The 458,130-nt window shown below is 71.4% G+C and carries 411 protein-coding genes, 1 tRNA gene, 1 rRNA gene, 7 pseudogenes and 3 riboswitches (1 of these 423 running past the window's edge); of the genes and pseudogenes, 239 read left to right on the top strand and 181 right to left on the bottom strand.

Translation table 11 applies throughout. The features are described from left to right. Positions 1–2,141 carry the 3' portion of an efflux RND transporter permease subunit gene (locus RCO28_RS02825; RefSeq protein ID WP_308939285.1) on the top strand. The gene continues 1,039 nt to the left of window position 1, outside the view, so the window shows 2,141 of its 3,180 coding nt (coding positions 1,040–3,180); its start codon lies beyond the left edge, outside the window; the stop codon is at positions 2,139–2,141. A gap of 71 nt (positions 2,142–2,212) precedes the next feature. Here the strand turns inward: RCO28_RS02825 and RCO28_RS02830 are convergent, their stop codons facing one another. Both RCO28_RS02830 and nadA read right to left on the bottom strand, forming a co-directional pair. Then, positions 2,213–3,085: a GNAT family N-acetyltransferase gene (locus RCO28_RS02830; protein ID WP_308939286.1), complete on the bottom strand. Its 873-nt coding sequence runs from the start codon at positions 3,083–3,085 to the stop codon at positions 2,213–2,215. A gap of 104 nt (positions 3,086–3,189) precedes the next feature. After that, on the bottom strand, positions 3,190–4,386 hold the full coding sequence (gene nadA / locus RCO28_RS02835) for a quinolinate synthase NadA (protein WP_308939287.1): 1,197 nt from the start codon (positions 4,384–4,386) through the stop codon (positions 3,190–3,192). A gap of 275 nt (positions 4,387–4,661) precedes the next feature. Between nadA and RCO28_RS02840 the strand changes: the two genes are divergently transcribed. Then, positions 4,662–5,018 (top strand): iron-sulfur cluster assembly accessory protein, encoded by a 357-nt coding sequence (locus RCO28_RS02840; RefSeq protein ID WP_308939288.1) that lies wholly within the window; start codon positions 4,662–4,664, stop codon positions 5,016–5,018. A gap of 93 nt (positions 5,019–5,111) precedes the next feature. Here RCO28_RS02840 and RCO28_RS02845 read toward each other — a convergent pair whose 3' ends face one another. Together RCO28_RS02845 and RCO28_RS02850 are read right to left on the bottom strand one after the other, a co-directional pair. After that, positions 5,112–6,575 (bottom strand): hypothetical protein, encoded by a 1,464-nt coding sequence (locus RCO28_RS02845; protein WP_308939289.1) that lies wholly within the window; start codon positions 6,573–6,575, stop codon positions 5,112–5,114. A gap of 114 nt (positions 6,576–6,689) precedes the next feature. Then, positions 6,690–6,890, bottom strand: coding sequence for a hypothetical protein (locus RCO28_RS02850; protein WP_308939290.1), 201 nt, complete (start codon positions 6,888–6,890; stop codon positions 6,690–6,692). A gap of 137 nt (positions 6,891–7,027) precedes the next feature. Between RCO28_RS02850 and RCO28_RS02855 the strand changes: the two genes are divergently transcribed. After that, the gene (locus tag RCO28_RS02855; RefSeq protein WP_308939291.1) at positions 7,028–8,002 is read left to right on the top strand and encodes a carbohydrate kinase family protein; all 975 of its coding nucleotides are present in this window, start codon (positions 7,028–7,030) and stop codon (positions 8,000–8,002) included. Positions 8,003–8,034: 32 nt separating this feature from the next. Here RCO28_RS02855 and RCO28_RS02860 read toward each other — a convergent pair whose 3' ends face one another. Continuing rightward, on the bottom strand, positions 8,035–9,414 hold the full coding sequence (locus RCO28_RS02860; RefSeq protein ID WP_308939292.1) for an aminotransferase class V-fold PLP-dependent enzyme: 1,380 nt from the start codon (positions 9,412–9,414) through the stop codon (positions 8,035–8,037). A 352-nt stretch (positions 9,415–9,766) separates the two neighbouring features. On the opposite strand from RCO28_RS02860, the gene coxB reads away from it, so the two are divergent. From coxB to RCO28_RS02880, 4 genes are all read left to right on the top strand, one after another. Next, the gene (coxB, locus tag RCO28_RS02865; protein ID WP_308939293.1) at positions 9,767–10,726 is read left to right on the top strand and encodes a cytochrome c oxidase subunit II; all 960 of its coding nucleotides are present in this window, start codon (positions 9,767–9,769) and stop codon (positions 10,724–10,726) included. Continuing rightward, the gene (gene ctaD, locus RCO28_RS02870) at positions 10,723–12,459 is read left to right on the top strand and encodes a cytochrome c oxidase subunit I (protein ID WP_308939294.1); all 1,737 of its coding nucleotides are present in this window, start codon (positions 10,723–10,725) and stop codon (positions 12,457–12,459) included. The genes coxB and ctaD overlap by 4 nt, the downstream gene beginning before the upstream one ends. Further along, on the top strand, positions 12,456–12,854 hold the full coding sequence (locus RCO28_RS02875; RefSeq protein WP_308939295.1) for a cytochrome c oxidase subunit 4: 399 nt from the start codon (positions 12,456–12,458) through the stop codon (positions 12,852–12,854). The genes ctaD and RCO28_RS02875 overlap by 4 nt, the downstream gene beginning before the upstream one ends. A gap of 139 nt (positions 12,855–12,993) precedes the next feature. Then, on the top strand, positions 12,994–14,241 hold the full coding sequence (locus RCO28_RS02880) for an Ig-like domain-containing protein (protein ID WP_308939296.1): 1,248 nt from the start codon (positions 12,994–12,996) through the stop codon (positions 14,239–14,241). Positions 14,242–14,326: 85 nt separating this feature from the next. On the opposite strand, the gene RCO28_RS02885 is transcribed toward RCO28_RS02880, so the two are convergent. Further along, a complete protein-coding gene (locus tag RCO28_RS02885) occupies positions 14,327–14,728 on the bottom strand; it encodes a hypothetical protein (RefSeq protein WP_308939297.1) in 402 nt (133 codons plus the stop codon). A gap of 210 nt (positions 14,729–14,938) precedes the next feature. Between RCO28_RS02885 and RCO28_RS02890 the strand changes: the two genes are divergently transcribed. From RCO28_RS02890 to RCO28_RS02915, 6 genes are all read left to right on the top strand, one after another. Further along, positions 14,939–15,538: a heme-copper oxidase subunit III gene (locus RCO28_RS02890; protein ID WP_308939298.1), complete on the top strand. Its 600-nt coding sequence runs from the start codon at positions 14,939–14,941 to the stop codon at positions 15,536–15,538. Positions 15,539–15,627: 89 nt separating this feature from the next. Beyond that, on the top strand, positions 15,628–16,437 hold the full coding sequence (locus tag RCO28_RS02895) for a c-type cytochrome (protein ID WP_308939299.1): 810 nt from the start codon (positions 15,628–15,630) through the stop codon (positions 16,435–16,437). After that, on the top strand, positions 16,434–17,489 hold the full coding sequence (locus tag RCO28_RS02900; protein WP_308939300.1) for a Rieske 2Fe-2S domain-containing protein: 1,056 nt from the start codon (positions 16,434–16,436) through the stop codon (positions 17,487–17,489). The genes RCO28_RS02895 and RCO28_RS02900 overlap by 4 nt, the downstream gene beginning before the upstream one ends. Continuing rightward, positions 17,486–19,114 (top strand): cytochrome bc complex cytochrome b subunit, encoded by a 1,629-nt coding sequence (locus tag RCO28_RS02905; RefSeq protein WP_308939301.1) that lies wholly within the window; start codon positions 17,486–17,488, stop codon positions 19,112–19,114. The genes RCO28_RS02900 and RCO28_RS02905 overlap by 4 nt, the downstream gene beginning before the upstream one ends. Positions 19,115–19,243: 129 nt before the next feature. After that, a complete protein-coding gene (gene trpD, locus RCO28_RS02910) occupies positions 19,244–20,311 on the top strand; it encodes an anthranilate phosphoribosyltransferase (RefSeq protein ID WP_308939302.1) in 1,068 nt (355 codons plus the stop codon). A gap of 85 nt (positions 20,312–20,396) precedes the next feature. Next, positions 20,397–20,514, top strand: a riboswitch (SAM riboswitch). A gap of 194 nt (positions 20,515–20,708) precedes the next feature. Further along, positions 20,709–22,082 (top strand): aminotransferase class V-fold PLP-dependent enzyme, encoded by a 1,374-nt coding sequence (locus tag RCO28_RS02915; protein WP_308939303.1) that lies wholly within the window; start codon positions 20,709–20,711, stop codon positions 22,080–22,082. A gap of 156 nt (positions 22,083–22,238) precedes the next feature. Here the strand turns inward: RCO28_RS02915 and RCO28_RS02920 are convergent, their stop codons facing one another. From RCO28_RS02920 to RCO28_RS02950, 7 genes are all read right to left on the bottom strand, one after another. Further along, on the bottom strand, positions 22,239–23,387 hold the full coding sequence (locus RCO28_RS02920; RefSeq protein WP_308939680.1) for a glycerate kinase: 1,149 nt from the start codon (positions 23,385–23,387) through the stop codon (positions 22,239–22,241). Between the two features lie 32 nt (positions 23,388–23,419). Then, complete coding sequence (locus RCO28_RS02925; RefSeq protein ID WP_308939304.1) at positions 23,420–24,838, bottom strand: SLC13 family permease; 1,419 nt, start codon at positions 24,836–24,838, stop codon at positions 23,420–23,422. 89 nt (positions 24,839–24,927) lie between these two features. Next, positions 24,928–25,593 (bottom strand): response regulator transcription factor, encoded by a 666-nt coding sequence (locus RCO28_RS02930; protein WP_308939305.1) that lies wholly within the window; start codon positions 25,591–25,593, stop codon positions 24,928–24,930. Next, entirely contained in the window at positions 25,590–27,044 is a 1,455-nt protein-coding gene (locus RCO28_RS02935; RefSeq protein ID WP_308939306.1) for an ATP-binding protein, read from the bottom strand. Before RCO28_RS02935 ends, RCO28_RS02930 begins: the two co-directional genes overlap by 4 nt. Next, positions 27,031–27,357, bottom strand: a complete 327-nt coding sequence (locus RCO28_RS02940) for a small secreted hydrophilic protein (RefSeq protein ID WP_308939307.1) — start codon at positions 27,355–27,357, stop codon at positions 27,031–27,033. The genes RCO28_RS02935 and RCO28_RS02940 overlap by 14 nt, the downstream gene beginning before the upstream one ends. A gap of 110 nt (positions 27,358–27,467) precedes the next feature. Then, positions 27,468–27,749, bottom strand: a complete 282-nt coding sequence (locus RCO28_RS02945) for an Lrp/AsnC family transcriptional regulator (protein WP_161699606.1) — start codon at positions 27,747–27,749, stop codon at positions 27,468–27,470. Next, positions 27,746–28,543 (bottom strand): rhomboid family intramembrane serine protease, encoded by a 798-nt coding sequence (locus tag RCO28_RS02950; RefSeq protein ID WP_308939308.1) that lies wholly within the window; start codon positions 28,541–28,543, stop codon positions 27,746–27,748. The genes RCO28_RS02945 and RCO28_RS02950 overlap by 4 nt, the downstream gene beginning before the upstream one ends. 182 nt (positions 28,544–28,725) lie before the next feature. On the opposite strand from RCO28_RS02950, the gene RCO28_RS02955 reads away from it, so the two are divergent. The 5 genes from RCO28_RS02955 to RCO28_RS02975 all read left to right on the top strand — a co-directional run bounded on the left by RCO28_RS02955 (position 28,726) and on the right by RCO28_RS02975 (position 34,792). Then, a complete protein-coding gene (locus RCO28_RS02955) occupies positions 28,726–28,965 on the top strand; it encodes a hypothetical protein (protein WP_161699610.1) in 240 nt (79 codons plus the stop codon). Positions 28,966–28,996: 31 nt separating this feature from the next. Continuing rightward, positions 28,997–30,370, top strand: a complete 1,374-nt coding sequence (locus tag RCO28_RS02960; RefSeq protein WP_308939309.1) for an NYN domain-containing protein — start codon at positions 28,997–28,999, stop codon at positions 30,368–30,370. A 461-nt stretch (positions 30,371–30,831) separates the two neighbouring features. After that, a complete protein-coding gene (locus RCO28_RS02965; protein WP_308939310.1) occupies positions 30,832–31,860 on the top strand; it encodes an NlpC/P60 family protein in 1,029 nt (342 codons plus the stop codon). Positions 31,861–32,287: 427 nt separating this feature from the next. Continuing rightward, positions 32,288–33,313 carry an NlpC/P60 family protein gene (locus tag RCO28_RS02970; RefSeq protein ID WP_308939311.1) on the top strand — a complete coding sequence of 342 codons (1,026 nt, stop codon included), beginning with the start codon at positions 32,288–32,290 and terminating at the stop codon, positions 33,311–33,313. A gap of 291 nt (positions 33,314–33,604) precedes the next feature. Next, positions 33,605–34,792 carry a hypothetical protein gene (locus tag RCO28_RS02975; protein WP_308939312.1) on the top strand — a complete coding sequence of 396 codons (1,188 nt, stop codon included), beginning with the start codon at positions 33,605–33,607 and terminating at the stop codon, positions 34,790–34,792. Here RCO28_RS02975 and RCO28_RS02980 read toward each other — a convergent pair. Beyond that, positions 34,768–36,036: a glycosyltransferase family 87 protein gene (locus tag RCO28_RS02980; RefSeq protein WP_308939313.1), complete on the bottom strand. Its 1,269-nt coding sequence runs from the start codon at positions 36,034–36,036 to the stop codon at positions 34,768–34,770. The two genes, RCO28_RS02975 and RCO28_RS02980, sit on opposite strands and share 25 nt — an antisense overlap. 69 nt (positions 36,037–36,105) lie before the next feature. Between RCO28_RS02980 and RCO28_RS02985 the strand changes: the two genes are divergently transcribed. Further along, positions 36,106–37,248, top strand: a complete 1,143-nt coding sequence (locus tag RCO28_RS02985; protein WP_308939314.1) for a glycosyltransferase family 4 protein — start codon at positions 36,106–36,108, stop codon at positions 37,246–37,248. Positions 37,249–37,357: 109 nt separating this feature from the next. On the opposite strand, the gene RCO28_RS02990 is transcribed toward RCO28_RS02985, so the two are convergent. Then, positions 37,358–39,166 carry an AMP-dependent synthetase/ligase gene (locus RCO28_RS02990; RefSeq protein WP_308939315.1) on the bottom strand — a complete coding sequence of 603 codons (1,809 nt, stop codon included), beginning with the start codon at positions 39,164–39,166 and terminating at the stop codon, positions 37,358–37,360. Positions 39,167–39,485: 319 nt separating this feature from the next. Between RCO28_RS02990 and RCO28_RS02995 the strand changes: the two genes are divergently transcribed. From RCO28_RS02995 to RCO28_RS03020, 6 genes are all read left to right on the top strand, one after another. Further along, the gene (locus RCO28_RS02995) at positions 39,486–40,253 is read left to right on the top strand and encodes a metallophosphoesterase (RefSeq protein ID WP_308939681.1); all 768 of its coding nucleotides are present in this window, start codon (positions 39,486–39,488) and stop codon (positions 40,251–40,253) included. 94 nt (positions 40,254–40,347) lie between these two features. Beyond that, positions 40,348–40,785: an SRPBCC family protein gene (locus RCO28_RS03000; RefSeq protein ID WP_308939316.1), complete on the top strand. Its 438-nt coding sequence runs from the start codon at positions 40,348–40,350 to the stop codon at positions 40,783–40,785. A gap of 23 nt (positions 40,786–40,808) precedes the next feature. Next, positions 40,809–41,954 (top strand): ArsA-related P-loop ATPase, encoded by a 1,146-nt coding sequence (locus RCO28_RS03005; protein ID WP_308939317.1) that lies wholly within the window; start codon positions 40,809–40,811, stop codon positions 41,952–41,954. Positions 41,955–42,040: 86 nt separating this feature from the next. Next, positions 42,041–42,475, top strand: coding sequence for a DUF5304 domain-containing protein (locus RCO28_RS03010; RefSeq protein ID WP_308939318.1), 435 nt, complete (start codon positions 42,041–42,043; stop codon positions 42,473–42,475). A gap of 77 nt (positions 42,476–42,552) precedes the next feature. Further along, the gene (locus RCO28_RS03015; protein WP_308939319.1) at positions 42,553–43,506 is read left to right on the top strand and encodes an ROK family glucokinase; all 954 of its coding nucleotides are present in this window, start codon (positions 42,553–42,555) and stop codon (positions 43,504–43,506) included. Positions 43,507–43,596: 90 nt separating this feature from the next. Continuing rightward, a complete protein-coding gene (locus RCO28_RS03020; protein WP_308939320.1) occupies positions 43,597–44,346 on the top strand; it encodes an endonuclease/exonuclease/phosphatase family protein in 750 nt (249 codons plus the stop codon). Between the two features lie 54 nt (positions 44,347–44,400). On the opposite strand, the gene RCO28_RS03025 is transcribed toward RCO28_RS03020, so the two are convergent. From RCO28_RS03025 to RCO28_RS03040, 4 genes are all read right to left on the bottom strand, one after another. Next, positions 44,401–46,641: a germacradienol/geosmin synthase gene (locus tag RCO28_RS03025; protein ID WP_308939321.1), complete on the bottom strand. Its 2,241-nt coding sequence runs from the start codon at positions 46,639–46,641 to the stop codon at positions 44,401–44,403. Positions 46,642–46,777: 136 nt separating this feature from the next. Further along, on the bottom strand, positions 46,778–48,685 hold the full coding sequence (locus RCO28_RS03030; protein ID WP_308939322.1) for a serine/threonine-protein kinase: 1,908 nt from the start codon (positions 48,683–48,685) through the stop codon (positions 46,778–46,780). 203 nt (positions 48,686–48,888) lie between these two features. Continuing rightward, on the bottom strand, positions 48,889–49,578 hold the full coding sequence (locus tag RCO28_RS03035) for a hypothetical protein (RefSeq protein WP_374991080.1): 690 nt from the start codon (positions 49,576–49,578) through the stop codon (positions 48,889–48,891). Next, complete coding sequence (locus tag RCO28_RS03040) at positions 49,535–50,323, bottom strand: alpha/beta fold hydrolase (protein WP_308939324.1); 789 nt, start codon at positions 50,321–50,323, stop codon at positions 49,535–49,537. Before RCO28_RS03040 ends, RCO28_RS03035 begins: the two co-directional genes overlap by 44 nt. A gap of 194 nt (positions 50,324–50,517) precedes the next feature. Between RCO28_RS03040 and RCO28_RS03045 the strand changes: the two genes are divergently transcribed. The 5 genes from RCO28_RS03045 (at position 50,518) to RCO28_RS03065 (ending at position 55,571) form a co-directional block, all read left to right on the top strand. Beyond that, on the top strand, positions 50,518–51,243 hold the full coding sequence (locus RCO28_RS03045; protein WP_308939682.1) for a lysophospholipid acyltransferase family protein: 726 nt from the start codon (positions 50,518–50,520) through the stop codon (positions 51,241–51,243). A gap of 53 nt (positions 51,244–51,296) precedes the next feature. Continuing rightward, on the top strand, positions 51,297–52,496 hold the full coding sequence (gene macS / locus RCO28_RS03050) for a MacS family sensor histidine kinase (protein WP_308939325.1): 1,200 nt from the start codon (positions 51,297–51,299) through the stop codon (positions 52,494–52,496). A gap of 16 nt (positions 52,497–52,512) precedes the next feature. Next, positions 52,513–53,193 carry a response regulator transcription factor gene (locus tag RCO28_RS03055; RefSeq protein WP_308939683.1) on the top strand — a complete coding sequence of 227 codons (681 nt, stop codon included), beginning with the start codon at positions 52,513–52,515 and terminating at the stop codon, positions 53,191–53,193. 205 nt (positions 53,194–53,398) lie between these two features. Beyond that, complete coding sequence (locus RCO28_RS03060) at positions 53,399–54,436, top strand: 6-phosphofructokinase (protein ID WP_308939326.1); 1,038 nt, start codon at positions 53,399–53,401, stop codon at positions 54,434–54,436. A gap of 127 nt (positions 54,437–54,563) precedes the next feature. After that, positions 54,564–55,571 carry a 2-hydroxyacid dehydrogenase gene (locus RCO28_RS03065; protein ID WP_308939327.1) on the top strand — a complete coding sequence of 336 codons (1,008 nt, stop codon included), beginning with the start codon at positions 54,564–54,566 and terminating at the stop codon, positions 55,569–55,571. Here RCO28_RS03065 and RCO28_RS03070 read toward each other — a convergent pair. Together RCO28_RS03070 and RCO28_RS39295 are read right to left on the bottom strand one after the other, a co-directional pair. Next, positions 55,511–57,424 (bottom strand): anthranilate synthase family protein, encoded by a 1,914-nt coding sequence (locus RCO28_RS03070; RefSeq protein WP_308939328.1) that lies wholly within the window; start codon positions 57,422–57,424, stop codon positions 55,511–55,513. The two genes, RCO28_RS03065 and RCO28_RS03070, sit on opposite strands and share 61 nt — an antisense overlap. 93 nt (positions 57,425–57,517) lie before the next feature. After that, positions 57,518–57,574, bottom strand: coding sequence for a trp operon leader peptide (locus tag RCO28_RS39295; protein ID WP_161697035.1), 57 nt, complete (start codon positions 57,572–57,574; stop codon positions 57,518–57,520). Between the two features lie 109 nt (positions 57,575–57,683). On the opposite strand from RCO28_RS39295, the gene RCO28_RS03075 reads away from it, so the two are divergent. Further along, positions 57,684–59,036, top strand: coding sequence for a class II 3-deoxy-7-phosphoheptulonate synthase (locus RCO28_RS03075; protein ID WP_308939329.1), 1,353 nt, complete (start codon positions 57,684–57,686; stop codon positions 59,034–59,036). A 152-nt stretch (positions 59,037–59,188) separates the two neighbouring features. Then, positions 59,189–59,437 carry a (2Fe-2S)-binding protein gene (locus RCO28_RS03080; protein ID WP_308939330.1) on the top strand — a complete coding sequence of 83 codons (249 nt, stop codon included), beginning with the start codon at positions 59,189–59,191 and terminating at the stop codon, positions 59,435–59,437. A gap of 17 nt (positions 59,438–59,454) precedes the next feature. Here RCO28_RS03080 and bfr read toward each other — a convergent pair whose 3' ends face one another. Beyond that, positions 59,455–59,934 (bottom strand): bacterioferritin, encoded by a 480-nt coding sequence (gene bfr, locus RCO28_RS03085; RefSeq protein ID WP_308939331.1) that lies wholly within the window; start codon positions 59,932–59,934, stop codon positions 59,455–59,457. A gap of 155 nt (positions 59,935–60,089) precedes the next feature. Here bfr and RCO28_RS03090 point away from each other — a divergent pair, with 155 nt between their 5' ends. Beyond that, positions 60,090–60,713 (top strand): sulfite oxidase-like oxidoreductase, encoded by a 624-nt coding sequence (locus RCO28_RS03090; protein WP_308939332.1) that lies wholly within the window; start codon positions 60,090–60,092, stop codon positions 60,711–60,713. Between the two features lie 37 nt (positions 60,714–60,750). Here RCO28_RS03090 and RCO28_RS03095 read toward each other — a convergent pair whose 3' ends face one another. The 6 genes from RCO28_RS03095 to thiO all read right to left on the bottom strand — a co-directional run bounded on the left by RCO28_RS03095 (position 60,751) and on the right by thiO (position 66,815). Further along, positions 60,751–61,281, bottom strand: a complete 531-nt coding sequence (locus RCO28_RS03095; protein ID WP_308939333.1) for a DUF4396 domain-containing protein — start codon at positions 61,279–61,281, stop codon at positions 60,751–60,753. Positions 61,282–61,389: 108 nt separating this feature from the next. Continuing rightward, complete coding sequence (locus tag RCO28_RS03100; RefSeq protein ID WP_308939334.1) at positions 61,390–62,289, bottom strand: deoxyribonuclease IV; 900 nt, start codon at positions 62,287–62,289, stop codon at positions 61,390–61,392. 35 nt (positions 62,290–62,324) lie between these two features. Beyond that, positions 62,325–64,289 (bottom strand): Stk1 family PASTA domain-containing Ser/Thr kinase, encoded by a 1,965-nt coding sequence (pknB, locus tag RCO28_RS03105; protein WP_308939335.1) that lies wholly within the window; start codon positions 64,287–64,289, stop codon positions 62,325–62,327. Between the two features lie 286 nt (positions 64,290–64,575). After that, positions 64,576–65,370, bottom strand: coding sequence for a thiazole synthase (locus RCO28_RS03110; protein ID WP_308939336.1), 795 nt, complete (start codon positions 65,368–65,370; stop codon positions 64,576–64,578). A 3-nt stretch (positions 65,371–65,373) separates the two neighbouring features. After that, on the bottom strand, positions 65,374–65,616 hold the full coding sequence (thiS, locus tag RCO28_RS03115; RefSeq protein WP_308939684.1) for a sulfur carrier protein ThiS: 243 nt from the start codon (positions 65,614–65,616) through the stop codon (positions 65,374–65,376). Between the two features lie 26 nt (positions 65,617–65,642). Next, on the bottom strand, positions 65,643–66,815 hold the full coding sequence (gene thiO / locus RCO28_RS03120; RefSeq protein ID WP_308939337.1) for a glycine oxidase ThiO: 1,173 nt from the start codon (positions 66,813–66,815) through the stop codon (positions 65,643–65,645). 42 nt (positions 66,816–66,857) lie between these two features. After that, positions 66,858–66,969: riboswitch (TPP riboswitch) on the bottom strand. 140 nt (positions 66,970–67,109) lie between these two features. Between thiO and RCO28_RS03125 the strand changes: the two genes are divergently transcribed. From RCO28_RS03125 to RCO28_RS03145, 5 genes are all read left to right on the top strand, one after another. Next, positions 67,110–68,357 (top strand): NAD(P)/FAD-dependent oxidoreductase, encoded by a 1,248-nt coding sequence (locus RCO28_RS03125; protein WP_374991081.1) that lies wholly within the window; start codon positions 67,110–67,112, stop codon positions 68,355–68,357. A 136-nt stretch (positions 68,358–68,493) separates the two neighbouring features. Beyond that, on the top strand, positions 68,494–68,859 hold the full coding sequence (locus RCO28_RS03130; RefSeq protein WP_308939338.1) for an Rv2175c family DNA-binding protein: 366 nt from the start codon (positions 68,494–68,496) through the stop codon (positions 68,857–68,859). Between the two features lie 228 nt (positions 68,860–69,087). Continuing rightward, positions 69,088–69,741, top strand: coding sequence for a thiamine phosphate synthase (thiE, locus tag RCO28_RS03135; RefSeq protein WP_308939339.1), 654 nt, complete (start codon positions 69,088–69,090; stop codon positions 69,739–69,741). A gap of 252 nt (positions 69,742–69,993) precedes the next feature. Then, positions 69,994–70,917, top strand: coding sequence for a methylenetetrahydrofolate reductase [NAD(P)H] (gene metF, locus RCO28_RS03140; RefSeq protein ID WP_308939340.1), 924 nt, complete (start codon positions 69,994–69,996; stop codon positions 70,915–70,917). Positions 70,918–70,980: 63 nt separating this feature from the next. Then, entirely contained in the window at positions 70,981–71,901 is a 921-nt protein-coding gene (locus RCO28_RS03145) for a hypothetical protein (protein ID WP_308939341.1), read from the top strand. Positions 71,902–71,983: 82 nt separating this feature from the next. On the opposite strand, the gene RCO28_RS03150 is transcribed toward RCO28_RS03145, so the two are convergent. From RCO28_RS03150 to RCO28_RS03170, 5 genes are all read right to left on the bottom strand, one after another. Next, on the bottom strand, positions 71,984–73,465 hold the full coding sequence (locus tag RCO28_RS03150) for an NAD(P)/FAD-dependent oxidoreductase (protein ID WP_308939342.1): 1,482 nt from the start codon (positions 73,463–73,465) through the stop codon (positions 71,984–71,986). Positions 73,466–73,519: 54 nt separating this feature from the next. After that, entirely contained in the window at positions 73,520–74,134 is a 615-nt protein-coding gene (locus RCO28_RS03155) for a DUF4126 domain-containing protein (RefSeq protein ID WP_308939343.1), read from the bottom strand. Between the two features lie 451 nt (positions 74,135–74,585). Next, a complete protein-coding gene (locus tag RCO28_RS03160) occupies positions 74,586–75,200 on the bottom strand; it encodes a helix-turn-helix domain-containing protein (RefSeq protein ID WP_308939344.1) in 615 nt (204 codons plus the stop codon). Positions 75,201–75,238: 38 nt separating this feature from the next. After that, positions 75,239–77,323: a YhgE/Pip domain-containing protein gene (locus tag RCO28_RS03165; RefSeq protein ID WP_308939345.1), complete on the bottom strand. Its 2,085-nt coding sequence runs from the start codon at positions 77,321–77,323 to the stop codon at positions 75,239–75,241. Next, complete coding sequence (locus RCO28_RS03170; protein ID WP_308939346.1) at positions 77,295–78,167, bottom strand: ATP-binding cassette domain-containing protein; 873 nt, start codon at positions 78,165–78,167, stop codon at positions 77,295–77,297. Before RCO28_RS03170 ends, RCO28_RS03165 begins: the two co-directional genes overlap by 29 nt. Positions 78,168–78,428: 261 nt before the next feature. On the opposite strand from RCO28_RS03170, the gene RCO28_RS03175 reads away from it, so the two are divergent. The 4 genes from RCO28_RS03175 to RCO28_RS03190 all read left to right on the top strand — a co-directional run bounded on the left by RCO28_RS03175 (position 78,429) and on the right by RCO28_RS03190 (position 80,812). Next, on the top strand, positions 78,429–78,959 hold the full coding sequence (locus RCO28_RS03175) for an SAV_6107 family HEPN domain-containing protein (protein ID WP_308939347.1): 531 nt from the start codon (positions 78,429–78,431) through the stop codon (positions 78,957–78,959). Positions 78,960–78,977: 18 nt separating this feature from the next. Next, entirely contained in the window at positions 78,978–79,166 is a 189-nt protein-coding gene (locus RCO28_RS03180) for a hypothetical protein (RefSeq protein WP_308939348.1), read from the top strand. Positions 79,167–79,262: 96 nt separating this feature from the next. Beyond that, complete coding sequence (locus tag RCO28_RS03185; RefSeq protein WP_308939349.1) at positions 79,263–80,024, top strand: methyltransferase; 762 nt, start codon at positions 79,263–79,265, stop codon at positions 80,022–80,024. Positions 80,025–80,410: 386 nt separating this feature from the next. Continuing rightward, complete coding sequence (locus RCO28_RS03190) at positions 80,411–80,812, top strand: DUF3040 domain-containing protein (protein ID WP_282533464.1); 402 nt, start codon at positions 80,411–80,413, stop codon at positions 80,810–80,812. 292 nt (positions 80,813–81,104) lie between these two features. Here the strand turns inward: RCO28_RS03190 and RCO28_RS03195 are convergent, their stop codons facing one another. Genes RCO28_RS03195 through RCO28_RS03210 form a run of 4 tightly spaced genes read right to left on the bottom strand, consistent with a single transcriptional unit; the run spans position 81,105 to position 86,159 of the window. Further along, positions 81,105–83,558 (bottom strand): DUF3488 and transglutaminase-like domain-containing protein, encoded by a 2,454-nt coding sequence (locus RCO28_RS03195; protein WP_308939350.1) that lies wholly within the window; start codon positions 83,556–83,558, stop codon positions 81,105–81,107. Beyond that, on the bottom strand, positions 83,555–83,737 hold the full coding sequence (locus tag RCO28_RS03200) for a hypothetical protein (RefSeq protein WP_308939351.1): 183 nt from the start codon (positions 83,735–83,737) through the stop codon (positions 83,555–83,557). The genes RCO28_RS03195 and RCO28_RS03200 overlap by 4 nt, the downstream gene beginning before the upstream one ends. After that, the gene (locus tag RCO28_RS03205) at positions 83,734–85,113 is read right to left on the bottom strand and encodes a DUF58 domain-containing protein (RefSeq protein WP_308939352.1); all 1,380 of its coding nucleotides are present in this window, start codon (positions 85,111–85,113) and stop codon (positions 83,734–83,736) included. Before RCO28_RS03205 ends, RCO28_RS03200 begins: the two co-directional genes overlap by 4 nt. After that, a complete protein-coding gene (locus RCO28_RS03210; RefSeq protein WP_308939353.1) occupies positions 85,113–86,159 on the bottom strand; it encodes a MoxR family ATPase in 1,047 nt (348 codons plus the stop codon). Before RCO28_RS03210 ends, RCO28_RS03205 begins: the two co-directional genes overlap by 1 nt. Before the next feature lie 540 nt (positions 86,160–86,699). Here RCO28_RS03210 and rsmH point away from each other — a divergent pair. From rsmH to RCO28_RS03290, 16 genes and pseudogenes are all read left to right on the top strand, one after another. Then, positions 86,700–87,656 carry a 16S rRNA (cytosine(1402)-N(4))-methyltransferase RsmH gene (rsmH, locus tag RCO28_RS03215; RefSeq protein ID WP_308939354.1) on the top strand — a complete coding sequence of 319 codons (957 nt, stop codon included), beginning with the start codon at positions 86,700–86,702 and terminating at the stop codon, positions 87,654–87,656. A gap of 25 nt (positions 87,657–87,681) precedes the next feature. Further along, entirely contained in the window at positions 87,682–88,260 is a 579-nt protein-coding gene (locus tag RCO28_RS03220; protein WP_308939355.1) for a cell division protein FtsL, read from the top strand. A 4-nt stretch (positions 88,261–88,264) separates the two neighbouring features. Further along, positions 88,265–90,226 carry a penicillin-binding protein 2 gene (locus RCO28_RS03225; protein WP_308939356.1) on the top strand — a complete coding sequence of 654 codons (1,962 nt, stop codon included), beginning with the start codon at positions 88,265–88,267 and terminating at the stop codon, positions 90,224–90,226. A 25-nt stretch (positions 90,227–90,251) separates the two neighbouring features. After that, on the top strand, positions 90,252–91,943 hold the full coding sequence (locus tag RCO28_RS03230) for a UDP-N-acetylmuramoyl-L-alanyl-D-glutamate--2,6-diaminopimelate ligase (protein ID WP_374991082.1): 1,692 nt from the start codon (positions 90,252–90,254) through the stop codon (positions 91,941–91,943). Between the two features lie 4 nt (positions 91,944–91,947). Continuing rightward, positions 91,948–93,342 (top strand): UDP-N-acetylmuramoyl-tripeptide--D-alanyl-D-alanine ligase, encoded by a 1,395-nt coding sequence (gene murF / locus RCO28_RS03235; RefSeq protein WP_308939357.1) that lies wholly within the window; start codon positions 91,948–91,950, stop codon positions 93,340–93,342. After that, positions 93,339–94,409: a phospho-N-acetylmuramoyl-pentapeptide-transferase gene (gene mraY, locus RCO28_RS03240; RefSeq protein WP_308939358.1), complete on the top strand. Its 1,071-nt coding sequence runs from the start codon at positions 93,339–93,341 to the stop codon at positions 94,407–94,409. The genes murF and mraY overlap by 4 nt, the downstream gene beginning before the upstream one ends. After that, positions 94,391–95,806: pseudogene (gene murD, locus RCO28_RS03245) on the top strand (UDP-N-acetylmuramoyl-L-alanine--D-glutamate ligase); the annotation flags it as partial. The gene mraY and the pseudogene murD, both read left to right, overlap by 19 nt. 257 nt (positions 95,807–96,063) lie before the next feature. Continuing rightward, a complete protein-coding gene (gene ftsW, locus RCO28_RS03250) occupies positions 96,064–97,425 on the top strand; it encodes a putative lipid II flippase FtsW (protein ID WP_308939359.1) in 1,362 nt (453 codons plus the stop codon). A 6-nt stretch (positions 97,426–97,431) separates the two neighbouring features. Further along, positions 97,432–98,526, top strand: a complete 1,095-nt coding sequence (gene murG / locus RCO28_RS03255) for an undecaprenyldiphospho-muramoylpentapeptide beta-N-acetylglucosaminyltransferase (RefSeq protein WP_308939360.1) — start codon at positions 97,432–97,434, stop codon at positions 98,524–98,526. Positions 98,527–98,540: 14 nt separating this feature from the next. Beyond that, a complete protein-coding gene (locus RCO28_RS03260) occupies positions 98,541–99,341 on the top strand; it encodes an FtsQ-type POTRA domain-containing protein (RefSeq protein WP_308939361.1) in 801 nt (266 codons plus the stop codon). A gap of 277 nt (positions 99,342–99,618) precedes the next feature. Further along, positions 99,619–100,845 (top strand): cell division protein FtsZ, encoded by a 1,227-nt coding sequence (ftsZ, locus tag RCO28_RS03265; protein WP_308939362.1) that lies wholly within the window; start codon positions 99,619–99,621, stop codon positions 100,843–100,845. 31 nt (positions 100,846–100,876) lie between these two features. Then, complete coding sequence (pgeF, locus tag RCO28_RS03270) at positions 100,877–101,587, top strand: peptidoglycan editing factor PgeF (protein ID WP_374991093.1); 711 nt, start codon at positions 100,877–100,879, stop codon at positions 101,585–101,587. 6 nt (positions 101,588–101,593) lie between these two features. Beyond that, positions 101,594–102,313, top strand: coding sequence for a YggS family pyridoxal phosphate-dependent enzyme (locus tag RCO28_RS03275; RefSeq protein ID WP_308939364.1), 720 nt, complete (start codon positions 101,594–101,596; stop codon positions 102,311–102,313). A gap of 125 nt (positions 102,314–102,438) precedes the next feature. Beyond that, a complete protein-coding gene (locus RCO28_RS03280; protein WP_308939365.1) occupies positions 102,439–103,062 on the top strand; it encodes a cell division protein SepF in 624 nt (207 codons plus the stop codon). A gap of 52 nt (positions 103,063–103,114) precedes the next feature. After that, positions 103,115–103,399, top strand: coding sequence for a YggT family protein (locus tag RCO28_RS03285; RefSeq protein WP_282513401.1), 285 nt, complete (start codon positions 103,115–103,117; stop codon positions 103,397–103,399). 55 nt (positions 103,400–103,454) lie between these two features. Next, positions 103,455–104,585 (top strand): DivIVA domain-containing protein, encoded by a 1,131-nt coding sequence (locus RCO28_RS03290; protein WP_308939366.1) that lies wholly within the window; start codon positions 103,455–103,457, stop codon positions 104,583–104,585. Positions 104,586–104,825: 240 nt separating this feature from the next. On the opposite strand, the gene ileS is transcribed toward RCO28_RS03290, so the two are convergent. Then, complete coding sequence (gene ileS / locus RCO28_RS03295) at positions 104,826–108,011, bottom strand: isoleucine--tRNA ligase (protein WP_308939367.1); 3,186 nt, start codon at positions 108,009–108,011, stop codon at positions 104,826–104,828. Positions 108,012–108,396: 385 nt separating this feature from the next. Next, positions 108,397–108,588, bottom strand: coding sequence for a DUF1059 domain-containing protein (locus RCO28_RS03300; protein ID WP_308939368.1), 192 nt, complete (start codon positions 108,586–108,588; stop codon positions 108,397–108,399). 316 nt (positions 108,589–108,904) lie between these two features. Here RCO28_RS03300 and RCO28_RS03305 point away from each other — a divergent pair, with 316 nt between their 5' ends. The 5 genes from RCO28_RS03305 (at position 108,905) to RCO28_RS03325 (ending at position 113,921) form a co-directional block, all read left to right on the top strand. Continuing rightward, complete coding sequence (locus RCO28_RS03305) at positions 108,905–109,855, top strand: TraR/DksA C4-type zinc finger protein (RefSeq protein ID WP_308939369.1); 951 nt, start codon at positions 108,905–108,907, stop codon at positions 109,853–109,855. Between the two features lie 67 nt (positions 109,856–109,922). Next, on the top strand, positions 109,923–110,624 hold the full coding sequence (gene lspA, locus RCO28_RS03310; protein WP_308939370.1) for a signal peptidase II: 702 nt from the start codon (positions 109,923–109,925) through the stop codon (positions 110,622–110,624). A 59-nt stretch (positions 110,625–110,683) separates the two neighbouring features. Then, positions 110,684–111,625, top strand: coding sequence for an RluA family pseudouridine synthase (locus RCO28_RS03315; protein ID WP_282538281.1), 942 nt, complete (start codon positions 110,684–110,686; stop codon positions 111,623–111,625). After that, the gene (locus tag RCO28_RS03320; RefSeq protein WP_308939371.1) at positions 111,622–112,101 is read left to right on the top strand and encodes a GNAT family N-acetyltransferase; all 480 of its coding nucleotides are present in this window, start codon (positions 111,622–111,624) and stop codon (positions 112,099–112,101) included. The genes RCO28_RS03315 and RCO28_RS03320 overlap by 4 nt, the downstream gene beginning before the upstream one ends. Positions 112,102–112,334: 233 nt before the next feature. Beyond that, the gene (locus tag RCO28_RS03325; RefSeq protein WP_308939372.1) at positions 112,335–113,921 is read left to right on the top strand and encodes a Na+/H+ antiporter; all 1,587 of its coding nucleotides are present in this window, start codon (positions 112,335–112,337) and stop codon (positions 113,919–113,921) included. Positions 113,922–113,931: 10 nt separating this feature from the next. On the opposite strand, the gene RCO28_RS03330 is transcribed toward RCO28_RS03325, so the two are convergent. Continuing rightward, complete coding sequence (locus RCO28_RS03330) at positions 113,932–115,017, bottom strand: mechanosensitive ion channel domain-containing protein (RefSeq protein WP_308939373.1); 1,086 nt, start codon at positions 115,015–115,017, stop codon at positions 113,932–113,934. A 36-nt stretch (positions 115,018–115,053) separates the two neighbouring features. Between RCO28_RS03330 and RCO28_RS03335 the strand changes: the two genes are divergently transcribed. Further along, positions 115,054–115,623 carry a dienelactone hydrolase family protein gene (locus RCO28_RS03335; protein ID WP_308939374.1) on the top strand — a complete coding sequence of 190 codons (570 nt, stop codon included), beginning with the start codon at positions 115,054–115,056 and terminating at the stop codon, positions 115,621–115,623. A gap of 39 nt (positions 115,624–115,662) precedes the next feature. Here RCO28_RS03335 and RCO28_RS03340 read toward each other — a convergent pair whose 3' ends face one another. The 5 genes from RCO28_RS03340 to RCO28_RS03360 all read right to left on the bottom strand — a co-directional run bounded on the left by RCO28_RS03340 (position 115,663) and on the right by RCO28_RS03360 (position 122,133). Beyond that, a complete protein-coding gene (locus RCO28_RS03340) occupies positions 115,663–117,276 on the bottom strand; it encodes a serine/threonine-protein kinase (RefSeq protein ID WP_308939375.1) in 1,614 nt (537 codons plus the stop codon). Positions 117,277–117,281: 5 nt separating this feature from the next. Continuing rightward, positions 117,282–119,015, bottom strand: a complete 1,734-nt coding sequence (locus RCO28_RS03345; RefSeq protein ID WP_308939376.1) for an alkaline phosphatase D family protein — start codon at positions 119,013–119,015, stop codon at positions 117,282–117,284. A gap of 132 nt (positions 119,016–119,147) precedes the next feature. Next, complete coding sequence (locus RCO28_RS03350; RefSeq protein ID WP_308939377.1) at positions 119,148–119,969, bottom strand: DsbA family protein; 822 nt, start codon at positions 119,967–119,969, stop codon at positions 119,148–119,150. Between the two features lie 77 nt (positions 119,970–120,046). Beyond that, a complete protein-coding gene (locus RCO28_RS03355) occupies positions 120,047–120,736 on the bottom strand; it encodes a hypothetical protein (RefSeq protein WP_308939687.1) in 690 nt (229 codons plus the stop codon). A 68-nt stretch (positions 120,737–120,804) separates the two neighbouring features. Continuing rightward, positions 120,805–122,133 carry a DUF2252 domain-containing protein gene (locus tag RCO28_RS03360; RefSeq protein WP_308939378.1) on the bottom strand — a complete coding sequence of 443 codons (1,329 nt, stop codon included), beginning with the start codon at positions 122,131–122,133 and terminating at the stop codon, positions 120,805–120,807. A 160-nt stretch (positions 122,134–122,293) separates the two neighbouring features. Between RCO28_RS03360 and dnaE the strand changes: the two genes are divergently transcribed. Beyond that, positions 122,294–125,845: a DNA polymerase III subunit alpha gene (gene dnaE, locus RCO28_RS03365; protein WP_308939379.1), complete on the top strand. Its 3,552-nt coding sequence runs from the start codon at positions 122,294–122,296 to the stop codon at positions 125,843–125,845. 116 nt (positions 125,846–125,961) lie between these two features. On the opposite strand, the gene RCO28_RS03370 is transcribed toward dnaE, so the two are convergent. Continuing rightward, positions 125,962–126,141, bottom strand: a complete 180-nt coding sequence (locus RCO28_RS03370; RefSeq protein WP_308939380.1) for a hypothetical protein — start codon at positions 126,139–126,141, stop codon at positions 125,962–125,964. 273 nt (positions 126,142–126,414) lie between these two features. On the opposite strand from RCO28_RS03370, the gene RCO28_RS03375 reads away from it, so the two are divergent. From RCO28_RS03375 to RCO28_RS03390, 4 genes are all read left to right on the top strand, one after another. Next, positions 126,415–127,647, top strand: a complete 1,233-nt coding sequence (locus RCO28_RS03375) for an NYN domain-containing protein (protein ID WP_308939381.1) — start codon at positions 126,415–126,417, stop codon at positions 127,645–127,647. 162 nt (positions 127,648–127,809) lie between these two features. Further along, positions 127,810–128,781, top strand: coding sequence for an ABC transporter ATP-binding protein (locus tag RCO28_RS03380; RefSeq protein WP_308939688.1), 972 nt, complete (start codon positions 127,810–127,812; stop codon positions 128,779–128,781). Positions 128,782–128,831: 50 nt separating this feature from the next. Then, entirely contained in the window at positions 128,832–129,602 is a 771-nt protein-coding gene (locus RCO28_RS03385) for an ABC transporter permease (protein WP_308939689.1), read from the top strand. Positions 129,603–129,660: 58 nt separating this feature from the next. Then, a complete protein-coding gene (locus tag RCO28_RS03390; protein WP_308939382.1) occupies positions 129,661–130,350 on the top strand; it encodes a hypothetical protein in 690 nt (229 codons plus the stop codon). A 9-nt stretch (positions 130,351–130,359) separates the two neighbouring features. On the opposite strand, the gene ybaK is transcribed toward RCO28_RS03390, so the two are convergent. The 4 genes from ybaK to RCO28_RS03410 all read right to left on the bottom strand — a co-directional run bounded on the left by ybaK (position 130,360) and on the right by RCO28_RS03410 (position 134,401). Beyond that, on the bottom strand, positions 130,360–130,866 hold the full coding sequence (gene ybaK, locus RCO28_RS03395; RefSeq protein ID WP_308939383.1) for a Cys-tRNA(Pro) deacylase: 507 nt from the start codon (positions 130,864–130,866) through the stop codon (positions 130,360–130,362). Positions 130,867–130,891: 25 nt separating this feature from the next. Next, positions 130,892–131,641, bottom strand: coding sequence for an LON peptidase substrate-binding domain-containing protein (locus tag RCO28_RS03400; RefSeq protein ID WP_308939384.1), 750 nt, complete (start codon positions 131,639–131,641; stop codon positions 130,892–130,894). A 22-nt stretch (positions 131,642–131,663) separates the two neighbouring features. Beyond that, entirely contained in the window at positions 131,664–132,710 is a 1,047-nt protein-coding gene (locus RCO28_RS03405; protein ID WP_308939385.1) for a hypothetical protein, read from the bottom strand. 143 nt (positions 132,711–132,853) lie between these two features. Beyond that, the gene (locus RCO28_RS03410; protein WP_308939690.1) at positions 132,854–134,401 is read right to left on the bottom strand and encodes an oxidoreductase; all 1,548 of its coding nucleotides are present in this window, start codon (positions 134,399–134,401) and stop codon (positions 132,854–132,856) included. A 248-nt stretch (positions 134,402–134,649) separates the two neighbouring features. On the opposite strand from RCO28_RS03410, the gene hisD reads away from it, so the two are divergent. Genes hisD through hisF form a run of 8 tightly spaced genes read left to right on the top strand, consistent with a single transcriptional unit; the run spans position 134,650 to position 140,416 of the window. Further along, positions 134,650–135,999 carry a histidinol dehydrogenase gene (gene hisD, locus RCO28_RS03415; RefSeq protein WP_308939386.1) on the top strand — a complete coding sequence of 450 codons (1,350 nt, stop codon included), beginning with the start codon at positions 134,650–134,652 and terminating at the stop codon, positions 135,997–135,999. Continuing rightward, positions 135,996–137,117 carry a histidinol-phosphate transaminase gene (locus RCO28_RS03420; RefSeq protein WP_308939387.1) on the top strand — a complete coding sequence of 374 codons (1,122 nt, stop codon included), beginning with the start codon at positions 135,996–135,998 and terminating at the stop codon, positions 137,115–137,117. The genes hisD and RCO28_RS03420 overlap by 4 nt, the downstream gene beginning before the upstream one ends. Further along, positions 137,114–137,707 carry an imidazoleglycerol-phosphate dehydratase HisB gene (gene hisB / locus RCO28_RS03425; protein WP_282516216.1) on the top strand — a complete coding sequence of 198 codons (594 nt, stop codon included), beginning with the start codon at positions 137,114–137,116 and terminating at the stop codon, positions 137,705–137,707. The genes RCO28_RS03420 and hisB overlap by 4 nt, the downstream gene beginning before the upstream one ends. 2 nt (positions 137,708–137,709) lie before the next feature. After that, positions 137,710–137,874: a hypothetical protein gene (locus RCO28_RS03430; protein ID WP_308939388.1), complete on the top strand. Its 165-nt coding sequence runs from the start codon at positions 137,710–137,712 to the stop codon at positions 137,872–137,874. A 1-nt stretch (position 137,875) separates the two neighbouring features. After that, positions 137,876–138,514, top strand: a complete 639-nt coding sequence (gene hisH / locus RCO28_RS03435; RefSeq protein ID WP_308939389.1) for an imidazole glycerol phosphate synthase subunit HisH — start codon at positions 137,876–137,878, stop codon at positions 138,512–138,514. 5 nt (positions 138,515–138,519) lie between these two features. Then, positions 138,520–139,245, top strand: a complete 726-nt coding sequence (gene priA, locus RCO28_RS03440) for a bifunctional 1-(5-phosphoribosyl)-5-((5-phosphoribosylamino)methylideneamino)imidazole-4-carboxamide isomerase/phosphoribosylanthranilate isomerase PriA (protein WP_308939390.1) — start codon at positions 138,520–138,522, stop codon at positions 139,243–139,245. Continuing rightward, the gene (locus RCO28_RS03445; protein ID WP_308939391.1) at positions 139,242–139,664 is read left to right on the top strand and encodes a RidA family protein; all 423 of its coding nucleotides are present in this window, start codon (positions 139,242–139,244) and stop codon (positions 139,662–139,664) included. Before priA ends, RCO28_RS03445 begins: the two co-directional genes overlap by 4 nt. Beyond that, the gene (gene hisF, locus RCO28_RS03450; protein ID WP_308939392.1) at positions 139,661–140,416 is read left to right on the top strand and encodes an imidazole glycerol phosphate synthase subunit HisF; all 756 of its coding nucleotides are present in this window, start codon (positions 139,661–139,663) and stop codon (positions 140,414–140,416) included. Before RCO28_RS03445 ends, hisF begins: the two co-directional genes overlap by 4 nt. Here hisF and RCO28_RS03455 read toward each other — a convergent pair. Then, entirely contained in the window at positions 140,376–141,341 is a 966-nt protein-coding gene (locus tag RCO28_RS03455) for a 2-dehydropantoate 2-reductase N-terminal domain-containing protein (RefSeq protein WP_308939393.1), read from the bottom strand. The genes hisF and RCO28_RS03455 overlap by 41 nt on opposite strands. Before the next feature lie 152 nt (positions 141,342–141,493). Here RCO28_RS03455 and RCO28_RS03460 point away from each other — a divergent pair, with 152 nt between their 5' ends. Then, entirely contained in the window at positions 141,494–142,705 is a 1,212-nt protein-coding gene (locus tag RCO28_RS03460) for a cytochrome P450 (protein ID WP_308939394.1), read from the top strand. A gap of 19 nt (positions 142,706–142,724) precedes the next feature. Here RCO28_RS03460 and RCO28_RS03465 read toward each other — a convergent pair whose 3' ends face one another. Next, positions 142,725–143,360, bottom strand: coding sequence for a TIGR03085 family metal-binding protein (locus RCO28_RS03465; protein WP_308939395.1), 636 nt, complete (start codon positions 143,358–143,360; stop codon positions 142,725–142,727). A 131-nt stretch (positions 143,361–143,491) separates the two neighbouring features. Here RCO28_RS03465 and hisI point away from each other — a divergent pair, with 131 nt between their 5' ends. From hisI to lgt, 11 genes are all read left to right on the top strand, one after another. Further along, positions 143,492–143,872 (top strand): phosphoribosyl-AMP cyclohydrolase, encoded by a 381-nt coding sequence (gene hisI, locus RCO28_RS03470; protein ID WP_308939396.1) that lies wholly within the window; start codon positions 143,492–143,494, stop codon positions 143,870–143,872. Positions 143,873–143,892: 20 nt separating this feature from the next. Further along, positions 143,893–145,398, top strand: a complete 1,506-nt coding sequence (locus tag RCO28_RS03475; RefSeq protein ID WP_308939691.1) for an anthranilate synthase component I — start codon at positions 143,893–143,895, stop codon at positions 145,396–145,398. Further along, positions 145,398–146,036, top strand: a complete 639-nt coding sequence (locus tag RCO28_RS03480) for a TIGR02234 family membrane protein (protein ID WP_308939397.1) — start codon at positions 145,398–145,400, stop codon at positions 146,034–146,036. Before RCO28_RS03475 ends, RCO28_RS03480 begins: the two co-directional genes overlap by 1 nt. A gap of 142 nt (positions 146,037–146,178) precedes the next feature. Then, positions 146,179–146,406: an HGxxPAAW family protein gene (locus RCO28_RS03485; protein ID WP_308939398.1), complete on the top strand. Its 228-nt coding sequence runs from the start codon at positions 146,179–146,181 to the stop codon at positions 146,404–146,406. A gap of 307 nt (positions 146,407–146,713) precedes the next feature. Next, positions 146,714–147,262 (top strand): DUF2752 domain-containing protein, encoded by a 549-nt coding sequence (locus RCO28_RS03490; RefSeq protein WP_374991083.1) that lies wholly within the window; start codon positions 146,714–146,716, stop codon positions 147,260–147,262. Positions 147,263–147,476: 214 nt separating this feature from the next. Continuing rightward, positions 147,477–148,286 carry an indole-3-glycerol phosphate synthase TrpC gene (gene trpC / locus RCO28_RS03495; RefSeq protein ID WP_308939399.1) on the top strand — a complete coding sequence of 270 codons (810 nt, stop codon included), beginning with the start codon at positions 147,477–147,479 and terminating at the stop codon, positions 148,284–148,286. Positions 148,287–148,296: 10 nt separating this feature from the next. Next, positions 148,297–148,473, top strand: coding sequence for a tryptophan biosynthesis modulator TrpM (gene trpM / locus RCO28_RS39300; RefSeq protein WP_374991084.1), 177 nt, complete (start codon positions 148,297–148,299; stop codon positions 148,471–148,473). Between the two features lie 123 nt (positions 148,474–148,596). After that, positions 148,597–149,886, top strand: coding sequence for a tryptophan synthase subunit beta (gene trpB, locus RCO28_RS03500; RefSeq protein WP_308939400.1), 1,290 nt, complete (start codon positions 148,597–148,599; stop codon positions 149,884–149,886). Beyond that, the gene (trpA, locus tag RCO28_RS03505; protein ID WP_308939401.1) at positions 149,883–150,713 is read left to right on the top strand and encodes a tryptophan synthase subunit alpha; all 831 of its coding nucleotides are present in this window, start codon (positions 149,883–149,885) and stop codon (positions 150,711–150,713) included. The genes trpB and trpA overlap by 4 nt, the downstream gene beginning before the upstream one ends. 97 nt (positions 150,714–150,810) lie before the next feature. Beyond that, positions 150,811–151,587: a thioredoxin domain-containing protein gene (locus RCO28_RS03510; RefSeq protein WP_308939402.1), complete on the top strand. Its 777-nt coding sequence runs from the start codon at positions 150,811–150,813 to the stop codon at positions 151,585–151,587. An 89-nt stretch (positions 151,588–151,676) separates the two neighbouring features. After that, positions 151,677–152,630: a prolipoprotein diacylglyceryl transferase gene (gene lgt / locus RCO28_RS03515; RefSeq protein WP_308939403.1), complete on the top strand. Its 954-nt coding sequence runs from the start codon at positions 151,677–151,679 to the stop codon at positions 152,628–152,630. 152 nt (positions 152,631–152,782) lie between these two features. Here the strand turns inward: lgt and RCO28_RS03520 are convergent, their stop codons facing one another. From RCO28_RS03520 to RCO28_RS03545, 6 genes are read right to left on the bottom strand one after another with little or no spacing between them, the layout of a single operon-like run. Beyond that, positions 152,783–153,646, bottom strand: coding sequence for a CoA ester lyase (locus RCO28_RS03520; protein ID WP_308939404.1), 864 nt, complete (start codon positions 153,644–153,646; stop codon positions 152,783–152,785). Next, complete coding sequence (locus tag RCO28_RS03525; protein WP_308939405.1) at positions 153,643–154,839, bottom strand: CoA transferase; 1,197 nt, start codon at positions 154,837–154,839, stop codon at positions 153,643–153,645. Before RCO28_RS03525 ends, RCO28_RS03520 begins: the two co-directional genes overlap by 4 nt. 41 nt (positions 154,840–154,880) lie before the next feature. Beyond that, positions 154,881–156,368, bottom strand: coding sequence for an ADP-ribosylglycohydrolase family protein (locus RCO28_RS03530; RefSeq protein WP_308939406.1), 1,488 nt, complete (start codon positions 156,366–156,368; stop codon positions 154,881–154,883). Beyond that, complete coding sequence (locus tag RCO28_RS03535; RefSeq protein WP_308939407.1) at positions 156,365–157,543, bottom strand: ADP-ribosylglycohydrolase family protein; 1,179 nt, start codon at positions 157,541–157,543, stop codon at positions 156,365–156,367. The genes RCO28_RS03530 and RCO28_RS03535 overlap by 4 nt, the downstream gene beginning before the upstream one ends. A gap of 25 nt (positions 157,544–157,568) precedes the next feature. Next, a complete protein-coding gene (locus tag RCO28_RS03540; protein ID WP_308939408.1) occupies positions 157,569–158,819 on the bottom strand; it encodes an ADP-ribosylglycohydrolase family protein in 1,251 nt (416 codons plus the stop codon). Continuing rightward, positions 158,816–159,820 (bottom strand): ADP-ribosylglycohydrolase family protein, encoded by a 1,005-nt coding sequence (locus RCO28_RS03545; protein ID WP_308939409.1) that lies wholly within the window; start codon positions 159,818–159,820, stop codon positions 158,816–158,818. The genes RCO28_RS03540 and RCO28_RS03545 overlap by 4 nt, the downstream gene beginning before the upstream one ends. Before the next feature lie 271 nt (positions 159,821–160,091). Between RCO28_RS03545 and RCO28_RS03550 the strand changes: the two genes are divergently transcribed. From RCO28_RS03550 to RCO28_RS03575, 6 genes are all read left to right on the top strand, one after another. Then, positions 160,092–160,823: a VIT1/CCC1 transporter family protein gene (locus RCO28_RS03550; RefSeq protein WP_308939410.1), complete on the top strand. Its 732-nt coding sequence runs from the start codon at positions 160,092–160,094 to the stop codon at positions 160,821–160,823. Positions 160,824–161,196: 373 nt separating this feature from the next. Beyond that, entirely contained in the window at positions 161,197–165,705 is a 4,509-nt protein-coding gene (gltB, locus tag RCO28_RS03555) for a glutamate synthase large subunit (RefSeq protein ID WP_308939693.1), read from the top strand. After that, a complete protein-coding gene (locus tag RCO28_RS03560) occupies positions 165,698–167,158 on the top strand; it encodes a glutamate synthase subunit beta (protein WP_308939411.1) in 1,461 nt (486 codons plus the stop codon). Before gltB ends, RCO28_RS03560 begins: the two co-directional genes overlap by 8 nt. A 341-nt stretch (positions 167,159–167,499) precedes the next feature. Further along, positions 167,500–168,795, top strand: a complete 1,296-nt coding sequence (locus tag RCO28_RS03565; protein ID WP_308939412.1) for a sugar ABC transporter substrate-binding protein — start codon at positions 167,500–167,502, stop codon at positions 168,793–168,795. Positions 168,796–168,808: 13 nt separating this feature from the next. Further along, positions 168,809–169,822 carry a sugar ABC transporter permease gene (locus RCO28_RS03570; protein ID WP_308939413.1) on the top strand — a complete coding sequence of 338 codons (1,014 nt, stop codon included), beginning with the start codon at positions 168,809–168,811 and terminating at the stop codon, positions 169,820–169,822. Beyond that, positions 169,819–170,661, top strand: coding sequence for a carbohydrate ABC transporter permease (locus RCO28_RS03575; RefSeq protein ID WP_308939414.1), 843 nt, complete (start codon positions 169,819–169,821; stop codon positions 170,659–170,661). The genes RCO28_RS03570 and RCO28_RS03575 overlap by 4 nt, the downstream gene beginning before the upstream one ends. A gap of 60 nt (positions 170,662–170,721) precedes the next feature. Here RCO28_RS03575 and RCO28_RS03580 read toward each other — a convergent pair whose 3' ends face one another. Beyond that, positions 170,722–171,447: a glucose 1-dehydrogenase gene (locus RCO28_RS03580; protein WP_308939415.1), complete on the bottom strand. Its 726-nt coding sequence runs from the start codon at positions 171,445–171,447 to the stop codon at positions 170,722–170,724. 112 nt (positions 171,448–171,559) lie between these two features. On the opposite strand from RCO28_RS03580, the gene RCO28_RS03585 reads away from it, so the two are divergent. Then, the gene (locus RCO28_RS03585; RefSeq protein ID WP_308939416.1) at positions 171,560–172,294 is read left to right on the top strand and encodes a VWA domain-containing protein; all 735 of its coding nucleotides are present in this window, start codon (positions 171,560–171,562) and stop codon (positions 172,292–172,294) included. Between the two features lie 3 nt (positions 172,295–172,297). On the opposite strand, the gene RCO28_RS03590 is transcribed toward RCO28_RS03585, so the two are convergent. Beyond that, positions 172,298–173,263, bottom strand: coding sequence for an acyl-CoA dehydrogenase family protein (locus RCO28_RS03590; protein WP_308939417.1), 966 nt, complete (start codon positions 173,261–173,263; stop codon positions 172,298–172,300). Next, on the bottom strand, positions 173,260–174,408 hold the full coding sequence (locus RCO28_RS03595) for an acyl-CoA dehydrogenase family protein (protein WP_308939418.1): 1,149 nt from the start codon (positions 174,406–174,408) through the stop codon (positions 173,260–173,262). The genes RCO28_RS03590 and RCO28_RS03595 overlap by 4 nt, the downstream gene beginning before the upstream one ends. Before the next feature lie 53 nt (positions 174,409–174,461). Here RCO28_RS03595 and RCO28_RS03600 point away from each other — a divergent pair, with 53 nt between their 5' ends. From RCO28_RS03600 to RCO28_RS03620, 5 genes are all read left to right on the top strand, one after another. Continuing rightward, on the top strand, positions 174,462–175,250 hold the full coding sequence (locus RCO28_RS03600; protein WP_308939419.1) for an SDR family oxidoreductase: 789 nt from the start codon (positions 174,462–174,464) through the stop codon (positions 175,248–175,250). 54 nt (positions 175,251–175,304) lie between these two features. Beyond that, on the top strand, positions 175,305–175,892 hold the full coding sequence (locus RCO28_RS03605) for a TetR/AcrR family transcriptional regulator (RefSeq protein WP_308939694.1): 588 nt from the start codon (positions 175,305–175,307) through the stop codon (positions 175,890–175,892). Positions 175,893–175,926: 34 nt separating this feature from the next. Then, positions 175,927–177,084, top strand: a complete 1,158-nt coding sequence (locus RCO28_RS03610) for an acetyl-CoA C-acetyltransferase (protein WP_308939420.1) — start codon at positions 175,927–175,929, stop codon at positions 177,082–177,084. 287 nt (positions 177,085–177,371) lie between these two features. Beyond that, the gene (locus tag RCO28_RS03615) at positions 177,372–177,575 is read left to right on the top strand and encodes a cold-shock protein (RefSeq protein ID WP_042152846.1); all 204 of its coding nucleotides are present in this window, start codon (positions 177,372–177,374) and stop codon (positions 177,573–177,575) included. A gap of 105 nt (positions 177,576–177,680) precedes the next feature. Continuing rightward, a complete protein-coding gene (locus RCO28_RS03620) occupies positions 177,681–179,282 on the top strand; it encodes a DEAD/DEAH box helicase (protein ID WP_374991094.1) in 1,602 nt (533 codons plus the stop codon). A gap of 142 nt (positions 179,283–179,424) precedes the next feature. Here RCO28_RS03620 and RCO28_RS03625 read toward each other — a convergent pair whose 3' ends face one another. The 5 genes from RCO28_RS03625 to RCO28_RS03645 are packed head-to-tail and all read right to left on the bottom strand — an operon-like array spanning position 179,425 to position 183,790. Then, positions 179,425–180,318, bottom strand: a complete 894-nt coding sequence (locus tag RCO28_RS03625) for a tyrosine-protein phosphatase (protein WP_308939422.1) — start codon at positions 180,316–180,318, stop codon at positions 179,425–179,427. 37 nt (positions 180,319–180,355) lie between these two features. Continuing rightward, positions 180,356–181,432 (bottom strand): nitronate monooxygenase, encoded by a 1,077-nt coding sequence (locus RCO28_RS03630; protein ID WP_308939423.1) that lies wholly within the window; start codon positions 181,430–181,432, stop codon positions 180,356–180,358. Further along, positions 181,429–182,169 carry a CoA-transferase gene (locus RCO28_RS03635; protein WP_308939424.1) on the bottom strand — a complete coding sequence of 247 codons (741 nt, stop codon included), beginning with the start codon at positions 182,167–182,169 and terminating at the stop codon, positions 181,429–181,431. Before RCO28_RS03635 ends, RCO28_RS03630 begins: the two co-directional genes overlap by 4 nt. Further along, a complete protein-coding gene (locus RCO28_RS03640; RefSeq protein ID WP_308939425.1) occupies positions 182,166–183,026 on the bottom strand; it encodes a CoA-transferase in 861 nt (286 codons plus the stop codon). The genes RCO28_RS03635 and RCO28_RS03640 overlap by 4 nt, the downstream gene beginning before the upstream one ends. Beyond that, positions 183,023–183,790 carry an enoyl-CoA hydratase family protein gene (locus RCO28_RS03645; protein WP_308939426.1) on the bottom strand — a complete coding sequence of 256 codons (768 nt, stop codon included), beginning with the start codon at positions 183,788–183,790 and terminating at the stop codon, positions 183,023–183,025. Before RCO28_RS03645 ends, RCO28_RS03640 begins: the two co-directional genes overlap by 4 nt. Positions 183,791–183,867: 77 nt before the next feature. On the opposite strand from RCO28_RS03645, the pseudogene RCO28_RS03650 reads away from it, so the two are divergent. Beyond that, positions 183,868–184,182: pseudogene (locus RCO28_RS03650) on the top strand (SDR family NAD(P)-dependent oxidoreductase); the annotation flags it as partial. Positions 184,183–184,226: 44 nt separating this feature from the next. Beyond that, positions 184,227–185,108 carry an SDR family oxidoreductase gene (locus RCO28_RS03655; protein ID WP_308939427.1) on the top strand — a complete coding sequence of 294 codons (882 nt, stop codon included), beginning with the start codon at positions 184,227–184,229 and terminating at the stop codon, positions 185,106–185,108. 16 nt (positions 185,109–185,124) lie between these two features. On the opposite strand, the gene RCO28_RS03660 is transcribed toward RCO28_RS03655, so the two are convergent. Continuing rightward, the gene (locus RCO28_RS03660; RefSeq protein WP_308939428.1) at positions 185,125–186,009 is read right to left on the bottom strand and encodes a hypothetical protein; all 885 of its coding nucleotides are present in this window, start codon (positions 186,007–186,009) and stop codon (positions 185,125–185,127) included. A gap of 234 nt (positions 186,010–186,243) precedes the next feature. On the opposite strand from RCO28_RS03660, the gene RCO28_RS03665 reads away from it, so the two are divergent. After that, positions 186,244–187,041 (top strand): serine protease, encoded by a 798-nt coding sequence (locus tag RCO28_RS03665; protein WP_308939429.1) that lies wholly within the window; start codon positions 186,244–186,246, stop codon positions 187,039–187,041. Positions 187,042–187,301: 260 nt separating this feature from the next. Continuing rightward, a complete protein-coding gene (locus RCO28_RS03670; RefSeq protein WP_308939430.1) occupies positions 187,302–190,376 on the top strand; it encodes an endo-alpha-N-acetylgalactosaminidase family protein in 3,075 nt (1,024 codons plus the stop codon). Positions 190,377–190,611: 235 nt separating this feature from the next. Here the strand turns inward: RCO28_RS03670 and RCO28_RS03675 are convergent, their stop codons facing one another. Continuing rightward, positions 190,612–192,375 carry a beta-galactosidase gene (locus RCO28_RS03675; protein ID WP_308939695.1) on the bottom strand — a complete coding sequence of 588 codons (1,764 nt, stop codon included), beginning with the start codon at positions 192,373–192,375 and terminating at the stop codon, positions 190,612–190,614. 155 nt (positions 192,376–192,530) lie between these two features. Here RCO28_RS03675 and RCO28_RS03680 point away from each other — a divergent pair, with 155 nt between their 5' ends. From RCO28_RS03680 to pyk, 7 genes are all read left to right on the top strand, one after another. After that, positions 192,531–193,415 (top strand): AraC family transcriptional regulator, encoded by an 885-nt coding sequence (locus tag RCO28_RS03680; protein WP_308939431.1) that lies wholly within the window; start codon positions 192,531–192,533, stop codon positions 193,413–193,415. Between the two features lie 19 nt (positions 193,416–193,434). Beyond that, positions 193,435–193,761, top strand: a complete 327-nt coding sequence (locus RCO28_RS03685) for a chorismate mutase (RefSeq protein WP_308939696.1) — start codon at positions 193,435–193,437, stop codon at positions 193,759–193,761. Positions 193,762–193,947: 186 nt separating this feature from the next. After that, positions 193,948–196,464 carry an aminopeptidase N gene (gene pepN, locus RCO28_RS03690; protein ID WP_308939432.1) on the top strand — a complete coding sequence of 839 codons (2,517 nt, stop codon included), beginning with the start codon at positions 193,948–193,950 and terminating at the stop codon, positions 196,462–196,464. A 292-nt stretch (positions 196,465–196,756) separates the two neighbouring features. Next, positions 196,757–198,130 carry an aminotransferase class V-fold PLP-dependent enzyme gene (locus RCO28_RS03695; RefSeq protein ID WP_308939433.1) on the top strand — a complete coding sequence of 458 codons (1,374 nt, stop codon included), beginning with the start codon at positions 196,757–196,759 and terminating at the stop codon, positions 198,128–198,130. Continuing rightward, positions 198,127–199,674 (top strand): SidA/IucD/PvdA family monooxygenase, encoded by a 1,548-nt coding sequence (locus RCO28_RS03700; protein WP_308939434.1) that lies wholly within the window; start codon positions 198,127–198,129, stop codon positions 199,672–199,674. The genes RCO28_RS03695 and RCO28_RS03700 overlap by 4 nt, the downstream gene beginning before the upstream one ends. Positions 199,675–199,690: 16 nt before the next feature. Beyond that, complete coding sequence (locus RCO28_RS03705) at positions 199,691–200,410, top strand: SIMPL domain-containing protein (protein WP_308939435.1); 720 nt, start codon at positions 199,691–199,693, stop codon at positions 200,408–200,410. A 168-nt stretch (positions 200,411–200,578) separates the two neighbouring features. After that, a complete protein-coding gene (gene pyk / locus RCO28_RS03710; protein ID WP_308939436.1) occupies positions 200,579–202,015 on the top strand; it encodes a pyruvate kinase in 1,437 nt (478 codons plus the stop codon). A 10-nt stretch (positions 202,016–202,025) separates the two neighbouring features. On the opposite strand, the gene RCO28_RS03715 is transcribed toward pyk, so the two are convergent. Together RCO28_RS03715 and RCO28_RS03720 are read right to left on the bottom strand one after the other, a co-directional pair. After that, entirely contained in the window at positions 202,026–202,808 is a 783-nt protein-coding gene (locus RCO28_RS03715; protein WP_308939437.1) for a helix-turn-helix domain-containing protein, read from the bottom strand. Between the two features lie 110 nt (positions 202,809–202,918). After that, a tRNA-Leu gene (locus RCO28_RS03720) sits at positions 202,919–202,991 on the bottom strand. A gap of 105 nt (positions 202,992–203,096) precedes the next feature. Between RCO28_RS03720 and RCO28_RS03725 the strand changes: the two genes are divergently transcribed. Then, positions 203,097–203,738, top strand: a complete 642-nt coding sequence (locus RCO28_RS03725) for a response regulator (protein WP_308939438.1) — start codon at positions 203,097–203,099, stop codon at positions 203,736–203,738. Between the two features lie 101 nt (positions 203,739–203,839). Here the strand turns inward: RCO28_RS03725 and RCO28_RS03730 are convergent, their stop codons facing one another. The 7 genes from RCO28_RS03730 to RCO28_RS03760 all read right to left on the bottom strand — a co-directional run bounded on the left by RCO28_RS03730 (position 203,840) and on the right by RCO28_RS03760 (position 213,026). Further along, complete coding sequence (locus RCO28_RS03730; RefSeq protein ID WP_308939439.1) at positions 203,840–204,556, bottom strand: ABC transporter ATP-binding protein; 717 nt, start codon at positions 204,554–204,556, stop codon at positions 203,840–203,842. Beyond that, entirely contained in the window at positions 204,553–205,443 is an 891-nt protein-coding gene (locus RCO28_RS03735; RefSeq protein ID WP_308939440.1) for an ABC transporter ATP-binding protein, read from the bottom strand. The genes RCO28_RS03730 and RCO28_RS03735 overlap by 4 nt, the downstream gene beginning before the upstream one ends. Next, complete coding sequence (locus RCO28_RS03740; protein WP_308939441.1) at positions 205,440–207,233, bottom strand: branched-chain amino acid ABC transporter permease; 1,794 nt, start codon at positions 207,231–207,233, stop codon at positions 205,440–205,442. Before RCO28_RS03740 ends, RCO28_RS03735 begins: the two co-directional genes overlap by 4 nt. Before the next feature lie 5 nt (positions 207,234–207,238). Beyond that, positions 207,239–208,168 carry a branched-chain amino acid ABC transporter permease gene (locus RCO28_RS03745; protein ID WP_308939442.1) on the bottom strand — a complete coding sequence of 310 codons (930 nt, stop codon included), beginning with the start codon at positions 208,166–208,168 and terminating at the stop codon, positions 207,239–207,241. Between the two features lie 108 nt (positions 208,169–208,276). Continuing rightward, positions 208,277–209,491 (bottom strand): branched-chain amino acid ABC transporter substrate-binding protein, encoded by a 1,215-nt coding sequence (locus RCO28_RS03750; RefSeq protein WP_308939697.1) that lies wholly within the window; start codon positions 209,489–209,491, stop codon positions 208,277–208,279. Positions 209,492–210,079: 588 nt separating this feature from the next. Then, positions 210,080–210,565, bottom strand: a complete 486-nt coding sequence (locus tag RCO28_RS03755; RefSeq protein WP_308939443.1) for a hotdog fold thioesterase — start codon at positions 210,563–210,565, stop codon at positions 210,080–210,082. A 184-nt stretch (positions 210,566–210,749) separates the two neighbouring features. Further along, entirely contained in the window at positions 210,750–213,026 is a 2,277-nt protein-coding gene (locus RCO28_RS03760) for an FdhF/YdeP family oxidoreductase (protein WP_308939444.1), read from the bottom strand. Positions 213,027–213,303: 277 nt separating this feature from the next. Between RCO28_RS03760 and polA the strand changes: the two genes are divergently transcribed. The 5 genes from polA (at position 213,304) to RCO28_RS03785 (ending at position 220,036) form a co-directional block, all read left to right on the top strand. Beyond that, positions 213,304–216,057, top strand: a complete 2,754-nt coding sequence (gene polA / locus RCO28_RS03765) for a DNA polymerase I (protein WP_374991085.1) — start codon at positions 213,304–213,306, stop codon at positions 216,055–216,057. A 154-nt stretch (positions 216,058–216,211) separates the two neighbouring features. After that, entirely contained in the window at positions 216,212–216,685 is a 474-nt protein-coding gene (locus RCO28_RS03770; protein ID WP_308939445.1) for a hypothetical protein, read from the top strand. A 141-nt stretch (positions 216,686–216,826) separates the two neighbouring features. Beyond that, positions 216,827–218,635 (top strand): lytic murein transglycosylase, encoded by a 1,809-nt coding sequence (locus RCO28_RS03775; protein ID WP_308939446.1) that lies wholly within the window; start codon positions 216,827–216,829, stop codon positions 218,633–218,635. A 256-nt stretch (positions 218,636–218,891) separates the two neighbouring features. Beyond that, positions 218,892–219,026: an SPW_0924 family protein gene (locus RCO28_RS03780; protein ID WP_308939447.1), complete on the top strand. Its 135-nt coding sequence runs from the start codon at positions 218,892–218,894 to the stop codon at positions 219,024–219,026. Positions 219,027–219,037: 11 nt separating this feature from the next. Then, positions 219,038–220,036, top strand: a complete 999-nt coding sequence (locus tag RCO28_RS03785) for a DUF3068 domain-containing protein (protein WP_308939448.1) — start codon at positions 219,038–219,040, stop codon at positions 220,034–220,036. 19 nt (positions 220,037–220,055) lie between these two features. On the opposite strand, the gene hrpB is transcribed toward RCO28_RS03785, so the two are convergent. Beyond that, complete coding sequence (gene hrpB, locus RCO28_RS03790; RefSeq protein WP_308939449.1) at positions 220,056–222,563, bottom strand: ATP-dependent helicase HrpB; 2,508 nt, start codon at positions 222,561–222,563, stop codon at positions 220,056–220,058. Positions 222,564–222,612: 49 nt separating this feature from the next. Further along, positions 222,613–223,446, bottom strand: coding sequence for a class I SAM-dependent methyltransferase (locus RCO28_RS03795; RefSeq protein WP_308939699.1), 834 nt, complete (start codon positions 223,444–223,446; stop codon positions 222,613–222,615). 381 nt (positions 223,447–223,827) lie between these two features. Here RCO28_RS03795 and rpsA point away from each other — a divergent pair, with 381 nt between their 5' ends. Beyond that, entirely contained in the window at positions 223,828–225,342 is a 1,515-nt protein-coding gene (gene rpsA, locus RCO28_RS03800) for a 30S ribosomal protein S1 (RefSeq protein ID WP_308939450.1), read from the top strand. 171 nt (positions 225,343–225,513) lie between these two features. Here rpsA and RCO28_RS03805 read toward each other — a convergent pair whose 3' ends face one another. Next, positions 225,514–226,470 carry a right-handed parallel beta-helix repeat-containing protein gene (locus RCO28_RS03805; protein WP_308939451.1) on the bottom strand — a complete coding sequence of 319 codons (957 nt, stop codon included), beginning with the start codon at positions 226,468–226,470 and terminating at the stop codon, positions 225,514–225,516. A 207-nt stretch (positions 226,471–226,677) separates the two neighbouring features. Here RCO28_RS03805 and RCO28_RS03810 point away from each other — a divergent pair, with 207 nt between their 5' ends. From RCO28_RS03810 to RCO28_RS03825, 4 genes are all read left to right on the top strand, one after another. Beyond that, positions 226,678–227,616, top strand: coding sequence for a PAC2 family protein (locus tag RCO28_RS03810; protein WP_308939452.1), 939 nt, complete (start codon positions 226,678–226,680; stop codon positions 227,614–227,616). Positions 227,617–227,790: 174 nt separating this feature from the next. Beyond that, positions 227,791–228,399 (top strand): dephospho-CoA kinase, encoded by a 609-nt coding sequence (coaE, locus tag RCO28_RS03815; RefSeq protein WP_308939453.1) that lies wholly within the window; start codon positions 227,791–227,793, stop codon positions 228,397–228,399. A gap of 11 nt (positions 228,400–228,410) precedes the next feature. Next, positions 228,411–228,794 (top strand): DUF3592 domain-containing protein, encoded by a 384-nt coding sequence (locus tag RCO28_RS03820; protein WP_308939454.1) that lies wholly within the window; start codon positions 228,411–228,413, stop codon positions 228,792–228,794. A gap of 191 nt (positions 228,795–228,985) precedes the next feature. Beyond that, on the top strand, positions 228,986–229,318 hold the full coding sequence (locus RCO28_RS03825) for a tetratricopeptide repeat protein (RefSeq protein WP_282541095.1): 333 nt from the start codon (positions 228,986–228,988) through the stop codon (positions 229,316–229,318). A gap of 3 nt (positions 229,319–229,321) precedes the next feature. On the opposite strand, the gene RCO28_RS03830 is transcribed toward RCO28_RS03825, so the two are convergent. After that, a complete protein-coding gene (locus tag RCO28_RS03830) occupies positions 229,322–229,609 on the bottom strand; it encodes a DUF6343 family protein (protein ID WP_308939455.1) in 288 nt (95 codons plus the stop codon). Positions 229,610–229,875: 266 nt separating this feature from the next. Between RCO28_RS03830 and RCO28_RS03835 the strand changes: the two genes are divergently transcribed. From RCO28_RS03835 to RCO28_RS03850, 4 genes are all read left to right on the top strand, one after another. After that, entirely contained in the window at positions 229,876–230,811 is a 936-nt protein-coding gene (locus RCO28_RS03835) for a trypsin-like serine peptidase (protein ID WP_374991086.1), read from the top strand. Positions 230,812–230,929: 118 nt separating this feature from the next. Beyond that, positions 230,930–231,664 carry a methyltransferase domain-containing protein gene (locus RCO28_RS03840; RefSeq protein ID WP_308939456.1) on the top strand — a complete coding sequence of 245 codons (735 nt, stop codon included), beginning with the start codon at positions 230,930–230,932 and terminating at the stop codon, positions 231,662–231,664. Between the two features lie 245 nt (positions 231,665–231,909). Further along, complete coding sequence (locus RCO28_RS03845) at positions 231,910–234,282, top strand: molybdopterin cofactor-binding domain-containing protein (protein ID WP_308939457.1); 2,373 nt, start codon at positions 231,910–231,912, stop codon at positions 234,280–234,282. Between the two features lie 29 nt (positions 234,283–234,311). Continuing rightward, positions 234,312–234,770 carry a 2Fe-2S iron-sulfur cluster-binding protein gene (locus RCO28_RS03850; protein WP_308939458.1) on the top strand — a complete coding sequence of 153 codons (459 nt, stop codon included), beginning with the start codon at positions 234,312–234,314 and terminating at the stop codon, positions 234,768–234,770. A 43-nt stretch (positions 234,771–234,813) separates the two neighbouring features. Here RCO28_RS03850 and RCO28_RS03855 read toward each other — a convergent pair whose 3' ends face one another. Further along, positions 234,814–235,269 carry a S4 domain-containing protein gene (locus RCO28_RS03855; protein WP_308939459.1) on the bottom strand — a complete coding sequence of 152 codons (456 nt, stop codon included), beginning with the start codon at positions 235,267–235,269 and terminating at the stop codon, positions 234,814–234,816. Between the two features lie 73 nt (positions 235,270–235,342). Here RCO28_RS03855 and RCO28_RS03860 point away from each other — a divergent pair, with 73 nt between their 5' ends. The 3 genes from RCO28_RS03860 to RCO28_RS03870 all read left to right on the top strand — a co-directional run bounded on the left by RCO28_RS03860 (position 235,343) and on the right by RCO28_RS03870 (position 238,192). Continuing rightward, a complete protein-coding gene (locus RCO28_RS03860) occupies positions 235,343–236,098 on the top strand; it encodes an SDR family NAD(P)-dependent oxidoreductase (protein WP_308939460.1) in 756 nt (251 codons plus the stop codon). Between the two features lie 110 nt (positions 236,099–236,208). Continuing rightward, positions 236,209–236,889 carry a uracil-DNA glycosylase gene (locus RCO28_RS03865; RefSeq protein WP_308939701.1) on the top strand — a complete coding sequence of 227 codons (681 nt, stop codon included), beginning with the start codon at positions 236,209–236,211 and terminating at the stop codon, positions 236,887–236,889. An 85-nt stretch (positions 236,890–236,974) separates the two neighbouring features. Then, on the top strand, positions 236,975–238,192 hold the full coding sequence (locus RCO28_RS03870) for an MFS transporter (protein WP_308939461.1): 1,218 nt from the start codon (positions 236,975–236,977) through the stop codon (positions 238,190–238,192). A 54-nt stretch (positions 238,193–238,246) separates the two neighbouring features. Here RCO28_RS03870 and RCO28_RS03875 read toward each other — a convergent pair whose 3' ends face one another. Next, positions 238,247–238,582, bottom strand: a complete 336-nt coding sequence (locus tag RCO28_RS03875; RefSeq protein ID WP_308939462.1) for a RidA family protein — start codon at positions 238,580–238,582, stop codon at positions 238,247–238,249. Between the two features lie 73 nt (positions 238,583–238,655). Between RCO28_RS03875 and RCO28_RS03880 the strand changes: the two genes are divergently transcribed. Further along, positions 238,656–239,594 (top strand): NADP-dependent oxidoreductase, encoded by a 939-nt coding sequence (locus RCO28_RS03880; protein WP_308939463.1) that lies wholly within the window; start codon positions 238,656–238,658, stop codon positions 239,592–239,594. A 33-nt stretch (positions 239,595–239,627) separates the two neighbouring features. Here the strand turns inward: RCO28_RS03880 and RCO28_RS03885 are convergent, their stop codons facing one another. After that, on the bottom strand, positions 239,628–240,329 hold the full coding sequence (locus tag RCO28_RS03885) for a DUF4291 domain-containing protein (protein ID WP_308939464.1): 702 nt from the start codon (positions 240,327–240,329) through the stop codon (positions 239,628–239,630). A gap of 90 nt (positions 240,330–240,419) precedes the next feature. Between RCO28_RS03885 and RCO28_RS03890 the strand changes: the two genes are divergently transcribed. Further along, positions 240,420–241,226 (top strand): nucleotidyltransferase domain-containing protein, encoded by an 807-nt coding sequence (locus RCO28_RS03890; protein WP_308939465.1) that lies wholly within the window; start codon positions 240,420–240,422, stop codon positions 241,224–241,226. A gap of 79 nt (positions 241,227–241,305) precedes the next feature. On the opposite strand, the gene RCO28_RS03895 is transcribed toward RCO28_RS03890, so the two are convergent. Next, the gene (locus tag RCO28_RS03895) at positions 241,306–242,238 is read right to left on the bottom strand and encodes a serine protease (protein WP_308939466.1); all 933 of its coding nucleotides are present in this window, start codon (positions 242,236–242,238) and stop codon (positions 241,306–241,308) included. Positions 242,239–242,394: 156 nt separating this feature from the next. Between RCO28_RS03895 and RCO28_RS03900 the strand changes: the two genes are divergently transcribed. The 3 genes from RCO28_RS03900 (at position 242,395) to RCO28_RS03910 (ending at position 246,197) form a co-directional block, all read left to right on the top strand. Then, on the top strand, positions 242,395–243,834 hold the full coding sequence (locus RCO28_RS03900; RefSeq protein WP_308939467.1) for a membrane-associated oxidoreductase: 1,440 nt from the start codon (positions 242,395–242,397) through the stop codon (positions 243,832–243,834). Positions 243,835–243,870: 36 nt separating this feature from the next. Continuing rightward, on the top strand, positions 243,871–245,475 hold the full coding sequence (locus RCO28_RS03905; RefSeq protein WP_308939468.1) for an MFS transporter: 1,605 nt from the start codon (positions 243,871–243,873) through the stop codon (positions 245,473–245,475). A gap of 203 nt (positions 245,476–245,678) precedes the next feature. Next, entirely contained in the window at positions 245,679–246,197 is a 519-nt protein-coding gene (locus RCO28_RS03910) for a lytic polysaccharide monooxygenase (RefSeq protein WP_308939469.1), read from the top strand. 246 nt (positions 246,198–246,443) lie between these two features. On the opposite strand, the gene RCO28_RS03915 is transcribed toward RCO28_RS03910, so the two are convergent. Further along, positions 246,444–247,160, bottom strand: a complete 717-nt coding sequence (locus RCO28_RS03915; RefSeq protein WP_308939470.1) for a hypothetical protein — start codon at positions 247,158–247,160, stop codon at positions 246,444–246,446. A gap of 481 nt (positions 247,161–247,641) precedes the next feature. Between RCO28_RS03915 and RCO28_RS03920 the strand changes: the two genes are divergently transcribed. Together RCO28_RS03920 and RCO28_RS03925 are read left to right on the top strand one after the other, a co-directional pair. After that, complete coding sequence (locus tag RCO28_RS03920) at positions 247,642–248,388, top strand: helix-turn-helix transcriptional regulator (protein WP_308939471.1); 747 nt, start codon at positions 247,642–247,644, stop codon at positions 248,386–248,388. A gap of 70 nt (positions 248,389–248,458) precedes the next feature. Then, positions 248,459–248,992 carry a toxin-antitoxin system, toxin component gene (locus RCO28_RS03925; protein ID WP_308939702.1) on the top strand — a complete coding sequence of 178 codons (534 nt, stop codon included), beginning with the start codon at positions 248,459–248,461 and terminating at the stop codon, positions 248,990–248,992. A gap of 42 nt (positions 248,993–249,034) precedes the next feature. Here the strand turns inward: RCO28_RS03925 and RCO28_RS03930 are convergent, their stop codons facing one another. Continuing rightward, on the bottom strand, positions 249,035–249,586 hold the full coding sequence (locus tag RCO28_RS03930) for an HXXEE domain-containing protein (RefSeq protein WP_308939472.1): 552 nt from the start codon (positions 249,584–249,586) through the stop codon (positions 249,035–249,037). A gap of 84 nt (positions 249,587–249,670) precedes the next feature. Then, a complete protein-coding gene (locus RCO28_RS03935) occupies positions 249,671–250,132 on the bottom strand; it encodes a DUF3574 domain-containing protein (RefSeq protein ID WP_308939473.1) in 462 nt (153 codons plus the stop codon). Between the two features lie 137 nt (positions 250,133–250,269). On the opposite strand from RCO28_RS03935, the gene RCO28_RS03940 reads away from it, so the two are divergent. Next, positions 250,270–251,667: an amidohydrolase gene (locus RCO28_RS03940; protein ID WP_308939474.1), complete on the top strand. Its 1,398-nt coding sequence runs from the start codon at positions 250,270–250,272 to the stop codon at positions 251,665–251,667. 71 nt (positions 251,668–251,738) lie between these two features. Here the strand turns inward: RCO28_RS03940 and RCO28_RS03945 are convergent, their stop codons facing one another. After that, a complete protein-coding gene (locus RCO28_RS03945) occupies positions 251,739–252,170 on the bottom strand; it encodes a hypothetical protein (protein WP_308939475.1) in 432 nt (143 codons plus the stop codon). 52 nt (positions 252,171–252,222) lie between these two features. Further along, complete coding sequence (locus RCO28_RS03950) at positions 252,223–252,690, bottom strand: ATP-binding protein (protein WP_308939476.1); 468 nt, start codon at positions 252,688–252,690, stop codon at positions 252,223–252,225. 221 nt (positions 252,691–252,911) lie between these two features. Between RCO28_RS03950 and RCO28_RS03955 the strand changes: the two genes are divergently transcribed. From RCO28_RS03955 to RCO28_RS03965, 3 genes are all read left to right on the top strand, one after another. Then, positions 252,912–253,772 (top strand): helix-turn-helix transcriptional regulator, encoded by an 861-nt coding sequence (locus RCO28_RS03955; protein ID WP_308939477.1) that lies wholly within the window; start codon positions 252,912–252,914, stop codon positions 253,770–253,772. Then, positions 253,773–254,063, top strand: a complete 291-nt coding sequence (locus tag RCO28_RS03960; RefSeq protein WP_374991087.1) for a DUF397 domain-containing protein — start codon at positions 253,773–253,775, stop codon at positions 254,061–254,063. A gap of 63 nt (positions 254,064–254,126) precedes the next feature. Next, positions 254,127–254,930 carry an SAM-dependent methyltransferase gene (locus RCO28_RS03965; protein ID WP_308939478.1) on the top strand — a complete coding sequence of 268 codons (804 nt, stop codon included), beginning with the start codon at positions 254,127–254,129 and terminating at the stop codon, positions 254,928–254,930. A gap of 103 nt (positions 254,931–255,033) precedes the next feature. Here the strand turns inward: RCO28_RS03965 and RCO28_RS03970 are convergent, their stop codons facing one another. After that, a complete protein-coding gene (locus tag RCO28_RS03970; protein WP_308939479.1) occupies positions 255,034–256,494 on the bottom strand; it encodes a PLP-dependent aminotransferase family protein in 1,461 nt (486 codons plus the stop codon). A 182-nt stretch (positions 256,495–256,676) separates the two neighbouring features. Between RCO28_RS03970 and RCO28_RS03975 the strand changes: the two genes are divergently transcribed. Continuing rightward, positions 256,677–257,153, top strand: a complete 477-nt coding sequence (locus RCO28_RS03975) for a carboxymuconolactone decarboxylase family protein (RefSeq protein WP_308939703.1) — start codon at positions 256,677–256,679, stop codon at positions 257,151–257,153. Between the two features lie 35 nt (positions 257,154–257,188). On the opposite strand, the gene RCO28_RS03980 is transcribed toward RCO28_RS03975, so the two are convergent. Further along, complete coding sequence (locus tag RCO28_RS03980) at positions 257,189–258,685, bottom strand: glutamate synthase subunit beta (RefSeq protein WP_308939480.1); 1,497 nt, start codon at positions 258,683–258,685, stop codon at positions 257,189–257,191. A 277-nt stretch (positions 258,686–258,962) separates the two neighbouring features. Here RCO28_RS03980 and RCO28_RS03985 point away from each other — a divergent pair, with 277 nt between their 5' ends. Beyond that, positions 258,963–259,925: a D-2-hydroxyacid dehydrogenase family protein gene (locus RCO28_RS03985; protein WP_308939481.1), complete on the top strand. Its 963-nt coding sequence runs from the start codon at positions 258,963–258,965 to the stop codon at positions 259,923–259,925. A gap of 107 nt (positions 259,926–260,032) precedes the next feature. Here RCO28_RS03985 and RCO28_RS03990 read toward each other — a convergent pair. Both RCO28_RS03990 and RCO28_RS03995 read right to left on the bottom strand, forming a co-directional pair. After that, positions 260,033–260,776, bottom strand: a pseudogene (locus tag RCO28_RS03990) (DUF2293 domain-containing protein); the annotation flags it as partial. A 95-nt stretch (positions 260,777–260,871) separates the two neighbouring features. Beyond that, positions 260,872–261,354, bottom strand: coding sequence for an anthrone oxygenase family protein (locus tag RCO28_RS03995; protein WP_308939482.1), 483 nt, complete (start codon positions 261,352–261,354; stop codon positions 260,872–260,874). Positions 261,355–261,551: 197 nt separating this feature from the next. Here RCO28_RS03995 and RCO28_RS04000 point away from each other — a divergent pair, with 197 nt between their 5' ends. The 3 genes from RCO28_RS04000 to RCO28_RS04010 all read left to right on the top strand — a co-directional run bounded on the left by RCO28_RS04000 (position 261,552) and on the right by RCO28_RS04010 (position 263,750). Next, positions 261,552–262,202 carry a uridine kinase gene (locus tag RCO28_RS04000; protein WP_308939705.1) on the top strand — a complete coding sequence of 217 codons (651 nt, stop codon included), beginning with the start codon at positions 261,552–261,554 and terminating at the stop codon, positions 262,200–262,202. A gap of 165 nt (positions 262,203–262,367) precedes the next feature. Further along, positions 262,368–262,787: a CBS domain-containing protein gene (locus tag RCO28_RS04005; protein ID WP_308939483.1), complete on the top strand. Its 420-nt coding sequence runs from the start codon at positions 262,368–262,370 to the stop codon at positions 262,785–262,787. Between the two features lie 162 nt (positions 262,788–262,949). After that, positions 262,950–263,750 carry a methyltransferase domain-containing protein gene (locus RCO28_RS04010; RefSeq protein WP_308939484.1) on the top strand — a complete coding sequence of 267 codons (801 nt, stop codon included), beginning with the start codon at positions 262,950–262,952 and terminating at the stop codon, positions 263,748–263,750. Positions 263,751–264,287: 537 nt separating this feature from the next. Here the strand turns inward: RCO28_RS04010 and RCO28_RS04015 are convergent. From RCO28_RS04015 to RCO28_RS04030, 4 genes are all read right to left on the bottom strand, one after another. Beyond that, positions 264,288–265,271 carry a carbohydrate kinase family protein gene (locus RCO28_RS04015; protein WP_374991095.1) on the bottom strand — a complete coding sequence of 328 codons (984 nt, stop codon included), beginning with the start codon at positions 265,269–265,271 and terminating at the stop codon, positions 264,288–264,290. Beyond that, on the bottom strand, positions 265,268–266,170 hold the full coding sequence (locus RCO28_RS04020; RefSeq protein WP_308939485.1) for a pseudouridine-5'-phosphate glycosidase: 903 nt from the start codon (positions 266,168–266,170) through the stop codon (positions 265,268–265,270). The genes RCO28_RS04015 and RCO28_RS04020 overlap by 4 nt, the downstream gene beginning before the upstream one ends. 170 nt (positions 266,171–266,340) lie before the next feature. After that, complete coding sequence (locus RCO28_RS04025) at positions 266,341–267,135, bottom strand: ABC transporter permease subunit (protein ID WP_308939486.1); 795 nt, start codon at positions 267,133–267,135, stop codon at positions 266,341–266,343. After that, a complete protein-coding gene (locus RCO28_RS04030; protein ID WP_308939487.1) occupies positions 267,132–268,097 on the bottom strand; it encodes an ABC transporter substrate-binding protein in 966 nt (321 codons plus the stop codon). Before RCO28_RS04030 ends, RCO28_RS04025 begins: the two co-directional genes overlap by 4 nt. A gap of 291 nt (positions 268,098–268,388) precedes the next feature. Here RCO28_RS04030 and RCO28_RS04035 point away from each other — a divergent pair, with 291 nt between their 5' ends. Beyond that, a complete protein-coding gene (locus RCO28_RS04035; RefSeq protein ID WP_308939488.1) occupies positions 268,389–268,751 on the top strand; it encodes a cupin domain-containing protein in 363 nt (120 codons plus the stop codon). A 45-nt stretch (positions 268,752–268,796) separates the two neighbouring features. On the opposite strand, the gene RCO28_RS04040 is transcribed toward RCO28_RS04035, so the two are convergent. After that, the gene (locus tag RCO28_RS04040; RefSeq protein ID WP_374991096.1) at positions 268,797–269,384 is read right to left on the bottom strand and encodes a methylated-DNA--[protein]-cysteine S-methyltransferase; all 588 of its coding nucleotides are present in this window, start codon (positions 269,382–269,384) and stop codon (positions 268,797–268,799) included. A gap of 219 nt (positions 269,385–269,603) precedes the next feature. Further along, on the bottom strand, positions 269,604–270,515 hold the full coding sequence (locus tag RCO28_RS04045) for a glycerophosphodiester phosphodiesterase family protein (protein WP_308939490.1): 912 nt from the start codon (positions 270,513–270,515) through the stop codon (positions 269,604–269,606). A gap of 264 nt (positions 270,516–270,779) precedes the next feature. Here RCO28_RS04045 and RCO28_RS04050 point away from each other — a divergent pair, with 264 nt between their 5' ends. The 6 genes from RCO28_RS04050 to RCO28_RS04075 all read left to right on the top strand — a co-directional run bounded on the left by RCO28_RS04050 (position 270,780) and on the right by RCO28_RS04075 (position 279,502). Further along, a complete protein-coding gene (locus RCO28_RS04050; protein WP_308939491.1) occupies positions 270,780–271,679 on the top strand; it encodes an MHYT domain-containing protein in 900 nt (299 codons plus the stop codon). Positions 271,680–271,777: 98 nt separating this feature from the next. Then, a complete protein-coding gene (uvrB, locus tag RCO28_RS04055) occupies positions 271,778–273,940 on the top strand; it encodes an excinuclease ABC subunit UvrB (RefSeq protein ID WP_308939492.1) in 2,163 nt (720 codons plus the stop codon). 195 nt (positions 273,941–274,135) lie between these two features. Further along, positions 274,136–274,714: a TerD family protein gene (locus RCO28_RS04060; protein ID WP_308939493.1), complete on the top strand. Its 579-nt coding sequence runs from the start codon at positions 274,136–274,138 to the stop codon at positions 274,712–274,714. Between the two features lie 98 nt (positions 274,715–274,812). After that, on the top strand, positions 274,813–277,035 hold the full coding sequence (locus tag RCO28_RS04065; RefSeq protein ID WP_308939494.1) for a TerD family protein: 2,223 nt from the start codon (positions 274,813–274,815) through the stop codon (positions 277,033–277,035). Between the two features lie 319 nt (positions 277,036–277,354). After that, a complete protein-coding gene (locus RCO28_RS04070) occupies positions 277,355–278,416 on the top strand; it encodes a TerC family protein (protein ID WP_308939495.1) in 1,062 nt (353 codons plus the stop codon). A 129-nt stretch (positions 278,417–278,545) separates the two neighbouring features. Then, positions 278,546–279,502 (top strand): siderophore-interacting protein, encoded by a 957-nt coding sequence (locus RCO28_RS04075; RefSeq protein WP_308939496.1) that lies wholly within the window; start codon positions 278,546–278,548, stop codon positions 279,500–279,502. Between the two features lie 67 nt (positions 279,503–279,569). Here RCO28_RS04075 and RCO28_RS04080 read toward each other — a convergent pair whose 3' ends face one another. The 4 genes from RCO28_RS04080 to RCO28_RS04095 form a co-directional block, all read right to left on the bottom strand. Beyond that, positions 279,570–283,052: a BTAD domain-containing putative transcriptional regulator gene (locus RCO28_RS04080; RefSeq protein ID WP_308939497.1), complete on the bottom strand. Its 3,483-nt coding sequence runs from the start codon at positions 283,050–283,052 to the stop codon at positions 279,570–279,572. A 124-nt stretch (positions 283,053–283,176) separates the two neighbouring features. Continuing rightward, the gene (locus RCO28_RS04085; RefSeq protein WP_308939498.1) at positions 283,177–284,289 is read right to left on the bottom strand and encodes an aminoglycoside phosphotransferase family protein; all 1,113 of its coding nucleotides are present in this window, start codon (positions 284,287–284,289) and stop codon (positions 283,177–283,179) included. Then, complete coding sequence (locus RCO28_RS04090) at positions 284,268–284,924, bottom strand: MBL fold metallo-hydrolase (protein ID WP_308939499.1); 657 nt, start codon at positions 284,922–284,924, stop codon at positions 284,268–284,270. Before RCO28_RS04090 ends, RCO28_RS04085 begins: the two co-directional genes overlap by 22 nt. Before the next feature lie 66 nt (positions 284,925–284,990). Beyond that, on the bottom strand, positions 284,991–285,677 hold the full coding sequence (locus RCO28_RS04095; protein WP_308939500.1) for a maleylpyruvate isomerase family mycothiol-dependent enzyme: 687 nt from the start codon (positions 285,675–285,677) through the stop codon (positions 284,991–284,993). Between the two features lie 224 nt (positions 285,678–285,901). On the opposite strand from RCO28_RS04095, the gene uvrA reads away from it, so the two are divergent. From uvrA to RCO28_RS04110, 3 genes are all read left to right on the top strand, one after another. After that, the gene (gene uvrA, locus RCO28_RS04100) at positions 285,902–288,946 is read left to right on the top strand and encodes an excinuclease ABC subunit UvrA (RefSeq protein WP_308939501.1); all 3,045 of its coding nucleotides are present in this window, start codon (positions 285,902–285,904) and stop codon (positions 288,944–288,946) included. A 205-nt stretch (positions 288,947–289,151) separates the two neighbouring features. Then, the gene (locus RCO28_RS04105; RefSeq protein WP_308939502.1) at positions 289,152–290,909 is read left to right on the top strand and encodes an alpha/beta-hydrolase family protein; all 1,758 of its coding nucleotides are present in this window, start codon (positions 289,152–289,154) and stop codon (positions 290,907–290,909) included. Between the two features lie 152 nt (positions 290,910–291,061). Then, the gene (locus RCO28_RS04110) at positions 291,062–291,490 is read left to right on the top strand and encodes a Rieske (2Fe-2S) protein (protein WP_308939503.1); all 429 of its coding nucleotides are present in this window, start codon (positions 291,062–291,064) and stop codon (positions 291,488–291,490) included. Positions 291,491–291,506: 16 nt separating this feature from the next. Here the strand turns inward: RCO28_RS04110 and RCO28_RS04115 are convergent, their stop codons facing one another. Then, on the bottom strand, positions 291,507–292,442 hold the full coding sequence (locus RCO28_RS04115; RefSeq protein ID WP_308939504.1) for a hypothetical protein: 936 nt from the start codon (positions 292,440–292,442) through the stop codon (positions 291,507–291,509). 229 nt (positions 292,443–292,671) lie between these two features. On the opposite strand from RCO28_RS04115, the gene RCO28_RS04120 reads away from it, so the two are divergent. The 13 genes from RCO28_RS04120 (at position 292,672) to pgi (ending at position 307,056) form a co-directional block, all read left to right on the top strand. Further along, complete coding sequence (locus tag RCO28_RS04120; RefSeq protein ID WP_308939505.1) at positions 292,672–293,298, top strand: papain-like cysteine protease family protein; 627 nt, start codon at positions 292,672–292,674, stop codon at positions 293,296–293,298. A gap of 5 nt (positions 293,299–293,303) precedes the next feature. Further along, positions 293,304–294,134 (top strand): hypothetical protein, encoded by an 831-nt coding sequence (locus tag RCO28_RS04125; protein WP_308939506.1) that lies wholly within the window; start codon positions 293,304–293,306, stop codon positions 294,132–294,134. A 115-nt stretch (positions 294,135–294,249) separates the two neighbouring features. Beyond that, complete coding sequence (gene uvrC / locus RCO28_RS04130) at positions 294,250–296,313, top strand: excinuclease ABC subunit UvrC (RefSeq protein ID WP_308939507.1); 2,064 nt, start codon at positions 294,250–294,252, stop codon at positions 296,311–296,313. Continuing rightward, complete coding sequence (rapZ, locus tag RCO28_RS04135; protein ID WP_308939508.1) at positions 296,310–297,242, top strand: RNase adapter RapZ; 933 nt, start codon at positions 296,310–296,312, stop codon at positions 297,240–297,242. The genes uvrC and rapZ overlap by 4 nt, the downstream gene beginning before the upstream one ends. 17 nt (positions 297,243–297,259) lie before the next feature. Continuing rightward, positions 297,260–298,276 carry a uridine diphosphate-N-acetylglucosamine-binding protein YvcK gene (gene yvcK / locus RCO28_RS04140; RefSeq protein WP_308939707.1) on the top strand — a complete coding sequence of 339 codons (1,017 nt, stop codon included), beginning with the start codon at positions 297,260–297,262 and terminating at the stop codon, positions 298,274–298,276. After that, positions 298,267–299,256 (top strand): DNA-binding protein WhiA, encoded by a 990-nt coding sequence (whiA, locus tag RCO28_RS04145; protein ID WP_308939509.1) that lies wholly within the window; start codon positions 298,267–298,269, stop codon positions 299,254–299,256. The genes yvcK and whiA overlap by 10 nt, the downstream gene beginning before the upstream one ends. 609 nt (positions 299,257–299,865) lie before the next feature. Beyond that, entirely contained in the window at positions 299,866–300,873 is a 1,008-nt protein-coding gene (gap, locus tag RCO28_RS04150; RefSeq protein WP_282537252.1) for a type I glyceraldehyde-3-phosphate dehydrogenase, read from the top strand. 117 nt (positions 300,874–300,990) lie between these two features. Further along, entirely contained in the window at positions 300,991–302,202 is a 1,212-nt protein-coding gene (locus tag RCO28_RS04155) for a phosphoglycerate kinase (RefSeq protein ID WP_308939510.1), read from the top strand. A gap of 6 nt (positions 302,203–302,208) precedes the next feature. Further along, positions 302,209–302,985, top strand: a complete 777-nt coding sequence (gene tpiA / locus RCO28_RS04160; RefSeq protein WP_308939511.1) for a triose-phosphate isomerase — start codon at positions 302,209–302,211, stop codon at positions 302,983–302,985. Between the two features lie 154 nt (positions 302,986–303,139). Then, positions 303,140–303,370 carry a preprotein translocase subunit SecG gene (gene secG / locus RCO28_RS04165; protein ID WP_282513817.1) on the top strand — a complete coding sequence of 77 codons (231 nt, stop codon included), beginning with the start codon at positions 303,140–303,142 and terminating at the stop codon, positions 303,368–303,370. Between the two features lie 196 nt (positions 303,371–303,566). Further along, positions 303,567–303,902: an RNA polymerase-binding protein RbpA gene (locus RCO28_RS04170; protein WP_003957010.1), complete on the top strand. Its 336-nt coding sequence runs from the start codon at positions 303,567–303,569 to the stop codon at positions 303,900–303,902. Between the two features lie 145 nt (positions 303,903–304,047). After that, a complete protein-coding gene (locus tag RCO28_RS04175; RefSeq protein ID WP_308939512.1) occupies positions 304,048–305,298 on the top strand; it encodes an MFS transporter in 1,251 nt (416 codons plus the stop codon). Between the two features lie 105 nt (positions 305,299–305,403). Then, positions 305,404–307,056 (top strand): glucose-6-phosphate isomerase, encoded by a 1,653-nt coding sequence (gene pgi / locus RCO28_RS04180; protein ID WP_308939513.1) that lies wholly within the window; start codon positions 305,404–305,406, stop codon positions 307,054–307,056. A 145-nt stretch (positions 307,057–307,201) separates the two neighbouring features. On the opposite strand, the gene pgl is transcribed toward pgi, so the two are convergent. The 5 genes from pgl to tkt are packed head-to-tail and all read right to left on the bottom strand — an operon-like array spanning position 307,202 to position 313,921. Then, positions 307,202–307,987 carry a 6-phosphogluconolactonase gene (gene pgl, locus RCO28_RS04185; protein WP_308939514.1) on the bottom strand — a complete coding sequence of 262 codons (786 nt, stop codon included), beginning with the start codon at positions 307,985–307,987 and terminating at the stop codon, positions 307,202–307,204. Continuing rightward, positions 307,984–309,111, bottom strand: coding sequence for a glucose-6-phosphate dehydrogenase assembly protein OpcA (gene opcA, locus RCO28_RS04190; protein ID WP_308939515.1), 1,128 nt, complete (start codon positions 309,109–309,111; stop codon positions 307,984–307,986). Before opcA ends, pgl begins: the two co-directional genes overlap by 4 nt. Further along, the gene (gene zwf, locus RCO28_RS04195) at positions 309,108–310,643 is read right to left on the bottom strand and encodes a glucose-6-phosphate dehydrogenase (RefSeq protein WP_308939516.1); all 1,536 of its coding nucleotides are present in this window, start codon (positions 310,641–310,643) and stop codon (positions 309,108–309,110) included. The genes opcA and zwf overlap by 4 nt, the downstream gene beginning before the upstream one ends. A gap of 2 nt (positions 310,644–310,645) precedes the next feature. Beyond that, positions 310,646–311,764, bottom strand: a complete 1,119-nt coding sequence (gene tal, locus RCO28_RS04200) for a transaldolase (protein WP_308939517.1) — start codon at positions 311,762–311,764, stop codon at positions 310,646–310,648. 51 nt (positions 311,765–311,815) lie between these two features. Then, positions 311,816–313,921, bottom strand: coding sequence for a transketolase (tkt, locus tag RCO28_RS04205; RefSeq protein ID WP_308939518.1), 2,106 nt, complete (start codon positions 313,919–313,921; stop codon positions 311,816–311,818). Positions 313,922–314,312: 391 nt separating this feature from the next. On the opposite strand from tkt, the gene RCO28_RS04210 reads away from it, so the two are divergent. The 3 genes from RCO28_RS04210 to RCO28_RS04220 all read left to right on the top strand — a co-directional run bounded on the left by RCO28_RS04210 (position 314,313) and on the right by RCO28_RS04220 (position 316,882). Beyond that, positions 314,313–315,287, top strand: coding sequence for a heme o synthase (locus tag RCO28_RS04210; RefSeq protein ID WP_374991088.1), 975 nt, complete (start codon positions 314,313–314,315; stop codon positions 315,285–315,287). 101 nt (positions 315,288–315,388) lie between these two features. Continuing rightward, positions 315,389–315,733 carry a hypothetical protein gene (locus tag RCO28_RS04215; protein ID WP_308939519.1) on the top strand — a complete coding sequence of 115 codons (345 nt, stop codon included), beginning with the start codon at positions 315,389–315,391 and terminating at the stop codon, positions 315,731–315,733. 69 nt (positions 315,734–315,802) lie between these two features. Beyond that, a complete protein-coding gene (locus RCO28_RS04220) occupies positions 315,803–316,882 on the top strand; it encodes an amidohydrolase family protein (protein ID WP_308939520.1) in 1,080 nt (359 codons plus the stop codon). 75 nt (positions 316,883–316,957) lie between these two features. On the opposite strand, the gene RCO28_RS04225 is transcribed toward RCO28_RS04220, so the two are convergent. From RCO28_RS04225 to RCO28_RS04235, 3 genes are read right to left on the bottom strand one after another with little or no spacing between them, the layout of a single operon-like run. Further along, a complete protein-coding gene (locus RCO28_RS04225) occupies positions 316,958–318,004 on the bottom strand; it encodes a COX15/CtaA family protein (protein ID WP_308939521.1) in 1,047 nt (348 codons plus the stop codon). Between the two features lie 31 nt (positions 318,005–318,035). After that, on the bottom strand, positions 318,036–318,803 hold the full coding sequence (locus RCO28_RS04230; protein WP_308939522.1) for an ABC transporter permease: 768 nt from the start codon (positions 318,801–318,803) through the stop codon (positions 318,036–318,038). After that, positions 318,800–319,735: an ABC transporter ATP-binding protein gene (locus RCO28_RS04235; protein ID WP_308939523.1), complete on the bottom strand. Its 936-nt coding sequence runs from the start codon at positions 319,733–319,735 to the stop codon at positions 318,800–318,802. The genes RCO28_RS04230 and RCO28_RS04235 overlap by 4 nt, the downstream gene beginning before the upstream one ends. 192 nt (positions 319,736–319,927) lie before the next feature. On the opposite strand from RCO28_RS04235, the gene RCO28_RS04240 reads away from it, so the two are divergent. The 8 genes from RCO28_RS04240 (at position 319,928) to RCO28_RS04275 (ending at position 326,597) form a co-directional block, all read left to right on the top strand. Next, the gene (locus RCO28_RS04240) at positions 319,928–320,683 is read left to right on the top strand and encodes an ArsR family transcriptional regulator (protein WP_308939524.1); all 756 of its coding nucleotides are present in this window, start codon (positions 319,928–319,930) and stop codon (positions 320,681–320,683) included. Beyond that, the gene (gene sufB / locus RCO28_RS04245; protein WP_308939525.1) at positions 320,680–322,104 is read left to right on the top strand and encodes a Fe-S cluster assembly protein SufB; all 1,425 of its coding nucleotides are present in this window, start codon (positions 320,680–320,682) and stop codon (positions 322,102–322,104) included. The genes RCO28_RS04240 and sufB overlap by 4 nt, the downstream gene beginning before the upstream one ends. A gap of 126 nt (positions 322,105–322,230) precedes the next feature. Beyond that, positions 322,231–323,409 carry a Fe-S cluster assembly protein SufD gene (gene sufD, locus RCO28_RS04250; RefSeq protein ID WP_308939526.1) on the top strand — a complete coding sequence of 393 codons (1,179 nt, stop codon included), beginning with the start codon at positions 322,231–322,233 and terminating at the stop codon, positions 323,407–323,409. Then, a complete protein-coding gene (locus RCO28_RS04255; RefSeq protein WP_308939527.1) occupies positions 323,409–323,726 on the top strand; it encodes a bifunctional 3-phenylpropionate/cinnamic acid dioxygenase ferredoxin subunit in 318 nt (105 codons plus the stop codon). The genes sufD and RCO28_RS04255 overlap by 1 nt, the downstream gene beginning before the upstream one ends. Positions 323,727–323,731: 5 nt before the next feature. Further along, complete coding sequence (gene sufC / locus RCO28_RS04260) at positions 323,732–324,496, top strand: Fe-S cluster assembly ATPase SufC (RefSeq protein WP_308939528.1); 765 nt, start codon at positions 323,732–323,734, stop codon at positions 324,494–324,496. Further along, positions 324,493–325,749: a cysteine desulfurase gene (locus RCO28_RS04265; protein ID WP_308939529.1), complete on the top strand. Its 1,257-nt coding sequence runs from the start codon at positions 324,493–324,495 to the stop codon at positions 325,747–325,749. Before sufC ends, RCO28_RS04265 begins: the two co-directional genes overlap by 4 nt. 39 nt (positions 325,750–325,788) lie before the next feature. Continuing rightward, the gene (gene sufU, locus RCO28_RS04270) at positions 325,789–326,262 is read left to right on the top strand and encodes a Fe-S cluster assembly sulfur transfer protein SufU (protein WP_308939530.1); all 474 of its coding nucleotides are present in this window, start codon (positions 325,789–325,791) and stop codon (positions 326,260–326,262) included. Then, a complete protein-coding gene (locus RCO28_RS04275; RefSeq protein WP_308939531.1) occupies positions 326,259–326,597 on the top strand; it encodes a metal-sulfur cluster assembly factor in 339 nt (112 codons plus the stop codon). The genes sufU and RCO28_RS04275 overlap by 4 nt, the downstream gene beginning before the upstream one ends. Before the next feature lie 77 nt (positions 326,598–326,674). On the opposite strand, the gene RCO28_RS04280 is transcribed toward RCO28_RS04275, so the two are convergent. Next, positions 326,675–328,000, bottom strand: coding sequence for a hypothetical protein (locus tag RCO28_RS04280; protein WP_308939532.1), 1,326 nt, complete (start codon positions 327,998–328,000; stop codon positions 326,675–326,677). A 119-nt stretch (positions 328,001–328,119) separates the two neighbouring features. On the opposite strand from RCO28_RS04280, the gene RCO28_RS04285 reads away from it, so the two are divergent. The 3 genes from RCO28_RS04285 to dapD are packed head-to-tail and all read left to right on the top strand — an operon-like array spanning position 328,120 to position 330,045. After that, positions 328,120–328,440 (top strand): multidrug efflux SMR transporter, encoded by a 321-nt coding sequence (locus RCO28_RS04285; protein WP_308939533.1) that lies wholly within the window; start codon positions 328,120–328,122, stop codon positions 328,438–328,440. Beyond that, positions 328,440–329,048, top strand: a complete 609-nt coding sequence (locus tag RCO28_RS04290) for a TetR family transcriptional regulator (protein ID WP_308939534.1) — start codon at positions 328,440–328,442, stop codon at positions 329,046–329,048. Before RCO28_RS04285 ends, RCO28_RS04290 begins: the two co-directional genes overlap by 1 nt. Before the next feature lie 10 nt (positions 329,049–329,058). Then, a complete protein-coding gene (gene dapD / locus RCO28_RS04295) occupies positions 329,059–330,045 on the top strand; it encodes a 2,3,4,5-tetrahydropyridine-2,6-dicarboxylate N-succinyltransferase (RefSeq protein WP_308939535.1) in 987 nt (328 codons plus the stop codon). 64 nt (positions 330,046–330,109) lie between these two features. Here the strand turns inward: dapD and dapA are convergent, their stop codons facing one another. Continuing rightward, a complete protein-coding gene (gene dapA / locus RCO28_RS04300; protein ID WP_308939536.1) occupies positions 330,110–331,069 on the bottom strand; it encodes a 4-hydroxy-tetrahydrodipicolinate synthase in 960 nt (319 codons plus the stop codon). A 294-nt stretch (positions 331,070–331,363) separates the two neighbouring features. Between dapA and RCO28_RS04305 the strand changes: the two genes are divergently transcribed. Continuing rightward, positions 331,364–332,083 carry an antibiotic biosynthesis monooxygenase gene (locus RCO28_RS04305; protein WP_308939537.1) on the top strand — a complete coding sequence of 240 codons (720 nt, stop codon included), beginning with the start codon at positions 331,364–331,366 and terminating at the stop codon, positions 332,081–332,083. 103 nt (positions 332,084–332,186) lie between these two features. Here RCO28_RS04305 and RCO28_RS04310 read toward each other — a convergent pair whose 3' ends face one another. Next, positions 332,187–334,034: an endonuclease/exonuclease/phosphatase family protein gene (locus RCO28_RS04310; protein ID WP_308939538.1), complete on the bottom strand. Its 1,848-nt coding sequence runs from the start codon at positions 334,032–334,034 to the stop codon at positions 332,187–332,189. 202 nt (positions 334,035–334,236) lie between these two features. Between RCO28_RS04310 and RCO28_RS04315 the strand changes: the two genes are divergently transcribed. Next, positions 334,237–335,697, top strand: a complete 1,461-nt coding sequence (locus RCO28_RS04315) for a hypothetical protein (protein WP_308939539.1) — start codon at positions 334,237–334,239, stop codon at positions 335,695–335,697. A gap of 63 nt (positions 335,698–335,760) precedes the next feature. Here the strand turns inward: RCO28_RS04315 and RCO28_RS04320 are convergent, their stop codons facing one another. Further along, positions 335,761–336,528, bottom strand: a complete 768-nt coding sequence (locus RCO28_RS04320) for an SDR family oxidoreductase (protein ID WP_308939540.1) — start codon at positions 336,526–336,528, stop codon at positions 335,761–335,763. A gap of 116 nt (positions 336,529–336,644) precedes the next feature. Here RCO28_RS04320 and RCO28_RS04325 point away from each other — a divergent pair, with 116 nt between their 5' ends. Beyond that, positions 336,645–338,090, top strand: coding sequence for an alkaline phosphatase PhoX (locus RCO28_RS04325; protein WP_308939541.1), 1,446 nt, complete (start codon positions 336,645–336,647; stop codon positions 338,088–338,090). Positions 338,091–338,639: 549 nt separating this feature from the next. Then, the gene (locus tag RCO28_RS04330) at positions 338,640–340,220 is read left to right on the top strand and encodes a TROVE domain-containing protein (RefSeq protein WP_308939542.1); all 1,581 of its coding nucleotides are present in this window, start codon (positions 338,640–338,642) and stop codon (positions 340,218–340,220) included. Between the two features lie 108 nt (positions 340,221–340,328). Here RCO28_RS04330 and RCO28_RS04335 read toward each other — a convergent pair whose 3' ends face one another. Next, the gene (locus tag RCO28_RS04335; protein ID WP_308939543.1) at positions 340,329–341,285 is read right to left on the bottom strand and encodes a DUF4073 domain-containing protein; all 957 of its coding nucleotides are present in this window, start codon (positions 341,283–341,285) and stop codon (positions 340,329–340,331) included. Between the two features lie 204 nt (positions 341,286–341,489). Here RCO28_RS04335 and RCO28_RS04340 point away from each other — a divergent pair, with 204 nt between their 5' ends. Further along, a complete protein-coding gene (locus RCO28_RS04340) occupies positions 341,490–341,852 on the top strand; it encodes a cupin domain-containing protein (protein WP_308939709.1) in 363 nt (120 codons plus the stop codon). 123 nt (positions 341,853–341,975) lie between these two features. On the opposite strand, the gene RCO28_RS04345 is transcribed toward RCO28_RS04340, so the two are convergent. From RCO28_RS04345 to RCO28_RS04365, 5 genes and pseudogenes are all read right to left on the bottom strand, one after another. Continuing rightward, the gene (locus tag RCO28_RS04345; protein WP_308939710.1) at positions 341,976–343,187 is read right to left on the bottom strand and encodes a TerD family protein; all 1,212 of its coding nucleotides are present in this window, start codon (positions 343,185–343,187) and stop codon (positions 341,976–341,978) included. A 122-nt stretch (positions 343,188–343,309) separates the two neighbouring features. After that, positions 343,310–343,979, bottom strand: a pseudogene (locus RCO28_RS04350) (zinc-binding dehydrogenase); the annotation flags it as partial. Next, positions 343,975–344,416 (bottom strand): annotated as a pseudogene (locus tag RCO28_RS04355) (extracellular solute-binding protein); the annotation flags it as partial. The pseudogenes RCO28_RS04350 and RCO28_RS04355, both read right to left, overlap by 5 nt. Before the next feature lie 159 nt (positions 344,417–344,575). Beyond that, positions 344,576–345,340 (bottom strand): DeoR/GlpR family DNA-binding transcription regulator, encoded by a 765-nt coding sequence (locus RCO28_RS04360; RefSeq protein ID WP_308939544.1) that lies wholly within the window; start codon positions 345,338–345,340, stop codon positions 344,576–344,578. A 300-nt stretch (positions 345,341–345,640) separates the two neighbouring features. Next, positions 345,641–346,450 carry an NAD(P)-dependent oxidoreductase gene (locus RCO28_RS04365; protein ID WP_308939545.1) on the bottom strand — a complete coding sequence of 270 codons (810 nt, stop codon included), beginning with the start codon at positions 346,448–346,450 and terminating at the stop codon, positions 345,641–345,643. A 260-nt stretch (positions 346,451–346,710) separates the two neighbouring features. Between RCO28_RS04365 and RCO28_RS04370 the strand changes: the two genes are divergently transcribed. The 3 genes from RCO28_RS04370 (at position 346,711) to RCO28_RS04380 (ending at position 349,517) form a co-directional block, all read left to right on the top strand. Next, on the top strand, positions 346,711–347,664 hold the full coding sequence (locus tag RCO28_RS04370) for a 5-dehydro-4-deoxyglucarate dehydratase (protein WP_308939546.1): 954 nt from the start codon (positions 346,711–346,713) through the stop codon (positions 347,662–347,664). Then, complete coding sequence (locus RCO28_RS04375) at positions 347,661–348,815, top strand: hypothetical protein (protein WP_308939547.1); 1,155 nt, start codon at positions 347,661–347,663, stop codon at positions 348,813–348,815. The genes RCO28_RS04370 and RCO28_RS04375 overlap by 4 nt, the downstream gene beginning before the upstream one ends. A gap of 99 nt (positions 348,816–348,914) precedes the next feature. Further along, on the top strand, positions 348,915–349,517 hold the full coding sequence (locus RCO28_RS04380) for a TIGR03086 family metal-binding protein (protein ID WP_308939548.1): 603 nt from the start codon (positions 348,915–348,917) through the stop codon (positions 349,515–349,517). Positions 349,518–349,559: 42 nt separating this feature from the next. On the opposite strand, the gene RCO28_RS04385 is transcribed toward RCO28_RS04380, so the two are convergent. After that, entirely contained in the window at positions 349,560–350,645 is a 1,086-nt protein-coding gene (locus tag RCO28_RS04385; RefSeq protein ID WP_308939549.1) for a PLP-dependent transferase, read from the bottom strand. 64 nt (positions 350,646–350,709) lie between these two features. Between RCO28_RS04385 and RCO28_RS04390 the strand changes: the two genes are divergently transcribed. Beyond that, positions 350,710–352,179, top strand: a complete 1,470-nt coding sequence (locus RCO28_RS04390; RefSeq protein WP_308939550.1) for a PLP-dependent aminotransferase family protein — start codon at positions 350,710–350,712, stop codon at positions 352,177–352,179. Positions 352,180–352,251: 72 nt separating this feature from the next. Here RCO28_RS04390 and RCO28_RS04395 read toward each other — a convergent pair whose 3' ends face one another. From RCO28_RS04395 to RCO28_RS04465, 15 genes are all read right to left on the bottom strand, one after another. Further along, on the bottom strand, positions 352,252–353,586 hold the full coding sequence (locus RCO28_RS04395) for a glutamate-5-semialdehyde dehydrogenase (protein ID WP_308939551.1): 1,335 nt from the start codon (positions 353,584–353,586) through the stop codon (positions 352,252–352,254). After that, positions 353,583–354,887, bottom strand: a complete 1,305-nt coding sequence (locus RCO28_RS04400) for an aspartate kinase (protein WP_308939552.1) — start codon at positions 354,885–354,887, stop codon at positions 353,583–353,585. The genes RCO28_RS04395 and RCO28_RS04400 overlap by 4 nt, the downstream gene beginning before the upstream one ends. Further along, positions 354,887–356,569, bottom strand: coding sequence for an FAD-dependent oxidoreductase (locus tag RCO28_RS04405; protein WP_308939553.1), 1,683 nt, complete (start codon positions 356,567–356,569; stop codon positions 354,887–354,889). The genes RCO28_RS04400 and RCO28_RS04405 overlap by 1 nt, the downstream gene beginning before the upstream one ends. Further along, positions 356,569–358,857, bottom strand: coding sequence for a molybdopterin-dependent oxidoreductase (locus tag RCO28_RS04410; protein ID WP_308939554.1), 2,289 nt, complete (start codon positions 358,855–358,857; stop codon positions 356,569–356,571). Before RCO28_RS04410 ends, RCO28_RS04405 begins: the two co-directional genes overlap by 1 nt. Positions 358,858–358,870: 13 nt before the next feature. Continuing rightward, on the bottom strand, positions 358,871–359,176 hold the full coding sequence (locus tag RCO28_RS04415; protein WP_308939555.1) for a hypothetical protein: 306 nt from the start codon (positions 359,174–359,176) through the stop codon (positions 358,871–358,873). A 2-nt stretch (positions 359,177–359,178) separates the two neighbouring features. Beyond that, positions 359,179–360,474, bottom strand: a complete 1,296-nt coding sequence (locus RCO28_RS04420; protein WP_308939556.1) for a homoserine dehydrogenase — start codon at positions 360,472–360,474, stop codon at positions 359,179–359,181. A gap of 79 nt (positions 360,475–360,553) precedes the next feature. After that, positions 360,554–361,870, bottom strand: coding sequence for an amino acid permease (locus tag RCO28_RS04425; protein ID WP_308939557.1), 1,317 nt, complete (start codon positions 361,868–361,870; stop codon positions 360,554–360,556). A 31-nt stretch (positions 361,871–361,901) separates the two neighbouring features. Next, complete coding sequence (locus RCO28_RS04430) at positions 361,902–363,047, bottom strand: homoserine O-acetyltransferase (RefSeq protein ID WP_308939558.1); 1,146 nt, start codon at positions 363,045–363,047, stop codon at positions 361,902–361,904. A 26-nt stretch (positions 363,048–363,073) separates the two neighbouring features. After that, positions 363,074–364,408 (bottom strand): PLP-dependent transferase, encoded by a 1,335-nt coding sequence (locus RCO28_RS04435; RefSeq protein ID WP_308939559.1) that lies wholly within the window; start codon positions 364,406–364,408, stop codon positions 363,074–363,076. Between the two features lie 405 nt (positions 364,409–364,813). Continuing rightward, complete coding sequence (locus RCO28_RS04440; protein WP_308939560.1) at positions 364,814–366,259, bottom strand: penicillin-binding transpeptidase domain-containing protein; 1,446 nt, start codon at positions 366,257–366,259, stop codon at positions 364,814–364,816. A 64-nt stretch (positions 366,260–366,323) separates the two neighbouring features. Then, on the bottom strand, positions 366,324–367,025 hold the full coding sequence (locus RCO28_RS04445) for a response regulator transcription factor (RefSeq protein ID WP_308939561.1): 702 nt from the start codon (positions 367,023–367,025) through the stop codon (positions 366,324–366,326). After that, on the bottom strand, positions 367,022–368,296 hold the full coding sequence (locus RCO28_RS04450; RefSeq protein WP_308939562.1) for a histidine kinase: 1,275 nt from the start codon (positions 368,294–368,296) through the stop codon (positions 367,022–367,024). The genes RCO28_RS04445 and RCO28_RS04450 overlap by 4 nt, the downstream gene beginning before the upstream one ends. A gap of 44 nt (positions 368,297–368,340) precedes the next feature. Next, complete coding sequence (locus tag RCO28_RS04455) at positions 368,341–369,360, bottom strand: hypothetical protein (RefSeq protein WP_308939563.1); 1,020 nt, start codon at positions 369,358–369,360, stop codon at positions 368,341–368,343. A gap of 99 nt (positions 369,361–369,459) precedes the next feature. Continuing rightward, positions 369,460–369,957, bottom strand: a complete 498-nt coding sequence (locus tag RCO28_RS04460) for a GNAT family N-acetyltransferase (RefSeq protein WP_308939564.1) — start codon at positions 369,955–369,957, stop codon at positions 369,460–369,462. After that, positions 369,957–370,730, bottom strand: coding sequence for an IclR family transcriptional regulator (locus RCO28_RS04465; protein WP_308939565.1), 774 nt, complete (start codon positions 370,728–370,730; stop codon positions 369,957–369,959). The genes RCO28_RS04460 and RCO28_RS04465 overlap by 1 nt, the downstream gene beginning before the upstream one ends. Positions 370,731–370,905: 175 nt before the next feature. On the opposite strand from RCO28_RS04465, the gene RCO28_RS04470 reads away from it, so the two are divergent. Then, positions 370,906–372,435: an aldehyde dehydrogenase (NADP(+)) gene (locus RCO28_RS04470; protein WP_308939566.1), complete on the top strand. Its 1,530-nt coding sequence runs from the start codon at positions 370,906–370,908 to the stop codon at positions 372,433–372,435. 5 nt (positions 372,436–372,440) lie between these two features. Further along, positions 372,441–373,043 carry a DUF1349 domain-containing protein gene (locus tag RCO28_RS04475; protein WP_308939567.1) on the top strand — a complete coding sequence of 201 codons (603 nt, stop codon included), beginning with the start codon at positions 372,441–372,443 and terminating at the stop codon, positions 373,041–373,043. 117 nt (positions 373,044–373,160) lie between these two features. Here the strand turns inward: RCO28_RS04475 and RCO28_RS04480 are convergent, their stop codons facing one another. Further along, positions 373,161–374,120, bottom strand: a complete 960-nt coding sequence (locus RCO28_RS04480; protein ID WP_308939711.1) for a helix-turn-helix domain-containing protein — start codon at positions 374,118–374,120, stop codon at positions 373,161–373,163. A gap of 70 nt (positions 374,121–374,190) precedes the next feature. Here RCO28_RS04480 and RCO28_RS04485 point away from each other — a divergent pair, with 70 nt between their 5' ends. Continuing rightward, on the top strand, positions 374,191–375,612 hold the full coding sequence (locus tag RCO28_RS04485) for an MFS transporter (RefSeq protein WP_374991089.1): 1,422 nt from the start codon (positions 374,191–374,193) through the stop codon (positions 375,610–375,612). Here RCO28_RS04485 and RCO28_RS04490 read toward each other — a convergent pair. Next, on the bottom strand, positions 375,589–376,866 hold the full coding sequence (locus tag RCO28_RS04490; protein ID WP_308939568.1) for a cytochrome P450: 1,278 nt from the start codon (positions 376,864–376,866) through the stop codon (positions 375,589–375,591). The genes RCO28_RS04485 and RCO28_RS04490 overlap by 24 nt on opposite strands. An 82-nt stretch (positions 376,867–376,948) precedes the next feature. Between RCO28_RS04490 and RCO28_RS04495 the strand changes: the two genes are divergently transcribed. The 3 genes from RCO28_RS04495 to RCO28_RS04505 all read left to right on the top strand — a co-directional run bounded on the left by RCO28_RS04495 (position 376,949) and on the right by RCO28_RS04505 (position 379,440). Beyond that, positions 376,949–377,437: an N-acetyltransferase gene (locus tag RCO28_RS04495; RefSeq protein WP_308939713.1), complete on the top strand. Its 489-nt coding sequence runs from the start codon at positions 376,949–376,951 to the stop codon at positions 377,435–377,437. Positions 377,438–377,600: 163 nt separating this feature from the next. Then, positions 377,601–378,320, top strand: coding sequence for a DsbA family oxidoreductase (locus RCO28_RS04500; RefSeq protein ID WP_308939569.1), 720 nt, complete (start codon positions 377,601–377,603; stop codon positions 378,318–378,320). Between the two features lie 70 nt (positions 378,321–378,390). Then, complete coding sequence (locus tag RCO28_RS04505; RefSeq protein ID WP_308939570.1) at positions 378,391–379,440, top strand: aminotransferase class V-fold PLP-dependent enzyme; 1,050 nt, start codon at positions 378,391–378,393, stop codon at positions 379,438–379,440. Between the two features lie 117 nt (positions 379,441–379,557). Here RCO28_RS04505 and thpD read toward each other — a convergent pair whose 3' ends face one another. The 5 genes from thpD to RCO28_RS04530 all read right to left on the bottom strand — a co-directional run bounded on the left by thpD (position 379,558) and on the right by RCO28_RS04530 (position 384,449). Further along, complete coding sequence (gene thpD / locus RCO28_RS04510) at positions 379,558–380,457, bottom strand: ectoine hydroxylase (RefSeq protein WP_308939571.1); 900 nt, start codon at positions 380,455–380,457, stop codon at positions 379,558–379,560. Between the two features lie 118 nt (positions 380,458–380,575). Next, complete coding sequence (locus RCO28_RS04515) at positions 380,576–380,980, bottom strand: ectoine synthase (protein WP_308939572.1); 405 nt, start codon at positions 380,978–380,980, stop codon at positions 380,576–380,578. Between the two features lie 53 nt (positions 380,981–381,033). Continuing rightward, the gene (ectB, locus tag RCO28_RS04520; RefSeq protein ID WP_308939573.1) at positions 381,034–382,302 is read right to left on the bottom strand and encodes a diaminobutyrate--2-oxoglutarate transaminase; all 1,269 of its coding nucleotides are present in this window, start codon (positions 382,300–382,302) and stop codon (positions 381,034–381,036) included. Positions 382,303–382,401: 99 nt separating this feature from the next. Then, on the bottom strand, positions 382,402–382,899 hold the full coding sequence (gene ectA / locus RCO28_RS04525; RefSeq protein ID WP_308939574.1) for a diaminobutyrate acetyltransferase: 498 nt from the start codon (positions 382,897–382,899) through the stop codon (positions 382,402–382,404). 452 nt (positions 382,900–383,351) lie between these two features. Further along, a complete protein-coding gene (locus RCO28_RS04530) occupies positions 383,352–384,449 on the bottom strand; it encodes an aminotransferase class V-fold PLP-dependent enzyme (protein ID WP_308939575.1) in 1,098 nt (365 codons plus the stop codon). A 114-nt stretch (positions 384,450–384,563) separates the two neighbouring features. Between RCO28_RS04530 and RCO28_RS04535 the strand changes: the two genes are divergently transcribed. Further along, complete coding sequence (locus RCO28_RS04535; RefSeq protein ID WP_308939576.1) at positions 384,564–385,655, top strand: amidohydrolase family protein; 1,092 nt, start codon at positions 384,564–384,566, stop codon at positions 385,653–385,655. Positions 385,656–386,023: 368 nt separating this feature from the next. Then, positions 386,024–386,953: an SCO1860 family LAETG-anchored protein gene (locus RCO28_RS04540; protein WP_308939577.1), complete on the top strand. Its 930-nt coding sequence runs from the start codon at positions 386,024–386,026 to the stop codon at positions 386,951–386,953. A gap of 55 nt (positions 386,954–387,008) precedes the next feature. Here the strand turns inward: RCO28_RS04540 and cobC are convergent, their stop codons facing one another. The 3 genes and pseudogenes from cobC to RCO28_RS04555 form a co-directional block, all read right to left on the bottom strand. After that, complete coding sequence (cobC, locus tag RCO28_RS04545; RefSeq protein WP_308939578.1) at positions 387,009–388,100, bottom strand: Rv2231c family pyridoxal phosphate-dependent protein CobC; 1,092 nt, start codon at positions 388,098–388,100, stop codon at positions 387,009–387,011. A gap of 28 nt (positions 388,101–388,128) precedes the next feature. Beyond that, positions 388,129–388,854, bottom strand: a pseudogene (locus RCO28_RS04550) (sirohydrochlorin chelatase); the annotation flags it as partial. 57 nt (positions 388,855–388,911) lie between these two features. Then, a pseudogene (locus RCO28_RS04555) lies at positions 388,912–389,295 on the bottom strand (cobalamin biosynthesis protein); the annotation flags it as partial. Between the two features lie 116 nt (positions 389,296–389,411). Between RCO28_RS04555 and RCO28_RS04560 the strand changes: the two are divergent. Further along, the gene (locus RCO28_RS04560; RefSeq protein ID WP_308939579.1) at positions 389,412–390,131 is read left to right on the top strand and encodes a ZIP family metal transporter; all 720 of its coding nucleotides are present in this window, start codon (positions 389,412–389,414) and stop codon (positions 390,129–390,131) included. A gap of 14 nt (positions 390,132–390,145) precedes the next feature. Here the strand turns inward: RCO28_RS04560 and RCO28_RS04565 are convergent, their stop codons facing one another. From RCO28_RS04565 to RCO28_RS04600, 8 genes are all read right to left on the bottom strand, one after another. Continuing rightward, a complete protein-coding gene (locus tag RCO28_RS04565; RefSeq protein WP_308939580.1) occupies positions 390,146–390,460 on the bottom strand; it encodes a VOC family protein in 315 nt (104 codons plus the stop codon). Further along, a complete protein-coding gene (locus tag RCO28_RS04570; protein ID WP_308939714.1) occupies positions 390,457–391,809 on the bottom strand; it encodes a cobyrinate a,c-diamide synthase in 1,353 nt (450 codons plus the stop codon). Before RCO28_RS04570 ends, RCO28_RS04565 begins: the two co-directional genes overlap by 4 nt. 34 nt (positions 391,810–391,843) lie before the next feature. Next, positions 391,844–392,452: a cob(I)yrinic acid a,c-diamide adenosyltransferase gene (cobO, locus tag RCO28_RS04575; RefSeq protein ID WP_308939581.1), complete on the bottom strand. Its 609-nt coding sequence runs from the start codon at positions 392,450–392,452 to the stop codon at positions 391,844–391,846. Continuing rightward, complete coding sequence (locus RCO28_RS04580) at positions 392,452–394,521, bottom strand: putative cobaltochelatase (protein ID WP_308939582.1); 2,070 nt, start codon at positions 394,519–394,521, stop codon at positions 392,452–392,454. Before RCO28_RS04580 ends, cobO begins: the two co-directional genes overlap by 1 nt. Then, positions 394,518–396,065: a cobyric acid synthase gene (locus RCO28_RS04585; RefSeq protein ID WP_308939583.1), complete on the bottom strand. Its 1,548-nt coding sequence runs from the start codon at positions 396,063–396,065 to the stop codon at positions 394,518–394,520. The genes RCO28_RS04580 and RCO28_RS04585 overlap by 4 nt, the downstream gene beginning before the upstream one ends. After that, the gene (locus RCO28_RS04590; protein ID WP_308939584.1) at positions 396,062–397,081 is read right to left on the bottom strand and encodes a cobalamin biosynthesis protein; all 1,020 of its coding nucleotides are present in this window, start codon (positions 397,079–397,081) and stop codon (positions 396,062–396,064) included. The genes RCO28_RS04585 and RCO28_RS04590 overlap by 4 nt, the downstream gene beginning before the upstream one ends. Positions 397,082–397,215: 134 nt before the next feature. Beyond that, positions 397,216–397,348: riboswitch (cobalamin riboswitch) on the bottom strand. A 134-nt stretch (positions 397,349–397,482) separates the two neighbouring features. Further along, entirely contained in the window at positions 397,483–397,704 is a 222-nt protein-coding gene (locus RCO28_RS04595) for a hypothetical protein (RefSeq protein ID WP_308939715.1), read from the bottom strand. A gap of 37 nt (positions 397,705–397,741) precedes the next feature. Continuing rightward, entirely contained in the window at positions 397,742–398,989 is a 1,248-nt protein-coding gene (locus tag RCO28_RS04600) for an anion permease (protein ID WP_308939585.1), read from the bottom strand. A gap of 286 nt (positions 398,990–399,275) precedes the next feature. Here RCO28_RS04600 and RCO28_RS04605 point away from each other — a divergent pair, with 286 nt between their 5' ends. From RCO28_RS04605 to RCO28_RS04615, 3 genes are all read left to right on the top strand, one after another. Further along, positions 399,276–399,941: a class II aldolase/adducin family protein gene (locus RCO28_RS04605; protein ID WP_308939586.1), complete on the top strand. Its 666-nt coding sequence runs from the start codon at positions 399,276–399,278 to the stop codon at positions 399,939–399,941. A 64-nt stretch (positions 399,942–400,005) separates the two neighbouring features. Then, a complete protein-coding gene (locus RCO28_RS04610) occupies positions 400,006–401,133 on the top strand; it encodes a hypothetical protein (RefSeq protein ID WP_308939587.1) in 1,128 nt (375 codons plus the stop codon). A gap of 268 nt (positions 401,134–401,401) precedes the next feature. Beyond that, positions 401,402–402,793: a hypothetical protein gene (locus RCO28_RS04615; RefSeq protein WP_308939588.1), complete on the top strand. Its 1,392-nt coding sequence runs from the start codon at positions 401,402–401,404 to the stop codon at positions 402,791–402,793. A gap of 304 nt (positions 402,794–403,097) precedes the next feature. On the opposite strand, the gene RCO28_RS04620 is transcribed toward RCO28_RS04615, so the two are convergent. Then, positions 403,098–403,988 carry a neutral zinc metallopeptidase gene (locus tag RCO28_RS04620; RefSeq protein ID WP_308939589.1) on the bottom strand — a complete coding sequence of 297 codons (891 nt, stop codon included), beginning with the start codon at positions 403,986–403,988 and terminating at the stop codon, positions 403,098–403,100. 198 nt (positions 403,989–404,186) lie between these two features. Here RCO28_RS04620 and RCO28_RS04625 point away from each other — a divergent pair, with 198 nt between their 5' ends. From RCO28_RS04625 to RCO28_RS04640, 4 genes are all read left to right on the top strand, one after another. Beyond that, positions 404,187–405,068 (top strand): hypothetical protein, encoded by an 882-nt coding sequence (locus RCO28_RS04625; protein WP_308939590.1) that lies wholly within the window; start codon positions 404,187–404,189, stop codon positions 405,066–405,068. A 96-nt stretch (positions 405,069–405,164) separates the two neighbouring features. Next, positions 405,165–406,763, top strand: coding sequence for an ABC-F family ATP-binding cassette domain-containing protein (locus tag RCO28_RS04630; protein ID WP_308939591.1), 1,599 nt, complete (start codon positions 405,165–405,167; stop codon positions 406,761–406,763). A gap of 384 nt (positions 406,764–407,147) precedes the next feature. Next, positions 407,148–407,369, top strand: a complete 222-nt coding sequence (locus RCO28_RS04635) for a helix-turn-helix domain-containing protein (protein WP_282539242.1) — start codon at positions 407,148–407,150, stop codon at positions 407,367–407,369. Between the two features lie 163 nt (positions 407,370–407,532). Next, a complete protein-coding gene (locus tag RCO28_RS04640) occupies positions 407,533–408,354 on the top strand; it encodes an enoyl-CoA hydratase/isomerase family protein (RefSeq protein WP_308939592.1) in 822 nt (273 codons plus the stop codon). A gap of 79 nt (positions 408,355–408,433) precedes the next feature. On the opposite strand, the gene RCO28_RS04645 is transcribed toward RCO28_RS04640, so the two are convergent. After that, positions 408,434–409,096, bottom strand: a complete 663-nt coding sequence (locus RCO28_RS04645; RefSeq protein WP_308939593.1) for a hypothetical protein — start codon at positions 409,094–409,096, stop codon at positions 408,434–408,436. A gap of 98 nt (positions 409,097–409,194) precedes the next feature. Between RCO28_RS04645 and RCO28_RS04650 the strand changes: the two genes are divergently transcribed. From RCO28_RS04650 to amaP, 5 genes are read left to right on the top strand one after another with little or no spacing between them, the layout of a single operon-like run. Beyond that, the gene (locus tag RCO28_RS04650) at positions 409,195–409,665 is read left to right on the top strand and encodes an Asp23/Gls24 family envelope stress response protein (RefSeq protein ID WP_308939594.1); all 471 of its coding nucleotides are present in this window, start codon (positions 409,195–409,197) and stop codon (positions 409,663–409,665) included. Positions 409,666–409,723: 58 nt separating this feature from the next. Beyond that, positions 409,724–409,921 carry a hypothetical protein gene (locus RCO28_RS04655; protein ID WP_308939595.1) on the top strand — a complete coding sequence of 66 codons (198 nt, stop codon included), beginning with the start codon at positions 409,724–409,726 and terminating at the stop codon, positions 409,919–409,921. Next, a complete protein-coding gene (locus RCO28_RS04660) occupies positions 409,921–410,271 on the top strand; it encodes a DUF6286 domain-containing protein (RefSeq protein WP_308939596.1) in 351 nt (116 codons plus the stop codon). Before RCO28_RS04655 ends, RCO28_RS04660 begins: the two co-directional genes overlap by 1 nt. Then, positions 410,268–411,008 (top strand): DUF6286 domain-containing protein, encoded by a 741-nt coding sequence (locus RCO28_RS04665; RefSeq protein WP_308939597.1) that lies wholly within the window; start codon positions 410,268–410,270, stop codon positions 411,006–411,008. Before RCO28_RS04660 ends, RCO28_RS04665 begins: the two co-directional genes overlap by 4 nt. A 3-nt stretch (positions 411,009–411,011) precedes the next feature. After that, positions 411,012–411,590 carry an alkaline shock response membrane anchor protein AmaP gene (gene amaP / locus RCO28_RS04670; RefSeq protein ID WP_308939598.1) on the top strand — a complete coding sequence of 193 codons (579 nt, stop codon included), beginning with the start codon at positions 411,012–411,014 and terminating at the stop codon, positions 411,588–411,590. A 174-nt stretch (positions 411,591–411,764) separates the two neighbouring features. Here amaP and RCO28_RS04675 read toward each other — a convergent pair whose 3' ends face one another. From RCO28_RS04675 to RCO28_RS04695, 5 genes are all read right to left on the bottom strand, one after another. Beyond that, the gene (locus tag RCO28_RS04675; RefSeq protein WP_308939599.1) at positions 411,765–412,520 is read right to left on the bottom strand and encodes an SDR family oxidoreductase; all 756 of its coding nucleotides are present in this window, start codon (positions 412,518–412,520) and stop codon (positions 411,765–411,767) included. A gap of 54 nt (positions 412,521–412,574) precedes the next feature. After that, positions 412,575–413,363 (bottom strand): SURF1 family protein, encoded by a 789-nt coding sequence (locus RCO28_RS04680; RefSeq protein ID WP_308939600.1) that lies wholly within the window; start codon positions 413,361–413,363, stop codon positions 412,575–412,577. Between the two features lie 76 nt (positions 413,364–413,439). Further along, complete coding sequence (locus RCO28_RS04685) at positions 413,440–413,673, bottom strand: hypothetical protein (RefSeq protein WP_308939601.1); 234 nt, start codon at positions 413,671–413,673, stop codon at positions 413,440–413,442. A 110-nt stretch (positions 413,674–413,783) separates the two neighbouring features. Beyond that, positions 413,784–414,755, bottom strand: a complete 972-nt coding sequence (locus RCO28_RS04690; protein ID WP_308939602.1) for a DEDDh family exonuclease — start codon at positions 414,753–414,755, stop codon at positions 413,784–413,786. A 67-nt stretch (positions 414,756–414,822) separates the two neighbouring features. Then, positions 414,823–415,569 carry a TetR/AcrR family transcriptional regulator gene (locus RCO28_RS04695; protein WP_308939603.1) on the bottom strand — a complete coding sequence of 249 codons (747 nt, stop codon included), beginning with the start codon at positions 415,567–415,569 and terminating at the stop codon, positions 414,823–414,825. A 110-nt stretch (positions 415,570–415,679) separates the two neighbouring features. On the opposite strand from RCO28_RS04695, the gene RCO28_RS04700 reads away from it, so the two are divergent. From RCO28_RS04700 to RCO28_RS04725, 6 genes are all read left to right on the top strand, one after another. Next, entirely contained in the window at positions 415,680–416,504 is an 825-nt protein-coding gene (locus RCO28_RS04700) for an acetoacetate decarboxylase family protein (RefSeq protein ID WP_308939604.1), read from the top strand. Continuing rightward, a complete protein-coding gene (locus RCO28_RS04705) occupies positions 416,504–417,388 on the top strand; it encodes an SDR family NAD(P)-dependent oxidoreductase (RefSeq protein ID WP_308939605.1) in 885 nt (294 codons plus the stop codon). Before RCO28_RS04700 ends, RCO28_RS04705 begins: the two co-directional genes overlap by 1 nt. Positions 417,389–417,403: 15 nt before the next feature. Then, a complete protein-coding gene (locus RCO28_RS04710) occupies positions 417,404–418,684 on the top strand; it encodes an amidohydrolase family protein (RefSeq protein WP_308939716.1) in 1,281 nt (426 codons plus the stop codon). Beyond that, positions 418,684–419,916 carry an amidohydrolase family protein gene (locus tag RCO28_RS04715; RefSeq protein ID WP_308939606.1) on the top strand — a complete coding sequence of 411 codons (1,233 nt, stop codon included), beginning with the start codon at positions 418,684–418,686 and terminating at the stop codon, positions 419,914–419,916. The genes RCO28_RS04710 and RCO28_RS04715 overlap by 1 nt, the downstream gene beginning before the upstream one ends. Positions 419,917–420,080: 164 nt before the next feature. Beyond that, a complete protein-coding gene (locus tag RCO28_RS04720; RefSeq protein WP_308939607.1) occupies positions 420,081–420,962 on the top strand; it encodes a sterol desaturase family protein in 882 nt (293 codons plus the stop codon). Further along, positions 420,959–421,642: a lysoplasmalogenase gene (locus RCO28_RS04725; RefSeq protein WP_308939608.1), complete on the top strand. Its 684-nt coding sequence runs from the start codon at positions 420,959–420,961 to the stop codon at positions 421,640–421,642. The genes RCO28_RS04720 and RCO28_RS04725 overlap by 4 nt, the downstream gene beginning before the upstream one ends. Here the strand turns inward: RCO28_RS04725 and RCO28_RS04730 are convergent. From RCO28_RS04730 to RCO28_RS04740, 3 genes are all read right to left on the bottom strand, one after another. Further along, a complete protein-coding gene (locus tag RCO28_RS04730) occupies positions 421,593–422,621 on the bottom strand; it encodes a CopD family protein (protein ID WP_308939717.1) in 1,029 nt (342 codons plus the stop codon). The genes RCO28_RS04725 and RCO28_RS04730 overlap by 50 nt on opposite strands. Before the next feature lie 278 nt (positions 422,622–422,899). Continuing rightward, a complete protein-coding gene (locus RCO28_RS04735; RefSeq protein ID WP_308939609.1) occupies positions 422,900–424,324 on the bottom strand; it encodes a CoA transferase in 1,425 nt (474 codons plus the stop codon). Between the two features lie 88 nt (positions 424,325–424,412). Beyond that, positions 424,413–425,942 carry a S8 family serine peptidase gene (locus RCO28_RS04740; RefSeq protein ID WP_308939610.1) on the bottom strand — a complete coding sequence of 510 codons (1,530 nt, stop codon included), beginning with the start codon at positions 425,940–425,942 and terminating at the stop codon, positions 424,413–424,415. Between the two features lie 329 nt (positions 425,943–426,271). On the opposite strand from RCO28_RS04740, the gene RCO28_RS04745 reads away from it, so the two are divergent. The 3 genes from RCO28_RS04745 (at position 426,272) to moaA (ending at position 429,447) form a co-directional block, all read left to right on the top strand. Then, a complete protein-coding gene (locus RCO28_RS04745; protein WP_308939611.1) occupies positions 426,272–426,640 on the top strand; it encodes a DUF485 domain-containing protein in 369 nt (122 codons plus the stop codon). Further along, positions 426,637–428,292, top strand: a complete 1,656-nt coding sequence (locus tag RCO28_RS04750; protein ID WP_308939612.1) for a cation acetate symporter — start codon at positions 426,637–426,639, stop codon at positions 428,290–428,292. Before RCO28_RS04745 ends, RCO28_RS04750 begins: the two co-directional genes overlap by 4 nt. Before the next feature lie 156 nt (positions 428,293–428,448). Continuing rightward, on the top strand, positions 428,449–429,447 hold the full coding sequence (gene moaA, locus RCO28_RS04755; protein ID WP_308939613.1) for a GTP 3',8-cyclase MoaA: 999 nt from the start codon (positions 428,449–428,451) through the stop codon (positions 429,445–429,447). Positions 429,448–429,455: 8 nt separating this feature from the next. On the opposite strand, the gene RCO28_RS04760 is transcribed toward moaA, so the two are convergent. Both RCO28_RS04760 and RCO28_RS04765 read right to left on the bottom strand, forming a co-directional pair. Further along, positions 429,456–429,686, bottom strand: a complete 231-nt coding sequence (locus RCO28_RS04760) for a hypothetical protein (protein ID WP_308939718.1) — start codon at positions 429,684–429,686, stop codon at positions 429,456–429,458. 209 nt (positions 429,687–429,895) lie between these two features. Continuing rightward, the gene (locus RCO28_RS04765; protein ID WP_308939614.1) at positions 429,896–430,345 is read right to left on the bottom strand and encodes a DUF3099 domain-containing protein; all 450 of its coding nucleotides are present in this window, start codon (positions 430,343–430,345) and stop codon (positions 429,896–429,898) included. A gap of 191 nt (positions 430,346–430,536) precedes the next feature. Between RCO28_RS04765 and RCO28_RS04770 the strand changes: the two genes are divergently transcribed. Beyond that, positions 430,537–430,812 (top strand): GlsB/YeaQ/YmgE family stress response membrane protein, encoded by a 276-nt coding sequence (locus RCO28_RS04770; protein WP_308939615.1) that lies wholly within the window; start codon positions 430,537–430,539, stop codon positions 430,810–430,812. A gap of 93 nt (positions 430,813–430,905) precedes the next feature. Here RCO28_RS04770 and tyrS read toward each other — a convergent pair whose 3' ends face one another. The 3 genes from tyrS to RCO28_RS04785 all read right to left on the bottom strand — a co-directional run bounded on the left by tyrS (position 430,906) and on the right by RCO28_RS04785 (position 435,239). Then, positions 430,906–432,174: a tyrosine--tRNA ligase gene (gene tyrS, locus RCO28_RS04775; protein WP_308939616.1), complete on the bottom strand. Its 1,269-nt coding sequence runs from the start codon at positions 432,172–432,174 to the stop codon at positions 430,906–430,908. Between the two features lie 150 nt (positions 432,175–432,324). Next, positions 432,325–433,719 (bottom strand): metallopeptidase TldD-related protein, encoded by a 1,395-nt coding sequence (locus RCO28_RS04780; protein ID WP_308939617.1) that lies wholly within the window; start codon positions 433,717–433,719, stop codon positions 432,325–432,327. Further along, the gene (locus RCO28_RS04785) at positions 433,716–435,239 is read right to left on the bottom strand and encodes a TldD/PmbA family protein (protein WP_308939618.1); all 1,524 of its coding nucleotides are present in this window, start codon (positions 435,237–435,239) and stop codon (positions 433,716–433,718) included. The genes RCO28_RS04780 and RCO28_RS04785 overlap by 4 nt, the downstream gene beginning before the upstream one ends. A 204-nt stretch (positions 435,240–435,443) precedes the next feature. Between RCO28_RS04785 and fabG the strand changes: the two genes are divergently transcribed. The 3 genes from fabG (at position 435,444) to RCO28_RS04800 (ending at position 437,511) form a co-directional block, all read left to right on the top strand. Continuing rightward, positions 435,444–436,148, top strand: coding sequence for a 3-oxoacyl-[acyl-carrier-protein] reductase (fabG, locus tag RCO28_RS04790; protein WP_308939619.1), 705 nt, complete (start codon positions 435,444–435,446; stop codon positions 436,146–436,148). Positions 436,149–436,153: 5 nt separating this feature from the next. After that, entirely contained in the window at positions 436,154–436,933 is a 780-nt protein-coding gene (gene fabI / locus RCO28_RS04795) for an enoyl-ACP reductase FabI (protein ID WP_308939620.1), read from the top strand. 224 nt (positions 436,934–437,157) lie between these two features. Further along, complete coding sequence (locus RCO28_RS04800) at positions 437,158–437,511, top strand: hypothetical protein (RefSeq protein WP_308939621.1); 354 nt, start codon at positions 437,158–437,160, stop codon at positions 437,509–437,511. 68 nt (positions 437,512–437,579) lie between these two features. Here RCO28_RS04800 and RCO28_RS04805 read toward each other — a convergent pair whose 3' ends face one another. Next, positions 437,580–438,317, bottom strand: a complete 738-nt coding sequence (locus RCO28_RS04805) for a FadR/GntR family transcriptional regulator (protein WP_308939622.1) — start codon at positions 438,315–438,317, stop codon at positions 437,580–437,582. 124 nt (positions 438,318–438,441) lie between these two features. Here RCO28_RS04805 and RCO28_RS04810 point away from each other — a divergent pair, with 124 nt between their 5' ends. The 4 genes from RCO28_RS04810 to RCO28_RS04825 all read left to right on the top strand — a co-directional run bounded on the left by RCO28_RS04810 (position 438,442) and on the right by RCO28_RS04825 (position 441,038). Continuing rightward, complete coding sequence (locus RCO28_RS04810; RefSeq protein ID WP_308939623.1) at positions 438,442–439,767, top strand: MFS transporter; 1,326 nt, start codon at positions 438,442–438,444, stop codon at positions 439,765–439,767. A 155-nt stretch (positions 439,768–439,922) separates the two neighbouring features. Further along, the gene (locus RCO28_RS04815; protein WP_282539276.1) at positions 439,923–440,039 is read left to right on the top strand and encodes an SGM_5486 family transporter-associated protein; all 117 of its coding nucleotides are present in this window, start codon (positions 439,923–439,925) and stop codon (positions 440,037–440,039) included. A 160-nt stretch (positions 440,040–440,199) separates the two neighbouring features. Continuing rightward, positions 440,200–440,406 (top strand): hypothetical protein, encoded by a 207-nt coding sequence (locus RCO28_RS04820; protein WP_308939624.1) that lies wholly within the window; start codon positions 440,200–440,202, stop codon positions 440,404–440,406. 113 nt (positions 440,407–440,519) lie between these two features. Then, on the top strand, positions 440,520–441,038 hold the full coding sequence (locus RCO28_RS04825) for a histidine phosphatase family protein (RefSeq protein WP_308939625.1): 519 nt from the start codon (positions 440,520–440,522) through the stop codon (positions 441,036–441,038). Positions 441,039–441,225: 187 nt separating this feature from the next. Here the strand turns inward: RCO28_RS04825 and serB are convergent, their stop codons facing one another. After that, positions 441,226–442,440 (bottom strand): phosphoserine phosphatase SerB, encoded by a 1,215-nt coding sequence (gene serB / locus RCO28_RS04830; RefSeq protein ID WP_308939626.1) that lies wholly within the window; start codon positions 442,438–442,440, stop codon positions 441,226–441,228. 325 nt (positions 442,441–442,765) lie between these two features. On the opposite strand from serB, the gene RCO28_RS04835 reads away from it, so the two are divergent. After that, positions 442,766–445,429, top strand: coding sequence for an FHA domain-containing protein (locus RCO28_RS04835; protein ID WP_308939627.1), 2,664 nt, complete (start codon positions 442,766–442,768; stop codon positions 445,427–445,429). A gap of 85 nt (positions 445,430–445,514) precedes the next feature. Here RCO28_RS04835 and RCO28_RS04840 read toward each other — a convergent pair whose 3' ends face one another. The 3 genes from RCO28_RS04840 to RCO28_RS04850 form a co-directional block, all read right to left on the bottom strand. Beyond that, on the bottom strand, positions 445,515–446,192 hold the full coding sequence (locus RCO28_RS04840; RefSeq protein WP_308939628.1) for a transglycosylase SLT domain-containing protein: 678 nt from the start codon (positions 446,190–446,192) through the stop codon (positions 445,515–445,517). Between the two features lie 297 nt (positions 446,193–446,489). Then, the gene (locus RCO28_RS04845) at positions 446,490–447,575 is read right to left on the bottom strand and encodes an S-adenosylmethionine:tRNA ribosyltransferase-isomerase (RefSeq protein WP_374991097.1); all 1,086 of its coding nucleotides are present in this window, start codon (positions 447,573–447,575) and stop codon (positions 446,490–446,492) included. A 53-nt stretch (positions 447,576–447,628) separates the two neighbouring features. Then, positions 447,629–448,354 (bottom strand): SDR family NAD(P)-dependent oxidoreductase, encoded by a 726-nt coding sequence (locus RCO28_RS04850; RefSeq protein WP_308939630.1) that lies wholly within the window; start codon positions 448,352–448,354, stop codon positions 447,629–447,631. A gap of 209 nt (positions 448,355–448,563) precedes the next feature. Here RCO28_RS04850 and RCO28_RS04855 point away from each other — a divergent pair, with 209 nt between their 5' ends. The 3 genes from RCO28_RS04855 (at position 448,564) to RCO28_RS04865 (ending at position 450,836) form a co-directional block, all read left to right on the top strand. Further along, a complete protein-coding gene (locus RCO28_RS04855; protein WP_308939631.1) occupies positions 448,564–449,742 on the top strand; it encodes a GAF domain-containing sensor histidine kinase in 1,179 nt (392 codons plus the stop codon). Next, positions 449,735–450,415 (top strand): response regulator transcription factor, encoded by a 681-nt coding sequence (locus RCO28_RS04860; RefSeq protein WP_308939632.1) that lies wholly within the window; start codon positions 449,735–449,737, stop codon positions 450,413–450,415. The genes RCO28_RS04855 and RCO28_RS04860 overlap by 8 nt, the downstream gene beginning before the upstream one ends. A gap of 175 nt (positions 450,416–450,590) precedes the next feature. Beyond that, positions 450,591–450,836 carry a chaplin gene (locus RCO28_RS04865; RefSeq protein WP_308939633.1) on the top strand — a complete coding sequence of 82 codons (246 nt, stop codon included), beginning with the start codon at positions 450,591–450,593 and terminating at the stop codon, positions 450,834–450,836. Between the two features lie 218 nt (positions 450,837–451,054). Here the strand turns inward: RCO28_RS04865 and RCO28_RS04870 are convergent, their stop codons facing one another. Next, on the bottom strand, positions 451,055–451,852 hold the full coding sequence (locus tag RCO28_RS04870) for a hypothetical protein (protein ID WP_308939634.1): 798 nt from the start codon (positions 451,850–451,852) through the stop codon (positions 451,055–451,057). A gap of 119 nt (positions 451,853–451,971) precedes the next feature. Here RCO28_RS04870 and RCO28_RS04875 point away from each other — a divergent pair, with 119 nt between their 5' ends. The 3 genes from RCO28_RS04875 to RCO28_RS04885 all read left to right on the top strand — a co-directional run bounded on the left by RCO28_RS04875 (position 451,972) and on the right by RCO28_RS04885 (position 454,413). Further along, complete coding sequence (locus RCO28_RS04875) at positions 451,972–452,769, top strand: ABC transporter ATP-binding protein (protein WP_308939635.1); 798 nt, start codon at positions 451,972–451,974, stop codon at positions 452,767–452,769. A gap of 101 nt (positions 452,770–452,870) precedes the next feature. After that, on the top strand, positions 452,871–453,299 hold the full coding sequence (locus tag RCO28_RS04880; protein ID WP_308939636.1) for an NfeD family protein: 429 nt from the start codon (positions 452,871–452,873) through the stop codon (positions 453,297–453,299). Between the two features lie 154 nt (positions 453,300–453,453). Beyond that, complete coding sequence (locus tag RCO28_RS04885) at positions 453,454–454,413, top strand: SPFH domain-containing protein (RefSeq protein WP_308939637.1); 960 nt, start codon at positions 453,454–453,456, stop codon at positions 454,411–454,413. An 81-nt stretch (positions 454,414–454,494) separates the two neighbouring features. Here the strand turns inward: RCO28_RS04885 and RCO28_RS04890 are convergent, their stop codons facing one another. From RCO28_RS04890 to RCO28_RS04900, 3 genes are all read right to left on the bottom strand, one after another. Beyond that, positions 454,495–455,007: an HNH endonuclease gene (locus tag RCO28_RS04890; RefSeq protein WP_308939638.1), complete on the bottom strand. Its 513-nt coding sequence runs from the start codon at positions 455,005–455,007 to the stop codon at positions 454,495–454,497. Positions 455,008–455,207: 200 nt separating this feature from the next. Beyond that, entirely contained in the window at positions 455,208–455,744 is a 537-nt protein-coding gene (locus RCO28_RS04895; protein WP_282539292.1) for a YbhB/YbcL family Raf kinase inhibitor-like protein, read from the bottom strand. A gap of 49 nt (positions 455,745–455,793) precedes the next feature. Further along, complete coding sequence (locus RCO28_RS04900; protein WP_308939639.1) at positions 455,794–456,576, bottom strand: sporulation protein; 783 nt, start codon at positions 456,574–456,576, stop codon at positions 455,794–455,796. Positions 456,577–456,745: 169 nt separating this feature from the next. On the opposite strand from RCO28_RS04900, the gene RCO28_RS04905 reads away from it, so the two are divergent. Together RCO28_RS04905 and RCO28_RS04910 are read left to right on the top strand one after the other, a co-directional pair. Next, on the top strand, positions 456,746–457,387 hold the full coding sequence (locus RCO28_RS04905) for a DNA-3-methyladenine glycosylase (protein WP_308939640.1): 642 nt from the start codon (positions 456,746–456,748) through the stop codon (positions 457,385–457,387). Positions 457,388–458,051: 664 nt separating this feature from the next. Then, positions 458,052–458,130, top strand: a 16S ribosomal RNA gene (locus tag RCO28_RS04910); the annotation flags it as partial.

The following is a 458,130-nucleotide window of genomic DNA, read 5'->3' on the forward strand; positions in this document are numbered from 1 at the left end:
GTGCGCTCGGCCTGGCCTTCGCGGTCGTCATCATCCTGGTCTTCCTCACGTCGATCCGCTCGACGCTTGTCACCGCGGTCTCCATTCCGCTCTCGGTCGTCCTCGCGCTGATCGTCCTGTGGACGCGTGACCTGTCCCTGAACATGCTCACGCTCGGCGCCCTGACCATCGCGATCGGCCGGGTCGTGGACGACTCGATCGTGGTCCTGGAGAACATCAAGCGGCACCTCGGCTACGGCGAGGAGCGCAAGGAGGCGATCCTCACCGCGGTCAAGGAGGTCTCCGGCGCGGTCACCTCGTCGACGCTCACCACGGTCGCGGTGTTCCTGCCGATCGGCCTGGTCGGCGGCATGGTGGGCGAGCTGTTCGGCTCGTTCTCGCTGACCGTCACGGCCGCCCTCCTTGCCTCCCTGATCGTCTCCCTGACGGTCGTCCCGGTGCTCTCGTACTGGTTCCTGCGCGCCCCCAAGGGCACCGCGGAGCTCGACCCGGACGAGGCGCGCCGCAAGGCCGAGGAGAAGGAGGCCCGCAGCCGGCTGCAGCGGATGTACGTGCCCGTGCTCCGCTTCGCCACCCGGCGCCGCTTCACCAGCCTGCTGATCGCGGTCGTCGTCCTGGTCGGCACCTTCGGCATGGCGCCGATGCTGAAGACCAACTTCTTCGACCAGGGCGAGCAGGACGTCCTCTCCATCAAGCAGGAGTTGAAGCCCGGCACCAGCCTCGCCGCCACCGACGAGGCGGCCGAGAAGGTCGAGAAGGCGCTCGCCGGAGTCGACGGCGTCAAGGACTACCAGGTCACCATCGGCTCGTCCGGCTTCATGGCGGCCTTCGGCGGCGGCACCGACACCAACCAGGCCTCGTACCAGGTGACCCTCACCGAGGACGCCGACTTCGAGAAGACCGGCGACGCCATCGAGCGGGAGCTCGGCGCCCTCGACGGCATCGGCGAGACCCGTATCGCCGCCGGTGACCCCATGGCGGGGCAAGACCTCAGCGTGGTCGTCAAGGCCGCCGACGCCGACGTACTGCAGAAGGCGTCCGAGCAGGTCAGGGACGAGGTCGCGGAGCTCGACGACGTCACCGACGTGCAGAGCGACCTGTCGCAGTCCGTGCCGCGGATCTCGGTCAAGGCCAACGACAAGGCCGCCGCGGCCGGGTTCAACGACACCACGCTCGGCCAGGCCGTCGGCCAGGCGGTGCGCGGCACGCCCGGCGGCAAGGCAGTCCTGGACGACACCGAGCGGGACGTCGTCGTGAAGTCGGCGAAGCCCGCCGAGAGCCTCGACGAGCTGCGCGAGCTGCGGCTCGGCCGGGTTCAGCTCGGCGACATCGCCACGGTGAAGCTGGTCGACGGACCGGTCTCGATGACCCGGATCGACGGCGCCCGCGCCGCGACGATCACGGCGAAGCCGACCGGCGACAACACCGGCGCGGTCAGCACCCAGCTGCAGACCAAGCTGAACCAGCTGGAGAAGGAACTCCCCGACGGCGCCACGGTGTCCATCGGCGGCGTCTCCGAGGACCAGGACGAGGCCTTCGCCTCGCTCGGCCTGGCGATGCTCGCGGCCATCGCGATCGTCTTCATGCTGCTCGTGGCGACCTTCAAGTCCCTTGTGCAGCCGCTGATCCTGCTGGTCTCCATCCCGTTCGCGGCCACCGGCGCGATCGGCCTGCTGATCGCCACCGACACCCCGATGGGCGTCCCGGCGATGATCGGCATGCTGATGCTGATCGGCATCGTGGTCACCAACGCGATCGTGCTGATCGACCTGATCAACCAGTACCGCGAGAAGGGCTACGGCACCGTCGAAGCGGTCATCGAGGGCGGTCGCCACCGCCTCCGCCCGATCCTGATGACGGCCCTGGCGACGATCTGCGCCCTGGCCCCGATGGCGGCGGGCATCACCGGACACGGCGGCTTCATCGCCAAGCCGCTCGCGATCGTGGTGATCGGCGGCCTGGTCTCGTCGACCCTGCTCACGCTCCTCCTGGTGCCGACGCTCTACGCGATGATCGAACTCCGCAAGGAGCGCCGCGCGAAGAAGAAGGCGGCCAGGCGCGCCAAGAAGGCGGGCGTCCCGGAGCAGCCCGAGGCCCCGTCGGAGTCGCACACCGACGAGCCGGAGCCGGCGAAGGTCTGACGGACGGTCGTACGCACGAGGGGGCGCCCCTCTCCGGTCAACTGCCGGAGAGGGGCGCCCCTTTCGCGTACCTACAGGTACTTCCCCGTCGGCACGAACCCCACGGGCGGTCGCATACCGCGCAGGCACAGATAGCCGCCCGGCTCGGGCTGAAGCCGGGCGGTCAGGGCGATGTCGACGGCCCACCGCTGTTCCGCCGTGACGTTGGAGATCTTGACGGTCCGGCCGGCGGGCACGTCCCGCAGCGCCGCAGTGAGCAGCCGCGCGGCGACCGCCTCGGTGGTCGCGGAGAGCCCCATGAGCTCGACCTTGTCCGGAAGCGACATGTCGATGAAGCAGTACCCCCGGCCGTCCGCGGCGTCGACCGTCAACAGTCGGCAGTCCCGCAGGAGCTCGGCGTGGTCGGGCCCGTGCGCGCCCCCGCGCACCTGCCGGTCGACGGCGTCCAGGAAGTCCGGGTCACCGCCTTCGTACAGGGGCCCGCCCGCAACGGGCAGCCGTGCCGGATCGAGCGCACCCTCAAGCCGTACGGCCGGATACAGGGCGAAACCCGCCGCCCAGTAGGCACGCGCCGCCCTCGGGTCGAGGGAGCCGGAGATGATCCCTCGCGCACACCCCTCGCCGTACGCCAGCGCCCGGTCGAGGAGCGCCCGTCCGACACCCTTGCCCTGCGCCTCGGGCGCGACGACGAGCAGCGAGAGGCCCCACACGGACTCCCGCCGGGACGTGACGACGGCACCGAGCGCGCCCGATGCGTCGTACGCGATCAGGGACCCGTCCTGATCGTGGCGCAGAAAGTGCCGGTGGAGTGCGTCGAGCCGCGCCTGCCGGGCCGGTGCGGGCGGGGGTTCGGGCGGGGCGCCCGGGGCGGCGAAGGCGGCGGTGGTGATGCGTTGGACGTCGGCGAGGTCGTCGGCGGTGTCCCGTAGCGTGCGAAGGATCATCCTCCGCACGCTACGGACACCGCCGAGCCGTGGAAACGGGATTTACGGCAGCGCCGAGCCGTGGAAACGGGATTTACGGCAGCGCCGAGCCGTGGAAACGGGATTTACGGCAGCGCCAGCATCCGCTCGAGCGCCAGCTTCGCGAAGCTCTCCGTCTCCTTGTCGACCTCGATGCGGTTGACCAGGTTGCCCTCGGCGAGCGACTCAAGGGCCCAGACCAGGTGCGGCAGGTCGATCCGGTTCATGGTCGAGCAGAAGCAGACCGTCTTGTCGAGGAAGACGACCTCCTTGCCCTCGGGCGCGAAGCGGTTGGCGAGTCGGCGGACCAGGTTCAGCTCGGTGCCGATCGCCCACTTCGAACCGGCGGGCGCGGCCTCCAGGGCCTTGATGATGTACTCCGTCGACCCGACGTAGTCCGCCGCGGCCACGACCTCGTTCTTGCACTCGGGGTGCACCAGGACGTTCACCCCCGGGATGCGCTCGCGCACGTCGTTCACCGACTCCACGGAGAACCGGCCGTGCACCGAGCAGTGCCCGCGCCACAGGATCATCTTGGCGGCGCGCAGCTCCTCGGCGGTCAGGCCGCCGTTCGGCTTGTGCGGGTTGTAGAGCACGCAGTCGTCGAGAGACATGCCCATGTCGCGGACGGCGGTGTTCCGGCCCAGGTGCTGGTCGGGCAGGAACAGCACCTTGTCCCCCTGCTCGAACGCCCAGTCCAGGGCGCGCTTCGCGTTGGACGAGGTGCAGATCGTGCCGCCGTGCTTGCCGGTGAAGGCCTTGATGTCGGCGGAGGAGTTCATGTACGAGACGGGCACGACCTGCTCGGCTATGCCCGCCTCGGTCAGCACGTCCCAGCACTCGGCGACCTGCTCGGCGGTCGCCATGTCGGCCATCGAGCAGCCGGCGGCGAGGTCGGGCAGGACCACCTTCTGGTCGTCGGAGGTCAGGATGTCCGCCGACTCGGCCATGAAGTGCACACCGCAGAAGACGATGTACTCGGCCTCCGGCTTGGCGGCGGCGTCCTTGGCCAGTTTGAAGGAGTCACCGGTCACGTCGGCGAACTGGATGACCTCGTCCCGCTGGTAGTGGTGACCGAGCACGAAGACCTTGTCACCGAGCTTCTCCTTGGCGGCGCGGGCCCGCTCCACCAGGTCCGGGTCGGACGGCGAGGGCAGGTCGCCCGGGCACTCGACACCCCGCTCGCTCTTGGGGTCGGCCTCGCGGCCGAGCAGCAGCAGGGCGAGCGGCGTGGGCTCGACAGCCAGGTCTACGGGGGAGTGGGCGGTGGTCACGACACGCACCCTTTCTTCGTCCGGCGGGCAGAACCCGCTGTCCGGGCCTGCTTCTCGTCAAGATGACGCTATCTATCATAACCGCTTCACGTCAGTTTGACGATGGCCATCGTGTCGATGTGACGCATTCCCGGACCACGCACCGGCGCCTTGTCCCGCGAGGGTGTGCGAGCATGAGAAGACAGGCGGAAACGCAGAAACAGCGTGCCGGGCCCGGAATGAATCCGCGGCCCCGACGGTTGCACCCGTCGGCAAGCAGTCCGAACAACCCGGGAGAGATGTAGATGTCCGTATCGGACGAGACCACCACCGTCAGCGACGGCATCATCCTGTCCGACGCCGCCGCGGCCAAGGTCAAGGGCCTTCTTGAGCAGGAAGGCCGTGACGACCTGGCTCTGCGTGTCGCCGTTCAGCCCGGTGGCTGCTCGGGTCTGCGGTACCAGCTGTTCTTCGACGAGCGCTCGCTCGACGGCGACGTCGTGAAGGACTTCGACGGCGTCAAGGTCGTCACCGACCGCATGAGCGCCCCGTACCTCGGCGGCGCCTCCATCGACTTCGTCGACACCATCGAGAAGCAGGGCTTCACCATCGACAACCCCAACGCCACGGGCTCCTGCGCCTGCGGCGACTCCTTCAGCTGAGCCTGCCGGCTCCCCGGAGTCACTGACGTACGTACGACGAAGGCGGCGTTCCCCGCACAGGGGGCGCCGCCTTCGTCGTACTCATGCCCCGGCCTACTGCCGCTGCACCGCGACCCCGTTCGTGCCGACCACCGTCCGCTCGCCGAGCGGCTTCTCCAGCGTCACCTCGGCCGTCCGCTCCTCGGCGATCATCACGCAGACCTCGCCCTTCTTCTGCGGCTTCTCGACCACGGCGACGCGCACCTCGCTCCCGCTCTCGGTCGCCCGCGCCGTGTACTCACTGCACGCCCCGCCCCAGAACCGCAACGTCAGCTTCCGCCCGTCCACGCTGTACGAGGTCACCGGCACGTTCCTGGACTCCGGGCCGGCGTCCTCGGTCGGCTCGGGCTTCGGCGCGCCGGGCTTCGCCAGATACTCCGGGTCCACCGCGGGATGCGTCACCGTGAACGCCCGCTCGGCGCCCTCCGGCCGCACCTCGAACAGCCAGGACGGTACGAGCACCTGCCGCCCCCGCTCGAAGTGCAGCGCGAGCCCGAACGTCGCCTCCGCCACCTCGACCGGCTCGGGCCCGGCGCCCTTCGACGCCGGCAGGCAGGGCTGCTCGGGCCCGTCCGGCGCGGGCTCGCCCGGGGCGATACCGCCGGGGCCGGGCGCGCTCGACGCGGCCCCGCCCTCGGAGTGCGGCACGGGCCGAGCGCAGCCACCGCTCCCGCTCCCGCTTCCCGGCCCGGTCTCCGCGGCGGTCTCGTTCAGCTCCGCGATCGTCTTCTCGGCGCTCAGTACGGGATACGCGGCGCCCTTCACCGGCTTCGCCAACTGCCCGCTGCCGCCCACCACTTGACCTTCGGAGCCGATCTGCACGCCGGTCGACCAGCCGTACGTGGGCAGCCCGTCCACCTTCGGGTCGGCGTTGACGACCCGCACCGCGCCCATCGTCTGCGAGGCGTCGAGCGTGGCACTGCCCTGCCCGACCGCCTTCAGCACCGGAGTCGCGGCACTCTTGGCGGCCCCCTCGCTCACCGGCCCGGGATCTTTCTCCCCGGAGCCCGAACTGCCCTTCGGCGCACAGGACTTGCCCTTGACGCAGTTGTCCGTACCGCCCGCATGCGCCTGGAAGGTCCAGCTGCCCGGCGCTTCCTTGCCGACCGTCAGCATCGGCCCGTCCCCGGCCCGGCCCACCTTCCACGTGGTGCCCTCGGCGCGCGGGGTGCCGGACACGTCGAGCGCCTCGGCGAGCCTCGCCACCTGGTCCGCGCCCACCGTGCCGCGCGGCCGGTGCACGGACGCGGAACCCGGGCCCTTCGGCAGCTCACCGCCCGCCCGGTACGTCACCCCGCCCGGCGCGGGCTCCCCGGGCGCGACGCCCCGCGCCGCGTCGTCCAGGGTCAGCGGGGGAGGCGGAGTGTCATCGGCCGCGGGCGCGCCGGAACCACCCGAGGCGTTCGCCGCGACATACGCGCCGCCGCCACCGGCGAGCAGCACCGCCGCCGCCACCGAGGCGGCCACGATCCCGGGCCGCCGCCGACGGGTGCCCTCGTGCGTCTCCTCGCTGCCCACCGCATCGCTCCTTCGTCCACGCCGACTCCCCGAACGGGGGCGACTGTCGGTGGGACGGGCCTCGGGGGCGCGCGGTTCCCGCTCGCGACGGTCAGGTCGCGCCGGTCAGGCCGGTCAGTCGCCGTAGTCGGACATCGCGTCCAGGAGCCGGGCCGAAGTTCCCGGCACGACCACGCCGTGGATGCTGGCCGGGGAGACGGGCTGCGGCCTGGCCTCGTGCGCCGCCGTCCAGTGCGGAGCCATCCGGGCGCAGTCACCCTGCAGTTGCTTCAGCGTGAGCTCGGGCTGATCCGGCATGGCGGTGTGCTTCGACATATACGCACCGTACGCACGCGGAACCCGGCAGAAAAAGGTCTACTATCGGGTAGTTTTGGCGGTTCAGCGGAGGGGTGTCGACCCGATAGCGTGAACTGTCATCTCCACCGCAGCCTCTCCCGCAGGAGACATACGCCGTGCGTATCGCAGTCACCGGCTCCATCGCCACCGACCACCTCATGACCTTCCCCGGCCGATTCGCCGACCAACTGGTCGCGGATCAGCTGCACACGGTCTCCCTCTCCTTCCTGGTCGACAACCTCGACGTACGCAGGGGAGGCGTGGGCGCCAACATCTGCTTCGGCATGGGGCAGCTCGGCACCCGCCCGATCCTGGTCGGGGCCGCAGGGTCCGACTTCGACGAGTACCGCGCCTGGCTCGACCGGCACGGCGTCGACACCGACTCCGTACGCATCTCCGAAGTCCTGCACACCGCCCGCTTCGTGTGCACCACGGACGCCGACCACAACCAGATCGGCTCCTTCTACACCGGCGCCATGAGCGAGGCCCGCCTCATCGAGCTGCACTCCGTCGCCGAGCGCGTCGGCGACCTCGACCTCGTCCTGATCGGCGCCGACGACCCCGAGGCGATGCTCCGCCACACCGAGGAGTGCCGAACCCGCTCCATCCCGTTCGCCGCGGACTTCTCGCAGCAGATCGCCCGCATGGGCGGCGACGAGATCCGCAACCTCATGGACGGCGCGACGTACCTCTTCTCCAACGAGTACGAGAAGGGCCTCATCGAGTCCAAGACCGGCTGGACCGACGAGGAGATCCTCGCCCGCGTCGGCCACCGCGTCACCACCCTCGGCGCCCGCGGCGTCCGCATCGAGCGCGCCGGCGCGGACCCCGTCGAGGTCGGCGTCCCCGAGGAGGACTCGAAGGTCGACCCGACCGGCGTCGGCGACGCCTTCCGGGCCGGCTTCCTCTCCGGCCTGTCCTGGGGCGTCGGCCTGGAGCGCGCCGCCCAGGTCGGCTGCATGCTCGCCACCCTGGTCATCGAGACCCTCGGCACCCAGGAGTACACCCTGCGCCGCACCCACTTCATGGACCGCTTCACCAAGGCGTACGGCCACGAGGCCGCCGCCGAGGTCCAGGAGCACCTGGTCTGACCCGGACCCTGTGAGTCAGCCCCGGACGTGACTCAGGAGAGCCGGCGGACCGTATAAGCGGTGCCGCGGTCCGCAGGCTCCTCGCTCACGAACTCCTGCTCCCGCATATGGCACCAGGCCCGGATGTCGAGCCCGGCCGCGCCGTCGTCCGAGAGCACCGTGACCGTGCCGCCCACCGGCACGTCACCGATGACCTTGCCCAGCTCGATCACCGGGATCGGACACCGCTTCCCGAGCACATCGAGGACGAGCGACCCGCCCGGGACCACGGCCGGTCTCGCCCCGGGAGCCCCCAGTTTCTCCCGCACCGCCGCCACCGCCCCCGGCAGCACCGCCAGGAACCGCTCCACGTCCTCCGGCACCGTGCCGACCGGCAGCGACACCCGTACGTTGCCCTCGCTCAGCACTCCCATCGCCCGGAGCACATGGCTCGGCGTCAGCGTGGAGCTCGTGCACGAGGAGCCCGACGACACCGAGAAGCCCGCCAGATCCAGCTCGTGCAGAAGCGCCTCACCGTCGACATACAGACAAGAGAAGGTGACCAGATGCGGCAGCCGCCGCTCCGGATCGCCCACCACCTCCACATCCGGCACAAGCTCCGGCACCCGCGCCCTGATCCGCTCCGTCAACTCCCGCAGCCGCGCGGCCTCCTGAGCCGCCTCGGCGTGCACGGCCCGCAGCGAGGCCGCCGCCGCGACGATCCCCGGCAGATTCTCGAAGCCCGGCGCCCGCCCCGACTCCCGCTCGTCCGACGGCCCTTGAGCGGCGAACCGCACCCCCTTCCGTACGACAAGAAGCCCGACTCCGGACGGCCCACCCCATTTGTGCGCACTTGCCGCAAGGGCCGACCAGGCGCCCCCGACCGGCCCCCACGGCAACGACTGCGCGGCGTCCACCAGAAGCGGCACCCCGGCCGCCCGGCACGCCTCCGCCACCTCGTCCACCGGCTGCACGGTCCCCACCTCGTGGTTGGCGGACTGCAGACAGGCGAGCGCCGACTCCGCCCCGAGGGCCCCGGCGAACTCCTCCGCGCCGACCCGCCCGGCACGCCCCACCGGGACCCGCACCGTCGTACCGCCCTGCTCCTCGTGCGCCGTCGCCGCGTGCAGTACGGAGGAGTGCTCCACGGTCGAGACCACCAGTTGCCGGCCCACTCGGCGGCGGCCCGCCAGCGCACCCGCGACGCCCGAGTGCACCGCCCGCGTCCCCGAAGGGGTGAAGACCAGCTCGTCCGGCCGGCACCCGACGGCCTCGGCCGCGGCCTCGCGCGCGGCGTCGAGCAGCAGCCGGGCCCGCCGGCCCTCGCGGTAGAGCCGGGCCGGGTCGGCCCAGCCCTCGTCGAGAGCGGCGAGCAACGCCTGTCGGGCAACGGGGTGCAGGGGAGCGGACGATGCTGCGTCGAAGTAGGGCACGCCGTCACGCTACCCGGCGTACGACGGACTCCAGGAGGCCTGTGGATAACTCCCTCACGTACCGTCGGAAGGGCTCGTTCCGCCGCCGCCGCCGACTCCTTGTCGGTATCTCTGGAGGGGGCGTCAGTTGCCCTTTCACGTGCGGTGTTGGGCCTCGGCGCAGGGTTTCGGCCACCCCTTCGGGTCGTGCAGCGGCGCGTTGGGCACCCTCCCCGCGCGACCCCAAATGGCGTCCAGTAGGGTTTGGTCCGCATAAACATCCAAACCCCTGCCCGTACAGGGTCCGGAGCCCGACCGACAGCATCACCGGCCGAGCCCGGCCGAGCGGGCGAGACTCTCGGGAAGGCGCTACGTGAGTCCCAACGGCTCCGACCGCTCGTCGCGGCGCCCGATGCGGCGGAAGCTGCCGCAGGTGCTGACTGCGGGCCTGGTCCTGGCGACCGCGACCGGTTGCACATACAAGGACTTCCCTCGGCTTGGTATGCCCACCCCCGTCACGGAAGAGGCTCCTCGGATCCTCTCCCTGTGGCAGGGCTCGTGGGCCGCGGCGCTCGCCACCGGCGTGCTCGTGTGGGGCCTGATCCTGTGGAGCGTTGTCTTCCACCGGCGCAGCCGCACCAAGGTCGAGGTTCCTCCGCAGACCCGGTACAACATGCCCATCGAGGCGCTGTACACCGTGGTTCCGCTCATCATCGTTTCGGTGCTCTTCTACTTCACCGCACGCGATGAATCGAAGCTCCTCGCACTCTCCGACAAGCCGAAGCACACCGTGAACGTGGTGGGCTTCCAGTGGAGCTGGGGCTTCAACTACATCGAGAATGTCCCCGGTTCCGAAGGCGATGCCAAGGGCGACAAGGACCTCGCGGCGATTCCGGACAAGTTCCAGAAGGACTTCCCGGAGAACGCCGGCGGTGTCTACGACGTCGGTACGCCCGGCACCCGGAACCCGCAGAACGGCAACCCGGGCCCGACCCTGTGGCTGCCGAAGGGCGAGAAGGTCCGCTTCGTTCTGACTTCGCGTGACGTCATCCACTCCTTCTGGGTGGTGCCGTTCCTGATGAAGCAGGACGTCATTCCGGGCCACACCAACACCTTCGAGGTGACCCCCAACAAGGAGGGCACCTTCATGGGCAAGTGCGCCGAGCTCTGCGGCGTCGACCACTCCCGGATGCTGTTCAACGTCAAGGTCGTCTCCCCGGAGCGCTACCAGCAGCATCTGAAGGAGCTGGCCGAGAAGGGGCAGACCGGCTACATCCCGTCCGGCATCGAGCAGACGGACCCGGCCAGGAATGCGGAGAAGAACCAACTGTGAGCATCCTCAACGAACCTCAGGGTGCTGCCGCAGCTGACGACTCGTACGAAAACGAGCTCCCGGTTCGGCGCAGGCAGCCCGGCAACGTGGTCGTGAAGTGGCTGACCACCACCGACCACAAGACGATCGGCACGCTTTACCTGGTCACGTCGTTCGCGTTCTTCTGCATCGGCGGTCTGATGGCGCTCTTCATGCGCGCCGAACTGGCCCGTCCCGGCACGCAGATCATGTCGAACGAGCAGTTCAACCAGGCGTTCACGATGCACGGCACGATCATGCTGCTGATGTTCGCGACGCCGCTGTTCGCCGGATTCGCCAACTGGATCATGCCGCTGCAGATCGGCGCGCCCGACGTGGCGTTCCCGCGGCTGAACATGTTCGCGTACTGGCTGTACCTCTTCGGCTCGCTGATCGCGGTGGGCGGATTCCTCACCCCGCAGGGTGCGGCCGACTTCGGCTGGTTCGCCTACTCCCCGCTCTCGGACGCGGTCCGTTCGCCGGGCATCGGCGCCGACATGTGGATCATGGGTCTGGCCTTCTCCGGCTTCGGCACGATCCTCGGCTCGGTCAACTTCATCACCACGATCATCTGCATGCGTGCCCCCGGCATGACGATGTTCCGGATGCCGATCTTCACCTGGAACGTGCTGCTTACCGGTGTGCTGGTCCTGCTCGCCTTCCCGGTGCTCGCGGCCGCGCTGTTCGCCCTGGAGGCGGACCGTAAATTCGGTGCGCATATCTTCGACGCGGCCAATGGCGGCGCCTTGTTGTGGCAACACCTCTTCTGGTTCTTCGGACACCCAGAGGTGTACATCATCGCCCTGCCATTCTTCGGAATCATTTCCGAGGTCATCCCGGTCTTCTCGCGCAAGCCGATGTTCGGTTACATGGGCCTGGTCGGCGCGACCATCGCGATCGCCGGTCTTTCGGTGACGGTGTGGGCGCACCACATGTACGTCACCGGTGGAGTGCTACTACCGTTCTTCTCCTTCATGACGTTCCTGATCGCCGTGCCAACAGGCGTGAAGTTCTTCAACTGGATCGGAACGATGTGGAAGGGGTCCTTGAGTTTCGAGACCCCGATGCTCTGGGCCGTCGGCTTCCTGATCACCTTCACCTTCGGTGGTCTGACCGGCGTCATCCTGGCCTCGCCGCCGATGGACTTCCACGTCTCGGACTCGTACTTCGTCGTCGCGCACTTCCACTACGTGATCTTCGGAACCGTGGTCTTCGCGATGTTCTCCGGATTCCACTTCTGGTGGCCGAAGTTCACCGGCAAGATGCTCGACGAGCGGCTCGGCAAGATCACGTTCTGGACGCTGTTCGTGGGCTTCCACGGCACGTTCCTGGTGCAGCACTGGCTCGGTGCCGAGGGTATGCCGCGGCGTTACGCGGACTACCTCGCGGCCGACGGCTTCACCGCCCTGAACACGATCTCGACGATCGCTTCGTTCGTCCTCGGTCTGTCGATGCTGCCGTTCATGTACAACGTCTGGAAGACGGCCAAGTACGGCAAGAAGATCGAGGTCGACGACCCCTGGGGCTACGGCCGTTCGCTCGAGTGGGCCACGTCCTGCCCGCCGCCGCGGCACAACTTCCTCACCCTGCCGCGGATCCGTTCCGAATCCCCGGCGTTCGACCTGCACCACCCTGAGATCGCGGCGCTCGAGCAGCTCGGTCACGGCAGCGACGAGGACAAGGCGCTCGCGGGCAGCAAGGAGGCCGGCAAGTGAAGATCCAGGGCAAGATGTTCATCTGGCTGAGCGTCTTCGTCCTCGCCATGGCGATCGTCTATGGCGTGTGGTCGAAGGAGCCGGCCGGTACCACGGCGCTCTTCCTGGCCTTCGGGCTCTGCGTGATGATCGGCTACTACCTGGCCTTCACGGCCCGGCGGGTCGACGCCATGGCGCAGGACAACAAGGAGGCCGACGTCGCGGACGAGGCCGGCGAGGTGGGCTTCTTCAGCCCGCACAGCTGGCAGCCGCTCTCCCTGGCCGTCGGCGGCGCGCTCGCCTTCATGGGCGTCGTGTTCGGCTGGTGGCTGATGTACTTCTCCGCTCCGCTGCTCCTGGTCGGTCTGTGGGGCTGGGTGTACGAGTACTACCGCGGCGAGAACCAGAACCAGTGAGCCGCTAGCACGTAGCACCGCAAGAGGGGCCCGGACACTCCGTGAAGGAGCGTCCGGGCCCCTCTTGTGCAGTAACTCATGGCCCCTCGTATGGCCCACTCGGCGCGCCGCTGCCGACGAATCTCCATAGCGTGTGCTCATGAGCAACTCACCGCGCATCACCACGGTTATGAGCTGCACAGTGCTGGTCGTCGCGCTCGGCGCGGGAGCGACCGCGTGCGGCAGCTCCGACGGCCATCCGCTCTCGGCGAAGCCCTACGACGCGGCCGGCCAGATCGCCTTCAACGGGCCCGACGGCGGTACGAAGAAGGCGGATCCGGAGAAGCCCCTGGAGGTGACCGCCCAGGGCGAGGAGGGACGTATCACGGACGTCACGGCCACCGACTCGCTCGGCCGTTACGTCGCGGGCGAACTCTCCGCCGACGGCACCCGCTGGCACAGCACGAGCCCGCTCGCGGCCGGCGTGCACTACACGGTGAAGGTCAGCACCGAGGACGAGGACGGGGCGCCCGGAACCAAGCTCCTCAGCTTCGACACGGACACCCCCAAGAAGAAGCTCCTGAAGGTCGAGTTCGGCCCGGAGAAGGGCACGTACGGCGTCGGACAGCCCGTCACCGCGAAGCTCAGCAAGGCCGTCAAGGGCAAGGAGGCCAGGTCGATCGTCGAACGCGCCCTGACCGTCCGCTCCGTGCCCGCGGCCCAGGGCTCCTGGCACTGGGTCGACAGCAAGACGCTGCACTACCGCCCGAAGGACTACTGGCCCACCAAGGCCACCGTCGAGGTCCGCTCCAACCTCGAGGGCATCAAGGTCAGCGACAGCCTGTGGGGCACCGACACCAAGCCCGTGAAGTTCAAGACGGGCGACCGCGTCGAGGCCGTCGTGGACGCCGGCTCGCACACCATGACGGTCTACCGCAACGGCGAGGAGATCAACTCCGTGCCGGTCACCACCGGCAAGCCCGGCTACTCCACGCGCAACGGCGTCAAGGTCGTCCTCGGCCAGGAGTACGCGGTCCGCATGACCAGCGCCAGCATCGGCGCCTCGGACTTCTACGACAAGATGGTGTACTACGCGACCCGCGTCACCGACACCGGCGAGTATCTGCACGCCGCGCCCTGGTCCGCCGGCTCGCACGGCTTCGCCAACACCAGCCACGGCTGCGTGGGCATGAGCACCGGCAACGCCGCCTGGCTGTACGAGACCCTGCGCCAGGGCGACATCGTCAAGACGGTCAACAGCTACGGCGAGGACATGCCCACCTTCGGCAACGGCCTCGGCGACTGGAACATGGACTGGAAGGACTGGCGCAAGGGCAGCGTGCTCCTCGCCGACACCCGCGAGGGCCAGTCCCCGGTCGACTCGGCCCGCCTGCGCCCACAGGTCTGAACCGCCCGGAATGCCCGACACCCCTGCCCCGTACGGCGATCGGCGCGTACGAGGCAGGGGTGGCGGTCGGACCGGGGGAGCGGCCTCAGGTGGTCGTGGCCGGGCGGCGGCGCAGCAGGGCGGCCAGGGAGTCCGCGAACTCGACCGGGTCCACGGGCAGCGTCACCGCCGCCTCCGCACGGCTCCACGTGGCCAGCCAGGCGTCCTGAGGGCGGCCGATGAGCAGCAGCACCGGCGGGGCCTGGAAGACCTCGTCCTTGATCTGCCGGCACACGCCCATACCGCCCGCGGGCACCGCCTCGCCGTCCAGGACGCAGACGTCCACGCCGCCGCGCTGCAGTTCCTTGAGGACCGCGGCCTGGGTCGCGCACTCGATGAACTCGACCCGGGGAACGTCCGCGGCCGGCCTGCGTCCCGTCGCCAACCGCACTTGCTCGCGGGTGTTCGCGTTGTCGCTGTAGACCAGGACCGTGGCGGTCGACTTCATGGTTGCTCCGCTTCGTCGAGGTGCAAGGCCCGGCCGGTCGACTCGGGGCCGATGCGCGGATGCTACTCCGTCCGACACCCTGTCAACACCGGTACGAACAGGCCGCTGATGGGCCATCCGGGCTGGACATGGGCGGGGAACACTCCGAACGGCACCCCCCGGAGTGAGGGCTGGATAAGCGACCGACATAATGTCGGCGTGGCGACAGCAATGACAGTAGACAAGGGGCACGCGCACCCGTCGGTCAATCGACCGAACCTCACCAGCGTCGGAACCATCATCTGGTTGAGTTCCGAGCTGATGTTCTTCGCGGCCCTCTTCGCGATGTACTTCACCCTTCGTTCGGTCACGGGTGCCGAACACTGGAAGGAAATGGCCTCGGCCCTGAACTTCCCCTTCTCGGCGACGAACACCACGATCCTGGTGCTCTCCTCGCTCACCTGCCAGCTCGGCGTCTTCGCCGCCGAGCGCGGTGATGTGAAGAAGCTCCGGTCCTGGTTCATCGTGACCTTCATCATGGGCGCGATCTTCATCGGCGGTCAGGTCTTCGAGTACACCGAGCTGGTCAAGCACGAGGGCCTCTCGCTCTCGTCCGACCCGTACGGCTCGGTGTTCTACCTGACCACCGGCTTCCACGGCTTGCACGTGACAGGCGGTCTGATCGCCTTCCTGCTGGTTCTCGGCAGGACGTACGCGGCCAAGAGGTTCACTCACGAGCAGGCAACCTCCGCCATCGTCGTGTCCTACTACTGGCACTTCGTCGATGTCGTCTGGATCGGCCTCTTCGCCACGATCTACATGATCAAGTAACCGGGCCGGGGTTCTCACTACCGACGACCCCGCAGCCCGACCACATTCCAGAAGCATCGACGCAGAAGATCCTGACACCGGGGTAATCCGTGAAAAAGCTCTCCGCACGACGACGCCATCCGCTGGCGGCGGTCGTCGTCCTACTCCTCGCGCTGGCGGCCACCGGGGGGCTGTACGCCGCGTTCGCACCCGCGGACAAGGCGCAGGCCGATGAAACCGCCCAGTCCCTCGCCATCGACGAGGGCAAGAAGCTCTACGCCGTCGGCTGCGCCAGCTGCCACGGCACCGGCGGTCAGGGCACGTCCGACGGCCCGAGCCTCGTGGGCGTCGGCGCCGCAGCGGTGGACTTCCAGGTGGGCACCGGCCGTATGCCGGCCCAGCAGCCCGGCGCCCAGGTGCCGAAGAAGAAGAACATCTACACGCAGGCCGAGATCGACCAGCTCGCCGCGTACGTGGCTGCGCTCGGTGCCGGTCCCTCGGTGCCGACCGACAAGCAGTACAACCCCGAGGGCGCCGACATCGGCAAGGGTGGCGAACTGTTCCGCAGCAACTGCGCGCAGTGCCACAACTTCACCGGTGAGGGTGGCGCCCTGACGCACGGCAAGTTCGCGCCGACCCTCGAGGATGTGTCTCCGAAGCACATCTACGAGGCCATGCAGACCGGCCCGCAGAACATGCCGTCCTTCCCCGACACGACGATGCCGGAGAAGGAGAAGAAGGACATCATCGCGTACATCGACGCGGTCAACAGTGACAAGACCGCCAGCCCCGGCGGGCTCAAGCTGGGCGGCCTCGGCCCCGTCAGCGAGGGCCTGTTCGCCTGGATCTTCGGTCTCGGCACGCTGATCGCGGTCGCCGTCTGGGTAGCCGCTCGGACCGCAAAGGCCAAGAAGTCATGAGTAGCCAAGACATTCCAGAAGAGAACCTGCCGAGCGAGCAGGACGCTGCCGGGCACACCCTGCAGAAGACCGCGGACGACCCGTTCGCGGACCCGGGTCTGCCCCCGCACGAGCACCGGGTCCAGGACGTCGACGAGCGGGCCGCCAAGGGCTCCGAGCGTACGGTCGCCCTGCTGTTCACGATCTCGATGCTCGCCACCATCGGCTTCATCGCCTCGTACGTGGCCTTCCCGGTCGAGAAGATCGTCTACATCTGGCCGCTCGGGCACATCAGCGCGCTGAACTTCGCCCTGGGTATCACCCTGGGGATCGCGCTCTTCTGCATCGGCGCGGGCGCGGTCCACTGGGCCCGTACCCTGATGTCCGACGTGGAGATCGTCGACGAGCGGCACGCGATCGCGGCCGAGCCCGAGGTCCGCGCCAAGGTCATGTCCGACTTCGCGGCCGGTGCCGAGGAGTCCGGCTTCGGCCGGCGCAAGCTGATCCGCAACACGATGTTCGGCGCCATGGCCCTCGTGCCGCTCTCCGGCGTCGTACTCCTGCGTGACCTCGGTCCGCTGCCCGAGGACAAGCTGCGGCACACGCGCTGGGCCAAGGGCAAGATGCTCGTGAACATGAACACGCACGAGCCGCTGCGTCCGGCGGACGTCGCCGTGGGTTCGCTGACCTTCGCCATGCCCGAGGGCATGACGGAGCACGACCACGACTTCCAGACCGAGATCGCCAAGGCCGCCCTGATGATCGTCCGCATCCAGCCGGACGACATCAAGGACAAGCGCGAGCTCGAGTGGTCGCACGAGGGCATCGTGGCCTACTCGAAGATCTGCACCCACGTGGGCTGCCCGATCTCCCTGTACGAGCAGCAGACGCACCACGCCCTCTGCCCGTGCCACCAGTCCACCTTCGACCTCGCCGACGGTGCCCGAGTGATCTTCGGCCCGGCCGGTCACGCCCTGCCGCAGCTGCGCATCGGTGTGAACGAGGAGGGCTACCTCGAGGCGCTCGGCGACTTCGATGAGCCCGTCGGTCCTTCCTTCTGGGAGCGCGGATGAGCGACAACGCAAGCAACACGAGGAAGGCACCGGCCGGCGAGCGCGTAGCCGACTGGGCCGACGGCCGGCTGGGGATCTACTCCCTGGCCAAGGCCAACATGCGGAAGATCTTCCCGGACCACTGGTCCTTCATGCTGGGCGAGGTCTGCCTCTACAGCTTCATCATCATCATCCTCACGGGTGTGTACCTGACGCTGTTCTTCCACCCGTCGATGAACGAGGTGGAGTACGCGGGCAGTTACGTCCCGCTGCAGGGTCAGCTGATGTCCGAGGCCTTCAACTCGACGATGCACATCAGCTTCGAGGTCCGCGGTGGTCTGCTGATCCGGCAGATCCACCACTGGGCCGCGCTGATCTTCGTCGCGGCGATGCTCGTGCACATGATGCGCGTCTTCTTCACCGGCGCGTTCCGCAAGCCGCGCGAGGTCAACTGGCTGTTCGGCTTCCTGCTGCTCGTGCTCGGCATGTTCACCGGCTTCACCGGCTACTCGCTCCCGGACGACCTGCTGTCCGGTACGGGTGTCCGCTTCATGCAGGGCGCCGTGCTGTCCGTCCCGATCGTCGGCACGTACCTGTCGATGTTCCTGTTCGGCGGCGAGTTCCCCGGCGGCGACTTCGTGGCCCGGTTCTACTCGGTGCACATCCTGCTGCTGCCCGGCATCATGATGGGCCTGCTCGTGGCCCACCTGATCCTGGTCTTCTACCACAAGCACACCCAGTTCGCGGGTCCCGGCCGGACCAACAAGAACGTGGTCGGCATGCCGCTGCTCCCGGTCTACATGGCCAAGGCCGGTGGCTTCTTCTTCCTGGTCTTCGGAGTCATCGCCGTCGTCTCCGCGATCGCGACGATCAACCCGATCTGGGCGATCGGCCCGTACCGGCCGGACCAAGTGTCCACCGGTGCGCAGCCAGACTGGTACATGGGCTTCTCCGAAGGCCTGATCCGTGTCATGCCGGGCTGGGAGATCAACCTGTGGGGTCACACGCTCGCCCTGGGTGTGTTCATCCCGCTGATGATCATCTTCCCGCTGGTCCTCGTGTCGATCGCGGTCTACCCGTTCATCGAGTCCTGGGTCACCGGGGACAAGCGCGAGCACCACATCCTGGACCGCCCGCGCAACGCCCCCACCCGTACGGGCTTCGGTGTCGCGTGGCTGACCTGGTACTTCGTCATGCTCGTCGGTGGTGGAAACGACCTCTGGGCGACCCACTTCCACCTGTCGATCAACTCGATCACCTGGTTCGTCCGGATCGCGTTCTTCGTCGCTCCCGTCCTCGCGTTCATCATCACCAAGCGGATCTGCCTGGGTCTGCAGCGGCGCGACAAGGAGAAGGTGCTGCACGGGCGCGAGTCCGGCATCATCAAGCGCCTGCCGCACGGCGAGTTCATCGAGGTGCACGAGCCGCTCAACCAGGAGCAGCTGCACACCCTCACCGCGCACGACCAGTACAAGCCGGTCGAACTCGGCCCCGAGGTCGACGAGAACGGCGTCAAGCGCAAGGTGTCGCGCGGCGAGAAGCTCCGGGCCAAGCTCTCCAAGGGCTACTACGGGGAGGACCACCAGATCCCCAAGCCCACGGCGGACGAGTACAAGGAGATCACCAGCGGCCACGGCCACCACTGATCCCCGTCAGCTGTAGCTGAACGCCACGGCGAGAGCCCCGTCCATTCAACGGACGGGGCTCTTTGCCGTCCCCGGGCTTGGCTAGGCTGGGCCCACACCCATCACGTACGTACGAGACCAGGAGTAGCCATGAGTAGCGCTACGACCCCCGCTGGAGGCAACCACGCGGCGGGCCGTACCTGGCCCGACGTACTGAACGGACTGCTCGAAGGGCGTGACCAGAGCGCCGACGACACCGCGTGGGCGATGGACCGCATCATGCGCGGCGAGGCGACGGACGCGCAGATCGCCGGGTTCGCGGTGGCGCTGCGGGCCAAGGGCGAGACCGTGGAGGAGATCTCCGGTCTCGTACGCACCATGTACGAGCACGCCAACACCATCGAGGTGCCGGGCCCCAGCGTCGACATCGTCGGTACGGGTGGGGACGGAGCCAAGACCGTCAACATCTCCACCATGTCCGCGATCGTGGTGGCCGGCACCGGCGCGAAGGTCGTCAAGCACGGCAACCGGGCTGCCTCCAGCGCGAGCGGAGCCTCGGATGTGCTGGAGAAGCTCGGGGTGAATCTGGAGCTGACGCCGCGGCGGGTCGCCGAGGTGGCCGGCGAGGCGGGCATCACCTTCTGCTTCGCCGTGAAGTTCCACCCCGCGCTGCGCCATGTGGCCGCCGCGCGCAAGGAGTTGGGGATCCGGACGACCTTCAACTTCCTCGGTCCGCTGACCAACCCGGCCCACGTCAAGGCGCAGGCCACCGGGGTCGCCGACGCGCGGATGGCACCCATCGTCGCCGGAGTGCTCGCTCGGCGCGGCTCCAGCGCCCTGGTGTTCCGCGGGGACGACGGCCTGGACGAGCTCACCACCACCGCCACGTCGCGGGTGTGGATCGTGCGGGACGGGGGCGTGCGCGAGGAGGCCTTCGATCCTCGGGACGTCGGGATCGACCTGGTGCCCGTGGAGGCGCTGCGGGGCGCGGACGCGTCGTACAACGCCGATGTGGCGCGGCGGCTGCTGAGCGGCGAGACCGGGCCCGTACGGGACGCCGTGCTGCTCAACGCGGCGGCGGCGCTTGTGGCGTTGGAGCCGGGCGAGGCGCCGCTCGCGGAGCAGATCAGGGCGGCGATGGCCAAGGCGGCCGAGTCCATCGACTCCGGGGGCGCGAAGCGGGCGCTCGACCGCTGGGTGGCCGCCAGCAACTCCTGAACCACCGAGCAGTGTGACGCGAGGCGCAGTCCGGATTCTGGACTGCGCCTTGCGCGTGCTCGATCTTCTGGCAAGATGCTCGTCAGGTCATGAGTGACAGCGATCTAGGCCCCGGCCCGCTGTCCGGCAACCCTCCGTCCGTGGCGGGGTGCCCCGGGTGAAGACCAGGCCGCAGGCAGCGAGGTCTGCGGCAAGCGCGGACCCCTGCACACCCTGGGGTCCTGGTCCTCAAGGGAGCAGTCTCGTGAGCAAGCGAATGCGATAGGGCGCAGAGCCCCTTCCCGCGTATCACTTTTCTTTCCTTACTCCCGCGCCGTCGACGCGTCTTCATGCACCCGTGCGTGCTTTGGGCTGCGTCCGTCGCGGTGAATTCGCCTGCCTCTTACGGGAGTTCGCCATGTCTGTCGCCACCTCCGCCGCTGCCGACCAGTCCCTCTGTGCCCCGCTGCCCGTCCTCGGCCGGGACGTCACCGTCCCGCTGGTGACCGGCGGCGAAGTGACCTACGCGGCCCTCGACTACGCCGCCAGCGCGCCGGCCCTGCAGCGCGTCTGGGACGACGTGGCCGCGTACGCCCCGTACTACGGCAGCGTGCACCGCGGCGCCGGGTACCTCTCGCAGCTCTCCACCGACCTGTTCGAGAACGCGCGCCGCACCGTCGAGGAGTTCCTCGACTGCCGCGAGGGCGACCAGTTGGTCTTCACCCGGTCCACCACCGACTCCCTGAACCTGCTCGCCGCCGCGCTGCCCGCCGACTGCCAGGTCTTCGTCTTCGAGACCGAGCACCACGCGTCGTTGCTTCCGTGGCGGGACGCGCGGGTCACGTACCTCAACGCGCCCCGTACGCCCGGTGAGGCCGTCACCACGCTGGAGCGGGCGCTCGCCGACCGCGACCCCTACGGCCCGGCTCTGGTGTGCGTCACCGGCGCCTCCAACGTGACCGGCGAGCTGTGGCCCGTGAAGGAGCTCGCCGCCGCCGCGCACGCGCACGGTGCCCGGATCGTGCTCGACGCCGCGCAGCTCGCGCCCCACCACCCGCTCTCCGTAAGGGAGTTGGACGTCGACTGGGTCGCGTTCTCCGGGCACAAGCTGTACGCGCCGTTCGGCACCGGTGTGCTCGCCGGGCGGGCCGACTGGCTGCAGGAGGCCGAGCCGTACCTCGCGGGCGGCGGCGCGTCGAAGGCTGTGGCCCGGCGTGCGGACGGTGGCGTCGACGTGGAGTGGCACACCACCGCCGCGCGGCACGAGGCCGGTTCGCCGAACGTGATCGGCGCGTACTCCATCGCCTCCGCCTGCAAGGCGCTCACCGAGGCCGGGTTCGACTCGCTCGTGGCGCGCGAGCAGCAGCTCATCGGGCTTGTACGGGACGGCCTCGCCGAGGTGCCCGAGGTGAAGGTCCTCTCGCTGTTCGGGGACGACGCGCCGCGGGTGGGTGTGCTCTCGTTCGTCGTGGACGGGTGGAACAGCTCGCACTTCGCCGCCGCGCTCTCCGCCGAGTACGGGATCGGCGTACGGGACGGCCTGTTCTGCGCCCACCCGCTGGTCCGCACGCTGCTCGGCAGCGACCCGCAGGAGCAGGGCGAGTGCGGTGCGCCGGAGGGCGCGCCCGGCGAGAAGTCGCTGAACGCGATCCGCGTCAGCTTCGGCGCGGGCACGCCGGACGAGCACGTGGAGCGGTTCGTACGGGCGGTGCGGGAGCTGGTACGGGAGGGTGCGCGGTGGTCGTACCGGACCGAGGGTGGGCGTTGCGTGCCGGACACTTCGGCTGCCTAGGTTCTGTCGTCCGACCCGTACCGTCGGCTCGGTTGCCGTTCCGGGGCTGCGCCCCCGGGCCCCGCATCGCGTTGTTTGTTCGGCTTTCCCGCCGTTGGGGCTGGGCGCGCAGTTCCCCGCGCCCCTATGGGGCGCCCCCAGCAGGGCGACTGAAGTTCACGCCACGAGCCGAGCTCCCAACAGCACCATCCTGAGCGCCCGTTCCGTGGCGTCCGTGAGGAACTCCCCGCCCCGGCCCAGCGCCTCCGGCAGCGACACCGGGGCCGGGAGGATCGAGCTGTACGCGTCCACGCCCGCTGCCCGGACCTGATGGGCGCCCTCGCCGATCGTGCCCGCGAGGGCCAGGACCGGGCGGCCGGACTGCTTGGCGCGGCGGGCCACTTCGGCCGGGACCTTGCCGCGCGGGGTCTGGTGGTCCAGGGCGCCCTCCGCGGTGACGACCAGGTCGGCGCGGGCCAGGCGGGCGTCCAGGTCCAGGTGGTCGAGGAGGACGTCGAAGCGGGGGAGCAGCTGGGCGCCCAGGGCGGCCAGGCCCGCGCCGAGGCCGCCGGACGCGCCGGTGCCGGGGCCTTCGCGCAGGTCGGTCGCGGCGAGGTCGCGTTCCAGTACGTACGCCCAGCGCTCCAGGCCCGCCGACAGCTCCTCCACCTGCTCGGGGCTCGCGCCCTTCTGCGGACCGAAGACGCGGGCGACGCCGCGCTCCCCGCACAGCACATTGAACGGGTTGCAGGCGACCTGGAGTTCGACGTCCTTCAGACGCGGGTCGAGTCCGGTCGGGTCGACGCGGTCGAGGCGGCTCAACTCGCTGCCGCCGCGCGGGAGTTCGTACCCCCTGGCGGTGAGAAGTCGGGCGCCGAGGGCTTGCAGGGCGCCGGCGCCGCCGTCCGACGTACCGGAGTCGCCGCAGCCGACCAGGATGCGTCGTACGCCCGTGTCCAGGGCGGCGCGGATCAGCTCGCCGACGCCGTACGTGGTCGTGGCGCCCGGGTCGCGCAGGGTGCGCGGGACCAGGGAGAGACCGGCGACCGCGGCCATCTCGACCACCGCCGTGTCCCCGTCGAGCAGCGCGAAGTGCGTGCCGATCCGCTCGCCGACCGGGCCGGTGGCCGGCAGGGCGACGAGCCGGCCGCCGGTGGCCGAGGCGAGCGTGGCCGCGGTGCCCTCGCCGCCGTCGACCAGCGGGATCAGGTCGACCTCGGCGTGCGGGACGACGCGGCGCACCCCCGCGGCGATGGCCTCGGCGGCGGCCTGGGCGGACAGGGACTCCTTGAAGCCGCTGGGGGCTACGGCGATTCGGGTCAGCATCATCGTCCAACTCCTCGAAGAGTTCGGCAGGTTCAGGGGTTCAGGACCGGCACGCCGAGCAGCGGCCAGACAAAGAGCGCGAAGAGCAGGACGAGCGCGGCGGTCGCCGGGGCCAGGACGGCGGAGAGGCGCAGCAGGTCGCGCGGGGTGTACGTGGGTGTGCCCGGCAGCTCGGAGAAGAGCGTCACGGGCTTCGCCGAGGCGGGCAGCGTGTGGCAGAAGCCCGCGGCGGCCGTGGAGGCGAGCGCGGCGGCCACCGGGTTGACGCCCGCCCCGACCGCCGCCGCCACGACCAGCGGGACCAGGACCGACGAGCGGGCCGAGCGGGACTGCAGGATCAGGTGGGCGGCCGTGCTGAGCAGGATGACCACGGCGAGGAACAGCCACGGCGGCACCGTCACCGGCAACCCCGAGACCAGCCACTTCGCCGCGCCCGAGTCGGCCAGGGCCACGCCCATCGCCATCGTCGCGGCCATGAAGAGCAGCAGCGCCCAGGGAACGGTCTTCAGGGCGTCCTTGAGGCGTACGGTGCCGAGCGCGGGGGAGGCCGCGACGACCGCGCCGATCAACGCGACCACGGCGGGCGGGGCCTGGTGCAGCGGCTCGCTGCACCACAGCGCCACGACCGTGCCGAGCAGCAGCGCGCAGCGCGCCTCGGCGGAGGAGAGCGGGCCGGTGACGGGCTGCTCGCTGTGCTCCTGTATCTGGTCGGCGGTGATCCGGACCGGGCCGCGCCGGTCCGCCCGCCGGGTGGTCGTCAACAGGACCAGTTCCGCGGCCAGATGGGACGAGGCGACTGCCAGCGGCAGGCCGAGCAGCAGCCACTGGGTGAAGCCGATCCGGTCACCGGTCGCCTCCCACAGGACCGACACGGTGATCAGATGGGCGCCCGCGCCGATCAGCGTCGCGACCGCCGACAGCAGGATCACGGTCGGGAAGAGCAGCGCCAGCATCACGACCAGGCGCTTACGGTCGGCCAGCACCTTCGCGAGCGCCAGGAACACGGGCAGGGCCAGGGCGGCGCGGCCCGAGGTGGCCGGCACCGCGAAGGCGGTCACGACGAGCGCGGCGGTCGTCAGATGCGTCAACTGCCGTACGCTGCGGGCCCCCGACACCAGGAACGCCGCCGCCCGCCCCGCGAGCCCGGTGCGCGCCACGGCCGCGGCGAGCACGAACGCGCAGATCAGCAGCCACACCGTCTCGTCGCCCAGTGTGCCGAAGAGGGTGTCGCTGCTGATCACCCCGGTCGCGGTGAGCGCGAGCCCGGCGCCGAGCGCGATGTACGTGTCGTCGATCGGCGTACCGATCCACGCGCAGGTCGCCAGCGCGAACACGGCGAGGGTCAGACGGGCGTCGCCGCCGAGGCCGGGGAAGTTGGTGGGGACGAGCAGCAGCCCGCAGATGGTCAGCGCCACGCAGAGGGTTGCCGCTTGCCGGAAGTTCACTGTCACGCTGAACAGTCTTCGCGGCGGGCGTGAGCCTCCAATGAGCCGTAAATGAAGGTAACTTCACCGAAGGCGGGGCGGCGCCTGAGAGCAGGTCACGGCCCCGGCAGCCGGTACCCCATCCCGCGTACCGTCTCCACTCGCTCCGCGCCGAGCTTCTTGCGCAGCGCGCGGACGTACACGTCGACGATGTTGGAGCCCGGGTCGAAGTCGTAGCCCCAGACGTGGGACAGGATCTGCTCGCGGGCCAGGACCTGGCCGGGGTGGCGCAGGAACAGTTCGAGCAGCACGAACTCGCGGGCCGTGAGGTCCACCGTCCGCGTTCCCGAACGGGCCCTGCGGGTGCGCAGATCCAGGCTCAGCTCGCCGCTGCGCAGCACCGTCACCTCCGGGGCGCGGGCCGCGGTGCGAAGCCGCAGCCGGACCCGGGCGAGCAGCTCCTCGAAGCGGAACGGCTTGGTCATCCAGTCGTCGGCGCCGCCCTCCAGGCCGGCCACTGTGTCCCGTACGGAGTCGCGTGCGGTCAGCACGATGACGGGGACCGTGACGCGGGCCTCGCGCAGCTGCCGCAGGACCGTGAAGCCGTCCCGGCCCGGCAGCCCGATGTCCAGCACGATCAGGTCGAAGCCGCCGGTCAGGGCGTAGTCGTAGGCCGCGTCGCCGTCGCCGACCACGGTGGTGGTGAAGCCGTTGGCGCGCAGGCCCTTCTCGATGAACGAGGCGATGCGGTCCTCGTCCTCGACGATCAGAATCCGGTTCACCGGTCTTCCTCCAGCGGCAGATCGAGTACGAAAGTGGCCCCGGCGTCCGTGTCGCCCGGGCCCCGGGCGGCGAGCCGCACCCCGCCCCGGTGGCCCTCGGCGATGGCCCGCACGATGGACAGGCCGAGCCCCGCCCCGGTCGTACGGGCGCCGCGCCGGGCCGTGCCCCGCCGGAACCGCTCGAAGATCACCTCGGCGTCCTGCGGCTGCACGCCCGGGCCGGAGTCGGCGACGTACAGCTCGACGCGCCGGCCGCTGAGCCGGGAGCCGATGCGGATGGTCTGGCCCGCGGTGGTGTGCTGGACCGCGTTCTGGGCCAGCTGGACCATCGCCTGCGTGATCCGCTGGGCGTCCAACTCGGCCTCGCCGTCGGCCACTTCGGGCAACTGCCAGTCGCGCTCGCCGAGGGTGCGGGCCTTGACGAAGACATCGGCGGTGAGCTCCGCGAGCTGTACCGGCGCCGGGGTCACGAAGTCCGGCCGCTCGGCCTTGGCGAGCAGCAGCAGGTCCTCGACGATCCGGCTCATCCGGTCCAGCTCGTCGGTGACGAGGCGGACGGTCTCCTCGCGCTCCGCCGGATCGTCGCCCATCAGCTCCAAGTGGCCCCGGACGATGGTGATCGGGGTGCGCAGCTCGTGCCCGGCGTCGTCGACGAACTCGCGCTGCGCGGCGAAGGCCCGCTCCAGGCGGTCCAGCATCGCGTTGAACGTCTCGGCGAGCGCCGCCACGTCGTCGCGGCCCTGCACCGGGATGCGCTGGGTCAGGTCCTGCTCGGTCAGCTCGGCGGCGGCGGCGCGGACCGTGCGTACCGGCTTGAGGATGCGGCCCGCGACGGCCCAGCCGATGCCCGTCGTCATCAGCAGGGCGACGCCCGAGATCGCGAGCATCAGGCGGAACACCTCGTCCACGCGGGCGAGTTCGTTCCCCGGGTGGAAGGCGACCACGAACGCCGCCTCGGGTTCGCCGCCGTGCCGGGCGACGCTCACCTTGGCCCAGCGGATCTCGCCCTCGGGACGGTGCAGGGTGCCGGTCGCCTCGTCGGTCTCGAAGATCGCGCGGCGGGCGGCGGCGTCCTTGTGCAGCGGCCGCTCGACCGGGATGTCGCGCTGCTGCACGCGCTGGGCGGGGGGCAGGCCCTCGCGGGCGACCAGGCCGAGCAGCTCCTCGTCGTTGTCGGCGTACTGCCGTTCCAGGAAGACGTGGATCAGCCGGTCCGGGTCGGTGAACGGGCGGCCCGTCTCCGGGTCGAAGCCCTGCGCCTCGAAGTTGGTGAACTCGCTGGTCTCCTGGGCGAGCAGCCGTGCGATGCGGTGGTCGACGTCGCGGACCAGGACGGAACGGGTGGTCCCGGCGACCGCGGCGAGCGCCACGGTCATCACGACGAGCAGCCAGAGCAGGATCCTGACGCGCGCGGAAATCCACCGCGCGGGCCCGGGTTCAGCCGTCGTCACGGTCTCCCGCACCACGCTCGGACCGGTCGTTGTCGGCGGCGTCGTCGTCGGCGTCGTCCGCGCCGTCATCGTCGTCGCCCGTCGGGCCGTCGCTCACCGGCGGCCGGGAGACCACCTCGTCGCTGGGCGTCGGCTCCGGCTTCGGGGAGCCGGAACCCGAGACGGACGGGGTCGGCGAACCGCTCTCCAGCTCCAGCTTGGGCGGCGCCTTGGGCGGCTCGGGGCTGTCGGTGAGGGCGTAGCTGGTCGCCGCGATGCCGAGCGGAATCGCGACGACCGCGGCGAGGGCCGCCATGCGGTGGGAGAAGGCCATGCATCGAGCGTGCGGTACGGGGGGCGGCGCCAGCATGAGCCGAAGATGAAAGGACCTTCATCCGGCGCCGCTCATGACGTACGAAGTCGTTCGAAGCCGTTGCGGGTCGGCTAGGAGTCGAGCCCGATGGCGAAGGCCGCCTCGAGGTCGTGCTGGGAGTACGTGCGGAACGCCACATGCGTGTCCGTGCCCTCCACGCCGGGGATCTTGCTGATCCGGCCGGGGATCACGTCCGCCAGGTCGTCGTGGCGCGCGACCCGCACCATGGCGATCAGGTCGTACGTACCGGTCACGGAGAAGACCTCGCTGACGCTGTCCAGCGCGGCGATCGACTCGGCGATCTCCGGGATCCGGTCCACGCTGGTCTTGATGAGCACGATCGCGGTGATCACGGCTGACTGTCTCCCTCGGTGGCCGTCGCAGTGGCTTTCACTCTAGCCGTACGGGGATAACGCACCCACGCGTAGACGAAGCCGAGCGAGAACCCCACCAGGTGCGCCAGATACGCGACCCCCGGGCCGCCCGTGTCGCGCTGGGCCGCCACCCACTGCAGGGCCACCCAGAACGGCAGCACGATCCAGGCGGGAAAACGCAGCGGCAGAAAGAACAGGAAGGGGAAGAGGCTGGTCACCCGGGCCTTCGGGAACAGCCGCAGAAACGCGCCGAGCACCGCCGAGATCGCCCCGGAGGCGCCGACGAGGGTCGCCTGCGAGTCCGCGTTCGCCATCGCGTACGCGCAGAGCGCGAGGGCGCCGCAGCCCAGATAGAAGAGGGCGAACTGGAGGTGGCCCATCCGCTCCTCGACCATCACCCCGAACACGCACAGGAACAGCACGTTGCCGAGCAGATGCAGCCAGCTGCCGTGCACGAACAGCGCGGTGAGCGGGGTCAGCGCGGCCCGCGGCGCACCGGTCAACAGCTCGGCCGGGATCACCCCCCAGCGGTGGAAGTAGCCGCGCTGCGCGGCGAGCAGCTCCTCGCCGGTGCCGTACGTGGCGTTCAGACCGGAGGACGGGGAGAGCACGAACACCGCGCAGTAGAGGGCGACCAGGGTGTACGTGACGATCGGGCCGTTGCCGAGGAGCAACTGCTTGACGGCCTGGGCGGCGGGGCTGGACTCGCGCCGGCTCTTCTCGGCCTTGTTCTTCCCGGGCGGTCCGCCGGCCGCTCCCCGTTCCGCGATCATGGGACAGATCCTGACGTAACGGGGCCGCGCGGGGCAGACCGCCTCGCCGTACCGGCCCGTGGACACGGCGTACCCGGGCCCTCCGGCAGGCCGTAGGGTTGAAACGGAGTGTTTCCCACCGAGCACGTCCCGAATGAGCACGACCCGAGTGAGCACGACCCGAGGAAAGGCGCACAAGCGCGATGACGGTTCCCCTGCCGACCGACACCACCCGCTGGCGCTGCACGCTGTGCGGCAACCTCACGCGTTTCGACGTCACGCGGTCGTCGAAGGTGGTGGAGTACGTCCACCTCGACCTGGCCGGTGAGCCGAAGGTGGAGGAACGTGAGGTGGTCAGTGAGACCATCGAGTCCGTGCGCTGCCGCTGGTGCAACGCGGTGGACCAGATCGAGTTGGTGGACAGGCCGGGCGCGGAATCCTGAGGGGTCCCGCCCACAGCAAGTGGGGTGACGGATGGTGGAGGCAGGTGAGCGGGGCTCCGGTGCCGACGAGACCGCCGGCGCGGCCGACGGCCCCGCCGAGACGCTCGACCGTCCGCTGCCCGAGGGCGTACGCCGCCGCGTCATCGCGATCGCCGCGGAGGGCTTCGGCGGCCTGACCGTCGGCGAACTCCCCGCCCAGCTACGGCAGTACGCACGCTTCACCCCCACCCGGCGCCTGAAGTTCGCGGGCAACGCGATGGCAGCGGCCCTGGAGAGCGAGACCCTCTTCCGGCAGCGCATCGGCGAACGCCTCCGCGAGGCACAGCCCGAACTCGCCGCCGCGCTCGACGCCGGCACCCCGCCGCCCGCCGCCGACCCGCTGGACGTCGCGGCCGCCGCGTACGTCCTGCGGCCCGTCGGCTGGGTCAAGTCGGTCACCGCCGCAGGCGAGGAGGCGCAGCGCGCCGACGCCGAGCGGGTGGGCGAGGAGACCCGCTCGGAACTGGACCGGCTGCGCCGCGAACTGGCCGAGGCGCGGGACAAGTCCCGCTCCGAGACGGAACGGCTGCGCGCCGAACTCGACACCGCCAAGCGCGAGGCCGAGTCGCTGCACCGCAAGCTGCGCGCGGCACTCAGTGACGTCAAGCGCGGCGAGGCGGCCCTGCGCAAGGCCACCGCCGAGACCGAGGCGCTGCGCGCCGAGACGCACACCCAGCTCTCCGCCGCCGACAGCGAGGCCCGCCGCCTCAAGGCCCGGCTCGGCGAGGCGGAGTCCGCCCTCGAAGCGAGCCGCAAGGCCAGCCGCGAGGGCCGGTCCGTGGAGGACATGCGGGTCCGGCTGCTGCTCGACACCCTCCTGGAGTCCACGCAGGGCCTGCGCCGCGAACTCGCCCTGCCGCCCGTGTCCGTACGGCCCGCGGAGACCGTCGACGCGGTCGAGCCCGGCCGGATGACGCCCAAGGACATCGCGGCCCGCGCCCTGTCCGAGAACGACCCGGCGATCCTCGACCAGCTGCTCGCGCTGCCCCAGGCCCACCTGGTCGTGGACGGGTACAACGTCACCAAGACCGGCTATCCCACGATGCCGTTGGAGAAGCAGCGGCTGCGGCTGCTCGGTTCGCTCTCCACGCTGGCCGCGCAGACCGGCGCCGAGGTCACCTGCGTCTTCGACGGTGCGGAGCTGGCGGCCCCGGTGCTGCTCGCGCCGCCGCGCGGGGTGCGCGTCCTCTTCTCGAAGCCCGGGGTCACGGCGGACGAGCTGATCCGCCAACTCGTCCGCGCGGAACCGGCGGGGCGGCCGGTCACGGTCGTGTCCACGGACCGTGAGGTGGCGGACGGGATCGCCCGGGCGGGGGCGCGGCCGGTGGCTTCGGTGGTGCTGCTGAAGCGGTTGTCCCGGGGGTAGGTCCGGCACCGTCGGCTCGGGCACCGTTGATCGCCCTCGGGCTCGTCCTCAAGGCGCCGGACGGGCTTCCTTTTTGCCGTCGTTCGGCTGCGGCGCCGTCGTGGCTTGTCGCGCAGTTCCCCGCGCCCCTATCGGTGGCGTTCACCTTCTGGAGGAACCCGCGGTGCACCGATCACGCCCCGCTCGCGGCATTCGAGGAAGTAGGCAACTCCTGCCCCGTATGCCCGATTTGGCGAGCCTTCGGCGTCACGCCGCGTCAAGTCCGCATCACAGCAGGTGCGTTGAAAGTAAAGAATCGCCTTCGCGGGCGAGAATTTCTCCGGCATGATTTGAAGGATCACGATGAGGTCACTTAGTGTCTGGGCTCGAACCTCCGCTCGGTTGATCACTCATCAGGAGTGTCGGTGGGGGTCCCGCCCACCGCGATCGGTAGGCGGCTGGAGGAAGAAGGAGCCGCCCCCGTGGCGTCCCACCGTCGACCGAAGCAGCCGAGCCGCACGCGCGTGACCGTGCTCACCGCAACCGCCGCAGCTGCCGTCGCGCTCACTTCGCAGGCCGCGCACGCCGACCCCAAGCCGAGCAAGAAGGAAGTCAAGGCCAAGGTCGACAAGCTCTACGAAGAGGCCGAGAAGGCGACCGAGAAGTACAACGGCGCCAAGGAGCAGCAGGACAAGCTCGAGGACCAGATCGACGACCTGCAGGACAAGGTCGCCCGCGGTCAGGACGAGCTCAACGAGCTGCGTTCCGGCATAGGTTCGCTGGCCAGCGCGCAGTACCGCTCCGGTGGCATCGACCCCTCCGTGCAGCTCTTCCTCTCGTCCGACCCGGACTCCTACCTCGACAAGGCCTCCTCGCTCGACCAGCTGACGAGCAAGCAGGCCGACGCCCTCCAGAAGATCCAGTCGAAGCAGCGGACCCTCGCCCAGCAGCGCTCCGAGGCCTCCGGCAAGCTCAAGGACCTCGAGGACACCCGCAAGGAACTGGGCGAGAAGAAGAAGGAAGTCCAGGGCAAGCTCGGCGAGGCCCAGAAGCTCCTCAACACCCTCTCCGCCAAGGAGCGCGCGGCGATGGCCGCCGAGGAGGAGCGCGCCAGCCGCGACGCCGGCGACCGTGCCGACCTGGGCAATGCCGTGCCCGCCTCGCAGCGAGGTGCAGCCGCGCTCAGCATCGCCAAGGGCAAGATCGGCACGCCGTACGTCTACGGCGCCACCGGCCCCAGCTCCTTCGACTGCTCGGGCCTGACCCAGTGGTCGTTCGCACAGGCCGGCGTCTCCATCCCGCGTATCTCGCAGGACCAGGCCAACGCCGGTACGCGGATCGCCTCGCAGAGCGACCTCAGGCCCGGTGACCTGGTCATCTTCTACAGCGACCTGCACCACGTCGGGTTCTACGCGGGCAACGGCCAGATTGTGCACGCCCCGAAGCCCGGCGCAAGCGTGCGCTACGAGTCGATCAACAACATGCCGTACATGTTCGGCGTCCGCATCTGAGGCCGCAAGGCCGTACGGAACGTCCCAACACGCCCTCCGAACGGGCGAATTCACCGATCGTGTGCCGACCCGGCGCCCCGCCGTCCACCTGCGTGGACAGCGGGGCTTCGGCGTTCCCGGGCCCGTGTGGACGCGCCGGTGGGTGCGCGTCGCGGTGATAGCTTCCCGGCTGTTCGTCGGCGAGAGCCGTCGGACCTACCGCCGGACTGGCGGGAAGTGACGCCTGTGGAGGCCTCTTCGGCCGGGATACGAGTCCCGGGCCCGGCCCGTGAAGCAGGAACCCGCCGGGAGCCGCTCCGCGCCGCGGAACGGCAGACCGGAACCGTGGCCCCGGCCGCGGCGGACGTCCGCACCGCCGCTGTTCCCCTGGCAGTTCCGCCGCCGCGAGGCGGTGGACGCAGCGGCGAGGGAAGGAGAGACGTACCCCGTGGCGTCCCATCGCCGTCCTTCGCAGCTCGGTCCCGGCCGTGACCGCAGCACCCGCGCGGCCCTGCTGTCCGCCGCCGCGGCCACCGCGGCCGCCGCCCTCACCGCACCGACCGCCACCGCCGACCCGCAGGCGACCCCGGCCGCCACCAAGGCCGAGGTCGACCGGCTCTTCGAGGAGGCGGAGCGGGCGACTCAGGCGTACGACAAGGCGGACGAGCGGGCCGACCGGCTGCGTCGCGAGATCGCCCACGCCAAGGACAGCGTCGCCCGCGGCCAGGAGCGCATCAACACCATGCGGGGCGCGCTCGGTTCGCTGGCCGGCGCGCAGTACCGCTCGGGCGGCATCGACCCGACGCTCGCCCTGATGCTCTCCGAGGACCCCGACGGCTACCTCGCCAAGTCCTCGACCCTGGACCGGATCAACGCCCGCCAGGCCGCGAAGCTCGACAAGCTGCGTACCGCCCAGCGCGAACTCGCCCAGGAACGCGAGGAGGCCACCGGCAAGCTCGCCGACCTGGAGGCGTCGAGGAAGGCCGTCGCCCGGCACAAGCGCCAGGTCGAGGCCAAGCTCGCCAAGGCCCAGCGGCTGCTCAACTCCCTCTCGCCCGCCGAGCGCGCGGCCTTCGCCGAGGGTTCCGGCGCCGCCGGGATCCCCGCGCTCACCGGCACCCCGTCCTCGGACCGGGCCGCGGCTGCCGTCGCCGCGATCCGCCAGGCCATCGGCCGCCCGTACGTCTGGGGCGCCAACGGGCCCAACGGCTTCGACTGTTCGGGCCTGACCCAGTGGGCGTACGGGCAGGCGGGAGTCGGACTGCCGCGCACCTCGCAGGGCCAGCGGGGCGCGGGCCGCCAGGTCTCCCTCGCGGAGGCCCGGCCCGGCGACCTCGTGACGTACCGCGACGACGCGAGCCACATCGGGATGTACATGGGTGGGGGGCAGGTCGTGCATGCCCCGTACCCGGGGGCGTCGGTGCGGTATGACCCGGTCGGGATGATGCCGGTCTCGGGCGTCACGCGGGTCTGAGCGCGCCCCGCTCGCCGTGGGGGCTGCGGCGGTTTCGCGGCTTGCTGCCGCCCGTGGCTTGTCGCGCAGTTCCCCGCGCCCCTGGGAAAGCGCCCACTGGCCGTGGGGCGGTGGGTTTCGTTCGCGGCTTGCGGTCCGTCGGTGGCCGGTTGCGCAGTTCCCCGCGCCCCTGGATGAGCGCCCGCTCGCCGTGGGGCTGCTGGGTTCGTTTGCGGCTTGCGGTTCGGCTGTGGTTGTTCGCGCAGTTCCCCGCGCCCCTTTCAGGGCTTCCAGGCTCGTACGATCGGTGGGATGGCGGGTCGGGCGTGGTGCGGGCGGATGGTGGGGGCGGCTCTGGTCGTGCTCCTCCTCGGCACGTCCTGCTCCGCGCCGGACCCGCAGGACTCCGCCGCCCGCGCCGTCGAGGGGCTGCTGCAGCGGCGCGCGGAGGCCGTGCTCGACCGGGACGAGGAGGCGTACGAGGCGACCGGCGGGGCCGACGACGAGTTCGACCACCTCGCGCAAGTCCCGCTCAGCTCCTGGGAGTACCGGCTCACCCGGCTCGACCGCACCCGCACCGGCGCCACCGCCACGGCCGCCCTCGACTACCGCATCGCGGGCCACGACCGCGCCCCGGTCACCGTCCAGCGCACCCTCGACCTGAGCCGGCGCGACGGCCGCTGGTACGTCGAGGCGGAGCGGCCGGCGCCGGACGGCGGGGAGCAGCTGTGGGAGCAGGGCGAGGTCACGGCGGTGCGCGGCGAGCGCAGCCTGGTCCTCGGCGTGGGCCAGGGCGAGGCCCGGCTGCGCCGGTACGCGGCCTTCGCCGACCGCGCGGTGCCCGCCGTGCAGGGCGCGTGGGGGCGGGGCTGGCCGGGACGCGTCGTGGTCCTGGTGCCGGACTCGACGAAGGACATGGCGGGGCTGCTCGGCGCCTCCGCCTCGGCGTACCAGGGCATAGCGGCCGTCACCACGGGCGAGTCGGGCGGCGGCGGGACGGCCCCCGCGGACCGGGTGATCGTCAACCCCGAGTCGTACGACCTGCTCGGGGACTTCGGCAAGCAGGTCGTCCTCACCCACGAGACCACCCATGTGGCGACGCGCGCGGCCACCTCGAAGGCGACCCCGCTGTGGCTGTCGGAGGGCTACGCGGACTGGGTCGGGTACCGGGGGACGGGCCGCAGCGCCGAGCAGGCGGCGCCCGAACTGCACCGCGAGGTGCGCGCCGGACGGGTGCCGGAACGGCTGCCGGACGACGCGGCGTTCGGCTTCGCGGGCGACGCGGCCCGCCTCGCGCGGGCGTACGAGAGCGGCTGGATGGCGTGCCGGATGATCGCCGAGCAGCACGGCGAGAGCACGCTCGTCGACTTCTACCGGAAGGTCGGCGCCCATCCGCAGCGCCACGGCGCGGTCGCGGACGCGCTGCGCGACGTGCTCGGCCTCGGCCCGGAGGCGTTCACCCGGGAGTGGCGGGACTACCTGCGGCGCGAGCTTGGCTGAACGGTCCCGTCGTCCCGGGAGTCGGTCAACCGGCCGGTCCGTACGGGCTGTTGGGGCACCCGGCGGGTTCCGGTGCGGACCGGTTCGGTCACCGTCTGACGCCACAGGGTGCGGCACGCGGTCACGGTCGCGGCGACCAGGAGGCCGTTGCGGACCACGAGCAGCGTGAGGCCGAGCGCGTCGCCGGCCACCACGTGCGCGAACCAGACGGGGAACTCCAGGAACGTGACGCCCGTGGCGGCGAGGGTGAGCAGGGCAGGCGTCCGCATCCGGCCCGCGCGGTAGGAGAGGCAGACGGCCGCGAGCCCCACGAGCCACAGCAGGTACTGCGGGCTGATCACCCGGCTCGTCGTCGTGAACAGCAGCACCGCCGCGAACGCCGCGTCGCCCGGCGTGCTCGGCGCCCAGGAGCGCGCCCGCAGCCGCCACAGCAGCAGCCAGCCGAAGCCGAGGACCGTCAGCACCTGCGCGGCGCCGCTCACCAGCGGCACGTACGGGCCGATGAACTCCACCGAGCCGTAGTTGAGCTGCGGTCGGCCCGGCCAGCCGAAGGCGCGCGCGACGTGCAGGACCAGGGCGCCGACCGACTCGACCTCGATGCCCCGGTCGCGCTGGAAGTCCAGGAAGGCGAGCGCGCCCGGCATCGCGGCGGTGAAGGCGAGCAGCAGGCCGAGGGCGGTCAGCGCCGCGGCCGTCCACGCGCGGCGCGTGCCGGGCCCGCGCGGGACGCCCAGGAGCAGCAGCGCGGGCCAGACCTTCAGGAGGGCCCCGAAGGCGGCGAGAACGGCGAGCACGCGCGCGTGCCGTACTCCCACGAGCAGCGCCAGTACGGCGACGGCGGTGACCATCAGGTCGTAGCGCGCGTACGCCGTCGGCCCGAGCAGCGGCACCCCCACGGTCCATGCCCAGGCCCCCGCCGTACGGCGTCCGGGGCGGGCGCCCGCGTGCCGGAGCAGGGCGAGCACCGCCGCGTCGCACCCGCAGCACAGCGTGAAGAACGCCGTCGGGTAGTCGAGGAAGGGCAGCAGGCCGGGGGAGAGCACGGCGAGCGCGGCGGCGGGCGGGTACTGCCAGGTGACGTCGTCCAGCGGGAAGGTGCCGGTGCGCAGGATCTCGTACCAGCCGCGGTAGATGATCTCCACGTCGCTGGTGACGTCCGGGCCCGGCACCGTGACCACCTTCAGGACGCAGAGCAGGAGCAACGTCCGGGTGGCGAGCCAGAGGGCCAGGAGCCGCAGATGCACGGGGGGTCATGATGCCGGGCGGGTATCGGCCGGGGCGTGAGGCGCGGCCGTTCGGTACTGTCGGCGGCGATGCACAAGACCCTGATCGTGACCAACGACTTCCCGCCCCGCCCCGGCGGCATCCAGGCCTTCCTGCACAACATGGCGCTGCGCCTGGACCCGGACCGGCTCGTCGTCTACGCCTCCACGTGGAAGCGCGGCCGCGAGGGCGCCGAGGCCACCGCGGCGTTCGACGCCGAGCAGCCCTTCACGGTCGTACGCGACCGCACGACGATGCTGCTCCCGACGCCCCGCGTCACCCGCCGCGCGGCGGGCCTGCTGCGCGAACACGGCTGTACGTCGGTGTGGTTCGGGGCGGCGGCGCCGCTCGGCCTGATGGCGCCCGCGCTGCGCAGGGCCGGTGCCGAGCGCCTGGTCGCCACCACGCACGGACACGAGGCGGGCTGGGCCCAACTCCCCGTCGCGCGTGGGCTGTTGGGGCGGATCGGGGAGTCCACGGACACGATCACGTACCTCGGCGAGTACACCCGCTCGCGGATCGCCCGCGCGCTCAGCCCCGAGGCCGCCGCCCGCATGGTGCAGCTCCCGCCGGGCGTCGACGAGAAGACCTTCCACCCGGGCTCCGGCGGCGACGAGATCAGGGCGCGGCTCGGCCTCAGCGAGCGTCCGGTGGTCGTGTGCGTCTCCCGGCTCGTGCCGCGCAAGGGTCAGGACACGTTGATCCGCGCCCTGCCCGCGATCCTCGCGAAGGTGCCGGACGCGGTGCTCCTGATCGTCGGGGGCGGCCCGTACGAGAACGACCTGCGGAGGCTCGCCGCGGAGACCGGGGTGGCGGAGTCGGTGCGGTTCACGGGCGCGGTGCCCTGGGCGGAACTCCCCGGGCACTACGGCGCCGGCGACGTCTTCGCCATGCCCTGCCGCACGCGCCGCGGCGGCCTCGATGTGGAGGGCCTCGGCATCGTCTACCTGGAGGCGTCGGCGACGGGCCTTCCGGTGGTGGCGGGCGATTCGGGCGGAGCGCCGGACGCGGTGCTCGACGGCGAGACGGGCTGGGTCGTACGAGGGGGTGCCCCCTCGGAGGCCGCCGACCGCATCGTCACGCTCCTCCAGGACCCGGAACTGCGCCGCCGTATGGGCGAGCGCGGGCGCGAGTGGGTCGAGGAGAAGTGGCGCTGGGATCTGCTCGCGGAGCGGTTGCGGGAGTTGCTGTAAACGCCGAGTTCCCCGTGCCCCGAAAGGGGCGCGGGGAACCGCGCGAGCAACCACAGCCGGGCCGCAGCCGCGAACGAGACAGCAGCCCTACGGCGAGTGGGCGCCCACTTCAGCTGGTGTAAAGCGCCTCGATCTCGTCCGCGTAATCCTTCGCGACAACGTTCCGCTTGAGCTTCAGGGACGGCGTCAAGTGCCCCGACTCCTCCGTGAACTGCGCGCCCAGGACCCGGAACTTCCGTACCGACTCCGCCTTGGACACCGCCGCGTTCCCGTCGTCCACCGCCTGCTGGATGGCGGCGAGCAGCTCCGGGTCGTCCCGCACATCCGCCGCCGACTTCGCGGACTTGCCGTGCTCCCCGGCCCAGCGCCCGATGAACTCCTCGTCGAGGGTGACCAGCGCGCCCACGAACGGCCGCCCGTCGCCGACCACCATGCACTCGGCGACAAGGGCGTGCGCCCGGATCCGGTCCTCGATCACCGCGGGGGCGACGTTCTTGCCGCCGGCCGTGACGATGATCTCCTTCTTGCGGCCGGTGATCGCGAGATAGCCGTCCTCGTCGAGGGTGCCGATGTCACCGGTGTGGAACCAGCCGTCGGACAGGGCCTCTTCGGTCGCGCCCGGGTTGTTCCAGTACTCCTTGAACAGGTGCTCGCCGTGCAGCAGCACCTCCCCGTCGTCCGCGATCCGCACGACCGAGCCGGGCAGCGGCTGGCCGACCGTGCCGATCTTCTGCCGGTCGTGCGGGTTGAACGTGGTGGCCGCGCAGGACTCGGTGAGGCCGTAGCCCTCCAGGACCGTGAAGCCGATGCCGCGGAAGAAGTGGCCGAGGCGCTCGCCGAGCGGGGCGCCGCCGGAGATCGCGGCCTCGCCGCGCCCGCCGAGCACGGCGCGCAGCTTGCTGTAGACCAGCTTGTCGAACGTCTTGTACTTGAGCTTCAGACCGAGCGACGGGCCCGACGGGGTGTCGAGCGCGCGGCTGTACGCGATCGCCGTGTCCGCGGCCTTGTCGAAGATCTTGCCCTTGCCGTCCGCCTGCGCCTTGGCCCGCGCCGAGTTGTAGACCTTCTCGAAGACCCGCGGCACACCGAGGATCAACGTCGGCCGGAATGAGGCCAGTTCGTCCGTGAGGTTCTTGATGTCCGGTACGTGGCCGAGCTTGATCGGCGCCAGCATCGGGGCGATCTGCACCAGGCGCCCGAAGACGTGCGCGAGCGGCAGGAACAGCAGCACCGAACACTCGCCCGTACGGAACAGCGGGCGGATCCGCTCCACGATGTTGCCGCACTCCGCGAAGAACGAACGGTGCGTCAGGACACAGCCCTTGGGGCGGCCCGTGGTGCCCGAGGTGTAGACGATCGTGGCCGGGTCGTCGGCCTTCGCGAGCGAACCGCGCTCCTCGACGGTCGCGTCGGCGACGTCCGCGCCCGCACGGCCCAGCTGGGCGAGCGCGCCCGCCTCGGGGGAGTCCGTCTCGATCTGCCAGACGTGTCCGAGGTCCGGCAGCCGGTCGCGCACCGACTCGACGGCCTTCGCGTGTGCGTCCAGCTCGACCAGGCAGGCCACCGCGCCGGAGTCGCCGAGGATCCACTGGACCTGCTCGGGCGAGCTGGTCTCGTACACGGGAACCGTCACCGCGCCCGCGCTCCAGATCGCGAAGTCGAGGAGCGTCCACTCGTAGCGCGTACGGGACATCAGGCCGACGCGGTCGCCGGGGCCGACGCCGGACGCGATCAGGCCCTTGGCGGCGGCGTGCACCTCGAAGAGGAAGTCCTTGGCCGAGACATCGGTCCAAGTGCCGTTGACCTTGCGGCCGATGACGGCAACATCGGGGTGCTGCGCGGCATTGCGGCGGACGATGTCGGTCAGATTGCCGTCCGCGGGGACCTCATACAGGGCCGGAAGGCTGAACTCGCGCAAGACTGCTGCTCCTCATAGGGCGCCGGCGCCACGACGGTGTGCGATGCGACGGTGCGGTCCAAGATCGGGCAGGTGCTCGATGAAAACATGCAGGTGGGGTGCATCGAGCACGACTGGACTGCCCGGACGTTACCCATCAGTACTGCACTTTCGATAGGGGGGTCGGGCCAGATGTTCGCTGCGTCACATGTCGCGCCACGCCTCGTGGTGTTCCTTCGCGCACAGTAATCCACGCTTTGGGCGACTCGGAAGTAACCGCAGGTCCGGCGGCCTCTACCGACTCCGGACGGCTCGTCCTAGGGTGATCGGCATGCCAGGTATGCGGGTACATGTGGTGAGCGACGTGCACGGCAACGCGGAGGCGCTCGCCCGCGCGGGAGACGGCGCCGACGCGCTCGTCTGCCTCGGCGACCTGATCCTGTTCCTCGACTACGCCGACCACTCGCGCGGCATCTTCCCCGACCTCTTCGGCACGCGGAACGCATCGCGCCTGGTCGAGCTGCGCACCGCCCGCCGCTTCGACGAGGCCCGCGAACTGGGCGCGCGGCTGTGGGCCGGCCTCGACGTGGACCGCGCCACGGCCATCGAGAACGCGGTCCGCAAGCAGTACGCCGAGCTGTTCGCCGCCTTCCCCACCCCGACGTACGCCACCTACGGCAACGTCGACATGCCGGCCCTCTGGAGCGAGTACGCGGGCCCGGGCGTCACCGTCCTCGACGGCCAGCGGGCCGAGATCGGCGGCCGCGTCTTCGGCTTCGTCGGCGGCGGCCTCGAATCCCCGATGAGGACCCCCTTCGAGATCAGCGAGGACGAGTACGCCGCCAAGATCGAGGCCGTCGGCGAGGTCGACGTCCTGTGCACCCACATCCCGCCCGAGGTCCCCGATCTCGTGTACGACACCGTGGCCCGCCGCTTCGAGCGCGGCAGCCGCGCCCTCCTCGACGCCATCCACCGCACCCGGCCCCGCTACGCCCTGTTCGGCCACGTCCACCAGCCCCTCGTACGCCGTATGCGGATCGGCGCCACGGAGTGCGTGAACGTCGGGCACTTCGCGGGCACCGGAACGCCCTGGGCCCTGGAGTGGTGAGTGATCGGAGCGCGGTAGCCTTCACGCGGGCGGCGCGCACGTGGTACGCCGCAGATCACACCCTCGACGGAACCGCACCGGAGGAGCCACCGCGATGGCGGAACACACCAGCTCGAGCATCCAGATCGAGGCGGCGCCCGCCGACGTCATGGGGGTGATCGCCGACTTCGCCCGCTACCCGGACTGGACCGGTGAGGTCAAGGAGGCCGATGTGCTCGCCTCCGACGGACAGGGCCGCGCCGAGCAGGTCCGACTCGTCATGGACGCCGGAGCGATCAAGGACGACCAGGTCCTCGCGTACACCTGGACCGGCGACAGCGAGGTCAGCTGGACCCTCGTCAAGTCCCAGATGCTGCGCTCCCTGGACGGCTCCTACGCCCTCGCCCCCAAGGGCAAGGGCACCGAGGTCACGTACAAGCTGACCGTGGACGTCAAGATCCCCATGCTCGGGATGATCAAGCGCAAGGCCGAGAAGGTCATCATCGACCGGGCGCTCGCGGGGCTCAAGAAGAGGGTCGAGTCGGGCGCCTGAGCACCACGGGACAGGCCTGATCCATGGACACCCTCCTCGTCACCGGACCCGGCGGCAGCGGCCGCACCACCGTCGCCGCGGCCACGGCACTCGCCGCCGCGCGTGCCGGCCGGCGCACCCTGCTCCTGACCGCCGACCGGCACGACACCCTGCCCGCCGTCCTCGGCACCCCCGCGCCGGCCGGGCTCTCCGTGCGGTACGTGGACAGCGGCGCCCACTTCCGGCGCGAACTCCTCGCACTCCAGGACCGCGCGGCCACCGCCCTCGACATGTTCGGCGCCCAGCGCCTGGACGAGGAGGAGCTCACCGAACTCCCGGGCGCCGGGGAGCTCGCGCTGCTCCGTGCGGTCAGGGAAGCCGCCGCGGAGCCGTACGACCTGGTCGTCGTCGACCTGCCGCCCGCACCGCAGGCCCTCGCGCTGCTCGCGCTCCCCGCCCAGCTGCGCCGCTACCTGCGCCGGGTGCTGCCGCCCGAACGGCAGGCCGCCCGCGCGCTGCGCCCGATGCTCGCCCAGCTCGCGGGCGTCCCGATGCCCGCCCAGTGGCTGTACGAGACGGCCGCGCACTGGGACGAGCACCTCGCCGCCGTCCAGTCGGTCATCGAGGCCGACACCACCGCCGTACGCCTCGTCGCCGAGCCCGGTCCCGCCGGGGCCGACGCCGTGCACACCGCCGGCACCGGGCTCGCCCTGCACGGACTGCGCACCGAACTCCTCGTCGCCAACCGGGTGTTGCCGCAGGGCTCCGCCGACCCGTGGCTCGCCTCCGCCGCCGCGCAGCAGGACAAGACGCTGGCCGAGTGGCGGGACGCGTACACGCTGCACACCGCCGCTCACCTCGGCCGGGACCCGCACGGCGCCGACGACCTGGCCTCGCTCGCCCTGCCCGCTCCGGACATGACCCCGCGGCCCGTGCAGTGGCCCGTCGAGGACCGGCTCGCCGACGACGGCGTCCTGGTCTGGCGGATCCCGCTTCCCGGCGCCGTCCGCGAGGAGCTCGACCTGGTGCGGCGCGGCGACGAACTCGTCGTCACCACCGGTCCGTTCCGCCGCATGGTGCCGCTGCCGTCCGCGCTGCGCCGCTGCACCGTCTCGGGCGCGGGCCTCAGGGACGGGGAGCTGCGGATCCGCTTCACGCCGGACCCCGGGCTCTGGCCCCAAGGGCGGTGAACGGCATACCGCCGTTCGGGTAACGTCGACAGTAAGCAGTCACCGTACGCAGCCACGTACCGCCCAAGCCGCCGCAGGAGCCTCCCATGAGCGACACCGAGCGCACCGGACCCGAAGCCGACGCCTGGGAGAAGGCCTGCGCCGAGGACCTCGCCGCCGAGCAGGCCCGCCGCCGCGCGCAGCACGGCTCGGCGGAGCCCGGCTCCGCCGCCGAGGAACTGCGCAGGCTGATGGACGCCGTCGCCGACAAGCTCTCCGCGTTCCAGGCCCCGATCGCGGGCACCGCCGCGCAGGGCGCCGTGCAGCACTTCATGGAGCAGGCCAAGGCCGCCGTCGAGCCGGTCATCGAGCGCAACCCCGAGGTCTTCGACCACCTCGCCAACGCGGGTTCCGAGCTGCTCGCCGCGTACCGCAGCGCCGTCTCCGGTCACGAGCGCCGCTGGACCGCGGGCCCGGACGAGGCGGGGCCCGGCGAAAAGCCCGAGTCGGGCAGCGGCGGGGAGCACATCGACCTGGACTGAGTCCGGCCGACATGGACCGAGTCCGGCCTCGGGTACGGTTGCCCCTAGCGGGGCTCGAACCGAAAACTGAGGGACACATGGGACTCACCATCGGCGTCGACATCGGCGGTACGAAGATCGCGGCCGGCGTGGTCGACGAAGAGGGCAGCATCCTCTCCACCCACAAGGTGCCGACCCCCCACACGCCTGACGGGATCGTCGACGCGATCGTCTCGGCCGTCGAGGGCGCCCGAGCCGGCCACGAGATCGTGGGCGTCGGCATCGGCGCGGCCGGATACGTCAACCGGCAGCGCTCCACGGTGTACTTCGCGCCCAATATCGACTGGCGCCAGGAACCGCTCAAGGAGAAGGTCGCGGCCCGCGTGGGCCTCCCGGTCGTCGTGGAGAACGACGCCAACGCGGCCGCCTGGGGCGAGTACCGGTTCGGCGGCGGCAAGGGCCACCGCAACGTCATCTGCATCACGCTCGGCACCGGCCTCGGCGGCGGCATCATCCTCGGCAACGAGCTGCGCCGCGGACACTTCGGCGTGGCCGCCGAGTTCGGCCACATCCGGATGGTCCCGGACGGCCTGCTCTGCGGCTGCGGCTCGCAGGGCTGCTGGGAGCAGTACGCCTCCGGCCGCGCCCTCGTGCGGTACGCACAGCAGCGCGCCAACGCCACCCCGGAGAACGCCGAGATCCTCCTCGGATACGGCGACGGCACCCCCGAGGGCATCGAGGGCAAGCACATCTCCATGGCCGCGCGCCAGGGCGACCCGGTCGCCGTGGACTCGTACCGCGAACTGGCCCGCTGGGCCGGGGCCGGTCTCGCCGACCTGGCGTCGCTCTTCGACCCGTCCGCGTTCATCATCGGCGGCGGGCTCTCGGACGAGGGCGAGCTGGTCCTCGACCCGATCCGCAAGTCGTACAAGCGCTGGCTCGTCGGCAGCAACTGGCGGCCCGTGGCCGAGGTCGTCGCCGCCCAGCTGGGCAACAAGGCGGGCCTGGTGGGCGCCGCCGACCTGGCGCGGCAGCCGGACCCGGTGATGTAGCACCGCCTCGTGCGCCTGTGGGCCCAAGCGCCTGAGACGCCCGTCGCCTCCTCCACGGAAGCGGCGGGCGTCTCGCGTACCGTGATCTTTATGACCGCCCTTCCCAACTCCCTTACAGAGCCGGACGGTTCGGCCGTCATCCGCGTCCTCAGCTACAACATCCGCTCGATGCGCGACGACACCGACGCCCTCGCCCGCGTCATCGCCGCCTGCGACCCCGACCTCGTCCTCATCCAGGAGGCGCCGCGGTTCTTCCGCTGGCGCAAGAAGCTGGCCCGGCTTGCCGCCGCGTCCGACCTGGTGATCCTCTCCGGCGGCGGCACGGCCGCCGGGCCCGCGCTGCTCTGCTCGCTGCGCGCCACCGTCGAGCGCACCGAGGACGTCCTGCTGCCGCTCACGCCCGGACTGCACCGGCGCGGCTTCGCCACCGCCGTCGTCCGCTTCGGCGAGGCCCGGCTCGGCGTCCTCAGCTGCCATCTGAGCCTGCAGACCGACGAGCGGTACGAGCAGGTCGGCATGCTTCTCGACCGGCTCGCGGGCCTCGGCACGGAGCACGCCGTCGCGGGCGGCGACCTCAACGACCGGCCCACCGGCCGCACGTTCCGGCGCCTGGCCACCGCCCTCCAGGACTGCTGGGCGGTGAAGCCCTGGGGCGGCGAGTACACCTCGATCCCGACGGACCCGCACCAACGCATCGACGCGATCTTCGCCACGGCGGGCATCGAGGTCCTCGGCTGCGGGGTGCCCTCCGGGCACGAGGGGGTGACGGACGCCGACCTCCGCGCGGCCACGGATCACCTGCCGGTGCTGGCGGCGCTGCGGGTGCCGGCGGGCGGGTGATTGTTCCCCTCCCCGCCCCAAAACCAGCCCGTCCGGCGTTTGAGGACGAGCGCCTCAGCGCGATACGGGGGTCTGGGGGCCTGCCCCCAGTTCGGGAAGGGGCGGGGCGGGGAGAAAAGCACGCGCAGCCGACGTGCCAAGCCCCGTAGGCCCACCCAGCCGCCACGGCGCGGCGCCGGTACCCGCCCGCAAGTCCACCTCGCGATAGCGCCTGCACCCCCGATGCCAATGCAGAATCCCCGCCATCCAGTCCTGCAACTCCCGCACATAGTCATCGAGAACCGCCCGCGTCCCGGAATCAAGCCTCAAGTCCTCGTAAAGCACGGGCAGTTCATGCGAGACGACGTGCTGGAACTGGCGCAGCCGGGAGTTCATCAGAGCGTCCACCAGGGCCACGCCGGTGGCGTAATCGACGTCGAAGAAGTTCTGCACGACCAGGACACCGTTGTGCACCTCGCCCTCGTACTGGATCTCCTTCTGGTACGAGAAGAGGTCGTTCAGGAGCGTCGCGTAATCCACGGCGGAGTTCTCCAGGGAGCGGATCGGGCCGCTGCGGTACACCTCCTCCGGCACCGTCTCGCCATGCCTGATCCGGCACAGGCGCATCGTCATGTCCGCGCCGAACGTCAGGCGCCGCATCTCGATGTAGTCCACCGGGTCCGGGATGCGGTGCTGCGCCTGGTTGGCCAGCTCCCACACCCAGCTCGCCGTCATGTCCTCGACGGTTCTGCGGAACACCGCGCGGTCCCGCTCCGCCATCGGCCCCGCCGTGCGCGCCCACAGGTCGGCGAGTCCGCGCTCCAGGGCGTCCCGCGGCTCGGGTCCGCCGCTCCCGTCCAGGGGCATGAACAGCGAGAGCCGCTCGGTGGCCGCGCGGGCACCCGCCAGGTCCCGGCTGCGGCCGTACAGCGCCGGGTACAGGTCGTCGCCGTACGTGCCCCACGTCAGCCAGTTCGACGAGAGGTCCAGCTCCTGCGGGGTGGCGTCCGGGTCGAGGCCGGCCGAGCAGAGCGGGAAGTCGTAGCCGGCGAGGCGGTGTTCGTCCCAGATGTCGGAGAGCGGCCGGCCCGGCTGCGCCCGGAGCATGCCCATCCGCTCGCCCCACTCCACACAGCGCGGACGCGCCCCCGCCAGATGCGGACTCAGCGAGACCGGGTACGGAAGCTGGAACTCCGGCAGCAGGGAAGGCCCGACGTGCCGATGCGGCCGGTGGCTGTGGCTGCGCAGCCGGGCCCGCTCGGCCCGCCGCGTGAACCGCATCCCGGTGCCGGGCACGGAGAAGCCGCCCGGCTCGCTCCCCGCCGCCTGCTCGTTCATGTACCGGCTGGAGCGCAGATGCCACTCGTGCCCGCCGGACTGCCAGTCCTGCAGCCCCTTCGCGTACGCGGCGACCGCGGCCGTCCGCGCCGGGTCGAGGCCCTGCTCCGCGCACAGGCCCGGCACCTCGGTGAGTGCCGTGTTCTCGAACTGGTGCAGCCGGGACGTCAGCAGGTCGTTGACCGCGTCCGCCGCCTCCTGCGTCGTACAGCCCAGGAACCTCTCCATCACCAGGACGCCGTTGCTGTTCTCGCCCTCGTCCTCGACCTCGCGCTGGTACGAGAACAGGTCGTTGCGCAGGTGCACCGCGTCCGAGAACGCGTCCCGCAGCACCCGCAGCGGTCTCGACCCGGCCACGGAATCCGGGAGTTCGGCCTGCGCCGCGTACTCCACGAGCCCCGCCGACCAGGGGGCGCCGCCCACCTTGCGGCGCATCTCGATGTACTCGACGGGGTTGGCGATCCGCCCCTCGTTGATGTTGGACAGCTCCCAGAGGGATTCGTTCAGGAGGTTCTCAGTGGCCTCCGCGAAGCGGGACCGCCAGCCCTCGGACATGCTCGGCACTGTGCGCGCCCACAGGTCGGCGAGGCCCGCCTCCACCGGAGTCTGCGGCTCCGGGAAACCCCGGGCCAGGTCCATCGGCATGAACGCGGGCAGCCGGTCCAGATAGGCCTTGGCGCCCTCGCGGTCCTGGGTGCGCTTGAAGAGTTCGAGGAAGTGGTCGTCGAAGAAGAAGACCCACACGTACCAGTCCGTGACAAGCGCCAGCTCCTCGGCGCCGCAGTCCGGGTGGGTGTACGCGCACAGGAGCGCGTAGTCGTGCGCGTCCAGGTCGCGCTCCTCCCACACCCCGGACCCCTCGAGCATCCCCATCCGCCGCGCCCACCCCTTGGTGTGCGAACGGGCCGCCTCCACCTGTGGGTTGAGCCGCGCCGGATACGGGACGTAGAAGTCGGGAAGGGTGAAGGGCTGTGCCATGCGCCTGCCAGGCCTTTCGCGGTACGGGGAGTCATCTGTCGGCGACCGTCGGTGATCGCATCTGGCGTTCCCTACCCGTGCCCCGTACGACCCATCCCGCCGGGCGAATAGTCGTACTAACAGGGGGAGTTGGTGGTCAGGAGCGGGTGTAGGTCCAGGCGTTGTTGTCGCTGGTGTTGGTCTTGCTCTTGAACCACTTGATCCCGGACGGCGAGGAGGAGTCGATGTACGAGGGCTTCTCGTCCATGCAGCCGTAGCTGGTGGAGCGGGCGGGGTCGATCTTCGCGGTGTCGAGGTTGAGCCTGCTGCCGCCGTTTTCGACGGAGATCAGCCGGGCCACCGCCACGCAGCTGCCGCCGCCGGCTTCGGGGCCGTTCCGGATGAAACTGACGGCCTGCTGACCGTCGGAGGCTTGCTCGATCTCGATCCGGCTAGGAATGTTGTAGGTCGCCGGGGGCTTCCAGCTGCCGATGAAGTACGACGGCACGCCGCCGGAGGCGGCCTCCTCGCCGCCGCTTCCGCTTCCGCTCCCGCCTCCGCTGCCGCCGTCGCCCGAGTCGGCACCGCCACCGCCCGCGGGCGCGTCGGCCTCGGGGTCCGGGGCTCCTCCGGCGTCGGAGCCGTCGCTGCCGGAGCCCGCGGCTGCACCGCCTCCGGCGCCGTCCTTCCCCTTCTCCTCCTTGCCCTTCTCGTCGTCCTTCGCCTTGGCGCCCTCGTTGGACTTCGTGGGGCCGGGTGAGGTCGGGGTCGAACCGGGGTCCTTCGGGGCGGCCCCGCCCGGATCGGGCGAGGCCTGGCTGCTTTCCGCGTCGCGGTCGATGAGGTAGACGGTGCTTCCGGTCGCCAGTACGGCGAGAACGGCCGCCAGGACGAGCCATGTTCGGCGCTTGTGGGGCGGGGCTTTTGCAGTCGTTGCCGTTGCCGTTGCCCTGGGCTCTGGGCGGGGGGTTGTCGCTGCGGGTTCCGGTTCCGGTTCGGCTTCCGGTTCCAGCTCCGCTTCCGCCTCGGGCTTCGCCTCCGCCTCCGTCTCCGCCCCGGGCTGCGCCTCCGCCTCCGGCTCCTCCGTCACGACCGGCGACCCCGAAGCCGGCGTGGGCGCCTCCACGTCGAGAAGCCGGGCCGACTGGTGGGCCAGCTGAGCCACCACCTCCCCCGGAAGCCAGGCGCCGCGCCGGGAGGAGGGGCGCGGGCGGGACGGATCGGCCAACAGCTCGGCGACGTCCGGGCGTTCGTCGACTTTCTTCGTCAGGCAGCGGGCGATCAGCGTGCGCAGCGAGGCGTCCTGGACCAGCTCCAGGTCGGGCTCAGCCTCCACGATCCGGTACATCAGGGCGTGCTGGTTGCCCGCGCCCTGCCCGAACGCGAGGCGTCCGGTCACCGCGTACGTGAGGACGCAGCCGAGGGCGAACACATCGGCCCGCGGCCCCGCCTCCTCCGCGAGGACCTGCTCGGGCGCCATGAATCCGGGCGAGCCGATCGCCATCCCCGTACTGGTCAGCAGGGACTCGACGGAGGTCTGCACGGCACGCGCGATGCCGAAGTCGATGACGCGCGGCCCCTCGACCGTGAGCATCACGTTGGACGGCTTGAGGTCGCGGTGCACGATGTCCGCGTCGTGGATGCCCCGCAGGGCCCTGAGCAGCCCGTCGGCCAGCGCGTGCACCGGCTTGGCCGGCAGCGGGCCGTACTCCCTGACCACCTCCTCCAGGGAGAGCCCGGGTACGTATCCGGTCGCCACCCAGGGGCGCGGCGCGTCCGGATCGGCATCGAGGACCGGCGCGGTGAAGTCCTCGCCGACGCGGCGCGCGGCCCTGATCTCGCGCCGGAAGCGGGCCCTGAACTGCCGGTCGGAGGTGTGCTCCTCGTGCACGACCTTCACGGCGACCGTCCGACCGCCCTCGGACCGCGCCAGGTACACCCGGCCCATGCCGCCCGCCCCGAGCCGGCCGAGCAGGCGGTACGGGCCGATGCTCGGCGGGTCGAGCTCGCTGAGGGGCTCGATGCGGCCGGGGCCGCCGTTCCGGTCGTCGTTCGTGCTGCCCATGCCGGAACCGGCCCCCGTTCGCCCCTGTGTGGTCACTGATGCTGTGACGTTCGCGCGGGGCGGATGGTTCTGCGGCGCCCCGAACGTGAACAGCCGTCAGAATAGGGGGTGTTGGCGGGCGAAGGCGGGCCGGAGTCCGGCCTCCGGAGCGCGCGCGACCGCGTGGCCTGCGGGGCCCTCGCCGCCGCGCTGGGAGGGGCGGCTCAGACGACCGCGCCGCGACCCGGGTCGTCGTCCTCGTCGTCGCCGCCGTTCATCCGCAGCACGAGCGTGGCGAAGCCGCCGACGAAGCCGCCGATGCCGAGGGTGGTCAGCCACCACGTCATGTCCCAGCCGAGCAGCACCGCGAGCAGCAGCAGGACCGGGCCGCCGACGACCGCGAGCCAGGCGAACTTGGCGGTCGTGTCGGCCTCCGGCAGCGGCGGCGGCTCGGGCGGCACGAAGTGGCCCTCGTCGTCCTCGTCGAAGTCGTCGTCCGCGGCCTCCGACGGGCTGTAGTCCCGCGGCCCGGGGCCGACGCCGGGGGCGAACGTGACGGACCCGCCGATCACCTTGCCGCTGCCCTTGTCGTCGCTCTTCCCGCCGCTCTTCCCGCCGTCCTCGGGGGAGCCGTCCTCGGGCGAGTCCGGCGACGGCTTCCGCTTCGCGGCGGCGTCGGAGGCGGGCTTGTCGTCGTTCGTCGCCTCGGCCACCAGGCCCGCCAGGTCCTCGACCGATTTGAACGGCTTGGCGCCCGGCGGGTCCGGCGGCTCCTCTCCGTACCCGGCGACGATCGCCTGCCAGGCCGCGTCCTCGTCGAGCCGACGGCCGTCGTCCTCCTCGCGACTGCCGTCTCTCTCCGCGTCGTGCTCACCCACCGGTGGCCGTCCCCTCTGTGCTGCCTGCGCCGACACTGGGCGCGAGCCGGCTGAGGAAGGCGTGGCTCTCCTCGAAGATCCGGTCCGCGTCGTGGTCCAACGTCGCGACGTGGTAGCTCTGTTCCAGCAGGATCTCGGTGACGTCCGTGGACGAGACGCGGCCGAGCACCCGCGCGGAGTCGGCCGGCGGCACCACATGGTCCTGCGGGCTGTGCAGCAGCACCATCGGCTGGGTCACCTGCGGCAGCTCGGCGTCGACCAGGCGGAAGAACTTCCGCAGCGAGTGCGCGGCATGCAGCGGCACGCGCGCGTACGCCACCTCCTCGCTGCCTTCCTTCGCGATGTCACTGGCGATGCCGGGGATCGTGGCCACGAAGTGGCGGGCGACGGGCAGCGCGTGGGCGGCCACGCCGTGCACCTTGTTGCCCGGGTTCACCAGGACCAGGCCGCTGATCGCGTCCCCGTGCTTGGCCGCCAGTCGCAGCGCGAGCGCACCGCCCATGGACAGGCCGAAGACGAACACCTGGGAGCAGCGCTCCCGCAGGTCGTGCAGGGCGCGGTCCACCTCCGCGTACCAGTCCTGCCAGCCCGTGGCCGCCAGGTCCTGCCAGCGCGTGCCGTGTCCGGGGAGCAGCGGCAGCGAGACCGTCAGTCCGCGCTCGGCGAGATACTCCGCCCAGGGGCGGAGCGACTGCGGGGTTCCGGTGAAACCGTGGCAGAGGAGCACACCGACCTCACCGCCCTCGTGGCGGTACGGCTCGGCTCCGGGGAGGACCGGCACCTTCGGTCTCCTTCATGAGGATCGGGGTCCGGAGGACGGGCACTCGGCGGACCAGTCGGTGGAACAGGAGGTTGCGTTCACCGTACGCGACCGGACCGACACCGACCAGGGTCGTCCCGGAAGGAGCGCAGGCCGGGCTCGGGTTAGGGTCTGTGCGACAGATGAGAAAGGCGTACGCGTTGATCTACGGCGTTATGAAGCTGACCGTCGGCGGCAGTCTGAAGACTGTGTTCCGGCCCTGGGTCGAGGGCCTGGAGAACGTCCCGGCCGACGGTCCCGCGATCCTCGCGAGCAACCATCTGTCCTTCTCGGACTCGTTCTTCCTGCCCGCGGTGCTCGACCGGAAGGTCACCTTCATCGCCAAGGCGGAGTACTTCACGTCACCCGGAGTGAAGGGAAAGCTGACGGCTGCCTTCTTCAAGGGCGTGGGCCAGCTGCCCGTGGACCGCTCCGGCGCGCGGGGTGCCGGTGAGGCCGCCATCAAGAGCGGCATAGAGGTCCTGGAGCGCGGCGAGCTGTTCGGCATCTACCCGGAGGGCACCCGCTCCCCGGACGGCCGCCTCTACCGCGGCAAACCGGGTGGCCTCGCGCGCGTGGCGCTGGCCACGGGCGCCCCGGTGATCCCGGTCGCGATGATCGACACGGAGAAGATCCAGCCGCCCGGCAAGGTCGTGCCCAAGCTGATGCGCCCCGGCATCCGCATCGGCAAGCCCCTCGACTTCAGCCGCTACCAGGGCATGGAGGGCGACCGCTTCATCCTCCGCTCGGTCACCGACGAGGTCATGTACGAGATCATGAAGCTCTCCGGCCAGGAGTACGTCGACATCTACGCGACCGCGGCCAAGCGCCAGATCGCGGACGCGGCGAAGGCGGATGCGGCGAAGCGGAAGGCCGAGCAGGAGAAGGCGGCGAAGGCGTAGATTCCGGGAGGCCGTCAGGCCACCGGCCGCCCGGCCGAACCGTGGGGGGATTCATGGCCAAGCGGGAACGCGTCATGCGGATGTCCGTCGAACTGCCGCTCTGGCGCGCCCTGTCCGGATACCGCGTCCTGACCATGCTCTACGCGGTCGGGGTCTTCCTGCACGCGCGCGAGGAGTACCAGCGCCCGCTCGTCGCCGTCGGCTATCTCGCCGTACTGGTGGTCTGGACCCTGGTGACGCTGCCGCGCGTGGCGAGCGCGCAGAGCTGCACCAAACGGTTCCTCGGCGCCGACCTGACCCTGGCCCTCGGCGGTATCCTGCTCACGACGGTCGCCGATCCCGACCACGGCGACGGGCCGACGCTGCCGACCATCTGGACCGCCGGCGCCGTCCTCGCCTTCGCCCTGAAGGGCGGTTGGCGCTGGGCCGCGTTCGCGTCCTCCCTGGTGGCCGTCGCGAGCATCGTGCAGCGCGAGACCCCCAGCCGGGACACCGTGCACAACGTCCTGCTCGTCTGGGTCGCCTCGATAGCGATCGGGTACGTGGTGGAGGTCGCCCGCGCCTCCGAGCGCACCCTCGCCCGCGCCCTGGAGATCGAGGCGGCCACGCGTGAGCGGGAGCGCCTGGCCCGCGACATCCACGACAGCGTGCTGCAGGTCCTCGCGATGGTCCAGCGGCGCGGCACGGCACTCGGCGGCGAGGCGGCGGAGCTCGGCCGGCTCGCGGGCGAGCAGGAGGTCGCCCTGCGCACCCTCGTGGCGGGCGGGCTCGCACCGGCGTCCCGCGCGTCCGAGGACGTCTCCCTTGGCGCCGTGGTCCGCGAGGTGGACGAGCCGGACGGGCGGGAGTCCGGCGGCGCGTGCGACCTGCGGACGCTGCTCGCGCCGTTCGCCGGAGCGCGCGTCACGTTCTCGGAACCGGGCGCTCCGGTGCTGCTCGCGCCGGCCTCGGCCCGCGAGCTGACCGCCGCTGTCAGTGCCGCCCTGGACAATGTGAAACGCCATGCGGGTACGGATGCCCAGGCCTGGATCCTGGTCGAGGACTGGCCGGACGAGGTCATCGTGACGGTCCGGGACGACGGACCGGGCATCCCGGAGGGCAGGCTGGCCCAGGCCGAGGGGGAGGGGCGGCTCGGGGTCGCCCTGTCCATCCGCGGCCGCCTCCGGGACATCGGGGGCACCGCCGAGCTGATCTCGGTACCAGGACAGGGCACGGAAGTAGAGCTGAAGGTCCCACGGGGGAAGGCGAGTTGACGTGAGCGAAGAGCAGATGGACAGCACAGAGGGCACGGCCCCGATCCGGGTGATGGTCGTCGACGACCACCCGATGTGGCGGGACGCGGTCGCCCGCGACCTGACGGAGGCGGGCCTGGACGTGGTCGCGACGGCGGGCGACGGAGAGCAGGCGGTGCGCCGGGCCAAGGCGGCTTCCCCCGACGTCCTGGTGCTCGACCTCAACCTGCCCGCGAAGCCCGGCGTCCAGGTCTGCAAGGAGCTGGTCGGCGCGGACCCGAAGCTGCGCGTCCTGGTCCTGTCGGCGAGCGGTGAGCACGCGGACGTCCTGGAGGCGGTCAAGTCGGGCGCCACGGGCTATCTGCTGAAGTCGGCGTCCACGGAGGAGCTGCTCGACGCCGTCCGCCGCACGGCCGCCGGGGACGCGGTGTTCACGCCCGGCCTCGCGGGCCTGGTCCTGGGGGAGTACCGCAGGCTGGCCTCCGAACCCGTCCCCACCGAGCCGGACGAGCCGAAGGCCCCGCAGCTCACCGACCGCGAGACGGAGGTGCTCCGCCTCGTCGCCAAGGGCCTCAGCTACAAGCAGATCGCCGAGCGCCTCGTCATCTCGCACCGCACGGTCCAGAACCACGTCCAGAACACCCTGGGCAAACTCCAGCTGCACAACCGCGTGGAGCTGGTGCGGTACGCGATAGAGCGCGGCCTCGACGAGGAGTAGCCCTCGCGGGAGTGGCCCGTCCCGTCCCGTCCCGTCACGCCCGCGCCGCCCAGCCCCGGCCCTCCTTAGGGTGAACGACGGAGATCAACTCCCGTTCGTTTCACCGGAATTGACTCTTCACCCGGTCCCGAAGTGACCTGGATCACCATTAGCGTGACCCGGATCGGACTCACTTCAGACTCACCGAGGCGAAGGGACACGTTCCATGGGGCCAGGAAAAATCGGAGTGCTGACCGGAGGCGGCGACTGCCCCGGGCTCAACGCCGTCATCCGCGCCATCGTCCGCAAGGGCGTGCAGGAGTACGCGTACGAGTTCATCGGCTTCAGGGACGGCTGGCGCGGGCCGCTGGAGGGGGACACCGTCCGGCTCGACATCCCGGCCGTGCGCGGGATCCTGCCGCGCGGCGGCACCATCCTCGGTTCCTCGCGCACCAATCCGTTCAAGGAGCAGGACGGCGTCCGCCGGATCAAGGAGAACCTCGCCAAGGAGGAGGTGGAGGCGCTCATCGCCATCGGCGGCGAGGACACCCTCGGCGTCGCGGCGCGGCTCTCCGAGGAGTTCGGCGTCCCCTGCGTCGGCGTGCCCAAGACCATCGACAACGACCTCTCCGCCACCGACTACACCTTCGGCTTCGACACCGCCGTGGGCATCGCCACCGAGGCCATCGACCGGCTGCACACCACCGCCGAGTCGCACATGCGCGTCCTCGTCGTCGAGGTCATGGGGCGGCACGCGGGCTGGATCGCGCTGCACTCCGGCCTCGCCGGCGGCGCCAACGTCATCCTCATCCCCGAGCAGCGCTTCGACGTCGAGCAGGTCTGCTCCTGGGTGACCTCGCGCTTCCGTGCCTCGTACGCGCCGATCGTGGTCGTCGCCGAAGGGGCGATGCCCAAGGACGGCGAGATGGTCCTCAAGGACGGCTCGCTCGACTCGTTCGGGCATGTGCGGCTCTCCGGCGTCGGCGAGTGGCTGGCCAAGGAGATCGAGCGGCGCACCGGCAAGGAGGCCCGCACCACCGTCCTCGGTCACGTCCAGCGCGGCGGCACCCCGAGCGCCTTCGACCGCTGGCTCGCCACCCGCTTCGGCCTGCACGCCATCGACGCGGTGCGCGACGGCGACTTCGGCAAGATGGTCGCCCTGCGCGGCACGGACGTCGTACGCGTCCCGATCGGCGAGGCGACCGCGCGCCTGAAGACCGTCGAGCCGGCGCTGTACCGCGAGGTCGGCGTCTTCTTCGGCTGACGCCGACCGCGGCCGCCACCGCGCGGCACGCACGAGCTCCGGGCCGTATATTCGCGATGAATCGTGACGTATACGTACGTAGCAGACATACGGCCCGGAGTCAGTCGGCGGAAGAACGGGAGCAGGCGTGGAGATCCTGGCATTCGGCGTGCAGGCCGACGAGAAGCCGCTGATCGAGAAGGCCTTCGCGGGCCACCACGACATCCGGTGCCTGGACGTGTTCCTCAACGAGGACACCGCCCCCATCGCCGCCGGGTACGAGATCATCTCCACCAGCGTCAACGCCAGCCTCGACAACCGCGTCCTGCAGACCCTCGCCGCCGGCGGGACGCAGATGATCGCCCAGCGCTCCACCGGCTTTAACAACATCGACCTGCAGGTCGCGGAGCGCCTCGGCTTCACCGTCGCCCGCGTCTCGTCCTACTCGCCGTACTCCGTCGCCGAGTTCGCCTGGACCCTCGCGATGGCCGTCAACCGCCGCGTCGTCCGCGCCTCCAACCGGACCCGAGACTTCGACTTCCGGCTCGACGGGCTGATGGGCCGGGACATGCACGGCCGCACGGTCGGCGTCCTCGGCACCGGCAAGATCGGCGAGGCCTTCACCCGCATCGCCCACGGCTTCGGCATGCGCCTGCTCGGCTGGGACGTCGCGGAGAACCCGGCCTGCGCGGAGCTCGGCATGAAGTACGTCGCGAAGGACGAACTGCTCGCCGAGGCCGACCTGATCAGCCTGCACGTACCGCTGTTCCCGGAGACCCGGCACCTCATCGACGCCGGGGCGCTGCGGGCCATGAAGGACGAGGCGATCCTGGTGAACTCCAGCCGCGGCGCCCTCATCGACACCGAGGCCTTGGTCGGCGAGCTCCGCCAGGGCCGCTTCACCGGCGTCGGCCTCGACGTGTACGAGGCCGAGGCCGGGTTGTTCTTTCTCGACAAGTCGATCCAGGGCGTCGAGGACGACACCCTGGCCCGGCTGATGACCTTCCCGAACGTCCTGGTCACCTCGCACCAGGCGTACTACACGGTCGACGCTGTCGGGCAGATCATCGACACCACCGTGAACAACGTCCTCGACTACACCGCGGGCCGCCGCAGCGAGAACGTGCTGGTGCCCGCCGAGCCCAGGACCGACTGAGCGAGCAGCTCCGCCACGATCCGGGTGCCGCGCAGCGTCAGCACCGACTCCGGGTGGAACTGCACCGAGGCGAAACCCGGCCCGCGCAGCGCGTGCACCTCGCCGGTCTCGCGGTCGCGGCTGACCTGCACGCGGTGCGCGCCGAGCTCGGCCTCCTCCTCGTCGTCGCAACGCGCCACGAAGCTGTTGTAGAAGCCCACCACCTCGGGCCGCCCGAACAGCTCGATCCGGGTCTGCGCCCCCTGGTGCGGCACCTGCTTGCGGCCGATCTCCAACCCCAGCTCAGCGGCGAGCAGTTCATGGCCCAGGCACACCCCGAGCAGGCCGCGAGTGTGTTCCCGCACCAGGTCCTTGGTCAGCGCGCGCAGCGTCCGCATCTTCGGGTCGTCGGCGTCCGAGGGGTCGCCGGGGCCGGGCCCGAGGACCACCGGGCCCTCGTGCGCGAGCGCCGCCTCCCGCAGCCCCGGCTCGTCGTACCGCCGCACGCTCACCTCCAGGCCCGAGGAGCGCAGCACGTGCGCCAGCATCGCCGTGAACGTGTCCTCGCCGTCGACCACCAGGGCGTGCCCGGACAGCTCCGCCGACCGCTCCTGCATCCGCAGCCAGAACGGCGCGAGCGAGGTCCGCCGCGAGTCGAGCGCCTCCTGTACGCGCGCGTCGTCCGCGAGCCGCGGGCGCGCGCCCTCCGCACGCGGGCGCCCGGGCCGCACCCCGAGCGCGGCCAGCACCCCGGCCGCCTTCGCATGCGTCTCGGCGACCTCGCTCGCCGGGTCCGAGTCCCGCACCAGCGTCGCCCCGACCGCGACGCGAAGCCCGCCCTGCGCGTCGATGTCGGCAGTACGGATCAGGATCGGCGAGTCAAGCGTCTGGGCGCCGCCCGCATCCCGGCCGATGAGCGCGAGGGCCCCCGCGTAGTAACCGCGGCCACCCGGTTCGTACCGCTCGATGACCCGGCAGGCGTTCTGCACCGGCGAGCCGGTCACCGTCGCCGCGAACATCGTCTCCTTCAGGACCTCCCGCACATCCAGGGACGACTTCCCCCGCAACTCGTACTCGGTGTGCGCGAGATGGGCCATCTCCTTCAGCCGCGGCCCGACGACGACACCGCCCATGTCGCCGACGGTGCACATCATCTTGAGCTCCTCGTCGACCACCATCGACAGCTCGGCGATCTCCTTGCCGTCCGCGAGGAAGTCGAGCAGATGCTCCGGAGTGGGCCCCTCCGCCGGGTACCGGTAGGTCCCGCTGATCGGATTCATCACGACCGTCCCGCCGGTCATCCGCACATGCACCTCGGGGCTCGCCCCGACCAGCGTCCGGCTCCCGGTGTGCACGACATACGTCCAGTACGCGCCCCGCTCCCCGTCGAGCAGCCGCCGGAACAGGGCAAGCGCGTCGGCCCGCGAGAAGCCGTCGACGCGGCCCTCGAAATTCCGCCGGATCACGAAGTTCGCGCCCTCGCCCTGTCCGATCTCGTCCCGGATCACGCGCTCGACGATCCCCGCGTATGCCTCGTCGTCCACGTCGAAGGCCCCGTCCGCCACGCGCACCTCGTGCGCCGGCAGCTCCTCCAGGGCCTGGGCGAGCGGCACCTCGTAGCGCTCGTCGGCGGTCAGGACGGCGAGCGGGGTGCCGTCGTCGCGTACGTCGAAGCCGCGCTCCCTGATCTGCCGGAACGGGACGAGTGCGAGCACCGGAAGTTCCCGCTCCGGGATGTCGGCGAGCCGCTCCACCTCCTGCACCGGCCCGAGCAGCACCTCGACCGTGTCGTGATCATGGCCGGGCGTACGGCGGCGCAGCAGGGCGAAGGGGATGTCGGAGTCGACGAGGTCGATGAGTCGACTGATCGGCATGGTGGTTCCTTCCTGACGAGAGGAGGGAACGGCCGGCGCTGAAAACACTGAAGGCCGCCCCTCGGGCGGCCTTCGCGATCGGTGTACGCGCAGTCAGTGGGCCGCCGGATGAGCGGTCCACCACCAGTTACGGGTCTCTTGCGCGAACATGCTCCGCACCCTAACCCATCCGCACCGGCGCTCCGGGGCTGTCCACGGCGCCGTCTCACGAAGTGAGCCGGGGGCTGGGCACCCGCCATGACCCCGTAATGTTGTCGAGGTGACCGTGAACGCTAAGACCACCGCATCCGGTGGCAACACCTGGCGAGACCTTCCCGCGGCGCAGCAGCCTGAGTACCCCGATGCCGAGGCTCTGCGCGATGTGATCGCGGACCTCGAATCGTATCCGCCGCTCGTCTTCGCAGGCGAGTGTGACCAGCTGCGCGCCCGCCTTGCGTCCGTCGCCAAGGGAGAGGCGTTCCTGCTCCAGGGCGGCGACTGTGCCGAGGCCTTCGACGCCGTGTCGGCCGACCACATCCGGAACAAGCTCAAGACCCTGCTCCAGATGGGCGCCGTGCTGACGTACGCGGCCTCTGTGCCGGTCGTCAAGGTCGGCCGTATCGCCGGCCAGTACTCCAAGCCCCGCTCCAAGCCCACCGAGACCCGCGACGGCGTCACCCTGCCGACCTACCGCGGCGACTCGGTGAACGGCTTCGACTTCACCGAAGGGGCCCGCATCCCGGACCCCGAGCGCCTGAAGCGGATGTACAACGCCTCCGCCTCCACGCTCAACCTGGTGCGTGCCTTCACCACCGGCGGCTACGCCGACCTGCGCCAGGTGCACGCCTGGAACCAGGACTTCGTGAAGTCGTCCCCGTCCGGCCAGCGGTACGAGAAGGTCGCGCGCGAGATCGACAACGCGCTGAACTTCATGAGGGCCTGCGGCACGGACCCGGAGGAGTTCAAGACCGTCGAGTTCTACGCCTCCCACGAGGCGCTCCTGCTCGACTACGAGTCGGCCCTCACCCGGACCGACTCGCGCACCGGCAGCCTGTACGACACCTCCGGCCACATGGTCTGGATCGGTGAGCGCACCCGGCAGCTGGACCACGCGCACATCGAGTTCGCCTCGCAGATCCGCAACCCGATCGGCATCAAGCTCGGCCCGACGACCACCCCGGAGGAGGCGCTGCAGTACATCGAGCGCCTCGACCCGGACCGCGAGCCCGGCCGGCTGACCTTCATCGTCCGGATGGGTGCGGACAAGATCCGCGAGAAGCTCCCCACCCTGGTCGAGAAGGTCACCGCCTCGGGCGCCCAGGTCGCCTGGATCACCGACCCGATGCACGGCAACACGTACGAGGCGGCCTCGGGCCACAAGACCCGCCGCTTCGACGACGTGCTCGACGAGGTCAAGGGCTTCTTCGAGGTGCACAAGGCGCTCGGCACGCACCCGGGCGGCATCCACGTCGAGCTCACCGGTGACGACGTTACCGAGTGCGTGGGCGGCGGCGACGAGATCTTCGTCGACGACCTGCACCAGCGCTACGAGACGGCCTGTGACCCGCGCCTGAACCGCAGCCAGTCCCTGGACCTGGCGTTCCTGGTGGCGGAGATGTACCGCGACCAGTAGTCGCAACGCTGCAGACAGTTGTGGGGCGCGGATCACACGATCCGCGCCCCACTCTGCTTTTGCGTATTCCCTCTGACGGGTAAGGTTAGGTTAGCCTCACCGATCAATCGGGACGGCAACAACTATCGATCCCGACCGCGAGTTCCGGGGAGGTGTACCGCGTGTTCGTCTGCAGCTGCTTCGGGGTGACCGAGGAACAGGTGAAGAAGCACGTGGAGGGCGGCGCCTGCACCCCCCGCCAGATAGCGTCGGCCTGCAAGGCCGGCACGGACTGCGGTTCCTGCGTGCGCCGGATCCAGTCGCTGCTCGGCCGGGGCTCCTGCCCCCGCCGTGACCTGGTCGACCAGGGCGAGCCCGCGTTCGCGCCCACGGCGGAACTCATGGACGCCGAGGCGGCCTAGGCTCCCGCCGGGCGGGCTCAGCTCTCCGGCTGCTCGACCAGTTGCGCGATGTACAGCGGCTCACCGAGCTTCTCCACCAGCTCCAGCTGAGTGTCGAGATAGTCGATGTGGTGCTCCTCGTCCTCGAGGATCGACTCGAAGATGTTCGCCGAGGTGATGTCACCCTTGGTCCGCATGACCTCGATGCCGCGCTTCAGGCGGTCGATGGCCTCGACCTCGATCTGCCGGTCGGCCTGGAACATCTCGGTGACGGTCTGGCCCACCCGGACGTGGAAGAGCCGCTGGTAATTGGGCAGCCCGTCGAGGAAGAGGATGCGGTCGGTCAGTACCTCCGCGTGCTTCATCTCGTCGAACGACTCGGACCGGGTGTACTTCGCGAGCTTCGTCCAGCCGAAGTTGTCCTGCATCTTCGCGTGCAGGAAGTACTGGTTGATGGCCGTCAGCTCGGCGGTCAGCTGCTCGTTGAGGAACTCGATGACCTCGGGGTCGCCCTGCATCGCAGAGGCTCCTTCCAAGTACGTATCGGGGGCAGGTGCGCCGCATCCTTGCACCGGCGCCGGTGGCCGTCCAGTAAGTGCATGCTTAGTAGGAGTTGCCCGAATCGGTGCAGACCTGGTCACGGCCACCCTTCCGAGGCTGTCATCATGGAGGCATGGGTCATCCGGAAAGCCGCGAAATGGAGCAGTCGGAACTTCCTCCGGGGCAGCGGCTGCAGCGGGGCTGGCCCGTCACCCATTACGGCCCGGTGCCCAAGTTCCGCCCGGAGCGCTGGGAGTTCAGGGTTTTCGGCGCGACCGCCGACGGCGACAAGCACTGCTGGACGCACGAGGAATTCGCGGCTCTGCCGTACGCCACGGTCGTGGCGGATCTGCACTGCGTCACCAAATTCTCGATGCTGGGCGCCGAATGGGGCGGCGTTCCGGCCCGCACGCTGGTCAAGATCGCGCCCCCTGCCAACGATGTCACCCATGTCATGGTCTGGGCGGAATACGGATTTAGTTCGAACCTTCGCCTCGATGACTTCACGTCCGAAAAGGCGATCTTCGCCACGCATCGCGACGGGGAACTCCTCACCGCCGAACACGGCTTTCCGCTCCGCCTCGTGGTGCCGCACCTCTACGCCTGGAAGGGCCCCAAGTGGGTGCGCGGCATCGAGTACATGACGGCCGACCGCCGCGGCTTCTGGGAGGAGCGCGGCTACCACAACATCGGTGACCCCTGGCGTGAGCAGCGCTATTCGTACCAGGAGGAGCCGGGCGACGGCCCGGAGCTGTAGCGGCCCCGGGCCGTCGGGTCGGCGGCCGTGCTCGTGCTCAGTGGTGGTACTGGTGCACCACCGCGTGGCCCTTTCCGCGGCCGATCAGCCACTTGTTGACCGGAGTGGTGACGATAAAGGCGATCGCGAATGCAAAGGCGAGCGCACCCCAGAACAAGGCGTCCGACAGGTGTGCCTCCATCGCGCCGGGCACGAGCAGTAGTACGCCGTTGTCGACGATCTCCATCACCGTGATCGACAGGGTGTCCGCGGCGAGCGCCACCCCGATCGCGGTACGCAGTCCGAGGCCGGCCCGGACGACTGCCCAGAGCGTCAGCGAGTAACCGAAGAAGAAGGCCAGGGTGATCGCGAGGGCCATCGTCGGGGCGGTGCCCCAGCCGAGCGCGGTGCCGATGATCATGCCGAGCACTTCGCCGATGGCACACCCGGTGAGGCAGTGCAGCGTCGCCTTCGCGGCCATGGCCCAGCTGACCTTGCCGCCACCGTGGTGCTGGTGGTGCTGGTCGTGCGTGTGGCCGGGGTGGTGCGCCTCGTGTCCCAGGTGCTCGGAGTGGGTCTCGTGCTCCATGAGTAAGCCCCCAACGTCAGGTAGCGGTTCCTGCCACTGACAAGAACCGTATACCCCCCTGGGGTATTCCTCAAGGTATTCCGCGAGCGAGGCGGCGAGCCGCGCGGCCTACCGGTCCCTCAGCTCCTTCAGCCGCGCCACGTCCGCCGCGTGCCCTTCCTTGCCGCCCGGCGTCTCGATGACCAGCGGTACGCCGGCGGTGGCCGGGTGGCTGAACAGCGCGCGGAACGGGTCCTCGCCGATGTGTCCGGCGCCAATATTGGCGTGCCGGTCCTTGTGTGCTCCGACCACGTCCTTGGAGTCGTTGGCGTGGATCAGCTTCAGGCGGCCCTCGCCGACGGTGTCCACGAGCAGGTCGAGCGTCTGGTGCATGCCGCTCGGCCCGGCCAGGTCGTGGCCCGCCGCGAAGATGTGGCAGGTGTCGAGGCAGACGCCGAGCTTCGGGTGGGCGTCCAGGGCCTCGAAGTACGGGCCGAAGTCCCAGGTGCGGGCGCACAGCGAGGCGCCCTGCCCGGCGGTGGACTCCAGGAGCAGGAACGGGTCGTCGTCGTGCGTCAGCTCGTCGAGCAGGGGCAGCAGGGTCTCGCGTACCTGCTTGAGCGCGACCGAGCGGTCCCGGCCGCCGGTCGCCGAGCCGGTGTGGACGACGACGCCTAGCGCGCCGATCTCCCGGCCGCGGCGCAGTGAGTGCCGCATCGACTCGACCGACTTCTCCGCGGTGGCCTCGGTGTGCGAGCCGAAGTTGATCAGGTACGGGGCGTGCACGTACGCCGGAATGCCCTCCTCGGCGCAGGCCGCGCGGAACTCCTCGTCCTGCTGCGCGTTGCCGACGGGAGTGGCCCAGCCGCGCGGGTTGGCGACGAAGACCTGGACGGTCTCCGCGCCCATCTCACGGGCGTACGACAGGCCGACCTTGGCCAGGCCGCCGGCCACGGGGACATGGCCGCCGACGGGATTGCGGGTTCTGCCACTGCTGTGGGTTCTCTTGCTGACACCGGTGCTGCTCACGCCGACAAGGGTGGCACGGCGCGGAACCCGCCCCGTCAGCGCGTCCGGATGGTGACCTCGCTGCCGCGCGGGGCCTGTTCGCCCGCGCCCGGCGACTGGTCCCAGACCGTGTCGCCGACGAACCAGCGCTGGACGTCGACCTTGAAGCCCGCGGCCTCCAGCTTCTCCTTGGCCTCGTCCTTGCTCAGGCCGCTCACGTCCGGGACCTCGACCATGTCCGGGCCCTTGGAGACCGTCAGCTTCACCGTGTCACCGTGCGCGAGCCGGGCGCCCTCGCCGGGGCGCTGCACCGCGATCGTGCCCTTGTCCTCCTCGGAGAAGACCCGCTCCGGCGCGACCTCCACCTTCAGGCCCGCCTCCTGGAGCTCGGCACGGGCGTCGTCCAGGGAGTCCCCGACGACGTTCGGGATGTCGACCGGGCTGCCCTTGCTGACGGTGATCGCCACCGCCGTACCGGGCTTGACCTTGCTGCTCGCCGCCGGGTCCGTGCTGATCACGGCGCCACGCTCGACCGCGTCGCTGAACTGCCGTGTGACCATGCCCGGTTCGAGCCCGCGGTCCCGCAGGTCGTTCTTGGCCTTCTCCAGCTGAGTGCTCTTGACGTCCGGCACGGTGACGATGCGCGGGCCGAGCGAGACCGTCAGCGTCACCCGCCCGTTGTCCCGGATGCGGCTGCCCGCCTTCGGGTCGGTGGCCATGACCGTGCCGCGCTTGTCGTTCGTGCTGTACTTCCGCTCGACCTCGCGCACGTCGAGACCGGCCTCCGAGAGCGCCTTGCGGGCCTGCGACTCGGTCTTGGTGAGCAGTGCCGGCACGCGCGTGAACTGCCCGGAGTTGATGTACCAGACGCCCACGCCGACCCCGAGGGTGAGCAGGGCGACGAGCAGCGCGAGCACTGTACGGCTGGGCCGGCGCCGGTTGCCCGGGCCGCCGACGGAGGTGCGCGTGGGCTCGGCCGGCGGCGGCACCTCCAGGCGGCTGGTGCGGTTCATGCGGTCCTCGGCGCTGCCGTCCGCCGGCTCGGGCAGCTGCTGCTGCTCGGCGGGGAGCGGGCGCGGGACCGAGCCGAGGGCGCGCGGGATCACGCTGGTGCGGTCGTCCGCGTTGTCATGCGCCTCCGCGAGGGCGCCCGGCGGCAGCGCGTCCAGCTGCTCGTCGGTCAGCGACGCGCGCGCCTGGCGGGTCTGCGAGAGCAGCGCCACCGCGTCGTGCGGGCGCACGTCCGGGTTGCGGGCCGTGGCCGTGGCGGTCAGCTCGTCCAGGTCCACGGGGAGTCCGGGGACGGTGGCCGAGGGCGGGGGCACGTCCTCGTTCAGGTGGCGGTAGAGGACTTGGGCGGGGGAGTCGCCGGTGTGAGGCTTGGCGCCGGTGAGCATTTCGTAGAGCACGACGCCGCAGGCGTAGACGTCCACCCGGGGGTCCGCCGTGCCGTTCTCTATCTGCTCCGGTGCGAGGTACGAGACGGTGCCGAGGACGGCGCCCGTGGTGTTGGTGACCGTGTCCACCGCGCGTACGAGGCCGAAGTCGGCGACCTTGACGCGGCCGTCGTCCCCTATCAGGACGTTCTCCGGCTTCATGTCGCGGTGCACGAAGCCCGCGCGGTGGGCGGCGCCGAGCGCGGCGAGGACCGGCTCCAGGATGTCGAGCGCGGCCCGCGGCTGCAGGGCGCCCCGCTCGCGCAGCACGTCACGCAGGGTGCAGCCCGCCACGTACTCCATCGCCAGATAGACGTACGCCCCGTCCGCGCCCTGGTCGTAGACCCCCACCACATTGGGGTGGGAGAGGCGCGCGACCGACTTGGCCTCGCGGATGAAGCGCTCCACGAACGACGCGTCGGCGGCCAGCGTCGGATGCATCACCTTGAGCGCGAGCACGCGGTCGAGGCGGGTGTCCACGGCCCGGTAGACCGTGGCCATCCCGCCGACGGCCACGCGCGCGTCGATGCGGTAGCGGTCGTCGAGCACCTGCCCGACGAGGGGGTCCTGAAGGGTCGTGTCCACGCGGAGAGTCTACGAGTGAGCACCGACAGCCCCGACCGGCCGGGGGATTCCGGGGTACGACTGCAGCACAGCTGTGACCCGCGGAATCCCGCCGTCGCCGGGGCGCCCGTGACGGCTAGGGCCCGTCTCCCCGATCTTTGCGGGCCCGCGGCTCCCCCAGCCTCCGGCCGGGAGGTGCCCCCAGGCACGCTCCCCCAGCCTCCGGCCGGGAGGTGCCCCCAGAGCAGGGAGGTACCCCCTCGACGCCGCGGGCTGATCCGCAAAGATCGGGGAGACGGGCCCCAGCTCAGAAGGCCGGACGTTCCGGGTCGAGTCGGGCTATTCCCTCCGTCGGCGAGGACGCCTCGGCGAAGTGGCGGCGCGGAATGCGCCCCGCGCGGTGCGCGAGCCGGCCCGCCTCCACCGCGTGCCGCATCCCCTCCGCCATCAGCACCGGCTCCTGGGCGCGCGTGACGGCCGAGGCCAGCATCACGGCGGCGCAGCCCAGCTCCATCGCGAGCGCCGCGTCGGACGCCGTGCCCGCCCCCGCGTCCAGAATCACCGGCACGCGTGCGTGCTCCACGATCAGCTGGAAGTTGTGCGGGTTGCGGATGCCGAGCCCCGAGCCGATGGGGGAGCCGAGCGGCATGATCGCCGCGCAGCCCACGTCCTGCAGCTTGCGGGCGAGCACCGGGTCGTCGTTGGTGTACGGCAGCACCGTGAAGCCGTCGTCGACCAGGGTCTCGGCCGCCTCCAGGGTCTCGATCGGGTCGGGCAGGAGGGTGCGCTCGTCGGCGATGACCTCCAGCTTGACCAGGTCGGTGCCGAGCGCCTCGCGGGCCAGGCGCGCGGTCAGGACGGCCTCGCCGGCGGTGAAACAGCCCGCTGTGTTGGGCAGCACCTGGATGCCGAGACGGTCCAGGACGGAGAGGACCGAGCCCTTCACGTTCGGGTCGACGCGGCGCATCGCGACAGTGGTCAGCTCCGTGCCCGACGCCACCAGGGACCGTTCGAGCACGTCCAGGCTGGGTGCCCCGCCGGTGCCCATGATGAGCCGCGACGTGTAGCTCGTACCGCCGATGACCAGGGGGTCGTCTGCCATGGTTCAGCCTCCTTGGACGGCGGTGAGGATCTCGACGCGATCCCCTTCGGCCAGCGTGGTGCGCGGCCAGTCACCGCGCGGGACGACGGTTTCGTTGACGGCGGCGGCCACCCCCGACGGAGCGGAACTGACACTCGCCACCAGGGCGTCGAGCGTGGTGCCGGAGCCGACGGAACGCTCCTCGCCGTTCACGGACACCCGGGTCGCGGTGCCCGTAGGGTCAGCGGTCGTGCGGTCGGTGGTCATACGGTCGGCGGTCGTCCGGTGGGTGCTCATACGGTCAGCTCCTCCAGCTCCTCACGCGCGCCGAAGCGCTGCGGCGTGAACGGGCGTACGGCCTCGGGCAGTTCGCCGGTCGTCAGGACGTGCGCCATGGCGTCGCCGGTGACCGGGGTGAGCAGCACGCCGTTGCGGTAGTGGCCGGTGGCCAGGTGCAGGCCGGGCAGCTCGGTCGGGCCGAGCAGCGGGGCGTTGTCGGGGGAGCCGGGGCGCAGGCCCGCACGGGTCTCGGTGAGCGGCAGCTCGGTGATCCCCGGCACCAGTTCGTGGGCGTCCCGCAGCAGCTCGTACACCCCGCCCGCGGTGACCGTCGTGTCCCAGCCCAGGTCCTCGGTCGTGGCGCCGACGACCAGCTCGCCGTCGACCCGCGGCACCAGGTACACGGCGCTGCCGCGGACCACCGCGCGCACCGTCCGGCTCAGGAACGGGGCGTACGCCTTCGGTACGGTCAGGCGGAGCACCTGGCCCTTGACGGGGCGGACCGGCGGCACGACGTCCGGCGGCACGCCGTCGAGGCGGCCGCTGAGGCTGCCCGTGGCGAGCACCACCTGGTCCGCGGCGAGCTCGGTGCCGTCGGCGAGCACGGCGCCGCGCGCCCGCTCACCCGCCACGGTCAGCCGCTGCGCCCACTGCCGGTGGAACGTCACGCCGGCCCGCTCGCACGCAGTGACCAGGGCGGCGGCCAGGCGGCGCGGGTCGATCTGATGGTCGCCGTCGACCCGCAGGCCCCCGCGCACGCCCGGCGCGAGCATCGGCTCGAGGCGCCTGCACTCGCGCCCCGAGAGCCACTCGGAGTCGAGCCCCGACTCTCGCTGCAGGGCGTGCAGTTCGCGCAGGTGTGCCCGGTCGTCCGCGTCGAGCGCGACGGCGAGAGTGCCACACGCGCGGTAGCCGAGTTCGCGGCCGCTCGCCTCCTGGAGCTCGGCGGCGAACTCGGGATAGCGGCGGGCGGAGGCCAGGTTGAGGGCGAGCAGCGTCTGCTCGCCGTAGTGGAGTTCTGTGACGGCGGCGAGCATGCCCGCGGCGACCTGGGCCGCCCCGCCGCCGGGCTCGGGGTCGACGACAGCGGTGCGCAGGCCCCGCTGCGCCGCCCGCCAGGCCGTGACCAGGCCGATGACGCCGCCGCCGAGGACGAGCACATCGGACGTGGCTGTGCGTGGATGCACGCTCTGTGGGTGCGCTCTCTGAGCCTGCATGGTGCGTGGATGCATGGGCTTCCAGCCCCTCCCTTCGCCGGCATGACCCGGATCAGGTTCGTACGGTCGGAGGCGCTGAGCCTCCCTCTCAGCCCGGTGCGTCCGGGCTCCCGCGAGTGGTCTACTCCCGCCACCCTAGCTCGCGGCCCGCACCCGGCTGAAGGGAGCCGACCGGTCGAGGGCGGACCTCGGTGTGCAGCAGGTCACGCCGCGGGCTTGGCCGGAGCCATACCTGACGGGGCGTCAGTTGATTAGGGTGGCCGGGTGAGTGAGCAGCAGAGGCAGAGCGACCCCCAGCAGCGCGAGCGCCCGGAGGGGCAGCATCGCGTCGTGATCGTCGGCGCGGGCATGGCGGGCGTCCAGACCGCCGTGGCCCTGCGCGAACAGGGCTTCACCGGTTCGATCACGCTGATCGGCGCCGAACCCCACCAGCCGTACGACCGCCCGCCGCTCTCCAAGGCCGTCCTGCTCGGCAAGGCCGAGGGGTCCGCCTTCGACGTCGACTTCGAGGCGCTCGGCGTGGAGCTCAGGCTCGGCGAGGAGATCACCGGCCTGCGCCCCGCCGACCACGCACTGGACGCCGCGCGGGGCCCGATCGGCTACGACACCCTGGTGGTCGCCACCGGCGCGGAACCCGTCCAGCTGCCCGGCGCCGAAGGGGTGCCCGGCGTGCACCTGCTGCGCACTCTCGACGACGCGGAACGGCTGCGCCCGGTGCTCGCCGAACAGCATGACGTCGTGGTCGTCGGCGCGGGCTGGATCGGCGCCGAGTTCGCCACCGCCGCGCGTGACGCGGGCTGCGCGGTCACCGTGGTCGAGGCCGCCGAGGGCCCGCTGGCCGGGGCGCTGCCCGCCGAGGTCGCCGCCCCCATGGCCCAGTGGTACGCCGACGCGGGCGCCGAACTCCGTACGCACGCGCGCGTGCGGAGCGTCGAGCCCGGCGCGGTCGTCCTCGACGACGGCACCCGGCTGCCCGCGGACGCCGTCGTCGTCGGCATCGGCGCCCGCCCCGCCACCCGCTGGCTGGCCGGCTCCGGCGTCGAGACCGGGCCCGACGGCGCGGTGGTCGCGGACGCCTCGCTGCGCACCTCTGCCCCTGACGTGTACGCGGTCGGTGACTGCGCCTCCTTCCCCTCGGCCCGCTACGGCCGGCGGCTGCTCGTGCACCACTGGGACAACGCCCTGCAGGGCCCGCGCACGGTCGCCGCGCACATCGTCGGCGCGGAGCCCGCCCCGTACGACCCGGTGCCGTACTTCTGGTCCGAGCAGTTCGGCCGCTTCGTGCAGTACGCGGGCGACCACGGCGGGGCCGACACCACCGTGTGGCGCGGCGATCCGCACGGTCCTGCCTGGTCGGTGTGCTGGCTGCGGGAGGGTGCGCTGGTCGGGCTGCTCGCCGTCGGGCGGCCCCGGGACCTGGCGCAGGGGCGCAAGCTGATCGAGTCCGGGGCGGCGCTCGACCCCGAGCGGGTGGCGGACCCGGCCGTTCCGCTGAAGTCGGCGAAGGTCTGACGGGCCGGGCCGGGCCGGGCCGCGGGAAACCGGGGGACGGTACGGCAGGTGGGGCGCGCCTGGTCGGGCGGCTCGTGGAGGCCGTGTCGGAGGCGCCGGGTACCGACTGTCAGTGCGGGATGGCACGCTTGTCCCTGTGACCGAGATTGACGCAAAAATCGATGCTCTCGTCCCTGCCTGGCTCAACCTCCCCGAGATCGCCGAGTCCTTCGGCGTCGAGGTGACGCGCGTCCGGCAGCTCGTCAAGGAAGGCCAGCTGATCGCCGTGCGCCGCGGCGAGAACAGGGCGCTGCACGTGCCCGCCGCCTTCATCGACGGCGACAAGGTCGTCAAGGGCCTCAGCGGCACCCTGACGCTCCTGCGGGACGACGGCTTCAACGACGAAGAGATGCTGGAGTGGCTCTTCACCTCCGACCCGACCCTGCCGGGCACCCCGGCGCAGGCCCTGAGCGAGAATCGCGGCACGGAAGTGAAGCGCCGCGCCCAGGCGCTCGCCGTCTGATCCGAGCATCTGGGCTGATCCGAAATCTGGGCTGATCCGAGAAATCGGCGCAGCACCCGAACCGAGAAATCCGGGCGCGAGGCGCCTGACCAGCGGCTCCGGGTCCCGTCAGTCGACGGGACCCGGGACCAAGGCCAGCGCGCCGCAGCGCCCGGTCCGACAACCGACGGCGTACGGACCACGGCACCTGCGTGGCCCGTACGCCACCGAAACGGGGGGAGTCCTTCCATGTCCCGCGCACCCCGCGAGGCCCTCGCCGACGCCCGGCTGTATCTCTGCACCGACGCCCGCAAGGCACAGGGCGACCTGCCCGAGTTCCTGGACGCGGTGCTCACCGGCGGCGTCGACATCGTCCAGCTGCGCGACAAGGGCATGGAGGCCGGCGAGGAGCTGGAGCACCTCCAGGTCTTCGCCGACGCCTGCAAGCGGCACGGCAAGCTGCTCGCGGTGAACGACCGGGCGGACGTCGCCCATGCCATCGGGGCGGACGTCCTGCACCTCGGCCAGGGCGACCTTCCGGTGCCGTCCGCGCGCGCCGTCATCGGCGAGCGGCCGCTCATCGGCCGCTCCACACACGCCGAGTCCGAGGCCGCCGCGGCCGCCGTCCAGCCCGGCGTGGACTACTTCTGCACCGGCCCCTGCTGGCCCACGCCCACGAAGCCCGGCCGGTACGCACCCGGCCTGGACCTCGTGCGGTACACGGCGAGCCTCGGCACCGACCGCCCCTGGTTCGCGATCGGCGGGATCGACGCCGGGAACCTGGACGAGGTCTTTGAAGCGGGCGCCCGCCGTGTGGTCGTCGTACGCGCGATCACCGAGGCGGATGATCCCGCCGCCGCGGCCGCCCACTTCGCGCGACGCCTGCGCGAAGCCGCGAGCTGAGGGAGCTGAGTCGACTGCGTGTCTTCCGTGCGCCGAGATGTGCGCCGGGAAGTGCGCTGAGACGTACGCCGAGATGTGCGGACGCCGGTGGTCCGGTTGCTGAGACGGGGGCGCACCCGGTGTGGCTGTCGGTGATGCGCTGTGGCCGGATCAGCTGCACGACTGTCCGATACGTGGACGACAAACGGTCATTGCGGACAAAAGCTACCGGTCTGGTTGGGGTGCCGAGAACCCCTGAGTAACCTGCGGGGTATGGCCCTAGGCACTGCTTCCACCCGAATGGATCGCGCGCGCACCGTGCGCGACATGCTTGCGACCGGCAAGACCACGTACTCCTTCGAGTTCTTCGCGCCGAAATCCCCCAAGGGTGAGCGGAACCTGTGGAACTCGCTGCGCCGAGTCGAGGCGGTGGCCCCGGACTTCATCTCCGTGACGTACGGAGCGGGCGGTTCCACCCGCGCGGGCACGGTGAAGGGCGCGCAGCAGATCGTCGCCGACACGACCCTCACGCCGGTCGCGCACCTCACCGCGGTCAACCACTCCATCGCCGAGCTGCGCAACATCATTGGGCAGTACGCCGACGCCGGGATCAGGAACATCCTCGCGGTCCGCGGCGACCCGCCCGGCGACCCGATGGGTGACTGGGTCCCGCATCCGCAGGGCCTGACGTACGCGGCCGAGCTCGTCCAACTGATCAAGAACTCGGGCAACTTCTGTGTGGGCGTGGCGGCGTTCCCGGAGATGCACCCGCGTTCCGACGACTGGGACAACGACGTCCGGTACTTCGTGGACAAGTGCCGCGCGGGCGCCGACTACGCCATCACACAGATGTTCTTCGACGCGGACGCGTATCTGCGGCTGCGCGACCGGGTCGCGGCCGCGGGTTGCGAAACCCCCATCATTCCGGAGATCGTGCCGGTCACGAACGTCAAGCAGCTGACGCGGTTCGCCGAACTGAGCAATGCGGTCTTCCCGCAGGATGTGAAAGACCGCATCCTCGCGGCACAGGACGATCCGGCGGCTGTACGCTCCATTGGCATCGAGTTCGCGACGGAGTTCAGCGCTCGGCTGCTGTCCGAGGGAGTGCCAGGTCTGCACTTCATCACCATGAACAACTCCGCGGCGACGCTGGAGATCTACGAGAACCTGGGCCTGCACGACCCACAGCAGGTCTGAGACAAGGCCGTAGCCCCCTGCCCGAACCGGGGCGGGGCGGTCGGCCGCAGGAGAGGGGCGTACATGGGCTGGACGGTCCTCTACATCGCGTTCGGAATCGTCGCGCTGTGGTTGCTGGGCGAAGTGCTGCTGCAGTACAAGGCGCGGCTGCGCTGGCGGCTGCTCGCCTTCGTCGGCTTCCTCGGTGTGGTTGTGGGTGTGCTGATGCCCTCGATCTGGGTCATCGGGGCCGGCGCCGCCACGTTCGCCGTCGGCCAGACCTTTGTGACGCTCTCGTTCCGCCGCGGCTTCTCCACGGGCTGGGCGATCGGCGGCAGCCCCGGCGCGAGCCGCCGCCGCAAGACCGAGGGCCTCGCCGCCCAGGACCCGACCCTGGAGGTCTCGGACCTGGAGTACGAGCAGGCGTACGCGCCCGATGAGACCCAGCCGTTCCCCGCCCAGGGCCAGGACTTCCCCGGCGCGGCCCAGGACTTCCCGGCCGACCGGGCACCGGACTTCGCGGCTCCGGAACCGCCCCAGCAGTCCCCGGTGTACGCCCCGGAGCCCCTCCCGGACGAGACCGGCCAGTACGGCGTCTACCAGGACCCGGCCTTCCCGCCCCCGCCCGCCGCGGCCCCCGCCGGCTTCGGCTACGACGGGTACGGCAACAGCGGCTACGACCAGCACGACCAGCAGAACTACGCCTACGAGGGCCAGCAGCAGTACGCGGCCTACTCGGACCCGTACATCGGCAGCCAGGCGGGATACGGCGAGTACGACACGTACGGCGGTCAGCAGGGCCAGGCGGGCTACGACCCCGGGTACCAGGATCCGTACGCCGCGGGCTATCCCTCCGAGACCCCGCCGGGCGGTGTCTGGGTGCCGCAGCAGCGCAACGGCGACGAGCTGCAGGGCGGCACCGACCTTCCGCCCGAGCAGCCCTACCCGTACCAGAACCAGGGCTACGACACGGGCTACAACGAGCAGCAGCCGTACCGCTACTGAGGCGCCGCGACCGACCGACCGACGTCTGTCGGCGCGCGACGCCGTCAACTCGGCTCCGGAGGGCCGGAGTTCTGCATCGGGCTCACTGCGAGCCGCGGAACTCCGGCCCTTCGACGATCAGCCCGGCGACCAGCGCCCCGGACATTCCGGCGTGCGGCAGGCCGCCACCGGGGTGGGCCGAGCCGCCGACGAGGTGGAGCCCCGGCAGCCGCGTCGAGTTGGACGGGTACAGGAACCGGCCGCCGGCGCCCGCGAGGGCCGGGTGCGCGGCGGACACGGGCGGGCCGTCCGGCAGCTCGCGCCAGATGATCCGCTCCCGCAGGCCCGGTACCGCCGACTCGGCGGCCGACACCAACTGGTCCGCGTACGCCTGCGTCCCGGCCGGGTCGGCGAGGACAGCGCGAGACGGGGCCACGGAGGAGAGCACCACCGACTCGTGCTCGGCGTCGGGCACCAGCGCCGGGTCTCCCGGGCGGAGCACCGTGACCGTCGGCCGCACCCCGGCATTGGGGCCTGAGTCCAGGGCGTCCAACTCCGCCTTGCGGTCGGCCGGATGCACCACCGTGCGGTGCACCGCGCCCGCCTCACGGGCGCCGCGCAGCGCGAGCAGCACCGTGAACCGCGCGCCGTTCCGCTCCGCGCCCTCGGCCGGTCGCACATCGCCCTCGGCCTGCAGCCGATGGGCTGTCAGCTGCTGCAGGCGCAGCGGATCGATGCCCGCCACCACATGATCCGCCGCGACGCGGGTGCCGTCGGCCAGCTCCACGCCCGCCGCGCGCCCGTCCTTCTCGACGACCGAGACCACTTCCGCGCCGAAGCTGAACTTCACCCTCCGCGCGCGGCACCGCTCGTGCACCGCACGCGCCAACTCCCTTATCCCACCGCGGACATACCAGGTGCCGAAGGCCTGCTCCATGTACGGCAGGACGGCCGCGCTCGCCGGGGCCGCCCGCGGATCCAGGCCATGGGCGAGGAGCGAGCTCTCGACCAGGGCGACCAGATGCGGCTCGGCCAGCTCGCGGCGGGTCACCTCGGCGAAGGTGGGCGGTCTGCGCCGCAGCAGCCCGCTCCCGCGCACCGCGGGGTACGGATCGCGCTCGGCGAGCACCTCCCAGTTCGGCCACAGCGGCTCTTCCAGGAGGGGGCGGCGGCAGCGGTCCCAGGTGTCGCGCGCGCGGTTGAGGAACGCGCCCCAGCGCTCACCGGCCGGGGCGCCGAACGCGGCGTCGAGCGCCTCGACGACGCCTGCCCGCGAGACGTTCGGCAGCGCGACCGACGTGCCGTCCGCGAAGACGTGCCGCACGGCCGGGTCGACCTGGACGAGCTCGACGCACTCCTCCAGGGGCTGCTTGCCGGTCTTCACGAACAGGTCGCGGTAGACCGCGGGGAGCGGAAGCAGGCCGGGGCCCGTGTCGAACGCGAAGCCGTCACGCACGAAGCGGCGGACCTGCCCGCCGTACGTATCGGTCCGCTCGAACACCGCCACCCGGTGGCCTGCAACGGCCAGCCGGGCAGCGGCCGCCATCGCGCCCATCCCGGCGCCGATCACCGCAATCCGTGCCATGCCAGGGACTTTATCGGCCACCACTGACAACGCGGTCGGCCCGGTCGAGCGGGGTCAGGGAGGTGGGGCGCCCATGCGTTCCGCGAGGCGTTTCTCCTCGCGCCGTTGGGCCCTGCGGCGCAGGAAGCGCCGGATCCGGTGGGCGAGGAAGATCAGTATCACGAGGCCGATGAGCAGCAGCACCGCCGCGATGATCGCTGCCGCCTCCGGATAGAACATCGCGAACGAGACGAGGCCGCCGACGCCCAGATCCTCGGCCACGCTCACCACGAAGTTGCTGGCGGGCTCGGGCGAGGTGTTGATCGCCATCCGTGTCCCGGCCTTCACGGCATGGCTCGCGAGCGCGGTGGAGCCGCCGACCGCCCCCGCCGCCAGATCGCTGAGCGAGCCGCTCTGCCCGGCGAGCAGCGCGCCGACCACGGCACCGGACACCGGCCGGATCACGGTGTGCACCGCGTCCCAGACGGAGTCGACGTACGGGATCTTGTCGGCCACCGCTTCGCAGAGGAAGAGCACACCGGCGACGACCAGGACGTCGGTGCGCTGCAGCGACTCGGGCACGTCGTCGGTCAGACCGGTCGCACCGAAGACGCCGAGCAGGAGCACCACCGCGTACGCGTTGATTCCGCTGGCCCAGCCGCTGGTGAAGACGAGGGGGAGTACGGACACGGACGCGATCGTAGCCAGTGGGGCGCTCCACGGGCTGGGGATGAGTGCGCAGGCCTGAGTATCCGTACTCAGACGACGAGATGAGTAGGAGCGCGGATGGGCTCCGACCTGCGTAGACGGAAGAGTAGGGGGCACGGAAGGGGCGCAGCGCCGGCACCGCCGACACGGGGCGGCGGAACGGTGCGGCACCCCGGCCGTGAACGGGGGATGACACGGGGGCGCGCCGGCTCCGTGAGGCTCGGGGGGATCGAGCCTCACGGACCGGCGCTTTCGTGTGTCCGCGCGGTGCGGGTTACCGCTTCCGGTTCCGGTTCCGGCTTACGCGCGTATGCCGGTTTCTGCATCCGGCTCTCCGCGCGTGTGTGCCGGTTTCCGCTTCCGGCTCTCCGCGCGTGTGCCGGTTTCTGTTTCCGAAAACAAGCTCCGCGCCGACCGGCGGTGAAAACCCGCCCTACGCGCGCGTGCCGCCCACGCGTCCCTGAAGGAGGCGGGACAGCGCCGAGTGGACGTCGTCGATCGTCCGCTCCGGCTGGAACGCCTGCCAGTCCAGGGCGGCGACCAGGACCATCCCGACGAGCGCGGCGGCGGTGAGCGGAATGTCGATCTCCGAGCTCAGCTCACCGGCCTCGACGCCCTCGCGCAGCACGTTCTCGACCACCGCGACGGCCTGCTGCCTGACCACCATCAGGGTGGACTGCCAGGCCCTGTTGGTGCGCCACAGCTCGGCGACGTAGAGCTGGGTGAACGCCGGGTAGGTGTCGATGAAGACGAGGCCCGCGCGGATCATGCGGTCCAGGGCGTCCACCTTGCTGCCGCCCTCCGCGGCGGTCCGCTCGGCGGCCTCCCGGAGCGACGCGGTGAGCAGGCCCACGCCGTGCCGCAGCAGCTCCTCGAAGAGCTCGGCCTTGCTGGCGAAGTTGTAGTAGACCGTGCCCTTGGCCACCCCGGCCCGCTCCGCGATCTCGTCGACCGTGGTCGCGGAGAAGCCCTTTTCGGCGATGAGCGTGACGGCTGCCTCGTAGAGCTTGGCCCGGGTGGCTTGGCGCCGCGTGCTGCTGCTTTCCATGCTCCTGATTCTCACAGGTCGTATCCCGCTCACCGCGCTCACAGGCTCAGTTCCGGGTGCAGCCGGTCCAGGGTCCACACCTGCTTGCGCCGTGCGGACAGCGCCGTCAGAGCGAGCGCCCCAAGGGTGAACGCGAGCAGCACCGCGCAGGCCTGCCACACCGGCCCCAGGTCACCGCCGCTGATCAGCCTCCGCAGCGACTCGACGACGTAACTCATCGGCAGGAACGGGTGGATGGCGTTGAAGAACGACGGGCTGGTCTGCACCGGATACGTGCCCCCCGCCGACGTCAGCTGCAGCATCAGGACCGCGAGGACCAGGATCCGGCCCGCCGCCCCGAACCGTGCGTTCAGCCACTGGATGATCGCCGCGAAGCACCCGGTGACGAGCAGCAGGAAGCCCACCGTGCCGGCCGCCCGTGCCATCTCCAGGCCGAGCCCCCAGTGCAGCACCGACATCAGCGCGGCCACCTGGAGCACCCCGAGCGCCGCCACCGGCAGCCACCCCGCGAGCGCGATCCGCCAGGCAGAGGCACCGGCCGCGAGCGCCCGCCGGTTCATCGGCTGGATCAGCATGTACGCGACCATCGCACCGACCCACAGCGACAGCGGGATGAAGTACGGGGCGAAACCCGTGCCGTAGTTGGGCGCCTTGTGCAGCGACTGCGAGGCCAGCTGGACCGGGTCGGCCATCACCTCGGTGCGCTCGTCCCGGTCGTTCTTGTCGTAGTCCGGGATCTTGGAGACACCGTCGTGCAGCCCGCCGGCGAGGTCGCCCGAACCGTCGACGAGCTTGAACATGCCTCCGTTGAGGTCGTTCGCACCCGTCTTGAGGCGGCCCACGCCGCTGTCCAGGTCGACGGCGCCCGTTTTGGCGGCGCCGAGCCCGGTGTGCAGCTTGCCCGCGCCCTTGGCGACCTCCTTGGCGCCGGTGTTCAGCTTGTTGATCTTGGCGACCGCGTCGTCGAGGTCCTCGTCCAGGTGCGGCGCCCGCTCGGCCAGGTCGTCGGCCTGCTCCTGCAGCTTCTTCAGGTGGCCGTCGAGGGTGGCGATGTCGCCGTCGTAGTCCTTGACGACCTGGTCGAGGTCCCCGGCGATACGGGCCGTGGTGGCCGCCGCCTCCTTGGCATCCTTGAGCACCGGGCAGTGCGGGCTCGGCAGGCCGCCGTTCTCGCAGAGCGAGGCGTACACCGAGTCGAGCCGCTCGGACGCCTTGCGGGACTCCTCGGCCGCTCCCGGGGCCGCCGCCGCGAGGTCGTCCAGGTGCCGGCGCACGACCGCCGTCGAGTCGGACACGAGCCGCGCGGTGTCGCCGATGGTCTGACCGTTGTCCTTCAGGAACGGCCGCACCTCGGCCGCGCCCGCGTTCACCTTGTCGGCGAGCGCCTGCGTGCCATCGGCCACCTGGCCCGCGCCGCGCTCCAGTTCGCCGGCGCCCTTATCCAAGCTCTTGATTCCGCCGGAGAGTTCCGTGCTGCCGTTCTTGGCGTCCTTGAGGCCGTCCGCGAGCTCCTTCGCGCCCTTCTTGGCCTTCCCCGCGCCCTCCTTGAGCTTGTCCGCGCCCTCGGCCGCCTCCTTGGTCTTGCCGTGGATGTCCGAGAACGAGATGAAGATCTTGTCGAGGAACGTGCGTGAGGCGTCGGTGGAGGCCGCGGTGCGCACCTCGGAGAACACCGTCCGCGAGATCTGCCCGACGATGTAGTTGTTGGCGTCGTTCGTCCGCACCTGCAGCGCGCTCGTCTCGGGCGCGTCACCCGAGCTGGACGCGATCCGCGCGCTGAAGTCCTTCGGCATGGTCAGGGACAGGTAGTACGTACCGTCCTCGACGCCCTTGCGCGCCTCGTCGGCGCTCACCTCGTGCCACTGGAAGGTGTTGCTGTCCCGCAGCCCCTCGGTGATCGAGTCGCCCGCGGAGATCTTCTTGCCGTCCGCGGTCGCGCCCCTGTCGTCGTTGACGAGCGCCACGGGGATCTTGTCGAGCCGCCCGTACGGGTCCCAGAACGACCACAGGTACAGCGCCCCGTACAGCAGCGGAAGCAGCAGCAGTGCGACGAGTGCCGCCCGTGGCAGCTTGCCCCTGCCGAACCGCCTCAGCTCAAGCGCGGCCAGTTTCGGCGAGCGCATCCGCCGCCCCCTTCGTCTCGTCCTCGTCCTTGTCCTTGTCCGCTTCCGCGCGGTGCTCTTCTTCTGTCGCGACTTCCGCGCGGTGCTCTTCTTCTGTGGCGACTTCTGTGGCGACGGTTTCGTCCCGGCTGTCGCCCACGGGCGCCGTGGACACCACGAGCGCGCCCTCGGGCGCCTCGCTGCACACGGCCACGACAGTGGTGCCGGACTCGGCGACCGACCGCAACAGGCCCCAGGCCTCGGCCCGTTCGGCGTCCGACAGCTTCATGTCGACGTCGTCCACCCCGAGCAGCCGCGGCTCCCCGATCAGCGCGAGCGCCACGGAGAGCCGCAGCGCCTCGAGCCGCTCCAGATCGCGTACGGAGGTACGGGGGCCCTTGGGTAGCGAATCCAGGTCGAGCCCGGCGGCTGCCAGGGCGTCATCGACATGTCGCTTCACCGCTGCCCGGCGCTCGGACGGCGGCCGCACCAGTGAGCGCAGCGAATCGCCGAACCGCCGCTGGAGCAGGGCGCGTTCATGGATCTGCTCGCGCACGGTCAGCGCCGGGTCGAGGTCGGTCACCCCGGGTACCGGGCCGAGTGCGCTGATCCTGCGTACGGCCGCCAGCTGCTTGGGCAGTCGCATCCGGCCGACCGCCGCGTGCCCCGCCGTGGGCCGCATCCGCCCCGTGAGGGCGAGAAGCAGGCAGGTGCGGCCGGAGCCGGACGGCCCCTCGATGGCGATCAGGGCGCCGGGCTCCGCGTCGATACGGACCCCGCGGAACGCCCAGCCGCGCGGGCCCTTCAGGCCGAAGTCCTCGGCTGTGACGGATATGCCGCGGGGTGCCCCGTGCGGGCTCTCCACAGACCTTCCCCCTCATGAACTCTTTTGAACTGACTGGTCAGTGCAAACAGTATGCCGCGCCCGCCCCGAAGCGAAGACGCCGCCCCCCCCGGATCGCTCGCCGGGCGGCGGGGGCGCGGCGCCCCCGCCGGGTGCCCAACTCCCGTACGCGAACTCCTGATCGAGTCGAAAGTGCAGGTCAGGGCCGATTGTCAGTGGCGTACTCCACGATGGGGTCATACGGCTACCTATGCGCCGTCATACGACGACAGGAGGTTCGTCATGGCCAGTTCTTCCGCAGCAGCCGCACACCGGCACCGCGCCACCACCGGCCCTGCCCCCTCACTGAACGGTCCGGCGAGCGACATCCACCCCGTGCTGCGCCGGTCGACGGCCCCACCGGCCGCACTCGACCTGCTGGGCCAGGCCCGCACAGGACTCGACGAAGCGGTCACCCTGGAAACCCCCAACGAGCGCTACGCAGCCGCCCATCTGGCAGCCCTGCGCACCGCGGCGGCCGTTCTCGCGGCCCGCGGGCGCCCCGAGACGAACCCGCGCAAGCGACAGCGCATCAGGAGCGCCTGGGAAGTGCTCCCCGAGATAGCGCCCGAACTCACCGAGTGGAGCGCCCTGTTCGCCTCCGGTGCCAGCCGCCGAGCCCGCGCCGAGGCCGGCATCCAGGGCGCCGCGACCATCCGCGACGCCGACGACCTGCTGCGCGACGTGGCGATGTTCCTGCGCCTCGTCGAAGGCATGCTGGTCCTCCAGCCCGCCCTGCCCCAGCCCCGCCAGGACCGCCCCGATGCCGGGTGAGGGGTGCCCAGCGGCGCGGTGCCCGGAGGCGCACCCGATGAGCCCGACGAGACCCACGCGGCCCAGGAGACCCAGTCGTACGAGGAACGGGAGGCGGACGAGATGAACGGCCCGGCGATCCGGATCGAGGTGCGCGGCAGCCGCATCTGCCTGCACGCAGGCAGAGACCCGCAGGCAGATGACTGGAGAGCGGCCCGGAGGCAATAGGGTGGGACCACCTGCGCCTTGCGTCACGCGAGGCCGGGCGAGGTAACCATCGCTCCGCCACTGAAGAGGCGGTGCCGCGCCGAGGAGTCAACTGCCGTGTCGGACCCGATGCGCCCCCGCGCTTCTCTCCGTACCGCCGTGGTCTGGGAGGTCCTGAAGGACGCCCTGGACCGTCAGGCCAAGGCGACGGGACGGGAATCGCTCGACGTCCTGGACACCGGCGGCGGCAGTGGCAACTTCGCGGTGCCCGTGGCCCGCCTCGGACACCGCGTCACCGTCGTCGACCCCAGCCCCAACGCCCTGTTCGCCCTGGAGCGCAGGGCCGCCGAGGCCGGGGTCGCCGACCACGTCCGCGGCGTCCAGGGCGACGCGCACGGCCTGTTCGACGTCGTCGGCCGCGGCGACTACGACGTGGTGCTCTGCCACGGCGTCCTGGAGTACGTGGACGACGCGGCCGAGGGCGTGCGCAACGTCGTCGGCGCCCTGCGCGAGACCGGCACGCTCAGCCTGCTCGCCGCGGGCCTCGGCGGCGCTGTGCTCGCCAGGGCCCTCGCAGGCCACTTCACGGAGGCCCGCGAAGCGCTCACCGACCCGGACGGCCGCTGGGGCGAGGGCGACCCCGTGCCGCGCCGCTTCACCGCCGAGCAGCTCACCGGCCTCGTCACTGACTGCGGCCTGCGCATCGGCGCGGTGCACGGCGTGCGGGTCTTCGCGGACCTCGTCCCGGGCGTCCTCGTCGACACCGAGCCGGGGGCGCTCGACGCCCTGCTGAAGCTCGAGGCCGCCGCCGCCGAACAGCCCGCGTTCCATTCGGTCGCCACTCAGCTTCACGTACTGGCCGAGAAGGGCGCCGCATAGCATCGCCGGATTTCGGCGCCGCGTTTTCGGCTCGCGTTTTCGCCGCCGGACCTCGGTGCCGGAGCGAGGCGTCGGCCCGCCCGGTGGTGCCCACTGTCCGTGTGCGGCCTCCCCGGAACGCGAACTGCGGCGCTGATCAGCACCGCAGCCGCACATGGAGTACGCCACAGGGCCCCCGGTCGGGCGCTTCGCCCCGTATGATCGAGGGACACCGTCCGGCATGACGGATCGGCCGCTGGGGAATGCACGTTTCAGCATGGCCGGACCTCCATGACGGGCCCGGAAGGCGAATTGGCGTAGAGGGGCGGGTTTCACGGGGGCGATTCCCTGCCTATCCTGAAGGGGACCCCCGGTCGCCCCGGCGACTGCACGATGAGGAGGACTCCGTGCCGCTCTCGGAGCACGAGCAGCGAATGCTCGAGCAAATGGAGCGAGCGCTGTACGCCGAAGATCCCAAGTTCGCGACAGCGCTTGAGGGAAGCGGGCTGCGTACACACACCCGTCGACGGGTCTACCAGGCAGTTGCCGGCTTCCTGGTGGGTATCGCGCTCCTCATGACCGGCATGGTCGCGCAGCAGATCTGGATCAGCGTCGTGGGCTTCCTCGTGATGCTCGGCTGCGCCGTTCTCGCTGTGACCGGATGGCGCAAGGCACCCAAGCCGGGGGAGCAGGCTGCTCCCGGTGCGGCACCTGGTCAGACCACTCGCCGTCAGGGCAAACAGCGCCGCTCGATGATGGACCGGATCGAGCAGCGATGGCAGCGTCGTCGAGACGAAGAAGGCCGCTGAGCGAGGAAGGCCGCTGAGCGAAGTAGGCCGCTGAGCCGCGCCGACTCGGCGGCTCGCCGTGTCCGTCGTACGGACACGGCACACAGAGACATACCGGTTCGGCAGAGGGGTGCACGCCTTGCGCGTGCACCCCTTTCGCATGTCCGGCTCGTATGGACTGGCGGGTGCGAAGTGCGTACGGCCTGAAGGCGCTGCGTTCGTACGGCCCGAGGCCCGAGGCCCGAGGCTGCGGCCTGAGGGCGCGGGGCCGCCCCGAAAGCAGGCCCCGCCCCCGCCCCGCCTCCCTTCCCGATCAGCCCTGCTGCCGACCCGGCTGACCCGGCCGACCCGGTCGGCGCACTGCCGCGGACCAGCGGTCCAGTCGGCTCTCGCCCCGGCCGTTCACCAGCAGGCGCCGGGTCAGCGCCCGCCGACGGGCCGAGAACGCCCAGGCCACGCGGGCAGCCGAGCGCGGGGCAAGGAGCGCCCGGAGCCGACTGGCCCGGCTCAGGCCCGTACGGAGACCGGCCCGCAGCCGCTGCACGTCCTCCGCCAGGCCCGTCGCCGGACGCGGATGCGGCGCGTACAGCACCTGCTCCACCGCCGCGGCCAGCCGATGGACCGCTGCCGCGGGCTCCGCCTCCAGATGCCCGACGCGGACGATGCGCTCCGCCGCCTTCCGGGGCGTCAGCGACTCGTCCGGCAGGATGCCGTAGTCCCAGGCCAGGTCGGTGACCTCACTCCAGACCGCCAGGGTCCGCGCCGCCGCATCCTCCGTACGCCCGCCTGTGCCGAGTCGCACCGCACGCACCCGAGTCCGCCACAGCCACGGCAGCAGCGGCAGCGCCAGGACGAGCAGCGCCCCGAGAACCACCGCCAGGACCGTCCAGAGGGGCGGGCCGTCGTCACCGCCGCCCGCGCCGCCCTGGGCCTGCGTCGCCCCGCACTCGCCGAGCCGCTGCTGGTCCCGGGCGCAGCTCTCCGACGGCGAGGCCGACGGGTCCTCAGACGGGGTGGCCGACGCCGAGGGCGCAGGCGCCGCGCTGCCGCTGGCCTCCGGGGCGGCAACGTCCTGCCGGGTGTACTCCGGTGTGGAGCCACGCGTCGGCGTCGGCTCGAAACGGGTCCAGCCGACCCCCTCGAAGTACAGCTCGGGCCAGGCGTGCGCATCGCGCAGGCCGACCGACATCGTGCCGTCGGACTGCGGAGCGCCCGGCGTGAATCCCACGGCCACCCGCGCCGGTATACCGAGCGTGCGGGCCATGGCCGCCATCGAGAAGGAGAAGTGGACGCAGAAGCCCTCCTTCTGCTTCAGGAACCGGCTGATCGCCGCCGCCCCGCTGCCCGCCTGCACCTCCGTGTCGTACGTGAAGCCGCCCTCGGACGTGAACCAGTCCTGCAGCTTCACCGCGCGCTCGTAGTCGTTCGACGCGCCCCGCGTCACCCTGCGCGCCGTCGCATGGACGTCCGCGGGCAGCGAGTCCGGTACGGAGGTGAACTCGCGCGCGAGCGTCGCGTCCGGCGGCGGGGCCTCGGCCAGCTGGTCGGCCGTGGGCTGGACGACGAGGCTCTTCACCTCGTACTGCCTGCCGCCGGTGTGCTGGCCGCGGTCGCCGACGAGCGTGCGGCCCACCGGCTCGAACCGCCAGCGGCCCTCGATGCTGACCTGCGTCGCCGGGAAGGGCATCGGCAGCCAGTTCTGCTTGTACCAGTCGGCCGCCGAGATGTTCGTCTGCACCTCGGTCGTGCTCACCTCGGAGCTCAGGCCGCCCGGCACCGGGAGGCGGCTGGGCACGTCCGTGATGGCGCGCTCGGCGGGCTTCCAGGACGTGCCGTCGAACTGGTCGAGGGCCACGATCCGCAGATACATGTCCTGCGTCTGCTCGGAGTTCGTGCGGTACGAGATGACCTCGCGGTCGTTCGGCTGGTTCAGGCTGTTCTGCAGCGAGACCAGGGGGTTCACCGCGGAGATCGTGCCGCCGCCGGGGCCCGTGCCGCCACCGCCGCCCGCCGGGTCGAACAGGCCGCCGTCCAGGGCGGGCAGGGCCGCGGGCACCACCAGGGCGATGCCGAGCGCGACCACGCCGATGCGCCGCCCCGTACGGACCGGGGCCACCGGGCCCGTGCCGCTGGGCTCCAGGCCCGAAGAGAGCCCGCTCGGTCTGCGGGCCGCGCCGCCGAACACCCGCCCCCAACGGGACAGCCGGTCACGCCCCTCCGCCAGGAGCAGCAGCAGATAGCCCGCGGCGGCCAGGACGAACCAGACCCAGCCCGCGCCGCCGTCGGAGAGCCCCGCCGCGACCGAGTACAGCGCGAGCAGCGGCAGTCCGGCCGGGGCAGCGCTGCGGAACGTCACCGCCAGCGCGTCCACCGCGAGGCCGATCACAAGGACCCCGCCGACCAGCATCAGCCGGATGCCGTCGGAGAGCGGCGCCGGGATCGCGTACTGCCCCACGTCCTGGGCGCCGGCCTGCAGCAGCGCGGCGAAGCGGTCGAAGGCGTCGGGGCCCGGCAGGAACCCGGCGATCGCCTGGCCGCTGACGAAGACCACCGTGAGCAGCAGCAACGTCACCACGGCCTGGGCGAGCACGGTCAGCGGCCGGGCCAGCGGCACCCGGCGGGCGAGCGCGCCCGTGCCCGACTGCAGGGCGAGCAGGACGGCCGCCTGCAGGAACCAGTTGATCGAGATGACCAGAGGCAGCAGCGCACAGGCCGCGAGCAGCGTGGCCGCCGTGGCACACAGGGCGAGCCGCGTGCGTCCGCTCATGACCAGCCTCCCGTCGTCGTGTCGGTGGTGGGGGCGGTGCCTGCGCTGGTGCGGTGGTGGTCTGCTTCCCGCCGGAGCTGGGGCAGGTACGCGTGGGGTGGCAGGCCGACGGCTGTCGCGTGCGGTTGCCGGGTGCGGGCCTCGCAGGCATGCGGGAGGCGGCGGGTGCGTCCGCTCATGACCAGCCTCCCGTCGTCGTGCCGGTGGTGGGGGCGGTGCCTGAGCTGGTGCGGTGGTGGTCTGCTTCTCGCCAGAGTTGGGGCAGGTCCGCGCCGGGGGGCACCCCGATGGCCGTCCAGCCCGCCTCGCGCAGTTGGCGCAGGCGCTCCTCGAACTGCTCTGACGGACCGCCGCCCGGCGCGCGTGTCCACGCCCGGCTGTCGAGGACGAAGGCGACGGCCGCGCCGCTGCGCTGCCGCATCCGGGCGGCCACGGCGGCCTGCGCCTCGTCCAGGTCGCCGAGGAAGGCGACGAGCAGGCCTTCGTTCCCGCTGCGCAGCACCTCGTACGCGCGCGCCAGGTCCGAGCTGTCCGAGTGGTCGACGACGGCGAGGGTGTCCATCATCAGCCCCGCGGCGTCGGCCGACTCCTGGCCGCCGCCCGCGAAGCCGTCGGGGCCCTCGCCCGGCACGGAAGCCCCGGTGTCGGTCAACAGGCGGACGCCATAGCCGCGTTCGAGCATGTGCACCACCGCCGAGGCCGCGCCCGAGACCGCCCACTCGAAGGCCGAGTCGGGTCCGGCGCCCTCGTGGGCCACGCGGCGGGTGTCGAGCAGCACCGTGCAGCGGGCGCGCTGCGGCTGCTCCTCGCGGCGCACCATCAACTCGCCGTACCGCGCGGTGGAGCGCCAATGGACGCGGCGCAGGTCGTCGCCGTACCGGTACCCGCGCGGGATCACGTCGTCCTCACCCGCCAGCGCGAGCGCGCGCTGGCGGCCGTCGCCGTACCCCGCGGCCTCGCCGGAGAGCCGGACCGGGGGCAGCGGGGTCACGCGCGGGATCACGGTCAGGGTGTCGTACGCACTGAAGGAGCGGGTCAGCTCGCACATGCCGAACGGGTCGGACAGGCGCAGCTGGAGCGGGCCGAGGGGATAGCGTCCGCGCAGGTCGGAGCGGACGCGGTAGGAGACCTCGCGGCGGCCGCCCGCCTCCACCCGGTCGAGCACGAACCGGGGCCGCGGGCCCAGCACATAGGGCACCCGGTCCTGCAGCATCAGCAGGCCGGTGGGCAGCCGCGACACATTGTCCATCCGCAGGTGCACCCGGGACTCGGAGCCCGCGGGCACGCGCGCGGGGGAGAGGCGCCGGGACGCCGCGACGCGGTAGCGCGTGCGGTACAGCACGAGCGTGCAGATCAGCGGCAGCACGGCGAGCAGCAGCCCGACACGCAGCAGGTCGCTCTGCCCGAGGACGTACGCACACCCGGCCGCGGCGATGCCCGCGGCGAGGAAGGAACGGCCTCGGGTGGTCAGCCCCGCGAACGCGGTGCGCAGACTGCCCCGGTCCTCGTCCGCGTCCGCCTGACCGGTCTGCGGCGGCGGCCCCCCGACCGCCATCACAGCCTCCGGGCGCCGGGCGGCTGCTGGCCGTAGGCGTTGGCACCCGGCAGCCGGCCCGGGTACCCGGAGGACGGCGCGGGGGCGGCGGGCACCGGCGTGCGCTGCAGGATCTCCAGGACGACCTGCTCGGCCGTGCGCCGGTTCAGCTGAGCCTGGGCCGTGGGCAGCAGGCGGTGCGCGAGGACGGGGACGGCGAGGGACTGGACGTCGTCCGGGAGCGCGTACTCCCGGCCGCTCAGGGCGGCGGCGGCCTTCGCGGCGCGCAGCAGGTGCAGCGTGGCGCGCGGCGATGCACCGAGGCGGAGGTCGGGGTGCGTGCGCGTCGCGGCGACCAGGTCGACGGCGTAGCGCCGCACCGGGTCGGCGACGTGCACAGCCCGCACCGCCTCGATCAGCTTCACGATGTCGTGGGCGTGCGCCACCGGCTGGAGGTCGTCCAGGGGCGAGACCGCGCCGTGAATGTCCAGCATCTGCAGCTCGGCCTCGGGGCTCGGGTACCCGATGGAGACGCGGGCCATGAAGCGGTCCCGCTGGGCCTCGGGGAGCGGGTACGTGCCCTCCATCTCGACCGGGTTCTGCGTGGCGACGACCATGAACGGGTCGGGCAGCTCGTAGCTCTTCCCGTCGATCGTGACCTGGCGCTCCTCCATGGACTCCAGGAGCGCGGACTGGGTCTTGGGCGAGGCGCGGTTGATCTCGTCACCGATGACGATCTGCGCGAAGATCGCGCCCGGCTTGAACTCGAAGTCCCGCTCCTGCTGATCGAAGATCGACACCCCGGTGATGTCCGAGGGCAGCAGGTCGGGCGTGAACTGGATGCGACGCACCGAGCAGTCGATGGACCGCGCGAGGGTCTTGGCGAGCATGGTCTTGCCCACGCCCGGGACGTCCTCGATCAACAGGTGCCCCTCGGCGAGGAGCACGGTCAGCGAGAGCCGTACGACCTCCGGCTTGCCCTCGATCACACTCTCCACCGACCTGCGGACCCGCTCCGCGGTGGTGGTCAGATCTGTGAGGCTCGCTCGATCTTCATAGGTCGTCACCCGGCCCTCCTCGGCCCGTTCGCAAGGCCGGTGTCTCGGTGCGACACAGCCCTCCCCGAATCACGGCACCGTTCGCGAAAGCCTCCGCGGGATGCCACACCCGCATTCTTGTTGCCGTTACCGGGTCGTGTCACTCGGCTGTGGATAACTGGCGGCGATATGTCGGGGCTTGGGGCTTTTTGGGATATGAGTACGGCCGATTTCCCCTCGGGAGCAGGCCCGCGCGGGGCGCGTCCGTACGGGTGAGAAGGCCCCCGGAGGGCTCTCGTACGACGCGCACAGCGCGCGCGTGGCCGGAGATTGACCGCGGGACGGCGTGGACTAAAGTGACGCGAAGCGGGAGGCGGAACACCCTCCCTGCTGGACTGGTTTCCCGGAGATTCCTTCCGAATTTCCCGCGCGCGGTGCGCACGTAAGGCTCGGCCTCCTCCCGCTCCCGGTCGGCTGACGCCCCTTCCCCGGCGCCAGGCGGGCCGTTCCCCTTCGAGCGGGCGGGGACCCGGCAGTGCGTGCGGCCGCCGCTCTACTTGAGAGGGTGCATTGAGCGAGAGCCGACACGTCCCGGTGATGCTCCAGCGGTGCCTGGACCTGTTGGCCCCGGCCCTGACACAGCCCGGAGCCGTGGTCGTCGACTGCACGCTCGGCCTCGGCGGACACAGCGAGGCGCTCCTTCGCACCTTCCCCGAGGCCCGGCTCGTCGCGCTCGACCGGGACAAGGAGGCGCTGCGCCTGTCCGGTGAGCGGCTCGCGCCCTTCGGCGACCGGGCCACCCTGGTGCACGCGGTCTACGACGAACTCCCGGACGTACTGCGGCGCCTGGAGATCCCCGCCGTCCAGGGCGTCCTCTTCGACCTTGGCGTCTCCTCCATGCAACTCGACGAGGCGGACCGGGGGTTCGCGTACGCGCAGGACGCCCCGCTCGACATGCGCATGGACCAGACGACCGGGATGAGCGCGGCCGAGGTGCTCAACACGTACCCGGCGGGCGAACTCGTGCGGATCCTGCGGGCGTACGGCGAGGAGAAGCAGGCCAAGAGGATCGTCTCGGCCGTCGTGCGCGAGCGCGAGAAGGAGCCGTTCAGCAACAGCGCGCGGCTCGTCGAGCTCATCCGGGACGCGCTGCCGCAGGCCGCCAAGCGCACCGGCGGCAACCCCGCGAAGCGCACGTTCCAGGCGCTGCGGATCGAGGTCAACGGTGAACTCTCCGTACTGGAAAGGGCGATCCCGGCGGCCGTGAAGGCGCTCGCGGTCGGGGGCCGGGTCGCCGTCCTCTCGTACCACTCGCTCGAGGACCGGCTCGTCAAGCAGGTGCTGGCGGCCGGTGCGGCCAACACCGCGCCGCCCGGACTGCCGGTCGTGCCCGAGCGCTACCAGCCGCGGCTCAAGCTGCTCACGCGCGGTGCCGAACTCCCCACCGAGGAAGAGGTGGCCGAGAACCGCAGGGCCGCGCCCGCGCGACTGCGCGGGGCGCAGCGCATCCGGGAGGACATCGCGTGACGCGGCGCGGTGGGGAGGGCTTCGCATGAGCGCACGACCGCAGATGCGGGGCAGGGCCGCACGGCTCGCCCGGCTGCTTCCCGCCGGGCCCGCCTCCGCGGCCCGCACGCCGTTCGTGCTGCTTGTCGTCGTGCTGCTCGGCGGCGGCCTGATCGCGCTGCTGCTGCTCAACTCCTCGCTCAACCAGGGGTCGTTCCGGCTCAGCAAGCTGAAGAAGGAGACCACCGAGCTGACCGACAGGCAGCAGGAACTCCAGCGCGAGGTCGACGGCTACTCCGCGCCGGGCAACCTGGAGCGGCGCGCCCGCGAGCTCGGCATGGTCCCCGGCGGCAACCCCGCCTTCCTCGACCCGAACGGAAAGATCCGCGGTACGACGGACCCGGCCACCGCCGAGCCCAAGCCGCCGCGTGCGGCCAACTCCGCGCCGCAGCCCGCCGGTTCGCCCGCAGGATCGCCTTCCGGTACGCCTTCCGGTGCGCCTTCCGTCCCGCCGAGCGGGAGCCCGTCCGCGGAGCCCTCCGGTGCGTCCGCCCCGAAGCCGTCGAGCCCCTCGCCCGCCGCGCGGACCGGGGCGGAGCCCACCCCTTCGACCACCGCAAGGTGATGCCGTGACCGACAGGCAGCCCCCACGACGTCGGGTGCCGGGACCGGCCGAGCCGCGCCGCTCCGCCGGCCCCCCGCGCCGCCCCGCCCAGGGCGCCCGCCCCGCCGCGCGCCGGCCACGGCCCGCCGCCGGGCCCCGGCCCCGCACCATCCGCCTCGGCAGCCCGCGGCCCCGGCTCCGGCTGATCAGCGTGGGCCTGGCCCTGGTGATGATCGCCTTCGTCGTACGGCTGCTCCAGGTGCAGGCCGTCGACGCGAGTGCGTACGCGGCGAAGGCCGAGAAGAACCGCTATTTCAGCCACACCCTGGCAGCCGAGCGCGGCGGCATCACCGACCGCAAGGGCTCCGAGCTGGCGATCAGCGTCGACGCGTACGACATCACCGCCGACCCGTCGATGTTCACGCCCAAGGCGACCGAGGTGGAGGACGCGCCCGAGCAGGCCGCCGCGCTGCTCGCGCCGATCATCGACCGGGACGCCGCCGACATCGCCCGCAAGCTCAAGAAGCCCGACAGCCGCTACGCCCTGCTCGCGCGCCGCCAGACCCCCGAGGTCTGGAAGCAGATCAAGGACCTGAAGAACACCTTCCAGGAGAAGGCGGACAAGGCCGACAAGGGCAGCGTCCTCGCCGGTGTCTTCCAGGAGCCGAGCAGCAAGCGCCTCTACCCGAACGGCGACCTGGCCGCCGGAACGCTGGGCTGGGTCAACGCCGACGGCAAGGGCGGCGGCGGCATCGAGGCCCAGCTGAACGAGGAACTCGCGGGCAAGGACGGCAAGATCACCTACGCGCAGTCCGGCGGCCGGCGCGTCCCCACGGCGGGCGGCGACGAGAACCCCGCGACGCCGGGCTCCGACATCGAGCTGACCATCGACCGCGACATCCAGTACGTCGCCCAGAAGGCCATCGCCGAACAGGTCGAGAAGTCCAAGGCCGACCGCGGCTACGTCGTCGTCCAGGACACGAAGACCGGCGAGCTGCTCGCCCTGGCCAACGCCCCCGGCTTCGACCCGGCCAACCTCGCCGAGGCGAACCCGGACGCCCTCGGCAACGCCGCCCTGCGCGACGCGTACGAGCCCGGCTCCACCACCAAGCTGATCTCGATGGCGGCCGTCCTGGAGGAGAACGCGGCCACGCCCGGCACCCATGTCACGGTGCCCAACCGGCTGCACCGCGGCGACCGGCTTTTCAAGGACGACATCGACCACCCCACCTGGTACCTGACGCTCAATGGAGTGCTCGCCAAGTCCAGCAACATCGGCACGATCCTGGCCACGCAGCAGCTCGGCAAGACCCAGCCGGAGGCCAACGAGGTCCTGTACTCGTACCTCCGCAAGTTCGGCATCGGACGGCCGACCGGACTCGGGTTCCCCGGCGAGACCGCGGGCATCCTCGCCAAGCCGGGGGACTGGTCGACCTCGCAGCAGTACACGATCCCGTTCGGCCAGGGCTTCTCGCTCAACGCGGTGCAGGCCACCTCGGTGTACTCGACGGTGGCCAACGGCGGCGTACGCGTGGAGCCCACGCTCGTCCGCGGATCCAAGGGCCCCGATGGCCGGTTCACGCCGTCGCCCGAGCCGGAGAAGGAGCGGGTCGTGAGCGAGAAGACGGCCAGCACGCTCTCCCGGATGCTGCAGTCGGTCGTGGACGACGACGAGGGCACCGGCACCAAGGCGAAGATCGACGGCTACCGCGTGGCGGGCAAGACCGGCACGGCCAACCGCGTCGACCCGGAGACCGGCCGCTACAAGGGCTACACCTCGTCCTTCGCCGGATTCGCGCCCGCCGACAAGCCGCGGATCTCGGTCTACTGCGCGGTCCAGAACCCGACCAAGGGCAACTACTTCGGTGGCCAGATCTGTGCGCCGATCTACAAGAAGGTCATGGAGTTCGCGCTCAAGACCCTTCAGGTGCCGCCCTCCGGCGACAAGGCCCCCGGCCTGCCGGTCGAATTCGATCCGAAAGACTGATCCGTACCAGTGAACAGGTAGGCCCGTGACAACCATCACTCCGGACTCCGGGAACCAGAACATCCGCCCCGCTGACGAGGACGGCCCATTTCGCGCCTCGCAGGGTGCGCCGGGTACGCTCACCGCCGTGCCACACGCTGATCAGTCCCAAACCACCCAGAAGGGCGTTCCCGTGACATATCCGGGACCGCCGCGGCCGGAGCAGGTCTCCGCGAGCACCCTCGCGACCCTCGCCGAGCAGCTGGGTGTCGATGCCCCCGGAACCGCGGAGATCACGGGTATCACCCATGACTCCCGTGCCGTACGCCCCGGTGACATCTACGCCGCGCTCCCCGGCGCCCGCGTCCACGGCGCCGACTTCGCCGCCCAGGCCGCCGACCTCGGCGCCGCCGCGATCCTCACGGACCTGGCCGGGATGGACCGCGCCCAGGCCACCGGACTCCCGCTCCTGATCGTGGGCGACCCGCGCGGACGCATGGGCGAACTGGCCGCCACCATCTACGGGCAGCCGGGCCGCGACCTGCTGCAGATCGGCATCACCGGTACGTCGGGCAAGACCACCACCGCGTACCTCGTCGAGGGCGGGCTCAAGGCCGCCGGGCACAAGTCCGGTCTGATCGGCACCGTCGAGATGCGCGTCGGCGACGAGCGCATCAAGTCGGAGCGCACCACCCCCGAAGCCACCGATCTGCAGGCGCTGTTCGCGGTGATGCGCGAGCGCGGCGTCGACTCGGTGGCCATGGAGGTCTCCAGCCACGCCCTCGTGCTGGGCCGGGTCGACGGCTGCGTCTTCGACGTCGCCGTCTTCAACAACCTCAGCCCGGAGCACATGGAGTTCCACTCCGACATGGAGGACTACTTCCGGGCCAAGGCGCAGCTCTTCACGCCCAAACGCTCCCGGCTCGGCGTCGTCAACTTCGACGACGAGTACGGCCGCAGGCTGGTGACCGAGTCCACCGTCCCGGTCATCACGTTCTCCGCCGAGGGCCACCCGGACGCCGAGTGGCGCGCCGAGGACGTCGAAGTCGGCCCGATGGACTCGACGTTCACCGCCGTCGGCCCCAAGGGCGAGCGGATCACCGCGAAGTCGCCGCTCGCCGGCCCGTTCAACGTGGCCAACACCCTTGCCGCGATCGTCGCCCTCGCGGCCGCCGGCGTCGACCCGCAGACCGCGGCCGACGGCATCGCGGCCGTCCCCGGGGTGCCGGGCCGCCTGGAGCGGGTCGACGCGGGCCAGCCCTACCTCGCCGTCGTGGACTACGCGCACAAGACCGACGCCGTCGAGTCCGTGCTCCGCGCCCTGCGCAAGGTCACCGAGGGCGAGCTGCACATCGTGCTCGGCTGCGGCGGCGACCGCGACCAGACCAAGCGGATGCCGATGGGCGCCGCGGCCGCCCGGCTCGCCGACACCGCCGTCCTCACCTCGGACAACCCCCGCTCCGAGGACCCCCTTTCGATCCTCGCCACGATGCTCGCCGGCGCCGCCGAGGTACCGGTGCACGAGCGCGGCGACGTCCAGGTGTTCGAGGACCGGGCCGCCGCCATCGCCTCGGCCGTGTACCGCGCCCGCCCCGGGGACACCGTCCTCGTCGCGGGCAAGGGCCACGAGCAGGGCCAGGACATCAACGGAGTGATCCGCCCCTTCGACGACCGTGACGTGCTGCGCGCCGCCATCGAGCACAGCCGCCGCAACGCCACTCAGAACACCCAGGGATGACGCAGTGATCGCCCTCTCCCTCGCCGAGATCGCCTCCATCGTCGGCGGACAGCCGTACGACATACCGGACGGCGACCGCCAGGTCACCGGCTCCGTGGTGATCGACTCCCGCAAGGTCGAGCCCGGCGGCCTCTTCGCCGCCTTCGTCGGCGAGAAGGTCGACGGCCACGACTACGCCGAGCGCGCCATCGACGCGGGAGCGGCCGCCGTGCTCGCCACCCGGCCCGTCGGCGTGCCCGCGATCGTCGTCGACGACGTCGAGACGGCGCTCGGCGCCCTCGCGCGCGCCGTCGTCTCCCGGCTCGGCACCACCCTCGTCGCCCTCACCGGCTCCGCGGGCAAGACCTCCACCAAGGACCTGATCGCGCAGCTCCTGCAGCGCAAGGCCCCCACGGTGTGGACCCCCGGCTCCCTCAACAACGAGATCGGCCTGCCGATCACCGCGCTGACCGCCACCGAGGAGACCAGGCATCTGGTCCTCGAGATGGGCGCCCGCGGCATCGGCCACATCCGGTACCTCACCGGCCTGACCCCGCCGAAGATCGGCGTCGTACTCAACGTCGGCTCCGCCCACATCGGCGAGTTCGGCGGCCGCGAGCAGATCGCCGAGGCCAAGGGCGAGCTGGTCGAGGCCCTGCCGGAGGACGGCACGGCCGTCCTCAACGCCGACGACCCGCTGGTCCGCGCGATGGCTTCGCGGACCAAGGCGCCGGTGCTGTTCTTCGGAGAGGCCGAGGACGCTGACGTACGCGCCGAGAATGTCCGGCTCACCGACCAGGGACAGCCGTCCTTCACGCTGCGCACACCCTCCGGGTGCAGTGACGTGACCTTGCGCCTGTACGGTGAGCACCACGTGTCGAACGCGCTTGCCGCGGCCGCCGTCGCCCACCGACTCGGGATGTCCACCGACGAGATCGCGGTCGCGCTCTCCGAGGCGGGCAACCTGTCCCGCTGGCGGATGGAGGTCACCGAGCGCCCGGACGGCGTGACGGTCGTCAACGACGCCTACAACGCGAACCCCGAGTCCATGCGAGCCGCACTGCGCGCGCTCGCGGCCATGGGCAAGGGGCGGCGCACGTGGGCGGTGCTCGGGCAGATGGCCGAGCTGGGGGACGAGGCGCTGGTCGAGCACGACGCGGTCGGACGCCTGGCCGTCCGGCTCAATGTGAGCAAGCTCGTCGCGGTCGGGGGCAGGGAAGCGTCCTGGCTGCAGCTGGGCGCATACAACGAGGGTTCGTGGGGTGAGGAGTCGGTGCACGTGTCCGACGCACAGGCGGCGGTCGACCTGCTGCGCAGCGAGCTGCGCCCGGGAGACGTCGTGCTCGTGAAGGCCTCCAGGTCGGTGGGCCTGGAGAAGGTCGCGTTCGCGCTCGTCGAGGGTGAGGTCTCCGGCCGATGAGGCAGATCCTCTTCGCGGGTGTGATCGGACTCTTCCTGACCCTGATCGGCACTCCGCTGCTGATCAAGCTTCTGGCCAAGAAGGGCTACGGCCAGTACATCCGGGACGACGGCCCGCGCGAGCACGCCAGCAAGCGCGGTACGCCGACCATGGGTGGTATCGCCTTCATCCTGGCGACGATCCTCGCGTACTTCGGCGCCAAGCTGATCACCGGAGCGCCGACGACGTTCTCCGGTCTGCTCGTGCTCTTCCTGATGGCGGGCATGGGCCTCGTCGGCTTCCTCGACGACTACATCAAGATCATCAAGCGGCGCTCGCTCGGTCTGCGGGCCAAAGCCAAGATGGCCGGCCAGCTGATCGTCGGCATCACCTTCGCGGTCCTCGCGCTGCAGTTCGCGGACAACCGCGGCAACACCCCGGCCTCCACGCGGCTGTCGTTCGTGCAGGACTTCGGCTGGTCCATCGGCCCGGTCCTGTTCGTGATCTGGGCGCTCTTCATGATCCTGGCCATGTCGAACGGCGTGAACCTCACGGACGGCCTCGACGGTCTGGCGACCGGCGCCTCCGTGATGGTCTTCGGCGCCTACACGTTCATCGGCGTCTGGCAGTTCCAGGAGTCCTGCGCCAACGCGGTGACCCTTACCAACCCGGCGGCCTGTTTCGAGGTACGCGATCCGCTCGACCTGGCCATCGTGGCCTCGGCGTTGATGGGTGCCTGCTTCGGCTTCCTGTGGTGGAACACCTCGCCCGCCAAGATCTTCATGGGCGACACCGGCTCGCTCGCCCTCGGCGGCGCCCTTGCCGGCCTCGCGATCTGCTCGCGTACGGAACTGCTTCTCGCGCTCCTCGGCGGCCTGTTCGTCCTCATCACCATGTCCGTGGTGATCCAGGTCGGCTCCTTCCGCCTCACCGGCAAGCGCGTCTTCCGGATGGCGCCCCTGCAGCACCACTTCGAACTCAAGGGGTGGTCCGAAGTCCTTGTGGTGGTCCGGTTCTGGATCATCCAGGGCATGTGCGTGATCGTCGGACTCGGCATCTTCTACGCGGGATGGGCAGCGGACAAGTGACCGACTGGCAGGGCAAGCACGTCACCGTCGCCGGACTCGGTGTCTCCGGGATCCCGGCGGCCAAGGTCCTGCGCGGCCTCGGCGCGATCGTCACGGTCGTCAACGACGGCGACGACGAGCGCTCCCGTACGCAGGCGGCGGAGCTGGAGGCGCTCGGGATCGCGGTCCGGCTCGGTGACGGCGCGACCCTGCCGGAAGGCACCGAGCTGATCGTCACCACCCCAGGCTGGAAGCCCGACAAGCCGCTGTTCGCAGCGGCCGCCGAGGCGGGCATCCAGGTGTGGGGCGACGTCGAGTTGGCCTGGCGCCTCCGCGGCCCCGACGCCGCACCCTGGCTCGCGGTCACCGGCACCAACGGCAAGACCACGACCGTGCGGATGCTCGCCTCGATCCTGGAGGCGGCGGGCCTGCGCACCGCAGCCGTCGGCAACATCGGCGTCTCCCTCCTGGACGCGGTCCTCGGCGACGAGACGTACGACGTGCTCGTCGTCGAGCTCTCCAGCTACCAGCTGCACTGGTCGCCCTCGGTCCGCGCCCACTCGGCCACGGTCCTCAACCTGGCGCCGGACCACCTGGACTGGCACGGCTCCATGGAGGCGTACGCCAAGGACAAGGGCCGTATCTACGAGGGCAATCAGGTCGCCTGCGTCTACAACGTCGCGGACAAGGCCACCGAGGACCTGGTCCGCGAGGCCGACGTCGAGGAGGGCTGCCGCGCGATCGGCTTCACCCTCGGCAGCCCCCGGCCCTCCGAACTCGGCGTCGTGGACGGCATCCTGGTGGACCGCGCCTTCGTCGAGGACCGGCAGAAGAGCGCCCAGGAACTGGCCGAGGTCGCGGACGTCAACCCGCCCGCCCCGCACAACGTCGCCAACGCCCTCGCGGCCGCCGCCCTGGCCCGCGCCTTCGGCGTCGAACCGGCCGCGGTGCGCGACGGACTGCGCAACTTCCGCCCCGACGCCCACCGCATCGAGCACGTCGCGAACGTCGAAGGAGTCTCGTACGTCGACGACTCCAAGGCCACCAACCCGCATGCGGCACAAGCCTCGTTGGCCGCGTACGAGTCGATCGTGTGGATCGCGGGCGGTCTCGCCAAGGGCGCCTCGTTCGACGAGCTGGTCGCCGCCTCCGCGAAGCGCCTCCGCGGTGCCGTGCTCATCGGCAAGGAGCGCCACATGGTCCGCGAAGCCCTGGCACGACACGCCCCCGAGGTCCCGGTGGTCGACCTCGACCGGACCGACACTGGGGCGATGTCCGCGGCCGTCGAGGAGGCGGCACGGCTCGCCGCTCCGGGTGACACTGTTCTGCTCGCCCCGGCCTGCGCCTCGATGGACATGTTCGTCAACTACAACAAGCGTGGCGAGGCGTTCGCGGACGCCGTGCACGCACTCGCCGCCGAGCGTGGCGGCGACGCCACCCACCGCGCCGAGGAGGTTCCCGACCAGTCCAGCACAGCACCCGCGGCGCCCGGCACGCACTCTCGCCGCACCGGCCAAAGGCCCAAGTAGCTCCGCTACGAGAACCTTCGTCCGGCACGCCGAGAGCACGCACCGAACACCGCGGGCACCGCACTGGACTGGCCGGGAACCTCCTCCCGGACCGGCCCGCCCGCCGCGCGCCGGCGGCGCGGGCACGACTGGAGGGGACAGCGACGATGCCCGCCGACGCCAGGTCCGCGCGCGACGTGCGCAGCGCGGCCATCCCGCTGGGCAGGAACCGGAACCCGCTGCGCGGGAAGACACCGCCACGACCGCCCCGCGACCGACCGTGGCGGCGGATCGCCGACCGCGCCCGCAAGGCCTGGGACCGGCCGCTCACCGCGTACTACGTGATCCTCGGCAGCAGCGCGCTGATCACCGTGCTCGGCCTGGTGATGGTCTACAGCGCGTCCATGATCCAGGCACTGCAACTGAACCTGCCCGCCTCGTACTTCTTCGCCAAGCAGTTCGTCGCGGCGGTGCTCGGGTCGATCCTGCTGCTCGTCGCGATGCGGATGCCGGTCAAGCTGCACCGGGCGTTCGCGTACCCGATGCTGGCCGGGTCCGTGTTCCTGATGGTGCTCGTGCAGGTGCCCGGGATAGGGCATGCGGTGAACGGCAACCAGAACTGGATCTATCTGGGGGGCCCGTTCCAGCTCCAGCCCAGTGAGTTCGGGAAGTTGGCCCTCGTCCTGTGGGGCGCCGATCTGCTCGCGCGCAAGCAGGACAAGCGGCTGCTCACACAGTGGAAGCACATGCTGGTGCCGCTGGTGCCGGTCGCGTTCATCCTGCTCGGGCTGATCATGCTCGGCGGCGACATGGGGACCGCGATCATTCTCACGGCGATCCTCTTCGGACTGCTCTGGCTCGCGGGCGCTCCCACGCGGCTGTTCGCCGGTGTGCTCTCGGTCGCCGTGGTGCTCGGCTTCGTCCTGATCCGTACGAGCCCCAACCGGATGGCCCGCCTGGAATGCCTCGGCGCGACCGACCCGGGCCCCAGCGACCAGTGCTGGCAGGCCGTGCACGGGATCTATGCCCTGGCCTCAGGCGGATTCTTCGGTTCCGGTCTCGGCGCCAGTGTGGAAAAATGGGGCCAACTCCCTGAACCGCACACCGACTTCATCTTCGCCATCACCGGGGAGGAACTGGGTCTGGCGGGGACGCTGTCGGTGCTCGCTCTGTTCGCGGCTCTAGGCTATGCGGGTATCCGCGTGGCCGGACGCACGGAGGACCCCTTCGTGAGGTATGCCGCGGGAGGCGTGACCACCTGGATCACGGCCCAGGCCGTGGTCAACATCGGTGCGGTGCTCGGCCTGTTGCCGATCGCCGGTGTCCCGCTCCCGCTGTTCTCCTACGGAGGGTCCGCCCTGCTGCCGACGATGTTCGCCGTCGGACTCCTCATCGCCTTCGCGCGCGAGGAGCCCGGGGCGCGAGCAGCGCTGGCCATGCGGTCGTCCGCCTTCGGCAAGAAGCGGGCTGCGGTGAGATGGAACACGATGAGACGGCGTGCCAAGGCGCGACCGTCCGGAGAGCGGTGAATTTCGGTGCATGTCGTACTCGCCGGTGGGGGGACCGCCGGCCACATCGAGCCCGCGCTCGCCCTCGCGGACGCCCTGCGCAGGCAGGACCCCACCGTGGGCATCACGGCCCTGGGCACGGAGAAGGGCCTGGAGACCCGGCTCGTCCCGGAGCGCGGCTACGACCTCGCGCTGATCCCCGCCGTCCCCCTGCCCCGTAAGCCCACCCCCGAACTGATCACGGTCCCGGGCCGGCTGCGCGGCACCATCAAGGCCGCCGAGCAGATCCTGGAGCGCACCAAGGCGGACGCGGTCGTCGGCTTCGGCGGGTACGTGGCGCTGCCCGGCTACCTCGCGGCGAAGCGCCTCGGCGTGCCGATCGTGGTGCACGAGGCCAACGCCAGGCCGGGCCTGGCCAACAAGATCGGTTCGCGGTACGCCGCCCAGGTCGCGGTGTCGTCCCCGGACAGCAAGCTGCGCAACTCCCGTTACATCGGCATCCCGTTGCGCCGCACCATCGCCACCCTGGACCGCGCCGCGGTGCGTCCCGAGGCCCGCGCCGCGTTCGGCCTCGACCCCAACCTGCCCACGCTGCTCGTCTCCGGCGGCTCACAGGGCGCCCGCCGCCTCAACGAGGTCGTCCAGCAGGCCGTCCCGCACCTGCAGCGCTCCGGCATCCAGGTCCTGCACGCGGTCGGCCCGAAGAACGAACTGCCGCAGGTGGACAACATGCCGGGGATGCCGCCTTACGTCCCGGTACCGTACGTGGACCGGATGGATCTCGCGTACGCCGCGGCCGACATGATGCTCTGCCGCGCGGGCGCGATGACCGTCGCCGAACTCTCCGCCGTCGGACTCCCGGCCGCCTACGTCCCGCTGCCCATCGGCAACGGCGAACAGCGGCTCAACGCCCAGCCGGTGGTCAAGGCCGGCGGCGGTGTCCTGGTCGACGACGCCGAACTGACCCCGGAGTGGGTCAAGGAGAACGTCCTCCCGGTGCTCGCCGACCCCCACCGGCTGTACGAGATGTCCCGCGCCGCCGCCGAGTTCGGCCGCCGGGACGCCGACGAACTCCTCGTCGGCATGGTCTACGAGGCGATTGCGGCACGCCACAGGGCGTGAGAAGGCAGGGGAGCGTGGCCGGACCCACCACCGCCGAGCGAGGCGAACGCACACAGGGGGACGCACCGGCCCGCCCGCCCCGACCGACGGGCGGTGGCCGCCGACTTCGGCTGCCACCGACCCGTACGCTCGTGGTCGCCGCCGTCGTTGCCGTACTCCTCGGAGCCGGAGTCGTCTGGCTGCTGTACGGCTCGCAGTGGCTGCGGGTGGAGCGCGTGAAGACCTCCGGCACCGAGGTGTTGACTTCCCAAGAGGTGCGTACGGCGGCGGAGGTTCCGGTCGGCGCACCGCTGATTTCCGTCGATACGGACGCGATTGAGGATCGGCTGCGGAAGAAACTGCGCCGTATCGACACCGTTCACGTGGTGCGCGCATGGCCCCACGGAATCGGTCTGAAAGTGACCGAACGCAAGCCGGTGCTGCTCATCGCAAAGGGCGGAAAGTTCATCGAAGTGGACGCGGAGGGCGTGCGGTTCGCCACCGTGGACCGCGCACCCAAGGGCGTACCCCTTCTCGAATTGGACGCCGCCGCATCACCGAGCCTCAACCGCTTCGGTACGAACCGCCTGTTGCGCGCTGCCGTGCAGGTGGCCGCGGATCTGCCCGCCTCGGTCGCGAAGGACGCACGAATCGTTCAAGTGCGTTCATATGACTCCATCTCAGTCGAGCTGAAGGGTCAACGCACCGTCGCCTGGGGCAGCGTGGAGAAGGGCGACGCGAAGGCCGCCTCGCTCATCGCCCTGATGAAAGCGGAACCGAAGGCCGAGCGGTACGACGTGAGTGCTCCCACCGCCCCTGCCGCGTCAGGGAGTTGACGGTCAAGTGCGCTGGCCAGCACCCTGGTTGGTCAGCGCAACGGCTGATCACATAGGGTGAAAAGAAAAACGGGAGGTTCGGCGTGTTCGTTGAACGTGCGCCACTTGTCGACTTAGTGTCCTGTTTCGAAGACTCCAGGGAACAGACACACTGGTAACCCTAAACTTCAGCGTTAGGGTTCGGGTCGGCGTTCGGACCGCCCCAATTCGGCATCAGTCGTCGCACCGCACGCACGGCGAAGCGGCGACACGTAACTCGAGGCGAGAGGCCTTCGACGTGGCAGCACCGCAGAACTACCTCGCAGTCATCAAAGTCATCGGTGTCGGCGGCGGTGGTGTCAATGCCATCAACCGGATGATCGAGGTCGGTCTCAAGGGCGTCGAGTTCATCGCCATCAACACCGACGCGCAAGCCCTGTTGATGAGCGACGCGGACGTCAAGCTCGACGTCGGCCGTGAACTCACCCGCGGACTCGGCGCCGGAGCGAATCCGGCAGTCGGGCGCAAGGCGGCCGAGGACCACCGCGAGGAGATCGAGGAGGTCCTCAAGGGGGCCGACATGGTCTTCGTCACCGCCGGTGAAGGTGGCGGCACCGGCACCGGCGGCGCACCCGTCGTGGCCAACATCGCACGCTCGCTCGGCGCCCTCACCATCGGTGTGGTGACGCGCCCGTTCACCTTCGAGGGGCGCCGTCGCGCCAACCAGGCCGAGGACGGCATCGCGGAGCTCCGCGAAGAGGTCGACACCCTCATCGTGATCCCCAACGACCGTCTGCTCTCCATCTCGGACCGCCAGGTGAGCGTGCTCGACGCGTTCAAGTCGGCGGACCAGGTGCTGCTCTCCGGCGTGCAGGGCATCACGGACCTCATCACCACGCCCGGCCTGATCAACCTCGACTTCGCCGACGTCAAGTCCGTGATGTCCGAGGCGGGTTCGGCCCTGATGGGCATCGGCTCGGCGCGCGGCGACGACCGCGCGGTGGCCGCCGCCGAGATGGCGATCTCCTCGCCGCTCCTGGAGGCGTCCATCGACGGCGCCCGCGGTGTGCTGCTCTCCATCTCCGGTGGATCCGACCTCGGTCTCTTCGAGATCAACGAGGCGGCGCAGCTGGTCAGTGAGGCCGCCCACCCCGAGGCCAACATCATCTTCGGTGCGGTCATCGACGACGCGCTGGGCGACGAGGTGCGCGTCACCGTCATCGCCGCGGGCTTCGACGGTGGACAGCCGCCGAACAAGCGCGACGTCATCGGTTCGGCCTCGAACAGCAAGCGCGAGGAGCCGGCCCCGGCACGCAGCGCCGGCACCGAGTCCCGCCCGGCCTTCGGCTCCCTCGGCAGCGTAACCCCGCGCGAGGACACCAGCCCGGTCGCCGAGCCCGCCCCCGAGCCGGCCCCGGCGAACGAGCTCCCCACCGCACCGGTCGCCCCGCCGCAGGTCCCGCCGGCCCGTCCGTACCAGGACAGCCAGGCCGAGGAGCTCGACGTGCCGGACTTCCTGAAGTGACCCACGCCAAGTGATAACTGCGCACAACACCGTGGACGGCGCGCACTTCGCCTTCACCGACAGGTGGGGCGGGGTGAGCGCCGTTCCGTACGAGGAGCTCAACCTCGGCGGGGCGGTCGGCGACGCCCCCGAGGCGGTCCGCGCCAATCGTGAACTCGCCGCCAAGTCGCTGGGTGTCGAGCCCGGCGCCGTGGTGTGGATGAACCAGGTGCACGGGCGGGAGGTCGCCGTCGTGGATGGCCCCTGGCGTGATAAATCCGACATTCCTTGTGTCGATGCCGTGGTGACCGCGCGCCGCGGCATCCCGCTCGCCGTCCTCACCGCCGACTGCACTCCGGTGCTCCTCGCCGACCCGGTCGCCGGAGTCGTCGGTGCGGCGCACGCCGGCCGGCCAGGGCTGGTCGCCGGGGTTGTACCCGCGGTGGTCGAGGCGATGACGGAACTCGGCGCCGAGGCCTCCCGGATGATCGCCCGCACCGGACCCGCGGTCTGCGGCCGTTGCTACGAAGTGCCGGAGCGGATGCGGGCCGACGTCGCGGCGATCGAGAGTGCCGCGTACGCGGAGACGAGTTGGGGGACGCCGGCGGTCGACGTGACCGCGGGGGTGCACGCTCAGCTCGAGCGGCTCGGCGTGGTCGACCGGGAGCAGTCGCCGGTCTGCACGCTGGAATCCGAAGACCACTTCTCGTACCGCCGCGAGCGCACCACCGGTCGGCTCGCGGCCTATGTCTGGCTGGACTGATAGGGCATGACGGACCGCAAGGCGGAACTCGCCGCGAATCTGGTGAAGGTGGAGGAGCGCATCGCTGCGGCGTGCGCGGCCGCCGGGCGTCCACGGGAGGAAGTGACCCTGATCGTGGTCACGAAGACCTACCCCGCGAGCGATGTACGGATCCTCGCCGACCTCGGTGTGCGCCATGTCGCCGAGAACCGTGACCAGGACGCGGCGCCGAAGGCCGCCGAGTGCGCGGATCTACCGCTGACTTGGCACTTTGTCGGCCAGCTGCAGACCAATAAGGTTCGTTCCGTTGTCAGTTATGCCGGTCTGGTGCAGTCCGTGGACCGCCCCAAGCTCGTCACGGCTCTGTCCGCGGCGGCGGTGAAGGCGGAGCGCGAGCTGGGGTGTCTGATCCAGGTCGCCCTCGACGCCGAAGAGGGCGGCCGGGGTGACCGGGGAGGCGTAGCACCCGACGGAATCGAGGAGTTGGCCGGACTTGTGGCGGAAGCTCCCGGGCTGCGGCTCGATGGTCTGATGACCGTCGCACCGCTCTCAGGACCGTACGCGGGGCGGCAACAGGCGGCGTTTCAGCGGCTGGTGGAATTCTCAACCCTCCTGCGCGCGGCCCATCCGGCTGCGAACATGGTGTCGGCAGGGATGAGTGCGGACCTCGAGGAGGCCGTTGCGGCCGGAGCGACACATGTGCGCGTCGGCAGTGCGGTACTCGGAGTCCGACCCCGGCTCCGGTAACGTCGCCAAGCAAGTCGGACCACAGCAGAAAATATGGTCATCCCCGCAGATCAGCGGGGGTGCCGAGTGGATCGCGAAGCACTTGGTGGCACAGCGGATCCACCACAGAGCGGAGGACTCAGAGCATGGCCGGCGCGATGCGCAAGATGGCGGTCTACCTCGGCCTCGTGGAGGACGACGGATACGACGGCCGGGGATTCGACCCCGATGACGAGTTCGAGCCCGAACTGGATCCGGAGCCCGAGCGGGACCGCCGGCGGCACGAGCCTGCACATGAACTGCAGCAGGATGAACCGGCCCGAAAGGTACAGACGCCCGCACCGCGCGAGCCGATGCCCGCCGCTGCTCCGGTACCCGCCGAAATCGGACGTCCGGCACGAATCGCCCCCGTGGCATCCATCACACCTGAACGTCAGAGCCTGGAGAAGAACGCACCGGTGATCATGCCCAAGGTTGTCTCCGAGCGGGAGCCCTACCGCATCACGACATTGCACCCCCGGACCTACAACGAGGCCCGTACCATCGGGGAACACTTCCGTGAGGGCACTCCGGTGATCATGAATCTGACGGAGATGGACGACACCGATGCGAAGCGACTTGTCGACTTTGCTGCCGGTCTGGTCTTCGGACTGCACGGCAGCATTGAGCGGGTGACACAGAAAGTGTTCCTGTTGTCTCCTGCTAACGTCGATGTCACGGCGGAGGACAAGGCTCGCATCGCAGAGGGCGGGTTCTTCAACCAGAGCTGAGAAGCAACACCGGATCGAGTAGTACGAGACAGGGGAGAGGGAAGCGCGGATCATGAGCGTTGTCTTGGATGTGCTCTACATCGCGCTGATGTGTTTCCTCATCGTGCTGATCTTCCGGTTGGTCATGGACTACGTCTTCCAGTTCGCCCGCTCATGGCAACCCGGCAAGGCGATGGTGGTCGTTCTGGAGGCCACCTACACTGTCACTGATCCACCGCTCAAGCTTCTGCGGCGGTTCATCCCGCCGCTGCGTCTCGGGGGCGTGGCGCTCGACTTGTCCTTCTTCGTGCTGATGATCATCGTCTACATCCTGATCTCCGTCGTGAGCGCGGTGTGAGCGCGATGTCACTTACGTTCTTGCCGAATGCCGACGACTACGTTGAGGTGAAGAGATGCCGTTGACCCCCGAGGACGTGCGGAACAAGCAGTTCACGACCGTCCGCCTCCGAGAAGGCTATGACGAGGACGAGGTCGATGCCTTCCTCGATGAGGTCGAAGCCGAACTGACGCGACTGCTCCGCGAGAACGAGGACCTGCGCGCGAAGCTCGCCGCAGCGACCCGTGCCGCCGCGCAGAACCAGCAGCAGGGCGGCATGCGCAAGCCCGAGCCGCAGGACCAGCAGCAGCAACAGCGCGGCCCCGGTGCCCCGGTGCCCGCCGCAATATCGGGTCCGCAGCCGGTGCCGCCGCAGCAGCAACAGCACCTGGGCCCGCCCCAGTTGCCCGGTGGCGCGCCGCAGCTGCCCGCAGGTCCGAACGGTGGCCACGGTGGTCCGCAGGGCCCCGGCCCCGGTGGCCCCATGCAGGGCCCCGGCCCCGGTGGCCCCATGCAGGGCGGCCCGATGGGCGGCCCGCTGGGCGGTCACGGTCCGCAGCTCCCGCAGGGTGGCGGCGGCGGTCAGGGCGGTCCCGGTGGCGACAGCGCCGCCCGCGTCCTCTCGCTCGCCCAGCAGACCGCTGACCAGGCGATCGCGGAGGCCCGTTCCGAGGCCAACAAGATCGTCGGCGAGGCCCGTTCGCGCGCCGAGGGTCTCGAGCGTGACGCCCGTGCCAAGGCCGATGCCCTGGAGCGGGACGCGCAGGAGAAGCACCGCGTCGCGATGGGCTCCCTGGAGTCCGCCCGCGCCACGCTGGAGCGCAAGGTCGAGGACCTGCGCGGCTTCGAGCGCGAGTACCGCACGCGTCTGAAGTCCTACCTGGAGTCGCAGCTGCGCCAGCTGGAGACCCAGGCCGACGACTCGCTGGCCCCGCCGCGTACGCCGGCCACGGCCTCGCTGCCGCCGTCCCCCTCGATGGCTTCCGCCGGTGCGCCCTCCATGGGTGGCGGCAACCACACCATGGGCGGCAACCAGACGATGGGCGGCCACGGAGGCGCCTCCGGTGGCAACTCCTACGGCGGCCAGCAGCAGATGTCGCCCGCCATGACGCAGCCGATGGCGCCGGTGCGGCCGCAGGGTCCGCAGCCGATGCAGCAGGCTCCGTCCCCGATGCGCGGCTTCCTCATCGACGAGGACGACAACTGACAGTCGTACGCGCGCAGCGCGCGTAGCGTCGGCAGCGCTTCAAGGGCCTGGCCCCGGGAATCCTCCCGGGGCCAGGCCCTTTTGCCGTGCGTACAGCCGTATGTGCAGGGGGAGTTGAGGAATCGGACAGGGGTCGGTGGAGCAGGTGTGCCCCGGTACACAACGCCGAAGGCCCGGTGTCGCCCGATCCGTTGGATCGGGCGACACCGGGCCTTCCGGTTGACGGTGGACGCTGTGCGGTTACGCCTCGGTCTTGCGGAGGCGGAACGTCAGGCCCAGGCCCTCGTCGGTGAAGGGTGCGCCGTACGTCTCGTCGGCCTCGCCCTCGGCGAAGTCCAGGGCGAGGACCTCGTCCGCGATGAGGGCGGAGTGGTCGCTGAGGGCGTCCGTGGTGTCGCCGGACGTGGCCGACCAGCGCACCGCGATCCGGTCCGCGACGTCCAGGCCGCTGTTCTTGCGGGCCTCCTGGATCAGGCGGATCGCGTCACGGGCGAGGCCTGCGCGGCGCAGGTCCTCGGTGAGCTCCAGGTCGAGCGCGACCGTGGCACCGGCCTCGGAGGCGACCGACCAGCCCTCGCGCGGGGTCTCTGTGATGAAGACCTCGTCGGGGGTGAGGGTGACCGTCTCGCCGTCGACCTGCACCGTCGCCGAACCGTCGCGCAGGGCCAGGGAGAGCGCGGCCGCGTCGGCGTCGGCGACGGCCTTGGCCACGGCCTGGACGCCCTTGCCGAACCGCTTGCCCAGGGCACGGAAGTTGGCCTTGGCCGTGGTGTCGACGAGGGAGCCGCCGACCTCGGAGAGGGACGCCAGTGACGTGACGTTCAGCTCCTCGGTGATCTGGGCGCGGAGTTCCTCGCCGAGCGCGTCGAAGCCGGTGGCCGCGACCAGGGCGCGGGACAGCGGCTGCCGTGTCTTCACCCCGGACTCGGCGCGGGTGGCACGGCCCAGCTCGACGAGCCGCCGTACGAGCGTCATCTGCTGCGAAAGCACCGGGTCCACAAGGGAGTTGTCGGCCTCAGGCCACGTCGCCAGGTGCACGGACTCCGGGGCGTCCGGCGCCACCGGCACCACCAGGTCCTGCCAGACCCGCTCGGTGATGAACGGCGTGAGCGGCGCCATCAGGCGCGTGACCGTCTCGACGACCTCGTGCAGGGTGCGCAGCGCGGCCTTGTCGCCCTGCCAGAAGCGGCGGCGGGAGCGGCGCACGTACCAGTTGGAGAGGTTGTCGACGAAGGCCGACAGGAGCTTGCCCGCGCGCTGGGTGTCGTACGACTCCAGGGCGTCCGTGGACTGGGCGACCAGGGTGTTCAGCTCGCTGAGCAGCCAGCGGTCCAGGAGCGGGCGCTCGGCCGGGGCCGGGTCGGCGGCCGACGGGGCCCACTTCGACGTACGGGCGTACAGCGCCTGGAAGGCGACCGTGTTCCAGTACGTGAGGAGGGTCTTGCGGACGACCTCCTGGATCGTGCCGTGGCCGACGCGGCGGGCCGCCCACGGTGAGCCGCCCGCGGCCATGAACCAGCGCACCGCGTCGGCGCCGTGCTGGTCCATGAGCGGGATGGGCTCCAGGATGTTGCCCAGGTGCTTGGACATCTTGCGGCCGTCCTCGGCGAGGATGTGGCCGAGGCAGACCACGTTCTCGTAACTCGACTTGTCGAAGACGAGCGTGCCGACGGCCATCAGCGTGTAGAACCAGCCGCGGGTCTGGTCGATGGCCTCCGAGATGAACTGCGCCGGGTAGCGGCTCTCGAAGAGCTCCTTGTTCTTGTACGGGTAGCCCCACTGCGCGAACGGCATCGAGCCCGAGTCGTACCAGGCGTCGATGACCTCGGGCACGCGCGTGGCTTCGAGGGAGCAGCCCTCGTGGGTGCAGGGGAACGTGACGTCGTCGATGAACGGGCGGTGCGGGTCGAGGCTCGACTGGTCCGTGCCCGTCAGCTCGGACAGCTCCGCGCGGGAGCCGACGCAGGTGAGGTGGCCCTCCTCGCAGCGCCAGATCGGCAGCGGGGTGCCCCAGTAGCGGTTGCGGGACAGGGCCCAGTCGATGTTGTTGTTCAGCCAGTCGCCGAAGCGGCCGTGCTTGACCGAGTCCGGGAACCAGTTGGTCTTCTCGTTCTCCTCGAGCAGGCGGTCCTTGACGGCCGTCGTGCGGATGTACCAGGACGGCTGCGCGTAGTAGAGCAGCGCCGTGTGGCAGCGCCAGCAGTGCGGGTAGCTGTGCTCGTACGGGGTGTGGCGGAAGAGCAGGCCGCGCTCGTCCAGGTCCGCGGTCAGCTTCTCGTCGGCCTTCTTGAAGAACTCGCCGCCCACGAGCGGGACTTCGGGCTCGAAGGTGCCGTCGGGCAGGACCGGGTTCACGACCGGCAGGCCGTACGAGCGGCAGACCTTGAGGTCGTCCTCACCGAAGGCGGGGGACTGGTGGACCAGACCCGTGCCGTCCTCGGTCGTGACGTACTCGGCGTTGACGACGTAGTGCGCCTCGGCCGGGCTGTGCTTGTCGGTTCCCTCGCTGGCGCTCGGGAACTCCACGAGCTCGAACGGGCGTTGGTAGGTCCAGCGCTCCATCTCGGCGCCGGTGAAGGACTCGCCGGTGGTCTCCCAGCCCTCGCCGAGTGCCTTCTCGACGAGCGGCTCGGCGACGACGAGCTTCTCGTTGCCGTCCGTCGCGACCACGTACCGGACGTCCGGGTGGACGGCGACGGCCGTGTTGGAGACCAGCGTCCAGGGCGTCGTCGTCCAGACCAGGAGCGCGGCCTGGCCGGCGAGGGGGCCGCCGGTGAGGGGGAAGCGGACGTAGACCGAGGGGTCGACGACCGTCTCGTACCCCTGCGCCAGCTCGTGGTCGGAGAGGCCGGTGCCGCAGCGGGGGCACCAGGGGGCGACGCGGTGGTCCTGGACGAGCAGGTCCTTGTCGAAGATCTGCTTCAGGGACCACCAGACCGATTCGATGTACTCGGGGTTCATCGTGCGGTAGGCGTCGTCGAGGTCGACCCAGTAGCCCATGCGGGTCGTGAGGTCGGCGAAGGCGTCGGTGTGCCGGGTCACGGACTCGCGGCACTTGGCGTTGAACTCGGCGATGCCGTACGCCTCGATGTCCTTCTTGCCGTTGAAGCCGAGCTCCTTCTCGACGGCGAGCTCGACGGGCAGCCCGTGGCAGTCCCAGCCGGCCTTGCGCGCGACGTGGTACCCGCGCATGGTGCGGAAGCGCGGGAAGACGTCCTTGAAGACGCGGGCCTCGATGTGGTGGGCGCCGGGCATGCCGTTGGCGGTGGGCGGGCCCTCGTAGAAGACCCACTCGGGGCGACCCTCGGACTGCTCCAGGCTCTTGGCGAAGATCTTCTGCTCGTCCCAGAACTGGAGCACGGCGTGCTCAAGGGCGGGCAGGTCGACCTGGGCGGGCACCTGGCGGTACTGCGGCTGCGTATTCAACGAGCTTCCTCCGGCGGACACTGTTTCCGTCGGAGGGACGAGAGCCGGCCTGCGCCGTGTGCGGCGCGGGCTCCCGCGGTACCACCCTCCTTGGCCCGCCGGCTCGGGTTGTGCGCCGGTGGGCCCCCTCATTGGGGTCGCGGCCGGGTCTACTCACCGCCGCTGCCGATTCGCTCGGCCGCTGCGGCTTTCTTCCGGCGGCTCCGGGGTGATCTTCACGCTCGCGCGGGCCCCCGGGCTCACACCGTCCCCGGGTCGCTCCTGGCTGCGTACGGGCGCTACTCGTCCCCATCCATGCCTTTTCGCTGTGCCCAGTGTACGGGGCCCGGGGGCGGTGGGCCGACCGGAATTCGTACGGGCGGTGGGGCTGTGGCGGGGAGCCGGGTCAGGCGTGTTCGGGGATGACGTCCTTGAGGGAGTCGCGGACCATCTTCCGCAGGTCGAGGCTGTCGGTGTGACCGTGGACGGACACGGCGTGCTCGCTGGCGGCGCTGACCACTTCTTCTTCCTCGCCGGAGATGGTGAGGGTGCAGTTGGTCTCGCTGGGGAGGTCACGGCAGTCGGCTGTCTTGCGCATGGTGCACCTTCCTAGGTTTTGTCCCAGTTTATGCCTGAAAAGCCGGTTGAATACGGTCCAGAATGAGGTGGGCGGACGGTGCCGGTGCGGGCGTGGGGCTGACCCGAATGGGGACACGCTCGGCGTCCGGATCCCGGCCCGCGGGTCGTGGCGGATTACCCGGCGGGGAGCTGGGCACAACGGATGCATGCCGGTCCCGACGCACCCGTGGGGCGGGCGAATCGGGCGGCGTGCCCCGTTGCCGCGGGCCTGGAGTCGATTTATCGTCCCAGCACGATTCGCGAGCAAGATCACAAAATGTGAAGGGGCCGCGGCCATGGTGGCGAAACAGACCGCCGTATCGGAGCCGGCATCGGAGCCGTCGGCCGGGTCGGAGCAGACGGAGAAGGCGGCGAGGACGACCGCGAGGAAGACGGCGAAGAAGTCCACGACGGCCAAGGCCGCAGAGAAGAAGACCGCGGCAGCGAGGACCGCGAAGAAGGTCGAGGCGGGCACGGCTGCCGAGCCGGGGACGGCGAAGCAGAGGGCAGCGAAAAGGGCCACTACAAAGAAGGCGGCCGCCAGGAAAACACCCACTAAGAAGGCCACGGCGAGGAAGCCCGAAGCCGGGCACGATCACGAGCAGGACCACGAGCAGGACCACGAGCACCAGCCCGAAGCAGCTGAGAAGAAGGCTGAGCAGAAGGCCGGGAAGAGCACGGCGAAGAAGGGCGCGACCAGGAAGGCTGCCGGGGAGCAGGCGGTCGAGGAGGCGGCGCACGCCGCGAAGCAGACGGGAGCCAAGTCGGTGGCTGCGAAGAAGACCGGGGCGACGGCGGCACAGCGGTCGGCCCCTTCCGTACCGAAGGCGCGCGTGGTGGCGGCCGAGCCGGGCGAGCTCGCCGTACGGCCCGGCGAGGACCCGTGGACCACCGAGGAGGTGGCCGGGGCGCGCACCATGCTGGCCGAGGAGGCGGGCCGGCTGCGGACCGAGATCGTCGCGTCCGAGGAGTCGCTGCAGGGCCTGATGCGGGACTCCGGGGACGGGGCCGGTGACGACCAGGCGGACACCGGGACGAAGAACATCACGCGCGAGCACGAGATGGCCCTGGCGGCGAACGCGCGGGAGATGCTGGAGCAGACCGAGCGGGCCCTGGAGCGGCTCGACGCGGGGACCTACGGGCTGTGCGAGAACTGCGGGCAGCCCATCGGGAAGGCGCGGATGCAGGCCTTCCCGCGCGCGACCCTGTGCGTGGAGTGCAAGCAGAAGCAGGAACGGCGCTCCTGACGCGCGGTCGCCGCAGGGGTGTGCCGTACCCTCGTCCTCAGTCGGAATCTAGGGTTGAGGGACTCAGGTGGCAGAGGCGGAGCGCATCATCGGTACGCCGGACAGCGAGGACGCCGGGGCGGGTGCGGAGCCGGAGCGTACGGACGGCACTCCTCCCCCGGAGGACTCGGGCAAGGCTACGGAACAGGCCGCGGACAAGGCGTCGGACAACGGGTCGGACAAGGCCACGGAATCCGACGCTCCGGCCCAGTCCGAGGAGCCGGGTGAGCCGGAGCAGCCCAAGGGGCGCCGGAAGATCGCGATGCTGTTCGCCGTCGCCGCCGTGGCGTACGCCCTCGACCTGATCAGCAAGTTGATCGTGGTGGCCGAGCTGGAGCACCACGAGCCGATCGAGCTGATCGGTGACTGGCTGACGCTGCACGCCATCCGGAACGCGGGTGCGGCCTTCGGGATCGGTGAGGCCTTCACCGTGATCTTCACGATCATCGCGGCCACCGTGATCGTCGTGATCGCCCGTCTCGCCCGCAAGCTCTACAGCGTGCCGTGGGCGATCGCGCTCGGCCTGCTGCTCGGCGGTGCGCTCGGCAACCTCACCGACCGGATCTTCCGGGCGCCGGGGGTCTTCGAGGGTGCGGTGGTCGACTTCATCGCGCCGAAGGGGTTCGCGGTGTTCAACCTCGCGGACTCGGCGATCGTCTGCGGCGGCATCCTGATCGTGATCCTCTCCTTCCGCGGCCTCGACCCGGACGGCACCGTCCACAAGGACTGAGCTGCCCCGCGCACGGTCTCTCGTACGGGGCTGTCGTACCGGTCCTGCATACTCGACGGGTGAGCACGATTCCCGAGATCCGCACCCTGCCCGTGCCCGACGGTCTGGAGGGCGAGCGCGTAGACGCCGCCATCTCCCGCATGTTCGGCTTTTCCCGTACCAAGGCCGCCGAGCTGGCCGCAGCCGGAAAGGTGCAGGTCGACGGCAGCGTCGTCGGCAAGTCCGAGCGTGTGCACGGCGGGGCCTGGCTCGAGGTGGAGATGCCGCAGGCGGCGCCGCCCGTGCAGATCGTCGCGGAGCCCGTCGAAGGCATGGAGATCGTGCACGACGACGAGGACATCGTCGTGATCATGAAGCCGGTCGGGGTGGCCGCGCACCCGAGCCCCGGCTGGACCGGCACCACCGTGATCGGTGGCCTGGCCGCCGCCGGGTACCGGATCTCGACCTCCGGCGCCGCCGAGCGCCAGGGCATCGTGCACCGTCTCGACGTCGGTACGTCGGGCCTGATGGCCGTCGCCAAGTCGGAGCGTGCGTACACCTCGCTGAAGCGGCAGTTCAAGGAGCGCGTGCCGGACAAGCGCTACCACGCGCTCGTGCAGGGCCACCCCGACCCGATGAGCGGCACCATCGACGCCCCCATCGGCCGGCACCCGAACCACGACTACAAGTGGGCGGTGACCGCCGAGGGCAAGCCCTCGGTGACGCACTACGACCTGGTCGAGGCGTTCCGCGCGGCCTCGCTGCTCGACATCAAGCTGGAGACCGGGCGCACGCACCAGATCCGCGTCCACATGTCGGCGCACCGGCACCCCTGCGTCGGCGACCTGACGTACGGCGCGGACCCGACGCTCGCCAAGCGCTTGGGGATCACCCGGCAGTGGCTGCACGCGGTGCGGCTCGGCTTCGAGCACCCCGGGGACGGCCGCTGGGTCGAGTTCGAGAGCGGCTACCCGGAGGACCTGCAGACGGCCCTCGACCGGGTCCGGGCGGAGAGCGCGTGACCACGCGGACGCACGAGGTCCGGCTGGCCCGGACCACGGCCGACCGCGCGGCCTGCTTCGCGGTGCGGCGCGAGGTCTTCGTGGACGAGCAGGGCGTGCCGGAGGAGCTGGAGTACGACGCGTACGACGAGGTCGCCGTCCATGTGCTCGCCGTCGGGGACGACGGGCGGGCGATCGGCGCAGGCCGCCTGCTGCACGGCGAGGCCGCCGCGGCGAAGGCCGGCGGCGAACCAGGGGTCGGCTCGCTCGGCCGGCTCGCCGTGACGCGGGCGGCGCGTGGGCTCGGTGTGGGGGCCGCGCTGGTGCGGGGCATCGAGGAGGCCGCCGCCGAACTCGGCCTGGCGGCAGTGGACTTGCACGCCCAGACGCACGCGCTCGCCTTCTACGAACGGCTCGGATACGAGGCGTACGGCGACGAGTTCCCGGACGCGGGCATCGCGCACCGGTCGATGCGGCGCAGGCTCCAGGCGTCCTGAGAGGCTCCAGCGGCCCCCGGGAGGCCCCGAGAGGCCCCGAGAGGCCCCGAGAGGCCCCGAGACGCTCTCTCCCGGATGCCCTGAGACGCTCCCCGACCCCTGAGGCACTGTTTGACGGGTTTGCCGGATATGCGTGGCAGGCTTGAGGGCGCGTTCCCGATCTTCGGGGGCGCGCCCGCGCGCCGTCCAGAGGGTGCGGGCGCCGGTCGCGCACCTCTGTGGAGGCCCCCGAAGTGGACCAGTTGGCCCTGCTGTTCGTCCTGCTCCTCGGGGCCGTACTGAGTGTCCCGCTCGGTGAGCGGCTCGGGGTGCCCGCGCCGGTCCTCATGACGGTCGCCGGGATCGTGCTCGCGCTGCTGCCGTTCGTGCCCAACGTCGAGATCCCGCCCGAGTTCATCCTCCCCCTCGTCCTGCCGCCGCTGCTCTACGCCTCCGTGCAGCGCACCTCCTGGCGGCAGTTCACCGCCAACCTCCGGCCGATCCTGCTGCTCGCGGTCGCGCTGGTCTTCGTCACCACGGCCGCGGTCGCGGTGGTCGCGGGCGCCGTCGTACCGGGGCTTCCGCTCGCCGCGGCCGTCGCGCTCGGGGCGCTCGTGGCGCCGCCCGACCCGGTCGCCGCCACCGCGGTCGCCGGTCAACTCGGGCTGCCCAGACGCCTGGTGTCGATCCTGGAGGGCGAGGGGCTGTTCAACGACGTGACTGCGATCGTGCTGTACCACGTGGCGATCGCCGCGGCCGTCAGCGGCTCCTTCTCGTTGCCGGAGGCCGCGCTCGACTTCCTGCTCTCCGCGGTCGTCGCGCTCGCCGTCGGCCTCGCCATCGGCTGGGCCGCCAACAAGCTGATGGGCTTCCTCGGCGACGCCACGCTCCAGGTCGGCCTGACCCTCCTCGTGCCGTTCGTCGCGTATGTGCTCGCCGAGGAGCTGAAGGGCTCCGGCGTGCTCGCGGTCCTGGTCACCGCGCTGTTCCTGGCGGAGTACGCGGTCGACGCCGACGACGTGATGGCACGGCTCGCGGGGCGGACGTTCTGGGAGGTCGTCGACACCCTCGTCACCGGGATCGCGTTCGGCCTCATCGGCCTCGAACTGCACAACGCCATCAGGACCGCGTCCGGCCGCTGGGGCGAACTCCTCGGCTGGGCGGCGGCCGTCACGGCGGTCGTCGTGTTCGTACGACTCCTCTGGCTGCTGCCGGCGACCTGGATCGCCAAGCGGATGCACCACAAGCGGGACTACGACGAGGAGATTCCGGTCAGTTGGCGCGAGACCGTCGTCATGTGGTGGTCGGGGATGCGGGGCGTGGCGTCCGTGGCGCTCGCGCTCGCCATCCCGCTCACGACGGACGACGGGGAGGCCTTCCCCGTACGCGAAGAGCTCATCTTCATCGCCTTCGGCGTCATCATGGCGACCCTCGTCCTGCAAGGGCTCACGCTGCCCTGGCTCGTACGGAGACTCGGGGTCGAGGCGGACGCCGAGGCCGAGGAGGCCTTCGAGAAGGAACTCGCGGTCCGGGCGGCGAAGGCGGCGAAGCGGCGGCTCAAGGAGATCCAGGAGGTCGAGGAGCTGCCGGACGAGTTCGCCGAGCAACTGGCCCGCCGCGCCTACGACATCGGCGCCCGGATCAGCCCCGACATGGTCGACGACGACCGCAGGGCCGCGTACGTCAAGCGCACTGAGCGGGTGAAGCGGGTGCGGCGGATCCAGGGGGAGATGATGAGCGCGGCGCGGCACGAGGTGCTGGCCGCGCGGAACGAGCCCGGGTCCGATCCGGAGATCGTGGACCGGGTGCTGCGGCACCTGGACGTACGCAGCCTGCGCTGAGCGGAGTCGGTCAGCCCCGGCCCGTCCGCGGCGCGGGTTCGTCGACGTGCTTCGCCGGTGGTGGCGGCAGGGGCGCCGAGGTCGTCGCGATGTGGGGCAGGGCGTACGGGTGGCGTTCGGTGAGCCAGCGGATCATCTGCTCGCGGACCGTGACCCGTATCGTCCAGATGTCGTCCGCGTCCTTCGCCGTGACCAGGGCGCGGACCTGCATCGTGGACGGGGTCGTGTCCGTGACCGCGATGCCCCAGTCGCGGCCGTCCCAGGCCGGGCACTCGCGGACGATGTCGTGCAGCTTCTCGCGCATCTCCGGCACCGGCGCCCGGTGGTCGAGGTGGAAGAAGACCGTGCCGGTCATCTGGGCGCCGCCGCGCGACCAGTTCTCGAACGGCTTCGACGTGAAGTACGAGACGGGCATGGTGATCCGGCGCTCGTCCCAGGTGCGGACGGTCAGGAACGTGAGGGTGATCTCGTCGATCGTGCCCCACTCGCCGTCCACGACCACCGTGTCGCCGAGCCGCACCATGTCGCCGAACGCGATCTGCAGACCGGCGAAGAGGTTGCCGAGCGTGGACTGGGCGGCGATGCCCGCGACGATGCCGAGCACCCCGGCCGAGGCGAGCAGCGAGGCGCCCGCGGTGCGCATCGCGGGGAAGGTCAGCAGCATCGCCGCGGCCGCGACCACGGCGACCACGGCCGTCACCACGCGCTGGATCAGCGTGACTTGCGTACGGACCCGACGCACCCGGGCCGGATCGCGGTGCGCGGCCGCGTACCGCGCGTACGAGGCGTCGACGACCGCCACCGCGATCCGCACCACCAGCCAGGCGGACGTCGCGATCAGGGCCAGGGCGAGCAGGTGCGCGACCCCGGCCCGGTGGTCGTGGAGCAGCCCCGACTGGTCGTGCGAGGCGCCCAACAGGGCGGTGGCGAGGACGAGTTGAAGGGGCAGGCGGCAGCGGCGGAGCAGGCCCCAGAGCGGGGTCTCCGGGTGCCGGGCGTCGATGCGTTGCAGCAGGCGGTCGACCAGCCAGCCCACGACCAGCGTGAGGACGACCGTGCCACCGAGGACGATCAGCGGACGCAGTACGTTCTCCATGCGCCCGAGGGTAACGGCGCCTGGCACGATGGCTGCATGAACATCATGCTTTTCCACTCGGCGCAGGGCCTGCGCCCGGCCGTGCACGCGGCGGCCGACCGGCTGCGCGCCGCCGGGCACGAGGTGCACGTGCCCGACCTCTACGACGGGCGGACCGCCGACACCGTAGAGGAGGGAATGAAGATCAAGGAGGAGATCGGCTCGGACGAGCTGCTCCGCCGCGCCGTCGTCGCCTCCGCGCCGTACTCGGAGGGCGGCCTTGTTTACGCCGGGTTCTCGCTCGGCGGCTCCCTCGCGCAGAACCTCGCGCTCGCCGACGAGAAGGCCCGCGGGCTGCTTCTGCTGCACGGCACTTCGGACATCGCGGACGAGGCGTCGGTGGACGACCTGCCGGTGCAGCTGCACGTCGCCGACCCGGACCCGTTCGAGCCGCACGACTGGCTGAACGCGTGGTACCTGCGGATGCGGCGGGCCGGGGCGGACGTCGAGGTCTTCCGGTACGCGGGCGCAGGGCACCTCTACACGGACCCGGACCTGCCCGACTTCGACGCGGAGGCGGCCGAGCAGACGTGGCGGGTGGCGCTCGGGTTCATCGAGTCGCTGTAAGTCCTGGGGGCGTCTGCCCGATCTTTGCGGGTCCGCGCCTCAGTCGCGCGTGCAGCGGCCCGTCGGGTTCGCGGCCGGTGGGCGGCACTGCAGCGGGAAGTCCGCGCGGTCGTGGCTCAGGTACCGGCCGACGCAGGTGTTCGGGCTGGTCCGGCCGAGGGTCGCGCAGTGGTTGAGCGCGGCCCGGCCGCCGGCGAACGGGCCCGGCGCGTAGATCACCCAGTAACCCGGCTTCAGGGACGCGTAGTTGTCGCTGCGGACGTAGCGGGCCCCGGGCACGGTCTGGCGGATGTTCGCGAGGCGCCTGTCGCGGGCCGCCGTACCCGTGGAGACCGGCTCCGAGAAGAGCTGGGCGACCCAGCTCCCGGCCGCCGGAGGCTTCTGCGTCCGGCTGGGTTCCCGCGTCGGCGTCGGTTCCTCGCCGCGGTCCGGACCGGACCCGCCGCCGGGGGACTTGGAGGGGCCGGGTCCGGTCGACTTGGAGGGGCCGGGTCCGGAGGTACGGGTCGGCTTCGGGCCCCCGCCGCCCTCGGTCCGTTCACCGCCACCGCCGCCGCGCAGCGCGAACAGCACACCGGCGCCGACGACCAGGGCGACGGCCACCGCGATCACCGTCACGATCACGGGCGTACGGGAGCGGCCCGGGGGCTGTTGCTGCCGTGTCGGCGCCTGTGCAGGCACGGCGGCGTAGGGGCCCGGCACCGGCACGGGATGGCCGGGCGCCGCCGGGCGCGGACTGTCCAGGGCCGTGGGCGGCGGGGGAGGCGTCGGCGCGTACGAGGTCTGGGTCGGCTGCGCCGCCCACAGCGGCGGCTCGCCGGACTCGGCCCGCGCCAGCATCGCGTCCAACTGGACGGCGCCGGGCCGCGCCGCCGGGTCCCGTACGAGCAGGGCGGACAGGACCGGCGCCAGCGGGCCCGAGCGGACCGGCGGCGGCACGGGCTCGTCGAGCACCGCGGCCAGGGTGGCGAGCGTGGTGGCCCGGCGCATCGGACTCACGCCCTCCACCGCGACGTACAGGACGAGGCCGAGGGACCAGAGGTCGGAGGCCGGGTCGTCATCGGTGCCGCGGATGCGTTCCGGGGCGATGTACTCGGGGGAGCCGATCAGGTCGCCGGTGGCGGTCAGGGCGGACGTGCCCTGGAGGGCGGCGATGCCGAAGTCGGTGAGGACCGCGCTGCCGTCCGCCCGCAGCATCACGTTGGCGGGCTTCACGTCCCGGTGCTGGATGCCGGCGGCGTGCGCGGCGCGCAGCGCGGACAGCACCTGGCGGCCGAGGCGGGCGGCCTCCCGCGGACCCAACGGGCCCTGGGCGAGCCGGTCCTGGAGGGTGTGGCCGGGCAGCAGCTCCATGACGAGCCACGGGTGACCGTCCGCCGGCGCGTCCACGATGTGGTGGATCGTCACCACGTGCGGATGGCTGAGCCGGGCGAGCGCGCGGGCCTCCCGGAGCACCCGCTCGCGCAGCACCCGGTCCGCGTCCGGGGACAGGGCCGGGTCGGGGGAGCGGACCTCCTTCAGGGCCACCTCGCGGTGCAGCGCCGTGTCGCGCGCCCGCCACACGGTGCCCATGCCTCCGCTGCCGAGCCGCTCGATCAGCTCGAAGCGCCCGTCGACGACTCTGTTGCGGGCCGCGCCCCCGTCCCCGTTCATGCGGGTCAGCGTACGGGCTGCTGGGCCCGCTCCACCCGCTGTGTGCCCGAAAGTGTGCGGTATGAGCGGAGCCAGGACGAGGTGGCCCGCGGGTCGGCCTTGTCGGACAGCGCGTAGTAGTCCATCTGCGAGCGCTCCGCGGTGACGTCCAGGACGCCGTAGCCGTGCGAGTCCATGTCGAGCCACTTCACGTGCCGGTTGGCGGCCTTGACCGCGCCGGCCGCGACGAGGGACACGGTCTGCGGGTCGACCTTCAGGATGTCGTCCAGGTTGTCCGAAGTCACCGAGGTGACGACGAACTCGGTGGCGGCGCTCTGCGACAGCGGGTACGTGGCGGCCTTCACCGGCACGTCGTTCGCCCAGGCCATATGGATGTCACCGGTGAGGAAGACGGTGTCGCGGATGCCCCGGTCCGTGAGGTGGGCCAGGAGCTCCCTGCGGTCGTCGGTGTAGCCGTCCCACTGGTCGACGTTGATCGCGATCCCCTCCTTCGGCAGCCCGAGCAACTCCGCGAGCGGGCCGAGGAGATGGGCCGGTACGGAGCCGAAGGCCACCGGCGAGATCATCACCGAGGTGCCGACCAGCTTCCACCGCGCCTGCGAGGCGGCGAGCCCCTGCTTGAGCCAGTCGAGCTGGGCGCGGCCGGTGAGGGTGCGCTCGGGGTCGTCCACGTCGCCGTTGCCGACCGTCGTCTGCTGGGAGCGGAAGGAGCGCAGGTCGAGCAGGTGCAGATCGGCCAGCTTGCCGTACCGGACGCGGCGGTAGACGGTGCCCTCGGTGGCGGGGCGGACCGGCATCCACTCGAAGTAGGCCTGCTTGGCGGCGGCTTGGCGTGCCGACCAGTCGCCCTCGGTGCCCGGCGTGTGGTTCTCGGCGCCGCCCGACCAGGTGTCGTTGGCGATCTCGTGGTCGTCCCAGATCGCGATGACGGGGTGGCGGGCGTGCAGGGCCTGGAGGTCGGGGTCGGTCTTGTAGTTGCCGTGCCGGGTGCGGTAGTCGGCGAGCGAGAGGATCTCGTGCTTCGGCTCGTGCTGCCGCAGCACGTCCTCGTCGACGGGGTAGCCGCCGGAGGCGTACTCGTAGAGGTAGTCGCCGAGGTGGAGGACCGCGTCCAGGTCGGGGCGGTCGGCGAGATGGCGGTACGCGGAGAACCAGCCGGCCTCCCAGTTGGCGCAGGAGACCACGCCGAAGCGGACGTTGGGAGCCGTCGCCTCGTGCGCCGGGGTGGTGCGGGTGCGGCCGACGGGGGAGACGGCTGGGGAGACGGCGGCGGAGCCGGTGGGGGAGTCGGTGGGGGAGCCCTCGGAGGAGGCCGCGCTGCCCGCCGTGAAGCGGAAGTAATAGTCGGTCGCAGGGCGCAGGCCCCTTACATCGGCCTTCACCGTGTGGTCGGACGCCGCACGCGCGGTGACGGAACCGCTGGCCGCGAGCCGGCTGAAGTTCCGGTCCTCGGATATCTCCCAACGCACCGTCGTGTCGGGCCCGTTGCCCGACCCGGGCACGGCCTCGGCGGTCGGCGTCACGCGGGTCCAGAGCAGGACCCCGTCGGGCAGCGGATCGCCGGACGCCACGCCGTGCAGGAAGGCCGGGCCGTTCTCGGCGGCGTGGGCGAGCGGGGCGGCCGCGAGAGGTACGACGACCGCGGTGGCGGCGGCCTTGACGACCGTGCGGCGCTTGGGAGTTGAGGCCGAGGGGCCCGTGATCTGGCTGGCGATCTGGCGGGGGAGTTTACTGGTCACGAACGGTCAGATTACTGACCGGTATGAACAAAGAGCGGACGAACTCCGAAAGTTCGCCCGCTCTTTCCCTGCTCGTTCAGACGGTCCGCAGACAGACGGTCCGCAGACTCAGCCCCTCAGGCCATCAGGCCCTCAGCCCTTCAGCGCCGCGTCGATCGTCTTCGTGAACTGCTCGGCCGTCATCGGCGTCCCCTTCTGGCCGTCGGGGAACTCGGCCTCCAGCTTCTTGCCGTCCATCTTCAGCGTCGGCGTGCCCTCCACACCGCTCTTCTGGAACACGGCCGACATCTCAAGAGCCCACCGGTCGTAGGTGCCGTCCTCGAGGGCCTTCTCGAACTTCGCGTTGCCCTTGAGCTCCGGGACGTCGTTCGCGATCTCGATCAGTGCGGAGTCGTCCTTGAACTTGTCGTCCGACTCCTCCGGGTGGTGCTCGGCGGAGTAGAGCGCCGACTTGAACTGGAGGAAGGCCTCGGGGCTGACGTTCAGGGCGGCGCCGAGCGCGCTCAGGGCGTTCTTGGAGCCCTCGCCCTGTGCGGCGTTGTCGATGAACGAGGCGCCGACGAACTTGACCTTGTACTTGCCGTCCTCGACGTCCTTCTCGATCGTCTTGCCCACGCCCTGCTCGAACGTGGCGCAGATCGGGCAGCGCGGGTCCTCGTACATCTCCAGGGTCTTCTTCGCGCTGTCCTCGCCGATCACGACCGTGGTGCCGTTCTTGCCCGAGGTGTTGGCGGGCGCGACGACCTTCGCCGTCTCGGCGGCCTCCCACGCGGACGGCTTGCTCGCCTGCATCACGGCCCAGCCGACGCCGCCGGCCACGGCCAGGACGCCGACGATGCTCACGCCGACGATCACCTGCCGACGGACCTTGTCCTTCTTGGCCTGCCGCTCCCGCTCGGCCCGCAGCCGCTCGCGGGCCGCCGTCTTCGCCGCCTGGCTGTTGCGCTTGCTCATGATCTGTCTCCGTACGTGACGTGGTGTGGGGTGGTCCAGCTGGTGTTTGGTGCTGGTGTTGCCGCTGGTGCTCGTGCTCAGGCGAAAACAGGGGCCTGGCACGGCGGTCCACGCCGGTTCACGGAGTGCGCGACGAGCCACGCGCGCGGGATACGGATCTGATGCGCCCACACACGGGCCCGCCGCACCGGTTCGATGCGTACGGCGAAGGAGGCCACCGCGACGAGCAGCGGCCGGAAGGCGAGCGACGCGGCCGCGCGCAGGAGCTGCGCCAGGGCGCTCTCGCCGCGCCGCAGCCAGGCCGCGGCGACGAGCCCCAGGCCGACGTGCGCGGCGAGCAGCAGCCAGGCCGCGGCCGGATCAGGGGAGGCGAGCAGTCCGGCGGCCTGGTGCTGTCCGCCGCCAGCGGCCCGCGCCAGGGTGGCGCCCACCCCGTCCCCGACACACAGGACGTCGAAACCGAAGGAGCGCAGCGGACCGGCGACCGGGCCGCCCGCCGCGCCGTAACAGACATGCTGGCCGGCCGTGAACACCGTGTCCGCGGCCAGCTCCAGGGGCACCAGAAGCGCGGCGATCCGCCAGAAGCCGCGCTCACGACCGGCGAGCAGATAGGCGAGCGCGAAGACGACCGCGCTCACCCCGGCGACCGTGGTCAGCGGCAGCGGCACCCCGGACAGCAGCACGTGCGAGGCGGCGGACAGCGTCACGACGACCGCCGTGAAGAGCGCTGCCCGCGCCGCGCGAAGCTGCGACCCGGATATGTCCATGGCGCGAAAGTCTGCCATGCCTCGGTGTAAGCCCCCCTTCAAGATTTCCTGTGAACGCTCCCTGAGGTTCAGAGCCCCGGGATCCGGCCGTTGCGGAACAGGTCCACGAAGATCTGGTGGTCCCGGCGGGCCCGCGCCCCGTACCCGTGCGCGAACTCCACGAGGAGGTCGCCGAAGCCGTTCTCGTCGGCCGCGATGGCCGCGTCGATCGCCCGCTCCGTGGAGAACGGCACCAGCTCGGAGTGCCCGCTCTCGTCGTCCGCGGCCGCGTGCATCGTGGCCGTGGCCCGCCCCAGGTCGGCGATCACGGCGGCGATCTCGTCCGCCTCGTCGATGTCCGACCAGTCCAGGTCCACCGCGTACGGCGACACCTCGGCGACCAGCTGGCCCGAGCCGTCCAGCTCCGTCCAGCCCAGCCACGGGTCGGCGTGCGCCTGAAGGGCGCGCTGCGAGATCACCGTGCGGTGGCCCTCGTGCTGGAAGTACTCACGGACCGCCGGGTCCGTGAGGTGCCGCGAGACCGCCGGGGTCTGCGCCTGCTTGAGATAGATCACGACGTCGTTCTCCAGGGCGTCGGAATTGCCCTCAAGCAGGATGTTGTACGAGGGCAGCCCCGCCGAGCCGATCCCGATCCCGCGCCGCCCCACCACGTCCTTCACGCGGTACGAGTCGGGGCGGGACAGGGACGACTCGGGCAGCGTCTCCAGGTACCCGTCGAAGGCGGCCAGGACCTTGTACCGCGTGGCGGCGTCCAGCTCGATCGCGCCGCCGCCCGCCGAGAACCGGCGCTCGAAGTCCCGGATCTCCGTCATCGACTCGAGCAGTCCGAACCGGGTCAGCGAGCGGGCCGAGCGCAGCGCGCCGAGCAGCGGCCCCTCGGCCGTGTCCAGGGTGAAGGGCGGCACCTCGTCGTCCTTCGCGCCGGTCGCGAGCGCGTGGATCCGCTCGCGGTAGGCGCTCGCGTACGTCCGCACCAGGTCGGTGATCTGCTCGTCGGAGAGCGCCTTGGAGTACCCGATCAGCGCGACGGAGGCGGCGAACCGCTTCAGGTCCCAGGTGAAGGGGCCGACGTACGCCTCGTCGAAGTCGTTGACGTTGAAGATCAGGCGGCCCTGGGAGTCCATGTACGTACCGAAGTTCTCGGCGTGCAGATCGCCGTGGATCCACACCTTGCCCGTGCGGTCGTCGAGGTACGGGCCGCCGTGCTGCTCGCGCTCCTGGTCGTGGTAGAAGAGGCACGCCGTGCCGCGGTAGAAGGCGAAGGCGCTGGAAGCCATCTTGCGGAACTTCACGCGGAAGGCGGCCGGATCGGCGGCGAGGAGCTCGCCGAACGCGGTGTCGAAGACGGCGAGGATCTGCTCGCCGCGCTGCTCGGCGCTGAGCTCGGGGACCGACATCGCTGGGTGCCTCCTGGTGCATGACATTTGGGACAGGTGTTCCGTCCCTTACAACGCACGAAGCTACTCGTGAGTGCCCGCGGGTTGTCAGTCCCCGGACGTAGACTTCAGCGCTGTCCCCCCACTACGTCGCCGTGAGTTCTTCCGGAGGTCTTCCACCGTGACCGCCTCGTCCAGGCCGCCCTTCACGCACCTGCACGTCCACACCCAGTACTCGCTGCTCGACGGCGCGGCGCGGCTGAAGGACATGTTCAACGCCTGCAACGAGATGGGCATGACCCATGTCGCCATGACGGACCACGGCAACCTCCACGGTGCGTATGACTTCTTCCACTCCGCGAAGAAGGCCGGGGTCACCCCGATCATCGGCATCGAGGCGTACGTCGCGCCCCAGTCCCGGCAGTACAAGCGGAAGATCCAGTGGGGCCAGCCGCACCAGAAGCGGGACGACGTCTCGGGTTCGGGTGGTTACACCCACAAGACGATCTGGGCGGCGAACAGCACGGGCCTGCACAACCTCTTCAAGCTCTCCTCGGACGCGTACGCCGAGGGCTGGCTGCAGAAGTGGCCCCGCATGGACAAGGAGACCATCGCCCAGTGGTCGGAGGGCCTGATCGCCTCCACCGGCTGCCCCTCCGGCGAGCTCCAGACCCGGCTGCGCCTCGGCCAGTTCGACGAGGCCCTGAAGGCCGCCTCCGAGTACCAGGACATCTTCGGCAAGGACCGGTATTTCCTGGAGCTGATGGACCACGGCATCGAGATCGAGCGCCGGGTCCGCGACGGCCTCCTTGAGGTCGGCAAGAAGCTCGGCATCCCGCCCCTGGTGACGAACGACTCGCACTACACCTACGCGCACGAGTCGACGGCCCACGACGCCCTGCTCTGCATCCAGACCGGCAAGAACCTCTCCGACCCGGACCGCTTCCGCTTCGACGGCACGGGTTACTACCTGAAGACGACCGACGAGATGTACGCCATCGACTCCTCGGACGCCTGGCAGGAGGGCTGCCGCAACACGCTCCTGGTGGCCGAGCAGATCGACACCACGGGCATGTTCGAGAAGCGCGACCTCATGCCGAAGTTCGACATCCCGGACGGCTTCACGGAGGTCACCTGGTTCCAGGAGGAGGTCCGGGTCGGCATGAACCGCCGCTACCCGGGCGGCGTCCCCGAGGACCGCCAGAAGCAGGCCGAGTACGAGATGGACACCATCATCTCGATGGGCTTCCCGGGATACTTCCTGGTCGTCGCCGACTTCATCATGTGGGCGAAGAACCAGGGCATCGCGGTGGGCCCGGGCCGAGGCTCCGCGGCCGGCTCGATCGTGGCGTACGCGATGGGCATCACCGACCTCGACCCGATCACGCACGGCCTGATCTTCGAGCGGTTCCTCAACCCCGAGCGCATCTCCATGCCCGATGTCGACATCGACTTCGACGAGCGCAGGCGCGTCGAGGTGATCAGGTACGTGACGGAGAAGTACGGCTCCGACAAGGTCGCCATGATCGGCACGTACGGAAAGATCAAGGCGAAGAACGCCATCAAGGACTCCGCGCGCGTGCTCGGATATCCGTACGCGATGGGTGACCGCCTCACCAAGGCCATGCCCGCCGACGTCCTCGGCAAGGGCATCGACCTCTCCGGCATCACCGACCCCAAGCACCCGCGCTACAGCGAGGCGGGCGAGATCCGGGGGATGTACGAGAACGAACCGGACGTCAAGAAGGTCATCGACACCGCGAAGGGTGTGGAGGGCCTGGTCCGGCAGATGGGTGTGCACGCGGCCGGCGTGATCATGTCCAGCGAGCCGATCGTCGAGCACGCCCCGCTCTGGACGCGGCACACCGACGGCGTGACGATCACGCAGTGGGACTACCCGCAGTGCGAGTCGCTCGGCCTGCTCAAGATGGACTTCCTGGGCCTGCGCAACCTCACCATCATGGACGACGCCGTCAAGATGGTGCGGGCCGACAAGGGCATCGACCTGGAGATGCTCAACCTCCCGCTCGACGACCCGAAGACCTTCGAACTCCTCTGCCGCGGTGACACCCTCGGCGTCTTCCAGTTCGACGGCGGCCCGATGCGTTCGCTGCTCCGCCAGATGCAGCCTGACAACTTCGAGGACATTTCCGCCGTCTCGGCCCTGTACCGGCCGGGCCCGATGGGCATGAACTCGCATATCAACTACGCGGAGCGGAAGAACGGCCGCCAGGAGATCACCCCGATCCACCCGGAGCTCGAGGAGCCCCTGAAGGAGACCCTGGGTCTCACCTACGGCCTGATCGTGTACCAGGAGCAGGTGCAGAAGGCCGCCCAGATCATCGCCGGATACTCGCTCGGCGAGGCCGACGTGCTCCGCCGCGTGATGGGCAAGAAGAAGCCCGAGGAACTGGAGAAGAACTTCGTCCTCTTCCAGGCCGGTGCCCGCAAGAAGGGCTTCTCCGACGCGGCCATCCAGGCCCTCTGGGACGTCCTGGTCCCCTTCGCCGGATACGCGTTCAACAAGGCCCACTCCTCCGCGTACGGCCTGGTCACCTACTGGACGGCGTACCTCAAGGCGAACCACCCCGCCGAGTACATGGCGGCGCTGCTCACCTCGGTGAAGGACGACAAGGACAAGTCGGCCGTCTATCTCAACGAGTGCCGCCGCATGGGCATCAAGGTGCTCCCGCCGAACGTCAACGAGTCGGTGCACAACTTCGCGGCCCAGGGGGACGACGTGATCCTCTTCGGCCTGGAGGCGGTCCGCAACGTCGGCACCAACGTCGTCGAGTCGATCATCCGCTCCCGCAAGGCCAAGGGGAAGTTCAGTTCCTTCCCCGACTACCTCGACAAGGTCGAGGCCACCGCCTGCAACAAGCGCACCACCGAATCGCTCATCAAGGCGGGCGCGTTCGACACCATGCACCACACCCGCAAGGGCCTCACCGCGCAGTACGAACCGATGATCGACAACGTCGTCGCGGTCAAGCGCAAGGAGGCCGAGGGCCAGTTCGACCTCTTCGGCGGGATGGGCGACGAATCGGGCGGTGACGAGCCGGGCTTCGGGCTCGACGTGGAGTTCTCCGAGGACGAGTGGGAGAAGACGTATCTCCTCGCGCAGGAACGGGAGATGCTCGGTCTGTATGTCTCGGACCACCCCCTCTTCGGCCTGGAGCATGTGCTCTCCGACAAGGCGGACGCCGGGATCGGGCAGCTCACCGGCGGTGACTTCTCCGACGGCTCGATCGTCACCATCGGCGGCATCATCTCGGGCCTCCAGCGCAAGATGACCAAGCAGGGCAACGCCTGGGCGATCGCCACCGTCGAGGACCTCGCGGGCTCCATCGAGTGCATGTTCTTCCCGGCGACGTACCAGCTGGTGTCGACCCAACTCGTCGAGGACGCCGTGGTGTTCGTCAAGGGCCGGCTCGACAAGCGCGAGGACGTGCCGCGCCTGGTCGCCATGGAGATGCAGGTCCCGGACCTGTCGAACGCCGGCACCAACGCCCCCGTCCTCATCACCATCCCGACGGTCAGGGTCACCCCGCCGATGGTCAGCCGCCTCGGCGAGGTGCTCAGCCACCACAAGGGCAACTCCGAGGTGCGCATCAAGCTCGTCGGCGCCCGCAAGACCACCGTGCTCCGGCTCGACAAGCACCGCGTGCAGCCCGATCCGGCGCTCTTCGGCGACCTCAAGGTGCTGCTCGGCCCCCAGTGCCTGGCCGGTTAGGCATGCGTGGCAGGCGTAATTCCCTGTCATACGGCTGGAATTGATGCGTACGCGAAGGGCGCGCCCTGAAAAGGACGCGCCCTTCGTCGCCAGTGTCAAGTGGCTTACCGCCCGGGTCAGTTGTGGCCGAACTTCTTCTGTCGCTTGCCACGCTCGGCCAGGTTCGACGGGCTCGGAGCCTCGCTCTGCACGTCTGACTGCACCTGGTGTTCCGCGCCGCGCTCCGAGGGTTGCTGCTGACCGCGGCTCGGCTGCGTCCGCTGGGCCGCCTGCTGGCGATTCTTGTTCTTGGCCATGGTGATCTGCCTCCTGAAGGGGATCTAGGGGCCAGGGCCGGATTCAGATTCACATACGCCGACATAGCGCGCATGTCAGAGGATTACCGTGCGTAATTGCCGCGCCTCTTAACCGATCCGGAGAAAGCGCGCGCCGAACTTGCGGAAACGCCACGCCGAAGATCGAGTTCGGGACGTCAACCCCTGTGCGGTCGGGCAGACTCGAAAGACAACCCGAACCGAACCCGCCCCCGATTCCCGCAGTCGGGAGCCTCAGGGAAAGAGGGTGGAAGCGTGGACCGCTGCGTCGTCCTGGTGGACGCCGGATATCTGCTCGGTGCCGCCGCGAGTCTTCTCGCCAAGGAGCCCTCAAGGTCACGGATCACCGTCGACCATCCCGCCCTCATCCAGGCCCTCCGCGAACGTGCCGAGACCGAGACCGAGCGCCCCCTGCTGCGGATCTACTGGTTCGACGGCGCCCCCGACCGCGTACCGCAGCCCGAGCACCGCAGGCTCCGTGTGATGCCCCGCGTCACCGTCCGGCTCGGCGCCCTGACCCGCAGCGACGGGCGCTGGGCGCAGAAGGGCGTGGACGCCGCGATGCACGCCGAGCTGACCGAACTCGCCCGCAACCGGGCCTGCTCCGACGTCGTCCTGGTCACCGGTGACGGCGATCTGCTGCCCGGGCTGATGTCCGCCAAAGAACACGGCGTCGCCGTCCACCTCTGGGCCGTGCAGGCCGCCGACGGGGACTACAACCAGTCCGAGGACCTGGTCGCCGAGGCCGACGAGCGCCGCGTGCTCGACCGCGCCTGGATCACCCAGGCCGTACGCGCGAAGGAGGTCACCGGGGTCTGCGCGCCGCAGCCCGCGCCCCGCCCGGAGATCGCCGCGATCCTCTCCGCGCCGCTGCCCGAGTCCGCGCTCGCCGAGCACGCCCCCCAGGAACCCGCCACCCCGCAGAACGGCAGCCACGCCGGTCCCGCCGCCGCCCGGGCCGCCGAGCACCCCGGGCCCGAGCGCACCCCGGCCAAGCCCGGCGTACCCACCCCCAAGGACCTCGCCGCGCTGCACGGCCCCGGCGCCCCGGCCGGCAAGGAGCAGCCCAACGCCACCCTGCGCTGGTCCTCCGACAAGGGCTGGATCGACCGGTCCGGCGGCCCCGGCGAGCCCTCCGACGTCGCGGCGCTGCCCACGCTCGCTCAGCTCACCACCGCCGAACAGCGCTGGGCGGACCGCGAGGAGGACATCACCACCGTCGGCGGTGACCCCTTCGAGGTGGGGCAGGTCTTCGCCCGCCGCTGGATGGCCCGGCTGCCCGAGTCCGCCGAGGTGCGGGGGCTCTCCGGCATGTATCCGCGCATCCCGCACCGCATCGACGGCGAACTCCTGCGCTACGCCGCCCGGTTCGGCCTCCTCGCGCACAAGGACGACCAGATCGACGAGCACGACCGGTACGCGATTCGGGCCGGGTTCTGGCGTGAGGTCGACGTGAACGCGGCGGCGCCCGCGCCCACGGCGGAGTAGCCCGGCCGCATCGGTACAGCGGGTCGGCCCTTCGGCGGGAGCGGCCGCCCGGCGGCGCAGTGGGCGTCCCGGGGCGACCCGTGCAGGGCCGGTCCCGTAGTCTCGTCCCTCGTGAGTACGCGCACCGGCCACCCGAACGACCGTGCACACGGCGACGAGACCGTGTGCGAGACGCGTGAGCTGGTCAAGACGTACCCCGCCGCGCGCGGGCGCCGTGGTTCCCCCGCGACACCCGCCGTGCGCGCCACCGACGCCGTCACACTCACCGTCCGCCGCGGCGAGATCTTCGGCCTCCTCGGCCCCAACGGCGCCGGCAAATCCACCCTCGTACGACAGCTCACCGGGCTGATGCGGCCCGACTCCGGGAGTGTGCGGATCCTCGGGCACGACATCGTGCGCCACCCCGAGCGGGCCGCGCGGCTGCTCGCGTACCTCGGCCAGGAGTCCACCGCGCTCGACGAGCTGACAGTGGCCCTCGCCGCCGAGACCACCGGACGGCTGCGCGGCCTCGACCTGCGCGCCGCCCGCGCCGAACGCGACGACGTCCTCGACGAGCTCGGCCTCGCCCCGCTCGCCGGGCGCCCCCTGAAGAAGCTCTCCGGCGGCCAGCGGCGCCTCGCCTGCTTCGCCGCCGCCCTGGTCGGCGAGCGGCCGCTGCTCGTCCTCGACGAGCCGACCACCGGCATGGACCCGGTGGCCCGGCGCGCCGTGTGGGCCGCCGTCGACCGGCGCCGGGCCGAACGCGGCACGACCGTGCTGCTCGTCACCCACAACGTCATCGAGGCGGAGACCGTACTCGACCGGGTCGCCGTGCTCGAACAGGGCCGCGTCATCGCCTGCGACACCCCCTCGGGCCTCAAGAGCGCGGTCGCCGGCGAGGTCCGGCTCGACCTCGTCTGGCGCGAGAGCGCCCCGCTCGACGTCCCCGAGGTCGCGGCCCTGCACGCCTCCGCCGAGGAGACCGGGCGGCGCTGGACGCTGCGGCTCGCCCCCGACGAGGCCCGCGCCGCGGTCGCCGCGGTCACCGGCGGCAGGGCCTTCGCGGCGCTCGACGACTTCACACTGGCCACGCCGAGCCTTGAGGACGTGTACCTCGCGCTCGGCGGGCGTACGAAGGGTTTGGTGAAGGTGTGACGGTGTACGAGACGGAGAGGGGTACGGGGGCCGGGCGGGCCGTCGACCCGGTGGCCGCCCTGCCCGAGGCCCCGCTCGCCCCGCCCGCGCGCCTGCTGCCCGCGCTGGGCGCTGTCTACCGGGCCCAGCTGTCCCGGGCGCGCGTCGCCCGTATCCCGCTGCTCTTCGTCGCGACCTTCCAGTCCGTGGGGATCATGGTCCTGATGCGCGGCGTCGTCGACGGCGGGCAGGAGGCGCGGGCCGTGGTCGCCGGGTCCGCGGTGCTCGTCGTGGCCTTCGTCGCGCTCAACCTGCTCGCCCAGTACTTCGGCCAGCTGCGCGCCCAGGGCGGGCTCGACCACTACGCGACGCTGCCCGTGCCGCCCGCCGCCGTCGTCCTCGGCGCGGCCGGTGCGTACGCCTCGTTCACCGTGCCCGGCACGCTCGTCACGGCCGTCGTGGGGAGTCTCCTCTTCGGGCTTCCGCTCACGCACGTATGGGTGCTCGTGGCGGTCATCCCGCTCGCGGGCGCCGCGCTCGCCGGGCTCGGCGCGGCCCTCGGCCTGCTCGCGCCGCGGCCCGAACTGGCCACGCTGCTCGGCCAGTTGGGCATGTCGGCGGCGCTGCTCCTGGGCGTGCTCCCGGCCGAGCGGATGCCGCTCCTGCTGCAGTACGGGCGCGACCTGCTGCCCTCGACGTACGGCGTGGAGGCCTTCGCCCGGACCTTCGACGCGCACCCCGACTGGACCGCCGTCGGCCTCGACCTCGCGGTGTGCGCGGGCGTCGGTGTGCTCTCGCTCGCGGTCGCGACCTGGGCGTACCGGAAGGCCGCCGTCCGCTGAGGCGGATCATCATCGGCCCGGGGCCGCCGCCACCCGGAGGGCCTGGCACGATGGCAGGGTGACCGCACCGCACACACCTCCCCACCAGCCCTCCGCCCACGACCCCTGGGGCACGCCCCCGTCGCACGACGCCGCACCGCCGGTCCCCGAGGACGACGGGCCCGGACTGCAGCGGGAACTGATCCAGGCGGCGCTCGTCGCGGTGGTCCTCACGGTCTCCGGTGCGCTGCTCGGCCTGCTGTGGGGGCAGCTCGCGCCGCGGGTGCCGCTGGTCGCCGACGAGAAGGCCGTGTTCCTCAAGGAGATCGAGGGCGAGCAGGCGATCGGCGCCGACGGCACGTTCATCCTGCTCGCGCTCGGCTTCGGCCTGGTCAGCGGGATCGTGGTGTTCCTGCTTCGCAGGCGCGGCGGCGTCCCGCTGGTGGTCGGGCTCGCGCTCGGCGGTCTGCTCGCGTCGGTCGTCGCCTGGCGGCTCGGGCTGCTGCTCGGACCCGGCGACGACGTGGTGGCCCGCGCCAAGGAGGTCGGCCCCGGTGTCGCCTTCGACGCGCCCCTGGAGCTGAACTCCCTCGGCTCCCTGCTCGCCTGGCCGATCGCCGCTCTCGCCGTGCACCTCGGCCTCACCGCCCTGTTCGGCCCGCGCGACCCCGAGTTCACCGTCGGCCCGTACCACGGCTGGCCGGCCGAGTCGGGCGACGCCCACCGGTACCCGCCGGACCACGGCGCGCAGGGAACGCGTACCGACTGAACCGGAAGGTCAGGCCCGGCCGATCGGGGCCACCACAGCCCCCGTCAGTTTCGCCAGGTCGTCCGGGGACAGCTCCACCTCCAGGCCGCGGCGGCCCGCCGAGACGCAGATCGTGGCGTGCCCGGAGGCCGAGTCGTCCAGGACCGTGGGCAGGCGCTTGCGCTGGCCGAGCGGGGAGATGCCGCCGCGGACGTAGCCCGTGGTGCGCTCCGCCGCCGCCGGGTCGGCCATCGCGGCGCGCTTGCCTCCGACCGCCGCGGCCAGCGCCTTCAGGTCAAGCGAGCCCGCGACCGGGACCACGGCGACGGTCAGCGCGCCGTCCACGTCGGCCACCAGGGTCTTGAAGACGCGGTCGGGGGAGACGCCCATCGCCTCGGCCGCCTCCGCGCCGTACGACGGGTGGGCCGGGTCGTGCTCGTAGGCGTGCACCGTGAAGGGGACGCCCGCCTCGGTGAGGGCCACCGTCGCCGGGGTGCCGCCGGACTGCTGCTGCTTGCTCTTGGACTTCTTCGCCATCGGGCCCTCGCCTGCGCGTACGCGGTCAGTTCATGCTCGTCGGCCCGCGCGTCAGGTCGACGGCGGGCAGCGACGGCAGGTTACGGATCACCGCGGTCTCCGCGCGAAGGAGTTTCAGCTCGTCCCGCAGCCGGGACGCGGTGTCCGGGGCCTGCAGGAGGCGCTGCTTGGTCGGGGTGTCGAGGACCGCCGCGGCGGCGACCAGGTACGAGACCACCGACGGCTCGTCCGGCAGCTCCGCGCCCGTGGAGAGGGAGCGCTCGCGGGCGCCCGCGAGCCGCTTCTGGTAGTTCCGGAAGGCGCGGAGCACGCCCTCGGCGAGCGCCCCCGCCTCCTCGCCCGGATCCTCCTCCAGCTCCTCCAGCTCGGCCGTCAGATACGGGCCCGAGGCGTCCACGGAGTGCAGCCGGACCCGGGTGGTGCCGGTGGCCAGGACCTCGAAGCTGCCGTCGGCGCGCTCCCGTACGGTCGCGGCGTCCGCGATGCAGCCGATCTTGTGGAACGACTTCAGCGGATCGGGCCCGAAGCCCGCGGCGGAGCCGCGCTCGGGCACCGCGGTCGCGTCGGGCATGCCCGGCTCGGCCGGCGCCACCTCGTGGCCGTCGCGGATGGCGACGACGACGAACCTGCGCGGCTCGTCGGAGTCCTCGGGCGAGGCCTTGACGAGATCGCGCATCATCGCGCGGTAGCGCTCCTCGAAGACGTTCAGAGGCAGCACGAGTCCCGGGAACAGCACGGTGTTCAGCGGAAAGAGCGGAAGCCGGACGGTGGTCACGACGGACAAGCCTAATGGCCGCTCAAGCTCGCCCGGAGCGGGTCCGCCCAGAGCGGATTCCTCCGGACCTGCGCTGCGCGCGCGGGCGGCCTGCGCGCAGCGGGGTCGCGGCGGCCACCTCCAGGCGTACGCCGTCGCGCAGTTCGAGGAACTGGCCGAGCGGATCCTCGGAGATCCGGTCCCACGGGAACGACGTCGCGTACGGCCCGATGAGCCGCAGCTGCTCCAGGGCATCGCTCCACCGCTCCAGGCGGACCAGGACGTACGCGAGCAGATTGCGCACCTCCGCCGGGTACGGGTCGCCCGCCTCGTACGCCGCCGACAGCTCGATCGCGCAGTCAGCCGCCGCGTGCAGCCGGCCCGCGGGCACCGAGGACCGGCCAGGCCCCGACAGATACGCGAACGCGCCCCGCACCGGCAGCGCCCGCACCAGCGAGCCCGGCAGCGCGTCGGCCGCCGCCCGCTCGGCGAAGTCCAGGCACTCGCGGTGCGAGCCGTACCAGGACGCCGAGAGGTACTGCAGCGCCGCCGCGTGACAGCCGTAGTGGTGCGGCGAGCGGCGCACCGCCTGGGCCCACAGTGCGTTGAACCCGGTGCGCGACGCCCCGCGGCCGCGCGCGTGGTCGAGGGCGATGCGCCAGGGCACCGGGTCGCGCGGATCGGCCTCCGCGGCGGCCGTGATCAGCGGTGCCGCCTCGCGGAGCAGCTCGGCGCGGGCCGGGGACTCCCAGGCGTGCCGGACCGCGAGTTCGGCCTTGACGAGGAGGGCGTCCGGGTCGTGCGGCGCGGCGCACTGCCAGGCCTCGAACCAGTCGCCGCGGGCCTGCGCGAACGTGGCGAGCCGGAGCAGATACCGGTCCCGGTTCTCCCACTCGGCGGCCTCCCGGGTTCCGGCGAGCAGCTTCGCGGCCACGTCGTACTCCCCGTGCCCCGCGGCGAGCAGGGCCGGGGCGAGGCGGTCGTCGGGCGCGTCGAGGAGCACCGCGTCGTCGGCCGGCAGATCCGCCGCGAGGCGCGGCGCGTGCCGGACCATCCGGGCCGTGCCGATCACGGCACGGAACAGAGCCATGGCGTGAGGCCCTCCCTTGCACCTGGTGCTTGCGCAGGAGTGGACGGCTCCACGGACCGCGAGGTTGTGCGCGGCCGGGTAACGGTTCGGCCGCGAAGCCCGTACGGGCGCACGGTCCCGCCGGACAGGCCCCTGGGGAAGCCCTAGCCGCGCCGCAGTAGCCGTGACGCACCCGCCGCCACCGTCGTCGCCAGGATCCAGCCCAGCAGGACGAGCGCCGCCGCCGCCCACTGCCAGTGGTCCTCCACCCGCCAGTAGCCGTCCTGGCCCAGGTTGATCACCGGGACGAGCAGGTCGAGGGCGTACAGCGAGGGGTTCCACTCCGGGCCCTCGCCGGGCTTCAGGGCGGGCGGCTCGTACTGCTTGAACGCGATCGCGCCCAGCGCCCACAGCAGCGCCATCCACACCGCGGCCCGGCCCGGCCGGTAGCCGTACGCCACCGTCCAGTCCTGCGCGTACCCCCACAGCTTGCCCGCGAGCGGCAGGGTCTCGCGGCGGCGGCGCTGCTTGGCGAGCAGCACCTCGCGGGCGTCGGCGTCCTCGCCGCTGTTGCGCAGCACCGTCGCGAGCTTCTCGTACGGCTCCGGGCTGTACTCCGGCGTCGCCGAGAGCACCCACTCCAGGCGCCGGGCGAGCGGGAAGCTGCCGCGCGGGACGAGGTTCTCGTACGTGAAACCGCCGACCCTCAGCTGGCCCGGGCCCGGCCAACTCGTCGACTTGTCGACCAGGTTGACTATCTTCGCGCCGGAGAGGACCACACTGCCCCGCGCCATCTTCTCGCCCAGGAAGCGCAGCTCGGGTACCTGGATGCGGCGCAGCGACAGCTCCTGCTCGCTCTCCATCTGGAAGCGGGCCTGCTCCAGGTCGAGGGCGTCCCCGAACCGGCCGTCGTCGAGCCGGATCCCGCCCTGGCACTCGAACTTCTGCACCCGCACCCCGCGCGCCGGGGTCGAACCACCGGTCAGCGGCGGATTGGAGGCCGCGGCGGGCGTCATGTACAGCGTGCGCTCCACGGTCAGCTGCGGGGCGTTCAGGGCCTTGCTGCCGTACGGGTTGAGCAGCCGGCTGCCGCGCAGGCTCAGGGAGACCCCGATCTGGGCGCCGCGCAGGCTCATCTCGCCGTGCGAGTCCATCAGTTCGGCCTGGAAGTCCTGGCCGACCGTGAGCCCGTCACCGGTGAGCGTGCGGCCGCGGCGGTCGCGGTGTACCACGGCCTGGTTCAGGAGCAGGTCCGTACCGATCTGGGCGTCGGTGAGGCGGATGCCGCGGTGCACATGGCAGCGCGGCAGATGCAGATCGCCTTCGGTGTGCAGGCGGGCCGCCTCGAACCGCGGGATCGAGCAGTCCACCAGGCGCAGCGTGGAGAAGTGGCTCTCCGGCAGCACGATCTCCTTCTCGAACCGGCAGGCCTTCATCTCCACATACGGCTCGACCGTGCCGCCCGCGACGTCCAGCGTCCCCGTGATCTGCACGCCGGTCAGCTTGATCGACGCGACCCGGCCGGGCAGCGGCGGCGGCCCGTCCAGCATCAGCAGGCAGATCACCCGCGCGCGCACGCTGCGCTCAGGGCCCCAGGGGTGGCCGCCGTGCGGGTCGTCCACGTCCTGGTCGCCGCTGGACAGGTCGTATCTGCTGCCGTTCTGGAAGGCCTGCCACATGCCGATCTCGGCCGCGGTCAGGCCGTCCGGCATGTCCGTGTGCTGCCCGTCGACCACTGCTGAACTTCCTCCCCGTGAATGTCCGCCCCCGGCACGTGCCCCCGTACAGCCGTGATGCCCGCTGTGCACAGCCGTGATGCCCGCTGCGTGACGACCCGAACGCTAGCGGTGAAGCCGATCTTCCGGGGAGCCCTTATGCGCGTCCCATCGCCGACCAGGGGCTTGTATCAGCCATTGATACGGGCGATCGCCCCCTCGGGCCGTCTGCGATAATTGGTTCCGTGATCTCCCGAATCGATCTGCGCGGTGACTCCCTCCCCGAGGGTGGCGCCCTGCGCGACCTGCTGCCCCGTGCCGAGTTCGACGTCGCGGCCGCCCTGGACAAGGTGCGGCCCATCTGCGAGGACGTGCATCATCGTGGCACCGCGGCGCTGATCGACTACGCGGAGAAGTTCGACGGAGTCAAGCTCGACCGGGTCCGCGTCCCGGCCGAGGCCCTCGCCAAGGCGCTCGCCGAACTCGACCCCGAGGTGCGCGCCGCCCTCGAGGAGTCCATCAGGCGCGCCCGCATCGTCCACCGCGAGCAGCGCCGCGCCCCGCACACCACGCAGGTCGTGCCCGGCGGCACGGTCACCGAGAAGTGGGTGCCGGTCGAGCGCGTCGGCCTGTACGCACCGGGCGGCCGCTCCGTCTACCCGTCCTCCGTGATCATGAACGCGGTCCCGGCACAGGAGGCGGGCGTCGAGTCGATGGCGCTCGCGTCCCCGCCCCAGAAGGAGTTCGACGGACTCCCGCACCCGACGATCCTCGCCGCCTGCGCCCTCCTCGGCATCGACGAGGTGTACGCGGTGGGCGGCGCCCAGGCCGTGGCGATGTTCGCGTACGGCACCCCGGGACCCGACGGCTGCGCCCCGGCGAACATGGTGACCGGCCCCGGCAACATCTGGGTGGCCGCCGCCAAGCGCTACTTCACCGGCCGTATCGGCATCGACGCCGAGGCCGGACCGACCGAGATCGCGATCCTCGCGGACGACACCGCCGACCCGGCCCACGTCGCCTCCGACCTGATCAGCCAGGCCGAGCACGACCCGATGGCCGCCGCCGTCCTCGTCACCGACTCGATCGCGCTCGCCGACGCCGTCGAGAAGGAGCTGGAGCCGCAGGTCGCGGCCACCAAGCACATCGAGGACCGGATCAAGCCCGCCCTGGCCGGCAGGCAGTCCGCGATCGTCCTGGTCGACGGCCTGGAGGAGGGCCTGCGCGTGGTCGACGCGTACGGCGCCGAGCACCTGGAGATTCAGACCGCCGACGCCACCGCCGTGGCCGGACGCGTCAAGAACGCCGGCGCGATCTTCATCGGTCCCTGGGCGCCGGTCTCGCTCGGCGACTACTGCGCGGGCTCCAACCACGTGCTCCCGACCGGCGGTTGCGCCTGCCACTCGTCCGGCCTGTCCGTCCAGTCCTTCCTGCGCGGCATCCACATCGTGGACTACACGCGGGACGCCCTGGCCGACGTCGCCCACCACGTGGTGACGCTCGCCGAGGCCGAGGACCTGCCGGCGCACGGTGCCGCGATCAAGGCGAGGTTCGAGTGGAAGGTTCCGGGCCAGGAGGTGACGGGGACCAAGTGACCAGGATCGACGACCTCCCCATCCGCGAAGAGCTCCGCGGCAAGTCCCCGTACGGCGCTCCCCAGTTGGACGTGCCCGTCCGGCTCAACACCAACGAGAACCCGTACCCGCTGCCCGAGCCGCTGGTCGAGCGGATCGCCGAGCGGGTGCGCGAGGCCGCCCGCGAGCTGAACCGCTACCCGGACCGGGACGCGGTCGAGCTGCGCACCGAACTGGCCCGCTACCTCACCCGCACCGGCGGGTACGAGGTCACGGCCGCGCACGTCTGGGCGGCCAACGGCTCCAACGAAGTGCTCCAGCAGCTGCTTCAGACCTTCGGCGGACCGGGCCGTACGGCGATCGGCTTCGAGCCCTCGTACTCGATGCACTCGCTGATCTCCCGCGGCACCGGCACCGGCTGGATCTCCGGGCCGCGCAACGACGACTTCACGATCGACACCGAGCTCGCCGAGAAGGCCATCGCCGAGAACCGGCCCGACGTCGTCTTCATCACCTCGCCCAACAACCCCACGGGCACCGCCGTCCCGGCCGACACCGTCCTCGCGCTCTACGACGCGGCGCAGGCGGCCAAGCCGTCCCTGGTCGTGGTGGACGAGGCGTACGTCGAGTTCAGCCACGGGGCCTCGCTGCTCCCGCTGCTCGAAGGTCGGCCGAATCTCGTCGTCTCCCGCACCATGTCCAAGGCCTTCGGCGCGGCCGGTCTGCGCCTCGGCTACCTCGCCGCCGACCCGGCGGTGGTGGACGCGGTGCAGCTGGTGCGGCTGCCGTACCACCTCTCCGCCGTCACCCAGGCCACCGCGCTCGCCGCCCTGGAACACACGGACACGCTCCTCGCGTACGTGGACCAGCTCAAGCAGGAGCGCGACCGCCTCGTCCGTGAACTCTGGTCGATGGGGTACGAAGTCACCGCGTCCGACGCGAACTTCGTGCAGTTCGGCCGCTTCGACGGCGAGGGCGCCGCCCACGACGTCTGGCAGAAGATCCTCGACCGAGGCGTCCTGGTGCGGGACAACGGCGTGCCCGGCTGGCTGCGGGTCACCGCCGGTACCCCGGAAGAAAACGACGCGTTCCTCGATGCGGTACGCGAACTCAAGAAGGAGCAGGAGCAGAGCGCATGAGTCGCGTCGGGCGCGTGGAGCGCACCACCAAGGAGACCTCCGTCCTCGTCGAGATCGACCTGGACGGCACCGGAAAGGTCGACGTGTCGACCGGGGTCGGCTTCTACGACCACATGCTCGACCAGCTCGGCCGCCACGGCCTCTTCGACCTCACGGTGAAGACCGAGGGCGACCTGCACATCGACAGCCACCACACCATCGAGGACACCGCGCTCGCCCTGGGCGCCGCCTTCAAGCAGGCCCTCGGCGACAAGGTCGGCATCTACCGCTTCGGCAACTGCACGGTCCCGCTCGACGAGTCCCTCGCCCAGGTGACGGTGGACCTGAGCGGCCGCCCGTACCTCGTGCACACCGAGCCCGAGAACATGGCGCCGATGATCGGCGAGTACGACACGACGATGACCCGGCACATCTTCGAGTCCTTCGTCGCCCAGGCACAGATCGCGATGCACATCCACGTGCCCTACGGCCGCAACGCGCACCACATCGTGGAGTGCCAGTTCAAGGCCCTCGCGCGCGCCCTGCGGTACGCCTCCGAGCGTGACCCGCGCGCCGCCGGAATCCTCCCGTCGACGAAGGGCGCGCTCTAGCCATGAACGGCCTTTCGACCGTCCTCATCGTCGTCGGCCTCTTCCTGCTCGGCGGCGTCTACTCGTTCGTCAAGCAGGGAATGGGCAAGAGCCTCGTCACGCTCCTCTCGATCGGCGCCGCCATGTGCCTGGTCGCGGGCGTCCTGCGGCTCGACTACTGGAACTGACATGACTGAGAAGAAAGTTGTCGTCTTCGACTACGGCTTCGGCAACGTCCGCTCCGCCGAGCGGGCCCTCGCCCGCGCCGGGGCCGACGTCGAGATCACCCGTGACTTCGACAAGGCCATGAACGCCGACGGCCTGCTCGTGCCCGGCGTCGGCGCCTTCTCCGCCTGCATGCAGGGCCTCAAGGAGGCGCGCGGCGACTGGATCGTCGACCGGCGCCTGTCCGGCGGACGTCCCGTGATGGGCATCTGCGTCGGCATGCAGATCCTCTTCGAGCGGGGCATCGAGCACGGCGTCGAGGCCGAGGGCCTGGACGAGTGGCCCGGCACGGTCGGCCCCCTCAAAGCGGACGTCGTCCCGCACATGGGCTGGAACACCGTCGAGGCCCCCGAGGGCTCCGAGCTGTTCAACGGCCTCTCGCCGGACGAGCGTTACTACTTCGTGCACTCGTACGCCGTCCACGACTGGACCCTTGAGACCGCCAACCCGGCGATGCGCTCCCCGCTCGTCACCTGGTCCACGCACGGCGAGAAGTTCGTGGCGGCCGTCGAGAACGGCGCGCTGTGGGCGACGCAGTTCCACCCCGAGAAGTCCGGCGACGCCGGAGCGCAGCTGCTGAAGAACTGGATCTCCGTACTGTGACGACTGTGAACAAGCTTGAACTCCTGCCCGCCGTCGACGTCCGCGACGGCCAGGCCGTCCGCCTCGTGCACGGCGAGTCCGGCACCGAGACGTCCTACGGCTCCCCGCTGGAGGCGGCCCTCGCCTGGCAGAACTCCGGCGCCGAGTGGCTGCACCTCGTCGACCTGGACGCCGCGTTCGGCACCGGCGACAACCGCGCCCTGATCTCCGAGGTCGCCGGGGCCATGGACATCAAGGTCGAGCTGTCCGGCGGCATCCGCGACGACGCGTCCCTCGCGGCCGCGCTCGCCACCGGCTGCACCCGCGTCAACCTCGGCACCGCCGCCCTGGAGACCCCCGAGTGGGTCGCCAAGGTCATCGCCGAGCACGGCGACAAGATCGCGGTCGGCCTGGACGTGCGCGGCACGACGCTGCGCGGCCGCGGCTGGACCCGTGACGGAGGCGACCTCTACGAGACCCTGGAGCGCCTCAACTCCGAGGGCTGCGCGCGGTACGTCGTCACCGACATCGCCAAGGACGGCACGCTGCAGGGCCCCAACCTGGAGCTGCTGCGCAATGTCTGCGCCGCGACGGACCGCCCGGTGGTCGCGTCGGGTGGCGTGTCCTCGCTCGACGACCTGCGTGCCATCGCGGAGCTCGTGCCGCTCGGCGTGGAGGGCTCCATCGTCGGCAAGGCCCTGTACGCCAAGGCCTTCACCCTGGAAGAGGCCCTGGAGGCCGTGTCCTCATGAGCGACGTACGACGCGTGCAGAGCGGCAGCCCCTGGGAAGAGGCCTTCGGCTTCGCGCGCGCCGTAGCGGCGGGCGACCGGGTCGTGGTCGGCGGCACCACCTCCTTCAAGGGGATGGTCCTGTACGGCGAGGGCGACCCGTACGAGCAGACGCGCGTCGCCATCGCCAACGCCCTCGACGCGATCGGGGAGTTCGGCATCGGCGCCGAGTCGGTGGTGCGTACGCGGCTGCTCCTGACCCATGCGCGGGACGTCGACGAGGCGGGGCGGGCACACCGGGAGGTCTTCGACTCCGTGCGCCCGGTCATGACGATGATGGTCGTCAGCGGCTTCGTCGACCCGCGCATCCTGGTCGAAGTGGAAATGGAAGCTTTCCTGGGCGGCGCCCGGGACCCGTACGAGGAGCCCGATCAGTCATGACCCTGGCGGTCCGAGTCATCCCCTGCCTGGACGTGGACAACGGCCGGGTCGTCAAGGGCGTCAACTTCCAGAACCTGCGCGACGCGGGCGACCCCGTCGAGATGGCCAAGGTGTACGACGCCGAGGGCGCCGACGAGTTGACGTTCCTGGACATCACCGCGTCCTCCGGCAACCGCGAGACGACGTACGACGTGGTCCGCCGCACCGCCGAGCAGGTCTTCATCCCGCTCACCGTGGGCGGCGGCGTCCGCACCGCCGAGGACGTCGACAAGCTCCTGCGCGCGGGCGCGGACAAGGTCGGCGTGAACACCGCGGCCATCGCCCGCCCCGACCTCATCCGCGAGATCGCCGAGCGCTTCGGCCGCCAGGTGCTCGTCCTGTCGGTCGACGCCCGCCGCACGGAATCGGGTTCCTTCGAGGTGACGACGCACGGCGGCCGCAAGTCCGCCGGCATCGACGCGATCGAATGGGCCCACCGGGCCGCCGAGTTGGGCGCGGGCGAGATCCTGCTCAACTCCATGGACGCGGACGGCACGAAGGACGGCTACGACATCGAGATGATCGAGGCCGTACGCAAGCACGTCACGGTCCCCGTCATCGCCTCCGGCGGCGCGGGCCGCCTCGACCACTTCCCGCCCGCGGTCGCAGCGGGCGCGGACGCGGTCCTCGCGGCGTCGGTCTTCCACTTCGGGGACCTGCGGATCGGCGAGGTCAAGGAGTCCTTGCGGTCGGCGGGGCATCCGGTTCGGTAGGTCCCCGGCTCCCCGTCCCGGGGCTCTGCCCCGGACCCCGTATCGCGCTGAGGCGCTCGTCCTCAAACGCCGGACGGGCTGATGGATAGCCCCTGCGGCGTTTCAGGATCAATTCCAGCCCGTCCGGCGTGTGAGGACGAGCCCGCAGGGCGATGCCGTGCACCACGCGGGGCGCCGGTACGTCGAGGGGTGCCCCCTGCGCCGCGGCCACCTCGGCGAACTCCCCGATCACGGCCAGCATCCGGTCCCGGTGCACCGTACGCACCTCGCCGACCGGCACCCCGTACCGCGTCGAGAGCAGCGCCATCGGCAGCAGGAACGACAGCTTGCCCCACAGCATCGCTGTCTCGTCCGCCAACACGTCCACCTGCTGCCCGGCCCCGCGCAGCACCTCGGCGAACGCCTCCACGCGCGCGTGCGGCGCGGTCGAACTGGCCAGCTCGATCCGGGCGTTGAGCCCGCCGTGCTCGATCACCCCGGGCCCCACCCGCGTGGACTCGACCCGGATCGTGCCCGGTACGACCTGCTCGGCCGGGTAGCGCCCACGCAACACGTCGACGTGCTCGAAGCCGTTCAGGAGGGGCACGGCGAGGCCCGCGCCGAGGGCCTCGCGCGGCACCCGCTCCAGCGCCGACCGCAGGCCGGTCTCCTTCGGCGCGACGATCAACGCGTCGACAGGCTCCCGCAGTTCGGTGTCCGCCTCCACGCGCGCGGTGAAGTCCCCGAACGTGCCGCTGCGCACGGTCACGCCCCGCTCGGCGAGGACGGCGGCGGTCTCCTCGCGCGCCAGACAGATCACACGGTGCCCGTCCCGGGCGAGCAGCCCGGCGACGAGGCCGCCGACCCCGCCGGGACCGAGCACGGCGATGGTCCAGGGGGTCGAATTCGGAGTCGAGGGAGTATGCGAAGCAGGAGTCGTCGTCATGGCCGGCAGCTTGGCATGCCTGGACTCCCCGCCAGAACAAGCCAGTTCGCCCCACCGAACAACCTTCGGACCCGGCCGAAAGAGAGCGGCGCGCGGGCCGCCGCGCGGGTAGCGTCCGAGCGAGACGAGCCGTACGTCCCCTGAGGAGCGTCATGTCATCGGCCCCCGTACTGGATCTCAAGGAACTCGGCCCCGACTTCGTCCGCGACCCCTACCCCGTGTACGCGGCGCTGCGCGCCGAGGGTCCCGTCCACCACGTACGGACCCCGGAGGGCGAGGAACTGTGGATCGTGGTCGGGCACGAGGCCTGCCGGGCCGCGCTCGTCGACCCGCGGCTCACCCGCGACCTGCGCAAGGTCGACCCGGCGCTGCACCCCTTCGGGAAGGACGGCGCCGACAGCCCGGCCCTCACCCACATGCTGCTGCGCGACGCCCCCGACCACACCCGGCTGCGGAAGCTCGTCGCCCGCGAATTCAGCCCACGCCGGATCGCCGCTCTCGCCCCGCGCGTCCAGCGGATCACCGACGCACTCCTCGACGCGATGCTCGCCGACGGTGCCCGCGGCGCCGACCTGATCGCCGCCCTCGCCTACCCGCTGCCGATGACCGTCATCTGCGAACTCCTCGGCGTCCCCGAAGCCGACCGGGACGCCTTCCGCGCCTGGTCCAACGAGATGGTCGCGCCCACCGACCAGGAACTGCTGGGCGCCGCCTACCGCAACGTGGTCGACTACCTGCGCGGACTCACCGCCGCCAAACGCGAACATCCCGGTGACGACCTGCTCAGCGCGCTGGCCCACACCGTCGACGAAGGCGGCGACCGGCTCTCCGGCGACGAGCTGATCGGCATGGCCGTGCTGCTGCTCATCGCCGGCCACGAGACCACCGTCAACCTCATCGGCAACGGAGTGCGCGCCCTCTTCGCCCACCCCGACCAGCTGGAGCTCCTGCGCGCAGACCCCGACGGGCTGCTCGACGGCGCTGTCGAGGAGATGCTGCGCTACGACGGTCCCGTCGAGACCGCCCTGCCCCGCTGGACGACCGAGCCCGTGCACATCGGCGACACCGTCGTCCCGGCCGGCGTCTCCGTCCTCGTCGCCCTCGCCGACGCCGACCGCGACCCGGCGCGCTTCGCCGCACCCGACCGCTTCAACATCCGCCGGGACGCCCGCGGCCACATCGCCTTCGGCCACGGCCTGCACTACTGCCTCGGCGCCCCGCTCGCCCGCCTCGAAGGCCGCATCGCCGTCGGCGCCCTCCTGGAGCGCTGCCCCGGCCTCACCCTCGACGCGGACGAGGCCGCACTGCCGTGGGTGCCCGGTCTCCTGATGCGCGGCGTACGGACCCTGCCCGTGCGCTGGTGAGCAGGGGTCCTGCGAGGCCTCAGAGCCCCAACTGCTGGGCGCCGTGCAGGAGTTGGATGGCCTCCTTGTCGCCGTCGAGCTCCACGCGCGCGTGGTCCTGCCGGCCGAAGAGGAACATCGTCAGCTCACCCGGCTCCCCGGTGACCGTCACCACCGGAGTACCGCGGTGCGCCACCGCCGTACGACCGTCCGGGCGCCGCAGCACCAGACCCGTCGGCGACTGTCTGCCAAGGACCCGGGCCATCTTCTCGAGGCGCGACCACAGCGCGTCCGCGAACACCGGGTCGAGCTCCCGCGGACTCCAGTCCTCCTGCGCCCGGCGCACATCCTCGGCGTGCACATAGAACTCCACCGCGTTCGCCGCCTCGTCCAGCTGCTTCAGGGCGTACGGCGAGAACCGCGGCGGGCCCGTGCGGATCAGCTGGATCAGCTCCTCGTACGGCTTCTCCGTGAACTCCGCCATCACCCGCTCCAGGCGGCCGGCCAGGGCCTTGACGAGGAGGCCGCCCGCGGCGTCGGCACGCCGCTCGCGCACCACCACATGGGCCGCCAGGTCCCGGGCGGTCCAGCCCTCGCACAGGGTGGGAGCCTCCGGGCCCGCCGCCTCCAACAGGTCCGCCAGGAGCAGCCGTTCACGCTTGGCATGGGTCGACATGCTGCAAGGCTAAGCCCGCGCGCCGGACGGCGCCCCCTCGTTTCCACAGGGGCCGGGCATTCGTATGACTGCGGGGTTCACCCTGTGGACGACCGCGCCGCCCCCTCCGCGTCACCCGGCACAATGGGCCCATGAGCAGCAACCTCGACCCCGCCATCGCCGCCCGCCTCAAGCGCAGCGCCGACGGTCTCGTGCCCGCGATCGCCCAGCAGTACGACACCGGCGAAGTGCTGATGCTCGGTTGGATGGACGACGAGGCGCTGCATCGCACGCTCACCACCGGCCGCTGCACCTACTGGTCCCGCAGCCGCGGGGAGTACTGGGTGAAGGGCGACACCTCCGGCCACTTCCAGCACGTGAAGTCCGTGGCGCTCGACTGCGACGCCGACACCGTCCTCGTCCAGGTCGACCAGGTCGGCGCCGCCTGCCACACCGGCGCCCGCACCTGCTTCGACGCCGATGTGCTGCCCGTCAGCACGCCGGTGGAACAGCCCGGCACCGCCGGTCAGTAGGGTCGGCCGACATGGATCGCATGGATCTCGACACCTTCCGCAAGCTCGCCGCCGACCGCCGCGTCATCCCGGTGAGCCGCAAACTCCTGGCCGACGGCGACACCCCGGTCGGCCTGTACCGCAAGCTCGCCGCCGAGCGCCCCGGCACGTTCCTCCTCGAATCCGCGGAGAACGGCAGATCCTGGTCCCGGTACTCCTTCGTCGGCGTGCGCAGCTCCGCCACCCTCACCGAGCGCGACGGCCAGGCGCACTGGCTGGGCGGCGCCCCCGTCGGCGTCCCCACCGAGGGCGACCCGCTGAAGGCCCTGCGCGCCACGGTCGAGGCCCTGCACACCCCGCGCGACCTGCACGACAACGGCATGCCCCCGTTCACCGGCGGCATGGTCGGCTATCTCGGGTACGACGTCGTGCGCCGCCTGGAGAAGATCGGCCCCGGCGAGCGCGACGACCTGAAGCTGCCCGAGCTGACCATGCTCCTCACCAGCGACCTGGCGGTCCTCGACCACTGGGACGGCTCGGTCCTGCTCATCGCCAACGCCATCAACCACAACGACCTCGACACCGGCGTCGACGAGGCCTACGCGGACGCGGTCGCCCGCCTCGACGCCATGGAGGCCGACCTCGCCCGGCCCGTCGCGCAGCACCCCTCCTCGCTGCCGGACGCCGCGCTGCCCGAGTTCACGGCCCTGTGGGGCGGCGTCGAGTACCAGGACGCCGTCGAGGACATCAAGGAGCGCATCAGAGCCGGCGAGGCCTTTCAGGTCGTGCCCTCGCAGCGCTTCGAAACCCCTTGTCCGGCAAGCGCGTTGGACGTCTACCGCGTCCTGCGCGCCACCAACCCCTCGCCGTACATGTACCTCTTCCGGTTCGACGGCTTCGACGTCGTGGGCTCCTCGCCCGAGGCCCTCGTCAAGGTCGAGGACGGCCGGGCGATGCTGCACCCCATCGCCGGCACCCGGCCGCGCGGCGCCACCCCGCAGCGGGACCAGGCGCTCGCCGAGGAACTCCTCGCCGACCCCAAGGAGCGCGCCGAGCACCTGATGCTGGTCGACCTGGGGCGCAACGACCTGGGGCGGGTCTGCACCCCCGGCTCCGTCGAGGTCGTCGACTTCATGTCGATCGAGAAGTACTCACACGTGATGCACATCGTCTCGACGGTCACGGGCCAGGTCGCCGACGGCCACACCGCGTTCGACGTCCTGACGGCCTGCTTCCCCGCGGGCACCCTCTCCGGCGCCCCCAAGCCCCGCGCGATGCAGATCATCGATGAGCTGGAGCCCTCCCGGCGCGGCCTCTACGGCGGCTGTGTGGGATACCTCGACTTCGCGGGCGACTCCGACACCGCCATCGCCATCCGTACGGCCCTGCTCCGCGACGGCACGGCGTACGTCCAGGCAGGAGCGGGTGTCGTCGCGGACTCCGACCCGGTCGCCGAGGACACCGAATGCCGGAACAAGGCGGCGGCGGTGCTGCGCGCGGTGCACAGCGCCAACCGCCTGAGTGATCGCGGAGGCCGTGAGGGATAGTGGAACGCGTGACTTCCGCAGCCGTACCCCAGCCCCGCGCAGAATCCCGGCGGACCAAGGCGCCCGCCGGGAGGCGCAGCCTCGCCGCGGCCCTGCTGCTCGGCGCGCTCGGCGCAGCGGTCGCCCTGCTCGCCTCCCGGCAGACCTGGGCCGAGGGTGACGCCGCCACGGCGGGCGGTGCCCTGCACCAGGTCGCCAAGGGCAGCGATGTGACGGGCGTGCCCGCCGCGCTCGCCATAGTGGGCCTCGCCGCACTCGTCGCCGTCTTCGCGGTCCGCCGCACCGGCCGCGTCCTGGTCTCGGCCCTGCTCGCCCTCAGCGGCGCGGGCACGATCGCGGCGGCCCTGCTCGGCGCGCAGGACTCCGCCGCCCTGGACGAGAAGGCGGCGACGGCCAGCGGCCAGGCCGGCGCCGCGATCGACGCCGTCCGCTTCACGCCCTGGCCGTTCGTGGCCGCGGCCGGCGGCCTCCTCCTGCTGCTGGCCGGGGTGCTCGCCCTGCGCTTCGGCGGGAGCTGGCCCGCGATGTCCGGCAAGTACGAGCGGGGCACGGGCCACGGCAAGCCCAGCAGAACCGACCCGGACCGCCCCGAGGACCTGTGGAAGGCCCTGGACCGCGGCGAGGACCCCACGAACTAGGGCCCGTCTCCCCGATCTCTGCGGATCAGGCCGCACCGGCCGGGTGAGGTACCCCACGGTTCAGGGGCTGGACGGGAGTAGTGCCGCGGCGGTCCATACAATGGGTCAGAGCGTTCGACTTTCAGCACACGAGGAGCAACTCATGGCGGGCACGAGCCACGGACACACCCCGGCCGCCTGGACCGGCGTCATCATCGCGTTCATCGGCTTCTGCATCTCCGGTGCGTTCATGGTGTTGAACCAGCCGCTGGGCTTCTGGGGCGGCCTGATCGTCGTCGGCCTGGGCGGTGTGGTCGGCATGGCCATGCGCGCCGCGGGCATGGGCCAGCCGAAGACCGCGCACCACGTGGTCGTCAGCGCCGAGAGCTGAGTTCTCCGCACGGCGCGAGACACGTACGAGAAGGGGCGGAACCGGGAGAACCGGTTCCGCCCCTTCTCGCCTTCCGTCCGCGGACCCGTCCGTCCACCGACATCCGCTCAGGCGCCCGTACGGACGCACAGCGCGCCGCCGCCCGGAAGACAGGGCCCGCCCCCGGGCGACGGCGACGCACCTCCACGATGCCCCCGCGGCGCCCGCCCGCGACCGGGCCGAAGGCCCCGAGGCGGCCGGCCACAAGTCCCGTTCCTTACGCGGCCGCCCCCGGGCGCGGGACTCGGCGGCAGGGCAGAATGCGGGGGTGACCGCAGAACACACCGCAGCCCCGCACCCACCGCGGCAGCCGGCCCCGCACCCGCCGCGGCAGTCGGCCCCGCACCCACCGCGGCAGCCGGCGCCCGGCGGCCCGAACGGCCCGTACGCGATGGCGCCCGCGCCCGACATGCGCCCGCGCGCCGTCGCCAAGCGGCTACTCATGCCCGTCGCCGTGCTCGGCTCGGTCGCCGCGGCCTTCGCGTACGTCGGCTCGGTCGACCCCAACGAACCCGGTCACTACCCGACCTGCCCGCTGCTCGCGCTCACCGGGATCCTCTGCCCCGGCTGCGGCGGCCTGCGCAGCGCGCACGCGTTCATCACCGGCGACTTCCTCACCGCGCTCGGCGCCAACGCGGCGGCCGTGGTGGGCTTCGTGGTCTTCGCCGTCGGCTGGGTGGCGTGGACCGTCGCGTCGGCCCGCGGGCGCGCCTGGCGGCTGAGTCCGAGCTCCGCGCAGCTGTGGACGATAGGCGCGGTCCTCGCGGTCTTCAGCGTCGTACGCAACCTGCCCTTCGGCGCCTGGCTGGCGCCGTGACCGCCGCCCGGAACCGGTCACTCCCCGTGGCGAACGTCCAGGTAGTGGGACCGCCGTCCACCGGATGCGGATCCTGCGCCGGTGTCCGGATACCATCACAGTGCCTACCGGAATGCGCCCCTGGCGCAAACACTCCGGTGGGACAGTTCCCCATCGGATCCGCGGGATCCGGTGCAGTCAGCTCGCTTAGCCGTCAGGGAAGGGGGCCGCTCGCGTGAGTGTGCTCGACGAGATCATCGAAGGCGTGCGTGAGGACCTCGCCGAACGGCAGGCGCGCGTCAGCCTCGACGAGCTCAAGGAGCGGGCGGCGAAGGCACCCCGGGCCAAGGACGGAGTGGCCGCCCTGCGCGGCGACGGCGTCAAGGTGATCTGCGAGGTCAAGCGCTCCAGCCCGTCCAAGGGCGCGCTCGCCGCGATCGCCGACCCGGCCGGACTCGCCGCCGACTACGAGGCGGGCGGCGCCGCCGTCATCTCCGTCCTCACCGAGCAGCGCCGCTTCGGCGGCTCGCTCGCCGACCTGGAGGCCGTCCGCGCCAAGGTCGACATCCCCATCCTGCGCAAGGACTTCATCGTCACGGCGTACCAGCTGTGGGAGGCCCGGGCGTACGGCGCCGACCTCGTCCTGCTGATCGTCGCCGCCCTCGACCAGGAGGCCCTCGTCTCCCTCATCGAGCGGGCCGAGTCCATCGGGCTCACGCCGATCGTCGAGGTGCACGACGAGGAGGAGGTCGAGCGGGCGGTGGACGCGGGCGCGAAGATCATCGGCGTGAACGCGCGCGACCTGAAGACCCTGAAGGTCGACCGCTCGACCTTCACCCGCGTCGCCCCGGAGATCCCGCCGCACATCGTGCGGATCGCCGAGTCCGGCGTGCGCGGCCCGCACGACCTGATCGCGTACGCCAACGACGGCGCGGACGCGGTCCTCGTGGGCGAGTCGCTCGTGACGGGCAAGGACCCCAAGGCCGCCGTGGTGGACCTCGTGGCCGCGGGCGCGCACCCCGCGCTGCGGCACGGACGGAGCTGAGCCCCCTCCCATGCCCATCGCCGCCCGCCTCGCACCCGGTTGCCGCCCCCGCGGCTGCCGGGCGCCCGCGCGGCGGGTGCACGGGCGCCGGGTGCGGTACGTGATCGGCTCCGAGCCCGGTCAGGTCAACGGGATGCGATGGCGCGGGGCGGCGGTCCTTCTTCCCCAGCCCCGCCCCTTCCCGTAACTGGGGCAAGCCCCCCAGACCCCCTTGATCGCCTGAACGGCTCGTCCTCAAGTTCCCCCAGCCACCGCTGGGAGGTGCCCCAGGACGGGCTTATCTTGCGTACCCACGAGGAGCATGCCGCACATGTCCAGTCAGTTCTTCATTCCCGATCCGGACGGCCAAGTCCCCACGCCGCAGGGCTACTTCGGCGCCTTCGGCGGGAAGTTCATTCCGGAGGCGCTCGTCGCCGCCGTCGACGAGGTCGCCGTCGAGTACGACAAGGCGAAGCAGGACCCCGAGTTCGCGCGCGAGCTCGACGATCTGCTCGCGCACTACACCGGGCGCCCCAGCTCGCTCACCGAAGTGCCGCGGTTCGCCGAACACGCCGGTGGCGCACGGGTGTTCCTCAAGCGCGAGGACCTCAACCACACCGGCTCGCACAAGATCAACAATGTGCTCGGCCAGGCCCTGCTGACCAAGCGGATGGGCAAGACCCGGGTCATCGCCGAGACCGGCGCCGGTCAGCACGGCGTCGCCACGGCCACCGCCTGCGCCCTCTTCGGCCTCGACTGCACCATCTACATGGGCGAGATCGACACCCAGCGCCAGGCGCTCAACGTCGCCCGGATGCGGATGCTCGGCGCCGAGGTCGTCGCCGTGAAGTCCGGCAGCCGCACGCTCAAGGACGCCATCAACGAGGCGTTCCGCGACTGGGTCGCCAACGTCGACCGGACGCACTACCTCTTCGGCACCGTCGCAGGCCCGCACCCCTTCCCGGCGATGGTCCGCGACTTCCACCGCGTCATCGGCGTCGAGGCCCGCCGCCAGATCCTGGAGCAGGCGGGCCGCCTGCCCGACGCGGCCGTCGCCTGCGTCGGCGGCGGCTCCAACGCCATCGGCCTGTTCCACGCCTTCATCCCCGATTCCGACGTACGCCTGATCGGCTGCGAGCCCGCCGGGCACGGCGTCGAGACCGGTGAGCACGCGGCCACCCTGACCGCGGGCGAGCCGGGCATCCTGCACGGCTCGCGGTCGTACGTCCTGCAGGACGAGGAGGGCCAGATCACCGAGCCCTACTCGATCTCCGCCGGGCTCGACTACCCGGGCATCGGCCCGGAGCACGCCTACCTCAAGGACAGCGGCCGCGGCGAGTACCGGGCCGTGACCGACGACGCCGCGATGCAGGCGCTGCGGTTGCTCTCCCGCACCGAGGGCATCATCCCGGCGATCGAGAGCGCCCACGCCCTGGCCGGTGCGCTGGAGGTCGGCAAGGAGCTGGGCAAGGACGGCCTGATCGTCGTCAACCTGTCCGGCCGCGGCGACAAGGACATGGACACGGCCGCCCGCTACTTCGGCCTGTACGACGAGGGCACCGACGCCGAGGTCGCGGCCGACGCCGCCGACACCGCCGAGATCGAGGGGGACGCCAAGTGAGCGGGAACGTAAGGCTGTTGAGCGAGACCCTCGCCGCCGCCAAGGCGGAGGGCCGGGCCGCGCTCGTCGCCTACCTGCCGGCCGGGTTCCCGACCGTCGAGGGCGGCATCGCGGCCGCCAAGGCGGTCCTGGAGTCCGGCGCCGACGTCGTGGAGGTCGGCCTTCCGCACAGCGACCCGGTGCTCGACGGCCCGGTCATCCAGACCGCCGACGACATCGCCCTGCGCGGCGGCGTCAAGATCAAGGACGTCATCCGCACGGTCCGCGAGGCGCACGCCGCGACCGGCAAGCCGATCCTCGTCATGACGTACTGGAACCCCATCGACCGCTACGGCGTCGAGCGGTTCACCGCCGAGCTGGCCGAGGCGGGCGGCGCCGGGTGCATCCTGCCCGACCTGCCCGTCGAGGAGTCCGGACTGTGGCGCGAGCACGCGGACAAGCACGGTCTCGGCACCGTCTTCGTCGTCGCGCCCAGCAGCAAGGACGCCCGCCTGGCCACCATCACCGCGGCCGGCTCCGGCTTCGTGTACGCGGCCTCGCTCATGGGCGTCACCGGCACCCGTGAGTCCGTCGGCTCACAGGCCGCCGACCTGGTGCGGCGCACCCGCCTGGCGGCCTCCACGGACCTGCCGGTCTGCGTCGGCCTCGGCGTCTCCAACGCCCGGCAGGCCGCCGAGGTCGCGGGCTTCGCGGACGGCGTGATCGTCGGCTCCGCCTTCGTGAAGGCCATGCTCGACGCCCCGGACGAGGCCGCCGGCCTCGACGCGGTGCGGGTGCTCGCCGCCGACCTCGCACAAGGCGTGCGCAGCGGGGTGCGCGAGGCGTAGAGAGCCCGATGGGAACGGCTCGGCGGGCTCATCGCTCGTACGGGTGGACCTGGGACCGGGGAGGCATGCTCATGCCTCCCCGGTTCGTTTGCGGGGTGTGAGCGAGAAGAACCGTGAGGGAAAGCGCACCGCCCGCGAGCGGCTGGCGATCGAGCGCGAGAAGCAGAAGGCGCAGGAGCGGCGCCGCCGCACACTGATCGTCGCCGCGGCCGTGGTGGGAGTCCTGGGCCTGGCCGCCGTCGTCGGTGTGATCGCCGCCAACGCAGGCAAGGACGAGAAGGAGAGCGCGGGCCCGGTCGTGGCCCCGAAGGGGGCGATGGGCAAGGACAGCCTGGCCATCCCGGTCGGCCGGGAGAGCGCCAAGTCGACCCTCACGATCTGGGAGGACTTCCGCTGCCCGGCGTGCGCCCAGTTCGAAAACATGTACCGCAAGACGATCCACGAGCTGGTCGACAAGGGCCAGCTCAAGGTCGAGTACCACCTTGCCACGATCATCGACGGAAACATGGGCGGTGAGGGCTCCGTCCGCGCCGCCAACGCCGCGGCCTGCGCCCAGGACTCCGGGAAGTTCACGGCGTACCACGACGTGCTGTTCCAGAACCAGCCGCAGGAAACCGACGACGCGTTCGCGAAGAACAGCAAGCTCCTCGAACTCGCCGGGAAGGTCCAGGGCCTGAACACCCCCGCGTTCGAGAGCTGTGTGAACGACGGCAAGCACGACAGCTGGGTGGCCCGCTCCAACGAGGCCTTCCAGAAGGCCGGCTTCCGGGGCACGCCCACCGTCCAGCTCGACGGCAAGGACATCTTCGGCGACCAGCAGAACCCGCTGACGCCCGCCAGGCTCAAGCAGTTGGTGGAGGCGGCCAACAAGTAGGGGTCGCGCGCGGGCCGGGCCCGTTATGGAGCCGTTAGGCCGGGCGGATTGCCGTGCATCCCGCCCGGCACGGTAGCGTCGACCCCGCCATGGAACTCCTTGCCTTCATTCCCAGCCCGGCCAAGGGTGAGATCGTCCCCTTCGGCATCCCCCTGCGCGGATACGCGTTCTGCATCATCATCGGCGTCTTCGTGGCCGTCTGGCTCGGCGGCCGCCGGTGGATCGCCCGCGGCGGCCGTGCCGGGACGGTCGCGGACATCGCCGTGTGGGCGGTGCCCTTCGGCCTCGTCGGCGGACGGCTCTACCACGTCATCACGGACTACGAGCTGTACTTCAGCGAGGGCCGCAACCCCGTCGACGCCCTCAAGATCTGGGAGGGCGGCCTCGGTATCTGGGGCGCCATCGCGCTCGGCGCGCTCGGCGCCTGGATCGGCTGCCGCCGCCGCGGCATCCCGCTCCCCGCGTACGCCGACGCCGTCGCCCCCGGCATCGCCTTCGCCCAGGCCATCGGCCGCTGGGGCAACTGGTTCAACCAGGAGCTGTACGGCCGTGCCACGGACCTGCCGTGGGCCCTGGAGATCACCCGCGCCGACGGCGGCCGGGTGCCGGGCACGTACCACCCGACGTTCCTGTACGAGTCGCTGTGGTGCATCGGCGTCGCGGTCCTGGTCATCTGGGCCGACCGCCGCTTCAAGATGGGCCACGGCCGGGCCTTCGCCCTGTACGTCGCCGCTTACTGCGCGGGCCGCGGCTGGATCGAGTACATGCGCGTGGACGACGTCCAGATGGACGACGTGCTCGGGCTGCGGCTCAATGTGTGGACGTCGATCCTGGTCTTCCTGCTCGCGGTGATCTACATCGTGGTGTCGGGTCGGCTGCGGCCGGGGCGGGAGGAGGTCGTCGAGCCCGGGGATCCCGAGGACGCGCCGTCCTCGGAGGGTTCCGGCACGTCTTCGGACAAGGGCTCTGAGGAGTCCGAGGAGTCCGAGGAGTCCGAGGAGTCCGACGGGGCCGACGGGCCCAGTACCGCCAAGCGGGTCTGAGGGTTTCTTTCCCCTCCCCGCCCCTTCCCGGCTGTGTCGATATGCGGCTGGCGCCGCGTGGCTGCGGAGCCTCGGGGCTCCGCCCCGGACCCCGCTCCTCAATCGCCGGAGGGGCTGAAACTCAGCCCCTCCGGCGATTGAGGAGAGCTTCCCTACGTGCGGGTGGCCCGCTCGCTCAAGGACAAGGTCCGCCGCGCCGCCGCCACCACCGCCGCGTCCACGAAACGGCCGTCGGGGAGGGCCAGTGCGCCACCCCCTTCCGACTCCGCCGCCTTGACGATCTCCTCCGCCGCCGCGACCTCCGCCGGATCCGGCAGGTAGGCCCGCTCGATCACCGGCAGCTGGCGCGGGTGGATCGCCGCGCGGCCGAGGAAGCCGAGGGCGCGGCCATGGGCGCAGGACGCGGCGAGGCCGTCCACGTCGCGGATGTCCGGGTAGACGGACTGGGTCGGGGGAGCGAGCCCCGCAGCGCGGCTCGCGCAGACCACACGGGAGCGGACCCAGTCCAGGCCGGAGTCGCTCGCGCCCAGGTCGGCCCGGAGATCCGCCTCACCCAGGGTGAGGCCGCGCAGGGCGGGGTGCGCGGTGGCGAGGGTGTACGCGCGCTCGATGGCGAGGGCCGATTCGAGCAGGGCGAACAGCGGCAGGGAGTCCGTGAGTTCGGCGACCCGGACCACCTGGTGGGGGTCCGTGACCTTCGGCAGCCGCAGGCCCGCGAGGCCCGGCAGTCCGGTGAGGGCGAGCAGATCGGCCCCGGCGTACGGGCCGTCCAGCGCGTTGACGCGGACGTGCACCGGCACCGGGTGGTGGGCGGTGAGTAGCTCGGCGGTGGCGGAGCGGGCGTACTCCTTGCGCTCGGGGGCGACCGCGTCCTCGAGGTCGACGACGACGGCGTGCGCGCCGGAGGCGAGCGCCTTGGCGACGGTCGTGGGGCGGTCGCCGGGTGCGTACAGCCAGGTGAGGGCTGGTGCGGGGGCGGTGTTCAGCGCGTCGGTGTACATCGCGTCGGTGGTCATACGGCGCCGGTCTTTCGTAGGTCGGTGATCTCCTCGTCGCCGAGGCCGAGTTCGGCCAGGACGGTGTCGGTGTCCGCGCCGTGCGGGCGGCCCGCCCAGCGGATCGCACCCGGCGTCGAGGAGAGGCGGAAGAGGACGTTCTGCATACGGATCGCGCCGAGTTCGGGATCGTCGACCGTCGTGACGGAGTCGAGGGCCGCGTACTGCGGATCGGCGAGGACGTCCCGTACGTCGTGGATCGGGGCGATCGCGGCCTCGGCCTTCTCGAAGGCGGCGATGACCTCGTCGCGGGTGCGCTGGGCGATCCAGTCGCCGACGGCCGCGTCCAGGACGTCGGCGTGCGCGGCGCGGTCCGTGCCGGTCGCGAACCAGGGCTCGTCGATCAGGTCGGGCCGGCCGACGAGGTGCAGCACGCGCTCCGCGATGGACTGCGCGGAGGTGGAGACGGCCACCCAGCGGTCGTCGGCGGTGCGGTAGGTGTTGCGGGGCGCGTTGTTGGTGGAGCGGTTGCCGGTGCGCGGCTGGACGAAGCCGAGCTGGTCGTACCAGAGCGGCTGCGGGCCGAGGACCGTGAGGATCGGCTCGATGATCGCCATGTCGACGACCTGGCCCCGGCCGGTGGCGGTGCGCGCGGCCAGCGCCGTCATGATCGCGTACGCGGTGGCCAGACCGGCGATGGAGTCGGCGAGGCCGAACGGGGGCAGTGTGGGCGGGCCTTCCGGCTCACCGGTGATCGCCGCGAAGCCGCTCATCGCCTCGGCGAGGGTGCCGAAGCCGGGGCGGTGCGAGTACGGGCCGAACTGGCCGAACCCGGTGACGCGGGCGAGCACCAACTGCTCGTTGGCGGCGCTGAGTTCGTCCCAGCCGAGGCCCCAGCGCTCCAGAGTGCCGGGGCGGAAGTTCTCGATCACGACGTCCGCGGTGGCGGCGAGGCGAAGGAGGGTGGCGCGGCCGCCGTCGGTGGAGAGGTCGAGGGTGACGGTGCGCTTGTTGCGGCCGAGCAGCTTCCACCAGAGGCCGACGCCGTCCTTGGCGGGGCCGTGGCCGCGGGAGGGGTCGGGGCGGCGGGGGTGCTCCACCTTGATCACTTCGGCGCCGAAGTCGCCGAGCATGGTGGCGGCGAGGGGGCCGGCGAAGAGGGTGGCGAGGTCGAGGACGCGGAGGGGTTCGAGGGGTGCGGGCTGAGGGTGCATGCAGGTGGTCCTTGGCGTGTGTGCGGGCCGGGACTTGTCGTTCAGCGCACTCGGCGCGGTGGCGTTGTGCCCACCCGTTCCGCCCTGCGGAACGATTGCCCACAACGGGGGGAGCGGGATGATTGCCCACAACGGGCGTACGTGAGTTGGGCGAGCTCGTCGAAGCCGATTCCGTCGAAGTCGCCTACGGACGTGGCGAGTTGGTTCTTGAGCGGGGCCGTCCAGCGGGGGTCGATCGCGTCCGGGTGTCCCGCGAGCAGGCCCGCGACCGAGCCCGCCGTGGCGCCGTTGGAGTCCGTGTCCCAGCCGCCCGACACCGCCCGCGTCACCGAGCCGTCGAAGTCCCCGTCGGCGTGGGTGAGCGCGGCGGCGAGCAGCGCGGCGTTGGGCACGACGTGCACCCAGTGGTGGGTGCCGTACGCGGCGTGCAGGGTGTCGACGACCGTGTCGAACGCCGTGTGCGTACGCGCGAGCCGGATGCCGTGCCGCACGGCCCGCGCGAGCCGGGAGCCGGGCGGTACGACGGCGAGCCCGGCGCGCAGCGCGCTGTGCACGTCGGCGGTCCCGCCCGCGGCCGAGGCGATCGTGGCCGCCGCGAACATCGCGCCGTACACGCCGTTCGCGGTGTGCGTGAGGCACGCGTCCCGGTGGACCTGCTCGGCGGCGGCGCCGGGGTCGCCTGGGTGGGTCAGGCCGTGCACGTCGGCGCGGATGAGGGCGCCGATCCACTCGCGGAACGGGTTGCGGTGCCGGGCCGTGCGCGGGGGTTCGACCCCGTCGAGGAGATTGCGGTACGCGACGCGCTCGGCGGTGAACGTACGGCCCGCCGGGAGCTCGTCAAGCCAGAGCGCGGCCACGTCACGGGTCGTGAAGCCGGGCCCGTACCGCCGTAGCAACTCCAGGTTCAGCAAGGGGTAGTTGAGGTCGTCGTCCTCCGGCATGCCGTCGATGTTCTCGGCGAGCGAGGTGGGGGCGCTGCGCCGGTTCCACGGGTAGGCGGCGGCGAGTGCGGGGGACAGGCCGCGGGCTGTGAAGTAGCCGGTGAGGGGCCAGTTGCCGGTGGCGCGGGCGAGGGCGCGGATGCCGGTGAGGGGCAGTTTCTCGACGGGCTTGCCGAGCAGGCACCCGACGGCGCGGCCCAGCCAGGCGGCGTGCAGCCGGTCGAGGTCGGCCCCGGCGACGGGGTCGGGGGAGGGCCAGACCGTGCCGCAGAGCGCCCTGATCGCGGGCAGCTCGGTGGGTTCGGCGTACGGGTCCTGGGGTGTCGACTCGTCCAACTCGTCCAACTCGTCCAACTCGTCCAGCTCGTCGAGGAGTTGGACGGCAAGGCGGCGCAGTTCGGGGGCGGCGGGGGTGGTGGCGGCGCCCGCGCGGACCGGGGCCGGGGCGCCGCCCGCCGTGCGCCAGCGGTGCTCGATGTCCGCGACCGCCCGTGCGTCCCGGCCGTCCTCGGCGGCCTGGCGCAGCTCGTGGCCGAGCAGGTCCTCCGGCTGCACCCAGGTCAGCCGCAGCGCGGTGGCCGGGCTCATGCCGGGTCGCCCGCGAGCAGCTGGAAGGCGTCCGCGTGCGCGGCCCTGCGCTCCTGGTCGCGGGCGAACACCTCGCGGGCCACCGCCGCGAGCAGCTCCGCCGGAGCGTGCAGGTCGAGCCGGCTGGCCTCGGCGACCTGCTTGGCCCAGTCCTGTGGCGGTCCGGAGCCGAGGGCGCCCGCGATCGCGCCGCCCATCGTGGCGATCGAGTCGCAGTCCCGGCCGTAGTTGACGGAGCCGAGCACCGTACGGCGGTATTCGCCCGCGCCGACAAGGAGCATGCCCAGGGCGATGGGGAGTTCCTCGATGGCGTGCAGCCGGGAGGGGCGGCGGGCGCCGAGCGAGGGGGCGCGGTAGTCGGGGCCGACCGTGTCGAAGGGGGCTACGGCCTCGCGCAGCGGGCGAAGCGCGGTCTCGAAGTCCTGGTGGCGCACGGCGACTTCGCAGACCGCCTCGATCGCGGCGCGCGTGCCGTCCTTGGCGAGGCGGAGGCAGGCGTCCACGACCGAGGCGGGGCTGGCCTCGGGTGCGCAGGCCGCCGCGACCGCCGCCGCGAACACCCCGGCCGCCTCCCTGCCGTACGAGGACTGGTGGGCGCCCGCGACGTCCAGGGCCTCGGTGTAGGCGGCGCGCGGGTCGGCCGCGTTGACCAGGCCGACCGGCGCCATGTACATCGCCGCGCCGCAGTTGACGATGTTGCCGGTGCCGGCCTCGCGCGGGTCGACGTGGGCGTAGTGCAGACGGGCCACGATCCACTTCTCGGCGAGGAAGATCCGCTGCAGCGGCAGCGCCTCGGCCTCGAGTTCGGGGATCCAGCGGGGCGTGCCCATCAGGTCGGGGACGAGGTGGTCGGCGACCGCGTACGCGTCGAGGTGGTCGCGGACCGTGGCGTAGACGCGGACCAGCGCGTGGGTCATCAAGGTGTCGTCGGTGATGTGCCCGTCGCCCTTGTGGTACGGGGCGATCGGCCGGGCCGTACGCCAGTCGTCCCCGTGCCAGGGGCCGACGATGCCGTTGACCCGGCCGCCGTGACGCTCGCTGATCTGCTCGGGCGTCCAGCCCTCGACGGGCCCGCCGAGCGCGTCGCCGACCGCGGCGCCGACGAGGCTCGCGGTGATGCGTTCGTCGAGCGTGGGCCTGCGCGCCTGCGGTGTGGTGTCTGTTGTGTCGGTCATGGGGCGGAGTGTCCACCCGGAGCGGTCAGTTGTGGCGGGGGCGCGACAGCACGTCGGCCAGTTCGGTGCCCAGCTCCACCAGATCGGTCCCCGCGAGCCGGGGCAGCGCACAGCCCGACAGGGTCCGGCAGGCGTCCCGCCAGCTCTTCGGCACACCCGCTGCGCCGCCGAGCGCACCGGTCAGGGCGCCCGCGAGCGCCGGCGCCGAGTCCGCGACCCGCGACAGGCAGGCGGCGGCGGGCACGGCCTCGGCGAGACTGCCGCGCGCCGCGGTGGCCAGGGCGAGGGCCACGGGCACGGTCTCGGCGGCGGCGATCCCGTAGCTGTAGACGTGGTCCACGATCTGGTGTTCCAGGAGGGGTACGAGGACGAAGGTGCCGTTCTCGTCGGCGTGCCGGGCGAGGTGTACCGCGAGGCGGGCGTTGCGGCCGATCTCGGTCTCGTGCGGGAGCTGGTCGAGGGCGGCGTCGACGACCTCGTCCACGTCGGGTCGTCCTTCCGGCTGCGCGAGCGCCACGGCGACGGCGGCGGCGATCGCCCGGGCGCCGTGCACGCCGTCGCCGTCGTTCGTGTAGCGGGCGTCGAACTCGGCGAGCTCGGCGGCGGCTCGGGGATCGCCGGGGTGTACGGCGGCGAGCACGGCGGCCCGTACGCAGGCCGCGTCGTCGAAGAAGTGCGGGTTGTCGTGCCCGGTGGCGGGCGGGCGCAGGCCGGTGGCGAGATTGCCGAGCCCGGCGCGTACGGAGATCCGCGCCCGCAGCGGGATCTGCGCCGACTCGACCTCGGGGGCGCGGTCCGCTGCCGCGGCGATCTGGGCGGCGAGGATCTGCCAGTGGTGGTCGATGGCGGCGCGGACGTCTCCCGTTCCCTCAACTTCCGCTGCCAGTACGGCGGTTGCGGTGTACGCGGCCCACTCGGCGTCGTCGGAGGGGCCGAGGCGGAGGGGTTCGGGGGGCTGGTTGAGGGCGATGGGGACGGGGAGGGTGGTGGTGGCGTTCTGCTCGGCGAAGGTGTCGAGTTCTCGGGTCAGTCTTCTCGTCCACTCCGGCATGCGTGCCGCTCTGTGTCTGGCCGCGGGCCAGCCCGCTGCGTCGCCTGCGGCGAGGCCCAGTAGTAGGCCCTGTAGTTGGGCGCCCTGGACCGGGGTTGCCCTCGCTGGTCGTGGGTTGGACCCCTCCTTCAAGGCACTCGGCACCGGGGGCTGTGCCCACCCGTTCCGCCCTGCGGAACATCTGCCCACAGCGGGTACGGAGTCGCTGCCCGCAGCGCTACTCATGGCGTCTCCTCCGGCGTCAGCAAGTCCGCGATGTCCAGGACGTGGTAGCCCGCCATCGAGGGGAGGCAGGTGCCGCGGACCGGGCCGATGGTGCGGGCCCAGTCCGGGGGGATGGCGGTGATCGTGCGGTGTGCGCCCGCGAGTGCGCCCGCGAGTGCCGCCGTCGTGTCCGCGTCGCGGCCCATGTTGACCGCGGTCAGGACTGCCTCGCGGAAGTCGCCGCGGGCCGCCGCGAACGCGCCGAAGGCGAGGCCCACCGCCTCCGGGGCGAGGTCCGTCCACGGGTAGCCGCCGATCACCACCGCCTTGCGGACCGCGCGGTCGCCGCCCGGTGCCGCCACCACCGCGCGGCGCAGCGAGCGGGACGTCCAGGAGTCCAGGGGGATCACCGAGAGCGCCGCCCCGATGACGGCCGCCGGGCCCTCGCCCACCATGGCCGCGGCGACGCCCGCCGCGATGGCCTGCGCGCCGTAGATGCCCTCGCCGTCGTGGCTGACTGTGCCGTCGATGGCGACCAGGCGGGCCGCCTCGGCCGGGTCGCCCGCGGCGAACACGCCGAAGGGGGCCGCGCGCATCGCGAGCCCGTCGCTCCAGGCGTGCCGGTGCTGTGCGGTGACGGGTGCGGCGAGGCCGCGGCGGAGGTTCTCCAGGGTGCCGCGTTCGCTGAACCCCGCGCCGCGGAACGGGCCTTCGTCGACGTCCGCGATCCACCGGTGCCAGGCCTTCTCGGCGTGCGCCACGGTCAGGGCCGAGCCGTGCCGGGCGAGCAGCAGGCCCGAGAAGATCGCGTACTCGGTGTCGTCCGTGCCCGCCGGGTCCTCGGCGACGAAGCCCTCGATGCGGCCCCAACGGCGGCGGATCTCCGAGGGCTTCATGTTCTCGACGGGGGCACCGAGCGCGTCGCCGACCGCGAGGCCGAGCAGTGCGCCGCGGGCGCGGGGCCGGAGCTCTGCCGCGTCGCCGGGTGCGGGTACCGGGAAATCGCATGCAATCGACGCCATGGCAGATGCTTCCCACACCGGGCGCTCCACGCCGCGCACGGCCGCCGACGTCACCCCTTCGACACTCCTCCGACGTCGTACGAGCCGGCCCGGAAGCCGTGGTGAGCCAGGCCTTCCTGACCTACCGCGAGGGCCGGTAAGTACGGCCTTCCTTGCTGGCGAGGGCGATTTTTCGGGCGTAATTTCGAGTCCGTGAAGGGGCCCGGGGAGGCCCCGGAGGGGAGTCCGGGCGTACGGAACCGGGCTGACGGGGAAAGGAGCACCACGGGCGATGGCGATCATCGACAACGAGGCCACGCTGCACGAGGCCCACCGGGACAACCACACCCACCGTGACGTCAACGGCGGCTGGCTGCGGCCCGCCGTGTTCGGTGCGATGGACGGGCTCGTGTCCAACCTGGCGTTGATGACGGGCGTCGCGGGCGGTTCCGTGTCGCAGCAGACCCTCGTCATCACGGGGCTCGCCGGCCTCGCCGCGGGTGCGTTCTCGATGGCCGCCGGTGAGTACACCTCGGTCGCCTCCCAACGCGAGCTGGTCCAGGCCGAGTTGGACGTCGAGCGCCGGGAGCTGCGCAAGCATCCGAAGGACGAGGAGAAGGAGCTCGCCGAGCTGTACATGGCGCGTGGTGTCGAGCCCGCGCTCGCGCACGAGGTGGCCCGGCAGCTGTCTCACGATCCGGAACAGGCCCTGGAGATCCACGCGCGCGAGGAGCTGGGCATCGACCCCGGTGACCTGCCCTCGCCGGTGGTGGCCGCGGCGTCGTCGTTCGGCGCGTTCGCGCTGGGCGCGCTGCTTCCCGTGCTGCCGTATCTGCTCGGCGCGAGTGTGCTGTGGCCGGCCGTGGTGCTCGCGCTGCTCGGCCTCTTCGCCTGCGGCGCGGTGGTGGCCCGGGTGACCGCGCGGTCCTGGTGGTTCAGCGGTCTGCGGCAGCTCGCGCTCGGCGGTGCGGCGGCCGGTGTGACGTACGCCCTGGGCACTCTCTTCGGAACCGCTCTAGGATGAGCAGACGAAGGTCTATGCAAAGCGCTGCATAACCAATCGTTACTCGGCGGTTTCGGTTGCGTGATCGCCGGGCATGAGCCGTAAGCGCTGTGGGCAACGAAGCCCCCTCGCATCGGGTCCACGGTCGTTGATCTGTCCGGGTCGACCCTCTTTCACCGCATGAGCCAGCTCGGTGGTGTCCGCATGGTGGAACGAAGTATCCGGTTTTCGAGAAGGCCGCCATCATGTAATCTGCACGAAATTTTGCGCACCGCGAGGGCCAACGTCGTCCCTCGGCACATGCACACACTGCACATTTGCCTCGACGACGACGGGAGTGCCGATGCGTTCCGACGCCTGGTCGCCCATGGACGGTCGCCCCGCCCCCCAGGGCATGTACGACCCCCGTAACGAACACGACGCCTGTGGTGTCGGGTTCGTGGCCACCCTCACTGGTGTTGCCAGCCATGAGCTGGTCGAGCAGGCGCTCACCGTTCTGCGCAACCTCGAGCACCGCGGCGCCACCGGCTCCGAGCCGGACTCGGGTGACGGCGCCGGCATCCTGCTCCAGGTCCCCGACGCCTTCCTGCGCGAGGCCGCCGGCTTCGACCTGCCGGAGGCGGGCGCGTACGCCGTCGGTATCGCCTTCCTGCCGGTGGACTCCGCCGACGAGACCGCGGCGCGCATCGAGGCCATCGCCGCCGAAGAGGGCCTGAACGTCCTCGGCTGGCGTGACGTGCCGGTCGCGCCCGAGCTGCTCGGCGCCTCCGCCCGCTCCACGATGCCGGTCTTCCGCCAGATCTTCGTGGGTGACGGCAGCAGCACGGACATCGCGCTCGACCGCAAGGCCTTCGTCCTGCGCAAGCGTGCCGAGCGCGAGGCCGCGACGTACTTCCCGTCGCTGTCCGCCCGCACCATCGTCTACAAGGGCATGCTGACCACCGGCCAGCTGGAGCCCTTCTTCCCGGACCTGTCCGACCGCCGCCTCGCCTCGGCGGTCGCGCTCGTCCACTCGCGCTTCTCCACGAACACCTTCCCGTCGTGGCCGCTCGCGCACCCGTACCGCTTCGTCGCGCACAACGGTGAGATCAACACCGTCAAGGGCAACCGGAACTGGATGCGGGCCCGCGAGTCCCAGCTCGTCTCCGACCTCTTCGGGAACGAGAAGCTGGACCGGATCTTCCCCGTCTGTACGCCGGACGCCTCCGACTCCGCGTCCTTCGACGAGGTGCTCGAACTCCTGCACCTGGGCGGCCGTTCGCTGCCGCACTCCGTGCTGATGATGATCCCGGAGGCCTGGGAGAACCACGCCTCGATGGACCCGGCCCGGCGCGCCTTCTACCAGTTCCACTCCACGATGATGGAGCCCTGGGACGGCCCGGCCTGTGTCACCTTCACCGACGGCACCCAGGTCGGCGCGGTCCTCGACCGCAACGGTCTGCGCCCCGGCCGCTACTGGGTCACCGACGACGGCCTCGTCGTGCTCGGCTCCGAGGTCGGCGTCCTCGACATCGACCCCGCCAAGGTCGTCAAGAAGGGCCGCCTGCAGCCCGGCCGCATGTTCCTCGTCGACACCGCCGAGCACCGCATCGTCGAGGACGACGAGATCAAGGCCGGCCTCGCCGCCGAGAACCCGTACGCGGAGTGGCTGGAGGCCGGCGAGATCGAGCTCTCCGACCTGCCCGAGCGCGAGCACATCGTGCACACCCACGCCTCGGTCACCCGCCGCCAGCAGACCTTCGGCTACACCGAGGAGGAGCTGCGCGTCCTGCTCACGCCGATGGCCAAGGCCGGCGCGGAGCCGATCGGCTCGATGGGTACGGACACCCCGATCGCGGCCCTGTCCGAGCGCCCCCGGCTGATCTTCGACTACTTCACGCAGCTGTTCGCGCAGGTCACCAACCCGCCCCTTGACGCCATCCGCGAAGAGCTCGTCACCTCGCTGTACAGCTCGCTCGGCCCGCAGGGCAACCTGCTCGAGCCCAGCGCCGCCTCGTGCCGCTCGGTCACGCTGCCCTTCCCGGTGATCGACAACGACGAGCTGGCCAAGCTCATCCACATCAACGCCGACGGCGACATGCCGGGCATGAAGGCCGTGACCCTGTCCGGTCTCTACCGGGTCTCCGGCGGCGGCGACACCCTCGCCGCCCGCATCGAGGAGATCTGCGGCGAGGCCGACGCGGCCATCGAGGGCGGCGCCCGCCTGATCGTCCTCTCCGACCGCCACTCGGACGCCGAGCACGCGCCGATCCCGTCGCTGCTGCTCACCGCGGCCGTCCACCACCACCTCATCCGTACGAAGCAGCGCACCCAGGTGGGCCTGCTCGTCGAGGCCGGTGACGTCCGCGAGGTCCACCACGTCGCCCTGCTCATCGGCTACGGCGCCGCCGCGGTGAACCCGTACCTGGCGATGGAGTCCGTCGAGGACCTCGTCCGTGCAGGCACGTTCCTTCCCGGTATCGAAGCCGAGCAGGCCATCCGGAACCTGATCTACGCCCTCGGCAAGGGCGTCCTCAAGGTCATGTCGAAGATGGGCATCTCGACCGTCGCCTCCTACCGCGGCGCGCAGGTCTTCGAGGGTGTCGGCCTGGACCAGGCGTTCGTCGACAAGTACTTCAACGGCACCACCACCAAGATCGGCGGCGTCGGCATCGACGTCATCGCCGACGAGGTCGCCGCCCGCCATGCCAAGGCCTACCCGGTCTCCGGCGTCCCCTCCGCGCACCGCGCCCTGGAGATAGGCGGCGAGTACCAGTGGCGCCGCGAGGGCGAGCCGCACCTGTTCGACCCGGAGACGGTGTTCCGCCTGCAGCACTCCACGCGGCAGGGCAAGTACGACGTCTTCAAGCAGTACACGGACCGCGTCAACGAGCAGTCCGAGCGCCTGATGACGCTGCGCGGCCTGTTCGGCTTCAAGAGCGACCGGCCGTCCATCTCCATCGACGAGGTCGAGCCCGTCTCCGAGATCGTCAAGCGCTTCTCCACCGGCGCCATGTCGTACGGCTCCATCTCCAAGGAGGCGCACGAGACCCTCGCCATCGCCATGAACCAGCTGGGCGGCAAGTCCAACACCGGTGAGGGCGGCGAGGACCCGGACCGCCTGTACGACCCGGCGCGGCGCTCGTCGATCAAGCAGGTCGCCTCCGGCCGCTTCGGTGTGACCTCCGAGTACCTGGTCAACGCCGACGACATCCAGATCAAGATGGCCCAGGGCGCCAAGCCCGGCGAGGGCGGCCAGCTGCCCGGCCACAAGGTCTACCCGTGGGTCGCCAAGACGCGGCACTCGACGCCCGGCGTGGGCCTCATCTCGCCGCCGCCGCACCACGACATCTACTCCATCGAGGACCTGGCTCAGCTGATCCACGACCTCAAGAACGCCAACCCCTCGGCCCGCATCCACGTGAAGCTGGTCTCCGAGGTCGGCGTCGGCACGGTCGCCGCGGGTGTCTCCAAGGCGCACGCGGACGTGGTCCTGATCTCCGGCCACGACGGCGGTACGGGTGCTTCTCCTCTTACGTCCTTGAAGCATGCGGGCGGTCCCTGGGAGCTCGGCCTCGCCGAGACCCAGCAGACCCTGCTGCTCAACGGCCTGCGCGACCGCATCGTCGTGCAGACCGACGGCCAGCTGAAGACCGGCCGAGACGTGATCATCGCCGCGCTGCTCGGCGCCGAGGAGTTCGGTTTCGCGACCGCGCCGCTCGTCGTCTCCGGCTGCGTCATGATGCGCGTCTGCCACCTGGACACCTGCCCGGTCGGCATCGCCACCCAGAACCCGACCCTGCGGGACCGGTTCTCCGGCAAGGCCGAGTACGTCGTGAACTTCTTCCAGTTCATCGCCGAGGAGGTCCGCGAGCTCCTCGCCGAGCTGGGCTTCCGCACCATCGAGGAGGCCGTCGGCCACGCCGAACTCCTCGACACCGAGCGGGCCGTGAACCACTGGAAGGCGCAGGGCCTCGACCTGAAGCCGCTCTTCCACGTGCCCGAACTGCCCTCGGGCGCCGTGCGCCACCAGCTGATCACGCAGGACCACGGTCTGGAGAAGGCGCTCGACAACGAGCTGATCAAGCTCTCCGCCGACGCTCTCGCCGCGAACTCCGCGCAGGAGGCCCAGGCCGTCCGCGCCCAGGTCGCCATCCGCAACATCAACCGCACCGTCGGCACCATGCTCGGCCACGAGGTGACGAAGAAGTTCGGTGGCGCGGGCCTGCCCGACGACACCATCGACATCACCTTCACCGGCTCCGCGGGCCAGTCCTTCGGCGCGTTCGTGCCGCGCGGTGTGACGCTGCGCCTGGAGGGCGACGCCAACGACTACGTCGGCAAGGGCCTCTCCGGCGGCCGTGTCGTCGTCCGCCCGGACCGCGGCGCCGACCACCTCGCCGAGTACTCGACCATCGCCGGCAACACCATCGGCTACGGCGCGACCGGCGGCGAGATCTTCCTCCGCGGCCGGGTCGGCGAGCGCTTCTGCGTCCGCAACTCCGGTGCCACGGTGGTCTCCGAGGGCGTGGGCGACCACGGCTGCGAGTACATGACCGGCGGCCAGGCGGTCGTCCTGGGCGAGACCGGCCGCAACTTCGCGGCGGGCATGTCCGGCGGTACCGCGTACGTCATCGACCTGGACTCCGACAACGTCAACTCCGGTAACGCCGGCGCCGTCGAGGCCCTCGACGAGACCGACAAGCAGTGGCTGCACGAGGTCGTGCGCCGCCACCAGGAGGAGACCGGCTCGACGGTCGCCGAGAAGCTGCTCGCCGAGTGGTCCGTGTCGGTGGAGCGTTTCAGCAAGATCATCCCCAGTACGTACAAGGCAGTGCTCGCCGCCAAGGACGCCGCCGAGCTGGCCGGGCTCCCCGAGTCCGAGACCCACGAGAAGATGATGGAGGCGGCGATCAATGGCTGACCCGAAGGGCTTCCTCAACCACGGCCGCGAGGTCGCCGAGACCCGCCCCACCGAAGAGCGGGTCCGCGACTGGAACGAGGTCTACGTTCCCGGCTCGCTGCTCCCGATCATCTCCAAGCAGGCCTCGCGCTGCATGGACTGCGGCATCCCGTTCTGCCACAACGGCTGCCCGCTCGGGAACCTGATCCCCGAGTGGAACGACTACGCGTACCGCGAGGACTGGTCGGCGGCGCAGGAGCGGCTGCACGCGACGAACAACTTCCCGGAGTTCACGGGCCGTCTGTGCCCCGCTCCCTGTGAGTCGGCGTGCGTCCTCGGCATCAACCAGCCGGCCGTGACCATCAAGAACGTCGAGGTCTCGATCATCGACCAGGCGTGGGACCGAGGCGATGTCGCGCCCCAGGCCCCGGAGCGCCTCTCCGGCAAGACGGTCGCGGTCATCGGCTCGGGCCCGGCGGGTCTGGCCGCCGCCCAGCAGCTCACGCGGGCCGGCCACACCGTCGCCGTCTACGAGCGCGCGGACCGTATCGGTGGTCTCCTCCGGTACGGCATCCCCGAGTTCAAGATGGAGAAGCGGCACATCAACCGCCGTATCGAGCAGATGCGCGCGGAGGGCACCAAGTTCCGCACCGAGATCGAGATCGGCCGCGACATCGACGCCGCGAAGCTGCGCAAGCGGTACGACGCCGTGGTGATCGCCGCGGGCGCGACGGTCTCCCGCGATCTCCCGGTCCCCGGGCGCGAGTTGAACGGCATCCACTTCGCGATGGAGTACCTGCCGCTCGCGAACAAGGTGCAGGAGGGCGACTACGTGGCGCCCCCCATCACCGCCGAGGGCAAGCACGTCGTCGTGATCGGCGGCGGTGACACCGGCGCGGACTGCGTGGGCACCGCCCACCGCCAGGGCGCGGCCTCCGTCACGCAGCTGGAGATCATGCCCAAGCCGGGCGAGGACCGGAACCCGGGCCAGCCCTGGCCGACCTTCCCGATGCTCTACAAGGTCACCTCCGCGCACGAGGAGGGCGGCGAGCGGGTCTACTCCGTCTCCACCACCCACTTCGAGGGCGACGAGGACGGCAACGTCCAGTACCTGCACCTCATCGAGGTGGAGTTCAAGGACGGCAAGCTGGAGCAGAAGCCCGGCACCGAGCGGAAGATCCCGGCCCAGCTGGTCACGCTCGCGATGGGCTTCACCGGCACCGACCAGGAGAACGGCCTCGTCTCGCAGTTCGGCCTGGAGCTCGACGCCCGCGGCAACGTCGCCCGCGACGCCGACTTCCAGACCAACGTCCCCGGCGTGTACGTCGCCGGTGACGCGGGCCGCGGCCAGTCCCTCATCGTCTGGGCCATCGCCGAGGGCCGCTCGGCCGCCCACGGCGTGGACCGCTTCCTCACCGGGGCGTCGGACCTCCCGGCTCCCATCCGGCCCACGGACCGCGCCCTCACGGTGTAGCCCGTACGGCCCCAACCGACGCTCCGTACAACGGCGTACGGACCTGACGCAGCGCCTGCCTGACTGTCCCCGACCGGACGACGAGGTAGGCGCTGCGGCATTTTTTCTTCCCCAAAGATGCGCAGTTCCCCGCGCCCCTTAAGAGGAAAGGGCGCGCCGCAGGCGACGTTGCGCGCTCCGCAATGCAGGCCGCACATATTGCACCCGTCGCAATGACAGTCACGGTTCGGCCGCGTATCCGGATGGGTCTAGACCGGCTCGTTCCCGCGTGGTGAGAATCACTCACAGCGGGGGTCGTTCACCGAGATCTCCGTGTGGACCGCCATCCAGGAGGCGCCGGTATGAAGCGACGTGTCATCGCGGCGGGGATCGCCCTGACGCTCGGCCTGACCGCGACGGCATGCGGCGAGGGGTCGGGCGGGGAGGACTCCGCGACCGACGGCAAGGGCAAGACCCTCACCGTATGGATCATGGAGGGCACCAACCCGGACGCGCGGCCCTTCTTCAAGGAGGCCGCGGCGGCGTTCAAGAAGAAGACCGGCGCCGACATCAAGGTCGAGTACCAGCAGTGGGCCACCGGCCAGAAGAAGTTCACGACCGCGATCGAGGGCGGCGCCGACCAGGTCCCGGACGTCGCGGAGGTCGGCACCACCTGGGTGCCGCAGTTCGCCGAGACCGGCGCGCTCGTCGACGTCACCGGCAAGGTGAAGGAGTCCGGGCTCGGCGACGACCTCGTCGAGGGCCTCAAGGACGCGGGCACCCTCGACGGCAAGCAGTACGGCATGCCCTGGTACGCGGGCGTGCGCTCGATCGTGTACCGCAAGGACCTGTTCGAGAAGCACGACATCAAGCCGCCGACGAACTGGAAGGAACTGACCGCCGCCGCCAGGACGCTGAAGGAGAAGGAGCCCGACAAGGTCGCCTTCCCCGTCGCGGGCGGCGCCGAGATGTTCGCGACCGCGTTCATCTGGGGCGCGGGCGGCGAGCTCGCCACCGAGAAGGGCGGCAAGTGGAAGTCGGCGATCAACTCGCCGAAGTCCGTCGAGGGCATCGAGTACTACACCGGCCTCGCCACCAAGGAGAAGGTCTCCCCGGCCAAGGTGAACACCTGGACCGAGAAGGAGGTCGGCGACGCCTGGAACAAGGGCCAGATCTCCATGTCCGTCGGCGGCAACTGGACGCCGAAGGCCATCGTCGACGCCAACCCCGACCTCAAGGGCAAGCTCGGCGCCATCCCGATCCCCGGCAAGGACGGCGGCATGAGCCGCTCCTTCCTCGGCGGCTCGTACCTCTCCACGTTCAACACCGAGAACAAGGATTTGGCCTGGGAGTTCGTGAAGCTCCTGACCACCGGCGAGTTCGCCGCCAAGTGGGCCGAGCAGACCAACTACTTCCCCGGCCAGAACTCCGAGCTGGAGAAGGTCGCCGCGAAGAAGGACCCGCTGGTCGAGCCCTTCGCGAAGCAGATGCTGGAGGCCGGCGCCACGGTCCCGAAGACCAAGGCGTACGGCGAGATCCAGGCCTCGCAGGTCGTCACCGGCATGGTCCAGTCGATCCTGAGCGGCAAGGCGAGCGTCCAGGAGGCCGCCGACAAGGCCGCCAAGGACATGGACGCGATCTTCGCCAAGGACGAGTGAGGACGGCGCGCAGGTGAAGCCAAGCAAGACGCTCATCGACGGGAGCGGGCCGGACGCCGGGGACACCCTGACGGCCGGCCGCCCCGCCCCCGCGAACCCCCCGACCGACAAGGCCGCGCTCCGCCGCCGCAGAAGGGTCGAACTCACCCGCCCCTGGCTCCTGTTGGCGCCCGCCCTGATCGTCCTGGCCGGACTGCTGCTCTGGCCGCTCATCCAGGTCGGCAAGCTCTCTCTGCAGGACTACGAGGTCAAGTTCGGCGGCGGCGTCGGCACCTTCACCGGCTTCGACCACTACACCGACCTGCTCACCAGCGGTCTGCTCTGGAAGACCGTCCTGCCCAACACGGTGTTCTTCGCCGTCGCCTGCGTCGGCCTGACCATCGCCCTCGGCACCCTCGTCGCGCTGCTGCTCAACCGGCTCGGCACCACCTGGCGGCTGATCTGCTCGATCGCGATCCTCGCCGCCTGGGCGATGCCCGCCGTCACCGGCACGTACGTCTGGATCTGGCTGTTCCAGCCGCAGGACGGACTGTTCAGCCAGCTCGCGGGCGCCGCCGGCCTGATCGACCCGGCGACCACCAACTGGTTCACCGAGCGGCTGCCGTTCTACGCCATCGCCACCCTGAACGTGGTCCACCACGGCTTCCCGTTCGTCGCCATCACCGTCCTCGCCGGCCTCCTCACCATCCCCAAGGAGCTGTACGAGGCGGGCATGCTGGACGGCGCCAACGCCTGGCAGCGGTTCTGGAAGATCACCGTGCCGACGATCAAGCCGGTGTTCCTCGTCGTCACGATCCTGTCGACCATCTGGGACTTCAAGGTCTTCACGCAGATCTTCGTGATGCCGGGCGGCAACGGCTCCAACCCGGACGTCTACAACCTCGGCGTCTTCTCGTACATCGAGGCGTTCGCCAAGAACGACTACGGGGCCGGCTCGGCGGCGGCCGTGCTGCTCACGCTGCTGCTGCTCGCCATCACGATCGTCTACATCCGCACGCTGTTCCGGCAGGGGGAGGAGGACCTGTGAGCACCCAGAGCCAGACCAAGGGCTCGGCCGTGCGCCGGCTCGGGCTCGGCGCCGCCGTCGCCGCGCTCCTCGTCTTCACGCTCTTCCCCGTCTACTGGATGGTCTCCACCGCGTTCGACCCGAAGGCCCTGACCCGCGGCTCCGGCCTGCTGCCCAGCGGCGTCACGTTCGAGCACTTCCAACTGGTCTTCGAGCGCGGCAACTTCGGTACGTATCTGCTGAACTCGGCGATCGTCGGCGGTGCGACCATCCTGGCCGCCGCCCTGCTTTCGCTGTTCGCGGCGATCGCGGTGGCCCGGTTCAGATTCCGCTTCCGCACCTCCGTACTGATCATGATCCTGATCGTGCAGATGGTGCCGTTGGAGGCCCTGGTCATCCCGCTCTTCATCCAGATGCGGGACTACGAGATGCTCAACTCGCTGCTCGGTCTGAGCGTCGTCTACATCGCGCTCTCGCTGCCGTTCGCGATCTGGACGCTGCGCGGATTCGTCCAGACCGTGCCGAAGGAGGTCGAGGAGGCCGCGTACATCGACGGGGCGTCCTGGCCGCGGATGTTCTGGTCCGTGCTGCTTCCGCTGGTCGCGCCCGGCCTCGTCGCCACGTCGATCTTCGCGTTCATCACCGCGTGGAACGAGTTCGTGTTCGCGTACACCTTCATGAAGGGCAGCGACAAGTACACGGCCGCGGTGGGCATCTACCAGTTCTTCGGCGAGAACTCGACGGCCTGGGGCCCGGTGATGGCCAGCTCCACGCTCGTCACCGTGCCCGTGATGATCTTCTTCGTCGTGGTCCACCGCAAGCTCGGCTCCGGCCTCGCGGCGGGGGCGGTCAAGGGCTGAGCCGCCTGCTGCCGTGCGGGCCCCCGTCTTGCTTTAGACGGGGGCCCGCTTTCGTGCTCCTCAGGCCGTCGTCCCGCCGTCCACCGGGAACTCCGCGCCCGTGATGTACGAGGACGCGTCCGACACCAGGAACCGCACCAGCTCCCCGACCTCGTCCGGGCGTCCGGTCCGCCCGAGCGGCACGTGCGACCAGTCCCGGCCCGCCGTCGCCTCCGCGATCATCGGGGTGTCGATCGCGCCGGGATGCACCGAGTTCACCCGGATCCGGTACGGGGCCAGGTCGAGGGCCGACGAACGCGTCAGGCCGCGCAGCCCGAACTTCGTCGAGCCGTAAGCCGCGTGCCCCGGAATTCCGGTGAGCCCCGCCTTGGACGAGATGTTCACGATCGACCCGCCGCCCGCCTCGCGCAGCGCCGGCACCACCGCCTGGATCCCCAGGAACGGGCCGAGCAGATTGACCCTGAGCAGCGCCTCGAAATTCGCGTACGTCTCCTCCTGCACGGACGCCGTACGCCACAGCGCGGCGTTGTTCACCAGTGCGTCGAGGCGGCCGAAGCGGTCCAGGGCCGCGCGGACGACGGCCGCCCAGCTGTCCGGGTCCGCCACGTCGTGCCGCACGAACAGGCCCTGCCCGCCCAGGGATGCGGCGACCTCGCGGCCCTCCTCCTCGCGCAGGTCCGTGACCACCACGCGGGCGCCCGCCTCCGCGCACAGCCGGGCCTCCGCGGCGCCCTGGCCGCGGGCGGCGCCTGTGATCAGGACGGTGCTGCCGTCGAGGGTGTTCATACCTCTACCTCCCGGTCGCCGTATATGACTAATAGTCATGTTCGGGGTGGGGTGCCGTAACCTCAACAGGCAGGAGCCAGGCCGTTCGCGGCCGTTCGTGAGGAGTCGCCGTATGCCGTCCGCCATCTCCCTGCGCAAGGTCGAGGAGACCGCCCCCGGCCTCGTCGACCTCTACAAGCACGCGGGCGTCAGCCTCACCAAGCACGGCCTGGACTCGGCGCGGGCGGCGGTGTACCTGGTCCTCGACTACTCCGGTTCGATGCGCCCGTACTACAAGGACGGCACCGTCCAGGCGCTCGCCGAGCGGGTCCTTGGGCTCGCCGCGCACCTGGACGACGACGGGCGGGTGCCGACGGTGCTGTTCTCCACCGACATCGACGCCGTCGACTCCGTCGCCCTCGACGACCACCGGGGGAGTGTCGAGCGGATCGTGTCCCGGCTCGGGCACATGGGGAAGACCAGCTACCACCTGGCGATGGACGCGGTCATCGACCACTACCTCGACAGCGGTGCGAAGGAACCCGCCCTGGTCGTCTTCCAGACCGACGGCGGCCCCATCAGCCGCCCGGCCGCCGAGCGGTACCTCTGCAAGGCGGCGAGGCTTCCGCTGTTCTGGCAGTTCATCGGCTTCGGCGACCCGGACAGCAAGCAGTTCGACTTCCTGCGCAAGCTGGACGAGTTGCCTGTGCCGGGGCGGCGGGTGGTGGACAATGCGGGGTTCTTCCATGCGGGGGTGGATCCTCGGGCGGTGCCGGATGCGGTGCTGTACGACCAGCTGGTCGGGGAGTTCCCGCACTGGCTGCGGGCGGCGCGCGGGTTGGGGATCGTCGGGGCGGGGAGGGGATAACACCTAACGCGCGCCCGCCACCACCCGCGCCCGACATTCCGCAGGAGACCCCCAAGCCGTCCGCAGCACCTGCGCCTTCCGGATCCACAACGACAGGTCCAACTCCTCCGTGTAGCCGATCGCCCCGTGGAGTTGGAGAGCCACCCGGGAAGCGGCGTACGCGGCCTCGGACGCGCTCACCTTCGCCGCGGCGAGGTCGGCGCGGCTCATCGTGAGGGCCGCGCCGTACAGCAGGGGGGCGGCGAACTCCAACTTCAGCAGCACATCGGCCAGTTGGTGCTTCACCGCCTGGAACGCCCCGATCTCCGTGCCGAACTGCCTGCGCTGCTTCACATAGGCGACCGTCCGATCGAGCAGCGCCCGGCCCACCCCCAGAGCCTGCGCGGCCGAGGCGAGCGTGCCCCAGGCGTCGGTGGCCGCGAAGGCCGCACGGTCGGAGGTGAGGAGCTCGGCGGGCGCTCCGGGTTCGGTCAGGCGGCGGGCCGGGTCGGCGGAGCGGTGGGTCGGGCCATGGCCGGTGCAGGTGTGCAGGGCGCCGTCGGCGAAGGTCACGGTGAGGTCGGCCGCTTCCGCGTCCAGGGCGTACGGGCCGCCCGGCGCCTTGACCGTCGCCATCACGGAACCGGCGGCGATGCCCGGTAGCAGCCGCTTGGCGTGCGTCGAGTCCCCGGTCGCGGCGAGGAGCCCGGCCACCGCCGCCGTCTCGACCACCGGCCCCGGCACCGCATGCCGCCCCAACTCCACGTACGCCACGGCCAGTTCGACCGCCAGCGGCCCCACTCCCTCGTACTCCTCCGGGACCGCGAGCGCGAACACCCCCGCCTCCGCGAGCCGCGACCACAGCGCGCGGCCGGGGGCGAAGTCGCCGGTGGACCAGGCCCGTACCGCCGACGGGACGTCCGCCGCCGTCAGCATCGCGTCGAGCGTGCGGGCGAACTCCCGCTGCTCCGCGTCGAGCTGGAACCTCATGCCCGGCGTCCCTTCGGCAGGCCGAGCAGCCGCTCGGCGATGATGTCGCGCTGGATCTCGTTCGTACCGGCGTAGATCGGCCCCGCGAGCGCGAAGACATAGCCCTCCGCCCAGGCGTTCTCCGCCAACTCGCCCTCCACGCCCAGGAGGTCCAGGGCGGTCTCGTGCGTCCGGATGTCGTGCTCCGACCAGAACACCTTGTTCAGGCTCGACTCCGCGCCGATCGTCTCCCCGGCCGCGAAGCGCGTCGCCCCCGCCGCCGTGAACAGCTGGTACGCCCGCGCCCCGATCACCGCGTCCGCCACCCGGTCCCGCAGCGCGGTGTCGGCCGGATCGCCCCGCTCCCGCCACAGCGCGAGCAGTCGCTGCGCGCCCGCCAGGAAGCGCCCGGGGGAGCGCAGCGTCAGGCCGCGCTCGTTGCCGGTCGTCGACATGGCGATCCGCCAGCCGCGGCCCACCTCCCCGATGACGTCCTCGTCCGGTACGAAGACCCGGTCGAGGAACAGCTCCGCGAACGCCGGTTTCCCGTCGAGGCGGCCGATCGGCCGGACCGTCACGCCCGGCGCGCGCAGGTCGAACATCAGATACGTGAGGCCCTGGTGCGGCTTGGCCGCGTCCGGGTCCGTGCGGAAGACGCCGAACGCCCGGTCCGCGAACGCCGCCCGCGACGACCAGGTCTTCTGCCCGCTCAGCAGCCAGCCCCCCGCGGTGCGTTCGGCGCGCGAGCGCAGCGACGCCAGGTCCGAGCCCGCCTCCGGCTCCGACCAGGCCTGCGCCCAGATCACCTCGCCGCTCGCCATCGCGGGCAGCACCCGGGCCTTCTGCCCGTCGGTGCCGTGGTCGAGGAGGGTGGGGGCGAGCAGATTGATGCCGTTCTGCGAGACCCGTCCCGGCGCGCCCGCCGCGTGGTACTCCTCCTCGAAGATCAGCCACTTGACGATGTCGACGCCCCGGCCGCCGTACTCCTCGGGCCAGTTGACCACCGACCAGCGGTCCGCGGCCAACCGCGCCTCCCACTGCCGGTGTTGGCCGAAGCCCTCCTCGGTCTCCAATGAACCGATCGGCTCCGGCGGCACGTTGGCGCGCAGCCAGTCCCGTGCCTCCTGCCGGAACGCCTGCTCCTCGGGTGACTCGTCCAGGTCCACGGGCGGCCCCAACTCCCTTCCCTAACAAGTGTTTGGTAGGTTAGCCTCCTGCCGTGACCGACAACAAGCCGCAGTACGTAAGAGGACACGGACTCCTCGACGGGCGCACGGCCGTCATCACCGCGGCCGCCGGAGCGGGCATCGGCGGCGCGACCGCACGCCGCTTCCTCGAAGAGGGCGCGTCCGTCGTCATCAGCGACGCCCACGAGCGCCGCCTCGCCGAGTCCGGGGCCGAGCTGGCCAAGGAGTTCGGGCCGGACCGGGTCGCCGCGCTGACGTGCGACGTCACCGACGAGGAGCAGGTGCGGGCGCTGTTCTCGTACGCCGCCGAACGCCACGGCGGACTCGACCTCGTCGTCAACAACGCCGGTCTGGGCGGGACTTCGGCCCTGGTCGACATGAGTGACGACCAGTGGTCACGCGTGCTCGACGTGACCCTCAACGGCACCTTCCGCTGCGTACGGGCCGCGCTCAGGCACTTCAAGGAGGCCGGCTCCGGCGGCGTGATCGTCAACAACGCCTCCGTCGTCGGCTGGCGCGCCCAGGCCGGGCAGGCGCACTACGCGGCGGCGAAGGCAGGCGTGATGGCCCTGACCCGCAGCGCCGCGATCGAGGCCGCCGAATACGGGGTGCGGGTCAACGCCGTCTCGCCGAGCCTCGCCATGCACCCGCATCTGGTGAAGGTCACCACCCCCGAGCTGCTCGACGAACTGACCCGGCGCGAGGCCTTCGGGCGGTACGCCGAGCCCTGGGAGGTCGCCAACGTGATCGTCTTCCTCGCCGGCCCCTACTCCTCGTACATGACCGGCGAGGTCGTCTCCGTCAGCAGCCAGCATGCGTAGGCCCGCGATGGCGGGGCGGACAATGGACGTGTGCCGAAGCAGAACGCCAAGAACGTGACCCCGTCGCCCGCCCGCCGCCGCGAGCTGCTCGCGACCGCCGCCGAGGTCTTCGCCGCGCAGGGCTACAACGCCACCACCGTCCGCAAGATCGCCGACGAGGCCGGCATGCTCGCGGGCAGCCTCTACTACCACTTCGACTCCAAGGAGGGGATCCTCGACGAGATCCTCTCCACCTTCCTCGACGAGCTCTGGGAGGGGTACGACACGGTCCTCGCCGCCGGACTCGGCCCCCGCGAGACCATCGAGGCCCTCGTCACCGAGTCCTTCCGCGAGATAGACCGGCACCGCGCCGCCGTCGCGATCTACCAGAAGGAGTCCAGGCACCTCGCCCGCCAGCCCCGCTTCGGATACCTCGCCGCGTCCCAGGAGAAGTTCGAGAAGGCCTGGCTCGGCACCCTCGAACGCGGCGTCGCCGACCAGGTCTTCCGCTCCGATCTGGACATCCGGCTCACCTACCGCTTCGTCCGCGACACCGTCTGGGTCGCCGCCTCCTGGTACCGGCCCGGCGGACTGCACACCCCGGAGGAGATCGCCCGGCAGTACCTGTCGATGGTCCTGGACGGCATCGCCGTACGCGAATGAACCACCCCTGCTGACATACCCGTTGGGAGCAGTCATGGCCGAGGCCTACCTCGTCGAAGCGGTCCGCACCCCCGTGGGGCGCCGCAAGGGCGCACTCGCCGGGGAACACCCCGCCGACCTCGGGGCGCACGTCCTGAAGGCGCTCGTCGAACGGTCCGGGATCGACCCCGCCGCCGTCGAGGACGTCGTCCTCGGCTGCCTCGACACCATCGGCCCGCAGGCCGGTGACATCGCCCGCACCGCCTGGCTCGCCGCCGGACTGCCCGAGGAGGTGCCCGGCACCACCGTCGACCGGCAGTGCGGCTCGTCCCAGCAGGCCCTGCACTTCGCCGCCCAGGGCGTGCTCTCGGGCACCCAGGACCTGGTCGTCGCGGGCGGCGTGCAGAACATGTCGATGGTCCCCATCGCGTACGCGTCCCGGCAGGCCGGAGAGCCCCTCGGCCTCACGGACGGCCCCTTCCACGGCTCCCGCGGCTGGCGCGCGCGGTACGGGGACCAGCCCGTCAACCAGTTCCACGGCGCGCAGCTGATCGCCGAGAAGTGGGGGATCTCCCGGCGCGACATGGAGGAGTTCGCCCTCCGCTCCCACCAGCGCGCGATCCGCGCCGCCGACGAGGGCCGCTTCGACCGCGAGATCGTCGCGTACGGCGAGATGGCCGCCGACGAGGGCCCGCGCCGCGACACCACCCTGGACAAGATGGCCGCACTCGCCCCGGTCGTCGAGGGCGGCACCATCACCGCCGCCTGCTCCTCGCAGGTCTCCGACGGCGCCGCCGCCCTCCTCGTCGCCTCCGAACGGGCCGTACGGGAGCACGGGCTGACGCCGCGCGCCCGCGTGCACCACCTGTCCGTGCGCGGCGAGGACCCCATCCGGATGCTGTCCGCGCCGATCCCGGCGACCGCGTACGCCCTGAAGAAGGCCGGCATGTCGCTCGACGAGATCGACCTTGTCGAGATCAACGAGGCCTTCGCGCCCGTGGTGCTCGCCTGGCTGAAGGAGACCGGCGCCGACCCGGAGCGGGTCAACGTCAACGGCGGCGCCATCGCCCTCGGCCACCCGCTCGGCGCGACCGGCGCCCGGCTCATGACGACGCTGCTCGGCGAACTGGAACGCACCGGCGGCCGCTACGGGCTGCAGACCATGTGCGAGGGCGGGGGCCAGGCCAACGTGACGATCGTCGAACGGCTCTGACCGGAGTCACGGCCGTCGGTACACCGCACGTATGCCCAGGTCAGAGGCCTCGTACCGCCCACGTGGCAGGCGTCACGTGGGCGGTAGCCCGAATCGTGCTAGGGTGACCTAGTTGCAGTTTTGGTACCCATGAACTTTATGTGCGCCTGACGGGAATGATCCTCAGGCGCATTTTTGTTTTCCGGCCGTTCCGGTTCTATTCCGGCCGCTCCGGACGGGGCTCAAGCGCGACAAGGGGAGCCACGAGGTGTGACTCCCTGGATCTGCCCCAACAGAAGGAGAAAAACATGGCCACCGGAACCGTGAAGTGGTTCAACTCGGAAAAGGGCTTCGGCTTCATCGAGCAGGACGGCGGCGGCGCCGACGTCTTCGCCCACTACTCCAACATCGCGACCCAGGGCTTCCGTGAGCTCCAGGAGGGCCAGAAGGTCACCTTCGACGTCACGCAGGGCCAGAAGGGCCCGCAGGCGGAGAACATCCTCCCGGCCTGACGTCCGGGGGATCGCGCATCCCACAGCCGGGGCCCGCACCAGCCGGTGCGGGCCCCGGTTTCTGCCGTCGGTCTCCGGACCGGGGGCTCGACGCTCCAGGAGGGCATCATCGGCACGACCAGCTCCGCACGTCCCGCCCGCGGCACCAGGAACGGCGGCAACACCAACCGGCGCAAGGCCACGCCCCGCCGCGCCGTGCCTTCGCAGGGCGAGTTCGCCGTACCGGAGTCCGTCACGCCAGCGCTGCCCGCCGTGACGTCGTTCGCGGAGCTCGACCTGCCCGAGGCCCTGCTCGGCACCCTCGCCGCCCAGGGCGTCACCGAGCCCTTCCCGATCCAGGGCGCGACGCTGCCCAACTCGCTCGCGGGGCGCGATCTGCTCGGCCGCGGCCGCACCGGCTCCGGCAAGACCCTCGCCTTCGGCCTCGCCCTGCTCGCCCGCACCGCGGGCCGCCGCGCCGAGCCCAAGGCGCCGCTCGCCCTGGTCCTGGTGCCCACACGCGAGCTCGCCCAGCAGGTCACCGACGCCCTCACCCCGTACGCCGACGCCCTGCGGATACGCCTCACGACCGTCGTCGGCGGGCTCTCCATCGGACGGCAGGCGGGTGCGCTGCGGCGCGGCGCCGAAGTCGTCGTGGCCACGCCCGGACGCCTCAAGGACCTCATCGACCGCGGCGACTGCACGCTCGGCGACGTCGCCATCACCGTCCTCGACGAGGCCGACCAGATGGCCGACATGGGCTTCATGCCGCAGGTCACGGCCCTCCTGAAGCAGGTCGAGCCGGACGGGCAGCGGCTGCTGTTCTCCGCGACGCTCGACCGGAACATCGACAAGCTCGTCCGGATGTTCCTCAGCGACCCCGTGGTGCACTCCGTCGACCCGTCCGCGGGCGCGGTCGTCACCATGGACCACCACGTGCTGCACGTCGCCGACGAGACCGACAAGAAGGCCGTCGCCGTGCGGATCGCCGCCCGCGACGGACGCGTCATCCTCTTCGTCGACACCAAGCGCGCCGCCGACCGCTTCGCGAAGCGGCTGCTCGGCCAGGGCGTGCCCGCGGCCGCGCTGCACGGCGGGCGCTCGCAGTCGCAGCGCAACCGCACGCTCGAGCAGTTCAAGACCGGCGTCGTCACCGCGCTCGTCGCCACCAACGTCGCCGCGCGCGGCATCCACGTCGACGACCTCGACCTGGTCGTGAACGTGGACCCGCCGACCGACCACAAGGACTATCTGCACCGCGGCGGCCGCACGGCCCGCGCGGGCGCCTCCGGCAGCGTCGTCACGCTCGTCCTGCCCGAGGAGAAGCGCGAGATGAGCCGCCTGATGTCGGTCGCCGGCATCAACGCGACCACCACCCGCATCCGCTCGACGGACGAGCAGCTCGCCGGCATCACGGGCGCGCGCGAGCCGTCCGGCGTACCGGTGACGCTTCCGGCGCCGGCGCCGCAGCAGCCTGCCCGGTCGTCGTCCGGCGGCCCGTCGCGTTCGTCCCGGTCGTCCGGTTCGTCGCGGTCACGTTCGCGGTCGGGCTCCGGGTCCGGTCGCGGGGCTCGTACGGGTAACGGCTCGGCGGCCACTGCCGGCTCGGGTACCCGTGGTGCCGGTGCGGGTAGCGCCGCGGGCGCCAAGTCCGGTGCTGGGCAGCGCAGTTCGGGCGGTTCGAGGCGGCGGTCGCAGGGCGGCGGGGGGCGGCGCGCGGCGGCTTAGGGTCGCGCCTGCGGGGCGGGGCTGAGTTTCCCCTCCCCGCCCCTTCCCTAAAGACTGCCGTCGGCTTCGTTGTTCGGCTGCCGCGCCGTCGTGGTTGATCGCGCCCCGCGGCGGAGCCGCTGATGTCACAGCCCCGCGCCCCTCAGGGCGCTACCAGTTGCCGTCGGAGACGTGCGAGCGTGCGCAGGTCCAGGCCGAGGCCCCGGACCAGGTAGCCGGCCAGGCTGCCGTACCGCCGTTCCACCTCGTCCCGCGCCGCGCGGAGGTAGTCGCGGCGGACCTCCTGGACCGGGATCAGCAGGTCCGGGTTCTGCATCAGGCCCGCCGCCTTCAGGGCCTCGCGGGTGCGGAGGTCGGCCTCCGCGCGGTACGTGTTGGAGAGCAGGAAGTCCCGCTCGGCCGTCGCGCCCGGCACCCCGATCGCGCGCAGGAGCAGCCAACTCACCCAGCCCGTACGGTCCTTGCCGGACGTGCAGTGGTAGAGGAGAGGGCCCGTGTCCGCGGCGGCGATGTCACGCAGTGTCAGCGCGAACTGTTCACGGCCCGCCGCGTCCGTGACGAACGCGCGGTAGATGCCCCGCATCTGCTCCTCCGCCCGGCCGCCGCCCAGCCACTTCTCCTGCTCCACCGGATCCTTCGTACCGATGACCTGCAGCAGCCGCGCGTACAGGCCCAGGTCGCTCACCGGCCTCGCGAGCGCCCGGACCCCCGCGGGCAGCCGGTCCTGGCCGTTGTGCTCGACCTCGAACGGCACCCGGAAGTCGACCACGCGGCCGAGGTCGAGCCCGCCGAGCGTTCTCACGTCGGCGTCGGTGAGCTTGCCGAGTTCATCGGCGCGGTACGCGAGGCCGTACCGGACGGCGGCGCCGTCGTAGGTGCGGTACCCGCCCAAGTCGCGGACGTTGACCGCGCCCTCCAGCCGGATGTGCCGCACGCCCGTGCGGAGCCCGCCCGCGAAGGCCGGCGGGGCCGTGAGTGCGGCGGCGGACAGGGACAGGGCGGCGGTGCTCAGCAGTGCGCGTCGGGACAGAGCCATGGCTGAACTCCCGTACGGGGAAAGGGAATCACTGGAATCACCCTGGTGTCGGCAGGGCGCCTGACGTGTGCGGACGGTGCAGTCGTACGAGGGTGTCCTCCGCCTCCGCGAGCACGCGGGCCACGAGCTCCGCGCACGACGGCAGGTCGTCGATGACGCCCGCGACCTGGCCGGAGGCCATCACGCCGAGGTCCGTGCGGCCCTCGACCATCGCGGCCCGCAGCAGCATCGGGGTGTTCGCGGCGAGCAGCACCTGGCTCCAGGACAGCTCCTTGCCGTGCTTCATCGCGAGCCCGTCCCGGACCAGGTCGGCCCAGCTCAGGCCGGACAGCTTCCGGAACGCGGCGGCGTGCCGCACGGCCCGCAGCAGGGTCCGGGAACGGCCCGCGCTCTGCAGGGAGTCGACCAAGCTGGTGCGGAGCATGCGGTGCGGCAGCCCGTCCACGGCCGTCGTGAGCGTCACGTCCTTGACGGTCGCCGCCAGATAGCGGGCCTTGACCGCGTCCGGGACGGTCGAGTCGGAGGTCAGCAGGAAGCGGGTGCCCATCGCGAGGCCCGCCGCGCCGTAGGAGAGCGCCGCGACCAGGCCGCGCCCGTCGTGGAAGCCGCCCGCCGCGATCACCGGGATATCGACGGCGTCGACGACCTGCGGGAGCAGCACGGTCGTCGCCACGTCCCCGGTGTGCCCGCCGCCCTCGCCGCCCTGCACGATCACCGCGTCCGCGCCCCACGCGGCGACCTTCTCGGCGTGCCGCCGCGCCCCGATCGACGGGACGACGACGACACCTGCGTCCTTGAGCTCGGCGATCAGCTCGCGGGACGGGGCGAGCGCGAACGACGCGACCCGTACGCCCTCGTCGACGATCAGCCGCACCCGCTCGCGCGCATCGGCCGCGTCGGCGCGCAGATTGACCCCGAAGGGCTGGTCCGTACGGGACTTGACCTCCCGTACGGCCGCCTTCAGCTGCTCCAGGGGCATCGTCGCCGAGGCGAGGATGCCGAGCGCGCCCGCGTTCGCCACGGCGGAGACGAGGCGGGGCCCGGCGACCCAGCCCATGCCGGTCTGCACCAACGGGTGCCGGACGCCGACGAGTTCCGTGAACGCCGTCCTCATCGCGCGGGCACCTCCCGCTCCCGCAGCCCCTCCGGGTCGATCACCTCACGGATCAGCCGCAGCTCGTCGGCGGTTGGTTCGCGGGTGTACGGCACCTCGTCGGGCACGACCAGATCGAACCCGGTGGCGTCCTGGACGTCCTCGACGCGCACGCCGGGGTGCAGGGACGCCAGGCGCATCGCGTGGTCCGGCGTGGCGAAGTCGAACACGCCGAGGTCGCTCACCACGCGCGGCAGCCGGTGGTGGCGGGCGCCGGCCGCACGGTCGTACCCCACCCCGCTCACCATGTCGACCCGCTCCACGAAGACCCGCTTCGAGTGCTTCGGAACCCAGTAACTCACGGGATTGTTCAGGGTGTTGACGGGGGCGCCGCGCACGCCGAGGAGCTGGCGCTTCGGCCGGGACCAGTCGCCGATGCAGGAGATGTTCTGGTTGCCGTACCTGTCGATCTGGCTGGCGCCCATCATCACGTGCCGCCGCCCGCCGGTGGCCATCGTGAGGTGGCGGCGGTACGGCAGCCAGCCCTCCACCGTGCCGTCCAGGCCGACGAGCATCGCCTCGCCGTCGGTCAGGAGCAGGTCGGGGGAGAAGGTGCGCTTGGCCAGGCGCGCGCCGAAGCCCGGGACCAGGCCCATCGGGCTGGCGAGCACCTCGCCGTTGTCGCGCCAGGCCTCGGCACAGGCGATCACGCAGTACTCGGCGCGGGTGACGGCGGTCGGGGTGGTCCAGGTGCTCACTGCTGCTCCTCGTGCCAGGCCTGCACGGCGGTCTGATACGCGTACTCGCTGCCCCCGGACAGGAACCGCTCGGCGAACGCCGCCCACGGCGTCGTCGCGTACAGCTTCTGGAAGGCCTCGTCGCGCCCGTAGTCGGGCACGCAGGACGTGAAGTGGGCGCCGTTCGGGGTCTGAACGACGCCGGTGACGCTGTGCCGGCTGATCAGCAGGGTCTGCGGCGCGGCGTCCTTGGTCAGCTCGGCGGTCTCCACGATCTGCTCGCAGGAGACGTACGCGGTGCTCGCGGCCTCGCAGAACAGGTCGTCGAAGTACGGGTCCGGCCCGAGATACTGGCCGTTGCCGTGCCGGTCGGCGCGGTTCATGTGGACGAACGCGGCGTCCATGCGCAGGGCGGGAACGGCGACGAACTCCTCGCCGGCCGACTCGTCCTCGTACGGCGAAGTGACCGTGCGCAGCTCGGGGTTGACCCGCATCACGTCCGAGCCGACGCCCGCGCGCACCGGCAGGAACGGCAGCCGGTTGGCGGCGGCGTGCAGGCCCCACATGAACATCGCCTCGTCCAGCTCGGTGAGGTGGAGAGCACCGCTCTCGCGGGCGGCGCGGAAGTGGGGTTCGAGGGGGATCGAGTCGAGCGTCGCGAAGGGGGCGACGAGGCGCCGGATGCGGCCCGCCGCGGCGAGCACGCCCACGTCAGGCCCGCCGTACGAGACCACCGTGAGATCGGTGATCTCGGACCGGAGCAGCGCTCGCACCAGTGCCATCGGCTTGCGGCGCGAGCCCCAGCCGCCGATGCCGAGCGTCATCCCGCTCTCCAGGCGCCCGATCACGTCGTCGGCGCTCATGGTCTTGTCGGTCACTTGTCCTCCCCCTCGGGTTTGCCGTCTCCCCGGCCGAACGTGTCGCGGACCTGGTCGGCCACGCCGCTGAGGTTGGCCTCGAACGTGAAGCCCTGCTCGAAGCGGTAGCTGCGGCGTACGTCCACCGGGTCGATACCGTTGATCGCGGCCTTCGCGAGCCGCAGCAGGTAGCCGTCCTTGCGGGCGATCTCGCGCGCCAACTCCAGGGCGGCATCGTCAAGTTGAGCGCCCGGCACCACCCGCCACACCGAGCCGTGCGTGTGCAGTTCGGCGGCGGTCGCGGTGCGCGAGGTGTAGTACAGGGCGCGCATCAGATGCTGTGGGACGAGCCGCGCCAGGTGGGTGGCCGCCCCGAGCGCGCCCCGGTCCAGCTCCGGCAGGCCGAAGACGGCGTCGTCGGCGGCCACGATCGCGTCGGCGTTCCCGGCCAGACCGATCCCGCCGCCGAGGCAGAAGCCCCGGACCGCCGCGACGACCGGCACCTCGCACTCGTACACGGCGGCGAACGCGGCCGCGCAGCCGCGGTTGGCGCCGATCAGCGCGCCGTGCCCGGTGTCGCGCTGCAGCTCCTTGATGTCGACGCCCGCGTTGAAGCCGCGGCCGGTCGAGTCGAGCACGACACAGCGGGTCTCGGGGTCGCGCCCGGCGGCGGTGACGGCGTCCGCCAGGTCGTACCAGCCTTGTACGGGAAGGGCGTTGACGGGTGGGAAGTCGACCGTGACGCGTGCGATGCCCTTGTCCGGGGCGGAGGTGGAGACACCCATGAGAGGATCAGCTACCTTTCCACCAAACATTTGTTAGGTGAGGAAGGTAGCAGCCGATGCAGAAGGATGGGAGGGGTATGGCGGGCAGGGAATCCGACCTCGACGGCCGCGTCGTGGTCGTCACCGGCGGCACCCGCGGCGTGGGCGCGGGCATCGCGCGCGCCTTCCTGCGGGCCGGTGCCGAGGTGGTGGTGTGCGCCCGCCGACCACCCGACGAGCCGGTCCAAGTGCCGTGCAAACGCGCCGAGTTCGCGCCGCTCGACCTGCGGGACGAGGGCGCCGTCGAGGACTTCTTCACCGGCAGCGGCGGCATCCGCGAGCGGTACGGCCGCCTGGACGTGCTGGTCAACAACGCGGGCGGCACTCCGTCGGCCAACGTCAACCAGAGCGCCGACCACGAGGACCACAGCTCCAACCACCGGGAAGGGACCGGAACATGAGTGGAATCAGTGCGGGGCGCGTCGTGATCGTCACCGGCGCCGGGCGCGGACTCGGCCGGGCGCACGCCCTCGCGTTCGCGGCGGAGGGCGCCCGTGTCGTCGTCAACGACCTGGGCGTCGGCCTCGACGGCACCCCGGGGCCCGACAGCCCGGCCGCGCGCGTCGTCGAGGAGATCCGCGCGGCGGGCGGCGAGGCGGTCGCGCACGGCGGCGACATCGCCACGGCCGACGGCGCCGCGTCCCTGGTCGCCACGGCCCTCGACACGTACGGCCGCCTTGACACGCTGGTCAACAACGCCGGGTTCCTGCGCGACCGGATGCTCGTCAACCTCGACGAGGACGACTGGGACGCGGTGATGCGGGTCCACCTCAAGGGGCACTTCCTGCCGCTCAAGCACGCCGCCGCGCACTGGCGGGCCGAGGCCAAGGCCGGGCGCACCCCGGCCGCGCGGATCGTCAACACCAGTTCCGGAGCGGGGCTCCTGGGCTCGGTCGGGCAGGGCAACTACAGCGCCGCGAAGGCCGGCATCCTCGGCCTGACCTTCGTCGCGGCGGCGGAGTTCGGGCGGTACGGGGTGCAGGTCAACGCCCTTGCCCCGGCGGCCCGTACGCGGATGACCGAGCAGGCCTTCGGCGATCTGGAGGCGGCACCGGAGGACGTCTCGCCGCTCGTGGTGTGGCTGGGCTCGGCGGCCAGCGAGGGCGTGACGGGCCGCGTCTTCGAGGCGGAGGCGGGCCGCGTCACCGTGATGGAGGGCTGGCGCCCCGGGCCGTCCGTGGACAAGGGGGTGCGGTGGACTCCGGCGGGGGTGGGGGACGTCGTACGGGACCTGCTCGCTGAGGCGGCCGAGCCGCTCCCGCCGTACGGGGCGCGGTGAGCCCCTGAGCGGGCCCTTACGTATCGCACTCAAGCACCGTCCCGCACAGCCCGCACCGCGCCCTGACCCGGCCCCTGACCGGGACGCGGATGCGCTGCTCGCAGGTGGGGCACGGGAAGGTGACACGGAGCGGCGGGCCGGGGTCGAAGCGGTAGCGGACGTTCCCGGCGGGGGCGGCCTCGGCGCGGCGGCGGGCCTTGGCGTAGTGGTGGCGGCCCGCCCAGCCGGCCGCGGTCAGCGGAGGCTGCCGGGCGTCCTCGCGGGCGAGCTCGCGGCCCTTCTCGTACGCCGTGTACGCCTGCGGGCTGGTGAACCAGATCGCCGGGTCCTCGTCGAAGAGCTCCGCCCGCTTCGCCAGGACGTACCCGAACTCCTCCGGGGTGAGATAGCCGAGCTTCTGCGACGACGTGCCGTCCTCGCGGAAGGCGTCCAGGAGTAGCCAGCCCGCGCCGAGGTAGGTCGTGGCGGTGTCCGTGAGGATCTCGTTGCCGCGGGTGCCGGGGAAGGCGAGGTCGATGCGGTGCAGGTAGACGTGCATGACCTCGTGGGCGAGGGCCGCGCCGATGTCCCTGCGGTGCGTACGGAAGCGGTCGTTCAGCTCGATGAAGTACTCGGGCCCCGCGGCCAGTTCGACATTCGCGGCGTGCTCCATCGCCCGGAAGCTCACGATCATCCGGGCGTCCGGGAGCCGCAGGTGCTGGACCATCGCGCGGGCCACCCGCTGCACGCCCAGATGCAGCTCGTCCTGGTCGGCGAAGGCGACGTCCGCAGGGGCCACGCTGGTGTCGAACGTACGCAGCGCCTCGGGGGTGAGGCGGCGGTACAGGGCGTTGATCGCCGCCCGCACCGTGTCCAGATGCGGGAATCCGTGCTCGACGGGGCGCCCGCTGCCGTACGTCACGCCCGCACCGCCTTCGGCTCGGCCGGGACCGGCTGCCACCGCAGGCCGGTCAAGGGACTTCCACTGTACGGGGGTTCGTCAGGAAACGTGTTGTTCCTCCTGACCTGAAACAGACCCTTGCCCCTGTGCCGTTCGGCCCTCAATAATCCGACACACGCGCTTGGCATGCCCATGTCGATCTGTTCGGCCGGGGCGCTGCCGTGCGCGTGCAACCCCCCACGAAAGGAAAGACAGTTGAAGAACCCCTTTGGTTCATTCAAGAGAGCAGCCGCTTTCGGCGCGATCACCCTCGCCGCCGTCAGCCTGCAGCCCCTCTCCTCGGCCCAGGCCCAGTCCGACAACGGCGGCGGCCCCTCCACCCGCGTCGTCGGCGGCACCAAGGCCGAGCAGGGCGAATTCCCGTTCATGGTGCGGCTCTCCATGGGCTGTGGCGGTTCCATGTACGCCGAGGACATCGTCCTGACCGCCGCGCACTGTGTGGACGGCTCGGGTGACAACACGTCCATCACCGCCACCGGCGGCGTCGTGGACCTGGAGTCCCCGGACGCCGTCACCGCGAAGTCCACCAAGGTCCTCCAGGCCCCGGGCTACGACGGCAACGGCAAGGACTGGGCGCTCATCAAGCTCGACAAGCCGCTCGGCATCCCCACCCTGAAGACGGCCGACTCGGACGCCTTCAACAAGGGCGACTTCACCATCGCCGGCTGGGGTGCCGACAAGGAGGGCGGCGCCCAGCAGCAGCACCTGCTGAAGGCGACCGTCCCGTTCGTCGACGACGCCACCTGCAAGAAGGCGTACTCGAACCTCATCGAGGGCGAGGAGCTGTGCGCCGGCCTCATCGACGAGGGCGGGGTCGACACCTGCCAGGGCGACTCCGGTGGCCCGATGTTCCGCAAGGACGACTCCGACCAGTGGATCCAGGTCGGCATCGTCAGCTGGGGCGAGGGCTGCGCCCGTCCCGGCAAGCCCGGTGTCTACACCGAGGTGTCGCACTTCAACGCGGACATAGCCAAGGCGGCCTCGGAGCTCTGAGCTCGCTGACCGTGCGCTGAGCACCTCGCTGTGCTCTGCGCACCTGGCTGTTCCCTGAAGCCACGCGTCCCCCGACCCGCACGGCGGCTGGTCGGGGGACGCGTGTGTGCGCGCCTGCGCGGGGTTGGTCGGGGGACGCGTGTGTGCGCGTCTGCGCGGGGTTGGTTTGTCCAACCACTCCCGCTCCTTTGTCCATGGGCCCTCAGCCCCGCCTTCCCGCATCGTGACGGCCACACAGAACCGTCCCGAGGAGGGGTGCAGTGCGCGCACAGACCGATGGACCGTCCCGCCGCAGCGTCGTAGCCGCCACCGCGGCCGCAGGTGCCGGCCTTGCCCTCGGCGTGCCGCTTCCGGCCGCCGCCGCGACCAGGGGCGAGGCCGTACTGCGCTCCCGCACGCTCGACGTACGCGTCGACACCGCCTTCCCGCGCGTCGTCGACTACACCCACCGCTCCTCCGGAGCCGTCCTGCACGGCGGCACCGCACCCGTCACGACACTCCACGTCGACGGCACCGAGCACACCCCGAAGGTCACCTCGAAGGCCGCCACCGACCGCATCACGTACACCCTCGCCCTGGCCGGCGGCACCGAGATCGACGCCGAGATTCGCGTCGACGGCGACCGCGTGCACTGGCGCATCACCCGGATCGCCGACACGGCGGCACTGCGCGTCGGCACCCTGGACTTCCCCGGCCTGCCCCTGCTCGCGGTGCGCAGCGACCAGCCGGGGGCCGCGCTGCTCGCCGCGCGGATCGAGCTCGACAAGGCGAAGAGCGGCGACACCCTCGTCGAGGTCACCCCGGACACCCCGGCCGAGGCGGCCAAGGGCTGCGCCTACGCGGTCGTCGCGCACGACCGGCTCGGCGGGGCCGTCGAGACCAACACCGTGTACGACAAGCCCACTTCGGAGGCCGGGACTACCTGGGACAACGGGCGCCTTCGACGCAGCACCGCACGGAAGGACGGTCACGTCGAGGCGCGGCTCGCCCTCGGCCAGTTCACCCACCGCGCTGCCGGCTCGCCGGTCGACGCCACCGAGCCCCTCCCGTACGCCACCGTCATCGTCACCGGCGACCGCAACGGCGACGAGCTGGTCGACTGGCAGGACGCCGCGATCGCGTTCCGGGACGTGATGGTGATGCCGCTCGGCGCCGAGGACCAGCACCTGCGCGTCGTCCCGCACATCCCGTTCAACTTCGCCTCGCAGGCCACCAACCCGTTCCTGCTGACCCTCGACCACGTCAAGCGGATCTCCCTGGCCACGGACGGGCTGCGCCAGTACACCCTGCTCAAGGGCTACCAGTCCGAGGGCCACGACTCCGCGCACCCCGACTACGCGGGCAACCACAACAAGCGCGCGGGCGGCCTCGAAGAGCTCAACACCCTGGTCAGGGAGGGGAAGAAGTGGGGCAGCGACTTCGGCGTGCACGTCAACGCCACCGAGTCGTACCCCGTCGCCAACGCCTTCTCCGAGACCCTCGTCGACAAGACGAACGAACAGTGGGACTGGCTCGACCAGAGCTACCGCATCGACGCCCGCCGCGACCTGGTCTCCGGCGACATCGTCAAGCGCTTCGCCGACCTGCGCGCCGAGGCGGACCCGGCCCTCAACACCCTCTACATCGACGTGTTCCGCGAGTCCGGCTGGAACTCCGACCGCCTCCAGCGCGCCCTGCGCGAGCAGGGCTGGCACGTCACCACGGAGTGGGGCCACGGCCTGGAGCGCTCCTCGCTCTGGTCGCACTGGGCGACGGAGACGGACTACGGCCCGGACACCTCCCGCGGCATCAACTCCCAGCTCATCCGCTTCATCCGCAACGACCACAAGGACGTCTTCGCCGACAAGTGGCCCACGCTGCTCGGCATCCCGTGCACCGGAAACTTCGAGGGCTGGGTCGGCAAGACCGACTGGAGCGTGTTCTACGACCAGATCTGGACGGACTCGCTGCCCGCCAAGTACTTGCAGGCGCACCCGATCAAGACCTGGACCGAGCACGAGATCACGCTCTTCGGCGACACCGCCACGAAGGTCTCCGACGCCAGCGGCAAGCGCGTCATCACCACCGACGGCCGCGTCGTCTACGAGGACGGCCGCTATCTCCTGCCCTGGGAGCCCCGGAAGGCCCTGAACCCGCCGAAGCTCTACCACTACGCGCCGAAGGCCGGCTCCAGCACCTGGCAACTGCCGAGCGGCTGGGCGAACGCCTCGAAGCTGGCGCTGTACCGGCTCACCGACCAGGGCCGGGTGTACGAGGGCACGGTGCGCGTCGCCCGTGGCGGCAAGGTGACGTTGACGGCCGAGGCGCAGCAGCCGTACGTCCTCTACCGCGAGAAGGTCCCGGCGCCCCGCGACCCCGACTGGGGCCAGGCCACACCGCTGCACGACCCGGGCTTCAACTCCGGTTCCCTGGACGGCTGGACGGTGTCGGGACCGGCGTCCGTGGAGCTCAGCGCGCTCGGCGACCACGAGCTGGTGGTCGGCGCGGGCGCCGCGGCGGCCGTCGGCCAGCGCCTCACCCGCCTCGCCCCCGGCAGCTACGCGGCGTCCGTGCAGGTCGAGGTCGGCGCGAAGGCGGGGGAGCGGCGCAAGGCGGCCCTGGAGGTACGCACCGCGGACGGGGTACGGGCGGAGAACTTCACGCACACGTCCACGGCCGGGAACCACGTCGCCGCCGACCGCAAGCACGGCACCCGCTTCCAGCGCCTGTTCACGTACTTCACGGTCCCCGAGGGCGGCGGCCCGGTCGACCTCACGCTCCGCGCGGAGAAGGGGCAGGCCCGGGTCCGCTTCGACAACGTACGGGTCGTACCGGCGCGGCGCACCGCCGTCCCCGAAGGCGCCCTGGTCTTCGAGGACTTCGAGCACGTGCCGCAGGGCTGGGGCGTCTTCGTCAAGGGCGACGCGGGCGGCGCCACCGACCCGCGCACCCACATCGCCCAGCGGCACGCCCCGTTCACCCAGCGCGGCTGGAACGGCAAGGCGATCGACGACGTCATCGACGGCTCGGAGTCCCTGAAGTCCCGCGGCGAGAACAAGGGCCTCGTCTACCGCACGGTCCCGCACACGGTCCGCTTCACGGCGGGCCGCAGATACCGGGTGACGTTCCGGTACGAGAACGAGAAGGCGGGGCAGTACGCCTGGATCACGGCGGTGGACGAGCCGGGGGAGCGGGAGCTGTCCCGCGAGGCCTTGCCGGTGGCCGTCCAACCTACCGAGTACGCCTACGAGTTCACGGCCCCGGAGAAGGGCGAGGCGTGGGTCGGCCTCAGGAAGGTGGGGGAGGACGGGAAGGCGGAGTTTGTGTTGGACGGGTTTGAGGTGCGGGAGGTTTGAGGGCTGGGGGCGGGGCTTCTTCCCCTCCCCGCCCCTGGAACCCCGCCCCTCCGGGGCTAAATCCAGCCCCTCCGGCGTTAGAGGAGCGGGGGTCTGGGGGCTGGCCCCCAGTCGGGAAGGGGCGGGGAGGGGATCAGCCCGCCGCAGGCGCCCCCCCCCCCCCCCCACCCCCCCCCCCCCCCCCCCCCCCCACCCCCCCCCCCCCCCCCCCCCTCGGGAAGGGGCGGGGAGGGGATCAGCCCGCCGCAGGCGCCCCCACCCGCACCGAAGCCCCCGCCCCAGCCCCCTCCAACTCCAGCACCCACACCTCGTTGGCCCCCTCCCGCAACACCGGCCCCGGCACGTACAACGACTTCTGCGGCCCGACGCTCCAGTACCGCCCCAGGCAGAACCCGTTCACCCACACGAACCCGCGGGTGAACGCGGGCAGTTCGAGCAGCGCGTCGCCCGCGCCCGCGACGGAGAGCGAGCCCCGGTACAGGCCGGGCCCACCGCCAGGCGTACGCGAGGCGAGCCCCCGTACCCGATCGGCCTCGTCGAACGCGTCGAGCCGCAACCCCGTCGCCCGTACTCCGTGCAGGAACTGCCGCTCGTGCAGTACACCCCCGGTGAGGCCCTTGGGCTCGCCCAGGCGGGGGCCGTAGTTGACGCGGCCCAGGGACTCCACGACCAGCTCCACGCGTGCCGGTCCGCAGACCGGTTCGGGGAGTTCGGGGGAGTCCTCGGTGAGCACCCCGGCCCGTACGCCGTCCACGTACACCACCGCCCGGTCCCTGAGGCCCCGCGCCCGCAGCGGGTACGGCTGCCGGGGGCCGGGCACGTCGACGCGGTAGCGGACCAGGCCGCGGTCCACGTCCAGCTCCTCGAAGGTCGGCGCGGACCCGAAGGCCTGCTCCGGCCCGCCGAGCGCGTCCACGACCTCCCTGAGAGGGGTCCAGTCGCCGAGGACGGCCTCCGAGGCGGTGCCCAACTCCGCTGGTGCAGGCGGCAGTTCGGCCAGCGGCCCGTCCGCGTACTCGGCCAGCACCTCGCGGAACGCCCAGAACTTCGGCGTGGCCCGGCCGAACTCGTCGACGGGGGCGTCGTAGTCGTACGACGTCACGTCCGGCAGCAGCGCCCCGTCGTGCAGCGCGCCCCCGGCCCGGTTGGCGCCCGCCCACCCCGCGAAGCTCGTACCGCCGTGCGCCATGTACAGGTTCACCGACGCCCCGGCCTCCAGGATCTCCCGCAGCGCGTCCGCCGCGTCCACGGGGTCGCGTACGACGTGCCCCGTGCCCCAGTGGTCGAACCAGCCGCACCAGAACTCCATGCACATCAGCGGGCCCTTCGGCCGGTGGTGGCGCAGCGCCGCGAAGCCCTCCCGGGCCTGTGAGCCGAAGTTGACCGTCGCGAGCACCCCCGGCACCGACCCGCCCGTCAGCATGTGGTCCTCGGGCCCGTCGGAGGTGAACAGCGGAACCCGCACTCCCAAGTCCATCAGCAGTTGCGCGAGTTGGCGCAGATACTCCTGATCGGAGCCGTACGAGCCGTACTCGTTCTCCACCTGCACCATGATCACCGGCCCGCCCCGGTCGATCTGCCGCTCCACCACCTGCGGAAGCAGCACCCCGAACCAGCGCTCCACCTGCGCCAGATACTCAGCGTCACGCGTCCGGATCCGCCCGCCGAGCGGCCCGGTCAGCCAGTGCGGCAGGCCGCCGTTCTCCCACTCCGCGCAGATGTACGGGCCCGGCCGCACGATCGCCCACAGGCCCGCCCGAGCCACCGCGTCCAGGAACCGGCCGAGCGCCGCCGGATCCTGCCACTCACCCGGCCGCGGCTCGTGCAGATTCCACGGGACGTACGTCTCCACGCAGTTGAGGCCCATCGCCCGCAGCATTGCGAGCCGGTGCCCCCACTGCGCCTCATGCACCCGGAAATAGTGCAGCGCACCCGAAAGCAGCCGCACCGGCCGCCCGTCCACCTCGAACTCCTCGTCCCCCACCACAAACTCGCCCACCGGGCCCGCCTCTCCGTCACGCACAGTGCGCCCCACCCTCACCCCCTGGCGGCGGGCCGGTCCATGGACAAAGATCAGCCCTGATTGGACGCAACGGCCGGCGCACGGCGGCCGCGCAGAGCACGCGCAGGCCAGGACGAAAGGGGCAACAGGGCATGTATCACACGTGGATGCGGTACTTCACGCCTAGCCCCGTCCACCACCGCCTCGGCCTCGTCTGCCTCGGCGTCGGACTCCAGCACGGCACCCTGCCCACCGTCGGCCCCCGCACCCTCGACCACCACGTCGCCATCGTCATCAGCGCCGGCAGCGGCTGGTTCCAGGGCCCCGACGGCCACCGCACCACCGTCACCGCCCCCGCCCTGCTGTGGATCATCCCCGGCGTCGCACACCACTACGGCGCCGACCCGAACACCGGCTGGGACGAGTCCTTCGTCGACTTCACCGGCCCCGCCACCAGCACGTACACCGAACTCGGCTACATCGAACCCGAGCGCCCCGTGATTCCGCTCTCCGACGCCGCCGCACCCCGCGCCGCCATCGGCCGGATCGCCCGCGCCGCCCGCCGCGGGAACCCGTTGTTGGAGGTCGAGACCGGCGCTGCCGTCCACGAACTCCTCGTCGCCCTGCGCCGCGCCCGCGCCGACATCGCCCCCGACGGCGACCCCGTCCTCCAGGCCCTCGCCCGCGACGCTTTTCAGCCCCTTTCCGTCGCCGAGCACGCCGCCCGCCACGGCATGACGCCCGCCGAGCTGCGCACCGCCGTCCGCCGCGGCGCCGGCTGCAGCCCCAAGGACTACCTGCTCGGCATCCGCCTCGGCCGCGCCAAGGAACTCCTCGCCGCCACGGAACTCCCCGTCGCCGCCGTCGCCCGCCGCGTCGGCTACGACGACCCCGCCTACTTCTCCCGCCTGTTCACCCGCCGCGTAGGCGTCGCCCCCGTCCGCTTCCGCCAGCAGCAGGGCCGCGCCGTACCGGGTGGCTGGTCCCAGCAGATACCGGACCCGGACGACCCGCCCATGCTCCACCCGGCAACGTAGGCTCGACCCCATGAGCAGCATGACGAACAGCGACAACGGTCAGCCCGCCGAGGGCGTCGACGAACAGGTCCGCGCCGAACTCGCCCGCCTGCGCGACAGCATCGACAACATCGACGCCGCAGTCGTCCACATGCTCGCGGAACGCTTCAAGTGCACCCAGCAGGTCGGCCACCTCAAGGCCCAGCACCAGCTGCCGCCCGCCGACCCCAACCGCGAGTCCGAACAGATCGCCCGCCTCCGCGCGTTGGCGGAGAGCGCGAAACTGGACCCGGCGTTCGCGGAGAAGCTGCTCAACTTCATCATCGCGGAGGTAATCCGCCACCACGAGACGATCGCGAGGTCCTAGCCCTTCCGCCCCTGCTGTGGGCAACTGTTCCGCTGGGGCGATGGGGGTCCCCCCTGCTCGAGCGGAGCCGAGAGCTTGGGGGAGGGTGGGCACAGCACCCCGGTGCTGGGTGCGCTGTCATCAGGGGTCCAGGGAAGCTCCCTGGACCCCCTGTGCCGACCGCACCCGATCGTGCAGCATGAGCGTATGTCCGTACTGACGCGCGACGAAGCGCAACAACGAGCCCAGCTCATCGAAGCCCACCGGTACGAGGTCCACCTCGACCTGACCAAGGGCGACACCACGTTCGACACCCGCACCGTGATCCACTTCACGGCCCACGCGAACGGCGACACCTTCATCGAGCTGAAGGCCGACCACCTGCGCACCGCCACGCTCGACGGACACCCCCTCGACCCCGCATCCCGCACCGCCGACCGGCTCCCGCTCACCGGCCTCACCGCCGGCCCGCACGAGCTGCACATCGACGCCGCCATGCGCTACTCCCGCACCGGCGAAGGCATGCACCGCTTCACCGACCCCACCGACGGCGAGACGTACCTCTACACCCAGGCCTGCATGGACGACGCCCAGCGGATCCTCCCCTGCTTCGACCAGCCCGACCTCAAGGCCCGCTTCGCGATCACCGTCACCGCCCCCACCGACTGGACCGTCCTCGGCAACGGCATCGCCACCGAGCACACCCCCGGCCAGTGGGAGATCGCCGAGACCCCACCGATCTCCACGTACCTCGTCGCGATCGCCGCAGGCCCGTACCACTCCATCCGCACCGAACACCGCGGACTCCCCTTCGGCCTGCACTGCCGCCGCTCCCTCGCCCCCCACCTGGAGGCCGACGCCGAGGAACTCCTCACCGTCACCCGCGGCTGCTTCGACCGCTACCACGAGAAGTTCGACGAGCCCTACCCCTTCGACTCGTACGACCAGGCCTTCGTGCCCGAGTTCAACGCCGGCGCCATGGAGAACCCCGGACTCGTCACCTTCCGCGACGAATTCGTCTACCGCTCCGCCGTCACCGACACCGAACGCCAGACCCGCGCCATGGTCATCGCCCACGAGATGGCCCACATGTGGTTCGGCGACCTCGTCACCCTGCGCTGGTGGGACGACATCTGGCTGAACGAGTCCTTCGCCGAGTACATGGGCTACCAGACCACCGCCGAAGCCACCCGCTTCACCGACACCTGGACCGACTTCGGCATCACCCGCAAACCCTGGGGCTACGACGCCGACCAGCGCCCCTCCACCCACCCCGTCGCCCCCGACCCGGAGCTCGTCCCGGACACCGCGACCGCCGACCTCAACTTCGACGGCATCTCCTACGCCAAGGGCGCCTCCGCGCTCCGCCAACTCGTCGCCTGGCTCGGCGAGAAGGACTTCCTCGCCGGCATCAACACCCACTTCAAACGGCACAAGTTCGACAACGCGACCCTCGCCGACTTCCTCGACAACCTCGCCGCCCACACCGACCGCGACGTCCACGCCTGGGCCCGCGCCTGGCTCGGCACCACCGGCATCGACACCCTCACCCCGTCACTGAGCGAGACCGACGACGGCGTGCAGCTCACCGTCCAGCACGACGGCAGCCGCCCCCACCACGTCACCATCGGCCTCTACGACACCGTCTCCCTCTCCACCGCCACCTCGGCCGCCACCCTCCACCTGCGCGAACGCTTCGACGTCGACATCCCCGCCGACGCCCCGCAGGTCCATGCGCGGGACCTGACCGGCCGCCGCCCCGACCTGATCGTCCTCAACGACGGCGACCTCACCTACGCCAAGATCCGCTTCGACGAGCACTCCTTCACCACCCTCAAGACCGGCCTCTCCCACCTCCCCGAGCCCCTCACCTCCGCCGTCGTCTGGAACGCCCTCCGCGACGCCGTACGCGACGGTGAACTCCCGCCCGCCGCCTACCTGGAGGCCGCCCGCGCCCACCTCCCCGGCGAAGCGGACCTCGCCCTCGTCCAGGGCGTCCTCACCTTCACCGCCGCCCACGTCGTCGACCGCTTCCTCCCGGCGACCGAACGCCCCGCCGCCCTCGCCACCCTCACCGACCTGTGCCGCGACCTGATCCGCCGCACCGAGGACGGCTCCCACCCCGGACTGCGCCTCACCGCCGTCCGCCACTTCATCTCCGCCGCCGCCCAACCCGACACCATCCGCGACTGGTTCGACTCCGGCAGCGTCCCGGGCGGCCCCGAACTCGACCCCGAACTGCGCTGGCGCATCCTCCACCGGCTCTCCGTACTCGGCGCCGTCGACGACGCCGTCATCGAAGCCGAACTCACCCAGGACCCCAGCGCCACCGGCCAGGAAGGCGCCGCCCGCTGCCGCGCCGCCCTGCCCGACCCGGTCGCCAAAGCCACCGCCTGGCGCGCCATGTTCGACGAGGACCACCTCTCCAACTACCTGTTCACCGCCACCGCCCAGGGCTTCTGGCAACCCGAACAACTCGACCTCGTACGCGACTACATCCCCCGCTACTACGACGCCGCCCTCGCCGTCGCCGCCCGCCGCGGCTCCGCCATCGGTGACGCCGCAGGACGCTGGGCCTTCCCCGCCATCGCCGTCAGCGACACCACGCTGACCCTCGGCCGCACCTGCCTGGACCGCGACAACCCGCCCCCGTCCCTGCGCCGCAAACTGGTCGACCAACTGGACGATCTGGAGCGGGCGTTGCGGGTACGCACCGTTCTGTAGCCTCGCCCGCAGGATCCAGCCCCTCCGGCGTTTGAGATGGGGGTCCCCCCTGCTCGAGCGAAGCCGAGAGCTTGGGGGAGGGGGCCCGGGGGCTGGCCCCCGAAGCGCCGCAGCCACGCGGCGCCAGTCGCATATCGAAAACAGCCGGGAAGGGGCGGGCAGGGGACCAACACCCCCGCCCGCCCCCACGCGCACAGATACCCCTTTCGGGTCCAGCTCGTTGAGCTGACGGACACGGCCCCCAGCCCCGTACAGGCTGGACCAAGCCCCCCCCGGACCCGAAGGAACCCCCATGCCCGACGCCCCCCTCGCCTCCGGACCCGCGGGCCCCACCCACCTGCGGCCCCTCCTCGACACCGTCCTCACCGCCCTCACCGAAGGCGCCACCGCCCGCCAGGGCCCCCTCCCCGCCGGCGGCCCCACCACCGTCACCGAGCACGTACGACGCACCGTCGGCCACCCCCTGCCCGAACACGGCACCGGCGACGAAGAGGCCCTCACCACCCTCGTCCAGCTCCTCGCCCACGGCGCCGCCGACCCCGCCGACCCGCTGTGCGCCGCCCACCTGCACTGCCCGTCACTCGCCGTCGCCACCGCCGCCGACCTCGCCGCGTCCGCACTCAACCCGTCCATGGACTCCTGGGACCAGGCACCCGCCGCCTCCGCCCTGGAAACCCTCGTCACCGACGCCCTCGCCGCCCTCGTCCACCCCAGCGCCACCGCTCTCGTCACCACCGGCGCCACCGAGGCCAACCAACTCGCCCTGCTCCTCGCCCGCGAGACCCACACCCCCGCGACCCTGCAACTCGTCACCGGCGCCAACGCCCACCACTCCCTGCAGCGCGCCGCCTGGCTCCTCGGCCTGCCCGAACCCATCACCGTCCCCACCCCCACCGACGTACTCGACCCCACCGCCCTGAACGACACCCTCACCCAACTCCCCAAAGCCACCGTCCTCGTGGCCGCCACCGCGGGCACCACCGACGCCGGACACATCGACCCCCTCCCCGCGATCGCCGACGTCTGCGACCACCACGGCGCCCGCCTCCACATCGACGCCGCATACGGCGGCACCCTGCTGTTCAGCGACCGCCGCCGACGCCTCCTCGACGGCCTCGACCGCGCCCACACCGTCGCCCTCGACCTGCACAAACTCGGCTGGCAACCCGTCGCCGCCGGACTCCTCACCGTCCGCGACCGCGGCGAGACCCGCGCCCTCGCCCACCAGGCCGACTACCTCAACGCCGACGACGACATCCACGCCGGACTACCCGACCTCCTCGACCGCTCCCTGCGCACCACCCGACGCCCCGACATCTTCAAGATCGCCACCACCCTGCGCGCCCTCGGCCGCACCGGCATCGGCGCACTCGTCGACCAGGTCTGCGACCTCGCCAGCGGCTTCGCCCACACCATCGACAGCCACCCCCGCTTCGAGCTCTACGCCCGCCCCACCCTCAGCACCGTCCTCTTCCGGCCCCACCACATCGAGGACGCCGCCCTCGGCAGGCTCCGCCGCACCCTCCTCACCGAAGGCCACGCCGTACTCGGCCGCGCCCACGCCGACGGCCGCCTCTGGCTCAAGGTCACCCTGCTCAACCCGCACACCCGGCCCGCCGACCTCGCCGGCCTCCTCAAACTGGTGGAAGGGCACACCTCCCGATGAACCCCACACCCAGCCCACCCGACCCCCGGCACCCGACCCGCCCCGACCCCCCGCAGCCAACCCGCTCCGGCCCCCCGCACCCGACCCGCCCCGACCCCCCGCAGCCAACCCGCTCCGGCCCCCCGCAGCCAACCCCGCCCGACTCCACGCCCGACCACCCCCGCGATCTCGTCGGCATCGGCATCGGCCCCTTCAACCTCTCCCTCGCCGCCCTCGCCCACGGCCTGCCCGACCCCCTCGACACCGCCTTCTACGAACAACGCCCCGCCTTCCACTGGCACCCCGGCCAGCTCATCGACGGCACCCGCCTCCAAGTCCCCTACCTCGCCGACCTCGTCACCCTCGCCGACCCCACCAGCCCCTGGTCGTACCTCAACCACCTACGCGACCAACAACGCCTCTACCCCTTCTACTTCACCGAGCGCTTCCACATCCCCCGCGCCGACTACGACACCTACTGCCGCTGGGTCAGCGACCGACTCCCCTCCCTGCACTACGGCCACCAGGTCGACGCCGTCCGCTGGGACCCCCGACACGCCCTCTTCGAAGTCGACTTCACCCAACTCGACACCGACGGCGAAGCCGAAGCCCTCGGCCGCACCCACACCCGCAACATCGCCCTCGGCATCGGCACCGCCCCCTACATCCCCGAACCCCTCAGACCCCTCGCCGACGCCCCCACCGTCCCCGTCATCCACGCCGCCGACTACCTCACCCACCGCCAACGCCTCCTCGCCGCCGACCACATCACCGTCATCGGCTCGGGCCAGTCCGGCGCCGAGATCTTCCTCGACCTGCTCCGCGCCCGCCCCGCACGCCACGAAAAACTCCACTGGCTCGCCCGCACCGAGGCCTTCGCACCCACAGAGCACTCCCCACTCGGCCTCGAACACCTCACCCCCGACCACATCCACTACTTCCACGCCCTCCCCGAACCCGTACGCGACCGCCTCGCCCCCGCACTCCGGCAACTCCACCAAGGCATCGACGCCGACACCATCGCCGCCATCCACGACGAGCTCTACGACCGCACCCGCGACGGCGGCTGGCCCGACGCCACCCTCACCCCCGGCGTCACCGTCCGCACCGCAGGCCGCCTCGCCGGAACCAAGATCGAACTCCACCTGGAACACACCCAGCAGGGCACCCGCACTCGACTCACCACCGACGCCGTCATCCTCGCCACCGGCTACCGCGAACGCCCCCTCGACCAGCTCCTCGCCGCCCTCGACCCCCACCTCCACCGCGACGCCACCGGCCGCCCCCACATCGACCCCCACTACCGCCTCGCCCTCGACCCCGCCATCACCCGCACCGGCAGCAACATCTACGTCCAGAACGCCGAACGCCACACCCACGGAGTCGGCACCCCCGGCCTCGGCCTCGCCGCCTGGCGCAGCGCCACCATCCTCAACACCCTCACCGGCACCAACCCTTACCCGCTCCCCACCCGCACCGCCTTCACCACCTTCGGCCTCCCCGAAGTGCGGAACGACAGCACCACCCCCGGCCCCGACGGAACCCTCGTCGACCTCAAGGGCTGAATGCGACAGTGACCCCATGACCACCAACCCCCACCCCAGCCCCAATCCCAGCCCCAACCCCACCCCCGCCCTTGAAGACCCCCGAGTCGCCGTACGCGGCGAAGCCCGCCTCGAAGTCGACCCCGAGATCGCCCGCATCACCATCACCGTCACCGCACGCGGCCGCGACCGCCGCGCCGCACTCGACGACCTCACCCACCGCAACAACACCGCACTCCAGCTCATCAAGAGCTACGGCGAAGCCATCGAGAACCTCGAAACCGGCGCCTTCTCCATCAGCCCCCAACTCACCGACAAAGGCCGCGGCGAACGCATCCGCGCCTACCAGGGCCGCGTCCACATCACCGCCGAACTCAGCGACTTCACCGCACTCGGCGAACTCACCACCCGCCTCGCCGACCTCGACCTCACCCGCGTCGACGGCCCCTACTGGAGCCTGCGCCCCACCTCGCCCGCCCACGCCCAGGCCCGCCGCCAAGCCGTCCACGAAGCCGTCCAACGCGCCCGCGAATACGCCGACGCCCTCGGCACCCAGCTCACCGCACTCATCGACATCGCCGACATCGGCGCCGACAACTCCCTTCCGCCCTACCCACCCGCACCCGGCGGCCTCCGCACCGTCGCCTACGGAGCCCCCGAAGCCGCCGGCGCCCCACCCCTCGACCTCGAACCCCAACGCCAGACCATCTACGCCAACATCAACGCCCGCTTCACCATGGCCCCGCCCCGACTCTGAGCAGCCATGCGCATTCCGCCCGAATGAGCGCCCCCGACCACCCATCGAGCGCTCATCAGAGCAACGCAGGGCACAGTTCAACACTTGTCAATAACCCTTCATGCAAAGGTTGTTGAGCAGTCACGCCACACCAAATCTCTACCCGCCGGTAAGCCCTAGGGTCAGACCATGCGCCGAGCAAAAATCGTCTGCACCCTGGGCCCCGCCACCGACTCCTACGACCAGATCAAGGCACTGGTCGAAGCCGGAATGGACGTAGCCCGCTTCAACCTCAGCCACGGCACCTACGCCGAACACGAGGAGCGCTTCAAGCGCGTCCGCGAAGCCGCCGAGGAAACCGGCCGCAGCGTCGGCATCCTCGCCGACCTTCAAGGCCCGAAGATCCGACTCGGACGCTTCACCGAAGGCCCCGTACTCCTTGAACGCGGCGACGACTTCACCATCACCGTCGAAGACGGCATCCAAGGCGACCGCCAGACCTGCGGCACCACCTACGACGGCCTCGCCGCCGACGTCACCACCGGCGAACGCATCCTCGTCGACGACGGCAAAGTCACCCTCGAAGTCACCGACGTCGACGGCCCCCGCGTCCACACCACCGTCATCGAAGGCGGCATGGTCTCCGACCACAAGGGCCTCAACCTCCCCGGCGTCGCCGTCTCCGTCCCCGCACTCTCCGAGAAGGACGTCGAAGACCTCCGCTGGGCCCTGCGCACCGGCGCCGACGTTATCGCCCTCTCCTTCGTCCGCAGCGGCCGCGACATCGAAGACGTCCACCGCATCATGGACGAAGAAGGCCGACGCCTCCCCGTCATCGCCAAGGTTGAAAAACCCCAGGCCGTCGAGAACATCGACGACATCGTCGCCGCCTTCGACGGCATCATGGTCGCCCGCGGCGACCTCGGCGTCGAAATGCCCCTGGAACAAGTCCCGATCGTCCAGAAGCGCGCCATCAAGCTCGCCAAGCGCAACGCCAAACCCGTCATCGTCGCCACCCAGATGCTCGACTCGATGATCGACAACTCCCGCCCCACCAGGGCCGAAGCGTCGGACGTGGCCAACGCGGTGATCGACGGCACCGACGCGGTGATGCTCTCCGGCGAGACAAGCGTCGGCAAATACCCCGTAGAAACCGTCAGGACCATGTCCCGCATCGTCGCCGCCGCAGAGGAGGACATCCTGGCAAAGGGCCTGCCCCCACTCACCGAACGCAGCAAGCCCCGCACCCAGGGCGGCGCAGTCGCCCGCGCTGCCGCCGAAATGGGCGACTTCCTCGGAGCGAAGTTCCTCGTCGCCTTCACCCAGTCCGGCGACACGGTCAAGCGCCTGTCGCGCTACCGCTCCCCGATCCCGCTCCTCGCCTTCACCCCGGACGCGGCGACCCGCTCCCAGCTCAACCTCACCTGGGGCGTGGAGACCTTCCTCGGCCCGCACGTCGACTCGACGGACGCGATGGTCGCCCAGGTCGACGAGCAGCTCCTGAAGATCGGCCGCTGCCAGAAGGGCGACATCGTCGTCATCACGGCCGGCTCCCCACCCGGAGTCCCCGGCTCGACCAACCTGGTCCGCGTCCACCACATCGGCGAGGACGACAGCCCGAAGTGACCTTCGCTGGTCAGTACTTGGGGCCTATGTGGGTGTCCATGAGGGCGACCGAGTCCTTGCGGGCTATGGAGATGTTGAACGGGATTCCGTCGCGCGTGCAGTTGGCCCACTGGACGCCCAAGCGGTCGAGGGTGTCAGTGCAGAGCCGCCGGATATCGTCGGACTTGTTGGTGAAGAAGTAGCGCGGGTACTCGTAGCGCTTCTTCACTCCGGCGACTATTCGCGTCGTCCAGTTGGTGATCCGACATCCGTCAGAGTGGATGAGCCCACGGACGAACTCCCATGGGTACGCGTCGACGATCTCCTGCTGCCAGGCCTGGAGGTCGATCTTCCGCTCGTGCTTCTTGCCGGGGCCGTGCTGGGGGAAGAGGCAGGGCCAGTGCTGGCTGTAGCCGACGACGGAGACATGCCCGGTGGCCTGCACTCTCGCAGCCTTGCCACTGGGGTTCGCCTCTTTGACGGCTTCTACGCACGCGTCGATCAGTCCTGGCCACACGTCCGCACACGCTATGCGTAAGAAGTAGCCGGTACGTGCGCCGGGGCTAATGCAGCCGTCGCCGAGGTAGAGGCCTAGGAGATAGGAGTATGCCGCCGGGTCGGGCGGCCAGTCGGACGTCGGTCCGCACCGGCAGCAGGGCTCCATCTGGGGCCTCATGCGCGGCAGCGGCTCGATCCGCACCATCCATTCACGGATCGCCGCACGTGAGATCCCGGTTTCCTTGCTGACGGAGTTGAGGCTGCGGCCTTGGGAGACGAGAGTGAGGGCGCGCTTGCGAGTGCTCATGTCGTACATGTGAGCGAGTCTTGCGCGACGCCTGCCGATTCGGCGAAGGTCAGCGGCCGGAATCACAAGGTCGGGTGAACTCCAGCCGAATCGCTGGCGGCCTTGCAATCAAAGGAAAGTGCCCCGAGTCGGATTCGAACCGACGCTGTATGGGTTTTGAATCCATGGCCTCTACCGCTGGGCTACCGGGGCTCCCTGCGAAACGAAGGATGCCCGGCACCCTCCGCGCCCCCACCATATCGCAGCTAGGTAGGCTCATGGAAAGTAGTACCTGCCCCATAACGAGGAGCCCCCGACGTGACCGCCCCCGAGTCGCCCCAGCCCGACGACGACCAGTCGCACGTGCCTCCGCTGACGACCCGCGTCGTCATCGCCGAGGACGAGGCGCTGATCCGCCTCGACCTCAAAGAGATGCTCGAGGAGGAGGGCTACTCCGTCGTAGGTGAGGCGGGTGACGGGGAGAAGGCCATCGAGCTGGCCCGTGAGCACCGCCCGGACCTCGTGATCCTGGACGTGAAGATGCCCGTGCTCGACGGCATCTCCGCGGCCGAGAAGATCACCGAGGAGTCGATCGCCCCGGTCCTGATGCTGACGGCGTTCTCGCAGCGCGACCTCGTGGAGCGTGCGCGGGACGCCGGCGCGATGGCGTATCTGGTGAAGCCGTTCAGCAAGGGCGATGTCGTTCCGGCGATCGAGATGGCCGTGTCCCGGTACACGGAGTTGAAGACGCTGGAGCGTGAGGTCGCGGATCTTTCGCAGCGCCTTGAGACGCGGAAGCTGGTGGACCGCGCGAAGTCGATTCTGCAGACCGAGTACGGCCTGACGGAACCCGCTGCGTTCCGCTGGATTCAGAAGACGTCGATGGACCGTCGGCTGTCGATGCAGCAGGTGGCGGAGGCTGTGATCGAGGATTCCGAGGAGAAGAAGAAGGCGAAGTAGTTCGCCGTAGTTCTTGGTGGTTCTTTCTAGCTCTTTGCGCGGCGGAGGCCCGCATCCCGTATCCGGGGTGCGGGCCTCCGCCGTACAGGAACGAGTGCAGCTCAGTCCTCGCCGAGATACGCCTTCCGTACGGATTCGTCGTGGAGGAGGTCCTCTCCGGTGCCGGAGAGGACGACCTTGCCGATTTCCATGACATGGCCGTGATCGGCGAGGGAGAGCGCGGCCTGGGCGTTCTGTTCGACGAGTAGGATCGTGGTGCCCTGGGATTTCAGCTCGCTGATGGTCTCCATGATCTTCTGCATCATGATGGGGGAGAGGCCCATGGACGGTTCGTCGAGCATGAGCAGTTTGGGCCGGGACATCAGGGCGCGGCCCATGGCGAGCATTTGCTGTTCGCCGCCGGAGAGTGTTCCTGCGGCTTGTTTTCTGCGTTCGCCGAGGATCGGGAAGAGGTCGTACGCCCGCTGGATGTCCTTTTCGATGCCCTCTTTGTCGTCGCGGAGGTAGGCGCCGAGGCGGAGGTTGTCGGTGATGGTGAGGCGGGGGAAGATGTGCCGGCCTTCGGGGGAGTGGGCGAGGCCCATGGCGACGATTTTGTGGGCGGGGACGCCGGCCAGTGGTTTTCCGTCGAAGGCGATTTTCCCGGAGAGCGGCTTGAGCAGGCCCGACAGGGTGCGGAGTGTGGTGGTTTTTCCGGCGCCGTTGGTGCCGATGAGGGTGACGACCTGTCCGGCTTCGACGCTGAAGGAGATGCCTTTGACGGCTTCGATCTTGCCGTAGGCGACCCTGAGGTCTTCGACTTCCAGTAGTGCGGTCACTGGTCGTCCTCCGTGCGGGTGTCGGTGCCGGGTGCTGCTTTGGTGGAGGGGGTCTGGGCGGCTTCGGCTGCTTCGACTTCGGCTACTTCCTCGTCGCCGGGTGCGCCTTCGAAGGGGGTTCCGAGGTAGGCGGCGATGACGCGTTCGTCGGCCTGGACGACGTCGGAGGTGCCCTCTACGAGTTTTTCGCCTTGCACGAGGACGGCGACGCGGTCGCAGAGGTTGAAGATGAACCGCATGTCGTGCTCGATGACGAGGATCGCGATGCCTTGGTCGCGGATGGCGAAGACCAACTCTTCGGTCGCGCGGGTTTCTTGGGGGTTCATGCCCGCGGTGGGTTCGTCGAGGAGGAGGAGCCCGGGGTCGCTGGCGAGGGCGCGGGCGATTTCGAGTTTGCGTTGTTCGCCGTACGGGAGGTTGCGGGCGAGGTGGTCGGCTTTGTGGGCGAGGCCGATGAACTCGAGGAGTTCCATGGCTCGTTCGTGGGATGCGGCTTCGGCTTTCTTGAAGCCGGGGCCGCGGAGGAGTGCTGACCAGAGGCCTTCTTTGGTGCGGGTGTGGCGGCCGACGAGGACGTTTTCCAGGACGGTCATGTTGGCGAAGAGCCGGATGTTCTGGAAGGTGCGGGCTATGCCGGCGCTGGTGACGAGGTGGGGTTTTGGGGGGAGGACGGTGCCTTTGTAGGCAACGGTGCCTTCGGTGGGGACGTAGAGGCCGGTGAGGCAGTTGAAGAAGGTGGTTTTGCCTGCGCCGTTGGGACCGATGAGGCCGACGATTTCGCCGCTGTTGACGGTGAGGCCGACGGATCGTACGGCGGTGAGGCCGCCGAAGCGCATGGTGACGTCGGTGGCTTCGAGGACGGTGGTGGTTGTCGTCATGGTGGTCATCCCCCCGCCTTGGCGGTGCCGACGGTGGTGTCGGGGAGTCGTTGTTCTGGTACGTCGAGTTGGTCGGTCTCGTGGAATTCGAGCTGGGCGCGTTTGTTGGCGACGAGTCCTTCGGGTCGGAATCGCATGAGGAGGATGAGGGCGAGTCCGAAGAGGATCAGCTGGAAGTCTTCGAGGAATTGGAGTTTGGCGGGGATGAGGTAGAGGAGTGCGGCGCCGATGAGGGGGCCGCTGATGGTGCCCATGCCGCCGAGGATGACTGCGGCGAGCAGGAACGCGGAGTTCGGGGGCACGGTGTTGGCGAACAGGTACTGCTCGGGGGTGATGCTGTACGAGACGTGTGCCTGGACGGTTCCGGCGAATCCGGCGAGGGTGGCGCCGAGGGCGAAGGCGATGAGTTTGACGCGGAATCCGTTGATTCCCATGGCGGTTGCCGCGGTTTCGTCTTCGCGTACGGCGACCCAGGCGCGGCCGATGCGGGATTCTCCGGAGCGTCGGAAGACCATGACGACGACTGCGGTGAAGAGCAGCATCAGGAGGTAGTAGTTGCCGGATCGGCCGAGGGTGAATCCGGCGATTTCGTGGGGTGCGCCGAAGTTGAACCCGAAGAGTTCGAGGTCGGGGATGTTGGGGATGCCTTGGGAGCCGTTGGTGATGTCGGGTCCGGCGCTTCCGTTGAGGTTGTTCATGGTGATGCGGAAGATTTCGCCGAAGCCGAGGGTGACGATGGCGAGGTAGTCGCCGCGCAGTCGGAGGGTGGGGGCTCCGATGAGGACGCCGAAGATGAGTGAGGCGGCTGCGCCGACGAGTACGGCGGCCCAGAAGGGGAATTGGACGCCGAAGGTGGATTGCGGCGATCCGGAGACGAGGGCGGCGGTGTAGGCGCCGACGCCGAGGAATGCGACGTATCCGAGGTCGAGGAGTCCGGCGAGGCCGACGACGACGTTGAGGCCGAGGGCGACGGTGGCGAAGATCAGGATGTTGGCGCCGATGAGGGCGTAGGACTCGTCGGTCTGTGTGAAGGGGAAGCAGGCCGCGGCGATGAGTGCGGCGGTGAGGGTGATGGTGCGGTGCTTCGCGGTGAGCCGGTTGAGGCGGGCGATGAGGCCGGCGCGGAACACGGCGGGGGCGGCGAGTGCGACGGTGATGAGGAATCCGACGAAGAGTTCGGAGTAGGCGTCGATGCCGTAGGCGAAGACGTAGAGGCCGGTGCCGAATGCGGCGGTGATGATGAGGATTTCGACCCAGTTCGCCAGTTCTTTGGCGGGTGGTGCGGGGGGTGCTTTGAGTGCGTGCTTGAAGCGGTTCCAGGTGCCGGTGTTCTCGTCGTCCGGGGGCAGGTCGCTGGGGAGGCCGAGTGCGGCGATGACGGCGATGAGTGCGCCGATCTCGGATATCCAGGCGCCGGGTTCGAGGTTGATGACGCCGCCGAGTTGTACGGAGATGGCGGCGACGGCGTAGGTGGTGGTGCCGAGGACGGCGAGTGCGGTGAGGGTGACGGGGCTGCTTTTTCCGGCGGGGGTGAGCCAGGTGAGGCCGCGGATTCCCATGCCGGAGAGGGTGAAGAGGATGGTGAGTGCGGCGCCGACGAGGGTGATGACCTGGAGGCCGCCGGGGTAGCCGGTGACGGTGAGGTTGCCTGGGAATTCTTCGGTCCAGGTCCAGGCGAGGAAGGTGCCGGCGAGGGCGAGTGCGGCGCCGGTGAGTACGCCGGTGCGGGCTGCCTTGTTGGGCAGGGGGAGCAGCGAAGTGGGCTGCTGCGCGGGGGTTTTGGTGGTGTCGGTGGTCATGGGTATCACGCCCGATCCGCGACGCGTTCGCCGAGCAGGCCTTGTGGCCTCAGGAGCAGTACGAGGATGAGGAGGGTGAAGGCCCAGACGTCCTTCCAGGCTCCGCCGCCGAAGAGTTCCATTCCGGGGATTTCGCCGATGTAGCCGGTGGCGAGGGATTCGGCGACGCCGAGTACGAGGCCGCCGAGCATGGCTCCGTAGATGTTTCCGATGCCGCCGAGTACGGCTGCGGTGAAGGCTTTGAGGCCGAGGATGAAGCCCATCTTGAATCCGACCTGGCCGTTGTGGAGTCCGTATCCGACGGCTGCGATGGCGGCGAATGCGGCGCCGATGGCGAAGGCCATGACGATGATGCGGTCGGTGTTGATGCCCATGAGTTTGGCGGTGTCTGGGTCTTGGGCGGTGGCCTGCATGCCGCGGCCGGATCGGGTTTTGTTGACGAAGAGGCCGAGGGCGAGCATGCAGAGGGGTGCGGCGATGAGGACGAAGAGGCTGCCTATTTGGATGTTGGCGCCGAGTATGTTGACCGGTTCGCTGTCGAACTGGGGGAAGGAGAGGTCCTTCTTGGCGTCCGGGTACCACTTCCACACGGCTTGTTGGAGAAAGATGGAGAGGCCGATGGCGGTGATGAGGGGGGCGAGCCGTGGGGCGCCGCGCAGGGGGCGGTAGGCGAAGCGTTCGGCGGCGGTGCCGACGGCTACGGAGCAGATCATGCCGCCGATGATCATGAGGGGTATGGCGGCGGCGAGTGAGAAGCCGTCGGGGAGTACGAGGTGGACGGTAAGGGCGCCGAAGCCCCCGATCATGAATATCTCGCCGTGGGCGAAGTTGATGAGCTGGACGATGCCGTAGACCATCGTGTACCCGATCGCGATGAGTCCGTACATCGCGCCGAGGATGAGTCCATTGGCCAGCTGCTGCGGCAGTTCGTTCACCGCAAGGCCTCCGTGGAGTGGTTCGGATAAGGCACCGCGCGGGAGCGCTGGTAGCGCGCCCGCGCGGTCTGGATGCTGTGCCGTTTCGCGGCCAAGAGGCCGGGTTCTTTATTCGGGCTTGTAAGCCCCGCTGAACTCCGGCTTCCACGCCTTACCTTCGACCCGGTAGGCGGTCATCATGGTGTTGGTGGTGTCGCCGTACTCGTCGAACGAGACGTTTCCGGTGACGCCTTCGAACTTGACCTTGCTCATGGCTTCGAGGACCTTGGCTCGGGCGTCCTCGGGGAGTTTTCCGTCGTTTCCTTCGACGGCGATCCTGACGGCTTCGATGATGGACCAGGTGGCGTCGTAGGTGCCGCCGCCGTAGGCCTCGTAGGCGTCCTTGTATCCGGCCGCTTCGTAGTTCTTGATGAATGTCTTGGCGGAGTCGAGCATTTCGACGGGCTTGCCGACGGAGGTGGCGAGGTCGCCTTCGGCCTTCTTGTTGAGCTTGATGAAGTCGGCGCTGTAGATGCCGTCGCCGCCCATGAGCGGGATCTTGGCGCCGCTGCCCTTGAGCTGCTGGCTGAGGGGGCCTGCTGCCGGGTATTCGCCGCCGTAGTAGACAGCTTCGGCGCCGGAGTTCTTCACCTTGGTGACGACGGCTCGGAAGTCGCGGTCCTCGGGGTTGATGTGGTCGGAGGCGACGATCTTTCCGCCGAGCTTGGTGAAGGTGTCCTTGAAGGACGCGGCGAGTCCGGCGCCGTAGGTCTTCTGGTCGTCGATGAGATAGACCTTTTTGATCTTCGCCTTGTTGTAGAGGTACTTGGCGGCGAAGTCGCCCTGGACCTGGTCGGTCGTGGCGGTACGGAAGAAGGTCTTGAAGGGGCGCTTGAGGTCGCCGGTCTTCCAGCCGTCTCCCTGGGTGAGTTCGGTGCCCGTGTTGGCGGGGGAGACCTGGACGAGGCCCGCGTCGTTGAAGGGCTTCTGCATCGACTGGGAGACGTTGGAGTTCAGTGGTCCGACGACGCCGAGTACTTCTTTGTTGCTGATGAACTTCTGTGCGTTCTGCTGGCCTACGGAAGGCTGTGCCTGGTCGTCGGTGGCTTGGAGTTTGAACTCGACGCCTTCGACGGTGCCTTCCTTGTTGGCGGTCTTCACGGCGAGGTCGGCGGAGTTCTTGATACCGAGGCCGAGTGCGGAAAGGTCACCGGTCAGGGGCGCGTCCACGCCGATGACGACGGTGGTTTTGTCTCCGTCGCCGCCGCCTTTTCCTTCGTCGCGCGATCCGCAGGCGGTGAGTGTGAGTGCCCCGGTGGTCAGCACGGTGGTGAGTATGAGCAAGGAACGGTTTCGCACGCTTGGTCCTTTCCCTGGCGCGGCTTCCTCAGTGGTGAGGTGCCGTGTGATCGCCGGGCCGTACTGGTGTGGTACAGGGCCGTGCAATTCAGTTCGCGCCCGGCGGCGCGGTGACTGGCGGTGACTCTAAGCGCAGGTGAAGGAGTGTGGGAGCGGTGCGGGCCAGGATGTGACGTTCTTGTTATGCGGGGTGAATCGTCGGCGGTGAAGTGAGGTCCAAAAGTGGTTTTTGGTCCTGTCACCGTCGTTCGCATGGTGAGAATTTGCAGTTCCGCTCAGGGGTCTCAAGTGATCTTGGGGTGTCGCTCGATGTGAATCCTGCAGTGTGAATACGGGATTTCGGCGACCCGCTTTGCGTGAACGGATTGTGTCGACAGAGCCCGCCGCAATTACTCACGGTTACCGCGGGGTGGGTCGGTTCGGGCGGGGCCGGGCTGCCCGATGCGGTGGCACAACAGATGGGCGGGGCACGCCACTTGTGTGACGTGCCCCGCCCGTGGTGACCCGGGGTGGCCGGGATCGCGTGCCGGGACCGGCTGCCGACGCCTTACGTCGAGGCCGGCTGCCTGAGGGTCAACTCTGCTTGTCCGCCTGGCCGTTGTCGGGCGCGGCGTCCCGGAGCAGACAGGTCAGGCGCGCGGTGCAGACCCGCTTGTCCTGCTCGTCGCTGATGACGATCTCGTACGTGGCGGTGGAGCGGCCACGGTGCACGGGCGTGGCGACACCGGTGACCAGGCCGGAGCGGACGCCGCGGTGGTGCGTGCAGTTGAGGTCGACACCCACGGCGATCTTGGAGACGCCGCCGTGCAGCATGGAGCCGACCGAGCCGAGGGTCTCGGCGAGCACCGCGGACGCGCCGCCGTGCAGCAGTCCGTACGGCTGGGTGTTGCCCTCGACGGGCATGGTGCCGACGACCCGGTCGGGTGCGGCCTCGACGATCTCGATGCCCATGCGGGTGCCGAGGTGTCCGGCGGAGAACAGGGCGGGCAGGTCGACACCGAGTGCGGCGTACTCGGCGACGATCTCCTGCGGGAACTTGACGTTGTGCTTCTCGCCCATGGGCCTCGACTCCAGTTCGTCGTCCTTGTGGCGGCGGTACGGCCGTGCGGTGCACCGTACCCGCCGCCTGAGCAAACGCTTAGACGGGGGGCGATTGTTCCAGACCGGCAGGACGGACCACCGCCCGCCCGAGGCTGGAGCAGGACCACCGCCCTCGCGGAGCCGGGAGGGGAGGACCCACTCCTTACGGGCGGGCCTCCAGGCGGACGACGACGGACTTGCTGGCCGGGGTGTTGCTGGTGTCCGCGGTCGCGTCGAGCGGCACCAGGACGTTCGTCTCCGGGTAGTACGCCGCCGCGCAACCTCGGGCCGTCGGATAGTGCACGACGCGGAAGCCCGGCGCGCGCCGCTCCACACCGTCCTGCCACTCACTGACCAGGTCGACGTACGCACCGTCCGCGAGGCCGCCGAGCTCGCGGGCGTCGGCCGGGTTGACCAGGACGACGCGGCGGCCGTTCTTGATGCCTCTGTAGCGGTCGTCGAGGCCGTAGATCGTGGTGTTGTACTGGTCGTGGGAGCGCAGCGTCTGCAACAGCAGCCGCCCCTCGGGCAGTTCGGGGTACTCGACCGGCGCCGCAGTGAAGTTGGCCTTGCCGGTGGCCGTCGGGAAACGGCGCTCGTCGCGCGGGGCGTGCGGCAGGGCGAAGCCGCCGGGCCGTGCCACGCGCGCGTTGAAGTCCTCGAAACCGGGCACTACGCGCGCGATGCGGTCGCGGATCGTGGCGTAGTCCTTCTCGAACTCCTCCCACGGCGTGGTGCTCTTCTCGCCCAGGACACGGCGGGCGAGCCGGCTCACGATCGCCGGCTCGGACAGCAGGTGCGGGCTCGCGGGCTCCAGGCGGCCGCGCGAGGCGTGCACCATGCCCATCGAGTCCTCCACGGTCACGAACTGCTCGCCACTGCCCTGCAGATCGCGCTCGGTGCGGCCGAGCGTCGGCAGGATCAGGGCACGCGCGCCGGTGACCGCGTGGGAGCGGTTCAGCTTCGTCGACACATGCACCGTCAGGCGGGCGCGGCGCATCGCCGCCTCCGTGACCTCGGTGTCGGGCGACGCCGACACGAAATTGCCGCCCATGGCGAAGAACACCTTCGCCTCGCCGTCGCGCAGCGCGCGGATCGCCCGCACCACGTCCAGGCCGTGCTCGCGCGGCGGGGCGAAGCCGAACTCCCGCTCCAGGGCGTCCAGGAACGCGGGCGCGGGCCGCTCGAAGATGCCCATCGTGCGGTCGCCCTGCACGTTGGAGTGCCCGCGCACCGGACACACACCCGCGCCCGGGCGGCCGATGTTGCCGCGCAGCAGCAGGAAGTTCACGACCTCGCGGATCGTGGGCACCGCGTGCTTGTGCTGCGTCAGCCCCATCGCCCAGCACACCACCGTCCGCTTCGAGGCGAGCACCATGGCGAGCGCCTCCTCGATACGGGACCGCTCCAGACCCGTCGCGGTGAGCGTCTCGTCCCAGTCGGCCGCACGCGCGGAGGCGGCGAACTCCTCATACCCATGGGTGTGTTCGCGGACGAACTCCTCGTCCACGGCAGTGTCCGACTCGAGGATCAGCTTGTTGAGGAGGCGGAACAGGGCCTGGTCGCCGCCGAGGCGGATCTGCAGGAACAGGTCCGTCAGGGCCGTGCCCTTCAGCATCCCCTGCGGGGTCTGCGGGTTCTTGAACCGCTCCATCCCGGCCTCGGGCAGCGGGTTGACCGTGATGATCCGTGCGCCGTTCGCCTTCGCCTTCTCCAGGGCGGACAGCATGCGCGGATGGTTCGTGCCCGGGTTCTGCCCGGCCACGATGATCAGATCCGCCTTGTACAGGTCCTCGAGGAGAACGCTGCCCTTGCCGATGCCGATGGTCTCCGTCAGGGCCGACCCCGACGACTCGTGGCACATGTTGGAGCAGTCCGGCAGGTTGTTCGTGCCGAACTCGCGGGCGAACAGCTGGTACAGGAACGCCGCCTCGTTGCTGGTGCGGCCTGACGTGTAGAACAGCGCCTCGTCCGGTGAGCCGAGCGCGTCCAGCTCGTCGGCGACGATGTCGAAGGCCTGCTCCCAGGTGACCGGTTCGTACCGCTCGGCGCCCTCCGCCAGATACATGGGGCGGGTGAGGCGGCCCTGCTGGCCCAGCCAGTACCCACTGCGGCGGGCCAGGTCCGCCACCGGGTGCGCGGCGAAGAACTCCGGTGTGACCCGGCGCAGGGTGGCCTCCTCCGCGACCGCCTTCGCGCCGTTCTCGCAGAACTCGGCCTTGTGCCGGTGCTCCGGCTCGGGCCAGGCGCAGCCGGGGCAGTCGAAGCCGTCCTTCTGGTTCACGCGCAGCAGCGTCAGCGCCGTGCGGCGCACGCCCATCTGCTCCTGGGCCATGCGCAGGGTGTGCCCGATGGCGGGGAGCCCGGCGGCGGCGTGCTTGGGGCCTTCGACCTGCGGTGCGTCCTGGACGGGATCGCCGGCGGGGGGCTTGCCTGCCATGACCGGTCTCCTTCGAGCAGTCACTGTCTGCGTACATCTCGATCCTCGCACGCCCGCGACCGGCTCAGGCAGCCTGTGGATAACTCGGCCGACCGGTGCACGACGGCCGCACGACGGACCCACGACCCGAAGTAGGACCGGCGTACGGGACAGGACGGGGGCGGGACCGGACGAGCAGCCCGGACGGACCGGCACCGACCGCTCGCGGCGAGGGTGAGAGGAGCCCGGAGGGCGGACGCGGACTGGATTGTCAGTGGGGCGTGGCAGGATCGGGGACGTGGCAGAGACAGCAGCGAAGAAGACCCCCGCCCAGACGAAGGCCGCGAAGGCCGCCGACCCGTCCGCAGGCGGCAAGCGCCCGCGCCTGATGCTCATGGACGGGCACTCGCTCGCCTACCGGGCGTTCTTCGCGCTGCCCGCGGAGAACTTCACGACGGCGACGGGCCAGCCCACCAACGCGATCTACGGATTCGCGTCGATGCTGGCGAACACGCTGCGCGACGAGGAGCCCACGCACTTCGCAGTCGCCTTCGACGTCTCCCGCAAGACCTGGCGCTCACAGGAGTTCGCGGAGTACAAGGCGAACCGCTCCAAGACCCCCGACGAGTTCAAGGGCCAGGTCGAGCTGATCGGCGAGCTGCTCGACGCGATGCACGCCGAGCGGTTCGCGGTCGACGGGTTCGAGGCGGACGACGTCATCGCCACCCTCGCCACCCAGGCCGAGGCCGCAGGGTTTGAAGTCCTCGTCGTCACTGGCGACCGCGACTCCTTCCAGCTCATCTCCGACCACATCACGGTCCTGTACCCCACGAAGGGCGTCTCGGAGCTCACGCGGTACACCCCGGAGAAGGTCCAGGAGAAGTACGGCCTGAGCCCCGCCCAGTACCCGGACTTCGCGGCCCTGCGCGGCGACCCGTCGGACAACCTCCCGGGCATCCCCGGCGTCGGCGAGAAGACCGCCGCGAAGTGGATCAACCAGTTCGGCTCGTTCGCCGAGCTCGTGGAGCGGGCCGACGAGGTCAAGGGCAAGGCCGGCCAGAACTTCCGTGACCACCTGGAGGCCGTGAAGCTGAACCGCCGCCTCACCGAGATGGTCCGGGACGTCGAACTGCCCAGGACGGTCGCCGACTTGGAGCGCGCGGCGTACGACCGCAAGGCCGTCGCCGTCGTCCTCGACACCCTGGAGATCCGCAACCCCTCACTGCGCGAACGCCTCCTCGCGGTCGACCCGGGCGCCGAGGACACCGACCAGACGCCTGCGGCCGACGGAGTGGAGATCGACGGCACCGTCCTCGGCTCCGGCGAGCTCGCTCCGTGGCTCGCCGAGCACGGCAAGGCCGTCCTCGGCATGGCGACCGTCGCCTCCTGGAAGCTGGGCACCGGCGCCGTCGCCGAGGTCGCCCTGGCCGACGCCGGGGGAGCGGCCGCCTGGTTCGACCCGTCCCAGCTCGACGAGGCCGACGAGAACGCGTTCGCGCAGTGGCTCGCCGACCCGAAGCAGCCGAAGGTCGTGCACGACGCGAAGAACGCCCTCAGGGTCTTCGCCGAGCACGGCTGGACCATCGAGGGCATCACCATGGACAGCGCCCTCGCCGCCTACCTGGTCAAGCCCGGCCGCCGCTCCTTCGCCCTGGACGCCCTCTCCCTGGAGTACCTGGGCCGGGAACTCGCCCCGGCCGCCGAGGCCGACGGCCAGCTGGCGTTCGGCGCGGACGACACCGCCGAGGCCGACGCCCTGATGCACCAGGCCCGTACCGTCCTCGACCTCGGCACCGCCTTCGGCGAGCGCCTCAAGGAGGTCGGCGCCGCCGAGCTGCTCACCGACATGGAGCTGCCCGTCTCCGCGCTCCTCGCCAAGATGGAGCGCTCCGGCATCGCCGCCGACCGCGCCCATCTGGAGGCCATGGAGCAGCAGTTCGCGGGCGCCGTACAGCAGGCCGTGAAGGAGGCGCACGACGCCGCGGGCCACGAGTTCAACCTCGGCTCGCCCAAGCAGCTCCAGGAAGTCCTCTTCGGCGAGCTCGGCCTGCCGAAGACGAAGAAGACCAAGACCGGGTACACCACGGACGCCGACGCCCTGGCCTGGCTCGCCGCCCAGACGGACAACGACCTCCCGGTGATCATGCTCCGCCACCGTGAGCAGGCCAAGCTCCGCGTGACCGTCGAGGGCCTGATCAAGACGATCGCCGCGGACGGCCGCATCCACACCTCGTTCAGCCAGATCGTCGCCGCCACCGGCCGCCTGTCCTCCACGGACCCGAACCTGCAGAACGTCCCGGTGCGGACCGACGAGGGCCGCGCCATCCGCCGCGGCTTCGTCGTCGGCGAGGGCTTCGAGTCCCTGATGACCGCGGACTACAGCCAGATCGAGCTCCGCGTCATGGCCCACCTCTCCGAGGACGAGGGCCTCATCGAGGCGTTCACGTCCGGCGAGGACCTGCACACCACGGTCGCCTCGCAGGTCTTCGGCGTCCCCGGGGACCAGGTCGACGCCGAGATGCGCCGCAAGATCAAGGCCATGTCGTACGGCCTGGCGTACGGCCTCTCCGCGTTCGGCCTGTCCCAGCAGCTGAACATCGAGGCGTCCGAGGCCCGCGCCCTGATGGACACCTATTTCGAGCGCTTCGGCGGCGTACGCGACTATTTGCACCGCGTCGTGGAGGAGGCCCGCGCGACGGGGTACACGGCGACGATCCTCGGCCGCCGCCGCTACCTCCCGGACCTCAGCAGCGACAACCGCCAGCGCCGGGAGGCCGCCGAGCGCATGGCGCTGAACGCACCGATCCAGGGCACCGCCGCGGACATCGTGAAGATCGCGATGCTGCGGGTCGGACAGGCCCTGGAGAAGGCCGAGTTGTCCTCCCGAATGCTGCTCCAGGTGCACGACGAAATCGTCCTGGAGATCGCGGCCGGGGAGCGGAAGCGGGTCGAGGAGCTGGTCCGCCGCGAGATGGCCGGCGCGGTCAGCCTCCGGGCCCCCCTCGACGTATCGGTCGGCGTGGGCGCGGACTGGGAGTCGGCGGCGCACTGAGACGGCGCACTGAGACGGGGTACGGCAGCGGCACGACGGGGAGTACGGGGGCGGCCTGGCCGGTGAGCCGGGGCCGTCCCCCCCTCACCGCCCAACCCCCCTCACCGCCCAACCCCCCACCACAACCACCCTCCCCCGCAGCTCACACACCCGTATGGCCGCCGTGCCCGTGCCGTGGGTCTCGGCAGGCGGCAACGTGGCGGGCATGGTCAGCCACCAGCGCCGCGCGGTCGCACTCGCCGCCATGGTCCCCGCCCTGCTCGTGCCGATATCCGCGGTCGCGGCACGCGCCGAGGACCGGCGCGCACGTCGCGCCGCGACCTGCCGCACCGCAGCCGCACCAGCACGCGCCGCCCGTACGTCCCCGGACGTACGGGCGGCGTCGTCGTACGGGCCGCAGGACCCCCAGCCGATTCCCGTACCCGAGGACGAGAGCGTGCTGTGGTGCGCGCTCGAAGGCGGTGGGCATCGGCACGCCGCCGCCGGTCCGAGCCGTGTCCTGCTCGTCGAGACGGTGCTGCGGCGGGCGCAGGAGCTGGGGCGGCGCCTGACGCGCGCCGAGACCCGCGCCGGGCAGCGCGCCGTACGCACCCACACAGCAGGCTCCGGCAGCGTGCGCCGGCAGTGACCTCCAAGGGCCCGGGCAGCCTGTGGCCAACCGGTGAAAAGCGGTCGGGAACGGGTGTCTGTGCGCGGAAAGTTGCCGTAGGGTCGCCTGCGTCAGCGCGCTGGGGAGAGCGCGTGGTCACAACCGGAGGGGATCAGACGTATGGCAGCGCTGCACGGCCGACGGCTGCGCAAGACAGCGGTGAGCGCGGCGGTGGCCGCGGCGGCGGTGGCGGCGCTCTCCGCGTCGCAGGCTCCGGGCATCACCGACACCCCGCAGGGCCGCAGGACCACCGAGTCCACCCCGCCCGCGGATGACTCCGCGACCGGCAACTCCCCGTACTACACGGACCTTCCGCCCCTGGACAGCCCGATCCCGGGTGACGGCGGCGAGCAGGAGCGCACCGGCGAGGCCGAGGCCGGCATACCCGCCACCGTCCTCGACGCCTACAAGAAGGCCGAGGCGGAACTGCGCGCGAGCAAACCCGGCTGCCGACTGCCGTGGCAGCTCCTCGCCGCGATCGGCAAGGTGGAGTCCGGCCAGGCCCGCGGCGGCCGCGTCGACAGCAACGGCACCACCCTCAAGCCGATCCTCGGACCGCAGCTCAACGGCGTCGGCTTCGCGAACATCCGCGACACCGACGGCGGTTCGTACGACGGCGACACCACGCACGACCGCGCCGTGGGGCCCATGCAGTTCATCCCCTCCACCTGGGCGACCTGGGCGCAGGACGGCAACGGCGACGGCAAGAAGGACCCCAACAACATCTACGACGCGGCCCTCGCCGCCGGCCGCTACCTCTGCGCGGGCGACCGCGACCTGTCCACCACGTCGGGGCTGCACCAGGCGATCCTCAGCTACAACCGCTCGCAGCACTATCTGCGGACGGTCCTGTCGTGGCTGGAGTACTACCGCAAGGGCACGCACGAGATCCCCGACGGCACCGGTGTCCTGCCCGTGGGCCGCAGCAACGACGACGCCAAGTCCGGCTCCGGAACGGGCGGTTCGGGCGACGACGGCAAGGGCCGTACGGGGACGGGCCCCGCAGACGGCAAGAACCCGGGCGAGACCCCCGACCCCGGCCAGTCCACCGGCGGCTCCGACGGCGAAACCCCCGGCACCGACCCCTCCGAGCCCGGCACCGACCCCTCCGAGCCCGGCACCGACCCCTCCGAGCCCGGCACGGACCCCACGGAGCCCGGCGGCTCCAACCCGGGCGGCGGCCCCGGCGGTGGCGGCCCCGGAGGCAGCAGCGGTGGCGGCGAGAGCCCCAGCCCCACACCCGCCCCCGAGGACCGCGTCGCGAAGCTCGCGGACGCGGGCACCGGCGAGCTCACCGCGACCGCGGGCCAGACGTTCGCCGTGAAGCCCGCCGTACGGGCGCACGGCGCCAACGGCGCGGGCGTCGCCGACGTGAAGGTGCGCTTCGAGATCGTCGGCGCCACCGACAGCCGCTTCGCGGGCGGCGCCGCCTCCGCGACCGTCACCACGGACAGCCGCGGCAAGGCCGTCGCGCCCGAGCTCAGGGCGGGCGAGGAGACCGGCGAGTTCACGGTCCGCGCCAAGGTCGTCGGCCGCACCCTCGACGCCGTCGACCACACCGCAGAGGTCACCGCCCGCCAGGCCGACGAGCTGACGCGCGTCGGCGACAAGGAACTGACCTGCGCGGCGGGCGCCGATTACGCCGACCCCGTAGCGGTGAAGGCCACCTACAAGGGCGCGGCCGCGGCCGGCGTCGAGGCCACCGCGACCATGATCAAGTCGGCGGACGACCCGACCGCCAACGACAAGGGCCCGTACTTCAAGGACGCCGACGGCAACGCGATCCGTACGCTCAAGGGCCTCAAGACCGGCGCCGACGGCACCTTGAAGCTCCCGAAGATCTACGCGGGCGACGCCAAGGGCACGTACCTGCTGCGGATCGAGACGGTCGGCGGCGGCAGCGTCACCGTCGAGCTGAAGGTCTCCTGACCCGGACAACGAACCGCCGGAGACCACCGAGCCGCACAGCCACCCACGGAACCCTCCGCTGCCGGAACCCCTCCGCCCCCGCGCCACTCCTGGCCCGGGGGCGGACCCGTATCCGCAGCCACCTCCCAGGAACCCCGCGGGACCGCGCGTGCAACGTGTTCTCATCTCGCGGTCGCATTGCTACGGTGCCCCCGCCCTGACGCCGTATCAGGTCGGCAGTTCCGGCCGGCCTGGCCACCACCACGGGAGGCCGAGCATGCGTGCCCTGATCTCCGCCGGCATCGGCCTCGTCGCCGCGATCGCGCTGGTCCTCACCATCACGGCGATCGGCGCGCCACCCGGCGAAACCTCGCCGAAGCCGCTGCTCACCACCATCCCCGACCACCCGTAGGGAGGGCCGCGATGCGCCGCAAGGCCGGCCTCGTACTGCTCGCGTTCGCCGTGTTCTTCACGGCCCTGTCCCCCCTGATGCGGTTCTACGCCTTCCCGCGGCTGGCGAAGATCCCGCCCAGCCAGTACCAGGAGATGGTCCTGGAGGTGAAGCCCGCGACGCTCATCGACTACGGCACCATGCAGCCCAAGAAGGTCGACAAGCTCACCATCGTGCAGACCCTCAAGGGCAACGTCGAGGAGTCGGAGAAGATCGAGAAGCGGGTCGGGAAGGACGTCGTCGTCTGGGACGCGCTCGTCCATGTCGTCGGCCCCGACGGCAAGATGGTCTCCCAGATCCCCGAGCGCTACATCTTCGACGCCCACAGCCAGGAACCCGTGCACGCCAAGGGCGAGATGGTCGACGGGCGCCCCGTCAAACGCAAGGGCATCGAGTTCAAGTGGCCCTTCCTGACGGAGAAACGGGACTACGAGTACTACGACGCACGCTCCGACACCACCGCGCCCATCCACTACAAGGGCACCCGGGACTTCCGCGGCGTCGAGGTCTACTACTTCGAGCAGACCGTCCCCTGGACCGAGGTCGAGGTCCCGAACACCCTTCCCGTGAAGGGCATCACGCCGGACTCGGTACGCAAGACCGGCACGAAATTCTGGTACACGACGGTCCGCAAGTTCTGGGTCGAACCGACCACCGGAGCGCCCGTGTACGGCGAGGAGATCCACAAGGAGGAGATGCGCGGCGGCACGCTCCTTGAAGGCAGCGGCCGCGACAAGGTCACCGCCTTCGCCGGGCACGCCAAGATCCGCGAGGACTACATCGACTACACCGTCGACCTGGTCAAGTCCCAGCGCACCCTGGTCCTGCTGCTCACCAGCTATCTGCCCTGGGGCTTCCTCGGCCTCGGCGCCGCCCTGCTGAACCTGGCCCTCGTCCTGGAGGCCCGCAGCCGCAGGCCCGGCGAACCGGAACCCGAGTCCGCCCCTGAGCCGGAACCGGTCAACGCCTGAGGCGGCGGCCGCGTACGGCTCACCGCCTGAGCCGCGCGTTCGTGTGGCGGGTCGGCTCCGCCGTCGCCGGGTCCTCTGGCCACGGGTGCTTCGGATAGCGGCCGCGCAGCTCCGCCCGTACGCCCCGATAGCCGTCCCGCCAGAACGACGCGAGGTCCGCGGTCACCGCCGCGGGCCGGCCGGCGGGGGAGAGCAGATGCACCAGAACGGGCACCCCCGCGACCTCCGGCGTCCGCGCGAGGCCGAACATCTCCTGCAACTTGACGGCAAGGACGGGCTGTTCGGAATCGGAGTAGTCGACCCGGATCCGCGAACCGCTCGGCACCGCTAGCCGCTCCGGCGCCAGCTCGTCCAGGCGCGCGGCCTGACCGCCCGCCCACGGCAGCAGTCGGTTCAGGCACTGGCCGGCGTCGATCCGGCCCAGGTCCGCGCGCCTGCGTGCCTTGGACAGCTCCGGCTCCAACCACTCCGCCACGCGCGCGTGCAGGGCGTTTTCCGATACGTCCGGCCACGGCGCCCCCAGACGCCGGTGCAGGAACGCGAGCCGGCACCGCAACTCCCTTGCGCCGACGGACCACTTGAGCAGGTCCGTACCCTCCTCACGCAGGCCGGCCAGGAGCGCGTCCCGGACCAGGGCGGGGTCGGCGTCCCTGAGCGGGCGCACCGCCAGCTCCACGGCACCCAGGCGGCGCACGCTGCGCGCGATCACGTCACCGTCCACCCAGGCGACCTCCTCGCCGTCCGACCGCAGCGGCGCGGCAGCCCGTAGCGCCGTCTCCTCGTCGATCACCGCACCGAGGCGCACGCGCGCGTGCGGCGAGCCCACCGGACGGTCCGCCACGGCCACGGCCAGCCAGGGCGCCGCGTGCAGCGGCGAACCGGGGCCCGTCGCGGCGGCCGTGCCCGACGCCATCAGGAACGTGCCGTCGCCACGCGCGCGTGCGACCCGCTCCGGGAACGCGAGCGACGCGACGAGCCCGCACACCCGGTCGTCGCTCAGCCCGGCCCCGCGCCCGCGCCGCTCCTCGACGGCCGTCGTGAGCCTGCGCACCTCCTGCCGCCAGCGGGCGCCGTACGCGTCACCGCCGCGCCGCGCCGACCGCAGTGCCGCCCCCAGATCGTCGCCGTACTCGCGCGGCGGCTCCTCGCTCAACAGCGCCACCGCCTCGGCCGCGCCCCGCGCACCCACCTCATGAGCCCCGTCGAGCAGGGCACGCGCAAGGCGCGGATGCAGCCCCAACCGGGCCATGCGCGCGCCCCGTTCGGTCACCCGACCGGTGTCCGGGGCCAGCGCGCCGAGCGCGGTGAGCACCTCTCGCGCCGCCGCCATCGCGCCGCCCGGAGGCGCGTCGAGCAGCGCGAGGCCCGACGCGTCCGGATCGCCCCAGCACGCGGCCTGCAGCGCGAAGGCCGCGAGGTCCGCCACCTTGATCTCCGGCGCCGGAAACCGCGGCAGCCGCCCCTGCTCCGCCTCCGCCCAGCAGCGGTACACCGCACCCGGCGCCTCCCGCCCGGCCCGCCCCGCGCGCTGCCGCCCGGCCGCCTGCGAGGCCCGCACCGTCGTCAGCGCACTCAGCCCCCGCGCGTGATCGGTACGCGGCTCCCGCGCGAGCCCCGAGTCGACGACCACCCGCACCCCCGGCACCGTCAGGGACGACTCCGCGACCGACGTGGCCAGGACCACCCGCCGCCCCGCACCCGGCGAGAGCACCGCGTCCTGCACCGCGGCCGGAGCCCGCCCGTGCACCTGCACCACCTCGACGCCGCCCAGATCCCCCAACTGCCCCGCCACGCGCGCGATCTCACCGACACCGGGCAGGAAACACAGCACATCCCCGTCCCGCTCCGCGAGCGCCCGACGCACCATCGTCGCGACATGGGAGAGCAGTGCCGGATCCACCCGCATGCCGTGAGGAGGCCGCACCGGACGCGCGGGCGGCGCCCACACCAAGTCCACCGGGTACGCGGCCCCCTGCGCCTCGACCACCGGCGCACCGCCGAGCAGCCGCGCCCACCCCTCCGCGTCCGTCGTCGCCGAGGCCGCCACCAGCTCCAGCTCCGGCCGCAGCGCAGCCCGTACGTCGAGGAGGAACGCCGCCACGGTGTCCGCGTCCAGATGCCGCTCGTGACACTCGTCGAGGACGACCGCGTCGACCCCGGTCAGCTCCTGGTCGCGCTGCAGGCGTTGCAGCAGCACACCGGTCGTGACGACCTCCACGCGCGTGTGCCGCCCGACCACGCGCTCGCCGCGCACCGTGAACCCGACACTCTCGCCGACCTTCTCGCCGAGCAGCCACGCCATCCGCCGCGCAGCGGCCCGCGCCGCGATCCGCCGCGGCTCGGCCACCACCACACGCCGCCGCGCCGAACCCCCGAGCAGCCCCGCCAGCTCCAGCGGCACCAGCGTTGTCTTGCCCGTGCCGGGCGGCGCGCACAGCACCGCCGCGCCCCGCTCCTCCAGGGCGGCGCGCAACTCGGGCACGGCCTGCCGTACGGGCAACTGCTCCAGGACGTCGCTACGGATCACGCCCACCAGTCTCCCGGACGGCACTGACAAGCCCCGCGGCCGTACGGGATCAGCCGCGCTCGTCCCGTTCGCACACGAAGATCGCAGTACCCGGGATCAGTCCGCCGCGCAGCGGGGACCAGCCGCCCCACTCCTGGGTGTTCCACTCCGGCCACTCCGGCTCGACCAGGTCCACGAGCCGGAAGCCGCCCGCGACCACGTCCCGCACCCGGTCGCCGACGGTCCGGTGGTGCTCCACATAGACGGCGCGGCCCTGCTCGTCCTGCTCTACATAAGGAGTGCGGTCGAAGTAGGAGGCGGACACGGACAGGCCCTCGGGGCCCGGCTCGTCCGGGAACGCCCAGCGCAGCGGGTGCGTCACGGAGAACACGAACCGCCCGCCCGGCCGCAGCACCCGGCGCACCTCGCGCAGCACGAGCACCGGGTCGGCGACGAACGGCAGCGCCCCGTACGCGGAGCAGGCCAGGTCGAAGGAGCAGTCGGCGAAGGGCAGCGCACCCGCGTCCGCCTGTACAAGGGGAAAGGGCGCCGCCGAGTTCAGCTCGTCGATCCGCAGCGCGTGCTGGAGCTGGCGGTGGGAGAGGTCGAGGGCGACCGGGCGCGCTCCCTGGGCGGCCAGCCAGCGCGAGCACTGCGCGGCGCCGGCGCCGATCTCCAGTACGTCCCGGCCCTTCAGGTCCTCGGCCGGGCCGAGCAGCTCGGCCTCGACCTCGTCGAGCCCCTCGGGGCTCCAGACGAAGCGGTCGTCGCCGAGGAAGGTGCCGTGCTCGACCTGGTACTCGTCCGCGTTCCGGTCCCACCAGCCGCGGTTCGCGCGGCTGCTCTCGGTGACGCCCGAGTCACGCCGGGTCGCTTCCGGCTCGGGCAGCTCGTGCTCTTGGATGGTCGACTCCCTCGTCGTACTGTTCCGTCTTGTCCTCGAAAGCTGTCGCTGCGGGGTATTGCGGGGCGCCGTTGGCCTCGTGCGACAGTTCTTGTGCCGGGATTGCGGCGATCCGCCCCGGGTGCCCGGCTTCGCGCATTGACCCTGCCCGGCAGCCCCCGTATGCTACAAGTTGCGCTGGCGGCCTGCGCTCCTCAGACAGAGCAGGGTGCGCTCGCATCTGTTGTATGTCCCCTCGGTTGTCGAGGCGATTCCGTTTTCCCTTGGGAAGTCTTCATGGGGAAACCGCGCCTCCTGAACTGTCTGGCTTCTGCAGGGCGAAATGGGCTCTCGGCGTAGCAGTACCTACGACTCACTGTCCGTACCGGAGCCCTTTCCCACATGACGAGCAGCACCGAGACCACCGCCACCACCCCGCAGGTTGCGGTCAACGACATCGGTAACGAGGAAGCCTTCCTCGCCGCGATCGACGAGACGATCAAGTACTTCAACGACGGCGACATCGTCGACGGCGTCATCGTGAAGGTCGACCGGGACGAGGTCCTGCTCGACATCGGTTACAAGACCGAAGGCGTCATCCCGAGCCGCGAACTCTCCATCAAGCACGACGTCGACCCCAACGAGGTCGTCGCCGTCGGTGACGAGATCGAGGCCCTGGTTCTCCAGAAGGAGGACAAGGAAGGCCGTCTGATCCTGTCCAAGAAGCGCGCTCAGTACGAGCGTGCCTGGGGCACGATCGAGAAGATCAAGGAAGAAGACGGCATCGTCACCGGTACCGTCATCGAGGTCGTCAAGGGTGGTCTCATCCTCGACATCGGCCTCCGTGGCTTCCTTCCGGCCTCCCTCGTCGAGATGCGCCGCGTCCGCGACCTCCAGCCCTACGTGGGCAAGGAGCTCGAGGCCAAGATCATCGAGCTGGACAAGAACCGCAACAACGTGGTCCTGTCCCGCCGTGCCTGGCTCGAGCAGACCCAGTCCGAGGTTCGCCAGACGTTCCTCACGACCCTCCAGAAGGGTCAGGTCCGCTCCGGCGTCGTTTCCTCGATCGTCAACTTCGGTGCCTTCGTGGACCTCGGTGGCGTCGACGGTCTCGTGCACGTCTCCGAGCTTTCCTGGAAGCACATCGACCACCCCTCCGAGGTTGTCGAGGTCGGCCAGGAAGTCACCGTCGAGGTTCTCGACGTGGACATGGACCGCGAGCGCGTGTCCCTGTCGCTCAAGGCGACGCAGGAAGACCCGTGGCAGCAGTTCGCCCGCACCCACCAGATCGGCCAGGTCGTGCCCGGCAAGGTCACGAAGCTGGTTCCGTTCGGTGCGTTCGTCCGCGTGGACGAGGGCATCGAGGGTCTGGTCCACATCTCCGAGCTGGCCGAGCGCCACGTGGAGATCCCGGAGCAGGTCGTCCAGGTCAACGACGAGATCTTCGTCAAGGTCATCGACATCGACCTCGAGCGTCGCCGCATCAGCCTCTCGCTGAAGCAGGCCAACGAGGCCTTCGGCGCCGACCCGTCGGTCGTCGAGTTCGACCCGACCCTGTACGGCATGGCCGCGTCGTACGACGACCAGGGCAACTACATCTACCCCGAGGGCTTCGACCCCGAGACCAACGACTGGCTCGAGGGCTACGAGACCCAGCGCGAGGCCTGGGAGACCCAGTACGCCGAGGCGCAGACGCGCTTCGAGCAGCACCAGGCTCAGGTCATCAAGTCCCGCGAGGCCGACGCCCAGGCCGAGGCCGAGGGTGCGGCTGCGCCCAGCGGTGCGGCTCCGGCTGCGGCCGGCGGTGGCGGCGGCGGCGGTTCGTACTCCTCGGAGTCGGACGACAACTCCGGCGCCCTGGCTTCGGACGAGGCGCTGGCCGCGCTTCGCGAGAAGCTGGCCGGTGGTCAGAGCTGAATCGCTCTGCGCTAGCAGGTAGTTGAACAAGTGGGCCCGCACCTTTTGGTGCGGGCCCACTTGCTGTTTCGCCCACCTGTAGTGGCGGCCTTTTGCCGTCGCGCGGGTGCGGCTCTCGTCGTGGTTGCTTGCGCCCCGCGGCGGAGCCGCAAATGTCACAGCCCCGCGCCCCTATCGGGGCGTGACCTCGATGTTCGTCAGGCCCTTGCCGCCCGTGACCGTATTGCTCGCGTGGACCGTCGTCGGGCAGGCGTCGCTGTGGTTGGCCACGTTGATCGCCAGCTGCTTGCCGCCCGTCGCGCCCGTCAGGTCCGAGGCGTTGTCGCGGAAGACCGTGCCGCAGCCCCAGCCGGGCTTCTGACTGTGGGTCTCGTAGCCGTTGTTCGTGGTGTTCTTGCCCCGGTTGTTCTCCACCAGGACGTCGTTGCCCTTCACATCGACCCATGAGTCGTCGTAGTTCGCGCCCGTCAGGCCCTTGCCGTCGAAGGTGTTGCCGGTGATCTGGGCGCCCGTGGTGCCCTCCTTGATGTCGACGCTCTCGCCGCCGACGTCCGGGCCGATGGTGTTGCCGGTGATCCGCACACGGTCGCTCTTGTCGTCGAGGGTGTTGGCGCTGCCCACGTAGATGCCCTCGCCCATGCCGCGGCCGTCGTTGCCGGTGTCGTAGATGCGGGAGTCCTTGATGACGCCGTCGCTCGACGACTTGCGGAAGTGGACGCCCTCCATGTCCAGGCCGTGCACCGTGACGGAGTCGACGGTCACCCCGCGGGCCGCGTCGATCATGATGCCCTTCTGGCCGCCCGTGACGGTGATGCCCTGCACGGTCCAGTACGCGGCCCCGTCGAGGTGCAGGCCATAGCCGCCGCCCGCCGTCAGGACCGCCTTCGGGGAGCCGGTGAGCGTGATGCGGGCGTCGGAGCGGGCCGCCGTCGTGGTCTTGAAGTTGCCGCTGTACGTGCCGTCGGCGAGGCGGATGGTGTCGCCGGCGCGGGCCGAGGACAGGGCCGACTTCAACTCGGCCGAGGTGGACACGTCGATGACCGCGTCCGGAGCCACGGCCGCCGCCGAGGGGCCGGCTGCGGCGGCCGTCAGGGCGGCCAGGGCGGTGAGGAGAGTACGCGTACGCATGTGGGGGTTCTCCTATATGAATGTGGGGCCCGTTTGTGAACGAGGGGCTGCTCCCGGAAGGTAGAGGCGAGGCATGTCCGCGTCAAGGTCTGGACCAGGGGGCGCCGGTGAACTCGGCTCAGCGCTCCAGGTGTTCACGAGCGCGGGTGGGAATGCTCGTGCCGCGTGACGTGTTGTGCAGTACGAACACGAGGAGGAGCGGTCACTGTGGTTGATCCCGAGGGTTTGTACACGTGGGAGCCGAAGGGCCTGGCGGTCGTAGACATGGCGCTGGCGCAGGAGTCGGCCGGGCTCGTCATGCTCTACCACTTCGATGGATACATCGACGCCGGTGACACCGGTGACCAGATCGTCGAGAAGCTCATCGACACGCTCCCCGGCCAGGTCGTCGCCCGCTTCGACCACGACCGGCTGATCGACTACCGCGCGCGCCGCCCCCTGCTCACCTTCGAGCGCGACCGCTGGAGCGACTACGAGGTCCCGACCCTCGAAGTGCGCCTCCTTCAGGACGCCACCGGCGCGCCCTTCCTGCTGCTCTCCGGACCCGAGCCGGACGTCGAGTGGGAGCGGTTCGCGGCCGCCGTCAAGCAGATCGTCGAGCGCCTCGGCGTCCGCCTGTCGGTGAACTTCCACGGCATCCCCATGGGCGTCCCGCACACCAGACCCGTGGGCCTCACCCCGCACGGCAACCGCAGCGACCTCGTGCCCGGACACAGCTCGCCCTTCGACGAGGCGCAGGTGCCCGGCAGCGCGGAGGCCCTGATCGAGTACCGCCTGATGAGGGCCGGCCACGACGTGCTCGGTGTCGCGGCGCACGTCCCGCACTACATCGCCCGCTCCGCCTACCCGGACGCGGCGCTCACCGCCCTGGAGTCGGTCACCTCGGCCACCGGTCTGGTGCTGCCCGCGGCTGTGCACGCCCTGCGCACCGAGGCGCACCGCACGCAGAACGAGATCGACCGCCAGATCCAGGAGGGGGACGAGGAACTGGTCGCCATGGTCCAGGGACTTGAGCACCAGTACGACGCGGCGGCGGGTGCGGAGACGCGCGGCAACATGCTCGCCGAACCGGTGGAGATCCCCTCCGCGGACGAGATCGGCCGAGAGTTCGAGCGCTTCCTCGCGGAGCGGGAGGGCGAGGGCTAGGCGCCGCCTCCCTGTGGGCCAGGCCCCCCTGTGGGCCAAGCTCCCCGTGGGCCAGGCCCCCTGTGGGTCGGGCCCCTTCGGATCAGCCTCTCCCTCGGGATCGGGCGCCGGTCGACGTGAAGATCCCGAGGGGACGCGCAGCGGAGAGTGAAGCGAGGCCCTAAGCTGCCGGGCATGCTGAAAGTGGGTTTGACCGGCGGGATCGGCGCGGGCAAGAGCGAGGTGTCCCGGCTGCTCGCCTCGTACGGCGCGGTCCTGATCGACGCCGACCGGATCGCGCGCGAGGTCGTGGAACCGGGAACTCCGGGGCTGCGGGCGGTTGTCGAGGCCTTCGGGCCCGAGGTGCTCGCCGCCGACGGCAGCCTCGACCGGCCCCGGCTCGGCGCCATCGTCTTCGCCGACCCGGACCGCCTCGCCGTCCTCAACGGCATCGTCCACCCCCTGGTGGGCGCCCGCTCCGCCGAGCTGGAAGCCGCGGCCGGCGCCGACTCCGTCGTCGTACACGATGTGCCGCTGCTCACCGAGAACGGCCTGGCGCCGCTGTACGACCTGGTGGTTGTCGTCGACGCGTCCCCCGAGACGCAGCTCGACCGGCTCGTACGGCTGCGCGGCATGACCGAGGAGGACGCCCGCGCGCGGATGGCGGCCCAGGCCACCCGCGAGAAGCGCCTGGAGATCGCCGACATCGTGATGGACAACGACGGCCCGATCGAGGCGCTGGAACCCCAGGTCCGCACCGTATGGGAGGACCTCGCGCGCCGCGCCGCCGCGAGCGACGCCTGAAGGCCCCGCCCATGCTCGTTCTGGCGGTGCTGACCGTCCTCGGCGGTCTCGTCGCGGTCCTCGCCGGTGGTTACGGACTGCACCGGACCCGGCGCATGGAGGAGTCGGTCCAGTCGGTGGAGGCGCTGGTCAAGCCGCCGCAGCCGGGTGCGGACCGGCCGCAAGTGCAGTTCGAGACGGCCGACGGCAAGGTCGTGGATATCGCCTCCCCGGTACGGCGCACGCGCCGCAGGCCGCTGCGGGACGGCAGCGAACTGCGGATCGCGTACGACGCCGACGACCCGCGCGAGATCGTGCTGTTGAGCCGGGACCGCATCCGCGTCGACCAGGCGTTCATGACGGCAGGGGCGGCGCTCGTGGTGCTGGGCGTGGCGCTGGTCGTACGGGCCTGGTGAGCTGCGGCGGGCGGGCGCGCGGGGTGGAATAGCCTTCGCGCGGGGCGCGTTGATACCGGGAGTGAAGGAAGGACTCAGTCGTGCCCGAAAGCATCGGTCGTAACAGCAGCGGATCCGGCAGCGGTGGCTCCGGCAGCGGTGGCTGCGGCAGCGGTGGCTCCGGGGCGGGGCGCAACCCCGAGACGCATGTCATCGACTTCCGCGCGGCCGAGCAGCTCCTTGCCGCGCGCGATCCGCGGGGCGCGGTGAAGCTGCTCGACGAGGTCATCGCCGCGCACCCCGAGAACACCGCGGCCCGGCTGCTGCGTGCCCGCGCGTTCTTCGCCTCCGCCCAACTCCGCGCCGCCGAGCTGGAGTTCTCCATCGTCCTGGAACGCGAGCCGGACAACGCCTTCGCGCACTTCGCCCTGGCGCGAACGTACGAACGCGCCAACCGGCCCGGGCAGGCCCGCCGCCACTTCCGCCTCGCCGCGGCGCTCGACCCGCAGCCGGAGTACCTCGCGGCGGCGCGCTTCGACGGATAGCCCTCAGCCGGTACGCGGACGCCGGTTGCCGTGGTCCGGTTCGTACGGAGGGACGTCGCGGCCCGGCTGGTAGTGGGGGCCCTGGTGGATGTGGCGCAGCACCATCACCAGGTCGACCGTGACGATCACCCACAGGACGCCGCAGGCCGCGGCCCAGCCGGGGCGGCCCGCCAGGGCGAACGCGACGGTGCCGGCCGTCGCCCAGATCAGGCCCCACAGGCTGAGCCAGAACCGCATCCGGAGCGGACTGCGCGCAGTCACCGGTTCACTGCCCGTGCGCATCGGAGTCATCTCCCACTGCCGGGTGCACCGAGCCCCCGGCGTCGCTGCTGAGCTGCTCCTTCCAGGATCCACCCGCGGGCGGCCCTTGTGGTAGTCGGTGCTCGGGTACGTGCCGGATGACCTCGGTCGATGGGGTGGGGTGCACGCGGTGGAGTGGTGCCGTAGAGGCTCTGTGAAACCGTAACGACCATGCGTTGACGCGCTCCTGACACGGTGTCGAATTCATGGCACGCTGCCCCGTGCACGCACCACCTCCCGACGAAGGAGAACGCAGCGTGATTAGACGCAGCCTTCGAATACCCCACAGGGCACTGAGCGCGGCCACCGCGACCGGTGCCCTTGTCGCCGGATTGCTCCTGCAGACCGGTTCCGCCTCCGCCGCCCCCTCGGTGGAGGACTTCTGGACGGCCGAACGGATGCGGGCCGCCGAACCGCTCGACGTACTGCCCGTGAGCCCCGGTGATCTGAACAAGGTCAAGGAGGGCGTCGAGAAGCTGGTGCCACCGACCGGGCTGCCGGGCACCGAGGCCTTCCCCGAGACGGGCGGGCCGTGGACCGGCGGCGGCAAGGTCACCAGCACCGCCGGCCGGGTCTTCTTCACCTATCAGGGCCGCCAGGCCTCCTGCTCCGGCAACGCCGTGACCAGCGCGAACAAGTCCACGGTCCTCACCGCGGGGCACTGCGTGAAGATGGACGGCGCCTGGCACACCAACTGGGTCTTCGTCCCCGAGTACAAGGACGGGCAGGCGCCGCACGGCAAGTGGACGGCCGCCAAGACCCTGTCCACGCCGCAGTGGACCGCGACCGAGGACATCAACTACGACGTCGGCGCCGCGGTCGTGAACCCGCTCGACGGCAAGAAGCTCACCGACGTCGTCGGCGCCCAGGGCGTGGCCTTCAACACCGGCTACAACAAGAAGTTGTACGCCTTCGGCTACCCCGCCGCCGACCCGTACGACGGCTCGAAGCTGATCCACTGCAGCGGCGACTCCATCCAGGACCCGCTGCTCTCCTCGGACCACGGCCTGTCCTGCGACATGACCGGCGGCTCCAGTGGCGGCCCCTGGTTCCAGGACTTCGACGAGGCGTCCGGAACCGGCCTGCAGAACTCGGTGAACAGCTTCGGCTACACCTTCCTGCCGGGCTTCATGTTCGGCCCCTACTTCGGGGACGACGCGAAGAACCTGTACGAGAAGGCCCAGGCGAGCTGAGTCGGGTGTGAGTGTTCCGTGGCCCCCGCATCGAACCGGTGCGGGGGCCGCGTTCGTCTTCACTCGAAAGGGTGAGGAGGCCGGGAACTCCCGTGCCGTGCACGGCCGTTGGTCCGGTATGAGCGAACTGATCCGCGAGGGGTACTCGGGTACGGGGCCGGGGGCCATCACGCCCGACGGCTGTGCGGTCGAGCTGTACGCGCGGCTCAAGGCGGGGGCCGAGCCGGAGGTGATCGCGGGTGCCGTGCCGCCGGGCGCCCGGCTGCTCGAACTCGGCTGCGGGGCCGGGAGGTTGACGCGTCCGCTGACCGAGCGCGGCTTCACGGTGACGGCGGTCGACGAGTCGGCGGAGATGCTGGCGCACGTCGAGGGCCTGCCGGGCGTGGCGCGTGCGGTGCGCAGCCCCATCGAGGCGCTCGCCGGGGGAGCGCTCGGCGAGCGGTGCGAGCGGTTCGAGCGGTTCGATGTAGTGCTGCTCGCGTCGTTCCTCGTGCACGCCGCCGACCCCGAGGTGCGGGACGGCATCCTGCGGGCCTGCCGCACCCATGTGGCGGACGACGGCTGCGTCCTGATCCAGCGCGAAGGCGCCGATTACCACACGGACCTGCCGAGAGAGCGCGTCGACCCCGCCGGGTACACGGTCCGCATCGTGTCGTCCACGCCGGTCGGCGGCGGGGTCAACTCCGTGCACGCGCAGTACATATGGCCGGATGCCACCTGGACGCAGACGTTCAGGGCGCGGGTGCTGAGCACGGCGGAGTTCGAGGAGCACCTGGCACGCGCCGGGCTCGCGGTGGACCGCGTCCTGACGGACGACGGGACGTGGGTGCGGGCACGGCCGGTCACGGCCTAGGCGGGGTCGGGCCGCTGAGAGGGTCGGCTCGGGTCGGGTCGGGTCGGGTCGGGGTCGGCTCGGCTCGGCTCTGCTCGGGTCGGGTCGGGTCGGCTCGTGAAGGTAGTGCGTCGGGTGCTGGGTGGGGTGTGGTCGCCGCAGTCCGGTTGTGGTAGCCAAGCATCGTCCAGGTGTTGTTGACGGCCAGTCAACGTGCCTTCCACGCAGGCAGCTTGGTGCTGCCGACGACCCATTGGAGCCCTCTGGTGGAGCCCCCTGCCGCGGCCGAGCGCACCGCCGCGAACACCGAGCCCACGCGGGGCTCTGAGCGCGCCGGGCATGCCGGGCACGCCGAGCCTTCGCGGGGCTCTGAGCGCGACGCCGAGCATGCCGAGAGCCCTGAGAGCCCTGAGAGCCCCGGGAGCCCCGGGAGCCCCGAGAGCTCGGGAGTCGGTCGGCGGAAGCTGCTCGCGTATCTGGTTGCCGCGCCCACCTTGACGGTCGCGGTCCGGGTCGGTGCCGATGCCTGGGCGCCGGAAGCCGTCGCGGCCACCCCGGAGGCCGCCGCCCTGCCGGACGTGCTGCCCGACCTGGGGGACGTGCTCATCCTCGCCGCGGCGCCCACCGCGCACATGCTCACCCTGGAGCTGGGCGAGGACGGCACCGCCCGCTTCGGTCTGCCCCGTGCCGAGGTCGGCCAGGGCCTCACCACGGCCGTGGCGATGCTGATATCCGACGAGTTGGACCTGCCCCTCGACCGGGTCAAGGTCCGACTCGACGACGCCCGGCCCGAATTGCTCTTCAACCAGCTCACCGGCAGCTCCAACTCGATCCGCGCCCTGCACCGCCCCGTCCGCGCCGCGGCCGCCGCCGCCCGCGCCCGTCTGATCGCGACGGCCGCCCGCCGGTGGGGCACGGACGCCGCGGACCTCACCACCCGCGAAGGCGCCGTGCACGCCCCCGACGGCCGCACCCTCGACTACGGCGCGCTCGCCGCCCGAGCCGCCGCCCCGCGGACGACGGAAGCACCCGAGGTCACCCTCAAGCCGGCCGCCGACCAGCGCGTCGTCGGCCGCCCCACCGGACGCATCGACGCCCGCGCGATCGTCACAGGCCGCCAGGAGTACGCCCTCGACCTGGACGTCCCCGGCGCCAAGCCCGCGATGGTGCGCAGGCCGCCCACCGTCAACGGCACCGTGGCCGAGGTCCACAACGCCGCCGCCGTACGTGGCATGCCCGGTGTTCTCGACGTCGTGGAGATCCCCACCGGTGTGGCCGTCGTCGCCGAGACCTTCGGGCAGGCCCTCGCCGGCAAGGACGCGCTGAGCGTCGACTGGGGTCCGGGCACCGTGGACGCGCTGTCCCACGACGACATCAAGGCCGAGCTCCGCAAGGCCGCCCCCGACTTCCTGCCGCCGCTGCTCGTCAAGCACATCGACGCCGAGTACGACTTCGCGCCCGTCAGCCACGCGCCCCTGGAGACCAACAGCGCGGTCGCCGACGTACGCGACGACCGGGCCACGGTGTGGACGGCCGCGCAGTCCCCGATCGCCGCGCGGGCCGCCGTCGCGAAGGCGATCGGACTGCCCGCGTCCCGCGTCGACTTCCATGTGGTGCAGGCGGGCGGCTCGTTCGGGCGGCGGCTGTTCTACGACGCGGCCGTCGAGGCCGCCCAGGTGTCCAAGGCCGCGGGCCGTCCCGTACGCCTGATGTGGTCTCGGGTCGACGACATGCGGCACGGGCGGATGCGGCCGCCCACCCACCACAAGCTGCGCGTCACCCACACGCGCGGTGGCACGCCGCTGTCCCTGCAGCACCGGACGGCCTCCGTCGAGACCGACACGGGCCACGGCATCGGGGACGCGCTGACCGCCGGACTCACCGAACTCCCCGCGGGCAACGAGACGTTCGCGCAGACCATGTTCCGGCTCTCCATGCGCTCCCCGTACGACCTCGGGGCCACCGCGCAGACCCTGACCGAGCTGCCGCTGAAGCTGCACACCGGCTCGTGGCGCAGCGTGTACTCGGGCACCGCGCGGGCCGCCGAGGAGATGTTCCTCGACGAGGTGGCCGAGAAGCTCGGCGCGGACCCCGTGGAGTTCCGGCGTGCGCGGCTGCGGACCGCGGCGCAGCGGGCGGTGCTCGACGCGGCCACCCGCGACTGGGGCCGGGAGCTGCCCGCGGGCTGTGCGCAGGGCGTCGGCTTCCACGAGGAGTACAAGTCGCGGGTCGCGTACCTCGTCGAGCTCGACGCCCGCGATCCGAAGGAGCCGCGCGTGACGCGAGCGGTGATCGCCGTCGACGTGGGCCGGGCCGTCAACCCGCGCGGGGTCGAGGCGCAGATGCTCGGCGGGCTCACGGACGGCATCGCGACGGCCCTGCGCGCCGGGCTCCACTTCGACAAGGGCCTTCCCCTGGAGGGCAGTTACTCGCAGTTCCACTACGCGCGGCAGAAGGACTCCCCACGGGACGTCACCGTCCACGTCATCGAGTCCGGCGCCGAACCGGGTGGTGTGGGCGAGCTCGGCGTGCCCGCCGCGGTCGCCGCGGTCGGCAACGCCTACGCCCGCGCAACCGGCACCCGGGCACGCAGCTTCCCCATCCTGTTCGACGTCGACTTCGAGCCGTTCCCGCGCTGAGCGCCGGCACCCTGCTGAGGAGTTCTCCCTTGCCCGCACAAACCTTCACCGTGAACGGCGAGCAGGTCACCGTCGACGCGCCCGACGACCTGCCGTTGCTCTGGGTCCTGCGCGACCTGCTCGGCATCCGCGGCCCCAAGTACGGCTGCGGCATCGACGTCTGCAAGGCCTGTACGAGCCATCTCGACGGGGAGGCGGTCAACCCGTGCGCCGTGCCCGTCTCGGAGGTGGCGGGCCGTGAGGTCACCACGATCGAGGGGCTCGCCGACGGGGACCGGCTGCATCCCGTGCAGGAGGCGTGGTTGGAGCAGGACGTCGCGCAGTGCGGCTACTGCCAGCCGGGGCAGATCATGGCGGCGGTCGCGCTCCTCAAGCGGACGAAGAGTCCGACGGACGAGGAGATCGACGCGATAGCGAACGTGTGCCGGTGCGGGACGTATGTCCGTATACGGCAAGCGATCAAGTCCGCCGCGGAGCGGATGAGTTGAGGCGTCGCCGCGGCGCCGGTGCCTCGGCGCCCGGCTGCGGCGGTCACGCGCCCGGCAGGCGGGAGTTGAGCGCCCGCAAGCGCTCCATCTCCCTGCGGTCCCGCTTCGTCGGGCGGCCCGTCCCCGGGTCGCGCACGCCCGCGGGGGCGGCGGCCTCGCGGGGCGGGGGCGGCGGGCTGTTGTCGACATAGCACTCCACCGCCACCGGGGCGCCGACGCGCTTGCGGATGACGCGCTTCACCACGACCACCCGGTCCCGGCCCGCATACCGCAGCCGCACCTCGTCGCCCGCCTTCACGGCGTGCGCCGGCTTGACCCGGTCGCCGTTGACGCGGACGTGACCGCCGCGGCAGGCCGTGGCCGCCGCCGAGCGGGTCTTGATCAGGCGTACCGACCAGATCCAGGCGTCGACGCGCACGCTGCCGCCCTCCTGCGGCTGCGTCGCCGGGCGCTGCGTCGCCGGGCGCTGCGGGGCGGCCTTGTCGGGCTGCGAAGTCATGCCCGCACTGTAGCTCTCGGGCGGGCCCCGACGCCGCCGAGATTTCCGGGCCTCCCGTACGTACCGTGGTCACATGTCGGGCTCCCATGACTCCACCGCCTCCACTGACTCCACCGCCCCCACCACCGCTTCCGCGGCCTCCACCGCCCCCGTCGCCCTCGTCACCGGCGGCAACCGAGGCATCGGCCGCGAGGTCTGCCGCCAGCTCGCCGGGCTCGACCACCTCGTGCTGCTCACCGCCCGCTCCCTGAAGGCGGCCGAGAAGGCGGCGGCCGAGCTCGGCACCTCGGTCGTGCCCGTACAGCTCGACGTGACCTCCGAGGACGACCGGCAGCGGGTCGCCCGCGAGGTCAGGGACCGCTTCGGCCGACTCGACGTCCTGGTCAACAACGCGGCCATCGCGTACGACACCTGGCAGCGCGCCGTCAGCGCCGACCTGGATGTGGTCAGGGAGGCCGCCGAGACCAATCTGTACGGGCCGTGGCGGCTCACGCAGACACTGCTGCCGCTGCTGCGGGCCAGCCGCCGCGGGCGGGTGGTGAACGTGTCGAGCGGGGCGGCGTCCCTGGCCGACATGGGTGCGGGCACCCCCGCGTACGCCACCACGAAAGTCGCCCTCAACGCCCTGACGCGGATGCTCGCCGCCGAGCTGCGGGCCGACGGCATCCTGGTCAACTCCGTCTGCCCCGGCTGGGTGGACACGGACATGGGTGGCCCCGGCGGGCGGCCCGTCGCGGACGGCGCGGCCGGGGTCGTCTGGGCCGCGACGCTGCCCGGCGGCGGCCCCACCGGCGGGTTCTTCCGCGACGGGGTGCGAGTGGAGTGGTGACGGGACCGAACACCGGGCCTGGCCTGTCCGGGCAGCCCGGCCCGTCCGGGCCCGGCCCGGAGTTCGGTCCCGTCGGCCCGTATCCCGAGCTCGGCGCCCTCGACCGGGACCTGTCCCGCTGCCGCCGCTGCCCCCGCCTCGTCGCCTGGCGCGAGGAGGTCGCCCGTACGAAGAGGGCCGCGTTCGCCGACGAGACGTACTGGGGGCGGCCCGTGCCCGGATTCGGGCCCGCCGACGCCGCGCTCCTGATCGTCGGCCTCGCGCCCGCCGCGCACGGCGCCAACCGCACCGGGCGGATGTTCACCGGCGACCGCTCGGGCGACGTGCTCTACCAGGCCCTGTACGACATCGGACTCGCCTCGCGGCCGACCGCCACCGCCGCCGACGACGGGCTGACCCTGTACGGCGTGCGGATCACCGCGCCCGTGCACTGCGCCCCGCCCGCCAACAAGCCGACGCCGCAGGAGCGGGACAACTGCCGCCCCTGGCTGGTGGACGAGCTGCGGCTGCTCGCGCCCACACTGCGCGCGGCGGTCGTGCTCGGCGCCTTCGGCTGGCAGGCGGTGCTCCCCGCGCTCGCCGCGGCCGGCTGGCACGTGCCCCGCCCGCGGCCCGCGTTCGGCCACGGCGCCCGTACGACCCTGCGGGGCGAGCCCGGCGCGCTCGACCTGTTCGGCTGCTTCCACGTCAGCCAGCGCAATACGTTCACCGGACGGCTCACGCCCGCGATGCTCCGGGAGGTCCTGAGCGAGGCGGCCACGGCGGCAGGGCTCCCCGTACACCCGGATTGACCCCGCAACACCCGGATTGACCCCGTATAACCCCTGGAAAGAAGTCGAACTGCACAAAAGGGGCGGCGAGCCTAACTTGGGCGGGGTGACAGACACCGCTGACAGCCCTCGCGCCGCTGCCACTGCCCCCGCCGGTCCCGGTGCCGCCGCGTACCGCAATCTGATCGTGGCCACCGTCGGCTTCACCTTGACCTTCTGGGCCTGGGACCTGATCGCGCCGCTCGGAAGTGACTACCAGGACCGGCTCGGCCTGAGCTCCTTCCAGCAGTCGCTGCTCGTCGCCGTGCCGGTGATCGTCGGCTCGATCGGCCGTATCCCGGTGGGCGCGCTCACCGACCGCTACGGCGCCCGACTGATGTTCCCGCTGGTCACGGCGCTCACCATCGTGCCGGTGCTGCTGCTCATCCCGGCCAAGAACTCCTACGCAGGACTGCTCGGCGTGGGCTTTCTGCTCGGGCTCGGCGGGACGACGTTCGCCATCGGTGTGCCGCTGGTCAACTCCTGGTTCCCGCCCGCCAGAAGAGGCTTCGCGATCGGCGTCTTCGGTATGGGCATGGGCGGCGTCGCGCTCTCCGGCTACTTCACGCCGCGCATCGCGAAGCACGGCGAGAACCTGCCGTTCCTGGTGGTGGCCGCGGCCCTCGCCGTGTTCGCGGTGCTCGGCGCGCTGCTGATCACCGACCGGCCCGACCGGCCGGTGCCCACCGCCTCGCTCTCCGCCCGCCTCGGCTCGGCCGGACGGCTGCGCGTGACCTGGGAGCTGTCGGCGCTGTACGCGATCGGCTTCGGCGGTGTCGTCGCGTTCGGCGTGTACCTGCCGACGTACCTGAAGACCTGGTACGAGCTCTCGCCCACCGACGCGGGCACCAGGGCGGCCGGGTTCGCCCTGGTCACCGTCGTGTTCCGGCCGATCGGCGGCTGGCTCTCGGACCGCGTCCACCCGGCCGTGGTCACGGCCGGGGCGCTCGTCCTGGTGGCCCTGCTGGCGATCGTGCAGGCCTTCGACCCGTCGCTCGTGCCGATGGGCACGATCTGCCTGCTCGGCATGGCCGCCGGTCTCGGCGCCGCGAGCGGCAGCGTGTTCGCGATGGTCGCGCAGGTCACGCCGCAGCCCCAGGTCGGCTCCGTCACCGGCATCGTGGGCGCGGTCGGCGGCCTCGGCGGCTTCCTGCCGCCGCTGGTCATGGGTGCGATCTACAGCGCCAAGGACTCGTACTCGATCGGCTTCATGCTCCTGTCCGACCTGGCGCTCGCGGGATGCGTGTACGCGTACGGGCGGATGCGGGCGGTGCGGCCGGACTGAACCCGGTGTCCGGCCGGTCCGCCGGGACCGCTGCTGCTGCGGCTCGGTCCGTCCTCAGCCCTCCGGCACGACCGCCGTCGCCGTGATCTCCACCAACTGCCCCGGACAGCCCAGCGTCGGGACGCCGATCAGGGTGGAGGAGTGCGGGCCCGAGGCGCCCGTGGCGAGGCCGGACGCTTCGACGATCCGCCAGACCTCGGACAGTGGGCCGGGCTCGTCCGCGACCACGTACACATCGGTGTACGCGACGAGCGAGAGGTCGCTGCCGACCGCCTTCACCTGCTCCTCCAGGTTGGCGATCACCTGCCGGGCCTGCGCGACATGGTCGCCGGGGCCGACCAGCTCCTGAACGCCTGCCGACATGCCTGCGGGGACTACCGATCGGATCATGTACGGGAGGGACCGCCCCTCGCACCCGAATTTCGCCGGGAACGCTCTGTACCACCGGGGAGTTGCGCCCACCATGAAGGCAATCGCACTTGACACGTACGGATCCCCTGACGAGCTGCGCGTCGCCGATCTCGCGGAGCCCAAGGTGGCCCCGGGCGAGGTCCTGGTCCGCGTCCGCGCGGCCGGTGTGAACCCGGTCGACTGGAAGCTCGCCGCGGGCGGCCTCGACCCGATCATGGAGACGCGGTTCCCGCTGATCCCCGGCTGGGACGTGGCGGGCGTGGTGGAGGCGAACGGGCTCGACGCGGACGATTTCGCCCCGGGCGACGAGGTGTACGGCTACATCCGCAAGGACTGGGCGCAGAACGGCGGGTACGCGGAGCAGGTCTCGGCGAGCGTACGGATGCTCGCGAAGAAACCCGCCGCGCTCGACTGGAACCAGGCCGCGGGCGTCCCGCTCGCCGGGCTCACCGCGCTGCAGTCGCTGCGCCGGGTCGGCGTGGGCGCGGGTGACACGGTCCTGATCCACGCGGCCGCGGGCGGCGTCGGCGCGTTCGGCGTGCAGATCGCGGTCGCCGCGGGCGCCCGGGTGATCGGCACCGCGAGCAAGCGCAACCACGACTTCCTGCGCGAGCTGGGCGCCGAGCCGGTGACGTACGGGGACGGGCTCGTCGACCGCGTCCGCGCGCTGGCGCCCGAAGGGGTGGACGCCGTCCTCGACTTCGTCGGCGGCGGGGTGGCCGAGGTGTCCGTGCCGCTGCTCAAGCAGGCCCCGCAGGGCGCCCGTTCCGCCCGCCTCGCGTCCATCGCGGACGGCGACGTCCTGGGCCTGGGCGGCCACCATGTCTGGGTCCGCCCGGACGCGGAGGGCCTCACGGAGCTTGCGGTGCTCGCGGAGGCGGAGAAGCTGCGTGTGCATGTGGATCACGCGTTGCCGTTGGAACGGGCGGGGGAGGCTTGGCGGTTGAGTCAGGAGGGGCGGACTCGGGGGAAGATCGTGCTGACGGTCTGAGCGGGCTGCGGGTCGGCTCGGGCACCGTCGTCCCTATGCCCCCGGGGTGCGGGTCGGCTCGGGCGCCGTCGTCCCTACGCCCCCGGGTGCGGGTCGGCTCGGGCGCCGTCGCGCCTGCGCCCCCAGATGCGCGAGCATCCCCGCCGCCACCGGGTACTCCCGCTCCTCCGGCAACAGCCGCCGTGCCACGTCCAGTTGTCCTTCCCGTACGAGCGCGTGCACGGTGTGGGCGGTCTCGGTGACGTCCGTGACGGAGGCGATCCACTCGTCCGCGTACCGCCGTGTCGCCTCCCCGGCCAGGCCGAGCTGGAGCGAGCGGTACGGGAGTGGCTGGAGGCGGATGTCGCGTTCCGGGTCCCACTGCACGCGTGCGGGCGCGGAGCGCAGGTCCCGGCGCCAGGCCTCGTGGTCGGCGTGCAGGTTCCGGTCGTAGTGCGAGAGGCAGGCGTTCCGCAGCGCCCACTCGAAGCCCGTGCGGTCGATCTCGACGGCGAGCACGGTCTGCTGGCCGTCCTTGGTGGCCCAGCCGCAGCGGTACATCATCCACAGGAACGACGGCTTGACCCAGGTCATCCGGTCCCGCTTCCACGCGGCGGGGAAGCGGCCGTCGCGGGCGGCGGGGACGCCGATCGCGGGGGAGTAGGCCTGGTAGACGGTGACGGTGTCGGCGGTGTGGTGGGCGCGGATGCTCCTGGCGGCGATCGTCGCCGCGTCTTTGTGGTCACTGTGACTCATGGGGACATCATGAGGGGACAACACCCCCCGGGGCCACGGAATTTCGGTCGAGCGTGGGACGCGGACGCGGGCGCCGCTAGCTTGGCCCCCATGGAGCACAGCGCCACCACCCCCACGACCGACGGCGACACCGACGAGGCCTTCCTCGACCGCCTCGCCGACCGCCTCTCCGCCCTGCCCGCCGTCGAGGCCGTCACCCTCGGCGGCTCACGCGCGCAGGGCACTCACACCGCCGAGAGCGACTGGGACCTGGCCGTGTACTACCGCGACGCGGCGACCGGCTCCTTCGACCCCGAGCAACTCCGGCGTACCGCAGTTGAGTTCGGCTGGGAGGGTGAGATCTCCGAGATCGGCGGCTGGGGCGGCGGCGTGTTCAACGGCGGGGCCTGGCTCACCGTCGAGGGCCGCCGCGTGGACGTGCACTACCGCGACCTGGACGTCGTCGAGCGCGAACTGACCGAGGCCGCACAGGGCAGATTCCGCTGGGAGCCGCTGATGTTCCACCTGGCCGGCATCCCCAGCTACCTGGTCGTCGCCGAACTGGCCATCAACCGGGTGCTGCGCGGCCGCCTCCCGCGCCCCGCCTACCCGCAGGCGCTGCGGGCCGCGGCCCCGGGCGTGTGGCGCGGACGCGCGGCGCTCACCCTCATGTACGCCAAGGCCAACCACGCCCCGCACGGCCGCCTCACCGAGGTCGCGGGCGCGCTCGCCGTCGCCGCGGCCGAGGCGGCACACGCGGTGCTCGCGGAGCGCGGCGAGTGGGTCACGAACGAGAAGACGCTCCTCGCCCGCGCCGGTCTGCGCGACCTCGACGCCGTGGTGGCGGGCCTCGCCCCGGAACCCGAGTCCCTGGTACGGGCGGTGGAGCGGGCCGAGGAGTCGCTGCTCCAGCCGTGACGAAGGCGGGCCGGGAGCCGCCATCGGCCCCGACCCGCCCTCATGCATGCTCACTCGCCTTCATGCATGCTTACTCGGCCTACTTGCCCGCGCCCGGCTTCGGCAGCCCGCAGCCCTCCGCGTCCAGGTCGATCTTGCTGCCCGTGCCCACGCACGGCACCATCTGGTACGTCTGCTGGCCGTAGTTGATGCCCTGGCGGACGGTCACCTTGCCGTTCTCGTCCACCTCGCACGGGTTGTTGACCGTGCACTCCTCGCCGCTCTCGTTCCCGGTGTTGTTGACGGCGACCACCTTGCCGGTGGCGTCGTCCACGACCGGGGAGCCCGAGGTGCCGCCTATCGTCTTGCAGGCGTCGGTGTAGCGGACCGAGTCCTTCCAGGTCCAGTCGCCCTCCTTGAGGGTGTGCACGAACCCGTCGATGTCACAGCTGTACGTCTTCTTCCAGTACCCGGAGACGACCGTGATCGCGGTGCCCGCCGTGGGGCGCTCCGCGTTCAGCTCCAGGGCCTTGATGCCGTAGTCGCTCTCGATCTGCTCGTACGTATCGGTGAGTTCGTACAGCGAGACGTCCGTGTCGGTCATCGTGCCGTACGCCAGCTTGCTCGCCTTCAGCGTGCCGACCTCGGCGCCCGAGGCGTCGAGAAGGTCGAAGGTGCGGCTCGACGGCTGGTCCACGAGGACCTCGCCCGGGCCGGGCATCCCGCCGTCCAGGCAGTGCCCGTTGGACATCACGAGCGCCGGGTCGCCGGGCTCGGCGTCCGGGGTGCGGACGACCGAGCCGGAACAGTTGCTGAGCGCCACCGTGCCGGCGAAGTCCACAGCCTTCGGCTTCTTCTTCGCCTTGCCGAGCAACTGATCCAGTCCGGCGCCGAGTTCGGAGCCGGTCGCCGCCTTGCCGGGCGCCGCCTTGCCGGGCGTACCGGCCGCGTCGGCCTGCGCCACGGCGGGTGCGGCGCCCGCTCCGGCGAGCAGCAGTGCTGCCGCGAACGCGCCGACGAGAGGTTTCTTCATGTGGGGGTCCCCTCTGTGGCCGAGGGCCTTGGTGCCCTCGGCATTGTCATGCGCATTCTTATGGGGTGAGCGCTCTGCGGACAACAGTGCGCGCCTGTCGGACAGTTGAGAGATCGACCGGTTGACAGCCGTCTGACCTCGGGTGAGAGTCACGCGGTGGAGATCACGGATCTGACGGATGCTGAGCGAACGGTCTGGGAGGCGTTCCCGAGCGGCGGCAGGGTCGACCTCACCGCCGCACCGCAGGAGGACCGGGTCCTGCGCGCCGAGGTGCTGCGCGATCTGCTCCTCGGCGGCCACCGGCGCGACGGCGACGTGGCCGGCCTGCGGATCGCCGGCGCCCGGATCACCGGCGTGCTGCATCTGCGGTACGCGTCGACGGAGTGCGCGATCAGCCTGCTGGCCTGCACCTTCGAGGAGCCGCCCGAGCTGTACGGCGCCGAGCTGCGCCAACTGAACCTCAGCTACTGCACCTTGCCCGCCCTGTACGCCGCCACCGTCCGCGTCGACGGGGTCCTGCGTATCACCGGGTGCCGCATCCCCGGTCCGGTGCGCCTCGGCGGGGCCCGGATCGCCGGCGCGTTCTTCCTCGACCGGGCCGAACTCGGAGTGCCGGGTGGCGAGTCGGCCGAGCCCACGCTTCAGCTCAACCAGGCGACCGTCGGGAACGACCTGCACGGGCCCGGCCTGGTGGCCCACGGCGAGGTGCGGCTCCAGGGCGCCACCGTCAGCGGCGCGGTGCAGCTGAACGACGCCGTCCTCGACAACCCCGGCGGCGACGCCCTGTCCGCGAAGACCCTCACCGTCGGCTCCGACTTCCACGGCATGCGGCTGCGCGCCCTCGGACGGGTCAACCTGCGCGGACTTCAGGTCCCCGGCCAGCTCAACTTCGCCTTCGCCCGGTTTGCCAACCCCGGCGGTACGGCCCTGAGGGTCAGCAGCGCCGTCGTCGGTGAGCTGTGGCTGCGCGAGGCGGCCCGGATCGACGGCGAGGTGACCCTGCGACGCTCACAGATAGAGCTCCTGCACATCGCCCCCGCCACCTACCCGGACGTGGTCCGCCTCGACGGGCTCGGCTACGCCACGCTCGACCCGCACGAACCCGCCGAGCACCGCCTCGACCTCCTCGAACGCGAGCGGGACGGCTATGTCCCGCACGCCTACGAGCAGCTCACCAACGCCTACCGGCGCGTGGGCGACGACGCGGCCGCCCGTACCGTCCAGCTCGCCAAGCAGCGCCGGCACCGGGCGACCCTGCCCGCGTACGCCAGGGCCTGGGGCCATCTGCAGGACGCCGCCGTCGGCTACGGATTCCGGCCCGTGCGGGCGGCCGGCTGGCTCGCCTCACTGCTGCTCGTCGGGACGGTCGCGTTCGCAGTCGACGCCCCGCGCGCGCTCAAGCCCGAGGAGTCGCCGCCCTTCAACGCGCTCGCGTACACCCTCGACTTGCTCCTGCCGATCGTCGACCTCGGCCAGGAGAAGGCGTACGCGCCGGACGGCGGGGCGCAGTGGCTCGCGTACGGGCTGATCGTCACCGGCTGGGTGCTCGCGACGACGATCGCGGCGGGCGTGACTCGGACGATCAGCCGACAGTGAGCGGCGCGGGCCCGCCCCGCGAGGGATGATCCGGACATGAGCCGAGACGCCTCGCACCCCACCGGAGCCCTGCGCACCCGCAGCGCGGCGGGCCGCTGGGTGCTCCTGACCACGGTCCTCGGTTCCGCCATGGCGCTGCTCGACTCGACCGTCGTGAACGTCGCCCTGCCCCGCATCGGCGCCGACCTCGACGCGGATCTGGCCGCGCTGCAGTGGACCGTCAACGCGTACATGCTGACCCTCGCCGGGCTCATCCTGCTCGGCGGTGCGCTCGGCGACCGGTTCGGGCGGCGGAAGGTGTTCGTCCTCGGCGTGGTCTGGTTCGCGGCGGCCTCACTGCTGTGCGGGCTCGCCCCGAACGCGGGCGTCCTGATTGCCGCGCGCGCCTTGCAGGGCGTCGGCGGCGCCCTGCTCACGCCCGGCTCGCTCGCCCTGATCCAGGCCTCCTTCCACCCCGATGACCGGGCCAGGGCGGTCGGCGTGTGGTCCGGGCTCGGCGGGGTCGGCGCGGCCGTCGGGCCGTTCCTCGGCGGCTGGCTGGTCGACGGGCCGGGCTGGCGCTGGGTGTTCCTGCTCAACGTCCCGCTCGCCGCGGTGTGCGTGCCGGTCGCGCTGCGGCACGTACCCGAGTCGGCGGGCGGCGCCGAGGCCCGCGCGCACTCCTTCGACGTGCTCGGCGCGGCCCTCGGCGCCCTCTCGCTCGGCCTGCTCACCTACGCCCTGATCGCCGCCCCCGACGGCGCCGCCTCCCCGGCCGTTCTCGGCTCCGCCGTCGCCGGACTCGTCCTGGCCTGGCAGTTCGTCCGGGTCGAGCGGCGCCGCCCCGATCCGATGCTGCCGCCGTCGCTGTTCCGGGCCCGTCTGTTCACCTCCGTCAACATCGTCACCCTCTGCGTGTACGGGGCGTTCGGCGGCTTCTTCTTCCTGGCCGCGCTGCAACTCCAGGTCGTCGCGGGCTACTCGGCCCTCGGCGCCGGTACCGCGCTGCTGCCGACGACGGTTCTGATGCTGCTGCTCTCCGCCCGCTCCGGCGACCTCGCCCAGCGGACCGGGCCGCGCCTGCCGCTCACCGTCGGCCCGCTGCTCTGCGCGGCGGGCATGCTCCTGATGCTGCGCGTCGACGGCACCGACACCTCGTACGCCACCGATGTGCTGCCCGCCATGGTCGTGCTCGGGCTCGGCATGGTCACTCTCGTCGCCCCGCTCACCGCGACCGTCCTCGCCTCGGTGGACACCGCGTACGCCGGACTCGCCAGCGGGGTCAACAACGCCGCCGCCCGCGCCGCCGGACTCGTCACCGTGGCGGCGCTGCCGCTGCTCGTCGGCATGGGGCCCGAGGCGTACCGCTCGGCGGCGGAGTTCGGGGGCGCGTTCCGGCGTGCGATGCCGCTGTGCGCCGGGCTGCTGGTCCTGGGCGCCCTCGTCGCCTGGGGGGCGGTGCGGGCGCCCGAGGCGGAGCGCGCCGAGCGCTGCCACCCGGAATGCCGTACGAACTGCGCGGTGGCGGGGCCGCCGTTGGAGCCGTCGGAGGCGGCGGGGGAGGGGCGCCGGGAGGAGCGTCGGGGGGTGCGTGGGGAAGGGCGCCGGGAGGAGCGTCGGGAGGAGCCGGAGCCTCCGGAGGGTCCGCGCGATTCCGGCTGACCCCTTGACCGTGGCCCGACAGCCGCTATGGTCGTTGCCCAAGGTCTAGACCAGGAATGAGCGTGAACTCCCGTAGTGGGCCGTCGAGTTGGCGCCCTGACGGTCCGCCGGGCTGTGCACCTTCACGCTCCTTCACCTCCCCCCACCGAGCGGAGCCGTCGTACCCCACGAGAGCGGCGGCTCACTGCAGTGAAGGAGTAGCCATGCAGCGAAACCGGAAGCTGGCCTTCGCCCTGGGCGCGGGCATCGCACCGCTCATCGCCCTGACCCTGTCCACCGGCACCGCCAGCGCGCACGGATACGTCAACTCGCCGCCCAGCAGGCAGGCCCAGTGCGCCGCCGGGACCGTCCCGTGCGGTGCGATCAAGTACGAGCCGCAGAGCGTCGAGGGCCCCAAGGGCCTGAAGAGCTGTGCGGGCGGCAACGAGGGCTTCGCCGAGCTGGACGACGACAGCAAGGGCTGGGCCGTCACCCCGGTCGGCAGCTCCCAGGACTTCACCTGGAAGCTGACCGCCCGGCACGCCACCAGCACCTGGGAGTACTTCCTCGGCGGCAGCAAGATCGCGTCGTTCGACGACGGCGGCGCACAGCCCGGAGAGACCGTCACGCACAACGTGAACTTCGGCGGCGCCACCGGCAAGCAGAAGGTGCTTGCGGTGTGGAACATCGCCGACACGTCGAACGCCTTCTACGCCTGCATCGACGTCAACATCGGCGGCTGAGCTCTTCGTTCTGGGACGGGCCCGCACTGTCGACTCGGTTGCCGCCGGTCGCCCTGCGGGCTCGTCCTCATTCGCCGGACGGGCTTTCCTCTGCCGTCGTTCGGCTGCCGCGCCGTCGTGGCTGGTCGCGCAGTTCCCCGCGCCCCCAAAAACCAGCCCCTCCGGGGGCAGAGCCCCCGAAGCGCCGCAGCCACGCGGCGCCAGCCGCATATCGACACAGTCGGGAAGGGGCGGGCAGGGGAAGACTCATGCCCGCGGAGGTACGACCCGCAGCAGGGGCGGGGTGCTCGCAGTGGGGCGTGCCGTGGTCTCCTCCCGCAGCCGGTCGGCCGCATCACTCCGCGCGTGCAGGATCAACGTCAGCCGGGTCAGCCCCCGTTCCCGCAGCGTGCCGGGCGTGTCCGTGACGATTCGGCACGTGGTGGTGCCCCAGGCCGGATCCGGGTGCCGCAGCGAACGCACCGCGCCGTCGTGGTCCAGGGCGGCCGGGCCCACGCTGTGCATCCAGCGGGGCAGCCCCTGCTGGTAAGCGGCGTTCATCAGCGGGTCGCGGGCGATCTCCTCGCGGATGTCGCGCAATGTGGCGTCCTGCCCGTACGCGTCGAGGGCCGCCGAGAACTGCGCGAGCAGCGGCAGGCACCAGCCCGTCTCGTGCTCGCGGAGCACCCTGCCCGCGTCCGGGTGGAAGAGGACGAACCGCAGCAGGTTCTCGCCCGGCATCGCCGCGGCCACCTCCCGCACCTCCCGGAAGAGGCTCTCGTACGCGGGGTTCGCGGCCAGGACGTTCCACGCGTGGTCGACGAGCAGGGACGGGTGGGGCGTGGCGGCGATCAGCGCGGTGTAGTCGCGGAGATAGGCACGCAGCTCCAACTCGCGCTCTGCGGACGTCGGTTGGGCCTTGCCGGTGCCGTGGGGCCAGGCCTTCAGGGAGCCGGAGGATCCGGACGCCGGGTCATTCGCCATCGAGATCATTCGTCATCGAGACGCTGTCCCTCCCATGGAGTGAGACCTTCCGTACGCGGGTCCGCGAGGCGGTTCCTCGGGCCCGGACCGGTCCGCGGTGCTCCCTGCCCGGCGCGACCGTCCGTTACGTACTTTGTTGAAGGCGATACTCCTTGCCCCGCAGACTGCGTGTCAATGATCGTGGCATTTCCTGCCGCAGGCCGATCGCTTTGCGCCACAGCTGTGGCAAGTCTTGGCCGGGCCGCGGCGGACCGACTAGCCTCCGGGCAGCCCCGGTTGTTGTCCGAAGCCGGTACGGCACCGGCGTCGAGCCACCCAAGTACGCCCAGGGCAGGGAGAGTTCCCCGGAATACCGTGGAATTTCCCGGAGCTCTCCGGAGTTCCCCGAGGTGAGCGCCGTGCGAGAGGTCCGCCGGACACGAAGCGGCCGTACGGAACGACAGTTGACCGAATCGAAGCTCTCGACGTAGGAGACCCGCCGGTGACTGATGACTTCTCGGTTCCCGGTCCGGCAGCCGCCGGACCGCTCGCCGTGGTGGTCGCCCGTGTCGCCGAACTCGCCGACCGGGCCGGCGTGCCCCGCGCCGAGGCCTTCCGGCTCCCCAAGCTCTCCGCGGAGTCCGGCGTTCCCGTCCCGGTCGTCGAGGAGCTGCTAGCGGGACGGCCCGCGGGCGAGGTCGACCTCCAGGCGCGCTTCCTGCAACGCTTCGCCCTGCTGCGCAAGACCCGGCTCAAGCCCGACGGCCGGCGGTACACCCAGCAGGAGATCGCCGACGGCGCGGGCATGTCACGTCAGCAGGCCGGCGCCCTCATCAACGGCGACCGGCGCCCCACCATGGAGCACTGCGCCGCCATCCAGCGGTTCTTCAAGGTGCACGCCGGATTCCTCACCGCCGAGGACGCCGACGCCCTGACCGGTGCGCTGCGGCGCGTGGAGGAGGAGCTGCGCCAGCGCCAGGCCCGGCTCCCGGAGGAGCGCCCACCGGCCGACGCGGCCGGGCACGCCGGAGCGCCGGGACCCGCGGCGGACCCGTCGAGCGCGTCCGCGGCGGAGGGGGCGGAAGGCGCCGCCGACGGCCCGGCGGACCCGCTGCAGCGCCTGCTGCAGGACCACGGGGTGCGCGGCATCGCCTGGCGCGCCGCCCAACTGCCCACCGACAAGCACCGGGACACGGTCACGGAGTGGCTGGACATGCTCCTGGAGAACGTGCGGCGGTCGGAGTCCTGATGGCCGCCGTCAGGAGCAGCACCAGGTTCAGGAGCGAGGCACGGAGAGAACCGTGGGGATAGCCAAGGACATGCGCAGGCTCTGCGCCGACCTGCTCGCCGGAGTCGAGTCGGCCGCGCCCAGCCGCCCCCAGGACCTGCACGCGGCGCTCTGCGAGGCGATGAGCCGGCGCCGCGGCCGCCCCGTACGGCTGCGCACCGCCTCGTTCCCGCCCGGCACCGCCAGCGGGCTCTGGCTCGACATGGTCGACCAGGACCTGATCGTGATCGAGGAGCGCACCGCCCCCGACCATCAACTCGTCATCCTGGGCCATGAGTTGTGGCACATGGAGGCCGGGCACGCCAGCCATCACGTGGAGGGCGCGGGCGTCGCCGCCCGGCTGCTCGCCGACGAGGCGGACCTCCAGGCCACTGTCCTCAAGGTCGCGGCCCGCACCCACTTCGACCACCACGACGACGAGAGCGACGCGGAGAGCTTCGGCCTGCTCCTCGCCAGCAGATGCCGCGCCTGGCTCATCGGGACGGATCAGTCGGGCCCGGCCGACCGCGACCGCCTCATCGGCCGCATCGAGGCGTCCCTCGGATACCGCCGCCCACGCGGCTGAAGGGCCAGCTGAGCGGCCAACTCGCGCTGCACACCGTCCCGTTCACTCGTCCCTCCGCCCCGACAGCACCCTCCGCGCCGCCGCGTGCGCCCCCACCGCCGCCACCCCCGCAAGGCCCAGGCTCAGCGCCGCGTCCTTGGCGGTCGTCGGCCGCAGCACACCCGCGCGGCGCAACCGGCCGCGCGCCCACAGCGTGAACGGCACCACCAGCAGGGGCGAGGTGGCCGAGCCGGGCGTATAGCCACGGGCGGCGGCGGCCTGGGCGAGGTGGACCAGGCCGTGCAGACCGAACCCGTCGAGCACCGACTGGTAGTACGCCGAACGCCCGCCCGTGCGGTGCCCGTCCGCAGCCGCCGACGCCACCACGAGCCCCACCCCGGCCATCGCGACGGCGAACTCCCGCCCCCGCATGCCCTCCATGCTCCGCCACAGCCGCTCCGGCACCTGTGGAAAGCGCCGCCGCAGCTCCGGAATCCGCGTACGCGTCCAGCGCGGCACGGTCGCCAGCTCCTCCAGGTCGTGCACCAGCCAGGCCGCGAACAGGCCGAGGGTGACGGCGGCGTCGACCCGCCCGGGCTCAGGAGTTCGATTCATGCCCGCAGTCTGTCACCGGGCCCGGCACCGCCCGCCGGGAACGAGCCGCCTGCCGGGAACGATCTGACGGAGGGTTCAGGTCCCTCAGAAGTCGACGCTCAGCCGGTCGTCGATCCGCGCCACCGCCTCCTGCCCGTACGCGCGGATGTACGCGTCCCGGATCCGCTCCACCTGCGGATCGCGCTCCGCCGCAGACGCCGCCGGATACAGCAGGACCAGCTCGTGCGAACGCTCCCGCTCCACCGTGCCGTGCGCGTCCCGCCACTGGCCGTGGCCGGTCTGCACGGTCAGGCCCTCCGGGAAGCGCGGGGTCACCTCGCGGTCCACGAAGTCCATGAACTGCCGGTCCGTCACATCGGGGCCGCCGTCGGGCCGCTCGGTGCCGAACATCAGCCGGGTCTCGACGTACGCGTCCCCGCGCACACCGGCCGCGGAGGCCGGCTCCTTGTCGAGCGAGGCGTACGCGGCGGGCGCGCCCACCGTGAGGGTCGTCAACGCGACCGCGGCGACGGCGAGTCGGGTACGGGGGGAGGTGGTGCGGGGCATGCGGATCCCTTGGTCGGAGGGGTGGGGAGGGGGCCACGGGCGGTCGCCCGGGACCGGCGCCGCTCACTATGGCAAGGACATCTGCCGAGTTGTCCGGACACGCCGCGACGCCGCCCGCAACCCCCTACCTTGGCGGGATGACCGCGACCGACCAGCCTGCCGCCGAACCTCCCGCCCCCGGCGCACGCGGCCCCGCCGACCTCGTCGTCACCCACTGCACCGCGCTCGTGCACGACCCCGAGGGCCACGTCGGCTTCGCCGCGGACCGCGCGATCGTCGTCCGCGACGGTATCGTCGCCGCCCTCACCTCCAGCGCGGAGGCCGCGCGCCTGGACGCCGCCGAACGCATCGACGCGCGCGGCCAGGTCGCTCTGCCCGGCCTGGTCAACTGCCATACGCACAGCCCGATGGTGGCCCTGCGCGGCATCGCCGAGGACCTGCCCGTCGAGGAGTGGTTCAACGACTGGATCTGGCCCATCGAGTCCAACCTCACCGACCGCGACGTGGCGCTCGGGGCGCGGCTCGCCTGCGCCGAGATGATCCGCGGCGGCGTGACGTGCTTCGCCGACCACTACTTCGCGATGGAGTCGGTCGCCGACGCCGTCACCGACAGCGGCCTGCGCGCCCACCTCGGCGCCGCCTACTTCTCCTCCCAGGGCCCCGAAGGCCGCGCCCGCTCCCTGGAGTTCGCTCTCGACCACCGGGGCGCCGCCGACGGCCGCATCACCACCTGCCTGGCGCCGCACGCCCCGTACACCGTGGACGACGCCGACCTCGCCGCCACCGCCCAACTCGCCCAGGAACACGGCCTGTCCGTGCACATCCACGCCGCCGAGAACCGCGACCAGACCGAGTCGAGCCTCGCCCGCACGGGCCGTACGCCCATCGAGACCCTGCAGCGCGCCGGACTCCTCGACGAGGGCGTCGAGCTGCTGATCGCGCACGCCACCGGACTCGTGGAACGCGACCTCGGCGTGCTCGGCGCCGCCCGCGGCCGGGTCGCCGTGGCGAGCGCGCCGCGAGGCTATCTGAAGTTCGCCTGGGACACCACGCCCGTACGCGCCCTCGCCCGGCTCGGCATCCCCGTCGGCCTCGCCACGGACGGCGCCGCGTCCAACAACACCCTCGACGTGTGGGAGGCCATGACGCTCACCGCGCTCGTCCAGAAGCAGTCCACCGGCGACCCGGCCTGGCTCACCGCCCGCCAGGCCCTGCACCACGCCACTGTGCAGAGCGCCCACGCCGTCGGCCTCGGCGACACCCTCGGCTCCCTCGCCCCCGGCCGGCGGGCCGACCTGATCCTCGTCGACCTGAGCGGCCCGCACACCCGGCCCGTGCACGACCTCGCCGCGACCCTCGTGCACAGCGCGCGCTCCGCCGACGTCACGACGACGATCGTCGACGGCAAGGTCCTGATGCGCGACCGCGAGCTGCTCACCCTGGACGTCCCGCGGATCGCGGCCCAACTGGAGGAACGCCTGCCGGAGTTGACCCGCCGCGCCCCCGGCCGACGGATCCAGGACTACCGCCCCTGAGGGCAGCCGCTAACGGCGCGCGGTCGGCTCTGGCGTCGAGCGGTCGGCTCCAGCGGCGCGCGCGGTCGGCTCTAGCGGCGCGCGGTCGGTGAGGCCGGTGCCGTACGCGCCGTACGCATCCACAGCGGGACCGTGCCCGTGATCCGGCAGACCGCGAGGTACAGCGGGATCGGCGGCGTGTAGGGGGCCGTGCCCTCGGGCCGGTGCACGAGCCGGAGCGCGCTCGGACCGGCCGGGACCCGCGCCCCCGCCGCGTACCGCAGCGGAAGCGGCCAGTCCAGGGAGACCGAGGAGCCCGACGGGACGATCCACCACCAGCGGGCGCCGTCCGCGTACACACACCCGATGCGCGGCAGCCGGGCCCGTACCTGGCGCCCGAACTCCTCGGGCATCCCCACGGCGTCGCAGCCGAGCGGGGTCGTCATGCCCTCGGGCAGCTCCAGGGGAACGTCATGGGGCGGGCGCGCCAGTGAGGCGAGCGTCGTCAAGGTCAGTACGCGCATCCCGCCACCCCGGTCTCCGTGCGAGCCGCTCCCGTACCGTCGTCGGCCCGCGTCACGCGGCCGCCGACCCGGCAGACCGCGGCAGCTCGGCCCAGACCATCAGGCCGAGCCCGTCCTCCTGGGCGCCCCACGCGGAGCTCACCGCCGAGACGAGCAGCAGGCCACGGCCGTGGTCCTCGTCCCCGGAGCGCGCGGGGTGCGGATGGGGGCCGCCGTTCTGGCCGGGGCCCTCGTCGCGTACCACTATCCGGACATGGCCCGCGGCCGGGTCGTCCGTGAGGTCGCAGACGATCTGCCGGCTCACCGTGTGCACGAGGGCGTTGGTGACCAGCTCGGAGACGACGAGCGCCGCCGTGTCACAGGTGTCGGGGCACACCGCGAAGCCCGAGAGGTGCTCGCGCGTCAGGCGTCTGGCGCGCGCCACGGAGTCGGGGCGCGCGGCCAGCTCGAAACGGCAGCGACGGTCGCCGAACGGCGCCCCGGCAGGGGACTGCACAGTCTGGGTCTTACCGAGTGCCACGGCCGGTTCCTAACGGGGCGGACGAGTTCACGCCTGCCACTATCTCCCCGCCGCGAACACTTGGCAAGCGCCACTCTGAAAAGTGCAGAGTGCAGTGTTCCTCGCGGAGCGCCCGTGGCACACTGCTCCAGCGGCATCCGTACGGCGCCGCGCGGGCAGCGATTTTCCCGCTGGCCGACAGCGATCACCGGCGACGGACCCGAGGCGAGACGGAGGCAGCAGTGAGCGAACCACGGTCCGCTCCCACCGTGGGTCAGGTCGTTCTCGGCAAACGTCTCCAGGAGCTCCGTGAGCACGCCGGGCTCAAGCGCGAGGAGGCCGCACGCGTCCTGCGCGTCGCCCCCGCCACGGTCCGCCGCATGGAGACCGCCGAGGTCACGCTGAAGATCCCGTACCTCCAGCTGCTGCTCAAGGCGTACGGCGTCGAGGACGAGGAGGCCGACTCCTTCGTCACGCTCGCCGAGGAGGCCAACAAGGCCGGCTGGTGGCAGCGCTACCACGACATCCTGCCGAGCTGGTTCTCCATGTACGTCAGCCTGGAGGGCGCCGCCAGCCTGATCAGGTCGTACGAGCCGCACTTCGTGCCCGGTCTGCTGCAGACCGAGGACTACGCCCGTGCCGTGATGCGCTCCGGGGCCGTCGGCCGCACCGACGACGCCGAGATCGAGCGGCATGTGGCGCTGCGCATGCAGCGCCAGGAACTGCTCGCCCAGGACGACGCCCCGAGGCTGTGGGTCGTCATGGACGAGACCGTGCTGCGCCGGACGGTCGGCGGGCCCGAGGTGATGCGGGCGCAGCTCGACCGCCTCCTGGAGGCCACGCAGCTGCCCCACGTGACCCTGCAGGTCGCCGAGTTCGCCCAGGGCCACCACCCGGGCACCTACGGCCCGTTCGTGCTCTTCCGCTTCGGGGTGCCCGAGCTGCAGGACATGGTCTACGCCGAGTACCTGACCGGCGCGGTCTATCTGGACCGCCGGGCCGAGGTCGTCACGTACCTGGAGGTCATGGACCGGATGGCGGCGCAGTCGGCGACGGCACACCGCACGAAGGAGATCCTCCGGGGTCTCCGCAAGGAGCTGTGAATGGACCGCATAACGGTCGAGGACCACGCGGACCCCGCGGGCCGTGCCGACGAGGGCGGCTGCGTCTACAACGGGATGCCCGCGCGCGACCTCGGCACGGAGGGCTGGCACAAGCCCTGGAGCGGCGGCAACGGCGGCAACTGCGTCGAGGCGATGAAGCTCGCCGACGGCCGCGTCGCCGTGCGCCAGTCCGCCGACCCGGACGGGCCCGCCCTGATCTACACGACCAGCGAGATCCACGCCTTCATCCAGGGCGCGAAGTCCGGCCAGGCCGACTTCCTGCTGTCCTGAGCCGTCCCCTTTCTCCGTTTCCTCCTTTTCCTCCTTTTCTCCGTTCACTCCTTGGAGCGCGCCATGACCGGGCCCGACCCCATCGACACGACCAGGCCGCATCCGGCCCGGATGTACGACTGGTTCCTCGGCGGAAAGGACAACTACCCCGTCGACGTGGAGATGGGCAGGCAGCTCGTCGCCATGGACCCGCGCACCCTGACCATGGCCCGCGCCAACCGCGCCTTCATGGAGCGCGGCACGGGCTGGCTGGCCCGGCAGGGCGTACGGCAGTTCCTGGACATCGGCACCGGCATCCCCACCGAGCCGAACCTCCACCAGGTCGCCCAGCGTGTCGCCCCCGAGAGCCGGGTCGTCTACTGCGACAACGACCCGATCGTGCTGCGGCACGCGGAGGCCCTGCTGCGTTCCACGCCCGAGGGCGTCACCGAGTATCTGCAGGCCGACGTGCGGGAGCCGGGGACCATCGTCGAACAGGCCCGTGAAGTCCTGGACTTCGACCGGCCGGTGGCGCTCTCCCTGATCGCCCTGCTGCACTTCGTCTCCGACGAGCAGGGCGCGTACGAGCTGGTGCGCAGCCTCATGTCCGAGCTGCCGTCGGGCAGCTACCTGATGCTGTCCCACGGCACCGGCGAGTTCACGCCCGACAACGCGCGGGCCGCCACCGAGATGTACCGCGCCCGCGGCCTCACCCTCGCCCTGCGCGACCGCGCCGAGGTCGCCCGGTTCTTCGACGGCCTCGAACTGGTCGAGCCGGGCGTCGAGATCGTCACGCGCTGGCGCCCGGAGCCGGGCGCGAACGGCTTCGAGGCGGACGAGTCGGAGGGGCCGACTCCGGGGTTCGTGGGGATCGGGCGCAAGCCGTAAGCACGCGCCTTCTCACGGTCCGTCCGGTCCTTCCGGCCCGTCTGGTCCGCGCGTCTTTTCAGGCCCATCCGGTCCGTCCGGTCCTTCCGGCCCGCGCGTCTTCTCACGATCCGTTAGGTCCGTCCGGTCCGTCCGGGGGCAGGGCGGCGCACAGCGCGTCCACGGCCGCCGGGTAGGCGTGCTCCGGTGGCGTCGCGTACCCCACGACCAGGCCCTCGCGCCGCGGGCCCGTCGCGTCCGGGTGGCGGAACTCCGCCAGGCCGTCCAGGGCGAGGCCCTGCCACTGCGCCGCCTTCAGCGTCGACCGCTCCGTGCCGGGCGGCAGCCGCAGCACCGCGTGCAGGCCCGCCGCCACCCCGGTGACCGGGATGTGCGGGGCGCGCGCCGCCAGGGCCTGCACCAGATGGTCGCGCCGACGCCGGTAGCGCAGCCGCATCCGCCGCACATGACGGTCGTACGCGCCGCAGTCGAGGAAGTCCGCGAGCGCCAGCTGGTCCGGCGCGCCCGTCCATGCCTCCCGCTCGCCCTTGACCCGCAGCACGGCGTCGACCAGATGCTCGGGCAGCACCATCCAGCCCAGGCGCAGCGCCGGGGAGAGGCTCTTACTGGCCGAGCCGAGATAGACCACCCGCTCCGGGTCGAGGCCCTGCAGCGCGCCCACCGGACGGCGGTCGTAGCGGAACTCGCCGTCGTAGTCGTCCTCCAGTACCAGGGCACCACGCGCGCGTGCCCAGTCGACGGCCGTCGCGCGCCGCTCCGCGTGCAGCGGGCCGCCGGTCGGGAACTGGTGCGCGGGCGAGAGCAGTACGCCCCGCTGGTCGCCCAACTCGTCCGTGCGCGCGCCCTGTTCGTCCAATGGCAGCGGAACCGTCCGTACCGCCGCATCCGCGAGCAGCGCGCGATGGAAGGCGAGCCCGTACTCCTCCACGGCGAGCGGACCCTCGAGCGCGCCGCCGCCGCGCCCGCCCGCGCCGCCGAACAGCAGCCGCAGCGCGTGGGCGAAGCCCGCGCAGATCACGATCCGCTCCGGGTCGGTCCGCACGCCACGCGCGCGTGCCAGATACGCGGCGAGCGCCGTGCGCAGCTCGATCCGGCCCTGCGGCGAGCCCGGCCCGAACGCCTCGTGCGGCGCCGCGTTCACCGCCCGCCGCATGGACGCCACCCAGGCCGTACGCGGGAACGAGGCCGCATCCGGCTGCCCCTGCCGCAGGTCGAACCGGGGTCCACGCGCGCGTGCGGGCGATTTCTTCGGTACGCGGACGGGGCTCGCGGGGGCGGCCCGCTCGGCGACCCGGGTGCCCGAGCCCTGGCGCGCGACCAGCCAGCCCTCGGCGGCCAGCTCCGCGTACGCCTCGGCGACGGTGTTGCGGGCGATGCCGAGGTCGGCGGCGAGGGCGCGGTAGGGCGGCAGCAGGGTGCCGGGCGCGAGACGGCCCGACCGTACGGCCGAGCGCAGCGCGTGTTGCAGGGCGACGCGGCGGCTGCCGGTGGGCGGGAGGTCGAGGTGCAGGTCGGTGCCGGTCGACGGCTCGGCGGGGCTGGAATTGACCTCGGAAACTCCCATGGAATTGCACCCTACAGGCGGTCTTTCGGGCCCGTAGGTTCGTGGTCATGAGCAACGAGACGACGAGCGAGATGACGAGCGGGACGATGAACGAGACGACGAGCGGGACGATGAACGAGACGACGAGCGGGACGATGAACGAGACGACGAGCGGGGCGACGGGCGGGACGACGTACGACGCGATGAACCCCCTGGTCGGGCGGCCGATCCGGGTGAACTTCGCCAAGGCCGCTCCCCGTGCCTTCAAGGCGCTGATCGGCTTCGACGCCGCCGCCCGCGCGGGCCTGGACCCGGCCCTGGTCGAGCTGGTCCAGATCCGGTCCTCGCAGCTCAACGGCTGCGCCTACTGCCTGCACATGCACACCGGCGACGCCCGCAAGGCCGGTGAGAGCGACGAGCGGCTGCACATGGTCGGCGTCTGGCGCGAGGCCCGGCACTTCTTCACCGAGCGCGAGCAGGCCGCCCTCGCCCTCGCCGAGTCCGTGACCCTGGTCGCGCGGGGCGGTGTGCCGGACGAGGTGTATGCCGAGGCCGCCGCCCGGTTCTCCGAGGAGGAGCTGGCCCAGCTGATCGCCCTGATGACCGCCATCAACACCTGGAACCGGGTCGCCCTCGCCACGGGCAAGGTGGCGGGCACGGACGAGCGGGCCGCGGCCTGAACTCCCGTACCGGAACGGGAAGTTCCAGCGGGGTGCTACGCCCGCATCGGCCGGGCGTCCGCCGTGATCGGTGCGGGCAGGCGGGTGGCTCCGGTCAGGTAGCGGTCCACCGCGGCCGCCGCCGCCCGGCCCTCCGCGATGGCCCAGACGATCAGGGACTGGCCGCGCGCCGCGTCACCCGCCGCGTACACCCCGGGCGCGCCCGTCGCGAACCCGGAGTCCCGGCGCAGCACCCCGCGTTCGTCGAGGTCGAGCCCCAACTGCCCGATCAGGCCGTCCTCCTGGCCGGGCCCGGAGAAGCCGAGGGCGAGGAGCACGAGGTCGGCCGGCAGGACCCGTTCCGTACCGGGTACCGGACGCCGGCCCGCCGGCTCCACCTCGACCAGGTGCACCTCCCGCACCCGCCCGGCCCCGTCCCCGGTGAGCCGCAGCGTCGACGCGGCGAACAGGCGCGCGTCCGCGTCCGCCGCGGGGGCCGTGCCGAGCCGGCCCGCCTCCTCGTGCGCGGCCGAGAGCCGGTACACCTTCGGGTACGTGGGCCACGGCTCGCTGTCGTCGTCGCGCTCGGCGGACGGCAGCGGGTAGATGTCCAGCTGTGAGACCGAGGACGCGCCCTGCCGTACCGCCGTGCCCAGACAGTCGGCGCCGGTGTCGCCGCCGCCCACGATCACGACGTGCCGCCCCGCCGCCGACAGCGGAGCATGCGGGTCCGCCTCCGGGTCGTGGCAGGCGCGGTTGGCGTACGGCAGGTACTCCATAGCCTGGTGCACGCCCCTCAACTCCCGCCCCGGCACCGGGAGTTCACGCCAGGCCGTGGCGCCCGTCGCGAGCACGAGCGCGTCGTGCCGCCGCCGCAGCTCGCCCGCCGTGACGTCTTGGCCCACGGTCACCGACGTACGGAACCGGGTGCCCTCGGCCTCCATCTGCGCGATACGGCGGTCGAGATGGTGCTTCTCCATCTTGAAGTCGGGGATCCCGTACCGCATCAGACCGCCCGCCAGGTCGTCCCGCTCGTACACCACCACCGTGTGCCCCACCCGCGTCAACTGCTGGGCCGCCGCGAGGCCCGCCGGGCCCGAGCCGACGACGGCGACCGTGCGGCCGGTGAGCCGGTCCGGCGGCCGGGGCGGGGCGTAGTCGCGCTCCCAGGCGGTGTCGGCGATGGCCACCTCGACGTTCTTGATGGTGACCGCGGGCTGGTTGATCGCGAGGACACAGCCCGCCTCGCAGGGCGCGGGGCACAACCTGCCGGTGAATTCGGGGAAGTTGTTGGTCGCGTGCAGCCGCTCGCTCGCCGCGCGCCAGTCGTCCCGCGCCACCAGGTCGTTCCACTCCGGGATGAGATTCCCCAGGGGACAGGCCTCGTGGCAGAACGGAACCCCGCAGTCCATGCACCGGTCGGCCTGCTCGCGGACGATCGGCAGCAACGCCCCCGGCACGTACACCTCGCGCCAGTCCCGCACCCGCTCCTCGACGGGGCGGCGCGGCCACTCCTCGCGCGGTGTGGTGAGGAATCCCTTGGGGTCGCCCATGGCCGTCTCCTCCCTCTCGTCACGATACGTCCGGGGTGGGGGAGGGGCGAGGGGCGGGCTGGTGGCTCCTGGGTGTCCTGTCGTCCGGCCTTCGGCGGCTGCCTTGCCCGGTGCGGGCGGCGGTCTGCTGGCGGTCGTCTGTGGGCGTGGACAGCGGGCTGTCGTCTGTGGGCGTGGACTGCGGACGTGGACTGCGGGCGGCGGTCGCCCGCTCGTCCGCCGAGAGCGCCGTCTACCCTGACGGCGGACCGCGGACGATCACGCTGAGGGAGTGGGAATGGCCAAGCTGCGCTGCGCCGTGCTCGACGACTACCAGGGCGTCGCCCTGTCCACGGCCGACTGGGCACCGCTCGCCAAGGACATCGACATCCATGTCGTACGCGAGTACCTGGGCGACGAGGACGCCGTGGCCGCCGAGATCGCGGACTGCGAGATCGTCGTCATCATGCGTGAGCGCACCCCGTTCCCCGCCTCGCTCCTCGCCCGCCTCCCCAAGCTGCGCCTGCTGATCACCTCCGGGATGCGCAACGCCTCCGTCGACCTGGACGCCGCCGCCCGGCACGGCGTGACGGTCTGCGGCACGCCCAGCAACTCCGAGCCACCCGCCGAGCTGACCTGGGCCCTGATCCTCGGCCTCGCCCGGCACGTCCTGCCGGAGGGCGGCGCGCTGCGGGACGGCGGCCCCTGGCAGTCCACGCTCGGCGCCGACCTGCACGGGCGGCGCCTCGGCGTCGTCGGGCTCGGGAAGATCGGCACCAAGGTCGCCCGGGTCGGCCGCGCCTTCGGCATGGACGTGACCGCCTGGAGCCAGAACCTCACCGCGGAGCGCGCCGCTGCCGCCGACGTCGAGCTCGCCCCCTCCCTCCCACACCTGCTGTCCCGCAGCGACTTCGTTACCCTGCACGTCCAGCTCGGCGACCGTACGCGCGGCCTCATCGGCGAGCCCGAGCTGCGCCTGATGCGCTCCGGCGCGTACCTCGTGAACACCTCGCGCGCCGCACTCGTCGACCAGGACGCCCTCCTCCGCGCCCTGCACGAGGGCTGGATCGCCGGCGCCGGCGCCGACGTCTTCGACCAGGAGCCCCTGCCCGCCACCCATCCGCTGCGCACCGCCCCGAACTTCCTCGGCCTCCCGCACCTCGGCTACGTCACGCGCCGCAACTACGAGGGGTACTTCCAGGGCGCGGTGGAAGACATCGCGGCGTTCCTGGCGGGGGAGCCGATTCGGTTGCTGGGGTGAGGAGTTCGGGCCCTCGGCTGAGAGAATCGGGTCCGGGGCCGGAGGTCCGGTTGCTTGCGTGAGCGGTTCGGCGCCGCCGGGTCACCGGGGCGTACGGACACGGCCCAGCGCCAGCTGTCCAGGACTCCGTCCACCACGCCCCGCACCCGGCGCCGCGCCTCGGCCCGCAGCACTCCGGCCATCAGCAGCGCGTCATAGTCCGAGTCGTCGTGCCGTACCGCCGCCCGCACCGCGGCCGTGACCGCCACGGCGTCCAGGGCCCGGCCCGCGGCGCTGCGCCCGACGCGCCCGCTGCCGCGCCGGGACGCGTGCGCCGCGATCCGCTCCGCGCGCTCGGCCGGGCAACTCGGAAACAGGGTGCGGATCTCCGCCGCGAACGCCGCCGTGAACCGTACGTCCTCCGCCGCCCGCCGTGCCGCGTCCCGCTCCCGGCGCCGCGCCCGCGCGTCCGCGTCCGCGAGGCAGCGCTGCTCGGCCAGGGCGAGCGCCCCCTCCTCGACGAGGACGCCCTGCCGCTCGTACCGCCGCCTGCGGCGATTCCTGCGCACCACGACCACCGACAGCGAACTGGCCTCCCTGGCGCGGCGGGTGAGCGCCGTGTCCCCGCGCGGCAGGAACACCAGGTGGCCGAGGTCGGCGCAGTCCAGACAGTGCGGCGCGCCGTCCGCGCGCACCAGCAGTGCGAGCGGCCCCGCCGCGCACTCCGCGCAGTGCCGGTTCCGGCGGCCGAGCGGCTGGAACGCTACAAGTCCCGTGCCGCCGCCGTCCGTTGACGGACCCGGTCTCGGGCTCGGTCCCGGTCTCGGGTTCGGGCTGCGGCTTGGCCTGATCCTGGCCGAGGAGGGCGGCATGAGCGGTATGTACCCGGTGGGCGGGGCGCCTCACATGGCTCGTGCTTTTTGATGTCTCACTGGGTCATCACCGGGTCATCACGGTGTCGCCGCGTTCAGGCGGCGAGCCCCAGCACGAACGCCGCGCATCCGGCCAGCGCACCGGCCGCCCGCACATGGTTCCAGGCCGTCCACTCACGTACGTACGACCGCCACGGCTCGACGCTCTCCTGCGCCTGAGGGTCGAGCTTCGCCAGGGCGTCGTTGCGCGGGATGTTCGCCGCCACGGTGACCCCGAACGAGCCGAAGAGGTACAGCGCGGAGCCGAGCAGCAGCGCGACCGTGCCCGGATCCGGCCACAGCACGAACGTCACCACCGCCACCACCACGCACACGCCCGCCGTCCCGACGAACACGAGCAGGAACAAGGGGTTGATGATCAGCACGTTCAGCTTCTGCATCGCCGCGATGCCCTGCGCGGGCGGCAGCGCGGCGAGCGTACGCATCACCGAGGTGGAGAAGGCGAAGAAGACGCCTGCCACCAGCCCGCAGCCGAGCGCGGCCACCAATGTCAGTACGAAGAACGGTCCGGCGATCATGAACTCCCCCTTGAGCGCGGCCTGTTGATCCTGCCGCCGGGGAGGCGCGCGGGGCAAGCGGATTCCCTGGCGGTGTGGCGGGCGTGGCGGTGTGGCGGGCGTGGGGTGTGGTGGCGAAGCGGTGTGGCGTGGTGACGGCGTGGTGGCGTGGCGTCGGCCGCGACCGGCCGACGGTCGGGCGTCCATGGCCGGGCATCATGGCCCGCGTGCGACTCGAACCGATCACCTGGGACCGCCTGACCGACACCCTCGCCGACCGCATCGCCGCCCTCGCCCCGGCCGACGGCGGCGCCTGGCCACGCATCGGCATCGACGGCGCCCCGGCCGCCGGCACCGGCGACCTCGCCCGCCGCCTCGCCGAGGCCCTGCGCGTACGCGGCCGGTCCTCGCAGGTCGTGGATACCGAGGACTTCCTGCGCCCCGCGTCGCTGCGCTTCGAGTACGGACACCGGGACCCCGAGTCGTACTACGACGGCTGGTTCGACACCGGCGCCCTCTGGCGCGAGGTCCTCGGCCCGCTCGACCCCGGCGGCACCGGGCGGATCCTGCCCGACCTGTGGGACGCCGCCGCCGACCGCGCCACCCGCAGTCCGTACGTCCGACTCCCGCCCGGCGGCGTCCTGTTGCTGCACGGGCCGCTGCTCCTCGGCCAGTGGTTCCCCTTCGACCTCACGGTCCACCTGGCCCTGACGCCGGGCTCACTGCGACGCCGTACGCCCCCGGACCAGGACTGGACCCTTCCAGCCTTCGCCCGGTACGCGGAGGAGGTCGCTCCGCAGGCCGCGACGGACGTTCTCGTCCGCGCCGACGACCCCCAGCGGCCGGCCTGGGGAGCCGGGGGCGCGTGAGGACGTTCCGGCACGAGGTTCGCTACGGAGAGTGGCGGGTTGCTCGCGCAGGTGCGGGGTACTCGCGGCGAGACGAGAATTGACTGCGCCGGTGGCGGCGACGCCCTCGCGTCGCTCAGGAACCGGCCCACGACCCGCCCACAACCCGGCTTACGGAGGCACATCATGACCACCGCCGGAGACATCATGCACCGCGGTGCCCAGTGGATCCCCGCCCACGAGACCCTGGACCGCGCCGCTCAGCTGATGCGCCAGCTCAACGTGGGCGCACTCCCGATCAGCGACGAGAACGAGCGGCTCTGCGGCATCCTCACCGACCGTGACATCGTCGTCGGCTGCGTGGCGATGGGCCACGACCCGGCCACAGTCACCGCGGGCGAGATGGCCAAGGGCACGCCGCGCTGGATCGAGGCCGACGCCGACATCGACCTCGTGCTCCGCGAGATGCAGGGCCACCAGATCCGCCGACTCCCGGTCATCGAGGACAAGCGCCTCGTCGGCATGATCAGCGAGGCCGACCTGGCCCAGCACCTGACCGACGAGCAGATCGCCGCCTGGGCAGGGAGCGTGTACGCGAGGGGTTGAGGCGCATCGCATCGGCGCGTCCCGGCGCCGGGGCCCACTCGGGCACCCGGCGCCGCCCTGTGTCCCGCCGCCGCCCCGTACCCGTGCGGAGCTCCCCATCGGCAGAACACCGTTCGGCCGGTTGATCCGGAATAAAAACGGATCAACTGGGATGATCGCGGCATGACGCAGACGCGAACCCACGGATACCTCCTCGATCCCCGTCCCACCGAGGCCGGTCAGCCCTTCGACGCGACCGCCGCCCTCTTCGACGCGAGCACCTTCCGGCACTTCGAGCGCATCGGCGTCGGCCCCGGCTGGCGCTGCTGGGAGGTCGGCGCGGGCGGCCCGACCGTGCTCGCCTGGCTGGCCAAGCGGGTCGGCCCCACCGGCCGAGTCGTCGGCACGGACCTCGACATCTCCCGCGCGAGCGCCGCCGCCCGGCCGCCCGTCGAGGTCCGCTGCCACGACGTGTCCGCACAGGAACCGCCCGGCGAGGGCTTCGACCTGGTGCACGCCCGGCTCGTCCTCTCCCAGGTCACCGACCGCGACCGCGCCCTGCACGCCATGGTCCGGTCACTGCGCCCCGGCGGCCGCCTGCTCATCGAGGACGCCGACGACGCCCTCCAGCCGCTCGGCTGCCCCGAAGAGCACGGCCCCGCCCAGCAGTTGGCCAACCATGTACGCAAAGGCCTGCGCGCGCTCCTCACCGAACGCGGCGCCGACCCCGCCTACGGGCGCAGGCTGCCCCGGCTCCTGCGCGAGGCGGGCCTCGTCCAGGTCGAGGCCGAGGCGTACTTCCCGCTGACCGCCCCCGCGGCCGCCGCCCTGGAGACCGCCATGGTCCAGGAGGCCCGCGACCGCCTCGTCGCCCGCTCCCTGGTCACGGGCGCCGATATCGACCGCTACGTCGCCCAACTCGCCAGCGGCACCCTGGACTTGGCGACATCCCCGCTGATCTCGGCTTGGGGGCGCAAGGCGTAGGCGAAGGAGGCGCGACGGAGAGGCTGCGGTCCGGTCCGCGCCGTCCACAGCACCGGCTCCCGTTCCGGCGACAGCCCGTACCACTCGCTGCCTGCCTGCCTGCCTGCCTGCCTGCCTGCGTGCGTGCCTGCGTGCCTGCGTGCCTGCGTGCCTGCCGTCAGCTGGCAGCCGCCCAGCCGCCCGTCGCTCGAGGCGGCCTCCCCGGCAGCCGCCGCCCGCCGCGCGAGACGGCCCCCCGGCAGCCATGCCACTCGCTGCCTGCCGCCTGTCGCCCGAGGCCGCCTCCCCGGCCGCCCGTACCACTCGCTGTCTGCCTGCCTGCCGTCAGCCGCCCAGCCGCCCAGCCGCCCAGCCGTTCGCCGCTGAGGCGGCCTCCCTGAGCCCCGCTCGCCGCCCGCTCTCGCGCACGCCGACCGCCGCCTGAGGGCGCCTCCCCCGCAGCCCGTACCACTCGCCGCCTGCCTGCCGTCAGCAGCCCGCCGCCCAGCCGCCCGCCGCCCGAGGCGGCCTCCCCGGCAGCCGCCGCCCGAGGCGCCCTCAGCCAGGTCGCCCACCCACCCGCAGGGTCGCCCGCGCCCCCGCCCGGCAGCCCTCGTGCGCCGCCTCCACGGCGGAGGCGCCCGTGAGGCGGGCGGCCAGGAAGGCGCCGGTGAAGGCGTCCCCGGCGCCTGTCGAGTCCCGTGCCGCGACGCGTACGCCCGGCACCCGCACCGGCGCCGATCCGCCCTCCACGACCAGAGCACCCTCGGCGCCCGCCGTGACCGCCACCAGCGGGAACCGGCTCCCCAGCTTCGCCGCCGCCTCCGCCACCACGGCCAGGCCGGGCGGGTCGGGCGGATCCGGCGCCGGTGACCCCGCGAGCAGCGCCGCCTCCTCCCGGTTCGGCAGCAGTACCTCCGCCCCCTCCACCGCGTCCAGGAACCGGCTCACCCCCGTCTCCACCAGGAACCCCACCGACGCCGGATCGACGCTCACCGATATCCCCCGCGCACGTGCCGCCGACAGCGCGAGCCGTGCCGTGGCCCTGCTGGCGTCGGCGAAGAACAGGTAGCCCGACAGGTGCAGATGGGCCGCCCCGTCGAGCAACGCCGGCGACCAGTCCGCCGGCCGCAGCCGCAGCACCGCCCCGCTGTCCGTCAGGAACGTCCGCTCCGCCGCCCCGTCCACCAGGCAGATCACCGTTCCCGTCGGTGCCTCCTCGTCGACGACCAGGCGCGGCCGCACCCCTGCCGCACGCAGCGCCTGCTCGTGCCACGCCGCCGACTCGGCGCCCACCCGTCCGAGGAGTGTCACGTCCGCGCAGCCCCAACGCGCCGCCCAGCACGCCACGTTGGCGCCCGCCCCGCCCGGCATCAGACGGATCGCGGCGGCCGTGTCGGTGCCATGAGCCAGCGGCGCGCGGTACTGCGCCACCACATCCGTCACCACATCGCCGATCACCAGCAGCCCGCCGGGCCTGGGCCCCGCCGCCTCGCCCGGCCGTACCCCTGCCGCCTCGCCCGGCCGTACCCCCGGGCTCAACGCGACCACGCCGCCGCGACCCGGGCCGCCAGCCGCACATTGCCCCGCACCGCCGCCAGATTCGCCCGCAGCGACGCCCCGTCCGTGTGCCGCACCAGGAAGTCGAGGAGGAACGGCGTCACCGCCTGCCCGGTGACGCCGCGCTCCGCGCACTCCCGCAGCGCCTCGTCAAGGACCCGCGCGTGCAGCCGGGGATCGAGCTGGTCCTCCTCGGCCACGGGGTTCGCCACGATCAGCGCCGAGTGGGGCCCACCGAGCAGGTCCTGCGCCCGCAGCACCGCCGCCACCTCCTCGGGCGAGTTCAGCGTCCAGTCGACCGGGTGTCCCGAGTCGGTGAGGTAGAAGCCGGGGAAGCGGTCCGTCCCGTACCCGGCGACCGTCACACCCAGCGTCTCGAGCCGCTGCAACGTGGCCGGCACGTCCAGGATCGACTTCACCCCCGCACACACCACCGCGATCCGTGTACGGGACAGCAGCGCCAGGTCCGCCGACTCGTCCTGGGTCGACGTCCACTCCCGGTGCACCCCGCCGAGCCCTCCCGTCGCGAAGACACGTACGCCCGCGCGTGCCGCTAGGAACGCCGTCGCCGACACCGTCGTCGCCCCGCTCGCCCCCGTCGCGAGCGCCGGTGCCAGGTCCCGGTGGCCCAGCTTCCGGATGCCGTCGCCCGACGCGATCCGCTCCACCTGCTCCTTGTCGAGGCCGACCCTGGCCCGCCCGTCCAGCACAGCCACCGTCGCCGGCACGGCGCCCTCTCGGCGGACCGACTCCTCCAGTTCCAGAGCCACTTGGAGGTTCTGCGGGCGCGGCAGCCCGTGCGCGATGATCGTCGACTCCAGGGCCACGACCGGCCGCCCCGCCGCCAACGCCTCTCTGACCTCTTCCGACACGATCAGCACCCTTGACCTCCCATCGCCTGCACCCGTGACCCTTCCCGAGCGCGAGTCCGTTTCCCCGTCCTGCCCCATCCCGCCACGCCCCGCCCCGCCCTTCCGCTCTCGTCTCATCCCTGGCGGTGACCCCCACCGCCCAAACCCACGCTCGGCGCGGCGGAGGCGCGTGTCGGCGCTCAGGCTCCCCTGCGCGCCCCCACCCAGGGCATCAGCCGCCTCTCCCCCCACCCGAGCAGCGCGTTGATACCGAGGCCCAGCACACCCGCCCACAGCGTGCCCGCCAGCACGTCCGTCGTGCCGTCGGGTATCTGGGAGGCCTGCGCGATGAACGTTCCGAGCCCCTCCCCGAAGCCCGACAGGATCTCCGACGCGACCGCGAGGATCAGCGCCACGGCCGCCGAGATCCGCACCCCCGCCGCGAGGAACGGAGCGGTCGCCGGCAGAGACACCCGCCACAGCACCTGCAGACGCCCGAATCCGAAGGCCCGCAAGGTGTCCTTGGCGACCGGGTCGACATCACCGAGCCCGTACACCGTGTTGAACAGCACCGGCCACACACACGCGTACGCGATGACCGTCACCTGCATCTCACTGCCGGTGCCGAGCAGCAGCGCGGCCAGCGGGATCAGCGCCACCGAAGGGATCGGCCGCAGGAACTCCACGACCGCGCGGGCCGCAGCGTCGACCTTCGGCACGCTGCCGAACAGCACCCCCAACGGCACGGCCATGGCACATCCGAGCAGCACTCCGTACGCCCACACGCTGAGCGTCGTCCCCACACCCTCGAGGAAGAGCTGGTCACCGGCGAGCTCCGTCGCGCGCGCCACGACCTCGGAGGACGGCGGCAGATAGGCCTGCTGCACGATGCCCGCACGGCCCGCCACCTCTCCGGCCGCCAGCACGACGAGGACGCCGACGAGCCCGAGCAGGGCCCGCCGCGGCCGGGTCAGGGGTGCCGTCACCGCGCTCATGACGACCCTGCCCGGAACAGCAGCTTCTCCGGGTCGAGCCGCTTCTTCAGGAGGCCGCCCTCCGTCATCATCGTGATCAACTTCCCGATGTGTACGGGGTTGTTGGAGCGCGCGTAGGTGGGGAGCGCGATGGCGCGGGCCGTCTTCACATCGAGCTTGGTGTAGCCCGGCAGCACCTCCTCGACGTGGTCCCGGTTCTGCGCAGCATCCCGCTGCGCCCGCTGTACGGCCCGCTGGAAGGCGGCCGCCGTCCTCGGGTTCTCGTCGGTGAACCGCTGCGTCGTCCCGTATCCGGAGAGGGGCAGTCCGGAGGCGGGGCCGCTCGCGCCGTCGACGACCACGCGCGCGCCGAGTCTGCGTCTGGCGTCCGTCAGGAACGGCTCGGTGATGTCGGCCGCCTCCACCTGCCCCTTCTCCAGGGCGGCGGCCATCTGCGGGAAGGGCACCTGCCGGTACTCCACCGGCTTCGCGTCGCCGCCCGCGTCCTCGAGGATCGCGTCGAGCCGCAGTGACTGAATGCTGTGCAGGACGTTCTCCGCGACCTTGCGGCCCTGGAGGTCCTTCGCCGTACGGATCGGGGAGTCGGGCAGGACGACGACGTCCATGGAGTGCGGCGCGAGGGCTACGCCGTCCACGAGGATCCGCACCTTCAAGGTGCCCCGGTCCCGGGCCTGGAGCAGCGTCACGTAGTTGCCGCCCGCCACGACGTCCACCTGGCCGTTGGCCAGCGCCGGGATGGCCTGCACGCTTTGCTGCACGGGCCGCACCCGCACCCGTAGCCCCTCGTCCTTGAAGTAGCCGCGCTCCTGGGCGATGTAGAGCGCGGCGCTGTCCACGAGCGGTGTCGCCGCGACGGTCACCGTGGACTTCTCCAGGCCGTCGCCACCCACGCCTGTGCCGCCCTCGGAGCCCGAGCCTCCGCAGCCGGTCGCGAGCAGGAGCAGCGCGACCGGAACCGCCATGAGCCGGCGCAGTACGCCCCGCGCCCGCGGCGAACGGCGCCGGGAAGAGCGGCCCGAGCCCGAGCAGCTCCCTGACGAGCTCCCCGAAGGGCCGGTCTCCCGTGCTGCCGAGTGACGTGCCGTGGTGTGCTTGGTCTGCTGTGACACCGTCAACTCCCCCGTATCAGAGATCACTTGGATAGTGCATGGCGCGTCCGCGGTTCAAGACCGCGTGCCGAGCCGCGGCGGCCGGTGAACAGCCAAAAGACCGCAGTACGTGAGCCGTTCGACCGCGCTCTAAAGTGACCGTCCATGACGACAGCCGACGCCGCGCCCGCCTCGTTCAGCACGCACATCCCCGACGCCGAACTGGAGCCAGAGCCCCTCGACCCGGCGCAGATCGTCTCCGGCGACCCCGTCGTGACCGGCAAGGTGCTCTGGGAGTCCCCGGACGGCCGGCAGGTGCGCGGCATCTGGCAGATCACGCCCGGAGTGGTCACCGACACCGAGGCCGACGAGCTCTTCGTGGTCGTCAGCGGACGCGCCACCGTCGAGGTCGAAGGCGGGGACGTGCTGGAGATCGGCCCGGGCGACATGGCCGTCCTGCGCGAGGGCGACCGCACGACCTGGACGGTGCACGAGACCCTCCGCAAGGCGTACCACATCAACCTCTAGGGCGCATGGGCGAGTTCGGGCTCACAACGGCTGGTGCGTGCGGGCTCAGAACAGCGGTCTCGGCAGAACCCCTTCGAGGGCGAGCAGTTGCCGCTTGGTCTCCAGGCCGCCGCCGAACCCGCCTATCCCCCCGTCGCTCTCGACCACCCGATGGCACGGCACCACGACCGGCAGCGGATTGGCGCCCATGGCCGCACCCACGGCCTGGGCCGCACCGGGCTGGCCGACTCGGGCCGCCAACTCGCCGTACCCCACGACCGCGCCGTACGGCACACCCGCCGCGAGCTCGCGCAGCACCTCACGGTTGAAGCCGGAGATCAGCGACCAGTCCAGGTCGAGCGTGAACGTGCGCAGCTCGCCCGCGAAGTAGGCAGCGAGCTGGCGTATCGGCTCCGCGAGACGTGCGGAGCCGGGGGCCTCGACGGGTGCGGCGCCGAAGCGGGCCGCGAGTCTGTCGACGGCCGTCCTCCGGGTCTGCGCGTCGGCGTGGAAGACGACATTGACGAGCCCATGGCCGGTCGCGGCCAGGAGCAGCGGGCCGATGTCGCTGTCGACGACGGCCCACTCGACGCCCTGGCCGGGGGTCTGCGGATCACGGTTCGCGTTCACGCAGACAACCGTACGACCGGGCACTGACAACGGGCCCGGCATCGCGATCCGGCCGCGGAATTCCGGGGCACGCGGGGCTCTGGCTCCGCCGCCGAGGGCAGGCAGGCCGACATGACGGGAGCGCGGCGCGCAGCCCCCCGACCGCGCGCCGCGCTCCCGTGCCGACCCGGCGGGCGGACGCGGCCCGAGGCCGGGCCGCGTCCGTGCCGGGTCGTGTCCGCTGCCGAAGCGTCCCCGCTTCGCTCAGTCGTCGTCGCCGACCGCCGAGCGCACCACGTCCGGCCTGTTGGTGATGATCCCGTCGACGCCGTACCCGGCCGCGCGCCGCGCGTCGGCCGCCTCGTCGACGGTCCACGTGTAGATCTCCAGCGGCTTGCCGTGCGGGCCGCTCATCGAGTGGATCGCCGCCACGTACGCCCGCGAGATCGTGGTGTGCCGCGAGTTGATCTGGTCGACGAACGTCGCGTACTCCGGCAGCTCCGCGACCGAGGGCGTACCCAGGAAGCCCTTCTTGATGTCGGGCCGCAGCGCGTGCACCTTGCGCATGCTGTCCGCGTTGAAGCTCTGCCACACCAGCTTGCTCCCGACGTGCCCGCGGTCGAGCCAGCCCGTCTTCTTGAGCACCCGCAGAGTGTCCTGCTCGATGCCGGGGTACAGCTCCGGCTTCTTCACCTCGAGGACCAGCTTCTGGTGGTTCCGCTCGACCCGGTTCATGTACTGCTCGAGCGTCGGCACGCGCGCGCCCTTGTACTTGGCGTCGAACCAGCTGCCCGCGTCCAGCTTGGCGATCTCGGCGGCGGTGAAGTCCGCGACCTTCCAGGGGGCGCGGTCGGGGAACACCTCCTCGACGTTCGTCGTCCGCTTCAGGTTGTCGTCGTGCATGACGACGAGCTCGCCGTCCTTGGTGCGCTGCACGTCGTTCTCGACCCAACGGAAGCCCATGTCCCGGGCCTTGTCGATGGCGGCGAGCGTGTTCTCGGGGGCGTACGCGGAGGCGCCGCGGTGCGCGACGACGAGCGGGCCGTCGGTCTCGGCGGGTGCCTGGACGGCGTTCGTGCTCTGCGGAGCGGCGGCGTGGGCCGTGGTCGTGGGGAGCAAGAGCGCGCCGACTCCCAGTAGCGCTGCGGCTGTTGCTGCTGCGGGACGTGCGTACACGTGGACTCCTCGGGTCGAGAGAGCGCGGACCGGACGAGAGTGACAGTCGATGACCAACAAGAGGCAGGCGCCGGATGGACACAGGTTGAACGGAGTTGCCCCGAGACAGCCCGAACACGCCCATGCCGCCGGATTCTTTGCCGAAAAATCGCTCGTACGTTTGTCGGTGCGCTCTAATCTCTGCTCAATCACTCGCACTGAGAGGGTGATTGCACGGGGGCTCGCAGGTGATACCGAGTCAATTCAGGTGGAGGGCTGCCGCGCATGCAGGGGACGGTCGACGGATTCAGTTACGGGCTCGTCACGCCCGTGGTCGCGTACCTGATGGCCTGCCTCGGTGGTGCGCTGGGCCTGCGCTGTACCACCAGATCGCTGCTCGTGGAGAACTCCTGGCGGCCGGGCTGGCTCGCCCTCGGCTCGGTCGCCATCGGCTCGGGCATCTGGACCATGCACTTCGTGGCGATGATGGGGTTCGCCGTCGAAGGGGCCCCCGTCCGGTACGACGCCGCGATCACGTTCGCCAGCCTGGGCCTCGCCATCGTGATGGTCGGCATCGGGATCTTCATCGTGGGCTATCGCGGAGCGACAGTCATGGCGCTCTTCACGGGCGGCACCATCACCGGTCTCGGCGTCGCCTCCATGCACTATCTGGGCATGGCTGGAATGCGCCTGCAGGGGTCCCTCCGGTACGACACGTTCACCGTCTCCCTCTCTGTGGTGATCGCCGTCGTCGCGGCCACCGCCGCGCTCTGGGCCGCCGTACAGGTGCGGGGTTTCCTGTGGAGCCTCGGGGCCAGCCTCGTCATGGGGCTCGCGGTGACCGGCATGCACTACACCGGCATGGCCGCCCTCGACGTGCACCTGCACGGCTCCGGCAGTGTGACGGCCGGTGACCCGCCCGCCGAACTGCTCGCGCCCATGATGATCGGCCCGCTCGCCTTCCTCGTCCTGGCCGGCGTGGTCGTGATGTTCGATCCGCTGATGGCGACGGGCGCCGACCGGCAGCGCGCGGAGCAGAGTCCGCGCCCCGGCCCCGCGCTCGTGCCCCGCCCCGGCATACCGGCCCACGGACCCGGCTCCGACGCGGCCCGAGGCCGCCCGCCCCGCCGCCGCACCTTCGTCCCGGCCCCGTCGCGAGGCCCGCGCTCCCGCCTCGACCGATGATCACCGGTCAGCCGTCCACGCACGTGTGACCAGGCAGGACGGCGGCTCCGGGCCGAATGCGGGGCGGGTTGTCAGTGGGGAGTCGTACGGTGGTTCTCATGCGGCCCGTATCCAAGATCGAACGCACGGTGGCGCCCTTCGAGGTCGTCAGCCCGTACCAGCCCAGCGGTGACCAGCCCACCGCCATCGCCGAGCTCGACCGACGCATCCGCGCAGGCGAGAAGGACGTCGTCCTGCTCGGCGCGACCGGCACCGGCAAGTCCGCCACCACCGCGTGGATGATCGAGAAGCTGCAGCGCCCCACGCTCGTGATGGCGCCGAACAAGACGCTCGCGGCGCAGCTGGCCAACGAGTTCCGCGAACTCCTGCCGAACAACGCCGTCGAGTACTTCGTCTCGTACTACGACTACTACCAGCCCGAGGCGTACGTCCCGCAGTCGGACACCTACATCGAGAAGGACTCCTCGATCAACGAGGAGGTGGAGCGCCTGCGCCACTCCGCCACCAACTCGCTGCTCACCCGGCGGGACGTCGTGGTGGTCGCCTCCGTCTCCTGCATCTACGGCCTGGGCACGCCGCAGGAATACGTCGACCGCATGGTCTCCCTGAAGATCGGCGAGGAGATCGACCGCGACCAACTCCTGCGCCGCTTCGTCGACATCCAGTACACGCGCAACGACCTCGCCTTCACGCGCGGCACCTTCCGCGTCCGCGGCGACACCATCGAGATCTTCCCCGTGTACGAGGAACTCGCGGTCCGCATCGAGATGTTCGGGGACGAGATCGAGGCGCTCTCCACCCTGCACCCGCTCACCGGCGAGGTCATCAGCGACGACGAGCAGCTGTACGTCTTCCCGGCCTCCCACTACGTCGCGGGCCCCGAGCGCATGGAGAAGGCGATCACCGGCATCGAGAAGGAGCTGGACGAGCGCCTGGCCGAGCTGGAGAAGCAGGGCAAGATGCTGGAGGCGCAGCGCCTGCGCATGCGCACCACCTACGACCTGGAGATGCTCCGCCAGATCGGCTCCTGCTCAGGCATCGAGAACTACTCGATGCACTTCGACGACCGCGACCCCGGCACACCCCCGCACACCCTCCTCGACTACTTCCCGGACGACTTCCTGCTCGTCCTGGACGAGTCCCATGTGACCGTGCCGCAGATCGGCGCCATGTACGAGGGCGACGCCTCCCGCAAGCGCACCCTCGTCGACCACGGCTTCCGGCTCCCCTCCGCGCTCGACAACCGCCCGCTGAAGTGGGAGGAGTTCCAGAAGCGCATCGACCAGACCGTGTACCTCTCGGCCACCCCGGGGACGTACGAGCTCTCGCGCGGGGACGGGCACGTGGAGCAGATCATCCGCCCCACCGGCCTGGTCGACCCGGAGGTCGTCGTCAAGCCCACGGAGGGGCAGATCGACGACCTGGTGCACGAGATCCGCACCCGCGCGGAGAAGGACGAGCGCGTCCTCGTCACCACGCTCACCAAGAAGATGGCCGAAGACCTCACGGACTACTTCCTCGAACTGGGCATCCAGGTCCGCTATTTGCACAGTGACGTCGACACCCTGCGCCGCATCGAGCTGCTGCGGGAGCTGCGCGCGGGCGAGTTCGACGTCCTGGTCGGCATCAACCTCCTCCGTGAGGGCCTCGACCTGCCCGAGGTCTCGCTGGTGGCGATCCTCGACGCCGACAAGGAGGGCTTCCTGCGCTCCGGCACCTCCCTGATCCAGACCATCGGCCGCGCGGCGCGCAACGTCTCCGGCCAGGTCCACATGTACGCGGACAAGATCACCCCGGCGATGGAGAAGGCCATCGACGAGACCAACCGGCGCCGCGAGAAGCAGGTCGCGTACAACAAGGCGAACGGCATCGACCCGCAGCCGCTCCGCAAGAAGATCAACGACATCGTGTCGGCCATCGCCCGTGAGGAGGTCGACACGGAGGAGCTCCTCGGCTCCGGCTACCGCAAGGCCAAGGACGGCAAGGGCGCCAAGGCCCCGGTGCCGTCCCTCGGTTCGGCGAAGGGGCAGGACGCCACGGCGGGTACGTCCGCCAAGTCGCGCAAGGGGGCCAAGGCCAAGGCCGAGCAGGTTCCCACGGACCGGCCCGCGGCCGAACTCGCCGAGCAGATCGAGGAGATGACCGACCGGATGCGTGCCGCGGCCGCGGACCTCCAGTTCGAGGTCGCCGCCCGGCTGCGTGACGAGGTCTCCGAGATGAAGAAGGAACTGCGTCAGATGAAGGAGGCGGGCCTCGCCTGAGACCGGTGAGCAACGCCTGAGCACGCCGCCGCACCCGGCCGGAGCCGACCGGCCGGCCGGGGCCGACCGGAGTGTTGCAAGAACGCCACAAAGCGCTGTCCGGGCTGCGGCGCTGTCAGTGGCACTGCGTAGGGTGCTGAGCAACCGCACTTGGGGCGGTTGGTCGTTGGGGAAAGGTTCGAGAGGGGACAGCGCATGTCGGTCAACATGACGAAGGGGCAGGCGATCAGCCTGCAGAAGAACGACGGGGGCACCCTGACCGCGGTGCGCATGGGGCTCGGCTGGCAGGCGGCGCAGCGCCGCGGCCTGTTCGGCTCCCGGACCAAGGAGGTCGACCTCGACGCGTCGGCGGTGCTGTTCGCCGACAAGCAGCCGGTGGACGTGGTGTTCTTCCGCCACCTCGTCAGCGACGACGGCTCGGTGCGGCACACCGGTGACAACCTCGTGGGCGGAGTCGGCCAGGGCGGGGACGACGAGGCGGTTCTCGTCGACCTGCAGCGCGTCCCGGTCCACATCGACCAGATCGTCTTCACGGTGAACTCCTTCACCGGACAGACCTTCCAGGAGGTGCAGAACGCCTTCTGCCGCCTGGTGGACGAGACGAACGGCCAGGAGATGTCCCGGTTCACGCTGGACGGCGGCGGCCAGTACACCGCCCAGATCATGGCCAAGGTGCACCGCACGGGCTCCGGCTGGTCCATGACGGCCCTCGGAACCCCGGCCAACGGCCGTACCTTCCAGGACCTGATGCCGTCGATCCTGCCGCACCTGTAAGCATCCGCACGCGTCAACTACCGTACTGACAGCGGCATTTGAGGTAGCCGAGCGACGGCGGCAACTGAAGAAAAGCGCAACGAGGGGGAACCAAGGCGATGACGGCCGAGCTGGTCAGGGGCCAGAACCACGTACTGCCCCAGACCCGACTGGAGATCCGGGTGTCGGCCGGCCGGCCGATCGTGGCCGGCGCGACGCTCAGCGACGAGCAGGGCAAGGTCCGCGGCACCGACTGGGTGGCGCACCCCGCGTCCCCCGGGATGCCGGGCCTCGAGGTCTCCAAGCAGGCCGCAGCCGACCATCGCCTCGCCGTGGACCTCGGCGCCCTGCCGCCCGGCGCGGAGCGGGTCAACATCCTGCTGGCGCTGCCCGTCACGGACGGCACCCAAAAGGCCAACGGTGGGGGTGGACCGGTCAGGTTCGGCGCCCTGGCCGCGCCGTTCGTCGCGGTGACCGGGCTCGACGGCTCGGAGATCGCCAGCTACACGATCACGGACCTGGACGCGGAGTCCGCGGTGGTGGCCCTGGAGCTGTACCGCAGACAGGGCGCCTGGAAGGTGCGCGCCGTAGGCCAGGGGTACGCGGGCGGGCTGGCCGCGATGCTCACCGACCAGGGGCTGCCGGACGGCCCGGCGCTCGCCGCCGAGATCCTGGACGCCGTGGCCAGCGGTGTGGCCCGTTCCGTCGCGGCGCCCCCGCAGCGCACTGCCGAGGGCGACCGGGTGCGGCAGGCCGCGCCGTCCGCGCCGTCCGCACAGGAGACCCACAGCGCGGCGGCCGCCCCGTCCGCCAACTCCACGCGCCCGGCTACGGCTTCCGCTCCCGACGGTCATGTGGCGCAGGCACCGTCTCCCGCGCAGGCGCCGCCTCCCGCGCAGAACGGCCCGGCACTGACCGGCCCCGCACCGACCGGTGACGGCGGCGTTCCGCAGCAGCCCGCGCCCACCTCGCCCTCCGCCACCACCCCGCCCTCCGCCGCACCGACGCCGGTCGGCGCCGACGGCCAGGGCGGGCGGCCCGGCGGGCATACCCAGCCGCCCAAGGACCGCCACGATCAGCCCGAACAGCAGACCGCCACCCCGGCGTCCACCGGCGGTCCCGTCGACTACACGCACCCCTCTCGTCGTACGGCCGCGCCGCCCGCGTCGGCGCCTGCCCCGCAGCCCGCTCAGTCGGGCGGGCCCGCGCGGCCCGTCGCAGGTGACGCGACCGGCTGGTCCATGGAGGAGCGGCTCTACAACCAGGTGTGGGGCATGTTCGAGGACCTGGCCCGTACTGCCGCCGCGTACCGCAGTGCTGTGGACTTCGCCGAGTCCCGTATGGAGCAGGAGCTCGACCAGGTCCTCACCGACCCCCGCAGCCGGATCAGCGGGCAGGGCGACGCCGCGCGTGAGGCGGCCCGTGCCAAGCAGGCCAAGCTGGTCGAGCAGGCCAGGGAGGTCCTCGACCGGGACGTCGCCCAGCTCTCCGCCGAGGCCGATGTGGTCGAGCCCGCCCTGCCGCCGTCCTTCGCGGCCTGGGACAACCCGGTCTGGCACGCGTACCGCGTCCCGATGGAGCCGCCCATGGCGCTGCGCCTGGGTGACCTGCATCTGCCCGAGTGCGCCGATCTGCGGATCCCGATGCTGATCAGGCTGCCGCTCGAGCGCGGACTCTGGATCGACAGCGGACGCACGTCGTCGTCGGCCACCGCGTCCCTGGCCGACGGCGAGGAGACGCGTCGCCTCGCCATGGACACGGCGGTGGCGCACGCGGCCCGGCTGCTCGCGGTGTACCCGCCCGGCGACTTCGCGGTGCATGTCATCGACCCCGCGGGCTCGGCGGCCGGATCGCTCGCTCCGCTGCGTGACTCGGGTGTGCTCGCCGATCCGCCCGCTGCAGGGGCGGTCGGGGTGTCCGAGGTCCTGGCCCGGCTGACGCGCCGGGTGGATCTGGTGCAGATGGCAGTGCGGGCGCGTGCCACGGACTCGCTGCCGCCCGATGTGGACACGGCCGAGCAGCTGCTGATCGTCAACGACTTCCCGCACGGTTTTGACGACCGTGCCGTGACCCAGCTGCGGTATCTCGCCGACGAGGGCCCGGCGGTGGGCGTGCACCTGATGATGGTCGCCGACCGCGAGGACGCCGCGGAGTACGGACCGATCCTGGACCCGCTGTGGCGCTCGCTGCTGCGGCTCACACCGGTGCCCGACGACCACCTCGCGGACCCGTGGGTCGGCCATGCCTGGACGTACGAGCCTTCGCTCACCCCGCCCGGCAGTGAGGTGCTGAGCGACGTCCTGGCCCGGGTCGCGGACGCACGCAGAGCCTGGGGACGCTGAGCCGGGAACGACCGACGCGGGGGCCGCCGCACGGTCCGGTCAAGCCGGGTTTTGCTCACGACCTCCGCCGCAAAACCCCTCTGACCTGCGCTTTTGGTTTGTGCTTTACTTCACGCTTTACCTTTCCTTGGTAATTCGCGTACTCTTCATCTTGCGGAGGGGAGTACTCCCTGAATGCGGCGTTCCCGTCAATACGGATCTGGGCCAGGTCCCGGGGCGTCGGCCCGCCGGGCGTTCGTGAGAGCGGCGCCTCGGGTGGAAGAGACCTCCGGCAGCGACGACGCTGGTGTTTGTGCCGTTACGTACTGCCGGAGGCGCAGTGGATGTTTCCCTGACCCTATGGGTCCTCACGATCGTGGGTCTGTGTGCCCTGATCGGTGCCGACTTCTTCATCGGGCGCAAGCCCCATGACGTATCCATGAAGGAAGCCGGAATCTGGACGGTCGTCTGGATCGTTCTCGCCGCGCTCTTCGGGCTCGGCCTGCTGATCTGGGGCGGTGGACAGCCCGCGGGCGAGTTCTTCGCCGGCTTCATCACCGAGAAGTCGTTGAGCGTCGACAACCTCTTCGTCTTCGTACTGATCATGGGCAAGTTCGCGGTGCCCTCGCAGTACCAGCAGCGAGTCCTGCTCGTCGGTGTCCTCATCGCTCTCGTACTCCGCGCGATCTTCATCGCCGCCGGTGCCACGATCATCGCGAGCTTCTCGTGGGTGTTCTACATCTTCGGCGCGTTCCTGATCTACACCGCCTGGAAGCTGATCCAGGAGGCCAGGGCCGAGGAGGAGGACGAGGACTGGGAGGAGAACAAGCTCCTGAAGGCGGCCGAGAAGCGCTTCGGCGTGGCCGACCGCTACCACGGCACCAAGCTGTGGATCGAGGAGAACGGCAAGAAGGTCATGACGCCGATGCTGGTCGTCATGCTGGCGATCGGTAGCACCGACGTCCTCTTCGCCCTGGACTCCATCCCGGCGATCTTCGGCCTGACCCAGGATCCGTACATCGTCTTCACCGCCAACGCCTTCGCCCTGATGGGTCTGCGGCAGCTGTACTTCCTCATCGGCGGACTGCTGAAGAAGCTGGTCCACCTGAGCTACGGCCTGTCGGTGATCCTCGGCTTCATCGGCGTGAAGCTGGTCCTGCACGCACTGCACGAGAACGGTGTGCACGTGCCGGAGATCTCCATTCCGTTCTCCCTTGGCGTCATCTGCGCCGTGCTGGTCGTCACCACGATCACCAGCCTGATCGCCTCGAAGAAGCAGGAGGCCCAGGAGGCCGCCAAGAGCGCGGACCTGCCGGGCGACGACAAGCCGGAGGCCAAGCAGCTCAAGGCCGAAGGCGGTTCGGTGAAGTCCGAGCGCTCGAAGGACGACGTAGAGGCCTGACGGCCACGGCCGGCGCGACAGCCGGCCAGCGCGTCCGGCGCATGAGAACGGTGACAGCCCGTCTCCGCCCCGCAGGGGGTGTAGACGGGCTGTCGCCGATCTGTCGACGCGGCGCGAGAGCGTCGAGCCATGACCTCGTACGCGACACAGCTCCCCGTCCGGTTCCTCCACGTCGTCAGCGCCCGACGCCTCACACCGCGCATGGCCCGCATCACCCTCGGCGGCGCCGACCTCGCCGACTTCCGCCTCGACGGCCCCGACCAGCAGGTCAAGCTGTACTTCCCGAAGCCGGGCCAGGATCGCCCGCGCCTGCCCGAAGCCGGGGCCGGAGGCGGGGATCCGATGCGCTGGTACGAGGAGTTCCACGCGATCCCTGAGGCGGAACGCCCCTGGATGCGCAGCTACACCGTGCGCGCACACCACCCGGCGGACGCCACGATCGACATCGACTTCGTCCTGCACGGCGACGTTCTGCACGGTGACGCGGGCGTGGGCCCCGCCACCCGCTGGGCGGCCGGCGCACAACCCGGCGACGTGATCGGCATGTTCGGCCCTTCGGCTTACTACTCGAAGCCGGTCCCGCTCGGCGTCGCCGACTGGACGCTCCTGGCCGGTGACGAGACGGCACTCCCCGCGCTCGGTACGCTCATCGAAGCCCTGCCGGAGGGCGCCAAGGCGGTCGCCTTCATCGAGGTCCAGGACGCGGCCGACGAGCAGCACTTCACGACCCGCGGCGAACTGGCCGCGCACTGGCTGCACCGGGGCGAGACCCCCGCCGGGCGCGCGGGCCTGTTGCTCGACGCGGTACGGAGCGCCACCTTCCCCGAAGGCTCCGCCTACGCCTGGCTGGCCGGTGAGGCCGGTGCCGTACGCGAGCTGCGTCGCCATCTGGTGGGGGAGCGGGGCATGGCCAAGAAGGACATCGACTTCGCCGGGTACTGGCGACTGCGTCTCACACAGGACGACGCCCCCACGGCAGACGACCTGGCCGACGCCCAGGAGTTTCTCGCGCAGGCGCAGGCGCAGGCGCAGGCGCAGGCGCAGGCGCAGACCCAGCCACAGGCACAGGCACAGGCACAGAACTAGGCAAAGGCCCAGCAGCGGGCCCGGGCCCAAGGGGTGACCCGGCCGGGAGGCGGCGGGGCGAGCGTCCTCACACCAACGCCGCCGCCTCCCGCACGGACAGCTTGCTCCCGCGCGCATGGGCCGCTTCGTACGCCGCAGACCCCAGGGCCGTCCGCAGCTCGGCCTCGGCGCGCGACCGCATCTCCGCCGCGTCGGGGAACGGCCTGAAGCCGAAGCTTCCGCTCAGCCCGTAGCCGTCGTACGCGCCGAGCAGCCGCGCCCCGTCCGCGCCCGCGCCGAGCCGTGACTTGGCCCAGGCGGCGACGAGGAACTGGTCGGCGACGAGCCACGGCGCGACCAGATACGCCACGCTCTCCATCCGGCGCACCGCCCGACCGACGTGCTCCGCGGCCTGCTCGAACCTCCCGTCCAGACAGTCCAGCCAAGCCCGTTGGCCCGCGAGCGCCCCCTCGAACAGCGCCGACACCCCGCCGGGCAGGGACCGCTCCAGCTCGAGCAGTTCCTCTCGCGCTCGACCGGTCCGGCCCGAGGCGCCGTAGTGCTGCACGAGCAACAGCCGGGCCGTGCTGACCGGCTCGCCGCCGAACCGGTCCGCCTCCCGCGCCGCCTCGCGCAGCAGCCTTTCCGCCTCCCCCCGCTCCGTCTCGTCATGCGCGATCCGCAGCCGTACGTCGGCCAACCGCGCCTTGAACAGCGGCACTTGATGCTGTGCCCCGATCCGCACGGCCTCCGTCATCGCCCGCTCGAGGTCCACGGCCGCCTCCGCGTACCGGCCCCGGCGCGCGTGCTCCTCGCCCCGAGCCGCGAGCGACTCGGCGATGCCCCACGGGTTGTCGGCCCGCTCGAAGTGGTCGAGAGCCAGGTCGGCGTCGCCGGCCGCCGGTTCCGGTGCCTCCGGACGGTCGTGCGCCAGCCGCGCCCGCATCAGGTACGTGAACCCGAGCTCCCAGGCGTGCGCCTCCCGCCAGCGCTCATCCAGGGCCTCGATGTCCCGCACGACGGCGTCCATCGTCTCCTCGACATCCGCGAACTCGCCCGTCATCAGCCGCGCGAAATACCACACCGACCCGGGCTGACGGCTGACCTGTGGCATCCCGGAGCGGTACGCCGCCACGACCCGACGCATGTACGCCTGCGTCTCCGGCCGCGCGAGCGCGTCCGCGTCCCCCTCGGGACTGGTCGCCTGTACGAGGAGCCGGACCCCGCGCCGCGCCTCCCACAGCTGTTCCTCGTCCCAGGGCGGCGGGCGATCGGTGCACCGCTCCTCCAGCGGCACCGCGACCCGAACCGGATCCTCGAAGGGGTCCGGGCCGAGCGCGGCGACCGCCGAGGACCAGATACGGGCGTCCGCCTGGTGGCCCCGCAACTGCCAGAACCAGCTCATCGACAGCGCCAGGCACAGCCCGTCCTGCTCCGCCCCCAGCTCGACCGCAGTACGCAGCGCCGTGCGTACGTTGTCGTGCTCGCGCTCGAACCGCCGCAGCCGGCCCACCTGTCGCGGCCCGCGCAGCTCCGGTTCGCCGATGCGCATCAGCTCCCGGTACGCGGTGAGGTGCCGTCGTACGACGGACTCCCGCTCTCCGGCCTCCGTGAGGCGCTCGGTGGCGTACTCGGCGACTGTTTCGAGCAGCCGGTACCGCATGCCCTCGTAGGCGAATGGAGTTGTCGTCGTGTCAGTGCTCCAGAGCTCGCCCTCCTCTCCTAGGGGTGTATCGGTTCCTTGGGGTGCATCGGATTCCTCGGCTCCCGGCGGTGTCGCCACCACGAGGGACTTGTCGACCAGGGACGCGAGCGTCTCCAACGTGCCCGCGCCGCACACTTCCTCCGCCTGCTCCACGGTGCAGCCGCCCGAGAAGACGGAGAGCCGCCGCAGCACCGTCCGCTCGGCCTCGTCGAGCAGGTCCCACGACCAGTCAACGACGGCGCGCAGCGTCTGCTGCCGGGGCAGTGCCGTGCGGCTGCCGCTGCCCCGGCCGAGCAGCCGGAACCGGTCGTCGAGCCGGTCCGCCAGTTGTCGTGCGGTGAGCAACCGCAGCCGCGCGGCGGCCAGTTCGACCGCCAGGGGCAGGCCGTCGAGCCGGAGGCAGATCTCCGCGCAGGCGTCCGGATCGTCCTGGACGCGGAAGCCCGGCCGCGCGGCCGCACCCCGAGCGGCGAGCAGCCGCAGCGCCACCTCCTGTGGCAGCGGCTCGACGGGCCGCACCGACTCCCCGGGCACTCCGAGCGGCTCCCGGCTGGTTGCCAGGACGGTCACCTCGGGGCACTCGGTGAGCAGCGCGTGCACCAACTCGGCGGCGGCGCCCACCAGATGTTCGCAGTTGTCGAGGACGAGCAGCAGCCGCCGGCGTCGGCAGTGCTCAACCAGTTGCGCCAACGGGTCGCGGGGCGCGGGCTGCAGCTCCTCGGCGGACGCACCGGGGCCGCGCACCGTCGTCTCGCGGGCGCCAAGGGCCGTGAGCACCGCCTCCGGGACGGTCTCCGCATCACGTACGGGCGCCAGCTCGGCCACCCATACGCCGTCCTGCCACACCTCCTTCCCCGCTGTCTCGCGCCCTGTCCGGGCCGCCTCGGTCGCCAGTCGCGTCTTGCCGACACCGCCGGGGCCGAGCAGCGTGACAAGTCGCTGCTTCTTCAACTCCCCGGCGAGGAGCCGGAGTTCCGACTCGCGACCGACGAAGGAAGTGAGGGGAGCGCGAAGGTTGCCCGGAGCGCGCGCCCCGGGCGCAGGGGAGCGCGACGGGTGGCCAGCAGATGGAAGCGCCGCCTCCGGGCTCCCTGAAGCCGATCCCGAGCCGTCGCCGGCGCCTGGCAGCGACGGATGCAGCAACTCGGCGTGCAGTGCCCGCAGTTCGGCGCCCGGGTCCGTGCCGAGACGCTCGGCAAGACCGGCCCGTACCTCCTCATAGGCCGCGAGGGCCTGGGCGGTGCGTCCCGCGGCGTGCAGGGCGCGCAGCCACAGTGCCTGGAGCGGCTCGTCTAGCGGGTTCTCGACGGCCAGTGCGGCGAGTTCTCCCAGCGCGGCGTCGGCCTGGCCCAGGGCGACCTGCGCTGCCAGCCGGTTGCGGTGTGCGGTGTCGCGCAGCCGCTCCGTGCGTACGGCCAGCGGGTCTGTCGCGTGTCCGGGGAGGTCGAGCAGTGCGGGCCCGCTCCAGAGGGCGAGTGCCTCGTCGAACAGCGTCACCGCGCGTGCGGCGTCGCCCGCTGCGGAGGCGGCCGCCCCCGCTGATGCGAGCCGTTCAAAACGGTGCAGGTCGATGTCGTCGGGATCGGCGGCCAGCAGATAGCCGCCGGGCGCCGAGGCCACCGTGGTGTGCCCGAGCGTGCGCCGCAGCCTGCCGACCAGCGCCTGCAGGGCCTTCACCGCGTCCGCCGGAGGTTCTTCGTCCGGGCCCCACACCTGGGCGATCAGCTGCCCCACGGTCACGCTTCGACCGCAGTCGGCGGCCAGAGCGGTCAGCAGCGCGCGTAGCCGTGCTCCGCCCAGCGAGGCCTCCTCGCCGTCGGGGTGCAGCACGCGCGTGGGGCCGAGTACGCGGTAGTGGGAAGTCACCCGGCCATTGTCCAATCTGCACGGAGGTGCCGCCCGCGGCTCCTGGAGACTCCCTTGCACGCGGCCGCACGTGGCTCCCCGGGGCCTCTGATCGCACGAGAAAAACAAGCACCGCGCGTGTGCGTCACCGCAGCAGAGCACACCATTCCGGAAGCGCCGCGACGCCCCGCTGCAGCGAGCCCGCCGCCGCGCGGAACCGGACCGCCGCCCGCGCCCGGTCCAGCGCGTCACCGCCGCGGTGTCCGAGCGACAGCCACAGCGTGTACGCAGTGAACCCGAGCGTCGCCCGCAGCAGCCCCGCCAAGGCCGACTCGTCCGCCGGGCCCTGCGCCCCGCCCGCTGCTCGGTGTGCGGCGAGGACTGCCCGTACGACCTCGGGGCGCGTCGCCCTGGCGTCGTCCAGGCCGCCCGCGAACCGGAACGCGGTGTGCACGGCCTCCCACCACGGCACCGCAGGGCCCGCGTGGTCCCAGTCGATGAGCCTGAACCCCGAGCCGCTGCGCAGGACGTTGGCGGGGCCGATGTCACGGTGGCCGAGGAGCGCGTCGGGGCCCGCCGCCTCGGCCCGCTGAACGAGGGCCGTGGACCGCTCCACGGCGGGGAGCAACTCACATGCGGTGTCGGCCGCTTCGGAGCAGCGGGCTTCGGAGATCCACTCCCGCCAGTCGCCGAGCGGATGCAGCGGCGTGGACGCGTCGTCGGACAGGTCACCGGGCACGCCCAGCTGCTCGATCGACGCCAAGGTGCGCCCCAACCACGCGGCGAGAGCCCCGGGTTCGACCGCCGAATCAACCACTACAGGGTGGGCGTTCTCGACGAACTCCAGCACGCGCGCGTGCGTGCCGTCGATGTCGTGCCAGAAGCCGACAGAGGGTTCGGGCGGAGTGACGGGACGGGCCATCGGGAGGCCGGCGATGTATGCGGCCCGTTCGAGAGTGTGTGCTCGCACCATGTGGCTCCGTCGCCAATCCTCAGGCGCCGCCTGGGTCTTGACCACCCACCGCCCCTCGCTGGTGTGGAGATCCCACACCCTCCCGGAGCTGCCCCCGCGCAGCGCCCGCGCGGGGCCCGATGCCTGTCCGAGAGCGAAGACTTCGGCTACCCGGTCCTGGTCCACGAACAAGTCCCCTCCGGGAGTGGGTACGGCGACAGCGCACCCCTCGGACGACGAAGCCCCGCCACGGTGTGACGGGGCGATCGGGCTCGGCCGGCGGTCTACCAGCCGCGCTCGCGCCACTCCGGCAGGTGCGGCCGCTCGGCGCCCAGCGTGGTGTCGTTGCCGTGGCCCGGGTAGACCCAGGTCTCGTCGGGGAGCTGCCCGAAGAGCTTGGACTCGACGTCGTCGATCAGGCTCGCGAACGCCTTCGGGTCGTTGTGTGTGTTCCCCACACCGCCGGGGAAGAGGCAGTCACCGGTGAACACATGCGGGTGACCGTGCGGGTCGTCGTAGACCAGGGCGATCGAACCCGGCGTGTGACCCACCAGGTGGCGGGCGGTCAGCTCGACGCGGCCCACCTTGATCGTGTCCCCGTCCTCGACCGGGACGTCGGTCGCCACGGGAATGCCGTCCACGTCGAAGCGCCCCGCGTACGTGCGCGCGCCGGTCGCGGTCACGACCTCCTGCAGCGCGCCCCAGTGGTCGCCGTGCCGGTGCGTGGTCACCACCGACGTGATCCCGCTCGGGCCGATGAAGTCGAGCAGCGTGCCCGCCTCGGCCGCCGCGTCGATCAGGAGCTGCTCGCCGGTGCCCCGGCAGCGCAGCAGATACGTGTTGTTGTTCATCGGGCCGACCGCGATCTTGGAGATCATCAGGTCCGCGAGCTCGTGCACGTCCGCGGGTCCACCGACCTTCACCGCTCCGCTGTACGTCATGGATTCACCCTACCGAGCGGGAAGTGCGGGCAGCCTGCAGACCGGGCTGCCTGCAGACAGGGCTGCCTACAAAGCGGGCAGTACGGGCAGCAGTCCGCCGTCGCAGTCCAGGCCTGCGCCCTCGCGGCGGCCGGCGAGCCAGCCCAGCAGATCGGCGGAGGGGCCGATCACGGAGATGACGTCGCCGTCCTGGCGGCCGGTGGTCCACTGACCGCCGTCGGCGGCGGTGATCGCGATCTCCGGCACGGCGGAATTGCCCGAGAAACGGTCCGCGAGGAACGTGATCTCGCGCCGCGTGAAGTCGGCCGACAGGTCCTCCAGCTCGTAGCCGATGTTCAGGTCGACGTGGTGCAGCTCCACCTCGATCAGCCGCCGGAACGGCACACGCGAGGCGGTGTCGGTCACACCGTTGCGCAGCTCCACCGTCCGCGACCAGTCGGCGTCGAGGGCGGCCGCCTCCTGGAACCGCTCCGCGCTCTCGCGCAGGTCGGCCAGCTGCTCCGGCCGCGGGCGCGGGGCGTCCCGCTTGATGTCGCCGTCGCGGTCGGCAGCGCTCGCGTACATGGGACGACCTGCGAGGACGTTCACCAGGGCGTCCGCGTTGCGGGAGACGTGGGCGAGGACGTGGCCGCGGGTCCACCCCGGAAGCCGTGACGGCGCGGCGACCGCCGCGTTGTCCAGTTTGCCGACCGCGGTCAGGAGCCGATCGGTCGCTTCACGCAGGGACTCCAGGTCACGCACATGATCACTCATGGCTCCGACGATAGTCCTGCCACTCGTACGGGTGAAGGTGCCGGACCGCGACCATAAATCGAATGCGCGTGCTATAGCCTGGGTCGAGGCACTCTTGGACTGTTGGAATGCGAAGCGGTGCCGAGGAGTTTCAAGCAGTGCAGTCCTTCGCTGTGGCGGCCCCCCATAGTCTGTTTGAGACGGGGGCCCCGCCCCCGCTTCTCTAGTGAAAGGTGCGGACCGGCGTGGCCGACCGTCTCATCGTCCGTGGCGCGCGCGAGCACAACCTGAAGAATGTCTCGCTCGACCTTCCGCGTGACTCGCTCATCGTCTTCACCGGTCTGTCCGGCTCCGGTAAGTCCTCGCTGGCGTTCGACACGATCTTCGCCGAGGGCCAGCGCCGGTACGTGGAGTCCCTCTCCTCGTACGCGCGCCAGTTCCTCGGCCAGATGGACAAGCCCGACGTCGATTTCATCGAGGGCCTCTCCCCGGCCGTCTCGATCGACCAGAAGTCGACCTCGCGCAACCCCCGCTCCACGGTCGGCACCATCACCGAGGTGTACGACTACCTGCGCCTGCTCTTCGCGCGCATCGGCAAGCCGCACTGTCCCGCGTGCGGGCGCCCCATCGCGCGCCAGTCGCCGCAGGCGATCGTCGACAAGGTCCTGGAGCTCCCCGAGGGGAGCCGTTTCCAGGTGCTGTCGCCGCTCGTGCGCGAGCGCAAGGGTGAGTTCGTCGACCTCTTCTCCGACCTCCAGACCAAGGGCTACAGCCGCGCGCGGGTGGACCGGCAGACCATCCAGCTCTCCGAGCCGCCCACGCTGAAGAAGCAGGAGAAGCACACCATCGAGGTGGTCGTCGACCGCCTCACCGTCAAGGACTCCGCCAAGCGCCGCCTCACCGACTCCGTGGAGACCGCCCTCGGCCTCTCCGGCGGCATGGTCGTACTCGACTTCGTCGACCTCCCCGAGGACGACCCCGAGCGCGAGCGGATGTACTCCGAGCACCTCTACTGCTCGTACGACGACCTCTCCTTCGAAGAGCTCGAACCCCGCTCCTTCTCGTTCAACTCGCCCTTCGGCGCCTGCCCCGACTGCACCGGCATCGGCACGCGCATGGAGGTCGACCCCGAGCTGATCGTGCCCGACGAGGACAAGTCCCTCGACGACGGCGCCATCCACCCCTGGTCGCACGGCCACACCAAGGAGTACTTCGGCCGCCTCACCGGAGCCCTCGCCGACGCCCTCAGCTTCAGTACGGACACCCCCTGGGCGGCGCTCCCGCAGCGCGCGAAGAAGGCCCTCCTCAACGGCCACAAGACCCAGATCGAGGTCCGCTACCGCAACAGGTACGGCAGGGAGCGGGTCTACACCACACCCTTCGAAGGCGCCGTGCCCTTCGTGAAGCGGCGGCACAGCGAGGCCGAGAGCGACGCCAGCCGCGAGCGCTTCGAGGGCTACATGCGCGAGGTGCACTGCCCCACCTGTGAAGGCAGCCGCCTCAAGCCGATCGTCCTCGCCGTCACCGTGATGGGCAGGTCGATCGCCGAGGTCTCCGCCATGTCGATCGCCGACTGCGCGGACTTCCTGGCCGCGCTGAAGCTCAACGCGCGCGACAAGAAGATCGCCGAGCGCGTCCTCAAGGAGGTCAACGAACGGCTGCGGTTCCTGGTCGACGTCGGCCTGGACTACCTCTCCCTGAACCGCGCCGCGGGCACCCTCTCCGGCGGCGAGGCCCAGCGCATCCGCCTCGCCACCCAGATCGGCTCCGGCCTCGTCGGCGTGCTCTACGTCCTGGACGAGCCCTCCATCGGCCTGCACCAGCGGGACAACCACCGGCTCATCGAGACCCTGGTCCGCCTGCGCGACATGGGCAACACCCTGATCGTGGTCGAGCACGACGAAGACACGATCAAGGTCGCCGACTGGGTCGTCGACATCGGCCCCGGCGCCGGTGAGCACGGCGGCAAGGTCGTCCACAGCGGCCCCTTGAAGGAGCTGCTGAAGAACGCCGAGTCGATGACCGGCAAGTACCTCGCGGGCAAGAAGGCCATCCCGATCCCCGACATCCGCCGCCCCGCCGACCCGTCCCGCCGCCTCACGGTGCACAGCGCCCGGGAGAACAACCTGCGGGACATCGACGTGTCGTTCCCGCTCGGGGTCCTCACCGCGGTCACCGGAGTCTCCGGCTCCGGCAAGTCGACGCTGGTCAACGACATCCTGTACACCCACCTCGCCCGTGAGCTGAACGGCGCCCGCAACGTCCCGGGCCGGCACACGCGCGTGGACGGCGACGACCTCGTCGACAAGGTGGTGCACGTGGACCAGTCGCCCATCGGCCGGACACCGCGCTCCAACCCGGCGACCTACACCGGAGTCTTCGACCACGTCCGCAAACTGTTCGCCGAGACCACCGAGGCGAAGGTCCGCGGCTACATGCCGGGACGCTTCTCGTTCAACGTCAAGGGCGGCCGCTGCGAGAACTGCTCGGGCGACGGCACGATCAAGATCGAGATGAACTTCCTGCCGGACGTGTACGTCCCGTGCGAGGTCTGCCACGGCGCGCGGTACAACCGCGAGACCCTGGAAGTGCACTACAAGGGCAAGTCCATCGCCAAGGTCCTGGACATGCCCATCGAGGAGGCGCTCGGCTTCTTCGAGGCCGTCCCGACGATCGCCCGCCACCTCAAGACGCTCAACGAAGTCGGCCTGGGATATGTGCGGTTGGGTCAGTCGGCTCCCACCCTGTCCGGCGGTGAGGCGCAGCGCGTCAAGCTCGCGAGCGAACTCCAGAAGCGCTCCACCGGCCGCACCGTGTACGTCCTGGACGAGCCCACCACCGGCCTGCACTTCGAGGACATCAGCAAGCTGATCAACGTCCTGTCCGGCCTGGTCGACAAGGGCAACACGGTCATCGTCATCGAGCACAACCTCGACGTGATCAAGACAGCCGACTGGGTCGTGGACATGGGCCCCGAAGGCGGCAGCGGCGGCGGCCTCGTCATCGCCGAAGGCACCCCCGAGGAGGTGGCGGGCATCCCTGCCAGCCACACCGGCAAGTTCCTGCGGGACACCCTCGGGTCGGACCGGGTCAGCGACGCGACGGTCCCCCCGGCCCGTAAGCGCACCACGAAGAAGGCCGTGAACAACACGGTGGCGGCCAAGGCCCCCGCCAAGAAGACCGTCACGGCGAAGACCGGCACCGCGAAGGCCGCGGCCAAGAAGACGGCCAAGGCCACCGCCCCGGCCTCGGCCCCGGCCAAGAAGGCGGCACGCACGCGTAAGGCCTGACGCGACGCGGCCCTGCCGGGAGACCCGGCCCCAGCCGACCCGAAGAGGCGACGCTCGCCGGACGGACTCCACCCGGGTCCGTCCGCCGAGCGAGCTCCCTCGGCAAGGGATGCGGCATGGGGGCAGGACCGTCCCAGAGGAGCCGCCCCGACAACTGGCCTTAATCCACGCGCAGTCGGAGCACCCGCCCCCCTAACGTGGGCCCATGCGCAACCCGGGGAGGCATGCCAAGAGAGCCGCAAGAGGAATCGCCGCCTTCGCCCGCCACCCTCTCAAGGACCGCCCCGACGAGTCCCGGCTCGTGCGCCGCTGGCCCGACCTCACCGCCACCTGCGTCGCCACCGTCTTCTTCTGGCTCTCCCTGACCCCCTCGCTCGTCCCCAGACCCTGGTATCTCCAAGGCGTCATCGGAGGCATCACCGCAGCCATCGGATACGGCGTCGGCTCCACCCTCAGCACCCTCTTCCGCGCCCTCGTCCGCAGGCGACCGAGCGAGCGCACCCGCGTCCGCTGCTGGCAGGCCTACTGGGTGCTCAGCCCCGTACTCGCCGGATGGCTGCTCGCGGAGAGTGCGCGGATGCAGCGCCAACTGCGCGCCCTCCAGGGCCTGCCGCCCGCCCTCACCTGGGACTCCGCGCTGATCGCGCTGATGACCGTGACGATCGCCCTGCTCGTCCTCCTCCTCGCCCGCCTGGTCCGCCTCGGCTCCAGCCGGCTCATCCACGGCCTCGGCCGACTGCTCCCCAGACCCGTCGCCGTCGGCCTCGGGCTGCTGATCAGCGCCATGCTCGTCACCGTCGGCATCCGTGACGTCGTCTTCGACCGCGGCGTCATCGACGTCGCCGACCGCATCGCCCAGGCCACCAACTTCGGCACCAAGGACGGCATCCACCGGCCCACATCCCGGCTGGTGTCCGGAGGTCCCGAATCCCTGATCCGCTGGCAGGACCTCGGCTTCCAGGGGCGGAACTTCACCGGCTCCAGCCTGAGCGCCGCCCGCATCTCGGCGTACACCGGCCGGCCCGCGAAAAGCCCGGTGCGCGTCTACATCAGCTCCTCCGCGCCCGAGGCCTTCAGCGAGGACGAGGACGAGCCGTTCCAGGACCAAGCGCAGCTCGCCGTAAGGGAGTTGAAGCGGACCGGCGCCTTCCACCGCGAGGTGCTCGCCATCGCCGGAACCACCGGATCCGGCTGGATCGACGCCACGGTGGCCGAGTCACTGGAGTACATGTACGGCGGCGACACGGCCATCGTCGCCGTCCAGTACTCGTACCTTCCGAGCTGGGTCTCCTTCCTCGTCGACAAGGAGAAGGCCGGGCAGTCCACGCGCGCCCTGGTCGAGGCCGTACGCGCAGAGCTCGACGCGCTGCCCGAGAATCAGCGGCCTCTGCTGGCAGTCACCGGTGAGAGCCTCGGCGCGTACGCCATCGAGGAATCCTTCGGCAGCGTCGACGCACTTCTCGGCGGCACCGACGGCGCGCTCCTCATGGGCACCCCCAACTTCTCGCCCGTGTCCCAGGAGCTCCGCGCCCGCCGCGACGAAGGCAGCCCTGTGTGGCGGCCACAGTTCGAGGACGGCAGGAATGTGCGTTTCGCACAGTTCCCCGAGAAGGATCTGCGACGCCCGCCCGCCGACTGGGGGCACCCCCGCGCGGTCTATCTGCAGAATGCGTCCGACCCTGTGGTCTGGTGGTCGCCCGACCTGCTCCTTGAACGCCCGGAGTGGCTGGACCAGCCCCTCGGGCCGGACATCACGCCGGAGATCGACTGGTTCCCGTTCGTGGGCTTCTGGCAGACGACCGTCGACATGGCCGTCTCGTACGGCGTGGACGCACCGCACGGACACCGCTACGGCGCCGGATCCGTCGACGGCTGGGCCGCCGTCCTGCCGCCCGACGGCTGGCGGCAGCAGGACACCGACCGGCTGCGCGGGTACCTGGAGGGCCGGAAATCCCCGTACTGACCAGGCGGTCCCGTCGGTCCCGTCGGTCCCGTCGGGACCGCCCGGCACCCTCCGACCCGCCCGTCACCGTACTGGTCTGCACCGGTATCGTCGCTTGCGTCACCGGCGCCCTACCGCCGACCCCGACCGACACCCTGACCAGTGGAGACCCCATGCCCGGCAAGGCCGCCGCCCGTCGTACCGTCCTGAAAGGCGCGGCCCTCGCGGGTACGGCAGGCCTCGGCGTCGCGGCCTGCTCGACGGAGTCCAAGGTCGGGCACGCCCAGAACCCCACGCCCACCGCGCCCGTCGACCTCGGCGACGCGGAGGCGGTGCCGGTCGGTGGCGTGAAGCTCTACCGCGAGCAGCGCCTGCTCGTGACGCGCTCCGCCGACGGCGAGTACAAGGCGTTCAGCGCCCAGTGCACGCACGCCGGCTGCCTCCTCGACAAGATCGAGAAGGACGAGGGCAACTGCCCCTGCCACGGCAGCAGGTTCGACATCCACACCGGCAAGGCCCTCAAGGGCCCGGCCACCGTGCCGCTGCCGAAGGTCCCGGTGAGGGCCGAGAAGGGCAAGCTGATCGCGGGCCCGGAGGCCTGAGTCGCGCCACGGGCGCTCACTCCCAGTCCCACCCGATCCCCAGCAGTCCCGCCCGCACCTCCGGCTCCACCAGGTGCACGAAGCGGTGCCGGCCGCTCAGCGTGAGGTCCTCCAGGCCGCTGCGCCGCGCCGCCGCCGAGTGCTGGGCGAAGCGGTGGCAGCGCACCGGCAGCGCCTTGGGATGGAAGCGCACCTGCAGCGCGTACTGCCCGCCCGTAAAGCTGAAGCCACGGACGTACTCGCTGCTCGCGCCCGCCGTGCCGTCCTCGAAGGCGTAGTGGAAGAGATGGGTGTCGCCGGTCCGCAGCCGGGTGTCGAAGAGCAGCTCGGCGAGCAGGATCCCCGACGCCTGGTGCCAACGCACCCTCCCCGTACGGCAGTTCTCGATCGCCCTGACCTTCACCCGGTCCGGGGCGCAACCCGGATCGCCATGGTGGATGGCCATATATCGGTCCACGCCATCATGGTGGGCGCGCACTATGTGCTGTGAATCGCGGCCGAGCAGCTCCCGCCGCGCGCCGATCCGCACCCGCTCCTGGTGGCCGACCGTGTGCAGCCCGCCGTCCAGGGACAGTCCGAGGCCCCCGAGGAGCGTCTCGATCACGCCGGAGACATCGACGAGCGAACGGTACGAGCGGGTCGGCGGCCGCTCCGTTCCGGTGTTCAGGTCGAGCAGCCTGAGCAGGGACTCCTCCGGCAGCCGCAGCACCTCCTCCAGGGCACGGACCGCGCGCAGCGACTCGGGGCGCTGCGGTCTGCGGGCGCCCTGCTGCCAGTAGCTCAGGCTGGTGACACCGACGTGCACACCCTTGCCGGCCAGATGGTGCCGCACCCGGTGCAGGGGCAGGCCCCGTGCGCTGATCGCCGCGCGCAGGGCGACATGGAACGGGCCGCTGCGCAGGGCGGACGCCAACTCGGCCGCCTCCGGGGCGTTTTCACCGGCGCTCCGCATGGGGCACCCCTCCTTGTGAACGTTCACGCCGACCGTGCCGCCGAAGCGCCTGCTGGTGCGCTCGCTGCCTGGTCGTCGCGGGGGACGTGTTCACACCCGTACGCCCCCGTTCACGTCCCGTGCCACCCCGCATTGAATCGGGTTGACCTGCTCCGGACAACACCTGATGCTCCTGCACAGCGTCCGGACGCGCTCCTCCACTCCCCACCCCCGCCCAGGGAGGAACGCGATGCGCAACCGAAAGAGACGGCTGCTCGCCGCCGCAGCGATCGCAGCGACGGCCGTCCTCACCGCCCCCACGGCCCACGCAGACCCCACCACCACCAACGGAACCCCGACCCGCGCCACCGCCCCCACCGACGACGTCTCCGCGCTCGCCGCGGGCCGCCTCGACATCACGATGCAGGCGCAGCAGAAGTCCAACTGGTGCTGGGCGGCGGCCGGGAACACCATCGCCGCCTACCTGGGCGAGAACTACTCGCAGAACCAGTTCTGCAACGCCGCCTTCAACCGCCAGCAGGGCCCCGACTGCCCCAACAACCAGGCCACGCTCGGCAATGTGCAGACGGCGCTGCGCTGGATGGGCGTCAATCCCGGCTCGTACGTCACCGGCTGGCTGCGCTACCCCACGGTGCAGAGCGAGGTGAACGCGGGACGGCCCGTGGAGACCCGCATCCAGTGGTCCAACGGCGGCGGCCACATGCACGTCCTGTACGGCTACGACGACGCGAACAGCTGGGTCTACTGGGGCGACCCCTGGCCCTCCAGCGACCGCTACAACTGGGCCTCGCACGACTGGTACGTGAACAACGGCACCTTCTCCTGGACCCACTCGCTCTACCGGATCGGGACGTGAACGCGATGAGCCGACCCGTACGCCTGAAGGCCGTGCTCGCCGGTACGGCGGCCACGCTGCTGCTCGGCCTCGGCGCACCGCACGCGGTCGCCGAGACGCCCACCCGGGACGAGGCCCCGTCCGCCGCCGCCCGCTCGGCCGCCCACAAGGCCGCCGATGCGCCCGGCACCCGGGCCACGCTGTCCCGCTTCTTCGCCCGCGAGGGAACCGTCACCGCGCGTGCGGCCGAACCACGCATCAAGGGTGAGGCCGTTCCCGTGTACTACTTGGCGCCGGATTTCGTCGCCGGAAACAAGGGCGCCCCGGTCGCCCGCCTGGAGTTCCTGGCCAGCAAGGCCGTCTCGTCCGACGGCCAGGAGGCGTCCCTGTGGACGGTGAAACAGGGCGGCACCTGGAAGGTGGTGAACATCGCCACAGGGGACGACGAAACGCACTACGCGCGCGTGGGCGCCGAAAAGCTCCCTGGAGGCACCGTCTTCCATGAGCCGCAGATCAACGCCTGGTACGTGACGCACCACGCGCGCGTGCTGCCCCTCGACCAGGACGCCGTCCGCGCGATCGGCACCGACGGAACCTCACTGTCCGCCTACCGCAGCCGAGTTGAGCGCGCGTACGGCGACAAGCTCCCCGGCTCCCCGTACGCGAAGTCGGGCAAGGCGGGCGGCTACGCACCGCAGTCCGAGCCCGCCGCAGGCACGCAGACCCAGCCCGACGAGGCCTCCGGCCCCGCCCTGACCGTGGCCTCCACCGCCGCCGGCCTCGGCGCCTGCGCGGCCGTCGGCCTGACCGTCGTACGCACCGTACGGACCCGCCGCCAGGCAGCCGACCCGGCCTAGCGGCCACACGACCAGCACCAGCCGCCACCCCCCCCCAAGCGATGCCGCCCACACCCGTGGGCGGCATCGCGGTGCCCGGCCCCGGCTGTCAGTCCCCGCCAGTAGGGTGAGAGTCATGGCTGACCCCTCCACCTACCGCCCCAAGCCGGGACAGATCCCCGACTCCCCGGGGGTCTACAAGTTCCGCGACGAGCACCGCCGGGTGATCTACGTCGGGAAGGCCAAGAGCCTGCGCCAAAGGCTCGCCAACTACTTCCAGGACCTGGCGAGTCTGCACCCGCGCACCCGCTCGATGGTCACGACCGCGGCCTCCGTCGAGTGGACCGTGGTGACCACCGAGGTCGAGGCGCTCCAGCTCGAGTACACCTGGATCAAGGAGTTCGACCCGCGGTTCAACGTCAAGTACCGCGACGACAAGAGCTACCCGTACCTCGCGGTCACCCTCAACGAGGAGTATCCGAGGGTCCAGGTCATGCGCGGCGCCAAGAAGAAGGGCGTGCGCTACTTCGGCCCGTACGGACACGCGTGGGCCATCCGCGAGACGGTCGACCTGATGCTGCGCGTCTTCCCGGTGCGCACGTGCTCGGCCGGAGTCTTCAAGAACGCCGCCCGCACCGGCCGCCCCTGCCTGCTCGGCTACATCGGCAAGTGCTCGGCCCCCTGCGTGGGCCGCGTCACCGCCGAGGACCACCGTGAACTGGCCGAGGATTTCTGCGACTTCATGGCCGGCCGCACGGGCGCGTACCTCCGCCGCCTGGAGAAGGAGATGGCGGCCGCCGCAGAGGAGATGGAGTACGAGCGGGCGGCCCGCCTGCGGGACGACATCGAGGCCCTCAGGCGCGCCATGGAGAAGAGCGCCGTGGTCCTCGCCGACGACACCGACGCGGACCTGATCGCCCTCGCCGAGGACGAGCTGGAGGCGGCGGTGCAGATCTTCCACGTCCGCGGCGGCCGGGTCCGCGGCCAGCGCGGCTGGGTCACCGACAAGGTCGAGGCCGTCACCACGGGCGACCTGGTCGAGCACGCGGTGCAGCAGCTGTACGGCGAGGAGAGCGGCGACGCCGTACCCAAGGAGGTGCTGGTCCCCGCCCTGCCGGACCCGGTGGCGCCCGTGCAGGCGTGGCTCGCCGAGCGGCGCGGCAGCAGCGTCGGCCTGCGCGTGCCGCAGCGCGGCGACAAACGCGCCCTGATGGAGACGGTCCAGCGCAACGCACAGCACTCCCTCGTCCTGCACAAGACGAAGCGCGCCTCCGACCTGACGACCCGCTCCCGCGCCCTTGAGGAGATCGCCGCCGCGCTCGACCTGGACAGCGCCCCGCTGCGGATCGAGTGCTTCGACATCTCGCACCTCCAGGGAGACGACGTCGTCGCGTCGATGGTCGTCTTCGAGGACGGCCTGGCCCGCAAGAGCGAGTACCGCCGCTTCCAGATCAAGGGCCGCGTGGGCGACACCCAGGTCTGGCACGGCGAGGGCCAGGACGACGTCCGGTCGATGCACGAAGTGATCGCCCGCCGCTTCCGCCGGTACATCGCGGAGAAGGAGAAGACGGGGGAGTGGGTCGAGGAGACCGAGGTCCCCGAGGACTCCCTCACCGAAGAGGACGGCCGCCCGAAGAGGTTCGCGTACCCGCCCCAGCTCGTCGTCGTGGACGGCGGAAAGCCGCAGGTCGCGGCGGCCAAGCGGGCCATGGACGAGCTGGGCATCGACGATGTCGCGGTGTGCGGCCTCGCCAAGCGCCTGGAGGAGGTCTGGCTGCCGGACGAGGAGGACCCGGTGGTCCTGCCCCGCTCCAGCGAGGGCCTCTACCTCCTCCAGCGGGTACGTGACGAGGCGCACCGTTTCGCGATCGCCTATCAGCGAAAGAAGCGGGCCAAGAGGTTCCGGGCGGGGCCGCTGGACGCGGTGCCCGGCCTGGGAGAGACGCGCAAGCAGGCGCTCATCAAACACTTCGGTTCCGTGAAGAAACTGCGATCCGCCACAATTGAGCAGATCTGCGAGGTCCCCGGGATAGGCCGCAAGACGGCCGAGACGATCGCCGCGGCCCTCGCCGAGGCGGCCCCGGCCGCCCCGGCGGTGAACACGGCGACCGGAGAGATCATTGAAGAAGAGGCACCCGTGACGGCGGAGGCCGCACAGGCACCCGCGGGCGCCGTGGAGAGACGGGGGCAGGACACATGACAGAGCGCGAAGAAGACGGAGCACAGGTGAGTACGGGAACGGGCACCATCGAGCCCGCCGCCGCGGAGGCCATCCCCGAGCTGGTGATCATCTCCGGGATGTCCGGCGCGGGACGCTCCACGGCGGCCAAGTGCCTGGAGGACCTCGGCTGGTTCGTGGTCGACAATCTGCCGCCCGCGCTGATCCCCACCATGGTGGAGCTCGGCGCCCGCTCGCAGGGCAACGTGGCGCGCATCGCGGTCGTCGTGGACGTACGCGGCCGCCGCTTCTTCGACAACCTCCGCCAGTCCCTCTCGGACCTGGAGGCGAAGAACGTCACCCGGCGGATCGTCTTCCTGGAGTCGTCCGACGACGCCTTGGTGCGCCGCTTCGAGTCGGTGCGCCGCCCGCACCCGCTGCAGGGCGACGGCCGCATCACCGACGGCATCGCGGCCGAGCGTGACTTGCTGCGCGAGCTGCGCGGCGACGCGGACCTGGTGATCGACACCTCCAGCCTGAACGTCCACGAGCTGCGCGCCAAGATGGACGCCCAGTTCGCCGGTGACGAGGAGCCCGAACTCCGGGCCACCGTCATGTCGTTCGGGTACAAGTACGGCCTGCCGGTCGACGCCGACCTGGTGGTCGACTGCCGCTTCCTGCCCAACCCCCACTGGGTCCCGGAGCTGCGCCCGTACACCGGTCTGAACGAAGAGGTCTCGGGCTATGTCTTCAACCAGCCCGGCGCCAAGGAGTTCCTCGACCGCTACACAGAACTGCTCCAGCTGATCGCGACGGGCTACCGCCGCGAGGGCAAGCGGTACGTCACCATCGCCGTGGGCTGCACGGGCGGCAAGCACCGCTCCGTCGCCATGTCGGAGAAGATCGCCGCGCGCCTCGCCACCGAGGGCGTGGAGACCGTGGTCGTCCACCGGGACATGGGGCGCGAGTGACCTCCCCGCCCCGTCGGGTGAGCTCCCCGCCCCGTCGGGCCCGGCTCACCCGCCTCAGCCGCAGGCGCTCGGCCCAGCCCAAGGTCGTAGCGCTCGGCGGCGGCATGGGCCTGTCCGCCTCGCTCGCCGCGCTGCGCCGGATCACCGGCGACCTGACGGCCGTGGTCACCGTCGCCGACGACGGCGGCTCCAGCGGCCGGCTCCGCGACGAGCTGGGCGTGCTCCCGCCCGGCGACCTGCGCAAGGCCCTGGCCGCGCTGTGCGGGGACGACGACTGGGGCCAGACCTGGGCCCGCGTCATCCAGCACCGCTTCCAGTCCAAGGGCGAGCTGCACGAGCACGCGGTCGGCAACCTGCTGATCGTCGCCCTGTGGGAGCAGCTCGGCGACCACGTCCAGGCCCTCGACCTGGTCGGCAAGCTGCTCGGCGCGCATGGCCGGGTGCTGCCCATGTCCGCCGTGCCGCTGGAGCTGCAGGCGCTGGTCAAGGGGCACGACCCGGAGCGCGCGGAGGCAGTGGACACGGTCCGCGGCCAGGCCAACGTCGCGCTCACCCGCGGCGAGGTGCAGTCCGTGCATCTCGTACCGCACGACCCGCCCGCCGTGCCCGACGCCGTCGCCGCGGTCCTGGACGCGGACTGGGTGGTGCTCGGCCCCGGCTCCTGGTTCTCCTCCGTGATCCCGCACCTCCTCGTGCCCGAACTGCTCGAGGCGCTCACCGAGACCAAGGCCCGAAAGGTCCTCTCGCTCAACCTCGCACCCCAGCCCGGAGAAACCGAAGGTTTCTCCCCGCAGCGTCATTTGGAGGTTTTGGGACGACACGCCCCTAAACTCGCCCTGGACGTGGTGCTGGCCGACGAGGCCGCCGTGCCCGACCGCGACAGCCTCACCGACGCCGCCAAGCGTCTGGGGGCGGCGGTCGAGCTGGCGCCGGTGGCTCAGGCCGTCGGCTCTCCGAAGCACGACCCGGAGCTCTTGGCCGCCGCGTACGACCGTATTTTTCGGATGCATGGAAGGATCGGCCCATGGCGATGACGGCAGCGGTGAAGGACGAAATCTCCCGGCTTCCCGTCACCCGGACCTGCTGCAGAAAAGCAGAGGTCTCGGCGATTCTTCGGTTCGCGGGCGGGCTTCACCTGGTCAGCGGCCGCATCGTGATCGAGGCGGAGCTGGACACCGCGATGGCGGCCCGGCGGCTCAAGAAGGACATCCTGGAGATCTTCGGGCACAGCTCGGAGCTCATGGTGATGGCCGCGGGCGGTCTGCGCCGCGGCTCCCGCTATGTCGTACGCGTGGTGGCCGGCGGCGACCAACTGGCGCGCCAGACCGGCCTGGTGGACGGCCGCGGCCGCCCGATCCGCGGTCTGCCCCCGCAGGTCGTCTCGGGTGCCACCTGTGACGCCGAGGCCGCATGGCGCGGAGCGTTCCTGGCCCACGGCTCGCTGACCGAGCCGGGCCGCTCCTCCTCCCTGGAGGTGACCTGCCCGGGGCCCGAGGCGGCGCTCGCGCTCGTCGGCGCGGCCCGTCGGCTCTCCATCGCCGCGAAGGCCCGCGAGGTGCGCGGCGTGGACCGCGTCGTAGTCCGTGACGGTGACGCGATCGGCGCGCTGCTGACCCGGCTCGGCGCCCACGAGTCGGTGCTCGCCTGGGAGGAGCGGCGGATGCGCCGCGAGGTCCGGGCCACCGCCAACCGCCTGGCCAACTTCGACGACGCCAACCTGCGCCGCTCGGCCCGCGCCGCGGTCGCCGCGGGCGCCCGCGTGCAGCGCGCCCTGGAGATCCTCGGGGACGAGGTGCCGGAGCACCTCGCGGCGGCCGGACGGCTGCGCATGGAGCACAAGCAGGCCTCCCTGGAGGAGCTGGGCGCGCTCGCCGACCCGCCGCTGACCAAGGACGCGGTCGCGGGCCGCATCCGCCGCCTCCTGGCGATGGCCGACAAGCGCGCCCAGGACCTCGGCATTCCGGGTACGGAGTCGAACCTGACGGAGGAGATGGCCGACAATCTGGTCGGCTGACCGACCCGCTGACCCATCGCACGCAAAGCCGTTGGTGTCCGGATCTTTCCGGACACCAACGGCTTTTGCGTGCTCCACGCGGGACTCGGCCCAGGCCGCGTCGTCCGCCGAGGCCGGTCGCGTCTCACGGGCTGAGCGGAATCGTCGTCCTCGGCCGCAGATTTTGCTGGCACGGGGTGTCACTCGATGTTGCCGACGCCACATTGACAAACGAGCGTCCTGACGCTCAGAACGATCCGTACACCCTGCGGAGGGACCCTCCGGATGGCCCCCGGAATGGTGCCCTCCGGAGCCGCGAACGCGACTTGCGCAGGCCTCGCGCGGTAGTTACGGGGCGTGACAGTGGAGGTGTCGGAGGCGTCCTCGACGGGCACTCAAATGAGGGCGCTTGCGCCCGTCTGATGGGCCAAGCGCTTGCTTCGCCGCCCTGCTGACTCTGAGTGACGAACGGAGGGTCGTATCCGCAAACACGGTGCGGGCCACCGCAACTCGTACGGACCCTTCCGATGTCACTCGAACGTCTCAGGAGAGGTAGGGTCGGAGGCGGTCGGGGACATCCCATTCAGCTCGCCGGCGCACAGACCGGCGTACCAACGAGGAGATCGGTTCGTGACGATCCGCGTAGGCATCAATGGCTTCGGTCGCATCGGCCGCAACTACTTCCGGGCGCTCCTGGAGCAGGGCGCGGACATCGAGGTCGTTGCCGTCAACGACCTGGGTGACACCGCGACCACGGCCCACCTGCTGAAGTACGACACCATCCTTGGGCGCCTCAAGGCCGAGGTCACCCACACCGAAGACACCATCACCGTCGACGGACACACCATCAAGGTGCTGTCCGAGCGCAACCCCGCGGACATCCCCTGGGGTGACCTGGGCGTCGACATCGTCATCGAGTCGACCGGCATCTTCACGAAGAAGGAAGACGCCGCGAAGCACATCGCCGGTGGCGCCAAGAAGGTCCTGATCTCGGCTCCGGCCAAGGACGAGGACATCACCATCGTGATGGGCGTCAACCAGGACAAGTACGAGCCGGCGCAGCACCACGTCATCTCCAACGCCTCCTGCACCACCAACTGCGTGGCGCCGATGGCCAAGGTTCTCGACGAGAACTTCGGCATCGTCAAGGGCCTGATGACGACCGTGCACGCGTACACCAACGACCAGCGCATCCTGGACTTCCCGCACAAGGACCTGCGCCGCGCCCGTGCCGCCGCGGAGAACATCATCCCGACGACCACCGGTGCCGCCAAGGCCACCGCCCTCGTCCTGCCGCAGCTCAAGGGCAAGCTGGACGGCATCGCCATGCGCGTCCCGGTTCCCACCGGCTCCGCCACGGACCTGGTCGTCGAGCTCACCCGCGAGGTCACCAAGGACGAGGTCAACGCCGCGTTCAAGAAGGCCGCGGACGGCGAGCTCAAGGGCTTCCTGTACTACACCGAGGACCCGATCGTGTCCTCGGACATCGTCAGCGACCCGGCTTCCTGCACCTTCGACTCCTCCATGACCATGGTCCAGGAGGGCAAGACGGTGAAGATCCTCGGCTGGTACGACAACGAGTGGGGTTACTCGAACCGTCTGGTCGACCTCACCACCTTCGTCGGTGGCCAGCTCTGACCCGGACTTGATTCGGACAGGCATCTCGATGTGAGCTACGGGGCTCGGGCGGCGTGATCTTGCGCCGTCCGGGCCCCGTCGCTGTTTGCTCGGAAGCTTTCAAGGAGTCCCTGAGAAATGAAGACGATCGACGAACTTCTCGCCGAAGGCGTCGCCGGTAAGCGGGTATTCGTCCGCGCCGACCTGAACGTGCCGCTGGACGGCACCACCATCACCGACGACGGCCGTATCCGCGCCGTGCTGCCGACCGTGAAGGCACTCGCCGACGCGGGCGCGCGGGTCGTCGTCGCCTCCCACCTGGGCCGCCCCAAGGGTGCCCCGGACCCGGCCTTCTCGCTCGCCTCGGCCGCCGCCCGGCTCGGTGAACTCCTCGGCGCCGACGTGCAGTTCGCCACGGACACCGTCGGCGACTCCGCCAAGGCCGTCGTCGCCGGCCTCGCCGACGGCCAGGTCGCCGTCGTCGAGAACCTGCGCTTCAACGCCGGCGAGACCTCCAAGGACGACGCCGAGCGCGGCGCCTTCGCCGACCAGCTGGCGGCCCTCGCCGACCTGTACGTGGGCGACGGATTCGGCGCCGTGCACCGCAAGCACGCCTCGGTCTACGACCTCCCGGCGCGGCTCCCGCACGCCGCGGGCTACCTCATCGCCAAGGAGGTCAGCGTCCTCAAGAAGCTCACCGAGGACGTCAAGCGCCCGTACACCGTGGTCCTCGGCGGCGCCAAGGTCTCCGACAAGCTCGCCGTCATCGACGAACTCCTCGGCAAGGCCGACCGTCTCCTCATCGGCGGCGGCATGGCGTACACCTTCCTCAAGGCCAAGGGGTACGAGGTCGGCATCTCCCTCCTCCAGGAGGACCAGGTTCCGAAGGTCAAGGAGTACATGGAGCGCGCCGAGAAGAGCGGCGTCGAGCTCGTTCTCCCGGTCGACGTCCTCGTCTCCACCGAGTTCCCGGACCTGAAGACCAAGGCCCCGGCCGACTTCGACACCGTCGACGCCGACCAGATCCCCGCGGACAAGGAGGGCCTGGACATCGGCCCCAAGTCCCGCGAGCTGTTCGCCTCCAAGGTCACCGACGCCGAGACGGTGTTCTGGAACGGCCCCGTCGGAGTCGCCGAGCACCCCGACTACGCTGGCGGCACGACGGCCATCGCGCAGGCCCTGCTCGACAGCAAGGGCTTCACGGTGGTCGGCGGTGGCGACTCCGCCGCCGCCGTCCGCAACCTGGGCTTCGACGAGTCGAAGTTCGGCCATATCTCGACGGGTGGCGGTGCCTCCCTCGAATACCTCGAGGGCAAGACCCTGCCCGGCCTCGCCGCACTGGAGGACTGACCCTTAATGACCACGCGTACGCCCCTGATGGCGGGCAACTGGAAGATGAACCTCAACCACCTCGAGGCCATCGCCCACGTCCAGAAGCTCGCCTTCGCGCTCGCCGACAAGGACTACGAGGCCGTCGAGGTCGCCGTCCTTCCGCCCTTCACCGACCTGCGCTCCGTGCAGACCCTGGTGGACGGCGACAAGCTCAAGATCAAGTACGGCGCCCAGGACATCTCGGCGCACGACTCCGGTGCGTACACCGGTGAGATCTCGGGCCCGATGCTGTCGAAGCTCAAGTGCACCTATGTCACCATCGGCCACAGCGAGCGCCGCCAGTACCACGACGAGAACGACGAGATCTGCAACGCCAAGGTGAAGGCCGCCTACAAGCACGGCATGACGCCGATCCTGTGCGTCGGCGAGGGCCTGGACATCCGCAAGGCCGGCCAGCAGGTCCAGTACACGCTGACTCAGGTCGAGGGCGGCCTCAAGGACGTCCCCGCCGAGCAGGCCGAGTCCGTCGTGATCGCCTACGAGCCGGTGTGGGCCATCGGCACCGGCGAGGTCGCCACCCCCGAGGACGCGCAGGAGGTCTGCGGCGCGATCCGCGGCAAGCTCGCCGAGCTGTACGACCAGGAGCTCGCCGACAAGGTGCGCATCCAGTACGGCGGTTCGGTGAAGTCCGGGAACGTCGCCGCGATCATGGCGCAGCCCGATGTCGACGGGGCCCTCATCGGCGGTGCGGCGCTCGACGCCGACGAGTTCGTCAAGATCGTCCGATTCCGCGACCAGTGAGTCCGGGAACCGACCGGGACTGAGTATGCGGTAGCGACGTAACGTCGTACCCTTGCGGGGTCCGAGGCTTGCTTTTCTGAGCTTTCCGCTCATTCACGCGAGACTCGGGCCCCGTCGTCGTACAGATACCGAGGAAGTTGGTCCAGCCGTGGTTATGGGGTTCTCGATCGCCCTGCTCGTCTTCAGCGGACTCATGATGCTTTTGGTGCTCATGCACAAGGGCAAGGGCGGTGGCCTCTCCGACATGTTCGGTGGCGGTATGCAGTCCTCCGTCGGCGGCTCCTCGGTCGCCGAGCGCAACCTCGACCGCATCACCGTCGTGGTCGGTCTGCTGTGGTTCGCGTGCATTGTCGTGCTCGGCCTGCTGATGAAGCTCGACAGCTGACGCTTTATCGTCCTGCCGGTTGACGCAGTATTGCCGTACGCCTTTTATAGGCGGCTTAATATGGCCGTGCGTCTCCGGGGTGGGGGTGTAACTCCAAACACTGGACGCGCGTTGGGCCTTACGTAGACTGGGGCACCCGCGGCACGGCCGTCGGTGAGCAACGCTGTGCAGCACTGTTACGCAGGGAGTTACGACCGTGGCAAGTGGCAACGCGATCCGTGGAAGTCGGGTCGGAGCGGGGCCGATGGGCGAGGCCGAGCGGGGCGAGTCCGCGCCGCGCCTGCGCATCTCCTTCTGGTGCTCCAACGGGCATGAGACACAGCCGAGCTTCGCCAGTGACGCGCAGGTCCCCGACACCTGGGACTGTCCGCGCTGCGGATTCCCGGCCGGCCAGGACCGGGACAACCCGCCGGACCCGCCGCGCACCGAGCCCTACAAGACGCACCTCGCGTACGTCCGAGAGCGGCGCAGCGACGCGGACGGCGAGGCGATCCTCGCGGAGGCACTCGCCAAACTGCGCGGCGAGATCTAGGAATTGAGAGCGGCCGGACACCCCCGAGGGTGTCCGGCCGGACTGCTTTCCGAGGTCTGTTCTCCCAGGTCAGGCACGCGCCGCGGCCGATTGTCAGTGGCCCCCTCTAAGGTCTGCAAGTACCGGACCAAAAGGGGGAGTTGGCGTGGTCGAGGGGGTAACGGACGCTGCGGAGACCGCAGCGGCGGCGGAGCGCGCGCCGTCCTGGCGCGGGGGATTCGGACGGCTGTGGTCGGCCGCGATCATCTCCCGCTTCGGTGACTCGCTGCGCATCGCCGCGCTGCCGCTGCTCGCCACGAGCCTCACCGACGAACCGACGCTCGTCGCCCTCGTCGCCGCCTGCGGCTATCTGCCCTGGATCCTTTTCGGCCTGATCGGCGGCGCGGTCGCCGACCGGGTCGACCAACGACGCGCCATGTGGGCCGTGGATCTCGTACGCGGGCTGCTGATCGGCAGTTTCGCCGTGGCCGTCGCCTTCGACCAGGCGACGATCGCGCTGCTCATGATCCTCGCCTTCGTCCTCACCACCCTCCAGACCCTCTTCGACAACGCGGCCACGGCCCTGCTCCCCGCCGTCGTCGGCCCCGAGGCCCTCGGCAGCGCCAACGCCCGCCTGCAGACCGGCCAGATGCTCGTCAGCAGCTTCCTGGCCACGCCCGCGGTGCCGCTGCTGCTCGCCGCGGGAATCGCCGTGCCCTACGCCGCGAACGCCGCCACGTATCTGCTCGGCGCCGCACTGATCGCCTCCCTGCGCACGGCACCGCGCGCGCGTGCGGCACCGCTGAGCGGGAGCGGCCTGCGGGCCGACATCGCCGAAGGAGTGCGGATCCTGTGGCGGGACCGGGCGCTGCGCGGCCTGTGCCTCGCGGCCACGCTGTGCAACGTCGGCGTCGGCGGACTCATCGCCACCCTCGTCCTGCACGTCACCGGCTGGCTCGACGCGGGCGCGACAGCCTATGCCTTGTGCCTGTCCGCGTACGGCGTGGGCAGTGTCGTCGCCGGGTTCTGCGCCAACCGGATCGGGCGCCGCGTGGGGCGGTTGCGGAGCATCTTCCTCGCGGGCCTCGTGCAGATCGTGCCGCTGCTCGCGATCGGGACGATACGCAGCGTCTGGGCCGTCCTGCTCGGACTCGTGGTGTTCGGCTTCATGGGCATGGTGTGGAACGTCAACCAGGTCACGCTCATGCAGCAGCGCAGCCCCAGCGATGCGATCGGCCGGATCAGCGCCGCCTTCCGCACCCTGTCGCTCGGTGCCACCCCGGTGGGCGCGGCACTCGCCGGTGTCGCCGCCTCGGCCTGGGGGCTCAACACCCCTGCGCTGCTTGCCGCCGCGCTGTTCGTGCTCGCCGTCGCCGCGCTGATACCCGCGCTCAAGTCCCCTGTCACCGCTCCTTAAGTCGGCCGACAGGGGACAGACAGCTCATACCGCTCGCTGATCAATTAGGTTGGTGGGGCAGCGGGGAAGTTGCAGGCTCAGGTAGAGAGAAGGCTGAAGTCCGAGATGAACGCAGCAAGCCGCACCAGGCTCAACCAGTTGCCGGAGTGGACGGCGCTCGGAAAGCACCGTGAGCAGCTGGGCGAAGCACACCTGCGGGAACTGTTCGCCGCCGACCCGCAGCGAGCCGAGAAGTACACGGCGCAGGTGGGCGACCTGCACCTCGACTACTCCAAGCAGCTGGTCACGGACGAGACCCTTGAGCTGCTCCGCGAGCTGGCCGCCGCGACCGATGTCTTCGGCCTGCGGGACGCCATGTTCCGCGGCGAGAAGATCAACACCACCGAGGACCGCGCTGTTCTGCACACCGCGCTGCGCGCCCCGCGAGACGCCGTGATCGAGGTCGACGGCGAGAACGTCGTGCCGAAGGTGCACGCCGTCCTCGACAAGATGGGCGCCTTCGCCGAGCGGGTCCGCGCCGGTGAGTGGACGGGCCACAGCGGCAAGCCCATCAAGAACGTCGTGAACATCGGCATCGGCGGCTCCGACCTCGGCCCGGCGATGGCGTACGAGGTGCTGCGGTCCTACGCCGACCGTAATCTGACGTTCCGCTTCGTCTCCAACGTCGACGGCGCCGATCTGCACGAGGCCGTAAGGGACTTGGACCCGGCCGAGACGCTGTTCATCATCGCCTCGAAGACGTTCACCACGATCGAGACGATCACCAACGCCACCTCCGCGCGGAACTGGCTGCTCACCGGTCTGCAGGCCGGGCAGGACGCCGTGGCGAAGCACTTCGTGGCCCTGTCCACGAACGCAGAGAAGGTCGCCGAGTTCGGCATCGACACGACCAACATGTTCGAGTTCTGGGACTGGGTCGGCGGCCGCTACTCCTACGACTCGGCGATCGGCCTCTCCCTGATGATCGCCATCGGGCCGGAGCACTTCCGCGAGATGCTCGACGGCTTCCGCCTGGTCGACGAGCACTTCCGCACGGCCCCGGCGGAGTCCAACGTCCCGCTGCTGCTCGGCCTGTTGGGGGTTTGGTACGGAGGGTTCTTCGACGCCCAGTCGCACGCGGTCCTTCCGTACTCGCACTACCTCTCCAAGTTCACCGCGTACCTTCAGCAGCTGGACATGGAGTCCAACGGCAAGTCGGTGGACCGCGAGGGCAACCCGGTGGACTGGCAGACCGGTCCGGTGGTCTGGGGCACACCGGGCACCAACGGGCAGCACGCGTACTACCAGTTGATCCACCAGGGCACGAAGGTGATCCCGGCGGACTTCATCGGCTTCGCCAAGCCGGTCGAGGATCTGCTGCCCGGCCTGGTCGCGCAGCACGATCTGCTGATGGCCAACTTCTTCGCGCAGACGCAGGCGTTGGCGTTCGGCAAGACGCCGGACGAGGTGCGGGCGGAGGGTGCGCCCGAGGAGCTGGTCGCGCACAAGACGTTCCGCGGCAACCACCCGACGACCACGATCCTCGCCGCCGAGCTGACTCCGTTCGTGCTCGGCCAGCTCATCGCGCTGTACGAGCACAAGGTGTTCGTGCAGGGCGCGATCTGGAACATCGACTCGTTCGACCAGTGGGGGGTCGAGTTGGGGAAGGTGCTGGCGAAGCGGGTGGAGCCGGCGTTGACCGAAGGGGTCGAGGTGGAGGGGTTGGACGCTTCGTCCAGGGCGCTGGTGGCCAAGTACCGGGCGCTGCGGGGGCGTTGAGGCCCGGGAAGTGGCGGGGCTGGGTTTGATCCCCTCCCCGCCCCTTCCCGACTGTGTCCGATATGCGGCTGACGCCGCGTGGCTGCGGCGCTTCGGGGGCCAGCCCCCGGACCCCCGCTCCTCAAACGCCGGAGGGGCTGGATCGTCAGGCCGACGCCGGTGGGTACATCTCCCGCGGCAGCTGCGAAGCCGCCGCCGCGTCCAGGAGCCACAGCGTGCGTGAGCGTCCGCGCGCGCCCGCTGCCGGGGCCTGGATCTCGCCCGCGCCGGACAGCGCCATGGCCACGGCCTGTGCCTTGTCCTCGCCCGCCGCGAGCAGCCACACCTCACGGGCGGAGCGGATCGCGGGCAGGGTGAGCGAGATCCGGGTCGGCGGCGGCTTGGGGGCGCCGTGCACACCCACCACCATCCGCTCGGTCTCGCGCACCGCGGGCAGCTCGGGGAAGAGCGACGCCACATGGGTGTCGGGGCCCACACCCAGGAGCAGCACGTCGAAGGACGGAGCCTCCGAGTGGTTCTCCGGCTGTGCGGCCTTGGCCAGTTGGATCGCGTACGCCTCGGCCGCGGTGTCCGCGTCGATGCCGAACGGGCCGTCCGACGCGGGCATCGCGTGCACGCGGGCCGGGTCGAGCGGCACCGAGTCGAGCAGTGCCTCGCGGGCCTGCGTGACATTGCGGTCCGGGTCGCCTTCCGGCAGGAACCGCTCGTCGCCCCACCAGAGGTCGAGGCGGCTCCAGTCGATGGCGTCCCGCGCGGGGGACGTGCCGAGCGCGGCGAGCAGGCCGTTGCCGTTGCGGCCGCCGGTGAGGACCACGGACGCCGAGCCACGGGCGGCCTGCGCGTCCACGATCTTCGTGATCAGGCGGGCCGCGGCGGCCTGGGCCATGAGTTCCTTGTCGCGGTGGACGACGAGTTGCGGAGCCGTACTCACTTCGACGCCGCCTTCGAACCGCCGCCGGACGAACCGTCCGAACTCGCCTTCTTCGCCGGGGACTTGGCCGCCTTCTTCGCACCCGAAGAACCCGCACCCGAAGAACCCGCACCCGAAGAACCCGCACCTGAACCCGAACCCGCTCCCGAAGCAGCATCCGCCGGCGACGCGACCTGCGGCACCGACTTCGCCGAGTCCGCCTCCCCGAGCCGGTCGACGCCGTACTTCAGCGCCGACGCGTAGGTGTCGTCCGGGTCGAGGCGACGCAGCTCCTCGGCGATCAGCTCGGCCGTCTCGCGCCGCTTGAGCGCCACCGCACGGTCCGGCTGGCCCTGCACCGAGAGCGTCGCCAGGGAACCGTCGGCCCGGTCGAGCACGATCGGGCCGCAGTCGGTGTCCAGACGTACCGAGGTGAGCCCCGGACCGCTGGACAGCGAACGGGTCACCGGCACCGAGAGCCGGTCGGCGAGCCACATGCCGAGCAGCTCACAGCTCGGGTTGAACTCCTCGCCCTCCACCTCGGCCGCCGTGACCTCGCAGGTCACCTGGTCGAGAGCGGCGGCCAGCATGGAGCGCCACGGGGTGATCCGGGTCCACGACAGATCCGTGTCGCCGGGCGTGTACGTCTCCGCGCGGGAGGCCAGCTCGTGGATGGGCTGCTCCGCCGCGTACGTATCGGTCACCCGGCGCTGCGCGAGCGCGCCCAGCGGGTCGCCCACCGGGTCGAGCGGCGCGTTCACCGGCCACCACACGACGACCGGGGCGTCCGGAAGGAGCAGCGGCAGGACCACCGACTGGGCGTGGTTGATGACGTCGCCGTAGAGGCGGAGCACGATCGTCTCGCCCGTACCGGCGTCGGCGCCCACCCGGACATCGGCGTCCAGGCGCGAGGACGTCCGGTCACGGGGGGAACGCGCGGCCCTCTTGATGACGACGAGGGTGCGCGAGGGGTGCTCGCGCGAGGCCTCGCTGGCCGCCTTCAGGGAGTCGTACGCGTTCTCCTCGTCGGTGACGATGACCAGCGTGAGCACCATGCCGATGGCGGGGGAGCCGATGGCGCGGCGGCCCTGCACGAGGGCCTTGTTGACCTTGCTGGCCGTGGTGTCCGTGAGGTCGATCTTCATGGCCGACGCCAGCTCCGTCCGTCTCGTTCGAGCATTTCGTCCGCCTCGACGGGGCCCCAGGTGCCCGATGCGTACTGCGCGGGCTTGCCGTTCCTGTCCCAGTGCTGCTCGATCGGGTCGAGGATGTTCCAGGACAGCTCGACCTCCTCGGTGCGCGGGAAGAGGTTCGAATCGCCCAACAGCACGTCCAGGATGAGCCGTTCGTACGCCTCGGGGCTGGACTCCGTGAAGGACTCGCCGTACGCGAAGTCCATGGAGACGTCCCTGACCTCCATCGATGTGCCCGGCACCTTCGAGCCGAACCGCATCGTGACGCCCTCGTCCGGCTGGACCCGGATGACCAGGGCGTTCTGCCCCAGCTCCTCGGTCGCGGTGTGGTCGAAGGGGGAGTGCGGGGCGCGCTGGAAGACGACCGCGATCTCGGTGACGCGGCGGCCGAGGCGCTTGCCGGTGCGCAGATAGAACGGGACGCCCGCCCAGCGGCGGTTGTCGATCTCCAGCTTTATGGCGGCGAACGTGTCGGTCTTCGACTGCGCGTCGATGCCGTCCTCTTGGAGGTAGCCGATGACCTTCTCGCCGCCCTGCCAGCCGGCCGCGTACTGCCCGCGGACCGTGCCCTTCGACAGATCCTTGGGGATCTTCACCGCGCCGAGGACCTTGGTCTTCTCGGCGGCGAGCGCGTCCGCGTCGAAGGAGGCGGGCTCCTCCATCGCGGTCAGGGCGAGCAGCTGGAGCAGGTGGTTCTGGATGACGTCACGGGCGGCGCCGATGCCGTCGTAGTACCCGGCGCGGCCGCCGATGCCGATGTCCTCGGCCATCGTGATCTGCACGTGGTCGACGTACGACCGGTTCCAGATCGGCTCGAAGAGCGTGTTGGCGAAGCGGAGCGCCAGGATGTTCTGGACGGTCTCCTTGCCGAGGTAGTGGTCGATACGGAAGACCTGGTCGGGCTTGAACACCTCGTGCACGATGGCGTTCAGCTCCTGGGCGGAGGCCAGGTCGTGCCCGAAGGGCTTCTCGATGACCCCGCGCCGCCAGGACTCCCCGCGCTGGTCGGCCAGGCCGTGCTTCTTCAGCTGCTGGACGACATTGGGGAAGAACTTCGGCGGCACCGACAGATAGAAGGCGAAGTTGCCGCCCGTGCCCTGCGCCTTGTCGAGCTCCTCCATCGTCGACTTCAGCGTCTCGAACGCGTCGTCGTCGTCGAAGTTGCCCTGCACGAACCGCATGCCCTGGCTCAGCTGCTGCCAGACCTCCTCGCGGAACGGCGTCCGGGCGTGCTCCTTGACCGCGTCGTGCACCTCCTGCGCGAAGTCCTCGTCCTGCCACTCGCGCCGGGCGAAGCCGATCAGCGAGAAGCCCGGCGGCAGCAGCCCCCGGTTGGCCAGGTCGTAGACGGCAGGCATCAGCTTCTTACGGGACAAATCGCCCGTGACGCCGAAGATCACCAGGCCCGACGGCCCCGCGATACGCGGGAGCCGTCGGTCCAGTGCGTCACGAAGCGGGTTGGCTCCGTTGACAGTTGGAGACAAGATCAGCCTTCCGAAGGGGCGAGGCGCTTGAGCTCCGCCTCGGTCGACTTGAGCAGGTCGTTCCAGGACGCCTCGAACTTGTCGACGCCCTCGTCCTCGAGGAGCTGCACGACCTCGTCGTACGAGATCCCCAGCTTCTCGACGGCGTCGAGCTCGGCGCGGGACTGCTCGTACGTGCCCGCGACGGTGTTGCCGGTGATCTTGCCGTGGTCGGCGGTCGCCTCGAGGGTGGCCTCCGGCATGGTGTTCACCGTGTTCGGCGCGACCAGGTCGTCGACGTACAGGGTGTCCTTGTACGCCTTGTCCTTGACGCCCGTGGACGCCCACAGGGGGCGCTGCTTGTTGGCGTTGGCCTTGTCCAGGGCGGCCCAGCGGTCCGAGGAGAAGACCTCTTCGTACGCCTCGTACGCGAGCCGGGCGTTGGCGAGGCCGGCCTTGCCGCGGGCGGCCTTGGCGTTCTCGGTGCCCAGGGCGTCGATGCGCTTGTCGATCTCGGTGTCCACGCGGGACACGAAGAAGGACGCCACCGAGTGGATCAGCGAGATGTCCAGGCCCGCGGCCTTGGCCTTCTCCAGACCGGCGAGGTAGGCGTCCATGACCGCGCGGTACCGCTCAAGGGAGAAGATCAGCGTGACGTTGACGCTGATGCCCTTGCCGATGACCTCGGTGATCGCGGGCAGACCGGCCTTGGTCGCCGGGATCTTGATCAGCGTGTTGGGGCGGTCCACCAGCCACGCCAGCTGCTTGGCCTCGGCGACCGTGGCCGTCGTGTTGTGGGCCAGGCGCGGGTCGACCTCGATCGAGACGCGGCCGTCCTTGCCGCCGGTGGCGTCGAAGACGGGGCGCAGGATGTCGGCGGCGTCGCGCACGTCGGCCGTCGTGATCATGCGGACGGCTTCCTCGACGGTGACCTTGCGGGCCGCGAGGTCGGCGAGCTGCTGCTCGTAACCGTCGCCGCCGGAGATCGCCTTCTGGAAGATCGACGGGTTGGTGGTGACGCCCACGACGTGCTGCTGGTCGATCAGCTCGGCGAGGTTGCCGGACGTGATCCGCTTGCGCGACAGGTCGTCCAGCCAGATCGCGACGCCTTCTTCAGAGAGGCGCTTGAGTGCGTCTGTCATGGAAATTGCATCTCCTGCTTGTGATGAGGGGTAAGTCGTCGTGTGTCAGCGTCAGCGCTGCGCGGCCTCGATACCTGCAACAAATTCAAGCGAGCCCTTGGCCGCGGCGGCCACGGCGTCGGCGGTGAAGCCGAACTCCTTGAAGAGGACCTTCGCGTCGGCGGAGGCGCCGAAGTGCTCGAGGGAGACGATCCGGCCGGCGTCGCCGACGTACTTGTGCCAGGTCAGACCGATACCGGCCTCGACCGCCACACGCGCCTTGACCGACGGCGGCAGGACGCTGTCGCGGTACTCCTGCGACTGCTCCTCGAACCACTCCACGCACGGCATCGACACGACCCGGGTCGGGACACCGGCGGCCTGGAGCTGCTCACGGGCCTGGACGGCCAGCTGCACCTCGGAACCGGTACCGATGAGCACGGCCTCGGGCTTGCCGCCCTCGGCGTCGAAGAGGACATAACCGCCCTTGGCGGCGTCCTCGTCGCGCTCGTACGTCGGCACACCCTGGCGGGTGAGGGCGAGACCGTGCGGGGTGCCCTTGCCGAACTCCTTGGTGTAGCGCTTGAGGATCTCGCGCCAGGCGATCGCGGTCTCGTTGGCGTCCGCGGGACGGACCACGTTGAGGCCGGGGATGGCGCGCAGCGAGGCCAGGTGCTCGACCGGCTGGTGCGTCGGGCCGTCCTCACCGAGGCCGACGGAGTCGTGCGTCCACACGTACGTCACCGGCAGGTGCATCAGGGCCGACAGGCGCACCGCGTTGCGCATGTAGTCGGAGAACACCAGGAAGGTGCCGCCGTAGATACGCGTGTGGCCGTGCAGCGCGATGCCGTTCATGGCGGCGGCCATCGCGTGCTCGCGGATGCCGAAGTGGATCGTCCGGCCGTACGGGTCCGCGCCCGGCAGCGGGTTGCCCTCGGGGAGGAACGAACTCGTCTTGTCGATCGTGGTGTTGTTGGAGCCCGCCAGGTCGGCCGAGCCGCCCCACAGCTCCGGCAGCACCGCACCGAGCGCCTGAAGTACCTTGCCCGAGGCGGCACGCGTCGCGACGCCCTTGCCGGTCTCGAACTCCGGGAGCTTCTCCTCCCAGCCGGCCGGGAGCTCGCCCGCCTGGATGCGGTCGAACTCGGCGGCGCGCTCCGGGTTGGCGGTGCGCCAGGCGGCGAAGCCCTTCTCCCACTCGGCCTTCGCCTGCACGCCGCGCTCCAGCGCCTCGCGGGTGTGGCCGATGACCTCGTCGGAGACCTCGAAGCTCTGCTCCGGGTCGAAGCCCAACACCCGCTTGGTGGCGGCGACTTCCTCGTCACCGAGGGCGGAGCCGTGCGCGGCCTCGGTGTTCTGCGCGCTCGGCGCCGGCCAGGCGATGATCGAACGGGCCGCGATGAACGACGGCTTGTCCGTGACGGCCTTCGCGGCCTGCAGCGCCTCGTACAGACCCTTCGGGTCCAGGTCGCCGCTGGGCAGCTGCTCGACGCGCTGCACATGCCAGCCGTACGCCTCGTACCGCTTGAGGGTGTCCTCCGAGACGGCCGTCTCCGTGTCGCCCTCGATGGAGATGTGGTTGTCGTCCCACAGCATCACGAGGTTGCCGAGCTTCTGGTGGCCCGCGAGGGAGGACGCCTCGGCGGCGATGCCCTCCTGCAGACAGCCGTCACCGGCGATGACCCACACCGTGTGGTCGAACGGGGACTCGCCCGCGGGCGCCTGAGGGTCGAACAGACCGCGCTCGTACCGCGCGGCCATGGCCATGCCCACCGCGTTCGCGACACCCTGGCCGAGCGGGCCCGTGGTCGTCTCGACGCCGGCGGTGTGGCCGTACTCCGGGTGGCCCGGGGTCTTCGAGCCCCAGGTGCGGAACGCCTTGAGGTCATCGAGCTCCAGGCCGTACCCGGCCAGGTACAGCTGGATGTACAGCGTCAGCGACGAGTGCCCCGCGGAGAGGACGAACCGGTCGCGGCCCACCCAGTCGGCGTCCGCGGGGTCGTGCCGCATCACCTTCTGGAAGAGGGTGTACGCGGCGGGCGCGAGGCTCATGGCCGTACCGGGATGGCCGTTACCGACCTTCTGTACGGCGTCGGCGGCAAGGACGCGGGCGGTGTCAACGGCCCGCTGGTCCAGATCGGTCCACTCGAGGTCTGTGGTGGTCGGCTCGGTGCTCACCCTGGGTCAGGGCTCCTCTCCACATGCTCTACATGTCGAACGTCGTCGCCGAACGTCGTCGTCCGCCGTCGTGTGTCGTCGACTCACGGCGCCGTCGTGCGCCGGTCGCTGTCGAGCCTACCGCCGCGCGAGCGTGCATCTTTTCGACTCGTCCCAGACTGCCGGGGGTCTGTCACCTTCGCCTCCCGAGCCGTTCACCGGCGGTGCCCCGCACGGCCGTCAGCGGGCGCCGGACGAGCGTCGCGGCAGCCGGCCCAACACGACCGACCCCCGCGAAGAGCCGGGTATGGCCTACGTCTACAGTGGCGTGGTACGCGCGAGCCTTTACCGGGTCTTCATATTCAGGTGACACCCACGGTCGGCTTGCTGGGAGTCTCTGTCAGGGGTGTGCGTGACGGCCGTTGAATCCCGTCCAGAAGGTGGGGGCATCGCCCATGCCGAGGACGCGGCGGGTGAGCTCGGGGCGAACTCCGGCCGTCGGCCGATCGGTCCCCTCGTCATGGGGTTCGTGGCGCTGACCAAGCCCCGCATCATCGAACTGCTCCTCATCACCACGGTCCCGGTGATGTTCCTCGCCGAGCAGGGCGTGCCCAACCTGTGGCTGGTCCTCGCGACCTGCTTCGGCGGCTACCTCTCCGCGGGCGGCGCCAACGCCCTGAACATGTGGTACGACCGGGACATCGACGCCCTCATGGAGCGCACCCGGAACCGCCCCCTGGTCACCGGCCTGATCAGCCCCACCGAGGGCCTGGTCTTCGGTGTCGCCCTCGCCGTGATCTCCACGGTCTGGTTCGGCCTCCTCGTCAACTGGCTCTCGGCCGCGCTCTCGCTCGGCGCGCTGCTCTTCTACGTCGTCGTCTACACGATGATCCTCAAGCGCAGGACCGCGCAGAACATCGTCTGGGGCGGCATCGCCGGCTGCCTCCCGGTCCTCATCGGCTGGTCCTCGGTGACCAACTCGATGTCCTGGGCCGCCGTCATCCTCTTCATGGTGATCTTCTTCTGGACTCCGCCGCACTACTGGCCGCTGTCCATGAAGGTCAAGGACGACTACGCGCGCGCCCAGGTCCCGATGCTCCCGGTGATCGCCTCCAACAAGGTCGTCGCCAAGCAGATCGTCCTCTACAGCTGGGTCATGGTCGGCGTCTCGCTGCTGCTCCAGCCGCTCGGCTACACCGGCTGGTTCTACACCGCGGTCGCGCTGGCCACCGGCGGCTTCTGGCTCTGGGAGGCGCACGCGCTGCAGGCCCGTGCGAAGTCGGGGGTGACGGGCGCGAAGCTCAAGGAGATGCGCCTGTTCCACTGGTCCATCACCTACGTGTCGCTGCTGTTCGTGGCGGTCGCGGTGGATCCGTTCCTGCGCTGAGCCACTGACCTTCGTACGCCGGGCGGCTGCCTCTCAGCTGCCCGGCGTAGGTGTGTCAGGGGTCATTGCCGCCGCTGAAAACCCACAAGTAGCCTTGCGGTATGGCAGACACCAAGGTCGAAGAGAAGCCCGCGGACGCGCGCGCGGAGCGGCAGGCGGCGAAGCTCGCCAAGGAGATCACCGCCTTCGCGAAGGCGCACGGCGGCGCCGAGGCGCAGGTCGCGTACATCGGGGAGCGCGGCTCCCGCATCGTCCTCGTCGGTGAGGACGGCGGCTGGGGCGACCTCGTCGCGCGCACCGACGCCGTCGCGCGCAGGGCCGTCGAGAAGTCCGGGCTCACCGTCCACGAGGACTTCGACGGCGAGTTCGCGGCCAAGGTCGTCACCGGTCGGTACGAGTGGTCGCGCATGGCGGGCCTGCAGGTCGGGGGCCCGAGCAACACCTGAGACCGGGTTCACCCGTTAGGACCGTAGACGGACAGCAGTCCCGCCCACGGTCCACGCACGGGAGCCCGGATGATCGAGACACCGCCCCTGGTCGACCAGTGCTGCCACGGGGTGCTGCGTACGGAGCTGGGCCTCGGCACCTTCGAGGCCCACCTCGGCCGGGGCGAGGGACCGCCCGCCCCCGGCACCACCTTCTTCGACACCCAGACCGGGTTCGCGGTGCGCCGCTGGTGCCCGCCGCTGCTCGGCCTCGAACCGCACTGCCCGCCCGCCCGCTATCTGGCCAGGCGCCGCGAGCTCGGCGTGATCGAGGCGGGCCGCCGGCTGCTCCGGGCCACCGGCATCGGCACGTATCTCGTCGACACCGGGCTGCCCGGGGATCTGACAGGCCCGCCCGAACTGGCCGCCGCGGGCGCCGCCGAGGCCCACGAGATCGTCCGCCTCGAACTCCTCGCCGAGCAGGTCGCCGACACCTCCGGCACCGTCGAGACCTTCCTCGCCAACCTCGCCGAGTGCGTCCACGGAGCCGCCGCGGGCGCCGTCGCCTTCGCCTCCGTCGGGGGTGCGCACGGCCTCGCCCTCGCGCCGCAGCCGCCGGACGCCGGGGAGGTGCGCGGCGCCGCCGACCGCTGGCTCGCCGGGCGCCGCGTGGGCGACCGCCTCACCCATCCCGTACTTCTGCGGCACCTCGTCTGGATCGCCGTGGCCTCCGGGCTCCCGCTCCAACTGCACGCGGGTACGGGGGATCCGCAGCGGTACGTGGGGGAGTTCGCGCGGGCCACGGCCGGGCTCGGCACGGATCTGGTGCTGCTCCACGGCTACCCGTACCACCGTCAGGCCGCGCACCTCGCCGGGGTGTTCCCGCACGTCTACGCGGACCTCGGCCCCGCGCTCGTACGGACCGGGGCGCGGGCGGCGACGCTGCTCGCGGAGATTCTCGAACTCGCCCCGTTCGGCAAGCTGTTGTTCTCCAGCGGCGCGCACGGCCTGCCGGAGCTGCATGTGGTCGGGGCGCAGCTGTTCCGGGAGGCGCTGGGGCGGGTGCTCGGGGGGTGGGTGGCCGAGGGGGCTTGGTCGCGGGCGGATGCGGATCGCGTCGCGGGGTTGATCGCGTCGGGGAATGCGCGCAGGGTGTACGGGCTTGGTTGAGCCCCTCTGGGGGCACCTCCCAGCGGTAGCTGGGGGAGATTGAGGAGCGGGGTCCGGGGGCGGAGCCCCCTGGGGTCAGACCGTCGAGAGTTCCGGGTCCGGCTGGGACGGGACGCCCGGTTCGACGCGGGGGCGTTCGTGCAGGGCCAACAGGACTCGTACCACCGCGATCCACACCAGGCACGAGCCCAGCATGTGGGCGCCGACCAGGACCTCGGGCAGCTCCGTGAAGTACTGCACGTAACCGATCACGCCCTGGGCGAGCAGGATCAGGAACAGGTCGCGGGTGCGGGCCAGCGGGCCGCGCGGGGCGTCGACCGCCTTGAGCACGAACCACAGCGCGAAGGTCAGCGAGACCACGACCCAGGCGAGGACCGCGTGCAGCTTGGAGACGCCCTCCCAGTCGAGGCCGATGGCGCCGATGTCCATCCGGGGTACGTCGCTGGAGTCACCGGCGTGCGGACCCGAGCCGGTGACCACCGTGCCGATCGCGACCAGAAGGCCGGACGCGACGACCAGACACCACACCAGCTGCCGCACGGCCTTGCCGACCAGCGGACGCGGCGCGGCGTCCCCCTCGCCCTCGCCGGTGCGCACCCACATCAGCGTGGCGACCGTGATCAGCGCCGTGGAGAGCAGGAAGTGCGCGGCCACGGTGTACGGGTTGAGGCCCACCAGGACGACGATGCCGCCGAGGACGGCGTTGCCCATCACGATCCAGAACTGGGTCCAGCCGAGCCGGGTCAGGCTGCGGCGGCGCGGCTTCTGCGAGCGGGCCGCGATGATCGCCCAGCCGACCGCCGCGCACAGCACGTACGTGAGCATGCGGTTGCCGAACTCGATGACGCCGTGGACGCCCATCTCGCTGGTCGCGGTGAGGGAGTCGGCGGTGCACTTCGGCCAGGTCGGGCAGCCGAGGCCGGAGCCGGTCAGCCGGACGGCGCCGCCGGTGACCACGATCACGCAGCTCATGACGAGGGCGGTGAGCGCCGCGAGCCGGACCGTCCGGGTTTCGGGAGTCCAGCGCTCGGCGATGAAGGCGAGCGGATTGCGCGCGGCTTGAGCCAGTTCGGCTCGGGTCAACTTCGGCACGCGCACCATCGTAGAGGGGGCCTTGTGCATCGGTTCACGAGGGGGAGCGAAAGCGGACGGTCTACTCCCAGCGGAAGAACCGGGCCGCAGCCCCCAGGCCGAGGACCGCCCACACCGCGAGGATGCCGAGCGCGCCCCAGGGCAGCGCGGCGCCGTTCTGCAGTACGTCCCGAAGTCCGTCCGAGAGCGCCGAGATGGGCAGCAGGCCGAGCACGGACTGGGCCGCCTCCGGGAACTTGTCGAGCGGCACGACCACGCCGCCGCCGACGAGCAGCAGCAGGAACACCAGGTTCGCGGCGGCAAGGGTGGCCTCGGCCTTGAGGGTGCCGGCCATCAGCAGGCCGAGCCCGGAGAAGGCCGCCGTACCGAGGACCAGGAGCAGCACCACGGAGAGCGGGTCGCCGTGCGGGGACCAGCCGAGCGCGAGGGCGATCGCCGTGAGCAGCGCGATCTGCAGCACCTCGGTGACCAGGACCGACAGCGTCTTCGCGGTCATCAGGGCCCAGCGCGGCAGCGGCGAGGCGCCGAGCCGCTTGAGCACGCCGTACCGCCGCTCGAAGCCGGTCGCGATCGCCTGGCCCGTGAAGGCCGTCGACATCACGGCGAGCGCGAGGACACCCGGGGCGAGGAAGTCCACGGCCCTGCCGTCGCCGGTATCGACGATGTCGACTGTCGAGAAGAGGACCAGGAGCAGCGAGGGGATGACCACCGTGAGGAGCAGCTGCTCGCCGTTGCGCAGCAGCATCTTCGTCTCCAGGGCCGCCTGCGCCGCGATCATCCGCCCGACCGGGGCGGCCCCGGGCTTCGGGATATAAGTACCGGCGCTCATCCGCGCAGCTCCTTACCGGTCATCTCCAGGAAGACGTCTTCAAGGGTGTGCCGCTCCACCGAGATCCTCTCCGGCATCACGCCGTGCTGGGCGCACCAGGAGGTGACAGTGGCGAGCAGCTGCGGGCCGACGGTGCCGGTGACGCGGTACGAGCCCGGGGTGAGCTCGGCCGCCGCGCTGTCCGTCGGCAGGGCCTTCAGGAGCGAGGCCACGTCGAGCCCGGGGCGGCCGGTGAAGCGCAGGGTGTTCTCGGCGCCGCCCTTGCAGAGCTGCTCGGGGCTGCCCTGGGCGACGACCCGGCCCGCGTCGACGATCGCGACGTCGTCCGCGAGCTGCTCCGCCTCGTCCATGTAGTGCGTGGTGAGGACCACGGAGACGCCGTCGGCGCGCAGCTCGCGGACCAGGTCCCAGGTGGAGCGGCGGGCCTGCGGGTCGAGGCCCGCGGTCGGCTCGTCGAGGAAGACGAGCTCGGGCCGGCCCACCACGGCCATCGCGAGGGCGAGCCGCTGCTGCTGTCCGCCGGAGAGCCTCCGGTAGGTCGTACGGCCGCAGGAGCCGAGGCCGAGACGCTCGATCAGGGCGTCCACGTCCAGCGGCTGGGCGTGCAGCTTCGCCATGTGGCGCAGCATCTCGTCGGCCCGGGCACCGGAGTAGACGCCGCCGGACTGCAGCATCACGCCGATCCGCGGGCGCAGCGCTCCGGCCTGCCTGACCGGGTCGAGGCCGAGGACGCGGACCTGGCCCGCGTCCGGCCTGCGGTAGCCCTCGCAGGTCTCGATCGTGGTGGTCTTGCCGGCGCCGTTGGGGCCGAGCACGGCGGTGACGCCGGCGTGGGCCGTGAGGTCGAGGCCGTCCACCGCGGTCTTCGGTCCGTACCGCTTCACCAGGCCGCGTACCTGGAGGACGCCGCCTGCGACGGGCTCTTCATGCATGCCGGGAAGTCTAGAGAGCGCCCCCGGGTGGCCGGTACGGGGCCTGGTGGCTTCCCACCACGGACAGGCCGCGCAGACCGCCGGGGCCCGTGGAAACACACAGAAATTAGGTGAACCTTAGTGATCGAGGCCACCGGCGGGGGGTTCGGACGCGGCTTTACGGGGCCAGAGGAATTACGCAACAATGGCGTTGTGAAAAACGTTGGCGAGGCTCCGCAGGAGGAACTCGCGACCGGTGAGCGCAGTACGCGCAACCGCGTCGCGCGCTCCATCCTGGACCACGGACCGTCCACCGTGGCCGAGCTCGCAGGCAGGCTCGGCCTCACCCAGGCCGCAGTGCGCAGGCACCTCGACGCCCTGGTCGCCGACGACGTAGTGGCACCCCGTGAACAGCGGGTCTACGGCGCGCGCACCCGAGGCCGCCCGGCCAAGGTGTTCGCCCTGACCGACTGCGGTCGGGACGCCTTCGACCAGTCCTACGACAAGCTCGCCGCCGAGGCGCTGCACTGGATCTCCCAGTCGGCCGGCGGCGGGGAACTCGGGGACGCCGCGGTCGCCGCCTTCGCGCGCGCCCGGCTGGCCGCCACCGCGGAGAAATACCGCGAGCAGCTGGCCGCCGTGGCCCCCGAACAGCGCGCGGAGACCCTGGCCAGGGCACTCACGGCCGACGGGTACGCTGCTACGGCGCGTAGCGCACCGGTCGGCGAGCAGCTGTGTCAGCACCACTGCCCGGTCGCCCATGTGGCCGAACAGTTCCCGCAGCTGTGCGAGGCGGAGACGGAACTCTTCAGCCATCTGCTCGGCACCCATGTGCAGCGACTGGCCACCATCGCCCACGGGGACGGGGTGTGCACCACCTTCATCCCCCGCGTCGAGACCGTCTCGCCACAGCAAGAACCGAAGACCACCACAGCATCTGCAAGCACGGCCGGGAGGAACCCCGCATGACGCTCCCCATCGAGGAGACTGCCCACCCTGAGCTCGAGGGCCTGGGCAAGTACGAATACGGCTGGGCCGACTCCGACGCCGCCGGTGCCTCTGCCAAGCGCGGCATCAACGAGAACGTCGTCCGCGACATCTCGTCGAAGAAGAACGAGCCGGAGTGGATGACCAAGCTCCGCCTCAAGGGCCTGCGCCTGTTCGACAAGAAGCCCATGCCGAACTGGGGCTCCGACCTCTCCGGCATCGACTTCGACAACATCAAGTACTTCGTGCGGTCCACGGAGAAGCAGGCCACCTCCTGGGAGGACCTGCCCGAGGACATCAAGAACACGTACGACAAGCTCGGCATCCCGGAGGCCGAGAAGCAGCGCCTCGTCGCCGGTGTCGCCGCGCAGTACGAGTCGGAGGTCGTCTACCACCAGATCCGTGAGGACCTGGAGGAGCAGGGCGTCATCTTCGTCGACACCGACACCGCCCTGAAGGAGCACGAGGAGCTCTTCAAGGAGTACTTCGGCACCGTCATCCCCGTCGGCGACAACAAGTTCGCGTCGCTGAACACGGCCGTCTGGTCCGGCGGTTCCTTCATCTACGTGCCGAAGGGCGTGCACGTGGAGATCCCGCTCCAGGCCTACTTCCGGATCAACACCGAGAACATGGGCCAGTTCGAGCGGACGCTGATCATCGTCGACGAGGACGCCTACGTCCACTACGTCGAGGGCTGCACCGCGCCGATCTACCAGTCGGACTCGCTGCACTCCGCGGTCGTCGAGATCATCGTGAAGAAGGGCGCCCGCTGCCGCTACACGACCATCCAGAACTGGTCGAACAACGTCTACAACCTGGTCACCAAGCGCGCCGTGGCGTACGAGGGCGCGACCATGGAGTGGATCGACGGCAACATCGGCTCCAAGGTCACCATGAAGTACCCGGCCGTCTACCTGATGGGCGAGCACGCCAAGGGCGAGACCCTGTCCATCGCCTTCGCGGGCGAGGGCCAGCACCAGGACGCCGGCTCCAAGATGGTCCACATGGCGCCGAACACCTCGTCCAACATCGTCTCCAAGTCGGTGGCCCGCGGCGGCGGTCGTACGTCGTACCGCGGTCTGGTCGAGATCGGCGAGGGCGCCCCGGGCTCCAAGTCCAACGTCCTCTGTGACGCCCTGCTCGTCGACACCATCTCGCGCTCGGACACGTACCCGTACGTGGACGTCCGCGAGGACGACGTCTCCATGGGCCACGAGGCCACCGTCTCCAAGGTCTCCGAGGACCAGCTCTTCTACCTGATGAGCCGCGGCATGACCGAGTTCGAGGCCATGGCGATGATCGTGCGCGGCTTCGTCGAGCCGATCGCCAAGGAGCTGCCGATGGAGTACGCCCTGGAGCTGAACCGGCTGATCGAGCTGCAGATGGAGGGCGCGGTCGGTTAAGCACCGGCCGCGGGGGCCGGGCGGTGCTCAACCGGCCCGGCTCCCGCTCCTCGATCGTTCGCCGATCGACCCTCGATCCGAAGCAGCTACACGTCTTGATCCAAGAAAGTGAGCACTACGACAGCCATGGCTGAGGCTCAGAATCTTCCGGTGGGTTCCACCACCGCCGGCTCGGTCGCAGTGGCCGCCGAGTCCACCGTCGCGACGCGCATGAGCGCGCCCCCGTCGTTCGACGTGGCCGACTTCCCGGTCCCGCACGGCCGCGAGGAGGAGTGGCGCTTCACGCCGCTCGACCGCCTCAGGGGCCTGCACGACGGCACCGCGAAGGCCGACGGCGCCCTGAAGGCCGAGATCGACGCGCCCGAGGGCGTCACCGTCGAGTCGGTCGGCCGGGACGACGCGCGCATCGGCAAGGCGGGCACGCCCGTCGACCGCGTCGCCGCGCAGGCGTTCTCCTCCTTCGAGAAGGCCACCGTCGTCTCGGTCCCCAAGGAGCAGGTGCTCGACCAGCCCGTGCGCGTCACGCTGCACGGCGAGGGCGGCACCACCTTCGGGCACACCGTCTTCGACATCGGCGCCTTCGCCGAGGCTGTCATCGTCATCGACCACACCGGTGACGCCGTCCGCGCCGCCAACGTCGACTTCCTCGTCGGCGACGGCGCCAAGGTCACCGTGGTCTCCGTGCAGGACTGGGACGACACTGCCGTCCACGTCTCGCAGCACAACGCCCTCGTCGGCCGCGACGCCACCTTCAGGTCGGTCGTCGTGACCTTCGGCGGCGACGTCGTCCGCATCCACCCGCGCGTCAACTACGCGGGCCCCGGCGGCGAGGCCGAGCTGCTCGGCCTGTACTTCACCGACGCGGGGCAGCACCAGGAGCACCGCCTCCTGGTCGACCACAACGTCCCGCACTGCAAGTCCAACGTCACGTACAAGGGCGCGCTGCAGGGTGAAGAGGCGCACGCCGTGTGGATCGGTGACGTCCTCATCGAGGCCGCCGCCGAGGGCACCGACACGTACGAGATGAACCGCAACCTGGTTCTGACCGACGGCGCCCGGGTCGACTCCGTGCCGAACCTGGAGATCGAGACCGGCGAGATCGTCGGCGCCGGCCACGCCTCGGCGACCGGCCGCTTCGACGACGAGCAGCTCTTCTACCTGCAGTCCCGCGGCATTCCGGCCGACGAGGCCCGCCGCCTGGTGGTGCGCGGCTTCTTCGCCGAGCTGGTCCAGCAGATCGGTGTCGACGACATCGAGGAGCGCCTTCTCGCGAAGATCGAGACCGAGCTGGCGGAGTCGGCCTGATGACCTTCGTCAAAGCCTGTGCGCTGAGCGAGCTGGAGGAGGACACCCCGAAGCGGGTGGAACTCGACGGCACGCCGGTGTCCGTAGTCAAGACCGAGGGCGAGGTGTACGCGATCAACGACATCTGCTCGCACGCGAACGTCTCCCTCTCGGAGGGCGAAGTCGAAGACTGCATGATCGAGTGCTGGCTGCACGGTTCCAGCTTCGACCTCCGCACCGGCAAGCCGTCCGGGCTTCCCGCGACGCGCCCCGTCCCCGTATACCCCGTACAGATCGAAGGGGACGATGTGCTCGTCTCCGTCACCCAGGAGTCCTGAGGCACATGGCAACGCTTGAAATCCGCGACCTGCACGTTTCCGTCGAGGTCGACAATGGCACCAAGGAAATCCTCAAGGGTGTCGACCTGACCGTGAAGCAGGGCGAGACCCACGCCATCATGGGCCCGAACGGCTCCGGCAAGTCCACGCTCGCGTACTCCATCGCCGGTCACCCCAAGTACACGATCACCAGCGGCACCGTCACCCTCGACGGCGAGGACGTCCTGGAGATGTCCGTCGACGAGCGTGCCCGCGCCGGCATGTTCCTCGCCATGCAGTACCCGGTCGAGGTCCCCGGCGTCTCGGTCTCCAACTTCCTGCGTACGTCGGCCACGGCGATCCGCGGCGAGGCCCCCAAGCTGCGTACCTGGGTGAAGGAGGTCAAGGGTGCGATGGAGCAGCTCCAGATGGACCCGGCCTTCGCCGAGCGCAACGTGAACGAGGGCTTCTCCGGCGGTGAGAAGAAGCGCCACGAGATCCTGCAGATGGAGCTCCTCAAGCCGAAGATCGCGATCCTCGACGAGACCGACTCCGGCCTCGACGTCGACGCCCTGCGCCAGGTCTCGGACGGCGTCAACCGCGTCCGTGAGACCGGTGAGGTCGGCACCCTGCTGATCACGCACTACACGCGCATCCTGCGCTACGTGAAGCCTGACTTCGTGCACGTCTTCTCGGCGGGCAAGATCGTCGAGTCCGGCGGCCCCGAGCTGGCCGACACGCTCGAGGCCGAGGGCTACGAGAAGTACACGAAGGGTGGCGTATCCGCGTGACACAGCTGCCGGGCCTCCTCGACACCGAGGCGCTCCGCAAGGACTTCCCGATCCTGGATCGGGTGCTCCACGACGGCAAGAAGCTCGTCTACCTGGACAACGCGGCGACCTCCCAGACGCCGCGCCAGGTGCTCGACGTGCTCACCGAGTACTACGAGCAGCACAACGCCAACGTCCACCGCGGCGTGCACGTCCTCGCCGAGGAGGCCACGGCGCTGTACGAAGGCGCTCGTGACAAGGTCGCCGAGTTCATCAACGCGCCGAGCCGCAACGAGGTGATCTTCACGAAGAACGCCTCGGAGTCGCTCAACCTCGTGGCGAACATGCTCGGCTGGGCCGACGAGCCCTACCGCGTGGACAGCGACACCGAGATCGTCATCACGGAGATGGAGCACCACTCCAACATCGTTCCCTGGCAGCTGCTCGCGCAGCGCACGGGCGCGAAGCTGAAGTGGTTCGGCCTCACCGACGACGGCCGCCTCGACCTGTCCAACATCGACGAGATCATCAACGAGAAGACGAAGATCGTCTCCTTCACGCTGGTCTCCAACATCATGGGCACCGTCAACCCGGTCGAGGCGATCGTGCGCCGCGCCCAGGAGGTCGGCGCGCTGGTCTGCATCGACGCCTCCCAGGCCGCGCCGCACATGCCGCTCGACGTGCAGGCGCTGCAGGCCGACTTCGTCGCCTTCACCGGCCACAAGATGTGCGGCCCGACCGGCATCGGCGTGCTGTGGGGACGGCAGGAACTCCTGGAGGACCTGCCCCCGTTCCTCGGCGGCGGAGAGATGATCGAGACCGTCTCGATGCACTCGTCGACGTACGCACCCGCGCCGCACAAGTTCGAGGCGGGCACCCCGCCGATCTCGCAGGCCATCGGCCTCGGGGCGGCCGTGGACTACCTCACCTCGATCGGCATGGACAAGATCGCGCAGCATGAGCACGCGATCACGGAGTACGCCGTCAAGCGCCTCCAGGAAGTCCCGGACCTCCGGATCATCGGCCCCACCACGGCCGAGGACCGCGGCGCCGCGATCTCCTTCACGCTCGGCGACATCCACCCGCACGACGTGGGCCAGGTCCTCGACGAGCAGGGCATCGCGGTCCGCGTGGGCCACCACTGCGCGCGCCCGGTCTGCCTGCGGTACGGAATTCCTGCGACCACGCGAGCGTCGTTCTATCTGTACTCCACTCCGGCCGAGGTGGACGCCTTGGTCGAGGGCCTGGAGCACGTACGGAACTTTTTCGGTTGATTGACAGATGAGCACGGTGGCTGAGGACAGGGCTGACTGGTGAAGCTGGACTCCATGTACCAGGACGTGATCCTGGATCACTACAAGCACCCGCACGGACGCGGTCTGCGCGACGGCGACGCCGAGGTGCACCACGTCAACCCGACGTGCGGTGACGAGATCACGCTCCGGGTGAAGTACGACGGCGAGCGCATCGCGGACGTCTCGTACGAGGGACAGGGCTGCTCGATCAGCCAGGCCAGCGCGTCCGTGCTGAACGAACTGCTCGTCGGCAAGGAACTGGCCGAGGCGCAGCGGATCCAGGAGGTCTTCCTGGAGCTGATGCAGTCCAAGGGCAGGATCGAGCCGGACGACGCGATGGAGGAGACCCTGGAGGACGCGGTCGCGTTCGCCGGAGTCTCCAAGTACCCGGCACGGGTGAAGTGCGCTCTGCTGAGCTGGATGGCGTGGAAGGACGCGACCGCCCAGGCATTCGGCGAGGACCGCGAGACCACAGCGAGGAAGACCGCATGAGTGACAACGAGACGGCCACGATGAAGCCGGCCTCCGAGGAGGAGGTCCGCGAGGCGCTGATGGACGTCGTCGACCCCGAGCTGGGCATCGACGTCGTCAACCTGGGCCTGATCTACGGCGTTCACGTCGACGACGCGAACATCGCGACGATCGACATGACCCTGACGTCGGCGGCCTGCCCGCTGACCGACGTGATCGAGGACCAGGCGAAGTCGGCCACCGAGGGCCTGGTCAACGAGCTGCGCATCAACTGGGTCTGGATGCCGCCGTGGGGCCCGGACAAGATCACGGACGACGGCCGCGAGCAGCTGCGCGCGCTCGGGTTCAACGTCTGAGCCTCCCCGCGTCGTACGAAGAGGCCCCCGGAGAGTTCGCTCTCCGGGGGCCTTTCCGTGCGTGCGGTCGCGTGCGCTCAGCCCGGGTACGGAGCCGGGGCCGGGGCCGCAGCGGGTGCCGGTGTCAGCGGGACGCCCGCCGCCTGGGCGAGGGTGACGTCCAGGCTCTCCTTGCGGATGCGCTGGTCGACGTAGAGGAGGCTGACGGCGAGCTGCGGGAACAGGGCCGTGACCAGCTGGCTGACCAGGGCGCCGATCATGATGAAGAACATGAACACGCCCATGGTGGCGAAGACTTCGGCGGGTTCGGGGTCCGGGCCCATGGCGCCGGCGGTCGGTATCGCCGAGAACATCCCGATCATGTTGAACGGGATCTGGATGAAGTACCCGGCGACGCCCGCCATCAGAGAGACCAGCAGCGAGATGCCGAAGATCCGCCACCAGGAGCCCCGCACCAGACGGGTCGAGCGGCGCAGCGCCGTGACCGGTCCCGCCGACTCGAAGACAGCGACCGCGGGGGCAAGGGAGAAGCGCACCCACAGCCACATGACCAGCGGCAGCAGCGCGATCAGCCCGAGGAACCACAGCGCGAGGACCGGCCCGGGGTTGCTTTGCTCGGTGTACGAGAAGACGGTGACGACCAGGCCGACGCCGAGGAACAGCAGGAACGGGATCGCCACGATCAGCGCGGTGAGCAGGCCGGTGCCGATGACGGCCGGAACGCGCGCCATGGTGCGGCGCCAGACCGTGCCGAAGGCCGACGGCCGACCGAGCACCGCGTCCTGCAACGCCGCCGGGCAGACCGCGGAGACCATCGCGGACGCGACGAGCATCGCGATCAGCGCGAACACCCAGACCGAGATGCCCGCGACGATCACCGGCAAGGTGTCGGACCAGAGCGGCTCGCCGTACTCCGGGGTGTCGATGAAGGCGCGGAAGTGGTCGCCGACGAACACGTACGCCAGGCCGAGGGCGAGGACGACGGCGATCAGCGCGCCGCCGTACGCGATCAGGGATATCCCGAACAGGGCGCGCCAGCAGCGGCCGACCGTCGCGAACGTGCCGCCCAGGACGTCGCCGAGCTGCAGCGGACGCAGCGGAATCACGCCGGGCTTCGGCGCGGGCGGCGGGCCCCAGGCGAACGGGCCGGGCCCGGGCGGCGGATACGGTCCCGGGCCGTACTGCGGGTACTGCGGGTACTGCGGATGCTGCGGGTGCTGTCCGTACGCCCCGTACGGCGGCGGCGGTGGTGCTGACTGCTGAGGCGGTACCTGTGGCCGTGGTGCGTCCTGCGGTGGCTGCTGCTGTGGCGGTGGTGCGTCCTGCGGTGGCTGTTCCGTTCCTCCGGAACCGGCCGCCTCGTCCGGCTGCTCGGCCCCGCCCCGCCCCTGGTCCATCGACATGCGTCTCGCTCCCGTGATTCGTCCCCCTTGGACCGGGACACGTTAGCCGGTCCCGCTCCGGCAGGAAGGAGCGACCGTTCTGTGTACGCACGTACACAACGTTATGTACGCTAGTACACATGGGATACGGACTGCTGGCCGCGGCCATCGCGGCGGAGGTGGCCGGGACGACGGCCATGAAGTACAGCGAGGGGTTCACGCGGCTGTGGCCCTCGCTCGCCACGGTCGCCGGCTATCTGCTCGCCTTCTCCCTGCTCGCGCAGACGCTGAAGACCATGCAGGTCGGCACCGCGTACGCGATCTGGGCCGGGGTCGGCACGGCCGCCGTCGCCGTCATCGGCATGCTCTTCCTCGGCGAGTCCACGAGCCTCGCCAAGGTCGCCGGGATCGCCCTGGTGATCGGCGGTGTCGTGCTGCTCAATCTGGGCGGGGCGCACTGATGGCCGCGCGCAGGTACGACCCCGAGCGGCGCCAGCGGATCATCGACGCCGCGATCCGGGTCGTCGGCGCCAAGGGCATCGCCGGCCTCAGCCACCGCACCGTCGCCGCCGAGGCCGACGTTCCGCTCGGCTCGACCACGTACCACTTCAAGACCCTCGACGACCTGATGGTGGCCGCGCTGCGGCAGACCAACGAGGGCTTCGCGAAGGTCGTACGGGAACACGGCGGCGCCCTCGCCGACCCGGGCGCCGACCTCGCCGCCGAACTGGCCCGGCTCACCGGCGAGTGGCTCGACGGCGACCGCACCGGGGTCGAGTTGGAGTACGAGCTCTACCTCGCGGCGCTGCGCCGCCCCGCGCTCCGGCCCGTCGCCGCCGAGTGGTGCGAGGAGGTCGGCGCCCTGATCGCCCGCCGCACCGACCCGGTCACGGCCCGCGCGACCGCCGCCATGCTCGACGGCATCTGTCTGCAGGTGCTGCTCACGGGCGGCGCGTACGACGAGGAGTACGCGCGGGAGATGCTCGCGCGGGTCATCGAGGGGGCAGAGGGAGTGGGGCCGCGACCGGACGGTGAGACCGGTTCGCCTCGGCGGGGCCGCGCCGGTTAGGTTTCCTGTCATGACCGACACGACTTCCCGCACCACCGGCGCCGTCGCCGCCGGCCTCGCCACCATCACCGCCGACGGCACCGTTCTCGACACCTGGTTCCCGGCCCCCGAGCTCACCGCCGAGCCGGGCCCGGCCGGAACCGAGAAGCTCACCGCCGAGCGCGCCGTCGAACTGCTCGGCGAGGGCGCCGCCCAGGCCATCGGCAAGGACGCCCGCCGCGGCGTCGAGACCGTCGCCGTCCGTACGGTCATCGCCTCCCTGGACGACAAGCCGCTCGACGCGCACGACGCGTACCTGCGCCTGCACCTGCTCTCGCACCGCCTGGTCCAGCCGCACGGCCAGAACCTGGACGGCGTCTTCGGGCTGCTCTCCAACAACGCCTGGACCTCGCTCGGCCCGGTCGCCGTCGACGACCTGGAGAAGGTCCGCCTCAACGCCCGCGCCGAGGGCCTGCACCTCGCCGTCACGTCGGTCGACAAGTTCCCGCGTATGACGGACTACGTCGCGCCCAAGGGCGTGCGCATCGCCGACGCCGACCGCGTCCGCCTCGGCGCGCACCTCGCCGAGGGCACCACCGTCATGCACGAGGGCTTCGTCAACTTCAACGCCGGCACGCTCGGCACGTCGATGGTCGAGGGCCGCATCTCCGCGGGCGTCGTCATCGGTGACGGCTCGGACATCGGCGGCGGCGCGTCCACCATGGGCACCCTCTCCGGCGGCGGCAAGGAGCGCATCTCCATCGGTCAGCGCTGCCTGATCGGCGCCGAGGCGGGCATCGGCATCGCGCTCGGCGACGAGTGCGTGGTCGAGGCCGGGCTCTACGTCACGGCGGGTACGCGGGTGACGATGCCCGACGGCCAGATCGTGAAGGCGCGTGAGCTGTCCGGCGCCTCGAACATCCTGTTCCGCCGCAACTCCACGACCGGTGCGGTCGAGGCTCGGCCGAACAATGCGGTGTGGGGCGGGCTGAACGAGGTTCTGCACTCCAACGACTAGTTCTTGAGGGCGACTTGCGGGTGCCGTTGGCTCGGTGGCCGTAAGTCGCCCTTCGGGCTCGTCCTCAAGCTCCCCCAGCCTTCGGCCGGGAGGTGCCCCCAGACGGGCTGGAATTACTCACCAGCGCTGGACGGCCTTGCTGTACCAGCGCCTCGTACGCCGTCACCAGCCGAGCCGTTCGCCCCTCGTCCGCCGCCCGCAGCGGCGCTCGTACCGGACCCGCGGGCAACCCCATGGCGCCGAGCAGGGCCTTCGCCGTGACCGTGCCGGGCAGGCCGTCCGCCATCATCAGCTCCATCAGCGGCAGCGCGAGCCGCTGCAGCAGCGTGGCGCCCGCCGTGTCACCCGCGTCGAACGCGTCCAGGATCGCGCGCAGCTCCGCGGGTACGACGTTCGCCACCGTGCTGATGTACCCGGCGCCGCCGACCGCGTACAGCGGCAGGATGAACTCCTCGCAGCCCGTGTAGTACGCCAACTCCGTGCGCGCCAGGACCTTCTGCGTGCCGAGCAGGTCGTACGCGCAGTCCTTCACGCCGACGATCCGCGGGTGCTCGGCCAGGCGCAGCATCGTCTCCGGCTCGATGCGGGTGCCGGTGCGGTGCGGGATGTCGTAGAGCAGCACCGGGAGGCCCGTGGTGTCCGCGACCGTACGGAAGTGCTCCTCGATCGCGTCCTGCGGGGGCTTGCTGTAGTACGGCGTGAGCAGCAACAGGCCGTCGGCGCCCGCCTGTTCGGCCTGCCGGGCCAGCTCCCTGGCGTGTGCGGTGTCCGCGCTGCCGACTCCGGCCACCACCGAGGCCCGGTCGCCGACGGCCTCCCGGACCGCGCGGATCAGCTCGGCCTTCTCGGCGTCGCTGGTCGTCGGGGACTCGCCGGTGGTGCCGGACAGGACGAGGCCGTCGCAGCCCTCGTCGACGAGCCGCACGGCCAGCCGCCCAGCGCCGTCCGGGTCGAGGGCGCCGGAAGCGTCGAAGGGCGTGATCATCGCGCAGAGGGCGCGGCCGAGGGGCGAGGCTGAGGTCATGCGTGCAGTCTCGGTATGAGGTGGCACGGATTCCACTTAATTCTGCTTCAGGGTACGGGTAAGCGGTGCTACACCCAGGGTGACAGGGCTGAACATCCGCTTGTACGAAGGGAGTTGGCGCCGCGCACCGGGGTGCCCGGGCGTCCCCGGCCGAACGGCGGGGGCGTGCCGGGAAGCGGCGCTAGCTGGTTCGAAGGAGGGGCCGAACGGGCTTGACCTCAAGTGGAGTTCACGTTCGAGCATGGTGATCACGGCGCCGCCCGGGGCCGTGCCCGTATCCACAGGGAGGTCACCATGTCCGTGCAGCGCAGCGTCCTGCCCGACCCGCGCAGGGGCGGGGTCGGCATCGTTCTCTCCAGTACCTGGGCCGTCGGCACGCCCGAGCGGCAGAAGGCGGCCGTCGAGGCGATCACCGAGGCCTGGGAGAGCCGGGAGTGGCCGCACGAGGGGCTGCTCTCGTACAGCGTCTACACCGGAACCGACGGCTCCACGCTGCTGCACTACTCGCAGTGGCGCGACCTCGACGCCTACGAGGAGTTCTCCGCCGCCGCGCGCAACGGGAGGGATGCTCGGAACGCCGAGATCGACGCCGCCGTCCCCGGCATCGAGCGGCTCGGGCTCACCAAGTACGAGCTGTACCGAGGGCGTTCACTGAACGACCGGGCCGACCACGCGCGCGTGCCCGGCTGCATCGTCATCGTCGACGTGCCGTTCGTCGGGCCCGATCCGCAGCGGCAGCGCGAGTGGGTCGACCTCGTCTTCGAGGCGCTCGACAGCGACGAACCGCACCCGGGAGGCATCTCCGGGTCCTTCCACACCAGCCTCGACGGCACCCGGGTCATGAACTACGCGGAGTGGGAGAGCGAGCAGGCGCACATCGAGGCCCTCGCCGCGCCCGGCGACGGTGTCGGCTCGGCCACCGAGGCCTGGCACCGGGTGCAGCACCACCCGGGCCTCGCGGAGGGCGGCGGCGTCAAGCGGTACCTGCCGGCCGTGAGCTTCAGCAGCGGGTGACCGGGGCGTGTGTGCGGGACGGGTGCGCCGGTCCGGCCCGGCGCACCCCGCGTCACTCCGCCCACTCCCGCGTCACTCCGCCCACGCCCGCGTCACTCGCGCCTCACGGCCGGAACCGCAGCACCTGCGGATCGTGGTCGCTGTTCTGCCGCGCGAACTCGGCGTTGATGTGCACGCTGTCGTACGCGAACCGCCCGACCCCCGGGCTCGTCAGGATCTGGTCGAGAACCTGAGAGTTGCCCTGGTAGACGTACGAGTATCGCTCCGCGCGCGGAAGGGACTTGACGGCCGCCTTCAGCGCGCCGCCGTCCGTGAGGGTCTCGGTCGTGGCCGAGAACTCGAAGTCGTTGATGTCACCGAGCACCACGACGTCCGCGCTCTTCTGCGCCTTCAGGACCTTCTTCACGAACGCGTTGACCGACGCGGCCTGCGCGTGCCGCTGCTTCTCCGAGACACGGTTCGGCGGCTGGTGGTGCGAGACCAGGGACTCGTCGCCGCCCTTCGAACCGAAGTGGTTGGCGATCACGAACACCGTACGGCCACGGAAGACGAACTCGCCCGCCAGCGGCTTGCGGCTGTTCTCCCACGCCGCGTCCGTCGGGTCGATCCGGCCGGGGGAGTGGGTCAGCGCCGCACGGCCCCGGCTGCGCACCACGTCCGTACCGGTCGTCGCGTCGCCGCCCGGCCGGTCCTTGAACGCCACCCGCTCCGGGTTGAAGAGGAACACCTGCCGGATGTTGCCGCCCGGCTCACCGCCGTCCTTCTTGTCCTCCGGGTCGATCGAGCGCCACTCGTACGCCGGGCCGCCCGCCTTCGCGATCGCCGCCGTGAACTTCTTCAGCGTCTCCTCGGCGGACACCGTGCCGTCGTCCGTCGGGCCGTTGTCGTCCTGGATCTCCTCCAGGGCAAGCACGTCCGGGCTCGCCAGGTTGGTGACGACGGCCTGCGCGAGCGCGTCGAACTTCTCCTGCGGGTCCTTCGGGTCCAGGTTCTCCACGTTGTACGTGGCGACCGCCAGCTCGTCCGCCCCCTGCCCGCGGGTCTTCTCGCGAGCCAGGCCCTTGCCGGTGACCTCGCCGAGCGTGCGGGCCGTCAGCGTGTACCCGCCGAACTGGTTGAAGTCCAGGGGCCCTTCGGTCGTACCGGACAGCACATCCCCGACATCCGCCTTGGGGAACGGCTTCTCCGCGACCGGCGTCAGCGACTGGATCTGCAGCCGCCCGGTGTTCTGCGCCGCGTACGAGCCGTAGACCGTGCCGCCGCGCTTGCTGCGGTTCTCGTCCGGTTTCACCGTGATCCACAGCTCGTGGTAGCGGTCGGTCGCGCCGACCACCCGCGAGGAGCCGACCGAGACGTTCATGCCCTCCAGGGACTCGTAGAAGTCCAGGGCGTACGCCTCCGGGTCGAGCGCCAGCTTGTTGATGCTGCCGCCGTCCGCCGGGTCGCCCTTCGGCGTGTACGCGGACGGCACGGCGTCGGCGTCGATCCGCCGCGGCTTCGGCACCGCGCCGCCCGAGGACTCCACGGTCACCGTCGGCTTGGTGATCTGCGTGACCGACTGGTTGCCGGAGTCGGCGCCGCCCGGCACGTACTCGGTGACGGTGCCCGAGACCCGGACCACGTCACCCGGCTTGACCGTCGGGGTCGTCGAGCCGGTGTGGACGAAGACGCCCTCGCTCGTCGCCGGGTCGTCGTCGGGCGCGGTGTCCTGGATCCAGAAGCCGCGCGCCCCGTAAGCACGCACCCCCGTCACCGTGCCCGGCACGTCCTTCACCTGCTCACCGGCGAGCGGGGAGAGCCGGGAGCCGCCCTGGACGTCGTGCACGCGGATCTCCGCGGCCGAGGCGGACGACGTGGTCGAGACGGTGATCAGGCCGCCCGCCAGCGCGGTGGCGAGCACGGCGGCGACGGCGGTAGATCTGCGGGGCGAGCGGGATATACGGGGTGGCATCGTCTGACTCCAGGAGGGTGTGGGGTGGAGTTGCACGGACTCTACGCGCGTCAATCTCTTGTGTGGCCAAGGGAGTTGTCAAGGCTCTGCCGGTGTACGCCCGCCGAAGGAACGTCCACGGGGCCATGAACCGGGCTGCTTGGGTGGAAATCCGTCTACGCTGGGGGCCGCCAAGCCCTGACCGTCCGAGGAGAACCACTCCATGTCCCCAGAACGCCCCACCCTGCCGCCGGTGCGGCTGAACTCCGAGGCGGAACTGGCGCGCGACGCGCTCGCCGTTCCGCTGCTCGCCCGCGCCGTGCGGCTCGCCCGCTGGGCGGGGCCGGACACCCGGGTCGGGGCGGGCGGCGAACTAGCCGACGAGCAGCTCCCCGAGGCCGCCGCACTCCTCGGGTACGCGGCGGACGACGAGGACGGGCCCGGATACGCGAGCGAGGCGTGGCGCGTGGCCGTCGACGCCGGCCTCGTGGAGATCACCGAGGAGGCCGCCGAGGGCGATGAGGAGGAGGCCGAGGCCACCGTCACCCAGGGCGAGGAGCTCGCCCTGCTGACCGCCGGTTCCCCGCAGGACGTCCTCGGCATCTGGCTCACCGCCCTCGACACGGTCCTCGCCGACGCCGCCGTGCCCGACCTGGACGATCTCGTCGGCGCCCTGGAGGAGGGCGGCGAGATCGACCTGGACAGCCTGGGCTGGGACCCGGAGGCGGAGGCCGAGTTCCTGGAGGGCGTTCTCGGCAACCTCTATCTCCTCACCGTCGCCGAGGACGCCCCGGCCGACGCCCCCGTGCCGCTGCCCGCGCTCGCCGCGTCCATGATCGTGCCGGACGACATGGGCGAGCCCTCCGACGACGTCCTGGAGCAGGTCTCCGACGCGATGATGCGGCTCGACGACCAGTTCCGGCTGCTCGAACCCGTCGGGCTCGTCGAGTTCACGCCCGTCGACGAGGCGCTGATGGCCGAGGCCGGCGAGGAGCCCGCCGAACTCTCCCCGGACGAGGAGGACATCAGCCGCTACGGCATGGTCCGCCTCACCCCGCTCGGCCTGTACGGCGTGCGCTCCCGCATGCTGGACGCCGGGATCGACGCCCCGGCGGTCGGCGACCTCGCGGACAAGGGTGCCGACGTGCTGCTCGCCGCGACCGCCGACTTCCCCGAGGCCGCCGCGCGCGCCGAGACCGAACTGTGGCTGCGGCGGCACCAACCGCTGCCCGCCGCCCGGGAGTTGCTGGCCGCCGCCCGCGGCGGCGACGAGGACGCGCCGCTGCGCCGGCTCCGCTGCCAGCAGGCCCTGTCCCTGGTCGGCGGGGAGGCCGAGCCCGCGCTCCGCGAGATCCTCGACGACCCTGAGCTCGGCGGCCTCGCCCGCGTCTGGCTCACCGAGCACGGCGCCGCCGACGTACCGCCGCCCTCCGAGGCGATGGTCTACTGGCTGACGATCGACACGGTCGCCGCGCAGCTCGCGGCCGAGGGCAACTCGGAGGAACTCCAGGGGCTCGTCGAGGGCCTGGCGCAGCAGCACGGCGGGTTCTTCGACACGGCCTGGCGGGTGGACCACCCGGCCACCGCGGATGTGCTGGAGGCGATGGGGCGGCTGCACCCCGACAAGAAGGTGGCCAAGGAGGCCCGGAAGGCGGCGTTCAAGGCACGGAGCGCCGGCCGCTAGTTTTTGTCGTTGTGGGCAGTTGTTCCGCAGGGCGGAACGCCTGCCCACAACGGGGGTGCGGCCTCAAGTCCGCAGATGCGACGCCCCGTTGAGGTCCAACACCGTCCCCGAAGCCCACTCCGCCTCCGGTGACGCCAGCCACCGCACCGCGCCCGCGATCTCCTCCGCACCCCCCACCCGCCCGAACGGCGACTGCGCGCGGATCGCCGCACCCTCCGCGCCCTCGAGCCGCGCAGCGACCCGCTCCGTCTCGAAGAAGCCCGGCGCGACCGACGCGACCCCGATCCCGTACGGCCCGAGCGACACCGCGAGCGACTGGCCGAGCGCGTGCACCGCCGCCTTCGTCGCCCCGTACGCAGGATGGTCGGGCTCACCCCGGAACGCGCCGCGCGAGCCCACGTTCACGATCCGCCCGCCCGTGCCCTGCTCGATCATCCGGCGCCCCGCGAGATGGCTCAGGTTCGCCGTGGCCAGCAGGTTCACCGCGACATGCTGCTGCCACTGCGCGGCCCACTCCTCGTACGACGTCTCCGGCAGCGGATGGCGGACGTTGACGGCGGCGTTGTTCACCAGTACGTCGATGCCGCCGAGCCCCTCGAACGCCTCCTCGGCGACGCGTGCCGCCCCGGCCGGGTCGGAGATGTCGCCGCCGACGAGGACGTGCCCCGTACCGCCGAGGGACGCGAGCGTCGCTTCGGCTTCCGTACGGCGGGAGTGGTAGTGCACGGCGACCCGGTCGCCCTGTGCGGCGAAGGCCTGGGCGACGGCGCGGCCGAGCCCGCGGGAGGCCCCGGAGACCAGGACACGGCGGCCGGTGGCAGGCAGGTTCATGGAAGCGGCTCTCCAGACGTCGGGCGGTGTTCAACCGCCGTTTATACGCGGCCGTGACCCTGAGCCCGCACCCACCCCACTCGGACACACCTGGATCCACCGCTTCGGGAGAGACGATGCCGCTCAGCCGCAGGGAATTCACCAGACGCTCCGCCATCGCCGGAGCGGGGGTCGCCGTCGTCGGCACCGCCGGGGTGCTCGCCACCACCGACGGAGCCCTCGCCACCCAGGACGCCGCCGAGACCGCGGAGCCGACCGCGAAGGACGACGGGCCGGGCTACGGGCCGCTCGTCGAGGACCCCGAAGGCATCCTCGCCCTGCCCGCCGGATTCACGTACCGCATCATCACCCGCACCGGCGAGACCCGGCTGGAGAGCGGCGAGTTCACGCCCTCCAACCACGACGGCACCGCCACCTTCGAGGGCCCGCGCGGCTCCACCCTGCTCGTCAACAACCACGAGCTGAAGGGCCCGCGCGCCGACTGGGACCACCCGGTGCCGCTCGCGGAAGGGCTCGTCTACGACCCGGCCGCGGCCGGCGGCTGCACGGTCGTGGAGGTCCGCCGCGGCGGCGAGGTCGCCGAATGGGTCGGCATCGCCGGTACGTCCACCAACTGCGCGGGCGGGCGCAGCCGTTGGGGCACCTGGCTGACCTGCGAGGAGAACTCCGACCGGGCCGGCGAGAACGGCATGACCAAGGACCACGGCTACGTCTTCGAGGTCGACCCCCTGGACCGCCGCGCCAACCGCGACCCCGAGCCGCTGAAGTTCTTCGGCCGCTACGACCACGAGGCCGTCGTCGTCGACCCCAAGCGCGGCCACGCCTACCTCACCGAGGACGACGCCGAACCCAACGGCCTGTTCTACCGCTGGGTCCCCCCGAAGGGCTTCGAGCACGGCCGCGGCAAGCTCCGCACCCTGGCCGACGACGCCGGTGTGCTGCAGGCGCCCAAGTGCTACGACTCCGGCGGCCGGTTCGTGGACGACCTCTCCCGCGCCACGAGGATCGGCACCGTCTACGGCGTGGACTGGCTCGACGTCCCGGACCGCGACGCCCGCACCACCCCCGTACGGCAGCAGTTCGCCGACGACGAGGTCACCCGCGGCCGCAAGCTCGAAGGCATGTGGTGGGCGGACGGCGGCGCGTACCTGGTCTCCTCGTACGCCCGCGACGAGAGCCCCGGCCGGCCGCACGACGGGCAGGTCTGGTTCTACGACCCGCGCCGCCGGACCATCACCCTGAAGGTGCTGCTCGGCGTCAACCCGGACCCTTCCAAGGACGGCGCGTTCGACGGCCCGGACAACATCACGGTCTCCCCGTACGGGGGCCTGATCATCTCCGAGGACGGCGAGGGCGTGCAGCACCTGTTCGGCGCCACGGACAGCGGCCGCACGTACCCGATCGCCCGCAACGACCTGAACATCGGTACGGACGCGGAGCCGGAGTACAGCGAGTTCACCGGCGTCGTGTTCTCGCCCGACGGGCGCACCTTGTACGCCAACATCCAGGAGCCGGGCATCATGCTGGCCATCACGGGGCCGTGGAAGCGCCAGGCCCGCTGATCCGAGGACGATTCGAGAGCGCGGTCGAAAAACCCTTGGCACCCCGACTGCCCTTCCTCCTAAGGTAATTCTCGTCCAGGTGCGAAGGCAGGACCTACTTCCGCTGAAAACGGGGAGGCCGCGGGTTCGAATCCCGCCGCCGGTACGCATACCGGTGTAGCTCAGGGGCCAGAGCACCTAATGTCGGTTCCGCCGGCCTGAACTCTGGACACCACAATTTCATGCATTACCTGCACCTCCCGGTGCGCAGGCTGCGGCTACTTCCTCTCAAGAAATCACGCCGCCGCCACTCTTGAACTCGGGAGGCCAAGGCATCGGTGAGCCCGGTGCGCAGGCAACGGTTACTTCTTTGATCGAAGGGTTGCGGGTTCGAGTCCCGTCATCGACTCCGGGTCGGTGTAGCTCAACTGGGTAGAGCATTCGGATAGTCCGTCGCCGCTTCTGAACTCGGGCTCTGCCGTGCCTCAAGCCTCCCCCGATTCCGTATTTTTCTTGCGATCTCCTACGATCTCCTACGATCTCTTACGCATTGAATTCGGGGGAATTCTCATGGCGCGTTTCAACACCCGCAACTCCGGCCCGCGCGGCACCTCGCGTGTGACGTCCACCGGCCGCACGCTCCGCACCTTCGAGGGCGGCCACGGCCACGAGCGGGACGCACGCTCCGAACTCTTCCTGCTCTCCCTCGCCAACTTCGTGGCCCAGCAGACCTTCTACGAGGACGGCACCGCCCGCGACGACCGCTTCGCGCGGCTGGTGCGCCGCCTCGCGATCGAGGACCCGGAGTGGACCGCGGGCCTGCTCGCCTGGCTGCGCGGCGAGGGCAACCTGCGCACCGCGGCCCTCGTCGGCGCCGCCGAGTACGTCAGGGCCCGCCTGGACGCGGGGGTCTCCGACGGCCCGTCGAACCGGCAGGTCATCGCCTCCGTGCTGCGCCGCCCCGACGAGCCCGGCGAGCTGCTCGGCTACTGGACCGCGACGTACGGCCGTGCCGTCCCGAAGCCCGTCAAGCGCGGCATCGCGGACGCGGTGCGCCGGCTCTACCACGGCAAGTCCCTGCTCAAGTACGACACTTCGAGCAAGGGCTACCGCTTCGGCGACATCCTGAACCTCGTGCACGCCGCGCCCGACCCGGACAAGCCGTGGCAGGGCGACCTGTTCCAGTACGCGCTCGACCGGCGGCACAACCCGGACACGGCCGTGCCACCCGCCTCGGTGCCGGTCCTCGCCGCGCACCGCGCGCTGATGGAGCTGCCCGTCGCCGAGCGGCGCGCCGTGGTCACCGCGCCCGACGGGCCCGAGCGGCTCGCCGCGGCCGGGATCACCTGGGAGGCGCTCGCGGGCTGGCTGCAGGGGCCGATGGACAAGGCCGCGTGGGAGGCCGTGATTCCGTCCATGGGCGCCATGGCGCTCGTAAGGAATCTGCGGAACTTCGACGAGGCCGGAGTCTCCGACGAGGTGGCGCAGCGCGTCGCGGCGAAGATCTCCGACCCGGCGGAGGTGGCGCGCTCGCGGCAGTTCCCGTTCCGGTACCTCGCTGCGTACCAGCACGCACCCTCGCTGCGCTGGGCCTACCCGCTGGAGCGGGCGCTCGGGCACTCGCTGGCCAACGTGCCCGCGCTGCCCGGCCGCACGCTGATCCTGGTCGACCGGTCCGGGTCGATGTGGGGCCGCCTGTCGGAGCGTTCGGAGCTCAACCGGGCCGACGCCGCGGCGATCTTCGGTACGGCGCTGGCGATGCGGGCCGAGTCGGCGGAGCTGGTGCAGTTCGGCACGTCCAGCTCCTCGGTGACATGCCGCAAGGGCGAGTCGGTCCTGAAGGTCCTGGAGCGCTTCGGCAGCCTGGGCGGCACCGACACGACCACGGCCGTACGGCGGTTCTACCGCGGCCACGACCGGGTGCTGATCGTCACCGACGAGCAGTACACGTACAGCGCGCACGGCGACCCGACCGAGCAGGTCCCGGCGGACGTGCCCGTCTACACCTGGAACCTCGCGGGCTACCGCGCGGGCCACGGCGAGTCGGGCAAGCCGAACAGGCACACGTTCGGCGGGCTCTCGGACGCGGCTTTCCGCATGGTTCCGCTCCTTGAGCGGGGCCGGGACGCGGACTGGCCGTGGGTGGCGTGAGCGACGCCTGACGACGAGGGTCCGTCCCGGCCATGGGGGTTCGTCCCGGCCACGGGGGTCCGTCCCGCCACGGGGGGCGGGACGGGCCCTCGGCTTGTGTGCCACGCGTCAGAGGGTGAGGGTGCGGATCAGCTTGTCGCGCCTGAAGTCCCGTGACTCGACGGTGAGTTCACCGGCGTCGCCGACCAGGACCCGGAGGCCCTGCGACTCTGCGCCGGACAGCGCCTCCTCGCCGCCGTTGCCGTCCGGGCCGTACATGGTCTGGATGAAGCCGGTGTTGACCACGGTGAACCCGGCCTCCTCGCCGCCTTCCACGACCTTCTTCGCGGCCCAGTCGTCGCGGTTCAGGTCCCAGTGGGTGTGCCCGGAGAAGAACACCACGTTGGGGTGGCGGCCGAGGATGGTCAGCAGCTCGGTCTCGTCCACGAAGTCCTGGTCGTAGAAGCGCGCCGCGTCCGGACCCGTCGTACCCGAGACGGTGCCCGGCAGCACGTGGTGGCTGAAGACCAGGACGTGCGGCTGGTCCGCGTGCGACGCCAACGCGCCGTCCAGCCAGTCGAGTTGGGAGGCGCCGAGGGTGACGAACGGCGGGTTGGTGCCGTTCTCCGCGGGCGCCGTGGTCCCGATGAAGAGCAGCGGGAGCCCGGCGGCCGTGGTCTGCGCGTACACGTCCGGCATGCCCGTGTACTGCAGGAACCGCTTGACCTGGGTGTCGAACGGGTCCGCGTTGTACTGCTCGTGGTTGCCGAGGGCGGCGAGCACCCGGTCCGGGTGGCTGTGGTCGGCGAGCGTCCCGTACAGATCCTCGTACTGCGCTTGCGTGCCCTGCGCCACCAGGTCACCGGCGATCACCAGGGCGTCGGATCGGCCGAGCGCGGCGAGGTTGTCGAGGGCGCGGCCGAGGTCGGCCAGATCGCCCTGGACGTCGCTGATCACGTCGAGGGTCGCGGCCGCGACGGGTCGGGGGCGGGCCGCTGCCTGCGCTGCGGTGAGCCCGCCGAGCGGAATCGTGGCGAGCGCGAGACCGCCCGCCGTGAGGATGCTTCTGCGGGTGGGGGGAGTCATGGGCGGCAAGGTAACTCGCCCTGGATGACGCGTCGTTGGACGGAATGTTGCGGGTTGTTGGACTCGTCGCGAGGGGGTGGCGGCGGGCAACGGATGCGTCGCCAGGTCGACAGGTGGACGATGGAAGGAAGGGGTCGGCCGGGGGCACGGCTGCGGCGCTGACCGATCCGGGACGTCCGCATGAGCAGAACGGAGGACGTTGTCATGATCGAGGTCAAGGCGGTGGAGAAGCCGGACGAGCGGCGGGACTTCCCGCGCGGTCACCTCGAAGCGGTCCATCTGACAGGGCTCGACTTCGCCGTGGGCACCTTCGAGCCCGGCTGGCGCTGGTCCGAGTCCGTGGCCCCGCTCGCGGGGACCGACAGCTGCCAGATCCACCACAACGGCTTTGTCGTACAGGGCCGGATGCGGATCCGGATGGACGACGGCGCGGAGGCCGAGGTCGGACCGGGCGATGTCTTCGTGTTGCCGCCCGGGCACGATGCGTGGGTCGTCGGTGACGATCAGGTCGTGCTGTACGACTTCGCCGGTGCGATGGCTCAGGAGTACGCGAAGCCGTCGAGCTGAGACGGCCGCCGCACACCCTCCCGATATACGGACAGGGCGGCCACGCACCGCGCGTGACCGCCCTGAACCGACCTGTGCGTATGGCTACTGCGTATGGCTACTGCGTATGGCTACTGCGTACGGCTACAGCGCCTGCGCCGCGGGCTTCACCATGCCGCGGACCGTGCGGGACTTCACGAACTCGCCCATGCCCGTCATCTCCCACTCGCCGGAGAACTGGCGGATCAGCTTGGCCATCATCACGCCGGTCTGCGGCTCGGCGCCGGTCAGGTCGAAGCGGACCAGCTCCTCGTCCGTGGCGGCGTCGATCAGGCGGCAGTAGGCCTTCGCGACGTCGTTGAACTTCTGGCCCGAGAACGAGTTCACGGTGAAGACCAGGCCGGAGACCTCCTGCGGCAGCCGGCCGAGGTCGACCACGATGACCTCGTCGTCCCCGCCGCCCTCACCCGTGAGGTTGTCGCCGGAGTGCTTGATGGCGCCGTTGAGGATGGCGAGCTTGCCGAAGTAGCAGCTGTCGAGGTGGTTGCGGCTCGGGCCGTACGCGATGACCGAGGCGTCCAGGTCGATGTCCTTGCCACGGAACGCGGGCTCCCAGCCGAGGCCCATCTTGACCTGCGAGAGCAGCGGCTTGCCGCCCTTGACCAGGGACACCGTCTGGTTCTTCTGGAGGCTGACGCGGCCCTTGTCGAGGTTGATCTTGCCGGTGCCGGGCGCCGGCGGACCGCCCGCGGGGGCCGGGGGAGGCGTCTGCGCGCTCGCGCGCGCGGGGGCGGGAGGGGCGGCGGGCGCGGGCGGCGGGGTCTGGACGGGCGCGGCGACCGGGGCGGCGGGTGCGGCCGGCTCCTCGTCGACGGAGACGCCGAAGTCGGTGGCGATGCCGGCCAGGCCGTTCGCGTACCCCTGGCCGACCGCGCGGGCCTTCCACGCGCCGTTGCGGAGGTAGATCTCCACGACGACGAGCGCGGTCTCGGCGCCGAGCTGCGGCGGAGTGAAGGTGGCGAGGGCGGCGCCGCCGTCCGCGTCCCGGATGGTGGCCGTGGGCTCGACGCCCTGGAACGTCTGGCCCGCGGCGTCCGGGCTCGCGGTGACCACGATCTTCTCGATGCCCGCCGGGACCGCCGAGGTGTCCACCATGATCGCGTCGGGCGCGGTGCCGCCGCCCGAGCGATAGGTGACACCGGGGCCCGAGGGCTGGTTGTAGAAGATGAAGTCGTCGTCGGAGCGCACCTTGCCTTCGGCGGTGAGCAGCAGGCCCGATACGTCGAGCCGCACCGGGGCGGCGACGTCCACCGTCACGCGCGCGGCGGAGAGAGGGATGTTCGAGCCGGGGGTCATAGCTGTCATGCCCCAGGTAACGAACGACCCCGGTTTACCGTTCCCTTACTCCACCAGGTTTCACCGGCCCGATGCGGAGCCGTGACCCGACCGGGCCGCAGGCCACGACTCCCCGGAACGGATCAGTCCGGTACGACCACCGTCTTGCGCCCCGCCCCGGACGCGAAGTGGTCGAGCGCCTCCGGGTAGCGGGAGAGCGGAAGGCGGTCGCTGATGAACACCTCCGGGTCGAGCACGCCCCCGGCGAACAGCTCCGCCGCCCGCTCGTAGCTGTGCAGGACGGCCATCGAGCCGGTGATGGTGATCTCCTGGTTGTAGATCCGGTACGGGTTGATCGTCGCCGTCGCCGTCGCCGTCGCCGTCGCCGTCGCGTAGTCGGCGACGCCGAACTGCAGGAACGTGCCCGCCTTGGCGACCCGGTCCAGGCCGTCCTGGATGGCGGCGCCGTTGCCGGTCGCGTCGACCACGATGTCCCAGCCCTGCGGCCGGTCGAGCTCGTCGGCGCTCGTGGCCGCGCCGGTGACGCCCAACTGCCGTGCGGTGGCGAGGCGTTCGGGGTTGACGTCGAGGACGTCGACGCGGGCCGCGCCGGTGCGCTGGCGAGCTCCAGCATCATCAGGCCCATGGTGCCGGAGCCGTAGATCAGGACGTGGGCGCCGAGGCGGGCGCGCAGCACGTCGTAACCGCGTACCGCGCAGGAGAGCGGTTCGATCAGGGCGGCGTCGGCGGTGCGGACGTGTTCGGGAGGCGGACGCAGTTGGCGACGGGGGCCACCGCGTACTGTGCGGCGCCCGTACAGCTTCCCGTCGTCGCCGGTGAGGGACTGGCGCATCGGGGGCAGGATGTCGCCCTGGTCGAAGCGGGTGTCCTTGCGGGCGTACGGGCCGAGTTCGCGGAGCCAGCCGTTCTTGGCGTAGATGGGTATCTCGTAGTTGCTGAGCGTCGCCACGTCGTACTGGCCCGCCTGGTTGGCGAAGTCCTGGCTGATCTTGTCGCGGACGTCGTTCTCCGGCAGCACGGTGAAGTTCACCTTGATCCCGGTCTGCCGGGTGAAATGGTCGGCGGTGAGCTTCTGGAGCTCCATCATCTGCGGGTTGTTGACCATCAGTACGTCGATGGAGTCACCGGAACCGGTCCCGCCGGCTCCGGTCCAGCAGCCGGAGAGCAACAGCGCGCCTGCGGCGGCCGCGGCGAGGGGCGCGCGGCTTCCTTCGGCTCTGGGTTCGCATGAACGCTCCTGGACATGTGGGGTGAACTCGGATGGGTCTCGGACGGGTTCTCGGACGGGTTCTCGGATGGGTCTCGGACGGGTGGAGGGTGTGCTTGACCGCGCCCCGGCGTCGGGGCGTCACGAAGGCACAAGGGCGCGGGGGTGCGGGGCCCGCGGGTCAGACGCGCAGGACCTGGGGTCCCTGGAGGGCGTAGCGATGGGCCTCGGCGGCGGGCAGCTGGGTGTCCGTGACGATCGCCTCGAACTCGCCGATGTGCGCGAACCGGCAGAAGCTCACGGCCCCGAACTTGGTGTGGATCCCGGCGAACACATGCCGCCGGGCCGCCCGCATGGCCTGCCGTTTGACCTCGCTCACGGCGGGGTCGGGGGTGGTCAGGCCGTGCTCGCGGGAGATGCCGTTGGCCCCGATGTACGCGAGGTCGACGACGAAGCCGGAGAGCATCTTGGTCGTCCAGTGGTCGACGGTGGCGAGGGTGCCGGGCCGCACCCGGCCGCCCAGCAGCAGTACCGTCGTGTCGTTCGCCGCCTCGGCGAGGGCGTTCGCGGTGGCGAGCGAGGTGGTGAGGACGGTGAGGGGGCGGTCCGTCGGCAGCGCTTCGGCGATGAGCTGGGGGGTGAAGCCCTCGTCGATGAAGACGGTCTCGGCGTCGCCGAGCAGATCGGCCGCGGCGGCCGCGATCCGGCGCTTCTCGGGTACGTGCATGGTGGTGCGGTACGCGAGGGTCGTCTCGAAGCCGGCGCTCTCCACGGGGTACGCGCCGCCGTGGGTACGGCGGACCAGGCCGTGGTCCTCCAGGGCGCGCAGGTCGCGGCGGACGGTCTCCTTGGCGACGCCGAGCTCGGTCGCGAGGGCCGTGACGTCGACGCTGCCGGCGCGCCGGGCGGCCCGGACGATCTCCCGCTGGCGTTCCTCGGCACTCACGTGCGGCTCCTCTCCTCGAACGGGGGTGCCCGTTCGGGCGCCCTGAGGAAGTTCTACCGGGCGGGGCGGGGTGGGGGCATGTCCGGGGCGGGGCGGATCGTGCCCGCTTCTCTCCCCAGTCCCGCCCCTTCCCGTAACTGGGGCTCCGCCCCAGACCCCTCCCCCAAGCTCTCGGCTCCGCTCGAGCAGGGGGGACCCCCATCTCAATCGCCGGAGGGGCTGATCTTTTCAGCCACTCCGGCGATTGAAGTGACCGTTCGAGCCCGCACCGTGCCCGTATCCCGCCCGCCCGCTCGGGCGTCAGTGCCGCCAGACCGGTGGGTTCGTGCAGAAGGGGCCGCCCAGGTGCGCGTGGTCCGGGTGGGACTCGTCCAGCTCACCCTGCTCGGCCACCAGCTTCGCCGCGTACGGCTCGGAGTCGTCCCGCGGCTCGTACCCCAGCGCGCGGGCGCTCGAAAGGTCCCACCACAGGCGGGAGTTGGCGGACGAGCCGTACACGACCGAGTGCCCGACCTCCGGCGCGGTCAGCGCGGCGTGGAAGAGCCGGGCGCCGTCGGCCGGGCTCATCCAGACCGACAGCATCCGCACCGATGTCGGCTCGGGGAAGCAGGAGCCGATCCGCACGGACACCGTCTCCAGGCCGTGCCGGTCCCAGTAGAGCTGCGCGAGGTCCTCGCCGAAGGCCTTGGAGAGGCCGTAGTACGTGTCGGGGCGGCGCGGCGTGCCGACCGGGATCAGGGGGTCGCCGGGGCGCGGGCGCGGGGTGAAGCCGACGGCGTGGTTGGAGGAGGCGAAGACGATCCGCCGGACGCCCTCCTCGCGGGCCGCCTCGTACAGGTTGTGCGTGCCCTCGATGTTGGCGCGCAGGATCTTCTCGAACGAGGACTCGAGCGAGATGCCCGCCAGGTGGACGATCGCGTCCACACCCCGCACGGCCGCGCGCAGGGCGTCCCGGTCGGCCAGGTCGGCGGTGATCGCGTCCGGCGCGCCCTTCACGGGCGCCAGGTCGAGGAGGCGCAGCTCGTACCCGTACCGCGGAAGCAGTTCGCGCATCAGCGTGCCGAGGCCGCCCGCGGCGCCGGTGAGCAGGATGGTGCGGGGCGCGGCCATGGACTCTCCTCCATCGGACAGGCAGACAGGCAAACGGCACACAGGCAAACGGCACACAGGCAAACAAGCGCGCAGGCAAGCACACAGGACAGGCATTCACATGCTTGGACAAGCTATGAAGCACGCCCCGGCGACGTCAAGACCGCTGCCGAAGTGGGTTGTTGACCCATCTCCCCGGTCCTTGACCGGCGTCGACTCACCGCCTTAGCGTGGCCGAGTTCATAAATGTGGACAGTGATCAGATTCGCGAGGGAGAGCCCGTGACGTCAGCCCCGCTCGCCGCCCGACTCCGCGTCCCCAGCGGGCCCCTGTTCTTCCCCGTCACCGCGTACGGGCCGGACGGCGCGGTCGGCCTCGACACGTTCCGTACGCACGTGCGCGCCGGGATCGAGGCGGGCGGCGCCGCCGTCTTCGCCTGCTGCGGCACCGGCGAGTTCCACGCGCTGACGCCCGAGGAGTTCCGGGACTGCGTGGCCGCCGCGGTGGAGGAGGCCGGGGGGCGCGTGCCCGTCGTCGCGGGCGTGGGCTACGGCACGGCCCTCGCGGTGCGGTACGCCCGCCTCGCGGAAGAGGCCGGCGCGGACGGCGTCCTCGCCCTGCCGCCGTACCTGGTCGCCGCCGAACAGGCGGGCCTCGTACGGCACTTCACCGCGATCGCCGACGCCACCGCGCTCGACGTGATCGTCTACCAGCGCGACAACGCCGTGTTCACCCCCGCCACCGTCGTCGAACTCGCCCGCCACCCGAGGATCGTCGGCCTCAAGGACGGCCGCGGCGACCTCGACCTGATGCAGGGCATCATCAGCGCCGTCCGGGCCTCCGGCGACCAGGACTTCCTCTACTTCAACGGCCTGCCCACCGCCGAGTGGACCCAGCTCGCCTACCGCGCCCTCGGCGTCACGCTCTACTCCTCGGCGGCGTTCTGCTTCGCCCCAAAGGTCGCGCTCGCCTTCCACCGCGCCCTGAACTCCGGTACGCCGGAGGGTGAGCGGCGTCTCGTCGAGCTCCTCGACGGCTTCTACCGACCCCTGGTCGCCCTGCGCGACTCGGGCCGCGGCTACGCCGTCTCGCTCGTCAAGGCCGGGGTGCGGCTGCGGGGCCTGGACGTCGGGCCCGTACGGTCACCGCTGACCGAACCGGACCCGGGCGCGGTCAAGCAGCTGGCCCATCTCATCGAACAGGCGCAGGAGCTGACCGAGGGCGGCGCCGCGTGAAGACCTCCGCCTTCCTCTACCCCTGGGACGTGAACGGCGACCCGGACGCCGCGGCGCGCCTCGTCGACCTCGGCGTCCAGCAGGTCACCCTCGCCTCCGCCTACCACTCCACCCGCGCCCTCACCCCCCGCCACCCGCGCCACCGCATCGTCACCGCCGCGCACGCCGCCGTACTCCACCCGCCGGGCCCGCGGTGGCAGGGGCGGCGGCTGCGGCAGTACCCGGCGGGGGACTGGGCGCCCGGCGACGCCTTCGCCGAGGCCGCCGCCGCCCTCGCCGACGCGGGGCTCGACGTCCACTCCTGGGTCGTCCTCGCCCACAACTCCCGTATGGGCGCCGAACATCCGGACACCTCCGTCGTCAACGCCTACGGCGACCGCTACCCCTGGGCGCCCTGCATCGCACAGCCCGAGGTCCGCGCGTACGTCACGACCCTGGCCGCCGACTCCGCCGCGCGCCCCGGCGCGCTCGGCACCGAGCTGGAGTCCTGCGGCTGGTACGGGCTCGCCCATCTGCACGCCCACGACAAGATCGCCGGTGTCCCCCTCGGAGACGCCGCGCAGTACCTGATGTCCCTCTGCTTCTGCGCCGCCTGCGCCCGGGGGTACGAGGACGCCGGGCTGTCGGCCGAGCGGCTCGCGCAGTCCGTACGCGACGCCCTCGCGCCGGTCTGGCGCGGCGAGACGCCCGAGGACGCCCCGATCGAGCGGCTCCTCGCCCCCGAACTCGCCGCCGCCACCCTGGAGTTCAGGACCCGCACGGCCCGCACGCTGCAGGAGGACGCGATCGCGGCGGTACGGGCGGCGGCCCCCGCGGGCTTCCAGGTGCTGCTGCACGCCGACCCCGTCCCGTACCACTGCGGCGCCAACGCGGGCGTGGAGCCGTCTCATGTCCTCGCGGTGGCGGACGGGGTGGTCGTGCCGTGCACAGGTGGGCCCGCTCTGCTCGCGCCGTTCGCCGCGGCCGCCCCACCGGGGACGGTCCTCGCCGCCAACCTCACCGTGGTGAGCGGCATGGGCGGCACACCCGGCACCCTCGCCCGGGACGCGGAACGCGCCGCCCGCGCGGGCGCGACGGAGCTCCGCCTCTACCACGCGGGCCTGGCGTCGGACGCAGACCTGGCGGAGGTACGGCGGGCGCTGAACACGTAAGCGGGCGCTGAACGCGTAAGTCGTCCGGCGTCCTCCGATGAGTCCGGGGCTCGGCGGCGGTCCACCCTGAGGAGATCCGGCCGGAACAAGGAGCGCGCGATGGCAGACGACACGACCACCGACGGCATGCTCGACCTCACACCCCAGACGCGGGTCATCGCCCGCCTCGCCGAGCGCGTCGACGACGGCAGCCTCGGCGATCCCACGCCGTGCCCGGAGTACGCGGTACGCAACCTCCTCGGCCACCTCACGCAGCTGGCCGTAGCGTTCAGGGACGCCGCCCGCAAGGACTTCGGGCCGACCACCGACACCGACCCCGGCAGCAGCCTCCCGGACATCGGCGAGGACTGGCGGGCCGAACTGCCCAAGGCGCTGGACGAGCTGGCGGAGGCCTGGCGGGATCCGGCGGCGTGGGAGGGGGAGACCCGGGCGGGCGGGGTGACGCTGCCGGCGGTGGTGATGGCTCAGGTCGCGGTGGACGAGCTGGTGATCCACGGCTGGGATCTGGCCCGTGCGACCGGCCAGGAGTACGTCCCGGACCCCGGGTGCCTCGCGGCGGCGTACGGGCTCCTTGACCAGTCCCGGGCGCCCGAGGATCGGGGCGAGATCTTCGGGCCGATCGTCGAGGTGGGGGACGAGGCGCCGCTGCTCGACCGGGCGATCGGCCTGGCCGGCCGGCACCCCGACTGGCCTGCGGCCTGAGCGGACCCCGGCCCCCCATCGACTGCAGGGCCGGCCGCCGCGCTACCAGGGCGAGGGGAGTGCCTGTACGAAGTCGGACCAGAGGTGGCCGGGGTTCTCGATGCCGACGGACACTCGTACGGTCCCCTCGCTCGCGCCGACCGCGCGCAGGACCGAGCTCGTCGGGTGGTGGACCAGCGTCTCCATACCCCCCAGGGCGGTGCTCGGCTGCGCCAGCGTCACCCGGTCGGTGAACTGCCGGGCGGCATCGCGGCCCCGGGCGATGTCGAAGGCGAGCAGCCCGCCGTAGTCCCCCAGGAGCCGGGTCGCCACCCGGTGGCTCGGGTGGCCGGGCAGGCCCGGCCAGTGCACGGCGGCGACCGCCGGATGCGCGGCCAGGCGCCGGGCGAGTGCACCGGCGTTCTCGCAGTGCCGGCGCATCCGCAGCGGCAGCGTGCGCAGCCCGCGCAGGGTGAGCCAGCCGGTGAACGGGTCGGCGGTCTCCCCCAGCGCGAGGACCCGGTCGCGGACCCTGCGGTGCTGCCGCTCGTCGGCGAAGACCAGGATGCCGCCCGTGACGTCGGTGTGGCCGCCGATGTACGCGGTGGACGAGTGGAGCACGATGTCCGCCCCGTGGTGCAGGGGCCGGCACAGCATCGGGGAGGCGAAGGTGTTGTCCACCACGGTGATCAGTCCGGCCTCGCGCGCGAGTCCGGTCATGGCGGGCAGGTCGCAGACGTCCCCCAGGGGACCGGCGAGCGTCTCCAGGTACAGCATCCGGGTCGTGGGGCGGATCGCCCCGGCGACCTCCCCCGGGCTGCGGCCCGAGACGTAGGTGATCCGTACGCCGCGGGTGCGCTCCAGCGCACGGAACCGCGCCAGGCTGCCGCCGTACGGGGAGCAATGTGCGATCACGTGCTCGCCCGGACGCAGATGGCAGGCCAGCACGCTGTCGAGGGCGGCCGCGCCGGTGGCGGTGGCGAGCGCGGCGGCGCCGTCCTCCAGGTCGGCCATGGCGGTCTCCAGCGCCTGCGGGGCGAGGCGGGTGAGATCGCCCGAGTGCACTGCCAGGGACTCGAGCGTGCCTGTGGGTCCGAGTGAGCCGCCGGGGTCGCCTGGCGGGTCGTGCAGCAGCGAGGAGAGGGGCATGTCCACGATCCTCACCGCCGTACTCCGGCCGGGGCAGCGCCAATCCTGCTAGATTGGTTTGCTGATGAAGCCAATTGAGGTGGGTCTGCTGGTTTTCCAGCTCGGTCGCTGGTCGGCCGGGCGCGGTCCGCTGCATCTGCTGCTCGCCAGGCGGCTGCGCGAACTCATCGACGCCGGGGATCTCCCGCCGGGCACCCGGCTGCCGCCCGAGCGGGAGCTGGCACACCGGCTGGCGGTGGGCCGGTCCACCCTGGTCGCCGCCTACGAGCCGCTCCGCCTGGAAGGGCGGCTCCAGCGGCGCCAGGGCAGCGGGACCTGGGTGACGCCGTCCGCCCCGACCGACGCCGACGCCCGGCCCCCTGGCACGGTCGGCACCGCGCACCCGATGTTCCTCAACTTCCTCGAACCGCCCGACGGGGTGCTCCAGTTGGCCTGCGCGGCACCGGACGCGCCGCCCGCCGAACTCCTCGCGGCCTACCAGGCCGGGCTGTCCCGCCTCGCCGTGCCCTCCCCCGACCTCGGCTACCACCCCGCCGGGCACCCCGCCCTGCGCACCGCACTGGCCCGGCACTACACGGACCGGGGCACGTTCACCGACCCCGAGCAGATCCTCGTCACCACCGGCGCCCAGCAGGCCCTGGCCCTGCTCGTCCGGCTGTTCGTCGCACCCGGCAGCCAGGTCCTGGTCGAGGCGCCGACCTACCCCGGCGCGCTGGAGCTGCTCCGCGAGTCGGCCGCGGTCATCAGGTGGGCGCCCAGCGGTACGGACGGCCTGGACGTGGACGCGTGGTGCCGCGCAGTGACCGAGCACCGGCCCGCGCTGGCCTACCTGGTGCCGACCTGTCACAACCCGACGGGCAGGGTCGTGCCGTCCCTGATCCGCCGCCGCCTGGTCGAAGCGGCCCGCCAGTACGACGTACCGCTCATCGACGACGAAGTGCTCGGCTCGCTCACCTTCGACGGCACCGCACCGCCCGGGCTTGCCGCCTTCGACACCGACGGCCAGGTCATCACGGTCGGCTCACTGAGCAAGGTGGCCTGGGGAGGGCTGCGCATCGGCTGGATACGGGCCAGGGCCTCGCTGGTGTCGCGGCTGGCCCGGCTCAAGGCCCCGCAGGACTTCGGCAGCGACGTCCTCTCCCAGCTGGCCGCGGTGGAGCTGCTGCCCGGCCTTGACGACCTCGCCCGGCAGCGCGCCGAGCAGCTCCGCAAACGCCACGACCACCTGTGCGCCGCGCTGGCCCGCCGCCTGCCCGACTGGGACTTCCGCCCCGCCGAAGGCGGTCAGACGCTGTGGGTGCGGCTGCCCGGCGGTGATGGCTCGACCTTCGCGCAGACCGCGCTGCGCCACGGGATCGCCGTACTGCCCGGCGCCTCGCTGCACCCGGAGGGCGGCGACGCGGACCGGCTGCGGCTGCCCTTCCTGCTCGCCGAGGACGAGCTGGACGAGGCGGTGAGCCGACTCGCCGCGGCCTGGCGCCGGTACCAGAAGGACGAGCCCGGCCATGTGGTGATGAACGGCCTCGCCGTCTGACACCCCGGACGGACGGCGGGGACCGCGACGCCCCCGCCACCCGCCAGCCACGACCTAGCCGCCAGCCACGACCTAGCCGCCGGACAGGGCGTCGCAGCCGAGACCTGGGGGCGCGGGGGTGGCGCCGCGGATGTGGCCGTCGCCGGTGAGGACGTATTTGGCCGTGGTCAGCTCGGCGAGCGCGATCGGCCCGCGGGCATGGACCTTCTGCGTGGAGATCCCGACCTCCGCGCCGAGTCCCATCTCGCCTCCGTCGACGTACCGGGTGGAGACGTTCACGGCGACGACGGCCGAGTCGACCAGCGAGGTGAACCGCTGGGCGGCCGCGCGCGAGCGCGTGATGATCGACTCGGTGTGCCCGGAGCCGTACCGCCGGATGTGGGCGACCGCGTCGTCCACCGAGTCCACGACCGCCGCGGAGAGGTCGAGGGAGAGGTACTCCGCCCCCCAGTCCTCCTCGGTGGCCGGCACCACGGCCCGGTCGTACGCGGCCACCCGGGCATCGCCGTGCACCGTGATCCCCGCCTCGCGCAGCGCGGCCAGGGCATCGGGCAGGAAGGTGTCCGCGATCCCGGCGTGGACCAGGAGCGACTCCGCGGCGTTGCACGTCGAGGGGCGCTGCGCCTTGGCGTTGAGCAGCACCGACAGCGCCATGCGGGGGTCGGCGTCCTCGTCCACGTAGACATGGCAGTTGCCGATCCCGGTCTCGAGGACCGGGACGGTGGCGCCCTCGGCCACGGTGCGGATCAGGTCCGCCCCGCCCCGCGGAATCAGCAGATCGACCAGACCCCTGGCCGTCATCAACTCCCGTACGGAGGCGCGGCTGTCGCCGGGTACCCGCTGGACCGCGTCGACCGGTACGGCGGTGCCGGCCAGCGCGCCCCGGATCACCGCGATCAGCGCGGAATCGGTCGCCCGTGCCACGGAAGAGCCGCGCAGCAGTACGGCGTTGCCGCTCTTGAGGCACAGGGCCGCGGCGTCGGCGGTGGCATTCGGGCGGCCCTCGTAGATGAACCCGATCACGCCGAGCGGAACGCGGATCCGCCGCATGTCCAGGCCGTTGGGGAGGACGGCGGAGTGCGTCGTCTCGCCGATCGGGTCGGGCAGCGCGGCCACTTGCCGCACGGCGGCGGCGACCCCGGCGAGCCCCGCCTCGTCCATCCGCAGCCGGTCGAGCACGGACTCGGACTTCCCCGCGGCCAGGGCCGCTTCGACGTCCTGGCGGTTGGCCTCCAGGATGTCGCCCGAGCGGGCGAGGAGCGCGCCGGCGATCGCCTCGAGCGCCGCGTCCTTCTCGGCGCTGGAGAGCGTGGCCAGCGGGACTGCTGCCTGCTTGGCCGCGGCGGCTGTCTCCAGGACCCCGTTCCCGGTGGTCTCTTCGCCCGTGGGGGCGGTCTTCTCGCTCATCGGCCGGTCCCCGCGTAGACGACGGCTTCGGCGCCGTCGGTGTCAAGCCCGAAGGCACTGTGCGCGGCGAGCGCCGCGGCCTCCAGGTCGTGGATGTGGACCACCACCGAGATACGGATCTCGGAGGTGGAGATCATGTCGATGTTGATGCCGGTCTCGGCAAGGGCGGCGAACAGCGTGGCCGAGACGCCCGGGTGCGAGCGCATCCCGGCACCGACCACGGAGAGCTTGCCGATCCGGTCGTCGTGCCGCAGGTCCATGTAGCCGACCCGGTCCTTGAGCCCTTCCACGACGTGCAGCGCCGTGGGGCAGTCAGAGCCTTCGAGGGTGAAGGAGATGTCGGTGAGCCCGGTGGCGGCCTCCGACGCGTTCTGCACGATCATGTCGATGTTGATGCCCGCCTCGGCGAGGGCCGTGAAGATGACCGCCGCCGCCCCGGTCTTGTCGGGGACGCCCCCGATCGTGACCTTCGCCTGGCCCCGGTCGTGCGCGATGCCGGAGATGACCGGCTGTTCCATGCTTCCTCCTCGTGCTGCTGTCTTCCCGGCAGGTGCCGTCTTCCCGGCTGCTCGGCCGGTGACCCAGGTGCCGTCCTTCTCGCTGAAGGACGAGCGCACATGGATGGGGACGCCGAACCGGCGGGCGTACTCCACGGAGCGCAGGTGCAGGATCCTGGCTCCGTGCGCGGCCAGTTCGAGCATGTCCTCGGCGGCGATCCGGTCGATCCTCCGCGCCGCCGGAACGATTCTGGGGTCGGCGGTGAACACGCCGTCGACGTCCGTGTAGATCTCGCAGACATCGGCGCCGAGCGCGGCGGCCAGCGCCACCGCGGTGGTGTCGGAGCCGCCGCGGCCGAGGGTGGTGATGTCCTTCGTCTCCTGGCTCACGCCCTGGAAGCCCGCGACGATGACGATCGCGCCCTCGTCGAGAGCCGCCCGGATACGCCGGGGAGTCACCTCGGTGATCCGGGCCCGGCCGTGCTCCGCGTCGGTGATCACACCGGCCTGCGAGCCGGTGAACGACCGCGCGTCGCACCCGAGATCGCCGATCGCCATGGCAAGGAGTGCCATGGAGATCCGTTCGCCCGCGGTGAGCAGCATGTCCAGCTCCCGGCTGTGTCCGCGGGCACCTACCTCATCGGCGAGGGTGAGCAGGTCGTCCGTGGTGTCGCCCATGGCGGAGACCACGACGACGGTGTCGTTCCCGCCTTCGCGGGCCGCCACCACACGGCGGGCGACCCGCTTGACGGACTCGGCGTCGGCCACGGAGGAGCCGCCGTATTTCTGCACGACAAGGGCCATCAGTGTTCCTTTCGGTGAGTGTGGCCGTGGCCTGTGCCAGGAGGGCCGGAGGGATCGGCGGGCCGGGCGAGGAGTTCCTCGACGAGCGGACGGCAGCTGCCGCAGCCGGTGGTGGCCCGGGTCCGGGCGGCGACCGCGGTGACGTCCGCGGCGCCGGCCTGCCGGCACCGCACGATCGCGTCCTTGGTGACCGCGTTGCACTGGCAGACCACGGCGTCGCCGGGGAGTCCGCCCGCTCCGGGAGCGTTGGCGGCCGCGGCGCCCGGCTCGGGAAATTCGGGGAAGAGCAGCAGCCGGCGGTCCAGCGGGGCCTCGGCCTGCCGGTCGAAGAGCCGGCTCACCGTGCCGCCGCCGGCCGTGGCGCCCGTGCTGTCGCCGAGCAGGATGGCGCCGGTCACCCGGTTCTGACGGAGGATCAGCTTCTGGTACGTGCCGCGCCGGGTGTCGAGGAAGCGGACCACCTCGGGCGCACCACCGTCCCCGCTCCCGGCCTGCGCACCGCTCCCGGCCTGCGCACCGCTCCCGTCATGCGCACCGCTCCCGAGATGCGCACCACTCCCGAGATGCGCACCACTCCCGGCCTGCGCCCCGCGCTCCGCCTCGGCTCCGCCTTCTCCTTCTCCTTCCGCGTACGCGTCGTCCTCGGTGAGCCCGCTCTCGCCCATCGTGGTGAGGTCGATACCGGCAGCCTTGAGCCGGGTGACGATCCGCGAGCCCCGGTACGGGGCGCCCTCCACGTCCTGGGTGATCGCCTGGGCGGCGACCCTGGCCTGCTCCCAGGCGGGGGCCACCAGGCCGTGGACGGTGCCGCGGTGCTCGGCGCAGTCGCCGATCGCGTACACCCGCGGATCGGCGGTACGCATCCAGTCGTCCACCAGGACGCCCCGGCCCACGGGCAGACCGGCCGACTCCGCGAGGCGGGTGTCGGGCTGGGCGCCGCAGGAGACGACGAGCAGGTCGCCCGCGATCCGCCGCCCGTCGGCGCACTTGACGCCCGTCAGCCGCCCGTCCTCGGCGGTGACCTCGGTGACCGCCGCACCGAGTTCGACGGTGATGCCCAGCCGTTCCAGCGCCTGGCCGAGCACGCGCCCGGCCGCCGCGTCCAGCTGACGTTCCATCAGGCGATCGGCGGCGTGCAGGACTCGCACCTCCAGGCCCCGCTGCGCCAGCCCTCTGGCGGCCTCGATGCCGAGCAGCCCGCCGCCGAGCACGAGGCCGCGCGGCGACCGCCCCGCGGGCGCCGTGGCAACGACGGTCCCGGCCAGGTCGAGGATGCGGCGGCAGTCGGCGAGCGTACGGAATGCGGCGGTGCCGTCGTGTGGCCGGCCGTTGTCCCCGACCAGGCCCTTGACCGGCGGCAGCCACGCGAGGCCGCCGGTGGCCAGGACCAGCGAGTCATAGCCGGTGACGCTGCCGTCGTGGGCGGTGACGGTCCGCGCGGCCCGGTCGATGGCGGTGACCCGGACGCCGGTCGCGACGGTGGTCCCCTCCTGGTGCCGGGGCAGTTCGATGGAGCGCTCCGTCGCGCTGCCCGCCAGCAGATTGGTCAACAGCACGCGGTTGTACGGCTGGTGGGGTTCGGCGCCGATGAGGGTGACCGGCCAGTCGGGCTGCCGGGCCCGGATCTCGGCCGCCACACGGTGGCCCGCCATACCGGCGCCCACGATCACGACGTGCCGCATCAGATCCGCTCCAGCCGGACCGCACTCACCTTGAACTCCGGCATCCGTGAGAGGGGGTCCAAGGCGTCGCCGACGAGCGTGTTGGCCCGCCCCGCCCCGCCCCAGTGGAACGGCATGAAGACGGTGTCGGGACGGACGGCGGAGGTGACCCTGGCCTCGGCCTCGGCGCTGCCGCGCCGGCTGACGACCCGGACCGGCTCACCGGCCGAGACTCCGAGCCGCCGCGCGAGATCGGGATGGACTTCCACGAAGGGCCGCGGCGCCGCCTCGGCCAGCGCCGGGACGCGGCGCGTCTGGGCGCCGCTCTGGTAGTGCTGCATGATCCGTCCGGTGGTGAGGTGGAGGGGGTGGTCCGAGTCGGGTTCCTCCGCCGCCGGCCGGTGCTCCACCGCCACGAACCGAGCACGGCCGTCCGGGTGTGCGAAGGCGTCGAGGAACATGCGGGGGGTGCCGATCCCGCCACCAGGGCCGCCCGGGTCGCCGCCGGGCGTGTCCGACGCCTCGCCGGGCGTTCGCGGGCCTTCGCCGTCCGTCGCGTCCGTCGCGTCCGTCGCGTCCGTGCCGCCGTGGTGCGGGACGGGCCCGGCGGCGTGGGGCCGGGCGCCGGTGGGCGGTGTCCGTTCGGCCGGTGGGGCCGGGGCGGGCCAGAACACGCCGTCGTGGCGGTCGATGTGGTCGTAGGTGATCCCCGAGTAGTCGGCGGGGCCGCCGCGGCTGGCCTGACGGAGCTCCTCGAAGGCGGCGGCCGGGTCGGCGGGGAAGCCGGTCGGGTGGCCGAGTTTGCGGGCCAGTTCGGACAGCGTCGTCAGGTCCGTGCGGACGCCGGGCGGCGGGGGCCGGAGCCTGCGACGGCGCAGCACCCGGCCCTCCAGGTTGGTCATCGTCCCGTCCTCCTCCGCCCACTGGGCCGACGGCAGCACGACGTCCGCGAGTGCCGCGGTCTCGCTCAGTACGGGGTCGGCGACGACCAGGAGTTCGAGGGATCGCAGCCGTTCCTCGACGTGCCGGGCGTTGGGCGCGGAGACCACCGGGTTGCTGCCGAGGACCAGCAGGCCCTGGGCGCCGCCCGGGGTGCCGAGCGCGTCGAGCAGTTCGTACGCGCTCGGACCGGCGCCGGGCAGCCCGTCCGGGTCGACGCCCCAGATCCGGGCGATGTGCCGTCGGGCCGCCGGGTCGTCGATCCGGCGGTACCCCGGCAGCTGGTCGGCCTTCTGGCCGTGCTCCCGGCCGCCCTGCCCGTTGCCCTGGCCGGTCAGGCACGCGTAGCCGGAGCCGGGCGTGCCGGGCAGGCCGAGGGCGAGTGCGAGGTTGATGAAGGCCGAGACCGTGTCGGTGCCCTTGCTGTGCTGCTCGGCGCCGCGGCCGGTGAGCAGCACCGCGCGGCGGGCCGCACCGAGCAGGCGGGCCGCTCGGTGCTGGTCGGCGACCGGGACCCCGGTGATCCGCTCGACCCGCTCCGGCCAGTACGCCGCGACGGCCCGCCGCACCTCGTCGAACCCGTTCGTGCGCAGGGCGACGTAAGTCTCGTCCAGGAGGCCGGAGTTGACCACGATGTGCAGCAGGCCGTTGGCCAGCGCGAGGTCGGTGCCGGGGGCCGGCCGCAGGTGCAGGGTGGCCTGGGCGGCCGTGGGAGTGCGCCGGGGGTCGATGACGATGAGCTCGCCGCCGACCCGCCGCTGTTCGGTCAGGTACCGGGCGAAGGGCGGCATGGTCTCGGCCGGGTTCCCGCCCGCAAGCAGGACCGTGTCCGCCTCGGCGATGTCGGCGAGGGGGAAGGGCATACCGCGGTCGAGGCCGAAGGCCTTGAGCCCGGCGGCGGCCGCCGATGACATGCAGAAGCGGCCGTTGTAGTCGATGGCCGCCGTGCCGAGCGCGACCCGGGCGAACTTGCCGAGCAGATACGCCTTCTCGTTGGTCAGCCCGCCGCCCCCGAAGACGGCCACGGCGTCCCGTCCGGCCCGGCGCTGGATGCCCCGGATGCCTTGTACGGCCTTGTCCAGCGCCTCTTCCCAGGTGGCGGGCTCCAGCTCACCGCCCTTGGTGCGGCGGACCAGTGGGGTGGAGAGACGGTCGGGTGCGGTGAGCAGGTCGGCGGAGGTCCAGCCCTTCTGGCACAGCCCTCCCCGGTTCGTGGGGAAGTCCCGGGCCTGGACGGTGACGTGGCCTGCGCCGTCACCGCTCAGCAGCATGCCGCACTGCAGCGCGCAGTAGGGGCAGTGGGTGGCGACGGTGCCGGGCCCGGCGGAGGGGGCGGCGGACAGGGACGTCCGGGCCGGGGACTCGGGCATGCGTGCGGCGGACTCAGACACCGGCGGCCGCCAGATTGGGCACGCGGCCGACGGCGAGGCTCCGCCGCAGATGGCAGAACCAGGCTGCCAACGCGAGGCAGATCCCGCAGAAGGTTGAGAAGGCCGAGAAGGCAGAGAAGGCAGAGAAGGCCGAGAAGGCGAGCAGGGCCGCGCCCGAGTCGCCCGTGCGGCGGCCGGTGCCCTCCCGGCAGGAGCGGGACTCCGGGTCCCCGTGCTCGATCCTGCGGCCGCGACCGTCCCGTACCGGCGGCGGCCCGTCGCTGCCTCGTGTCCCGGGCGTGGTCCGTAACTGAGACATGGTCATCGGCCCCGGCGTTCGCCGAAGATGCGGATGCTCCGGTTCAGGCCGCGTACGGACTCCAGTGACCGCAGGTCCCGTATCACCGCGCCGATCGCGGCGTCCGTCGCGGTGTCGGTGGTGATCGTGAGCGTCGCCTCCGCGCCCAGGACGTCCTGGCGGATGGTGATCAGCGAGACGCCGTGCGCGCCGAACGCCGCGGCCACCTCGGAGAGCACGCCGGGCCGGTTGGTGACCAGTACGCTCAGGCCGCGCCGGGCGCCGACCTCGTCCATGGGGACCAGGGGCAGGTCGGCGGCGGGCGGCTGGTGGTGGTCGGTCGTGCCCGCCACCCGGTTGCGGCAGACCGCGACCAGGTCGCCGAGCACCGCGCTCGCGGTCGGTGCACCGCCCGCGCCCTGGCCGTGGAACATCAGCTCCCCGGCGGCCTCGGCCTCGACGAAGATGCCGTTGTACGCACCCCGGACCGCGGCCAGCGGGTGCTCGGCGGGCACCAGTGCGGGCAGCACGCGTGCGCTCACCCCGGCATCGGTCCGTTCGCAGACGCCGAGCAGTTTGATCACCGCGTTCTCGTCCGCGGCATGGACGATGTCGGTCGGGGTGATGGCGGAGATCCCCTCGCGGTGGACGTCGTCCAGGGACACCCGCGTACCGAAGGCCAGCCGGGCGAGGATCGCCACCTTCGCGGCGGCGTCGTGCCCCTCGACATCCGCGGTGGGGTCGGCTTCGGCGTACCCCAGGCGCTGCGCTTCGGCGAGCGCGGCGCGGAAGGTGCCGCCGGACGTGGTCATCCGGTCGAGGATGTAGTTGGTGGTGCCGTTGACGATGCCGGCCACCCGGTGCACCCGGTCGCCCGCCAGGGATTCCCGCAGCGGGCGCAGCAGGGGTACGGCTCCGGCGACCGCGGCCTCGTAGGCCAGGTCGACGCCGTGCTTCTGGGCGATCGCGTGGAGTTCGGTGCCGTCCGTGGCGATCAGCGTCTTGTTCGCCGTGACCACCGAGGCACCGGCCTCCATCCCCGCCAGGAGCAGGGACTTCGCCGGCTCGATACCGCCGATCAGCTCGATGACGACGTCGATGTCACCGCGGGCCACCAGACGGGCCGGGTCGAGGGTGAAGAGGTCGGGGTCGAGGCCGTGGGTCTCCGGACGGGGACGGCGGACAGCGATTCCGGCGAGTTCCACCGGCACGCCGATCCGGGCAGCGAGTTCGTCACGGCGGGAGACCAGCAGCCGGGCCACCTCGGAACCCACCGAGCCGAAGCCGAGCAGAGCGACGCGCAGAGGGGTGAGTCTCATAGGAGGTCTTCTCCAGGGCGATCAGTCTGACGAAGCCAGACAGAGGAACGAATCCGGGCGGTCATGGCGGTCATGGCGGTCATGCGGACGGAACGCGGTCCGCGGCCTGCGCGTCGGGTTCGGCAGCCGTGGCGGGAACCCGGTCGGTGGCCCGTCGGCGGCGCGTGGCGAACTGGAACAGCTTGGCGCCGATCACGAGGGCGACCGGCAGCGCCAGGAAGGCACCGTAGAAACAGAAGACGACGAGGACGATGACGAGCGAGACGAGCGCGCCGAGTTGGCCGAGGCGGCTGCCGCGCAGCAGCTTCACCGCCGCGGACAGACCGGCGATGTAGACGGCGACGAAGCAGGCCGAGGCGGCGGACATGATCGGGTCGAGGCCGATGTCCGCGACAGCGGCGGTCAGCAGGAGGGCGGCGACCAGGGCGGCGAGCACGGCGAGGCTGCGCCGGGGTATCTCACCGGCCCGGTTGCCCGGTGCCAGCCAGGACGGCAGATCGCCGTCGCGGCCGAGCGCCGCGCCGAGCCGGGAGCCGCCGGCGATGTAGGAGTTGGTGGTGGCGAAGGTGAGCAGTACGGCCGCGACCGCGGTGACGGCGCCGGCCCAGTCGCCGATGCCGCGTTCAAGCAGGAGGGTGAGCGGCACCCCGGCCCGCTTCGGCTCCGAGCCGAGCACGGCGACGCTGGTGAAGGCGATGCCGAGGTAGAGCACCGCGACGACGACGATGGTCAGGGCGGTGACGATGGGCAGTTGGCGGCGCGGGTTGCTGAACTCCCCGGACAGATGGGAGACGGCCTCCCAGCCCGAGAAGGCGAAGAAGAGCAGCGTGGCGGCGTGCCCGACCGCCAGCCAGCCGTGCGGGGCGAACGGGGTCAGATGGTCCGCACGCGCATCGGGAGCGGCGATGACGATGGCCACCACCATGAGCGCCGCGAGCAGTCCCACCAGCATGAGCTGCAGACCGCCGGACAGCCGCAGTCCGAGCCAGTTGCTGGCGAAGGAGCACAGCAGCAGGAGGGCGGCGACGGTGAGCGTCATGCCCTGGCCGCCGCCGAGCGCGTCGGCGACATAGGCGCCGCCGACGATGGCCGCACTGGTCACGCCCGCCGGCACGGCGAAGTAGAAGAGCCAGCCGACCGGTGCCGCGGCCCTGGGACCGAATGCCTTGGCCGCGTAGGTGGCGACCCCACCGCCGTCCGGGTAGCGCATGCCCAGTGCGGCGAAGGCTCCGGCGACGGGAACGCAGAAGGCGACCAGCAGGGCCCAGGCCACCAACGAGGCGGGCCCGGCCTCCTTGGCCGCGAGGGCGGGCAGGACCAGGACCCCGCCACCGAGCACCGCGCCGACGAACAGCGCGGTGCCTTGAGCCACCCCGATGCGGTGACTGGAACTCATCAGATCTTCCTTTGCTGCTGGTGTGCCCGGGTCAGCGGGTCGTGAGGGTGCGGGGGGAGAGGTGGGGAGCCGCGCCGAGACCACGGAGGAACTCCGCCACCGCGTCGAGGAACGGCGGTACGTCGAGCAGGAAGGCGTCGTGCCCCACGTCGCAGGTCTCGTCCTGCTCGTGCCGGGCCGGGACGCCGCGGGCCGCCAGCTCCGCCTGGATCCGGTGGCTGTGCTCGGGTCCGTACAGCCGGTCCTGGGTGAAGCTGAACAACCTCACCTGCGGCAGCACGTCGGCCGTGGCGAGCGCGTCCGGTCGTGAGAACGCGTCGAACCGGTCCATCGCGCTCATCAGCCGCAGATAGCTGTTGGCGTCGAAGCGCCGGATGAACTTGTCGGCCTGGTGCTCCAGGTAGCTCTCCACCGCGAAGTCCCCCTGGACCACGGCGGAGGGGTGGAAACGGGTGCCTGGCCGACGGCCGTCGCGCCCGAACTTGCGCTGCAGGGAGGCCTCGGAGAGGTACGTGAGGTGCGCGATCATCCGCGCGATCCCCAGGCCGCGGCGGGGGCCGCCCGGTGCGTAGCGGCCGTCGAGGAACTCCGGATCGCTCCGGATCGCCGCGCGGGCGATCGCGTTCCACGCCAGGTTGTCCGCGCTCTGCCGACTGCTCGCCGCGGCGAGGAAGTAGCCGTCGGCGTCGGCCGGATGGCGGAGCAGCCATTCGAGCGTCTGCATGCCGCCGACCGATCCACCGACCACGGCACGCAGTCGGCTGACGCCCAGTGAGGAGACCAGCGCGCGGTGGACGGCGACCATGTCGGCGATGTCCACGGCGGTGTGCGGTGTGCCGGAGGGCCACGCGGCGGTGGTACCGGCGCAGCCGCCGAGGACGTTCGCGCAGATGACGAAGTAGTGGTCGGTGTCGATCGGACGGCCGGGCCCGATCATGACGTCCCACCACCCGGGGTCGTCATCGCGGTTGTGCCGTGCCACGTGCGAGTCGCCGGTCAGGGCATGGCAGACGAAGACAGCGTTGTCGCGGGCGGCGTTGAGCTCGCCGTAGGTTTCGTGGGCCACCCGTACCTGCGGGAGGGTCAGTCCCGAGGTGAGGTGCAGCGGGCGGTCGGCCGAGAAGAGTCGCCGGTGGGCGACGTACGGGCCGACCGGCGCGGGGCGGTCGATGGTCACAGTGATCCCCCTGGTGTACCGGTCGGCTACGCGGCGTCCAGTGCCTGTGCGAGGTCGTGGATCAGGTCATCGGGGTGCTCCAGGCCGACGGAGAGCCGTACCGAGCCCTGGGTGATGCCGGCAGCCAGCAGATCGGCCTCGGGGAGCTGGCGGTGTGTGGTGGAGGCGGGGTGGGTGGCCAGCGACCGTACGTCGCCGACGTTGCTGACGTGCGAGAAGAGCTTCAGCGCCTCGATGAACCGGGCGCCGGCCTCCCGTCCGCCCGCGAGTTCGACGGTCGCCATCGGACCGGTGCCGTCGTTCAGATAGCGCGCGACCTGCTCGGCCTCCTCGCCTTGCGCGAAACCGGGGTGGCGCACGAGGGAGACCTTGGGGTGTCCGACGAGGAACTCCGCGACCTTCCTGGCGTTCTCGGAGTGGGCGGGCATGCGCAGGGGGAGGGTCTCGATGCCCTGGAGGATGAGCCAGGCGTTGAACGGGCTCATGCTCATGCCGAAGTCGCGGAGCAGGGTCTCGCGGGCCTTGAAGAGATAGCTGCTGCGGCCGCGGGTGTCCGGCAGTTTGCGGGCCTGTTCACCCCAGACAACGTTGCCGTACGCCGGGTCGGGCCGGGTCATCAGGGGGTGGCGGTCCGATGCCGCCCAATCGAAGTTCCCGCTGTCCACGATGAGGCCGCCGAGCGCGGCGCCGTGCCCGCCGAGGTACTTGGTGCCCGAGTAGACGGTGACGGCCGCACCGTGCTCGAACGGGCGGCAGGCGAACGGCTGCAGCGTGTTGTCCACGATGAGCGGGACCCCGTGCCGGGCGCCGATTTCGGCCACCTCGGCGAGGGGGAAGATCCGCAGCCGGGGGTTGGGCAGGGTCTCACCGAAGTACAGCCGCGTGCGGTCGTCGGTGGCGCGGCCGAAGTTCTCCGGATCGTCCGGGCTGACGAAGCGGGTCTCTATGCCGAAGCGTTTCAGCGTGGCGCCGAGGAGGCTCCACGAACCACCGAACAGTTCGTTGGACGCCACGATGTTGTCGCCCGCCTCGACCAGGTTGAGCACCGCAAGCGTCACCGCGGCCTGCCCGGTGGCAGCGCTGAGGGCGGCCACTCCGCCGTCGATCTGCGCCATGCGCTCTTCCAGCACGTTGAGCGTCGGATTCCCCAGGCGGCTGTACGCGTGGCCGTTGTGCTCGAGCCCGAAGATTCCGGCTGCCGTCGCCGCGTCCGGGAACTCGTAGGCCGCCGTCATGTGAATAGGCGTGATGAGTGGCTGATTAAGGCCCATACGGACCTCGCGGCCGCCCTGGATGGCCGCTGACTCGCGCCGTACGTAACCACGCGTGGCGAACAGCCCTTCTTCATCATGGGACAGCAAGTGATCCTCCATCGAACAGCAGGCGTGAACGCGACTCGGAACACGCTAGGAGGGCCCTTGACAAGCCTCAACGTGATGATCATCGCCGCTCAGTTGGCCTGAAACGACTGGTCACGGGCTTGCTTGCTCCGCTAGGCGAGGCATTCATGATGGACCGTCAGTCGATGTCGGGTGCGCCCCGCCCGTGTGCGTCCACCGCCGGGCGGACCGGCCGTCACGGCGCCTGGAGGGTGCCCTCATGGGGCTCGCGACAGGGGTGGGCACCTTGCCCGGAGAAATGTTGACGGTTCACCGATGGCCGAAAAGCTTCTTGTCGCCCGTCAGGAGAAGTCGACATTTTGATACGGCCTTCACGCGGATACCTGCAAGGAACATGGAATAGATCATTCCGTCATGCGTGCGGAGCTACCGCAGCGCGGCCCGCATCATCGCCTCCGCCACCGGCGCCGCCAGCCCGTTCCCGCTGACCTCCGAGCGTGCCGCGCCCGAGTCCTCGATCAGGACCGCCACCGCGACCTGCTTGCCGGAGGCGTCCTCGGCGTAGGACGTGAACCAGGCGTACGGCGTCTTCGAGTTGTTCTCGCCGTGCTGGGCCGTGCCCGTTTTGCCGCCGACCGTCAGGCCGTCGATCTGGGCGTTGGAACCCGTGCCCTTGTCCACCACCGTCTGCATCGCGGACGTCAGCTGCTCGGCCGTGCTCTCGCTCACCACCCGGTGCGAGGACGCGTCGGAGAGGTCCTCAAGGGTCGAACCGTCCCCGTCCGTCACCTCGGACACCATGTGCGGGTCGACCAGCTCACCGCCGTTCGCGAGGGCCGCCGACACCATCGCCATCTGCAGCGGCGTCGCCGTCACGTCGAACTGGCCGATGCCGGAGAGGGCCGTCTGGGCCTTGTCCATCTCGGCGGGGTAGACGCTCTCGGAGGCCCGCACCGGCACGTCCTGCTCGTCGTCGTTGAAGCCGAACTTCTCCGCCGTCGCCTTCACCTCGTCCGCGCCCAGGTCGGCGGCCAGCTTCGCGAAGACGTTGTTGCAGGAGTACTGCAGGGCCGTGCGGAGCGTGGCGTTCTCGCAGGGCGCCGACGCGTTCTCGTTGGGCAGCACCGTGCTCGTGCCGGGCAGCGTGTACGGGTCGGGGCTGTCGGTGCGCTCGTCCACCGAGTCGTAGAGACCGTTCTCCAGGGCGGCCGCGGCCACCACCAGCTTGAACGTGGAGCCCGGCGGCAGCGGCTGGCGCAGCGCCCGGTTCACCATCGGCTTGTCCTCGTCCTCGGTGAGCGCCTGCCACGCCTCCCCGTCCGTGGACCCGCTGATCTTCGACGGGTCGTACGACGGGGTGGAGACCATGCCGAGGATCTCGCCGCTGCCCGGGTCGATCGCGACGGCCGCGCCCTTGGTGTCCCCGAGCGCCTCGTACCCGGCCTTCTGCACCGCCGGGTCGAGGGTCGTGACCACGTTGCCGGGGTCGGCGTGCTTGCGGGTGACCGCGTCGGCCGGGCTCTTCAGGCGGTTGTCGGTGCCGTCGAGGACGTTCTGGTAGATGCCCTCCAGCTGCGTCGCCCCGTACACCTGCGAGCTGTAGCCGGTGACGGCGGAGTAGAGCTTGCCGTCGGTGTACGTGCGTTTGTACGCGAGGTCGCTGCCTGTCGTCCTCTCCGAACCCGTGACCTTGTCACCGGCCACCACGATGTCGCCCAGCGGGTACGCGTACTGCTCGATCGCGTCCCGGCGGTTGTGCTTGTTGTCTGCGAGCGCCTCGCCGTCGTAGAACTGCACCCACGTCGCCCTCAGGAGAAGGGCGAGCACGAGCAGCAGCGCAAAGACCGAAGCATGCCTGATCGTCTTGTTCATCCCACAGAGGTGACGAGCCGGGCAGAGGCCGGTGTTCCCTTCGGGCGGGTTTCTCAGGAAGTCTTCATCCGCGCTGGTCCCGCGCCCCGCCCACCACACCCGCCTCGTAGGCGGCGATCACCGCCTGGGTGCGGTCCCGCGCGCCGGTCTTCGCCAGGACGGCCGCCACGTGCGATTTGACCGTCGCCGGGCCGACGTCCATGCGGCGGGCGATCTCCGCGTTGGTCAGGCCGGTCGCCATCAGGCGCAGCACCTGGCCCTCGCGCTCCGTCAGCCGCCCCACCCACGCCGGGGGCGCCGCGCCGGCCTCCGCGTGCGCCGTCGCCAGGGCCCGTACGGCCGCGGGGAACAGCAGCGAGTCCGTCGTGGCGACCAGGCGCACCGCCTGCACCAGCTGGTCCGGCTCGGCCCGCTTCAGGAGGAACCCGGCGGCGCCGGCGCGCAGCGCGTCGTACACGTACGCGTCGTTCTCGAAGGTCGTCACGACCACGATCCGCGGCGGGTCCGCGAGCGAGCCGAGGATCTGCTCGGTGGCGCGGATGCCGTCGATCTCCGGCATCCGCACATCCATGAGGACCACGTCGGGCCGCTCCGCGCGCACCACCGACACCGCCTCCGCGCCGGTCGCCGCCTCCCCGACCACCTCGATGCCGGGCTCCGCGTCCAGGATGACCCGCAGTGCGGTGCGCACCATCCGCTCGTCGTCGGCGAGCACGACGCGCAGCGCCGCCCGCTCCGCGCCTGCCGGTGTCGGCGGTGTGGTCATGGGCGAGCCTCCACGGGCAGTCGTACGTCCAGGGTCCAGGTGCCGTCGGCGGCGCCCGCGCGGGCCGTGCCGCCGAGCAGCCGGGCACGCTCCTCGATGCCGCGCAGGCCGCGCCCGCCGTCGGCCCGCGGCTGACCGGGAGCCGTGCAGGGATTGGTCAGGGAGACGCGCAACTCGCCCTCTGCCAGGGCCAGTTGGAGCGTAGCGGGAGCGCCGTCTCCGTGTCGGAGCGCATTGCTCAAGCCCTCCTGCACGATGCGGTACCCCTCGCGGCCGACGAGGGCGGGCAGGGCCTCCAGGTCTCCCTCGACCTCCGCCGTCACCGTCAGGCCCGCCGCGCGCGTACGGGAGAGCAGTCCGTCGAGGCCGTCGGCGAGGGTCGGCGCCGGCGAGGCGGTCGCGTCGCCGCCCGTCCGCAACAGGCCGAGCACCGCGTCGAGTTCACCGACCGTACGGCGCGTCGTGTCCTCGATCGCGGCGAGCGCCTCGCGGACGAAGCCGGGGTCGCTGTCCAGCACCCGGCGGGCCGCGCCCGCCTGCAGCGTCACGGCGCTGAGGGCATGGCCCACCGAGTCGTGCAGCTCCCGCGCGAGCCGGTTGCGCACGGCCAGGTCGGCGGCGCGGGCCTCCGCCCGCGCGAGCCGGTCCGCGGGCGTCGGCCCGAGCAGCGCGGGCGCACACCGGGCGAGCAGGGCCGCGGCCCCGGCGGCGCAGGCGGCGAGCGCGACGAGCAGGGCGAGACCGGCGACCGGGGCGAGCGCCGACCCCCAGGAATCCACGAAGAGTTCGGGCAGGCCGAGGCGCGAGTCCCGCAGTCCCGGGAACAGCGGCAGCACGATCAGGACCACCGCGAACGGCGGCGTGGCCAGCAACATGCCGCTCAGCACCGCGCCCACGCCGAGATGCAGCGCGTACCAGGCGGACGCGCGCCCCCGACCCGCCCAGGAGCGCGCGGGCCCCTCCGCGAGCCGCTCACCCGGCACCCCGCAGAGCGCCCGTACGACCCCCGCCGCGAGCGGCCGGGCGAGCGGGAACAGGGCGGTGAGCGCGGCGAGCGGCACGGCCACGGCGTAGCAGGAGAGGAGGAAGGGGACGGAGCCGAAGAGCAGCGGTTCGCGCGGGAAGAGCGGGCCCACGCCCACCGCCGCGACCAGCATGTACGGCATCAACAGGGCGCCGCCGAGCACCAGATGGAGCCAGCGCAGCCGGACCCGGCGGCCGAACAGCAGGGCCGCCGCACCCCGCACGCCCCCGCCCCCCTGGCCCCGCACGCCCCCGCCCCCCTGGCCCGTCGTGCCCGTCGCGGCCCGCACGCTCACGCCTCGCGCCGGGCGGCGGCCGCGGAACGCTCCGCGAAGAAGTACGCGCCGATGGTGACCACGAGCATCCCGACGATCATCTGGACAGCGTAGGTCAGCTGCAGCAGGGCCGAAGGCTGCCCGGTCAGGTCGTCGACAGTGGTCAGCGAGGCCAGGCTCAGCCAGCCGCCCCAGCAGGCGAGCGCGCCCGAGCCCACCCACGCCAGGGCGAGCGGAACCTTCAGGGGCACGCTGCCGCCCCGCCGGAAGGCGATCATCAGGACGCCCACGGCGGTGGCGGCGGCGAAGCCGGCGTGCATCCACTCCAGGGCGTAGGAGTCGCTCGTACGCTGGTCGATCCCGAACCTGCTCAGGCCTGCCGTGCTCCCGCCGGCCCACAGCGCGTGCAGCGTCGCGGGCACCAGCGTGAGCAGCGCGGCGGCGGTGGCGGCTACTCGCTGCGCGGGCGCGGTCGGCAGGTTCGCGGGCAGGTCCCGTACGGCGCCCTGCCCCAGGTGGCCCCAGCGGCGCCGCGCGTACCCGACGAACAGCACGCCGAGAGCGAGGCCCTGCACGATGAAGCCGCCGTAGACCATGCCGAAGACCCACTCGTCGAGGAACGGGGCGGAGCGCTCGCCGGAGGAGATCGTGCTGCCGCCGAACGCGCGCACCAGGAGCTGCAGCGGGAACCCGGCGATGATCGGGGCGAGCAGCCCGGTCGCCACCCACACCGGCAGGGCCAGGAGCCAGGCCCGCACGCGCATCCCCCACGGCTGCGTGAGGAGCAGGGCGAGGGCGACGACGGCGGCGTCCATCAGGACGGTGATGCCGTTGGCGACGGCCATCGTCGTGGGGTGGTCGAGCAGCGAACTGCCGTCCGGGATGCCGATTCTGCTGCCCGCGATCCAGGCGATCTTGAGGGTCACATAGGGCAGACAGGCGAGGATCGCGACGGCCCGGACGGCTGCGCGGAAGCCGCTGGTGCGCGGGGCGGTGGGCGGAGCGGACACGGGCGCGGAAACGGTGTGCGAGGTCATGCCTCCACACTCCCGGCCGGGCCGCCGCCGCACGTCCTGCCCGAAGACGAACCGCCTCCGCCGCGCGGGGGAGTCCCGGCAGGGCCGTACGACGAGGGCTCAGTCCAGGCGCAGCACGTACTCGGGGATCTCGGCGCCGCGCGCGTGCGCGTACCCGCTCTCCTGGGCCGTCACCGCGAAGCCGCACTTCTCGAGGACCCGGATCGAGCCCGCGTTGTCGGCGGCGGCCCGTCCGTACAGCGGGCGCTCCGGCACCTCGGCGAGCAGGGCGCGCAGGGCGGCCGTCGCGATGCCGTGGCCCCAGAAGGCGCGGTCGATCCAGTACGTCACCTCACGCTCGCCCGGCTCGCCGTACACCGCGGCGCTGCCGATCACGTCGCCGTCGACGAGGACCGTGCGCGCCACGGCGGTGGAGGTGCGGATACCGGCCCAGTGGTCCTGGAACAGGTCCCAGTCCGCGGTCCTCGGCGAGGTGAACGCGGCGACGCGGGCCGACTCCGGGTCGTTCATCTGCCGGTAGAACACGGGCAGATCGCTGTCGTGGACCGGGCGCAGCGCCACCTCGTACGCGGGCCGCTCGGCGTGGGGCAGGTCCATCAGAGCCTCCGGGTGGCGAGCGTCAGCCGGTCGCGGGCGTCGAACAGCGCGTCCTTGACCATCTGCTCGTGGGCGGGCGTGAGCCGCGCCACCGGCACCGAGCAGCTGATGGCGTCCCGCGCGGGCGTGCGGTACGGGATCGCGACGCCGAAGCAGCGCAAGCCCAGGGTGTTCTCCTCGCGGTCCACGGCGAAGCCCTGCTCGCGGATCTGGTGCAGCTCCTCGATCAGCTTCTCGCGGTCCGTGATGGTGTTCTCGGTGAGCGGCGCGAGGGTCTCCGGCAGCATCTTGCGCACCTGCTCGTCGGTGTGCGTGGCGAGCAGCGCCTTGCCGAGCGAGGTGGAGTGCGCGGGCAGGCGGCGGCCGACGCGCGTGAAGGGCCGCAGATAGTGCTGGGACTGGCGGGTGGCCAGATAGACGACGTTGACGCCGTCGAGCCGGGCCAGGTGGATGGTCTCCGTGGTGTCGTCGGAGAGCCGGTCGAGCGTGGGCCGGGCGGCGGCCACGACCTCGTCACCGTCGATGTACGACGTGCCCACGAGCAGCGCCCGCACCCCGATCCCGTACCGCGTGCCCGTGGCGTCCGTCTCCACCCAGCCGAGCTCCACGAGGGTGCGCAACAGCATGTACAGGCTGGACTTGGGATAGCCGACGGCCTCCTGGACCGCCGCGAGGGAGTGCATTCCGGGCCGGCCTGCGAAATACTCGAGCAACTCCACGGTCCGTACCGCGGACTTGACCTGCGCCCCACCGCTGGCCTCGGCAGCCGACATCGCCCTTGACCCCTTCGTTCGCCTGCACATAGCCTCCGAATCCACCATTCACCCTCGGAGACGTCGTTCACCATAACGAACGCCCTGGTGAGTGGGGCCACGTCGGCGGTAATTCCTCCGGCAATCACGTGGCGGCACCAACAGTCACATCTGGTCACACCAGGAGGAACCGGCCGTGGCAGCAGCATCCCCCGCCCCAGTCTGGAGTGTCGATCCCCGAACGGGGAAGCCGCGCGAGCAAGTTGCCGTGGAGGCCACCCCCGAAGAGGTCGACCAGGCCGTGCGGTCCGCCCACGCCGCACGGGCCGCGCTCGCCCCCCGGGACGTCCGCGCCGCGTTCCTGCGCACCGCCGCCGACCTGCTCGACGAGCGCGCCGAGCACGTGATCGAGGCCGCCGACGCGGAGACCGCCCTCGGCCCCGGCCGCCTCACCGGTGAACTCGCCCGCACCACCTACCAGTTGCGGTCCTTCGCGGACGTCGTCGACGAGGGCGCCTACCTCGACGTGCTGATCAGCCGCGCCGACCCCGCGCAGACCCCGCCCTGGCCCGACCTGCGCCGCTACAAGGTCCCGCTCGGCGTCGTCGCCGTCTACGCGGCCTCCAACTTCCCGCTCGCCTTCTCCGTGCCCGGCGGCGACACCGCGAGCGCGCTCGCCGCGGGCTGCCCCGTCGTGATCAAGGCCCACCCGGACCACCCCGCCACCGCCGAACTCTGCGCCGACGCGCTGCGCCGCGCCGCCGAGCGGGTCGGACTGCCCGGCGACGTCGTGCAGTTGGTGCACGGCTTCGAGGCGGGCGTGGAGCTCGTACGGCATCCGCTGGTCGCGGCCGCCGGGTTCACGGGTTCGGTACGCGGCGGCCGCGCGCTGTACGACGCCGCGGCCGCCCGCCCGCACCCGATCCCCTTCCACGGCGAGCTGGGGTCCTTGAACCCGGTCGTGGTCACCGAGGCCGCGGCGGCCGAGCGCGCCGAGGAGATCGGCGCCGGGCTCGCCGCGTCCATGACGCTCGGCGTCGGCCAGTTCTGCACCAAGCCGGGACTCGTCCTCGCGCCCACCGGAGAGGCGGGCGACCGACTCCTCAAGGCGCTCACGCACGAGGTCAGCGAGGTCGAGGCGGGCGTCCTGCTCGACCACCGGATGCGTTCCGCGTACGTCGACGGGGTGCGCGAGCGGGCCGAACTCCCGGACGTGGACGCCCCGGTGACCCCCGGCGCGGGCGGCGAGCACACCGTCGGCGCGGGCTGCCTCACCGTGCCCGCCTCCCGGCTCGCCGCCGAGGGCGCGCACGACCTGCTCCTGGAGGAGTGCTTCGGCCCGGTCACGGTCGTCGCCCGGTACGCGGACGCCGCCGAGGCCACCGCCGTCCTGTCCCGGCTCCCCGGCAACCTCACCGCGACGCTGCACCTCTCGGCCGCCGAGTCCGCGGGGGAGAGCGACCGGGGTGCGCGGCTCCTCGCGGAGCTCACGCCGCTCGCCGGGCGCGTGCTCGTCGACGGCTGGCCCACGGGGGTCGCCGTCGCCCCCGCCCAGCACCACGGCGGCCCGTACCCGGCGTCGACCTCCACCTCCACCTCCGTCGGCGCCACGGCCATCGAGCGCTGGCTGCGTCCCGTCGCCTACCAGAACACCCCCGAGGCCCTGCTCCCGCCCGAGCTGCGCGACGACAACCCGCTCGGGGTGCCGCGCCGCGAGCAGGGGTGAATCCGTTGCTACTCCCTGAACTGCCCTTCCCGCTACGGGAGTTCGGGCCCGACGGAGGCTGGTCGTACGAGAACGGCGTCCTCACCGGCCGTGCGGGCGCCGGGCAGGACCGCTTCGTGCCGCCCGGCGGTTCCGCGCTCGACCCGGCCTCGGACGCACCCCGGCTGCTCGGCGCGCCCGAGGGCGACTTCCAGCTGATCGCGCGCGTACGGGCTCAGCTGCGGGCGCCGGGCGACGCGGGCGCCCTCTATCTCCACGTCGGCGAGCGCGAGTGGGCCAAGCTCTGCCTGGAGCTCTCCCCGGACCGACCGTACGTCTGCACGGTCGTGACCCGCGGCCACTCCGACGACGCGAACTCCTTCGAGGTGCCGGGCGACGCGGTCTGGCTCCGCATCGCCCGCACCGGCAAGGCCTTCGCCTTCCACGCCTCCGTCGACGGCTCGCACTGGACGTTCATCCGCGTCTTCACCCTGGGCGAGGAGCGGGCGGCCCGCGCCGCGCTCGTGGGCTTCACGGCCCAGTCGCCGAAGGGGGAGGGGTGCGGGGTGCGGTTCGAGCAGGTCCGTTTCCGGGCGTACGGGCTGGGGGCACTGCGGGACGGTTCGTAGGCCGCAGGCGCGTTTTTCCCCTACCTGCCCCTTCCCGCAGCGTCCGATATGCGGCTGGCGCCGCGTGGCCTGCCGGACGGGCCTCCTCAATCGCCGGAGGGGCGGGTAGGGGAAAAATCAGCCCGCGGCAAGCCGACTGAACGTCGCCCGGTACGCCGACGGCGTGAGCCCCGTGCGCCGGTGCACATGCTGGCGCAGGGAGTCCGCCGTGCCGAGACCACAGGCACGGGCAACCTGCTCCATCGGCAGCGCCGTCGTCTCCAGCAACTCCTTCGCCCGCTCGATCCGCTGATGCAGCAGCCACTGCAGCGGACTCACCCCCGTCTCCGCGTGAAAGCGCCGGCTCAGCGTCCGCACGCTGACCCCCGCATGCCGCGCAAGATCGGCGAGCGTGAGCGTGCGGTCCAGGTTCCGCATCGCCCACCCCCGGGTGTCCTTGCAGACGCTGCCCCGCTCCGCCGGCAGCGGCGTCTGCGTGAACTGGGTCTGGCCGCCCGGCCGCACCGGCGCGACAAGGGCGAGCCGGGCCACCGTGTTCGCCACCGCGGCCCCGTAGTCCGTACGGATCATGTGCAGACACAGGTCGATCCCCGCCGCGTACCCCGAGGCCGTCATGACCTGCCCGTCCTGGACGTAGAGCACATCGCCCTGCACGTCCACCGACGGATAGCGGCGCCGCAGCTCCGCGGCCAGGCCGTGGTACGTCGTCGCCGCGCGCCCTTCAAGGAGCCCCGCCTCGGCGAGCACGAACGCCCCGCTGCAGATCGACGCGATCCGTTTGCCCGCCACCTCCGCCGCGCGCACCGCCGCCACCACACGCGGGTCCGGCGCGTACCGGCGCCCGGTGCCCGCGACCACCACCGTGTCGGCCTCCGCCACGGCGTCCAGGCCGCGCTCCACGCGCAGTTCGAGCCCGCCGGACGTGACGATCGTGCCGGGCTCCGCGGTGCACACGACCAGCTCGTAGCCCGGACGCCCGTCCACCTCGACCTTCTCGAAGAGCAGCTCCGGCACGGACAGGTTGAACATCGACACGGGCGAGGGCGCGATCACCGCGACCCGGTGCGGCAACGGCATGGCCAGAACCTCCGGACGTATGGCATTCAAGCCACTACTCTACGCCCGCGAAGATCGACAGGCTGAGCGCATGGCAGTCACCACCGATCGGCCCGACCAGTCCGACCCCTCCCAACAGCCCATGCAGCAAAGGCAGTTGGAGCCCGGCCGGACGACGACCTCCCCGGCGCTCACCCTCCTCGCCGCGCTCCTCGGCTTCGCCCTGATCACCCTGGACGCGTCCATCGTCAACGTCGCGCTCCCCGCCATCGGCGACGCGCTCGGCGGCGGCATGACCGGCCTGCAGTGGGTGGTCGACGCGTACACCCTCGCCTTCGCCGCCCTGTTGCTGTCCACCGGCGCCTTCTCCGACCGGTACGGGGCCACCCGCGCCTACGGGATCGGCATCGCCCTGTTCACGGCCGCGTCCGTGGCCTGCGCACTCGCCCCGAGCCTCGGCCTGCTCATCGGCGCCCGCGTCGTCCAGGGCGTCGCCGCCGCCGTCGTCCTGCCCGCCTCGCTCTCCCTCGTCCGCCAGGCGTACGCCGACGCCACCGCGCGGGCCCGTGCCGTCGCACTGTGGGCGGCGGGCGGCTCCGTCGCCATCGCGCTCGGCCCGGTCGCGGGCGGCGCCCTCACCACCGCCTGGGACTGGCGCGGCATCTTCCTCGTCAACCTGCCTCTCGGAGCCGCCGCCCTCGCCCTCCTGGTCCGCGCCCCACGCACCGAACGTCGCCCCGCACCAAGCCCCCTCGACCTGCCCGGCCAGCTCACCGCCGTCGTCGCCCTGACCGCACTCACCTTCGCCGTCATCGAGGGCGGTACGACGGGCCTCGTCTCCGGCGCCGTGGCGCTCGCCGCCGGAGCGCTCTTCCTGTACGTCGAATCGCGTCAACCGCACCCGGTCGTCCCGCTCGACCTGTTCCGCGACCGGTCCGTGGCCGTCCTGATGGCCTCGGGCGCCGCGTGCAGCGTCGCGTTCTACGGTGTGACCTTCGTCTTCAGCCTTTTCTTCCAGCAGGTGCAAGGGCGTTCGGCCCTGGAGGCCGGGCTGATCTTCCTGCCGATGACCGGCCTGATCGCGGTCACCAACGTCGTCGCGGGCAAGCTGGCCGGACGGTACGGGCCCCGGCTGCCGATGCTCATCGGCCAGGCCCTGGCGAGCCTCGGCTTCCTGCTGGTCCTCCCCGTCGACGCCACCACGCCCGCCCCGCACCTCGCCCTCCTCCTCGTGCCGCTCGCCCTCGGCTGCGCGCTGACCATCCCGCCGCTGACGGCCGCGATGATGGAAGCGGTCCCCGCGGAACGCGCCGGCGTCGCGGCGGGCGTCCTGAACGCCGCCCGCCAGGTCTCGGGCGGCCTCGGCATCGCGACCTTCGGCGCGCTGCTCGCCGAGGATTTCCTGCCGGGGCTGCGGGTGAGCATGCTGATCAGCGCGGGGTTGCTTGCGCTGACGGGAGTGGGCACGCTTCTTCTCCGCGGGGAGCGTTCAATCCCACCCGACCGCAAGTGACTTGGGCGACCAGTGGATCAGCGACTGCTCCCACTCCACCCCCTCGCCCGCCGCCAGGCGCAGCGACGGAAGGCGGCTGGTCAGCAGCTCCAGCGTCGTGTGGAGCTGCGTACGGGCCAGGCTCGAGCCCGGGCAGGTGTGCGGGCCGTGGCCGAAGGCCAGGTGGTGGGTGGGCGGCCGGGAGGGGGCGTACGTGTCCGGGTCCGCGGTCAGGGACGGATCGCGGTTGGCCGCCGCGTACGAGACGAACAGGCTCGCCCCGGACGGGAGTTGAGCGCCCGCGAGCGTGAGCGGACGGGTCGTGACCCGGAAGAAGCCCTGCACGGGCGACCCCCACCGGGCCGCCTCCTCGACGGCCTCCGGGATCGACTCCGGATGCGCGCACAGCCGCTCCCACAGCGACCGCTCCGCGAGCAGCCGATGCACCACCGTGCCGATCAGCGCCGTCGTCGTCAGATGGCCCGCGGCCAGCAGGTTCTGCAGGTTGGACACCACCCGGGCGAGCAGCTCGTCCGACAGCGCGCCCGCGTCCGGCGGGGCGAGCGCGCGGGTCAGCTCCGAGATCAGGTCGTCGCCGGGCCGCTCCCGCCGCCGCACCACGTGCCGGGCGAGCAGCCGCTGCAGCGCCACCACGTCCCGCGCCGCCCGCACCTGCGCGTCCACCGGCAGCGGCCGGAACAGCAGGGCCTCCGCCTGACGGCTGCCGCGCAGCGCGACCGCCGTCTCCGCCTCGTCCAGGCCGTAGAGCCGGCAGATCACCTCGGCGGGCAGCGGCCGCGCGTACGCCTCCATCAGCTCGGCCCCGTCCCGAGCCGTGAACGCGTCGATCAGCGAGCCCGCCCGTGCCGTCACGAACTCCCGCACCGCCGCCACGCGTGCCGCCGAGAGGCCCCGTACGACCGGAGCGCGCAGCTCCTGATGGGTCTCGCCGTCCGAGGACAGCACCACCGGCCCGCCGCCAGGACCCTCGGCGAGCACCGCGAGCGCCTCGGGTGCGGGCCTGACGGAGGGCCGCAGCGCACGCGCCGAGGAGAAGTCCTCCGGACTGCGCAGCACCTCCCGCACGTCCTCGTAGCGCGAGACCAGCCAGGCGTCCCACTCCGGTACGAAGGTGAGGCCTGCGGTGTCGCGGGCGCGGGCGTACAGCGGGTACGGGTCGCGCGCGAGCGTGTCGAGCAGCCCGGCCCTGTCCTTGCCGTGGTCCCCGTGGTCCCCGTGGTCCCCGTGTTCTTCGTGTTCCCCGTGATCGGTCATCGGGCCATCCTGCTCGGGTCTCCCGCCGGGCGACAGAATTGGTTTCGGCCACTGCGCGCCCCTCTGCGAGACTGCGGCCATGCTGACCATCAGAGACGCCGACGAACGGGACTGGGACCGGATCTGGCCGTTCTGGCAGCGGATCGTGAGCGCGGGCGAGACCTACTCCTGGGACCGGGACACCCCGAAGGACGCCGCCCGGGCCCTCTGGATGCCGCCCGGCGCCCGGGTGTTCGTGGCCGTCGACGACTCCGACCCCGAGACCGTCCTCGCCTCCGCGTCCGTGAAGCGGAACTACGGCGGACCGGCCGCCCATGTCGCCAACGCCGGGTTCATGGTCGACCCGGCCCACACCGGCCGCGGCATCGGGCGCCGCCTGGCCGAGCACGTACTCGACGCAGCCGCGAAGGACGGGTACGAGGCGATGGTGTTCAACGCCGTGGTCGAGACCAACCCGGCGCTCGAGCTGTGGCGCTCCCTCGGCTTCGCCGTCGTCGGCACGATCCCGGAGGCCTTCGAGCACCCCACGCGGGGGCGGGTCGCGCTGTACGTCATGCACCGCGGGCTGTGACGCGGGAAGTCACGCACCGCGGGCTGTGACGCGGGAAGTCATGCACCGCGGGCTGTGACGCGGGAAGTCACGCACCACCGGCTGTGACGCGGGAATGCGTGGCTCCGGTGCCACGTTGACCACTCCGTACCGCCACCCCCGTACGGAGAAGAGAAGCAACACCATGCGCGTCGAGATCTGGAGCGACATCGCCTGCCCCTGGTGCTACATCGGGAAGGCCCGGTTCGAGCAGGGCCTCGCGGACTTCGCCCACCGGGACGCCGTCGAGGTCGTGCACCGCTCCTTCGAGCTCGACCCGAACCGCCCCAAGGGCGACACCGCCCCGGTGATCGACATGCTGGCCCAGAAGTACGGCCGTACCGTCGACGAGGCCCGCGCCATGGAGCAGCACGTGGCCGAGAACGCCCGTGCCGAGGGCCTCGGCTACCGCACCGAGGGCCGCGACCACGGCAACACCTTCGACATCCACCGCCTGCTGCACCTGGCCAGGGCGCGCGGTCGCCAGGACGAGCTGCTCACCCTCGCCTACCGCGCCAACTTCGCCGAGGAGCGCTCCGTCTTCGACCCCGAGGTGCTGCTCGCCCTCGCCGTCGAGGCCGGGCTCGACGAGGCCGAGGCGCGCGCCGTCCTCGCCGACGGGACGGCGTACGCCGAAGACGTCCGCGCCGACGAGCGCGAGGCCGCCGAACTCGGCGCCACCGGCGTGCCGTTCTTCGTCCTCGACCGGCGGTACGGCGTCTCCGGCGGCCAGCCCGCCGAGGTGTTCACCCAGGCCCTGGAGCAGGCGTGGGGCGACCGCGCCCCGCTGACCGCCGTCACTTCCGGCGCAGACAGCTGCGGCCCGGACGGCTGCGAGGTTCCGCAGGTCAAGGGCGACGTATAAGCACCGCTTGGGGTCACCCCGTAACGACGCGCAATGGACGAGGGGTTGGGCCGCACCGCAGAGTAGGGACATGGAGAGCCTCTCGGGTGCGGCCTTCGCACCGCAGACGACGTATCTGAACACCGCGAGCACCGGCCTGCTCCCCGCCGACGGCGTCCGCGCCGTCCAGGACGCCGTCGCGGCGGTCGCGGCCGGGCGTGCGGGCGACATGTTCGCCGACGTGGAGGCCGCGCGCGCCGCCTTCGCCCGGATCGTCGGTGTCCCGGCGTCCCGCGTGGCCGCGGGCGACTCCGTCGCCGTCTACACCGGCCTGATCGCCGCGTCCCTGCCCGTGAGCGCCGAAGTCCTGGTAGCCGAGGGTGACTTCAGCTCCCTGGTCACCCCCTTCCATGTCCGCGCCGACCTCAAGATCCGCACCGTCCCCCTCGAAGAACTCGCCGAGGCCGTCCGCCCCGGCACCGCCCTCGTCGCGGTCAGCCTGGCCCAGTCCGCCGACGGCCGCGTCGCCGACCTCGACGCGATCCGCACGGCCGCCCGCGCCCACGGCGCCCGTACGCTCGTCGACGTCTCGCAGTCCGCGGGCTGGCTGCCGTACGACGCCTCCGGCGACGACTTCACCGTGGCCGTCGGCTTCAAGTGGCTGCTCTGCCCGCGCGGCGTCACCTTCCTCGTCGTGCCCGAGGACCTCGGCTCGCTCACCCCGTACCTCGCGGGCTGGGTCGCGGGGGAGGTGCCCTTCGACAGCTGCTACGGGCCGGTCCACGCATTCGCCGACTCCGCCCGCCGGTTCGACGTCAGCCCCAGCCTCCTGTCGTACGTCGGGGCCCGGCACGGCCTCGACCTGATCGAGCGGATCGGCGTCGAGGCGGTCCACGCCCACGACACCGCGCTCGCCGACCGGTTCCGGGAAGGGCTCGCCCGGCTCGGCCACGAACCCGTCCACGCGCCCGGTTCCGCGATCGTGTCGGTGCCCGGACTCGGCCTCCGACAGCCGGAGCTGAGCCGCGCGGGCGTCGAGGTCTCGGACCGCGCGGGCAACCTGCGGGCCGCGTTCCACCTGTACAACTCGGGCGCGGACGTGGACCGGCTGCTCGACGTGCTCGGCGCGCTCGGCGGCTGAACTCCCCTGCCGTATAAGGCGGTTAGCGGCGCCGCCCCTGCCGTATACGACGGTTGGCCCGGCTCCCTCAAGGGGAACCGGGCCAAGCGTCACATCACGTGGGTCACCGCGAAGGGCTCACCGTACCGGGGTGAAGTCCCTGGCGCCGATGTACTCGGGGCGCCGGATGGGTGCCGCGAAGGGTTCCTGCGCGGTGTTCTCCACACTGTTGAAGACGAAGAACACATTGCTTCGCGGGAAGGGAGTGATGTTGTCCCCACTGCCGTGCATGGTGTTGCAGTCGAACAGCACTGCCGAACCGGCGCTGCCGACCCACTGGGCGATCCCGTGCTCGTCCGAGAGCTTCGTCAGCGCCTCGTCGGAGGGGATGCCCGCGTCCTGCATCTGCAGGGAACGCTTGTAGTTGTCCTTCGGAGTGGCGCCCTCGCAGCCGAGGAAGGTGCGGTGCGAACCCGGCACGAGGAGCAGGCTGCCGTTGTACGCGTAGTTCTCGGTGAGGGCGATGGACACGGACACGGTCCGCATGTTCGCGAGGCCGTCCTCCGCGTGCCACGTCTCGAAGTCGGAGTGCCAGTAGAAGCCGGAGGCGCCGAAGCCGGGCTTCACATTGATCCGTGACTGATGGATGTAGACGTCCGAACCCAGGATCTGCCGGGCCCGTCCGACGACGCGCGGGTCCGCCGCCAGCTTGGCGAAGACCTCGCTGATCTTGTGCACCTCGAAGAGGGAACGGATCTCGCCCGAGCTCTTCTCCACGATGGAGCGCTCGTCGGCACGCATGGCGGGGTCCTGGGTCAGACGGTTCAACTCCGCCTGGTAGACCCCCACCTCGTCCCCGGAGACCAGCTCGTCGACCTGGATGAAACCGTCCCGGTCGAACGCCGACAGCTCCGCGGCCGCGAACGGCCCCTCCGTACCCGGCTCGGACCAGATGACTGGGTCCTCGCGCTCGGTGAGCACCTCGGCGATGCCTCGGGTCGGGTACAGGTCTGCGGTGCGTTCGGGTGCGGTGGTCATGGTGTTGCCTGCCTCTCCTCTCGTACGGCCCTGTTCGGGATGTACCCGGCCGCCGCACCCCGCCCCCGAGGCGGGGTGCGGCGGCCGGGAGTCAAGGGGGGCTGCTCAAGCCCTGATGTCAGCCCACGTCCGGCTCGGTGAGCAGCGGGTACACGCCGTTCTCGTCGTGGTCCTCGCGGCCCGTTACCGGCGGGTTGAACACACAGATGCAGTGGAAGTCCTCCTTGATACGCATCGTGTGCTTCTCGTGCCCGTTCAGCAAGTACATGGTGCCGGGCGTAATGGTGTATTTCTCGCCGGTCGTGTCGTCGGTCAGCTCCGCCTCGCCCTGGGTGCACACGACGGCCTCGATGTGGTTGGCGTACCACATGGACGTCTCGGTGCCCGCGTAGAGGATGGTCTCGTGCAGCGAGAAGCCGACGCGCTCCTTGGCGAGCACGATGCGCTTGCTCTCCCAGGTGCCGGAGGCGGACTTGACGTGCCGGTCGGTGCCTTCAATGTCCTTGAACGAACGGACGATCACGGTGAGTTGGTTCCTTTTCTCTTACGTACGTACAGCTGGGGGAGGGGCGCCGCTCAGGCGGTCTCGCGAACCGCGCGGGCCAGGGTGCGCAGACCCTCGTCCAGCTCGTCGGGGGTGATGGTGAGGGCGGGCAGCATCTTGACGACCTCGCTCTCCGGGCCGGAGGTCTCGATCAGCAGACCCAGCTCGAAGGCGCGCTTGGCGACCTTGCCGGCGCGGTCCTTGTCGTGGAACTCCAGGCCCCACACCAGACCGCGGCCGCGGTACTCCTTGGTGGCCTCGGGGTGCTCGGCGCGGATCGCCTTCAGGGCCTGCTCGACCTGCTCGCCGCGGGCGAGGGTCTGCTTCTCCATCTGGCCGTCCGCCCAGTAGGCGTCGAGCGCGGCGGCCGCGGTGACGAACGCCGGGTTGTTGCCGCGGAAGGTGCCGTTGTGCTCGCCCGGCTCCCACACGTCCAGCTCGGGCTTGAACAGGGTGAGGGCGAACGGCAGGCCGTAGCCGGAGATGGACTTCGAGACGGTGACGATGTCCGGCACGATGCCCGCCTCCTCGAAGGAGAAGAACCCGCCGGTGCGGCCGCAGCCCATCTGGATGTCGTCGACGATGAGCAGCATGTCCCAGCGCTTGCACACGTCGGCGAGCTGGCGCAGCCACTCGGCGCGGGCCACGTTGATGCCGCCCTCGCCCTGGACCGTCTCGACGATCACGGCGGCGGGCTTGTTGAGGCCCGAGCCGGAGTTCTCGAGGAGGCTCTCGAACCAGATGAAGTCCGGGGTGCGGCCGTCGAGGTAGTTGTCGAACGGCATCGGGGTGCCGTGCACCAGCGGGATGCCGGCTCCGGCGCGCTTGAAGGCGTTGCCGGTCACGGCGAGCGAGCCGAGCGACATGCCGTGGAAGGCGTTGGTGAAGGACACGATCGACTCGCGGCCCTTGACCTTGCGGGCCAGCTTCAGCGCGGCCTCGACGGCGTTGGTGCCCGTCGGGCCCGGGAACATGACCTTGTACGGCAGGTCACGCGGGCGCAGGATCGTGTTCTGGAACGACTCGAGGAAGGCGCGCTTGGCCGTGGTCGACATGTCGAGGCCGTGCGTGACGCCGTCCCGCTCGATGTAGTCGATGAGGGCGCGTTTCAGGACGGGGTTGTTGTGCCCGTAGTTGAGCGAGCCTGCCCCGGCGAAGAAGTCGAGGTACTCGTGGCCGTCCTCGTCGTACATGCGGCTGCCCTGCGCGCGGTCGAAGACCGTCGGCCAACCGCGGCAGTAGCTGCGCACCTCCGACTCCAGGGTCTCGAAGACGCTCAGGTCCGGCTGGGTGATGGTCACAGCGAATCTCCTCCTGGGAGATATAGGCGTGGGGGGTCCGAGTGGATGGTCAGGACTGGCGGATGGACTGCGGGCCGCTCGGGGCGGTCCGCCTGCGGATCAGTACGGCAGCGGCCCGATGCGGTAGAGCACCTCGGGTTCGTGGCCGCCGTCGGGGAACTGCTCGGCGCTGAACAGCACCTCTCGTGCGAGGTCGGCGTCGTGGCGCTGTGCGAACGAGGTGAACAGGCGCTGCGACGGGATGTTGTCGGGCGAGATGGTGGTCTCCAGGGACCGGAGCTCGTGCTCCTTCGCGACGCGCTCGGCGAGGCCGTCCAGCATCGCGGCGGCGAGCCCGCGTCCACGCTGCGATGCGTCGACGGCGACCTGCCAGACCAGGAGGGTCTGCGGGCGGTCGGGCCGGATGTATCCCGTGATGAACCCGACCGCTTCCCCGTCCGCGTCCCGTGCGATCACCGAGGTGCCGGCGAAGTCACGGCACCACAGCAGGTAGCTGTACGAGGAGTTCAGGTCGAGGGTCTTCGAGTCACGGGCGATGCGCCAGAGTGCGGCTCCGTCCGTCACCTCCGGGGTGTCGAGCCGCAAGTCCCCCGGCATTTCGCGAAAGGCGGTACGGGCACTTGCAAGGTCTGCTTGTGCGGCTGTCATGCATATTGAATTTACCGACCGAAAAAGGAAATTGCATCGCGGGGAGGGGTTACCTGAACGGGCTTGATGTGTTATCACGCGGGCGTGCGCGCTCGCGCAAAAACCTCGCTGACTGCCCTGTTTTGTCCAGATATTCTGGGGCATATCGCTCCCCGTGTGGCGTCGGTCACAAGCTGGAAACCCTCACGAGATCTGCCCGAATTACGTCGTTTGGCGTTCGCAAAATTTTTGCGTTTAGGACCGGGGAAAGCGGGCAGAAGAATACGGGAAGCTGCGCTCGAAAAGCAGCTCCCCGCATTCGTGAATACGACATTGATTTATGGCCCCGGAAGATTTCGAAGCCGGCGGCCCGAGTCCTGCTGCCCGATTCTTGACGCAGAATTGACGGGCAACCAGAAACGCTACTCCCAGGCGGCGGTCACCGCACGCCGAGCGGCCTCCAGGTCCACCGCGAGCCCCGCCTCGCCGAGCGCGGCGCCCAGCGCCGCCAGGCTCGCGTGCACCGCGCCACGCGTCGCGTCCGGACCGTAGTGGTTGACCCGGATCATCTCCTTGGCCAGCGCCCCGCCGCCCGCCACCAGGGGCAGCGCCGGGTCCGCCGCGAGCGCCCGCGCCACCAGCTCGGAGGCGTCCACGCCCGCCGGGGCGCGCAGCGTCGTCGCCACCGGCGCCGCGTCCCGCGCCTCGTGGACGTACGGCTCCAGGACCCCGAGGGCCACCGCGCCCGCCCGCGTCGCCGCCGCGGCCGTCGCGTGCCGGTCCATCACCGCGTCCAGGCCCTCCGACTCGATCCGCTCCACGCAGGCCTCCAGGGCCAGCATCTCCAGCTGCGCCGGGGCGTGAAGCAGCGCCTTGCGGCCGCCGTCGATCCAGCGCGCCTTCCAGTCCAGGAGCGAGAGGTACGAGGCGCGCGGCGCCCGCGGGTTCTCCGCGAACCGCCGCCAGGCGCGCTCGCTCACCGACACCGCCGAGACCCCGGCCGGGCCGCCCATCGCCTTCTGCGCGCCGATGATGCACAGGTCCACGCCCCAGGCGTCCGGCAGCACCGGCTCAGCGGCGATCGAGGCCACCGCGTCCAGGTAGAACAGCGCGCCGTGCTCCCGGACCACCTCGCCGATCTCCGCGACCGGGTTGGTGTTGCCGGTCGCCGCCTCCGCGTGCACGAGCGAGACGAAGTCGATCTCCGGGTGCTCGGTGAGCGCCTCCCGCACCTGGTCCGCGGTGACGGCCGTGTGGAACGGCACGGCCAGGTCGATCACGGTGGCGCCGCAGTCCCGCAGCCAGTTGCCGAAGGTCTGGCCGTACGGCCCGGTCACCACGTTCAGCGCGGTGGAACCCGGCCGGGCCCCGGAGCGGATACAGGCCTCAAGGGGCAGCAGCGCCTCGCCCTGCATGATCACGACGTCCTGCTCGGTCCGCATCAGCCGCGCCACCCGCTGCTCGATCGCGGCGAAGTGCGCGGGGGTCAGCGGAGCCAGGTCGAGAAAGGGGTGCGTCACGGTGGTGCTCTCTTCTTGACGGTCCTGCGGTCCCGCGGAGGGTCCGCAGGCCGCTTGACGTGTTCTTGTCCGGGTGCCGGTCCGAGCGTACCGAGTGGGATCTACGCTGCCGACATGAGCGATTCAGGGGTGCTGAGGGTCCGCGGGCGGGTGCTCGTCGGGCCGGAGGACGTACGGGACGAGCTGTGGGTCGTCGGCGGGCGGATCAGTTTCACGCGGCCGCCGGGGGCGGACGACGTCACCACCGTCGAGGGCTGGGCGCTGCCCGGCCTCGTCGACGCGCACTGCCATGTGGGCCTCGACGCGCACGGCCCGGTCGACGCCGAGACCGCCGAGCGGCAGGCCCTCACCGACCGGGACAACGGGACGCTTCTGATCCGGGACGCGGGCTCGCCCTCCGACACCCGCTGGATCGACGACCGCGAGGACCTGCCGAAGATCATCCGCGCGGGCCGGCACATCGCCCGCACCAAGCGCTACATCCGCAACTACGCCCACGAGATCGAGCCGGACGAGCTGGTCGCGTACGTCGGCCGGGAGGCGGAGCGCGGCGACGGCTGGGTCAAGCTGGTCGGCGACTGGCTCGACCGCTCCACCGGCGACCTGGGCTCCTGCTGGCCGCGCGCCGAGGTCGAGGCCGCGATCGCCGAGGCGCACCGGCTCGGCGCCCGCGTCACCGCGCACTGTTTCGCCGAGGACTCGCTGCGGGACCTGGTCGAGGCGGGCATCGACTGCATCGAGCACGCCACCGGGCTCACCGAGGACACCATTCCGCTCTTCGCCGAGCGCGGCGTGGCGATCGTCCCGACCCTCGTGAACATCGCGACGTTCCCGAAGCTGGCGGCGGGCGGCGACAGCAAGTTCCCCATCTGGGCCGACCACATGCGCCGCCTGTACGACCGCCGCTACGACACCGTGCGCTCCGCCCACGACGCCGGCATCCCCGTCTTCGTCGGCACCGACGCGGGCGGCGGCCTCGCGCACGGCCTCGCCGCCGCCGAGGTCGTCGAGCTCACCAAGGCCGGCATCCCGCCGCTCGCCGCGCTCTCCGCCACCACGTGGGGCGCCCGCGACTGGCTCGGCCGCCCCGGTCTCACCGAGGGCGCCGCCGCCGACCTCGTGGTGTACGACGAGGACCCGCGCGCCGACGTACGCGCACTCGCGGCGCCGCGCCGGATCGTGGTGAACGGGAACGTGGTCAGCTGAGCCCGGCCCCGCGAGGGGGCGCAGGGGCGCGCGTGGCGTCGGGTTGACGCACCCGTGCCCCCGCGCGCCCACGACTCGTTGCGCATCCTTCACCACCCCGCAGGACCCTCCCCGTACGGCAACTCCCAGGTCCGGCAAGGGGCGTGACGCGGGAGGCGGAAGGGAACGCGCGTGCCGGAAGATTCGAAAACGAGGGCGGAAACCCCACTTTGGAGTGAAGTGACCCCATGTCGCCGCCGGTTCACTCCGTGTGCGTAACGATGCCGGGGTCCGGGCCGCCGACGCCGTACGACTGTCCCCGTACGGCGGTGTCGGCGGCCCCTTGTCCCTGAGCGCTCGCGCTCAATTCTCGTGGGGGTTCCACCACCGTGAACAGCAACACCTTCCGCACGCCCGTGCCGTGTCATCGGCGGTCCCGGCGGATCGCCGCCATCGCGGCCGCGACGGCGCTGGCCGCGGGTCCCGCGGCCCTCGCCGGTGCCGTGCCCGCCCACGCCACGGGTGGCGACGGCAGGTCCAGTGCGGTCGTCCTGCGCGCGGGACTCGACGTCTCGCTGCTCAACAAGTCCGTGAACGTGCCGGTCCGGGCCTCCCTCAACGAGGTCGACGCGCCCGCGTCGGCGGAGAAGACCGCGCTCACCGTGAACGTCGACGGCATCGACCGGGGCCGCCCGTTCAGCATGGTGCGCGCCGAGGCGGCCTCCGCGAAGGCCACCGCCGACCGGCACAAGGCCGAGGGCCGTACGCACCTCACACGGGCCGAGGTGCACCTGCCGGGGCTGCCCGCGCTGCCCCTGATCGAGCTGGAGAACGTCACCTCGAAGGCGGTCTGCGTGGCGGGCGAGCAGCCGGTCGCCGAGGCCGACGTGGTGGGCTCGGTGACCGTGCTCGGCAAGAAGGTCACGCTCTCCGCGACAGGGCCGACCCGCGTGGACGTGCCCGGCGTCGGCGAGGTCCGCCTCGACCTGGCGAAGACCCACACCACGTCCCGTACGGCAGCGGCCTCCGCGCTCGAACTCAAGGTGTCCGTCAACCCGTTGAAGCTCAACGTCGCCGAGGTCGACGGGACCGTCACCCTCGCGGGCGCCACCTGCGAGGCCCCGACGGCGCCCGCGAAGCCCCCGGAGGAGCAGCCGCAGGAACACCCCAAGGACGAGACCCGCCCGCAGACGGCCGCGAAGCCGCAGCACCTCGCCGAGACGGGCGGCGACTCCACGACGCCGTACGTCGCGGGCGGCGCGGTGCTCCTGCTCGCCCTGGGCGGCGGCGCCCTGTACGCAGCACGCAGGCGCGCCTGAGAACGTGGGGGAGAGGCGGCCACCTGCCCTGTGCCGCCTCTCCCCCGCTCGACCGTCAGCGCCCAGCCGACGCCAGCGCCTTCTCCAGTGCCCCCAGCAGCCGGTCCGTCGTCTCCCGGTCCCGTACCGCGAGGCGGAGCCAGTCCGGGTCCAGGCCGGGGAACGTGTCGCCGCGGCGGAGTGCGAAGCCGAGGTCGCGCAGGTGGGCGCGGAGCCCGGCCGCGCCCTCGACGCGGATCAGGACGAACGGGCCCTCGGCCTCGCGTACCGCCGTGACCTCATCGAACTCCGCCAGGCCCGCGAGGAGATGGGCCCGGTCGGCGGCGATCGAGCGGGCCGCGGCCTCCGCCTCCGCGAGCGCCCGCGGAGTCATGCACGCCTCGGCCGCCGCGAGGGCAGGCGTGGAGACCGGCCACAGCGGCTGGGCCCGCTCCAGCTCCGCGACGGTCTCCGGCGCGGCCAGTACGTAGCCGATGCGCAGGCCCGCGAGCCCCCAGGTCTTGGTGAGGCTGCGCAGCACCACCAGGCCCGGCACGTCCGTACGGTCCGCGAGGGCCTCGCGCTCACCCGGCACCGCGTCCATGAACGCCTCGTCCACGACCAACGTCCGCCCGGGACGGGCGAGTTGAGCGATCAGACCGGCGGGGTGCAGCACCGACGTCGGGTTGGTCGGGTTGCCCACCACCACCAGGTCCGCGTCCTCGGGCACCGCCGCCGGGTCGAGCCGGAAGCCGTCCTCCGCGCGCAGCAGCACCCGCCGCACCTCGTGCCCCGCGTCCCGCAGCGCCGCCTCCGGCTCCGTGAACTGCGGGTGCACGACGACCGGACGCCGCACCCGCAGGGCCCGCGCGAGCAGCACGAACGCCTCCGCCGCGCCCGCCGTGAGCAGCACCCGCTCCGGGGCGAGGCCGTGCCGCCGGGCCACCGCGGCCCGCGCCGCACGGCCGTCGGGATAGGCGGCGAGGGAGGTGAGGGACGCGGCGATGTGCTCGCGCAGCCACGAAGGGGGCGTGTCCGTACGGACGTTGACCGCGAGGTCGGTCAGCTCCGCGCCGTCGTCCCTGACCTCCGCGTCGCCGTGGTGCCGCAGATCGTGCGCGTGCGGGCGGTCCGCCTGGGATCGGTCAGCGTGCAGGTGCCTGTGCATGTCTTTCCTGGGGTTCGTGCGGGGTGGTGGCCTCGTGGTGGTGCCGTACCACCAGGTCGAGCAGGGCCGGGTCCGGGCCGACGGCGTCCGCCGTGCGCACCTCGGCCTCCGGGTGCGCCTCCGCCCAGCCCTCGGCCTGCGCCCGCACCCGGTCCGCCAGGGCGCCGTCGAGCAGGAAGTACGGCAGCACCACGATCCGCCGCGCCCCGAGCCGTACGCACCGGTCGAGCCCGCTCGGCACGTCCGGCGCGGCCAGCGACACGAACGCCGTCTCCACCCCCGCGTACCCGCGCCCCTCCCACAGCAGCCGCGCCACCCGGTGCACCTCGGCGTTCGCCTCAGGGGCCGTGGCGCCGGGGCCGACCAGGAGCACCGTGACCCCGGCCCGGTCCCCCGGCGTGCGCGCCGCCCCGGCGTCGAGCGCCGCCTCCACCCGCCGCTCCAGGACGTCGAGCAGGACGGGATGCCCGCCGAGCAGGGGCCCGTACGCGTACGAGAGCCGGGCGGGATCGAGGGCCGAGGCGACCGCGCGCTCGGCGTGGGGTGCGGGGGCGAGCGTCAGAGGTACGACCGTCGGGTGGGCCGTGTCGTCGCCCATCAGGCCGGACACCTGCCTCAAGTGACCGCCCGCCACCGGGAGTTCGGGACTGTGGCGGCCGAGCGCGTCGACGAAGGCGCGGAGCGCCTCGGTGCCGTCGTCCGCGACGAGCAGCACCGGCCGGGCGGCTGCCGATTCGGTCTCAGGTCTGGTCACACGGTCTCCTCGGGGAGGGGGGCGGTACGGGAAGGAGTCGGTGTGCGCGAGCGCGCAGGTCGCCCGGGCGGACCGGCCCTCGGGACTCGACCTCCGCTTGGGCACGAGCAGCCGGCCGCCCGTGGCGAGCGCCGCGGCCTCGGCGACGGACGGCGTACCGACGGCCGCGAGTACGGCGCCCGCCGGGTTCGGGACGGCCACCCGCGCCAACTCGGCCGCCGGGTACGTCAGGAGCGGTACGCCGAGCGCCCGCGCCGCCCCGACGACGCCGGGCTCGCCGCCCTTCGCGTCCACCGTCGCGAGCGCGCCCAGGCCGGACTCGGGCCGCCCCGCCTCGCGCAGCACGGCACGCACCAGGCCGAGCACCTCGTCGAGGGGCACACCACGGGCGGCACCCACACCGGCGATCAGCGCACCGGAGCGGGGCGGCGTACCGGGCATGGGCGGCTCCTCTCGGTTCGAACAGCGGGGGCGGACACGTACGGGGCAGGTGTGACCAGGAGATATCAGGTGTGTCGCAGGCCGAAGGGACCGGGTCCATCCGCTAGCAAGACCCCATGGCGGTGATCGTCGCGCTCGGCGCGTTCCTGATGACGCTGGTCGGCGGCTGGGCGGCGCAGCGCGTCACCGACCGCAGGCACCTCGTGCTCGGCTTCGCGGGCGGCCTGATGCTCGGCGTCGTCGGCCTGGAGCTGCTGCCGGAGGCCCTGGAGGCCGCGGACGGGGAGATCCACGGCGTGCCCCAGGCGTTGCTGCTGTTCGTCGGCGGCTTCCTCGTCGCCCACGTCGTGGAGCGGCTGCTCGCCGTACGACAGGCCGCGCACGGCTTTGACGAGCGGGTGCCGCAGGTCGGGCTCACCGCTGCGGCCGCGATGGTCCTGCACAGCCTGATGGACGGCGTCGCGCTCGGCGCGGCCTTCCAGTCGGGCGGCGCGATGGGCCTGACCGTCGCACTCGCCGTCATCAGCCATGACTTCGCGGACGGCTTCAACACGTACACGATCACGAGCCTGTACGGGAACGCCCGGCGCAAGGCGCTCGCCATGCTGTTCGCCGCCGCCGCGGCGCCGGTCGTGGGGGCCGCGTCCACGATGTTCTTCACGCTGCCCCAGGAGTTCCTCGGCAGCTATCTCGGCTTCTTCGGCGGCGCGTTGCTCTATCTCGCCGCCGCGGAGATCCTCCCCGAGGCCCACCACGACCACCCGGCGGTGCCGACGCTGTGCTGCACGGTGGCCGGCGTCGGCTTCATCTGGCTGGTGGTCGGCGCGGCGGAGTGAGCGCGCACGGCTCCTCATGACGGTACGACTCCCCGCCCGAACCCGACCCGGCCGCGCGTGCCCTCGACCACGGCACGGAGGTACGGCCGCGGAGCGACCGCGACCCGTGGGGCGGCCTCGCCCGCCAGCCCGTACAGGAAGTTCCGCGTGCCGTACCCGAGGTGGCGGCCGCCCTCGGCCGGCGCCACCCCGGTCGCCGCCGTGACCTCGGCGACGGTGTCGTCGAGGTCGGGGGTGGCGAGGACTAGGGCCTGTCCGGCGGATCTTCGCGGGTCCGCGAAGATCCGCCGGACAGGCCCTAGGTGGTCCAACTCGGCTGCGGGGCTCACGCGTTGCAGCCTGCCACGAATCTGCGGGCCACGTCCGGGGCGGCCGCCCAGTGGGTGTGCAGATAGCTGGCGTGCACGCCGCCCTGCACGAAGCCCTCCACCCGGCGTTCCGGCAGATGCATGCCCCAGGCGGGCGTCGGCCCCGCGCCCGGCTCGATCACCGTGCGGTGGAACTCGTGCCCGCGCAGCCGCGTGCCCGTCGCCGCGAGCGAGCTGTCCGACACGGCGACGGCCTCCCGGTACCCCAGGGTCAGCCGCTCCGACATACGCGCCTCGGCGTCAAGCACGCCGCACATCGGCTTCCCGTCCAGGGACTTGGCGAGGTACAGCAGACCGGCGCACTCGGCGGCCACCGGCGCCCCGCTCTGCGCGAGGTCGGCCACGGCCTTGCGCAGCGGTTCGTTGGCGGACAGCTCCGGCGCGTACACCTCGGGGAAGCCGCCGCCGATCACCAACCCGGCGGTCCCGTCCGGGAGTTGCTCGTCGTGCAGCGGGTCGAACGGCGCGACCTCGGCACCGGCGGCGGTGAGCAGTTCGGCGTGCTCCGCGTACGAGAACGTGAACGCGGGCCCGGAGGCGAGCGCGACCACCCTCTTCGGCCCCGCGACGGGTTCGAGCCCGGCCGCCGGGTCCCACGGCGCGTCCGGCAGGGCGGGCGCGGTGCGGGCGAGGGCGAGCAGCCCGTCGAGGTCGCAGCCCTCCCGTACCTGCGCGGCGAGCGCGGCCACCGACTCCAGGGCCTCGGCCCGCCGCTCCGCCACCGGCACGAGCCCCAAGTGCCGTGACGGCGCCTTCACTTGGCTCTCCCGGCGCAGCGCCCCGAGCACCGGCACCCCGGACTCGCCGAGCGCGTCCCGCAGGATCTCCTCGTGCCGCGCCGAGCCCAGCTTGTTGAGGATCACGCCCGCGAGCCGCACCTGAGGGTCCCAGGACGCGAAGCCGTGCACGAGCGCCGCCACCGAGCGGGACTGCGACGAGGCGTCCACGACCAGCACGACGGGCGCCTTGAGGAGCTTCGCGACCTGCGCCGTGGACGCCAGCTCGCCCTGCCCGACCGCCCCGTCGTACAGCCCCATGACGCCCTCGACCACGGCCAGGTCGCAGCCCGCCGAGCCGTGCGCGAACAGCGGGCCGACCAGTCCGGTGCCGCACATGTACGCGTCGAGGTTGCGACCGGGGCGGCCGCAGGCGAGCGCGTGGTAGCCGGGGTCGATGTAGTCGGGCCCGACCTTGTGCGGGGAGACCGCGAGCCCGGCCTCGGCGAAGGCCGCCATCAGACCGGTGGCGACGGTGGTCTTGCCGCTGCCCGAGGAGGGCGCGGCGATGACCAGACGCGGTACGGACGTCACCACGCGAGGCCCTTCTGCAGCTCGTGGACCGGCATCACCACTCGATGCCTCTCTGGCCCTTCTGGCCCGCGTCCATCGGGTGCTTGACCTTGCCCATCTCGGTCACCAGGTCCGCGAAGTCGAGCAGCGGCTGCGGCGCGTTCCGCCCGGTGATCACCACGTGCTGCTGCCCCGGCCGGTCCCGCAGCACGGAGACGACCTCGTCGACGTCGATCCAGCCCCAGTGCATCGGGTACGCGAACTCGTCGAGCACGTACATCCGGTACGTCTCGGCCGCGAGGTCGCGCTTGACCTGCTCCCAGCCCTCCAGGGCCTTCTCCTCGTTGGAGGAGTTGTCGCCCTGGAGGTCGCGCTGGACCCAGGACCAGCCCTCGCCCATCTTGTGCCAGTCGACGGTGCCGCCCTCACCGGAGGCGCCGAGCACCTTCAGGGCCCGCTCCTCGCCGACCTTCCACTTCGCCGACTTCACGAACTGGAACACCCCGACGGGCCATCCCTGGTTCCAGGCCCGCAGAGCGAGCCCGAACGCGGCCGTCGACTTGCCCTTGCCGGTGCCGGTGTGCACGGCGACGAGCGGGCGGTTGCGGCGCTGGCGGGTGGTGAGCCCGTCGTCGGGCACGACGGACGGCTGTCCCTGAGGCATCAGGCGGCCTTTCTGCTGGAGGAGTTGGCGGGTACGTCACGGATGTCGCGGACGAGCCCGGCGATGCTGTCCGCGCGCAGCTCGTCGAGGGAGACGGCGCTGCCGCCGAGGTTCCGCGCGAGCTCCGCGGCGAGGCCGAGGCGGACCGGGCCCGCCTCGCAGTCGACCGTGACGGTCGCGACGCCCTCGGCGGCGAACAGGCCCGCGGCACGGGCCGCCCGCGCGACCGGCTCCGGCCCGCCGGTGGCCCGGCCGTCCGTGACGACGACGAGCAGCGCGCGCCGCGCCGGGTCGCGGAGCCGTTCGACGCGCAGCACGTCGTGCGCCTTCAACAGGCCCTCCGCGAGCGGCGTCCGGCCGCCCGTGGGCAGCTGCTCCAGGCGTGCGGCGGCCGTGTCCACGGACGACGTGGGCGGCAGCGCCACCTCGGCGCCCTTGCCGCGGAACGTCACCAGGCCCACCTTGTCGCGCCGCTGGTACGCGTCGAGCAGCAGCGAGAGCACGGCGCCCTTCACGGCGCTCATCCGCTGCCGCGCCGCCATCGACCCGGAGGCGTCCACCGCGAACAGCACGAGGTTGCCCTCACGCCCCTCCCGGGTCGCCTGCCGCAGATCGTCCCGGCGCACCACGAGCCCCGGACCGGACCGCCCGCGCGCGTGCTGGTGCGGCGCCGCGGCCTGCACGGTTGCCGCGAGATGCAGCTTGCCGAGCGCGCCCCGCGGCCGCCGCGAACCCGTCGTACGGCCGTGCTCGGTACGGGCCCGCGAGCGACGGCCCGCCGCGCCCGCACCCGTGCCCGGCACAGTGAGCAGCTTGGCGCGGAACGGCTCCGTCGCGGCGACCGGCGCCTGCTCGGGGGCGGGCGCGGGGGCGGCCGGTGCGGCCTGGGGCTCGCGGTCCTCAGGGGCGTCCTGGGCCTCGGGGGCGTCCTGGGCCTCGCCGCCCTGCGGCGGCACCTCGGGACCGCCCTGCGGGGGCTGTCCGCCACCGCCGGGCCCGTCCGGGTCTCCGGGCCCGTCGGGCTCGGGGTCGGGCTCGGGGTCCTGGTCGTCCTCGGAGCCGCCGAACTCCTCCAGGGTCTCGTCGAGTTTGTCCTCGTCGAGGCCCGGCGCGTCGAAGGGGTTGCGGCGCCTGCGGTGCGGCAGGGCGAGCAGCGCGGCCTGCCGCACGTCATCGGCAGCTACGTCCTCGCGCCCGGCCCACGCCGCGAGCGCCGTCGCCGTACGGGCCATCACGATGTCCGCGCGCATCCCGTCGACCTCGAACGCCGCGCACGTCGCGGCGATCTGCCGCAGCGCCGCGTCCCCGAGCCGCACGGAGGGCAGCAGCGCACGCGCCGCCACGATCCGCTCCCGCAGCTCGGCCTCGTCGGCGGCGAAGCGCGCCGCGAACTCCTCGGGCCCGTCGTCGTACGCGAGCCTGCGCCGCACCACCTCGACCCGCTGGTCCGGCTCCCGGGACGCGGACACCTCGACGGTCAGGCCGAACCGGTCCAGCAACTGCGGCCGCAGCTCGCCCTCTTCGGGGTTCATCGTGCCGACCAGCAGGAACCGCGCCGCATGCCGTACGGACACGCCCTCGCGCTCCACATACGAGGCGCCCATCGCGGCCGCGTCGAGCAGCAGGTCGACCAGGTGGTCGTGGAGGAGGTTGACCTCGTCGACGTAGAGGATGCCGCGGTGCGCGTCGGCGAGCAGGCCGGGCTCGAAGGCCTTCACGCCCTCGGACAGCGCGCGTTCGATGTCGAGGGCGCCGACGAGCCGGTCCTCGGAGGCGCCGACGGGCAGCTCGACCATCCGCGCGGCCCGGCCGTCCGCGGCGCCGGACTCGTGCGGTCCGTCCGGGCAGTTCGGGTCCGGCGCGGCCGGGTCGCAGGAGAACCGGCAGCCGGAGACGACGGAGACCTCGGGCAGCAGCGCCGAAAGGGCCCGTACGGCCGTGGACTTGGCGGTGCCCTTCTCGCCGCGCACGAGCACGCCGCCGACGGCCGGTGAGACGGCGTTGAGCAGCAGCGCGAGCCGCAGGTCGTCCTGGCCGACGAGGGCGGTGAAGGGGTAGGGGGTGTTCAAGGGGTGGCCTCCTGGGACGGAGTGGGTTCGGGGGGCTGGGGCGGAGCCCCAGGAGGAACAAAGGGGAGGGACGAGGGGGCCCCGCCCTCGATCAGCCGCAACAGCCCCTCCGTGTCCGCGTGTTGCTCGATCAGATCGCCGAGCCGGTCCAGCTGCTCCTCGCGCAGCGCACCGAACGACGTGTCGGGCGCGGGCACGAACCGCCGCCCCGCCGCCCGCGCGACCTCCCGCAGGAACGCCCGCCGGAACCCGTCGGACTCCAGGGAGCCGTGCCAGTGCGTGCCCCACACGGCGCCGACGCGGCAGCCGTCGAGGAACGGCTCACCGCCGTCCACGCGGGCCACGCCATGGTGGATCTCGTACCCCTCGACCCGCTCGCCGAGCGCCGAACCCACGGGCCGGGCCAGGGTCTTCTCGCGCTCGAACCGCACCCGTACGGGCAGCAGTCCGAGCCCGTCGACCGCACCGGCGCGGGACTCGACGTCGTCCTCGATGTGCTCGCCGAGCACCTGGAAGCCGCCGCAGATGCCGAGCACCGGGCGGCCCTCGGCGGCGCGGCGGGCCAGGGCGTCCGCGAGGCCGCGCTCCCGCAGCCACGCAAGTGCCTTGACGGTGCCGCGCGTTCCGGGCACCACGACCAGGTCCGCGTCGGCCAGCTCCTCGGCGCGGTCCACGAACCGCACGACGACACCCGGCTCGGCGGCCAGCGCGTCGACATCGGTGAAGTTGGACATCAACGGCACCGCACAGACGGCGACCCGCAGCACGTCCTCGCCGACCGGCGGCGCGACGACGGACTCCCGCACGGTGCCCCGCATCGACACGCGCAGCCCGTCCTCCTCGTCGATGCCGAGCCCGTGCGCGTACGGCAGGACTCCGTACGTACGCCGCCCGGTGAGCTTCTCCAGCATGTCGAGCCCGGGTTCGAGCAGGGTCACATCGCCGCGGAACTTGTTCACCAAGTACCCGGCGACCAGGGCCTGATCGGCCTCGCTCAGCAGCGCCGTCGTACCGAAGAAGGACGCGAAGACACCGCCCCGGTCGATGTCGCCGACCACCACGACCGGAAATCCCGCGGCGCGCGCGATGCCCATGTTCACGATGTCGGTACGCCGCAGATTGATCTCGGCCGGACTGCCCGCGCCCTCGCAGATCACCGCGTCGTACGAGCTGCGCAGCTGCTCCAGGCAGTCGGTGACGGTGCCGAGCAACTGCTCCTGCCGCCCGCCGTGATAGCCGCGGGCGGACATCTCACCCACCGGCTTGCCCATCAGGACGACCTGGCTGGAACGGTCGCCGCCGGGCTTGAGCAGCACCGGGTTCATCAGCGCACTCGGCTCGACCCGGGCGGCCTGCGCCTGCATGGCCTGCGCCCGCCCGATCTCGGCACCCTCGCGCGTCACGAACGAGTTCAGCGACATGTTCTGCGCCTTGAACGGCGCGACAGACACACCCTTACGAGCCAGCCACCGACAGATCCCGGCGGTGACAACGCTCTTGCCCGCGTCGGATGTGGTTCCGGCAATCAGCAGACCGCCGCTCATGATGTCTTTCCTCTCCACCGCTGTGGGCAGGCGTTCCGCAGGGCGGAACCGGTGGGCACAGCTCCCGTTGCCGGGCGCCCTGACGTCAACGCCCAGACGGACCGCCCGACAGCACATGCACCCAGAGCAAGCCAACCAACCCTGCGAGAAAGCCGAACCGCCCGTTCGACATCGGCGACTTGAACCGCACCCCCGGAGGGGTTCAGCACGGGCCGATGCTCAACCCGCCCCCCGTACGACAACGTCCCCCCGAGCCGAACGCCCAACGCCCCCGCGAACGACGCCTCGACGGGCCCGGCGTTGGGACTGGGATGCAACCCGGCATCATCCCGCCACGCCCGCGCGGCGCCGCGAGGAGAGCCCCCTGCCACCACAGCCAGCGCAGCGGTGAGCCGAGCACCGGCCCACCCCGCAACATCGTCCAGCCGCGCGGAGGCCCACCCGTACCGCCGATACCGCCGCGACTTGTGCCCGACCATCGCGTCCAGCGTGTTCACGGCCCGGAACGCGACGAGGCCGGGCACGCCGCCGACGGCACCCCACACGAGGGCGCCGACGACCGCATCGGAGGTGTTCTCGGCGACGGACTCGACGACGGCACGCGCGATCCCGTCCGCGTCGAGCGCCTGCGGGTCGCGGCCGCACAGATGGGGGAGGCGCTCGCGGGCGGCGTCCACATCGCCCGCGGCGAGCGCGTCGCCGATGGCACGGGCCTCCCGGCCGAGCGAGGTGCCGCCGACGACGGCCCAGGTGGCGGCGGCGGTCAGGGCGACGGAGGCGGTGGGGGAGCGGCGCACGGCGGCGGCGGACAGCGCGGCGGCACCCACGGCACCGCCCACGCAGACGGCGGTGTGCAGGGCGCCCCACCCGCGGTGGTCCCGCCACAGCACCCGCTCGACGGCACCCGCCGCGCGGCCGAACGCGGCGACCGGATGGCCTCGGCGGGGATCGCCGAGCAGCAGGTCACCGAGAAGGCCGGCGGCGGCGCCGTACGCGAAGACGCGATCGGCACGCACGCTTCAGGCCGCCGTCACGCCTCGAAGGAACGGGGGACGGTACGTACTCGACGCACTCGAAGCACTCAAGGAGCTGGAAGCGTCCGAACGGCAGCCGCGCATGGCGTTGTTGTCCTCACTCAGGGTCCGCGCCCTGGTTCGACGTGAACGGCGGCGAGAGTTCCTGGCTCCCCGGGTTCGTGATGGCTCGTGAACCCCGGTGACAGTGGCGGGACCGCGCCGGATTCGCACCGGCTTCCTCTTCTGACCGCCGTAATGGCTCGGGCAGTCCACCACGCCCGACAACGCCCGTCAACTCCGCTTTGACCTGCGGCGGAAGAGTGTGCGGAGGCCCACAGGAAACCGCCCCGCGCCGGCCCTCGAAGGGGCTGGTGCGGGGCGGTGCGGCGCGGTGGCCGGTGTCAGAGGACGATCAGGGAGATCCCGTAAGCCACCGCGGCCGCGCAGAGTGCGAAGCAGGCGTACGCGCCGGTGCGGGCGAGCGGCGCGGAGCCGCCCTGCTCGGTGGCCGCCTCCTGCTTGGAGAGGCCGACGATGCCGAGGGTGAACAGCCCCACCAGGGCGACCGTCGCCACGAGGCTGACGCCGAAGACGGAGCCGAGCGCCGCCCAGTCGATGTCGATCATGCGTGTTCCTTAGCTCGCTGGTCCGGTCGCCGGATCAGACGGTCGCACCGGCGGGCCGCGCGGACTCCGCGGCGGCACCGGCCTGGGCCGGGATGGTGGGCTTGGCGTCCGCGTCGAGGGCGTTGGCCACGGCGCCCTCGGGCTCGGAGTCCGCAGAGGTCTCGGTGCCGGTGGCCGGGTCGTCGCTCTCGTTGACGTTGTGGTGGTCGACGACCTGGCGGCGCGAGATCAGCCAGATCGCGACGCAGGACGCGACGAGGAAGACCGCGACGGCGGCGACGCCCCAGCCGCCCTGGCGGGCCACGAACTCGGCGCCCGCGGCGACCAGTCCGGCGGCCGGCAGGGTCAGGCCCCACGCGACGAACATCCGGGTCGCCGTCGACCAGCGCACGACGCCGCCCTTGCGGCCGAGGCCCGAGCCCATGACGGCGCCGGAGCAGGAGTGCGTGGTGGAGAGCGAGAAGCCCAGGTTGGACGAGGACAGGATGACCGCGGCGGCCGAGGTCTGGGCGGCGAAGCCCTGCTGCGGCTGCAGGTCGGTGAGGCCCTTGCCCATGGTGCGGATGATGCGCCAGCCACCGAGGTAGGTGCCGAGGGCGATGGCGACACCGGCCGAGACGATGACCCAGACCGGCGGGTTGGAGCCCGGCGCGAGGGCGCCACCAGCGACGAGGGCCAGCGTGATGATGCCCATCGTCTTCTGCGCGTCGTTGGTGCCGTGGGCGAGGGAGACCAGACCGGCGGAGGCGATCTGCCCGGCGCGGTAACCCTTGGCGCTCGACTGCTTGCCGACGTTCTTGCCGAGCTTGTACGTCAGTCGCGCCGCGAGGAACGCGGCGATACCGGCGACGAGCGGCGCGGCGACCGCGGGGATCAGGACCTTGGTGACGACGACGCCGCCGTTGACCCCGCTGAGGCCGATGGACGCGATGGTCGCACCGATCAGACCGCCCATGAGGGCGTGCGAGGAGCTGGACGGCAGGCCGACCAGCCAGGTGAGCAGGTTCCAGAGGATGGCACCCACCAGGGCCGCGAAGATCACTTCGGGCTGGATGCCGTCTTCTCTGACAAGTCCGCTGGAGATCGTCTTGGCGACCTCGACGGACAGGAAGGCTCCGACGAGATTCAGCACGGCGGACATGGCCACCGCGGCCTTGGGCTTCATTGCGCCGGTCGAGATGGTCGTGGCCATCGCGTTGGCGGTGTCGTGGAAACCGTTCGTGAAATCGAACACGAGAGCTGTCACGATCACAATCGCGAGCAGCAGCGTGATGTGTTCCATTTACCCAGGCAATCTTTCGACGTCAGTGTCTTGTGGAACGTAGGCAACCTGGGTGAACGGAAAGTGAACTGGGGCGGGCTGCACGGTGTCTCGGTTGGGCTGCTTGTGGGCACAGATCCGGGGGCACCCGTTCCGCCTGTGCGGAGCCCCCGCCGCAGGGCCCGGAATCCCGGCCTCCGGAGGCCCTGTTGTGCACCGCCGGGGGAGGGCGACGAACCGCCGAAGAGATCCTGATCACGTGGCGTCCCCGCCCCGCCTTCCCGGGCTCCTTTGGCAGGATCGCCCCATGACGGAACGGACAAGCGACACAGAGGAGTTGGCGCGGGCCTGGGCCGAGCTCGTGGCCACCGCCCGCCGCACCGCCGACACCGGGCTCGTCGTCGGCACCTCGGGCAACGTCTCCGTACGCGTCGGCGAGCTGATCCTGATCACGCCGAGCGGCGTCCCGTACGAGCGCCTCGCGCCCGAAGACCTGGTCGCCGTGGACCTCGACGGCAACCAGGTCCGCGGCACCCTCCAGCCGACCAGCGAGCTCCCGCTGCACCTCGCCGTGTACCGCTCCACGCCCGCCGGGGCCGTCGTCCACACCCACGCCCTGCACGCGACGGCGGTCTCCACGCTGGTCCCGGAGCTGCCGCCCGTCCACTACATGGCGGCGGACCTCGGCGGGCCGGTCCGCGTCGCCCCGTACGCCCTCTACGGCACGCCCGAACTGGCCGCGCACCTCCTTGACGCGCTGCGCGGCCGCACCGCCTGCCTCCTCCAGAACCACGGCGCCGTCACCTACGGCGACACCCTCGACCAGGCGTACGACCGCACCGCCCAGCTGGAGTGGATGAGCCGCCTCTGGCTCACCGCGCACGCCGTGCCCGGCCACACCCCGAGCCTGTTGAGCCCCGCCGACCTCGCCGCGGCCGGGCGGCAGCTCAAGGGGTACGGGCAGCGGCGCTGAGGAGCGCCCGCGAGCGGCGCACGCCGAGTGGCCCGACGCCCGGTCCCCGCCGACACTGGAGCGCATGCGCCCCGTATCGGCCGCCGCCGCGGCCCTCACCGCCCTCATCGGTGCCGGCGCGGCCGCCGTGGCGGCCGGACGGTACGCCAGCGACGCCGCGCTCAAGGCGCGCCCCGGCCGCCCGCTGCCCGGCGACCCCCGGCTCACCGTGCACGAGGCCGACGGCGAGCGGATCACCCTCACCCGCTCCCTCGCCACCCTGCGCCCCGGCACGTACGGCCTCGGCGGCGACGGCTCCCACGCGATCGTCGGCCCGGTCCTCGACGGGCAGGCCCCGGCCGCCGACACCGTCGTACGCCGCCTGGTGCGCGTCACCCACGGACAGCTGGAACCCGGCGCCAAGGTCCGGCTCACCCCGCAGGTGCACCTCGGCAACCCGCGCGACGCCCTCGGCCTTGAGCACGCCGACGTCGACATCCCCGGAGAGCTCGGCGGCCTGCCCGCCTGGTTCCTGCCCGGCGGCCGCGACACCTGGGTGATCACCGTGCACGGGCTCGGCACCACCAGGGAGCACCCCATGGTGGTGATGGACCTCCTGCACCGCCTGCGGCTGCCCGTCCTCGACCTCGCCTACCGCGGCGACGTCGGCGCCCCGCGCCAGCCCGACGGCCTCGGCCACCTCGGCGACAGCGAGTGGCGCGACCTCGACGCCGCCATCCGCTACGCCGTGCGCTACGGCGCCGAACGCGTCGTCCTGTACGGCTGGTCCACCGGCGCCACCATGGCCCTGCGCGCCGCCAACCACTCCGCGCTCCGCGACCGCGTCAGCGGCCTCGTCCTGGACTCCCCGGTGCTCGACTGGGAGCTCACCCTGCGCGCCCTCGCCGCCGCCCGGCACACCCCGGCCCCGCTCCTCCCGCTCGCGGTCCGCGCCGCCCAGGGCCGCACCGGCCTCGGCGGAGGCCGGGTCACGGAGGCCGCCGAAGCCGCCGCCCTGAGCGTCCCCACCCTGCTCGTGCACGGCCCCGACGACACCCTCGCCCCCTGGCGCCGCTCCCGCGAACTCGCCGACCGCCGCCCGGACCTGGTCACCCTCAGCGCCGTCCCCGAAGCCCCGCACGCCGCGATGTGGAACGCCGACCCGAAGGGGTACGAGGAGACCCTGCGCCGCTTCCTGACCCCGCTGATGTAGGACGCGTACGGCTCCCGGCGGGGCGTGTGCGGCCCCTGAGGCGCGTGTACGTCTCCGCGGCGGGCACGTCCCCCGAGGCGCGAGCGTACGACTCCCCTGGGTGACCAGGGCCGCTCGACCAGCCGCGGCTTTCCTGGTGCTGTGCCCGTACGTGCCGCATTTCCCGCGCCCGGAGCGGGGCGGCCATAGCGGGCACAACCACCGGCATCGGACGCCAACTCGGCATCCCGTTTGGGCTTTCGAGGCCCGAGCGGGAAGACTGCCCCCCGTGACGTCCCGTACCCCGCGCGACTCCAGGCTCAGACTCGTCGGCCCCCGCACGCTCGCCACCGCCCCACGGGCCGTGGCCGAACGGCGCACACGGCGCTCGGCGCCACGCCCTCCCGAGGGCACGCCGGCCCCCGCCGTGCTCGCCCGGATGGCCCGCGCCGAGCTCGCGGGCGCCGCCCGGATCGCCCGCTGGGCCGACAGCGCGCCCGGCCGTGACTCCGCGATGCGCCCCGGCTGCGCCGGCACCCTCACCGAGTCCGCGGCCGAACGGGCCGCCGCCGAGCTCGGCCTGACGTCGCGTCAGGCCCGCGCCGACTGGGACGCGGCCCGCCTCGCCGGACTCGTCGAGGTGCACGGCGGCGACGCCCGCCCCGGCTGGCGGCTGCGCGCCTGGGACCGCGACGACTCCGCCGTACTGCGCGGCTGGGTCGCCCTGTTCGACGCCTGGTCCCTGGTGCGGCCCGCGCCGGACGAGCACGCGCCCGCCGCCGTCGCCGAGGCCATCGAGGCCATGCCGCAGGTGCTGTCGCTGCTGCAGCTCTCCGCGGGCCCCGTCCCCGTACCGCAGCTGCTCGACCTCCTGGAGCAGCGCGTCACCGAACTCCGCGACGAGCGCTGCGAGATCCCCTTCGGACCGCAGCCCGCACCCGTACCCGCGCCCGCAGAGGCGCCGCTCTCGCCGCTGCTCGACTGGGCGCTGCGCGGACTCGCCCGCGTCGGCGCGCTCACCCTGGACGACGGCCACGCGACCCTTACACCGCTGGGCAGTTGGGCGGTCTGGGTCAAGCTGGAACAGATCATCGTCGCCGCCCAGAGCCCGGCGGGGAACATCGAGCACGCCGCCGAGGAGATGCTCCGCGGCTGCGCCCGCCTCCGCCCGAACGCGGCGCGCGCCGAGTACCGCGCCTGGCTCGCCGCCCGCCCCGTCGGCAGCGCCGTCACCGAACTCCTCGACGCCGCCCGCGGCGACGACGCCCTGCTGCGCGGCCTCGCCTTCGAGGCGCTGCGCGTCGTCGGCCCGCCCGCCGAGCCCGACGTACGCGCCGCCGCGTCCGAACCCCCGCTGCGCCCCTACGCGTTGATGTGGCTCGCCGAGCAGGAGGGCGCCGACCCCGAGGACGTGCACACGGCCCTCACCCGCGACGAGTCGACCTGGCTCTGGGTGGACACCGCGGCCGCGGTCGCCGACCACGGCGAGTCCGAACTCCTCGTGCGCCACCTGGAGTCGGCGATCCAGCCCACGGTCCCGGCCCTGCTCCAGGAGGTACGAGCGGTCGGCCACCCCCGCACGGTCCAGGTCCTGGTAGCCCTCGCGGCCGCCCACCCGGACCCGGCCCTGGCGAAGGCGGTCCGGAGGGCGGCGTTCCAGGTGCATACGGGCGGGGCGTAGGCCTCCGGCGCTGATCAGCCGACTGCGGCACCGTCGTGGGCTGCCGCCCCCGGCCCCTTGGTCGTCAGGCGTGCCTGCCATCGTGGCTGCGCGCGCAGTTCCCCGCGCCCCTGAAAAACCCGCCCCACCGGCAAATCCAGCCCCTCCGGCGTTTGAGGAGCGGGGGTCCGGGGGCTGGCCCCCGTGGCTGTCCGCAGGACTTTCGGGAAGGGGCGGGGAGGGGATCAAAAGGAAGCCCGTCCGGCGCTTGAGGACGAGCCCGCAGGGCGATGCGACGGCACCCGAGTCGACGGCACCCGCACCCTCACCGGAACGTATTGCACCGCCCCATATCCCCCGACCGAAACCCCTCGTAGAACCACTGCTGCCGCTGCTGCGCCGACCCGTGCGTCCAGGACTCCGGCGTGACCCGCCCCTGGAACTTCTCCTGGATCCGGTCGTCGCCGACCGCCGCCGCCGCGTCCAGGCCGTCCCGGATGTCGGCGTCGGTCAGCTCGGTGATCAGCGGCCGCCCGGTCTGCGGGTCGGGCGTGCGCGTCGCCTGCCGCGTCCACACCCCCGCGTAGCAGTCGGCCTGCAGCTCGACCTTCACGGCGTTGCTGTTCGCGCCGGTGCGTCCGTCCTGCGCGCGCCCGAGCGTCCCCATCAGGTTCTGCACGTGGTGCCCGTACTCGTGCGCCACCACGTAGGCCTGCCCGAACGGGCCGCCCCCGGCGCCGAACTTGGACCGCAGCTCCTCGAAGAAGCCCAGGTCCAGAAAGACCTTGCGGTCGCCGGGGCAGTAGAACGGCCCGACCGCCGACGTCGCGTTGCCGCAGGCCGTGCCCACCCGGCCGGTGAAGAGCACGGTCTGCGCGGGGGTGTAGCGGGCCTGGCGGCGCTGGAACTCCTGGCCCCAGAAGTCCTGGACGCTGTTGACCACCGCGACCGTGCGGCAGTCCTCCTCGGTGTTGGCGTCCTCACCCGTCAGACACGACTCCCGCACCTGCGAGGCGCTCGACGACGACACCGAAGGCTGATCGTTCTCCGAGGTCAGCCCCAGGTTGTCCGGACCGACCCCGAAGAACAGGCCGAGCAGCAGCGCGATCACCCCGGCCAGGCCGCCGCCGATCGTGGCCCTGCCGCCGGGGACCCGGCTGCGGCGCACGTCCTGGACCTCGGACGTGTCGAGCCGGGCGTCGTCGTCGAACTGCATGCGGGTACCACCCTCTGCTCCTCGCCGGGGCGGCCACCCCGCCGCCCTGCGTTTGCGCCGAGTATCTGGCAGTTCATCCCGCTCTGCCCCTCGACGACGGCCACGGGGCCGAAGGAGGGAGCCCCGTCCGAGCCCCCACGGCGTCGGCACACCCCGCGGCTACGCTCTGCGCCTGATCCGGGACGGAACGGGGGAGACGTGACCACGGCGGCACCGGAGACCGGCACGCGGGAAGCCGAGCGGCCCCCGGGAACCCGGGCCCCGCACCCCGCCCGGCCCCACCGCACCACCACCCGACTGGCCCTCCCCCTCCTCCTCGCGCTCCTCGCCCTCCCCCTGGCCGCCGCCCTCCACCAGGGGCGCCCGGCGCCGTACGGAGACCGGCTCACCGTGCACGCGCCCTCCGCCACCACCGACGCGGAGAGACGAAAACAGGCACTACAGAAGGAGGGCCGAGAACCGGCACCACACAAGAAGAGCCGAGAACCGGCACTACAGAAGGAGGGCCGAGCCGTCGTCGCGTACGACACCGACAGCGGTCGGCCCCGCTGGACGTACACGCGTGAAGGCCGCCGTCCGCTCGCCGTGCTGCCCGCACCCGGTCACGCCTTCACGCTCTGGGACGACGGACTCGTGACCGATACGGAACGCCGCACCGGCAGTGCCGTGCGCTGGCACCGGGCCATCCCCGCGGGCGCCGACTGGCTGCGCACCCCGGGCGCCCGCGGCGGCGCGGGTGTCCTGCGCCTGCTCGACCGCGAGGCCGCCATGCTCGCCGTCGTCACCCCGCGGCGCATCACCGCGTACCGCACCGTCGACGGCGACCTGCGCTGGGTCCTGCCCGCCCGCACCGGCTGCGCCTTCCGGCCCGCCCGTGCCGTGCGCCACGGCAGCGCCCTGCTGCTGGCCCAGCCCTGCTCCGACCCGGACATCCCCTGGTCGGAGCAGGTCCTCGCGGTCGACGACCTGGGCCGCCTCGTACCCGGCCGCACGCCTCTCGGGAACGCGCTGCCCGGGGGAGCGACGGCCGCGGCGGGCGCTGGGAAGGCGCTGGGAAAAGTGGTTGCACACCCCCGTTAGAATTGCCGTATGGCAATTCTCCTCGCGCATTAGACGGCGTAGACCGCGCGCCCCAGCCCCGTCCGCCGTCCCTTCCTTCCCGCCTGGAGTCTGTCCGTGATCACCGCAACCGGCATCGAGCTGCGCGCCGGCGCCCGAGTCCTGATCGAGAACGCTTCCTTCCGTATCGCCAAGGGCGACCGCATCGGCCTGGTCGGCCGCAACGGCGCCGGCAAGACCACGCTCACCAAGTGCCTGGCCGGTGAGGGCCAGCCCGCCGGCGGCACCATCAGCCGCTCCGGTGAGGTCGGCTACCTCCCGCAGGACCCGCGCACCGGCGACCTCGACATACTGGCCCGCGACCGCGTCCTGTCCGCCCGCGGCCTCGACGTCCTCATCCGCAAGATGCGGGAGAACGAGGAGCGGATCGCAAACGGCCAGGGCGGCACCCGCGAGAAGGCCCTCAAGCAGTACGAGCGCCAGGAGACCGAGTTCCTCACCAAGGGCGGGTACGCCGCCGAGGCCGAGGCCGCCACCATCGCCGCCGCGCTCGGCCTGCCCGACCGCGTGCTCGGCCAGCCGCTCCATACGCTCTCCGGCGGTCAGCGCCGCCGCGTCGAGCTCGCCCGCATCCTGTTCTCGGACGCGGACACGCTGCTCCTCGACGAGCCCACCAACCACCTCGACGCCGACTCCATCGCCTGGCTGCGGGACTATCTGAAGACGTACCGCGGCGGCTTCATCGTGATCTCCCACGACGTCGACCTGGTCGAGACGGTCGTCAACAAGGTCTTCTACCTGGACGCCAACCGCTCCAACATCGACGTCTACAACATGGGCTGGAAGCTCTACCAGCAGCAGCGCGAGGCCGACGAGAAGCGCCGCAAGCGCGAGCGCCAGAACGCCGAGAAGAAGGCCGCGGCCCTCAACACCCAGGCCGACAAGATGCGCGCCAAGGCCACCAAGACCGTCGCCGCGCAGAACATGGCCAAGCGGGCCGACCGCCTCCTCGCGGGCCTGGAAGAGGTGCGCCAGAGCGACAAGGTCGCCAAGCTGCGCTTCCCCGAGCCCGCGCCCTGCGGCAAGACCCCGCTGATGGCCGAGGGCCTCTCGAAGTCGTACGGCTCCCTGGAGATCTTCACGGACGTCGACCTGGCCATCGACAAGGGCTCGCGCGTGGTCATCCTCGGCCTCAACGGCGCGGGCAAGACCACGCTCCTGCGCCTCCTCGGCGGCGCCGAGAAGGCCGACACCGGAGAGGTCATCGAGGGCCACGGCCTCAAGCTCGGCTACTACGCACAGGAGCACGAGACCCTCGACCCGGACCGCACGGTCCTGGAGAACATGCGCTCGGCCGCGCCCGACCTGGACCTCGTCGCCGTCCGTAAGACGCTCGGCTCGTTCCTCTTCTCCGGGGACGACGTGGACAAGCCGGCCGGAGTCCTCTCCGGCGGCGAGAAGACCCGCCTCGCCCTCGCCACGCTCGTGGTGTCGTCGGCGAACGTCCTGCTGCTCGACGAGCCCACCAACAACCTCGACCCCGCCAGCCGCGAGGAGATCCTCGGCGCGCTCCGTACGTACAAGGGCGCCGTCGTCCTGGTCACGCACGACGAGGGCGCCGTCGAGGCGCTGCAGCCGGAGCGGATCATCCTGCTCCCGGACGGCGTCGAGGACCTGTGGGGCGCCGACTACGCGGACCTGGTCGCCCTCGCCTGACCAACGGAAGGCCCGCCTCGCTGTCGCGGGGCGGGCCTTCCGCCTGTCCGTCCCGCTCTGATCAACTCCGTATGGATCATTCGCCGGACGCGTGATCCTTCATCTGCGTGAGATCGCCTCGTACCGAGGTGTGTCGTACACGGATTTCCCGGCTCCGCCCCCTTTCCCGCCGCGGCCTCCTCCCGCACCGCGCTGACCTGGCGCTTCACCGACGCACTCGTTCGGCGGTACGGTCCCGGCGCCGCGGAGTCCTTGGTTCCGCTAGTGGCGTCGGCTTCCCGCGCCATGAACCTCGTCACACCGACCTTGCCGAATGGGTGGCCAGGAGGCCCGGGAGGGGTGATCATGAGAAGTCCAGAGCGCACTTCCCATGAGGAGGCACGGGTGGCCGAGACTCTGAAGAAGGGCAGCCGGGTGACCGGCGCCGCGCGCGACAAGCTCGCGGCAGACCTGAAGAAGAAGTACGACGGCGGTGCGAGCATCCGGGCACTCGCCGAGGAGACGGGCCGTTCCTATGGCTTCGTGCACCGGATGCTCAGCGAATCAGGAGTCACGCTGCGGGGACGCGGCGGAGCGACGCGCGGCAAGAAGGCCGCGTCGGCCTGAGAACGGGCGGCTCACCGGCTTCGATGGTGGCTACCCGGTCGGTCCGCTGATCGGCCGGGTGGTTACTGTGCAGTCACTTAACTGGCAGGCGTACGCGCAGGACGTCCACGTCCGACGGGTCCGGCTGCCAGCTGTCGACTGCTGTCCCATCGGAGGCACCCCAATGGCTTCGCCCGAACCCCAGCACGCAGCCGAGTCCGACGCGACCGAAGTGTTCGCCAAGGACGGCGTGCGTCTCGCCGTCGACGGCGAGACCGCGACGGTCACCCTCACCAACCCGGCCAAGCGCAACGCTCAAAGTCCCGCGCTGTGGCGGGCGTTGGCGGAGGCCGGGCGCGCGCTGCCCGGCAGCGTGCGGGTGGTGGTGCTCAGCGGCGAGGGCAAGTCGTTCTCCGCCGGGCTCGACCGGCAGGCGTTCACGCCCGAGGGCTTCGACGGCGAGCCGTCCTTCCTTGACATGGCGCGCGGGGGCGACGCGGAACTCGACGCCGTCATCGCCGAGTACCAGGAGGCGTTCACCTGGTGGCGGCGCAGCGATGTCATCACCATCGCCGCCGTCCAGGGCCATGCGATCGGCGCGGGCTTCCAGCTCGCCCTCGCCTGCGACCTGCGGATCGCCGCGGACGACGTGCAGTTCGCCATGCGCGAGACCAGCCTCGGCCTGGTGCCCGACCTCACCGGCACGCACCCCCTGGTCTCCCTCGTCGGGTACGCCCGCGCCCTGGAGATCTGCGCCACCGGACGCTTCGTCCACGCCGAGGAGGCGGAGCGCATCGGCCTCGCCAACCTGGTGGTCCCCGGCGCCGAACTCGGCGCCGCGGCACAGGACTTGGCGGGCGCACTGCTCGCGGCCCCCCGCGACGCCGTCATCGAGACCAAGGCCCTGCTCCAGGGCGCGGTCCACCGCACGTACGAGGACCAGGTTGTCGCCGAGCGGGCGGCGCAGGGCCGTCGGCTGCGGGATTTGGCGGGGCTCGGGGAGTAGCGCCCTGCCGGGCGGCGCTTGAGGAGCGGGGTCCGGGGCGGAGCCCCGAAGCTTCCGCAGGATTTCGGGGAAGGGCCAGTCACGTCACCGTCGTCACGACGGCCGCCGCCTCCTCGGCCGCCGCCCGGACCGCCCGTACGACATCCAGCACCCGGTGGTCTGCAGCCACGACCAACTCGAACCGCACATGCGGTGAGCGCAGGACCCGTACGTCCACCACGCCCGGCACCGCCCGTACCGCCGTCGTCGTCGCGTCCTCGTCCCCCGCGGGTGCGATGGTCGGCGGGGCTTCCGCGGCAGCGGGCGGCGGCGCCGCGTCCAGGAGTTCCGTGACCCGCAGGTCCACCTCCGCCACCACCAGGCCGATCCGCTCCACCGCTGCCGCGATCAGCTCCGCCCGCACCCGCGCCGCCGTCGACGGCAGCGGAACGTCCGCCGTGACCGCCAGCTCCGCGGCGATGCGCAGCGGACCCGGCGGCAGGGCGCTCGGCGGCGCCGGTACGGCCGGATCGCCCGCCGCGTCCGGCTCGGCGAGCGCGAGGCGCAAGCTGTCGATCCGTACGCCCGCGACCGAGGCGCCCGCCGGCCGCAGCACCTGGGCCGCCGCGCGTTCCGTGATCCACGCGCCGTCCGCCGCCTCGCCCAGGGGCAGCAGCCGCCCGAGGCGGAGCTGTTCCCGTACCGCGCGCGTGCGCGAGGCCGCGGTGTGCGCCTTGTGGTCCGTCGACCGGTCAGCCGTCATCACACCAGCCTGCCGCATCCCCTGGCGCGAAGTTGTCCAACCCCACCTAATGTGGGCAAAAGGAGCGCATCACCCCTCCTTCGAATGGGACGAACGCGATGAGCGACAGCGAAGAGCGAGGCAAGCCGGGGGCCGTGCGGGCGACGGAGAGCTCAGCCCAGTCAAAACGCGGCGGGGGTGACCCCGGCAGCCGGGGGCGTACCACCATCGCCGACGGCGTGGTCGAGAAGATCGCCGGGCTCGCCGCCCGGGAAGTGCCCGGCGTGCACGCCATGGGCTCCGGGATCTCCCGCACCTTCGGTGCCGTACGGGACAAGGTCCCCGGCGGTGCCTCGGCCGTCACTCGCGGGGTGAAGGCGGAGGTCGGCGAGGTGCAGACGGCACTCGACCTGGACATCGTCGTGGAGTACGGCCTGCCGATCGCCGAGGTCGCCCGTGGCGTACGGGAGAACGTGATCGCCGCCGTGGAGCGGATGACGGGCCTCGAGGTCGTGGAGGTCAACATCGCCGTCGGCGACGTGAAGCTGCCCGACGAGGAAGAGGACGAGCCGGAGTCCCGGATCCAGTGACCGGTGATCCGATGACCAGCGTGCCGACCGGTCCGGTCGGTGGGGCGAGGAGCGTGTGATGAGCATGGCGTTGGTCGGCCTGCTGGCCGGCATGGGACTCGGCTTCGCCGCGTACTTCGGCGGCTTCGGCGCCTTCCTCCTGGTGGCCGCGCTCGGCGCGGTCGGCTTCCTCGTGGGCCGGTTCGCCGACGGGGACCTGGAGCCCGGTGACCTCTTCCGCGGCCGGGGCGAGGCGCGCGGCGAGCGGCGGCGCTGATGGCGGTCGCGGCGATCGAACCGGGCGAGCGCGGGGCGACCCGGATCGCCGACCGGGTCGTCGCGAAGATCGCCGCCCGCGCGGCCCGCGAGGCGCTGCGCACCGGCGTGCCCGAGGGCGGGGACGCACCCAGCGCCACCGTCACCGTGCACCGCGGCAGCGCCCACGTCCGCGTCAGCCTCGACCTCGACTACCCCTGCGACATCGGCGGCCAGTGCGGCGCCGTGCGTCGTCAAGTCACCGAGCGGGTAGAGACGTTGGCGGGGATGACGGTGCCCGAGGTGAGCGTCCAGGTGGAGCGGCTGCACTCGGCACGCTCCCGGGCCGCGGCGCAGGGGAGGACACGATGAGCGGCCCTGACGACAGCACAGGCAGCTCAGGCAGCACAGGCAGCACGGACAGCGCAGACGGCACGGACAGCGGCGCCGACGGCGGTACCCGCCCGCTCCCGCTTCTGGAGAAGCGTCCGAAGAACCCGGACGGACTCGACCAGTCGGCGTCCGCCGCCTCGTACACCCCCGTCCTGACCCCGCCGGAGGGCGGCGAGCACCGGCGCAGATGGTCCGTGCGCCGGTGGCCGGCCGTCGTCGTCGGCCTGCTCGGCCTCGGCGCGGCCGGGCTGCTGCTGTACGACGTGGCCGCGGTGCGCGCCGACCGGCCCGCGATGCGCTGGCGGCACGTTCTCGGCGAGCAGTTGGACGAGCGTCCCCTCGACGACCTGTGGCTGCTGATCGGCGCGGGCGCCGCGGCCCTGCTCGGCCTCTGGCTCCTGCTGCTCGCCGTCACCCCCGGCCACCGCTCGACCCTCGCGATGAACAGCGGTCAGGAAGACGTATACGCCTGGCTCGACGCGGAGGCCGCCGCCCTGGTGCTGCGTGACCGCGCGATGGAGGTGCCGGGCGTGCGCTCGGTCCGCGTACGGGTGCGGCGCGCCAGGGTCGATGTGCGCGCGGTCGCCCACTTCCGTGAACTCGACGACGTACGGGCCGACTTGGATACCGTGCTCGGCGACGGCATCGCCGCGCTCGGCCTGTCCCGCTCGCCGGGCCTGCGCGTGCGCGTCGACCGGCCGGGAAAGCGGGGCTGAACGATGCTGCGGACCGTCAACCGCGTCCTGCTCGCCCTGGTGGGCCTGATCCTGCTGCTGCTCGGCGGGACGGTCCTGGCCACGGGGCTCGGGGCGCCGATGCCGTCGTGGTGGGTGTACGACGGCCGAGGCGACGTCCTGCTGAGCGACGCCGACCGGGCCAGGTGGCGGGACGAGTCGTGGTTCTGGCCCGTCGTGATCGCGGTGCTCGCCGTCCTCGTCCTGCTCGCGCTGTGGTGGCTGGTCGCCCAGACGCGGCGCGGCCGGCTCGCCGAGGTCCTGGTCGACAGCGGCGACGGCGAGGGCGCACTGCTGCGCGGCCGGGCCCTGGAGGACGTGCTCGCCCGCGAGACGGAGGTGCTCGACGGGGTGGAGCAGGTCCGCGTACGCCTCAGGGGCCGCCGCACCACCCCGCACGCCGGGGTCTGCATGCTGCTCGCCCCGCACGCCGAACCGGCCGTGGCGCTGCGCTTGCTCACCGCGGACTCCCTGGCCCAGGCCCGTACGTCGGCGGGCCTCGACCGGCTGCCTGCGGAGGTCCGGATGCGGGGGGTCAAGCATCGGGCGCGGCGGGTGAGTTGAGGAGGGGGCGGGTCTTCCGGACGAGGTCCCGCACCGTCGACTCGGGCGCCGTCGATCGCCCTCCGGGCTCGTCCTCAAACGCCGGACGGGCTGAATGTGCCGACCAAGCCCGCAAGCTCAGCCCCTCCGGCGTTTGAGAGGGGGGAGGGGGTCCGGGGCGGAGCCCCCGAAGCCTCAGAACCCCCGCAGCGAACCCCCGTCCACCGGCACCATCACGCCCGTCACGTACGACGCCGCGGGCGACAGCAGGAACGCCGTCGCGCGGCCGAACTCCTCCGGGGTGCCGTAGCGGCGGAGCGGGATCCCAGCCTCGTTGGCGGCGCGGGCCGCGTCCGGGTCCGGGGAGAGGCCGTCGAGCTGCTTCATCCGGTCCGTGGCGATGCGGCCGGGCAGGACGCCGACGACGCGGACGCCGCGCGGGCCGACCTCGTCCGCGAGGGACTTGGCGAAGCCCGCGAGGCCGGGGCGCAGGCCGTTGGAGATGGTGAGGCCCGCGATCGGCTCGTACACCGAACCGGAGAGCACGAAGCCGATGACGCCGCCGTCGGAGAGCTCCGCGGCGGCCGTGCGGGCGAGCCGGACCGCGCCGAGGAAGACCGACTCGAAGGCCGACTGCCACTGCTCGTCGGTGTTGCTCGCGGCGGTGCCGGGGGCCGGGCCGCCGACGCTGATGAGGACGCCGTCGAAGCGGCCGAAGCGCTCGCGGGCGGTGTTGATGAGGCGGGCGGCGGCGGCCGGGTCGGCGTTGTCGGCGGCCACGCCGACCGCGTTCTCGCCGAGCGCCGCCGCGGCCTCGGCGACCGACTTCTCCTCCCGGCCGGTGACGACGACCTGCGCGCCGTCCGCGACCAGGGCCTGCGCCGTGGCGTGGCCGAGCCCGCGGGTGGCGCCGGTGACTACGTAGACACGGTCCTTCAGTCCAAGATCCATGGCCCTATCCTGCCGGGTCTGCGGCGGCGAGGGCGAGGCCGGTCCACGAAGCGGTCACGCGGGCGCGGGCACGTCCTCCGCGGCCGGAGCCTGGGCCGCGCTCTCCCGGTCGCGGCGCTCGCGGCGGACCATGACCCACCAGCCGACGGGCACGCCCGCGGCGAACAGCCACCACTGGATCGCGTACGCCATGTGCGGGCCGATCGAGTCGTGGTCGGGGGAGCCGATCAGCTCGGGGGAGCCGTCCTTCGGCTCGGGCGTGGCCAGTTCGACGTATCCGCCGAGGACCTGCTTGCCGAGGGACCTGGCCTGGTCCTTGCTGTCGATCAGCATGGTCTGGCGCGGCGGCAGGCCCTTGAGGTCCTTGATGCCGCTGCCGTCGGTGGTCTCGTCGGCCATCAGGCGGCCGACGACGGTCACTTCGCCGGCGGGCGGCGCGGGCACCTTCGGGAACGTCTTCTGGTCGGCGGCCGAGGGCACCCAGCCGCGGTTGACCAGCAGCACCTTGCCGTCGCGCAGTTCGAGCGGTGTCAGTACGAGGAAGCCGACCCGGTCGTCGGCGTTGGTGCGGCGGCGTACGACGACCTCGTGCTCGGTGTCGAAGGTGCCGGTGGCGCTGACCTGCCGCCAGTAGTCCTTGCGCGGGACGGTGTGGCCCGGAGACGTGAGGTCCTCGACGGGGGCGGGGTCGGCCGCCAGGTTGTCCGCGATCAGGGTGTTCTGCGCGACCCGGTGCTCGTGCCGGTGAAACTGCCAGAAGCCCAGTTCGATCATCCCAGGGATGAGGGCGAGGGCGAGGAGGGTGAGCAGGACCCACTGCCGGGACAACAGGAAGCGGTACACGACGTCGACGGTACCCCGCACGCGAAGGCCCCCGACGGGTGGGGTCCCGTCGGGGGCCGGAGGGTGGAGCGGCTGTTCACACCTTGTCGACGATGCCCACCTTCCCCTCCGCGCGGGAGCAGTGCGCCCCGCAGAACCAGTGCCCCTCGACCTCGACGCCCTGGCCGATGATCCGGCACCGGCAGTGCTCGCAGATGGGCGCCATGCGGTGGATGGCGCAGGAGAAGCAGTCGAAGACGTGCACCGCGCCCTGCGCGTGCACCTCGAAGGACATGCCGTAGTCGTTTCCGCAGACCTCGCAACGTGCCATGCGCCTCAGGTTGGGACGCGGGCCCGCCCGCGCGGGTCAGGCATGCGGGAGGCGGTGCCGACAATCACTCGGTCGCGGTCCCCTGCCTCACCCGTCTGACGGCCCGGCGCTCATGCCTCCGAGGCCGGTGCGACGTCTCTCAGGAGCTGCCCGAAGGCGGCCTCGTCGAGGATCGGGGTGCCGTACGACTTCGCCTTGACGACCTTGGACGTGCCCGCGTCCGGGTCGTTGGTGACGAGCAGGCTGGTCAGCCGCGACACGCTCGTCGCCACGTGCAGTCCGGCCTCGACCGCGCGGTCCTCCAGGAGTTCACGCTCGACCGAGGTGTCTCCGGAGAACGCCACCCGCATGCCCTGCTTGAGCGGTTTGTCTGCTTCGTACCGCCCGGGGTTGGGGTACGGGCACGCCGGGCGCTTGCGGTTGGGGCGCCAGCCGCCGGGGCGGTACGAACCCTGGCGGCCGATGTGCGGGGTCGCCGGGGAGTCCTGCCACTCGGTCAGGGGGCGGCACTCCAGGAGCGGCAGCCGCACGTCGTCCCCGGCCGCCGTGTGCAGGCTCGGGCGGAACGCCTCCGCGAGCACGCGCGCGTCGTCCAGGGCGTGGTGCGCGCGCTGCTGCACGACGCCGAAGTGCGCGGCGAGCGACTCCAGCTTGTGGTTGGGCAGCGGCAGGCGCAGCTCCTTGGCGAGCGCGATCGTGCACAGGCGCTGGCGGACCGGGGCGGTGCGCCGCGCGCGGGCGTACTCCCTGGCGATCATCGACCAGTCGAAGACGGCGTTGTGCGCCACCAGGACGCGGCCGTCCAGACGGGCCGAGAACTCCTCGGCGATCTCCGGGAAGAGCGGGGCGCCTTCGAGGACGTCGCTCGTCAGGCCGTGGATCCACACCGGGCCCGGGTCGCGCTCCGGATTGACCAGCGTGTACCAGTGGTCCTCGACCTCGCCCTGGGCGTCGAGCTGGTAGACGGCAGCCGACACTATCCGGTCGTCCCTTGCGAGGCCGGTGGTCTCCACGTCGACGACCGCGTACCCCGAGGGGTACGCGGCCGGCCATGGCGCTGCTGTCGTGCGGTCTTCGAGCATGGTCCCTGAGGATACGGCCCGGCACTGACAACGCGGACACGTGGTCCGCCGCCCGCGCCCGGCTCCGTCAACTCGCCCCGGGCGTACGGGAGTCCACCTCCGGGTCGGTTCCGGGGGTGCTCGACGGGGTGTTCGACGGGGTGCTCGGCGGGGTGTTCGACGGGGTGTTCAGGAGGCCCTCGACCAGGGCCCGGACCGAGACCGTGAACAGCTTCTCCGGCTGCGGTCCGCGGGCAAGGGCCCGCGCGAGCGCCGGGTCGTGCACACCCTGGCCCACGCCCTGCACGTCCCACAGCTCCTGCTCGCCGGGCTGCTGCACGGGCGCGCGGGCGCGGTTGCGCTCGACCAGGACGAAGCCGACGGTCTGGAACAGGACCGCCCGCACCGCCTCCGCGGCCGGGGCGCCGCGCAGTCCCGCCGCGTGCACCTCGTGCACCAGGGCGCGGGCGGCGGGCTGGAACATCCGCTCGGTGAGGCCGCGTTCGTGCACCATCGCGATCAGATGCGGATGGTCGAGCAGCCGGCGGCGCAGCGCACGGGCCACCGACACGAGCCGCACCGCCGGGGTACGGCCGCGCGGGCTGAGGTCGCCGAGCTCCTCGACGGTCCGCTCGACGAGGGCTTCGAGGAGCGACTCGCGGTTGCCGACGTGCCAGTAGATCGACGTGACCGCGGTGCCAAGGTCGGCGGCGAGCTTCCGCATCGTCAGGGCGCCCGGCCCGTCCTGCTTGACCAGGGCGGCGGCCGTCGCGAGCACCTGCTCACGGGTCAGCGACGGCCGTACGGGACCGGAACCACGGGCGCGACCGGACACAGAACCCCCCAACTCCCTTGCCTGCAAGGGTCTTTACCCTTCATCGGCCACGGTGTAACTGTGTTACAGAACCGCGCACGTCGAGCACGTCCTGTGAAGGGTGGTACGACATGGCACGGATACGGTACGGCGCACGCTCCGAGGCGGAGATCCGGGCGGCGCGCGGCGCGAGCGCGAAGCTCCCCGACATCTGGTCCACGGGAGTCGTCGCCGCATGGGAGACCGACCCGGACGCGGTCGCCGCGGTCCTCCCGCCGCCGCTGAAACCCACCGGCCGGCCCCTGGTGCGGGCCAACATCAGCAAGGTCGACCTGCCGGGCTACCCGCTCGGCGCGGGCTCCGTCGCGGTCGCCGCGGCGCATGGCGGGGTCACCGGCTGGTACCCGCTGGTCATGCCGATGACCCACGAGCGGGCGCTGATCGGCGGCCGGGAGGTCTTCGGCGAACCGAAGAAGCTGGGCGAGGTCACCGTCGAGCGGGACGGGCTCGTCGTCCGCGCGGCGCTGGCCCGGCACGGCATCGCGTTCGTGGAGGTGCGCGGCGCGGTCGGCGAGGCCCTGGCGCCGCCGGAGCCGGCCCGGAAGACCGACTTCTACTTCAAGTTCCTTCCCGCGGTGGACGGTTCGGGCCTGGAGGACGACGCGGCCCTCGTCCACTGCATACGCCACGAGAAGGTGCGCAAGCTGGAGCGGATCACCGGGGACGTGGTCCTGCGCGAGTCGATGTACGACCCGGTGGCTGACCTGCCGGTGCTCTCGCTCGTCGAGCTGACCATCGGCGAGAAGACCACCGACCAGCAGGGCCGGGTGGCCGAGCGTGTCAGCGCCGAGGCCCTGTTGCCGTACATCCACCAGCGGTACGACGACCCGCAGCAGATCCTCGACGGCCCGCCGGAGGGCAGCGAGAGGGCGGCGGCCGGGAAGGGCGGTGCCTGATGGAGCTGCGCCCCGGACAGGTCGCCGTCGTCACCGGCGCCGCGAGCGGCATCGGCCTGGCGATGGCCCGGCGGTTCGCCGCCGACGGGCTGAAGGTGGTCCTCGCGGACGTCGAGGAGGAGGCCCTCGACAAGGCCGCTGCCGCTCTGCGCGCCACCGGCGCCGAGGTGCACGCGCGCGTAGTGGACGTTTCCGAGCGTGACTCGGTCACAGAACTCGCGGACGCGGCGTACGACACCTACGGCGCCGTGCACGTGCTGTGCAACAACGCCGGGGTCGGCTCGGGCGCCGAGGGCCGGATGTGGGAGCACGAACCGAACGACTGGAGTTGGGCGTTCGCCGTCAACGTGTGGGGCGTCTTCCACGGCGTACAGGCCTTCCTGCCGCGGATGCTGGCGGGCGGAGAGCCCGGCCACGTCGTCAACACCTCGTCCGGCGACGGCGGCATCGCCCCGCTGCCCACCGCCTCCGTGTACGCCGTCACCAAGGCCGCCGTCGTCACGCTCACCGAGTCGCTGTACGCGCATCTGAAGGCGGAGCACGCGCGCGTGGGGGCGTCCGTGCTGTTCCCCGGGCCGCACATGCTGCGCACCGGCCTGTGGGAGTCGCACCGCAACAGGCCCGAGCGGTACGCGAAGGAGCGGCCGCGCAGGACCCCGTACCGCAGCCTCGACCAGTGGGAGGCGGCGATGAAGGAGGCGGGGCAGGAGGTGCGGTTCACGCCCGTCGAGGAGGTCGCCGACTTCGTCGCGGACGGCATCAGGGAGGGCCGCTTCTGGCTGCTGCCCGAGAGCGAGCACAGCGACCGGCAGATCCGGGCGCGCTCGCAGTCGATGCTCGACCGCGCCGAACCCTCGTACCTCGAACGCTTCATCCTGGACTGAGGAGCCGTGACCGAGATGCCCGACCAGGACCCGTACCTCATCATCTCCTCCGACTGCCACGCCGGCCTGCCCACCGAGGAGTACCGGCCCTACCTCGACTCCCGCTTCCACCGCGACTTCGACGAGTTCCTCGCCGGGCGCGAGCGCCGCCGCGAGGAGATGACCCGGCTCGGCGTGCGCAACGAGGCCTTCGCGAACAAGTGGTTCAGCGACAACGAGGAAGGCCTGAAAGGCGGTTGGGACACCGCTCAGCGCGTCAAGGAGCTCGACGGGGACGGCGTGGCCGCCGAGGTCGTCTTCCCCGACGCGGACGCCGTCGACAGCCGGACCGCCGCGCCCTTCGGCGTCGGCCTGGGCCTCTCCGGTGACCAGGACCCCGAACTCGGCATGGCCGGGGCGCAGGCGCACAACCGCTGGCTCGCCGAGTTCGTGTCCGCCCACCCCGAACGGCACTGCGGCGTCGCCCTGCTGCCCGTCACCGGCGAGGTGGGCCGGGTCGTCGCCGAGATCCACCGGGCCAAGGAGTCCGGGCTCGGCGCGCTGATGATCCCGTCCATGTGGGTCGACAAAGCGCCCTACCACGACCGGTGTTACGACCCGGTGTGGGCGGCGGCGGCCGAGACCGGCATGCCGCTCGTCACGCACTCCGGCGCCGCGCCCCGGCACGAGTACGGCGACCACCTCGGCATCTACGTCAGCGAGGTCACCTGGTGGCCCGCCCGGCCGCTGTGGTTCCTGCTCTGGTCCGGTGTCTTCGAGCGGCACCCCGGCCTCAAGTTCGGTGTGGCGGAGTCCGGTTGCTGGTGGCTGCCGAACCTGCTCTGGTTCATGGACCGGCTCTACCTCGGCGCGCACGGCGGCAAGAAGCTCTCCCCGTTCGCCGAGCTGAAGCGGCCCCCGCACGAGTACCTGGACCGCCAGGTGTTCATCTGCGCCACCAACACCAAGCGCCGCGAACTCGCCCAGCGGTACGAGATCGGCGTCGACAACATCCTCTGGGGCTCCGACTTCCCGCACCCCGAGGGCACGTGGCCCCACACGCGCGCGTGGCTGCGGAAGACCTTCCACGACATCCCCGTCGCCGAGACCCGCCGCATGCTCGGCCTCGCCGCCGCCGAGGTCTTCGGCTTCGACACCGCGAAACTCGCCCCTGTAGCAAGGCGTATCGGCCCGACCCCCGCCGACCTCGGCCAGGACGCGGACCAGAGCGCCGTCGAGGCCTCCTGGGCCCGCTCCCGCGAGGTCGGCCGGCACTGGCTCACCGACCACGACTTCCCGACCCTGGGGGTGCGCTGATGACCCCGCACGACCGCTACACCGTCATCTCCGCCGACTGCCACGCGGGCGCCGACCTCCTCGACTACAAGCCGTACCTGGACGCCGCCCACCACGACGCGTTCGACGCCTGGGCGGCCGGCTACGTCAATCCGTACGAGGACCTGCTCGCCGACACCGCCGACAAGAACTGGAACTCCGAGCGCCGCATCGCCGAGCTCGAACAGGACGGCATCGTCGCGGAGGTGGTGTTCCCCAACACGATCCCGCCGTTCTTCCCGTCCGCGTCCCTGATGGCCCCGGCGCCCACGCGCGCGGAGTTCGAGCAGCGCTGGGCGGGCCTGCGCGCCCACAACCGCTGGCTCGCCGACTTCTGCGCCGCCGCGCCCGGCCGCCGCGCGGGCGTCTTCCAGATCCTCCTGAACGACGTGGACGAGGCGGTACGCGAGATCCGCCGGTCGCACGCCGCAGGGCTGACCGGCGGACTGCTGCTTCCCGGCACGCCGCCCGGTTCGGGTCTGCCCGAGCTGTACTCGTCGGCGTACGACCCGATCTGGGCGGTCTGCGCGGAGCTCGGCGTTCCCGTCAACCACCACGCGGGCTCGGCCTCGCCGCCCCTGGGCGAGGAACCGGCGGCCCGGGCGGTGTTCATGGTGGAGACGACCTGGTTCTCGCACCGGGCGCTGTGGCACCTGATCTTCGGCGGGGCGTTCCGCCGCCACCCGGGCCTGAAGCTGGTCCTCACCGAGCAGGGCTCGGGCTGGATCCCGGGCGTGCTCGACATGCTGGACTACTACCACGGGCGCCTGGTCGCGGCCGCCACGAAGGCGGGCACGGCCGAGTCCAAGTTCGGCGCGGGGCTTGCCGATTCGATGGGCAAGGGCCCCTCCATCGTCTGGGCCGAGAACTGCTACGTCGGGGCCAGCTTCATGCGCCCGCACGAGGTGCCGCTGCGGGAGCGGATCGGCCTCGACAAGATCATGTGGGGCAGCGACTATCCGCACGACGAGGGCACGTACCCGTACACCCGGGAGGGCCTCAGGGCCGCCTACGCCGGACTGCCGCCCGAGGAGATCGCGGCCATGGTCGGCGGCAACGCGGCCCGCGTCTACGGGTTCGACCTGGACCACCTGGACACCCTCGCGGCGAAGGTCGGCCCGACGGTGGCGGAACTGGCCGAGCCCCTCGACGCCCCGCCCGCCGACGCCACGTCACCGGTCTTCGCCCGGGGCGGGTCGGTACGGGTGTGGTGAGGCGGTGCGGGACGGGTTCGACATCAAGCCCCTGACGAGCCACCCAGGGCACTGGCGCCTGGGCGGGGTGTAGGAGACCGACAGCCTGGAAGGGCTTACCACTAGTAATACTTGTCGGTAACTACCTCTAGTCGACCCGCCCCGACCGCCCTTACGGTGCACCCATGTCCCCGAACCTGCCCGATGTAGTGCTGTGGTCCATACCGGCGTTCGTGCTGCTCACGATCATCGAGATCGTCAGCTACCGGCTCCATCCCGACGAGGAGGCCGCGGCTTACGAGACCAAGGACGCCGCCACCAGCATCGGCATGGGACTGGGCAGCCTCGTCTTCGACCTGCTGTGGAAGATCCCGATCGTCGCCATCTACACCGCCGTGTACGAGCTGACGCCGCTCAAGGTGCCCGTGCTGTGGTGGACGATCCCGCTGATGCTGCTCGCGCAGGACTTCTTCTACTACTGGTCGCACCGCGGCCACCACGTCATCCGCATCCTGTGGGCCTGCCACGTGGTGCACCACTCCAGCCGCAAGTTCAACCTGTCGACCGCCCTGCGCCAGCCCTGGACGAGCCTCACCGTCTGGCCGTTCTACCTGCCGATGATCGCCCTCGGCGTGCACCCGGCCGCGCTCGCGTTCTGCTCGTCGGTGAACCTCGTCTACCAGTTCTGGATCCACACCGAGCGCATCGACAAGATGTGGCGCCCCTTCGAGTTCGTCTTCAACACGCCCTCGCACCACCGCGTCCACCACGCCTCCCAGGGCAGCTACCTGGACCGCAACTTCGGCGGCATCCTCATCGTCTGGGACCGGCTCTTCCGCTCGTTCGTGCCCGAGACCGACCGCCCCGTCTTCGGTCTGACCAAGAACATCGACACGTACAACCCGCTCAAGGTCGCCACCCACGAGTACGTCTCCATCGCCAAGGATCTGAAGGCGGCGGGGAGTTGGCGCGAGCGGGGCGGACGGCTGTTCCGCGGGCCCGGCTGGTCGCCCGCGCCGCCGGCCGAGGCCAAGCGGCAGGACACGGTCGCGGAGGGCGCCGCGTGAGGCCTGAGCGGCTGCTGCTCGCCGCGTTCGGCCTCGCCCTCGCCGGCGACCTGGGCTCCCTGCTCGCCGGGTTCACCCCCGGCCACACCGTGTTCAAGCCCCTGCTCATGCCGCTGCTCGCGGGGTGGGCGGTGTGTGCCTGGCGCGTCACCTCCGGGGCCGGCGTGCCCCGGCTGCTCGTCGCCGCGCTGCTCTTCGGCTGGGGCGGCGACGTGCTGCTGCTCTTCGACGCCGAGCCCGCCTTCCTCGGCGGCATGGCCTCGTTCGCGGCCGGCCACGTCTGCTACCTGCTGCTCTTCAAGCGGTACGGGACGGCCCGCCCGCACACCCTGCTGCTCGGCCTCGCCTACGGTGCCGCGCTCGCCGGTACGGTCGCGCTGCTCTGGGCCGACCTTCCGGCGGAGCTGCGCATCCCGGTCGCCGGGTACAGCCTGCTGCTCACCGCCATGGCCTTCCGGTCCGCGCGGCTCGGGCTCGCGGCAGGGGTCGGCGGTGCGCTCTTCCTGCTCTCCGACACCCTGATCGCCACCGGGATCGCCGAGTGGCCGCAGCTGCCGAGGCCGGACTTCTGGATCATGCTGACGTACGCGGCGGCCCAGTACCTGCTGGCCAGGGGAGTCCTCGCGGCGCTCACCCCCACAGCGGCCGTTCCCACCACACCGGCGCGGGTACGGCCGTGAGCAGCGCCGAGACCGCGACGACCACGGCGAGCACCAGCACCTCGACCCGAGCGGGCGCGATCGCCGCGTACGGGTCGGGGGAGCGGCGCAGCCGGACGCGGGCGGCCACGGCCAGGGCGGCGATCACGGCGACGAGCAGCAGCTTGGCGATCAGGACCCGGCCGTACGCGGTCGTGAACACCGAGTCCAGGGGGAGCTTGCGCAGCGTCGAGCAGATGCCGGTCGCCGTGACCCCGGCGAACAGAACGGCCGCCACGCGCGCGTAGAGCCCGAGCAGCGCGGCGCCCGCCGTGGGGCGCGCGCGCCAGGCCCGCATCGTGCGCAGCACCTGGAGCAGCCCGCCCGCCCACAGCGCCGCACACGTCAGATGGACAAGCGTGAGCAGGCTGCCAAGGAGCGGGTCGTCCTCCCGGCCGAGGTCCGGGTGGGCGCGCAGCGCCTCCGCCACGATCGCCGCGGCGAGCGGCACGGTGGCGGTGCCGGGCCTGCGCGACCGGGCACAGAACCCGGCGGCCACAAAGGCGTTGACCTCGACGAGCGCGAGCAGCCCGTCCGTCGTCTCGTACAGCCGTCCCGGATGCAGCTCGTCGAGCGAGCTCGGCACGAGGTTGCCGTTGGCGACGATCAGGGCGAGCCCTACGGCGGAGGCGGCGCCGACGAAGGCCGCGGCGAGCCCCCAGTTCCTCGGCGTACCACCGGGCGCGTCCGGCACCCGCCGCGCGAGCCAGGCGGCCGCCGACTCCCCGACGAGTACGCACAGCGCGGCGAACATCGTGATCCGCAGCAGCGTGACGACCCCGGCCCCGGGCGGCCGGGCCTCGCCGGTGCCGTCGAGCGCGAGCGAGGGCCCGAGCAGCGGTACGAGCGCGGCGGCGGCGACAAGCACGAGCACGGCGAGCGCCCGCCGCACCGCGGCCCGCCGTACGGCCGCGCTCACCTCGGGCACCTCTTCGCGCACGGCGACGGAGGGTTCGGACATGCTCACCGACTGATCGTCACCGGAACACCCGGACCCGGCAAGCTTGAAGGTTCCGCTGGGGGCCTTTTCCCCTACCCGCCCCTTCCCGAAATCCTGCGGAGCTTCGGGGGCTCCGCCCCCGGGCCCCCGCTCCTCAAGCGCCGGAGGGGCTCAATTTTGAGCCCCTCCGGGGGCACCTCCCAGCGGTAGCTGGGGGAGATTGAGGAGGCCCGTCCGGCAGGCCACGCGGCGCCAGCCGCATATCGGACACAGCCGGGAAGGGGCGGGTAGGGGACTTCTCACCCCTCCCACCGAGCCGCATCCGCCCCCCAAACCCCCGCAGACCGCGCCCAGTTGGCTGGACAGCCCTCGTACGAGACGGGCGACCGCGCGTGCCGGAGGCGGCCCAGCGGGCCGGTCGTCTCCACCAGGTAGGGCGACGGGTCGTACGCCGAGTCCGCCCCGCCCGACCGACGCGCCGCAGGCAACCGCAGCAACCAGTCCGCCGTACGTGCCAGCGACAGCCGTACGAGGCGGCTGCCCGGCTCGGACGCCTGCTCGGTGAGAGACCGCAGCACCGCCGCCGCCAGGAGGTAGCCCGTCCCGTGGTCCAGAGCCTGGGCGGGCAGGGCCCCCGGGCGGTCCGCCGCCGGGTCCCGTTCCGCGTCCGCGATGCCCGTGGCCACCTGGACCAGGCTGTCGAAGCCGCGCCGTACCGCCCAAGGCCCGCTCCCGCCCCACGCGTTCAGCTGGGCGACGACCACGCCGGGGCGGCGTTCGGCCAGGGCGGACGGGGAGAGGCCGAGCCGGTCGAGGGCGCCGGGGCGGTAGCCGGTGACGACCAGGTCCGCCTCGGCGAGCAGCTCGTCGAACGTCGTACGGTCCGTCGGCCGGGCCAGGTCGAGCAGGGTCGAGCGCTTGCCGAAGCCGGTGTCCGCGTGCTGGTCGGCAAGTTCGGGCAGGCCGGGCGAGTCCACCCGGAGCACGTCCGCGCCGAGCAGGGCGAGCGTGCGCGTGGCGACCGGGCCCGCGAGGACCCGGGTCAGGTCGAGCACCCGCAAACGGCCACCACGCGCGCGTGCCACGGAGGATCGCCCACCACGCGCGCGTGCCACCGAGAGTCGCCCACCACGCGCGCGTGGCGCCCGCTCGTCGAGCCGTTCCCGGTGCACCAGCGGCTCGCCCGCGACGGCGACGCCCTGCGGGTGCGCCGCCCACTGCGCGCGCGTGCGCAGGGCCACGGCCAGGCCGCCCGCGGCGTACACCCGCTCCTCCACGTCGACGGCTGCCAGCCCGGCGAGGACCCGCTCGACCCGGTCCTCCGGAACCCCGAGCGCAGCGAGCAACGCCGCCTTGTGGTGCGGGTAGTTCGCATGCGTACGCACCCAGCCGTCGGCCGTCCGCCAGAACCGGGAGAGCGGCGCGAACGTGCTCGGCTCCCGGCCGTCCAGGCGCAGCTGCCGCTCGCTCACGAAGGCCGTCGCCACCGCCCCGTCGTCCACCCGCACGCGCGGCACCGGCCCACCGGCGGCCACGTACTCGGCCGCCGCGAGGGAGCACACGGCAACGCACGCCCGCGCCGCGTCGAGCACCGGCAGACGGGAGGGCAGCAGCCCCGAGGAGGATCTGTCGTACGTCACCGCGGAGAGCAGGCCACAGGGGCCGCCGAGCGCCGACCAGGCCTGCGGGATCGCGGCCGGGTGGGGAGGGTGATCGGGAGGCACGGGTTCATGACAGCACAACTCATGCGTACGGGCCGCCCGTTGACCGGACGGCCCGTACACCTGGGACACAGCTACACCTGAGGCACCGCTACTTGCGGACCGCGTCCAGGGCGTCCACGATGCCGAAGCCGTAGAAGCCGTTCAGGTTCTTGCTGCCCTCGCACTCCGCGTCGACCGTGCCGTCACCGTCCGGGTCGTACGGCTCGGTCGGGCAGCCCGGGTTGTCCGCCTGCACCTTGAGGAGCCGCTGCAGCTGGGCCGGGCCCGCCTTCGGGTGGGTGGACTTCAGCAGCGCGGCCACACCGGCGGCGTGCGGCGACGCCATCGAGGTGCCCTGCAGCCAGCCGTACTTGTTCTCCGGCATGGTCGACAGGATCCGCCCGTTCTTCGACGGGTTGTCCGGGATCTGGTACTTGTCGCCGCCCGGCGCCGCGATGTCGACGACACCCTTGCCGTACGTGGAGTAGTACGACTTGAGGTCCTTGTCGCCGGTCGCGGAGACCGTGACGATGCCCGGCAGCTGCGTCGGGACGTCGAAGCACTCGCTCGGGTCGATAGTCCGCTCCACCGGCGTCGAGTCGTCCGGCGAGGAGTCGTCCACGATGGCGTCCGAGGCCAGGTCGTGGTTGGAGTTGCCCGCCGAGGCGAGGTGGAGCGTGCCCTTGCGCTGGGCGTACAGCTGGGACCGGTTGACCGCGTCGACGATGGCCTTCTGGTCCGGGTCGTCCATGCAGTTGTACAGCCACGGGTCCACGTAGTAGCTGTTGTTGGTGATCTCGATGCCCTTGTCCGCGGCGAACATGAAGGCGCAGACCACGCTCTCCGGGTAGAACAGGCCGTTGTCCGGGTCGCTCACCTTGATGCCGGCGACCTTCACGCCGGGCGCGACCCCGGCCACGCCGATGCCGTTGCGCGCGGCCGCGATCTCCCCCGCGACATGGGTGCCGTGGTAGTCCTCCGGGGTGTACGGACGCCAGGCGCCCGGCGACGTGTCCGCCTTGCCGCCGACGCAGTTCGCGGACTGCGAGGCGGAGAAGTTGGGCGCCAGGTCCGGGTGGGTGTCGTCCACACCCGTGTCGATCACGCCGACGGTCACCTTGGAGCTGCCCGGGTTGATCTTCGCGGCCTTGTCGGCGCCGATCGCCCGCAGGTCCCACTGGTCGGCTTCCATCGGCTCCGCGTCCCCGGCCGCCGACTTGGTGCTCGCCGCGGGCGCGTCCACGTACTGCGGAGCGCCCTCTTCCGTCGTGCCGGCGGCCTTCAGCGGGGCCGTGCGCGTCGCGCCCGCGGACTGCACGCCGCGGGCCTTGCGTATTTCCTTGCCGAAGTCCGGGTTCGCCGAGTGCACGACGATGACGCCTATGCGTTCGTACGCGATCACGACGCTGCCGCCGGCCTTCGCTATCGCCTTCTTCACCGAGGCGATCGTGTCGTCGTCCGCCTTCGTGTTCACCACATAGGCCAACTTGGGTGCGTCCGCGGCTACTTGGGTCTGCTCGCCCTGGGACGCCGCCGCGGACGCGGAGCCCGGCAGCAGCCCGAGTGTCGCCGTCGAGAGGGCGACGGCCAGACCGACCGGCGCGGCGAGGCGACGGCGTCTGGAGCGCAGATGAGTCATGGGGTCTCCACTTCATCCGTAAACAAAAAACCCGAACACCAGCCGTGCTCGGGCGTCACTTGGCGCGAAGCCAAGGCCTGAACGTAGCGGTGCACCTTGCTGACCGGCAACGACTTGCCGCAGAAAGATGGGGAGTTGGGGCCGGGCGGGCGCGCCGCCGTGCGGTTGCGGTTGGGTGAAGCAAGCATCAAACCCCTGTTGGATCACGTGTCGATGGGCCTAGCATCGCCATCCGGCCCGCGTGATCCTGCTCACTTGTTCGTCCCCGAGAGCGCTCATCGCGAGGTCGTATGACCGACGCCGCCGCCCCCGTGTCGCTAGGAGAATCCGTGGCCACCGATGCACCACCACCGTCGAAGGGCGGTTCAGGGAACAGCCCGGCGACCCCCACGACGGAGGCGTTCGTCGAGGTGCAGAAGGGTGCGGAATTCGGCGAACTGCGCCGTTCGCACCGTTCTTTCGCCTTCCCGCTGACGATCGCCTTCATCGCCTGGTACCTGCTGTACGTGCTGCTCTCGAACTACGCGGGCGGCTTCATGGGCACCAAGCTGTTCGGCAACATCAACGTCGCCCTCGTCTTCGGCATCCTGCAGTTCGTCAGCACGTTCCTCATCGCCTGGCTCTACTCGCGGCACGCCGCGGCCAAGCTCGACCCCAAGGCTGAGGCCATCAAGTCCCGCATGGAGGCCGGAGCATGAGCCACCCCCTGTTCCAGCCCGCCCAGGCCGGCCAGGCCGAAGTCCTCGCGGCGTCGTCCGAGGTCAGCGAGCACCAGCCGCTCATCATCACGCTGTTCGGCCTCTTCGTCGTCGCGACCCTCGTCATCACCGTCTGGGCCGGCCGGCAGACCAAGGACGCCGCAGACTTCTACGCCGGCGGCCGCCAGTTCACCGGCTTCCAGAACGGCCTCGCCATCTCCGGCGACTACATGTCCGCCGCGTCGTTCCTCGGCATCGCCGGCGCCATCGCCCTGTTCGGCTACGACGGCTTCCTGTACTCCATCGGCTTCCTCGTCGCCTGGCTGGTCGCGCTGCTCCTGGTCGCCGAACCGCTGCGCAACTCCGGCCGGTACACGATGGGCGACGTGCTCGCGTACCGGATGCGGCAGCGCCCCGTCCGTACCGCCGCCGGCGCCTCCACCATCGTGGTGTCGATCTTCTACCTGCTCGCGCAGATGGCGGGCGCGGGCGTCCTCGTCGCGCTGCTGCTCGGCATCACCACCGACGCGGGCAAGATCGGCATCGTCGCCCTCGTCGGCGTCTTGATGATCGTGTACGTCACCATCGGCGGCATGAAGGGCACCACCTGGGTGCAGATGGTCAAGGCCGTGCTGCTGATCGGCGGCACCGTCCTGATCACCTTCCTGATCCTGCTGAAGTTCGGCTTCAACATCTCCGACCTGCTCGGCGCGGCCGCCGAGAACAGCGGCCAGGGCGCGGCGTTCCTGGAGCCCGGACTCAAGTACGGCGTCACGCCCACCTCGAAGCTGGACTTCATCTCGCTCGGCATCGCCCTGGTCCTGGGCACCGCGGGCCTGCCGCACATCCTGATCCGCTTCTACACCGTGCCCACGGCCAAGGCCGCCCGTAAGTCCGTGAACTGGGCCATCGGCATCATCGGCGCCTTCTACCTGATGACGATCGTCCTCGGCTTCGGCGCCGCGGCCCTGCTCTCCTCGGACGAGATCAAGGCGTCCAACAAGGCGGGCAACACGGCCGCACCCCTCGCGGCCCTGGAGATCGGCGGCGGTGGCGACTCCACCGGCGGCGCCATCCTGCTCGCCGTGATCTCGGCCGTCGCCTTCGCCACGATCCTCGCGGTGGTCGCCGGTCTGACCCTGGCGTCCTCGTCGTCCTTCGCGCACGACATCTACGCCAACGTCATCCGCAAGGGGCAGGCCTCGGAGAAGGAGGAGGTCCGCGCGGCCCGCTGGGCGACGGTCTTCATCGGCATCGTCTCCATCGCCCTCGGTGCCCTGGCCCGCGACCTCAACGTCGCCGGTCTGGTCGCCCTCGCCTTCGCGGTGGCCGCGTCGGCCAACCTGCCGACCATCCTCTACAGCCTGTTCTGGAAGCGGTTCACCACCCAGGGCGCGCTGTGGTCGATCTACGGCGGCCTCGCCTCGTCCGTCCTGCTCGTGCTGTTCTCGCCGGTGGTCTCGGGCAAGGAGACCTCGATGTTCCCCAAGGTCGACTTCCACTGGTTCCCGCTGGACAACCCGGGCCTGATCTCCATCCCGCTGGGCTTCCTGCTCGGCTGGCTCGGCACGATCCTCTCCAAGGAGAAGCCGGACGAGGGCAAGTACGCGGAGCTCGAGGTCCGCTCCCTCACCGGCACCGGCGCCCACTGAGCCGAACCCGGTCGAAAACCAAGCCACTCTCCGCGGCCCCGTCGTAGATCCCTACGACGGGGCCGCGGTGCGTCTCGTTGGATCGGGCCCGGTGTTCTTGTCGGTCCCGTCACGTAGGCTCTGGAACTACCGGAACCGGAAAGGGAGGGGGCCGACGTGCTCATCGACACCTTCGGCAGGGTGGCCACCGACCTGCGGGTCTCATTGACCGACCGGTGCAACCTGCGGTGTACGTACTGCATGCCCGAAGAGGGCCTGCAGTGGCTGGCCAAGCCGGACCTGCTCACCGACGACGAGATCGTCCGTCTCATCCGCATCGCCGTCACCCAGCTCGGCGTCACCGAGGTCCGCTTCACGGGCGGCGAGCCCCTGCTGCGCCCCGGCCTCGTCGGCATCGTCGAGCGCTGCGCGGCCCTCGAACCGCGCCCCCAGATGTCCCTGACGACCAACGGCATCGGCCTCAAGCGCACGGCCCAGGCCCTCAAGGCCGCGGGCCTCGACCGGGTCAACGTCTCCCTGGACACCCTCAGGCCGGACGTCTTCAAGACCCTGACCCGCCGCGACCGCCACCATGACGTCCTGGACGGCATGGCCGCCGCCCGCGAGGCGGGCCTCACCCCGGTCAAGGTCAACTCGGTCCTGATGCCGGGCCTCAACGACGACGAGGCCCCGGACCTCCTCGCCTGGGCCGTGGAGAACGACTACGAGCTCCGCTTCATCGAGCAGATGCCCCTCGACGCCCAGCACGGCTGGAAGCGGGACGGCATGATCACCGCCGGCGACATCCTGGAGTCGCTGCGTACGCGCTTCACGCTCACCGAAGAGGGCCAGGAGGAGCGCGGCTCCGCCCCGGCCGAGCGCTGGATCGTGGACGGCGGCCCGCACACCGTCGGCGTCATCGCCTCGGTGACCCGCCCCTTCTGCGCCGCCTGCGACCGCACCCGCCTCACGGCCGACGGCCAGGTCCGCACCTGCCTCTTCGCCACCGAGGAGACCGACCTGCGCGCCGCCCTCCGCGCAGACGGCGAGGACGGCTCGGACGAGACGATCGCCCGGATCTGGAAGCAGGCCATGTGGGGCAAGAAGGCGGGCTCGGGCCTGGACGACCCGTCGTTCCTGCAGCCCTCCCGGCCCATGTCGGCGATCGGCGGCTGAACCGCCGGTCAGCCCTCCGCGGCCGAGGCCTCCCAGTCCTCCAGGCGTACGACGTCCTTGAGGAACCCGCGTACGCCCAGGAACTGGGACAGATGCTCCCGGTGCTCCTCGCACGCCAGCCACGTCTTGCGCCGCTCCGGGGTGTGCAGCTTGGGGTTGTTCCACGCGAGGACCCACTCCGCGTCGGCGCGGCAGCCCTTGGCGGAGCACTGCGGGGTGGCGGGGGACTCGGAAGGCATGCCGGGGAGGCCGGGAAGACCGGGAAGATTCACGCCTCAACCCTAAACAACGCAGAAAAGGCGACGCCGAGCAGCCACGGGGGGAGCTGCCCGGCGTCGGTCTGTCGCTCCGACGGGGGACGCGGAGCGCGTACGAAGTATGTCACGGGGGACCCGGTGCGGTGCACCGGAACAACATGATTGATCTGAGCTTTTCTTGAGCTTTGCGCTCAGCTCTGCTCGCGTGCCTGGTCGCGCTGTCCTCCGCCCTGTCTTCCGCGCTGTCCTTCGCGCTCTCCTTCACGCTGTCCCGCACCGCCGGTCCCCGCCGCCGATTCCGTGGACTCCGTCCGGCCCGGCTCCTCGGCCGCATCGCGCTGCGAGGGCGCGTCGAGCATCGGCCGGACCGGTGTCGGCACGTACGTGGACGGCAGCGAAGGGGCGTTCTCCCGACCGGCGTTGGCGATCACCACCGAGATGTAGGGGAGGAGAATGCCGAGCACGAGGGCGACGATCGCGACGTGCCGCTCGACGTTCCACAGCACGGCGGCGAGGACCACGGCGACCGTGCGCACGGACATGGAGATCACATAGCGGCGCTGTCGGCCCCGCACGTCGTCCGCGAGGCCCTGCCGGGCTCCGGTGATCCGGAACACCTCGACGTTGTTGTGCTTCCGCATCACGTCCCACCACCCCGCCCGCCGCAACCGGTCCCGTCCCGGTCTGAACACTTCCACGGTACGCCCGGCCTGCGCGGCCGGGGAGACCGGGGCTGCCGTCCCCCGCCCGGGTGATCGTCCCGAAATGCGCGGTTCGGTTGCAGGGCTGAGACTGTCGGTAACTGCTCACCGAGCCGTACGAGGAGGCAGCCATGGGCTGGTTGTGGGCGATCATCGTGGGATTCGTACTGGGCCTTCTGGCCAAGGCGATTCTCCCCGGCAAGCAGCACATGCCGCTGTGGCTGACGACCGTGCTCGGCATCATCGGCGGCGTGGTCGGCAACTCCCTCGCCGCGGGCTTCGGCATCGCCGAGACGAGAGGCATCGACTGGGGCAGGCACGCCCTTCAGATCGCCGCCGCGCTGGTCCTCGTCTTCCTGGGCGACATGGCCTACAAGGCGGTGAAGGGCAAGAAACAGGTCACCTGAACCGTCCAGAACGTACGACGAGGGGCCGGTCCCACACGGGACCGGCCCCTCGTCGTACGCGTGCGGTACTACACAGGTACTGCGCGGTCGGGATCAGGCCTCGACGACCTCGACCGCCGCCAGGTTCTTCTTGCCGCGGCGCAGGACCAGCCACCGCCCGTGCAGCAGCTGCTCCCGCTCGGCCACGGCGTCCTCGGCGGCGACCTTCACGTTGTTCACGTACGCCCCGCCCTCCTTCACCGTGCGGCGCGCGGCGGACTTGCTGGCGACCAGGCCGACCTCGGCGAACAGGTCGACGACCGCGCCCAGTTCGGTCACCTCGACGTGCGGCAGCTCGGAGAGCGCCGCGCTCAGCGTGGCCTCGTCCAGGTCGCCGAGCTCGCCCTGGCCGAACAGCGCCTTGGACGCGGCGATCACCGCGGCGCACTGCTCGGCGCCGTGCACCAGCGTGGTCAGCTCCTCGGCCAGCGCACGTTGCGCGGTGCGCGCCTGCGGCCGCTCCTGCGTGACCTGCTCCAGCTCCTCAAGCTCGGTCTGCGACTTGAAGCTGAGGATCCGCATGTACGTCGAGATGTCCCGGTCGTCGACGTTCAGCCAGAACTGGTAGAAGGCGTACGGCGTGGTCATCTCGGGGTCGAGCCAGACCGCGCCGCCCTCGGTCTTGCCGAACTTGGTGCCGTCCGACTTCGTCATCAGCGGCGTCGCCATGGCGTGCGCCGAGGCCTCCGGCTCCAGGCGGTGGATCAGGTCCAGGCCCGCCGTGAGGTTGCCCCACTGGTCGGAGCCGCCGGACTGCAGCACGCAGCCGTAGCGCCGGTACAGCTCCAGGTAGTCCATGCCCTGCAGCAGTTGGTAGCTGAACTCGGTGTAGCTGATGCCCTGGTCGGACTCCAGGCGGCGGGCCACGGAGTCCTTGGTGAGCATCTTGTTGACCCGGAAGTGCTTGCCGATGTCCCGCAGGAACTCGATGGCGGACATGCCGCCCGTCCAGTCCAGGTTGTTGACCATCGTCGCGGCGTTCTCGCCCTCGAAGTCCAGGAACGGCTGGATCTGCGAGCGCACCCGCTCGACCCACAGCGCGACGGTCTCCGGGGAGTTCAGCGTGCGCTCGGCCGTCGGCTTCGGGTCGCCGATCTGGCCCGTCGCGCCGCCGACCAGGGCCAGCGGGCGGTGGCCGGCCTGCTGCAGCCGGCGCATGGTCAGCACCTGCACCAGGTGCCCGACGTGGAGGCTGGGCGCGGTCGGGTCGAAGCCGCAATAGAAGGTGATCGGGCCGTCCGCGAGCGCCTTGCGCAGTGCGTCCTCGTCAGTGGACTGCGCGAAAAGTCCGCGCCACTGAAGCTCGTCGACGATGTCCGTCACGATCCCGTGTCTCCTCGTAGCGTTAGGTCGGCCGCAGCGGGCCGCTGGCCCCAGTCTATGGGGGCCGCACGACCGACCCGTACCGCATATCGGCCGGTGGCCGGCGAAGGCGGAGGGCGCGCCCCGCGCGGAGCGCGCCCTCCGGTCCGGTCACACGCCCTTGCTGACCGAGCTCATGTTGAAGTCCGGTACGCGCAGAGCGGGCATCGCGGCCCTGGTGAAGTAGTCGCCCCACTCGCGCGGCAGCGTCTTCTCCGTACGCCCCGCCTCCGAGACCCGGCCGAGGAGGCCGACCGGGGACTCGTTGAAGCGGAAGTTGTTGACCTCGCCGACGACCTCGCCGTTCTCCACCAGATACACGCCGTCGCGCGTGAGGCCGGTCAGGAGCAGCGTGGCCGGGTCCACCTCGCGGATGTACCAGAGGCAGGTCAGGAGCAGTCCGCGCTCGGTGGCCGCGACCATCTCGTCGAGGGAGCGCTCGCCGCCGCCCTCAAGGATCAGGTTGTCGACGCCGGGAGCGAGCGGGAGGCCGGTCAGGCCCGCGCTGTGCCGGGTGCTCAGGAGACGCGTGAGCTCGCCGTCGCGGAGCCAGTCCGTGGGGCCGAGCGGCAGCCCGTTGTCGAAGACCGAGGAGTCGTCGCCCGAGGCGTGCGCGAGCACGAACGGGGCGGATTCCAGGCCGGGTTCGGCCGGGTCGCTGCGCAGCGTCAGCGGCAGCTCGGACAGCTTCTCGCCGACCCGGGTGCCGCCGCCGGGCGTGGCGAAGACCGTGCGCCCCTCGGCGGCGTCCCGCGCGCCCGACGACCAGTACTGGTAGATCAGCAGATCCGCCACGGCACTCGGCGGCAGCAGCGTCTCGTACCGCCCGGCGGGCAGTTCGATACGGCGCTCCGCCCAGCCGAGGCGGGTGGCCAGCTCCGCGTCCAGGGCCGCCGGGTCGACGTCCTTGAAGTCCCGCGTGGCCCGGCCCGCCCAGGCCGAGCGGGTGCGGTCCGGAGACTTGGCGTTCAGTTCGAGGGTGCCGTTCGGCTGGTCGTGCCGCAGCCGCAGCCCGGTCGACGTCCCCAGATAGCTGGACGTCATCTCGTGGTTGGCGAAGCCGTACAGCTCACGTCCGCCCGCACGCGCGCGTGCGAAGGCCTCGCCGAGGGCGGGGGCGAAGTCGACGAACACGTCCGAGGTCGTCTCGGCGGGCGCCTCCGTGAAGTCGGCGGACACAGTGCCCGTGTCGACCAGAGGCTGTGCGTCCTCGGCGGGACCGGCCGAGCGTGCCGCGTCCTCGGCGGCCCGCACGATGTCCGCCAGCTCGTCGACGGTCACCGCCGAGCGCGAGACGACTCCGGAAGCCGTGCCCTCCTTGCCGTCGACGGTGGCGATCACGGTGAGGGTGCGGCCGCGCGTCACCCCGTTCGTGGTCAGCGCGTTGCCCGCCCAGCGCAGGTTGGCCGTCGACTCCTCGTCGGCGATCACCACGCAGCCGTCGGCCCGGGAGAGCCCGAGGGCACGCTCGACGATCTCGTGCGGCTTGTTCGTACGAGAGCTCACTGCCCCGCCTCCTGCGTCGTGTTCAGGATGTTCACGTTCTGGAAGAGCGCCGAGGGGCAGCCGTGGGTGACCGCCGCGACCTGGCCCGGCTGGGCCTTGCCGCAGTTGAACGCGCCGCCCAGGACGTACGTCTCGGGGCCGCCGACCGCGGCCATGGAACCCCAGAAGTCGGTGGTCGTCGCCTGGTACGCGACATCGCGGAGCTGGCCCGCGAGGCGGCCGTTCTCGATCTTGAAGAAGCGCTGGCCGGTGAACTGGAAGTTGTAGCGCTGCATGTCGATCGACCAGGAGCGGTCCCCGATCACATAGATGCCGCGCTCCACGCCCGCGATCAGCGCGTCCGTCGACGGGCCGTCCGGTGCCGGCTGCAGCGACACGTTCGCCATCCGCTGCACCGGAACGTGCCCGGGGGAGTCCGCGTACGCGCAGCCGTTGGACCGCTCGAAGCCGGTGAGCCTCGCGATCCGCCGGTCCAGCTGGTAGCCGACCAGAGTGCCGTCCTTGACCAGGTCCCAGGACTGGCCTGCCACGCCCTCGTCGTCGTACCCGATCGTCGCGAGCCCGTGCTCGGCCGTGCGGTCACCCGTGACGTTCATGATCTCGGAGCCGTACTTGAGCTTGCCCAGCTGGTCGAACGTCGCGAACGAGGTGCCCGCGTACGCCGCCTCGTAGCCGAGCGCGCGGTCCAACTCCGTTGCGTGGCCGATCGATTCGTGGATCGTCAGCCACAGGTTGGACGGGTCCACCACCAGGTCGTACGTTCCCGGCTCGACGCTCGGCGCGCGCATCTTCTCGGCCAGGAAACCGGGGATCTGCGCCAGCTCGGCGTCCCAGTCCCACACGTCGCCCGTCAGGTACTCCCAGCCTCGTCCGACCGGCGGCGCGATCGTGCGCATCGAGTCGAACTCGCCGGTCTTCCCGTCCACGGCGACCGCGGTGAGCTGCGGGTGCAGCCGGACCCGCTGCTGCGTGGTGACGGTGCCCGCGGTGTCCGCGTAGAACTTGTTCTCCTGCACCGTGAGCAGCGAGGCGTCCACATGCGCCACGCCCTCGGCCGCGAGCAGCCGCGCACTCCAGTCGGCGAGCAGCCCGGTCTTGTCCTCGGCCGGCACGTCGAAGGGATTGATCTCGTACGCGGAGATCCACGTCCTGTCGGCGTGCACCGGCTCGTCGGCCAGCTCGACCCGCTCGTCGGAACCGGCTGCCGAGATCACCTGCGCGGACAGCTTCGCCAATGCGACGGCCTGGGACGCGACCCGCGCCGCCGCGTCCATCGTCAGATCCACACCGGAGGCGAAGCCCCAACTGCCGCCGTGCACCACGCGCACCGCGTACCCCAGGTCCGTGGTGTCGGACGAGCCGGACGGCTTGGCGTCCCGCAGCCGCCACGCCGCGCTGCGCACCCGCTCGAAACGGAAGTCCGCGTGCTCGGCGCCCAGGGCGCGGGCGCGGGCGAGCGCCGCGTCGGCGAGCGCCCGCAACGGCAGCGCCGTGAACGCTGCATCGATGGAATGAGGCACGAATGTCTCCTGTCGGCTGCGTCGGGTGTCCGGTCAGCGGCCGGACGTGTCCGATCATGTCGCGGCGGCCCGTACGGTCGCCAGGACTTTCTGTAGAGACCCGACAGTCAGTTCTCCGAGGGGCTGTCGGGGCTCGATTCTCCGTATCGCGGAAGCTACCGATAGTTTGCTGGGGTACCAGACTGCTAGGGAAAGGGTGATCCGTTGAGCCGCTCGGTTCTCGTCACTGGAGGCAACCGGGGCATCGGCCTCGCCATCGCCCGGGCTTTCGCCGACGCCGGCGACAAGGTCGCGATCACATACCGCTCGGGTGAGCCGCCGGAGGGCTTCCTGGCCGTCCGCTGCGACATCACCGACACCGAGCAGGTGGAGCAGGCCTACAAGGAGATCGAGGAGAAGCACGGTCCCGTCGAGGTCCTCGTCGCCAACGCCGGCGTGACCAAGGACCAGCTCCTCATGCGGATGTCCGAGGAGGACTTCAGCGCCGTCCTCGACACCAACCTCACCGGCACCTTCCGCGTGGTGAAGCGTGCCAACCGCGGCATGCTGCGCGCCAAGAAGGGCCGCGTCGTACTGATCTCCTCCGTGGTCGGACTGCTCGGCTCCGCCGGTCAGGCCAACTACGCCGCCTCCAAGGCCGGCCTTGTCGGCTTCGCACGGTCCCTGGCCCGTGAACTCGGATCGCGGAACATCACCTTCAACGTCGTCGCGCCCGGCTTCGTCGACACCGACATGACCAAGGCGCTCACCGACGACCAGCGGAAGAGCATCGTCGGCCAGGTGCCGCTCGGCCGCTACGCGCAGCCCGAGGAGATCGCCGCCACGGTGCGGTTCCTCGCCTCGGACGACGCTTCGTACATCACTGGAGCCGTCATCCCCGTTGACGGCGGATTGGGCATGGGGCACTGACACCGATGACTAACACCGGCGGAATTCTCGAGGGCAAGCGCATCCTGATCACGGGTGTGCTGATGGAGTCCTCCATCGCCTTCCATGCCGCGAAGCTGGCCCAGGAGCAGGGTGCGGAGATCATCCTCACCGCGTTTCCCCGGCCTACGCTGACCGAGCGCATCGCCAAGAAGCTGCCGAAGCCGACGACGGTCCTCGAGCTGGACGTCACCAACGACGAGCACCTCGCCGGCCTCGCCGACAAGGTCCGCGCCGACCTGGGCGGCGGCCTCGACGGCATCGTGCACTCCATCGGGTTCGCCCCGCAGGACGCCCTGGGCGGCAACTTCCTCGACACCCCCTTCGAGTCGGTGTCGACGGCCATGCACGTCTCCGCGTACTCGCTGAAGTCGCTGACGATGGCCTGCAAGCCGCTTATGGAGAATGGCGGCTCGGTGGTCGGGCTGACCTTCGACGCGCAGTTCGCCTGGCCGCAGTACGACTGGATGGGCCCGGCCAAGGCCGCCCTGGAGGCGACCAACCGCTACATGGCGCGCTACCTCGGCCCCGACAACATCCGCTGCAACCTGGTCTCGGCGGGCCCGATCGGCTCGATGGCCGCGAAGTCCATCCCGGGCTTCTCCGACCTGGCCTCCGTCTGGGACAGCCGCTCCCCGCTGAACTGGGAGCTGACCGACCCGGAGCCGACGGGCAAGGCCATCGTCGCCCTGCTCTCGGACTGGTTCCCGAAGACCACCGGCGAGATCATCCACGTCGACGGCGGGCTGCACGCCATCGGTGCCTGATCGCGCAGCCCCCCTTTACGACGCCCCGGCTCCCGCTCCGCGCGGGAGGCGGGGCGTCGCCCGTTCGGCCCCGCTGACCGGGCGCCCGCGGCCCGAAGTGCGCACTCTGGAAGTCGAGTTCGAGACCGCCTGCCGGTCCGGGTTCGAGACCGCTTACTCCCCCTTGTGGTGCAGCCACGGCAGCCCGAGTGACTTGTCGTAGTACGGCCGAGGAGGTCCTTCCGGTGCGCAGCCCCCGCCCCCTGCCGTCGGTGCTCGCCGGTCTCGCCCTTCTGGTCTGCCTCCCCGTGTCCCTGCCGTCGGAGGCCGCCTCCCACCCGGCTACGAGTGCGGTGCCCGAGGCAGAGCGGCCGTTCGGCGCCGACTGCCGTGTGCGTCAGGCGGGCTCGAACGTCGTCGCGTACTGCCACAACCCGTACCCCGAGGCCGACCGGGTCGCCCTGCACATCGAGTGCCGGCGCTGGTGGGACATCGACACCGACACCGCGCGTGTGGCGGCCGGTCCGGCGATGACGGTACGGCTGGCGGGGCGCTGCTGGAAGGAAGTCGGCTCGGCCTGGGTCAGCCACGAGCGGTGAGGCGGCGCGTGCCGGTGCGCCCCGAAACGGCCACTACGCGCGCGTGCCGGTGCGCCCCATAACCGGCACTACGCGCGCGTGCCGTCCGCGTTTTCGTTGCTCTCGCCGTTCTCGCCGTTCTCGCCGTTCTCGTCGAACTTCTCCGTGCGGCACAGGAACGGGTAGCCGGCCGCCTCGGCCGCGGCCGTCTCCGCGTCGCCCGCGCGGATCGCGTCCACGAGCCGTGCGTGGTCCATGTTGTTCTCGGGGGTCAGCTGTTCGCCCACGTCGCCGCGGAGCCAGGCACGCAGGACCTCGCCGAGGTCGGCGTACAGCTCGGTGAGGACCTCGTTGTGGCCCGCCGAGACCACGGCCAGGTGGAACGTCGCGTCGGCCTCGATGAACGCGTCCTTGTCCCGCTCCTGCCAGGCCTGTTCACGGCGTTCGAGCAGCACGTCCAGCTGCTTGAGCTCGCGTTCCGTGCGGCGCTCGGCGGCGAGCTTCGCGGCGCTCGACTCGAGCGTGGAGCGCAGCTCGGCGATGTGCCGAGGGTCGGCGTCGGCGAACCTGCGGTGCATCACTCCGGCCAGCTCACTGGTCGCGGCCACATAGGTGCCGGAGCCCTGCCGGATGTCGAGCAGGCCGTTGTGCGCCAGCGCCCGTACCGCCTCGCGCACGGTGTTGCGGGCGACGCCGAGCTGCTCGACCAGCTCCGGCTCGGTGGGGATGCGGCTGCCCACCGGCCACTCGCCCGAGGTGATCTGGTTCCGCAGCTCGGCGATGACCTGGTCGGAGAGTGCGGAGCGCCTGGGAGACGTCAGCGGCATGGGGCTTCCTTCGGCGGACGGGCGGAGCGGGGCGTCGCCGGGATCTTAAGCGGCGCTGCGTCCCCGGACCGGAACAGCGAGGGGGTGGAGCGAGTATTCATCCCATGATTCTATGATGGCTCTCATGCCACACGAGGAATCCCAGACGACGACCCAGGACCCACCGCGTTCGGCGACCCCGCAGCACGCGAGCGAACCGCCCACCACGCGCGCGTGGACCCTGCGGCTCGTCGCCGTCGGGTTGGTCCTCGCGGCGCTCAACCTGCGTCCCGCGATCACCAGCCTCGGCGCACTCCTCGAAGAGGTGCGCGACGGCCTCGGCATGAGCGGCAGCGTCGCCGGCGTGCTGACGTCCGTGCCGCCGCTGTGCTTCGCCGCCTTCGGCGTGATGGCCCCCAGGCTCGCCCGCCGCTTCGGGCCCTCCGCCGTGGTCTGCGCCGGCATGGCCGCGATCGCCACGGGCCTCGCGGTCCGCCCGTTCGCGGGCGGTACGCCGGGCTTCCTGGCCGCCAGCGCCCTCGCCCTGATGGGCATCGCCGTCAGCAACATCCTGATGCCGGTGATCGTGAAGCGCTGGTTCCCGGACCGCGTGGCCGGCATGACCGGCCTGTACTCCATGGCGCTCTCCCTCGGCACGTCCCTCGCGGCCGCCGCCACCGTGCCGCTCACCAGCGCACTCGGCGGCGAGTGGCAGACCGGGCTCGGCCTGTGGGCGCTGGTCGCCGCCGTGGCCGTACTGCCCTGGCTCGCGCTCGTACGCGCGGGGCGCGCGAGCGCCACCGAGGCCGCGAGCACCACGGGATCCGCCGCGGCCGGGCGGGACAAGGGCGCGCTCGCCCTGCCCATCACCCGCAGCCGTACGGCCTGGGCGCTCGCCGCCTTCTTCGGGCTCCAGGCCACCGGCGCGTACATCACGATGGGCTGGATGCCGCAGATCTTCCGGGACGCGGGCGTCCCGGCCTCCACCGCGGGCGTGCTGCTCGCCGTGACCATGGCGATGGGCGTCCCGCTCGCCTTCGTCATCCCGCGCGTGGCCGGTCGGCTGCGCAACCAGGGCCCGATCGCCGTGGTCCTCGGCACCTGCGGACTCATCGGGTACGCGGGCCTGTTCCTCGCCCCGGCGGCCGGGGCATGGGTGTGGGCCCTGGTCCTTGGCGTCTCCAACTGCTCGTTCCCGCTGGCCCTCACGATGGTCGGCATGCGCGCGGGCACCGGTGCGGGCGTCGCCAAGCTGTCGGCGTTCGCGCAGAGCACCGGCTATCTGCTCTCCATCCCGGGACCGCTGCTCGTCGGCGTGCTCTACCAGCACAGCGGCGGCTGGGGCCTGCCCATCGGCCTCATGGCCGGCCTGATGGTGCCGCAGATCGCGGCCGGCATCCTCGCGGGCCGCAACCGCACGGTCGAGGCGGAGCTGGCCGAGCGGGCGGAGGCCGCGGCCAAGGGCGCCTGAGTGCCCGGGGGTGCGGCCAAGGCGCCTGAGTGTCCGGGGGTGCGACCAAGGCCCTGAGTGCCCCGGCGCGGGCCGCGGCCAAGGCGCCTGAGCGCAGCGCGGCTCACGGCACCCCGCCGAGGGCAGACCGGGCAAAGGGTGCGAGACTTGGCGGCATGCCCGTCCTCGAACCGAACCCGCAGAACGGCCAGAAGAAGTTCCTCATCGTGCTCGGCGCGATGCTGGCCATCACCGTCGTCATCGGCGTCGTCGCGTCCATCGCCTCACCCTGACCGCGGCGCAGTGGGGCAGGCCCCCGCATCCCCTAGGGGACAGGTATCAGGGGTAAGTGGGTGGATCACCTGATAGTCCCGGGCCGCCTCGGTCCGTAGGTTCGAGATGTGCCCGCGAAGGAGCGGCGCGCACGGCACCCGAACCGCGGAGGCGAGCCACATGCCGGCACCGGCGCACCCCCGAGCCACCCCGGAGCGACGTGGCCGGATCGCGGCCGAGCTGCCCTGGTGGGCGCTCGCACTGCCCACGGTCGCCTTCGTGCTGCTGCTCTCCCTCGTGCTCGACCCCGCCGACGCGCACGCGGCAGTCGGCCGCCTCCCGCTGCTGGACGTCCTGGCGCAACTGAGACAGTCCCTGCCGTTCTGAACCGCCGAGGCGGAACGGGGTGTTCCGACGCGCTTCAACCCCCGGTCACCCGTGCGTGCGGAGCATGTCAACTACCTGCGCCGCACGGCGCGTTTCGTGCGAAGCTGGGACGCATGAGCGTCGATACACCCCGCAGGATTGTCCTCCTTCGGCATGCGAAGGCCGACTGGCCCCAGGTGTCCGACCATGAGCGGCCGCTCGCCGAGCGCGGTCGCCATGATGCCCCGGTGGCCGGCCGCAGACTGGCCGAGACCGGCATCGACTTCGACCTGGCCATCTGCTCCACCGCCACCCGGACCCGCGAGACCTGGAAGCTCGCCGTCCACGAGCTGCCGCGCCGCCCGAAGACCGTCTACGAAGAGCGTGTGTACGAAGCCTCGCCCGGTGAGCTCATCGCCGTGCTCAACGAAGTGCAGGACGACTTCTCCGACATCCTCCTGATCGGCCACAACCCCGGAGTGCAGGGCCTCGCCGACGTCCTCGCCGGCTCGTCCGAGGGCGACGCCCTGGCACGCATGAGCCGGCGCGGCTTCTCGACCGCGGCGATGGCGACCCTGTCGTACACCGGGTCCTGGAAGGGCCTGGAGCCCGGCACCGCGACGCTGCTCGACTACTGGACGCCGCACGAGTAACTCCCGTCCCGAGGCCACCCGTTCGGGGCCCATTCGGGATCAGCTCGCGACCCGTTCGGGACCCGCTCACGACAGCAGGGCCCGGCACGCACACCGTGCCGGGCCCTGCTGACCGTCCGAGCTGCCTGAATTGCCGGAGCTGTCTTCGCGGCCCTCCGCCGCCCGCCGCCCTGTTCCGTCGGAGCGATCAGTCCGCGTGCGTGTCCGCCGCCTCCACCTCTTCGCGGGTGACGCCGAGCAGATACAGCACGGTGTCCAGGAACGGCACGTTCACCGCCGTGTGCGCGGCCTCGCGCACCACCGGCTTGGCGTTGAAGGCGACCCCGAGGCCCGCCGCGTTCAGCATGTCCAGATCGTTGGCGCCGTCGCCGATCGCCACCGTCTGCTCCAGCGGAACCCCCGCCTCCGCCGCGAACCGGCGCAGCAGCCGCGCCTTGCCCGCGCGGTCCACGATCTCGCCGGTGACCTTGCCGGTCAGCTTGCCGTCGACGATCTCCAGCGTGTTGGCCTGCGCGAAGTCAAGCCCGAGCCGCTCCTTCAGGTCGTCCGTGACCTGCGTGAACCCACCGGAGACGACGCCCACTTGGTAGCCGAGGCGCTTCAGCGTACGGATCAGGGTGCGGGCGCCCGGCGTGAGCCTGACCTCCGTACGCACCTTGTCCACCACCGAGGCGTCGAGCCCTTCGAGCAGCGCCACGCGCGCGTGCAGCGACTGCTCGAAGTCCAGCTCGCCGCGCATCGCCGCCGCCGTCACCTCGGCGACCTTGTCCTCGCAGCCCGCGTGCGCCGCGAACAGCTCGATGACCTCGTCCTGGATCAGCGTCGAGTCGACGTCCATCACGATGAGCCGCTGGGCCCGGCGGTGCAGACCGGCCGAGACGACCGCGACGTCCACGCCCTGCACCGCGGCCTCTATGGCGAGCGCCGTCCGCAGCGGCTCGGTCTCCGTGCCGGACACCGCGAACTCCACGGCCGTGACCGGGTACTTGGCGAGCCGGAAGATCCGGTCGATGTTGCCGCCGGTGTCCGTGATCCGGGCCGCTATGGCCGCCGTCGACTCCGCGGTCAGCGGGTGCCCGAGCACCGTCACGTGCGAACGGCCCTCGCCGCGCGGCCGGTTGTCGCCGATACCGGAGATGATCTCGGCCTGCATCTTCAGGGAGTCGGCCCAGCTGTGCACCGTGGACCGCAGCTCGCCCTCCATCCCGGCGGGCGGCGCGGTGACCAGCGCGCACAGCACGATCCGGCCACGCGTGACGACCTGCTCCAGATCGATCACGTCTACGGAGAAGGCGGCAAGGGTGTCGAAGAGGCCCGCGGTGATGCCGGGCCGGTCCTTGCCGAAGATCTTGACGAGGAGGGTGGGTACGTCAGCGGGGTGGGGTGGCTGCGATGCGCTCATGGTGCTCCCACGGTATCCGGCACCGCGTGCCATGTGCGCGGCCGTCCCGGCTTACGGACACGCCGGGCCCCTGATGGGCAGCACTTTCCGAGCCATACGCATATGTACCGAGACCTCATGATCCGTACGTACTGATCGCTGATTCAGGCCGTACGGCCGGGTTTGCGGATCTCAACGGCCGGGCGCCGCAAGGGTGGTGGGGCGCTCATCCACAGGCCCGACTTTCGGTCAGCGGGCGGAGCCTGGAATAGTTCCCCACGATGTTCGACATCCCTAGACTCCCCAAGACGGGGGCTAGCTCGGGGGACAACGTAGTGGGGCTGGAGTGCCGGAACTCGTACTGGAATTGAATGGACAGACCTGGACGCTTGATGTGTCCAGGTCGTATGCCGTCGGACGTGATCCGGGCGGCGATGTGGTGATCGACGACGCCCGGGTCTCCTGGCGGCACGCCACGATCAGCTGGGGCGGCCGGAACTGGGTGATCGAGGACCACGGCAGCACCAACGGCACGTTCGTGCAGGGCCACCGGGTCCAGCACATCGAGATCGGTCCCGGCACCGCCGTGCACCTCGGCAACGCCACCGACGGGCCGTGCCTCAACCTCGCGGCCGCCGGCGCCGCCGCGAGTGCCGTCGCAGGCGGCCCGCAGCAGGCCCAGGCCGCGCAGGTCCCCGCCAAGGAGGCGGCTCCGGCCCCTTACCCGCAGCAGCACGCCCCCCAGCAGGCGGGCCCCGGCTGGCAGCAGCAGGCCCCGCAGCAACATGCACAGCAGCACCACGCCCAGCAGCACGCACCGCACCAGCAGGCCTGGCCCCAGCAGGCCGGCGCGGGTCAGGCGCACGTGCCGCCGCAGCAGGCCCCCGGCCAGCAGTTCCCCGGTCAGCAGGCCCCCGGCCAGCAGTTCCCGCACCAGCCCCCCGTCGGCGCGGGCGCCCCGGCGCACGGCGGCGACCGCAGCCCCACCACGTTCCACCAGGTGGCCCTCGGCCACGTCATGCGCATCGGCCGCGCCCTGGAGAACGAGCTGGTCGTCTCCGACCTCCAGGTCTCCCGCCACCACGCCGAGTTCCACGCGACGCCCGACGGCCGCTTCGAGATCCGCGACCTCGGCTCGCACAACGGCACGTACCTCAACGGTCAGCCGCTTGCCAAGTCCGGCACCGCGCCGATCGGCCCGAACGACATCGTCGGTGTCGGCCACTCCACGTTCCGGCTGGTCGACGGGCGCCTGGAGGAGTTCGTCGACACCGGCGAGGTCTCCTTCTCGGCCCGCCACCTCACGGTCACCGTCGACGGCGGCAAGCAGATCCTCAAGGACGTCTCCTTCGGCGTACCGGAGAAGTCCCTGATCGCCGTGATCGGCCCGTCCGGCTCCGGAAAGTCGACGCTCCTCAAGGCCCTCACCGGTTACCGCCCCGCGAACCAGGGCGAGGTCCTCTACGACAACCGGAACCTCTACAAGCAGTTCGCCGAGCTCCGGCAGCGCATCGGTCTGGTCCCGCAGGACGACATCCTGCACAAGGAGCTGACCGTCAAGAAGGCCCTCAAGTACGCCGCCAAGCTCCGCTTCCCCGCCGACACCAGCGAGCAGGAGCGGGAGCAGCGCATCGGCGAGGTCCTTCGCGAGCTGAAGCTGGACATCCACAAGGACAAGAAGGTCACCTCCTTGTCGGGTGGCCAGCGCAAGCGCGTCTCGGTCGCCCTTGAGCTGCTCACCAAGCCGTCCCTGATCTTCCTGGACGAGCCCACCTCGGGCCTCGACCCGGGCATGGACCGCGACGTCATGCAGCTGCTCCGCGGCCTCGCCGACGACGGCCGCACCGTCCTCGTCGTCACGCACTCCGTGGCCGAGCTGGCGATCTGCGACAAGCTCCTGGTGATGGCGCCGGGCGGCTCGGTGGCGTACTTCGGCCCGCCCGAGGAGGCCCTGAACTTCTTCGGCTACACCACCTGGGCCGATGTCTTCTCCGCCTTCGAGAACTACCGCGAGTACGACTGGGCGGGCCGCTGGAAGGGCTCGCAGCACTACCAGATGTACGCCGCGGACATCGACGCCGCCCCGCAGCAGCCGCAGCAGCAGTACATGCAGCAGCCCCAGGCGATGATGAGACCTCCGAAGCCGCAGGGCTGGGGCTCCCAGCTGTTCACCCTGATCAGGCGGTACGTCTCCGTCATCGCGTCCGACAAGGGCTTCCTGGCGCTGACGGTGATCCTGCCCGCCGTCCTCGGCGCGGTCAGCCTGCTGATCGACCCGGACAAGGGCCTGCTCGTCAACCCGAAGGTGAACCCGCAGACCGGCCTGCATGTCCCGAACGGCACCGCCACCACGGTCCTGCTGATCCTCGCGGTCGGCGCGTGCTTCGCGGGCGCCGCCAACTCGGTCCGCGAACTGATCAAGGAAAGGGTCATCTACGAGCGGGAACGCGCCACCGGCCTGTCCCGCTCCGCGTACCTGATGTCCAAGGTCATCGTGCTCGGCACCGTCACCATGCTGCAGGGCCTGCTGGTCGGCGTCATCGGCTTCGCCAGCCGCGAGATCCCGGACGAGGGTCTGGTCCTCGGCGGCTCGGTGCTCCTGGAGCTGTGCCTGCCGATCATGGCGCTCGGCTTCGCGGCGATGATGTTCGGCCTGGTCATCTCCTCGCTGGTGAAGACCGCCGAGAAGACCATGCCGCTGCTCGTGATGTTCGCGATCGTCCAGGTCGTGTTCACCGGCTGCCTGTTCATCCTGCACGGCACCGTCGGCGTCAACCAGTTCTCGTACCTGATGCCGTCCCGCTGGGCCGTCGCCGCCGCCGGCACGACGCTTGACTTCAACAACATCAACCCGAACACCGACGACCCAGGCAGCACCGACCCGCTCTGGGACCACGAGGTCGCGTCCTGGCTGCTCGACATGGGCGCCCTGATCGCGCTCGGCGTTCTCTGCGGCTTCCTGGTGGCGCGCTTCCTGCGCCGCCACGAGCCGGAGGTCATGCGCAAGTAAGCGCACCGCGGTCGCGCACACACGCCGAAGGGCGGCACCCCCGTGTGGGGTGCCGCCCTTTGCGCTATCGGTGGTCCGCAGCCGCTCAGTAGGCGCTGTTGACGTTGTCCATCGAGCCGTAACGGTCGGCGGCGTAGTTGGCCGCGGCGACGATGTTGGCGACCGGGTCGTACTGGTCGTGCTTGGTGCCCTTGACGTGGTACGCGTCGAAGGTGGGCTTGATGACCTGCAGCAGGCCCTTGGAGGGGATGCCGTTCTGGGCGTTGATGTCCCAGTTGTTGATGGCCCGCGGGTCCCCGGAGGACTCCCGCATGATGTTGCGGTGCAGGCCCTCGTAGGAGCCGGGGATGCCCTCCTTCTTCATGATGGCGAGGGACTGCTTGATCCAACCGTCCAGGTTGTTGGCGTACACCGGCTTGCGGGCGGCGTCACGGGCGGCGCGGGCCTTGGCGTCGCGCTCCTGCTTGGCCTTCGCATCGGCCTTCGCCTTGGCCTCGGCCGCCGCCTGCTTCTGCGCGGCGGTCTCGGCGGCCTTGGCGATGCCCGCGTAGGCGGTCTGCTGCTTGGCGACGCCCTCCTGGATGGTCTTGGCATCCGCGGAGAAGGCGACGGGAGCGGCGGAGACCTCGGAGGCCTGCGCGGTCTGGTCGTTGCCCGGCACGAACGAGAAGGCGAGGGCAGCGGCGCCGACCGTGGCGACACCGGCGATCGAGATCTTCTGGCGCTTGGTCAGGGAAAGGCCAAGGGTGTTCTGCTGGGGCATGCGAAAGGACCTCTTCGAAATAGCGGAGATCGCTCGCTTTCCGACACCGGGACAGGGACTCCGGCAAAAACGCCGTGGTGTGGGTAACCACGGCGCCGAGCGACGAGAGCAATTCTTAGCGGCCGCAAAATCTCGAAGCAAAGGTGTGACGTACGATCCTGCTTAGTGGATCAGGGCCAGGGAGTGGGGGAGCCGCGCCCGATATTTCCCCCATGGAAGGCACCCAATCGGTCAACTAGGACACTTCGTACGTGACGTGCGCCCTATGCGTGGGCTCACATCGGTCTCGTAACAGCCTCACCAACCGTTGCCGAAGCAATTCATACGGTGACTGTTCTCGTCCTTGAGAACCAGATGGCTGTCCCCGAACTCGTGCCAGAGGTAGAGACGCCGTACGGCTTCCGTATATCCACAGGTCACGGCGTCCTTTCCGGCAATCGCGACCAACATCGAAAGATGTGACGCGGCCGGCTCGTGCAGTCCCGTGAGAACGCCGTCCACCACTCGCACTCCGCGCTCCGGAGTGATCACGAGATCCGTCCACCCAGCGGCCGCCCGCACCACGCCTCCCTCATCCGCCGCCGACTCGACGGCACGCACCGCCGTCGTACCGATCGCGATGATCCGGCCCCCACCGGCCCGCGCCGAGTTGATCAGCCGCGCCGAGGCCGCCGGTACGGAGAACCGCTCGGGGTACGGCGGCTCGTGCGCCTCGGCCGAGGCCACCCCGGTGTGCAGCGTGACCGGCGCGAACTGCACGCCGCGGCTGACCGCCTCCGCCACGATCCGGTCCGTGAACGGCCGACCCGCACTCGGCATCTCCGCCGAACCCGCCCCGCCGGGAGCCGGCAGGGCGAACACCGTCTGGTACGCCGACAGCGGCTGGTCCCGCTCCGTATAGGCGTAGCGGATGGGCCGGCCGCGCTCGCGCAGCAGCTCCGGCACCACCCCGTCCACCCGCGCCCACCAGAGCCGCGCACCCCGCTCGCTCAGCGGCTCCTCCAGTACGAGGGAGCGGCCGCCGGGAAGCTCCACACGCGCGCCCGCCGGTCCGCCCGCACGCGCGCGCGTGGTTCCTGTTCCATCAGGGTCGCGCAGCTCGACAGCCCAGCGCCCGTCGTCGCCCCGCGTCGAGAAATGCACCACTACGCGCGCGTGCCCCCGGTTCTCGCCGACGAGCGTCCCGTCCACGGCGGCGGCGAGCGTGGGCGACGTGTTCACGACGAGCAGGTCCCCGGCCCGCAGCAGCCGCGGCAGATCCGCGAACGCGTGGTGCGAGACGGACCGCCCACGTGACACGAGCAGCCGCACCCCGTCCCGCCCCGCCCCCGGCCGCCGCTGCTCCACCGGCACGCGCGCCGACAGCTCATCCGGCACCCGCAGCCCCTCGAGGACCGGTGCGACCCCGGCACCCGTACCGTGCGCATCCCGAACTGTCACAGCGCCGCCCCCAGCTCCGAAGCCGCGTACCGCCCACTGCCCGGCCGGGTGTCCAGCAGCCGCAGGAACGCCGGAACCACCGACTCCGGGAGCGGCCGCCCGGACATGTCGTCGAGCGGCACCGCGGCCCGGTACAGATCGGTCCGCATGTCGCCCGGGTCCACCGCCCACACCCGCAGCTGCGGCTCCTCCACCGCCAGCACCGCGGACAGCTGGTCGAGCGCCGCCTTGGAAGCGCCGTACCCGCCCCACGTCTCGTACGCCTCGACGGCCGCGTCCGAAGTCAGGTTGATCACCGCTCCCGCCGACTCCCGCAGCAGCGGCAACGCCTCCCTGACCAGGCCGAGCGCCGCCACCACGTTCGTCTCGAACGCCTCCCGTACCCCGTCGAGCGACAGCTCCTCCAGGCGTACGAGCGGCTCCGCGCCCAGCGCGCTCGCGTTGTTCACCAGCAGGTCGAGCCCGCCGAGCGCACCCGCCGCAGCGACCAGGGCGCCCCGGTGCCCGGCATCCGTCACATCCCCGGCGATCGCCCGCACGCGCGCGTGGTGCCCCTCCAGCTCCCGCGCGGTGCCCTGCGCCTTCTCCAGCTCCCGCGCGGTGTCCTGCAACGGCCCCGCGGACCGTGCGTCCAGGACGAGGTCCCAGCCGCGGGCGGCCAACGCCGCGGCCAACGCCCGGCCGAACCCCTTCGAAGCCCCCGTGATCATCGCAACCGGCATCTGATCCATCCCCTCGAGTCCGGCCGCCCGGTCCTGCTCGCAGGCCTCTGCCGGGCGGCTCCCGACTCTCAACGTAGGAACCCGACCACCCCCGGGACCTGAGCCGCCGGACCGCACCATGCAAGGGCCTTCGGCCTAGTCCCCGGGTCCCAAGAGGCCGCCGTCCCGCGGCCGATCCGGTTGTCCGAGCCCGCCGGTACGGTGAGGCCATGACCGACGGTCCCCGATCAGGTCTGCTCGCGGTGAGCTCCGCGCTCCTCGCCATGAGCAGGCACCTAGAAGTGCGCGACGTCCTCAAGACGATCGTCGTCTCGGCGCGCGAACTCCTCGACGCCGAGTACGCCGCGCTGGGCGTGCCCGACGACCACGGCGGCTTCGCCCAGTTCGTCGTCGACGGCGTCAGCGAGGAGCAGTGGAAGGCCATCGGCCCGCTGCCGCGCCAGCACGGCATCCTCGCGTCGATGCTGCACGGCGCCCGCACCGAGCGCCTCGCCGACGTGCGCAAGGACCCCCGCTTCGAGGGCTGGCCCTCCGCCCACCCCGACATGTCCGACTTCCTCGGCCTGCCCATCCGGGACGGCGACGAGACCCTGGGCGCACTCTTCCTGGCGAACAAGCTGCGTCCGCCGGGGGGACACCCCCCGGGCCCCTTGAGCCCCGAACCACAAGGCGGTTGCGGCTTCACCGAGGAGGACGAGGCCCTCCTGGGCATCTTCGCCCAGCACGCCGCCCTCGCCCTCACCAACGCCCGCCTGTACGAACGCAGCCGCGAGCTGACGATCGCCGAGGAACGCTCCCGCCTCGCCCACGAACTGCACGACGCCGTCAGCCAGAAGCTGTTCTCGCTGCGCCTGACCGCCCAGGCCGCCGCCACCCTCGTGGACCGCGACCCCGGCCGCGCCAAGGGCGAACTCCAGCAGGTCGCCGCGCTCGCCGCCGAGGCGGCCGACGAACTGCGCGCCGCGGTGGTCGAGTTGCGCCCCGCCGCCCTGGACGAGGACGGCCTCGTCGCGACCCTGCGCACCCAGATCCAGGTCCTGGACCGCGCCCACTCCGCACAGGTCACCTTCGACTGCACCGGAGTGCGCGCCCTGCCGGCCGCCCAGGAGGAGGCGATGCTGCGCGTCGCCCAGGAGGCCCTGCACAACGCCCTGCGCCACTCCGGCGCCACGCGCGTGTGCGTGGCGCTGCAGAAGCGCGGCCAGGGCGCCGAGTTGAGCATCACCGACGACGGCAGCGGATTCGACACCCGCGCGGTGAGACGAGCGGGACGCCACCTCGGCCTGGTCTCCATGAGGCACCGGGCGGGCGGAGTGGGCGGCCGCCTGACCGTGGAATCGGCGCCCGGCGAGGGCACCACGATCACAATGGAGGTCCCCGGTGGCTGACGAAGAACGCTCCGAGGCGCGCGAGGCGGCCGCGGCCCGCGCCATCAGGGTGCTGCTGGTCGACGACCACCAGGTGGTCCGCCGCGGCCTGCGCACGTTCCTGGAGGTCCAGGACGACATCGAGGTCATCGGCGAGGCCTCCGACGGCGCCGAGGGCGTGGCCCGTACGGAAGAACTCCGCCCGGACGTCGTCCTGATGGACGTGAAGATGCCCGGCATGGACGGCGTCGAGGCCCTCCGCAAACTCCGTGAACTGGCCAACCCCGCCAAGGTGTTGATCGTCACCAGTTTCACCGAGCAGCGCACGGTCGTCCCGGCCCTGCGCGCGGGAGCCGCCGGCTATGTCTACAAGGACGTCGACCCGGACGCGCTCGCGGGCGCCATCCGCTCTGTGCACGCCGGCCACGTCCTGCTCCAGCCCGAGGTGGCGGGCGCCCTGCTCTCCCAGGACGAGTCGGGCGGCGCACAGGGCAGGGGAGGCTCGCTCACCGAGCGCGAGCGCGAAGTCCTCGGCCTGATCGCCGACGGCCGCTCCAACCGCGAGATCGCCCGCGCCCTGGTGCTGTCCGAGAAGACCGTCAAGACCCACGTCTCCAACATCCTGATGAAACTCGACCTCGCGGACCGCACCCAGGCAGCCCTCTGGGCGGTACGCCACGGGGTGGCCGGCTGAGCCACGGCCCTCTACCCCACCGGGCCCGACTCCCCCCGCGGACCGTCACGTTCCGGTCTGAGATTCATACCGTCGTGTGGATGTCGCCCGTACGGCGCAACTTCCGTACGGGCGGGGCGTTCTCCAGTGCGTGCTGCGGCGGCTGGCCGCAGCTTCCGCAAGAAGGGTCCAAGAAGTGAAGAACCTGAAGAAGGCCGCTGCCGTCACGATGATGGCCGGTGGCCTGGTCGCCGCCGGCGCGGGCATGGCCTCCGCGACCTCCGGTGCGCACGCCTCCGGTGCGGCCGTGCACTCCCCGGGCGTCGGCTCCGGCAACCTCGTGCAGGCGCCGGTCCACATCCCGGTCAACGCCTCGGGCAACTCCGTGAACGTCATCGGCCTGCTCAACCCGGCCTTCGGGAACGCCGCCGTCAACCACTGACGTACGCCCCGGGTCACTTGCCGACCACCGGCCCTCCAGGCAGCCCAGCCTGGAGGGCCGCGCGCATGCCAGGACCCGTACGAGCCACGGCTCCGACGTACGAGCCACGGCCCCGGGCCCTCGCAGACCACTGGCCGCACATCCACGCCACGGACACCCGCGCGAGCGCACACGCGACCGACCGCACGCCCGTGCGCCCCCGGCCGACCCGGTACGCCTCAGCGCACCCCGCGCTCCCGCTCCTCCACGAACGCGTTGTACGCCGCCACCTGCGCCCGCCGCGCCGTCCGCTCCACCGGCCGCAACGCCTCGGTCCGCGCCGCCATCTCCGAGGCGCTCACGGCCCCGCCGTGCCCGTTCTCGTACGCCACCGAGATCAGCAGCGCCACCCGCTGCGCCAGCTCCAACACCCGTACCGCACGCGGCGGATAGCCCGGCGCGAGGATCTCGCGGCCGCGCTCGGCACGCGCGCGGTACGCGTCGATCGCCGCCTCCGCGACCGGACCCGAACCGGCCACGTCGAGGCGCGACAGGATCTTCGTCGCGTCCCGCAGCGCCTCCGCCAGCTCCCGCTCCGCCTCGCCGAGCGAGGGCACGTCCGCCGGCGGCGCCTCACGCACCGGCAGGCAGTGCCACACCACCTCGACGTGCACGTCAGCAGCGTCCGGACCGGAACCGGCCTCGTACACCTCGGGCACAAGACCCAGCGCGACGCCCTGGCAGACCACGGCCTCCTCGGCGTCCAGAGCCCGCGCGTTGAACTCCGGCGGCCCGCTGAGGCCGAGCGGATGCCCGGGCGCGGGCAGTGCCACCCGCAGCCCCTTCGCGCCGAGCGCCCTGAGCCGCCCCAGCGCGAGCGTCAGACCGACCGGCGCGGACTCACCCGGCAGCCCCTCGACCCGGTGCACCGCGTCCTCGCCGACGATGGCAAGCACCGCGTCGTCCGGCGAGACAAGTCCCGCAATAAGGGCATTTCCCCAAGAGGCCAGCAGGCCCGAGCGTGGTTCCGTGAGCATGGACACCAGCCTAAGGACCCCACTGGCGGCGGGAGTGTCCGACCGGTGGCGTAGGTTTTACCGGGGGCTGCGTCCACAGACGCAAGCGAGACGAGACTGCAATGGGAGACAACGCGCTCATGAGCGATGTTCTGGAGCTGGTGGACGTATCCGTGGTCCGCGAGGGCCGGGCCCTGGTGGACCAGGTCTCCTGGTCCGTCAAGGAGGGCGAGCGCTGGGTCATCCTCGGCCCCAACGGCGCGGGCAAGACGACCCTGTTGAACGTCGCGTCCAGCTACCTCTTCCCCACCACGGGCACCGCCACCGTCCTCGGCGAGACCCTCGGCAAGCCCGGCACGGACGTCTTCGAGCTCCGCCCGCGCATCGGCGTCGCCGGCATCGCCCTCGCCGACAAGCTGCCCAAGCGCCAGACCGTCCTGCAGACCGTCCTCACCGCGGCCTACGGAATGACCGCCACCTGGCACGAGGACTACGAAGAGGTGGACGAGCAGCGCGCCCGCGCCTTCCTCGACCGCCTCGGCATGACGGCCTACGTCGACCGCAGGTTCGGCACCCTCTCCGAGGGCGAGCGCAAGCGCACCATGATCGCCCGCGCCCTGATGACCGACCCCGAGCTCCTCCTGCTCGACGAACCCGCCGCAGGCCTCGACCTCGGCGGCCGCGAGGACCTCGTGCGCCGCCTCGGCCGCCTCGCCCGCGACCCGATCGCCCCCTCGATGCTGATGGTCACCCACCACGTCGAGGAGATCGCCCCCGGCTTCACCCACGTCCTGATGATCCGCCAGGGCAAGGTCCTCGCCGCCGGACCCATCGAGCTGGAGCTCACCTCCCGCAACCTCTCCCGCTGCTTCGGCCTCCCGCTGGTCGTCGAGCAGAACGGCGACCGCTGGACGGCCCAGGGCCTCCCGCTGAGCTGAGCCCCGGCGCCGCGGCACGGCCCCCCGCCGTGCCGCCGCGCGCCCACGGGGGCCGAGGTGCACCCTGTCCCTCGGGCGACCTTCGCGCCTACGATGACCACGTGGACATCGACGCATGGGTGTGGTGGCTGATCGCGGCGGTCGGCCTCGGAATTCCTCTAGTCCTGACGGCAATGCCGGAGTTCGGGATGTTCGCGGTGGGCGCCGTCGCAGGCGCCGTGACGGCCGCCCTCGGCGGTGGCATCACCTTGCAAGTGGTGGTGTTCGCCGTCGTCTCGGTCGCCCTCATCGCGGTCGTACGCCCCATCGCCGCCCGGCACCGCTCGCAACAGCCCCAAGTCGCCTCTGGAATCGACGCGTTGAAGGGCAGGCGGGCCGAAGTGCTCGAGCGGGTCGACGCTCGCAGCGGCCGCATCAAACTCGCCGGCGAGGTCTGGTCCGCCCGCGCCCTCGACGACTCCCAGTCCTTCGAACCGGGCCAGCAGGTGGACGTCGTGGAGATCGACGGAGCGACGGCGATCGTCATGTGACCCCGACGCGGCGGACGTTGGCGTGAACTGACCGAACGTCCCCCGCGCACCGCGGTGGTCTGACAGACTCGACCACCAAGATCTTTCCGATGGTCACCGAGGCAATGGGTCACCAAGGCAATCACAAAGGCAAGAAGGGCTCGGGGGAACACCGATGGAACCGATCATCATCGTCCTCATCATCCTGGTGGTGCTCGTCTTCATCGCCCTGATCAAGACGATCCAGGTGATTCCGCAAGCGAGCGCCGCCATCGTGGAACGCTTCGGGCGCTACACCCGCACGCTCAACGCGGGACTCAACATCGTCGTCCCGTTCATCGACTCGGTCCGCAACCGCATCGACCTCCGCGAACAGGTCGTCCCCTTCCCGCCGCAGCCCGTGATCACCCAGGACAACCTGGTCGTCAACATCGACACGGTCATCTACTACCAGGTGACGGACGCCCGCGCCGCGACGTACGAAGTCGCCAGCTACATCCAGGCGATCGAGCAGCTCACCGTCACCACCCTGCGCAACATCATCGGCGGCATGGACCTCGAGCGGACCCTGACCTCCCGCGAGGAGATCAACGCCGCACTCCGCGGAGTCCTCGACGAGGCCACCGGCAAGTGGGGCATCCGCGTCAACCGAGTCGAGCTCAAGGCGATCGAGCCGCCGACCTCCATCCAGGACTCGATGGAGAAGCAGATGCGCGCCGACCGCGACAAGCGCGCCGCGATCCTCACCGCGGAGGGCATCCGCCAGTCCGCGATCCTCACCGCCGAGGGCGAGAAGCAGTCCGCGATCCTCAAGGCCGAAGGTGAGGCCAAGGCCGCGGCCCTGCGCGCGGAAGGCGAGGCCCAGGCCGTCCGCACAGTCTTCGAGGCCATCCACGCCGGCGACCCGGACCAGAAGCTGCTCTCCTACCAGTACCTCCAGATGCTCCCGAAGATCGCCGAGGGCGACGCCAACAAGCTCTGGATCGTCCCCAGCGAGATCGGCGACGCCCTCAAGGGCCTCTCCGGCGCCATGGGCAACTTCACCGGCATGGGCGGCGGTTCAGGCACCCCCACGGTGCCCAGCCCCACCAAGTCCCTCAGCCCCGAGCGCCGCGAACAGCCCCCGCTCGACTGACACCCCGTCACGCAGAAGGGCCCGCCTCCCGGTCGAGGAGGCGGGCCCTTCCACGTACTCACATCACGCCCGTACGGAACCTCAGGCGGCCGCCACGGGCTCCGGCAGCCAGTCCGGCAGCCCCGCCCGCCCGTCGGCGCCGAGCGCGAGCAGCATCGCGTCCGAGGGCGTCGGTACGTACGGCTCGAAGAGCAGCGGCATCCCGGCCTGCTCCGGCGTACGGTTCGCTTTGCGGTGGTTGTCCGGCGCGCACGAGGCGACGGTGTTCAGCCACGTGTCCCCACCACCCCGCGACTTCGGTACGACATGGTCCACCGTCGTCGCCCGACGCCCGCAGTACGCGCACTTGTGCTGGTCCCGGACCAGCACGCCCCGCCGCGACCACGGCGCCTGTCTTCGGAACGGCACCCGCACGAACCTCAGCAGCCGGATCACCCGAGGCACCGGCAGATCCACGGCGGCGGCACGCATCCGCAGCTCGGGGTGGGAGGCTTCGACGACGGCCTTGTCCTGCAGTACCAGTACGACAGCACGGTTCAGCGACACCGTCGACAGCGGCTCGAAGCTCGCGTTCAGCACCAGCGTGTCCCGCATTTCCGCCCACCCTCCCGTGTTGCACCTGCCCACCCCACGGCGGACTTGGATCAACTCTGGCCGGGCGCGCCGCATGGGACAACGGAATAAAAAATGCCCGTCCCTGATCACTTCCATGACCAGGGACGGGCAAACAGCCGGTGAACGATCGGCTTCCAGCCGGAACGCGTCGGAACGCGCCGGAGCGTGATCTCGAGCGATCAGCCCTCGTCGGCTGCCGTGTACTCACCGACGAGCTGCGCGCGCGCCAGCGTGTGGAACCGCAGATTGAAGCCGACGACCGCCGGCGAAGCGTCCGCGTCCGGCCCCAACTTCTCCTGATCCACCGCGTACACGGTGAACACATAGCGGTGCGCGCCGTCCCCGGGCGGGGGAGCGGCACCACCGAACTCCTTCGAGCCGTAGTCGTTGCGCGCGTGCACGGCACCCTCGGGAAGACCCTCGAACTTGCCGCTGCCCGCACCGGCGGGAAGCTCCGTGACCGACGCCGGAAGGTCGAAAAGCACCCAGTGCCAGAACCCGCTGCCCGTGGGCGCATCGGGGTCGAAGCACGTCACGGCGAAGCTCTTGGTGTTCTCCGGAAAACCCTCCCACCGCAGCTGCGGCGAGACATTGCCACCCGACAACACCTGGGCGTCCCCCAGCACCTCACCGGGCGCCACGTCCTCGCTCAGCACGGTGAACGACGGCACCTGCGGCAGGTGGTCATGGGGAAGCGGCGGCCTCTTGTCAGTCACGTCAAACCTCCGGTCCAGCGGTAGAGCCTGCTGCGCAAAAGCCTAGGCCCTAGGCCCAGTTGCGCTTGCTACCGACTTCCGACAGCCACTGATTGAGGTACGCGGCCCAGTCGGTCCCCTGGAAGTCAGCGAGTCCCACCTTGAACGCGCGGTACGAGTCGCTGCCCGAGGTGAACAGACCCGGCTTCTTGTCCATCTCCAGGACGACGTCCATCTCGCGGTCGTCGGCCACGAAGCTCAACTCGACCTGGTTGATGCCCCGGTACTGCTGCGGCGGCAGGAACTCGATCTCCTGGTAGAACGGCAACTTCTGCCGCGTACCGCGAATGCGACCGCGCTCCATGTCCGCGCTCTTGAAGCGGAAACCGAGCTGGATGAAGGCGTCGAGAATGGCCTGCTGCGCGGGGAGCGGGTGCACGTTGATCGGGTCGAGGTCACCCGAGTCCACCGCCCGAGCGATCTCCAGCTCCGTGGTCACACCGATGTTCATGCCGCGCAGCGCGGTGCCGTCGATCATCGTGACCGGTGTCTCCCAGGGAATCTCCAGCCCGAAGGGCACGGAGTACACCTGCTCCGCCTGCAACTGGAACGAGCCACCGAGCTGCTGCCGCGTGAACTCGATGTCCTGCTTCGTCTCCTGGTCCCCGCCCTCGACCTCGACGCGCGCCTGCAGACCGACGGAAAGACCCTCGATCTCCTGGTCCACGGACCCACCCTGGATCCGCACCTCACCCTGCACGACGCCACCGGGCACGGCATTGACCTCGGTGAGCACCGTCTCCACCGAAGCACCACCAGCACCCATGCTCGCAAGCAGCTTCTTGAACCCCATGGCTTCTCCCCGCACTCTCGTCCCAGCGGACGGTGAACTCTGACCTACGGTCTCTACGACCACTACAAACGCGATCCGGCCCTGGCCGGTTCCGCACCCTCACCCTGGCAAGGGCCGACCACCCTTGACCACCCACGCGCGAGCATCCCTTGCACTACGCTCGTACGCCATGATCGCGGCCCCTGACCGTACGCCCCTGCCCAGGGAGTTCTTCGACCGCCCCGTCCTCGAAGTAGCCCCCGACCTCCTCGGCCGCACGCTGGTACGCAGCACACCCGACGGCCCGATCCACCTCCGCCTCACAGAAGTGGAGGCGTACGACGGCCCCAAGGACCCGGGTTCCCACGCCTACCGAGGCCGCACGGCCCGCAACGCGGTGATGTTCGGCCCACCCGGTCATGCGTACGTCTACTTCACGTACGGGATGTGGCACTGCATGAATCTGGTGTGCGGCCCCGACGGCACGGCCAGTGCGGTGCTCCTGCGCGCCGGCGAGATCACGGAGGGCGCGGGGCTCACCCGGACCCGGCGCCGCTCGGCCCGCAACGACAAGGAACTCGCCAAAGGCCCGGCACGTCTGGCCACCGCTCTGGACATCGACCGGGCGCTCGACGGCACAGACGTCTGCGCCGAGCCGTCGTCCCCTCTGTCGATCCTCACGGGGACGCCGACCCCCGACGACCAGGTGCGCAACGGTCCGCGCACCGGAGTCTCGGGCGAGGGAGGGGTCCACCCCTGGCGCTTCTGGATCGCCAACGACCCTACGGTGAGCCCGTATCGGGCCCACAAGCCCCGCCGTCGCTCGACTTGACGCGGCCCCGGCGGATCCGTAATGTAGCCCGAGCCTCTTGAACCGGGTACTGCCTTCGACAGCAGCCGGAAGAGGCCAACCCACTCAATGCGACTTCCCTCAACGGGGTCAATTTCGGCATGCCCGGAATTGAATTCGTGGCCCGATTTTGAACGGCCAGGGAAATCCACTAGAGTTTGAGCGTCGGAACGGCCCAACAGCCGCAAAGACGCAGCAACATTCTCCGCTAACGCGGGGGCCAGTTGACTGGAAATCAGGCCCGAAAGGATCTGATACAGTCAACACCGCCGAAAGGCCCGGAAGGGCCGGAAAGCGCAGGGTCAATATCCCGCTAACGCGGGGCGGCCCCCGACGGAAAATCGGACACGAAAGAGTCTGATAGAGTCGGAAACGCAAGACCGAAGGGAAGCGCCCGGAGGAAAGCCCGAGAGGGTGAGTACAAAGGAAGCGTCCGTTCCTTGAGAACTCAACAGCGTGCCAAAAATCAACGCCAGATATGTTGATACCCCGTCTCCGGCCGTCACGGTCGGGACGAGGTTCCTTTGAAAGTCCTGCCGGGTCTTCGGACCGGGTAGGCAAACACAGCGAGGACGCTGTGAACGACCGGGACTATTCCTCCTGGTTGTTCCGCTCTCGTGGTGTTGAACCGGATTACCGGTAAACATTCACGGAGAGTTTGATCCTGGCTCAGGACGAACGCTGGCGGCGTGCTTAACACATGCAAGTCGAACGATGAAGCCCTT

Source organism: Streptomyces sp. LHD-70 (assembly GCF_031157275.1).
Taxonomy (GTDB): Bacteria; Actinomycetota; Actinomycetes; order Streptomycetales; family Streptomycetaceae; genus Streptomyces.

Excerpts from the sequence above, each read along its gene's own strand:
- RCO28_RS03340 (WP_308939375.1), bottom strand. The coding sequence starts at position 117,276 with ATGAACGGGGACGGGGGCGCGGCCCGCAACAGAGTCGTCGACGGGCGC.
- RCO28_RS03680 (WP_308939431.1), top strand. The coding sequence starts at position 192,531 with ATGTATCACACGTGGATGCGGTACTTCACGCCTAGCCCCGTCCACCAC.
- RCO28_RS04500 (WP_308939569.1), top strand. The coding sequence starts at position 377,601 with ATGCGCGTCGAGATCTGGAGCGACATCGCCTGCCCCTGGTGCTACATC.
- uvrC (WP_308939507.1), top strand. The coding sequence starts at position 294,250 with ATGGCTGACCCCTCCACCTACCGCCCCAAGCCGGGACAGATCCCCGAC.
- RCO28_RS03275 (WP_308939364.1), top strand. The coding sequence starts at position 101,594 with ATGACGGACCGCAAGGCGGAACTCGCCGCGAATCTGGTGAAGGTGGAG.
- RCO28_RS04730 (WP_308939717.1), bottom strand. The coding sequence starts at position 422,621 with ATGTCCGAACCCTCCGTCGCCGTGCGCGAAGAGGTGCCCGAGGTGAGC.
- RCO28_RS03860 (WP_308939460.1), top strand. The coding sequence starts at position 235,343 with ATGTCGGGCTCCCATGACTCCACCGCCTCCACTGACTCCACCGCCCCC.
- RCO28_RS04560 (WP_308939579.1), top strand. The coding sequence starts at position 389,412 with ATGGCGGTGATCGTCGCGCTCGGCGCGTTCCTGATGACGCTGGTCGGC.
- ftsW (WP_308939359.1), top strand. The coding sequence starts at position 96,064 with ATGCCCGCCGACGCCAGGTCCGCGCGCGACGTGCGCAGCGCGGCCATC.
- lgt (WP_308939403.1), top strand. The coding sequence starts at position 151,677 with ATGGAACTCCTTGCCTTCATTCCCAGCCCGGCCAAGGGTGAGATCGTC.
- trpD (WP_308939302.1), top strand. The coding sequence starts at position 19,244 with ATGAGTAGCGCTACGACCCCCGCTGGAGGCAACCACGCGGCGGGCCGT.
- RCO28_RS03455 (WP_308939393.1), bottom strand. The coding sequence starts at position 141,341 with ATGACGACGACTCCTGCTTCGCATACTCCCTCGACTCCGAATTCGACC.
- rapZ (WP_308939508.1), top strand. The coding sequence starts at position 296,310 with ATGACAGAGCGCGAAGAAGACGGAGCACAGGTGAGTACGGGAACGGGC.
- RCO28_RS03630 (WP_308939423.1), bottom strand. The coding sequence starts at position 181,432 with ATGAGGACGGCGTTCACGGAACTCGTCGGCGTCCGGCACCCGTTGGTG.
- RCO28_RS04610 (WP_308939587.1), top strand. The coding sequence starts at position 400,006 with ATGCGCCCCGTATCGGCCGCCGCCGCGGCCCTCACCGCCCTCATCGGT.
- RCO28_RS04255 (WP_308939527.1), top strand. The coding sequence starts at position 323,409 with ATGACCTTCGTCAAAGCCTGTGCGCTGAGCGAGCTGGAGGAGGACACC.
- RCO28_RS03175 (WP_308939347.1), top strand. The coding sequence starts at position 78,429 with ATGGCCAGTTCTTCCGCAGCAGCCGCACACCGGCACCGCGCCACCACC.
- RCO28_RS04885 (WP_308939637.1), top strand. The coding sequence starts at position 453,454 with ATGGAACCGATCATCATCGTCCTCATCATCCTGGTGGTGCTCGTCTTC.
- RCO28_RS04710 (WP_308939716.1), top strand. The coding sequence starts at position 417,404 with ATGCCCGACCAGGACCCGTACCTCATCATCTCCTCCGACTGCCACGCC.
- RCO28_RS03885 (WP_308939464.1), bottom strand. The coding sequence starts at position 240,329 with ATGAGTCACAGTGACCACAAAGACGCGGCGACGATCGCCGCCAGGAGC.
- RCO28_RS04005 (WP_308939483.1), top strand. The coding sequence starts at position 262,368 with ATGACCACCGCCGGAGACATCATGCACCGCGGTGCCCAGTGGATCCCC.
- RCO28_RS04075 (WP_308939496.1), top strand. The coding sequence starts at position 278,546 with ATGACCTCGTACGCGACACAGCTCCCCGTCCGGTTCCTCCACGTCGTC.
- thpD (WP_308939571.1), bottom strand. The coding sequence starts at position 380,457 with ATGACCACCGCACCCGAACGCACCGCAGACCTGTACCCGACCCGAGGC.
- RCO28_RS04325 (WP_308939541.1), top strand. The coding sequence starts at position 336,645 with ATGCCGCTCAGCCGCAGGGAATTCACCAGACGCTCCGCCATCGCCGGA.
- RCO28_RS04770 (WP_308939615.1), top strand. The coding sequence starts at position 430,537 with ATGGGCTGGTTGTGGGCGATCATCGTGGGATTCGTACTGGGCCTTCTG.
- RCO28_RS03150 (WP_308939342.1), bottom strand. The coding sequence starts at position 73,465 with ATGGCACGGATTGCGGTGATCGGCGCCGGGATGGGCGCGATGGCGGCC.
- RCO28_RS04460 (WP_308939564.1), bottom strand. The coding sequence starts at position 369,957 with ATGGACCTGCCCCACGCCGAGCGGCCCGCGTACGAGGTGGCGCTGCGC.
- RCO28_RS03715 (WP_308939437.1), bottom strand. The coding sequence starts at position 202,808 with ATGTACGACATGAGCACTCGCAAGCGCGCCCTCACTCTCGTCTCCCAA.
- RCO28_RS03560 (WP_308939411.1), top strand. The coding sequence starts at position 165,698 with ATGGCTGACCCGAAGGGCTTCCTCAACCACGGCCGCGAGGTCGCCGAG.
- RCO28_RS04275 (WP_308939531.1), top strand. The coding sequence starts at position 326,259 with ATGAGTGACAACGAGACGGCCACGATGAAGCCGGCCTCCGAGGAGGAG.
- dapD (WP_308939535.1), top strand. The coding sequence starts at position 329,059 with ATGACCGACACGACTTCCCGCACCACCGGCGCCGTCGCCGCCGGCCTC.
- RCO28_RS04225 (WP_308939521.1), bottom strand. The coding sequence starts at position 318,004 with ATGCACAAGGCCCCCTCTACGATGGTGCGCGTGCCGAAGTTGACCCGA.
- RCO28_RS03925 (WP_308939702.1), top strand. The coding sequence starts at position 248,459 with ATGCGCAGGCTCTGCGCCGACCTGCTCGCCGGAGTCGAGTCGGCCGCG.
- RCO28_RS04365 (WP_308939545.1), bottom strand. The coding sequence starts at position 346,450 with ATGGCCGCGCCCCGCACCATCCTGCTCACCGGCGCCGCGGGCGGCCTC.
- RCO28_RS03590 (WP_308939417.1), bottom strand. The coding sequence starts at position 173,263 with ATGAGGTTCCAGCTCGACGCGGAGCAGCGGGAGTTCGCCCGCACGCTC.
- RCO28_RS04440 (WP_308939560.1), bottom strand. The coding sequence starts at position 366,259 with ATGAACAAGACGATCAGGCATGCTTCGGTCTTTGCGCTGCTGCTCGTG.
- RCO28_RS03110 (WP_308939336.1), bottom strand. The coding sequence starts at position 65,370 with ATGGCAGACGACCCCCTGGTCATCGGCGGTACGAGCTACACGTCGCGG.
- RCO28_RS03985 (WP_308939481.1), top strand. The coding sequence starts at position 258,963 with ATGGCCAAGCTGCGCTGCGCCGTGCTCGACGACTACCAGGGCGTCGCC.
- RCO28_RS03285 (WP_282513401.1), top strand. The coding sequence starts at position 103,115 with ATGAGCGTTGTCTTGGATGTGCTCTACATCGCGCTGATGTGTTTCCTC.
- RCO28_RS03095 (WP_308939333.1), bottom strand. The coding sequence starts at position 61,281 with ATGGAGCACGAGACCCACTCCGAGCACCTGGGACACGAGGCGCACCAC.
- RCO28_RS03330 (WP_308939373.1), bottom strand. The coding sequence starts at position 115,017 with ATGGAGAACGTACTGCGTCCGCTGATCGTCCTCGGTGGCACGGTCGTC.
- RCO28_RS03280 (WP_308939365.1), top strand. The coding sequence starts at position 102,439 with ATGGCCGGCGCGATGCGCAAGATGGCGGTCTACCTCGGCCTCGTGGAG.
- RCO28_RS04765 (WP_308939614.1), bottom strand. The coding sequence starts at position 430,345 with ATGCGGAAGCACAACAACGTCGAGGTGTTCCGGATCACCGGAGCCCGG.
- RCO28_RS04900 (WP_308939639.1), bottom strand. The coding sequence starts at position 456,576 with ATGGGGTTCAAGAAGCTGCTTGCGAGCATGGGTGCTGGTGGTGCTTCG.
- RCO28_RS03460 (WP_308939394.1), top strand. The coding sequence starts at position 141,494 with ATGTCATCGGCCCCCGTACTGGATCTCAAGGAACTCGGCCCCGACTTC.
- RCO28_RS04640 (WP_308939592.1), top strand. The coding sequence starts at position 407,533 with ATGGCTTCGCCCGAACCCCAGCACGCAGCCGAGTCCGACGCGACCGAA.
- opcA (WP_308939515.1), bottom strand. The coding sequence starts at position 309,111 with ATGAAGATCGACCTCACGGACACCACGGCCAGCAAGGTCAACAAGGCC.
- RCO28_RS04805 (WP_308939622.1), bottom strand. The coding sequence starts at position 438,317 with ATGCCGCTGACGTCTCCCAGGCGCTCCGCACTCTCCGACCAGGTCATC.
- RCO28_RS03015 (WP_308939319.1), top strand. The coding sequence starts at position 42,553 with ATGGGACTCACCATCGGCGTCGACATCGGCGGTACGAAGATCGCGGCC.
- RCO28_RS04050 (WP_308939491.1), top strand. The coding sequence starts at position 270,780 with ATGCAGGGGACGGTCGACGGATTCAGTTACGGGCTCGTCACGCCCGTG.
- RCO28_RS03090 (WP_308939332.1), top strand. The coding sequence starts at position 60,090 with ATGGGTCATCCGGAAAGCCGCGAAATGGAGCAGTCGGAACTTCCTCCG.
- RCO28_RS04065 (WP_308939494.1), top strand. The coding sequence starts at position 274,813 with ATGACGGCCGAGCTGGTCAGGGGCCAGAACCACGTACTGCCCCAGACC.
- RCO28_RS04310 (WP_308939538.1), bottom strand. The coding sequence starts at position 334,034 with ATGCCACCCCGTATATCCCGCTCGCCCCGCAGATCTACCGCCGTCGCC.
- RCO28_RS03975 (WP_308939703.1), top strand. The coding sequence starts at position 256,677 with ATGAACCCCCTGGTCGGGCGGCCGATCCGGGTGAACTTCGCCAAGGCC.
- RCO28_RS03700 (WP_308939434.1), top strand. The coding sequence starts at position 198,127 with ATGAACCCCACACCCAGCCCACCCGACCCCCGGCACCCGACCCGCCCC.
- RCO28_RS04760 (WP_308939718.1), bottom strand. The coding sequence starts at position 429,686 with ATGCCTTCCGAGTCCCCCGCCACCCCGCAGTGCTCCGCCAAGGGCTGC.
- RCO28_RS04585 (WP_308939583.1), bottom strand. The coding sequence starts at position 396,065 with ATGAGCGGCGGTCTGCTGATTGCCGGAACCACATCCGACGCGGGCAAG.
- RCO28_RS03000 (WP_308939316.1), top strand. The coding sequence starts at position 40,348 with ATGGCGGAACACACCAGCTCGAGCATCCAGATCGAGGCGGCGCCCGCC.
- metF (WP_308939340.1), top strand. The coding sequence starts at position 69,994 with ATGGCCCTAGGCACTGCTTCCACCCGAATGGATCGCGCGCGCACCGTG.
- hisB (WP_282516216.1), top strand. The coding sequence starts at position 137,114 with ATGAGTCGCGTCGGGCGCGTGGAGCGCACCACCAAGGAGACCTCCGTC.
- RCO28_RS04485 (WP_374991089.1), top strand. The coding sequence starts at position 374,191 with ATGGCAGTCACCACCGATCGGCCCGACCAGTCCGACCCCTCCCAACAG.
- RCO28_RS03475 (WP_308939691.1), top strand. The coding sequence starts at position 143,893 with ATGGATCTCGACACCTTCCGCAAGCTCGCCGCCGACCGCCGCGTCATC.
- RCO28_RS04875 (WP_308939635.1), top strand. The coding sequence starts at position 451,972 with ATGAGCGATGTTCTGGAGCTGGTGGACGTATCCGTGGTCCGCGAGGGC.
- RCO28_RS04285 (WP_308939533.1), top strand. The coding sequence starts at position 328,120 with ATGGGATACGGACTGCTGGCCGCGGCCATCGCGGCGGAGGTGGCCGGG.
- RCO28_RS04665 (WP_308939597.1), top strand. The coding sequence starts at position 410,268 with ATGAGCGGCCCTGACGACAGCACAGGCAGCTCAGGCAGCACAGGCAGC.
- RCO28_RS04455 (WP_308939563.1), bottom strand. The coding sequence starts at position 369,360 with ATGACCTCGCACACCGTTTCCGCGCCCGTGTCCGCTCCGCCCACCGCC.
- RCO28_RS03070 (WP_308939328.1), bottom strand. The coding sequence starts at position 57,424 with ATGCCGATCAGTCGACTCATCGACCTCGTCGACTCCGACATCCCCTTC.
- RCO28_RS03875 (WP_308939462.1), bottom strand. The coding sequence starts at position 238,582 with ATGATCCGATCGGTAGTCCCCGCAGGCATGTCGGCAGGCGTTCAGGAG.
- RCO28_RS04035 (WP_308939488.1), top strand. The coding sequence starts at position 268,389 with ATGACGACAGCCGACGCCGCGCCCGCCTCGTTCAGCACGCACATCCCC.
- pepN (WP_308939432.1), top strand. The coding sequence starts at position 193,948 with ATGTCCGTACTGACGCGCGACGAAGCGCAACAACGAGCCCAGCTCATC.
- RCO28_RS02900 (WP_308939300.1), top strand. The coding sequence starts at position 16,434 with ATGAGTAGCCAAGACATTCCAGAAGAGAACCTGCCGAGCGAGCAGGAC.
- RCO28_RS04675 (WP_308939599.1), bottom strand. The coding sequence starts at position 412,520 with ATGGATCTTGGACTGAAGGACCGTGTCTACGTAGTCACCGGCGCCACC.
- RCO28_RS03890 (WP_308939465.1), top strand. The coding sequence starts at position 240,420 with ATGGAGCACAGCGCCACCACCCCCACGACCGACGGCGACACCGACGAG.
- RCO28_RS02950 (WP_308939308.1), bottom strand. The coding sequence starts at position 28,543 with ATGATCGCGGAACGGGGAGCGGCCGGCGGACCGCCCGGGAAGAACAAG.
- RCO28_RS03615 (WP_042152846.1), top strand. The coding sequence starts at position 177,372 with ATGGCCACCGGAACCGTGAAGTGGTTCAACTCGGAAAAGGGCTTCGGC.
- RCO28_RS04305 (WP_308939537.1), top strand. The coding sequence starts at position 331,364 with ATGTCCGTGCAGCGCAGCGTCCTGCCCGACCCGCGCAGGGGCGGGGTC.
- RCO28_RS04235 (WP_308939523.1), bottom strand. The coding sequence starts at position 319,735 with ATGCATGAAGAGCCCGTCGCAGGCGGCGTCCTCCAGGTACGCGGCCTG.
- RCO28_RS04535 (WP_308939576.1), top strand. The coding sequence starts at position 384,564 with ATGAGCGATTCAGGGGTGCTGAGGGTCCGCGGGCGGGTGCTCGTCGGG.
- RCO28_RS04815 (WP_282539276.1), top strand. The coding sequence starts at position 439,923 with ATGCCCGTCCTCGAACCGAACCCGCAGAACGGCCAGAAGAAGTTCCTC.
- RCO28_RS04320 (WP_308939540.1), bottom strand. The coding sequence starts at position 336,528 with ATGAACCTGCCTGCCACCGGCCGCCGTGTCCTGGTCTCCGGGGCCTCC.
- RCO28_RS04095 (WP_308939500.1), bottom strand. The coding sequence starts at position 285,677 with ATGAGTGATCATGTGCGTGACCTGGAGTCCCTGCGTGAAGCGACCGAT.
- RCO28_RS02880 (WP_308939296.1), top strand. The coding sequence starts at position 12,994 with ATGAGCAACTCACCGCGCATCACCACGGTTATGAGCTGCACAGTGCTG.
- sufC (WP_308939528.1), top strand. The coding sequence starts at position 323,732 with ATGGCAACGCTTGAAATCCGCGACCTGCACGTTTCCGTCGAGGTCGAC.
- amaP (WP_308939598.1), top strand. The coding sequence starts at position 411,012 with ATGCTGCGGACCGTCAACCGCGTCCTGCTCGCCCTGGTGGGCCTGATC.
- RCO28_RS03755 (WP_308939443.1), bottom strand. The coding sequence starts at position 210,565 with ATGGGCGAGAAGCACAACGTCAAGTTCCCGCAGGAGATCGTCGCCGAG.
- RCO28_RS02955 (WP_161699610.1), top strand. The coding sequence starts at position 28,726 with ATGACGGTTCCCCTGCCGACCGACACCACCCGCTGGCGCTGCACGCTG.
- RCO28_RS03370 (WP_308939380.1), bottom strand. The coding sequence starts at position 126,141 with ATGGCCAAGAACAAGAATCGCCAGCAGGCGGCCCAGCGGACGCAGCCG.
- coaE (WP_308939453.1), top strand. The coding sequence starts at position 227,791 with ATGCTGAAAGTGGGTTTGACCGGCGGGATCGGCGCGGGCAAGAGCGAG.
- RCO28_RS02915 (WP_308939303.1), top strand. The coding sequence starts at position 20,709 with ATGTCTGTCGCCACCTCCGCCGCTGCCGACCAGTCCCTCTGTGCCCCG.
- RCO28_RS03360 (WP_308939378.1), bottom strand. The coding sequence starts at position 122,133 with ATGTCGGTCCCCGAGCTCAGCGCCGAGCAGCGCGGCGAGCAGATCCTC.
- sufB (WP_308939525.1), top strand. The coding sequence starts at position 320,680 with ATGACGCTCCCCATCGAGGAGACTGCCCACCCTGAGCTCGAGGGCCTG.
- tal (WP_308939517.1), bottom strand. The coding sequence starts at position 311,764 with ATGACAGACGCACTCAAGCGCCTCTCTGAAGAAGGCGTCGCGATCTGG.
- RCO28_RS03880 (WP_308939463.1), top strand. The coding sequence starts at position 238,656 with ATGAAGGCAATCGCACTTGACACGTACGGATCCCCTGACGAGCTGCGC.
- RCO28_RS03770 (WP_308939445.1), top strand. The coding sequence starts at position 216,212 with ATGGCCGCCGTGCCCGTGCCGTGGGTCTCGGCAGGCGGCAACGTGGCG.
- RCO28_RS03935 (WP_308939473.1), bottom strand. The coding sequence starts at position 250,132 with ATGCCCCGCACCACCTCCCCCCGTACCCGACTCGCCGTCGCCGCGGTC.
- RCO28_RS04715 (WP_308939606.1), top strand. The coding sequence starts at position 418,684 with ATGACCCCGCACGACCGCTACACCGTCATCTCCGCCGACTGCCACGCG.
- RCO28_RS03025 (WP_308939321.1), bottom strand. The coding sequence starts at position 46,641 with ATGGCACAGCCCTTCACCCTTCCCGACTTCTACGTCCCGTATCCGGCG.
- ybaK (WP_308939383.1), bottom strand. The coding sequence starts at position 130,866 with ATGGCGAAGAAGTCCAAGAGCAAGCAGCAGCAGTCCGGCGGCACCCCG.
- RCO28_RS04290 (WP_308939534.1), top strand. The coding sequence starts at position 328,440 with ATGGCCGCGCGCAGGTACGACCCCGAGCGGCGCCAGCGGATCATCGAC.
- RCO28_RS04025 (WP_308939486.1), bottom strand. The coding sequence starts at position 267,135 with ATGAGCGCGGTGACGGCACCCCTGACCCGGCCGCGGCGGGCCCTGCTC.
- RCO28_RS04410 (WP_308939554.1), bottom strand. The coding sequence starts at position 358,857 with ATGCCCGAGTCCCCGGCCCGGACGTCCCTGTCCGCCGCCCCCTCCGCC.
- RCO28_RS04120 (WP_308939505.1), top strand. The coding sequence starts at position 292,672 with ATGCGCAACCGAAAGAGACGGCTGCTCGCCGCCGCAGCGATCGCAGCG.
- RCO28_RS02830 (WP_308939286.1), bottom strand. The coding sequence starts at position 3,085 with ATGATCCTTCGCACGCTACGGGACACCGCCGACGACCTCGCCGACGTC.
- dapA (WP_308939536.1), bottom strand. The coding sequence starts at position 331,069 with ATGACCTCAGCCTCGCCCCTCGGCCGCGCCCTCTGCGCGATGATCACG.
- thiE (WP_308939339.1), top strand. The coding sequence starts at position 69,088 with ATGTCCCGCGCACCCCGCGAGGCCCTCGCCGACGCCCGGCTGTATCTC.
- RCO28_RS02995 (WP_308939681.1), top strand. The coding sequence starts at position 39,486 with ATGCGGGTACATGTGGTGAGCGACGTGCACGGCAACGCGGAGGCGCTC.
- RCO28_RS03550 (WP_308939410.1), top strand. The coding sequence starts at position 160,092 with ATGGCGATCATCGACAACGAGGCCACGCTGCACGAGGCCCACCGGGAC.
- RCO28_RS02890 (WP_308939298.1), top strand. The coding sequence starts at position 14,939 with ATGACAGTAGACAAGGGGCACGCGCACCCGTCGGTCAATCGACCGAAC.
- RCO28_RS03305 (WP_308939369.1), top strand. The coding sequence starts at position 108,905 with ATGGTGGCGAAACAGACCGCCGTATCGGAGCCGGCATCGGAGCCGTCG.
- RCO28_RS04415 (WP_308939555.1), bottom strand. The coding sequence starts at position 359,176 with ATGTCTCAGTTACGGACCACGCCCGGGACACGAGGCAGCGACGGGCCG.
- whiA (WP_308939509.1), top strand. The coding sequence starts at position 298,267 with ATGGCGATGACGGCAGCGGTGAAGGACGAAATCTCCCGGCTTCCCGTC.
- RCO28_RS04115 (WP_308939504.1), bottom strand. The coding sequence starts at position 292,442 with ATGCGGAGCGCCGGTGAAAACGCCCCGGAGGCGGCCGAGTTGGCGTCC.
- RCO28_RS04420 (WP_308939556.1), bottom strand. The coding sequence starts at position 360,474 with ATGAGACTCACCCCTCTGCGCGTCGCTCTGCTCGGCTTCGGCTCGGTG.
- RCO28_RS03030 (WP_308939322.1), bottom strand. The coding sequence starts at position 48,685 with ATGGGCAGCACGAACGACGACCGGAACGGCGGCCCCGGCCGCATCGAG.
- gltB (WP_308939693.1), top strand. The coding sequence starts at position 161,197 with ATGTACGACCCCCGTAACGAACACGACGCCTGTGGTGTCGGGTTCGTG.
- RCO28_RS03610 (WP_308939420.1), top strand. The coding sequence starts at position 175,927 with ATGGCCGAGGCCTACCTCGTCGAAGCGGTCCGCACCCCCGTGGGGCGC.
- RCO28_RS03145 (WP_308939341.1), top strand. The coding sequence starts at position 70,981 with ATGGGCTGGACGGTCCTCTACATCGCGTTCGGAATCGTCGCGCTGTGG.
- ectA (WP_308939574.1), bottom strand. The coding sequence starts at position 382,899 with ATGCCGGGGGACTTGCGGCTCGACACCCCGGAGGTGACGGACGGAGCC.
- RCO28_RS03520 (WP_308939404.1), bottom strand. The coding sequence starts at position 153,646 with ATGACCACCGACGCGATGTACACCGACGCGCTGAACACCGCCCCCGCA.
- RCO28_RS02840 (WP_308939288.1), top strand. The coding sequence starts at position 4,662 with ATGTCCGTATCGGACGAGACCACCACCGTCAGCGACGGCATCATCCTG.
- RCO28_RS03705 (WP_308939435.1), top strand. The coding sequence starts at position 199,691 with ATGACCACCAACCCCCACCCCAGCCCCAATCCCAGCCCCAACCCCACC.
- RCO28_RS04750 (WP_308939612.1), top strand. The coding sequence starts at position 426,637 with ATGAGCCACCCCCTGTTCCAGCCCGCCCAGGCCGGCCAGGCCGAAGTC.
- thiS (WP_308939684.1), bottom strand. The coding sequence starts at position 65,616 with ATGACCACCGACCGCACGACCGCTGACCCTACGGGCACCGCGACCCGG.
- RCO28_RS03195 (WP_308939350.1), bottom strand. The coding sequence starts at position 83,558 with ATGAGCGGACGCACGCGGCTCGCCCTGTGTGCCACGGCGGCCACGCTG.
- bfr (WP_308939331.1), bottom strand. The coding sequence starts at position 59,934 with ATGCAGGGCGACCCCGAGGTCATCGAGTTCCTCAACGAGCAGCTGACC.
- RCO28_RS03060 (WP_308939326.1), top strand. The coding sequence starts at position 53,399 with ATGGGGCCAGGAAAAATCGGAGTGCTGACCGGAGGCGGCGACTGCCCC.
- RCO28_RS04850 (WP_308939630.1), bottom strand. The coding sequence starts at position 448,354 with ATGCCGGTTGCGATGATCACGGGGGCTTCGAAGGGGTTCGGCCGGGCG.
- RCO28_RS03820 (WP_308939454.1), top strand. The coding sequence starts at position 228,411 with ATGCTCGTTCTGGCGGTGCTGACCGTCCTCGGCGGTCTCGTCGCGGTC.
- hisF (WP_308939392.1), top strand. The coding sequence starts at position 139,661 with ATGACCCTGGCGGTCCGAGTCATCCCCTGCCTGGACGTGGACAACGGC.
- fabI (WP_308939620.1), top strand. The coding sequence starts at position 436,154 with ATGACTAACACCGGCGGAATTCTCGAGGGCAAGCGCATCCTGATCACG.
- RCO28_RS04090 (WP_308939499.1), bottom strand. The coding sequence starts at position 284,924 with ATGACGTACAGCGGAGCGGTGAAGGTCGGTGGACCCGCGGACGTGCAC.
- uvrB (WP_308939492.1), top strand. The coding sequence starts at position 271,778 with ATGCGGCCCGTATCCAAGATCGAACGCACGGTGGCGCCCTTCGAGGTC.
- RCO28_RS03205 (WP_308939352.1), bottom strand. The coding sequence starts at position 85,113 with ATGGCGGTCGGGGGGCCGCCGCCGCAGACCGGTCAGGCGGACGCGGAC.
- RCO28_RS03445 (WP_308939391.1), top strand. The coding sequence starts at position 139,242 with ATGAGCGACGTACGACGCGTGCAGAGCGGCAGCCCCTGGGAAGAGGCC.
- RCO28_RS03940 (WP_308939474.1), top strand. The coding sequence starts at position 250,270 with ATGACCGCGACCGACCAGCCTGCCGCCGAACCTCCCGCCCCCGGCGCA.
- RCO28_RS04385 (WP_308939549.1), bottom strand. The coding sequence starts at position 350,645 with ATGCCCCTCTCCTCGCTGCTGCACGACCCGCCAGGCGACCCCGGCGGC.
- mraY (WP_308939358.1), top strand. The coding sequence starts at position 93,339 with ATGAGGCAGATCCTCTTCGCGGGTGTGATCGGACTCTTCCTGACCCTG.
- RCO28_RS02960 (WP_308939309.1), top strand. The coding sequence starts at position 28,997 with ATGGTGGAGGCAGGTGAGCGGGGCTCCGGTGCCGACGAGACCGCCGGC.
- RCO28_RS03465 (WP_308939395.1), bottom strand. The coding sequence starts at position 143,360 with ATGTCGACCCATGCCAAGCGTGAACGGCTGCTCCTGGCGGACCTGTTG.
- tpiA (WP_308939511.1), top strand. The coding sequence starts at position 302,209 with ATGACCACGCGTACGCCCCTGATGGCGGGCAACTGGAAGATGAACCTC.
- RCO28_RS04335 (WP_308939543.1), bottom strand. The coding sequence starts at position 341,285 with ATGACTCCCCCCACCCGCAGAAGCATCCTCACGGCGGGCGGTCTCGCG.
- RCO28_RS03735 (WP_308939440.1), bottom strand. The coding sequence starts at position 205,443 with ATGACCACCATGACGACAACCACCACCGTCCTCGAAGCCACCGACGTC.
- RCO28_RS03540 (WP_308939408.1), bottom strand. The coding sequence starts at position 158,819 with ATGAGTAGCGCTGCGGGCAGCGACTCCGTACCCGCTGTGGGCAGATGT.
- RCO28_RS04060 (WP_308939493.1), top strand. The coding sequence starts at position 274,136 with ATGTCGGTCAACATGACGAAGGGGCAGGCGATCAGCCTGCAGAAGAAC.
- RCO28_RS03580 (WP_308939415.1), bottom strand. The coding sequence starts at position 171,447 with ATGAACACCCTCGACGGCAGCACCGTCCTGATCACAGGCGCCGCCCGC.
- RCO28_RS03895 (WP_308939466.1), bottom strand. The coding sequence starts at position 242,238 with ATGAAGAAACCTCTCGTCGGCGCGTTCGCGGCAGCACTGCTGCTCGCC.
- RCO28_RS04380 (WP_308939548.1), top strand. The coding sequence starts at position 348,915 with ATGGCAGACGACACGACCACCGACGGCATGCTCGACCTCACACCCCAG.
- RCO28_RS03830 (WP_308939455.1), bottom strand. The coding sequence starts at position 229,609 with ATGACTCCGATGCGCACGGGCAGTGAACCGGTGACTGCGCGCAGTCCG.
- RCO28_RS02975 (WP_308939312.1), top strand. The coding sequence starts at position 33,605 with ATGGCGGGTCGGGCGTGGTGCGGGCGGATGGTGGGGGCGGCTCTGGTC.
- macS (WP_308939325.1), top strand. The coding sequence starts at position 51,297 with ATGGCCAAGCGGGAACGCGTCATGCGGATGTCCGTCGAACTGCCGCTC.
- RCO28_RS02985 (WP_308939314.1), top strand. The coding sequence starts at position 36,106 with ATGCACAAGACCCTGATCGTGACCAACGACTTCCCGCCCCGCCCCGGC.
- RCO28_RS02920 (WP_308939680.1), bottom strand. The coding sequence starts at position 23,387 with ATGCTGACCCGAATCGCCGTAGCCCCCAGCGGCTTCAAGGAGTCCCTG.
- RCO28_RS04280 (WP_308939532.1), bottom strand. The coding sequence starts at position 328,000 with ATGTCGATGGACCAGGGGCGGGGCGGGGCCGAGCAGCCGGACGAGGCG.
- RCO28_RS03915 (WP_308939470.1), bottom strand. The coding sequence starts at position 247,160 with ATGGCGAATGACCCGGCGTCCGGATCCTCCGGCTCCCTGAAGGCCTGG.
- RCO28_RS03535 (WP_308939407.1), bottom strand. The coding sequence starts at position 157,543 with ATGACCGACACAACAGACACCACACCGCAGGCGCGCAGGCCCACGCTC.
- RCO28_RS04740 (WP_308939610.1), bottom strand. The coding sequence starts at position 425,942 with ATGACTCATCTGCGCTCCAGACGCCGTCGCCTCGCCGCGCCGGTCGGT.
- RCO28_RS04660 (WP_308939596.1), top strand. The coding sequence starts at position 409,921 with ATGGCGGTCGCGGCGATCGAACCGGGCGAGCGCGGGGCGACCCGGATC.
- RCO28_RS04125 (WP_308939506.1), top strand. The coding sequence starts at position 293,304 with ATGAGCCGACCCGTACGCCTGAAGGCCGTGCTCGCCGGTACGGCGGCC.
- RCO28_RS03625 (WP_308939422.1), bottom strand. The coding sequence starts at position 180,318 with ATGGCTCTGTCCCGACGCGCACTGCTGAGCACCGCCGCCCTGTCCCTG.
- RCO28_RS04490 (WP_308939568.1), bottom strand. The coding sequence starts at position 376,866 with ATGACCGATCACGGGGAACACGAAGAACACGGGGACCACGGGGACCAC.
- RCO28_RS03565 (WP_308939412.1), top strand. The coding sequence starts at position 167,500 with ATGAAGCGACGTGTCATCGCGGCGGGGATCGCCCTGACGCTCGGCCTG.
- RCO28_RS03165 (WP_308939345.1), bottom strand. The coding sequence starts at position 77,323 with ATGCGCTCGCCGAAACTGGCCGCGCTTGAGCTGAGGCGGTTCGGCAGG.
- RCO28_RS04105 (WP_308939502.1), top strand. The coding sequence starts at position 289,152 with ATGCGCAACCCGGGGAGGCATGCCAAGAGAGCCGCAAGAGGAATCGCC.
- RCO28_RS03780 (WP_308939447.1), top strand. The coding sequence starts at position 218,892 with ATGCGTGCCCTGATCTCCGCCGGCATCGGCCTCGTCGCCGCGATCGCG.
- sufD (WP_308939526.1), top strand. The coding sequence starts at position 322,231 with ATGGCTGAGGCTCAGAATCTTCCGGTGGGTTCCACCACCGCCGGCTCG.
- RCO28_RS04230 (WP_308939522.1), bottom strand. The coding sequence starts at position 318,803 with ATGAGCGCCGGTACTTATATCCCGAAGCCCGGGGCCGCCCCGGTCGGG.
- trpB (WP_308939400.1), top strand. The coding sequence starts at position 148,597 with ATGTCCAGTCAGTTCTTCATTCCCGATCCGGACGGCCAAGTCCCCACG.
- RCO28_RS03775 (WP_308939446.1), top strand. The coding sequence starts at position 216,827 with ATGGCAGCGCTGCACGGCCGACGGCTGCGCAAGACAGCGGTGAGCGCG.
- RCO28_RS02905 (WP_308939301.1), top strand. The coding sequence starts at position 17,486 with ATGAGCGACAACGCAAGCAACACGAGGAAGGCACCGGCCGGCGAGCGC.
- secG (WP_282513817.1), top strand. The coding sequence starts at position 303,140 with ATGGGGTTCTCGATCGCCCTGCTCGTCTTCAGCGGACTCATGATGCTT.
- rpsA (WP_308939450.1), top strand. The coding sequence starts at position 223,828 with ATGACGAGCAGCACCGAGACCACCGCCACCACCCCGCAGGTTGCGGTC.
- RCO28_RS04645 (WP_308939593.1), bottom strand. The coding sequence starts at position 409,096 with ATGACGGCTGACCGGTCGACGGACCACAAGGCGCACACCGCGGCCTCG.
- RCO28_RS03585 (WP_308939416.1), top strand. The coding sequence starts at position 171,560 with ATGCCGTCCGCCATCTCCCTGCGCAAGGTCGAGGAGACCGCCCCCGGC.
- RCO28_RS02940 (WP_308939307.1), bottom strand. The coding sequence starts at position 27,357 with ATGGCCTTCTCCCACCGCATGGCGGCCCTCGCCGCGGTCGTCGCGATT.
- RCO28_RS03055 (WP_308939683.1), top strand. The coding sequence starts at position 52,513 with ATGGACAGCACAGAGGGCACGGCCCCGATCCGGGTGATGGTCGTCGAC.
- RCO28_RS03965 (WP_308939478.1), top strand. The coding sequence starts at position 254,127 with ATGACCGGGCCCGACCCCATCGACACGACCAGGCCGCATCCGGCCCGG.
- RCO28_RS03655 (WP_308939427.1), top strand. The coding sequence starts at position 184,227 with ATGAGTGGAATCAGTGCGGGGCGCGTCGTGATCGTCACCGGCGCCGGG.
- RCO28_RS03685 (WP_308939696.1), top strand. The coding sequence starts at position 193,435 with ATGACGAACAGCGACAACGGTCAGCCCGCCGAGGGCGTCGACGAACAG.
- RCO28_RS03960 (WP_374991087.1), top strand. The coding sequence starts at position 253,773 with ATGGACCGCATAACGGTCGAGGACCACGCGGACCCCGCGGGCCGTGCC.
- RCO28_RS03045 (WP_308939682.1), top strand. The coding sequence starts at position 50,518 with ATGAAGCTGACCGTCGGCGGCAGTCTGAAGACTGTGTTCCGGCCCTGG.
- RCO28_RS03405 (WP_308939385.1), bottom strand. The coding sequence starts at position 132,710 with ATGGCTCTGTTCCGTGCCGTGATCGGCACGGCCCGGATGGTCCGGCAC.
- RCO28_RS03805 (WP_308939451.1), bottom strand. The coding sequence starts at position 226,470 with ATGCGTACGCGTACTCTCCTCACCGCCCTGGCCGCCCTGACGGCCGCC.
- RCO28_RS04445 (WP_308939561.1), bottom strand. The coding sequence starts at position 367,025 with ATGACCACACCGCCGACACCGGCAGGCGCGGAGCGGGCGGCGCTGCGC.
- RCO28_RS03160 (WP_308939344.1), bottom strand. The coding sequence starts at position 75,200 with ATGGAAAGCAGCAGCACGCGGCGCCAAGCCACCCGGGCCAAGCTCTAC.
- RCO28_RS03945 (WP_308939475.1), bottom strand. The coding sequence starts at position 252,170 with ATGCGCGTACTGACCTTGACGACGCTCGCCTCACTGGCGCGCCCGCCC.
- RCO28_RS03350 (WP_308939377.1), bottom strand. The coding sequence starts at position 119,969 with ATGAGCAAGCGCAACAGCCAGGCGGCGAAGACGGCGGCCCGCGAGCGG.
- serB (WP_308939626.1), bottom strand. The coding sequence starts at position 442,440 with ATGAGCGCATCGCAGCCACCCCACCCCGCTGACGTACCCACCCTCCTC.
- RCO28_RS02885 (WP_308939297.1), bottom strand. The coding sequence starts at position 14,728 with ATGAAGTCGACCGCCACGGTCCTGGTCTACAGCGACAACGCGAACACC.
- RCO28_RS04425 (WP_308939557.1), bottom strand. The coding sequence starts at position 361,870 with ATGAGTTCCAGTCACCGCATCGGGGTGGCTCAAGGCACCGCGCTGTTC.
- RCO28_RS04620 (WP_308939589.1), bottom strand. The coding sequence starts at position 403,988 with ATGCAGTTCGACGACGACGCCCGGCTCGACACGTCCGAGGTCCAGGAC.
- pyk (WP_308939436.1), top strand. The coding sequence starts at position 200,579 with ATGCGCCGAGCAAAAATCGTCTGCACCCTGGGCCCCGCCACCGACTCC.
- RCO28_RS04000 (WP_308939705.1), top strand. The coding sequence starts at position 261,552 with ATGGCCCGCGTGCGACTCGAACCGATCACCTGGGACCGCCTGACCGAC.
- RCO28_RS04220 (WP_308939520.1), top strand. The coding sequence starts at position 315,803 with ATGATCGAGACACCGCCCCTGGTCGACCAGTGCTGCCACGGGGTGCTG.
- RCO28_RS03930 (WP_308939472.1), bottom strand. The coding sequence starts at position 249,586 with ATGAATCGAACTCCTGAGCCCGGGCGGGTCGACGCCGCCGTCACCCTC.
- RCO28_RS04655 (WP_308939595.1), top strand. The coding sequence starts at position 409,724 with ATGAGCATGGCGTTGGTCGGCCTGCTGGCCGGCATGGGACTCGGCTTC.
- RCO28_RS04390 (WP_308939550.1), top strand. The coding sequence starts at position 350,710 with ATGAAGCCAATTGAGGTGGGTCTGCTGGTTTTCCAGCTCGGTCGCTGG.
- RCO28_RS03290 (WP_308939366.1), top strand. The coding sequence starts at position 103,455 with ATGCCGTTGACCCCCGAGGACGTGCGGAACAAGCAGTTCACGACCGTC.
- RCO28_RS03410 (WP_308939690.1), bottom strand. The coding sequence starts at position 134,401 with ATGCCGGACGGCCTGACCGCGGCCGAGATCGGCATGTGGCAGGCCTTC.
- RCO28_RS03995 (WP_308939482.1), bottom strand. The coding sequence starts at position 261,354 with ATGATCGCCGGACCGTTCTTCGTACTGACATTGGTGGCCGCGCTCGGC.
- RCO28_RS03785 (WP_308939448.1), top strand. The coding sequence starts at position 219,038 with ATGCGCCGCAAGGCCGGCCTCGTACTGCTCGCGTTCGCCGTGTTCTTC.
- RCO28_RS03545 (WP_308939409.1), bottom strand. The coding sequence starts at position 159,820 with ATGGCGTCGATTGCATGCGATTTCCCGGTACCCGCACCCGGCGACGCG.
- RCO28_RS04705 (WP_308939605.1), top strand. The coding sequence starts at position 416,504 with ATGGAGCTGCGCCCCGGACAGGTCGCCGTCGTCACCGGCGCCGCGAGC.
- pgi (WP_308939513.1), top strand. The coding sequence starts at position 305,404 with ATGAACGCAGCAAGCCGCACCAGGCTCAACCAGTTGCCGGAGTGGACG.
- RCO28_RS04155 (WP_308939510.1), top strand. The coding sequence starts at position 300,991 with ATGAAGACGATCGACGAACTTCTCGCCGAAGGCGTCGCCGGTAAGCGG.
- RCO28_RS04345 (WP_308939710.1), bottom strand. The coding sequence starts at position 343,187 with ATGACCCCCGGCTCGAACATCCCTCTCTCCGCCGCGCGCGTGACGGTG.
- RCO28_RS02850 (WP_308939290.1), bottom strand. The coding sequence starts at position 6,890 with ATGTCGAAGCACACCGCCATGCCGGATCAGCCCGAGCTCACGCTGAAG.
- RCO28_RS03005 (WP_308939317.1), top strand. The coding sequence starts at position 40,809 with ATGGACACCCTCCTCGTCACCGGACCCGGCGGCAGCGGCCGCACCACC.
- RCO28_RS03740 (WP_308939441.1), bottom strand. The coding sequence starts at position 207,233 with ATGACCACCGACACCACCAAAACCCCCGCGCAGCAGCCCACTTCGCTG.
- RCO28_RS03220 (WP_308939355.1), top strand. The coding sequence starts at position 87,682 with ATGAGCGCACGACCGCAGATGCGGGGCAGGGCCGCACGGCTCGCCCGG.
- RCO28_RS04605 (WP_308939586.1), top strand. The coding sequence starts at position 399,276 with ATGACGGAACGGACAAGCGACACAGAGGAGTTGGCGCGGGCCTGGGCC.
- RCO28_RS04480 (WP_308939711.1), bottom strand. The coding sequence starts at position 374,120 with ATGCCGTTGCCGCACCGGGTCGCGGTGATCGCGCCCTCGCCCGTGTCG.
- RCO28_RS04330 (WP_308939542.1), top strand. The coding sequence starts at position 338,640 with ATGGCGCGTTTCAACACCCGCAACTCCGGCCCGCGCGGCACCTCGCGT.
- RCO28_RS03300 (WP_308939368.1), bottom strand. The coding sequence starts at position 108,588 with ATGCGCAAGACAGCCGACTGCCGTGACCTCCCCAGCGAGACCAACTGC.
- RCO28_RS03840 (WP_308939456.1), top strand. The coding sequence starts at position 230,930 with ATGAGCGAACTGATCCGCGAGGGGTACTCGGGTACGGGGCCGGGGGCC.
- RCO28_RS04465 (WP_308939565.1), bottom strand. The coding sequence starts at position 370,730 with ATGTCGGCTGCCGAGGCCAGCGGTGGGGCGCAGGTCAAGTCCGCGGTA.
- RCO28_RS03980 (WP_308939480.1), bottom strand. The coding sequence starts at position 258,685 with ATGGGCGACCCCAAGGGATTCCTCACCACACCGCGCGAGGAGTGGCCG.
- cobO (WP_308939581.1), bottom strand. The coding sequence starts at position 392,452 with ATGCCTCAGGGACAGCCGTCCGTCGTGCCCGACGACGGGCTCACCACC.
- RCO28_RS03525 (WP_308939405.1), bottom strand. The coding sequence starts at position 154,839 with ATGCACCCTCAGCCCGCACCCCTCGAACCCCTCCGCGTCCTCGACCTC.
- RCO28_RS04400 (WP_308939552.1), bottom strand. The coding sequence starts at position 354,887 with ATGGCCCTTGTCGTGCAGAAATACGGCGGCTCCTCCGTGGCCGACGCC.
- RCO28_RS03760 (WP_308939444.1), bottom strand. The coding sequence starts at position 213,026 with ATGGCAGGCAAGCCCCCCGCCGGCGATCCCGTCCAGGACGCACCGCAG.
- RCO28_RS04030 (WP_308939487.1), bottom strand. The coding sequence starts at position 268,097 with ATGGCGGTTCCGGTCGCGCTGCTCCTGCTCGCGACCGGCTGCGGAGGC.
- RCO28_RS04600 (WP_308939585.1), bottom strand. The coding sequence starts at position 398,989 with ATGGAACACATCACGCTGCTGCTCGCGATTGTGATCGTGACAGCTCTC.
- RCO28_RS04810 (WP_308939623.1), top strand. The coding sequence starts at position 438,442 with ATGCCACACGAGGAATCCCAGACGACGACCCAGGACCCACCGCGTTCG.
- RCO28_RS03910 (WP_308939469.1), top strand. The coding sequence starts at position 245,679 with ATGCAGCGAAACCGGAAGCTGGCCTTCGCCCTGGGCGCGGGCATCGCA.
- RCO28_RS04905 (WP_308939640.1), top strand. The coding sequence starts at position 456,746 with ATGATCGCGGCCCCTGACCGTACGCCCCTGCCCAGGGAGTTCTTCGAC.
- RCO28_RS04395 (WP_308939551.1), bottom strand. The coding sequence starts at position 353,586 with ATGAGCGAGAAGACCGCCCCCACGGGCGAAGAGACCACCGGGAACGGG.
- RCO28_RS04315 (WP_308939539.1), top strand. The coding sequence starts at position 334,237 with ATGTCCCCAGAACGCCCCACCCTGCCGCCGGTGCGGCTGAACTCCGAG.
- RCO28_RS04855 (WP_308939631.1), top strand. The coding sequence starts at position 448,564 with ATGACCGACGGTCCCCGATCAGGTCTGCTCGCGGTGAGCTCCGCGCTC.
- RCO28_RS04110 (WP_308939503.1), top strand. The coding sequence starts at position 291,062 with ATGCCCGGCAAGGCCGCCGCCCGTCGTACCGTCCTGAAAGGCGCGGCC.
- RCO28_RS04505 (WP_308939570.1), top strand. The coding sequence starts at position 378,391 with ATGGAGAGCCTCTCGGGTGCGGCCTTCGCACCGCAGACGACGTATCTG.
- RCO28_RS03695 (WP_308939433.1), top strand. The coding sequence starts at position 196,757 with ATGCCCGACGCCCCCCTCGCCTCCGGACCCGCGGGCCCCACCCACCTG.
- RCO28_RS04890 (WP_308939638.1), bottom strand. The coding sequence starts at position 455,007 with ATGCGGGACACGCTGGTGCTGAACGCGAGCTTCGAGCCGCTGTCGACG.
- RCO28_RS04825 (WP_308939625.1), top strand. The coding sequence starts at position 440,520 with ATGAGCGTCGATACACCCCGCAGGATTGTCCTCCTTCGGCATGCGAAG.
- RCO28_RS03970 (WP_308939479.1), bottom strand. The coding sequence starts at position 256,494 with ATGGGAGTTTCCGAGGTCAATTCCAGCCCCGCCGAGCCGTCGACCGGC.
- RCO28_RS03355 (WP_308939687.1), bottom strand. The coding sequence starts at position 120,736 with ATGGACATATCCGGGTCGCAGCTTCGCGCGGCGCGGGCAGCGCTCTTC.
- RCO28_RS04870 (WP_308939634.1), bottom strand. The coding sequence starts at position 451,852 with ATGCTCACGGAACCACGCTCGGGCCTGCTGGCCTCTTGGGGAAATGCC.
- RCO28_RS03485 (WP_308939398.1), top strand. The coding sequence starts at position 146,179 with ATGGCGGGCACGAGCCACGGACACACCCCGGCCGCCTGGACCGGCGTC.
- RCO28_RS03335 (WP_308939374.1), top strand. The coding sequence starts at position 115,054 with ATGAACATCATGCTTTTCCACTCGGCGCAGGGCCTGCGCCCGGCCGTG.
- RCO28_RS03905 (WP_308939468.1), top strand. The coding sequence starts at position 243,871 with ATGAGCCGAGACGCCTCGCACCCCACCGGAGCCCTGCGCACCCGCAGC.
- RCO28_RS03530 (WP_308939406.1), bottom strand. The coding sequence starts at position 156,368 with ATGAGCCCGGCCACCGCGCTGCGGCTGACCTGGGTGCAGCCGGAGGAC.
- RCO28_RS03855 (WP_308939459.1), bottom strand. The coding sequence starts at position 235,269 with ATGACTTCGCAGCCCGACAAGGCCGCCCCGCAGCGCCCGGCGACGCAG.
- RCO28_RS03200 (WP_308939351.1), bottom strand. The coding sequence starts at position 83,737 with ATGAGCGGACGCACCCGCCGCCTCCCGCATGCCTGCGAGGCCCGCACC.
- RCO28_RS04840 (WP_308939628.1), bottom strand. The coding sequence starts at position 446,192 with ATGCCCCAGCAGAACACCCTTGGCCTTTCCCTGACCAAGCGCCAGAAG.
- trpM (WP_374991084.1), top strand. The coding sequence starts at position 148,297 with ATGCCCATCGCCGCCCGCCTCGCACCCGGTTGCCGCCCCCGCGGCTGC.
- RCO28_RS04820 (WP_308939624.1), top strand. The coding sequence starts at position 440,200 with ATGCCGGCACCGGCGCACCCCCGAGCCACCCCGGAGCGACGTGGCCGG.
- RCO28_RS03010 (WP_308939318.1), top strand. The coding sequence starts at position 42,041 with ATGAGCGACACCGAGCGCACCGGACCCGAAGCCGACGCCTGGGAGAAG.
- RCO28_RS04650 (WP_308939594.1), top strand. The coding sequence starts at position 409,195 with ATGAGCGACAGCGAAGAGCGAGGCAAGCCGGGGGCCGTGCGGGCGACG.
- hisH (WP_308939389.1), top strand. The coding sequence starts at position 137,876 with ATGACTGAGAAGAAAGTTGTCGTCTTCGACTACGGCTTCGGCAACGTC.
- RCO28_RS04685 (WP_308939601.1), bottom strand. The coding sequence starts at position 413,673 with ATGGCACGTTGCGAGGTCTGCGGAAACGACTACGGCATGTCCTTCGAG.
- RCO28_RS04010 (WP_308939484.1), top strand. The coding sequence starts at position 262,950 with ATGACGCAGACGCGAACCCACGGATACCTCCTCGATCCCCGTCCCACC.
- RCO28_RS04340 (WP_308939709.1), top strand. The coding sequence starts at position 341,490 with ATGATCGAGGTCAAGGCGGTGGAGAAGCCGGACGAGCGGCGGGACTTC.
- RCO28_RS04215 (WP_308939519.1), top strand. The coding sequence starts at position 315,389 with ATGGCAGACACCAAGGTCGAAGAGAAGCCCGCGGACGCGCGCGCGGAG.
- RCO28_RS04690 (WP_308939602.1), bottom strand. The coding sequence starts at position 414,755 with ATGCTCGAAGACCGCACGACAGCAGCGCCATGGCCGGCCGCGTACCCC.
- RCO28_RS04405 (WP_308939553.1), bottom strand. The coding sequence starts at position 356,569 with ATGCGGCACGTCGTGATCGTGGGCGCCGGTATGGCGGGCCACCGTGTG.
- RCO28_RS04700 (WP_308939604.1), top strand. The coding sequence starts at position 415,680 with ATGGCACGGATACGGTACGGCGCACGCTCCGAGGCGGAGATCCGGGCG.
- cobC (WP_308939578.1), bottom strand. The coding sequence starts at position 388,100 with ATGCACAGGCACCTGCACGCTGACCGATCCCAGGCGGACCGCCCGCAC.
- RCO28_RS04720 (WP_308939607.1), top strand. The coding sequence starts at position 420,081 with ATGTCCCCGAACCTGCCCGATGTAGTGCTGTGGTCCATACCGGCGTTC.
- RCO28_RS03020 (WP_308939320.1), top strand. The coding sequence starts at position 43,597 with ATGACCGCCCTTCCCAACTCCCTTACAGAGCCGGACGGTTCGGCCGTC.
- RCO28_RS03645 (WP_308939426.1), bottom strand. The coding sequence starts at position 183,790 with ATGGGTGTCTCCACCTCCGCCCCGGACAAGGGCATCGCACGCGTCACG.
- hisI (WP_308939396.1), top strand. The coding sequence starts at position 143,492 with ATGAGCAGCAACCTCGACCCCGCCATCGCCGCCCGCCTCAAGCGCAGC.
- RCO28_RS03430 (WP_308939388.1), top strand. The coding sequence starts at position 137,710 with ATGAACGGCCTTTCGACCGTCCTCATCGTCGTCGGCCTCTTCCTGCTC.